The organism is Promicromonospora umidemergens, assembly GCF_024171995.1.
GTDB lineage: Bacteria > Actinomycetota > Actinomycetes > Actinomycetales > Cellulomonadaceae > Promicromonospora > Promicromonospora umidemergens.
The window spans coordinates 1-404,152 of the sequence record NZ_JAMTCT010000004.1 but is presented as its reverse complement, the minus strand read 5'-3'; the positions used below and the strand labels follow the sequence as shown (position 1 = coordinate 404,152).

At 71.2% G+C, this 404,152-nt stretch carries 367 protein-coding genes and 2 riboswitches; of the genes, 213 read left to right on the top strand and 154 right to left on the bottom strand.

Translation table 11 applies throughout. The features are described from left to right. On the top strand, positions 1–412 hold a 412-nt coding region (locus APR04_RS10185), incomplete at its 5' end, for an MBL fold metallo-hydrolase (protein ID WP_504967643.1). 114 nt (positions 413–526) lie between these two features. Here APR04_RS10185 and APR04_RS10180 read toward each other — a convergent pair. Further along, positions 527–1,411: an alpha/beta fold hydrolase gene (locus APR04_RS10180; RefSeq protein ID WP_253869696.1), complete on the bottom strand. Its 885-nt coding sequence runs from the start codon at positions 1,409–1,411 to the stop codon at positions 527–529. Positions 1,412–1,492: 81 nt separating this feature from the next. On the opposite strand from APR04_RS10180, the gene APR04_RS10175 reads away from it, so the two are divergent. From APR04_RS10175 to APR04_RS10165, 3 genes are all read left to right on the top strand, one after another. Further along, the gene (locus tag APR04_RS10175; RefSeq protein ID WP_253869695.1) at positions 1,493–1,957 is read left to right on the top strand and encodes a MarR family winged helix-turn-helix transcriptional regulator; all 465 of its coding nucleotides are present in this window, start codon (positions 1,493–1,495) and stop codon (positions 1,955–1,957) included. A gap of 88 nt (positions 1,958–2,045) precedes the next feature. After that, positions 2,046–2,405 carry a DMT family transporter gene (locus APR04_RS10170; protein ID WP_253869693.1) on the top strand — a complete coding sequence of 120 codons (360 nt, stop codon included), beginning with the start codon at positions 2,046–2,048 and terminating at the stop codon, positions 2,403–2,405. Continuing rightward, complete coding sequence (locus tag APR04_RS10165) at positions 2,405–2,725, top strand: DMT family transporter (RefSeq protein WP_253869691.1); 321 nt, start codon at positions 2,405–2,407, stop codon at positions 2,723–2,725. The genes APR04_RS10170 and APR04_RS10165 overlap by 1 nt, the downstream gene beginning before the upstream one ends. Here the strand turns inward: APR04_RS10165 and APR04_RS10160 are convergent. Further along, positions 2,722–3,735: a TerC family protein gene (locus APR04_RS10160; protein ID WP_253869690.1), complete on the bottom strand. Its 1,014-nt coding sequence runs from the start codon at positions 3,733–3,735 to the stop codon at positions 2,722–2,724. The two genes, APR04_RS10165 and APR04_RS10160, sit on opposite strands and share 4 nt — an antisense overlap. A gap of 243 nt (positions 3,736–3,978) precedes the next feature. Between APR04_RS10160 and APR04_RS10155 the strand changes: the two genes are divergently transcribed. The 4 genes from APR04_RS10155 to APR04_RS10140 all read left to right on the top strand — a co-directional run bounded on the left by APR04_RS10155 (position 3,979) and on the right by APR04_RS10140 (position 11,314). Continuing rightward, positions 3,979–4,179: a CsbD family protein gene (locus APR04_RS10155; RefSeq protein ID WP_253869688.1), complete on the top strand. Its 201-nt coding sequence runs from the start codon at positions 3,979–3,981 to the stop codon at positions 4,177–4,179. 131 nt (positions 4,180–4,310) lie between these two features. Beyond that, the gene (locus APR04_RS10150) at positions 4,311–6,806 is read left to right on the top strand and encodes a hypothetical protein (RefSeq protein ID WP_253869686.1); all 2,496 of its coding nucleotides are present in this window, start codon (positions 4,311–4,313) and stop codon (positions 6,804–6,806) included. A 149-nt stretch (positions 6,807–6,955) separates the two neighbouring features. Next, positions 6,956–9,043 carry a hypothetical protein gene (locus APR04_RS10145; protein WP_253869685.1) on the top strand — a complete coding sequence of 696 codons (2,088 nt, stop codon included), beginning with the start codon at positions 6,956–6,958 and terminating at the stop codon, positions 9,041–9,043. A gap of 186 nt (positions 9,044–9,229) precedes the next feature. Further along, on the top strand, positions 9,230–11,314 hold the full coding sequence (locus APR04_RS10140) for a hypothetical protein (protein WP_253869684.1): 2,085 nt from the start codon (positions 9,230–9,232) through the stop codon (positions 11,312–11,314). Between the two features lie 13 nt (positions 11,315–11,327). On the opposite strand, the gene APR04_RS10135 is transcribed toward APR04_RS10140, so the two are convergent. Continuing rightward, entirely contained in the window at positions 11,328–11,666 is a 339-nt protein-coding gene (locus APR04_RS10135) for a DUF192 domain-containing protein (RefSeq protein ID WP_253869682.1), read from the bottom strand. A 264-nt stretch (positions 11,667–11,930) separates the two neighbouring features. Here APR04_RS10135 and APR04_RS10130 point away from each other — a divergent pair, with 264 nt between their 5' ends. From APR04_RS10130 to APR04_RS10075, 12 genes are all read left to right on the top strand, one after another. After that, the gene (locus APR04_RS10130) at positions 11,931–12,740 is read left to right on the top strand and encodes a hypothetical protein (RefSeq protein WP_253869680.1); all 810 of its coding nucleotides are present in this window, start codon (positions 11,931–11,933) and stop codon (positions 12,738–12,740) included. Continuing rightward, on the top strand, positions 12,737–13,441 hold the full coding sequence (gene cpaB / locus APR04_RS10125) for a Flp pilus assembly protein CpaB (RefSeq protein ID WP_253869678.1): 705 nt from the start codon (positions 12,737–12,739) through the stop codon (positions 13,439–13,441). The genes APR04_RS10130 and cpaB overlap by 4 nt, the downstream gene beginning before the upstream one ends. Before the next feature lie 2 nt (positions 13,442–13,443). Further along, positions 13,444–15,096: a P-loop NTPase family protein gene (locus APR04_RS10120; RefSeq protein ID WP_253869677.1), complete on the top strand. Its 1,653-nt coding sequence runs from the start codon at positions 13,444–13,446 to the stop codon at positions 15,094–15,096. Between the two features lie 3 nt (positions 15,097–15,099). Next, entirely contained in the window at positions 15,100–15,462 is a 363-nt protein-coding gene (locus APR04_RS10115; RefSeq protein ID WP_253869674.1) for a TadE/TadG family type IV pilus assembly protein, read from the top strand. 15 nt (positions 15,463–15,477) lie between these two features. Further along, positions 15,478–16,800 (top strand): TadA family conjugal transfer-associated ATPase, encoded by a 1,323-nt coding sequence (locus tag APR04_RS10110; RefSeq protein ID WP_253869673.1) that lies wholly within the window; start codon positions 15,478–15,480, stop codon positions 16,798–16,800. Beyond that, positions 16,797–17,720 carry a type II secretion system F family protein gene (locus APR04_RS10105; protein ID WP_253869672.1) on the top strand — a complete coding sequence of 308 codons (924 nt, stop codon included), beginning with the start codon at positions 16,797–16,799 and terminating at the stop codon, positions 17,718–17,720. Before APR04_RS10110 ends, APR04_RS10105 begins: the two co-directional genes overlap by 4 nt. Position 17,721: 1 nt before the next feature. Beyond that, positions 17,722–18,603, top strand: coding sequence for a type II secretion system F family protein (locus APR04_RS10100; protein WP_253869670.1), 882 nt, complete (start codon positions 17,722–17,724; stop codon positions 18,601–18,603). Between the two features lie 22 nt (positions 18,604–18,625). Continuing rightward, entirely contained in the window at positions 18,626–19,843 is a 1,218-nt protein-coding gene (locus tag APR04_RS10095; RefSeq protein WP_253869668.1) for a sensor histidine kinase, read from the top strand. Next, positions 19,843–20,532 carry a response regulator transcription factor gene (locus APR04_RS10090; protein ID WP_253869666.1) on the top strand — a complete coding sequence of 230 codons (690 nt, stop codon included), beginning with the start codon at positions 19,843–19,845 and terminating at the stop codon, positions 20,530–20,532. Before APR04_RS10095 ends, APR04_RS10090 begins: the two co-directional genes overlap by 1 nt. Before the next feature lie 66 nt (positions 20,533–20,598). Beyond that, positions 20,599–20,859: a hypothetical protein gene (locus tag APR04_RS10085; RefSeq protein WP_253869664.1), complete on the top strand. Its 261-nt coding sequence runs from the start codon at positions 20,599–20,601 to the stop codon at positions 20,857–20,859. Between the two features lie 26 nt (positions 20,860–20,885). Beyond that, on the top strand, positions 20,886–22,424 hold the full coding sequence (locus APR04_RS10080) for an OmpA family protein (protein ID WP_253869662.1): 1,539 nt from the start codon (positions 20,886–20,888) through the stop codon (positions 22,422–22,424). Positions 22,425–22,426: 2 nt separating this feature from the next. Next, positions 22,427–23,179, top strand: coding sequence for a pilus assembly protein TadG-related protein (locus APR04_RS10075; RefSeq protein ID WP_253869661.1), 753 nt, complete (start codon positions 22,427–22,429; stop codon positions 23,177–23,179). Between the two features lie 74 nt (positions 23,180–23,253). On the opposite strand, the gene APR04_RS10070 is transcribed toward APR04_RS10075, so the two are convergent. Together APR04_RS10070 and APR04_RS10065 are read right to left on the bottom strand one after the other, a co-directional pair. Beyond that, positions 23,254–24,780, bottom strand: a complete 1,527-nt coding sequence (locus tag APR04_RS10070) for an RNA polymerase sigma factor (RefSeq protein WP_253869659.1) — start codon at positions 24,778–24,780, stop codon at positions 23,254–23,256. A 276-nt stretch (positions 24,781–25,056) separates the two neighbouring features. Continuing rightward, positions 25,057–26,115 (bottom strand): alpha/beta fold hydrolase, encoded by a 1,059-nt coding sequence (locus APR04_RS10065; RefSeq protein WP_253869657.1) that lies wholly within the window; start codon positions 26,113–26,115, stop codon positions 25,057–25,059. A gap of 77 nt (positions 26,116–26,192) precedes the next feature. On the opposite strand from APR04_RS10065, the gene APR04_RS10060 reads away from it, so the two are divergent. Further along, positions 26,193–26,669 (top strand): helix-turn-helix domain-containing protein, encoded by a 477-nt coding sequence (locus APR04_RS10060; protein ID WP_253869655.1) that lies wholly within the window; start codon positions 26,193–26,195, stop codon positions 26,667–26,669. A gap of 204 nt (positions 26,670–26,873) precedes the next feature. Continuing rightward, positions 26,874–28,055, top strand: coding sequence for an alpha/beta hydrolase family protein (locus APR04_RS10055; RefSeq protein WP_253869654.1), 1,182 nt, complete (start codon positions 26,874–26,876; stop codon positions 28,053–28,055). 108 nt (positions 28,056–28,163) lie between these two features. Here the strand turns inward: APR04_RS10055 and APR04_RS10050 are convergent, their stop codons facing one another. Then, complete coding sequence (locus tag APR04_RS10050; protein ID WP_253869653.1) at positions 28,164–29,423, bottom strand: glycosyltransferase; 1,260 nt, start codon at positions 29,421–29,423, stop codon at positions 28,164–28,166. Positions 29,424–29,535: 112 nt separating this feature from the next. After that, positions 29,536–30,429 (bottom strand): SMP-30/gluconolactonase/LRE family protein, encoded by an 894-nt coding sequence (locus tag APR04_RS10045; protein WP_253869651.1) that lies wholly within the window; start codon positions 30,427–30,429, stop codon positions 29,536–29,538. Positions 30,430–30,619: 190 nt separating this feature from the next. Here APR04_RS10045 and APR04_RS10040 point away from each other — a divergent pair, with 190 nt between their 5' ends. From APR04_RS10040 to APR04_RS10025, 4 genes are read left to right on the top strand one after another with little or no spacing between them, the layout of a single operon-like run. After that, complete coding sequence (locus tag APR04_RS10040) at positions 30,620–32,086, top strand: GntP family permease (RefSeq protein WP_253869649.1); 1,467 nt, start codon at positions 30,620–30,622, stop codon at positions 32,084–32,086. Positions 32,087–32,088: 2 nt separating this feature from the next. Beyond that, positions 32,089–33,402, top strand: a complete 1,314-nt coding sequence (locus APR04_RS10035) for a four-carbon acid sugar kinase family protein (protein ID WP_253869647.1) — start codon at positions 32,089–32,091, stop codon at positions 33,400–33,402. 23 nt (positions 33,403–33,425) lie between these two features. Continuing rightward, a complete protein-coding gene (gene pdxA / locus APR04_RS10030; RefSeq protein WP_253869645.1) occupies positions 33,426–34,475 on the top strand; it encodes a 4-hydroxythreonine-4-phosphate dehydrogenase PdxA in 1,050 nt (349 codons plus the stop codon). Positions 34,476–34,498: 23 nt separating this feature from the next. After that, a complete protein-coding gene (locus tag APR04_RS10025) occupies positions 34,499–35,272 on the top strand; it encodes a DeoR/GlpR family DNA-binding transcription regulator (RefSeq protein WP_253869643.1) in 774 nt (257 codons plus the stop codon). Positions 35,273–35,321: 49 nt separating this feature from the next. On the opposite strand, the gene APR04_RS10020 is transcribed toward APR04_RS10025, so the two are convergent. From APR04_RS10020 to APR04_RS10005, 4 genes are all read right to left on the bottom strand, one after another. Then, a complete protein-coding gene (locus APR04_RS10020) occupies positions 35,322–35,921 on the bottom strand; it encodes a cysteine hydrolase family protein (protein ID WP_253869641.1) in 600 nt (199 codons plus the stop codon). Then, positions 35,918–37,345 carry a purine-cytosine permease family protein gene (locus APR04_RS10015; RefSeq protein WP_253869639.1) on the bottom strand — a complete coding sequence of 476 codons (1,428 nt, stop codon included), beginning with the start codon at positions 37,343–37,345 and terminating at the stop codon, positions 35,918–35,920. The genes APR04_RS10020 and APR04_RS10015 overlap by 4 nt, the downstream gene beginning before the upstream one ends. Before the next feature lie 113 nt (positions 37,346–37,458). Further along, a complete protein-coding gene (locus tag APR04_RS10010) occupies positions 37,459–38,295 on the bottom strand; it encodes a C40 family peptidase (protein WP_253869637.1) in 837 nt (278 codons plus the stop codon). A 13-nt stretch (positions 38,296–38,308) separates the two neighbouring features. Further along, positions 38,309–38,462, bottom strand: a riboswitch (cyclic di-AMP (ydaO/yuaA leader). 212 nt (positions 38,463–38,674) lie between these two features. Continuing rightward, entirely contained in the window at positions 38,675–40,015 is a 1,341-nt protein-coding gene (locus APR04_RS10005) for an FAD-binding oxidoreductase (protein WP_253869636.1), read from the bottom strand. Positions 40,016–40,200: 185 nt separating this feature from the next. Between APR04_RS10005 and APR04_RS10000 the strand changes: the two genes are divergently transcribed. The 9 genes from APR04_RS10000 (at position 40,201) to menC (ending at position 53,503) form a co-directional block, all read left to right on the top strand. Then, complete coding sequence (locus APR04_RS10000; protein WP_253869634.1) at positions 40,201–41,091, top strand: RNA polymerase sigma-70 factor; 891 nt, start codon at positions 40,201–40,203, stop codon at positions 41,089–41,091. Positions 41,092–41,203: 112 nt separating this feature from the next. Next, positions 41,204–42,589, top strand: a complete 1,386-nt coding sequence (locus APR04_RS09995) for a serine hydrolase domain-containing protein (RefSeq protein WP_253869632.1) — start codon at positions 41,204–41,206, stop codon at positions 42,587–42,589. Between the two features lie 55 nt (positions 42,590–42,644). Continuing rightward, the gene (locus tag APR04_RS09990; RefSeq protein ID WP_253869630.1) at positions 42,645–44,261 is read left to right on the top strand and encodes an ABC transporter substrate-binding protein; all 1,617 of its coding nucleotides are present in this window, start codon (positions 42,645–42,647) and stop codon (positions 44,259–44,261) included. 13 nt (positions 44,262–44,274) lie between these two features. Next, a complete protein-coding gene (locus APR04_RS09985; protein WP_253869628.1) occupies positions 44,275–45,273 on the top strand; it encodes an ABC transporter permease in 999 nt (332 codons plus the stop codon). Next, a complete protein-coding gene (locus APR04_RS09980; RefSeq protein ID WP_253869627.1) occupies positions 45,273–47,228 on the top strand; it encodes a dipeptide/oligopeptide/nickel ABC transporter permease/ATP-binding protein in 1,956 nt (651 codons plus the stop codon). Before APR04_RS09985 ends, APR04_RS09980 begins: the two co-directional genes overlap by 1 nt. After that, complete coding sequence (locus APR04_RS09975) at positions 47,225–48,043, top strand: ABC transporter ATP-binding protein (RefSeq protein WP_253869626.1); 819 nt, start codon at positions 47,225–47,227, stop codon at positions 48,041–48,043. Before APR04_RS09980 ends, APR04_RS09975 begins: the two co-directional genes overlap by 4 nt. Next, complete coding sequence (locus APR04_RS09970; RefSeq protein ID WP_253869625.1) at positions 48,040–51,525, top strand: serine hydrolase; 3,486 nt, start codon at positions 48,040–48,042, stop codon at positions 51,523–51,525. The genes APR04_RS09975 and APR04_RS09970 overlap by 4 nt, the downstream gene beginning before the upstream one ends. Next, positions 51,522–52,367: a GNAT family N-acetyltransferase gene (locus tag APR04_RS09965; protein ID WP_253869624.1), complete on the top strand. Its 846-nt coding sequence runs from the start codon at positions 51,522–51,524 to the stop codon at positions 52,365–52,367. The genes APR04_RS09970 and APR04_RS09965 overlap by 4 nt, the downstream gene beginning before the upstream one ends. Continuing rightward, positions 52,364–53,503: an o-succinylbenzoate synthase gene (gene menC, locus APR04_RS09960; RefSeq protein ID WP_253869623.1), complete on the top strand. Its 1,140-nt coding sequence runs from the start codon at positions 52,364–52,366 to the stop codon at positions 53,501–53,503. Before APR04_RS09965 ends, menC begins: the two co-directional genes overlap by 4 nt. 400 nt (positions 53,504–53,903) lie before the next feature. On the opposite strand, the gene APR04_RS09955 is transcribed toward menC, so the two are convergent. Both APR04_RS09955 and APR04_RS09950 read right to left on the bottom strand, forming a co-directional pair. Then, a complete protein-coding gene (locus tag APR04_RS09955) occupies positions 53,904–55,556 on the bottom strand; it encodes a PucR family transcriptional regulator (RefSeq protein ID WP_253869622.1) in 1,653 nt (550 codons plus the stop codon). A gap of 17 nt (positions 55,557–55,573) precedes the next feature. After that, the gene (locus APR04_RS09950) at positions 55,574–56,623 is read right to left on the bottom strand and encodes a HoxN/HupN/NixA family nickel/cobalt transporter (RefSeq protein ID WP_253869621.1); all 1,050 of its coding nucleotides are present in this window, start codon (positions 56,621–56,623) and stop codon (positions 55,574–55,576) included. Between the two features lie 172 nt (positions 56,624–56,795). Here APR04_RS09950 and APR04_RS09945 point away from each other — a divergent pair, with 172 nt between their 5' ends. The 4 genes from APR04_RS09945 to APR04_RS09930 all read left to right on the top strand — a co-directional run bounded on the left by APR04_RS09945 (position 56,796) and on the right by APR04_RS09930 (position 61,787). Continuing rightward, positions 56,796–57,557, top strand: a complete 762-nt coding sequence (locus APR04_RS09945; RefSeq protein WP_253869619.1) for an SDR family NAD(P)-dependent oxidoreductase — start codon at positions 56,796–56,798, stop codon at positions 57,555–57,557. A gap of 152 nt (positions 57,558–57,709) precedes the next feature. Further along, the gene (locus APR04_RS09940; protein WP_253869618.1) at positions 57,710–59,770 is read left to right on the top strand and encodes a serine hydrolase domain-containing protein; all 2,061 of its coding nucleotides are present in this window, start codon (positions 57,710–57,712) and stop codon (positions 59,768–59,770) included. A gap of 2 nt (positions 59,771–59,772) precedes the next feature. Next, complete coding sequence (locus APR04_RS09935) at positions 59,773–61,122, top strand: sensor histidine kinase (RefSeq protein ID WP_253869617.1); 1,350 nt, start codon at positions 59,773–59,775, stop codon at positions 61,120–61,122. Next, positions 61,119–61,787 carry a response regulator gene (locus APR04_RS09930; protein ID WP_253869615.1) on the top strand — a complete coding sequence of 223 codons (669 nt, stop codon included), beginning with the start codon at positions 61,119–61,121 and terminating at the stop codon, positions 61,785–61,787. Before APR04_RS09935 ends, APR04_RS09930 begins: the two co-directional genes overlap by 4 nt. On the opposite strand, the gene APR04_RS09925 is transcribed toward APR04_RS09930, so the two are convergent. Together APR04_RS09925 and cofG are read right to left on the bottom strand one after the other, a co-directional pair. Next, the gene (locus APR04_RS09925) at positions 61,763–63,259 is read right to left on the bottom strand and encodes a flavin-containing monooxygenase (RefSeq protein WP_253869613.1); all 1,497 of its coding nucleotides are present in this window, start codon (positions 63,257–63,259) and stop codon (positions 61,763–61,765) included. The genes APR04_RS09930 and APR04_RS09925 overlap by 25 nt on opposite strands. After that, positions 63,256–65,682 carry a 7,8-didemethyl-8-hydroxy-5-deazariboflavin synthase CofG gene (gene cofG, locus APR04_RS09920; RefSeq protein WP_253869610.1) on the bottom strand — a complete coding sequence of 809 codons (2,427 nt, stop codon included), beginning with the start codon at positions 65,680–65,682 and terminating at the stop codon, positions 63,256–63,258. Before cofG ends, APR04_RS09925 begins: the two co-directional genes overlap by 4 nt. Before the next feature lie 242 nt (positions 65,683–65,924). Here cofG and APR04_RS09915 point away from each other — a divergent pair, with 242 nt between their 5' ends. Then, the gene (locus APR04_RS09915) at positions 65,925–67,199 is read left to right on the top strand and encodes a cellulase family glycosylhydrolase (protein ID WP_253869608.1); all 1,275 of its coding nucleotides are present in this window, start codon (positions 65,925–65,927) and stop codon (positions 67,197–67,199) included. A gap of 613 nt (positions 67,200–67,812) precedes the next feature. Here the strand turns inward: APR04_RS09915 and APR04_RS09910 are convergent. From APR04_RS09910 to APR04_RS09890, 5 genes are read right to left on the bottom strand one after another with little or no spacing between them, the layout of a single operon-like run. Then, positions 67,813–68,307 (bottom strand): hypothetical protein, encoded by a 495-nt coding sequence (locus APR04_RS09910; protein WP_253869606.1) that lies wholly within the window; start codon positions 68,305–68,307, stop codon positions 67,813–67,815. Between the two features lie 44 nt (positions 68,308–68,351). Next, positions 68,352–69,065 (bottom strand): ABC transporter ATP-binding protein, encoded by a 714-nt coding sequence (locus APR04_RS09905; protein WP_253869604.1) that lies wholly within the window; start codon positions 69,063–69,065, stop codon positions 68,352–68,354. 1 nt (position 69,066) lies between these two features. Continuing rightward, positions 69,067–70,764 carry a branched-chain amino acid ABC transporter ATP-binding protein/permease gene (locus tag APR04_RS09900; RefSeq protein WP_253869602.1) on the bottom strand — a complete coding sequence of 566 codons (1,698 nt, stop codon included), beginning with the start codon at positions 70,762–70,764 and terminating at the stop codon, positions 69,067–69,069. Next, entirely contained in the window at positions 70,764–71,639 is an 876-nt protein-coding gene (locus APR04_RS09895; protein WP_253869601.1) for a branched-chain amino acid ABC transporter permease, read from the bottom strand. Before APR04_RS09895 ends, APR04_RS09900 begins: the two co-directional genes overlap by 1 nt. Before the next feature lie 13 nt (positions 71,640–71,652). Then, positions 71,653–72,804 carry an ABC transporter substrate-binding protein gene (locus tag APR04_RS09890; RefSeq protein ID WP_253869599.1) on the bottom strand — a complete coding sequence of 384 codons (1,152 nt, stop codon included), beginning with the start codon at positions 72,802–72,804 and terminating at the stop codon, positions 71,653–71,655. Positions 72,805–73,003: 199 nt separating this feature from the next. Here APR04_RS09890 and APR04_RS09885 point away from each other — a divergent pair, with 199 nt between their 5' ends. The 7 genes from APR04_RS09885 (at position 73,004) to clpX (ending at position 80,873) form a co-directional block, all read left to right on the top strand. Beyond that, a complete protein-coding gene (locus APR04_RS09885; RefSeq protein ID WP_253869596.1) occupies positions 73,004–74,308 on the top strand; it encodes an ABC transporter substrate-binding protein in 1,305 nt (434 codons plus the stop codon). After that, positions 74,305–75,225, top strand: coding sequence for a carbohydrate ABC transporter permease (locus tag APR04_RS09880; RefSeq protein ID WP_253869594.1), 921 nt, complete (start codon positions 74,305–74,307; stop codon positions 75,223–75,225). Before APR04_RS09885 ends, APR04_RS09880 begins: the two co-directional genes overlap by 4 nt. Beyond that, on the top strand, positions 75,222–76,031 hold the full coding sequence (locus APR04_RS09875; protein WP_253869592.1) for a carbohydrate ABC transporter permease: 810 nt from the start codon (positions 75,222–75,224) through the stop codon (positions 76,029–76,031). The genes APR04_RS09880 and APR04_RS09875 overlap by 4 nt, the downstream gene beginning before the upstream one ends. Before the next feature lie 221 nt (positions 76,032–76,252). Then, on the top strand, positions 76,253–77,668 hold the full coding sequence (tig, locus tag APR04_RS09870) for a trigger factor (protein ID WP_253869726.1): 1,416 nt from the start codon (positions 76,253–76,255) through the stop codon (positions 77,666–77,668). A gap of 231 nt (positions 77,669–77,899) precedes the next feature. Continuing rightward, positions 77,900–78,535, top strand: coding sequence for an ATP-dependent Clp protease proteolytic subunit (locus tag APR04_RS09865; protein ID WP_301312289.1), 636 nt, complete (start codon positions 77,900–77,902; stop codon positions 78,533–78,535). 43 nt (positions 78,536–78,578) lie between these two features. After that, positions 78,579–79,298, top strand: coding sequence for an ATP-dependent Clp protease proteolytic subunit (locus APR04_RS09860; protein WP_308292337.1), 720 nt, complete (start codon positions 78,579–78,581; stop codon positions 79,296–79,298). Between the two features lie 285 nt (positions 79,299–79,583). Continuing rightward, entirely contained in the window at positions 79,584–80,873 is a 1,290-nt protein-coding gene (gene clpX, locus APR04_RS09855; protein WP_253869590.1) for an ATP-dependent Clp protease ATP-binding subunit ClpX, read from the top strand. A 104-nt stretch (positions 80,874–80,977) separates the two neighbouring features. Here the strand turns inward: clpX and APR04_RS09850 are convergent, their stop codons facing one another. Then, a complete protein-coding gene (locus tag APR04_RS09850) occupies positions 80,978–82,810 on the bottom strand; it encodes an AMP-dependent synthetase/ligase (protein WP_253869588.1) in 1,833 nt (610 codons plus the stop codon). Positions 82,811–82,973: 163 nt separating this feature from the next. Here APR04_RS09850 and APR04_RS09845 point away from each other — a divergent pair, with 163 nt between their 5' ends. From APR04_RS09845 to APR04_RS09835, 3 genes are all read left to right on the top strand, one after another. After that, positions 82,974–83,321 carry a chorismate mutase gene (locus tag APR04_RS09845; RefSeq protein ID WP_253869586.1) on the top strand — a complete coding sequence of 116 codons (348 nt, stop codon included), beginning with the start codon at positions 82,974–82,976 and terminating at the stop codon, positions 83,319–83,321. 202 nt (positions 83,322–83,523) lie between these two features. Further along, entirely contained in the window at positions 83,524–84,705 is a 1,182-nt protein-coding gene (locus tag APR04_RS09840) for a baeRF2 domain-containing protein (protein ID WP_253869584.1), read from the top strand. Between the two features lie 185 nt (positions 84,706–84,890). After that, positions 84,891–85,397: a DUF1877 family protein gene (locus APR04_RS09835; protein WP_253869583.1), complete on the top strand. Its 507-nt coding sequence runs from the start codon at positions 84,891–84,893 to the stop codon at positions 85,395–85,397. Positions 85,398–85,485: 88 nt separating this feature from the next. On the opposite strand, the gene valS is transcribed toward APR04_RS09835, so the two are convergent. Together valS and APR04_RS09825 are read right to left on the bottom strand one after the other, a co-directional pair. Beyond that, positions 85,486–88,239, bottom strand: coding sequence for a valine--tRNA ligase (gene valS, locus APR04_RS09830; protein WP_253869581.1), 2,754 nt, complete (start codon positions 88,237–88,239; stop codon positions 85,486–85,488). Positions 88,240–88,291: 52 nt separating this feature from the next. Further along, entirely contained in the window at positions 88,292–91,972 is a 3,681-nt protein-coding gene (locus APR04_RS09825) for an ATP-binding cassette domain-containing protein (RefSeq protein ID WP_253869580.1), read from the bottom strand. Between the two features lie 138 nt (positions 91,973–92,110). Here APR04_RS09825 and APR04_RS09820 point away from each other — a divergent pair, with 138 nt between their 5' ends. Together APR04_RS09820 and APR04_RS09815 are read left to right on the top strand one after the other, a co-directional pair. Next, positions 92,111–92,836: a DUF6597 domain-containing transcriptional factor gene (locus APR04_RS09820; protein WP_253869579.1), complete on the top strand. Its 726-nt coding sequence runs from the start codon at positions 92,111–92,113 to the stop codon at positions 92,834–92,836. 10 nt (positions 92,837–92,846) lie between these two features. After that, positions 92,847–93,734, top strand: coding sequence for a hypothetical protein (locus tag APR04_RS09815; RefSeq protein WP_253869578.1), 888 nt, complete (start codon positions 92,847–92,849; stop codon positions 93,732–93,734). Here APR04_RS09815 and APR04_RS09810 read toward each other — a convergent pair. Next, on the bottom strand, positions 93,676–94,611 hold the full coding sequence (locus APR04_RS09810; protein WP_253869577.1) for a LysR family transcriptional regulator: 936 nt from the start codon (positions 94,609–94,611) through the stop codon (positions 93,676–93,678). The genes APR04_RS09815 and APR04_RS09810 overlap by 59 nt on opposite strands. Positions 94,612–94,756: 145 nt before the next feature. Between APR04_RS09810 and APR04_RS09805 the strand changes: the two genes are divergently transcribed. Further along, entirely contained in the window at positions 94,757–95,599 is an 843-nt protein-coding gene (locus APR04_RS09805; protein WP_253869576.1) for an SDR family NAD(P)-dependent oxidoreductase, read from the top strand. 31 nt (positions 95,600–95,630) lie between these two features. Beyond that, the gene (locus tag APR04_RS09800) at positions 95,631–96,623 is read left to right on the top strand and encodes a TIGR03557 family F420-dependent LLM class oxidoreductase (protein ID WP_308292336.1); all 993 of its coding nucleotides are present in this window, start codon (positions 95,631–95,633) and stop codon (positions 96,621–96,623) included. A 19-nt stretch (positions 96,624–96,642) separates the two neighbouring features. On the opposite strand, the gene APR04_RS09795 is transcribed toward APR04_RS09800, so the two are convergent. After that, positions 96,643–98,142, bottom strand: coding sequence for a serine/threonine-protein kinase (locus APR04_RS09795; protein ID WP_253869575.1), 1,500 nt, complete (start codon positions 98,140–98,142; stop codon positions 96,643–96,645). 107 nt (positions 98,143–98,249) lie between these two features. On the opposite strand from APR04_RS09795, the gene cofE reads away from it, so the two are divergent. Further along, the gene (gene cofE, locus APR04_RS09790) at positions 98,250–99,026 is read left to right on the top strand and encodes a coenzyme F420-0:L-glutamate ligase (RefSeq protein WP_253869573.1); all 777 of its coding nucleotides are present in this window, start codon (positions 98,250–98,252) and stop codon (positions 99,024–99,026) included. Positions 99,027–99,537: 511 nt separating this feature from the next. Here cofE and APR04_RS09785 read toward each other — a convergent pair. From APR04_RS09785 to APR04_RS09775, 3 genes are read right to left on the bottom strand one after another with little or no spacing between them, the layout of a single operon-like run. Further along, complete coding sequence (locus APR04_RS09785) at positions 99,538–103,443, bottom strand: ATP-binding protein (RefSeq protein ID WP_253869571.1); 3,906 nt, start codon at positions 103,441–103,443, stop codon at positions 99,538–99,540. Beyond that, the gene (locus tag APR04_RS09780; protein WP_253869570.1) at positions 103,440–104,159 is read right to left on the bottom strand and encodes a DUF4194 domain-containing protein; all 720 of its coding nucleotides are present in this window, start codon (positions 104,157–104,159) and stop codon (positions 103,440–103,442) included. Before APR04_RS09780 ends, APR04_RS09785 begins: the two co-directional genes overlap by 4 nt. Continuing rightward, positions 104,156–105,673 (bottom strand): DUF3375 domain-containing protein, encoded by a 1,518-nt coding sequence (locus tag APR04_RS09775; RefSeq protein ID WP_253869569.1) that lies wholly within the window; start codon positions 105,671–105,673, stop codon positions 104,156–104,158. Before APR04_RS09775 ends, APR04_RS09780 begins: the two co-directional genes overlap by 4 nt. A gap of 178 nt (positions 105,674–105,851) precedes the next feature. On the opposite strand from APR04_RS09775, the gene APR04_RS09770 reads away from it, so the two are divergent. From APR04_RS09770 to APR04_RS09750, 5 genes are all read left to right on the top strand, one after another. Further along, entirely contained in the window at positions 105,852–106,163 is a 312-nt protein-coding gene (locus APR04_RS09770) for a helix-turn-helix domain-containing protein (RefSeq protein WP_301312288.1), read from the top strand. Positions 106,164–106,464: 301 nt separating this feature from the next. Next, positions 106,465–107,148 (top strand): YdcF family protein, encoded by a 684-nt coding sequence (locus APR04_RS09765; protein ID WP_253869566.1) that lies wholly within the window; start codon positions 106,465–106,467, stop codon positions 107,146–107,148. Between the two features lie 163 nt (positions 107,149–107,311). After that, complete coding sequence (locus APR04_RS09760) at positions 107,312–107,707, top strand: DUF1232 domain-containing protein (RefSeq protein WP_253869565.1); 396 nt, start codon at positions 107,312–107,314, stop codon at positions 107,705–107,707. Between the two features lie 51 nt (positions 107,708–107,758). Further along, positions 107,759–109,039 (top strand): FAD-dependent monooxygenase, encoded by a 1,281-nt coding sequence (locus APR04_RS09755; RefSeq protein WP_253869564.1) that lies wholly within the window; start codon positions 107,759–107,761, stop codon positions 109,037–109,039. 82 nt (positions 109,040–109,121) lie between these two features. Continuing rightward, complete coding sequence (locus APR04_RS09750) at positions 109,122–109,709, top strand: 1-acyl-sn-glycerol-3-phosphate acyltransferase (RefSeq protein ID WP_253869563.1); 588 nt, start codon at positions 109,122–109,124, stop codon at positions 109,707–109,709. A gap of 58 nt (positions 109,710–109,767) precedes the next feature. Here APR04_RS09750 and APR04_RS09745 read toward each other — a convergent pair whose 3' ends face one another. Further along, positions 109,768–110,481, bottom strand: coding sequence for a TetR/AcrR family transcriptional regulator (locus APR04_RS09745; RefSeq protein WP_253869562.1), 714 nt, complete (start codon positions 110,479–110,481; stop codon positions 109,768–109,770). A gap of 95 nt (positions 110,482–110,576) precedes the next feature. Between APR04_RS09745 and APR04_RS09740 the strand changes: the two genes are divergently transcribed. Further along, entirely contained in the window at positions 110,577–110,954 is a 378-nt protein-coding gene (locus tag APR04_RS09740; protein ID WP_253869561.1) for a VOC family protein, read from the top strand. Between the two features lie 117 nt (positions 110,955–111,071). Here APR04_RS09740 and APR04_RS09735 read toward each other — a convergent pair whose 3' ends face one another. Next, positions 111,072–111,548, bottom strand: coding sequence for a TIGR03668 family PPOX class F420-dependent oxidoreductase (locus tag APR04_RS09735; RefSeq protein WP_253869560.1), 477 nt, complete (start codon positions 111,546–111,548; stop codon positions 111,072–111,074). Between the two features lie 310 nt (positions 111,549–111,858). Between APR04_RS09735 and APR04_RS09730 the strand changes: the two genes are divergently transcribed. Together APR04_RS09730 and APR04_RS09725 are read left to right on the top strand one after the other, a co-directional pair. Continuing rightward, positions 111,859–112,179, top strand: a complete 321-nt coding sequence (locus tag APR04_RS09730; protein WP_253869558.1) for a helix-turn-helix domain-containing protein — start codon at positions 111,859–111,861, stop codon at positions 112,177–112,179. A 34-nt stretch (positions 112,180–112,213) separates the two neighbouring features. After that, entirely contained in the window at positions 112,214–113,305 is a 1,092-nt protein-coding gene (locus tag APR04_RS09725) for a P1 family peptidase (RefSeq protein ID WP_253869556.1), read from the top strand. On the opposite strand, the gene APR04_RS09720 is transcribed toward APR04_RS09725, so the two are convergent. From APR04_RS09720 to APR04_RS09710, 3 genes are read right to left on the bottom strand one after another with little or no spacing between them, the layout of a single operon-like run. Further along, the gene (locus APR04_RS09720; RefSeq protein WP_253869554.1) at positions 113,275–113,961 is read right to left on the bottom strand and encodes an SIMPL domain-containing protein; all 687 of its coding nucleotides are present in this window, start codon (positions 113,959–113,961) and stop codon (positions 113,275–113,277) included. The two genes, APR04_RS09725 and APR04_RS09720, sit on opposite strands and share 31 nt — an antisense overlap. A gap of 49 nt (positions 113,962–114,010) precedes the next feature. After that, positions 114,011–115,105 (bottom strand): winged helix DNA-binding domain-containing protein, encoded by a 1,095-nt coding sequence (locus tag APR04_RS09715; protein ID WP_253869552.1) that lies wholly within the window; start codon positions 115,103–115,105, stop codon positions 114,011–114,013. Then, on the bottom strand, positions 115,089–115,718 hold the full coding sequence (locus tag APR04_RS09710; RefSeq protein WP_253869550.1) for a DUF4126 domain-containing protein: 630 nt from the start codon (positions 115,716–115,718) through the stop codon (positions 115,089–115,091). The genes APR04_RS09715 and APR04_RS09710 overlap by 17 nt, the downstream gene beginning before the upstream one ends. A gap of 201 nt (positions 115,719–115,919) precedes the next feature. Here APR04_RS09710 and APR04_RS09705 point away from each other — a divergent pair, with 201 nt between their 5' ends. Genes APR04_RS09705 through APR04_RS09685 form a run of 5 tightly spaced genes read left to right on the top strand, consistent with a single transcriptional unit; the run spans position 115,920 to position 119,090 of the window. Beyond that, entirely contained in the window at positions 115,920–116,375 is a 456-nt protein-coding gene (locus APR04_RS09705) for an anthrone oxygenase family protein (RefSeq protein ID WP_253869548.1), read from the top strand. Positions 116,376–116,416: 41 nt separating this feature from the next. Beyond that, on the top strand, positions 116,417–117,472 hold the full coding sequence (locus APR04_RS09700; RefSeq protein WP_253869546.1) for a diaminopropionate ammonia-lyase: 1,056 nt from the start codon (positions 116,417–116,419) through the stop codon (positions 117,470–117,472). A 34-nt stretch (positions 117,473–117,506) separates the two neighbouring features. Beyond that, complete coding sequence (locus APR04_RS09695; RefSeq protein WP_253869544.1) at positions 117,507–118,388, top strand: methyltransferase domain-containing protein; 882 nt, start codon at positions 117,507–117,509, stop codon at positions 118,386–118,388. A gap of 52 nt (positions 118,389–118,440) precedes the next feature. Continuing rightward, the gene (locus tag APR04_RS09690; RefSeq protein WP_253869542.1) at positions 118,441–118,671 is read left to right on the top strand and encodes a CopG family transcriptional regulator; all 231 of its coding nucleotides are present in this window, start codon (positions 118,441–118,443) and stop codon (positions 118,669–118,671) included. Continuing rightward, positions 118,668–119,090 carry a PIN domain-containing protein gene (locus APR04_RS09685; RefSeq protein ID WP_253869540.1) on the top strand — a complete coding sequence of 141 codons (423 nt, stop codon included), beginning with the start codon at positions 118,668–118,670 and terminating at the stop codon, positions 119,088–119,090. Before APR04_RS09690 ends, APR04_RS09685 begins: the two co-directional genes overlap by 4 nt. A gap of 34 nt (positions 119,091–119,124) precedes the next feature. On the opposite strand, the gene APR04_RS09680 is transcribed toward APR04_RS09685, so the two are convergent. The 4 genes from APR04_RS09680 to APR04_RS09665 form a co-directional block, all read right to left on the bottom strand. Then, positions 119,125–120,411: a glycosyltransferase gene (locus APR04_RS09680; protein ID WP_253869538.1), complete on the bottom strand. Its 1,287-nt coding sequence runs from the start codon at positions 120,409–120,411 to the stop codon at positions 119,125–119,127. 18 nt (positions 120,412–120,429) lie between these two features. Next, positions 120,430–121,080, bottom strand: a complete 651-nt coding sequence (locus APR04_RS09675; RefSeq protein WP_253869536.1) for a TetR/AcrR family transcriptional regulator — start codon at positions 121,078–121,080, stop codon at positions 120,430–120,432. Between the two features lie 101 nt (positions 121,081–121,181). Next, the gene (locus tag APR04_RS09670) at positions 121,182–121,730 is read right to left on the bottom strand and encodes a hypothetical protein (RefSeq protein WP_253869535.1); all 549 of its coding nucleotides are present in this window, start codon (positions 121,728–121,730) and stop codon (positions 121,182–121,184) included. Between the two features lies 1 nt (position 121,731). Beyond that, positions 121,732–122,310, bottom strand: a complete 579-nt coding sequence (locus tag APR04_RS09665) for an RNA polymerase sigma factor (protein WP_253869533.1) — start codon at positions 122,308–122,310, stop codon at positions 121,732–121,734. Between the two features lie 104 nt (positions 122,311–122,414). On the opposite strand from APR04_RS09665, the gene APR04_RS09660 reads away from it, so the two are divergent. From APR04_RS09660 to APR04_RS09645, 4 genes are all read left to right on the top strand, one after another. After that, positions 122,415–122,858, top strand: a complete 444-nt coding sequence (locus APR04_RS09660; protein ID WP_253869531.1) for a hypothetical protein — start codon at positions 122,415–122,417, stop codon at positions 122,856–122,858. Positions 122,859–123,120: 262 nt separating this feature from the next. Next, entirely contained in the window at positions 123,121–123,642 is a 522-nt protein-coding gene (locus APR04_RS09655; RefSeq protein WP_253869529.1) for a helix-turn-helix domain-containing protein, read from the top strand. A 3-nt stretch (positions 123,643–123,645) separates the two neighbouring features. Next, on the top strand, positions 123,646–124,218 hold the full coding sequence (locus APR04_RS09650) for a PIN domain-containing protein (protein ID WP_253869527.1): 573 nt from the start codon (positions 123,646–123,648) through the stop codon (positions 124,216–124,218). 163 nt (positions 124,219–124,381) lie between these two features. Further along, positions 124,382–124,663, top strand: coding sequence for a hypothetical protein (locus APR04_RS09645; protein WP_253869525.1), 282 nt, complete (start codon positions 124,382–124,384; stop codon positions 124,661–124,663). A gap of 33 nt (positions 124,664–124,696) precedes the next feature. Here the strand turns inward: APR04_RS09645 and APR04_RS09640 are convergent, their stop codons facing one another. The 11 genes from APR04_RS09640 to APR04_RS09590 form a co-directional block, all read right to left on the bottom strand. Beyond that, positions 124,697–125,290: an HhH-GPD-type base excision DNA repair protein gene (locus tag APR04_RS09640; RefSeq protein ID WP_253869523.1), complete on the bottom strand. Its 594-nt coding sequence runs from the start codon at positions 125,288–125,290 to the stop codon at positions 124,697–124,699. 121 nt (positions 125,291–125,411) lie between these two features. Next, a complete protein-coding gene (locus APR04_RS09635; protein WP_253869521.1) occupies positions 125,412–126,296 on the bottom strand; it encodes a DUF4265 domain-containing protein in 885 nt (294 codons plus the stop codon). A gap of 218 nt (positions 126,297–126,514) precedes the next feature. Then, positions 126,515–127,474 (bottom strand): AAA family ATPase, encoded by a 960-nt coding sequence (locus APR04_RS09630; RefSeq protein ID WP_253869520.1) that lies wholly within the window; start codon positions 127,472–127,474, stop codon positions 126,515–126,517. A 24-nt stretch (positions 127,475–127,498) separates the two neighbouring features. Beyond that, positions 127,499–128,020: an alpha/beta fold hydrolase gene (locus APR04_RS09625; RefSeq protein ID WP_253869518.1), complete on the bottom strand. Its 522-nt coding sequence runs from the start codon at positions 128,018–128,020 to the stop codon at positions 127,499–127,501. Then, positions 128,020–128,979 (bottom strand): GNAT family N-acetyltransferase, encoded by a 960-nt coding sequence (locus APR04_RS09620; protein WP_253869516.1) that lies wholly within the window; start codon positions 128,977–128,979, stop codon positions 128,020–128,022. Before APR04_RS09620 ends, APR04_RS09625 begins: the two co-directional genes overlap by 1 nt. A gap of 463 nt (positions 128,980–129,442) precedes the next feature. Continuing rightward, positions 129,443–129,931 carry a GNAT family N-acetyltransferase gene (locus APR04_RS09615; protein WP_253869513.1) on the bottom strand — a complete coding sequence of 163 codons (489 nt, stop codon included), beginning with the start codon at positions 129,929–129,931 and terminating at the stop codon, positions 129,443–129,445. A 19-nt stretch (positions 129,932–129,950) separates the two neighbouring features. Then, entirely contained in the window at positions 129,951–130,433 is a 483-nt protein-coding gene (locus APR04_RS09610; protein ID WP_253869511.1) for a GNAT family N-acetyltransferase, read from the bottom strand. Between the two features lie 79 nt (positions 130,434–130,512). After that, positions 130,513–130,908 carry a nitroreductase family deazaflavin-dependent oxidoreductase gene (locus tag APR04_RS09605; RefSeq protein ID WP_253869510.1) on the bottom strand — a complete coding sequence of 132 codons (396 nt, stop codon included), beginning with the start codon at positions 130,906–130,908 and terminating at the stop codon, positions 130,513–130,515. Positions 130,909–130,987: 79 nt separating this feature from the next. Further along, the gene (locus APR04_RS09600; protein WP_253869719.1) at positions 130,988–131,836 is read right to left on the bottom strand and encodes an ATP-binding cassette domain-containing protein; all 849 of its coding nucleotides are present in this window, start codon (positions 131,834–131,836) and stop codon (positions 130,988–130,990) included. A 41-nt stretch (positions 131,837–131,877) separates the two neighbouring features. Then, the gene (locus tag APR04_RS09595) at positions 131,878–132,912 is read right to left on the bottom strand and encodes a putative F420-0 ABC transporter permease subunit (protein WP_253869509.1); all 1,035 of its coding nucleotides are present in this window, start codon (positions 132,910–132,912) and stop codon (positions 131,878–131,880) included. Then, positions 132,909–133,922, bottom strand: a complete 1,014-nt coding sequence (locus APR04_RS09590; protein ID WP_253869507.1) for a putative F420-0 ABC transporter substrate-binding protein — start codon at positions 133,920–133,922, stop codon at positions 132,909–132,911. The genes APR04_RS09595 and APR04_RS09590 overlap by 4 nt, the downstream gene beginning before the upstream one ends. Positions 133,923–134,265: 343 nt before the next feature. Between APR04_RS09590 and APR04_RS09585 the strand changes: the two genes are divergently transcribed. From APR04_RS09585 to APR04_RS09575, 3 genes are all read left to right on the top strand, one after another. After that, positions 134,266–134,517 (top strand): DUF6480 family protein, encoded by a 252-nt coding sequence (locus APR04_RS09585; protein ID WP_253869505.1) that lies wholly within the window; start codon positions 134,266–134,268, stop codon positions 134,515–134,517. 23 nt (positions 134,518–134,540) lie between these two features. Next, on the top strand, positions 134,541–135,344 hold the full coding sequence (locus tag APR04_RS09580; protein ID WP_253869504.1) for an SDR family oxidoreductase: 804 nt from the start codon (positions 134,541–134,543) through the stop codon (positions 135,342–135,344). Between the two features lie 133 nt (positions 135,345–135,477). After that, on the top strand, positions 135,478–137,055 hold the full coding sequence (locus APR04_RS09575; RefSeq protein ID WP_253869503.1) for a molybdopterin-dependent oxidoreductase: 1,578 nt from the start codon (positions 135,478–135,480) through the stop codon (positions 137,053–137,055). A gap of 7 nt (positions 137,056–137,062) precedes the next feature. Here APR04_RS09575 and APR04_RS09570 read toward each other — a convergent pair whose 3' ends face one another. The 3 genes from APR04_RS09570 to APR04_RS09560 form a co-directional block, all read right to left on the bottom strand. After that, complete coding sequence (locus tag APR04_RS09570; protein WP_253869501.1) at positions 137,063–137,518, bottom strand: MarR family winged helix-turn-helix transcriptional regulator; 456 nt, start codon at positions 137,516–137,518, stop codon at positions 137,063–137,065. Positions 137,519–137,605: 87 nt separating this feature from the next. Beyond that, positions 137,606–138,253, bottom strand: coding sequence for an FMN-dependent NADH-azoreductase (locus APR04_RS09565; protein WP_253869499.1), 648 nt, complete (start codon positions 138,251–138,253; stop codon positions 137,606–137,608). Between the two features lie 126 nt (positions 138,254–138,379). After that, positions 138,380–139,180 carry a CPBP family intramembrane glutamic endopeptidase gene (locus APR04_RS09560; RefSeq protein ID WP_253869497.1) on the bottom strand — a complete coding sequence of 267 codons (801 nt, stop codon included), beginning with the start codon at positions 139,178–139,180 and terminating at the stop codon, positions 138,380–138,382. A gap of 118 nt (positions 139,181–139,298) precedes the next feature. Here APR04_RS09560 and APR04_RS30455 point away from each other — a divergent pair, with 118 nt between their 5' ends. Continuing rightward, entirely contained in the window at positions 139,299–140,123 is an 825-nt protein-coding gene (locus APR04_RS30455; protein ID WP_301312285.1) for a helix-turn-helix transcriptional regulator, read from the top strand. Between the two features lie 49 nt (positions 140,124–140,172). Here APR04_RS30455 and APR04_RS09550 read toward each other — a convergent pair whose 3' ends face one another. From APR04_RS09550 to APR04_RS09540, 3 genes are all read right to left on the bottom strand, one after another. Next, on the bottom strand, positions 140,173–141,177 hold the full coding sequence (locus APR04_RS09550; protein WP_253869496.1) for a putative endonuclease domain-containing protein: 1,005 nt from the start codon (positions 141,175–141,177) through the stop codon (positions 140,173–140,175). 149 nt (positions 141,178–141,326) lie between these two features. Then, positions 141,327–142,085: a hypothetical protein gene (locus APR04_RS09545; RefSeq protein ID WP_253869494.1), complete on the bottom strand. Its 759-nt coding sequence runs from the start codon at positions 142,083–142,085 to the stop codon at positions 141,327–141,329. Beyond that, positions 142,082–142,738, bottom strand: a complete 657-nt coding sequence (locus tag APR04_RS09540) for a SigE family RNA polymerase sigma factor (RefSeq protein WP_253869492.1) — start codon at positions 142,736–142,738, stop codon at positions 142,082–142,084. Before APR04_RS09540 ends, APR04_RS09545 begins: the two co-directional genes overlap by 4 nt. Before the next feature lie 326 nt (positions 142,739–143,064). Here APR04_RS09540 and ileS point away from each other — a divergent pair, with 326 nt between their 5' ends. Beyond that, the gene (gene ileS / locus APR04_RS09535; RefSeq protein ID WP_253869490.1) at positions 143,065–146,385 is read left to right on the top strand and encodes an isoleucine--tRNA ligase; all 3,321 of its coding nucleotides are present in this window, start codon (positions 143,065–143,067) and stop codon (positions 146,383–146,385) included. Positions 146,386–146,486: 101 nt separating this feature from the next. Here the strand turns inward: ileS and APR04_RS09530 are convergent, their stop codons facing one another. After that, a complete protein-coding gene (locus tag APR04_RS09530) occupies positions 146,487–147,740 on the bottom strand; it encodes a chymotrypsin family serine protease (RefSeq protein ID WP_253869488.1) in 1,254 nt (417 codons plus the stop codon). A 492-nt stretch (positions 147,741–148,232) separates the two neighbouring features. On the opposite strand from APR04_RS09530, the gene APR04_RS09525 reads away from it, so the two are divergent. Then, positions 148,233–148,868: a hypothetical protein gene (locus tag APR04_RS09525; RefSeq protein WP_253869487.1), complete on the top strand. Its 636-nt coding sequence runs from the start codon at positions 148,233–148,235 to the stop codon at positions 148,866–148,868. A gap of 1 nt (position 148,869) precedes the next feature. Further along, on the top strand, positions 148,870–149,805 hold the full coding sequence (locus APR04_RS09520) for a hypothetical protein (RefSeq protein ID WP_253869486.1): 936 nt from the start codon (positions 148,870–148,872) through the stop codon (positions 149,803–149,805). Positions 149,806–149,959: 154 nt separating this feature from the next. On the opposite strand, the gene APR04_RS09515 is transcribed toward APR04_RS09520, so the two are convergent. The 3 genes from APR04_RS09515 to APR04_RS09505 all read right to left on the bottom strand — a co-directional run bounded on the left by APR04_RS09515 (position 149,960) and on the right by APR04_RS09505 (position 154,684). Next, positions 149,960–151,435 carry an AAA family ATPase gene (locus APR04_RS09515; RefSeq protein WP_253869485.1) on the bottom strand — a complete coding sequence of 492 codons (1,476 nt, stop codon included), beginning with the start codon at positions 151,433–151,435 and terminating at the stop codon, positions 149,960–149,962. 64 nt (positions 151,436–151,499) lie between these two features. Continuing rightward, entirely contained in the window at positions 151,500–152,765 is a 1,266-nt protein-coding gene (locus APR04_RS09510; RefSeq protein WP_253869484.1) for a folylpolyglutamate synthase/dihydrofolate synthase family protein, read from the bottom strand. Then, on the bottom strand, positions 152,762–154,684 hold the full coding sequence (locus tag APR04_RS09505) for a hypothetical protein (RefSeq protein ID WP_253869483.1): 1,923 nt from the start codon (positions 154,682–154,684) through the stop codon (positions 152,762–152,764). The genes APR04_RS09510 and APR04_RS09505 overlap by 4 nt, the downstream gene beginning before the upstream one ends. A 57-nt stretch (positions 154,685–154,741) precedes the next feature. Between APR04_RS09505 and APR04_RS09500 the strand changes: the two genes are divergently transcribed. The 28 genes from APR04_RS09500 to APR04_RS09365 all read left to right on the top strand — a co-directional run bounded on the left by APR04_RS09500 (position 154,742) and on the right by APR04_RS09365 (position 184,291). Further along, on the top strand, positions 154,742–156,085 hold the full coding sequence (locus APR04_RS09500) for a bifunctional folylpolyglutamate synthase/dihydrofolate synthase (protein ID WP_253869482.1): 1,344 nt from the start codon (positions 154,742–154,744) through the stop codon (positions 156,083–156,085). 187 nt (positions 156,086–156,272) lie between these two features. Next, positions 156,273–157,268, top strand: a complete 996-nt coding sequence (gene dhaK / locus APR04_RS09495) for a dihydroxyacetone kinase subunit DhaK (RefSeq protein ID WP_253869481.1) — start codon at positions 156,273–156,275, stop codon at positions 157,266–157,268. Between the two features lie 20 nt (positions 157,269–157,288). Then, a complete protein-coding gene (gene dhaL, locus APR04_RS09490) occupies positions 157,289–157,972 on the top strand; it encodes a dihydroxyacetone kinase subunit DhaL (protein WP_253869716.1) in 684 nt (227 codons plus the stop codon). Beyond that, entirely contained in the window at positions 157,969–158,718 is a 750-nt protein-coding gene (locus tag APR04_RS09485; RefSeq protein WP_253869480.1) for an HPr family phosphocarrier protein, read from the top strand. The genes dhaL and APR04_RS09485 overlap by 4 nt, the downstream gene beginning before the upstream one ends. Positions 158,719–158,776: 58 nt before the next feature. Beyond that, positions 158,777–159,475 (top strand): TetR/AcrR family transcriptional regulator, encoded by a 699-nt coding sequence (locus APR04_RS09480; protein ID WP_253869479.1) that lies wholly within the window; start codon positions 158,777–158,779, stop codon positions 159,473–159,475. Between the two features lie 61 nt (positions 159,476–159,536). Further along, complete coding sequence (locus tag APR04_RS09475) at positions 159,537–161,138, top strand: MDR family MFS transporter (RefSeq protein WP_253869478.1); 1,602 nt, start codon at positions 159,537–159,539, stop codon at positions 161,136–161,138. Next, a complete protein-coding gene (locus APR04_RS09470) occupies positions 161,135–161,575 on the top strand; it encodes a DUF4233 domain-containing protein (RefSeq protein WP_253869477.1) in 441 nt (146 codons plus the stop codon). The genes APR04_RS09475 and APR04_RS09470 overlap by 4 nt, the downstream gene beginning before the upstream one ends. A 103-nt stretch (positions 161,576–161,678) precedes the next feature. Next, positions 161,679–162,152 carry a nucleoside-diphosphate kinase gene (gene ndk, locus APR04_RS09465; RefSeq protein WP_253869476.1) on the top strand — a complete coding sequence of 158 codons (474 nt, stop codon included), beginning with the start codon at positions 161,679–161,681 and terminating at the stop codon, positions 162,150–162,152. 124 nt (positions 162,153–162,276) lie between these two features. Next, positions 162,277–166,107: a chromosome segregation protein SMC gene (gene smc / locus APR04_RS09460; protein WP_253869475.1), complete on the top strand. Its 3,831-nt coding sequence runs from the start codon at positions 162,277–162,279 to the stop codon at positions 166,105–166,107. 239 nt (positions 166,108–166,346) lie between these two features. Then, entirely contained in the window at positions 166,347–166,868 is a 522-nt protein-coding gene (locus APR04_RS09455; RefSeq protein ID WP_253869474.1) for a hypothetical protein, read from the top strand. 75 nt (positions 166,869–166,943) lie between these two features. Continuing rightward, on the top strand, positions 166,944–168,143 hold the full coding sequence (ftsY, locus tag APR04_RS09450; RefSeq protein WP_253869473.1) for a signal recognition particle-docking protein FtsY: 1,200 nt from the start codon (positions 166,944–166,946) through the stop codon (positions 168,141–168,143). Positions 168,144–168,334: 191 nt separating this feature from the next. Then, positions 168,335–169,597 (top strand): ammonium transporter, encoded by a 1,263-nt coding sequence (locus APR04_RS09445; protein WP_253869472.1) that lies wholly within the window; start codon positions 168,335–168,337, stop codon positions 169,595–169,597. A gap of 43 nt (positions 169,598–169,640) precedes the next feature. Next, the gene (locus tag APR04_RS09440; protein WP_253869471.1) at positions 169,641–169,979 is read left to right on the top strand and encodes a P-II family nitrogen regulator; all 339 of its coding nucleotides are present in this window, start codon (positions 169,641–169,643) and stop codon (positions 169,977–169,979) included. A gap of 21 nt (positions 169,980–170,000) precedes the next feature. Then, positions 170,001–171,833: a [protein-PII] uridylyltransferase family protein gene (locus tag APR04_RS09435; protein ID WP_253869470.1), complete on the top strand. Its 1,833-nt coding sequence runs from the start codon at positions 170,001–170,003 to the stop codon at positions 171,831–171,833. 9 nt (positions 171,834–171,842) lie between these two features. Next, a complete protein-coding gene (gene ffh, locus APR04_RS09430) occupies positions 171,843–173,480 on the top strand; it encodes a signal recognition particle protein (RefSeq protein WP_253869469.1) in 1,638 nt (545 codons plus the stop codon). A 126-nt stretch (positions 173,481–173,606) separates the two neighbouring features. Further along, positions 173,607–174,728, top strand: coding sequence for an amidohydrolase family protein (locus tag APR04_RS09425; protein WP_253869468.1), 1,122 nt, complete (start codon positions 173,607–173,609; stop codon positions 174,726–174,728). Positions 174,729–174,950: 222 nt separating this feature from the next. Next, a complete protein-coding gene (gene rpsP, locus APR04_RS09420) occupies positions 174,951–175,376 on the top strand; it encodes a 30S ribosomal protein S16 (protein ID WP_253869467.1) in 426 nt (141 codons plus the stop codon). Further along, positions 175,376–175,615, top strand: a complete 240-nt coding sequence (locus APR04_RS09415) for an RNA-binding protein (RefSeq protein ID WP_116674482.1) — start codon at positions 175,376–175,378, stop codon at positions 175,613–175,615. The genes rpsP and APR04_RS09415 overlap by 1 nt, the downstream gene beginning before the upstream one ends. Before the next feature lie 158 nt (positions 175,616–175,773). Next, the gene (rimM, locus tag APR04_RS09410; RefSeq protein ID WP_253869466.1) at positions 175,774–176,403 is read left to right on the top strand and encodes a ribosome maturation factor RimM; all 630 of its coding nucleotides are present in this window, start codon (positions 175,774–175,776) and stop codon (positions 176,401–176,403) included. Position 176,404: 1 nt separating this feature from the next. After that, positions 176,405–177,259, top strand: a complete 855-nt coding sequence (gene trmD, locus APR04_RS09405; RefSeq protein ID WP_253869715.1) for a tRNA (guanosine(37)-N1)-methyltransferase TrmD — start codon at positions 176,405–176,407, stop codon at positions 177,257–177,259. 175 nt (positions 177,260–177,434) lie between these two features. Continuing rightward, positions 177,435–177,782: a 50S ribosomal protein L19 gene (rplS, locus tag APR04_RS09400; protein ID WP_253869465.1), complete on the top strand. Its 348-nt coding sequence runs from the start codon at positions 177,435–177,437 to the stop codon at positions 177,780–177,782. Between the two features lie 204 nt (positions 177,783–177,986). Next, a complete protein-coding gene (gene lepB / locus APR04_RS09395) occupies positions 177,987–178,754 on the top strand; it encodes a signal peptidase I (RefSeq protein ID WP_253869464.1) in 768 nt (255 codons plus the stop codon). Then, a complete protein-coding gene (gene rnhB / locus APR04_RS09390; RefSeq protein ID WP_253869463.1) occupies positions 178,755–179,447 on the top strand; it encodes a ribonuclease HII in 693 nt (230 codons plus the stop codon). It begins immediately after the preceding gene. 7 nt (positions 179,448–179,454) lie between these two features. Continuing rightward, entirely contained in the window at positions 179,455–179,754 is a 300-nt protein-coding gene (locus tag APR04_RS09385; RefSeq protein ID WP_253869462.1) for a DUF2469 domain-containing protein, read from the top strand. Positions 179,755–179,922: 168 nt separating this feature from the next. Further along, on the top strand, positions 179,923–180,354 hold the full coding sequence (locus tag APR04_RS09380) for a YraN family protein (RefSeq protein ID WP_253869461.1): 432 nt from the start codon (positions 179,923–179,925) through the stop codon (positions 180,352–180,354). Then, on the top strand, positions 180,354–181,901 hold the full coding sequence (locus APR04_RS09375; RefSeq protein WP_253869460.1) for a YifB family Mg chelatase-like AAA ATPase: 1,548 nt from the start codon (positions 180,354–180,356) through the stop codon (positions 181,899–181,901). Before APR04_RS09380 ends, APR04_RS09375 begins: the two co-directional genes overlap by 1 nt. After that, positions 181,894–183,243 (top strand): DNA-processing protein DprA, encoded by a 1,350-nt coding sequence (gene dprA / locus APR04_RS09370; RefSeq protein WP_253869459.1) that lies wholly within the window; start codon positions 181,894–181,896, stop codon positions 183,241–183,243. Before APR04_RS09375 ends, dprA begins: the two co-directional genes overlap by 8 nt. Before the next feature lie 94 nt (positions 183,244–183,337). Beyond that, entirely contained in the window at positions 183,338–184,291 is a 954-nt protein-coding gene (locus APR04_RS09365) for a tyrosine recombinase XerC (protein ID WP_253869458.1), read from the top strand. Positions 184,292–184,329: 38 nt separating this feature from the next. On the opposite strand, the gene APR04_RS09360 is transcribed toward APR04_RS09365, so the two are convergent. Further along, positions 184,330–184,953 (bottom strand): M23 family metallopeptidase, encoded by a 624-nt coding sequence (locus tag APR04_RS09360; protein ID WP_253869457.1) that lies wholly within the window; start codon positions 184,951–184,953, stop codon positions 184,330–184,332. Continuing rightward, complete coding sequence (locus tag APR04_RS30450) at positions 184,950–185,078, bottom strand: hypothetical protein (RefSeq protein ID WP_301312283.1); 129 nt, start codon at positions 185,076–185,078, stop codon at positions 184,950–184,952. Before APR04_RS30450 ends, APR04_RS09360 begins: the two co-directional genes overlap by 4 nt. 397 nt (positions 185,079–185,475) lie before the next feature. On the opposite strand from APR04_RS30450, the gene rpsB reads away from it, so the two are divergent. From rpsB to APR04_RS09320, 8 genes are all read left to right on the top strand, one after another. Then, positions 185,476–186,525, top strand: coding sequence for a 30S ribosomal protein S2 (rpsB, locus tag APR04_RS09355; RefSeq protein ID WP_253869456.1), 1,050 nt, complete (start codon positions 185,476–185,478; stop codon positions 186,523–186,525). A gap of 104 nt (positions 186,526–186,629) precedes the next feature. Beyond that, a complete protein-coding gene (gene tsf / locus APR04_RS09350) occupies positions 186,630–187,469 on the top strand; it encodes a translation elongation factor Ts (protein ID WP_253869455.1) in 840 nt (279 codons plus the stop codon). A 318-nt stretch (positions 187,470–187,787) separates the two neighbouring features. Then, positions 187,788–188,507, top strand: a complete 720-nt coding sequence (gene pyrH, locus APR04_RS09345) for a UMP kinase (protein ID WP_253869713.1) — start codon at positions 187,788–187,790, stop codon at positions 188,505–188,507. A 112-nt stretch (positions 188,508–188,619) separates the two neighbouring features. Beyond that, positions 188,620–189,177 (top strand): ribosome recycling factor, encoded by a 558-nt coding sequence (gene frr, locus APR04_RS09340; RefSeq protein ID WP_253869454.1) that lies wholly within the window; start codon positions 188,620–188,622, stop codon positions 189,175–189,177. Between the two features lie 44 nt (positions 189,178–189,221). Continuing rightward, on the top strand, positions 189,222–190,070 hold the full coding sequence (locus APR04_RS09335) for a phosphatidate cytidylyltransferase (RefSeq protein WP_253869711.1): 849 nt from the start codon (positions 189,222–189,224) through the stop codon (positions 190,068–190,070). Next, on the top strand, positions 190,070–191,230 hold the full coding sequence (rlmN, locus tag APR04_RS09330) for a dual-specificity RNA methyltransferase RlmN (protein ID WP_253869453.1): 1,161 nt from the start codon (positions 190,070–190,072) through the stop codon (positions 191,228–191,230). Before APR04_RS09335 ends, rlmN begins: the two co-directional genes overlap by 1 nt. A gap of 5 nt (positions 191,231–191,235) precedes the next feature. Continuing rightward, a complete protein-coding gene (locus APR04_RS09325) occupies positions 191,236–191,778 on the top strand; it encodes a DivIVA domain-containing protein (RefSeq protein WP_253869709.1) in 543 nt (180 codons plus the stop codon). A 325-nt stretch (positions 191,779–192,103) separates the two neighbouring features. Further along, positions 192,104–193,798 carry a vWA domain-containing protein gene (locus APR04_RS09320; protein ID WP_253869452.1) on the top strand — a complete coding sequence of 565 codons (1,695 nt, stop codon included), beginning with the start codon at positions 192,104–192,106 and terminating at the stop codon, positions 193,796–193,798. 27 nt (positions 193,799–193,825) lie between these two features. Here the strand turns inward: APR04_RS09320 and APR04_RS09315 are convergent, their stop codons facing one another. After that, entirely contained in the window at positions 193,826–194,101 is a 276-nt protein-coding gene (locus APR04_RS09315) for a hypothetical protein (RefSeq protein ID WP_253869451.1), read from the bottom strand. A gap of 174 nt (positions 194,102–194,275) precedes the next feature. Between APR04_RS09315 and APR04_RS09310 the strand changes: the two genes are divergently transcribed. Then, positions 194,276–194,548, top strand: coding sequence for a hypothetical protein (locus APR04_RS09310; RefSeq protein WP_253869450.1), 273 nt, complete (start codon positions 194,276–194,278; stop codon positions 194,546–194,548). 19 nt (positions 194,549–194,567) lie between these two features. Here the strand turns inward: APR04_RS09310 and APR04_RS09305 are convergent, their stop codons facing one another. Beyond that, positions 194,568–195,863, bottom strand: a complete 1,296-nt coding sequence (locus APR04_RS09305; protein ID WP_253869449.1) for a DUF418 domain-containing protein — start codon at positions 195,861–195,863, stop codon at positions 194,568–194,570. Between the two features lie 55 nt (positions 195,864–195,918). Then, positions 195,919–198,069, bottom strand: coding sequence for a DEAD/DEAH box helicase (locus tag APR04_RS09300; protein WP_253869448.1), 2,151 nt, complete (start codon positions 198,067–198,069; stop codon positions 195,919–195,921). A 128-nt stretch (positions 198,070–198,197) separates the two neighbouring features. On the opposite strand from APR04_RS09300, the gene APR04_RS09295 reads away from it, so the two are divergent. Then, complete coding sequence (locus APR04_RS09295; RefSeq protein ID WP_253869447.1) at positions 198,198–198,947, top strand: hypothetical protein; 750 nt, start codon at positions 198,198–198,200, stop codon at positions 198,945–198,947. Between the two features lie 67 nt (positions 198,948–199,014). Here APR04_RS09295 and APR04_RS09290 read toward each other — a convergent pair whose 3' ends face one another. Beyond that, the gene (locus tag APR04_RS09290) at positions 199,015–202,065 is read right to left on the bottom strand and encodes a TIR domain-containing protein (RefSeq protein WP_253869446.1); all 3,051 of its coding nucleotides are present in this window, start codon (positions 202,063–202,065) and stop codon (positions 199,015–199,017) included. Between the two features lie 150 nt (positions 202,066–202,215). Between APR04_RS09290 and APR04_RS09285 the strand changes: the two genes are divergently transcribed. Beyond that, the gene (locus tag APR04_RS09285; protein ID WP_253869445.1) at positions 202,216–204,015 is read left to right on the top strand and encodes a RyR domain-containing protein; all 1,800 of its coding nucleotides are present in this window, start codon (positions 202,216–202,218) and stop codon (positions 204,013–204,015) included. Between the two features lie 13 nt (positions 204,016–204,028). Next, positions 204,029–205,198 (top strand): 1-deoxy-D-xylulose-5-phosphate reductoisomerase, encoded by a 1,170-nt coding sequence (gene dxr / locus APR04_RS09280; RefSeq protein WP_253869444.1) that lies wholly within the window; start codon positions 204,029–204,031, stop codon positions 205,196–205,198. A 101-nt stretch (positions 205,199–205,299) separates the two neighbouring features. Here dxr and thiD read toward each other — a convergent pair whose 3' ends face one another. Both thiD and APR04_RS09270 read right to left on the bottom strand, forming a co-directional pair. Next, complete coding sequence (gene thiD, locus APR04_RS09275) at positions 205,300–206,196, bottom strand: bifunctional hydroxymethylpyrimidine kinase/phosphomethylpyrimidine kinase (RefSeq protein ID WP_253869443.1); 897 nt, start codon at positions 206,194–206,196, stop codon at positions 205,300–205,302. Next, positions 206,186–206,282, bottom strand: a riboswitch (TPP riboswitch). (Overlaps the previous gene by 11 nt.) A gap of 28 nt (positions 206,283–206,310) precedes the next feature. Then, positions 206,311–208,617: a hypothetical protein gene (locus tag APR04_RS09270; protein ID WP_253869442.1), complete on the bottom strand. Its 2,307-nt coding sequence runs from the start codon at positions 208,615–208,617 to the stop codon at positions 206,311–206,313. Between the two features lie 139 nt (positions 208,618–208,756). On the opposite strand from APR04_RS09270, the gene APR04_RS09265 reads away from it, so the two are divergent. The 3 genes from APR04_RS09265 (at position 208,757) to APR04_RS09255 (ending at position 212,317) form a co-directional block, all read left to right on the top strand. After that, the gene (locus tag APR04_RS09265) at positions 208,757–210,079 is read left to right on the top strand and encodes a M50 family metallopeptidase (protein ID WP_308292335.1); all 1,323 of its coding nucleotides are present in this window, start codon (positions 208,757–208,759) and stop codon (positions 210,077–210,079) included. A gap of 72 nt (positions 210,080–210,151) precedes the next feature. Then, positions 210,152–211,294: a flavodoxin-dependent (E)-4-hydroxy-3-methylbut-2-enyl-diphosphate synthase gene (gene ispG / locus APR04_RS09260; protein ID WP_253869706.1), complete on the top strand. Its 1,143-nt coding sequence runs from the start codon at positions 210,152–210,154 to the stop codon at positions 211,292–211,294. A 60-nt stretch (positions 211,295–211,354) separates the two neighbouring features. Further along, positions 211,355–212,317, top strand: a complete 963-nt coding sequence (locus tag APR04_RS09255; protein WP_253869441.1) for a GNAT family N-acetyltransferase — start codon at positions 211,355–211,357, stop codon at positions 212,315–212,317. A 308-nt stretch (positions 212,318–212,625) separates the two neighbouring features. Here APR04_RS09255 and APR04_RS09250 read toward each other — a convergent pair whose 3' ends face one another. The 4 genes from APR04_RS09250 to APR04_RS09235 form a co-directional block, all read right to left on the bottom strand. After that, the gene (locus APR04_RS09250) at positions 212,626–213,726 is read right to left on the bottom strand and encodes an IS110 family RNA-guided transposase (RefSeq protein ID WP_253869440.1); all 1,101 of its coding nucleotides are present in this window, start codon (positions 213,724–213,726) and stop codon (positions 212,626–212,628) included. A gap of 317 nt (positions 213,727–214,043) precedes the next feature. Next, a complete protein-coding gene (locus APR04_RS09245; protein ID WP_253869704.1) occupies positions 214,044–214,373 on the bottom strand; it encodes a helix-turn-helix domain-containing protein in 330 nt (109 codons plus the stop codon). Between the two features lie 5 nt (positions 214,374–214,378). Further along, complete coding sequence (locus APR04_RS09240) at positions 214,379–214,723, bottom strand: type II toxin-antitoxin system RelE/ParE family toxin (RefSeq protein WP_253869439.1); 345 nt, start codon at positions 214,721–214,723, stop codon at positions 214,379–214,381. A gap of 67 nt (positions 214,724–214,790) precedes the next feature. Further along, on the bottom strand, positions 214,791–215,732 hold the full coding sequence (locus APR04_RS09235; RefSeq protein WP_253869438.1) for a DNA-formamidopyrimidine glycosylase family protein: 942 nt from the start codon (positions 215,730–215,732) through the stop codon (positions 214,791–214,793). A 466-nt stretch (positions 215,733–216,198) separates the two neighbouring features. Here APR04_RS09235 and APR04_RS09230 point away from each other — a divergent pair, with 466 nt between their 5' ends. Next, positions 216,199–218,025 (top strand): proline--tRNA ligase, encoded by a 1,827-nt coding sequence (locus APR04_RS09230; RefSeq protein WP_253869437.1) that lies wholly within the window; start codon positions 216,199–216,201, stop codon positions 218,023–218,025. A gap of 102 nt (positions 218,026–218,127) precedes the next feature. Here APR04_RS09230 and APR04_RS09225 read toward each other — a convergent pair whose 3' ends face one another. Then, the gene (locus APR04_RS09225) at positions 218,128–219,084 is read right to left on the bottom strand and encodes a DUF4439 domain-containing protein (protein WP_253869436.1); all 957 of its coding nucleotides are present in this window, start codon (positions 219,082–219,084) and stop codon (positions 218,128–218,130) included. Positions 219,085–219,100: 16 nt separating this feature from the next. Here APR04_RS09225 and APR04_RS09220 point away from each other — a divergent pair, with 16 nt between their 5' ends. From APR04_RS09220 to APR04_RS09140, 17 genes are all read left to right on the top strand, one after another. Beyond that, on the top strand, positions 219,101–219,268 hold the full coding sequence (locus APR04_RS09220; protein ID WP_253869435.1) for a hypothetical protein: 168 nt from the start codon (positions 219,101–219,103) through the stop codon (positions 219,266–219,268). 107 nt (positions 219,269–219,375) lie between these two features. Then, on the top strand, positions 219,376–219,969 hold the full coding sequence (rimP, locus tag APR04_RS09215; RefSeq protein ID WP_253869434.1) for a ribosome maturation factor RimP: 594 nt from the start codon (positions 219,376–219,378) through the stop codon (positions 219,967–219,969). 1 nt (position 219,970) lies between these two features. Further along, on the top strand, positions 219,971–221,020 hold the full coding sequence (nusA, locus tag APR04_RS09210) for a transcription termination factor NusA (RefSeq protein ID WP_253869433.1): 1,050 nt from the start codon (positions 219,971–219,973) through the stop codon (positions 221,018–221,020). 6 nt (positions 221,021–221,026) lie between these two features. Then, positions 221,027–221,374 carry a YlxR family protein gene (locus APR04_RS30445; protein ID WP_308292334.1) on the top strand — a complete coding sequence of 116 codons (348 nt, stop codon included), beginning with the start codon at positions 221,027–221,029 and terminating at the stop codon, positions 221,372–221,374. Between the two features lie 177 nt (positions 221,375–221,551). Next, positions 221,552–224,566, top strand: coding sequence for a translation initiation factor IF-2 (gene infB / locus APR04_RS09200; protein ID WP_253869431.1), 3,015 nt, complete (start codon positions 221,552–221,554; stop codon positions 224,564–224,566). 90 nt (positions 224,567–224,656) lie between these two features. Continuing rightward, entirely contained in the window at positions 224,657–225,094 is a 438-nt protein-coding gene (rbfA, locus tag APR04_RS09195; RefSeq protein WP_253869430.1) for a 30S ribosome-binding factor RbfA, read from the top strand. Between the two features lie 136 nt (positions 225,095–225,230). Next, complete coding sequence (truB, locus tag APR04_RS09190; RefSeq protein ID WP_253869429.1) at positions 225,231–226,310, top strand: tRNA pseudouridine(55) synthase TruB; 1,080 nt, start codon at positions 225,231–225,233, stop codon at positions 226,308–226,310. A gap of 149 nt (positions 226,311–226,459) precedes the next feature. Further along, positions 226,460–227,482 (top strand): bifunctional riboflavin kinase/FAD synthetase, encoded by a 1,023-nt coding sequence (locus APR04_RS09185; protein WP_253869428.1) that lies wholly within the window; start codon positions 226,460–226,462, stop codon positions 227,480–227,482. Positions 227,483–227,885: 403 nt separating this feature from the next. Then, positions 227,886–228,308 carry a hypothetical protein gene (locus tag APR04_RS09180; protein ID WP_253869427.1) on the top strand — a complete coding sequence of 141 codons (423 nt, stop codon included), beginning with the start codon at positions 227,886–227,888 and terminating at the stop codon, positions 228,306–228,308. A 241-nt stretch (positions 228,309–228,549) separates the two neighbouring features. Then, complete coding sequence (locus APR04_RS09175) at positions 228,550–229,230, top strand: ABC transporter ATP-binding protein (protein ID WP_253869426.1); 681 nt, start codon at positions 228,550–228,552, stop codon at positions 229,228–229,230. Beyond that, the gene (locus tag APR04_RS09170; protein ID WP_253869425.1) at positions 229,227–230,771 is read left to right on the top strand and encodes a DUF6297 family protein; all 1,545 of its coding nucleotides are present in this window, start codon (positions 229,227–229,229) and stop codon (positions 230,769–230,771) included. Before APR04_RS09175 ends, APR04_RS09170 begins: the two co-directional genes overlap by 4 nt. Positions 230,772–230,915: 144 nt before the next feature. Beyond that, on the top strand, positions 230,916–232,802 hold the full coding sequence (locus tag APR04_RS09165) for a peroxidase family protein (RefSeq protein WP_253869424.1): 1,887 nt from the start codon (positions 230,916–230,918) through the stop codon (positions 232,800–232,802). Between the two features lie 192 nt (positions 232,803–232,994). Then, positions 232,995–233,264 carry a 30S ribosomal protein S15 gene (gene rpsO / locus APR04_RS09160; protein ID WP_253869423.1) on the top strand — a complete coding sequence of 90 codons (270 nt, stop codon included), beginning with the start codon at positions 232,995–232,997 and terminating at the stop codon, positions 233,262–233,264. Positions 233,265–233,485: 221 nt separating this feature from the next. Then, positions 233,486–235,753, top strand: a complete 2,268-nt coding sequence (locus APR04_RS09155; protein ID WP_253869422.1) for a polyribonucleotide nucleotidyltransferase — start codon at positions 233,486–233,488, stop codon at positions 235,751–235,753. Between the two features lies 1 nt (position 235,754). Then, positions 235,755–237,083 carry a M16 family metallopeptidase gene (locus APR04_RS09150; RefSeq protein WP_253869421.1) on the top strand — a complete coding sequence of 443 codons (1,329 nt, stop codon included), beginning with the start codon at positions 235,755–235,757 and terminating at the stop codon, positions 237,081–237,083. A 31-nt stretch (positions 237,084–237,114) separates the two neighbouring features. Beyond that, positions 237,115–237,888 carry a 4-hydroxy-tetrahydrodipicolinate reductase gene (dapB, locus tag APR04_RS09145; protein ID WP_253869420.1) on the top strand — a complete coding sequence of 258 codons (774 nt, stop codon included), beginning with the start codon at positions 237,115–237,117 and terminating at the stop codon, positions 237,886–237,888. 74 nt (positions 237,889–237,962) lie between these two features. Then, the gene (locus tag APR04_RS09140) at positions 237,963–238,406 is read left to right on the top strand and encodes a hypothetical protein (protein WP_372496084.1); all 444 of its coding nucleotides are present in this window, start codon (positions 237,963–237,965) and stop codon (positions 238,404–238,406) included. Here the strand turns inward: APR04_RS09140 and APR04_RS09135 are convergent. Further along, entirely contained in the window at positions 238,391–239,014 is a 624-nt protein-coding gene (locus APR04_RS09135) for a TetR/AcrR family transcriptional regulator (RefSeq protein ID WP_253869418.1), read from the bottom strand. The two genes, APR04_RS09140 and APR04_RS09135, sit on opposite strands and share 16 nt — an antisense overlap. Before the next feature lie 112 nt (positions 239,015–239,126). Here APR04_RS09135 and APR04_RS09130 point away from each other — a divergent pair, with 112 nt between their 5' ends. Beyond that, positions 239,127–239,930, top strand: coding sequence for a glucose 1-dehydrogenase (locus APR04_RS09130; protein ID WP_253869417.1), 804 nt, complete (start codon positions 239,127–239,129; stop codon positions 239,928–239,930). Further along, positions 239,930–240,343: a nitroreductase/quinone reductase family protein gene (locus APR04_RS09125; protein ID WP_253869416.1), complete on the top strand. Its 414-nt coding sequence runs from the start codon at positions 239,930–239,932 to the stop codon at positions 240,341–240,343. The genes APR04_RS09130 and APR04_RS09125 overlap by 1 nt, the downstream gene beginning before the upstream one ends. A 70-nt stretch (positions 240,344–240,413) precedes the next feature. Here APR04_RS09125 and APR04_RS09120 read toward each other — a convergent pair whose 3' ends face one another. After that, positions 240,414–241,376 carry a TIGR03557 family F420-dependent LLM class oxidoreductase gene (locus APR04_RS09120; RefSeq protein ID WP_253869415.1) on the bottom strand — a complete coding sequence of 321 codons (963 nt, stop codon included), beginning with the start codon at positions 241,374–241,376 and terminating at the stop codon, positions 240,414–240,416. A 131-nt stretch (positions 241,377–241,507) separates the two neighbouring features. Between APR04_RS09120 and APR04_RS09115 the strand changes: the two genes are divergently transcribed. The 6 genes from APR04_RS09115 (at position 241,508) to APR04_RS09090 (ending at position 247,401) form a co-directional block, all read left to right on the top strand. After that, complete coding sequence (locus tag APR04_RS09115; protein ID WP_253869414.1) at positions 241,508–242,014, top strand: hypothetical protein; 507 nt, start codon at positions 241,508–241,510, stop codon at positions 242,012–242,014. Then, positions 242,011–243,240, top strand: a complete 1,230-nt coding sequence (locus APR04_RS09110; protein ID WP_253869413.1) for an Nramp family divalent metal transporter — start codon at positions 242,011–242,013, stop codon at positions 243,238–243,240. The genes APR04_RS09115 and APR04_RS09110 overlap by 4 nt, the downstream gene beginning before the upstream one ends. Then, positions 243,237–243,767 (top strand): hypothetical protein, encoded by a 531-nt coding sequence (locus APR04_RS09105; RefSeq protein ID WP_253869412.1) that lies wholly within the window; start codon positions 243,237–243,239, stop codon positions 243,765–243,767. Before APR04_RS09110 ends, APR04_RS09105 begins: the two co-directional genes overlap by 4 nt. 25 nt (positions 243,768–243,792) lie before the next feature. Continuing rightward, entirely contained in the window at positions 243,793–244,152 is a 360-nt protein-coding gene (locus APR04_RS09100) for a PRC-barrel domain containing protein (RefSeq protein WP_253869411.1), read from the top strand. A gap of 97 nt (positions 244,153–244,249) precedes the next feature. Continuing rightward, positions 244,250–245,596, top strand: coding sequence for an APC family permease (locus APR04_RS09095; protein WP_253869410.1), 1,347 nt, complete (start codon positions 244,250–244,252; stop codon positions 245,594–245,596). A gap of 134 nt (positions 245,597–245,730) precedes the next feature. Beyond that, positions 245,731–247,401, top strand: a complete 1,671-nt coding sequence (locus tag APR04_RS09090; RefSeq protein ID WP_308292333.1) for an MFS transporter — start codon at positions 245,731–245,733, stop codon at positions 247,399–247,401. A gap of 20 nt (positions 247,402–247,421) precedes the next feature. On the opposite strand, the gene APR04_RS09085 is transcribed toward APR04_RS09090, so the two are convergent. From APR04_RS09085 to APR04_RS09055, 7 genes are all read right to left on the bottom strand, one after another. Next, positions 247,422–247,781 (bottom strand): hypothetical protein, encoded by a 360-nt coding sequence (locus APR04_RS09085; RefSeq protein ID WP_253869408.1) that lies wholly within the window; start codon positions 247,779–247,781, stop codon positions 247,422–247,424. Between the two features lie 30 nt (positions 247,782–247,811). Continuing rightward, positions 247,812–248,720 (bottom strand): MFS transporter, encoded by a 909-nt coding sequence (locus APR04_RS09080; RefSeq protein WP_253869407.1) that lies wholly within the window; start codon positions 248,718–248,720, stop codon positions 247,812–247,814. Between the two features lie 74 nt (positions 248,721–248,794). Next, complete coding sequence (locus tag APR04_RS09075; protein ID WP_253869406.1) at positions 248,795–249,259, bottom strand: hypothetical protein; 465 nt, start codon at positions 249,257–249,259, stop codon at positions 248,795–248,797. Between the two features lie 100 nt (positions 249,260–249,359). Further along, positions 249,360–249,863 carry a GNAT family N-acetyltransferase gene (locus tag APR04_RS09070; protein WP_253869405.1) on the bottom strand — a complete coding sequence of 168 codons (504 nt, stop codon included), beginning with the start codon at positions 249,861–249,863 and terminating at the stop codon, positions 249,360–249,362. Between the two features lie 36 nt (positions 249,864–249,899). Then, positions 249,900–250,220 carry an AzlD domain-containing protein gene (locus APR04_RS09065; RefSeq protein ID WP_253869404.1) on the bottom strand — a complete coding sequence of 107 codons (321 nt, stop codon included), beginning with the start codon at positions 250,218–250,220 and terminating at the stop codon, positions 249,900–249,902. Further along, positions 250,217–250,936 (bottom strand): AzlC family ABC transporter permease, encoded by a 720-nt coding sequence (locus APR04_RS09060; protein ID WP_253869403.1) that lies wholly within the window; start codon positions 250,934–250,936, stop codon positions 250,217–250,219. Before APR04_RS09060 ends, APR04_RS09065 begins: the two co-directional genes overlap by 4 nt. Before the next feature lie 60 nt (positions 250,937–250,996). Then, positions 250,997–252,469, bottom strand: a complete 1,473-nt coding sequence (locus APR04_RS09055; RefSeq protein WP_253869402.1) for an NAD-dependent succinate-semialdehyde dehydrogenase — start codon at positions 252,467–252,469, stop codon at positions 250,997–250,999. A 94-nt stretch (positions 252,470–252,563) separates the two neighbouring features. Here APR04_RS09055 and rraA point away from each other — a divergent pair, with 94 nt between their 5' ends. From rraA to APR04_RS09025, 6 genes are all read left to right on the top strand, one after another. Further along, positions 252,564–253,028, top strand: coding sequence for a ribonuclease E activity regulator RraA (gene rraA, locus APR04_RS09050; RefSeq protein ID WP_253869401.1), 465 nt, complete (start codon positions 252,564–252,566; stop codon positions 253,026–253,028). Continuing rightward, positions 253,025–253,627 (top strand): P-loop nucleotide/nucleoside kinase family protein, encoded by a 603-nt coding sequence (locus tag APR04_RS09045; protein WP_253869400.1) that lies wholly within the window; start codon positions 253,025–253,027, stop codon positions 253,625–253,627. The genes rraA and APR04_RS09045 overlap by 4 nt, the downstream gene beginning before the upstream one ends. 10 nt (positions 253,628–253,637) lie before the next feature. Continuing rightward, the gene (gene dapA, locus APR04_RS09040; RefSeq protein WP_253869399.1) at positions 253,638–254,633 is read left to right on the top strand and encodes a 4-hydroxy-tetrahydrodipicolinate synthase; all 996 of its coding nucleotides are present in this window, start codon (positions 253,638–253,640) and stop codon (positions 254,631–254,633) included. 37 nt (positions 254,634–254,670) lie between these two features. Then, positions 254,671–256,356: a ribonuclease J gene (locus APR04_RS09035; protein WP_253869398.1), complete on the top strand. Its 1,686-nt coding sequence runs from the start codon at positions 254,671–254,673 to the stop codon at positions 256,354–256,356. Positions 256,357–256,552: 196 nt separating this feature from the next. Beyond that, positions 256,553–257,272: a DUF4328 domain-containing protein gene (locus APR04_RS09030; protein ID WP_253869397.1), complete on the top strand. Its 720-nt coding sequence runs from the start codon at positions 256,553–256,555 to the stop codon at positions 257,270–257,272. After that, positions 257,272–258,006: a DUF4328 domain-containing protein gene (locus tag APR04_RS09025; protein WP_253869396.1), complete on the top strand. Its 735-nt coding sequence runs from the start codon at positions 257,272–257,274 to the stop codon at positions 258,004–258,006. The genes APR04_RS09030 and APR04_RS09025 overlap by 1 nt, the downstream gene beginning before the upstream one ends. Here APR04_RS09025 and APR04_RS09020 read toward each other — a convergent pair. After that, positions 258,001–258,819: an SDR family NAD(P)-dependent oxidoreductase gene (locus APR04_RS09020; protein WP_253869395.1), complete on the bottom strand. Its 819-nt coding sequence runs from the start codon at positions 258,817–258,819 to the stop codon at positions 258,001–258,003. The two genes, APR04_RS09025 and APR04_RS09020, sit on opposite strands and share 6 nt — an antisense overlap. Before the next feature lie 88 nt (positions 258,820–258,907). Here APR04_RS09020 and APR04_RS09015 point away from each other — a divergent pair, with 88 nt between their 5' ends. Next, positions 258,908–259,330 carry a MarR family winged helix-turn-helix transcriptional regulator gene (locus APR04_RS09015; protein ID WP_253869394.1) on the top strand — a complete coding sequence of 141 codons (423 nt, stop codon included), beginning with the start codon at positions 258,908–258,910 and terminating at the stop codon, positions 259,328–259,330. A 34-nt stretch (positions 259,331–259,364) separates the two neighbouring features. Here the strand turns inward: APR04_RS09015 and APR04_RS09010 are convergent, their stop codons facing one another. Then, positions 259,365–261,719: a hypothetical protein gene (locus APR04_RS09010; protein ID WP_253869393.1), complete on the bottom strand. Its 2,355-nt coding sequence runs from the start codon at positions 261,717–261,719 to the stop codon at positions 259,365–259,367. Further along, the gene (locus APR04_RS09005; protein WP_253869392.1) at positions 261,716–263,557 is read right to left on the bottom strand and encodes an HSP90 family protein; all 1,842 of its coding nucleotides are present in this window, start codon (positions 263,555–263,557) and stop codon (positions 261,716–261,718) included. The genes APR04_RS09010 and APR04_RS09005 overlap by 4 nt, the downstream gene beginning before the upstream one ends. A 155-nt stretch (positions 263,558–263,712) precedes the next feature. Here APR04_RS09005 and APR04_RS09000 point away from each other — a divergent pair, with 155 nt between their 5' ends. The 3 genes from APR04_RS09000 to APR04_RS08990 all read left to right on the top strand — a co-directional run bounded on the left by APR04_RS09000 (position 263,713) and on the right by APR04_RS08990 (position 266,364). Then, positions 263,713–264,543, top strand: a complete 831-nt coding sequence (locus APR04_RS09000; RefSeq protein ID WP_253869391.1) for a DUF4328 domain-containing protein — start codon at positions 263,713–263,715, stop codon at positions 264,541–264,543. Positions 264,544–264,577: 34 nt separating this feature from the next. Next, complete coding sequence (gene add, locus APR04_RS08995; RefSeq protein ID WP_253869390.1) at positions 264,578–265,591, top strand: adenosine deaminase; 1,014 nt, start codon at positions 264,578–264,580, stop codon at positions 265,589–265,591. 98 nt (positions 265,592–265,689) lie between these two features. Further along, positions 265,690–266,364, top strand: coding sequence for a DUF4328 domain-containing protein (locus APR04_RS08990; RefSeq protein ID WP_253869389.1), 675 nt, complete (start codon positions 265,690–265,692; stop codon positions 266,362–266,364). A 10-nt stretch (positions 266,365–266,374) separates the two neighbouring features. Here the strand turns inward: APR04_RS08990 and APR04_RS08985 are convergent, their stop codons facing one another. Then, positions 266,375–266,962 (bottom strand): TetR/AcrR family transcriptional regulator, encoded by a 588-nt coding sequence (locus APR04_RS08985; RefSeq protein WP_253869388.1) that lies wholly within the window; start codon positions 266,960–266,962, stop codon positions 266,375–266,377. 94 nt (positions 266,963–267,056) lie between these two features. On the opposite strand from APR04_RS08985, the gene APR04_RS08980 reads away from it, so the two are divergent. Next, the gene (locus APR04_RS08980) at positions 267,057–267,467 is read left to right on the top strand and encodes a hypothetical protein (RefSeq protein ID WP_253869387.1); all 411 of its coding nucleotides are present in this window, start codon (positions 267,057–267,059) and stop codon (positions 267,465–267,467) included. 328 nt (positions 267,468–267,795) lie between these two features. Continuing rightward, the gene (locus APR04_RS08975) at positions 267,796–270,393 is read left to right on the top strand and encodes an FtsK/SpoIIIE family DNA translocase (RefSeq protein WP_308292338.1); all 2,598 of its coding nucleotides are present in this window, start codon (positions 267,796–267,798) and stop codon (positions 270,391–270,393) included. A 64-nt stretch (positions 270,394–270,457) separates the two neighbouring features. Here the strand turns inward: APR04_RS08975 and APR04_RS08970 are convergent, their stop codons facing one another. Continuing rightward, positions 270,458–271,732 carry a CapA family protein gene (locus tag APR04_RS08970; protein ID WP_253869385.1) on the bottom strand — a complete coding sequence of 425 codons (1,275 nt, stop codon included), beginning with the start codon at positions 271,730–271,732 and terminating at the stop codon, positions 270,458–270,460. 88 nt (positions 271,733–271,820) lie between these two features. Here APR04_RS08970 and pgsA point away from each other — a divergent pair, with 88 nt between their 5' ends. The 3 genes from pgsA (at position 271,821) to APR04_RS08955 (ending at position 273,530) form a co-directional block, all read left to right on the top strand. Continuing rightward, a complete protein-coding gene (pgsA, locus tag APR04_RS08965; RefSeq protein ID WP_253869384.1) occupies positions 271,821–272,411 on the top strand; it encodes a CDP-diacylglycerol--glycerol-3-phosphate 3-phosphatidyltransferase in 591 nt (196 codons plus the stop codon). Then, positions 272,408–272,929 (top strand): CinA family protein, encoded by a 522-nt coding sequence (locus tag APR04_RS08960; RefSeq protein WP_253869383.1) that lies wholly within the window; start codon positions 272,408–272,410, stop codon positions 272,927–272,929. The genes pgsA and APR04_RS08960 overlap by 4 nt, the downstream gene beginning before the upstream one ends. Positions 272,930–273,176: 247 nt before the next feature. Further along, positions 273,177–273,530, top strand: coding sequence for a helix-turn-helix domain-containing protein (locus tag APR04_RS08955; RefSeq protein ID WP_253869382.1), 354 nt, complete (start codon positions 273,177–273,179; stop codon positions 273,528–273,530). Between the two features lie 86 nt (positions 273,531–273,616). Here APR04_RS08955 and APR04_RS08950 read toward each other — a convergent pair whose 3' ends face one another. Further along, a complete protein-coding gene (locus tag APR04_RS08950; protein WP_253869381.1) occupies positions 273,617–274,414 on the bottom strand; it encodes a DNA-formamidopyrimidine glycosylase family protein in 798 nt (265 codons plus the stop codon). Between the two features lie 202 nt (positions 274,415–274,616). Between APR04_RS08950 and APR04_RS08945 the strand changes: the two genes are divergently transcribed. Next, positions 274,617–275,396, top strand: a complete 780-nt coding sequence (locus tag APR04_RS08945) for a DUF998 domain-containing protein (RefSeq protein WP_253869380.1) — start codon at positions 274,617–274,619, stop codon at positions 275,394–275,396. On the opposite strand, the gene APR04_RS08940 is transcribed toward APR04_RS08945, so the two are convergent. Beyond that, the gene (locus tag APR04_RS08940) at positions 275,362–280,521 is read right to left on the bottom strand and encodes an Lhr family helicase (protein WP_253869379.1); all 5,160 of its coding nucleotides are present in this window, start codon (positions 280,519–280,521) and stop codon (positions 275,362–275,364) included. The two genes, APR04_RS08945 and APR04_RS08940, sit on opposite strands and share 35 nt — an antisense overlap. A 73-nt stretch (positions 280,522–280,594) precedes the next feature. On the opposite strand from APR04_RS08940, the gene APR04_RS08935 reads away from it, so the two are divergent. The 3 genes from APR04_RS08935 (at position 280,595) to APR04_RS08925 (ending at position 282,937) form a co-directional block, all read left to right on the top strand. Continuing rightward, positions 280,595–280,831 carry a DUF3046 domain-containing protein gene (locus APR04_RS08935; protein WP_253869378.1) on the top strand — a complete coding sequence of 79 codons (237 nt, stop codon included), beginning with the start codon at positions 280,595–280,597 and terminating at the stop codon, positions 280,829–280,831. 221 nt (positions 280,832–281,052) lie between these two features. Further along, positions 281,053–282,270 (top strand): recombinase RecA, encoded by a 1,218-nt coding sequence (gene recA / locus APR04_RS08930; protein WP_301312278.1) that lies wholly within the window; start codon positions 281,053–281,055, stop codon positions 282,268–282,270. Positions 282,271–282,304: 34 nt separating this feature from the next. Continuing rightward, complete coding sequence (locus tag APR04_RS08925) at positions 282,305–282,937, top strand: regulatory protein RecX (RefSeq protein ID WP_253869377.1); 633 nt, start codon at positions 282,305–282,307, stop codon at positions 282,935–282,937. A 97-nt stretch (positions 282,938–283,034) separates the two neighbouring features. Here APR04_RS08925 and APR04_RS08920 read toward each other — a convergent pair whose 3' ends face one another. The 4 genes from APR04_RS08920 to APR04_RS08905 all read right to left on the bottom strand — a co-directional run bounded on the left by APR04_RS08920 (position 283,035) and on the right by APR04_RS08905 (position 286,497). Further along, positions 283,035–283,925: an amino acid ABC transporter permease gene (locus APR04_RS08920; RefSeq protein ID WP_253869376.1), complete on the bottom strand. Its 891-nt coding sequence runs from the start codon at positions 283,923–283,925 to the stop codon at positions 283,035–283,037. Further along, a complete protein-coding gene (locus APR04_RS08915; protein ID WP_253869375.1) occupies positions 283,922–284,611 on the bottom strand; it encodes an amino acid ABC transporter permease in 690 nt (229 codons plus the stop codon). The genes APR04_RS08920 and APR04_RS08915 overlap by 4 nt, the downstream gene beginning before the upstream one ends. A gap of 140 nt (positions 284,612–284,751) precedes the next feature. Continuing rightward, a complete protein-coding gene (locus tag APR04_RS08910) occupies positions 284,752–285,615 on the bottom strand; it encodes a glutamate ABC transporter substrate-binding protein (RefSeq protein ID WP_253869374.1) in 864 nt (287 codons plus the stop codon). 66 nt (positions 285,616–285,681) lie between these two features. Beyond that, positions 285,682–286,497 (bottom strand): amino acid ABC transporter ATP-binding protein, encoded by an 816-nt coding sequence (locus APR04_RS08905; protein WP_253869373.1) that lies wholly within the window; start codon positions 286,495–286,497, stop codon positions 285,682–285,684. A 137-nt stretch (positions 286,498–286,634) separates the two neighbouring features. Between APR04_RS08905 and miaB the strand changes: the two genes are divergently transcribed. Further along, positions 286,635–288,332, top strand: coding sequence for a tRNA (N6-isopentenyl adenosine(37)-C2)-methylthiotransferase MiaB (gene miaB, locus APR04_RS08900; RefSeq protein WP_253869372.1), 1,698 nt, complete (start codon positions 286,635–286,637; stop codon positions 288,330–288,332). 29 nt (positions 288,333–288,361) lie between these two features. Here miaB and APR04_RS08895 read toward each other — a convergent pair whose 3' ends face one another. Both APR04_RS08895 and APR04_RS08890 read right to left on the bottom strand, forming a co-directional pair. After that, complete coding sequence (locus APR04_RS08895) at positions 288,362–288,907, bottom strand: type III secretion system chaperone family protein (RefSeq protein ID WP_253869371.1); 546 nt, start codon at positions 288,905–288,907, stop codon at positions 288,362–288,364. Beyond that, positions 288,904–289,503, bottom strand: a complete 600-nt coding sequence (locus APR04_RS08890; RefSeq protein ID WP_253869370.1) for a type III secretion system chaperone family protein — start codon at positions 289,501–289,503, stop codon at positions 288,904–288,906. Before APR04_RS08890 ends, APR04_RS08895 begins: the two co-directional genes overlap by 4 nt. A 120-nt stretch (positions 289,504–289,623) precedes the next feature. Between APR04_RS08890 and APR04_RS08885 the strand changes: the two genes are divergently transcribed. Genes APR04_RS08885 through dapF form a run of 3 tightly spaced genes read left to right on the top strand, consistent with a single transcriptional unit; the run spans position 289,624 to position 292,186 of the window. After that, positions 289,624–290,256, top strand: a complete 633-nt coding sequence (locus APR04_RS08885) for a hypothetical protein (RefSeq protein ID WP_253869369.1) — start codon at positions 289,624–289,626, stop codon at positions 290,254–290,256. Continuing rightward, a complete protein-coding gene (miaA, locus tag APR04_RS08880) occupies positions 290,250–291,224 on the top strand; it encodes a tRNA (adenosine(37)-N6)-dimethylallyltransferase MiaA (protein ID WP_253869368.1) in 975 nt (324 codons plus the stop codon). Before APR04_RS08885 ends, miaA begins: the two co-directional genes overlap by 7 nt. Next, complete coding sequence (gene dapF / locus APR04_RS08875; protein ID WP_253869367.1) at positions 291,221–292,186, top strand: diaminopimelate epimerase; 966 nt, start codon at positions 291,221–291,223, stop codon at positions 292,184–292,186. The genes miaA and dapF overlap by 4 nt, the downstream gene beginning before the upstream one ends. A 57-nt stretch (positions 292,187–292,243) precedes the next feature. On the opposite strand, the gene APR04_RS08870 is transcribed toward dapF, so the two are convergent. The 4 genes from APR04_RS08870 to APR04_RS08855 all read right to left on the bottom strand — a co-directional run bounded on the left by APR04_RS08870 (position 292,244) and on the right by APR04_RS08855 (position 294,881). Continuing rightward, the gene (locus APR04_RS08870) at positions 292,244–292,843 is read right to left on the bottom strand and encodes a class I SAM-dependent methyltransferase (protein WP_253869366.1); all 600 of its coding nucleotides are present in this window, start codon (positions 292,841–292,843) and stop codon (positions 292,244–292,246) included. Between the two features lie 69 nt (positions 292,844–292,912). Beyond that, positions 292,913–293,623: a hypothetical protein gene (locus APR04_RS08865; RefSeq protein WP_253869365.1), complete on the bottom strand. Its 711-nt coding sequence runs from the start codon at positions 293,621–293,623 to the stop codon at positions 292,913–292,915. Next, entirely contained in the window at positions 293,620–294,519 is a 900-nt protein-coding gene (locus tag APR04_RS08860; protein WP_253869364.1) for an ATP-binding cassette domain-containing protein, read from the bottom strand. Before APR04_RS08860 ends, APR04_RS08865 begins: the two co-directional genes overlap by 4 nt. Next, the gene (locus APR04_RS08855; protein WP_253869363.1) at positions 294,516–294,881 is read right to left on the bottom strand and encodes a GntR family transcriptional regulator; all 366 of its coding nucleotides are present in this window, start codon (positions 294,879–294,881) and stop codon (positions 294,516–294,518) included. The genes APR04_RS08860 and APR04_RS08855 overlap by 4 nt, the downstream gene beginning before the upstream one ends. A gap of 162 nt (positions 294,882–295,043) precedes the next feature. Here APR04_RS08855 and hflX point away from each other — a divergent pair, with 162 nt between their 5' ends. From hflX to APR04_RS08815, 8 genes are all read left to right on the top strand, one after another. Continuing rightward, entirely contained in the window at positions 295,044–296,585 is a 1,542-nt protein-coding gene (gene hflX, locus APR04_RS08850) for a GTPase HflX (RefSeq protein ID WP_253869362.1), read from the top strand. A gap of 84 nt (positions 296,586–296,669) precedes the next feature. Then, positions 296,670–297,689 carry a LacI family DNA-binding transcriptional regulator gene (locus APR04_RS08845; protein ID WP_253869361.1) on the top strand — a complete coding sequence of 340 codons (1,020 nt, stop codon included), beginning with the start codon at positions 296,670–296,672 and terminating at the stop codon, positions 297,687–297,689. Between the two features lie 53 nt (positions 297,690–297,742). Continuing rightward, positions 297,743–299,419, top strand: a complete 1,677-nt coding sequence (locus APR04_RS08840) for a glycoside hydrolase family 13 protein (protein ID WP_253869360.1) — start codon at positions 297,743–297,745, stop codon at positions 299,417–299,419. A gap of 103 nt (positions 299,420–299,522) precedes the next feature. Next, positions 299,523–300,896, top strand: coding sequence for an ABC transporter substrate-binding protein (locus APR04_RS08835; protein ID WP_253869359.1), 1,374 nt, complete (start codon positions 299,523–299,525; stop codon positions 300,894–300,896). Between the two features lie 2 nt (positions 300,897–300,898). Then, positions 300,899–301,870 carry a carbohydrate ABC transporter permease gene (locus tag APR04_RS08830; RefSeq protein WP_253869358.1) on the top strand — a complete coding sequence of 324 codons (972 nt, stop codon included), beginning with the start codon at positions 300,899–300,901 and terminating at the stop codon, positions 301,868–301,870. A gap of 1 nt (position 301,871) precedes the next feature. Continuing rightward, positions 301,872–302,801 carry a carbohydrate ABC transporter permease gene (locus APR04_RS08825; protein ID WP_253869357.1) on the top strand — a complete coding sequence of 310 codons (930 nt, stop codon included), beginning with the start codon at positions 301,872–301,874 and terminating at the stop codon, positions 302,799–302,801. Between the two features lie 39 nt (positions 302,802–302,840). Next, positions 302,841–304,946 (top strand): ATP-dependent DNA helicase, encoded by a 2,106-nt coding sequence (locus APR04_RS08820; RefSeq protein ID WP_301312277.1) that lies wholly within the window; start codon positions 302,841–302,843, stop codon positions 304,944–304,946. A 9-nt stretch (positions 304,947–304,955) separates the two neighbouring features. After that, positions 304,956–305,945 (top strand): L-lactate dehydrogenase, encoded by a 990-nt coding sequence (locus APR04_RS08815; protein WP_253869355.1) that lies wholly within the window; start codon positions 304,956–304,958, stop codon positions 305,943–305,945. Between the two features lie 81 nt (positions 305,946–306,026). On the opposite strand, the gene lexA is transcribed toward APR04_RS08815, so the two are convergent. Continuing rightward, positions 306,027–306,842: a transcriptional repressor LexA gene (gene lexA / locus APR04_RS08810; RefSeq protein WP_253869354.1), complete on the bottom strand. Its 816-nt coding sequence runs from the start codon at positions 306,840–306,842 to the stop codon at positions 306,027–306,029. Between the two features lie 190 nt (positions 306,843–307,032). On the opposite strand from lexA, the gene APR04_RS08805 reads away from it, so the two are divergent. From APR04_RS08805 to APR04_RS08785, 5 genes are all read left to right on the top strand, one after another. Next, complete coding sequence (locus APR04_RS08805; RefSeq protein ID WP_253869353.1) at positions 307,033–307,479, top strand: LysM peptidoglycan-binding domain-containing protein; 447 nt, start codon at positions 307,033–307,035, stop codon at positions 307,477–307,479. Between the two features lie 119 nt (positions 307,480–307,598). Further along, on the top strand, positions 307,599–308,069 hold the full coding sequence (gene nrdR, locus APR04_RS08800) for a transcriptional regulator NrdR (protein WP_253869352.1): 471 nt from the start codon (positions 307,599–307,601) through the stop codon (positions 308,067–308,069). Between the two features lie 162 nt (positions 308,070–308,231). Next, complete coding sequence (locus APR04_RS30990) at positions 308,232–308,465, top strand: DUF5302 domain-containing protein (RefSeq protein ID WP_308292332.1); 234 nt, start codon at positions 308,232–308,234, stop codon at positions 308,463–308,465. Between the two features lie 191 nt (positions 308,466–308,656). Further along, on the top strand, positions 308,657–308,917 hold the full coding sequence (locus tag APR04_RS08790; protein WP_253869351.1) for a helix-turn-helix transcriptional regulator: 261 nt from the start codon (positions 308,657–308,659) through the stop codon (positions 308,915–308,917). Between the two features lie 3 nt (positions 308,918–308,920). Beyond that, entirely contained in the window at positions 308,921–310,261 is a 1,341-nt protein-coding gene (locus APR04_RS08785; protein WP_253869350.1) for a tyrosine-type recombinase/integrase, read from the top strand. A gap of 203 nt (positions 310,262–310,464) precedes the next feature. Here the strand turns inward: APR04_RS08785 and APR04_RS08780 are convergent, their stop codons facing one another. From APR04_RS08780 to APR04_RS08735, 10 genes are all read right to left on the bottom strand, one after another. Continuing rightward, the gene (locus APR04_RS08780; protein ID WP_253869349.1) at positions 310,465–311,487 is read right to left on the bottom strand and encodes a hypothetical protein; all 1,023 of its coding nucleotides are present in this window, start codon (positions 311,485–311,487) and stop codon (positions 310,465–310,467) included. An 85-nt stretch (positions 311,488–311,572) separates the two neighbouring features. Next, entirely contained in the window at positions 311,573–312,565 is a 993-nt protein-coding gene (locus APR04_RS08775) for a hypothetical protein (RefSeq protein WP_253869348.1), read from the bottom strand. A gap of 214 nt (positions 312,566–312,779) precedes the next feature. Next, positions 312,780–313,871: a hypothetical protein gene (locus tag APR04_RS08770; protein WP_253869347.1), complete on the bottom strand. Its 1,092-nt coding sequence runs from the start codon at positions 313,869–313,871 to the stop codon at positions 312,780–312,782. Between the two features lie 200 nt (positions 313,872–314,071). Then, positions 314,072–314,584: a hypothetical protein gene (locus APR04_RS08765; RefSeq protein WP_253869346.1), complete on the bottom strand. Its 513-nt coding sequence runs from the start codon at positions 314,582–314,584 to the stop codon at positions 314,072–314,074. A gap of 122 nt (positions 314,585–314,706) precedes the next feature. Further along, positions 314,707–315,696 carry a class I SAM-dependent methyltransferase gene (locus APR04_RS08760; protein ID WP_253869345.1) on the bottom strand — a complete coding sequence of 330 codons (990 nt, stop codon included), beginning with the start codon at positions 315,694–315,696 and terminating at the stop codon, positions 314,707–314,709. A gap of 58 nt (positions 315,697–315,754) precedes the next feature. Continuing rightward, complete coding sequence (locus APR04_RS08755; protein WP_253869344.1) at positions 315,755–316,729, bottom strand: hypothetical protein; 975 nt, start codon at positions 316,727–316,729, stop codon at positions 315,755–315,757. Next, on the bottom strand, positions 316,726–317,616 hold the full coding sequence (locus tag APR04_RS08750; protein ID WP_253869343.1) for a hypothetical protein: 891 nt from the start codon (positions 317,614–317,616) through the stop codon (positions 316,726–316,728). Before APR04_RS08750 ends, APR04_RS08755 begins: the two co-directional genes overlap by 4 nt. Positions 317,617–317,902: 286 nt before the next feature. Continuing rightward, positions 317,903–318,253 carry a hypothetical protein gene (locus APR04_RS08745; RefSeq protein WP_253869342.1) on the bottom strand — a complete coding sequence of 117 codons (351 nt, stop codon included), beginning with the start codon at positions 318,251–318,253 and terminating at the stop codon, positions 317,903–317,905. A gap of 5 nt (positions 318,254–318,258) precedes the next feature. Continuing rightward, positions 318,259–318,960, bottom strand: a complete 702-nt coding sequence (imuA', locus tag APR04_RS08740; RefSeq protein ID WP_253869341.1) for a DnaE2-dependent mutagenesis accessory factor ImuA' — start codon at positions 318,958–318,960, stop codon at positions 318,259–318,261. A gap of 69 nt (positions 318,961–319,029) precedes the next feature. Further along, positions 319,030–319,230 carry a hypothetical protein gene (locus APR04_RS08735; RefSeq protein ID WP_253869340.1) on the bottom strand — a complete coding sequence of 67 codons (201 nt, stop codon included), beginning with the start codon at positions 319,228–319,230 and terminating at the stop codon, positions 319,030–319,032. 436 nt (positions 319,231–319,666) lie between these two features. On the opposite strand from APR04_RS08735, the gene APR04_RS08730 reads away from it, so the two are divergent. After that, a complete protein-coding gene (locus APR04_RS08730) occupies positions 319,667–320,422 on the top strand; it encodes an Atu4866 domain-containing protein (RefSeq protein WP_253869339.1) in 756 nt (251 codons plus the stop codon). A gap of 182 nt (positions 320,423–320,604) precedes the next feature. Here the strand turns inward: APR04_RS08730 and APR04_RS08725 are convergent, their stop codons facing one another. From APR04_RS08725 to APR04_RS08675, 11 genes are all read right to left on the bottom strand, one after another. Beyond that, entirely contained in the window at positions 320,605–321,582 is a 978-nt protein-coding gene (locus APR04_RS08725) for a hypothetical protein (RefSeq protein WP_253869338.1), read from the bottom strand. Positions 321,583–321,697: 115 nt separating this feature from the next. Then, entirely contained in the window at positions 321,698–322,723 is a 1,026-nt protein-coding gene (locus APR04_RS08720; protein ID WP_253869337.1) for a hypothetical protein, read from the bottom strand. Positions 322,724–322,949: 226 nt separating this feature from the next. Next, positions 322,950–324,038 (bottom strand): hypothetical protein, encoded by a 1,089-nt coding sequence (locus APR04_RS08715; RefSeq protein WP_253869336.1) that lies wholly within the window; start codon positions 324,036–324,038, stop codon positions 322,950–322,952. 273 nt (positions 324,039–324,311) lie between these two features. Next, positions 324,312–325,298 carry a class I SAM-dependent methyltransferase gene (locus APR04_RS08710; protein WP_253869335.1) on the bottom strand — a complete coding sequence of 329 codons (987 nt, stop codon included), beginning with the start codon at positions 325,296–325,298 and terminating at the stop codon, positions 324,312–324,314. After that, entirely contained in the window at positions 325,298–327,193 is a 1,896-nt protein-coding gene (locus APR04_RS08705; RefSeq protein WP_253869334.1) for a type IV secretory system conjugative DNA transfer family protein, read from the bottom strand. Before APR04_RS08705 ends, APR04_RS08710 begins: the two co-directional genes overlap by 1 nt. A gap of 17 nt (positions 327,194–327,210) precedes the next feature. Then, positions 327,211–327,939 (bottom strand): hypothetical protein, encoded by a 729-nt coding sequence (locus APR04_RS08700; RefSeq protein ID WP_253869333.1) that lies wholly within the window; start codon positions 327,937–327,939, stop codon positions 327,211–327,213. Positions 327,940–327,950: 11 nt separating this feature from the next. Continuing rightward, the gene (locus tag APR04_RS08695) at positions 327,951–329,063 is read right to left on the bottom strand and encodes an ArdC-like ssDNA-binding domain-containing protein (protein ID WP_253869332.1); all 1,113 of its coding nucleotides are present in this window, start codon (positions 329,061–329,063) and stop codon (positions 327,951–327,953) included. 807 nt (positions 329,064–329,870) lie between these two features. Then, positions 329,871–330,050, bottom strand: a complete 180-nt coding sequence (locus APR04_RS08690; RefSeq protein WP_253869331.1) for a hypothetical protein — start codon at positions 330,048–330,050, stop codon at positions 329,871–329,873. Positions 330,051–330,180: 130 nt separating this feature from the next. Then, the gene (locus tag APR04_RS08685; protein ID WP_253869330.1) at positions 330,181–331,161 is read right to left on the bottom strand and encodes a hypothetical protein; all 981 of its coding nucleotides are present in this window, start codon (positions 331,159–331,161) and stop codon (positions 330,181–330,183) included. Between the two features lie 235 nt (positions 331,162–331,396). Further along, positions 331,397–331,879, bottom strand: a complete 483-nt coding sequence (locus tag APR04_RS08680) for a hypothetical protein (RefSeq protein ID WP_253869329.1) — start codon at positions 331,877–331,879, stop codon at positions 331,397–331,399. Positions 331,880–331,934: 55 nt separating this feature from the next. Continuing rightward, positions 331,935–332,948, bottom strand: a complete 1,014-nt coding sequence (locus APR04_RS08675; RefSeq protein WP_253869328.1) for a DNA-processing protein DprA — start codon at positions 332,946–332,948, stop codon at positions 331,935–331,937. A gap of 219 nt (positions 332,949–333,167) precedes the next feature. On the opposite strand from APR04_RS08675, the gene APR04_RS08670 reads away from it, so the two are divergent. After that, a complete protein-coding gene (locus tag APR04_RS08670; RefSeq protein ID WP_253869327.1) occupies positions 333,168–333,380 on the top strand; it encodes a hypothetical protein in 213 nt (70 codons plus the stop codon). 243 nt (positions 333,381–333,623) lie between these two features. Here the strand turns inward: APR04_RS08670 and APR04_RS08665 are convergent, their stop codons facing one another. The 16 genes from APR04_RS08665 to APR04_RS08590 form a co-directional block, all read right to left on the bottom strand. Then, positions 333,624–335,108 (bottom strand): putative type IV secretion/conjugal transfer ATPase, encoded by a 1,485-nt coding sequence (locus APR04_RS08665; RefSeq protein ID WP_253869326.1) that lies wholly within the window; start codon positions 335,106–335,108, stop codon positions 333,624–333,626. Next, entirely contained in the window at positions 335,105–335,731 is a 627-nt protein-coding gene (locus APR04_RS08660; protein WP_253869325.1) for a hypothetical protein, read from the bottom strand. The genes APR04_RS08665 and APR04_RS08660 overlap by 4 nt, the downstream gene beginning before the upstream one ends. After that, on the bottom strand, positions 335,728–336,183 hold the full coding sequence (locus APR04_RS08655; RefSeq protein WP_253869324.1) for a hypothetical protein: 456 nt from the start codon (positions 336,181–336,183) through the stop codon (positions 335,728–335,730). The genes APR04_RS08660 and APR04_RS08655 overlap by 4 nt, the downstream gene beginning before the upstream one ends. A 58-nt stretch (positions 336,184–336,241) precedes the next feature. Beyond that, positions 336,242–337,144 (bottom strand): hypothetical protein, encoded by a 903-nt coding sequence (locus tag APR04_RS08650; RefSeq protein WP_253869323.1) that lies wholly within the window; start codon positions 337,142–337,144, stop codon positions 336,242–336,244. 153 nt (positions 337,145–337,297) lie between these two features. Further along, the gene (locus tag APR04_RS08645) at positions 337,298–337,810 is read right to left on the bottom strand and encodes a hypothetical protein (protein WP_253869322.1); all 513 of its coding nucleotides are present in this window, start codon (positions 337,808–337,810) and stop codon (positions 337,298–337,300) included. Positions 337,811–337,871: 61 nt separating this feature from the next. Continuing rightward, entirely contained in the window at positions 337,872–338,351 is a 480-nt protein-coding gene (locus APR04_RS08640; protein WP_253869321.1) for a hypothetical protein, read from the bottom strand. A 51-nt stretch (positions 338,352–338,402) separates the two neighbouring features. Next, on the bottom strand, positions 338,403–339,848 hold the full coding sequence (locus tag APR04_RS08635) for an SCO6880 family protein (RefSeq protein ID WP_253869320.1): 1,446 nt from the start codon (positions 339,846–339,848) through the stop codon (positions 338,403–338,405). Further along, positions 339,845–341,326 (bottom strand): TrbL/VirB6 family protein, encoded by a 1,482-nt coding sequence (locus APR04_RS08630; protein WP_253869319.1) that lies wholly within the window; start codon positions 341,324–341,326, stop codon positions 339,845–339,847. The genes APR04_RS08635 and APR04_RS08630 overlap by 4 nt, the downstream gene beginning before the upstream one ends. Beyond that, positions 341,326–341,631: a DUF6112 family protein gene (locus tag APR04_RS08625; protein WP_253869701.1), complete on the bottom strand. Its 306-nt coding sequence runs from the start codon at positions 341,629–341,631 to the stop codon at positions 341,326–341,328. The genes APR04_RS08630 and APR04_RS08625 overlap by 1 nt, the downstream gene beginning before the upstream one ends. A 158-nt stretch (positions 341,632–341,789) precedes the next feature. After that, positions 341,790–342,095, bottom strand: coding sequence for a DUF6112 family protein (locus APR04_RS08620; RefSeq protein WP_253869318.1), 306 nt, complete (start codon positions 342,093–342,095; stop codon positions 341,790–341,792). After that, entirely contained in the window at positions 342,092–343,288 is a 1,197-nt protein-coding gene (locus tag APR04_RS08615) for a M23 family metallopeptidase (RefSeq protein WP_253869317.1), read from the bottom strand. The genes APR04_RS08620 and APR04_RS08615 overlap by 4 nt, the downstream gene beginning before the upstream one ends. 17 nt (positions 343,289–343,305) lie before the next feature. Then, the gene (locus APR04_RS08610; protein ID WP_253869316.1) at positions 343,306–344,055 is read right to left on the bottom strand and encodes a hypothetical protein; all 750 of its coding nucleotides are present in this window, start codon (positions 344,053–344,055) and stop codon (positions 343,306–343,308) included. 1 nt (position 344,056) lies between these two features. Continuing rightward, on the bottom strand, positions 344,057–345,172 hold the full coding sequence (locus tag APR04_RS08605; protein ID WP_253869315.1) for a ParB N-terminal domain-containing protein: 1,116 nt from the start codon (positions 345,170–345,172) through the stop codon (positions 344,057–344,059). Further along, the gene (locus APR04_RS08600; RefSeq protein ID WP_253869314.1) at positions 345,165–346,136 is read right to left on the bottom strand and encodes a hypothetical protein; all 972 of its coding nucleotides are present in this window, start codon (positions 346,134–346,136) and stop codon (positions 345,165–345,167) included. Before APR04_RS08600 ends, APR04_RS08605 begins: the two co-directional genes overlap by 8 nt. After that, on the bottom strand, positions 346,136–346,564 hold the full coding sequence (locus APR04_RS08595; protein WP_253869313.1) for a hypothetical protein: 429 nt from the start codon (positions 346,562–346,564) through the stop codon (positions 346,136–346,138). Before APR04_RS08595 ends, APR04_RS08600 begins: the two co-directional genes overlap by 1 nt. Then, on the bottom strand, positions 346,561–347,349 hold the full coding sequence (locus APR04_RS08590; RefSeq protein WP_253869312.1) for a bifunctional DNA primase/polymerase: 789 nt from the start codon (positions 347,347–347,349) through the stop codon (positions 346,561–346,563). Before APR04_RS08590 ends, APR04_RS08595 begins: the two co-directional genes overlap by 4 nt. Before the next feature lie 374 nt (positions 347,350–347,723). Here APR04_RS08590 and APR04_RS30440 point away from each other — a divergent pair, with 374 nt between their 5' ends. The 5 genes from APR04_RS30440 (at position 347,724) to APR04_RS08565 (ending at position 360,861) form a co-directional block, all read left to right on the top strand. Beyond that, positions 347,724–349,730, top strand: coding sequence for a DNRLRE domain-containing protein (locus APR04_RS30440; RefSeq protein ID WP_301312276.1), 2,007 nt, complete (start codon positions 347,724–347,726; stop codon positions 349,728–349,730). 59 nt (positions 349,731–349,789) lie between these two features. Then, on the top strand, positions 349,790–351,268 hold the full coding sequence (locus APR04_RS08580) for an IS1380 family transposase (RefSeq protein WP_253869311.1): 1,479 nt from the start codon (positions 349,790–349,792) through the stop codon (positions 351,266–351,268). Between the two features lie 217 nt (positions 351,269–351,485). Beyond that, positions 351,486–353,174 carry a LamG domain-containing protein gene (locus APR04_RS08575; RefSeq protein ID WP_253869310.1) on the top strand — a complete coding sequence of 563 codons (1,689 nt, stop codon included), beginning with the start codon at positions 351,486–351,488 and terminating at the stop codon, positions 353,172–353,174. Beyond that, positions 353,174–360,163, top strand: a complete 6,990-nt coding sequence (locus tag APR04_RS08570) for a polymorphic toxin-type HINT domain-containing protein (RefSeq protein WP_253869309.1) — start codon at positions 353,174–353,176, stop codon at positions 360,161–360,163. Before APR04_RS08575 ends, APR04_RS08570 begins: the two co-directional genes overlap by 1 nt. 386 nt (positions 360,164–360,549) lie before the next feature. Continuing rightward, entirely contained in the window at positions 360,550–360,861 is a 312-nt protein-coding gene (locus APR04_RS08565; protein ID WP_253869308.1) for a hypothetical protein, read from the top strand. Positions 360,862–361,341: 480 nt separating this feature from the next. Here APR04_RS08565 and APR04_RS31280 read toward each other — a convergent pair whose 3' ends face one another. From APR04_RS31280 to APR04_RS08500, 13 genes are all read right to left on the bottom strand, one after another. Then, entirely contained in the window at positions 361,342–362,118 is a 777-nt protein-coding gene (locus APR04_RS31280; protein ID WP_372496078.1) for a YdeI/OmpD-associated family protein, read from the bottom strand. 60 nt (positions 362,119–362,178) lie between these two features. Beyond that, positions 362,179–362,355 (bottom strand): alpha-L-rhamnosidase C-terminal domain-containing protein, encoded by a 177-nt coding sequence (locus APR04_RS31275; RefSeq protein WP_372496077.1) that lies wholly within the window; start codon positions 362,353–362,355, stop codon positions 362,179–362,181. A gap of 55 nt (positions 362,356–362,410) precedes the next feature. Continuing rightward, a complete protein-coding gene (locus APR04_RS08550; RefSeq protein ID WP_253869307.1) occupies positions 362,411–366,130 on the bottom strand; it encodes a LysM peptidoglycan-binding domain-containing protein in 3,720 nt (1,239 codons plus the stop codon). Next, positions 366,127–366,600 (bottom strand): pilus assembly protein TadG-related protein, encoded by a 474-nt coding sequence (locus APR04_RS08545; protein WP_253869306.1) that lies wholly within the window; start codon positions 366,598–366,600, stop codon positions 366,127–366,129. Before APR04_RS08545 ends, APR04_RS08550 begins: the two co-directional genes overlap by 4 nt. Then, complete coding sequence (locus tag APR04_RS08540; RefSeq protein ID WP_253869305.1) at positions 366,597–367,112, bottom strand: TadE/TadG family type IV pilus assembly protein; 516 nt, start codon at positions 367,110–367,112, stop codon at positions 366,597–366,599. Before APR04_RS08540 ends, APR04_RS08545 begins: the two co-directional genes overlap by 4 nt. Then, complete coding sequence (locus APR04_RS08535) at positions 367,109–367,654, bottom strand: TadE/TadG family type IV pilus assembly protein (protein ID WP_253869304.1); 546 nt, start codon at positions 367,652–367,654, stop codon at positions 367,109–367,111. The genes APR04_RS08540 and APR04_RS08535 overlap by 4 nt, the downstream gene beginning before the upstream one ends. Before the next feature lie 39 nt (positions 367,655–367,693). After that, positions 367,694–368,599, bottom strand: a complete 906-nt coding sequence (locus APR04_RS08530; protein WP_253869303.1) for a type II secretion system F family protein — start codon at positions 368,597–368,599, stop codon at positions 367,694–367,696. Next, positions 368,596–369,501 carry a type II secretion system F family protein gene (locus tag APR04_RS08525; RefSeq protein ID WP_253869302.1) on the bottom strand — a complete coding sequence of 302 codons (906 nt, stop codon included), beginning with the start codon at positions 369,499–369,501 and terminating at the stop codon, positions 368,596–368,598. Before APR04_RS08525 ends, APR04_RS08530 begins: the two co-directional genes overlap by 4 nt. Next, positions 369,498–371,090: a TadA family conjugal transfer-associated ATPase gene (locus APR04_RS08520; protein ID WP_253869301.1), complete on the bottom strand. Its 1,593-nt coding sequence runs from the start codon at positions 371,088–371,090 to the stop codon at positions 369,498–369,500. Before APR04_RS08520 ends, APR04_RS08525 begins: the two co-directional genes overlap by 4 nt. Further along, on the bottom strand, positions 371,087–371,908 hold the full coding sequence (locus tag APR04_RS08515; RefSeq protein WP_253869300.1) for a CpaE/TadZ family protein: 822 nt from the start codon (positions 371,906–371,908) through the stop codon (positions 371,087–371,089). The genes APR04_RS08520 and APR04_RS08515 overlap by 4 nt, the downstream gene beginning before the upstream one ends. After that, positions 371,908–372,678 carry an SAF domain-containing protein gene (locus APR04_RS08510; protein WP_253869299.1) on the bottom strand — a complete coding sequence of 257 codons (771 nt, stop codon included), beginning with the start codon at positions 372,676–372,678 and terminating at the stop codon, positions 371,908–371,910. Before APR04_RS08510 ends, APR04_RS08515 begins: the two co-directional genes overlap by 1 nt. A gap of 45 nt (positions 372,679–372,723) precedes the next feature. Then, entirely contained in the window at positions 372,724–373,194 is a 471-nt protein-coding gene (locus tag APR04_RS08505) for a hypothetical protein (RefSeq protein WP_253869298.1), read from the bottom strand. A 482-nt stretch (positions 373,195–373,676) separates the two neighbouring features. Continuing rightward, positions 373,677–374,297, bottom strand: a complete 621-nt coding sequence (locus APR04_RS08500; RefSeq protein ID WP_253869297.1) for a hypothetical protein — start codon at positions 374,295–374,297, stop codon at positions 373,677–373,679. A gap of 614 nt (positions 374,298–374,911) precedes the next feature. On the opposite strand from APR04_RS08500, the gene APR04_RS08495 reads away from it, so the two are divergent. The 4 genes from APR04_RS08495 to APR04_RS08480 all read left to right on the top strand — a co-directional run bounded on the left by APR04_RS08495 (position 374,912) and on the right by APR04_RS08480 (position 383,815). Continuing rightward, complete coding sequence (locus APR04_RS08495) at positions 374,912–375,316, top strand: helix-turn-helix domain-containing protein (RefSeq protein WP_253869296.1); 405 nt, start codon at positions 374,912–374,914, stop codon at positions 375,314–375,316. Positions 375,317–375,449: 133 nt separating this feature from the next. Further along, positions 375,450–377,162, top strand: a complete 1,713-nt coding sequence (locus APR04_RS08490; protein ID WP_253869295.1) for a ParB/RepB/Spo0J family partition protein — start codon at positions 375,450–375,452, stop codon at positions 377,160–377,162. Between the two features lie 397 nt (positions 377,163–377,559). After that, positions 377,560–382,896: a MobF family relaxase gene (gene mobF / locus APR04_RS08485; protein WP_253869294.1), complete on the top strand. Its 5,337-nt coding sequence runs from the start codon at positions 377,560–377,562 to the stop codon at positions 382,894–382,896. A gap of 97 nt (positions 382,897–382,993) precedes the next feature. Further along, positions 382,994–383,815, top strand: a complete 822-nt coding sequence (locus APR04_RS08480) for an alpha/beta hydrolase (protein WP_253869293.1) — start codon at positions 382,994–382,996, stop codon at positions 383,813–383,815. On the opposite strand, the gene APR04_RS08475 is transcribed toward APR04_RS08480, so the two are convergent. Genes APR04_RS08475 through APR04_RS08455 form a run of 5 tightly spaced genes read right to left on the bottom strand, consistent with a single transcriptional unit; the run spans position 383,799 to position 388,214 of the window. Continuing rightward, positions 383,799–385,109: an NsdA family TPR-like regulatory protein gene (locus APR04_RS08475; protein WP_253869292.1), complete on the bottom strand. Its 1,311-nt coding sequence runs from the start codon at positions 385,107–385,109 to the stop codon at positions 383,799–383,801. The two genes, APR04_RS08480 and APR04_RS08475, sit on opposite strands and share 17 nt — an antisense overlap. 9 nt (positions 385,110–385,118) lie before the next feature. Next, positions 385,119–386,018 carry a phosphotransferase family protein gene (locus APR04_RS08470; RefSeq protein ID WP_253869291.1) on the bottom strand — a complete coding sequence of 300 codons (900 nt, stop codon included), beginning with the start codon at positions 386,016–386,018 and terminating at the stop codon, positions 385,119–385,121. Then, the gene (locus APR04_RS08465; RefSeq protein WP_253869290.1) at positions 386,015–387,586 is read right to left on the bottom strand and encodes an NsdA family TPR-like regulatory protein; all 1,572 of its coding nucleotides are present in this window, start codon (positions 387,584–387,586) and stop codon (positions 386,015–386,017) included. The genes APR04_RS08470 and APR04_RS08465 overlap by 4 nt, the downstream gene beginning before the upstream one ends. Beyond that, positions 387,586–387,969 (bottom strand): type II toxin-antitoxin system PemK/MazF family toxin, encoded by a 384-nt coding sequence (locus APR04_RS08460; RefSeq protein ID WP_253869289.1) that lies wholly within the window; start codon positions 387,967–387,969, stop codon positions 387,586–387,588. The genes APR04_RS08465 and APR04_RS08460 overlap by 1 nt, the downstream gene beginning before the upstream one ends. Then, positions 387,966–388,214 carry a DUF2274 domain-containing protein gene (locus APR04_RS08455; RefSeq protein ID WP_253869288.1) on the bottom strand — a complete coding sequence of 83 codons (249 nt, stop codon included), beginning with the start codon at positions 388,212–388,214 and terminating at the stop codon, positions 387,966–387,968. Before APR04_RS08455 ends, APR04_RS08460 begins: the two co-directional genes overlap by 4 nt. Before the next feature lie 247 nt (positions 388,215–388,461). Between APR04_RS08455 and APR04_RS08450 the strand changes: the two genes are divergently transcribed. The 14 genes from APR04_RS08450 to APR04_RS08385 all read left to right on the top strand — a co-directional run bounded on the left by APR04_RS08450 (position 388,462) and on the right by APR04_RS08385 (position 401,092). Next, entirely contained in the window at positions 388,462–388,764 is a 303-nt protein-coding gene (locus APR04_RS08450) for a hypothetical protein (protein WP_253869287.1), read from the top strand. A 331-nt stretch (positions 388,765–389,095) separates the two neighbouring features. Then, positions 389,096–389,509 (top strand): hypothetical protein, encoded by a 414-nt coding sequence (locus APR04_RS08445; RefSeq protein WP_253869286.1) that lies wholly within the window; start codon positions 389,096–389,098, stop codon positions 389,507–389,509. Then, the gene (locus APR04_RS08440) at positions 389,493–390,323 is read left to right on the top strand and encodes an HAD family hydrolase (protein WP_253869285.1); all 831 of its coding nucleotides are present in this window, start codon (positions 389,493–389,495) and stop codon (positions 390,321–390,323) included. The genes APR04_RS08445 and APR04_RS08440 overlap by 17 nt, the downstream gene beginning before the upstream one ends. A gap of 55 nt (positions 390,324–390,378) precedes the next feature. After that, positions 390,379–391,629 carry a cytochrome P450 gene (locus tag APR04_RS08435; protein WP_253869284.1) on the top strand — a complete coding sequence of 417 codons (1,251 nt, stop codon included), beginning with the start codon at positions 390,379–390,381 and terminating at the stop codon, positions 391,627–391,629. 96 nt (positions 391,630–391,725) lie between these two features. After that, the gene (locus APR04_RS08430; RefSeq protein WP_253869283.1) at positions 391,726–393,042 is read left to right on the top strand and encodes a cytochrome P450 family protein; all 1,317 of its coding nucleotides are present in this window, start codon (positions 391,726–391,728) and stop codon (positions 393,040–393,042) included. Next, positions 393,042–393,437, top strand: coding sequence for a hypothetical protein (locus APR04_RS08425; protein ID WP_253869282.1), 396 nt, complete (start codon positions 393,042–393,044; stop codon positions 393,435–393,437). Before APR04_RS08430 ends, APR04_RS08425 begins: the two co-directional genes overlap by 1 nt. Before the next feature lie 144 nt (positions 393,438–393,581). Continuing rightward, positions 393,582–394,913: a lanthionine synthetase LanC family protein gene (locus APR04_RS08420; RefSeq protein WP_253869281.1), complete on the top strand. Its 1,332-nt coding sequence runs from the start codon at positions 393,582–393,584 to the stop codon at positions 394,911–394,913. Beyond that, complete coding sequence (locus tag APR04_RS08415) at positions 394,904–396,037, top strand: hypothetical protein (RefSeq protein ID WP_253869280.1); 1,134 nt, start codon at positions 394,904–394,906, stop codon at positions 396,035–396,037. The genes APR04_RS08420 and APR04_RS08415 overlap by 10 nt, the downstream gene beginning before the upstream one ends. 15 nt (positions 396,038–396,052) lie before the next feature. Next, positions 396,053–397,033, top strand: coding sequence for a porphobilinogen synthase (locus tag APR04_RS08410; RefSeq protein WP_253869279.1), 981 nt, complete (start codon positions 396,053–396,055; stop codon positions 397,031–397,033). Continuing rightward, positions 397,030–397,623, top strand: coding sequence for an O-methyltransferase (locus APR04_RS08405; protein ID WP_253869278.1), 594 nt, complete (start codon positions 397,030–397,032; stop codon positions 397,621–397,623). Before APR04_RS08410 ends, APR04_RS08405 begins: the two co-directional genes overlap by 4 nt. 5 nt (positions 397,624–397,628) lie before the next feature. After that, complete coding sequence (hemC, locus tag APR04_RS08400; protein WP_253869277.1) at positions 397,629–398,564, top strand: hydroxymethylbilane synthase; 936 nt, start codon at positions 397,629–397,631, stop codon at positions 398,562–398,564. A 471-nt stretch (positions 398,565–399,035) separates the two neighbouring features. Next, a complete protein-coding gene (locus tag APR04_RS08395) occupies positions 399,036–399,998 on the top strand; it encodes a hypothetical protein (protein ID WP_253869276.1) in 963 nt (320 codons plus the stop codon). A gap of 344 nt (positions 399,999–400,342) precedes the next feature. Continuing rightward, a complete protein-coding gene (locus tag APR04_RS08390; protein ID WP_253869275.1) occupies positions 400,343–400,651 on the top strand; it encodes a hypothetical protein in 309 nt (102 codons plus the stop codon). Between the two features lie 141 nt (positions 400,652–400,792). After that, complete coding sequence (locus APR04_RS08385; protein ID WP_253869274.1) at positions 400,793–401,092, top strand: hypothetical protein; 300 nt, start codon at positions 400,793–400,795, stop codon at positions 401,090–401,092. 63 nt (positions 401,093–401,155) lie between these two features. Here the strand turns inward: APR04_RS08385 and APR04_RS08380 are convergent, their stop codons facing one another. After that, entirely contained in the window at positions 401,156–401,470 is a 315-nt protein-coding gene (locus APR04_RS08380; protein WP_253869273.1) for a YrhK family protein, read from the bottom strand. A gap of 395 nt (positions 401,471–401,865) precedes the next feature. Between APR04_RS08380 and APR04_RS08375 the strand changes: the two genes are divergently transcribed. From APR04_RS08375 to APR04_RS31270, 4 genes are all read left to right on the top strand, one after another. Next, entirely contained in the window at positions 401,866–402,456 is a 591-nt protein-coding gene (locus APR04_RS08375) for a DUF305 domain-containing protein (RefSeq protein WP_253869272.1), read from the top strand. Between the two features lie 54 nt (positions 402,457–402,510). Next, on the top strand, positions 402,511–402,888 hold the full coding sequence (locus APR04_RS08370; RefSeq protein WP_253869271.1) for a DUF1622 domain-containing protein: 378 nt from the start codon (positions 402,511–402,513) through the stop codon (positions 402,886–402,888). Positions 402,889–403,236: 348 nt separating this feature from the next. Next, a complete protein-coding gene (locus APR04_RS08365; RefSeq protein WP_308292331.1) occupies positions 403,237–403,869 on the top strand; it encodes an AI-2E family transporter in 633 nt (210 codons plus the stop codon). A gap of 108 nt (positions 403,870–403,977) precedes the next feature. Further along, the coding region (locus APR04_RS31270; protein ID WP_372496083.1) for a transposase at positions 403,978–404,152 on the top strand (175 nt) is incomplete at its 3' end.

The window sequence follows — 404,152 nt, the reverse complement described above, 5'->3', positions numbered from 1 at the left end:
CGAGGCCGACGCGCACTGGCTGGCCCGGTCCGACGACGCCGTCGAGCTGTGGCGGGGCGACCGCGAGATCCTGCCGGGTGTCACGCTGAGCCAGCCCGGCGGTCACTTCCCGGGCTCCTGCGTGGCGCACTGGGCGTCCGGCGCGTCGGGCAAGGGCGTGCTGCTCAGCGGCGACACGATCTTCGCCAACCCGGACCGCACGTCGGTGTCGTTCATGCGCAGCTACCCCAACCGGATCCCGCTCTCGGGGGCGGTGGTCCAGCGGGTCGCCCACCACGTGAGCCGGTTCGAGTTCGACCGGCTCTACAACAACTTCGACGGCGTCATCCCGACCGACGCCCGCCAGGTGGTGCAACGCTCAGCGAACCGCCACGCGGCTTGGACGCGAGGCGACCACGACCACCTGACGTGACCTGGGCCGGGCGGCCGGCTGCGGTGCGTAGTCGGCAGAACGTCAGGCGGTCGGTCGCTCGGAATGCCGACTACCTGACGTACTGCCGAACACACCAGTGCCGTCCGCGTGCGGTCAGCCCGCGTCCACGTCCCCCAGGAAACCGAGCATCGCGGCGGCGAGCTCCGCAGGTGCCTCCAGTGCGGCGTAGTGGCCGACGCCGTCGAGCCGCGCCGTCGCGATGGGTGCCCCGGCGACGCGCGAGAGAGTGTCCGCGGTGAACGATCCGCCGCCCGCACCCACCGCGAGCACCGGCACCGCGATCGGACGCTCGGCCGTGAGCTCGCGCAGCTCCTGGCCCTCCGTGAGCATCGAACGGTAGAGGCCCGCCGCGCCGTGCCAGGCGCCGGGGCGCGCATAGGTGCGGGCGAACTCCTCCAGGTCCTCGTCCGTGACGGCTCCCGGCGCTGCGGTCATCGCCCGGAAGGTCGCTTCGAGGAACGCCAGCTCCCGGCCGGCGAGCAGCAGGTCCGGCACGCCGGGAGCCGCGAGGGCGCCGATGTGCCAGGAGCCGCCGCGGGTGACGTCCGCCAGGGCCTCCAGGCCGAAGCCGGCCAGGCCCATCTCGATGGCGGTCAGGCTGAGGACGTCCTGCGGGTGTGTCGTGACCAGGCGTAGCACCGTGCCGCCGGCGATGTCCTGCGCCGCGACGTGCACGGGCCCGACGTCGAGGTGCGCGATCAGCTGGTGCAGGTCGTCCGCCGCCGCGGCGCTGCCGTGATCGGCGCCGGCCGGGCTCGAGTCGCCGAAGCCGCGCAGGTCGACGGCGAAGACGCGGTGGTCGGCTGCGAGGTGGGGGAGCAGCCGGTGGAACGTCCACCAGGTCTCGGGGAAGCCGTGGACGAGCAGGACCGGCGACCCTGACGTGCCGGCGGACACGTAGTGCAGCTCTGTGTCACCGAGCTGGATCACGTGATGAGCGACGTCGTCGACGGTTCGGCTGGGGATGGTGGTGGTCACGATGACTCCTTGTGGACAACTGGGTTGTCTATTCAGACTAGACAATCAGGTTGTCGAAAGCAAGGGCCGTATCCTGGGCCCATGTCTCGCTCGGGCGCTGATCTCGCTCTGCTGCTTCTGGGTGGCTACCGGTCCCTCGTGGAGTCGGCGGGCGCCGAGCTGGCGGCGCGCGGCCACGACGATGTCCGCCCCGTCCACGACTTCGCCATGCGGGCGATCGCGTCCGGGGCGAACAGCGCGTCGGAGCTCGGCCGCCGTCTGGCGGTCTCGAAGCAGGCCGCCGCGAAGACCATCGCGGTGCTGCTGGAACGTGGCTATGTCCAGCGCGGCGTCGACCCGCACGACGCGCGGCGCAAGCGGATCGAGGTCACTCCGCTCGGCTGGGAGGTCATGCGGCAGGGTGAAGCGGCCTTCGACGCCCTCCGCGACGGCTGGGCGCGCCGTATCGGCGCCGAGGAGCTCGCGGCTCTCGAGCGGCAGCTTGCCACGCTCGTCGGTGACGCCGCCGTTCGTCCGGAGGCCGCCGGCGGGGCCGCGCACGACTGAAGCCCGTGCGAGGCCGGGCCTCCGCAGCCGAGGGGAGGGCGGCGAGCCTCGCCGTCGGCCCACGCCTGACCGACGAAAGGAGCCGACCATGACGAAGCAGACCACCAGGAGGTGGCTGTATCTGGCCGGAGCCATCCTCCTGGAGGTGACCGCGACCCTGTCGATGAAGGCGGCACTGGAGACCCCGGCGCTGTACGCGGTGGTGGTCGCCGGCTACCTCGGCTCGTTCGTGTGCCTCACCTTCGTCCTGCGGGCCGGGATGGCGCTCGGGGTCGCCTACGGCATCTGGGGTGCCGCGGGGGTCGCGCTCACCGCGCTCATGTCGATGGTCCTCTTCGCCGAGCCCATCACCCTCCTGATGGCCGTCGGCATCGTGCTCGTGATCGGCGGCGTCCTGTGCGTCGAGCTCGGCGCACAACGAGCGCACGAGACCGAAGAGGTGGCCTGATGGCCTGGCTGTTCCTGACCGGCGCGATCCTCTTCGAGGTCTCCGCCACGCTCGCGCTCCGGGTGGCCTCCACAGGGAGGAAGGTCTGGTTCATCGGCGTCGGCGTCGGCTACCTCGTCGCGTTCACGATGCTCGTCCAGACCCTCGCCAACGGGATGCCCCTCGGCGTCGCCTACGGGATCTGGGCCGCCGCGGGCGTCGCCCTCACCGCCGTCCTGAGCAAGATCCTGTTCGGGGAACCGCTCACCGGGCTCATGGGGCTGGGCATCATCCTCATCGTGGGGGGCGTCCTGCTCATCGAGACCGGCGCCGCCCACTAGTCCCGGCGAAGCAGCCGATCGTCCTGCGTACGATCGCGGGTGGCGTAGAGGCTGGTCACGGTCACCGTGGCGAGGACGGCGAGGATCACGCCGAGCGACGCGAGGGTCGGGATCTCGGGGACGCTCGCCCAGATCCCGTGGGCCCAGTGCAGCACGAGCTTGACGCCGATGAACGCCAGGATCGTCGCGAGCCCGTACCCGAGGTGGACCAGCTTGCTCAGGGCGCCCTGGAGCACGAAGTACAGGGCGCGCAGGCCGAGCAGGGCGAAGGCGTTGGTCGCGAACACGAGGTACGGGTCGCTGGTGATGCCGTAGACGGCGGGCACCGAGTCCACCGCGAAGACGACGTCGGTGGCGAAGATGGCCACCACCACGACCGCCAGCGGGGTGAGCATGCGCCGCCCGTTCTCGCGGACCGAGAGCCGGGGGCCGCGATAGTCCTCCGTGACGGGCATGAAGCGGCGGATCAGGCGGACCGAGCGCATCTCGGAGACGTCGACGTCGTGCGCGCCGCCGCGGAGCTGGTCGACGAGGATCTTGACCGCCGTGGCGAGGAGGATCGCACCGAAGAGGAGGAACGCCCAGCTGAGGTTGGCCAGGACCGCTGCCCCGAGCGCGATGAAGATCCCGCGGAGGACCAGGGCTCCGACGATGCCGAGCAGGAGGACGCGCTGCTGCAGCGCTGGCGGCACCGCGAAGGCGGTGAGCAGGAGCATGAACACGAAGAGGTTGTCGACCGACAACGACTTCTCGACGAGGTACCCGGTGAGGTACTGCACGCCCGTGCTCGAGCCGAAGCCGGCCCAGATCCACCCGCCGAAGGCGAGCGGGAGGGCGACGTAGAAGGCGCTCCAGCCCAGGGCCTCACGCATCGACACCTCGTGCGGGCGTCTGGTGATGAGGAAGTCCATCGCGAGCAGAGCGAGGACGGCGAGGATGGTGACGAGCCACATGGTGGGAGTGGCGACAGAGGTCACGGCAGAGGAAGTACCTGTGCTGGTGGCGAGCATGGAGTCTCCGTAGTAGATGGCTCCGAGGTCTCCTTCACCTTGCACTGCAAGGTCGTCGCCCGAGGTCGCTGGTGCGCCGTACTGACCGGACGATGTTAGGGAAGTACTCCCCTCGCACTGCGCATCCTACGGCATCGCGGGCAGTGCCCGGTCCCGGAGGCGAGTGGGTCTCGCCCGCGTCAGCCTGGGACGGTCAACGTGCCGGAGACCCGGGACGCAGGACCAAGGAGTGAGGGGAAGCTGATGAGCGCAGACGACAAGACCGAGAACGCGACAGAGAAGGGCCTCGGCAAGGCGAAGGAAGCGTTCGGGGACGCCACCGGCAATGACGAGCTCGCTGCCGAGGGCAAGACCGACCAGGCCAAGGCCGACGTCAAGGACGCAGGGGAGAAGGCAAAGGACGCGGCCGAGAACGCCAAGGACGCCTTCGACAGGAAGAAGTAGCTCCTCCCGTGGTGGGGCCGTGACCCGCGGCCCCACCGGGCAGGCCTGGGCCCGAGGGCCCAGGCCTTCTGGGTGCGATGTTGGGTCGCTGGGCCGTCGTGACCTGCGGTTTCGGTCCCTACGTTGGGTTAATGGCTAGTGACGTCGAGGTGAACTCCTTCCGCGCGACGAGGCGCGGTCGCCGCGGGGCCGGACAGGCGCGTCGGGCTGGTCGGGCCGACCGCGAGGCCGGGCAGGCACTGCCGGAGTACGTCGGGGTGACCGGCCTGGTGCTGCTGGTGGTCGTCGCGATCGTGTTCGGCGCGGCCACGCCCGTCGCCGCAGACGTGAGCGAGCAGCTCCTCTGCGCGGTGTCGTCCATCGCCAAGGAGGACGTCGCCGGCGAGGACTGCGGGGACGGCGTCACCGGCGGTGGGGGCGGTGCGGGAGCGCCCGAGGACGGCTACGGCTCGCCGACCGGCGACTGCGAGGACGACGTCACCTTCAGCTCCGTGCCAAGGGAGGGCCTGCCCGAGGACACCCCCGTCGTGCAGATCGACTGTGTCTGGTATCCCAAGGCGGAGAGCTGCCTGCCGGACCCCCTGCCCGAGGGCTTTCCCAGCCGGGACGGAGCGTATCCCGAGGCGGAGGTCCAGGACTTCGTCGACTGCGTGCTCGACGGCCGCGGTGGACCGAAGGACGACCCGAACGACGAGAGCTGCGCCACCGCGATGCCGACCAGCGGCGAGATCGATGAGGACGCGCCGCCGAAGGTACAGGTGGGTTGCCGCGAGTGGCCGGTGCCCAAGGGGTGCGAGGCCGAGTGGGCTGCCTATAAGGACGCGCCGGCGGGCAAGGAGCGCGCCGCCGTGACCGGCGACCTGGTCAACTGCATCTCCGACAGGTACGAGTCGGCCGAGTTCTACTGCATAGTGCAGGCCACCGGGCACGTCGACAGCTCGGAGATCACGTTCCTGTTCTTCCGTTGGGGTGACAACAACGGCACCCTGATCGAGAAGCTCGGCGACGGGCGGATCCGGATCCACGTGCTGCGCGGGGTGGAGCTGGGCGCCGGCATCACCGGTGACCAGGTGGGCGGCTCGCCGATCAGCTTCGACGTCGCCGGCATCACCGGGTACGCGAAGGACAAGACCTACGAGTTCACGGACATGCAGAAGGCCCAGGACTGGATCGACTGGTACAAGCGGTACAACCAGACCGAGGAGCTCGTCTTCAGCCCGATCAGCCGCAACTGCGGCCCGAACCCCCAGCAGAGCTTCTGCCAGCCGCGGGAACACATGCCCGACATCAGCGACCTGCAGGACCTCGAGGGTCAGGAGCCGGAGCACCACGAGCTCGCCGAGGCGGACAGCGACATCAAGAAGGTCAAGCTCAAGGGCGGGCTCACCCTGACCGGCAAGTCGGGCCCGGCCGAGCTGGCCGGCGGCATCGAGGGCGGCTACGAGGGCGAGATCCAGATCGAGGACCGCCGCTGGTCGGACGGGAGCCGGACGGCGACCTACTCGTCCTCCGACATCGGCGGGTTCCTGATCGGCGCGTCGCTCGGTGGCAAGACGCCGTTCACCAGCAAGAAGGACAAGGAGAGCTCGGGGGCGGCGTCCGGGTCGGGCAAGCTGGGCACCGAGTGGAAGGGCACCACGGCCACCACCATCGCCTGGGACACGGAGGGCAAGCTCTCCAAGGTCGTCATCTCCATGGACGACCAGGTGATGCGGACGCTCTACAAGGCGGGGATCGACGTCGAGGCGGCGCTGCCGTACGGCTTCGCCGTCGGCGGTGGGTACTCCAAGTCCGAGGAGAAGGGGACGATCTCCAAGCGGGAGCTGATCATCGATTTCAACCAGTACCCGCATCTGCGTGCCGAGCTCGGCCCGCAGATCGCCAAGATCTTCCCCCGGGACGACGACGGCAACCTGATCAAGGGCGACGTCGAGCTCGACGGCACCGAGCAGCCGGGCGGCCTCCTGTACGAGGCGGCCGTGGACCACGCCAACGTGCGTGAGCTCAAGTACGACGCGACACGGACGACCGAGAGCGGCAGCGGCGGCCTCACGTGGCAGGGCCTCGACCTGTTCAAGGTGTCGTTCACCTCCGTGGACGAGGAGCAGACGCTCAAGGAGTCGTCGTTCGAGGTGACCGACGTCGACGGCGACAAGCAGAAGATCTCGCCCGCGCCGAAGTGCGCCGACGAGGACTTCGTCCAGCCGCCCGCCTACTACACCGACGACTTCTCCGACCCGCCGACGGCGACGTCCGACTCCGACCACGACATCGGCGCGCAGCACGTCGACAACGACACGCCGAAGTTCACCGAGGGCACCTACCCAGGGACGGACTACGCCGGGGACGCGCCGGGCGACCGGGACGACCTGATCCACTCGTTGGTCGACGAGTACTCCGAGGACTTCCCCGACAAGAACATCCTGGTGGTGAAGGACTTCGACAACTTCGAGTTCTACCACCCCTTCGGTCTGGTGCACCTGGCGACGGTGGGCGAGATGGACGTCGTCGCGCTGAGCTCCGGGAAGGTGCAGAACAAGGGGGACGGCGGCTGGATCAACTGGGGCTTCACGGGCAGCTACGACTACGACGCGGACAAGAAGACGGTCGAGTTCAAGCAGCGGTGACCGGCCGGGTGCACGTCGCGCAAGCGGTGGGCCCGTGGCCCCACTCTCTGGGGCCGCAGGCCTATGACCTGCGGAAACAGGACGATTCTGTACCCGGCGGGACTGCTCCCGGACAGTTCGAGTTCACCGTCCGCGGCTAGTTTTCGAGGATGACCAGACGCGATCGCGAGTCCGGCCAGGCCCTGCCGGAGTACGTCGGGGTGACCGGCCTGGTGCTGTTGGTCGTCGCCATCGTGCTGGCGGCGGCGACGCCGGTGGCGGCTGACGTGAGCGAGCAGCTCCTCTGTGCAGTGTCGCCCATCGTCAAGGAGGACGGTGCTGAGGACTGTGGGGACGCGGGCGGGGGCGCGGAGGAGCCGGGGGGCGAGGAGTCGCCGGGGGACGGGTACAGCCCGCCGTCGGGCGACTGCGAGGACGACGTCACGTTCGAGTTCGTGGACAAGCCCGAGTCGCAGTGGGACACCGCCGTGGTGCAGATCGGCTGCGTCTGGTACCCAGGCCCGACGATCTGCTTCTCCGCGAACATGCCCGAGGGGCACCTGGACCGGGACCGCGGGGACCGGGTGTATCTCGGTGACGAGATCCAGGACTTCGTGGACTGTGTGCTCGATGGTCGTGGTGGTCCGCAGGACGACCCGAACGATGAGACCTGTGTCAATGCGATGCCGACCAGCGGCGAGATCGACGAGGACGCCCCGCCGAAGGTTCAGGTCGGTTGCCGTGAGCTGCCGGTGCCCAAGGGCCGTGAGGCGGAGTGGGCGGCGTACAAAGACGCGCCGGAGGGCAAGGAGCGGGCCGCGAGGTCGGGGGAGCTGTCCAACTGCATCTCGGAGAAGTACGCCACGATGGAGCCGCCCTGCGTGGTCGAGGCCACGGGGCACGTGGACAGCACGAACGTCCAGTTCCTGTTCCTGCGTTGGGGCGACACCAACGGCACGCTCATCGAGAAGCTGGGCGACGGGCGTATCCGCATCCACATCCTCAAGGGCGTCGAGGTCGGCGCAGGCTTCAGCGGCAGCGAAGTCGGCGGCACGCCCATCGCTTTCGACATCGCAGGCATCACCGGCTACGCCGAGGACTACACGTACGAGTTCACGGACATGCAGAAGGCCCAGGACTGGATCGACTGGTACAAGCAGTACAGCATGTCCGCGGAGATCGTGGCCGGCGGCGGCGGCCGCAACTGCCCGCCCATGATCAGCTACTGCCCGCCCCCGCCCCCCCACATGCCCGACGTTGGCGACGTGATGCAGCTCCAGGATGACGAGCCCGACCACCACCTGGTCGCCACCTCCACGAGCGACATCAAGAAGGTCAAGCTGAAGGGCGGCCTGAAGTGGGGCCCCAGCACCGGCGCCGTCGAGCTGAAGGGCAGCATCGAGGGCGGCTACGAGGGGGAGATCCAGGTCGAGGACCGGCAGTGGTCGGACGGCAGCGTGACGGCCACCTACACCTCGTCCGACATCGGCGGGTTCCTCATCGGGGCGGAGCTTTCCGGCAAGCAGCCGTTCACGAAGGACAAGAAGGGCAAGGAAGACAGCTCAGGCAAGGGCAAGGGCAAGGGTCAGCTCGGCGGCGAGTGGAAGGGCACCACCAGCACGTCAGTGATGTGGGACAAGGACGGGAAGCTGTCGCGGCTCGTCATCGCCATGGACGACCAGGTGATGAAGACGCTCTACAAGGCGGGGATCGACCTCGATCTGGTGCTGCCCTACGGCTTCAAGGCCACCGGCGGGTACAGCAAGCAGGAGGAGGAGGGGACCCTCTCCAAGACGGAGCTGATCATCGACTTCAACCAGTACCCCGAGCTGCGCGACAAGCTCGGCCCGAAGATCGACGAGATCTTTCCCCGGAACGACGACGGCACGCTGAGGAAGGGCGACGTCGAGATCAACGGGGAGGACTCCGAGGGCGGCGAGCTGTACGAGGCGGCCGAGGACTACGCCAACGTGCGCGAGCTCAAGTACGACATGGACCGGGTCACCGAGGGCGGCGGGTACGGCCTCAAGTGGCAGGGTCTCGACCTGTTCAAGGTCGAGTTCACGTCGGTCGACGAGAACCGGACCCTGTCGGAGTCGTCCTTCGAGGTGATCGACGTCGACGGCAACAAGCAGAAGACCTCGCCGGCGCCGCAGTGCCGGGCGAAGGACTTCAAGATGCCCGACGGCTACTACACGAGCGACTTCTCCGCCCCGCCGACCCCCACCTTCAGTGGTGGCAGGAGCTTCAACAGCTAGTGACCCGGAATCGGTCACGTTCGAGCAGCGGTGACGGCACGGGGTGAAAGACGTGCAGCCCGGTGGGCCCGTGGCCCCACTTTCTGGGGCTGCAGGCCTATGACCTGCGGAAACATCATCAACCTGTACCCCGTGGGGACCGCTCCCGGACAGTTCGAGTTCACCATCGCCGCCTAGTTTGCGAGCATGACCAGACGCGATCGCGAGTCCGGGCAGGCACTGCCGGAGTACGTCGGGGTGACCGGCCTGGTGCTGCTGGTCGTCGCGATCGTGCTGGCGGCGGCGACGCCGGTGGCCGCTGATGTGAGCGAGCAGCTGGTCTGTGCGGTGTCGCCGATCCTCAAGGAGGAGGGCGTCGAATACTGCGGGGACGGGGACGGGGACGGGGGGTCCGAGGAGCCGGGCGATGAGAGGTCGCCGGAGGATGGCTACAGCCCGCCGTCGGGTGACTGCGACAAGGACGTGACGTTCACGGCCGCGGAGAGGCCTGATCTGCAGTGGGACAAGGCCGTGGTGCAGATCGGTTGCGTCTGGTATCCGCAGCCGCCGTCGTGCTTCAACCTGCCTGACGGCTATTGGACCAGTGAGGACCCGGTGTATCTCGCGAGCGAGGTCCAGGACTTCGTGGACTGCGTGCTCGACAGCCGGGGCGGTCCCAAGGATGACCCGAACGACGAGAGCTGTCTGGACGCGCTGCCGGCCAGTGGTGAGATCGACAAGGACGCACCACCGACGGTCCAGGTCGGTTGCCGTGAGTGGCCGGTGCCCGAGGGGTGCGAGGAGAAGTGGTCGGCCTACGAGGACGCAGCGGCCGGCAAGGATCGGGCCGGCCGGTCCCAGGAGCTGGCCGACTGCATCACGGAGAAGTATGCCTCGATGGAGCCGCCCTGCCTCGTCGAGGTCACCGGGCACGTGGACAGCAAGAACATCCAGTTCCTGTTCTTCCGCTGGGGCAGCAACAACGGCACGCTGATCGAGAAGCTCGGCGACGGGCGCGTCCGTATCCACATCCTGAAGGGCGTCGAGCTCGGCGCCGGGGTCAGTGGCACCGAGGTGGGCGGCTCACCGGTCAGCTTCGACATCGCAGGCATCACCGGCTACGCCGAGGACTACACGTACGAGTTCACGGACATGCAGAAGGCCCAGGACTGGGTCAACTGGTACAAGCGCTACAGCGACTCCGTGGATCTCATCCACAGCCCGGTCGCCCGCAACTGCGGTCCGGTCCCGGGCCAGCAGAGCTTCTGCCAGCCGCGAGAGCACATGCCCTCCGTCGGCGACGTGCTGCAGCTCCAGGAGGACGAGCCGGACCATCACCTGGTCGCCACCTCCACGAGCGACACCAAGAAGGTCAAGTTCCAGGGTGGCCTGAAGTGGGGTCCCAGCACGGGCGCCGTCGAGCTGAAGGGCAGCGTCGAGGGCGGTTACGAGGGTGAGATCCAGGTCGAGGACCGGCAGTGGTCGGACGGCAGCGTGACCGCCACCTACACCTCGTCCGACATCGGGGGGTTCCTCATCGGCGCGGAGCTCGGTGGCAAGGGGCCGTTCACGAAGGACAAGAAGGACGACAGCTCGGGCAAGGGCAAGGGCAAGGGACAGTTCGGCGGCGAGTGGACGGGCACCACCAGCACGTCGGTGGTCTGGAACCCGGACGGAGAGCTGTCGCGGCTCACCATCGCCATGGACGACCAGGTGATGAAGACGCTCTACAAGGCCGGGATCGACCTCGACCTGGTGCTGCCCTACGGCTTCAAGATCAGGGGCGAGTACAGCAAGCAGGAGGAGGAGGGAACTTCCTCCAGGACGGAGCTGATCATCGACTTCAACCAGTACCCGGACCTGCGGAAGACGCTCGGCCCGAAGATCGACGAGATCTTTCCCCGCAACCCCGACGGCACGCTGAAGAAGGGTGACGTCGAGATCCAGGGGCAGGACTCCGAGGGCGGCGAGCTCTACGAGGCCGCCGAGGCCCACGCCAACGTGCGCACGCTGAAGTACGACATGGACCGGGTCACCGAGAGCGGCGGGGTCGGCCTCAAGTGGGAGGGCCTGGACCTGTTCAAGGTCGAGTTCACGTCGGTCGACGAGAACCAGGTCTTGTCCGAGTCCTCGTTCGAGGTGACCGACGTGGACGGCGAGAAGCGGACCACCTCGCCGGCGCCGCAGTGCAAGGCGATAGACTTCGTGGCACCCGACGGCTACTACACGAGCGACTTCTCCGCGCCGCCGAACCCCGTCTTCAGCGGTGGCGAGAGCTTCGACAACCAGTGACCCCGCAACCGGGCTACGCCCCGTCCAGCGCCACCCGGCTGCCCGCCCGCAGCCCCCAGCGTGCGAAGCTCCCGACCGGGGCCTCCAGCACCTGGGTGGCGCCACTGCGCGGCATCGTCATCGCCCAGGGGCGCAGCACCCGGGCGTGCACCACGCGCAGGTCCGCGGTGAGGAACGCGACGTCGAGCGGCACGCGCATCCATGCGCCGTGCACCGACGAGCAGGGGCGCAGCAGGAGCGCCTCTGGCAGCACGCGGCGGAACAGCATCCCTCGTGCTCTGGTCAGGACGGTGTCGGCGACGACGACCTCGGCGACGGTCCGGTCGTCCACCAGGAGCTGGATCTGGCTCACGTGCGTTCCTCTCGGCAGTGCCGGCGGAGCCGGACGACCGCTCGCTCAGATGAGCGAGCAGGTACAGGAAAACGCTCAAAAGATAACTGATACCGCCTGTTATGTATACGTTCAGTGCATAGATCTGTACAGTCCGTGGGGCAGGCGTGCGCGAACAGGTGCTTTTGTGGCTGTGACGTAGAGGGACCGCGTGGAAGACGTGGAGGCAGTACTCAGGGGTAGTCCGGTCATCGACCGGGCCCGTGCGTTCAACGAGGGGGCACCGTGCAGGTCATCGCGATCGGGGGGCCGGAGGGTCTGCATCCGGCCGTGCACCGGGTGGAGACCGCGCTCGGGGCGGTCGTCGAGGCCGTAGCAGATCTCCTCGCCGACGACGTCGTCCTCGCCACCCGCGACGAGCCGGCCCGGCAGGTCGCCCGGTCGGCCCGCCTGGTGCTCGGGCCGGAGCGGATCGGGCTGCTGCACGTCGATGTCCCCGTCACCGCGTGGGCGGTGCTGCTCGAAGGCCTCTCGGCCCAGGGGCTCACCGCGTCGTCCGCTCGCGCGGTCGCCGACGAGGTGCTCTCCCACACCACCACGCGGGCGCTCCTCTCGAGCGTCGCCTCGCTGCAGCGCCCCACGCCGACGTTCCGCCAGCACGCGGGCAGCTACCTGCCGCGCGCGGCGTTCGTGATCGACACCGGTCGCGGCACCGTCGCCCGGTTCCGCGGGCGGCTCGGGGTGCCGGACGGCGGCGACGTGCTCGTCGTCGCGCGCTCGGTGCGGCCGGTCGTGCGCGACGAGGACGAAGACCTGCTGCCCCGCACGCCCGACACCGAGCTGACCGTCGCGGACGCCGGCTGGTCGGCGTCGCGCTGGTTCGAGGTGTCGACCATCGACGGCGCGCTGAGCACTGCCGTCGCGAACGCCCTGTCCAGGTCGTACCTCTGGGGCGCGTGCGACGCCTGCGGACGGGCCGTGGCCGGGGCCTGCATCTTCTGCGACATCACAGAGCGCCGCGCCCGTACCGCGCGGCCCGACCGTGGCGAGCCGTCTCGCCCGAATCTGCTCGACACCCAGGGAGTGGTCAGTTGAACCCGCGCCAGCGCCGAGGAACCTTCTTTCTCGTCGTCACCTCGATCCTCGCGGTCGCCGTCTTCGTCGGCGTCCTCTCCTACGTCCGCACCGTGAGCTCCCAGGTGGGCCCCGTGGTTACCGTGCTGCAGCTCAACCGGTCGGTCGATGCCCTCGAATCGATCGACGAGTCCATGCTGGACGAGGTCGAGATGCCGGAGCGCTGGGTCCCCGAGACCGCGGTGCGTGACGCTGAGGACGCCGACGGCCTGGTCGCGGCTACCGCGTACGAGGAGGGCTCGATGCTCCAGGGCGGCATGCTGATCGAGCGGCCCGGCGTGCAGCCAGGGTTCCGCGAGGTGGCGATCCTCGTGGACGCCGAGACCGGCGTGGCAGGCAAGGTGGAGCCGGGCGATCACGTGGACATCATCGCGACCATGGGCGGCGGCGCGGGCGCGAAGGCCGTGTCAAGGGTGTGGGTCTCGAACGTGCTGGTGCTCGAGGTCGGCCTGCCGCAGGACGTGGAGGACCCGGACGGCCTGGCCACGACCAGCGGCCTGCCGGTGACGTTCGCGCTGAGTACCGAGGACGCGTTGACGCTCGCCTACGTCGAGTCGTTCTCGGTGAAGATGCGTCTCGCTCTGCGTGGAGCGGGCGACGAGGACATGCTCCCGGCGGAGCAGCGGGTCTACGACGGCGCGGCGCCAAAGGGCGGGGAGTGACCATGGTGACCAAGGTGCTGCTCGCGACGCCGTCGCACGAGGTCAGGGACCACCTCGGCCACGTGTTCGCGGAGTCGGACGGGTTCGAGCTGGCCGCGGCGGTGTCCGACGGCGCGGGCGTGCTGACAGCGCTCGACCGGCAGCCGGACATCGGGATCGTGGTGGTCGACGAGGCCGCCGATGACGGACGTGGGCACGCCGTGGCCCGCAGCGTCGGGCTGGCCACGCCGCTGACCGGCATCGTGATGGTCGTGGACGCCCACGGCCCGGACGAGATGAGCCGGGCGATGGCCTCAGCGATGGAGGTGGGGGCGCGGTCGGTGATCGCGCGGAACGCGGGCCTCGAGGAGGTGCTGACCCGGCTCGAGACGGTGGCGTCGTGGTCGGCGATGGCCAGGGCATCGATCGCGGCGGAGCGCAACGGCGGCCGCAGCGGCCAGGTCGTGGCGATCGCCGGGGCGAAGGGTGGCGTCGGGACCTCGGTGCTGGCCCTGCTGCTCGCCCGTGCGGGCCGCTCGAACGACACCACGCTCGTCGACCTCGATCTCGGGTCCGGCGACCTGACCGCCTACACGGGAGTGCGCACCCGTCGCTCGATCGTGGACCTCGTCGCCGTCGAGGGTGACGTCACCGGGCGCATGCTCCGCGAGACCACCTACGAGGTACAGGGCGGGCTGCGGCTGCTTCCCGCCCCGAGCGAGGGCGAGCGGGGCGAGGAGATGACGTCGGCTGCGACCCGCTCGATCGTGAGCGCCCTGCGTTTCGAGTCCGGCCTCGCGGTGATCGACGTGGGCACGCACCTGGACGAGCCGCGCGCCACGGCGCTCGAGTTCGCTGACCGGGTGCTGCTGGTCACCACGCCCGATCTCCCGGCGCTGCGGTCCGCCCGGCGCACCCTTGCGCAGTGGGACCGGCTGGCGATCCGGCGCCCGGAGGCGGTGGAGCTCGTGCTCAACCGGCGCACCCCGCGCGACGAGGTCACCCCCGCACTGGTGGAACGGATCGTGGAGCGCCCCGTCGCGTTCACGGTGCCCGACGGCGGCCCCGCGTTCTCCGTAGCGGTCAACACCGCGACGCTGCTGGAGACGCCCACCCCGGTGCACACGGCGGTCGCCAAGGCCGGTGCGGCGGCGATCCGTCCGGAGGCGACCCCGGCGCAGGAGGGCGGCTCCGACGGGTCCACCGAGGTGGAGAAGCTGGTCACCGCGTCGACCCGCCGGCAGGACCGGAGCAAGGAGGTGGGCCGGAAGCGGGCCGGGCGTGCCCGCCGGCCGGCCGCCGACGCAGAGGCAGGCCAGTCGACGGTCGAGCTGCCGGTGGTGATCATGGTGATGCTCATGCTGGTCCTGCTGTGCGTCCAGGGCATCGGGTGGGCCTCTGGCCTGCTGGCCGCGCGGGCCGCCGCGCAGGAGGGCGCCCGCACCGTGGGCGTGCTCGGTTACTACGACGCGGTCGGGGCACCTCGCGAGGAGGTCCTCGAACAGGTGCGGGAGGACGTGCACGACCGGCTGCCGGACTCGATGCGCGACGCCGTCGGCGACTCCGACATCGAGGTGCTGCCGGACACGGTCAGCGTCAGGGTGACCGTGTCGACGATCCTGCCCGGCGTCGACCTCTCGGCGTCCTCGTCGGCCGCCGTGTACCGGGAGGGCTGAGCCATGTCCGGCAGGACGCGCCGCGAACGCGGGCAGGCGACCGTCGAGCTCGTCGGCCTCGTGTTCGCCGTGCTGCTGGTGGGCCTCTTGGCGATCCAGGGCATCACGGTGGCGCAGACGGCGTCGATAGCGCAGGAGGCGGCGCGCAATGGCGCCCGCGCCCTCAGCCTGGGCCAGGACTGGAAGGCCGTGGTGGAGCGCACGGTCCCGGACGGGCTCGACGTCCAAGATCTGGAGCCCGACGTCGACGACGGGACTGCCCGGGTGCGGGTGGAGATCTCCGCGCCGCTCGGCCTGGCGGGCATGGACATCGTCGATCTCGCTGTGACCCGTACCGCTGCTTTCCCCGTGGAAGCCGACAGATGAGGCGGAAAGACTGACATGGCGCTCCGTGACCGGCTGGCCGCCGACGAACGGCACGACGAGGACAACGACCTCGCGAAGGTGTACCGCGAGCGGCTGCTCGAGGAGATCGACGTCGACGAGCTCGCCCGGCTCTCGCCCTCCCAGCGGCGGGTGCGGCTCGAGCGGGTCCTGTCCCGCATCCTGTCGGTCGACGGGCCGGTGCTGTCGGCGCGCGGGCGCAGCGCGCTGGTGCAGCGGATCACCGACGAGGCGCTCGGGCTGGGGGTCCTTGAGCCGCTGCTGGCGGACGAGTCCATCACCGAGATCATGGTGAACGGTCCGCAGGACGTGTTCGTCGAGCGGTACGGCAAGATCGAACGGGTACCCGCTCGGTTCGCGTCGGTGGAGCAGCTGTACCAGACGATCGACCGCATCGTGTCGCAGGTGAACCGCCGCGTGGACGAGTCTTCGCCGATGGTGGACGCCCGGCTGCCCAGCGGTGAGCGCGTGAACGTGATCATCCCGCCCCTGGCGCTGGACGGGCCCACCCTGACGATCCGCCGCTTCCCGACGCCGTTCCGGATGGGCGAGCTGGTGGACCGGGGCACCCTGGACGTGGCCACGGCGAGCCTGCTGGCCGCGTGCGTGCGGGCGCGGCTGAACATCGTCGTCTCGGGCGGCACCGGCTCGGGCAAGACGACGTTCCTGAACGCGCTGTCCGGCCTGATCCCGGACCACGAGCGGATCGTCACCATCGAGGACGCCGCCGAGCTGTCCCTCCAGCAGGGGCACGTGGTGCGGCTCGAGTCCCGCCCGGCGAACGTCGAGGGGCGCGGCGCGGTAGCCATCCGCGACCTGGTGCGCAACGCGCTGCGGATGCGGCCGGACCGGATCATCGTGGGGGAGGTCCGCGGCGGCGAGACCCTGGACATGCTGCAGGCGATGAACACGGGGCACGACGGCTCGGTGGCCACCGTGCACGCGAACACGGCGCGGGACGCGCTGGGCCGGCTTGAGACGCTCGCGTCGATGAGCGAGCTCGACCTTCCGGCCGCGACCCTGCGGGACCAGATCAACTCGGCGATCGACCTGGTGGTGCACCTGGAACGGGCGCAGGACGGGTCCCGCCGCGTCACGGAGCTGCAGGCGGTCACCTCCCAGCGGCGCGAGGAGTACGCGCTGACGCCGCTGATGCGGTTCGTCGCGGACCCGATCGGCCCCGACCGCTCGGTGGCCGGGGAGTTCGTGCCCTTCGCCGCACCCCCGGAGCTGGTGGAACGGTTGCACCGGGCCGGCGAGGCGGTGCCGGCGCCGCAGGGCTCCGCGCCCGTGGCGGACGGCGCAGGAGGTGCCGCATGACCTTCCTGCTCATCGCTCTGGGGCTGCTGGTGACGCTCCTGATGGCGGCTGCGACGGTGGCGACCCTGGTGTGGAACGCGGAGACCGAGCGGCGCATGATGGAGTCAGCCGACCTGGACCGGACGGCCGGCGTCCCCGTGTTCGCTCGGCTGGACGTGCAGCTGCTCCGCGCCCGGTGGGGACAGCGTCTGGTGGCGCTGCTGGCAGGGGCGGGCCTGCCGACGTGGTCGCCGTCGCTGTTCCTCGCCGCCGCGGCCGCCTCGGCCGCCGTGGCCGGGTTGATCGTCCTGCCGCTCTTCGGCTGGGCGACGGCGGCGATAGCGGTGCTGGTCGTGGCGGTGGGTGCCCGGCGCTGGCTGGACCGGCGTCGCAAGCAGCGCGTGGACCGGTTCGTGGCGCAGCTGCCGGAGCTCGCCCGGCTGCTGGCGAACGGCGCGTCGGCCGGGCTGGCCGTACGGCGGTCGCTCGAGCTGGCAGCTGAGGAGATGACCGAGCCTGCCGCGTCCGAGGTGGCCCAGGTCGGCGCCGAGATGGCAGTCGGTCGGTCCATGCGGGACGCCCTCGCCGGACTGAGCCAGCGGCTGCCGTCCCGTGAGCTGTCGGTGCTGGTTCAGACGTTGACGATCCAGGGACGATCTGGTGGTGAGCTGGTGACTGCGCTCTCGGGCATCGGGGCAACGCTGGAGGAACGGCGGCGGCTGCGGCGCGAGGTGGCGACCGCCACGATGGGGGCCCAGTTCTCCGGGTACACGGTGATCTTCCTCGCGTTCGGTGCGGTGGCGCTGATGAACGCGTTCAGCCCCGGTGTGGTGGACGAGATGATCACCAACCTGGTCGGCCAGGTGGTGCTGCTGGTGGCGACCGGCCTCTTCGTGGGCGGGTACTTCTTGGTCCGGCGCCTCGCACGAGTGGAGGTGTGACGTGCCGGGACTACTGATCGCGGCGGCCGCCGCCCTGCTGGTGGTGCTCGGGATGGTCGCAGGCCGGCTGCTGACCAGTACCGGCCTTGAGGACATCGAGGCCGAGTACACGCCGGACGAGGAGCCGAGGCAGCGCGGGTTCGCCGCGGTGCTCGACCGGATCGGCGCTCCGCTGCTGCCCGTTGCGGTGCGCCTGCACGGGCGGTCCCGGCTGCACCGGCTGGATACCGCCATCCGCAGGGCGGGCCGACCGGAGGGCGTCACGTTGACGATGTTCGTCCGCAGGGAGTCGGCGCTCGTCCTGCTCGGCATCCTGGTCGGGCTCCTGTTCACGCTCCAGGACCGGTGGCAGATCGGTGTGCCGATGGCGCTGGTGCTCGGCGCGTGGATGCGGCTGTGGCTCCATACGGCGGCCGCCAGGAGGCGGCAGCAGATAGACGCGGAGCTGCCCGACTTCCTCGACGTGCTCAGCGTGACGGTGACCGCTGGGCTGGGCTTCCGACAGGCCCTCGAGCGCGTGTGCGAGTTCCACGGCGGTGCCCTGGCCGCCGAGATGCGCACCGCCCTGCAAGAGATGAACGTCGGCGTGTCGCGGCGACAGACCTTCGTGGCTCTGCGGGAACGCAGCCGTTCACCGGCGGTCGCCACGTTCGTGACGGCTCTGCTGCAGGCGGAGGAGCTCGGCGTGCCCATGGCGGACGCGCTCACCGGCATCGCCTCCGACGTGCGCCGCGAGCACGCGGAGACCGTGCGTCAGAAGGCGGCGCGGGCCACACCCTTGGTGTCGCTGGCGGTGACGGTGACGATCCTGCCTGGTGCGCTGATCCTGATCGTGTCGTCCGTACTGATCGCGAACGCGGGGGTCCTCGGTGAATTTTTCTGAGCGGCTGAGCCCAGGGCAGGCCATGGACGCCACGACCCAGCGAGCCATCGGCAGCACGGTGCGCCTGCTGTGCCAGGTGCGGCTGGCGGTCCTGGCCTTTGCCCTGGTGCTCGCCCTGCTCGACGGTGCAGGCCTCCTCGGCGTCTTTCTCGTGCTGCTCGCGGCGCCCTTCTCGTTCGTGCCGGCGCTGAACTGGGAGACCCGCGGCAGGGTCTACGCGCGCAACGGGCTGCTGCTGGCCGCGGACACGGCAGTGGCCGTCGTCGTGCTGCTGCCGCTCGCAGGGTCGCCCCTCATGGCGGTCTACGCGGCGGCGACCGCCGCGCTGTGGGGGCTCTTCGCCGGCTTGAGGCTCGCGCTGGTCATGGCGGTCCCCCTGTGCCTGTACCAGCTCACGGCGTACAGCGACGGTTGGCGCGGTCTGGTCACCGGGATCGCGGGAGCGGCGCTCACCGTCGTCATGGCCTCGACGGGGACCCACCTGGGACGGAGGCTGCGCCGGCAGACGCTGCTGTCAGCCGAGCTCGCCACGGCGCGCGAGGACGAGGCCGCGCTGGCAGAACGGCTACGCCTCGCCCGTGACCTGCACGACACGGTGGCCGGAGACCTCGCAGGGCTCGCCCTGACCGCTCGCGGACTCGCCGACCGGCTGGACCGAGAAGGCGCGCGCCCTGGCACCGTCGAGGTGGCGCACGGGCTCAGCGGCGCCGTCAGCACCGTGCACCAGCACACCCGGCGTGCGCTCGGCGAGCTGCGCGACGAGGACGCCGGTGTCGCAGAACCAGTGACGGAGATCGCCAGGAGCTGGACGGAGCGGACCGGAGTGCCTGCAGCGGTCCACGTGGCGCCCGGCGTGGACGACGTCGGCGCGGTCCGCGCGCGGCACGTCCGGGCCGTGGTGACCGAGCTGCTGGAGAACGTGCGCAAGCACGCGAACGCCTCCCGGGTCGAGGTTGCGCTGACCACCGTCGACGGGGCGGTGGAAGTCCTCCTCATGGACGACGGGGTCGGCCTCGGTGACACGCCCACGGACGGCCGGTACGGGATGCGCGGCATCAGAGAACGGGCAGAGCTGTGCGGCGGCGGCGCTACCTGGGCGCCCGGACCGGACGGTGGGACCGTCGTGCGGGTCCTGCTGCCGACGGAACCAGCCGACGGGTCCGGCCGAGCGAGCGACGTCGTGCCGGACCGGGCGACGCGGGCCCCTACGGGGCGCCCATGGACAGCGGAGGTGGCGTGATGCGAATTCTTGCCGTTGACGACAACCCGATCATTCGGATGGGACTGCGGACGCTGCTTGACGGGACCGACGGCGTGACGTCGGTGATCGACACCGGAGACCCTGACGAGGCCGTCACCCGGGTGCGCGCGGGCCAGGTCGACGTCGTGCTGCTGGACGTCCGGATGCCCCGGATGAGTGGGCTGGAGCTGCTGCCACGGCTGTCCGACGCGACCGTGGTGATGCTGACCCACACCGACGACCCGTCGACGGTGTCCGAGGCGCTCGCCGCAGGTGCGGCGGGCTACCTGGTGCACGGTGCGCTGGAGCCGGCGGCGATGGTGGACGCGATCCGGCTGTGTCGGAACGGGAGCCAGGTGGTCTCCGGGGTCTCCAGAGGGACCCCCGCTCCCGCTGCTGCCGCCGCTGCCGCCGTTCGCGGTCTCCTGTCCCGGCGCGAGGCCGAGGTGATGGACCTGGTCGCGGACGGCCAGTCGAACCGTGAGGTCGCCGCACTCCTGTTCATCTCGGAGAAGACCGTGAAGAACCACGTGAACAGCCTCTTCGCCAAGCTTGCGGTCACCACACGGAGCCAGGCCATCGTGCGCTGGCTCCAGCTGGGCCCGGATGCCGGTAGTGCCGTGGGCCCAGCGGGAACGGGCCCTTCGGTAGGGCCGCGCACCCTGGGCGCTCGGCCTGCCGCTCCATAGGTTTGCTGGTGTGGCCGCGACCCGCAGCCGCGGCCGACAACCGGACTTCTATGTGTGGAGGACATCATGAACAAGCTGACCGAGAAGACAGTCGCTGCCCGGGTAGCGCTGACGGCCTACGCCGTGCGTGCTGTGTGCCGGGTACGCGCCGAGGAGCGCGGCCAGGCCAACGTGGAGTACGTCGGCGTCATCCTGGTGGTCGTGGCGATCGTGGGTGCTGTGATCGCCGGGATCACGACGGTCGACGAAGCGATCGTCAAGCAGCTCACCGACGCCATCAACAAGATCGGCGGTGGCGCTGCCACCACCACTACCACCACTCCGTAGGTCCGTAGGAAGCAATGGAGGTGTTGATGCGCCGGGTCGTGCTCACCGCGCTCGCGGTCGGCCTCGTGGGAATTCTGCCCGGTTGCGGGCTCGTCGGTCCTGGACCGAGCGAGCCGACCGGTTCCCCGTCCCGCGCGTCCGCGCCCCAGACCTCGCCCGGAGGCACGACGCCTCCGGGCGAGGTCGTCGCCGTCGACCGGGAGTGGCACGGTGCGCTGGTGCACCTTGACGTGCGTCCCGTCGAGGTGGACGGCTCGCTGGCGGTGCTGCGATACGAGTACAGCGCGGCACCGGTCGACCCGGCAGCGGAGCTGCGGTCGTCCGACATCGTGCTGGCCTTCGGCGGGCTCGGAAACTCCGTCACGGACGGCCGTGGCGTACGACTGTTCGATACCGGTGAGGGCTCGGTCCACCCCGTCGCGCGGACGCTCGGCGGGTTCCCTGCGGCAGCGATCGAGCAGGTGGACGACGAGCCCGACGCCGTGCGTGGCTCGGCCGTCGCCGTCTTCGCCGCCCCGGTGAACGAGTCGGTGGACGTGCTGTTTCCCGAGTTCGGCGTCGTGACCGTGCCCGTCGTCGCGGCCGGTGACGGCTTCGACTCCGCCGTCGAGCAGGTGGGCGGCGTCGGCGACGCGGAGACCAAGAACCTGCGCGCCTTCACCCAGGCCTACGACGACGAGTCCAGGACGTCCGCGCAGGACGGCGACGTCACCGTCACCCTGGCCTCCGACGTCCTCTTCGCCTCGGACAAGCACACGCTGTCCACGTCTGCGCGCAATGTGGTGGACAAGGCCGCTGCATCGATCCTGGAGCAGGCGGACGACGGCGAGGTGCGCGTGGTGGGGCACACCGACGACGTCGACACCGACGCCTACAACCAGAAGCTCTCCGATCGCAGGGCCCGCTCCGTCGCCGAGCACCTCCGCGCGCAGCTCGGCGGCGACTACTCGGTGACCGAGGAGGGGCGTGGCGAGACGGAGCCGGTCGCCGACGGGACCAGCCCCGAGGCCCGCGCCGCCAACCGCCGGGTCGAGATCCACTTCCAAGGCCACCTGGTCGTCGAGCGGGACGCCACGAGCGACGTGCCGGAGACGGACGCGCCGACGGCGAAGAACTCCGCTGTCACCTACTCCTCGGACAACGGCGAGTACACCGTCGAGGTCCGGTCGATGGTGCGCAGGCCCGAGGCGCTCGTCGGCACCCTCGTCGCTGAGCGCGTCGCAGGTGAGTCGATCGATGGCGCCTGGTTCCTGCCCGCCCACGCGGGGATCGTCGGCGACCGCGCGTTCGGCACCCTGGCCGAGGCGGCCGGTCCGCACAATCTTTCCCTGCTCGGCGGGAGCGATCGGGTGCTGCCCTTCGACTACGTCACGGAGAAGAGGCCTGGCGGATTCGTGGTGCGCCGACTGCTCGGCGACGAACAAGTCACCCCGCTCGAGCTCGGGGAACGGACGCTGATCACCGTCGTCTGGCCGGACACGGGCCAGGACACCGTGACGGTCGACGCCCCCGACCGCTTCCGGATCACCGACGTGCCGGTGACCGATCCGCCGACAGGAGACTGACCGTGGCACGCACGACGTCGGACGACCGCGAACGCGGGTCCATGCACGTGATGACGATCCCCATCGCCGTCGGCCTGCTCAGCGCAGCGGTGCTCGTCATCGCGATGGTGGGCTCGGCGACGAACGACCGCCGCGAGGCCGGTACGGCCGCCGACGCCGCGGCGCTCGCCGCGACCCAGGAGTGGGACCGGAACCTGGGTCTGCTGCACGGCCTGCATCTCGGCGTTTCCGAGCCTGAGGGGTTCTGGGGCCTCGCAGAGGGGGCGGTGCTCGGTCTGGAGCTCGAAGACGACATGAGGGAGGCGGCCCGGACGTTCGCCGAGCGGAACGGAGCCGAGCTGGTCGGCTTCTATCCCGACCCCGAGAACCTCCGAGTGACCGTCGAGGTGGAGCACGACGAGCTGATCCCGGGCACCGAGGTCCGCTCGACGGCGTCCGCCACCGCAAGCATCACGCTGCGCGGCGGGCTGTGCGTGGGCGAGGACGGCCTGGGGTGGCTGATCGACGGGCTGTGCGCCACCGAGCCCGAACCGGACGAGGAGGGCTCGGAGGACGGGTCCCAGGACGGCGGCCTGGACGAGGGTGACGGCGAGGGTGACGGCGAGGGTGGCGCCGAGGGTGATGACTCGGAGGATGGCGACCCGGAGGGCGGCGACCCGAAGGACGGCGACTCGGAAGGCGATCTCGAGCCGGAGCCGGAATGGACCCCGCCAGAGGTGGACCCCTACTCGAGCACGGTAGTCCTGACGGACTGACCTTGGTTGTGAGGACCTTGGTTGTGGGCGCGATCGTTGAGCCTGTACCGGGCGCATCGCCGCAACGGTCGCGCTCACGACCAACGCGTGGTGGCTCGGCGAGCGCGGCGGTGGAGGGCGACGCCGCTCAGCAGCGCTCCCGGCACGCCGGCGATGCCGGGTAGGGAGATCCAGGTCGTGTGCTGCTCGCCGCGGTTCGGCCCACGTTCGCCGTCGCTGCCGGGACCCTTCCCGTTGTTGTTGCCGGGACCTTGGCCGTTGTCCTTTGCCGGCCCGTTCCCGTTGGGGTTGCCCGGGTTGCCGGGCGGACCGCCGGAGCCGGCGGCGGGCGGTGGCCTGGTATCGGGCGGCTCCGGCTCCGGCTCGGGCTCGGGCTCGGGCTCCGGCTTGGGAGCAGGGGCGGCCGGGGGAGCGGGTTCCTGCGGGGCCGGGCGGTCAGCGACCGGTCGCGGGGCGGGTCGTGGCGCCGGTGCGGCGGGGACGACCTCCGGCTCGGGCACTGGCTCGGAGGCAGGTGCCTTGTGCTCGGGCGGAGCCGTGGTGTCCGGTGGGGGAACCGCGTCTTCCTTGGGTGTGGTCGCCGTGCGTGGACGCGGATCGGTCGGCGGGATCGACGGCGGCTTGTCCTGCGGTGCCGACTCCGGAGGGTCCGGCGCACTGGGAGCCTCGGCGACGGCTCGGGTGTCCTGGATGGCCAGGACGGGTGGTTCGGCGCTCTGGCTCGCGGTCAGTGCCAGCGCGCCTCCGCTGATGGCCAGGACGGCCAGGACTCCGGCCGCGACAGCGGTCTCCTTCCTGCCCAAGGAGCGTGGTCGCTTCCCGGTGCTCTTGGCCTTCGCCCCGGCTGCGCCGGTACCAGTGCCGCCGGCGACGGCGACGGCGCCGGCCGCGCTGGTGGCGAGCCCGCCGGCGACGACGTGCTGGCCCAGGTCACGCAGCATCCAGGACACCTCGCGCACGTTCATGAACGCGCGGGTGCACTGGGCGCAGCCGTCCATGTGGACCTCGAGGCGGCGTTGCCGGCGGGGTAGCAGGCGTCCCTTGAGGTAGTCGTGCATGGCGGCGCGGGTGGTGCGGCACTCGGGTTCGCGCACGGCTTGGGCGTGGGCGGCGGCGAACGCGCCGGCGAGGCGTTCCTCGGCGCGGCGTAGCCGCATGGTCACGGCGTGGGGTCGGACGCCGAGGTCGGTGGCGATGTCGGTGACGGCACGGTCGTGGACGTGGCGTTCCAGGAGGATCTGGCGGTCGTCGTCGGCGAGGTCGGCCAGGGCGTCGCGGAGCATGGTGACGTCGGCCTGGCGTTCGGCGTCGAGCTCGGCGCCGGCGACGGGGGGTGTCAGGCCGTCGAGGGTGTCGTCCTCGACGGGTCGGGTGCGTCCTGCTTCGCGGGTCATGCTGATGGCTTCGTTGACTGCTGCGCGTCGCCAGTAGGGGGCCGGGTCGTCGATGGTGGTGCCGGTGGACACGATCCGGACCATCTTCTCGAGGGCGCGGCTGGCGGCTTCCTCGGCATCGATGCCGGGCACGCGGGCAGCGACCGAACGCACGACGTCGGGACGATGCACGACCCAGGCGACCCGCACGTCACCGGTGGCGGTCACGCGGCCCTCCCGTCCTACGCATCGCTCGCTCGCGAAAATGCCGGAACGCGCAGCTCGAAGCGAGCTGTGCAGACGAGGGATGCGGGTGGAATAACGCCAGTGAGGACCTTCGCAAAAGATGCCCGGAATGGCTGAGGTGGTGCGGTGTTCCACCCGATCCCAACGCCCCTAGCATACGGAAAGAGCGCTCAGTACTCCCCGAAGTGGCGATTGGAGGCCGTCGGCAGCCCGTGGTATCTGCCGTTCACATTTCGGCCGGATGGACGTACGCCGATCTCACTCACCGAGAAAATGCAGCAGCTCAGCGGTGACGAGCTCGGGGTTCTCCTCGACGAGCCAGTGACCAGCGCCCGGCACGTCCACCGCCCGCACGATGTTGGCCAGTCGCGGTGCCGCTGTGGCCCGGATCGCGTCGAGCTGCCCCTGCGCGGTCATGAGCAGAGTCGGCGTATCCACCGGGGCCGCTGCTGTGGTGTCGCGGACGTCCTGGTCGAGGGACCGGTAGAGCTCGAAGCCGCCAGACAGCGCCTCGGGCCGGCTGTAGGTTCGCGCGTACTCGTCGATCTGGGCGTCGGTGAACGGGGACCGGTCCGAGGTGCCGCCGAACGCCGCGCCCTCGAACGAGACCTGCGGGTAGAACATCGCCAGGTACTCGCGGACGTCGTCGTCGACCAACGCCTCAGGGACCTCCGGCTGGGAGTGGAAGGCGATGTGCCAGCTCAGCGAGCGGTAGGCGGTTGCATCCAGGGCGGGTCCGGGCAGGGGCAGGTCGAGATAGCCGAGGCGTGCGGTGTCCGCGGGGAACTGCGCGGCGTACTGGAACGCCACCGCGGCGCCCAGGTCGTGCCCGACGATGCTGACGTCACGCACCCCTAGCTGGTCGACGACGAGGGCGTGCACGTATCGCGCCAGGGTGGCCTTGTCGTAGCCGGACGGGCGTCCGGTGCTGTCGCCCAGCCCTGGCAGGTCGATGGCGTAGACGGTGTGCCGCTCGGCGAGCTCCGGCATGATCGACCACCAGCTGAACCACGTCTGCGGCCAGCCGTGGAGCAGGACCACCGGGGTGCCGCTCCCGCCGGTCACGTAGTGCATCCGGACGCCGTCGACGGAGGCGAGCTCGTGCCGGAACGCGCCCTCGAACTCGGGGTCGTCCTGCGTGGCGGCGGCGTATCCCGAGGTGCTGGTGACGTGCGCGGTATCAGGTTGCGGGGCGTCGGCCGCCTGCGGGACGCAGGCGGCTAGCCCGGTGGTCAGGAGCAGAGCGAGCGTGGTGGTCACCACCGCCGTCGGACGTCGGCGACGGCGGCGTGAGGTGGGCACTGGTGCGGCGGTCATCGGGGATCCTGTCCGGTGAGATGTGCTGTCAGCACAAGGACTTGCGGGCAGCGCCCAGCCTGTGACTTCATGTCAACATGAAGTCAATCTCTGTTTCCGAAGATCAGTCGGTCTGGTCGGTAGGTGACCTCGCCGCGCGGTTCGGCCTGGAGACCCACGTGCTGCGCCACTGGGAGTCCATGGGCCTGCTCAGTCCTGCCCGGGACGGTGGCGGGCGCCGCCGGTACGGCACCGACGACGCCTTCCGCGTCGCCACGATCCTGCGGAGCAAGGCGGCCGGCATGAGTCTGGAGCAGATCCGCGTGCTGCTCGACGGCGGTGCCTACGACCGGCACGTGATCCTCGAGGCGCACATCGCGGACCTGGAGCAGCGCATGGCCGATATGGAGCTGTCTCGCGACATGGCGCGCCACGCCCTCGAGTGCCGCGCCCACGACATCACCGCGTGCCCGAACTTCCGGTCGCACGTCCAGGACATCGTCGACGGGAAGATCGGTCAGGGGCCGAGCCTGGTCGAGTCACTGCGCATCGGCTCGTCGGGATTCGGTCGGTAGTCCGGTCGGCGGCGCGCTCTGGGCAGCGGCGGATCCGCTCGAGCACGCGGTCCGGCGCCGGGGCAGGCCCTGGCGGTCCGGCGGTGTGACGTCGAGGGAAACCCCCGACCTCTCGGTGGCCGGGTTCAGGGGCTTACCTGGCTCGTCCCCGGAATTGCCCGAGAACCCTTGGCCTGCGCGTTCACGTCGTGAAACATCGCACGCATGAAGACGTCCAGACGCAGGCTTCCGTCCGTACTCGTCGCCACCGCACTCGTGGCCTGCGCGGCAGCTGCCGCGCCGAGCGCAGCAGCCGGCACGGCCCCCGCCGGCCCGACGTCGGCCGCCGCACCGTCGGCCGACGATGCTCAGGCACTCTCCCTGCCCGAGCCGGCCGGACCGTTCCCCGTCGGCATGACGCCGATCCACCTCGTCGACGAGGACCGCGCCGACCCGTGGCGGCCCGAGGAGCACCGCGAGCTCATGGTGTCCCTCTGGTACCCGGCGGTGCCGCACGGCGAACCCGCGCCGTATACGACCGAGGCGGTCTCCGCGGCGATCATCGAGGCTGTCGGCCTGCCCCTGGCGCCCGACCTCCTGACGACCGTCGAGACGCACTCCTTCGATCGGGCCCGCGCGCTGCCCGGGAAGCGGCCGCTCGTGGTGCTGTCACCCGGAGCGAGCCTCAGCCGCGAGTCGTTGACGGCACTGGCGGAGGAGCTCGCGTCCCGTGGCTACGTGGTGGCCGGAGTCGACCACACGTACGAGGCGCGGGGCGTGGAGTTCCCCGACGGCAGGGTCGCCGGCTGCCTGCTCTGCGAGCTGCCGTCGAGCCGGGAGCTCGGCGCGCAGGTCACCCGGGGGCGCGCCCTGGACATCAGCTTCGTGCTGGACGAGCTGACGCACGGCCGGGTCTGGCGGCACGGACCGAAGATCGACGCGCGCCACATCGCCGTCGCCGGGCACTCGCTCGGTGGCTCGACCGCCGCGGCCGTGATGGTCGACGATCACCGGGTGGACGCGGGGGTCAACCTGGACGGCACGTTCCAGGTGGACTTCCCCGAGTCGGGGGAGGACGACGCGTTCCTGATGATGGGCAAGGGCGACCACCACCTCGGCGGGGACGAGGGCGACGCGCCGAACTGGGCCGACAACCTCGCCCGGCTCGACGGCCCGAAGCTGTGGTTGCAGATGCAGTACGCGAACCACGGGTCGTTCACCGACCAGATGCTGTTCCTCGAACAGCTGGGCCTGCCGGTCAGCGGCACGGTCGGCGGCGCCCGCGGCGTCGAGATCACCAAGGCCTACGTGGGCGCGTTCCTGGACCGTCACCTGAAGGAGATGGACGCCCCGCTCCTGGACGGCCCGACGGACGAGTACCCGGAGATCGTGTTCCGCGCCGAGTGACGGGCGGTCGGTGGCGCCACCCGATCAGCGCTGGACCGGTCCGCTCCGCCCACCCGGCGCACCGACCGCGACGATCTGCGCCGGGCCGCGCCGGCGAACCCCCGACGATCACCCGGTGAGTCGCTCCAGCTCAGAAACGAGGAGCCCGCTCTCCGCGTCCCGTCGTGCTGCCGTGCCGAGCGCCTCTGCTGCCCGTGCATAGGCCGGATCCTCCACGACCTGTCGGACGGCACGCGCGACCGTTGCAGACGGCGCCGTACGGCGCACGGCGACGCCCGCGCCCCGGGCGGTCACGCGAGCGGCGTTGTCCGCCTGGTCGCGGCCGTGGTGCAGCACGACGGCAGGGAGCCCGGCCGCGAACGCCTTGATCAGGGTGCCGTGCCCGCCGTGGGTGACGACGAGAGCGGCCTGGCGCATCACGTCGCGGTGCGGCGCGGAGGCGACGACGGTCACGTTCGACGGTGCGCGCAGGTCGGCCGGCGAGAGTGCCGGTCCGGTCGTGACCAGGCCCCGGACCGGGAGGCTGCCGAGGGCGTCGGTGATGCGCTGCAGGCACGCGGCCTGGTCCTGAAAGGTCGACGAGAGCGCGACGAGGACCAGCGGAGCGTCTCCGGGCGGTGCGGACCAGACGGTGTCGACGGCCCAGGCAGGGTCGTCGAGCACGGGGCCGACGTACCGCGCGTTCGAGGGGAGCTCGGCCGGGAAGTCGAACTCCGGGCTGGTCAGGAGCAGGAGACGCCGGGCTCGGTGCACCTGGTCCCAGGTGTGCTCGACCGGCGCCAGCCCGTACTCACCGCGCACGGCGTTGAGCCGGGGGAGCACGTACTTGTCGATGAGGCGCGTGCTGGCACCGTTCATCAGCTGGTCCCTGAGCCTGCCCAGGGGGCCGGCGGCCGGTCGCAGCCCCATGCCCATGGGCGGCATCCCGGGGGCGGGCATGGTGTAGATGTTGGGCAGCAGAACGTCGAACGGGATGCCCTCCGCCTCGGCTGCGATCATCGCGCCCAGTGCGACGAACGACGTGACGACGAGATCGGGCCGCACCCGCTCGACGGTCGCCGTGACGTCGAGCGCCTGGCCCGCCGCGGGGCCGACCAGCATGTGGTCGGCCATCCCGCGTGCCTGAGCGAGCGGGCTCCTGATCTCCCAGTCACGGTAGTGCGTACCCTCCGGGCTTCGGTCGGGCCGGTTGGGCGCGGACTGCCAGGGTGCGAACGCAGCGCCGGTGGCGGCGACCTCCGGGGCCATGGAGTTCTCGCCCAGGACCGTCACGTCGTGTCCCCGCTCGACGAGCCGTCGTGCCGCGCCGAGCTCGGGTGGGACCGTCCCGCCCCCGTCGGTCAGGGCGAAGAGATACGAGTGAGCCATCGGCCCAGGCTATGGGCATGAGCAGGGGTCGAACGAGCTCTTTTCCCCGATGGAGGTCGCTCAGGGATCCCACTGGAACCGCCGTCAGCACTCGGTCCGACAGCGCCACGACCTAGCGAATCCCCGTCACGCTGACCCGGATCGACAGCAGCATGTTCGTCGCCGTCACGTACAGGATGTTCCGCTTCGGCCCGCCGAAGGTGAGGTTCGAGCAGACCTCTGGCAGCAGCAGCTTGCCGAGCAGCGTGCCGTCCGGGTCGAGGCAGTGCAGGCCGTCGTGGGCCGCGGCCCAGAGACGGCCCGCGTCGTCGACCCGTACGCCGTCGAACCCGCCGGCGTCGCACGTGGCGAGCACCTCGCCGCCGGACAGGGTCAGGTCCGGCGCCACGTCGAGGCGGCGCACGTGCTTGCGGTCGGTGTCGGTGACGTAGAGGGTCCGCTCATCCGCGGAGAAGGTCAGGCCGTTGGGCCGGCCGAAGTCCGCGGCCACCCGGGTGACCGAGCCGTCCGCGTCCCAGCGGTAGACGTGGCACCCGTCGATCTCGGGGACGGCGTGGTGGCCCTCGTAGTCGCTGTCGATGCCGTAGGCCGGGTCGGTGAACCACACGCTGCCGTCGCTGTGCTCGACCAGGTCGTTGGGGCTGTTGAACCGCTTGTCCTGCCAGCGGTCGGCGAGGACGGTGACGGTCCCGTCGGGCTCGGTGCGCGTCACCGACCGGCTGCCGTGCTCGCACTGGAGCATCCGCCCCGCGCGGTCGACGGTGCGGCCGTTGGCGTAGCCGCCAGGGCTGCGCCAGACGCCGACGCCGCCCGTGGCCTCGTCCCAGGCGAGCACCCGGTCGTTCGGGATGTCGCTGAACAGCACGGTGCGCCACGCCGGCGAGTACGCAGGCCCCTCGAGCCAGCTGCCCTCGTCATAGAGCACCTCGGCGAACGTGTCCCCTCGAACAGGGGCGAACCGTTCGTCGAGACGCTCCCACTGGGCGCGGATCCTGTGCACTGTCACGTCGGGCTCCTTCGGTCCGGCTGGTCGCCTCCGCGACCGGGGCGAGAACACCATCGTGCCTGATGCCGATTCTGCGCTCTCTGTGCAACTTAGATGCTTGATATGCGCAGCAAGCCGGGGCATACTCGCGTTGTTCGATCACCTCGCGGCGTCAACGACGACGTCGTCCTCGGTCCAAGGAAGGACTGTCGTGGATCTCCAGCTCTTGCTCGCGCTCCTGCTCGGCATCGCCACGATCATCGTGGTGGTGCTGCGTACTCGCCTGGACGCGTTCGTCGCACTCATCCTCGCCTCCGTCGTCACGGGGGCCGTCGCCGGGCAGCCGCTGCTCGAGACGATCACCTCGATCACCACCGGATTCGGCAACACCCTCGCCTCGATCGGCCTCGTGATCGGCCTCGGCGTCGGGATCGGCAAGATCCTCGAGGTCTCCGGCGCCGCCGACAGCCTCGCCCGCGCGTTCCTCCGAGCCTTCGGCAAGGGGCGCGAGGAGTGGGCGATGGGCAGCGTCGGCGCGCTCGTGTCCATCCCCGTGTTCTGCGACTCCGGCTACGTCATCATGAACCCGCTCGCCCGCTCCATCGCCCGGGTCAAGCGCGGCGGCTACGTCGCCCTGGCGCTCGCGCTCGGCTGCGGCATGACGCTCACCCACCACATGGTCCCGCCGACGCCCGGGCCGCTCGCCGTCTCCGGCCTGCTCGGCGCCGACCTCGGCCTGGTGATCCTCACCGGGCTGGTCTTCACCGTGATCCTGCTGCCGGTCGTCATCCTGTACGCCCGGTGGGTGGGGCCGCAGCTCGAGGACCGGGTGGTCCCCGCCGTGCGCGAGGCCGTCTACGGCCGGGCAGCAGCGCTCACCGGCGGCCCTCGCGGTGCGGTCGGCTCCGCCGACGACCGGCCCGAGGACGACGACGTCCCGCCGCCGGCCGGCGTCGGCGAGCCGCCGGCCGGGCAGCCTGCCCACAAGGTCGGCGCGTTCCTCGGGTCGCTGCCGCTCCTCGTCCCGCTGCTGCTCATCGTCGCGAACACCGTCACGGCGGCCGTCGACCGCAACCAGCAGGGCGTGCTGAGCGGCGACTACGAGGTGTCGTCGTGGACCGTCCCGTTCGCGTTCGTCGGCAACCCCGTGATCGCCCTGGTCATCGGCATCCTGCTCGCGGTCTACGTGCTGCTGCCGCGCTGGACGCCGCGCAGCACCGTGCACACGTGGCTCTCGGAGGCGGCCGCCTCGGCGGGCCTCATCCTGCTCATCACGGGCGCGGGCGGCGGGTTCGGCCTGGTGCTGCGCGACTCGGGTGTCGGGGACGCACTGGCCGAGGCCATCGCTTCCCTGAGCCTGCCGGTCTTCCTGGTGCCGTTCTTCATCGCCTCGCTGGTGCGCATCGCGCAGGGCTCCGGCACCGTCGCGATGGTCACGGCGGCCTCGGTCACGGCGCCCCTGCTGGAGCCGCTCGGGATCGACCCGCTGCTCGCCGCGATGGCCTGCACCGCGGGGTCCATGGTGTTCAGCTACTTCAACGACTCCTACTTCTGGGTGGTCACGCGGTTCACCGGCCTGGAGGGCACCGCAGCCCTGAAGGGATGGTCGGGCATCACGACCGCCGTGTGGCTGGGCTCGATCCCGCTGCTGTTCGTCCTGAGCCTGGTCGTGGGCTGAGGATGGCGGACATCCTCGTCGTCGCCGACGACCTGACCGGCGCCAACGCCGCCGCAGCGGGGTTCGCCCGCGCCGGCCGGCGGGCGGTGACGGTCAGCCGGTCCGAGCACTGGGAGGCCGTCGCCGAGTTCCACAGCCGGTTCGACGTGCTCGTCGCGACCACGGACACCCGGCACGCACCCCCGCAGGAGGCGGCCGACGTCGCCGCCCGGGTGGTGCGGGCCGCCTGGCCGGTCAGCCTGGTCAGCTCGCGGATCGACACGACGCTGCGCGGCAACGTCGGGCCGGCCACAGACGCCGTGCTCGCCGCCACTCGCGAGCTGTCCGGCCGGCGGGTCGTCGGCCTCTGCCTGCCCGCGCACCCCGCGGCGGGCCGGCACACCGTCGAGGGCAACCAGCTCCTCGACGGCGTGCGCCTGGAGGAGACGGAGCTCGCGCGCGACGTCCGCTCGCCGGTGCGCTCGTCGTCCGTCGCCGACGCGCTGCGGCGGGGGACCGGCCTGACGACGTCGCTGGTCCCGCTGTCGGTGGTCACCGGCAGCGAGGAACGGCTCGAGGCGGCGGTACGCGACGCCGCGGGTGCCGACGTCGTCATCGGCGATGCCCTCACCACCGACCACCTGGACCGCGTGGCACGGGCCGCCGCCGCGGTGGCCGCCGCCGACCCGGACCTCCTGTGGGTCGGCGTCGACCCCGGCCCGGGATCACTCGCCCTCGCCGGAGCGCTGCTGCCCGTCGGTGCGGCCTCCGGAGCGCCGCTGCTCGCCGTCTCCGGTTCGGCCACCGAGCTCACGCGAGCGCAGCTGCAACGCCTGGTCGCCGAGCGGAACGTCGTCGTGGTGCGCCCGGCGGGCGGGCCGGTACCCGACGTCGACGCCACGGCACACCGCCTCGTCGACGCCCTGGAGGGCGCGGGCACCGGCACCACCGTGCTGCTCGCGACGGCGCTCGCCGACCACGACGTCGTGCGGCTCAGCCCCGCCGAGTCGGCCGCGCTGGCCACCGCGCTCGGGCGGATCGCCCGGCGCGCCCTCGAGTCGCGCGTCGTCAACGGGCTGTACACGACCGGTGGAGACATCACCGCGGCGGTCCTCGCCGCCCTCGGTGGCCGCGGCATCGCGGTCGAGGACGAGGTGGTGCCGCTGGCCGTCGCAGGTGAGGTGGTCGGGGGCCCGTGGGACGGTCTGCCGATCGCCACAAAGGGTGGGCTCGTCGGCGGCCCCGACGCCGCCGTGCGATGTCTCGACCACCTCGCTCGGGCCGCTGCCCAGCGAGCCCGCTGGGTACGGACCGCCGTGCCGCAGAGCAGGATCTGATGAACACGCTAGGAGAGAACGCCATGACACGACCCGTCCTCGCCCTCACCGTCGGCGACCCCGTCGGCATCGGCCCGGAGATCACGCTCGCGACCCTGGCGGAGCACGCCGGCGACCCCGCGCACCACGGCATCGCCGTCGGTGACCTCGGGGCGCTCGAACGGGCCAGGGCCGCGCTCGGGCTCGACGTCGAGCTGCGGTCCGTCAGCTCGTGGGACACCGAGCCGGCGGGGCCCGGCGTCGTCGACGTGTTCGACGTCGGGGTGCTCGGCGCCGACCTGCCCGCCTGGGGTCAGGTCGACGCACGAGCCGGCCGGGCCGCCGTCGTCGCCATCGAGACCGCCACCCGGGCCGCGCTGGACGGCGCGGTCGCCGGCGTGGTCACCGGACCCATCAACAAGGAGGCCATCTGGGCGGCCGGCAGCGAGCACCTCGGGCACACCGAGATGCTGGGCGCGCTCACCGGCGTCACCGAGCAGGACACCATGTTCGTGGTGCGCAACACCCACCAGCCCGGGCACCACCTGCGGATCTTCTTCGCGACCCGGCACCTGTCGCTGCGCAAGGCGCTCGACAAGATCACGCGCGAGACCCAGCTCGGCTCGATCCAGCGGGCCGCGCAGGCCCTGGAGATCTTCGGCGTCCCGTCGCCGCGGCTCGCCGTGGCCGCGATCAACCCGCACGGCGGGGAGAACGGGGCGTTCGGCGACGAGGAGATCGTCCACCTCGCGCCCGCCGTGGCGGACGCGCAAGGACTGGGGCTGGACGTGGCGGGCCCCATCCCCGCCGACTCCGTGTTCCACCACGGCCTCACCGGCCGGTACGACGGCGTGCTGTCGCAGTACCACGACCAGGGCCACATCGCGGCCAAGACGTTCGACTTCGACGGGACCATCTCCGTCACGGTCGGCCTGCCGATCCTGCGCACGTCGGTGGACCACGGCACCGCCTTCGACATCGCGGGCCAGGGCGTCGCCGACGCGGGCACCATGCGGTCCGCCTACCTCGCGGCGGTGGAGTACGCGCCGTTCGTCGACGGCATCCGCGCCGCGTACCGGCCGGGCGCCGCGTGAGCGTACCCGCGGGATCCGAGTCGATGCGGCAGAGCACCCGAGCGCGTCACGACGAGCTGCTCTCGCTCATCCGGAGCGGGACCACGCGGGTGGAGGACCTGGCGGAGGTGCTCGCGATCTCCGAGTCGACGGTGCGCCGCGACCTCGCCCGGCTGGGCGCCGAGGGGCTCGTCACCCGGACCTACGGCGGTGCCAGCCCGGAGTCGAGCTTCCACGAGCGGGCGCTGGCGGAGCGGATGCGGGTGCAGATGCCGGCCAAGGTCGCGATCGGCAGGCGCGCCGCCGAGCTCGTGCCCGACGACGGGACCGTGTTCGTGGACGCAGGCTCGACGACGGGGCAGCTCGCCGAGCACCTCCGCGGCCGGTCCGGGCTGACGGTCCTGACCCGAGGGCTCGAGGTCGCACTGCTGCTCGCCGGGTCGCCCGGCCTCGACGTCGTCGTGATCGGCGGCAGCGTGACGACCAAGAGCCACGGCCTGGTCGGGCCGTTGACCACGGTGGCCCTCGAACGGTTCATGGTCGATGTCGCGTTCCTCGGCGTCGATGCCGTCGACCCCCTGGACGGCGTGGGGGAGGCCACCGCGCTGGAGGCACAGGTCAAGGAGGTGGCCGCCCGGCGTGCCCGCCGGACGGTCGTGCTGGCCGACTCCACCAAGCTCGACCGCGGCGCGGTGCCCGCGTGGGCGCCGCTGCCGGCCGGCTGGACCCTCGTCACGGACGAGCGGGACGAGGAGGTGCTGCGGCGGTACCGGGACGCGGGGGTGGTGGTGGAGACGGTGGTGGCGCCGGACGAATGACCATGCAGCTGCTGCCAAGATGACGTCGATCTTGGCAGCAGCTGCATGGTCATCGCTGGTCGGTCGCGAGCACCTCGGCGACCGTCGTGACCTCGACGAGCGGCGCGTAGAGCCGCATGATCGCCAGCGCGCGCTCGTGGTTCTCCGCCGTCGAGCCCGCGCAGGCGTCCGCGACCACGAGGACCCGGCGGCCCGCGTCGGCCGCGGCCAGCGCCGTCGAGATGACGCAGCAGTCGGTGGCCACGCCGGCGAGCACGAGCTCGCCGGCGCCCCGGGTGGCGGCGTCCAGCTCGGGGCCCCACTTGCCGAACGTGGTGCGGGTGATGGCGGGCGCCCCGGAGGCGACGACGTCGGCCAGGTCGGTGATCTCGTAGAGCGGGTCGTCCTCGGGCACGAGCGCGAACGGCCATTGGTCGAAGTAGGCGCGCCAGGCGCCGTCGGGCACGGTGGGGGCGACGTACCGCGTCAGGACGGTGCGGCCGGCGAACGCGGGGAGGAGGCGGCGGGTCCCGGCGAGCGCGGTCGGGTAGTCGGGGGAGGCCCAGGGGCTGGGCGGGCGGGCGAAGACGTCCTGCATGTCGATCACGATCAGGGCGGCGTCCGGTCCGGGCGGCAGGACGGGGGCGGCCCCGCCGTCGGGCGCAGTCATCGCTCCTCCTGGCGGCGTACCGCGCGGGCGCTCAGCAGGAGCGTGCCCGCGAAGCCGATGGCCAGGGCGACCAGCACGCCGAGGTTGGCCCAGGCCCAGCTGCCCTCGACGCCGCCGAGCGGGCCCAGCAGGTAGCCCTGCCAGGCCAGCCACGGCGCATAGGTGTTGGTGACCAGGCCCCAGCCGATGGCGGTGCCCGCCAGCACCAGGAGCACGGCGGGCCAGTTCACGGACCCGTACCGGCCCGCGGCGTCGTACAGGTCGGCGTCGGTGTAGTCGCGGCGGCGCAGCAGGATGTCGGCGAGCAGCACGCCGCACCAGGCGGCGACCGGCACGCCGAGCGTGATGAGGAAGCCCTGGAAGGGGCCGATGAACGAGTCGGCGACGAACACGACGTAGACCGCGCCGACGATCATGAGTCCGCCGTCGATCGCGGCCGCCACCCAGCGCGGCGCGGGCAGGCCCAGGGAGAGCAGCGCGAGGCCCGAGGAGTAGATGTCGAGCGCCGCGCCGCCGATCAGGCCGGCCAGCGCCACCACGGCGAACGGGATGAGGAACCAGGTGGGCAGCAGCGTGGACAGGGCGCCGATCGGGTCGGCGCCGATCGCCTCGTTGAGGGCGGGGTCGGAGCCGGCGAGCAGCAGGCCGAAGACGAGCAGCACCACGGGGGCCAGCGACGCGCCGAGGGTGGTCCAGCCGACGATCCGCGGGCCGGAGGCGGAGCGGGGCAGGTAGCGCGAGTAGTCGGCCGCCATGTTGACCCAGCCCAGGCCGAACCCCGTCATCATGAACACGAGCCCGCCGATCACCTGCGGCGCGCCGCCCGCCGGGATCGCGGCGACCGCCGCCCAGTCGACGTGGTCGGCCACGAGGATGACGTACACGACGGTGAGCACCGCCGTGAGCACCGTGATGATCACCTGCAGGCGCATCACCAGGTCGAACCCGAAGACGCCCGCCGCCACCACGATGCTCGCCACGACCACGAGGGCCACGACCTTGGTGACGGTACCGCCGCCCCAGCCGAGCGCCCCGAGCACGGTGGAGGTCGCGAGGGTGGCCAGCGCCACCAGCACGGTCTCCCAGCCCACGGTGAGGATCCACGACAGCAGGGAGGGCAGCTTGTTGCCGCGCACGCCGAACGCCGCACGGGACAGCACCATGGTCGGTGCCGAACCGCGCTTGCCGGCCAGCGAGATGAACCCGCAGAACAGGAACGACGCCACGATGCCGACCGCGCCGATCACCGTCGCCTGCCAGAACGAGACCCCGAACCCGAGCAGGTAGGAGCCGTAGCCCAGTCCCAGCACCGAGACGTTGGCCCCGAACCACGGCCAGAAGAGGCTGCGCGGCGACCCGCGCCGCTCGGACTCGTCGATGGTGTTCAGGGCATTGGTCTCGACGCTCGTGGGGGAGCTGCTCATGGCGCTGATCCTGCCACCCGGTCCGACGTGGCGGCGAGGGGTCTCAGCTGTGACGCACGAAGGGCCCGCACCGTGTGGTGCGGGCCCTTCGTCGAGCTGGTCGAACTAATGCGTCAGCTGACGCGGATGAAGGTCGGGCTGGACTGCCAGATCTCCGACTCGTGCACCGTCTGGCCAGGGACCGGCGCCTCGATCTGCATCCCGTTGCCCGCGTAGATGGCGATGTGGCCGGGGCTCCAGATGAGGTCGCCCGGCTGCGCCTCGGCCGCGGACACCTCGGTGCCCGCGTAGCGCTGCTCGGAGGACGTGCGCGGCAGGTCGATGCCGATCTGCGCGAACACGTAGGAGGTGAAGCCTGAGCAGTCGAACCCTGCGGGCGTCGAACCTGCCCAGACGTACGGCACGCCGATGTACTGCCTGGCGATGGAGACGATGTCGTTCGCGGCGGCCGGGGCGGCCTCCTCGACGACCTCTTCGACAGGCTCCGCGACGGGAGCCTTCTTCTGGACGGTCTCCTCGACGACGGGCTCCGGCTCAGGCTCAGGCTCAGGCGCGGGTTCCGGCACTGGCACTGGCACGGGCTCCGGCTCCGGCGCGGGCGTCACCTTGATCGTCCCCGTCTCCAGGGCGTACTTGCTGTCAGCGGCGACCCGCACGGCCGGTGCTGTCGCTGCGGCGGACACGGTCACTGCCTCCGCGACCCCGGCCTGCAGGGTCTCGGACTGTGCGGCTCCGGCAGCGGCCAGGGTGTCGTGCTCGGCCGTGGACGTGCCGTGGTCGGCCACCGGTGCGGCGTCCGCCGGGACACTGAGCAGGGTCACGGCCAGGCCGGATCCGGCGGCGACGGCCACGCCGCGGCGGGCCACGGTGGAGATGCCCCGCGCAGCGGCGCGGGAGATCGGGGTCAGCGGGGTGATGGGTCTGCGGGCAGCACGATGGCGCCCTGGCATGCGAGAGGTCACGTTCGGTTCTCCGGACGCCTGCGAGGTGAGCTGTCGGATTCGGATCGGAGAATGACCCGGCCGCGTACTTCCTGTGCGGCTTCACCCCAAGGACACCGATGGTGTCCACCTGCGTGGTTCCCCCGTCCCTGTCATTCGGTCGGTGCAGTCTCGTGGCGGTGACAGGGCTCGGCGTCCGCCTCGAGTGCTCGTGGCGTTCCACGAACCGGGCGACGCTAACCCCCGACGGGCCGAAAGTCACAATCGAGTTACGGTCGCCGGGTACCCGGATGTCGCGCTTGACCCGATTATCCAACGTGGGATACGTCACGGCCCGCATCGGCGGGCGCCGTCCCACCAGGGACGACGCTCGCCGGACCGGGCCGGTCTACGCGGGCCGGACGTTGTGGTTGCGGGCGAACAGGTTGGTGGGGTCGTACCGGCGCTTGACCGCCGCCAGCCGCTGGTACGCCGCGGCCGGGTAGACGGCGGCCACGTCGTCGTCGGCCGTCGACCCGAGGAAGTTCGCGTACGCGCCGTCGAGGTGCGGTGCGAGCTTGTCCCAGATCGCGTCCAGGCCCGGACGCGCGGCCTCGACGACGGGCCTCGGGCCACCGGCGATGGTGGCGACCAGCAGCTCCGCCCGGCGGTGCGCGTAGGCGGTGGCGTCGTCGGCGACTCGTGAGACGGCGCCGCCCATGCTCCGGACGGCGATCGACGGCGACCCCGGTGACGTCCCGACCTCGGCAAGGATCTGCAGGACCTCGGGCACCGCCTCCCGGTCCACGAAGCCGTCGTGGCCGAGCAGCTGGAGGCCCGGCGGCAGCTCGGCGCCGTCGACCAGGATGTCGGCGTACGCGTGCGGCGTGACGTCGTCCTCCAGGACCGTCCCGAGCCGGCGGATCGGGTCGAGCGCCCGGGCCGCGAGCTCCGGGTCGTCCCCGTCGAACGCGACGTGGATCTCGACCGGCGCCTCGTGGCCGCCGGCGAACGGGTTGGCCAGGTTCGCGATGGAGGTCAGCTCCTCGGGCGCCGTGCGCACGTGCTCGGCCCAGCCCTGGAGCACGGTGGCCGCCTCTGCCGCCGGGAAGGTGATCTTGCCGAAGAAGACCTTTGTCGTCGGGTGGGCGACGAGCTCGAAGGCGGTCACGATCCCGAGGTTGCCGCCACCACCGCGGACCGCCCAGAACAGCTCCGGGTTCTCCTGTGCGCTCGCGGGCACCACCGCCCCTGCGGCGGTGACCAGCTCCACGGCCACCAGGTTGTCCAGCGTCAGTCCGTGCTTGCGCACCATCCAGCCGATGCCGCCGCTCAGCGTCAGGCCGCCGACCCCGACGCTCCTGGTGTCGCCGGAGGAGATCGCCAGGCCGTGCGGGCCCAGCACGTCGGCCACCTGGCCCCACGTCGCGCCGCCGCCGACCCGCACGAGGTGCCGGTCCTCGTCGAGGACCTCGACGTCCGCGAGCTCGCGCAGGTCGATCACGACGCCGCCGTCGTTGGTGCCGAAGCCCGGAAAGCTGTGCCCACCGCCCCGCACGGAGAGCACGAGCCCCGAGCCGGCCGCGAACCCGACGGCCGCCTGCACGTCGCCGACGTTCTTGGGGCGCAGGACGTACGCAGGGCTGCCGGCGGCGAGCTTGGTGCGGCTCGCCGCCTCGTACCCGGCGCCGCCCGGTTCGATGATGTCGCCGCCGAAGTCGCGGCGAAGGGTCTCGAGCTCTGCAGTCATGACGTTCCTTCCACGGGGTGCTGGTGCGCGCTGCACCGGACGCACAAGAGACTCCGGGGGCCGGGTGCGTGTGACAGCGGGACAGTGTGACCCGAGCCACACCCGCCGATGCTCGTTCGGTGTCACAGGGCGGCGGGGAACGGAGTCTTGTGGTGAGACCCTCCAGACCGAACAGGAGCCATCCCATGGCCGGCACGTCGCAGTCCGCACCGGATCCCGCCACCGAGGCGTTCGTCGCCCACCGCAACCTGCTGTTCACGATCGCCTACGAGATGCTCGGCTCCGCCGCCGATGCCGAGGACGTGCTGCAGGAGGTCTGGCTGCGCTGGGCCGGCGTCGACCTCGAGGCCGTGCGGGAACCGCGCGCGTACCTGATCCGGATCACCACCCGGCAGGCGCTGACCCGGCTGCGCACGCTCGGGCGGCGCAAGGAGTCGTACGTCGGCCCGTGGTTGCCGGAGCCGCTGCTCACCGCCCCGGACGTGGCAGAGGACGTCGAGCTGGCCGACAGCGTCTCGATGGCCATGCTGCTGGTGCTGGAGACCCTCGCGCCGACCGAGCGGGCGGTGTTCGTGCTGCGTGAGGTGTTCGCGCTGGACTACGACGAGATCGCGGAGGCCGTCGACAAGACCCCGGCGGCGACCCGCCAGATCGCTCACCGGGCGCGTGCGCACATCGCCGCGCGCCGGCCACGCGAGGTTCCCTCGGCAGCCGAGACCCGCAGCGCGCTCGAAGCGTTCCGGCGCGCGGTCGAGACGGGCGACCTGCAGAGCCTGCTCGACGTGCTCGCGCCGGACGTCGTGCTGCTGAGCGACGGCGGCGGGCTCGTGGCGGCCGCGACGGAACCCGTCGTCGGCGCGGGCAGCGTGGCCGGCGTGCTGGGCAAGATCCCGGCCGCGGCGGTGCTGCAGCCGGTCCAGGCGAACGGCTACCCGGCGCTGCTCGTCCGGGTCTACGGCGAGGTCACGACGGTCATGGCGGTGCGCGTAGCCGACGGCCGCATCGCGGGGCTCTACGCCGTGCGCAACCCCGAGAAGCTGTCGCACGTGGAGCGGGAGACCACACTGCGTCGTTGAGCGCGGACCCGGTTCGTGCGACGCCGTGGTTCGTCGGCCCGCACAACTGCTCCCTCGCCTCCTTGTCCGGCCGGACGAACACCACGCGCAGGGCTTTCCATAGCCTGGCGCCATGACATCTCCCGACTCGGTCTCGACCTGGCTTGACGAGCACTTTGCCGACCTGGTGGCCCGGCACCAGGTGCCGGGCGCGAGCGTCGCGGTGCTGGCCGACGGCGAGATCGTCGATGCAGCGGCAGGCGTGCTCAGCACGGCGACCGGGGTCGGGGCGACGACCGACTCCGTGTTCCAGATCGGCTCGATCACCAAGCTCTGGACCACGTCCCTGCTGATGCGGGCGGTGGACGACGGCACGCTCGACCTCGACGTCCCGCTGCGCACGTACCTCCCGGAGTTCCAGGTCGGGGACGACGCCGCGAGCGCCACCATCACCACCCGGCAGCTGCTGTGCCACACGGCCGGGTTCGAGGGCGACGTGTTCACGGACACGGGCCGCGGTGACGACGCGATCGGCAAGTTCCTGGCGGAGCTGCACGGCCTGCCGCAGCTCTTCGCGCCGGGCGCGATGTTCTCCTACAACAACGCGGGCTTCGCGCTGCTGGGGCGCCTGGTCGAGGTGCTGCACGGGATGCCGTACGACCGGGCTCTGACCGGGCTCCTGGCCGAGCCGCTGGGCCTGACGCACGTGGCGCCGAGCCCGTACGAGGCGATCCTGCACCGGGCGGCGGTGGGTCACGTCCAGGGCCCGGAGGGCGGCTGGGCGGCGGCGCCGGTCTGGGCGCTGGCGCGGTCCAACGCGGCGGCGGGGTCCATGCTCGCGATGCGCTCGCGCGACCTGGTCACCTTCGCGGGCATGCACCTGGCCGGGGGTCTGGCACCGGACGGTACGCGGGTGCTGAGCGAGCAGAGCGCGGCCGCCATGCAGACGCAGCAGGTGACGGTGCCGGTCGTCAGCCCGATGGGCGACGCGTGGGGCCTCGGCTGGACCATCTCCCGCACCGGTGGCGGCACCGTCGTCTCGCACGACGGCGGGACGATCGGCCAGGCGGCGTTCTTGCGGGTGGTGCCGGGCGCGAACGTCGCGGTGGCCCTGCTGACCAACGGCGGCGACGTCTTCGGGCTCTACCGGGACGTGGTGCAGCACCTCACGAGCGAGCTCGCGGGCGTCACCCTCGCGGACCGGCCGGTCCCGCCCGCCGAGCCGGGCGCCGTCGACCACGCCCGGTGTGCCGGCACGTACTCCGACACCATCTACGACCTGGTGGTCAGCCGGGACGACGCCGATCGCGTGTGGCTCGACCGTACCCCCAAGGACGTGCTCGCCGAGATCGGCGAGCAGCCGTTCCGCACGGAGCTGGTGCGGTACGCCGACGACGCCCTGATCGCCGTCGACGCCCCGAACGGCGTGCACACCGTCTATGCCTTCCTGGGGGACGACGGCGCCGGCCGGGCCGCGTACATCCACTACGGCCGCGCGGTCGCGCGGGCACTGAGCTGACCCACGGCGCAGGCTGACCCGACGCCGCAGAGCCGACCCGACGAGAGGGACTCCCGTGAACCCCCTGACCGCCCCGCCCGGACGGGCCGTGCGCCCCGCGGCGCTGCTGCTCGTGCTCGCCCTGACCTCGACCGCCCTCGCCGCCTGCTCCGGAGGTGGCGACGACGCCGCGTCCGGCGGCGGTCACGCCTCCGACGGGACGTTCACGCTCGCCCTGGCGACCGACCCGGGCAACCTGGACCCGCACGCGTCCGCCACCAGCTCGGTGCTGGGCATGAGCCGGCTCGCGTACGACACGATCGTCGCGGTGGATCCGGAGTCCACCGAGGTGGTCCCGTCGCTGGCCGCCGAGTGGTCCGTGGACGGCACGACCGCGACCTTCACCCTGCGCGACGACGTGACGTGTGCCGACGGTTCCGCGTTCACGGCCGAGACCGCGGCGGCGAACATCGAGCACGTGGCCGACCCGGCCAACGAGAGCCCGTACCTCGGCGCGTTCCTCCCGGCGGGGGTCACGGCGTCGGCCGACGGCGACACGCTCACCCTCGAGCTCGCGGGCCCCGCTCCGTTCCTGCTGGAGGGCCTGTCGAGCCTGGCCATGGTCTGCGACTCCGGCCTGGCGGACCGCGACACGCTCGCCGCGGGTACTGCGGGCACCGGGCCGTTCGTGCTCGACGAGGCCGTGCCGGACGACCACTACACCTACTCGGTCCGCGAGGGGTACACGTGGGGCCCGGACGGCGCCACCACGACGGAGCCGGGCACGCCGGCCACGGTGAACGTGCGGATCGTCGCCAACGAGACGACGTCGGCCAACCTGCTGCTCTCGGGCGAGGTCAACGCCGTGCAGGTGATCGGCCCGGACACGGAGCGGCTCGAGGCGGCCGGCCTCTACTCCGCCGAGTCCGCCGGGCTGCTCGGGGAGCAGTGGTACAACCACGCAGAGGGCCACGTCACGGCCGACCCGGCCGTCCGCGCTGCCCTGGCGCAGGCGCTCGACCTGACCGAGCTGCGGCAGGTGCTCACGTCCGGCAAGGGGAGCCCGCCGACCACGCTCGCCACGGTGAGCCCGGCCGCGTGCACCGGCGACTCGATCACCGCTGCCCTGCCCGAGCACGACCCGGCGGCAGCGGCCACCACCCTCGACGACGCCGGGTGGACCCTGGGCGACGACGGCGTGCGGGCCAAGGACGGCAAGCCGCTGACCATCGCGTTCCTGCACGACACCGCGCTCGGCACGGGTGGCGCGTCAGCCGCAGAGCTGGCGACGGCGGCGTGGACGGACCTGGGCGTCGACGTCGACGTGACGGGCAAGAACACGACCGAGCTGTCCGAGATCCTGTTCGGCACCGGCGCGTGGGACGTCGCCTGGGAGCCCATCAACGTCAGCAGCCCGGACCAGCTCGTCGGCTTCCTGTCCGGGCCGTCGGTCGCGGACGGCGGCACCAACTTCGCGGCCATCGACAACGCGGACTACGCGGCCGCCGTCGGCGAGGCGACGACCATGCAGGGAGCAGAGGGCTGCGACACCTGGCTGGCTGGGGAGACCGCGCTGGTCGAGGCCACCGACGTCACGCCGTTCGCCAACAGCCTCGTCAAGATCTACGGCAACGGCGCGGAGTTCCTCAGCACCGGGTCCATCGTGCCCACCAGCATCCGCGTGCTGAGCTGACGGCGAGCTGCCGATGCCGCTGACGACCCCGACGCCGACGGCCGCCCCGCCCGCCGGGCTCGCCCCCCACCGCTGGCTGCGCTTCGCCGTGCGCCGGTCGGGGCGGCTGCTGGTGTCCCTGTGGGTGCTCGTCACCGCCGCGTTCCTGATGATCCACCTGGTGCCCGGCGATCCCGTGCGCGCCTCCCTCGGCCCCACCGCGTCGGCGGAGCTGGTGGCGGCGCGGCGCGAGTCGCTCGGCCTGGACCAGCCGCTGTGGGTGCAGTACGCCACCTACCTGCGCGACCTCCTGACCGGTGACCTCGGCACCTCGTTCGGCTCCCAGCTGCCCGTCGCCGACACCATCGCGCAGCGCCTGCCCGCCACGGCCACCCTCGCCCTGCTCGCCTTCCTCGTCGCCGTGCTCGTCGCCGTCCCGGTCGGGGTGGCGGTTGCCGTCGCCACCCGGCGCGGCAGGGCGCCGCGCACCGAGCTCGGCTTCGCGAGCACCAGCGTGTTCCTCGCGACCATCCCCGACTTCCTGCTCGCCGTCGCGCTCGTGTGGGTCTTCGGCGTCACGCTGGGCTGGCTGCCCATCGCGGGGCAGGACGGCGCGGCCTCGTTCGTCCTGCCCGTCCTGGCCCTCGCCGTGGGACCCGCCGCCGTCCTGGCCCGCATCGTGCGCGTCGAGATGCTCGCGGTGCTCGAGACCGACTACGTCCGCACCGCACGCGCCAAGCGCCTGCCCCCTGCGGCGGTCCACCTGGGCCACGCGCTGCCGAACGCCGTCACCGCGAGCCTCACGCTGGGCGGTCTGCTCCTCGGCCAGCTCGTGGCGGGCACGGTCCTGGTCGAGAGCGTCTTCGCCTGGCCGGGCCTCGGCAGCACCGTCGTCGAGTCCATCCTCGCCAAGGACTACCCCCTGGTCCAGGGCACGGTGCTGGTCTACGGCGTCGGCGTGCTGGTCGTGAACACCATGGTCGACGTGGCGCTCGCCGTCCTCGACCCCCGCTCGACCATCGGGGAGAGCTGATGCCCGCCCGCCTGCCCGCGCCCACCCGGCGTCCGGCGTCCGCCCGCCTCCCGGCCATCCTGCGCACCCCGCTCGGCGTGACCGGCGCCGCCCTGCTCGCGCTCGTCCTGGTGACCGCCGTGCTGGCCCCGCTCCTGTGGGGCGACGCCGCCGAGGCAGTCGACACCGCCGCCATGCTCCAGGGACCGTCCGCCGACCACTGGGCCGGCACCGACAACCTGGGCCGCGACCTGCTGTTCCGCACCCTGGTGGCGACCCGCCTCTCGGTGGCGCTCGCGCTCGCCGCCACGGCGCTCGCCGTCACCGTCGGCCTGCTCCTCGGCACGGCCTCCCTGCTCCTCGGACCCCGGGCGGGCCGCCTCGTCACCGCAGGGGTGAACATCGCGGTCGCCTTCCCCGGCCTGCTGCTCGCGCTCTCCTTCGCCGTGATCTTCGGCGTGGGGCAGGTCGGGTCGGTGCTCGCCATCGGGCTCTCCGGCGCGCCGGCCTTCGCCCGCCTGTGCCAGACCCTCGTCGCAGGGGTCGCCACCCGGGACTACCTCGCCGCGGCCCGGCTCGCCGGCGTCGGGCGCCTGCGGATCCTGCTGCGGCACGTGCTGCCCGACGTCGGCGGGCCGCTCGTGGTGAACGTGACCATCGGGGCGGGCGGCGCCCTGCTCTCGTTCGCCGGGCTGTCCTTCCTCGGGCTCGGGGTCCAGGCCCCCGCCTACGACTGGGGCCGCCTCATGCAGGACGGCCTCGACCGCATCTACCTCGACCCGCTCGCCGCGCTCCTGCCCGGGTTCGCCGTCGTCGTCGCGGGTCTCGCCTTCAACCTCACCGGCGAGGCCGTGGCGCGCACGTTCAGCATCGACTCGATCAGCGGCGTCTCCCTCCTGGCCGGCGGCGCCCTGCGCACCCGGCGGCGGCCCGACGCCGGTGGCCTGCCCGGGCAGGACGCCACGCCGTCCGCCGACGTACCGCTCGACGCAGGGCCCGACCTCGTGCTCGACGTCGCCGACCTGGTCGTCACCGTGCCGACGCCGGCCGGCCGGGTGCGGCCGGTGCGCGGCGTGACGTTCCAGGTGGCGCGCGGCGAGGCGGTCGGCGTGGTGGGGGAGTCCGGGTCGGGCAAGACGCTCACCGCGCTCGCCGTCGCCCGGCTGCTCGAGCCGCCCACGACGGTGACGGCGCGGCGCCTGTCGTTCCAGGGCAGGGACCTGCTGACCGGCGACCACCGCACCCTGCTCGGCACCGAGCTGGCGATGGTCTTCCAGGACCCGGCGTCGTCGTTCAACCCGGTGCGCCGCATGGGCGGCCAGCTCGCCGAGGGCGCGCGACACCACCTGGGGCTGAGCCGCCGGCAGGCGCGGGACCGCGCCGTCGACCGCCTGCGCTCGGTGCGGATCGGTGACCCGGACCGGCGGGCCGGCCAGTACCCGCACGAGTTCTCCGGCGGCATGCGCCAGCGGGCCATGATCGGGCTGGGGCTGATGGGCAGCCCCGCCCTGATCGTCGCCGACGAGCCCACCACGGCCCTTGACGTCACCGTGCAGCGCCAGGTGCTCGACCTGCTGGCCGAGGTGCGTGAGCGCGACGCGGTCGCGCTGCTGCTGATCAGCCACGACGTGTCGGTGGTGGCCGACGTCTGCGACCGTGTCCTGGTGATGTACGCGGGACGCGTGGTCGAGGACCTGCCGGCCGCCGGGCTGGCGACGAGCGCCCGCCATCCCTACACGCGGGCGCTCGTCGCCGCCGTCCCCCACCTGGAGACGGACCTGGACCGTCCCCTCGCCGTGATCCCCGGGCGGCCCGTCGACCCCGCCGACCTGGCGGCCGGGTGCCCGTTCGCGCCCCGCTGCCCCCTGGCCGACGCCCGGTGCCGCGCGGAGGACCCCGAGCTGGTCGACGGCGTGGCCTGCTGGCGCCCCGGCGAGGACCTGCCGAGCGCTGTCCCCGAGGAGGCGACCGCATGAGCGAGCTGCGCTTCGACGACGTGACGGTCCGCTACGGCACCGGCCGCCGGGCCACGACGGCCGTGGACGGGGTCAGCCTCGTCGTACCGCCCGGCGAGATCGTCGGCCTGGTCGGCGAGTCCGGCTCGGGCAAGTCGACGCTCGCGCGCGCCGCCGTCGGCCTGGTCCCCGTGCACGGCGGCCGGGTCCTGCTCGACGGCGAGCCGGTGGCCGGACGCCGCCGGGCCGCCGGCCCGAGCCCGGTGCAGCTGGTCTTCCAGGACCCGGCCTCCTCGCTGGACCCGCGCATGACCGTGGGGGAGAGCGTCGCGGAGGCGGTCCCCCGCGAGCGCGGAACGTCCCGGCGGTCCGCGGCTGTCCGGGCCGAGGTGGAGCGGCTGCTCACGCTGGTGCACCTGGACCCCGACCGGGCCGGGGCCCGCCCCGGCCAGCTCTCCGGCGGTCAGCGGCAGCGGGTGGCGATCGCTCGCGCCCTGGCCGCCCGGCCGCGCGTCGTCGTCGCCGACGAGATCACGTCCGCCCTCGACGTCTCCATCCAGGGCGCGGTGCTCAACCTGGTCCGCGAGCTCCAGCGGGACCTCGGCCTGTCCATCCTCTTCATCTCCCACGACCTCGCCGTCGTGCGGTACGTCGCCGGCCAGGTGGCGGTGCTGCACCGCGGCCGGGTCGTCGAGCAGGGCGAGACCGCCCAGGTGCTCGGCGACCCGCGGCACGACTACACGCGCAGCCTGCTGGCGGCCGTACCCCGGCCGCCGGCCGGCAGCCTGACCACGAGCACCATCGATTCCACCCGGACCACAAGGAGAACGACGTGACCCGTCACCTCACCCTCGAGGACCTGCCCTCGATCGCAGTCCCGTCCCAGCCGGCGCTCGCTCCGGACGGTGCGCTCGCGTACGTGGTGCGCACCCTGGACGCGGAGGCGGACACCACCGTGCACAGCCTCTGGCTCGCGCGAGCGGGCGGCGCCGAGCCGCGCCGGCTCACGCACGGCCGCGCGGACACGTCGCCCGCCTGGTCGCCCGACGGCGGCACGCTCGCGTTCCTGCGTGCGAGCACCGACCCGGACGGCCCGGCGCAGCTGTGGACGCTGCCCGCGGCGGGCGGCGAGGCCACCGCCGTCACCGACCTGCCGCTCGGCGCGGGCGCGCCCGTGTGGAGCCCGGACGGCGCGCGGATCGCGTTCGTCGCGCCGGTCGACCCGGCGGGGTCGGACCCGGTCCGGCCCCTGGTCGCGGACGGGCTCGGGTACGCCGTCGACGGCGCCGGGCTGCTGCCGACCGCGCGGATGCAGGCGCACGTGGTGGAGGTCTCGACGGGCTCGGGCGGCTCGACGGGCTCGGCCGGCGGCGGGCTGGGCTCCGTCCGGCAGGTCACTCACGGCAACGCCCACGTGGGCGCCGTCGGCTGGCACCCGGACGGCGTGACCCTCGCGTTCACGGCGCGCCCCGCCGGTGCGTCCGACCTGGACCCGGTCGCCGCCGTGCACACGGTGGACGTCACCGACCCCAAGGCAGCGGCCGTCCTGGTCGCGCTCGCCGACGGCCTGGCAGGCAGCGTCTCGTTCACCCCGGACGGGAAGCACCTCCTGGTGGTGGGCTACCCGGGCGCGCCGCGTGGGCACGCGGGCCTGCTCCGGGTGCCGCTCGACGACGGCGGGCGGGCCGCCGGTGTGCCGGTCGACCTGGCCGCTCCGCTCGACCGCAACGTGATGGCGGGTGCGCCCGCCTACCCGGGCGCCGCGCCGGTGGTGGTGGGCGACGACGTGCTGTTCTGCGTGCGCGACCACGGCTGCACCCACCTCTACTCGGTGCCACTCGCTGGCGGCGGGGTCCCACGGCTCGTGCTGGGTGGCGCGGGCCGGGTGGTCTCCGGGCTCTCCGTCGCGGACGGCACTGCCGCCGTCGTGCTCACCACGCCCGACTCGTTCGGCGAGGTGGTGACCGTCACCCTCGGGGAGGGGGACCGCGAGACCACCGTGACGAGCCTCGGCACCTCGCTCGGTGACGCCGTCGGGTACGTGCGCGAGGAGCGCTGGTTCGAGATCTCTGACGGCACCCGGGTGCAGGCGTGGCTCTGCCACGCCCCGCAGGACGACGCCGGAACCGGACCCGGTCCCCGCCCGCTGTACGTGGACATCCACGGCGGCCCGCACAACGCCTGGAACGGCGCCGCCGACGAGATGCACCTGTACCACCACGACCTGGTGGCCCGCGGCTGGGGCGTGCTGCTCGTCAACCCGCGGGGGAGCGACGGCTACGGCGCCGGGTTCTACGACGCCGTGTTCGGCAGCTGGGGCACCGCGGACGCCAAGGACTTCCTGGAGCCGGTCGACGCCCTGGTGGCCGAGGGGTTCGCGGACCCGTACCGGCTCGCCGTCGGCGGCTACAGCTACGGCGGGTTCATGACCTGCTACCTCACCGCCCACGACGACCGGTTCGCCGCGGCGGTGGCGGGCGGGGTGGTGGCCGACCTGTCCAGCATGGCCGGCACGTCGGACGAGGCGCACTTCATGAGCGAGCACGAGCTCGGGGCGTTCCCCTGGGGCGCCGACGCCGCCCGCCTGGCCGAGATGTCGCCGTTCACGCGGGTGGACCAGGTCTCCACCCCGACCCTCGTGCTGCACGGCGGTGACGACCTGCGCTGCCCGGTGGGTCAGGCGCAGCAGTGGCACACCGCTCTGCGTGAGCGCGGGGTGCCCACGCGGCTCGTGCTCTACCCGGGCGGCAGCCACATCTTCCCGCTCGCGGGCCGCCCGTCGCACCGCCTGGACTTCGGCCGCCGGATCGTCGCGTGGCTCGACCAGCACGTGCTCGACGGCGACCGCGCGCGCCCGGCGATCGACGTCGCGCACTGGGAGCGGCGCCTGACCGCTCTCGCGGAGAAGCACGACGTGCCGGGTGCGCAGCTCGGCATCCTCCGGGTGGGCGGGGGCGGGCGTCCGGACGATCTGGTCCAGGCGGCGACCGGCGTGCTGAACCTGGCCACGGGTCAGCCTGCCGGCGTGGACTCGATCTTCCAGATCGGGTCCATCAGCAAGGTGTGGACCGCGACCGTGGTCATGATCCTGGTGGACGAGGGAGCGTTCACCCTGGACACGCCCGTGGCCACGATCCTGCCGGGCTTCGGGCTGTCGAGCCCTGAGGTGACGGCCCGCGTGACCGTGCGGCACCTGCTCACGCACACCAGCGGCATCGACGGCGACATCTTCACCGACACCGGCCGCGGCGACGACGCCATCGAGAAGTACGTGGCGCTGCTCGCCGACGCCCCGCAGAACCACCCGCTCGGCGTCACCTGGTCCTACTGCAACTCCGGGTTCTCGGTGCTCGGCCGGATCATCGAGCAGGTCACCGGCAAGACCTGGGACGCGGCGATGCGGGAGAAGCTGTTCGGCCCGCTCGGCCTGCCGCGCACCGTCACCTTGCCGGAGGAGGCGCTGCTGCACGGCGCCGCCGTCGGGCACGTGGAGGTGGGCGGTGAGCAGCACGTCGCACCCGTGTGGGGCCTGCCGCGACCGGTGGGACCGGCGGGGCTCATCACGGCGCCGGTCGCCGACGTCCTCGCGTTCGCGCGCCTGCACCTGACCGGCGGCACGACCGCGGACGGCACCCGCCTGCTGTCGGCGCAGAGCACGGCGGACATGGCGGAGCTGCACGCCGACCTGCCCGACAAGTACTCGCTCGGCGACTCCTGGGGCCTGGGCTGGATCCGGTTCGGGTGGGACGGTCGCCGGCTGATCGGGCACGACGGCAACACGATCGGGCAGGCGGCGTTCCTGCGGGTGCTGCCGGACGACGGGCTCGCCGTCACGCTGCTCGCCAACGGCGGCAACACGCGCGACCTGTACGAGGAGCTCTACCGGGAGATCTTCGCCGAGCTGGCGGACGTCGAGATGCCCAGGTCGCTCGCGCCGCCTGCGGTACCCGTCACCACGGACATCACGCCGTACCTCGGCACCTACCGGCGGGAGTCGGTGCGCATGGACGTGCTCGACGGCGACTCCGGTCCCCGGCTGCGCACCGAGCTGCTCGGTCCGCTGGCCGAGCTGCAGGAGGAGCCGGTCGAGGAGTACCCGCTGGTCGCGGTCTCGGAAGGCCTCTACCTCGTGCGCCCCGAGGGGATGCAGACCTGGGCGCCGGTCACGTTCTACTCCCTGGCGACCGGTGAGGAATACCTCCACTTCGGCGCCCGGGCCACGCCGAAGGCCGCCGTCGCGGAGCCGGTCCCCGAGGCGGCGGCGCGGGAGGCCGTGCCGGAGGCGGTGCCGGGAGCCGTTCCGGAGGTCGCGCGGTGAGCGACCCGTTCACCGTGCAGGCTGCCCGGGACGCCGAGGCGGCGGCCCGGGCAGCCGGGGTCACGGTCCGCGAGGTGTCGGGCCTGGCCGAGCTGGCCGCCGTCGGCGACCTGTTCACGACGATCTGGGGCAAGCCGTCGGTCTCCACGGAGCTGTTGCGAGCGTTCAGCAAGACGCAGAGCTATGTGGGCGGCGCGTTCCGCGACGGCGTGCTGGTCGGCGCGTGCGTGGCGTTCCACGCGGCGCCGGGGCAGCGCTCCCTGCACAGCCACATCGCCGGAGTGACGCCGGGAACCGGCGGCCAAGGCGTCGGCTTCGCGCTCAAGGTGCACCAGCGGGCCTGGGCGCTCGCCCTGGGCGTGGACGAGATCGCCTGGACGTACGACCCGCTGGTGGCGCGCAACGCGCACTTCAACATCAACAAGCTCGCTGGCCGGCCCGCCGAGTACCTGACGAACTTCTACGGGCCCATGTCCGACGCCATCAACGGCGGCGAGGACACCGACCGGGTGCTGGTCCGCTGGGACCTGCGGGCACCGGCGGTGGCCGCCGCGTGCGGTCCCGGCGGTGCCGGCGGTGCCGGCGGTGCCGGCGGTTCCAGCAAGGCCGGCGCGGCGGGCGGCGTCGTGCCGGTCGCCGTCGTGCCGGTGCCACCGGACATCGAGAGCCTGCGCGTGGCGGACCCGGCAGCCGCCCACGAGTGGCGGCTGCGCGTGCGAGAGAGCCTGGGGCCGTACCTGGCCGGTGGGTCCGCCGCTACGGCAGGCTCAGGACACGGCGTCGGCTACGACCGCGAGCGCGGCTACCTGATCCACACCCCGACCGAAGGAGAGCACCCGTGAAGCTGCAGGGAGTCGAGCTGCGCAGGATCACCATGCCGCTCGTAGCACCGTTCCGGACGTCGTTCGGCACGGAGCACGAGCGCGACATCCTCCTGCTGCGCGCCGTGACCGACGGCGCGGAGGGCTGGGGCGAGTGCGTCGCCATGGCCGAGCCCCTCTACTCCTCGGAGTACGTGGACGCCGCCGCCGACGTGCTGCGCCGGTTCCTCCTCCCGGCCCTGGCCCGACGTCAGGCTTCCGCTCGTCGGCCGGGCGGCGCGGGTGGCCTCGCCGCCACCGACGTCGGTCAGGCGCTCGCGCCGGTCAAGGGGCACCGCATGGCCAAGGCGGCCCTGGAGATGGCCGTGCTCGACGCCGAGCTGCGCACCCTGGGCCGGTCGTTCGCCGGCGAGCTCGGCGCTGTCGTCCACCGGGTGCCGAGCGGCGTGTCCGTCGGCATCCACGACACGGTCCCCGCGCTGCTCGACGCCGTCGACGGCTACCTCACCGAGGGGTACGTGCGGATCAAGCTGAAGATCGAGCCCGGCTGGGACCTCGAGCCCGTGCGGGCCGTGCGGGAGCGGTTCGGCGACGACGTGCTGCTGCAGGTCGACGCCAACACCGCCTACACCCTTGGCGACGCCCGCCACCTCGCCCGGCTCGACCCGTTCGACCTGCTGCTGATCGAGCAGCCGCTCGAGGAGGAGGACGTGCTGGGCCACGCCGAGCTCGCCCGACGCATCACGACACCGGTGTGCCTGGACGAGTCGATCGTCTCGGCGCAGACCGCCGCCGCCGCGATCACGCTGGGCGCCTGCTCGATCATCAACATCAAGCCCGGCCGCGTCGGCGGGTACCTGGAGGCGCGGCGCATCCACGACCTCGCCGTCGCGCACGGCGTGGCCGTCTGGTGCGGCGGCATGCTGGAGACCGGGCTCGGCCGTGCGGCCAACGCGGCGCTCGCGGCCCTGCCGGGGTTCACGCTGCCGGGCGACATCTCGGGGTCCGGCCGGTTCTACCGCACCGACATCACCGAGCCGTTCGTGCTCGACGACGGCCACATCGCCGTGCCGGCAGGCCCGGGCCTCGGCGTGACGCCGCTCCCGGACCTGCTCGACGAGTTCACCACCGCGACGGAATGGGTGCCGCTGGGTTAGCTTGCGATGTGCGGCGGACGGGTCCCCGACCTGTTCCTCTTGCTCGGGTGCCGAACCGCAACGTACGCGTCCGGTTGCTGTTGCTCTGACGCCGAACCGCAACCTGCGCGTCGAGTTGCCGTTGCTCGGGTGCCGAACCGCAACCTGATGGTCTAGGCGGTCGCCGAGCCGAAGGTTGCTGGTCCATGAGCGCCCCGGTCGACCAACAACCATCGGTTCGACGTTCCCGACGACGCGCACCTTGCGGTTCGGCGCCGCCGCCTGCGGTGATGGACACGTACCTTGCGGTTCGGCGGGGCCGTTGCCGCCGACGACGAGGAACTTGCGGTTCGGCGCACGAACTCCCAGTGCTGTCCCGGACCACCTCCAGCTGGCCGCCCAGTGCCATCGCCCAGCGCCATCATCCTGTGCCGTCACCCGGTGCCAGCACCCGGAGCTGGAGCATCACACCGAACCGCGCCTCCGGGTCGTCCAGGTCGATCCCGCCGACCTGGGCCACCCGGCGCAACCGGTAGCGGAACGTGTTGGGGTGGACGAACTCCGCCCCGGCCGCCGCCGTCACGTCCCCGAAGGCGTCCAGCCAGGCTCGCAAGGTCGCGACCAGGCCGGCGCCGTGCTCGGCGTCGTAGTCGACGAGCCTGGCCAGCGGCCCCGCGATCGTGTCCCCGCGGGCCGCGACCACATCGCGTAGCTCCAGGACCAGCGACGCCGCCTGGACGTCGGCGAACCGGGCCACCCTGGGCCCGCCGGTACCCCGCGGGTCGCCCACGCGCAGCACCCGCAGCACCCGGTCGACCACCTCTCGGGACCGAGCCACACCGCCGGCGCTCGGTGCGACGGGCCCAACGGCTGCCACGGCGGCGGTCCGCCGGCCCACCTTCTCGACGAACGCCCGCGCTATGCGCTCGGCCCGTTCCTCGCCGTCGGACCCGGACGGCAGCAGCCCGTACGCGACGTCGCCGATCAGCGCCACCGCGGACGCCGGGTGCGCGGACTGCAGGTGCAGCGCGAACGCGTCGGACAGCCGCTCGCGCTCGCTCGCCTCGACGACGTCGCCGGCGACGGACCGCTCGCCGTCGTCGGGCCGGGCCGTGACCCCGAGCACGACCACCGCCTGACTGCCCAGCCCGAGCCGTTCGAGCGCCTCGCGGGCACCGGGACCGCCCTCCAGCGCGGTGCTCAGCAGATCGGTGCGGATCCGCCGCCGCACGTCGGAACCCGCGCGCACCCGCAGCAGGTGCAGTGCCGTCAGCTTCGCGGCGTCGCGGAGCGAGGCGATGCGCCGGTCGTCGAGCGGAGCCTCCATGGCAGCCCAGATGGACCCGAGCACCTCGTCGCCCGCGCGCACCGCGATGGCTACGCGCGGCATCGTCAGGCCCGCGTACCCGATGGGCAGCGGATCCACCCGGACGGGGTCCGAGCTGCGGTACAGGTCGCGGAACACTCCCCGCTCGGTGAGCATCCGCGCGTAGCGCTCGGGCACCCGGCGGCCCAGGACGGTCTCGACGCGCGAGTCGTCGGCCTCGTCCTGCCGCACGGAGAACGCGAGCACGCGCGAGCTGCGGTCCTCGATGGTCACCGGCGCGTCCAGCAGCGCGGCGACGGCGTTCGCCACGGCGAACAGGTCGCCCGACGGCAGCCCGCCCAGGGACTCGGCGTCGTCCACGCCCACGTCGCCCTCGGCCAGGACGGTCCGCAGCAGCGCAGCGAGCTGGGCCCACGTCGCGCCGCGGCTCAGGCCCAGCAGCGCTACGCCGCTCGCGTCGGCGGCGTCCAGCACGGCGGCCGCTGCCGGAACCGGCTCCCGCACGACCAGCCCCGTCGCGCCGTGCTCGCCCAGGTGGCGCAGCAGCGCCACGAGGTCGTCCGGGGCGGCCAGGCCCACGCCCAGGACCAGCGCATGCGGCGGGTACACGGCCTCGTCGAGCGGGTCGTGGATCACCAGGCCGCCCACCTCGCGCTCGGCGTCGGGTCCTCCGCGCACGACGTCGAGCAGGGTGGCTCCGAGGTCGTCGAGCACCCTGCCGAGGCTCGCCCGTGGCCGCCGGCTCATGTCCGGAGGATAGGCGCTCAGACCGTCGGCCCACTGCTCCGCCGGGGAGAGCTGAGGAAGATCCCCACGCTCCAGGCCACCAGTAGCACCACGGTGAGCACGATCCCGAAGGGCTCGAGGCGAACGGAGGCTCCCGGGATCCAGCCGAGCCACGGGGCGTGCTCGACGGCGACCTGCACCAGCGTCACCGTGCCGATCCCCAGCGCGGCCAACGCGGACACACCCGTGACGACGACGTCGTAGCGCACCCGGGTGCGCCCCTGCCCGGTGGCTCCGGTGGCTCCGGTGGCCCTGCCGGTCTCGGCGTGCGTGTAGACGCGCAGGGCCACCGCCCCCTGAGCCGAGTCCAGCATCGACATCCCCGCGGCGAAGAGCACCGCGAGCGGCAGGGTCGAGTACCACGCGACCTGACCGAGGGCGGCCGACGCCGTGATCGCCAGCAGGCCGATCTCCGTGGCCGTGTCGAACCCGAGCCCGAACACCAGCCCCACGACGTACATCCGGGCCGGCTTCTCCGTGGACCACCCGAACCGGCGCAGCAACCAGGTGACCGGCCCACCGGCGTGCTGGTGCGGGTGCCTGCGCAGCGCGTGGCGCAGCATGACGATGTTGACCGCGGCGATGGCCAGGAGGAACGTCCCGGAGACGAGCGGCCCCCAGACGCCCGTGGCCCTGCGCAGCGGTGACGACTCGTCGCCGAGCATCGGCGCCAGGGCGTGCACACCGAGCGCGAGGAGCAGGGCGGCGGCGAGCACCACCGTCGAGTGTCCCAGCGAGAACCAGAGCCCGACGCCGCGTGCGTCCCGGTTCGCGCGAACCAGCCTGCGCGTCGTGTTGTCGATGGTCGCGATGTGGTCGGCGTCGAACGCGTGCCGGAGCCCGAGCGCATAGGCCGCCAGCCCCATGGCCACCGTGATCGCCCCGGTGCCGCCAGCCACAAGCAGGGCGGCGGCCAGGCCACCGATCCCGGCCACGTGGAGCGCGACGATGACGGGGACGGCCACGCTCCGGCCCTCGGGTCGGGGCGCAAGGTTCGGGTGCCGATCGCTCGGCGTGCCGTGGGCCATACGTCCTCCGGGAGCTCGTCAGGTCGACGCTACCGCCGGCGTCCCACCGGCGCTCTGCCGCGGCGCCAGGAGCGCCCGGCACGACGACGCCCGCAGGTGACCGAGCCCGTCGCGGGTTAGAACTGAGGGGACGGCGCGCGCCGTCGGACCAGAGCGCCGAGGAGTGAGCAGCATGACGACGGGAAACAGGTTCCAGGGCAAGGCAGCGATCGTCACGGGCGGCGGCAGCGGTATCGGTGCGGAGATCTCCCGGCAGCTCGCCGCCGATGGCGCCTCCGTCGTGGTCACCGACATCAAGCTCGACAGCGCGCAGCAGGTGGTCGACGAGATCACCGCCGCCGACGGCGCAGCGGTGGCCTTCGAGCAGGACACCACCGACCCCGACCAGTCGCGCGCCGCCGTCGACCTCGCCGTCGAGCAGTACGGGGCGCTGCACCTCGCCGTGAACAACGCGGGCATCGGCGCACCACCCGCCAAGATCGGTGACTACGACATCGAGGCATGGGACCGCGTGCGGGCGGTCGACCTCGACGGCGTCTTCTACGGCCTGCGCTACCAGCTCCCCGCCATGGTGGCGGCAGGCGGCGGCGCCATCGTGAACATGGCCTCGGTGCTCGGCTCCGTGGGCATCGCGGAGAACGCGGCGTACGTGACCAGCAAGCACGCGCTCGTCGGGCTGACCAAGGTGGCCGCGCTCGAGTACACGGAGCAGGGCGTTCGGACCAACGCCGTCGGCCCAGGGTTCATCGACACCCCGCTCGTACGGTCCTCGCTGAGCGCGGAGGCGCTCACCGCGCTCGAGAACGAGCACGCCGCCAAGCGGCTCGGGACGGACAAGGAGGTCGCGGCGCTGACGCTCTTCCTCCTCAGTGACGAGGCGTCCTTCGTCTCCGGCAGCTATCACCTGGTCGACGGCGGCTACGCGGCCCACTGACTCGTCGCGGTGGGCCCGCCTCCGCCAAAGGTCGTAGGTGAAGTGCGTGCTCGCGGCCGATGTGGCCCAGCGGGTATCTCGACAGGCTTGGGTCGTCCGGAAGAAAGCCTCCGGACCAGCCCGAACACCTGCCGAGCGCGAGGAGCGCGACGATGTACTCGTCCATTGACCACACACCCGCCGAGCGGTCGGAACACCGCCCGCAGAGCCGCCCGAGGCAGCCCGGCCGACGTGGTCTCGCGGCGCTCGCGACCCTCGGCATGCTCGCCGTGACCGTCGCGGCCGGCGCCCCGAGCGCGGCTGCCGCCGAGTCGAGCACCATCGAGCCGGCGCCGGCCCCGCCCATCTTCGCCCCGGCCGGCGAGCACACCCTGAACCGGACCGACGTCGACGCCTGGCTCGACGGCATGCTGCCCGCCGCGCTGGAGAGCGCAGGCATCGCCGGCGGCGTCGTCACCGTCGTCGACGACGGCAAGGTGGTCACCACCCGCGGCTACGGCCACTCCGACACCGGCACGACGGGCGGCGAGGCCGTCCTGATCGACCCGGAGAGCACGCTGTTCCGCCCCGGTTCGGTATCGAAGCTGTTCACCGCCACCGCCGCGATGCAGCTCGTCGAGAGCGGCGACGTCGACCTGGACACCGACATCGGCGAGTACCTCGACTTCGAGGTGCCGCGGAACTTCGACGAGCCGATGACGCTGCGGCACCTGCTCACCCATACCGCGGGCTTCGAGGAGCGGATCGGCGGCATCATCGGCTCGGGCGACGTCTCGCCGGTACTTCGTGACAGCCTCGTCGAGGAGCCGCCGGAGCAGATCTACGAGCCGGGTACCGTCCCCGCCTACTCCAACTACGGCAACGCGCTGGCCGGCTACATCGTCGAGCACGTCAGCGGCGTGCCGTTCGAGGAGTACGTCGAGCGCAACATCTTCGAGCCGACCGGGATGACGTCGTCGACCTTCGAGCAGCCGCTGCCCGACGCGCTGAGCGACCGGATCTCGCAGGGGTACGACACGTCGGCGGGGGGCCCCGGGCCGTTCGAGATCGTCGGGTCATCGCCTGCCGGGGCGCTGACCGCCTCGGCGCCCGACATGGCACGCTTCATGCTGGCCCAGCTGGGCGAGCCGGGCGCTGGATCGCTCCTCGAGCCCGCGACGCTCGAGCTCATGCACACTCCGGCGCTCGACGAGAGCTCCCTCGGCAACCTGGCGGCGGCCCCGCGGATGGCGCTCGGGTTCTTCGACGAGAGCCGCAACGGGCACCGGATCGTCGGCCACGGCGGCGACACCAACTACTTCCACTCGCACCTGCAGATCTACCCGGAGGAGCGCACAGGGATCTTCGTCTCGTTCAACAGCACCGGCGCCACCGGCTACGCCACGCTCGAGCTGCGCAGGGCCGTGCTGGAGGGCTTCACGGACCGCTACTTCCCCGCGGACACCGCTCCGGCGGCCGGCACCGTCGACGAGGCGACGACCAAGGAGCACGCGGCCATCGCCGAGGGCAGCTACGTCGCCTCCCGCAGCATGCACAGCACGTTCCTCGCGGCGCTCGACGCCTTCAGCGTTACTCAGGTCACCGCGCGGGACGACGGCCGTCTGCTGCTCACCCCCGGTCCCGCCAGCGCGTCACCCGCCCTGTACGAGGAGGTGGAGCCCTGGGTCTGGCGTGAGGTCGGCGGTCAGCGCACCATCGCCATGCGGGTCGCCGACGGCGAGGTCGAGGCCATCGGGTACGAGGGTGCCTTCGCCCTCCTCCCGTCCCAGCCCGAGCGGGTTCCCTCCGTGGTGCTCCCGGTGCTCGGGGTGTCTGCGCTGATCCTGCTCGTGACGGCCGTCGCATGGCCGGTCGGTGCGATCGTCCGGCGCGTACGGCACCGGTCCCTCCCCGAGGGCACCGGGCGCGTGACCCGGATCCTCGCGAAGGTCGGTGTGGTCTCCGCGGTGCTGGCCCTGGCAGGCTGGACCGTCACCGTCATGACCGTGATGAACCTGGTGGACGTCTCCGAGTTCTCGCTGCGCCAGAACCAGGTGCTGCAGGGGATCGGCGTGCTCGGGCTGGTCCCGGCCGTGCTGCAGCTCGTCGGCGCCGTCCGGCACCGGCACGGCTGGCGCCGCATCCTCGGCCTGGCGCTCGTGGTGCTGGCCCTGGCGGGGACCGCCTGGCTCGCCTTCGAGCTCCGGCTGCTCGCGCCGTCTGTATCGTACTGACGATGCTCACGACGGACGGCCCCGCGGTGTTCGACGACGTAACCGTCCCGCCGCGTACGAGCCGGCTCGGCTCGATGCTCGATCGGCTCGGCGTGACCGGGCGGCTCGCGCAGGACGGCCTGCTGGCCGCTCTGGTCATGCTCGTGACGGCCGGCATGATGGCAGTGCTCTTCGAGATCGTGCTCGCGATCGAGGGTGTCGAGATCGGCTCGGCGCAGGGCGTCGTGCTCGCGGTCGTCTCGTGCGCCCAGGCGCTGCCGCTCGTCGTGCGCCGGGTCCGGCCGCTCCTCTGCCTTGGCCTCGTCGTCGCGTGCCAGGTCGCCATCATCGCGGCGACTCCGCCCGAGATGTCGAACGGCGGCATACCGCAGTTCATCGCCGCCTACACCGTCGGAACGCTCCTGCCGCCCCGCCGCGCCGTCGCGATCACCAGCGCGGCGGTCGCGGTGGGAGTGTTCGCGGCACTCGTGGTCAGCGCGGCTGCGGGTGTCAGCCCTCTGCTGCCCGTCGCCGTCAACCTCTTCCAGGGCCTGGTCGCGTACGTCGTCGGGGCGCTGGTCGGTGGCGCGGTGGCGACCCGCCGCAGCTACGTCGACCTGCTCCGGCTGCGAGCGGCAGACCTGGTGCGGACGCAGCAGGCGACCACCCGGGCGGCCATCGTCGCCGAGCGGTCCCGGATGGCCCGGGAGCTGCACGACGTCGCCGCGCACCACCTGTCCGGCCTGGTCGTGCAGGCGGCCGCCGTCGAGCGGCAGATCGACAGCGACCCGGCGGCAGCGAAGAAGGGCACCGCGTGGATCCGGGGTCAGGGCAAGGAGACGCTCGACAGCCTCCGCCTGATCGTCGGGGTGCTCCGCGAGCGCCCGAGCGTGGAGGACGACGGGCACGACGCGCCGCCGCCCGGGCTCGCGGCGCTCGACGGCCTGCTGCGGACGGCCCGCACGCTGGGTACCACCGTGGACCTGGTCCGTGCGGGCAGGCCTCGCGAGCTCGCCCCTATCGCGGACGCCGCGTTCTACCGGGTGGCCCAGGAGTCGCTGTCGAACGCGCGTCAGCACGCCCCCGGCGCGGCGTTGCGGATGGCGGTGCGGTTCGGCGAGCGGGAGGTGTCGCTCGAGGTGGTCAACGAGCCGGTCGTCGACGGCACGCCGACGGACTCGACGCGCCGGGGTATGGGGCTGATCGGGATGGGGGAGCGGGCGCAGCTGGTCGGCGCCACGCTCACGACCGGCGTCACGCCGTCCGGCGGATGGCGGGTCCTGCTGACGCTGCCGCTCCACCACGAGCCCGGGAGTACGGTGTCGCAGGGTGCTGCGGACACGCCCGCGCTCACCGAAGGAGGACAGGGATGATCAGGGTCATGCTCGTCGACGACCAGGCGGTGGTCCGGGCGGGCTTCCGGTTCCTCCTGGAGCAGGCCGACGACATCGAGGTGGTCGCGGAGGCCTCGAACGGTCGGACGGCGGTCGAGCTCGCCCGCCGGCACAGCCCCGACGTCGTCTGCATGGACGTGCGCATGCCCGGCGGCGACGGCCTGGCCGCGACGCGCGAGATCGTGGCCGGCGGTCCTGGTGCGGCGGGCTCGACGACGCCCGTCGTGCTCGTCGTGACCACGTTCGACCTCGACGAGTACGTCTTCGGTGCGCTGGAGGCCGGGGCCGGCGGGTTCATCCTCAAGGACTGCGAGCCGGAGGAGCTGATCGACGCCGTCCGGCGGCTCGCCGACGGGCACGGCCTGATCGACCAGGCGGTGACGCACCGGGTGATCACCGAGTTCGCCCGCCGCAAGGCTCCGCCCGCCCCTGCCGTCGACGCGGCGGCGCAGCTCACGGCTCGGGAGGCCGAGATCGTGCGGCAGCTCGCCCGCGGGCTGTCGAACGCGGAGATCGCGAAGGAGCTCGTCGTGGAGACGAGCACCGTGAAGTCGCACCTCGGCCGGGCGATGGCCAAGGTGGGCACGCGGGACCGGGTGCAGACGGTGGTCTGGGCCTATCAGAACGGCCTTGCCTCGGGCTGACCCGCCGCGTGCCCCGCAGCGCGGGCGAACGGGGCCGGGTCGAACCGGGCGAACCGCCCGCGGTATTCCGCCGCCCGGCCCGGCCAGAGCAGCGTGAGCCGCCCCGAGCGCTCGTCCACGTACCAGCTGCGGCACCCGCCGCGCAGCCACACGGTGTCGGCGGCCCGCCGGTCGATCTCCCGCGTGTACGCGGCCTCGGCCGCAGCGGACACCTCCAGCGGGCCGCCGACCCGGTCCAGGTGGTCGAGCGCGCCGAGCACGTAGTCGATCTGCGCCTCGATCACCTCGAGGGCGGAGTGGTGGCCGAGCCCCGCGTTGGGGCCGTCCAGCACGAACAGGTTCGGGAACCCGTGCACGACCGTCGACGCGTGGCTGGTCATGCCGTCGGCCCAGTGGTCGGCGAGCAGCTGCCCGTCGCGGCCCGCCACCAGGTGCGCGAACGGCGGACGCGTGGTCTCGAACCCCGTGGCGAGCACCAGGACGTCCACCTCGTACCGCGCGCCGGACGCCGCGACCAGCACCGAGCCATCGACCGAGACCGGCGCGCTCGCCTCCAGCGTGACGTGCGGCTGCTGGAGCGCCGGGTACCAGTCGTCGCTGAACAGCGCACGCTTGCAGCCCACCGCGTAGTCAGGGGTGAGCAGCGCCCGCAGTGCCGGGTCCGGCACCTGGGCGCGCAGGTGCGCCTCCGCGCGCTCGCGCAGCTCGGCCTCCGCCGGGGAGCCCGCCAGGCGTGCGGCGAACAGCCGGTCGGCCTCCTCCGCGAGCGCCGCCCGGTCCGGCCGGGGCTCGCCGGGCGCGTACGCCCGGTCGCCGCGCGGCAGCACCCACGGCGGCGTGCGCTGCAGCACGACGACGGACGCCGCGCGGCGCGCCAGCTCGGGCACGAGCTGGACGGCGCTGGCACCCGTGCCGACCACGCCGACCCGCAGTCCTGCGGGCAGGTCCCGGTCCCACCGGGCGGAGTGGAACACGCGGCCAGGGAAGCCGCCGAGCCCCGGGAGGTCGGGTACGCGCGGCTCGCTGAGCCGGCCGACGGCCGTCACCAGCGCCCGGGCGGTCAGCGGGCCACGGGACGTCGTCAGGTGCCACGCCGCCTCGTCGTCGTGCCAGCGGGCGCCCGTGAGCGCGGTGCCGAGGCGCAGGTGCGGGGCCAGCCCCTCGGCCCGTGCGACGTCCTGGACGTACCGGTGGATCTCGGCGCCCGGCGCGAACACGCGCGACCAGGCCGGCTGGGGCAGGAAGGAGTAGGAGTACAGGGCGCTCGGGATGTCGCACGCGACGCCCGGGTACACGTTGTCGCGCCAGGTCCCGCCGACGTCGTCGGCCCGCTCCAGGACCGCGAAGCCGGTGCGCCCGGCGCGCCGGAGCCGTGCCCCGAGGCCGACCCCGGCGAGGCCTGCGCCCACGACGGCCACGTCCACGTCGGTTGGTGCGGCCGCGGCCGTCCGCTGGTCCGCCGTGCCCGTCACCCCACCTGCTCGTACGTGGTCGTGCGCTGCCGTACGGGCCGGCCCAGCTCGGCGGCGAGCCGCGTCACGTCCGCGACCGTCAGCTCGCGGCCCTGCTCGGGTCCGGCGTCCGGGTCCAGGGCGCCGTCGAGCAGCACTCCGCCCAGGTCGTCGGCGCCGCCCGCGAGAACGAGCTGCGCCCCGCGCATCCCGAGCTTGGTCCAGGCGGCCTGGACGTGGTCGATCCGCCCGGCGAGCAGCAGCCGGGTCACGGCGTGCAGGGCGCGGCTCTCGCGCAGGGTCGCGACGCGTGCGCCGGGGACCGGTACCGGCGACTCCGTCGGTAGCCACGGCATCGGGATCAGCTCGGTGAAACCGCCGGTCGCGTCCTGTACGCGGGCCAGCGTGCGGAGGTGCCGCACCTGGTCGCGCGCCGACTCGACGTGTCCGTACACGATCGTCGCGGTGGACCGCAGGCCTGCCGTGTGGGCGGCGGTCACGAGCCCGACCCAGTGTTCCGCCGGGATGTCGGTCCCGCCCGTGAGCAGGTCCCGGACCCGGTCGTCGAGGATGCGGGCGCCCGTGCCCGGCACGGTGTCGACGCCGGCCTCGCGCAGCGCCGTGAGCCAGTCGGCCAGGGACAGGCCGGCGCGGGCGGCGCCGTCGGCCAGCTCGGCCGGGCGGAAGGCGTGCAGGTGCAGGCCGGGGCCGCCCAGCTTCACGGCCCGGGCCAGGTCGAGGTAGCCGTCCGGTCCCGAGGCGGTCGGGGGCACGCCCTGCACGCACACCTCGGTGGCACCGAGGGCTACCGCCTCCGCCGCCAGCTCCGCGACCCGCTCGGGCGGGAGGCCCAGCGACGCGTCGATGTTCCGGTTGACCGCGTAGGTGACCGCGTCACCGACCCGCTCGTGGCGCACCTGGTCCGCGAGCGCCGAGAGCTGTTCGAGGTCGGAGCCGCGCGCACCGAGCAGCTCGACCCACGCGCCGTCGTCCAGGCCCGCCGGGTCGGTCTCGGCGTCGGCGAGCAGCCCGCCCAGCCTGCCCGACGGCGTCGTCCCGCCCGGGTGCACCGGGCCGGCCGGGTCGTGGTGCGCCCGCGTGCCCACGGCCGCCGTCGGCTCCGGGCCCGGGCGGGGGATCGAGGCCGGGAACTCGCCCAGCAGGGCGTCGTGGCGGGCCAGGCCGTAGTCGTCGGCAAGGGCCAGGACCCGGTCGCGGAGGCGGTCGTCGAGCCAGTCCGCGCCGTCGCGGGCTTCGCGCAGGTAGTGCGGGTGGGCGGTGAGGCGCTCGCGCAGCGTGTACCCGCCCTCGCCGGTCAGGCGCGTCAGGTCCTCGATCTGCGGCCAGGGCCGCTCGGGGTTCACGTGGTCCGGAGTCAGCGGGCTGACGCCGCCCCAGTCGTCGATGCCTGCGCGGACCAGGAGCTGGAGCTCGGCGGCGTCGGTCAGGTTGGGCGGTGCCTGCACACGCATCCCCGGGCCGAGCAGCACCCGCGTCACGGCGACGGCGGCCGCGTACTCCTGGGTGTCCAGGTCGACGGCGCCCATCATGGCCGTCGCCGACTTCGCGCGGAAGTTCTGGACGATCACCTCCTGCACGTGACCGTGCCGGGCGTGCGCGTCGCGCAGCGCCAGGACCGAGTCCACTCGCTCGGCGTAGTTCTCGCCGATGCCGAGCAGGATGCCCGTGGTGAACGGGATGCGGGAGCGGCCGGCGTCCTCGATCACGCGCAGCCGCAGGGCCGGGTCCTTGTCGGGGGAGCCGAAGTGCGCCTGCCCCTTCTCCGTCCACAGCCGGGACGACGTGGTCTCCAGCATCATCCCCATCGAGGGGCCGACCGGCTTGAGCCGCTGGAGCTCGGCCCACGACATGACGCCGGGGTTGAGGTGCGGCAGCAGGCCTGTCTCGTCCAGGATCAGGCGGGCCATGTGGCCCACGTAGTCGAGGGTCGAGTCGTAGCCGTGGTCGTCGAGCCACTGCCGGGCCACCGGCCAGCGGTTCTCCGGGCGGTCGCCGAGGGTGAGCAGGGCCTCCTTGCAGCCCAGCGCCGCACCCTGGGCGGCGACCTCCAGGACGGCGTCGGCCTCCATGTACGGCGAGATGCCCGCCTTGGCGAGCTTGCCGGGCGACTGGACGAAGATGCAGTAGTGGCACCGGTCCTGGCACAGGTGCGTCAGCGGCACGAACACCTTGCGCGAGTACGTGATGACGCCGGGCCGGCCGGCCTCCGTCAGGCCGGTGTCGCGCATCGCGCCGGCGACCGCGAGGAGCCGGTCCAGGTCCGCGCCGCGCGCGTGCAGCAGCACCTCGGCGTCGGCCCGGTCGGGTGTGCTGCCGCCGGCGACCTCCAGGCGGTCGATGGCCGCGTCCAGAACCGGACGGTCCGGGGCCTGCGGCTGGTCAGCGCCCTGCGAGGGCGTGCGAAGGGTCAGCGGAACGGTCATGGGCCCACCTCGATTGCAGGAACCGGATCGGGATGGTCCGGAGGGGACGGGCCGACACTATGTCATTCCGCGACAGCTTCCGCGGCGCTGATCAGCGCACGTGTGCGGTGTGGCCATCGACACGGTGTGGGAATCCCCGATGCCCCGCGACGACGCGTCTTGCTAGCGTCCGTGCGACCAGCAGGTGGGCGACGCCGCCACGACCTGCCACGGCTCCGTCCACGAACTGAGGTGGTCTCATCATGGTCCTCCGCCGCGCACCGATCATCGTTGCTCTCGTCACTGCCGCGATGCTGGCGATGGGAGCTGCCCTCGTCCCGGTCCTGCCGGCCACGGCCTTCGCCGCCGAGTGCTCCGCACCTGCCTGGGCAGAGGGCACGAGCTACCGAGCGGGCGAACAGGTCACCCACGAGGGGAGCGGCTACACCGCGACCATGGCGCACACCGCGCACCCGGGCGCCGGGTGGGACCCGGCCTCGACGCCCACGCTCTGGACGCACGACGGCACGTGCGACGGCGGGCCGGCTCCTGACCCGACACCTGAGCCAGAGCCAGAGCCTGAGCCGGGAGCGGGCACCCCGGTCGCGGCCAACGGTCAGCTCAGTGTCTGCGGCGTCAACCTGTGCAACGAGCACGGCAGCCAGATCCAGCTGCGCGGGATGAGCACGCACGGTACCCAGTGGTACTCGCAGTGCGTCACCGACGCCTCGCTCGACACCCTCGCGTACGACTGGAACGCGGACGTCATGCGCATCTCCACCTACGTGCAGGAGGGCGGCTACGAGACCGACCCGGCGCGGTTCACGGCCCTGGTGAACGAGTACATCGACATGCTCACGGCGCGCGGGATGTACGCCATCGTCGACTGGCACATGCTCGACCCGGGCGACCCCAGCTACAACCTGGAGCGCGCCAAGACGTTCTTCACCGCCATCGCCGAGCGGAACAGCGGCAAGAACAACATCATCTACGAGGTCGCGAACGAGCCCAACAGCGGCGAGATTCCCGGTTCGGTACCGTGGCCGGAGATCAAGAGCTACCACGAGCAGATCCTCCCGGTCGTCCGGGCGCAGGACCCGGACGCCGTCGTCCTGCTGGGTACGCCCGGATGGTCCTCGCTGGGTGTCTCGGACGGGTCGGACGAGTCCGAGGTCGTGAACAACCCGGTCGACGCATCGAACGTGATGTACACGTTCCACTTCTATGCCGCGTCGCACAGGGAGCTGTACCTGGACGCGCTCTCCCGCGCCGCGGACCGGATACCCATGTTCATCACGGAGTTCGGCACCCAGGACTACGCCGGTGAGGGTACGAACGACTTCGCCATGTCGCAGCGGTACCTCGACCTGGCGGAGTCGAAGAAGATCAGCTGGGTGAACTGGAACTTCTCGGACGACCACCGGTCCGGCGCGGTCTTCACGGAGGGGACCTGCAACAGCGGATCCTTCGGCACCGGGAACCTCAAGGAAGCCGGTACCTGGATCCGCGACCAGATCCGGACGCCGGACGACTTCTAGGTGTGGTCGCGTGCCGGCCGCGGTGCGCGCCGCCGAACCGCAAGATGCGTGTCCTGGTGGGCGGCTGGGGGGGTGCCGAACCGCAAGTTGTGTGTCTCGGAGCGACCCCGCGTGTGCCGAACCGCAACCAGTGTGTCCTCGCGGGGCGGCAGCCGAAGGTTACGAGCCGATTCAGGGGCCGTTGCACGTGTTGCTTGCGGCTCGGCACCGTCGGTGACTCGTAACGCGCGGTTCGGCGCCGCTGCGGGGTGTCGAACCGCAACTTGTGTGTCCGGGTGGGTGGCTGCGGGGTGCCGAACCGCAACTTGTCCGTCCTCGTGGGGCGCCAGCCGAAGGTTGCGAGTCCATTCAGGGGCCGGAGCACGTGTTGCCTGCGGTTCGGCGCCGCCGGTGGCTCGCAACGTGCGGTTCGGCACCGTCAGTGACTCGTAACGTGCGGTTCGGCAGCCACGGCGTCGACCTGGACTTCTGCCCCAGGTACTCGACGCCGAACGCACCATGGTGCACATCGCCCGGATCGTCGCGGGCGGTGTACCGGGAGAGCATCCGGCGACGGCGCTCCAGGTCCGCGCCGTCCTTGCCGGCCGGTACCGGTCGGGGCGGGGTGTTGCTGCTACCACAGGCCTCGCTGGGCGGCGACGGCAACCACGAACAAGGCGACCGGAACAACTCTGGAGACGACGGTCAGGCGAAACAGCACGCCGCAGAGAACCATTGCAGCTGCTGAGAGGAGCAGCGGCCAACAGTCGAGCAGCAATTCCTCGAAAACCATCCCGTTGGCCTGGCGATCGCTGTCGATCCCCGTCCCGGAGAACTCGGAGATGATCCACGACGTCGACACGGCTGAGATCATCAGCATCCAGCCGGCAAGCGGCTGTCGTGAGCGGTGCGCGCCCGGCGCAGACGCTGGGTCGAGTCGCAGTCCGGGAGCGATCAGCTGCGACGTGACAACGACAACAGAAGCGATGACCGGAAATCCGAGAGCACTCGTGTTTGCCAACAGAGGGGCGTATCCAGATGAATCGGGAGCCACGACGAGCATCGCCACCCCCATACCTCCGGCAAGCACAGTCAGCGGGAGCCCGGCGATCAGCAGGGAGAGGTGCACGACCTCCCTCCAGAACGAGGAGTGCGCAGAATCAGGCATCCGGTTCAGGCTGTCCCGAGGTACGCGCGCACCACGTCGTCGTCGGCCAGCAGCTCGGCCGCCGGACCCGAGCGGACCACCTCGCCCGTGCGCAGCACGTAGCCGTGATCGGCGGCGCGCAGGGCGCGACGCGCGTTCTGCTCGACGAGGACCACGGTGGTGCCGGTCGCACGGATCTGCTCCACGACGCTGAACACCTCGTTCACCACGAGCGGCGCGAGGCCCATGGAGGGCTCGTCCAGGAGCAGCAGTCGCGGTTCGGCCACGAGGGCGCGCGCGATGGCGAGCATCTGCTGCTCGCCGCCGGAGAGCGTCCCGGCGGGCAGGTCACGGCGCTCGGCCAGCACCCCGAACCGCTGGTACATCTCGTCGATCGTGCGGGCCGCGCCGCGTCCGCGGTGCCAACCGCCCATCGCGAGGTTCTCGGCGACGGTCAGGGAGGCGAGGATCTGGCGGCCCTCGGGAACCTGGACCAGGCCGCGTGCCACCAGCTTGTGGGCGGGTGCGCGCGTGATGTCGGCCCCGCGGAACCGGACGCGACCCTTGTGCGGTCGCACGATGCCGGACACCGCGTTGATGATCGTCGACTTCCCGGCGCCGTTCGCGCCCACGAGCGTCACCAGCGAGCCTTCCGCCACGCTGAACGACACGTCACGCACCGCCTCGACGCGGCCGTAGCGGACCGAGAGGTTCTCGACCTCGAGCACTGGTTCGGTCATGTCAGGCCTCCGTCCCGAGATATGCCTCGACCACCCGGGGGTCGGCGGCGACGTCCGACGGTGCGCCGGTGGCGATGACCTCGCCGAAGTTCAGCACCACTACCCGGTCGCAGACCTGCCGCACGAGCCCGACGTTGTGCTCGATGAGCAGCACGGCGAGGCCGTCGTCGGCCAGCGAGCGGATGAGGTGGGCGAGCTCGCCGGCCTCCACCTGGTTCATGCCGGCGGCGGGCTCGTCCAGGATGAGCAGGCTCGGGTCGGCGGCGAGCGCCCGGGCGATCTCGAGCCGCCGCTGGTCGCCGTACGAGAGGGCGCCGGCGCGGGTGGTGGCCGCCTCCAGCATGCCGACCCGGCGCAGGCACCGGGCGGCGTGGGTGAGCGCTGCCTGCTCGTCGCGTCGCGCCGACGGCAGCCAGAGCAGCCGCCGCAGCAGCGTCGGCCTCGTCACGAGGTGCCCGCCGACCAGCACGTTCTCCAGCGCGGAGAGCCGGTCGAAGAGCTTGGAGTGCTGGAACGTGCGGCTCACACCGGCGGCGGCCACGCGGTGCACCGGCGCGCGTCCGGCGGTCACGCCGAGCACGCTCGCCGTGCCCGACGACGGCGCGACGAGCCCGCTGAGCATGTTCACGAGCGTCGTCTTGCCCGCGCCGTTGGGCCCGATCAGCCCGAGCAGCTCGCCGCTGCGGACCTCGAGGTCGACGCCGCGCACCGCGTGCACGCCGCCGTAGTCCTTGCTCAGCCCGCTCAGCCGCGCCACGACGTCGCCGCGCGGGGCGTGCTCGCGCGTGCGCAGGTCGGCGCCGTCGTCGCTGCTGCCGCCGTCGTCGCTGCCGCTGCCGCTGCCGCGGCCGTCGAGGTCCGGAACCCGGATCCGCCGGGGGATCCGGCCGGCGAGCCCGCCGGGCAGGAACAGGATGACGACGAGCAGCAGCAGGCCGGCGACGAACGGCCGGATCCAGCCGGCCTCGACGCCCAGGGCGCGCTGGATCTCGGGGATGACCGTGAGGAACGCGCTGCCCACCACGGGCCCGACGAACATCGTCGTGCCGCCCACCATCGCGGTGACCAGCCCGTCGATGGCGGCGGTGAACCCGAAGTCGGCCGGCGCGACCAGGCGCACGGTGTACGCCCACAGCACGCCGTAGAGCCCGGCCACCGCACCGGCCGTCGCGAACGCCCCGAGGCGGTGCCTGCCGACGTCGATCCCCATGGCACCCGCCGCGAGCTCGTCCTCGCGGATGGCCTCCAGCGCCCGGCCGTACCGGGTGGGACCGGACCGCCAGAACCAGTAGGCGACGATCGCCAGCACGACCCAGGCGATCGCGGGCGTGACGATCTTGGGCACGGACAGGCCCTGCGCGCCGCCCGTCCACTCGGCGTTGAGCAGGAAGATGCGCACCGCCTCGGCGAACCCGAGGGTGGCGATGGCGAGGAACACGCCCCTCAGGTGCATGGTCGGCAGCCCCAGCACGACGGCGGCCACCGTCCCCGCCGTCATGCCGATGACCAGGGCGATCAGGAGGGCAGCAAGGTCGCCCACGACGTCGGGGTCCGGTGCCAGGAGCACCGAGGTGTACGCGGCGACCGACGCGAAGCCGGCCTGGCCCAGGCTGAGCTGCCCCGCGTTCAGGACGGCGTAGAACGAGAAGGCGAAGATCGCGCCGAGCGCGATGAAGGTGACCGTCGACTCGGTGAGCATCAGACCTGCCGCGCCCGACGTCCGCCGAACAGCCCTTGCGGCCGCAGCAGCAGGATCCCGAACAGCAGGGCGAAGGCGATCAGGTCACGCCACGCGGAGCCCAGGTACTGCACGGCGAACACCTCGGCCACCCCGAGCAGGATCCCGCCGACGAGCGCACCGGGCAGCGAGCCCATGCCGCCCACCACGATGACCGCGAGCCCCTTGAGCTCGATCGCCGACCCCATGCCGAGCTGCGCCGAGTTCACGTTCATCGCGAACAGCGCGCCCGCGACCGCCCCGAGCGCCGCCGAGATCGCGAACGTCGTCGCGGTGACCCGGTCCACGTTCACGCCCAGCACGCGCGCCGCCGTCGGGTTCTCGGCGACGGCGCGCATGCCCCGGCCGAGCCGGCTGCGAGCGACCAGCCAGGTCAGCCCCACCACCAGCGTGAGGCAGATGCCGACGATGACCACCTGCAGCAGCGTGACCTGGGCGCCGAGCACGTCGAACCGGACGGCCGGGAACGTGTCGGCTGGAAAGCGGCGGGTCTCGGCGCCGTACCGCCACTGGAGCAGCGCGATCAGCATTCCCGCCACCGCGATGGAGGAGATCAGGCCGGCGAAGTGGGCGTCGGCCCGGCCCTTGAGCGGTCGGAACGCCACCCGTTCGACGATCAGCCCCAGGAGCGCGCCCACCACGGCGACCGCAGGCAGGGCCGCCCAGAAGGGCAGCCCGCCCACGGTGACCAGCTCGATACCGATGAAGGCCGAGGCCGCGAACACCGCAGGGTGGGCCAGGTTGAGGCGGTCGAGGATGCCGAACACCAGCGCGAACCCGACGGCGAAGAGCGCGTAGATCGAGCCGATGAAGAGCCCGTTGAGCAGCTGTTGCATGGTGGTGGGGCGCTCAGTCGAGCACGGTGAACGTGCCGTCTTCGACGATCTGCACCACTGCCTCGTGCTCGGCGTCCCGTGCGTCGTTGATGGTCAGCTCGCCCAGCACCGACGGCACGCCGTCGATCGTGCCGAGGCCGTCCTTGATCGCGTCCCGCTCGCCCGAGCACGAGGCCCGCACGGCGGTGTCGATCAGCATGAGACCCGCGAAGGCCTGGGCCGCGAACTGGTCGGGCTGCGACCCGTGCTTCTCCTCGAAGTCGGCGAGGAACGCCGTGTTCTCCGGGTTGTCCGACGCCGAGTTCCACGCGGCGCCGACGACCACACCCTCGGCGGCGTCCCCGGCGTCGGCCATCAGCTGGGGGTTGTTGAAGCCGTTGCCGCCGACGATCGGCACGTCGATGCCGAGCTCGCGCGCCTGCGTGACCAGCGGGATCGCCGCCTCGATGAGGCCGGAGACCACCAGCAGGTCCGCGTCGGCGGCCTTCGCCTCGGTGAGCAGGGCACGGAAGTCGGTGTCGGCCGTGGAGAACTCGAGGGTCTCGGCGACCTCGATGCCCTCGGCGTCCAGCGCCTGCGCGAACACCTCGTAGCCGGCCTCCGTGAAGGCGTCGTCGTTGCTGTACATCACGACGGCGCTCTGGGCCCCGTAGACCTCCTTGGCCTTCGCGACAGTCTGGGGGATCACCTGGGCCTCGGTCAGCGAGTCACGGAAGATGTAGTCGCCCTGCTCGGTGATCCCGTCGGCGGTGTTCGAGATCGCGAGCACCGGAACACCCTCCTCCTGCGCGATCGGCTGCGCCTGGAAGCCGCCGTTGGAGAGAGTGGGACCGATGATCACGCTCACGCCGTCGTCCGCGGTGAGCTGCTCGAACACGGCGATGCCCTGCCGGGGGTCCGTCTGGTCGTCCTCGACCGTCAGCTCGTACTCGACACCGCCCCGCGCGTTCAGCTGCTCGGCGGCCAGCTCGAGGCCTTGTCGCTGCGACTCCCCGTAGCTCGCGGCCGCGCCCGTGAGGCTGAGCGCCGCGCCCACCGGCACGGGCGACCCGATCGTGCAGTCGGCGCCGGTGCCCTCGCCGACGAGGCTGCCGCCGCCGTCACCGGTGCCCCCCGACGAACAGGCGGCGAGCGTGACGGTCACGGCGGTGGCAGCGAGAAACACGCGAGCACGGTGCGACATACAGGTCTCCAGGGGTTTGACGTCGTCGTCAAGGCAGTGGAAGAGAAGGTCGAACAAGCCGGTAGCGGGGGAATTCTGGCACGGACTCAGCCACGATGGCACCAATTTCCGGTGCGGACACGACATGTCGATTCAGCGCAAATGCTTGACACCCTGACCGCGGAGAGGAAACGTCCGGCGCATGAACCGCCGAACCACCCTCGCAGCAGTCACCACAGCCCTCGTGACGCTGACGCTCGCGGCCTGCGCGCCGTCCTCGGGCAGCCCGGAGCCCGGCGCGGCAGCGAGGGAGGGGTGCGACGGCGAGGCGGTCGGTCTCGACGTGTGGTCCTGGCGCACCGAGGACGTCAAGACGTACGAGCAGATCTTCGACGTCTTCGAGGAGGCCAACCCGTGCACCACGGTGACCTTCCAGGCCCACCTCAACACCGAGTACGACCAGATCCTGCGCACCGGCCTGACCGGCTCCGACGGGCCCGACATCGCCCAGGTGCGGTCCTACGGCCTGCTCCAGCCGCTCGTCGAGGGCGGCAACCTGGAGCCGCTGGAGGACCTCGTCCCCGCGCTCGGTGACTTCGACGACGCGCTGCTCGACGGCGCTCGCGGCCGCGAGGACGGTGCGGTCTACGGCGTGCCGCTCGCGTCCCAGACGATCCAGGTCTACTACAACACGGCGATCTTCGAGGAGCACGGTCTGGAGGAGCCCGAGACCTGGGACGACTTCATTGCCCTCAACGACACCCTCCTGGAGACGGACGTGACGCCGCTGGCCGTCGGTGCGCGCGACGGGTGGTTCGTGCCCACCGTGCACGACGCCCTCACGGCCGCCCAGTACGGCGGCGCCGACTTCCAGCAGGCCCTGCGCGACGGCGAGACCGACTTCACCGACCCCGCGTACGTCGACTCCGTCCAGACGCTCAAGGACCTGCAGAAGTACATGCCAGAGGACGTGACCGGCGTGGCGTACACGGACGCGCAGGTGCTGTTCACCTCCGAGCAGGCGGCGATGTTCGCCGGCGGCTCGTACGAGCAGGCGTTCTTCCAGGAGGCCAACCCGGACCTCGACCTCGGCGTCTTCCAGGTGCCGCCGCCGCCCGGTTCGGCCCTCGACCATCCCGTCACCGCCGGGTATGCCGACGGCAGCTGGGGCCTCTCGGCCACCACCGAGCACCCCGAGGAGGCGGAGACGCTGCTGAACTGGCTGGCGACGCCGGAGTTCGGGCAGCTGGTCGCCGACGAGCTCAAGCAGTTCTCGCCGATCCCAGGCGTCGAGTTCTCCGACCCGCTCCAGCAGGAGATGTGGGACCTGTACCAGGAGAACCCCGCGCCCTACCTGCTGCTCGTGGACTACCGCTACGGCGACCCCGTCGGCACCGACCTCATGGGCGAGGCGGGGCAGAAGCTGTTCCTCGGCGACACCTCCGCCGAGGGCGCTGCGCAGATCATCCAGGACGGCCTGTCGGCCTGGTGGACGCCGGGCGAGTGACCCGCCGTCGTACGGCGGCGCTGCCCACGCCCGTCGCACTGCTCTTCCTGCTGCCCGCCGCCACGCTGTTCGCCGTCTTCGTGCTCTATCCGATGGCGACGGCGCTGACCTACTCGTTGTTCTCCTGGCGCGGGACCGCGCAGGACGCGTTCGTGGGGCTGGACAACTTCGTCACGCTGCTGACCACCGAGCCGTACCGCAGCCAGCTGCCGCGGGCGTTCGCGCACAACGCGCTCCTGTTCGCCGGCGCGATGGTCGTGCAGAACTCGGTGGGCCTGCTGCTGGCGTACGCGCTGCACAAGCGGGAGCGCCTGCGCCGCCTGTTCCAGGTGCTGTACACGATGCCGTACCTGGTCTCGCCGCTCGTCGTCGGCTACCTGTGGTCGCTGCTCCTGTCGCCGCTGTTCGGTCCGGTGAACGCGGTGCTGCGCGCCGTCGGCCTGGAGTCCGTGGCCCAGCCCTGGCTGGGCGACCCCGACACCGCCCTGTGGGTGGTGGTCCTGGTGACCGCCTGGCAGTGGGTCGGGTTCCCGCTCCTGGTCTACGGCGCCGCGCTCGGGTCGCTGGACCCCACGATGGAGGAGGCCGCGATGCTCGACGGCGCCACCTCTCGCCAGCGGTTCTGGCACGTCACCCTGCCCATGCTCCTGCCGGTGATCGGCACGGTGAGCGTGCTGACGTTCATCTTCTCCATGGAGGCGTTCCCCATCCCGTACGCCCTCGGCGGGTCCAACGGCAGCCCGGCCGGCGCGACCGACGTCATGTCGCTCCTCTTCTACCGCACGGCCTTCGGCTCGGGGGCCTCCAACGCGATAGGTGTCTCGTCCGCCGTGGCGATCGTGCTGTTCGTCGTGATCGTGGGCGTGTCGGTGCTGTTCACCCGGTGGTTCCGCCGCGTCGAGCGGAGGCTGACGTGAGACGGGTGGGCGTGAACGTCGTGCTGTCGGGCTACGCCGTGGTCGCGCTGGTGCCGCTGCTGATCATGGTCTGGAACTCGTTCCGGACCGATCAGGAGCTCGTGGCCGAGCCGCTCGGCCTGCCGGTCAGCCCGTCGTTCGACGCCTACCGCGAGGCGTGGGTCGAGGCGTCGTTCTCCACCTACTTCCTCAACTCGGTCCTGGTCACCACGGCGTCGGTCGCCCTGTCCACCGCGGTGTCGCTGCTGGCGGCGTACGCGCTCGCGCGGTCCCGGTCGCGGCTCATGGGCGTCATCGAGCAGGTCTTCGTGTCGGGCCTGATGATGCCCGTGTTCCTCATGATCGTGCCGATCTTCTACCTGCTCGACACAATCGGGCTGGCCTCGACCCGGACCGGTCTGATCCTGGTCTACTCGGCCGTGTCGATCCCGTTCTCCGTGTTCGTCCTGGCCACGTTCCTGCGTCAGCTCCCTGACGAGCTGGAGGACGCCGCCCGGATCGACGGTGCCGGACCGCTGCGCACCTTCTGGTCGGTCCTGCTGCCGCTCGTGCGGCCGGCGGTCGCCACGGTGGTGGTCTTCCGCTTCGTGCCCATCTGGAACGACTTCTTCTACCCGCTGATCCTCGTGCGGGACCGCGACCTGTACACGCTGCCGGTCGGCCTGACCACGTTCTTCGGGGAGTATCAGACGTCGTGGTCCACGCTGTTCGCCGGTCTGGTCATCGCCACGCTGCCGCTGGTGCTCCTGTTCCTGGTCGCGACACGCCAGATCGTCGCGGGACTCACTGCCGGGATGGGGCGGTGACGGACGCGGAACGCCCGCTGGCGTGCGAGGCTGGGTGTGCGGCACGCCACCGGCTTGCATTCGGCACCTGTGGTCGTGGGGCGTACCATTGACGGGTTGCCCGTGCGCCTGGCGCACATCGCCTCGCGCGAGCAGCTGCAGCAGAGTTGAGCATCCCCGCGCCACCCCGGGACGCAGTACGCCGGCGTGCGCGCACCCCCGACATTCTGGAGACCATCGAAGTGAAGAGCGCCGTCGAGACCCTGGAGCCCACCAAGGTCAAGCTGACCGTCGAGGTGGACTACGACGAGCTCAAGCCGAGCATCGATCACGCCTACGAGCACATCGCGGAGCAGGTGAACGTTCCCGGCTTCCGCAAGGGCAAGGTGCCCCCGCGCATCATCGAGCAGCGGGTCGGCTGGGGCGCCGTGATCGAGCACGCCGTGAACGACGGCCTCTCCGGTTTCTACCGTGACGCGCTCGGCGAGACCGACCTGCGTCCGCTCGCCCAGCCCGAGATCGACGTGACCGACGTCCCGGCCAAGGCCGGCGAGGGCCAGCTGAAGTTCACGGCCGAGGTCGAGGTGCGGCCGGAGATCGAGCTGCCCGAGCTGTCCGACGTCGACCTGACCGTCGAGTCGACCGAGGTCACCGCCGATGACATCACCGAGCGGATGGACGCTCTGCGGGAGCGTTTCGGCACCCTGGTGGGCGTGGACCGCCCGGCCGTCGAGGGCGACTACATCGTCATCGACCTCAAGGCCCTCATCGGCGACGAGGAGGTCGACTCCGTGTCCGGCGTCTCGTACCAGATCGGCTCCGGCAACATGCTCGAGGGCCTGGACGAGGCACTGACCGGCCTTTCCGCCGGCGAGACCACCACGTTCAAGGCGCCGCTGGCCGGCGGCGACCACGAGGGCAAGGAGGCGGACGTCACCGTCACCGCCACCTCGGTCAAGCAGCGTGACCTCCCCGAGGTGGACGACGACTTCGCCCAGCTCGCCTCGGAGTTCGACACGCTGGAGGAGCTCAAGGCCGACCTCACCACGCAGGTCGCCGGCATCAAGACCTCCAACCAGGCCGTCACCGCCCGTGACGCGCTCATGGAGAAGCTGCTCGAGACCGTCGAGGTCCCCGTGCCGACCGGCGTGGTCCAGGCCGAGGTGCACCGTCACCTCGAGTCCGAGAGCCGCCTGGAGGACGACGAGCACCGCGCAGAGGTCACGGTCGACGCCACCAAGGCGATCAAGAACCAGATCCTGCTCGACACCCTCGCCGAGAAGCTCAAGGTGCAGGTGAGCCAGGGCGAGCTCGTCGAGTACCTGGTGAGCGCGTCGCAGCAGTACGGCATGGAGCCGAGCGAGTTCATCCAGACCCTCGAGCAGGGAGGCCAGATCCCCGCGATGGTCGGTGAGGTCGCCCGCTCCAAGGCGCTGGCGGTCGCGCTGCGCCAGATCGAGGTCAAGGACTCCGACGGCAACGTCGTCGACCTGAGCGAGTTCATCGGCTCGGAGGAGACCGACGACGCCCAGGCTGCCCTGAACGACGCCATGGCGCAGGCCCAGGAGGCCGCTGACGCCGAGGTGACCGAGGACGCCGAGGTGACCGAGGACGCCGAGGGCTCCGCACCGGAGTCGCCGGAGCCCGCGAAGGCCTGACGCGCGCCCGGCCCGAGAGGGCTGAAGCACGACGCCGGACGGCGGTCCGTACCCTCGCGCAGAGGGTGCGGACCGCCGTCCGCGTTCCCCCCGACTTCGCTGTGGGCAGCACCGATGCGCTGTAGGCGAAACGGGCTCCGAATCAGGAGTTCCGGCGGGCGGGGGCACGTTAGGGTCGAGCGACACGACGTCGTAGGACGTGGTCCAAAGACGAGAGTCAGAACCGAGGAGATGGACGTGAACGATCTGCTGCGGATGGATGCTGGGCCGGTAGCACGGGCGGAGGGTGCTGGCTTCGGGCTCAACGACTCCATCTACAACCGGCTGCTCAAGGAGCGCATCATCTGGCTGGGGTCGGAGGTCCGCGACGAGAACGCGAACGCGATCAGCGCCCAGATGATGCTTCTCGCGGCCGAGGACCCCGACAAGGACATCTGGCTGTACATCAACTCGCCCGGCGGCTCCATCACGGCCGGCATGGCGATCTACGACACCATGCAGTTCATCAAGCCGGACGTGGCGACCGTCGCGATGGGCATGGCCGCCTCCATGGGGCAGTTCCTGCTGTCCTCCGGCACGAAGGGCAAGCGGTACATCACGCCGCACGCCCGCGTGCTGATGCACCAGCCGTCGGGCGGTGTCGGCGGGACCGCCACCGACGTGCGGATCGGCGCGCAGCTCATCATGCACATGAAGAAGGTGCTCGCCGAGCTGACGTCCGAGCAGACCGGGCAGCCGATCGAGAAGATCATCAAGGACAACGATCGCGACAACTGGTTCACGGCCTCCGAGGCGCTGGAGTACGGCTTCGTCGACCACGTCGTCGAGAGTGCCGCGCTGGCCGGCGGCGGCGGCATGGCCAGCTGACCGCCCGGAAACTCATCAAGACCTGATCGACGAGGAGACCATCGTGAGTCCTGAAGCCCAGTTCGTCGCAGCCGCAGAGCGCCTTGCCGGCGCACGCGCCCGTTCGGGCGCGGGGCTGCCTTTCGCTACCGCCGGCGCCATGCCGTCCGCCCGCTACGTGCTTCCCCAGTTCGAGGAGCGCACCCCGTACGGCTTCAAGCGCCAGGACCCGTACACCAAGCTGTTCGAGGACCGGATCATCTTCCTGGGTGTCCAGGTCGACGACGCGTCCGCCGACGACGTCATGGCGCAGCTGCTGGTCCTGGAGACCCAGGACCCGGACCGCGACGTGGTGCTGTACATCAACTCGCCCGGTGGCTCGTTCACGGCCATGACGGCGCTGTACGACACCATGCAGTTCATCAAGCCGCAGATCCAGACCGTCTGCCTGGGCCAGGCGGCCTCGGCCGCCGCGGTCCTGCTCGCCGCCGGCCAGCCGGGCAAGCGCCTCGCACTGCCGAACTCCCGCGTGCTGATCCACCAGCCCGCGATGGAGGGCGGCGGCTACGCGCAGGCCTCAGACATCGAGATCCACGCGAACGAGCTCATCCGCATGCGGGAGTGGCTCGAGCTGACGCTCGCGACGCACTCCGGCAAGTCGCCGGAGCAGGTGCGCGACGACATCGAGCGGGACAAGATCCTGACCGCGGCTCAGGCCAAGGACTACGGCCTGATCGACGAGGTGCTCCAGTCGCGCAAGCCCGTCACGGTCGTGACGCGCTGACCTCTCCGGTCGGTTCGGTCACGACCGCCTCCGACGCCGGGGCACGCCACCAATACCGGTGGACGACGGGCCCCGGCGTCGGGCATGGTGGGACACGCTGCGCAGAACATGGCAAAATTGTCATGAAGCGGTGAAAGTCGGTCGTGCGACCCGCCGGGCCGCCAGGCTGACAACAGGCCACCCGTGGTGTGGAATGGATCTTAAGACCGCTCGACGTTGCGGATCTGCTGGGTCAGCCGGCCTGTGCGGGACTCCGTGAGGGTGCACAAGGCGAGGAGACAGGTAGTGGTGCGAATCGGTGACGGCGCGGAACTGCTGAAGTGCAACTTCTGCGGTAAATCGCAGAAGCAGGTAAAGAAGCTGATCGCCGGGCCGGGCGTGTACATCTGTGACGAGTGCATCGAGCTGTGCAACGAGATCATCGAGGAAGAGCTCGGTGAGGCTGCGGAGCTCGGGCTGACCGAGCTGCCCAAGCCGCGCGAGATCTTCGACTTCCTCGAGCAGTACATCATCGGCCAGGACCCGGCCAAGCGCGCCCTGGCCGTTGCCGTCTACAACCACTACAAGCGCATCCAGGCGGGCGAGGCCGGCCGGTCGATCAGCCCGGACGACCAGGACCCGGTCGAGATCGCGAAGTCCAACATCCTGCTCATCGGCCCGACGGGCACGGGCAAGACCTACCTCGCACAGACGCTCGCGAAGATGCTCAACGTGCCCTTCGCCATCGCCGACGCGACAGCCCTCACCGAGGCAGGCTACGTGGGCGAGGACGTCGAGAACATCCTGCTCAAGCTCATCCAGGCCGCCGACTACGACGTCAAGAAGGCCGAGACGGGCATCATCTACATCGACGAGGTCGACAAGGTGGCCCGCAAGGCCGAGAACCCGTCGATCACGCGGGACGTGTCCGGCGAGGGCGTGCAGCAGGCGCTCCTGAAGATCATCGAGGGCACCACAGCCTCGGTGCCGCCGCAGGGCGGGCGCAAGCATCCGCATCAGGAGTTCATCCAGATCGACACCACGAACGTCCTGTTCATCGTGGCCGGTGCGTTCGCAGGGCTGGACGACATCGTCGCCGCCCGCTCCCGCAAGCGTGGCATCGGGTTCAGCGCCCCGATGGAGTCCATCGCGGTCGACGAGGACCTGTTCGCAGAGGTGCGGCCCGAGGACCTGCAGAAGTATGGCCTGATCCCCGAGTTCATCGGCCGCCTGCCCGTCATCGCCTCGGTCTCGCCGCTGGACCGCGACGCGCTGGTCCGGATCCTCACCGAGCCCAAGAACGCGCTCGTGAAGCAGTACAAGCGCATGTTCGAGATCGACGGGGTGGAGCTCGAGTTCGACGAGCCCGCCGTCGGCGCCATCGCTGAGCAGGCCCTGCTCCGCGGAACCGGCGCACGCGGGCTGCGGGCCATCCTCGAAGAGGTGCTCCAGCAGGTCATGTTCGACGTGCCGAGCCGTGACGACGTCGAGCGCGTGGTCATCACCCGCGACGTGGTCCTGGACAACGTGAACCCGACGGTCGTCCCGCGCAAGAACCCGGTGCGCGGCCGCCAGCCCCGCGAGAAGAGCGCGTAGCCGCCGCGGAGCGTGGGCTCGCGGAAGGTCGGTAGAAGGTCAGGTGGTCGGTACCCCGGGGTACCGACCACCTGACCTTCTACCGACCTTCCGAGGCCCTCCCGTCAGGGGGTCGTGGCCACGCGGGCGTTCGGCGTCCTGGTCGTGTACATGGCGTCGACGACGTCGGCGAAGTCGGCGATCACCTTCGAGCGCTTCACCTTGATCGACGGAGTGAGGTAGCCGTTCGCCTCGGTGAAGTCGATGTCGAGCACGACGATCTTCCGGATGGACTCCGCCTTGGAGACCGCCTCGTTCGCGTGGGCGACCGCCTTGTCGAGCTCGGCCAGGACCCGCTTGTGGACGCGCGCCTCGTCCACCGACAGCTTCGGCAGCCCGTTCGCCGCACACCAGCCGGGCAGCATCTCGGCGTCGAGGGTGACGATGGCGCCGATGAACGGTCGCTGGTCCCCGACGGCGACGACCTGGCTGACGATCGGGTGGGCACGCAGGCGGTCCTCGAGCACAGCCGGGGCGACGTTCTTGCCGCCGGCGGTCACGATGATCTCCTTCTTGCGGCCCGTGATGTGCAGGTGGCCGTGCTCGTCGACGCGGCCGAGGTCGCCGGTGCGGAACCAGCCGTTGGCGAAGGCCTCGGCGGTCAGCTCCGGCTGGTTGCGGTAGCCCCGGAAGATGTGCGGGCCGCGCAGCAGCACCTCGCCGTCGTCGGCGATCTGGATGTCCGTGCCGAAGAACGCCGGGCCCACGGAGCCGATCACGATCTGGCCCGGCAGGTTGACCGCGGTCGGGGCGGTGGTCTCCGTGAGGCCGTAGCCCTCGAGGATGGTGACGCACGCGCCGCGGAAGAAGTGGCCGAGGCGTTCACCGAGCGGCGCGCCGCCGGAGACCGCCCACCTCAGCTGGCCGCCCATGGTGGCCTTGAGCTTGCTGAAGACCAGCTTGTCGGCGATCGCGTGCTGGACCTTGAGCGCGCGCCCGGGGCCTGCCGGCACGTCCATGGCTCGCGAGTAGCTCTCCGCGACCAGGGCCGACCAGCTGAAGATCCTCGCCTTGAGGGGCGACGACGCCTTCTGCTCCGCGCTGTTGTAGACCTTCTCGAACACGCGCGGCACGGCCAGGAGGTACGTCGGCCGGAACGAGCCGAGGTCGCCGACGAGGTTCTTGATGTCGGGGGCGTGCCCCAGCACCGCGTCGCCGGCGATGGTCGCGACCTCGACGAAGCGTGCGAACACGTGCGCGAGCGGCAGGAACAGGAGCGTGCGGGCGTTCTCTGCCCGCAGCAGCTCCGGGATGCCGACGGCGGCGTTCATCGTCAGGTGCGCGAAGTTGCCGTGCGTGAGCTCGACGCCCTTGGGCCGGCCGGTGGAGCCGGAGGTGTAGATGATGGTCGCCAGGTCGTCGCGCCGGACGGCGTCACGACGTTCGGCCACGATGCCGGCGGAGAGGTTGGTGCCTGCCTTGCGCAGGTCGAGGATCGCCGCGTCGTCGATGAGGAGGATGTCCTCGAGCCGGGGCAGGCTGGGACGCACGCCGGCGACGGTGTCGGCGTGCGCGCGGGACTCGACGACGACGAGGCGGACGTCCGCGTCGGACAGGATCCACTGGACCTGCTCGGCCGACGAGGTCTCGTAGACCGGCACGGCCACGGCACCGGCGGCCCAGATGGCGAAGTCGAGCAGCGTCCACTCGTACCGGGTGCGTGACATGATCGCGACGCGGTCGCCTGCCTCGATGCCACGGGCCACGAGACCGCGAGCGACAGCGAGGACCTCGTCCTCGAACTGGCGCGCCGACACCGCTGTCCACGTGCTGTCGGGCGTGTCACGCCGCTCGATGAGTGCCTCGTCCCCGGAGCGGGCCACGCGGTCCGCGAGGATCGTGTTGATGCTGGTGCTCTCGGGCACCTCCACCAAGGCCGGCGACGTGGCGAGTGTCATCTTCTGCTCTCCGTTGAAGTCTTGAAGAGGTGAAGCCAGAGTTCTGGGCCTTCACCAAGTTGCGTGCCTGCTCGGGTGACTGTAGCCGATCTATGTCGCAGGCCGGAACTGCCTCTGTGGACAGTCTTCGTCGCTGGCGCCGGAGGCCGGTTAGCCTTTTCCTGTGTCTGACAACGAACCGACCAGCGCTCCGGTGCCGTCCGAGATCATCCGGCTCCGTGGGAGCATCGACAACATCGACGCGGCACTCGTGCATCTGCTCGCCGAGCGGTTCAAGATGACGCGGCGGGTCGGGGAGCTCAAGGCGGTCGGCGGTCTTCCCCCGGCGGACCCGTCCCGCGACCGGCAGCAGATCGCCCGGCTCACCTCCATCGCCGAGGAGTCGGGTCTTGACCCAGAGTTTGCCGTGCAGTTCCGCCAGTTCATCGTGAGCGAAGTGATCCGCCACCACGAGCTGATCGCCGCGCGGCACAAGGGCGAGAACCTCCCTGAGGTGGATACCTACGCTTGAAGGTGACCACCACATGACGCGGCTTTGCCTTGCTCGGGTATGAGGTCGACGTCAGGTGGCGCGTATTTGGTGTGGAGGTCACAGGTAATTCCGGCGTGGGGGTGGCGCGCGCCCGTGATCCGTCGTTTCCTGGAGGGAACGCCGGGGCGGGGTCGTGCGGTACGGCATCCCTTCGACCTCGGCGGGAGACGCGGAGGTTCGAATGAAGATCGACTGGCTCAAACCCCTCCTCGGCCATCAGGGCCCCTTTGCGACACTGCACCTGGACGCGACGCCGTCCGAGCAGGCCGCCGAACGTGACGTCGAAGGCCGCTGGAACGCGGCGCGCAAGGACCTGGCGCAGCAAGGTGCGCCGACCGGCGTGCTGGACGCCATCGAAGACGTGGTGCTGCGGCCCACCAGGGTCCCGGGACCGCACGGCCGGGTCGTCATCGCAGACGGCACGGGCGTGCTGGTCGACCGCGTGGTGAACAACCCGCCGACCGATACGGCGAGCTCGTGGGCCCCGGTGCCCGCACTGCTGCAGGCGGCGCTCGCCGCCGACGAGTCGGTGGAGCTGCTCAAGGTGGCCGTCGACCGTCAGGGTGCCGACTTTCTCCGGGCGGGGCAGAGCGGCAAGGTGCACAGCACGTTCCAGGCCCCGCACGACGAGATCGAGAAGTCCGGGTCGAACGAGGTCAAGCGTGCGCGCATCGAGTCCCGCGCGGAGGACTCGTGGGACCGCAACGCGGCCGCCGTCGCGGCCGAGATCGAGCGTCAGGTGGCCGACACGAGGCCGGAGCTGGTGCTGCTCACGGGTGACAAGCGCGCGGTGCCGCTCGCGCGTGCGGCGCTGACGTCGCCGACGACCGAGAAGGTGGTCGAGGTGTCGGGCGGCGGGCGCAGCGGCGGGGGCGTGCACGAGGGTGCGTTCGCAGAACGGGTCGGCGAGGCGCTCGACTCGTACCGGGAGCGGCGTCGCGAGCGCGTCCTGGCGGAGCTCCGGCAGGAGCTCGGCCGTGAGTCGAACGCCGTGACGTCGGTGGACGACGTCGTGGCGGTGCTCGCCCGCGGCCAGGTCAAGGAGCTGGTCCTCGCGGAGGAGTACGGAACCGGCAGCTCGCCCATGAACGGTCGCAAGCTCTGGATCGGGCCGGATCCGATGCACATCGCGGGGTCCCGGTCCGACCTCGAGGCGGTGGGCGTGACGGAGCGGATGGAGGAGCTGCCCGCGTCGGTGGCACTCGTGCGCGCGGCGGTGGGGCAGGACGCAGGCCTGACGTTCGCGCCCGAAGGCTCCGTCGAGCTCATGGACGGCGTCGCCGCGACGCTGCGCTGGCGCGACGACGGCACGCCGACCGAGGCACTCGCGAGCATGTCGGGAGACGATCGACGGCTGCACTGAATCTCGCACCGATTCCGCGCGTGAATTCGGTATGAACTCTCGGCCAGTTCCCGGGGACTAAAACCCCAGAACGGGCAGCCGTCCGGATGGAATTTCCGATTTACCGTGTATGGGAAAATGTTGCGCGAGAATGTGTCCGTTTTGCCCATACACACGGAAACGCATTATCGGTACGGTCACGGGCCATGGGGATGATTCATTGTGAGTACGCGCGGCTTGCCGCCGACGACTTCGACAAGGCACGGTCCGATCTGACCTGGGCACTCGAGCACATCGACGAGCTCGCCGGTGAATGGGTGCAGATGGACCTTCCGGCAAAGGAGGCGAGGTACTTCAGCATCGGGACCGTCTGGGGTCCGCTGCACACGGTGCTGCGGGTGCATGGTGAGATGCCCGTCGACCCGGTGCAGGGCGGTGCTGAGCTCGGCCCCGCCGACGGGATCACGCCGGTGCGCTACCTGAGCCCGGAGGACGTGGAGAAGGCCGCAGCGTTTCTGGTCGGCACCTCGTTCGACACCCTGGCGCCGCTCGCCGACGCCGCCCACGTCTGCGACGAGGAGGTGTGCCCGGACCCGGGCGAGCACGCCGTCGAGACCGACGCCGAGCGTCTGGCCCAGGCCTACGGCGAGCTGACCGCGTTCTACGGCGCGGCTGCCGAGGCGGGCGACGCAGTGGTACTGATGCTCAACTGAACAACGGTCGACCCCGGTGGTCGAGCCTGTCGGGACAGGTCCCGACAGGCTCGACCACCGGGGTCGACCTGTGCGGCGGCTGTTCGCCTCAGCCCTTGTTGCGGGGCGGGGCCTCGCCCAGCTCGCTCGAGGTCACGACCATCCCGCCCTGGACCGCCTGGTCGCCCTGACCGTCGGCGGCAGGAACCAGGTCGAGCACACCGGTGACGCGACCGGCGGCCTTGATGTCCTCGACCGCGGTCTCGACAGCGGTGAGCGAACCGGCGGGCACGGCGAGCGACGCCGCCACGATCGGCGTGCGCATCGACGCCTTGGCCTCGGACTTCACCTTGCGCAGCGCGGCCAGGGCATGGCCGGCCGCCGCGAGGTCGGCCGGATCGGCGTCGCCCGCTGCCGTGCGCAGCGGCTCCGCGACGGGCCACTCGGCGCGGTGCACCGAACCCTCGCGCCACCAGGACCAGACCTCTTCCGTGGCGAACGGGACGTAAGGCGCCAGGAGCCGCAGCATGGTGTCGAGCGCGATCGCCAGGGTGGTGCGGGCCGACGTCGTCCCGGCGGAGAGGTTCGCCGCGTCGTCACCGGCACCGTAGGCGCGGTCCTTGACGAGCTCGAGGTAGTCGTCGCAGAACGCCCAGAAGAACGTCTCGGTGAGCTCGAGCGCACGCGTGTGGTCATAGGCCTCGAGCGCGGCGGTGGCCTGCTCGACGACTCCCGCAAGGCCGGCCAGCATCGACCGGTCCAGGGCGACCGTCACGGCCGCCGGGTCGAGCGCGATCTCGCTGCCCGCGCCGCCGCCGAACGACAGCGCGAACTTCGAGGCGTTGAGGACCTTGATCGCCAGCCGGCGACCGATCTTCATCTGCCCCACCTCGAACGCCGCGTCCGTACCCAGGCGCGCCGAGGCCGCCCAGTACCGCACCGCGTCCGAGCCGTGCTCGACGAGCAGGTCCATGGGCGTGACGACGTTGCCCTTGGACTTCGACATCTTCTTGCGGTCCGGGTCGAGGATCCAGCCGCTGATCGTCGCGTTCTTCCACGGCAGCACCTTGTTCTCCAGGTGCGAGCGCACCACGGAGGAGAACAGCCACGTGCGGATGATGTCCTGGCCCTGGGGGCGCAGGTCCATCGGGTATACGCGGTCGAAGAGGTCCTGGTCCCGCTCCCAGCCGCCGACGATCTGCGGGGTCAGGGACGAGGTGGCCCAGGTGTCCATGACGTCGGCGTCGCCGATGAAGCCGCCGGCCTGGCCGCGCTGGTCCTCCGTGTAGCCGGCGGGCGCCTGCGAGGTCGGGTCGATCGGCAGCGACTCCTCGGCCGGCACGATCGGGTGGTCGTAGTCGACCTCGCCGTTCGCGTCGACCGGGTACCACAGCGGGATCGCGACGCCGAAGAAGCGCTGGCGGCTCACGAGCCAGTCGCCGTTGAGGCCGTTGACCCAGTTCTCGTACCGCACCCGCATGAAGTCCGGGTGGAAGTCGAGCTCCTTGCCGCGGGCCAGCAGCTCCTCGCGCAGGTCCTTGTCCCGGCCGCCGTTGCGGATGTACCACTGGCGCGAGGTCACGATCTCGAGGGGCTTGTCGCCCTTCTCGAAGAAGTTGGCCTTGCGCTGCGTGGCCACCGGCTCGGTCGGCATGTCGCCCGACGCGGTGAGCGCGTCGACGATCGCCTTGCGGGCGCTGAAGGTCGTCTTGCCGGCGACCTCGGCCTCGAAGAGCTCGGCACCCGGGCCGGCCGCCAGCCACTCCGGCACCTCGCGCGTGATGCGGCCGTCACGGCCCACGATCGAGCGGGTCGGCAGCTGCAGCTCGCGCCACCACTGCACGTCGGTGAGGTCACCGAAGGTGCAGCACATCGCGATGCCGGCGCCCTTGTCCGGCTCGGCCAGGTGGTGCGCGAGCACGGGGACCTCGACGCCGAACAGCGGCGACGTCACGGTGGTGCCGAACAGGTGCTGGTAGCGCTCGTCGTCGGGGTGCGCGATGAGCGCGACGACGGCGGGGATCAGCTCCGGCCGGGTGGTCTCGATGTAGACCGGCTCGCCGCCGGCCTGGTGGAAGGCGACCTTGTGGAAGTGGCCCGGGTAGTCCCGCGCCTCCAGCTCGGCCTGGGCCACGGCGGTCTGGAACGTGACGTCCCACAGCCCCGGTGCCTCGGCCTGGTACGCCTCGCCGCGCCGCAGGTTGCGCACGAACGCCCGCTGCGCCGTGGCGCGCGAGCTGTCACCGATGGTCTGGTACGTCTGCGCCCAGTCCACGGAGATGCCGAGGCGGCGCCACAGCTCCTCGAACTGCTTCTCGTCCTCGGCCGTCAGGCGCTCGCACAGCTCGACGAAGTTGCGGCGGCTGATCGGGACCTGGTCGGCGGCCTTGACGCTCTTGCCGGTGCCCTCGAACGGCGGCGTGAAGTCGGGGTCGTAGCGCAGCGACAGGTCGACGCGCACGCCGTAGTAGTTCTGGACGCGGCGCTCGGTCGGCAGGCCGTTGTCGTCCCAGCCCATGGGGTAGAAGACCTCGAGGCCGCGCATGCGCTTGAAGCGCGCCACGATGTCGGTGTGCGTGTAGCTGAACACGTGGCCCACGTGCAGCGAGCCCGACGCCGTGGGCGGTGGCGTGTCGATCGAGTAGACCTCGCCCCTGGCCTTGGTGCGGTCGAACGCGAAGGTCTTCTCCGCGGTCCAGCGCTCGTCGAACTTGGCCTCGAGCCCGTCCGCGCTGACCTTGTCCGGGACCTCCTTGACCACCGCGCGTACGACGTCGGCGCCGGGTACCGAGGCGGCCGAAGAGCCGTGGGCGGGTGTGGTCGTGGCCGGGTCCGTCGGCCCGGAGGAGGCAGGAGTGCTCATGCGCACCAGTGTCCCAGATTCGAGCAAGCCGAGATGCACGTTTCCACCGGTGTCAGCCGGCCAGGTGGGACCAGCGTGGCTCCAGGTCACGCCACGGACCGACGGCGGCAACGCGTCCGCCGTCGAGCACCACCACCCGGTCGGCGGTCGCGAGGGTCGCGGCGCGCGACGTCGTGCCCACCACCGTGGTGCCGGCGGCCCGTAGCCCTGACCACACCTCGGCCTCGGTGACGGCGTCGAGGGCCGAGGAGACGTCGTCCACGAGGAGCAGGTCGGAGCCGGTGGCCAGTGCACGGGCCAGGCCGAGCCGCTGGACCTGACCGCCCGAGAGGCGCAGGCCGCGGTGCCCCACCAGGGTGTCGGCGCCACCGGCCTCGGCGACGTCGCGACCGAGCCCCGCCGCACCCACCGGGCCGGTCACCGGGCGGTCGTGGTCGAGCCGCACGTTGTCCGCGAGGGTTCCCGACACGACGTGCGGCACCTGGGCGACGTGGGCGACGCGGGGCGGGCGCAGGAACGTCTCCGGATCGCTGACCTCGGCGCCGTTCCAGGTCAGCCGTCCGCCGGTGTCGACGAGCCCGGACAGGGCCCCGAGCAGGGACGACTTGCCGGATCCGACGCGCCCCACCACCAGCACGAGCTCGCCGCGCCGCACGGTGAGGTCCACGCCGGCCACGCCCACCGTGCCGTCGTCGTGCGTCGCGCTGAGGCCGTCGAGACGCAGCTCGCGCAGGCCGTCCGACGCCGGGGCGAGGCCGGCCGTCGGCGTGGTCCGGGTCTGCCCGTCCGTCGCGCTCCTCCCCGCCGGGACGGCCGCGCCGGTGAACAGGTCGACGTCGTCGGGCACGTCCGCGAGGCGCTCCGTACCGGCGTACCTGGACGTGACCTCGACCCAGCGGCGGGCGGAGGCGGCGCTGGTGACGAGCTGGCCCAGCCCGTACCCGATCCAGCTGAAGGTGCCGATCGAGGTGCTGACCAGGAGGGTCGTGGCAAGGGACCACGTGCCGTTCAGGTGCAGCGCCCACGCCAGGACCGCCGCGATGCGGCTGAGCACTGACGGCGCGAGCCCGACGAGGAAGTCGGTCCGCTCCTCGCGCAGCGACGCCAGCACGCGGCGGCCGTCCACCCGGGCGACCTGCGCAAGGACGCCGCTGGTCGAGGCGGAGAGCTTGACGGTGCGCACGGCGTCGAGGGCCGAGCCGAGCAGCCGGCCCAGCTCCGCCGCGGCGTCGCCCGCCTGCCGCGCGGCGGCCGCGACGGCTCGGCTGCCCAGCACCTGCGCCGCGCACATCATGGCCGCCATGGTGAGCCCGATCGCGCCGGCCAGCAGGCTGTCGCTCAGCACCACGAGCAGCCCGAGCGTGACCGGTGCCGTGACGAGCTCGCGCCAGGCCTGGGTGTGGCCGGTGAGCCGGTACTCCTCCTGTGCGCGCGCGGCGATCTCTCCGGGGGCGTCGCGGACGGTGCGCCGCTGCGCCGTCTGCCCGCGCAGGACGGCGAGGCGCAGCCGCAGCCGCGAGTCGGCCCACCAGCGTGCGCTCGTCAGGCGGACCGTGAACGGCAGCAGCGTGTTGGCCACCACGGCCGCCAGGATGGCGCACGCCAGCAGCCAGGGCGCGGAGCCTTGTTCCAGGTCCACGACGAGCGACGCCCACAGCCAGCCGACGACGAGGCCGGTCGAGGTGAGGTAGTCCGTGAGCTCCCACACGACGGCCGGGAGCAGCAGGCCGAGGGGCCGGGCGCGCAGCGTGCTCCACACGGCGCGCACCATCGACGTGCGGGCCGGTGGGTCGTCCCTGGCTCCTCGACCGGCCCGGGCGGAGCCGGCGGTGGTCGGGGTGGTCGGGGTGCGGGGGGCCACCACGGACGGTTCCGGTTGCGGTTCCGGTTGCGGTGCCGGTTGCGGTGCCGGTCGGCCCGGCTCGCCGTCGGCGGGTCGGGTGGCCGACCCGGTCGACCCGACGGCGTCCTCGTCCCCGAGCCCGGCCGCGGCGACCAGCCGCGAGAAGTACCCGTTCGCCGACGCCAGCCGGTCCCACGGCCCGTGCTCCACGAGACGCCCGCCGTCGAGCACCGCCACCGTGTCGGCATGCCGCGCCGTGGGCAGCCGGTGTGCGACGACCACCGCCGTCCGCCCGGCGAGAAGGGCCTGCGTGGCCAGGGTGACCCGCTCCGCCGTCGCAGGGTCCATCCGTGCGGTGGCCTCGTCGAGCACGACCACCTCGACGTCGCGCACCAGGAGCCGCGCGAAGGCGACCAGCTGCTCCTCCCCGGCCGACAGGGTCACGCCGTCGGACCCCAGGCGGGTGTCCAGGCCCTGCGGCAGCGACCGCACCCAGGCCCGCAGGCCGAGCGCGTCCACCGCCTGCTCGACCCGCTCCGCCGGCACCGGCGCCCAGAGCGTGATGTTGTCGGCGAGGGTCGCGGCCAGGATCTCGGTGCGCTGCCCGACGACGCCGACGTGGGTGCGCAGCTCGTGCACGTCCAGGCCGGTGATGTCCTGGCCGTCCAGGAAGACGCTCCCCGCGGGCGGGTCGACCGCCCGGGACAGCATCTTGGTCAGCGTCGTCTTGCCCGACCCGGTCCGGCCGACGAGCGCGCACGTGCTGCCCGCCGGGACGGTCAGCGAGAGCGGGCCCAGGGTGAACCCGCCGCCGTACGCGAAGGTGAGGTCGCGCAGCTCGACGTCCGCTCCGGTGGGTCGCCCAGGCGCATCCGGACCGGGTGCCGCCGTGCTGCCGGGGAAGGGTGCCCCGCCGACAGGCTCCTGGGCCCGGGCCAGCAGGTCCCGGACCCGCTGGAACGTGCCGATCGCCTCCTCGAGCCGGGGCAGCAGGCGGCCGAGGACGTCCACCCGTCCGACGAACCCCGTGACGAGCAGCCACAGCGCGACCAGCCGCGCGACGTCGAGCGTGCCGCCCGTGACGGCCCACACCCCGCCGACGAGGACGGCGCCGACCAGGGCGTCGAGCGGCAGCTCCGTCCGCAGCCGCACGCGGGAGAAGGCCACCGACCACTCCTCGCGGAGCCGGATCTGGCGTGCGGCCAGCTCGGCGTACCGACGCAGCACGTACCGCTGACCGTCGGCCGTGCGCAGGTCGTCCCGGGCGGCCACCGCCTCCTCGAGCTGGGCCATGTGGTCCGAGGCCGCCTCGGAGCTGAGCCGGCTCAGGTCGCGCAAGGGCCGCGCCGACCGGCGGGCGAACACCAGCACGACGGTCGCCACCAGCGGGAACGCCACCCAGGCCGGCCACCAGACGAGGCCTGCGGCCACCCACCCGACCACCAGGCTGATCGCTGCCTGTCCGAGGGTGATGCCGATACCGCTGATCGCGCGGGTGAGCCGTTCCGGATCACCGTTGACCCGGTCCAGCAGCTCGCCCACCGCCTGCTCCTCGAGCGCGGGCAGGGGCTGGCCGAGGGCAGCGGCGGCGAGGTCGGAGCGGAGCGTGGCCTCCGCTCGGGCCACGGCGCGCTGCACGACCAGCCAGGTCACGGCGTCCAGCACGATCACAGCCGCACTCACCGCCGCGAGCACGATCAGCGTGTCCCGGGCCGGCTCGGCGGCCATCCGGCCGGTCACGACGGCGGCGTACGACGACGCCCCGGCCGCGAGCAGCGCTGCCGGAACCGCGACGGCGGCGACCCGCAGCGCGCGGCGGCGCCACGGGGCGTGGCGCTGGTCGCGGACGGGGACGGTTCGGCGGCTCGGGCGAGCCGGTACGTGAGGCACGCCACGACTCTGCCACCGGTCACTGACACGCAACCTGACCTGCGGCCTCACCCCGACGGGCCAGAGGCTCAGGTCGGTCGGGCGGGCGTGAGCGGCTGACACCGGCGGGTGTCAGGGGGTCCGCGTAGCGTGGTTCCGGTGACCTACCGTGAGCTCGCTCCGCCGACCGGCCTGCTGCCGGTGGTCGCCTGCCTGTGGGAGCACGACGCGCCGCCCGGCCACGAGCAGCGGATCATCCCTGACGGCTGCGTCGACCTGGTCCGGCTCGACGGCGAGCTGGTGGTGGTCGGCGCCGACACCGGCCCGGTCGTGGCCGTGCCGGCCGCGACCCCGGCGTCGCGCACCAGCGGAATCCGGCTCCGGCCCGGCGCGGCGGGCGCCGTTCTCGGCCTCCCCGCGTCGGAGGTGCGCGACCAGCGCGTGCCGCTGGCCGACGTGTGGCCCGACGTCGGCCCGGCGCTCGCCGCGGCGCTCAGCACGGCGCACCCGGCGGGCCGGCTGGACCTGCTCGCGCGCACCGTGCTGCACCGCAGGGCGGAGCGGGACGGGCTCGTCGCGGCGGCCGCGCGGCAGCTCGGAACGCCCGGGTCGCGGATCGCCGTCGTCGCCGACGACCTGGGCGTGAGCGAGCGGCACCTGCACCGCCGTACCGTCGCCGCCGTCGGCTACGGGCCGAAGATGCTGGGGCGGGTGGCCCGGCTGCGGCGGCTCATCGGCCTGTCCGCCGGCCCGCCGTCGTCCCTCGCGGATCGCGCGGCACGGGCCGGGTACGCGAGCCAGGCCCACATGTCCGACGAGGTCCGCCGGCTGACCGGCCGCACACCCGTCCGATTCCTGGAAGACGCCGCCCTGACCGCCGCATAGCGTCGGAGCCATGAGCACAACGACGAGTATCGATGTCGGAGCCGCCGAGCGGTTCCTCTACGACGACGCCCGACTGCTGGAGCGGCACCGCCTCGGGGTGCTCCTCCACGACGCACCGGCCAGCCGTGTCCTGGACGCCCTGCGCCCCTACCGGAACGACGACGGCGGCTGGGGCCACGCTCTGGAGCCCGACCTGCGCGGGCCCGACAGCCAGGTCTCGGGCGCGCTGTCGGCGCTCGAGGTGCTCGCCGAGCTGGGGACGGCGGCCGACCCGGCAGTCGCACGGCTGGTCACGGAGACCGCCGACTGGCTGGCCTCGGTGGCCCTGCCGGACGGGCGGGTGCCGCACGTGCTGCCGACCGCGGCCGACTACCCGGCGGCGCCGTGGATGCAGCCGAACGAGAACGGGTTCCTCACGTTCGCGATCACCGCTCGGCTGTGGGAGCTCGGCCTGAACCACCCGTGGCTCGACGCCGCGACGACGTGGTGCTGGGGCCAGCTGGAGGGCGAGGCCCCCGTGGACGGGTACACCGTCCTGTTCGCGCTGAACTTTCTCGACGCGGTGCCCGAGCCGGACCGGGTAGCGGCCGCCGTCGAGCGCCTGCGGCCCGCCCTGCGCGACGACGGGTCCATCGCCGTCGACGGCGGCCAGGACGACGAGCAGCTCACGCCGCTGCAGCTGTCCGCGCGGCCAGGATCGCCGAGCCGGGCGCTCTTCTCCTCAGGGCAGATCTCGGCGGAGCTGGACCGGCTGGAGGGGGAGCAGCTCGAGGACGGCGGCTGGGACTTCGACTTCCTGCACTGGTCGCCGGGTCAGACCGTGGAATGGCGGGGCATCGTCACGCTGGGTGCCCTGCGGACGCTTCGGCAGCACGAGCGGCTTCCGCGGCTTCCGTAGCCTGCTCGGTGGCGTGCCGCACGAACCTCGCCACGTCGGGCGACGTAGCGGTGCAGGACCAGGCGATCCGTAGCTCGCTGCCCGAGAGGCCGACGACAGGCACGACCACCGTGCCGTCCGTCGGCCGCTCGGGTACGTGCGCGCTCGGCATGAAACCCACCGCCTGACCGAGCCGGATGCTGCCGGCGTACTGGGCGGCGTCACGCACCACCGGGCCGGGCCGCCAGTCGTGATCGTCGAGGTCCGTGCCGGTCCAGAACGCCATGGCGGCGGACGTGAGGTCGGGCCAGACCGGGAACGACTCACCGGCCAGCTCGCTGCGGTGGATCACGTCCCGCCCGGCCAGCGGATGGGACTCGGGCAGCAGGGCGACACGGGCGTCGGTCCGAAGGAGATCGCTGTCCATCCCGCGGTGGTCGAACGGGCTGCGCAGCAGCGTCACGTCCGCCTCGCCCGCGCGCACCTCCGGGGCCTGGGCAGACACGGCGGCGATCGCCGCGCGAGCGGGCAGGGCGTCCGGATGGTGCTCGTTGTAGGAATCCACGAGCCGGTGCAGCGCCCCCACGTCGCAGGCCCGCGCCGTCACGCGCAGGTGCGGCTCCTCGCGGCCGAAGCGCGCCGCCCGGTTCAGCGCGGCCTCGGCGGCCTCGACGAGGCAGCGCGCGTCCCGGAAGAACTGTTGACCGGCCTCGGTGAGCACGGCCCCCTGGGGCCGCCGCACGAAGAGGGCAGTCCCGATGGCATTCTCCAGCGTCCGGATCGCCCGCGACAAGGCCGGCTGAGTCATGCCGAGCCGCTCGGCGGCCCGGGTGAACGTACCCTCGTCCGCCACCGCGACGAAGTAGCGCATGTGCTTGAGATCGACTTCAGGCGTCACTCGACGAGGATGCCACTTCCCCCGGCCGCGTGCCATGCCCCCAGGGCATACCCCCATGCCAGGCCGGCCTTGGACCGGACATCGAGGATCCGCTGTGCTGGTCCTTGGCCGCATCCGCGGCTCGTACCGGCACAAGGAGAACACCATGTCGCAGAACAAGGCAGTCGTCACGGCAGGCACCCGGGGGATCGGCGCGGAGGTGGCGCAGGAGCTCGCCCGACGCGGTTACGCGGTGACGATCGTCGGCCGCGACCTTGAGCACGGCGAGCAGACGGCACGCCGGATCGGTGGCGCGCGATTCCTCCAGGCGGACCTGTCCGTGCTGGCCGAGGTCCGTGCGCTCGGCGAACGGCTCGGGGCAGAGGGGCCCCTCCAGCTGCTCGTGAACAACGTGGGTGGCATGTGGTCCGAGCGGTGGGAGACGGCCGACGGCATCGAGGCGAGCTTCGCGGTCAACCACCTGTCCCCGACGGTGTTGACCGAGGCGCTGCTCGACGCGCTGCGGGCGGGCGCTCCCAGCCGGGTCGTGAACGTCACCTCGTCGTCGATCAGCACCGTCCCTGGGATGCCCACCTACGACGACGTCGATCCGGACGAGTACTACGGCATGGCGGTGTCCGGCCGCGCCAAGCTCGCGCACCTCGCCTACAGTCTCGACCTGGCTGACCGGCTGCGCGGCACCAACGTCTCGGTGCTGGCAGCGGATCCCGGAGCGGCCGCAACGCCCAATGCCGCCGAGATGACTCCCGAGATCCTGCCGCCCGCACTCCGCCCGCACTGGCAGCAGATCCTGGAGATGCAGCGTCCGGCCGCGGAGGCGGCCCGATCGGTGGTGTTCGCCGCCACCGACCCGTCCCTCGCCGACCGGACGGGGGTCGTTCTCGACCCGGAGTGCCACCCGTCGGACGCCCTGACCAGCGCGATCACTCCAGACCTGCTGGCCGCGTCCCAGGCGCTCACCGAGCGGGTGCTCAAGGCGAGTCTCTGACCAGGGAGTCCGACGCCGTAGGCTGGCCCGCGTGGTGACGATCGGCTATGCCGCGATGCTCGAACAGTTCGCGCCCCGGGAGGCCGTCGAGCTGGCGGCGCTCGCAGAGGCGCACGGCTTCTCCGGCGTCATGGCGGCCGACCATTTCCAGCCCTGGACCCCCCACCAGGGGCAGGCGGCCTTCGTGTGGAACGTGCTCGCCGCGACAGCGGAGCACACGACCGGCGACCTGGGTCCGGTGACGGCGCCGACGTTCCGGTGGCACCCCGCTGTGGTCGCCCAGGCGTCGGCGACGCTCGCGGCGATGAACCCGGGCCGGCACTGGCTGGGTGTCGGCTCGGGCGAGGCGCTCAACGAGCACGTGGTGGGCGGGTACTGGCCCGAGGCCGCCGAGCGGATCAACCGCATGTTCGAGGCCGTCGAGATCATCAAGAAGCTGTTCGCCGGGTCGCTGGCCGGGCGGGACGTCAAGCACTCGGGAACGTACTTCAAGCTGGAGTCGACCCGCCTGTGGACGATGCCGGAGGTGGCCCCCGAGATCCTGGTCGCGACGGCGGGTCCGGTCACCGCCCGCCGCGCCGGGCGGACCGCCGACGGGCTCATCACGCAGGCCGCGCCCGTCGAGCGGATGGGGTCGCTCCTGACCAGGTTCGCCGACGGCGCTCGCGAGTCCGGCCGCGACCCGGGCCAGATGCCGAAGGCGCTGCAGCTGCACCTCTCCTGGGCGCCGACCCATGACGAAGCGGTCGCCAACGCCCTGACCGAGTGGCCGGTGGGCGGCATGCGGTTCCCCCGGTCGGACATCCGCTCGCCGCACGACTTCGCCCAGCTGGCGCGGATGGTGCGCCCGGAGGACTTCGAGGGGCGCCTGCTGATCTCCGCCGACCCGGACGAGCACCGGGCGTCGATCCAGCGGTACCTCGACCTCGGCTTCGACCGCATCTACCTGCACAACGTGGGCCGTAACCAGAGCGAGTGGATCGAGACGTTCGGCCGCGAGGTGCTGCCCAAGCTGGTGCGGTGACCGGCGACCGACCGGTGCGTCAGGGGGTAGCCGCCCAGTACCAGCCGACGCTGTCCGTGTTCTGCACGGCCACTGCGGCAAGGGGCCCGACGTCCGGCAGGGTCACGGTGGTGGTCACGGGCGCCCGGTCGGCGAGGTTGCCAAGGGCCCAGAACGTGTCCTGCGCGCCGGCGTCCGCCGGCTCGCTGCGCTCGACGGTCCCGTCCTGCCCGATCGCGTAGATCCGGAGCCACGCGCTCGGCGTCGGATTGCCGTACGTGCTGGTCCCCACCTGGTCGCACGACAGCGTCAGCGTGGCCAGCCGCCCCTGCACCTGGTCGACGCTGACGAGCCAGCACGAGCCGTCGGCCAGGCGCCGCTCCGTCCCCTGCGCCCACGGGCTGGCCTCGCTCCCGTCCCCGGCCGTGCCCGCATCGTCCGGCACGGGCCCAGCGCTCGGCTGCGCGGGCTCGCCCGACTCCTGCAGTGCGGGCGGCGCCGTGGTCTGCGTCTGCCCGGCGGGGTCGTGCTCCTGGTCGCCACCGGCGAGGCCGGTCCAGGCGCCGAACGCCGCAGCGCCCAGGACCGCCGTGGCGGCCGCCACCGAACCGAGGACGACCAGGGGTCGGCGCCGTCCTCGCCGTCGGGCGCCGCGTGCGACGCCCGGCGCCAGGCTCGGCGGTCCGGCACCGGCCGGGTCGGGCACACCGAGCGAACGCAGGATCGCATCGAGGGACGGGCGCCCGTCCGGATCCCTGACCAGGCAGGCGTCGAGGAACGGGCGCAGGTACGCGGGACAGTCGTCGTAGGTGGGCTCTTCCGCCGCGACCCGGTACAGCACCACCGCCGGATGGTCGCCGTCGAAGAGCCGGTTGCCCGTGGCGGCGTAGTAGGCCAGCGCACCCAGCGCCCAGACGTCGACGGCCGACGTCGCACGGCTGCCCGAGGCCTGCTCCGGAGCCATGTACACGGGGGTGCCGACCGGCTGCCCGGTGAGGGTCAGCCGCGTCGCGTCGACGGTGGCGACCACGCCCAGGTCGATCAGGCGCGGCCCGTCCGGCCCGAGGATCACGTTGGCAGGCTTGACGTCCCGGTGCACCAGCCCGACGCGGTGCATCTCGCGCAGCGCCTCCGCGACGCCCACGACCAGGCGCAGCACGTCCGACTCCGGCAGCGGGCCCTGCGCGGCCAGCGCCTGCGCCAGAGTGGGCCCCTGCACGTACTCGGTGGCGAGCCATGGGAGCTCCGCGTCGGGGTCGGCGTCGATCAGGTTCGCGATGAACCGGCTGCGTACCTTGGCGGCGGCGCGGACCTCGCGGCGGAAGCGTGCACGGAACTCGTCGTCGTCGAGCTGGGCGCCCCGGATCAGCTTGATGGCCACCTGCTGCCCGCGGCGCGTGGTCCCGAGGTAGACGTCCCCCATGCCGCCGCTGCCCAGCCGGCTCCGGACCCGGAACGGCCCGATGCTGCGGGGCTCGCCGGGCCGCAGGGCGGCCGGTGCTGGTACGAGAACCGTCCGCTGGGCGGGTGGGTCGTGCAACACCGGACGCTTCCCCCTGTTGATCCCGCACGATCCAGACATATGTGGCGTAGCCGCAGGGCAGATTACCGCACCCGGGTGAACCGTCGTGGTGTGAGGATGGTCCAGTGGAGAGACTCAGCATCTGGGCCCCCGGCGGGCTGCCCGAGATCAGCCCCGGCGACGACCTCGGCGAGCTCGTCGCCGACCTCCTGGCAGGTCAGGACGAGCAGGACCGGCCGCGCGACGGCGACGTCGTCGTCGTGACCTCGAAGATCGTGTCCAAGGCGGAGGGCCGGGTGGTAGCGGCTGCTGATCGGGAGCAGGCCATCACCGACGAGACCGTCCGCGTGGTCGCCCAGCGGGAACGTCCCGGTCTGCCGCCGTTGCGGATCGTCGAGAACAAGCTGGGCCTGGTGATGGCCGCAGCGGGCGTGGACGCGAGCAACACCCCGGAGGGCACGGTCCTGCTGCTGCCCGTGGACCCGGACGTCTCGGCCCGCACGATCCGCGTCGCGCTCACCCAGCGGTTGGGCCTGCGTCGGATCGGCGTGGTCGTCACCGACACCGCCGGCCGCCCCTGGCGCGACGCCCTGGTCGACATAGCGATCGGCTGCGCGGGGATCACGCCCACCGATGACCTGCGTGGCAGCGTCGACGCCCACGGTCGCGCGCTGAACGTGACGGTCACCGCCGTCGTCGACGAGATCGCCGCGGCGTCCGAGCTGGTCCGGGGCAAGTCGAGCGGCCGCGCGGTCGCCGTCGTGCGCGGCATGAGCCACCACGTCACCGCCGACGACGGCCCGGGCGCCCGCGTCCTGGTGCGCGGCAGCGCCGACGACCTGTTCCGCGAGGGCTCCGCGGAGGCCTACGCCCGCGGCCTCGCGGACGGCGCCGCGCAGTAGGCCGTGCGTCTCGGGCAGATCGGCCGGTACGCGTCAGCCGGTGAGGTGATGACGGAGCAGTACCGGGCCGAGCCGAGAATTGCGCGGCGGCCGTGTCGCGCCGAGCCGAAAGTTGCGCGTCCGTGTCGCTCGGGTACCCCGCCGAGCCGAAAGTTGCGCGTCCGTACCGCTCGGGTACCCCGCCGAGCCGAAATTTGCGCGTCCGTATCGCGCCGAAACGAATGTTACGTGTCAGGTTGGGCCGCTGCAGACGCGCAACCTTCGTCTCGACGAGCCGGTCGACACCTAACTTTCGGTTCGGCGGCGACGCGAGCCCCGTTGCACGAGCAACTTTCGGTTCGACGTGGGTGCGCGCTCCGTTCCACCCGCAACCTTCGGCTCGGCGGCACGGAAGTACCAGCCACACGATCGCACGACGGGGTGGCCGGTGACGGCACGCCTGCCAAGCACGCGTTACGCCGCTAAGACCGTCCGTCCGTGACATCTGGACACGCAGCGGAGCTCCACCTGGTTAAAGGGACGGGCGGCGCGTCGTCATTCGAGCCACCGGAGAGGTGCCGTCGTGCTCGGGGGTCACGGTCACCGACCAGTCCGGCTCCGGGTTGCTCCCCTCCGGGTTGCTCCCCTCCGGGTTGCTCTCCTCGGGGTCGTCCGCCGCCTGGGTCGGCGCGGGCGGTAGGGGGACAGACCTTGGTCCGGGCGCCGACCCCGGTGCTGCGACAGCGGCCGGCGTGTTCGTGGGTGCTGGAGCGGGTGCGGGTTCTGTCGCGGCCGGGGGCCCCGCCGACGCAGCTCCGGACGGAGCCGCATGTACAGGTGCGGGCGCGGCCGCCTGCGTGGACCCGGACGCACCGGGCACACCGGACACAGGCGTCGCTGCGGCCGGAGGCCCCGGTGGAGTCGCTGGCCCCGCCGCCGCCCCCGGTCCGGATCCAGCCCCCGGGGCACCCCCGCCCGTTCCGCCGCCCCGGGTCGCAGAGGGGACCGGGTCGACGCCGGGCAGCGGCGACTCCAGCAGGACCACGTCCACGCGCGACTCCCGCATCTCGCGACAGGTCGCCAGACCGATGCCGCCCACGTAGTCCTCGAGCGTCTGCAGCAGCTTGAGCGGCGTGGCCAGGATCATGTGGAAGCCGAACGCCGCGAACGTGTCCATGGCGGTCCGGGTGAACGTGGTGTCGGCCTTGTCGAAGGCCTCGTCCAGGAGGATCGAGCCGTAGGCGGGCGTGCCAGTGTCGGATGTCCCGGCCAGCTGGTAGCGCAGGGCCGCTGCCAGGCAGAACACGACGAGCTTCTGGCGCTGTCCGCCGGAGAGACCTGCGGACGAGTCGTGCACGGCCAGCGCGATACCGCCCGCCGTGACCTCTACGCCGGTGAAGTGCACGTGCCGCCGGGTATCCAGGCACAGGGACCGCCAGGCGCGGTCAGCCGGATCGCTCGACCCGAGCCGGCGGACCAGCCGCTCCAGCACCTCGTACTCCGGCTCGGTGTCGCCGGTGAGCGCGTCGAGGGTCGCGAGGAACTCCTCCACGGCCGCGGGGCGACGTTCCTTGACGCGGATCTCCAGGAACCGGTCGGTGTCGAAGGGCGAGCGGCGCAGGGAGGCGTTGACCCCGACGATCCGCTCGCGGATGGCGGCCGGCGCCTGCCGGATCTCGGCGGCGAGCTTGCGCAGGGCCCGGCGCGCCTGGTCGGTGAGAAGGTCGGAGAACCGTGCCTCCTGCTCCGGCAGCCGGGACGTACGGATGCGCTCCAGCACCTCGAGGTACCGCGACCGGTCGCCGACCTGCGCCGTCAGGTCGCGGGTGATGGCGGGCCAGCGCCGCCGGAACTCCGCCAGCAGCCCGACGATCTCCCGCTCGGCGGCACCGGAGGTGCGCAGCCCGGCCTCCCGCTCCGCGTCGAGCGTGCGCGACACGGTGAGCGAGACGTCGTCGATCACCTCGTGCGTCACCGTCTTGCGGACGGCGGCGTACCGCTTCTCCAGCTCCTCGCGGTGCGCGAGCGGGATCGCGTTGGTCGGGGCGTCGCCGAGCTCGGTGACCACGTGCTCCAGCGAGCGGCGGTGTGCGCGCGCCTCGGCGAGCGTGTCCGCTGCTATCGCAGCGGCCGCCCGGGCCTGGTCCAGCCGGCTCTCTGCCGCCGCGACGTCCTGCGACGCCTGCAGCAGGTCCATCGTGCCGTCGAGCAGGCGGTCGAACGACGCCTGCGCGTCGGTGAGGTCCGCCTCGGCGGTCTCGATGTCCACCTCGCGCCATTCCCGGCGGGCCACGTGCCGGAGCGTGAGCTGGCGACGCACGGCCTCGCGCTGCTCGGCCACGGCGTCGGCCACCGCGCTCTCGGCCTCCGCGAGGCGGGCCTGCGTCTCGCGCGCGAGCTCCAGGAGCTGGTCGAGGCGGTCGTCGGCGTCCCAGCCGAGCACCCAGTCCTCGACGCCGGGCAGCAGCGGCTGCTCGATCTCCTCCGGCCCGTGCTTGACCAGACCCTCGCGGGTCACCGCCCGCTCGTGCCGGTCCAGCCCCGACGGGTCGTCGACGCACAGGTAGTCGTACTGCTCGGACAGGCGCCGGTGCAGCCAGCCCGACATGGGGCCGTCCTTCACCTCGACCTTGTGCACCAGCGAAGCGGACTCGGTGGACCGTGGCGCGTCGTTGCGCACGCCGACCACGCGGTAGCGCAGGCCCGGCCCGGCCGCGACCGCCCCCGCGACGGCCGCGCGGTGCGCCGGGGCGACGAGCACGAGCGTGGCCAGCGGCCGCAGGACGCCCTCGAGCACGGGACGCCAGTCGGCGTCGTCCTCCCGGACACGCAGCAGCTCGGCCGCGAACGGCAGCACGGAGACGTCCAGCCCTGCGGCCTCCGCCACGGCGCGTCGCGCCGTCGCGAGCTCGGCGGGGACGTTCGTCTGGGTCTGCCGTACCGCCTGGATCCGTGCGGCGACAGCCTCGTGCCGGTGCCCGACGGCGGAGCGCGCCGCCAGCGTCTCCCGGATCGTCGCGTCGAGCGCCTCGGGCGCGCGCGACCGACCGACGGTGGCCACGGCCCCCGTGGCGACCGATGGCACGGCCCCCGTCGGCGCCCCTGCGCCGACCGACGGGACCGCACCCGTCCAGACCGCGGAGACCTGGCCCGTCGTGACGGCGGGCAGGGCACCCGTCAGGGTCGGGACGGCACCGGTGGTCAGCGGCTTCGCGCCGCCCAGCTCCCACCGTGCCTTCTCCTTGAGCGCCGCGAACTCCCCGAACGTCTCGGGCATGTTCATGCCCACCGACTGCAGGTCGGTGGCGAGCTCACCACGACGCGTCCGGACCAGCGCGGCGATCTCGCCGGCCCGCTGGAGGCGGTCTGCCTGCGTGGCGAGCGCCTGCCCGCCCCGGGCGCCGAGCACGTTCACCGCCTGCTGGTGCGTGTTCGCCGCGACGTCGACCTCGGTGTCGGCCGCCTGCCGGTGGTGCTGCGCGCGCTCCTCGGCCGCCCGCGACTCCGCCAGCGCGCCGTGGGCGAGCTCGAGCTTCCACGCGTCCTTGAACGTCTCGAGGGACCCTCGCAGGGTCGCCGCGCGGACCCCCGCCGTCGAGCCCTCGTCGTACGCCTTGGTCAGGGTCGCGAGTCGGTTCAGGTGCTCGATCTGCCGCCGCGAGGTCTCGATGTCGGCATAGGCACGTGCCACGTCCGCGAACTGGTCCACCGCCTGAGCGGCCAGCTCGAACGTGTTCGGCTCGTCCAGCATGTGCCCGCGGAACAGGTCGTCCAGGCTGCCCAGGTTCTTCGCGGACTGCGTGCGGTGCAGCAGCACCAGCGCCTGCTCCGAACCGATCCCCAGCGACTGCGTGAACGCGGCGGCGAACGGCCCGTGCCGCTCGCTCACCGTCGCAGCGGGCCAGGCGGCGGTCACCCCCGCGGCGTCGGGCCCGGAGCGGACGTACCGCTCGAAGTCCAGCAGCCCCACATCGGCGGGCACCACCACGTGCAGCGTCGCCGGGGTCGACGATCCTCGCGTGAGGTGGGACAGGCGCACCAGCGTCACCGTGTCGTCGGGCGCATCGGTGCCGTTCGAGTACCGCAACAGGACGCCCGACCAGGTAGCACCGGGCCGCAGATGGTCGGCCACCACCTCGCCAGTGCTCTCGTCCGTGCGGTGCCGCCACGCGCCCCGCACGTACGAGACGACGTCGCGGTCGCCCGCCTCGCGCTCGGTGGCGCCCGTGCCGGCGGCGGCCACGTTGAACCGCAGGTGCTCCGGCGGGGTCAGGACCGCGGCGACGGCGTCGACCAGCGACGACTTGCCCGAACCCGAGTGGCCGGTGAGCAGGAAGCCCTCACGGGGCACCGGCACCACGTGGTGCCCGGCGAACGTGCCCCAGTTGACCAGCTCGATGCGCGCGAGGCGCCACTGTCCGGGATGGGCCGTGTTCATGCGCTCTCCTTCGCCAGTCGTGCGTACTCGGCGCTCAGCGCCGCTACCTGGTCCGCGCCGAACACGGTGCGGAGCACCGGCGAGACCACGCACCGGTCCCCGCTGAGCGGCTCCAGCATGCCCGACTCGATCAGCCGGGCCCACGTCGCGTCCAGCTGCCGCGTGAAGTCCATGGGCGAACCACCACCGCGCCGCCGGTACATGCCGAGATGGTCCGCCGCCTCGTCACGGCTGATCGCCACCCGTGCGTCCGCAGAGTCAAGCAGCAGGGCACGCAGGTGCAGCAGCAGCGCGGTGTCCAGGAACGTGAGCGTCAGCTCGCGCACCACCTGGGGCGCGTCCTGGGCCGGTACGTCGCGCACGAACGCGACCTGCGCGTCGGCGTCGACCACCAGGTCGAGGTACTGGTCGGCGAGGCGCTCGCGGACGACGTCCTCGTTCGTCAGCAGCGCACGCCAGGTGTCCTGGTCGGACTCGGCGGCCAGGTAGGGACCGCGCACGAGCCGGGCCAGCGCGAGGCGGGCCGGCGCTGGCAGCGTGCCGTGGTCGCCCGGCCAGAGGCGCACACCCGCGCCGGCGTCGCCGTCCGCGCCGTTCTCGGCACCCGACGGCGCCGACGTCGTACCGCTGCCGGCCGGACGCCCGGGGCGCGCGCTGCGGAGGTCTGTCGGGCGGGGGCGGGCGGGGCCGGCCCCTGTCGCGCTGGGTTCGGTCACGGGACATGCTCCTCGAACTGGTTCTGGGGGAGTACGGCCCGCCGCGCGACGCCGCGCGAGGACCGCCAGTTCACGTCTTCGTTCTTACCGGTGGCCACGCCGTGCTGCTCGGCGAGCGTCAGGAGGCCGACCACGCTCGCGGCCCCCTGGGTGGCGGGGTGCGCGGCGAGCACGGACGCGACGGTGGCGCGGCCGACGGCCGCTACGCGTTCGTTCACGTGCCCGCGCAGCTCGTCCACGTCGATCTCGGAGTCACGGGCCAGGGCGCGCAGCGCCGTGAGGGAGACGGTCCGCGGCGGCAGGGCGGGCGCGACGGGCGGTGCCTCGGCGTCCTCACCGCCCGGGTTGTACGGCTGGAAGCCGCCCACCGACCGGGGCGTGACGGCGCCGAGCGGCAGCGTGAGCCGCACCCCGGTGCCGGGAGCCAGGTCGGGGGCCGCGGCCAGGGCGGCGTCCTGCGCCTGGCCGAGCAGACGGCGCAGGGCGCGCTCGGCCGGGAGCTCTCCGGACCTGACCATGCGCTGCAGCGCGCGGCGCAGGACGGCCATGGTGTCGGTGAGCTCGTCGGCGGCGTCCTGCAGGGTCGGCAGCAGCCGGCGCAGCGCGGAGGCCTCCGCCGGGGCGAGGTGGACGGTGTCGAGCACGCGGCCGACGTCGTCCTGCGCCGCGTGCTCCGCCTGCCGCAGCAGGTCGCGGAACGCGACCAGGCCGCGCCCCGCCTCGGACTCGGCGAGGTGGTCCACGCCGCGGTAGATGTCGTCGAGGAACGTGTCGCGCGAGCCGTCGGACTCCAGGAGCCGTCGGCGCAGCTCGCGATCCGTGCGTTCCAGCTCGGTGCGCACCCTGGCCAGGTCGGCGGGGATGTCGCCGGCCAGAGCAAGGATCTCGCGGGCGCGCTCGGCGGCGGCGTCGGGTGGCAGGGCGTCGTCGTCGCCGCGGCGGGCGCGCTCGATCCTTGCGTCGAGGGCGGCACGCTGCTCCAGCAGGGCGGCCAGGCGGGCCTCCGGATCCGGGTCGGCGTCGGCGGCCAGCGTGTGCAGCCCGTCGAGCACCGCGCCGAGCCGGGACGGCGTCACGGCCGGGTGGGGCCTGCTCAGGCGGGAGACGAAGCGGATGGCGAGCAGCGCGCCGTCGGACAGCTCGAGGGTCTCGGTGCCGGGCTCGCCGGCGGTCTGCGCGGCGCGGCGCCGTACGAGCACGCCTTCGTCGATCCACTCCGAGACGTAGAAGTAGCCGGAGTACGGCAGCTCGAAGCCCGCGCGGCGCAGCTCCGGCAGGTCGTCGTCGATCCTCGTCGCCAGCTGCTCGACGGGCAGCCTGCGCCGGGACGCGCCGAGGTTGCGGTCCAGCAGCACGACAGCGGCCGCGGCGTTCCTCGATCGCAGCAGCACCCACGCGGGATGCTCCTGGAGAAGCGCGCGCACGCCGCGCGCCGCCTGGCCGCGACGAGCCGACCCGTGCCCGGCGGCCTGCCGGGGCACGGCGGCGTCACCCGGTGAGCTCGCAGTACCCATGAGGGCTGAGGGTAGTAGGCCAACGTGTCGGTATGGCACCCCCGGAGGAAACATGCGGCACATGCGCTGTCGATGAGCCGCGACGGGCATAGACGTATAGAGTCAGGTCTCACAGGGCTTGCCGGAAAATTGATCTCAACTTTCCGGCGAGCCCTGTCGTGCGTCATGGCACGTTTCGATGGCCGAGCGTCGACGGGAGGGCGCCTTGCTCACCACAGCAGCCCAGATCCTTGTCAGGATCCGAGCCGAGCGAGAGCTCAGCATGAGTTCACTGGCAGTGCTGGCGGGCGTACCCACGTCGACGATCAGCCGCATCGAGTCCGGGCAGATCGAGCCGACGTTCGGCATGATCCGCCGCATCGCGCTGGGCGCGGGCTACCACCTGCACCTCCAGTACTACGACCTGTTCTCGGGCAAGCTCGAGGACGACGTCGTCGGGGTCGGCGCCGCCGAGGGGACGGGCGAGGGGGACGGTGAGGACGATCCGTAACCCTCCTGGCAGGTCGCCGTCACCGGTTCGCCGCCACCGTGAACGGCGCGTATGAGAGCGTCACGTCCATGCCGGCTGTCGGAGCGTGAGCCCACGAACGTGCAGCACTAAGGGCGGCTCGTTACCGTCCGCTATCTTGTCTCCGTATGGGATGTCTGCGCGGGGGGCGCGAAAACGGAGGCGGACGGTGCTGGCCGCACGAACCCGCAGGTTGTGACATTGCACGCAAATACTGCCGAATTCGGGCGTCGACCCACACTCACGTTGTGCCCGTCATTCCTCCGAGCAATATGGTCGTCATATGCCGAACGTCATGATCCCCGCCGAAGTGCGGGAGGACGTAGAGACGCTGTGGGCGTTCCACGACCTGCAGCACGAGCCGCGACCGGTTGACGTCTGCATCGGCCTGGGTGGTCACGACCTGGGTGTGGCCGACTACACGGCGGACCTCTACCTCGAAGGGTTGTTCCGGCGGATCGTCTTCACGGGGGCCAACGCACCCACCACCGTCGACGCCTTCCCCGAGGGCGAGGCCTTCGGCTACCGCGACCACGCCATCGCTCGTGGTGTACCCGCCGACGCCGTGCTCGTCGAGCCGACCGCGACCAACACCAGCGAGAACCTGGAGTACAGCCGCAAGCTGCTCGCGGAGCTCCAGGTCGAGCCTTCCTCCGTGCTGCTCGTCTCCCACCCGTACCAGCAGCGACGCGCGTTCGCGACCTGCCGGGTCGTGTGGCCGGACGTCGACGTGCTGTGCGTGTCCCGGCCCCTGCAGCTCGATGCGTACCTCCGGACGATCGGCGACGCCGACCGCGTGGTCGACATGCTCGTCGGTGAGACGCAGCGCCTCACGCTGTACGCCGATCTCGGCTTCATCGCCCACGAGGAGGACGTGCCCGACGAGGTGATGGTCGCGTTCGACCGGCTCGTGGCGGCGGGGTACACGTCGAGGCTCGTGGAGGACCGGCGCCCGATCGACGTCTGACCGGCGTCGGATCCGCGTCCGATCGGTGCCCCGGCCCGAGACGGTCGTCCGGGCATACCGGGTCGAGTGAGGCCGAGCGACATGTTCGAATGAGGTAGACGTCACGAACCGGGCGACTCGTACATCCCTGGCGAGTCGCCCGGTTCTCCGTTACGTTCCGGGCATGGGCGAGGAAAGCAAGCGGGGCAAGGATCCCAGGAAGTTCACCTGGCAAGAGATCTTCACGTTCATCGCGGGCGCGGGATATGTGGCCAGCCCGATCGACCTCCTGTCGGAGGGCGTGCTGGGGCCGCTCGGCCTCGGGGATGACGCGATCGCGATCGTCATCGCCGGCGTCACCCTGTACAAGGCGGTGCAGCGGTTCCGGAAGCACCGGCCGGTGCCGGGCACGACGGGGGACACCGCACCGGGCACCACGGGTGCCGGCACCTCCGAGCCGGGCGGTTCGACCCCGAAGGCCGCGCCGTCGGACAGCCGGGCCCCGGGCTCGTACGCGACGGGCAAGACGATCCCTGGCACCGCCGAGGACGTGACGCCGGACCGCAGGTCCAAGCGCTGACGTCGTCGCCAGCCCTGGCTCGTCGGTCGACACCGGTCTAGGGTCGAGCACGTGGCCGGAATCGACGCACCGCGGATCCTCGTCGTGGGTGGCGGTCCCACCGGTGCCGCGACGGCGGTCGCGCTGCGGCGGGAGCTGCCCGGCGCGCACGTGACGCTGGTCGACAAGGCGACGTTCCCGCGCGACAAGACCTGCGGCGACGGCCTGGGACCCGGTGCAAGGAGGGTGCTCGACGGGCTCGGCCTGGCGGAGCGGCTCGAGCAGTTCCACATGCCGATGTCGGTGGCGATCAGCGGCCCGGGCGGGGTAGAGGCGGTGGCGCGCGGGCCGATCATGGAGGGCCGCGACCTGGCCGGGTACGTCACGCCCCGGCTCGCCCTGGACGACCTCCTCCTCTCCGCGGCGCGGGACAGCGGCGCGGAGGTCCACGAGGGAGTCGCGTTCGAGGGCATGACGCCCGCAGGTGACGGCGAGCTGGTCACCCTGTCCGGCCGCGAAGCCGCGTTCGACCTGGTCGTCGGGGCGGACGGCGCCTACTCCGGGGTCCGGCGGGCGATGGGCGTCCCCCGGCCCCCGATGCGGCACACCCACATCGCCATGCGCGCGTACGGGAAGGTGACCCACCCGGACAAGCCGGTGAGCGACACGCTCCGGTTCGACTTCCTGGAGACTCTCCTGCCGGTCTACGGCTGGGTCTTCCCGCTGCCCGACGACGGCGCGAACCTCGGCGTCGGTATCCCGGTGGACCATCTGAAGCGGCAGACCGCGCGGCACGGGCGCTCGCTCCGCGACCTCTTCGACCTGTACGTCGAGGACCTGGAACGGCGCGGGTTCGTCGTGTCCGGGGTGGAGCGGGTCGCCACGCACCAGCTCCCGCACGCCGCGGCGCGCACCCCGATGACGGCCCCGGGGCGCTCCGCCGTGCTGCTCGGCGATGCCGCAGCGACGATCAACCCGCTCAGCGGAGAGGGCATCTTCTACGGGATGGCGGCCGGGGTGCAGCTCGCGGAACATCTCGGGGCGCTGGAGCGGGCCGGCGGGTCCTGGCAGGGCGTGGACCTTGCCGGGGCGCTGACCGGGTTCGAACGGGCGCACAGGCGGCGGTTCGGGCGGCACTACCGGGAGTGCTACCTGGCGCAGCAGCTCATGCGCTCGCCGCTCTGGGCGGGTGTCGCCACGCGTGCGGTAGCGGCGTCCGACACGGCGATGGCGCACGTGGCGCTCATGCTGTTCGACGAGCAGTCCGCGGGGTCGCGCGGGCTGCTGCACCTGGCGCGCAGGAGCGTGCGGCCGCTGCTGCGCCTGCCGTGGGCCGCCCGGACGGGGCGTTGAGCCTCCGCAGGATCTGTCAGAATTGCGCCTCTGCGATTTTTCGCCCGAGGTTCACCCTGTCCGCCCTGACTCGAGGACGACGATGTCACGCACCATCCGCCGGGCCGTTGCACGACTGATCTGGGCCGGTACCGGCTACCGGATGCGCTCGGAGCCTGCCCCGACCAGGCCTACGGTGTTCATCGGTGCGCCGCACACGTCGAACACGGACTTCTTCCTGATGCTGGCCATCGCGTTCGACATGGACCTGAAGGTCCGGTTCCTGATCAAGGACTCCTGGTTCAAGGGCCCTCTGGCCGGACTCATGCGCGCTCTGGGCGGCATCCCCGTGGACCGGAAGGACCCGGCCAGCATCGTCGAGGAGATCCTCGGGGCCGTCGAACGGGGCGAGGAGTTCCACCTCGTCGTGACGCCGGAGGGCACCCGCGGCGCCGGCTCGGGCTACTGGAAGTCGGGGTTCTACCGGATCGCGCTCAAGTCCGGATTTCCGGTGACGCTCGGATACGTCGACGGCGTGGCAAAGGTCGCCGGTCTCGGGCCGAGCATCCAGCTCACCGGGGACGTGCGCGCCGACATGGACGGGATCAGGGCCTTCTACGCGGACAAGTCGGGAGTCAACCCTGCCAACCGGGTGGAGCCGCGCCTCCGCTCCGAGGACCAGGACGGCTGAGCTCGGAGATCTGTCGGGTCCGAGCCGAAGAGCCCGCAGCCATCCAGCACTCGACGCGTCAGCTCGGTTCCAGGGAGTCGAGCACGCGCGTCAGACCGAACTCCCAGGCGTGGGCAGGGCTCGAGGGCGCGTTCATCTCCTGGCCGGCGGCGCTGCCCACGCGCTGGGCGAGCGGGTAGCCGTCGCCGAGGTACTCCGCGAGCCGCCCGGCCCACCGGGCCCAGGTCTGCTGAATCTCGTCTGCCCGCGGGTCGCGGCGCCGGGCGCGGGCGGCAGCACGCACGAAGTCGAGCACGAAGGTGAGCGCGGCGTCGCGGGCGACGTCGTCAAGGGGCAGCGGGTCCAGGGCGTGCAGCTCATGGTCGTACTTGGCGATGGTGCCGGGACCGAATGCCGTGCGCTCGTCCTCGATCTCCAGCAGCCAGGGGTGATCCAGGTGGAGGGCCAGGTTCGCGTCGGCGACGCGCCGTACGCGCGTGCGCCAGGCCGCGGTCCCGTACGCAGGTAGCCGCATGCCCGCGTAGGCCGCGTCGACCATCAGCACGAGCAGGTCGTCGCGGCCGTTCACGTGCGTGTACACGGACATGGTCGAGATGCCCAGGGCATCGCCGAGGCGCCGGACCGTGACGGCGGCGAGGCCCTCTGCGTCGGCCAGTGCGACCGCCGCATCGACCACCGCTCCCGTCGTGACCCGCGACCGCGGACCGCGCGTGCCGCCCTGCGGTGCAGCCGGGTGGTCACGCCAGAGCAGGTCGATCAGCTCGCGGGGCATGGGTCTCCAGGATCGGGGTGACGGGCCGGGAACATTCTGCAACGATCCTACGTTGTACGCCGTACAAAGTTAGGATCTCGAAGCGAGGAGCCCGCTTGAACATCACCGGTACCGCACTGTCCCTCAACGTGTCCGACGTCGCTGCGTCGGCCGAGTTCGCCCAGAAGCACCTCGGCTTCACCGAGGCGATGTCCGACGACGGGTTCGTGTCGCTCAACCACCCCACGGCCGGCGTCAACATCGTGTTCCTGCGCGTCGGCCTCGGCACGTTCAAGCCCGAGCGCATCGCCGGGCCGGCCGGCCAGGGGATGCTGATCGCGTTCGTCGTGGACGACCTCGACGCCGAGTTCGCCCGCATCTCCGCCGCCGGCGCGGAGGTGGTCACGTCGCCCGAGACCGAGCCGTGGGGCGAGCGCTACTGCCAGTTCGCCGACCCCAACGGGATCGTGTGGCAGCTCGTCCAGTGGGTGTGACGGTTCGGGCTGCTCACTCTCCTTCGAGGTCAAAGTTGCTTCGCTTTGAGGCCGCTCAAAGCGAAGTAGCTTTGACCTCGAAGGGAAGCGGCAACGCCCGGACGACCGCGTGACCGGCTAACCGTGCGCCCAGCCGGACCACCTGGTCACCCGCACCCTGATCAGCGGGCCGTCCGGCCGGCGCTCGTGATACTGCGGGTACCGCGCGGCGAGCGCGTCCAGCGCCGCTGCGCGGGGCTCGCCCACGTGCTCGACCGTCGCGACGCCGTCGCCGCGTACCCACCAGAGGTGCGCCCAGTCGTCGTCGTACCGGTCCACGAGGAACGCGACCCGCGGGTTCTCCGCGAGGTTGCGCAGGCGCTTCAGGTCTCGCGTCGTCTTGGGCTTGTGGTCGATGGCGACCACCACCTCGTCACCTGGCGGCGGGCCGGTTCCGGCGTCGGCCGCGGCGCCGTCCGGGGTGCTGCCCGCAGCGCTGATCAGCGCGAACGTCACCGGCACGAGGTGCGGCACACTGTCGGCGTCGGCGGTGGCGAGGTAGGCGTGCCGGGCCGCGGCGAAGCGGGAGCGGCAGTCGTCGGCATCGAGGCGCACCCTGACATTGTGCGAGCGGTCATGTCGAACGGCTGACTCAGTGTGCGAATAGGTCGTTGCGTATCCGCAACAAACGACTGCAAGTGCTGCGAATCCGAATGATGTCTGAGAGGCTTGCTTCCGAGCTAATCAAGGATATTCTTAAGGGGGAGCCGGCTTGGCATGGGAGATCCTGATCCCTGGCGGTCGGCGATCCTGCTCGTCGCAGGTGACAAGGCGGGGCGATGGAACCGCTGGTACCAGGAAGCAGTTCCGAGGGCTGAGCGGCTCTATGCCGAATACCTGAGTGAGCGTGAAGAGGAGGCTGCACATGGACGGCGTTAAGCGCTGGCGGGACACCCGGCATCGCGCTCTGGCGGTCGAAGCCGCTGGGGGCGAACGAGCCTTCAGTGAGGGTGTGCGCAAACTTCTCGACGAGTCGCGTGGCTGGCGGCTCGCTGAGATGCGTCTGAAGCGAAGCATGACGCAGGCCGACGTGGCATCGCAGATGGGCATTTCGGTCGCACGTGTGTCGCAGATAGAGGCGGGCGATGTGTCGACGCAGGATGTGCTGCGGCGCTACATCGCAGCACTTGGCGGAACACTGCATCTCGTCGCTGACTTCGGCGACGAACAACTGAAGGTGAGTTGAGCCGAGAGCCTGTCCGATCGCCGATGCTGGAGGCATGAGCGACAACGAACAGCACCCCCGCAGGGCGCGCGATCTCGGGATCGTCGTGGGCGCGCTGCCCACCGGGCGGCACAACGCCTTCACCGACGTGCCCGGAGTACGGGTGGGGCACACCACCATCGTGGATGCACCTCGCCTCCACACCGGAGTGACGGCGATCGTCCCCGACGCCCTCGGCCCGGACCGACGCAGCCTGCCGTGCGGGCTGTTCGTCGGCAACGGGTTCGGCAAGCTGGTCGGGGCGACGCAGGTCGCCGAGCTCGGGGCGATCGAGACGCCGATCCTCCTGACCGCGACCCTCAGCGCGTTCCGAGCGGCGGACGCGCTGGTGACGCACGTGCTCGCGAGCCCGGGTCACGAGGAGACCCGCACCCTCAACCCGGTCGTCGGCGAGACGAACGACGGCCGGCTGAGCGACATCCGTGCCCGTCCTATCGCGGAGTCGCACGTGCTCGCCGCGCTCGACGGCGCGACCGCCGACCTCCCCGAGGAGGGCTGTGTCGGTGCCGGGACCGGGACCGTGGCCCTCGGGTTCAAGGGCGGGATCGGCACGTCGTCGCGCGTGGTCGGCGGCTGGACCGTGGGCACCCTGGTGCAGTCCAACTTCTCGGGCACGCTGATCGTGCGCGGCGTCCCGATCCCGGCCGACGCGGTGGACGAGCCGACGACGTCCGCGGGGGAGCCCGATGGCAACTCCTGCATGATCGTGGTCGCCACCGACGCGCCCCTGGACGCTCGGCAGCTCGGCCGGGTCGCGCGCCGGGCGGTGTTCGCGATGGCGCGCGTGGGCTCGGACTTCGCTGGCGGCAGCGGCGACTACGCCCTGGCGTTCAGCACGCCGGGCGCTCCGTCGTCGGGCACTACGCCGGGCACGCCCGCGCGCCGGGTGGACGACCACGATCTGGACCCGGTCTTCGCCGCGACCATGGATGCGGTCGAGGAAGCCCTGCTGAACTCGCTTCTGACGGCCACCACCACAGTGGGGCACCGCGGCACGGCGGCCGCCGTGCCCCACGACCTGGTGCTTCGGCGGCTGCGTGCCGCCGGCGTGCTGCCTCAGCCCTCGGCGGGCACGCCGGCCTCGTAGTCCGCGGAGAGCGTGATGTCGACGTCGATGTCCCGGGGCTGGAGCTCTACGTGCGCACTGCCGCCTGCGTCGCCCATGGCGCCGGCGCGCATCGCGTACATCGGGGCGTTGCCGCCACCGTTTCCGCCGCCACGCAGGCCCGCCTCGTAGATCGCCACGGGCACGACCGGTCCAAGACCTAGCGCGTCCGCGTACGACTGCGCGCGCACCACGGTCTCCTCGGCGGCCTCGATCCGGGCCTCGGCCTGGAGCGTCCTGCGGGTCTCGTCGGTCAGGGCCCAGGTGATCCGGTCGATCTCGACGCCGTCGACGTCCATGATGTCGGCCAGCCACGTCGAGAGGGTCTCGAAGTCGCGGAACGTGACCGACAGACGTGCCGAGGCCCGGAACCGCCGGACGCGCTGCTTGCCGCCCGCCTGGGAGCTCTTGACCCGGTCGTCGTAGACGTAGGAGTGCACGGAGGCCGAGTCCCACTTCTCCGCGGCACCCGCCGAGACGTGCGCCCTGGCCTGCTCCACGAGGATGGTGTGCGTGCGAGCCACCTGGTCGACGACGTCGTTGCGGAGGGTGCCCGAGAACGCGACGTGCAGGTTGACGGTGCCACGCTCCGCGGGGTGCGTGCGCGTGGCCTGGCCTTCGACGGCGATACGAGTCATACGCGGAGTCTGCCGACTGCGCGCCGACCTGCGCCACCCCCTGCTTGCATCAGCCGATCGTGCCCTTGCCCACCTGACCGCGCACCAGGATCGGTTCGAGACCGCAGAACTCTCCGTAGCGCGCGGCCTCCGCCTCGATCGCGGCCCAGACCTTGCGGGTCGGCTCCTCGGTGAGCTCGACGGTGATCTCCACGGTCTGCGCCCTGAGGATCCGGGACCAGCCTCCGGCGATCATCCCGTCCACAGTCACGAGCCCCATGTACAGCCAGCGGCTCGGCATCGGGTCCCGAGCCAGAGAGGGCCAACCCTTGAAGTCGTGACAGAAGAACTCGTCGAACACCGACAGCAGCCGCACGGTGCCGGCCGGTGCGGGATCGGGCAGGTCGCCGTCGGTCCAGAGCGTCAGGCCGGCCAGCTCGTGGCGGGTGAGCCCGGCGTCGGCGACCGCTGCCCGCGCCGCCGTCTTGGTCAAGGCGCCCCACCAGGCGACGTCCTCCGCGCGGCACGGGCCGTGCCCGCGGACGTACGTGCACGCCAGGTGGACACGGGCCTCGTCCTCGTCCCATACCTTCTGCTCCGGGAGCAGCCGGTAGGTGGCCTGCTTGCCCCGCATCGGACCGCTCGCGACGAGCAGGTCGAGCTCGGCGTGCATCATCACCTGGCCCACGTGCCAGGTGTCCAGCGGTGCGCCCTCGGACTCGGCGAGCACGGCGCCGAGCTCCTTGCGGGTCAGCGGGCCCTGTGCCAGCGCCCCCGCGACCACCGCGTGCCGGCGCGCCAGCAGCGAGTGGTCGAAGCCGCGGGGTCTCTCCGCCGAGAGCATCGCCCGGCGGACCCGCGGAGCGGTGGCGGTCATGAGCGGCGCCAGGTCGCCGGGTACCACGTAGTGCCACGTGGGACGCAGGACGTGCGTGCGCAGGATCGTGCCGTCGGCCAGAGCGGCCTGTACCTCGGCGAGCGTGGCCGGTCTCGCCAGACGCTGCGCCACGCCCCACGCGGACGAGTGCAGCTCCTGCGACTGGACGGCCCCCAGCCGGGCGACGACGCCGGGTACACCACCGCCGTCGGCCTCCCGCAGAGTGCCCAGGCCCACCGAGGTGAGCCGGGCGCGCTGGATCGTGCGCACGTCAGACGTAGTAGGCATCGCCTTCTCCGCCACCGTGTCCCGCCGCCCGCGCGCGGCGATGCTTCACCAGGCTTCGGATCAGCAGGATCACGCCGATCACGAACAGGATCATGACCGGGATGATCGCGAGCGGGGCGAGGACGGACAGGAACCCGAGACCGACGCTCGTGACGTCCTCCGCCACGCTGACCACGGGAGCCGCGGTGCCGCCCGAGACGGTGTTGGCGACGACGCGGCCACCGGCCTTGGCGGCATGGGTACCGAGGGCGAGGACGATGCCCGAGACGATGGGGATCCACTGGCCGGACTGCACGAACGTGCTCGGGTCGGTGACCGTCGTCGTCTCCGACATGGACCCGGCACCGAACGCGATGCCGCCCGCCGTGGGCCGGATGACGGTCTGCACCACGTCGTTGACGGAGTCGAGCACCGGGATCTTGTCCGCGACGAACTCGAGCACCAGGAGAACGGTCAGGATCACGAGGACCCAGGGGTTCTCCAGCCACGCCCAGGTGCCCGGCAGCTCCACGAGGTCCGTGAAGCGCGAGAGCACGCCGAGGAAGATGAGCGGGATCCAGGCGTTGAGGCCCGCCGACAAGGCGAGTCCGGTTCCGGTGGCAAGTTCGAGCATGACTCGAAGTGTTCCACGGCACACCGACACTCCGGGGGGCGAAAGTGTCCGGTGTGCCCGATCTGTTATCGGAGCGTGGCCAACCGTCTCACGAGCCGGCCCGAGCGCATCTGATGCTGCCCGTAACACCTGGAACATCCGGGTCCCGTCTGCAAGAGTTGCTGCAGTTCACCGCACCGGTGCGCTCACCGGGAGGCTCTGATGGTCTGGACGATCTTCGCTGTGGCATCAGTGGTGCTGCTCGGGCTGTCGGCGGGGGTGTTCTACGGGTTCTCGTCGTTCGTCATGAGCGGCCTCGCCCGCGCCTCCGACGAGGCTGCCGGGGCCGCGATGAGCGGCATCAACGAGACCGCGCCGCTGCCCGCTTTCATGTCCGTCTTCTTCGGCGCGCTCCTCGTCCCGGCGGGCACCGGCATCTGGGGCCTCGTCGAAGGGCGGGACGGCGGCGCGTGGGTCCTTGCGGCCGCAGCGGTCTACCTGATCGGCACGTTCGGTGTGACCGCGGCCCTGAACGTGCCGCTCAACAACCGCCTCCTCGCTTCCCACGACAAGGCTGCCGGATGGCGCGCCTACTGGCGGCCCTGGACGGCGTGGAACCACGTGCGCACGGCCGCCGGCGTCGTGGCGACGGTGCTCGCGGCGGTCGGCCTGCTCTGACCGGTCGGCCCTCGGCGGCGCTGTCGGGGACAATCGACCACATGCCCGCCATCGACTTCCACCGCACTCTGCCCGGATACCAGCGGACGCCGTTGCGGGACCTGCCCGGGCTCGCGGCAGAGCTCGGGGTCGGACGGGTGCTGGTCAAGGAGGAGTCGAGCCGGCTCGGGCTGCCCGCGTTCAAGGTGCTCGGCGCGTCGTACGCGACGGCGCGTGCGGTCGGGGAGCGGTTCGGGCTGACCTCGATCACCCTGGACGCGGTGCGCGGTGCGGTCCGGGACCGCGGCGTCCGGCTGTACGCGGCCACGGACGGGAACCACGGTCGCGCCGTCGCCCACATGGCCGCCCTGATCGGCGCTGCCGCGACGATCTACTACCCGCAAAGCATCACCGAGGCCGCGAAGCGGGCGATAGCCACCGAGGGCGCCCAGTCGGTGGAGGTCGACGGCGCCTACGACGACGTGGTGGCCCGTGCGGCGGCCGAGGCGACCGCCGACCCGGCGTCGATCCTGGTGCAGGACACGTCCTGGCCCGGGTACACGGACATCCCGCAGTGGATGGTCGACGGCTACTCGACGCTGTGCCTCGAGACGGACGTCCAGCTGTCCGCCCTGGGCCTTGCGGCGCCAGACCTGGTGGTCGTGCCGGTCGGGGTCGGCTCGTTGGCGCAGGCCGTGGTGAGCCACTACCGCGGTGCGGGGACCGATGGCGGCACCCTGCTCGCCGTCGAGCCCGACCGTGCCGCCGGCCTGGTCGCGTCGCTGCGCGCAGGCGAGCCGGTCACGACACCGACCGGTGACACGATCATGACGGGACTCAGCTGTGGCACCGTCTCCGCGCTCGCGTGGCCGGTGCTGCGGGACGGGCTGGACGGTGCGGTCACCGTCTCCGACGACCAGGCGGCCACCGCCGTCGACGACCTGGCGCGGCTCGGCGTCGACTCCGGGCCCTGCGGCGCGGCCACCCTCGCGGCGGCCCGCCTGGTGCTGGGACAGGCCGGCTGGCGGGAGGCGATCGGTCTGCGGCCCGACGCCGTCGTCCTGCTCCTGTCGACCGAGGGCCGGGCGGCGAACCCGGTCCCGGAGGACCGGGTCTGACCTTCGACCGACCATCGCTGCCTGGAGTGTGCTCGTGCCCGTTTCCCTGCCCGCCGCCCTCGACCCGATCCTGCCGCTGCTGCGCTGCCCTTCCTGCGGCGCGGACCTGTCGCCCGGCGACGGCGCGCTGCGCTGCCCGCGCCGCCACAGCTTCGACGTCGCCAGGCACGGGTACGTCGGGCTGCTGACCGGCGCCCGGGCGACGAGCGGGGACGACGGCCCGATGGCGCGGGCTCGCCGGGAGTTCCTGGCGGCGGGCCACTACGCGCCCCTGCGCGCCGCGGTCGCGGACCTAACAACCGAGGCCGATCTGTCCGGCAGGCATGGGCGGCCGGGCCGCTCCGGACGCCCTGCCAGGGTGGTCGACGTCGGCTGCGGCACCGGCTACTACCTCGCCGGTGTGCTCGACGCGCTGCCCGGCGCCGTCGGCCTGGGCCTGGACACCTCGGCGCACGCGCTGCGCGCGGCGGCCAAGGCGCACGAGCGGGCTGCTGCCGCGACGTGGGACGTGTTCCGGCCCTTCCCGATCGAGTCCGAGCAGGTGGACGTGGTGCTGGACGTGTTCGCCCCGCGCAACCCGGCGGAGTTCCACCGGGTGCTGCGCCCCGGCGGCATCCTGGTCGTGGTGCGGCCCTTCGGCGGGCACCTGGCCGAGCTGCGCCGCCGGGTCCCGCAGATGGTGACCGTGGACCCGGACAAGGAGCAGCGTCTGCACCAGGCCCTGGACCCGTACTTCGAGAGCGCGCGCACGGAGCGGGTCGAGTACACGACGCCGCTGACCCGGCAGGAGGCGGTCGATCTGGTGCTGATGACACCCAGCGCGCGCCACGTCACCGAGGCGGAGCTGTCCGACGACGGTGACCTGCCCGAAGAGGTGACGGTGGCGGTGCTGGCGACGGCCTACCGGAGGCGGTGATCGTTGGTGACGTTCTGTGGCGTGGTATTCCTACTTCAAGTAGGATTGAACTATGTCTGCTGCAGCCGGTATTGAGAAGCACTCCGTCTCCATGCCCGTGACCACCTCGGAGGGTGTTCGTGCTCGGGCTGGTTCACGTGGCTTTTCCGCTTACGTCGCTGGCGCTGTTGCCCGACAGCTCGAGCGGGACGCATTGGACGACGTGCTGCAGAGCATGGAGGCCAAGCATGGTGCGGTCGACGAGGACGAGGTCGCGGCGATCATGGCCAGGCTCGCCCGGTGATCGTCGGCCCGCACTCGATCCTCCTGGACTCCGAGGCGCTGTCCGCGCTGGCCGACGACGGACGGCAGATGCAAGCCTGGGCAACCGTCGCCCGTCGCACGGACTCGACCTTTCATGCCTCGGCCGTGACGCTCGCAGAGGTCACCGACGGCACCGCGCGCGATGCTCGGGTGCGGCGTGCCGCCAAGGCTCTACGACTGGAGGAAGTCACCGCGGAGATCGGCTACAGCGCCGGTCGACTACGTGCGGCTGCGGCATCTTCTCGTCGCAAGGCTCGTGACCTGACCGTTGACGCCGTGGTCGCGGCCACTGCGTTAGCCCTTCCTGGGCCGGTGGTCGTACTCACCACCGACGACGGTGATCTGGACCTTCTGCTCGCTGAAACCCGTGTGAAGGTCGAGAGGGTCGGCAAGCGGTAGCCGATTCGGGGCCCTCGTTCGGTCAGGTCCAGCCCTAGCGCGCCATTCGAGCCGGAGCCGTGCGGAGGTACTCCGTGAACAGCTCGGCCGCCCGGCCGATGCCGTCCTCCTGCCGCAGCCGGGCACCCAGGTCGGCGGATCGCTCGCGCAGCGCCTCGTCGGTTGTCGCCCGCGCGATCGCCGCCGTGAGCCGGTCGGCGTCCACCTTCTTGATCCTGATGGGTTCCGGCCCGACGCCGAGGTCGGCCACCCGGCGTCCCCAGGCGTGCTGGTCCGCCGCCACCGGCGTGATGACCGTGGGGATCCCGGCGCGCAGGCTCGCCGCCGTCGTGCCGGCGCCGCCGTGGTGGACCGCCGCCGCGAGCCGGGGGAACAGCCAGTCGTACGGGGCCGAGTCGATCTGCAGCACATGGTCCGGGAGGTCACGGTCCCGACCCAGGTTGGCCCAGCCTCCGATCAGGAGGCCGCGCCGCCCGGTGCGTTCGAGTGCCTCCAGGTATGCGTCGACGAGCCGGCTCGGGTTCGCGACCGGGACGCTGCCCAGGCCGAACGACACGGGCGGCTCGCCCGCGTCGAGGAACCGGGCGAGGTCCGCCGGTGGCTCCCAGCCGACCGGGGCGTGCGTGGGCAGATAGCCGGTGACCTGGATGCGCGGGTGCCAGTCGGCTGGGCGCGGCAGGACGAGCGGGCTGTACGCGTAGTACAGCGGCATGCCCTGCCGGTCCTGGAGCACTCGTGCGTTCGTCCGCAGCGGCGGGAGGCCGAGGATCTCCCGCCGCTGCCGGTTCACGCCGGGACGCTGCATCGAGCGCCAGATCATCTGGTCGGTGCTCCACCAGCCCGCACGATCCAGCAGTGCGCCGCGGGTGCTTCCGTCACCGAGGAGGAACGTCGGGAACTCCCGGGTGGGCGTGACGGGGAAGAACTGGAGGTCCGCGCACGGCACACCGAGCTTCTCGGCCACGTTGTAGCCGTACAGCGCCGTCGGCCCCTTGTAGAGGACTGCCTCGCTGTGCCTGGCCGCACGCCAGATGTCGCCGATGATCTGCGGCAGGATCCGCTTGCGCGACCTGGCGGCGTAGGCCATGAACCGGAGCATGTTCCCCGACTCGACCAGGTCGACCAGCTCGGGATTGTCCGCGTACGAGGGCAGGGGCGGGCCGAACGGCTCGAACTCCGTGCCGTACGACGCGGCGAGCTCGGCGAAGTCCGGCGACCCGACGACCGTCGGGTTGTGGCCCAGCTCGCGCAGCGCGCCGGCCAGGCCGAGCAGCGGCTCGACGTCGCCGCGTGAGCCCGCTGTGAGGATCGTGATCTGCATGGGTGTCCTTCCTCGGAGCTAGGGCGTCCGGCCGAGCCGCTCGTCGATGAGGGCCAGGACGGCCTCGGTGTCCGGGGCCTCCGGCGTCAGCATCCGGTCGATCATCTCGGTGACGGTGTCGATCAGGGCCTCGGGCGACGGGCCGTCCAGCCGGCCCTGGTGCTCCTGGATGGCGTGCAGCACCGCGGCGGTCAGCGCGTCGAGCACGACGGCGACGGACGCGAGGTCTACGCCCTGCCGAACGGCTCCCACCTGCTGCATGGCGCCGAGGAACTGCCCGAGAAGACCGAGCCCGGCCGGGCCGGGCATGGCCGCGTCAGGGTCTCGCAGGTACCTCCCGAACACGTCCCGGTCCCGGGTGGCGATCGCGGCGAGCAGCGGATCGTCGGACACCACCCGGAAAGCCGCTCCGAAGATGCTCGCGGCTGTCCCGGGTCTCGGCTCGGCACCCAGCTCCTTGCGCCAGCGGACCGTGTAGACACTCAGCGCGCGTGCCGCGACGGCGTCGACGAGCTCGCGCTTCGAGGCGAAGTGGCGGTAGACGACCGTCCGGCTCAGGTCGGCCGCCTCGGCGACGTCGACCATGGTGAGCTTGTCGTAGCCGCGGCTCATGAGCAGCCCGACGGCGGCGTCGAGCAGGGCGTCCCGGCGCGTCTCGCCGTCGACCATCGGCTTCTCCCCGGTGTGACACTGTGACGATATGTGTCACAGTGTTCCGCCCCGGTGCCGGGCAGTCAAGGGGCAGTGAGGCGAGTGGCCAGGACCGACCGCTACGGCTCGACGCCGTCCGTGCCGGCGGCCGGGTCGCCCGAGGGCGAGGGCGATGGCGACGGGTCGGCTCCGCAGCTCTGCTGTGACAGCGGTGCACTGCTCGGCTGCCCCTGGCCTCTCGGCGTCGGCACGGAGTCGGGCGACGGTGGTGTCGACGCGCACTCCCGCGGGCCGTCGGTCGGTCCGGTGTCGGGGGCGGTGGTCGACAGGTCCGGTCCGGGGAAGGGAGAAGCGGGCGCCGGCGCGCCCGGGACGGTCTCGCTGGGTCCCTGCCACAGCAGGGCGGTCCCTAGCCCGGCGCCCCCGAGCAGCGCCACCGTGGCGACCAGCGCCCACACCGCGGTATGGCGGCGAGGGAGCGCCGGCCGCTGTCCGTGCCGGAGAATCTCGACGCCGGACCCGGCCGCGTCGTCCGTGTCTGGATGTGTGTCCGGGCCGGAGCGGGCACGCGCCAGCGCGTCCGACCGGGCGCGGCCGAGGTCCAGCTCGGCATCGACCTGGCTCAGGGCCTGCCGGGCGCGGGTCAGGGCGTCGTTCTTCCTTCTCATGTCAGGTCTCCTGACCTTCGGTCACGGTGCGGTAGGCGGCACGCAGCCGACGTCGCGCGCGGTAGACGCGGGTGGCCGCCGACGCCGTGGTGCAGCCGAGCACACCGGCAACCTCCGCGGTGCTCAGCTCAGCCGCGGCCAGCAGCTCGACGACCTCGCGGTCAGCGGGGCGTAGGAACGCCAGCGCCCGGCGCAGCACGTCGAGCTCGTCCACGAGGCGAGCGTCGTCCGGACCCGGAGCCGCCGGGTGGCGCAACGTCCGTTCTGCCAGCGCGGTGCGTCGTCGCTCTGCCCGGACCTGGTTGGCCAGCACCCGGCGGGCGATGGCGAACAGCCAGGCCCGTGGGTCGTCGGGTATCTCGCCCTTGCGCCAGGCGATGGCGAACACCTCCGCCACGACGTCCTCCGCCTCGGCCGTGCCGAGCCGGGTGCGCGCGTACCGGTGCACCGCACGGGCGTGCTCGGTGAACAGCGACTCGGTCTGCGCCGGTGTGAGCGGGCCTGCCTCGAGGTCACGTGGCTCGGTGTGGGCGGACAGGGTGGTCTCCAGATGGCGGGGGACGGGCGTGGGCCTGCTCAACGGTCTGTGTCCGGCAGCGGGTCTCGCATGACACCTCGGGTGCGTCTGCCTCGTCACACCCGAGGACTGTCATGAGGCGCGTCCCGACGCACACTGACCGATGTGTGACTCTCTACCGATCGAATTCTCTCCCGTCCACGACCCGCAGCCCGGTCCGCCGTCGAAGCCCCTGGGGCGCCACCGTACGAGGCGCCGCCGCAGCGGGCAGCGCTCTCGCCGTCGCGCTGCTGGCCACCGCCTGTACGACGGCCAGTGCCGCGGAGCCAGAGGAGCCGGCGGTCGCGCCGTCGTCGGCAGTCTCCGAGGCGACGCCGGTGCCCAGCGTTCCCGCCGAGCAGTCCGCGGCGACCGGCACGGACGAGCCGTCGGCCGCTCCTGCCGAGCCGTCCACGTCGGGCGAGCCGTCGGGCGCCCCCGCCGAGCCGTCGCCGGTCCCCAGCGTTCCCTCTGAGTCCGCGCCTGCGCCTGCGGGGGCCGGTGAGCCGGCGCAGGAGCCGTCCTCTGCGCCGTCCTCTGCGCCGTCGGACGCTCTGTACACCACCGGCTAGTAGCGAGTAGCGGCCGCCCCACTGGCCCGTCGGTGGCATACCAGGCCAGTGGGGCGGCCGGGTCTCCCGAGGTCAGCCGGTGTTCTTTGCCGCTGCCTTCTGTGCCTTCTTGAACGCGCGGACCTCGAGCAGCGCGCCAGCGCTCGTCACGTCGGCGATGGCGTGCACGTCGAACGCCCATGCGGTTGCGGGCCCTTCACGTCACTATTCGAACGTTACGAAACCAGGTACGATACGTTCGTATGGCCACTGAGGAGGAGCTATGAGCGCAGAGCTGGCATCACAGACGTACGTCCCGGAGGAGTCCGCGTCCGGCGCGGCCGAGGTGCTCAGCTTCCTTGCCGCGCACGCCGACAGGCGTGGAACCGAGCCTGCTCGCCGGTTCCTGCTCGTAGGCGGTGGTGAGGGTGAGCAGATCGAGCTGCCCAGAACCGTGTACCGGGCGTTGGTGCAAGTGGTCGAGGCGCTTGCGGCGGGCAAGGCGGTCACAGTGTCTCCGCAGGAGCCGCAGCTGACCACGCAGCAGGCGGCTGACCTGCTCGGAGTGTCTCGCCCCACAGTGGTGCGGATGATTGAGTCGGGCGAGCTTGCAGCCGAGCGGAACGGGAACCGTCGTCGCCTTCTGCTGAGCGACGTGCTCGCCTACCGTGCGCGGCGCCGGGCGCGCCAGTACGCGATGCTGGCCGCCACGTCGGTGGACATCGATGACGAGGACGACCCTGCCGAGATGATCGAGCGATTGCGTGAGGCGCGAAAAGCCGCGGCGGCAGCACGGCGGGGGTGACTCGTGTTCACGGCTCTTCTGGACACCTCGGTGCTGTGGCCGAGCCTGCAGCGGGACTTCCTCCTGAGCATGGCCGCTGAGGGCCTGTACCGACCCATCTGGTCGCAGGCCATCCTCGACGAGCTCGTCCGCGTTGAGGCGGACAAGCGGGTGCGCCGCGGCGCTATGCCGGAGCAGGCAGAAGCGGCGGCCCGGCGGCTGATCGACCAGGTGGGGTGGGCCTTTGACGATTCGTGCATCTCTGGCTGGGAACCGCTGGAGGGCACCTACGGTCTGCCCGATCCGGACGACGAACACCTGGTCGCCGCCGCGGTTGTTGGCGGTGCGGGCGTTATCGTCAGTGACAATGTCAAGGACCTGCCGGCCAAGCTGCTGCCGGACGTTATCACCGTCGTGACCGCTGCCCGCTTCGCGGCTGACTCGGTTTCCATCGCACCTGGTACGGCCCTGCGCGCCCTGGAGCAGATCAGTACCCGCTACACCAACCCCGCCCGCAGCATCGACGAGCTACTCGACCTGCTGTCATCCCGATACGGGATGCAGCAGGCTGTGGCAATGGTCCGAGAGGTGGCCTGACCGCGCTGCGCGTGTCTGCGGCATGACGCGTCTGGGCGGATTCAGACGCCGGAATCCGGTGACATGTGGCCCTGCCCCTGGCAGGCTCGGCGTCCCACATGGTGCGGAGGTTCGTGTGCCCGAAGTGGATCGCCCGATTGGATCCTCCGTCGCGGTGTACCTGATGCCGGACGGCGACGAGGTTCATGTCAGCTCGACCGCGACGGTGTACGACGACCGCTCCACGAGCGGCCTCACATTCAAGGAATGCCACGAGCTGCCCTTCGACAGCGGCGAGACCGCACTCGAATGTGTCGCGGAGGGGCCCGGCTTCGTGGTCCGGCTCGTCAGCTTCGGTGCGGCTGACGAAGCCGACCTCGCCGAGGCGTTCGAACACCTGCATGCGATGTCGGACTCGGCCTCTTACCAGGAGGCAAGACGCTACGTCGAGGTCGTGCCCGATTGAGCTCGCCGGGTTGGGCGGTTCGGTGGCGTCTTCTCAGCCTGCGCCCTTTGCCGCTGCCTTCTGTGCCTTCTTGAACGCGCGGACCTCGAGCAGCGCGTCAGCGCTCGTCACGTCGGCGATCGAGCGGTGCGAGCCCTCCTCGCCGAACTCGCCGGCCGCCTCGCGCCAGCCCTCGGGCTGGATCTCGCGCTGCTTGCCGAGCAGCGCGAGGAAGATCTTGGCCTTGCGCTCCCCGTAACCGGGCAACGCGTTGAGCCGCCGCAGCACCTCACGGCCGGTCGGGGCGCCGCCGTCCGAGCCGGGCGCGGTCCAGATCCTCGCGGCGTCGCCGTCGTACTCGTCGACGACGGTGCGGGCGAGGTCCTGGACGCGTCCCGCCATGGACCGCCCGTAGCGGTGGATCGCCGGGGGAGTGGTCGCCATGGTCACGAACTCGTCCGGGTCGGCGTCGGCGATGGCGTGCACGTCGAACGAGCCCATGCGGTCGCGGATCTTGCGCGGGCCGGCGAACGCGTGCTCCATCGGGTACTGCTGGTCCAACAACATGCCAGTAAGGAGCGCGAAAGGGTCCTCGCTCAGGAGTCTGTCCGTGTCGGGGTCGCCGGTGATCCAGAGCTGGGTAGCCATAGCTCCATCTTGACGGCCATCAGTCACCCAGGCCAACTGCGAGAACCGCCTCCGGGATGTCGGCAACTCGCCCAGCAGTACATCGCGCGTTCTGGGTGAGCGGTCGTCCACTGATCTGCTCTCAGGATGCGATCCACTCCGGCGTCACATTGCCTTCCTCGTGGTACCACCGTCCGTCGGCTTCGCCGTCGATGCACAGCTGCTTCACGGCAGCCACGTCTGTGTCGGGGCCGATGTCGAGCGCGACTATGCGGAACTGATCGCTCAGGCCTTCGCCCGAGATGTTCAACGGAGCGAACGCATCGAGGACTGCTTGACGATCGCCGTTCAGGCGCCCGTCGTCACGCGGAATGATCCTGATCGTCTGATGCCCGCCGTGGACGAGCGTCTCCGAGAACCACAGCACACCGTCGTCATCAGCAAGGGCCCGGACGACGTCTTCGGCGGACGTTCCGCGGATGAACCACGGCGTGTTGACGATCTGGTAGCGGTCGTTTCCGAGGGGCTCGGCCCAGACTCCTTCCGACTCCGCCGGTGGCCAGCCGTCCTCATCGCGGTCCAATCGAAATCGGATCTTCGTTGTAGTCGAGCTGCCGGCAGGGTGCTTACTGGAAAACGCGGACAGGGCGCGGGCGGTATCGATGTATTCTCTTGCTCTGACGACCTTGCCGCCCTCGATTTCGAACGCGAAATGATATACCTGATTGAGCGTCTGTCCGTTAGCGAGGAGCGCGTTCGACGTTGCCTCAACGGACGCGTTGGCTTCATCTGCAATGACACTGGTCACTGACACGTGTATGCCGCTGGGGAGTGAGTCGCGGAACCTCCTCATATGTTCAATGAACGCGGGCTTTGGCATGTCGCCGGAGACGGGGAAGGTGTCGGCGTCCGCCATGACGGTCCATACTGCATCGTCGTGAAGAACGTCAAAGGCGTTGGGGCTGCCATTCGTTCCTAGCCCCTCGACCAGCTGCTTGACGGCAGCCTTGTTCTGATCCGATATCATTCTTCTAAACTCTATCTGTTAGGCCTGGCGCGAGAGTTCGTCCACTCGCCGCCATTCTACCGACAAGGGGCACACGCTGACCGGTTACGGCGTCGCGTGGCATCACTAACACCTCTGCCGCGATACAGATAATCCCAAGGCAAACGATGGCCAGGATCCTCCGTGCCGATGCGTGGACGACGACTTGAATGACCCGATCCCTCGCGATCTACGAGCCGTCACTGCTGGACGGATATCGGCGCGTGGAGGTGGCTTGTGTTACGTACGGCAGGCGCATGTCTGACATGGCCGAGGACTCGTCGTAGCGAGGCCTCCGGGAGCTCCTGGGCGGTGTCCAGGACCAGGTGGGGTTGGTGCCAGGCCTCCCAGCGCTCCGTCATCCGCTGCACGTGTGCCCAGGTGACGGTCGCCGGCCAGCCCGGGATCCCACGGTCACGACCCTCGACCCGACCTCGGTGGGCGGCTTCGTCCGAGCACACGCACTCCACGCCGATGAACCTCGCGTCGAGGGTCGCGGCAAGAGACTCCAGTCGTTCGCGGAACTCGTGGGTGTGGCCGGTGGCATCGATGACCGCACCAAGTCCCAGCTGGAGCTGGCGGGCCGCCGCCGCAACAAGCATCAGGTCCGCCAGCGGCCCCGTGTTGTCCGGGCGGAGCGTCCCGAACGGCACCAGGGCGCCGAGCTGCCAGTCCATCGAGAAGACCGGCGCCTGCAGTGCGGACGCCAACGACTCGGCCAGCGTGGACTTGCCCGTGCCGGGCATACCGGCCACGAGCACGAGGCACGGGCGTGCGGCACCCGCGGGCCGGGGACGTGGCACGAGCTTCAGGTATTCGGCGACCGCCCGGTCTCTCATCAGCACGTGAAAGTCCGCGCGGGCGCGCGCCGAGCGGTCGTCGTCGCCCAGCACGTCGAGCGCGCCCAGCAGCAGGTACTCGCAGCGCACATAGCTGTCGCCGAAGACTTCTGCCTCGTGCCTCGCCGCCAGCAGCAGCACCGCCCGATCGAGCCGAGCTGCGCTGTCGCTGACGTCGTTCTCGATCGTGGCCAAGAGGTCGCCGACCACCCACCCAGGCTCATCGGCAAGGGCTCTCGCCAGGTCGCGCAGGGTCGGATCGGCGTCGTCCAAGCGGGACAAGGCGGCCTCGGCCGTCGGGTGCAACGGAACCAAGTGCATGCGATCACCTTTCACGTCGAGCACTCAGGGAATCAGCCGGTCCACCAGCTCCAGCGTCTCCGAGACGAAGTGCCCGTCGTCGCGCACCACCAGCGTCCCGCCGAGGCGGTCGAACAGGGCCCGGCCCTGCTCCGCGTCGCAGCCGAACTCGTCGGTCACCGAGTTCAGGAACACCAGCTCGCGAGCGTGGGACCGGATCGCAGGCCAGTCGTAGGCGTCCTGCAGTACCGGCTCGGGGTTGTCGTTCGGCTGCGTCGAGTACCCGGCCACGAGCACGGCCTGCGCCACGGTGACGTCGAGGTGCTCCAGGAGCGCCAGCAGCAGCGCCGCCCCGCCCGAGTGCCCCACCAGCACGGTGTCCTCGTCGAAGGTGTGCGCGGCGAGCACCTTCGGCAGAAAGGTACCGATCGGCTCCGTGTTGGTCCCGGGGTGGTGCGGAATCTCGACGTCGTACCCCCGCCCGCGCAGCCGGTCCCCGAGCCACGGATACCAGATCCAGCCGGGCTCGGCGTGGGTCCCGTGAAAGATGATCGCCCTGCGTCCCATCAGCCTCTCCCCGTCGCTGCACTTGTCGCTGACCTTGTCGCACGTGCCGCCGACTGCTCCACCACAAGATTGACCTGGTCGAGCACCGGCTCGAACCCGATCGATTCATACACCCGGTTCGAGACCGGGTTGCCCCGGTCGGTGTACAGGCAGACCCGGTGGCCGACGTCGAGCACCTGCTGGGCCACCTCCGCCACGAGCGCGCGGGCGTACCCGCGTCCGCGGTGCTCGGCCGGCGTGTAGACGGGACCGACCCGGACCACGCCGAACGACGGCGGCCGTACACCGGTCAGGTGCACCACCTCGCCGTCGACGTCCCACAGCCAGACGCCGCCCTCGCCGATCCAGCGCCGGGCACCCTCGATGCGCAAGGGTTCGGCGTCCGGAGTCCGCCCCGCCTGGGCGTCCGCCTCCGCGTGGAACACCTCGAACCAGGCGGTGACCAGATCCAGGTCGTCGAGCGTGGCACGGCGTGCGCGGCCCGACGGCGCGGGTTCGGGCGCCGTGATGCGCGCCGCCTCCCACAGCCTGTCCGGTATGCCCTCACGGGTGGTCCCGCCCGTCGTTCGCAGCACCTCGTCGGTGAACGCCCTGACGGCGGGGACGGGGCCGTTCGCCGAGGTCAGCGGTGCGTCACCGGCGCGAGCTGTCCGGTCCAGGGCGGCCCGGGCCAGCAGCCGCGCGGCGTCGTCGGGCAGGGCGGGTACCCAGACCGTGTGCGGCGGGTGCGGCATCGTGCGCATCGACACCCCGACGACGGCGCCTGCCGGGCTCCGCACCACGGCCCACCACATCGGGTGCTCCGGCCGGGGCACGCCGGGGACGAACGACCGCGCCGCGTGATGCGTCACCGACGCGACGACGCTCCAGACCACCGGCTCCGCGGCCAGCAGATCGCCCGTCACGGCGAGCACGGCCGCAGGATCATCGAAGAGCTCGACGCTGTGTGCGCTGGTCATGCCCGCAATCCTGGCACGGGCCGTTCGCTCGATCGAGAGGTTTCCCGCCGAGCCGCATGTTGAGCGTGCATGGGCTCGGCGGAGCGTGCCGAGCCGCAACTTGCACGTCCATCGGCTGGGCGGAGCGTGCCGAGCCGCAAGTTGAGCGTGGTCTGCGGCGTCCAACCGAATGTTGCGCGTGCTTGAGCGCCTGGATAGACGACCTTCTTGCGGCTCGGCGACGGAGGTGCCGAGCAACTTGCGGTTCGCCGATCAGGATGACGACTAGTTTGCGGTTCGGCGTGCGCGTGACGATGAACTTGCGGTTCGGCAATCAGGATGACGAACAACCTGCGGACCGGCGAGCCGTGCACCGACAGCAACTTGCGGTTCGGCGCCTCGCGCTCCTGAGTCCCCGTACCGTCCACGCGCTGCCGTCGGCCACGCGCTGCCACCGACCACCCACCCCGCCGGCCGAACACCGTCAGCGCACCAGCCGGACCTCCAGCACGTGGGTGTCCGGGTCGGTCGCCGTGACGCCGTCGGGCAGGAAGCCGGCACGCTGGAAGAACTTGCGCCCGCGAGGGTTGGACGCGAACGTCCAGAGCTGGGCCGGCGTACCGGGTGGGAGGGCGTTCTCCAGCAGGGCATGGCCCACGTTGGTGCCGTGGAAGTTCGGGTCGACGTACAGCTCGTGCAGCTCCACCGCCCGTGCGGGTGCGTGGCCCAGGTGCGGGCCGGACGGGTTCTTCATCGCGAAGCCGACGATCTTGTCGCCCACCTCGGCGACGAGCGCCTTGTTGCCTGCGGCGAGGATGCGCATCCAGCCCTCCGTGCGGGTGCCGAGCGTCTCGGCTTCCCAGTGCTCGGGCGGCAGGAGCTCGCCGAAGGCCGCGCGCCGGGTGGTCCAGTGCACCGCGGCGACGCCCACGGCGTCGTCCGGTGTCGAGGCGCGGATGTGGAAGTCAGACATGGGTGGAACCGTAACCCGACTATCTGACCATGCGTACCTCGGCAAGGTCGGCGGTGCTCGCGTCGACGATCCGGGTGCCCTCCGTGACGAACCCGTTGCGCTCGTAGAAGCGGCGGGCACGCGGGTTGTCCTCGGCCACCCACAGCTGTGCGCCGGTACCGGGCGGCACGACGGCGTCCAGGAGCGCCTGTCCGATACCGCTCCCGTGGTGCGCCGCCAGGACGTACAGGAGGTACAGCTGCCGCCCGCGGATCGGGAGCACGTCGTCCTGCTCCACGGCGTCGCCGGACATCGCGATGCCGACCACCTCGCCGTCGACCTCGGCGACGAGGGGCGTAGCGCCGTTCGCCAGCCATCTCTCCCAGGTCGACGTGCGGCGCTCGAGCGTGGCCGTCGCCCAGAACTCGGGCGGGAGGATCTGCCCGTAGGTCGTCACCCAGGTCGTGTGGTGCACCCGGGCGACCGCGGCGGCATCAGACAGTGTGGCTGTGCGCAGGTTCACGACGCGAAACATACTCCCGCGCGAGGGTCGAGGATGACACGTGGCCGACCAGCTCCGCCGACCGGCCCGACCTGCGGGGTCAGGCCGGGCGCAGGGTCCCGACCAGGCACTCCTCGACGCCGGCCGCCGACAGGAGCTTCGACGGCACGGATGCCAGCCAACCTACGGCCTCGTAAGCGGGCACGAGCCGCACGTCGTTCACGACGAACTCCGCACCCGCACGCGTCAGCCGGACCGTCCCCGAGCTCATCGTGTTGCGGGCCCAGTCGGTACCCGCGCCCCACGGCAGCGGCAGCACGGCCAGGATCTCGTGCTCGGGCCGGGCCGCGAACGCGACCAGAGGAGTGGTGTACCTCTTGCCGGACTTCCGTCCGACGTGGTGCAGCACGACCCAGGGCGGGACGCGTCCGGCGATGCGGAGCACCCACGGGTTGAGAACCTTGCCTGCCTTGACGACGAGATCTGGAGCGGCCATGGCTCCCATCATGGTTCAGGTCGGCCGATCCGTCAGCCCGGGAGGCGGCACGAGCGCCGGCCGGCGGTCGGCTCGGACCTCATCCGCGCTCGAAGGAGAGCACCGGACGACCCGTGCGCGGGTGCGTCAGCACGTCGACCCGCACCCCGTACACCGGCTCCAGCACCGCCGGCACCAGCACCTCGCCGACCGGCCCGGCCGCGACGACCCGGCCACCGTCCAGGAGGACCAGGTGGTCGCAGGTCGACGCCGCGAGGTTCAGGTCGTGCAGGGCGGCGACGACGGTCACCCCGTCCGCCGCGAGCTCCCGCAGCACCCGCATGGCATGCAGCTGGGCCGCGATGTCCAGGTGGTTGGTCGGCTCGTCGAGCAGGATCAGCCGCGGTTGCTGCGCCAGGGCACGGGCCATGTGCACGCGCTGGCGCTCGCCGCCCGACAGGGTGCCGACCTCACGTTCCGCGAGCTCCCTGGCCCCGGCAGCGGTGAGGGCCGCGTGCGCGGCGGCCCGGTCGGCGTCCGAGTCGCCCGCCAGCAGGGAACGGTGCGGTATCCGGCCCAGCAGCACGGCGTCGAGCACGGACAGCGGGAGGTCGGTGCCTGCGTCCTGCTCCACGAGGGCGAGCACCCGGGCGCGCTCGCGGCGGGGCAGCGCACCCAGGTCGGCCCCGTCGAACGTCGTGGACGGCCCGGCGCCGGACGACGCCAGCTCGTCGGGCGCTCGCCCGATGGCGGGCGGCGCCGCACGGCCGGCCTGCTGCACACCCGCCAGGGTCCGCAGCAGCGTGGACTTGCCGGAGCCGTTCGGGCCGAGCAGCCCGGTGACGGCGCCGGCCGGGGCGAGCACCCCGACGTCGTCAAGGATCAGCCGACCGTCGATCTCCCAGGAGACCCGCTCGGCCGCCAGCCCCCGTCGTCGAGTGCTGGATATCTGTTCTGTCGCGGCCGTCGTGGACGGCGAGTATCCAGCACTCACCGGTGGTTTCCTCTCCAGAGGAGGACGGCGAAGACCGGGGCGCCGATCGCGGCCGTGACGATGCCGACCGGCAGCTCGCGCGGTTCGAACACGGTGCGGGCCAGGGTGTCGGCCCAGACCAGGAACGAGGCCCCGGCGAGCGCCGACAGCGGCAGGAGGAGGCGGTGCCGTGCGCCGGTGAACAGCCGCACGGCGTGCGGCAGGATCAGCCCGACGAACCCGATGGACCCGCTCTGCGACACGAGCGCCCCCGTCAGCAGCGCGACACCGATCAGCAGGATCCACCGTGCCCGGTTCACGGGCACCCCGAGCGCCGCTGCCGCGGTGTCCCCGAACGTGAACGCGTCCAGCACGGACCCGGTCAGCGCCAGCAGGGTCCCGAGCACGAGGACGGCGCCCCCCGCGATGGCCACCGACGTCCACGTCGCCGACGCGACCGAGCCCATGAGCCACGACAGGACCTCGCGGAACGCGTCGCCCTTGGCCGACCAGAAGATCACGAACGACACGGCTGCCGCGCAGAGCTGGCTGATCGCGAGGCCCGCCAGCACGGTGCGGGTGGGCGTGATCGTGCCGAGCGCACCGGCGAGCGAGAGCGCGAGGGCGAGCGCCCCGACCGCGCCGACGAACGCCGCGACCGGCAGCAGCAGCGGGACGCCGGCGAGGAGCACGAGCACCGCGCCGAGCGACGCGCCCGACGACAGCCCCAGCAGGTACGGGTCCGCGAGCGGGTTGCGTGTCAGCGACTGCATGACGGCGCCGCACAGCGCCAGGCCCGCGCCGACGGCGGCGGCCGTGAGGATGCGGGGCATCCGCAGCTGCCACACCATGCCGTCGCGCAGGGTCGGCAGCGGCTCCAGCCCGAGTGCTCCGCCGAGCCCGAGGTGCGTCGCCACCGACCGGCCGACCTCGGACAGGGCGAGGTCCGCCGGCCCGATGGTCACCGCGACGCCGATGCTGAGGATCAGCACCAGCGCGGCGACGGGCAGGGCGAGCCCGGGTCTCGCGGGACTCGACCAGCGGCGGCTCACCGGTCCAGGTCCGCCAGCTGGTCCACCACCGAGGCGACGGCGTCGACGTTCCGCACGCCGGCCTCGGTGGCCGGGAACGGCACCACGACGTAGCGCCCCTCCCTGACCGCCGTCATCTCGCGGGTGGCGGGGTTGGACTCCAGCGTCTCGATCTTCGCGTCGGCGGGGTTCCACGCGGCGTCGACCAGCACCAGGACGTCGGGGTCGGCCTCGACGACGTTCTCCCAACCGAGCGAGGTCCACGTGTCGTGGACGTCGGCCGAGACGTTGGTCAGCCCGGCCGCCGCCATGATCATCTGCGGTGCGCCGATGCCGGCGCCCACGTAAGGGGTGTCGTCGCCCGAGGACCACCACAGGGCCGTCAGACCGCGGTCGTCCGGCTCGATCGCGTCGAGCGCCGCCCGCTGCTCGGCCACGAGCCTCGTCGCGGCGTCCTCGGCGTCGAACAGGGCGCCCACCTCCTCGATCTCAGCGAACACGGTGTCGAAGGTGAGCGGGTCCGGCATGTACCCGTCCTCCTTGCAGGCCGCGGGGGAGACGTACGTGGCGACGCCGAGCTGGGCGAGGGTCCCGCGGTCGCCCGCGGTCTCCGCCGTCAGGTTCGACTCCCAGCCCGCATAGACCAGGTCGGGCTCCAGCGCGAGCGTGGCCTCCGAGCCGGGCGCATCGGAGGCGAACGGCTCCTCGACGGCGGGCACGGTCTCCAGCGAGTCCGGTACGGGCCCGTCGAGGAACGCCGAGCCGACGATCCGGTCGCCCAGGCCGAGCGCCAGCAGCATCTCCGTGGTCGACGACTTGACGGTCACCACACGCTCCGGCGGCGCCTCGACCTCCGTCTCGAACCCGCAGTTGTCCAGGGTGATGGGAAAGCCGTCCGACGACGACGGCGCGCCCTCGGCGCTGGTCTCGCCGGAGGCGCTGGCCGAGCAGGCGGCGAGGGAGAGCGCCGCGACGGCGGCGATGGCGGGCAGTGCGAACGCACCAGCAGGACGGACGCGGTGGGGGTGCACGCGATGGCTCCAAGGGTCGACGAACAGCCCACAGCCGCGAACGGCCATGGGGTGAGCAGCGACGCGCCATCTCGCGTCCAGGCGGGAAGCGGCTCACAGTGAGCGCCGCATCGGCGGGCCAAAGCAGGGCCCGCGACCCGGTCGTGACGATACACCGGCAGACCTGCGGACCCCCTGCGTCTTCGCTCTCGGCGTCGTACGGACGCCGGGCGGGCACGAGGCCGGCCGAACCTGGCCGGCCGAACCCGGCCGACCGAACCAGGCCTGCCGGACCAGGTCCGGCGCGCGACCGGGGACGACGATGCCTACGGTGGACCAGACCCCGACCGCAGGGAGCTCCACCATGACGAACGACCCGGAGAACCCGGCAGCACACAACCCCGACCCGGAGCCGGACGGCCGCACGATGCCCCCGAGCGGTAACCTCCAGCCGGGCGAGACCCCGCCCGCATCCGACCAGGTGAGCGCACCCCAGGGCCACGAGGAGCACGGTCCGCCGCGCTGGGTGCCGTGGGTGTGGATCGTGGCGACCCTGGTCGTGGCAGGGCTCGTCGCCGCCCTCTTCGGCGGCTATGCGGCCGGTCTGCTCCGCTGAGAGGCAAGCACTACAGTGCGGCCATGAGCGACAGCACCGCCCCCGAGACCGGCTCCGAGACCACGCCCAACCGCCGCGCCCTGGTGACCGGGGCGTCGTCAGGCATCGGAGCCGCCACCGTGCGACGGCTGCGTGCCGACGGCTGGGACGTCGTGGCCGCCGCCCGGCGCGCCGACCGCCTGGAGGCGCTCGCCGCCGAGACGGGCTGCGAGGTCTACGTCATCGACCTGACCGACGACGACGCGGTGACCGCCCTCGCGGCCCACCTCACCGCCAGCGGCGGGCTCGACGCCGTGGTGAACAACGCGGGCGGCGCGTTCGGCCTGGACCGCGTGGAGGACGCCGACCTGGACGGCTGGCGCCGCATGTACGAGATCAACGTGCTCGGCACGCTGCGGGTCACCAAGGCCGTGCTGCCCCTGCTGCGCGAGGCCGGTGCGGGCAAGGGCGTCGCCGACGTCGTGAACGTGACCTCGACCGCCGCCCAGGGCGCCTACGAGGGCGGCGCCGGCTACACCGGTGCCAAGCACGCCGAGCACATGCTGTCCCAGACGCTGCGCTGGGAGATCGCGGGCGAACCCGTGCGTGTCATCGAGGTCGCCCCGGGCGCCGTGGCCACCGAAGAGTTCTCGCTGGTCCGGTTCGGCGGCGACGCCGACAAGGCCGCCGCCGTCTACGAGGGCTACACGCCACTGGCTGCCGACGACGTCGCCGACACCATCGCCTGGACCCTGTCCCGCCCGGACCACGTCAACATCGACCTGGTGACAATCCGGCCGCGCGCGCAGGCGCACAACTCGAAGATCGTGCGCGGCACGGGGGCCTGAACCGGCGCGCTCGAAACAGACCGAAGCCACGTCCAGGGTGCCGGCGAGGTCCCTGCGCTGCCTTTCCTTACAGGCTCATGACGGTCCGCTCCGGGCCTCGGTGAACTCGCTTCCCGCGTGCCAGGCTGAGCGTATGACCCAGGCAACCGACAGTTCCGTGAGCGCGCGGGCCGACCGCTCCCCGCACGACACCTGGTGGGCCGCCCTGGCCGGTGTCCTCGCAGGCGCCGCGGGGCTGGCCGTCGCGGAGCTCGTCGCCGCCGTCGTCGCACCCGGCGCGAGCACCCTGTTCGCCGGCGGTGCCGCCGTGATCGACGTCGTGCCGCCGTGGCTCAAGGACTTCGCCGTGCAGACGTTCGGCACCAACGACAAGGCGGTGCTGCTCGGGTCGATGGGCGTGGTGCTGGCCCTCGGCGCGGCGCTCGCCGGTCTGCTGGAGCTGCGTCGCCCGCCGTCGGGGGCACTGCTGATCGCGGCCGTCGGTGTGGTCGGGGCGATCGTCGCGATGCTGCGCCCGGGCGCGACGCCGCTGTGGGCGCTGCCCAGCATCGTCGGGATCGGTGGCGCGATGATCCTGCTGCGGCAAGCCATGGCACGGCTGCGGCCGGTCGCTGACCTGCGCGCCGCGTCGGGCAGCACTGTCAACCGGCGCGGTTTCCTGGTCGTCACCGGGATCGCCGCTGGCGTGACGGTGCTGGCCCTGGTGGGCTCGCGCGTCGTGTCGGCGGGCACGACGGCGGTGAACGCGGTGCGCGAGAAGATCCGCCTGCCCGCCGCGCGCAGGACTGCGCCGGCGGTGCCTGCCGGCGCCGACCTGGAGGTCGACGGCCTGGTCCCCTACATCACCCCGAACCAGGAGTTCTACCGCATCGACACGGCCCTGCGGGTGCCGCAGCTCGACCCGGCGGAGTGGTCCCTCGAGGTGCACGGCATGGTGGACGAGCCGTTCACGATCACCTGGGACGAGCTGCTCGCGCTGCCGCTCGAGGAGCATTACGTGACCCTCTCGTGCGTGAGCAACCCCGTGGGCGGCGACCTCGTCGGCAACGCCCTGTGGCTCGGCTACCCCATCCGGGCTCTGCTCGAGCGCGCCAAGCCGCAGGGGGGCGCGGACATGGTGCTCTCCCGCAGCGACGACGGCTTCACCGCAGGGACGCCGCTGGACGTCCTGCAGGACCCGGACCGGGCCAACCTGCTCGCGATCGGCATGAACGGCGAGCCGCTCCCCGTGGACCACGGCTTCCCCGCCCGGCTCGTGGTGCCCGGCCTGTACGGGTACGTGTCGGCCACCAAGTGGGTCGTCTCGCTCGAGGTCACCACCTTCGCCGCCGACCAGGGCTACTGGACGCCGCGCGGCTGGTCGGCCCTCGGCCCGGTCAAGGTGCAGTCGCGTATCGAGGTGCCGCGCGGGTTCGCGTCGGTGGCACCCGGCGCGGTGACGGTGGCCGGCGTCGCGTGGGCGCCCCACACCGGTATCGGCGCGGTGGAGGTCCGGGCCGACGACGGCGACTGGGTCCCCGCAGAGCTCGCCGAGACGGTGGGCGCGGACACGTGGCGCCAGTGGCGGGCGTCGATCGACCTCGACGCCGGCGACCACACGCTAGAGGTCCGCGCCACGGACGCCGACGGGCTGGTCCAGACCGACGCAGAGGCCCCGCCCGCGCCGGACGGTGCCACGGGCTGGCACACCGTGAACGTCTCGGTGGGCTGACGCCCGTTCAGCACCAGGTGTCGGGCTCGCTGGGGGACGTGGCGGCCTTGAGCAGCTCGTGGAGCTGGTCGCGCTGGCTCGGGCCGAGGGCCTCGAAGACCTCGTCCTCGACGGCGGCGAGGGCGGTCTCGGCCTGACAGAGCAGGCTGACGCCGGCGTCAGTCAGGGAGACGACGTGCCGACGCCGGTCCTCCGTCGAGCGCCGCCGCTCGACCAGGCCCCGGCCCTCCAGCTCGTTGAGCAGTCCGACGATGTTGGTGCTGTCGAGCACGAGGTCCGTGGCGAGGTCGCGCTGGGTGATGTCGCCCCGGGCGCGGAGCACCGTCAGGGCGACCAGGTGCCGGGTGCGCAGGTCGAGGGGGATCAGCGCCGACTCGGACCGCCGACGAAGATGACGGGCGAGGTAGTCGATGAGCGCGCCCGACCGGCGCGCAGACTGGTCCAGGACCGGCAGCTCATCCACGGCATCTCCTTCGTCGTCGCGACCCCGCGCCACCACTCTACGGGGGCGCGGGGCCGTGACGTGCGGAGTTACGCGGTGAGCAGTCGCTCAGGTGTTCGCCACCGCGGGCGCCCAGAGCGCGTCGATCTCGATCTCCGCCTGGCGCCGGCTCTCCTCGGCCAGCGGCACGAGCCCGGCCATCGCGGGCGTGACGGGGGCGAGCGTCAGCTCGGTGGTGATGAAGCGTGGCTCGATCCCGACCAGCGAGAGGCCGTGGGGGAGCCAGGCCGACGCGTGGTCCCAGCCGTGCCGTGGCGTGCCTTCGGCGTAGCCGCCGCCCCTCGAGACGATGCCGATGAAGTCGCAGCCGCCCAGCAAGCCCTCGCGGGTCTCCGGATCGACCGCGAGACCCGGTGCGATCAGGTGGTCGAGCCATGCCTTCACGGTGCTCGGCGCTCCGAAGTTGTAGATCGGCAGACCGAGCAGAACGGTGTCCGCTGCGGCGATCTCCCCGACCAGCTCCTCGATCAGCGCCCATGACCTGGCCTGTTCAGGGGTGTGCTGCTCCCGCGGAAGGCCTCGACTGAGGTTGGCGGCGGCGTCGAAGTGCGGCACGGGGTTCGCGGCGAGGTCGCGGTAGGTCACGGTGCCGTCGGGGTGTGCGGTGCGCCAGGCGCTCACGGCGCGGGCGGTGAGCTGTCTGCTGACCGAGCTCTCGCCCTGGATGCTCGCGTCGATGTGCAGCAGTCTTGCCATGGTCGGGTCCTCCTGGAGGTCTCTTGGGTGCGGCCGAAACAGCCTCCAGCGTCAATCGTTCGTGAACCACATAGTATTTCCGAACCGCTTATGACCTGAGTCACACCATCCTCGGGTGCGGTCAGCTCACGGCCGATCGGCGGTGGCGTGACTCCGGGATCTGGTCGGGCGGCGGACGAGGAGCAGCGCGAGCCCGCCCACGACCAGGGTGACCGTCCAGGCCGCCAGGAGGACGGCGAGGTGCTCCGGCTGGGCCGGAACGAGGCCCTTCGCGAGGTGGAAACCGCCGTGCACGCCCACAGCGGCCCAGGTCGACCCGGTGCGCAGCCGCGCGGCGCCGCACGCGAACCCGAGCGCGGTCGCCATGATCACGTAGAGCACGTGCTCACCGACGCCGTCCTGAGAACCGTTGGACACCAGGTGCAGCATGCCGAAGGCCACAGAGGTGACGAGCAGGACCACGCCGGGGCCCCACCGCCGGCCGAGCAGGTCGGTCAGGTTGCCACGCCAGAGCAGCTCCTCGGGGAATCCCTGGACCAGGACGGCGCTGATGAACGTACTGACCAGGATGGTCGAGAGCGGAATGCCCGCACTGCTGAGGGGAACCCACGCGCAGGCATCGACCGCGACGCAGGCCGTCTGCGCGGCGAGAATCGCGGCCGCGGCGACCCCGATACCGAGCAGACTGTGGCCGAGGGCCCGCCAGGACCAGGACAGAGCGACGCCGGACCATGGCCGGCGGACGAGGTGACGTCGCCAGAGCACCACGAGGCCGACGGCGACGAGAGCGGTGGCGCACCCGGCGACGACTCTCTGCCACAGGGGCAGCGAGGCAGGCACGACGAGTGCCACGGCGGAGCTGAAGGCGGCGACGAACGTCGCGAGGACGGTGAGCAGGATGGCCCAGACAGGGCGTGCGGTCCACATGGCCGGGACGTTAGGTTCCGGGGCGGGCCCGGCACATCCACCCTGGGGCACATGACCGAGGTCATGGCCGGGGTCATGGCCCTGGAACGGCGGCACCGCACCTGGCAGAGTTGGCGGCATGCCCCCCTGGTCACGCCTGCTCCGCGCCCCGAACCGGCCGGTCGCCTTCACCGTGGTGTTCTGGGTGATCGTCGGTGCGCTGGTGATCGGCGCCATCGTCGGGGCACCCGCGGCGGGGACCGCGCGCCTGGTCGCTGTGGCCGTGCATATCGTCGCCGTGGTGGTCCTGTGGGCGTGGCTGCCCTGGGACGGCTCCGGTCAGGGTCGCTGGGTCGCGCCCGCGTTCCTCGTCGCCGTCGCCCTGCTGGGCTTCACGGCGACGGCGGGCTGGCACTTTCTCCTGCTCGTGGTTGCGGTCGCGGCGCTGGGCCGGGCCCATCGATTGTCCGTTGCGGTGTGGATCGTCGCGGGCTTCGTCGGCACGCTCGGCGCCGTGCAGATGGCGTTCACGCCCGACGAGCCGCAGCGTGCCCTGGTCGAGATGGCCGTCGTCGCCCTCGGAGCCACGATCGGGCTGGGGCTGACCGGGGCGCCCTACGCCGACGCCGTCGGGCCTGCCGATCCCGGACTCGACCTCGGTCCGCAGTCCGTCGCGGAGCCGCAGGTCGCGACGGAGCCCCAGGTCGCCGCAGAGCCGCAGGTCGTCGCGGGTGGTGAGCGGCAGGTCGGGCCTTCTGGGTTCCACGGGGTCGCGCTCCTGACAAGGCGTGAGCGGGACGTCGTCGCGCTGGTCGGGGAGGGCCGTACCAACCGGGAGATCGCCGGCATGCTCTACATCACGGAGGGCACGGTGAAGAACCACGTCTCGAGCGCCCTGCGCAAGCTCGAGCTGCGGGACCGCACCCAGCTCGCCCTGCGGGCCGTCTTCCTGACTGCCGAATGACCATGCGCTTGCTGCCAAGATCAGGCCATTCTTGGCAGCAAGCGCATGGTCATCTTCGCCGTCCGGCCTGACGGTGGTTCCGAACCCGCGGTGGCAGCTTTCGGCCCGGTTGCCAGGCCTCCCGGGTCAGGACCTGAGCGACTTCACCGACAAAATGGCCGCCGGTCACGTGCGACGGGAAGAACCGCATGATGATGTTCTGTCCTTCGCCGACCAGACCGTTCTGCCGGGTCGCGTCGTGCCGGATCTGGCGATCGGCGCCGTGGAACTCCTGGGAGTCGATCTCGACGATCAGCCACCGGCTGTCGCCCAGGTACCAGACCAGGTCGGCCCGGCCAAGGAACCGGCCCCGGGCATCGAAGAAGTCGCGCTGCAGGTCATCGGGAGCGATGCCGGCGTCGTGGCTGCGCAGGCGAGCGTGGCTCTCCGGCGGCGACTCGGCTCGGCCGTCTGTCAGCGGCAGGCACGGGATCGCCTTCAGTGCCCCCTTGCGGTTCGCGAGCCGACGTCGGATCACCGCGATGTCATCCGTCCGGATCAGGCCTTGGTTCAGGGCGCTGTCCAGGCAGGCGACCGCCTGGTCGCGGGAGAGAGCCGGCAGGGCCTGGACCAGCGCGCACCGCACCGTGGCCACTTCGCGGCCGGCGATCTCTACGGTCTCCAGATCCGTCACGTACTGCCGGAAGACGATGCCGTCCCGCGCCTTGCGCGCCGTACCGTGCGGAACGGTCACCTCTGGGACGACCCGGCGGGGGAGGCCCTTGACCCCGTGCAGCACCAGCGCACACGCCCCGACAGCGATCGCGCGCTGGTTGGTCAGCAATGCGGACCAGGCAGCCCTCAGGCGGCCCACGTCGAAGGGGTGCAGCCCGCTCGGGACGGCGCCCGTGTCGAAGACTCCGCGTGTCACGCGTTGCCAGGAACCTCCGGCCACCAGGTTGCGGCGCTGCGACGACCCGACGCCGACAGCGTCGCACTGCCAGGACGACACGAGGCCGCCCTGTATGCGCGCGCGGTTCAGGAGCGGCTGCGGGACGGGTTTTCTTGTCGGCATGTCATCAATTACATCTAAGCATGTCTGTTGATGCCGTTTGTTATCCACAGGGTGAAGATGACCATGCGCTTGCTGCCAAGATCGGGCCATTCCTGGCAGCAAGTGCATGGTCATCGGCGGCGGCGGCCGCGCAGGCCCGCCGGACGGCGTCAGCTCAGGCTCAGCGTGGCCCGGAACTCTTCCACGAACTCCTTGCTGCCCTCGGTGGGCAGGTTCAGGTTGATGACGTACGCACCCGGGCCGTCGGCGCGCTCGATGACCAGCATGGCGGGCCCCTTCCACGACTGGGGCACCTCCGTGCGCTCGGGCGCGCCCGCGGCCATGGCTGCGGCATCCGTCACGGTGGCGCGCTCTGCCCCCGACAGGTCGAACTCGTCGCCGTCGGGCTTCGACGCGACGTCCGGCCAGGCCGGCGAGTCGGAGCCCTCCGCGTAGTAGGCCATCCGGAGGAACGGCGGGGCGTCCGGGTCCTCGCTGCTGTGCCACATGTCGGACGTCACGCCGGGCTCGTCCTGGACCGGGCCGCTGGTGACGATCTCGGGCGGCAGGGCGTAGGTAAAGCCCTCCAGCTCGTGCACGTGCCAGCCGGCGGGCACCTCCGACGTCGTGCCGGACGCCGGGTCCGCCGAAGTGGTCGAGGCGGCCGGCGGCGACCCGCCGGGGAGGAGCACGCGCGGCACCGTCGGGCCGCCGAGGGCGAAGGCGGCGCCTGCGACGGCCGCGACCGTCAGCACGCCGCCGCCGGTCGCGATGGCCGCCCGGCGCGTGCGCGTGCGGCGGATCGCCACGCGGGACATGACGTGCGGGTTGGCGGAGGTGGGCGGCTCGACTGCGGAGCTGAGGTCGCGCAGGTGCGCCACCCAGCTCTCGTCGACGGGCTCGAGGGTGGAGCGACTGTCCCTGGTCATGCGTCCTGTCCTTCCGAAAGCAGGTCGCGCAGGCGGGCGAGGCCGCGTGCGCCTTGCGACTTCACGGTGCCGATGCTCACGCCGAGCTCCTCGGCGACATCGGCTTCCGACCGGTCGAGCAGATGGCGCAGCACCACCACACGGCGCTGGCCGGGCCCGAGGCGGCGTAGGGCACGCACCAGGCGTTCCCGCTCGGCGACCTGCGCCCCGCTGTCGACGGCGGGGGAGCGTCTTGCCTCCTGGGCGACCGCGACGTCCTCGGGTGACTGCAGGACCTCGCGGCGCGTGCGCCGCCAGCCGTCGATCCGAGCAGTGGCCAGCACCCGGCGGGCGTACGCGAACGGGTTGCCGTCCTTGAGCCGCGACCAGTGCCGGTAGGTCCGCTCCAGCGCGATCTGGGTGAGGTCATGGGCGCGGTGGTCGTCGCCGCACAGCAGGTAGGCGATGCGATGCAGAGCGGCGGTGCTGTCGACGGCGAAGCGCCGGAACTGCTCCTCGGTGGACAGGCCGGTGCGGACCACGGCGAACCCTGGCTCGGCGGCACGACCGCTGTCCGGGTCCGGGTCCGGTCCGGCCTGCCACGCCGTGTCGACCATGGTGGCGCCGAGGGCCGCGCCGGACGGCGGGCCGGTCGCTTGGCTGATTGCGTTCATGTCATCAGGACGCACACCGGGTGCGATCAGGTTGCACGGCGGACTTTTCCGGTTGCCGTCGCCCGGTACGATTGGTCCACAGGCATCGACCCGGCCATCACCGGTGAGCCTCCGGAAGAACAGGTCAACCCACCGCCGTCGGGCAGCGGGAACCTCAGTAGAACCGGACGGGTAGGCCCGTCACAGCCGTCAACGAGCGGCCGCGCGTGGAAGCGAGCGGCAAGCGGGGTGGTACCGCGGCGCACCCAGGTGCGGCGTCCTCGCAGCAGAGCAACACCGAAGTCCACCTGCTGCCGAACGCTGAACCGCCAGGAGCCAGAAGAACCATGGCCTATCCGCTGCACCGTCCCAGCGACGCCGAGGGCACCGTACCCGCGTCGCCCAGCCTGCCCGATCTCGAGCGCGACATCCTTGCGTACTGGGAGAAGGACGACACGTTCCGCGCGTCCGTCGAGGCCCGACCGGCCGGCGAGAACGGCAGCAACGAGTTCGTCTTCTACGACGGCCCGCCGTTCGCGAACGGCCTGCCGCACTACGGTCACCTGCTGACCGGGTACGCGAAGGACGTCGTGCCGCGCTACCGGACGATGCGCGGCCGGCGCGTCGAGCGCCGCTTCGGCTGGGACACGCACGGTCTGCCGGCCGAGCTGGAGGCCATGAGCCAGCTCGGGATCAAGACCAAGGACGAGATCGTCGAGCTCGGCATCGACAAGTTCAACGAGGCCTGCCGTTCCAGCGTGCTCAAGTACACCGACGAGTGGCGCACGTACGTGACGCGCCAGGCCCGCTGGGTGGACTTCGAGGGTGACTACAAGACCCTGGACCCCACGTTCATGGAGAGCGTGGCCTGGGCGTTCAAGTCACTGTTCGACAAGGGGCTCATCTACGAGGGCTTCCGCGTCCTGCCCTACTGCTGGAACGACCAGACGCCGCTGAGCAACCACGAGCTGCGCATGGACGACGACGTGTACCAGCAGCGGCAGGACCCGGCCGTGACCGTCGGGTTCCCGGTGACCACCGTCCCGGAGGGGGCCGACACGGTCCGCGTCGGCGACCACCTGCTGATCTGGACCACGACGCCGTGGACCCTGCCCTCCAACCTGCTCGTCATGGTGGGGCCCGACGTCGACTACGCGATCGTCGAGTCGTCGTTCACCGGCACCCCGCAGCGGTACGTGCTCGCCGAGGCGCGCGTGGAGGCCTACGCGCGCGAGCTTGGCGACGAGGGCCCTGACGGCGAGCGGCTGGCGCCGAACGTCGTCGGGCGGCTCAAGGGCAGCGACCTGCTGGGCGCCGCCTACGCCCCGCCCTTCTCGTATTTCGCGGGCCACGAGGGCGCGCACCGCGTGGTCGAGGCAGACTTCGTCACCACCACCGACGGTACGGGCCTCGTGCACAACGCCGGCGCCTTCGGTGAGGAGGACAAGCAGGTCAGCGACCGCGAGGGCGTGGAGCCCGTCATCCCCGTGGGGGCGGACGGCCGCTTCACGTTCCCCGTCGAGGAGTACGCCGGGCTGCAGGTCTTCGACGCGAACGCGCCGATCATCGACCACCTCAAGGCCCGCACGCGCGGGATGGCCGACGACGAGGCGGGGCGGACGACGTCGGGCACGGTGCTGCTGCGCCGCGAGCAGTACGCGCACTCCTACCCGCACTGCTGGCGCTGCCGCCAGCCGCTGATCTACATGGGCGTGTCCTCGTGGTTCGTCGAGGTCACCAAGATCAAGGACCGCATGGGCGAACTGAACCAGGAGATCACCTGGGTGCCCGAGCACATCAAGGACGGCCAGTTCGGCAAGTGGCTGGAGAACGCGCGCGACTGGTCCATCACGCGCAACCGCTTCTGGGGCTCGCCCGTCCCGGTCTGGAAGAGCGACGACCCGGAGTACCCGCGCATCGACGTGTACGGGTCGTTCGCGGAGCTGGAGCGCGACTTCGGGCGGCTGCCGCTCGACAAGGACGGGCAGCCGAACCTGCACCGTCCGTTCGTCGACGAGCTCACACGGCCCAACCCGGACGACCCGACCGGGCGGTCCACGATGCGCCGCGTCGAGGACGTGCTGGACGTCTGGTTCGACTCCGGTTCCATGCCGTACGGCCAGGTGCACTACCCGTTCGAGAACTCGGACTGGTTCGAGCACCACTTCCCCGGCGACTTCATCGTTGAGTACATCGGCCAGACGCGTGGCTGGTTCTACATGATGCACGTGCTGTCCACGGCGCTGTTCGACCGGCCGGCGTTCAAGACGGCCGTCTCGCACGGCATCGTGCTGGGTTCCGACGGCCGCAAGATGAGCAAGTCGCTGAAGAACTACCCGGACGTGAACGAGGTCTTCGACCGGGACGGGTCCGACGCGATGCGCTGGTTCCTCATGGCGTCGCCCATCCTGCGCGGCGGCAACCTCGTGGTCACCGAGGAGGGCATCCGCGACGCCGTTCGCCAGGTGTTGCTGCCGCTGTGGAGCACGTACTACTTCTTCACGCTGTACGCCAACGCGGCGTCCGCCGGTGGAGGGTACGACGCGCGGCCGCTCACGGCGGAGCGTGTCGCCGGGCTGCCCGTCATGGACCGCTACCTGCTGGCGCGCACGCGCGGGCTGGTCGCCGACGTGACCCAGCAGCTCGACACCTACGACATCGCGGGCGCGTGCGACACCGTGCGCCAGTACCTCGACGCCCTGACCAACTGGTACGTGCGCACGCAGCGGGACCGGTTCTGGGCCGAGGACGCCGACGCGTTCGACACCCTGTCGACGGCGCTCGAGGTGCTGTGCCGGGTCATGGCGCCGCTGGCGCCGCTGCTCACCGAGGAGGTCTGGCGCGGCCTGACCGGTGAGCGCTCGGTGCACCTCGCGGACTGGCCGTCGCTGGCCGGGTCGGCCGGGTCCCCGGGGTACGTGGGCGAGACCCTCGTGTCCGACGACGCGCTGGTCGCCGCCGTCGAGTCCGCGCGCGCGGTGGTGTCGCAGACGCTGGCGCTGCGCAAGGCGAACAAGCTGCGCGTGCGGCAGCCGCTGCGGTCGCTCGTCGTGGCAGTGGCGGACCCGGGCGGCGTCGCGCCGTTCACCGGGCTGCTGGAGACCGAGCTGAACGTCAAGGAGGTCCGTCTCGTGGCGTTCTCGCCCGAGGTGGCTGCCGAGTTCGGCATCATGGAGCGGCTCGCGGTCAACGCGCGGGCCGCTGGTCCGCGGCTCGGTCGCGGGGTGCAGGCAGTGATCAAGGCGGCGAAGTCGGGTGCCTGGTCCACGAGCCCCGCCGGCGTCGTCGTGGTCGCCACGGACGGCGGCCCCGTTGAGCTGCTCGAGACGGAGTACGAGCTGACGACGGTGGTGGGCGGCGAGTCGGCGGAGTCGGCCGAGGTCGCGGCCGCCGTGCTGTCGGGCGGCGGTTTCGTGGTGCTCGACCTCGCGCTCGACGACGCGCTGCGCGCCGAGGGCTACGCCCGCGACGTCGTCCGCGACGTGCAGGACGCGCGCAAGGCCGCCGGCCTGCAGGTCGCCGACCGGATCGCGCTCGACCTGACGGTGCCGGCCGAGTGGGTCGCCGCTGTCGAGGAGCACCGCGAGCTGGTGTCGCGCGAGACGCTGGCGACGTCGTTCACGGTGACGGCTGGAGCCGAGCGCAAGGTGTCGGTCACCAGGTCCTGATCGGGTCCGCTTCAAGAACGACCTCGGGTACCGATTCCGGCGCGAATCGGTACCCGAGGTCGTTCTCGAGCCGGACCACGGCCGTGGGCCGCCGACCGTCATCAGCTGTCGATGCGGGCGTCCCAGTAGTTCAGGATGTCGACCATCGGGATGCCGTAGACGTAGGAGAAGCACTGGGTCGACACGGACGTCTCGCCGCAGCTGCGGCGATTCGAGCCGCCGTCGATCATCCCGCGGGCGTGGGCCTTGCCGTCGATGACCGTGTACATCGGCCCGCCGCTGTCGCCTCCGCCCACCACGACGTCGGCGTCGTCGCGGCTCGCCCGGAACCCGTGGCACGTCTCCTTGCCGCAGGTCCACGCGATCTCCGTGGCGCGGATCGTCGAGCAGTGCTCTCCTGTGACCGCACCGGAGCTGCAGATGTGCTGCCCGACAGCCGGCCGTTGCACGGTGGCGACCGGAAACCGGTAGCGCTCATGGGCGGGGGTCGCGTTCCACGGACCGCCCAGGACGGCACCCGCCGTCTCGGGTTCGCCGACAGGGTCGATGAGCTGGGCGTCGACCTCGGGGGCCCGGTGGGTGATCGTGCCCAGCGGCTGTCCCACACCGTCGAGGACCTGGTCGCCCACCTGCTTGTTGCAGTGCGCCGCGGTGACGATCCGGTGGTCGCCCGCCCCGGTCACTATCGAGAAGCCGGTCGTGCAGTAGTCGGTACCGTCGGGGGCCGCGATCGCCCCGCCGGCGTGCCACGGCGCCCGGTCGTCGCGGCGGCTGCCCGCGGTGGACTCGACGACGTTATGGATCCTCTGGAGCTGCACCGGCACGCCCGCCACACGCTCGAGCCGCTGGTCCAGGGCGTCCGCGCCCGGGGCGGCCGGGCCACCGCTGATCTCGACGACCAGCCCCGCGTAGTCTTCGGCCGGCAAGACGGTGAGCACCGTAAGGGGTGCCGTTGCCGCGCGCTGGCTGTCCAGCAGCCGGGTGCTTGCGGCGTGCAGGTCGGCGGCGCTGAGCGCCGTCCGCCTGGTCTCGACCACCACGCCGTCGGGAACACGTTCCGCCAGGGCGTTGACCGCGGGCGGCGCGGTGCCCTTCCAGGAGACGGTCACCTTCGCGGCCTCGTAGTCGACGGCCACACCTGTATAGCCCGGGACCTCTGCGAGGGCCGTTGCGGCACCGGCGGCACGGTCGACGGCAGCCTGTCTGGCTGCGCGGACCTCCGCTCTGGGTGTGCGGACCTCTGCTCTGGCTGTGCGGATCTCCGCGGGGCTCTGCTCGGTCCTGTTCGTCTCCGGTTGCCCGACGGCGGTGGTGCCGGCCGCCGCTGGAACAGTGAGCGCCGCGATCAACGCCATGGTCCCCACGAGAACTGCGCGCCCGACCCTGCTGTTTCGCCTCATGCTGCCGCTTCCCCATGACGAACCCGGAGCACCGCCTGCTGGCGCCGCGAAGTCATCGTTCTTCAGGGGGTGAAATCCCGCAACACGATGTGTGATGTGCGGTGAGCAGGTGAACTGGTCCCGAGTCGACCGCGGCGAGGGCATCGGCCCCGGCCAGGTTCGGGGTCTGCTGCAGGTCATAGCGTCCAGCAGGCCAAGAATCCACCTCCTCAGGTGATGCCGCGGGCGTCTTGGCGGCTTTCCGGGTGATTTCCGGCGGTCCACGCTAGGATCCGGTGATTCTGCAAGGACTGGGCCCCGGGAATTGCGTGACGCTGGTTGGTGTCGGGGACGTTCCTGGTTCGGGTCTGGATCCGGAGGCAGTGTGAGGACGCGGCTCGCCTGGGAACGACTGAGCCGGACTTGTTCTCGCTGCGCGCCCCTGACCTTTACCGAGGAGACTTCCGCATGTTCCGTAGGTCCCGTCCCGCCGTGTTGGGCGCCGCCGTTGCCGTGGCGCTGACGCTCGGCCTGTCTGGCTGCCAGGTCGACACGGAGGCGGCCCCCGAGGCGTCGGTCTCGCAGTCGGCTTCACCGACCCCGACGACCCCGCCGTCGCCGTCCGTGTCGCCGACACCGGAGAACCCGGCCGAGGCTGCCAAGGCGAAGAACGTCGCTGAGGCCAAGCAGCGCTACGTCGAGTTCCAGAACATCTCCAGTAAATACGCAAAGAAGGGCGGGAACCCGTTCTGGGATCTCATCGAGGGTGGGTACCTCGGCACCACCGAACTTCGGAAGGAGCAGCAGTCGTTCTGGGAGCAGTACGCCGATCAGAAGCTCAAGGAGACCGGCGATGTAAGTTTCGAATTTGTCGAGGTGACCAGGTACGAGGGTGACCCGCGCAAAAAGGATGTCACCGGTCACCGTGTGCACATGAGGGTGTGCGCCGACAACAGCAACTACGACGTCGTCAACCCGGACGGAGATTCAGTTCTCCAAAAGGGCGGCCTGGATCGCGTGCTTATGAAGGTGGTGATGCAAGGCCAGAAGCAAGACGGCATCTGGTCTGTCAACGGGAACACGTCTACCGGAAAGAAGTGTTGACATGCGCCGAACCGTAACGGCTCTTACGGCGGCCATCTTGATCTTCTTCACCGGTGCCCCGGCCGCAAACGCCGTGTTCGGGACGGCCTCCACGCCGACGGCCGACCCTGGTCAGGGCAGCGGTGTCGGAGCCGATGGTCGAAGCGGCAACATCATCACCACGATCGAGACGGTTGGCAAGCCCGGCGGTGCCACCCCGGTGAGCAAACCCGACGGCGGTAGGAAGCCGGTCTGTACCTATCAAGGCGACAAGATCCCATGTACCTCGGACGACGGGGCGTGGGACGGCGGCTGCTACGTGAAAGCCCTCGACCCGGAGCCGCCGAAGGCCTCCGCGATCTGGCAGGGAAACGAGGACGGGCTGATCGTCACGTGTACCCCGCCATGCGAGCAGGACGCTGACCCCATGGGGAACTCGACGTGCGCTGTCGCGATCACGCAGTGGGTGCCGTCTCTACCTGGTGCGCCCGACCCTGCGGTCCTCGCACAGCGTGCGGTTGATCAGATGCAGCTGCAGCCGATCGAGATCGGCATAGTTCCCGAGGACGAGCCCGGCAGCGTCGGGATCGTGGGGATGCCGCAGTGGATGTGGGTGAACGAGCCCGGTCCGACCACGTTTGGTCCGATGACGGCGTCGGCGTCGGCCGGTGGACACACGGTGACGGCCACGGCGAACGTGGACAAGACGGTGTGGGACATGGGAGACGGGAACACGGTCACGTGCGTCGGTCCGGGTACCCCGTATGAGGACCGGTACGACATCGCTGATTCCCCTGACTGCGGCCACCGCTACACGAAGCAGGGCGAGTACGAGGTCACCGCGATGTCGTACTGGACCGTGGAGTGGGAGGGCATCGGCCAGTCCGGCACCATCCCGGTGAACCTGACCAACAGCACCAACATCGTCATGGGCGAGGCCCAGGTCATCACCCAGTGACCCGACCTGGATGCCGACGGTGCGGGGCCTGCCGTCGCTGCCCATTGCCGGCTGGAGGTCATGAACCGCAGAGCCGGCGGGAGACGGGGGGCCGGATGGGCCGGCATTGCTGTGCGAGCCTCGGCTCGGACGGCAGTCTGTCGGCTGACGGTCTTCAGGTGTAGAGGTCTCCGGCGCTGATTAGCCGGATGGCGGGATCCTTCGCGGCCCGCTCACGCAACTCGTCAGTGAACCCGGCGGCGCTGATGCAAAGCAGTCGCGCGTCCGCCGCGCCGGACCGACCTTGAACGGCGAGCAGCTCCCGGATTCGTGCGAGCCGGTCGACGTGCCCGTGCCCCATCACATCTCCCCACTTCACCTCACCGAGGGCGAGAAGTGGGCGAGACCCGTCGTCGTCGAGGCCGAAGGCGACCACGTCGACCTCGTGGCTCGTACGGTGAGCGGGATCGTTGACTGTCCCGGAGCTGACACTGCTGGGCAGGTCGGACAACAAGTCCTCCGGGGCCATGTGCCGTAGCCAGTGGCGGGCGACACGTTCCAGGTGCGGGCCGAGGACGTTGCCGGTGAAGCGGCGCTGCGCCCCCCTCCAGAGCCGGGTGGCATCGCGCGTGTGCTCCAGGTCCGACCAGATCGGCCGCATGACCGCGTGGTGGAACGTGATGAGGGGTTCCGAGATTCGAAAGTTGGTCCGGTTGTCGCGGAAGCTGTCCGGCTCGCGGAGTACCAGCCCGCAGTCCTCGAGCACGGTCAGCGGATGGGCGAGGTCGCCGGCCTTGCGGCCCATGTACGACGCGATGTGGCCTCGGGTCGTGTTGCCTGAGGCGATCGCCGCGAGCATCGAGTGGTAGAGCGCGGTATCGCGCAGGTCCGGCTCGTCCGCGAGCAGGTATCTGGCCTCGCGGAACAGCGGACTCGTCGGTGAAAGCACTGTGCGCAGGACCCAGGGGTCGAAGTCGTCGGGGCCCTGTGGTGTGTCGTCGCGGACGAACTCACGTCGATAGGCGGGCGTGCCGCCCACGATCGCGTTGACCTTGAGAGCGGTGACCGGGTCGTCGATGCCCCAGAACTGAGCGGCGAGCTGGTGGTCGAGAGTTGGAACCACGAGTTCCAGCGCCGCGCGACCACGTAGCGGCGCTCCTCCACCCAGCAGTCGCCCCATGAACGACATGGCCGACCCGCACAACAGCAAGCGGGTGCGGCTCTGATCGCGTTCCGGGCGCAGCGGCGCGAGAGCATTCTGGATGACCGACGGCAACCGTGGGCTGGCACGGGCCAGGTACGGGAACTCGTCGAGGACCACGGGGACAGCTCGCTCCCGACCGAGGGCGAGCAGCGCGTCGATCACGGCGCCCCAGTCCGTGAAGTGCAGCGGTGCCGGCGCATCGAGGTGGCGAGCGAGCGCGGCCCCCAAGGCATTCAGGGACTCGGTGTCGGTTGCCTCTTCCGCCGCGAAGTAGAAACCGCCCGCTGCCTCGCACAGGGCCCGGAGCAGAAAGGTCTTTCCCTGACGTCGACGGCCGCTGACGATCCCCAGGGCGGCGCCAGGGCTCGAGTCCTGGGCGAACGCCGAGAGGGCGGACCACTCGCGGTCCCGGTCGAACATCTCGGCTGGGCGGTTCAGCTGTGCCATCGTCCCTCTTTCATAAGCGTAGTTATCATAACTGTACTTATGAAAGATCGCTCGCGGGGTGTCATCAGCCCGAGGACAGGCCGAACGCCCTCTCGGTTTCCGCGCCCAGGACATCCAGCGCGATCCCCACGTACGACTGGGTCCCGATGATCAGGCACCCGCCGTCGTCGCTGCGTGCTGACCCGACACCCAGTGCGAGCGCAGTCCGCGCGTCCAGCGCCTCGCTCCAGAGGGCCGCCGCCTTGGTGAACCTCAGGTAGTCGTCCGCTCGCGCCGGGATCACTCGCTGGAAGCCGCGCAGTTCGGCGAAGCACGCTTCGACGTCCTTGGTGTCGGGGAAGCTGGCCACCACGGTGTCCAGGCGGCCGTGCCACCGGCGGTACTCCGCCACCGTGGCCGCTACGCCTTCGGGCGAGATCGCTCCATCGACCATCACCGGTACGTCGCCCACTCGATGCCGGCTCAATCGGCCGGGCACTTGCACGGTCGCCAGCGCGGCGCTGGCCCGGTCGTCGTCGACCTGCCATCCGAGAGCCGAAGCCAGCGCTCGGCCCGCAGATTCCCCGGTCGCGGCGTTCAGCCGGGTGATCGGTGCCAGGCCGGCCGGAGCCCTCGTCGGCCGATCTGCCGTCACGGTCACCAGCTCTGCCCCGAACGTCGCGGCGGTCTCCTCGATGATCGCGGTCACCTCGGCGTCCTGCGGCACCGTGACGATCGTCCGGGTGGACGGTCGGACGACGCCGAGCAGGTCCCGCGCCACGTCGTCCAGCGTGGGGCCAAGCAGCTCGCCATGCTCGTAGAACACCTTCGTCACGGCAACCACGCGCGGTTCGAACAGGCTCACCTCGTCAGACCGTCCGCCGAGCCCTTCCTCCAGCACGAGGACATCGGACCCCCGAGCCGCTGCCCAGGCAGCACCAGCGATCGTGAATGCACCGGTGGGCGACAGGTACCCGCCGTCTGTCGGCGCGACGGATGCTCGGGCGCCGGCGAGGCGCTGTGCGACCTGCTCGTATTCCTCCTCCGAGATGGCCAGGCCGTCGAACCGCATCCGTTCGCGGTTCGTCCGTAGGCCGGGCGAGGTGACGAGCCCGACGTGCGCCGGGTGGCCGCTCCTGATGAGGGCCGCGGACAACGTCGCGGCCGTGTGCACAGCCGTGGTCCCCTTGCCCTTGGAGCCGACGACGACGAGGACCGGCGGCGTGCGGTCCCAGGTGCCCATGACCTGGCCCACGGCACGGGCACGCTCCAGGGACCGGCGGGCGCCGGGCTGCTTGGTGCTCCACTCCTCGAAGAAGGGCGCGTCTCCGGGAAGGTGCTGGGCAGTCACCCGCCTACCTTCTCACCGCCTCGGGCGGTCTCGGGACCATCGGGAGCGGATCGCTCGGACATCTGCTCCACCCAGTTCTGGTCCACGCGCGCGCGGCTGCGCGGGCGCGGTATGCGCAGCCGGGCCAGTGCGAACACCGACATCAGCACGGTGCCGAGACCCAGTGCGGGCCAGTGCGGGTCGGGCAGCGCCGCGCCGGCGAGAACGAGGCTGGCGAGCGGCACGACCAGGGAGTTGAGGTTCCGGACCAGGACCGGCCGCAGCTGACGCCGCACGGTGACCACCGTGGCTACCGGTGCGCCCAGCTCGGCGCGGAGGTGTGCTGACATGCGGACCACCACGTGCGGCGACATCCCCTCAGGCAGGTGCGGCCAGAGCCGGTTGACGCGCTGCACCCTCTTGATCGAGACGGGCGGTAGTCCGGTCGCCGGCGGGTCGTGGTCGGCGACGGCGAGTGCGGCGACCTCGCGGCCTCCCCACCGGACCAGCACCTGCTGACCGGATCCGATACCGATGCGGTCGAACACCGCCGGGTGCAGGGTGACGACAGGCGCCCCGTCGTCTCCGGCATGCGCCTGGACCACGCGGGCCGAGAACTCCGGTGCGCGGAAGAGCGAGCGCCAGAGGTGTTCCATCGCGTGGTCGACGGCTCCGCCGGCACGTTGAAACCGCGTGGCCGGTGTTCCGTGCCGAATCAGCTGGGGAGGAGCTGCGACGAGTGCGACGAGCGTGGTGTCCGCAGCGCCGTCCGACGCGATGAGGAGACGAAGCTGGTAGGCGAGCCGGACGCTTCCTGGCCGAACGTGGGTGCGAGCCACGGCCCTTACCCAGGCGGTGACACCATCCAGGACCAGAAGATAGGTGCCCGATGCCAGGTCCGCGGCGTTGACCTGGACCTCGTCGGCACCAGGCATGTCGTGGGCCAGTGCGGCCATGGTTCGCAGCGGTACGACCGGCGGCACTCGCACCGAGAGCGACGGGGCGTTGCCGACGGCTTCGCTCAGCCGCCGACCCACACCGATCTCTTCGGGGGAGAGGCCACGGGCGTCCTCGGGTATCCCCTCGGCGGCCGCGCTCCACGCCCAGGCGACGGTGGTCCGGTCGTCCACGACGACGGTGACGGGCACCGGACCGTTGATGCCGGACAGCACGTCCGGATGCACGACGGCGGTCGGGAGCCCGGCGGGGATCTTGACGGGCACCACCGTGAAGCCGGACGTTTGGGGAGTGCTGGGGGCGGCCGCGTGCTCGACCGCGGTGACCAGGGCGGAGACGAGCTGGGCGAGCGCGCCGGGCGTGCCGGTCGGCAGCCGCAGGTGGGCGCCGATCTCCACCTGGACCGCCGCGACACCGAGCGTCTGTGCGAAGGACGTCACGGTCGTCGGCCGCATCGCGTCGAACACCTCGTTGGTGGTGACACGCAAGTCGCTGTTGTCCAGGGCGGCGACGACACCGGACGGGACCGGACCGGAGCCGGTTCCCAGGTCGACGTCGGACGCCGCGCGGGTCCGCATGCCGTGCAGGTCGATGACGACCGACGGTCGCAACGCGGCCAGGCGCTCCTTGAACGGATGCTCCTCGTCGTAGTTCGCGTCACCAGGTGTCGTCGACGCCACCAGCACCGTGCAGCCAGTGAGCTCACCGAGCAGGACAGCGAGTCCGCCGGTCCCTCGGTCGGCAACCTTTGTGGTCCCGACGCGCTCGTGGTTGGTCGCGTGCGGGGCGGTGACCACGACGTCCGGCCGCGTGGTCCCGGCGATCTCGAGCAGCCCGTGTGTCGGCTCCGACACACTCGCGGGGATGGATCCGGGTAGTGGCGCCCCGCCGTCGTACCCGTTCTGGCTGAAGACCTGCTCGAAACGCTGCCAGCGGGCCACGAGGTCACCGGTCACGTCCGCCGTCTGCTGCTCGTCCGACACCTGCTGAGCCCCCGCACGAGATCGGCAACGTTGATCCAGGAACCTTATCCTCGTCATGTGGACGAAGCCTTTGAAGCAGTACGCCGCGAGATCGCGGCACGAGCCCCCGAATTCGACATCGACCCCACCATGGCCCGCGTCGAGCGTGTCCTGGACCTGCTCGGCGACCCGCACCGCGCCTACCGGACCGTCCACGTCACGGGGACCAACGGCAAGTCCTCCACCGCCCGCATGGTCGAGCGGCTGGTCCGCGAGCACGGCCTGCGCACCGGCCGGTTCACGTCCCCGCACCTGACGAGCGTCACCGAGCGCATCGCCGTCGACGGCGAGCCGCTCAGCCAGGAACGGTTCGTCGAGGTGTTCGAGGACGTCGCGCCCTACATCGGCGTCGCGGACCGCGAGTCGCAGGAGCAGGGCGGGCCACCCCTGAGCTTCTTCGAGGTGCTCACCGTCATGGCGTTCGCCGCCTTCGCGGACGCGCCCGTCGACGTCGCGATCATCGAGGTCGGCATGGGCGGCAGGTGGGACTCCACGAACGTGGTCGACGGCGAGGTCGCCGTCATCACCCCCATCGCGATGGACCACGAGCGCTGGCTCGGTTCCACCCTCGACGAGATCGCAGAAGAGAAGTCGGGGATCATCAAGGACGGCGCCGTCGCCGTGATCGCGGAGCAGCCGGACGCCGCCTTCGAGCCCATCCTCGCGCGGACCCAGAGCGTGGGCGCCCACCTGATCCGGGAGGGCGTCGACCTCGAGGTCGTGGACCGGCGGGTCGCCGTCGGCGGGCAGCTCATCGACCTGCGCACGCCCGCCGGCGTCTACACCGAGATCTTCCTCCCGCTGCACGGCGCCCACCAGGCACACAACGCGCTGCTGGCGCTCGCGGCCACCGAGGCCCTGATCAGCGGCGGGCGCGCGCTGGGCGCCGAGATCGTGGAGGCGGCGTTCGGCGACGTCGACGCGCCGGGACGCCTGGAGGTGGTGCGGACGAGCCCCACGATGGTGGTCGACGTCGCGCACAACCCGGCCGGTGCGGAAGCCGTGGTGGACGCGCTGGAGGAGTCGTTCAACCTGGAGCACGTCGTGGCTGTCGTGGCCGTCATGGCGGACAAGGACGCCGAAGGGCTCCTGTCCGTGCTCGAGCCGACCGTCGCGGAGGTCGTGGTGACCAGGAACTCCTCGGAGCGGTCGACGGACCCGGAGACGCTCGCCGTCGTGGCCCGCGAGGTCTTCGGTGAGGAGCGCGTGCACGTGGCCGGCCGTCTCGACGAGGCGCTGCAGCTCGCGGCGGACCTGGTCGAGGCCAACGACAAGCACGGCGGCGGCGTCGGCACCGGCGTGCTCGTCACCGGTTCTGTCGTCACGGTCGCGGACACCCGCATCCTGGTCGGCCGCGGCTGATCGCCAGCCTGGTTGTGGGCGCGATGGTTGCGGCCATCTGTCCGTTCTAGGCGAACCATCGCGCCCACAACCAAAAAGGGTGGGTGCTGTACTCTCGGCGACCTTCTGGTGTTACATGAACCTCAGGGGACTCGTGTGCGGGCCTGGCTCCGTCGCCGGGTCGAACAGCCCCGCGAGGAGGCCGGAAGTGAAGAAGCTGCTGAACGATCCCGCCGATGCCGTGGCAGACTCCCTGGCCGGCTTCGCGCTCGCCCATCCCGACCTGGTCCGGCTCAGCTCGACGCCGGTGTTCGTCTGCCGTGCCGGGGGTGCGGTGACGGGCAAGGTGGGTCTCGTCAGCGGTGGCGGTTCGGGGCACGAGCCGTTGCACGCGGGCTTCGTAGGCGACGGCATGCTCGACGCCGCCGTCCCGGGCGCCGTGTTCACCTCCCCGACGCCGGACCAGATCCTGCCCGCGATCCAGGCGGCCGACGGCGGCGCCGGCGTGCTGACGATCGTCAAGAACTACACGGGCGACGTGCTCAACTTCGAGACCGCCGTCGAGCTCGCCGTGGAGGAGGGCATCGAGGTCGCCTCGGTGCTCGTGAACGATGACGTCGCCGTCGAGGACTCGCTCTACACCGCCGGCCGGCGCGGGGTGGCCGGCACGGTCGCCGTCGAGAAGATCGCGGGCGCGGCCGCCTACCGTGGCACCGACCTCGCCGGGGTGGCCGCCGTCGCGGAGCGCGTCATCGCGAACGTGCGGTCCATGGGCGTCGCGCTCGCGGCACCGGTCGTGCCGCACGTGGGTGGGCCCAGCTTCGACCTGGGAGACGACGAGATCGAGGTGGGGATCGGGATCCACGGTGAGCCGGGCCGCCGTCGGGTGCCCGCTGCCGCCGCCGACGCGGTCACGGAGATGCTCGTGACGCCGGTCGCGGACGACCTGGACCTGGGCGGCGGCGAGCGAGTGTTGCTGTTCGTCAACGGTATGGGCGGCACTCCGCTGTCCGAGCTCTACGTGGTCTATGGTCGAGCGCGGCGCCTTCTCGAGGAGCGTGGCGTGACGGTTTCCCGTTCGCTGGTGGGCAACTACGTGACGTCCCTCGAGATGCAAGGGGCATCGGTCACCGTCCTCCGACTGGACGACGAGCTGGAGGCCCTCTGGGACGCGCCGGTGAACACTGCAGCACTCCGGTGGTGAAACAGGAAGGGCTGAAGGACATGGCGCTGGACGCGGACTGGGCGGAGCGATGGGTCCGCCGCACTGCGGAGGTGATCGCGGACGCGAAAGGCGAGCTGACCGAGCTCGACCGGCAGATCGGCGACGGCGACCACGGCGAGAACCTGGACAGGGGCTTCAAGGCGGTGGTGGCGCGGCTCGACGACGTGGCGGCCGAACCGGCGCCCCCCGGCGAGCGGACGGTCGGTGACGTCCTGAAGCTCGTGGCGACCACGCTGATGTCGACGGTGGGCGGTGCGGCCGGGCCGCTCTACGGCACGGCGTACCTGCGGGCGGCCAAGGTGTCCGGGCGCCCGCAGATCGACCCGCCCGCCGTCGTCGCCGTGCTGGAGGCAGCCCTCGAAGGCGTGGCCTCGCGCGGCAAGGCGACGGTGGGGGAGAAGACGATGGTCGACGCGTGGCACGCGGCCGTCGAGGCGGGCGAGGCCGCGGCCGGCGACGGGGGCTCCGAGGTGGACGTCCTGCGGGCGGCCGCAGAGGCCGCCGACACGGCGGCGACGGGCACCATCCCGCTGATCGCGACCAAGGGCCGCGCCTCCTACCTCGGTGAACGCAGTGCGGGTCACGAGGACCCGGGCGCACGGTCCACCGCGCTCGTCCTTGGCGCGGCGCTGGCCGCGGCCCTTTCGGGCCCGACGCCGGCCGACCCCCGCAGCGCAGCATGACGGCGCGCGTGGCTCTCGTCCTCGTCTCCCACTCCGTCGAGCTGGCGCGAGGGGTCGCGGAGCTCGCGGAGCAGATGGCGCCCGACGTCCTGATCCGCGGCGTGGGCGGCAGGCCCGACGGCGGGCTGGGCACCTCGCTCGACGCGGTACAGAAGGCGCTCGAGGAGGTGCTGACGACGCTGGCCGACAACACACCGGGCGACAGCCCCGGCGGCGGCGCGGACGGCAGCGGCGTCGTGGTGCTGGGAGACCTCGGGTCGTCCGTGCTCACGGTCGAGGCGGTGCTGGAGCTGGACGAGTCCCTGACCGAGCGCGTGGTGCTGGCGCGCGCGCCGTTCGTCGAGGGAGCCGTCGCCGCGGCGGTGACGGCGCACGGCGGCGCGGACCTTGGCACGGTGCTGGAGTCGGCGGCCTCGTCGATCCGGATGTTCGCGGCGATCGAGGCGACGCAGGCGCCCGAGGCGGGCGAGGCGACGTCGGGCGGGGAGCCGGAGGGCTCGCGCACCGTGACCGTCCGCAACCCGCTCGGCCTGCATGCGCGGCCCGCGGCGCTGGTGTCGCGCAAGGTGGCCGAGCTGGGCGCCACCGTGACGATCGACGGCGTGGACGCGTCCAGCGTGCTGCAGCTCATGGCCCTCGGCGCTACGCAGGGGCGTGAGCTGCGTGTCGAGGCGACGGGGGAGCGGGCGGCGGAAGCGGTGGCGACGGTCGTGGAGATGATCGACGGCGGCTTCGGCGAGGTGTGATCGCCGTCTCATCTTTTTGCAGTTGATGAATTTTTGCGTGCAGTGCAAGAATTAGCGCATGGTCCCCACCTCCTCGCGCGAGACGGCCGCGCCTGCCGACGCCGAGCCGCGCCCGGACCTGCGTGAGCTTGCCGCCGCGCTCGAGGGGACACCCGCCGAGCAGGGTCTGCGCGAGCGCAAGAAGCGCGCCCGGCGCGCGGCGCTGATCGACGCGGCGCAGCAGCTGGTCACGGCGCACGGCCTGGACGCGGTGACGGTCGAGATGATCAGCGCCGAGGCAGGGGTCTCGGCCCGCACCTTCTTCAACTACTTCGAGACCAAGGACGACGCGGTGCTCGGCGCGGAGGACGTCGGGCTGTCGGAGGAAGACATCCGCACGTTCGTCCGCGGCGGGCCGACGGGCCGGCTGCTGTCCGACCTGCAGTCCTTGGTCGCCTCCCTGCTCACGCCGCACGCGGAGACCCATGGCCAGACGGTGCGGGCGATGGATCTCCTGCAGCGAGAGCCGCGCCTGCTGCAGCGCCACGTGGTCTGGATGGACCGGCACGAGACTCAGCTCGTCGAGCTCTTCGAGGCCCGCCGGGCAGTCAAGCCGTTCAGCGCCGGCAACGAGCTGCTCACGATGCTCGTCCTGCTCCTGATCCGCACGACGTTCGTCGCCTGGGAGAACGCCGGGTACACCGGTGGACCGGCTGACCACCTGCCCGCCGCCGTCGCGCAGCTCGTCGACCTCGTCGCGGTCGACCTCGGTTCCTGACTCCCGCACCGCCTGCTCACCGATCTCTCCAGCTCGCCCTGCCCCCAGAAAGGCACCCTTCATGAGCCATGCCGTCACCGAGGCGCCGGACAAGCCGCTGGTGGTCCTCAACCAGCGCACGATCTGGCTGATCTTCGGGGCCCTGATGGCCTCGATGTTCCTGTCCTCGCTCGACCAGACCATCGTCGGTACCGCCATGCCCACCATCGTGGGCGAGCTGAACGGCGTGGAGCACCAGGGCTGGGTCATCACCGCCTACATCCTGGCGATCGCCATCGCGATGCCGCTGTACGGCAAGTTCGGTGACCTGTACGGGCGCCGCTGGCCCTTCCTCGTGGCGGTCGCCCTGTTCGTCATCGCGTCCGTCGGGGGCGGCATGGCCCAGTCGTTCGAGTCGCTCGTGGCCTGGCGCGCCGTGCAGGGCCTCGGCGGCGGCGGCCTGATGATCCTGTCGCAGGCGATCATCGCCGACATCATCCCGGCGTCCGACCGCGGTAAGTACATGGGCCCCATGGGCGCCCTGTTCGGCATCTCCGCGGTCGCCGGCCCGCTGCTCGGCGGCTGGCTCACCGACGGCCCCGGCTGGCGCTGGACGTTCTGGATCAACGTGCCGATCGGCATCGCCGCGTGGTTCATCGCCTACTTCGCGCTCAAGCTGCCCTCGCACCGCACCACCCGGCCCACCGACTGGGGCGGCATCCTGACGATGGCGCTGGGCACCACCGGCATCGTGCTGCTGACGAGCTGGGAGTCGCTCGGCAACGACGGCTACGACTGGTCCGACCCGATGCTCCTCGGCCTGCTGGTCGGTACCGCCGTCGTGGTCGGTCTGTTCGTGTTCATCGAGAACCGGGTGTCCGAGCCGCTCATCCCGCTGCGGCTGTTCAAGAACCGCACGTTCACCATCACCACGCTCATCGGCCTCGTGCTCGGCATGGGCATGTTCTCCGCTATGGCGATGCTGCCGACGTTCCTGCAGATGTCGGCCGGCGCGGGGGTCACGGAGTCCGGCCTGCTGATGCTCCCGATGATGGCCGGCGTGATGCTGACCTCCATCGTCTCGGGCTTCGCGATCTCCAAGACCGGCCGCTACAAGATGTACCCCGTCGTGGGGCTGGTCATCACGATCGCGGGCATGATCTGGCTGACCCGCCTCGAGGGCGGCATGTCCCTGTGGCTGTTCGGCGCGATGATCTTCGTGCTCGGCGCCGGGATGGGCCTCATCATGCAGACGATCGTGCTCGCGGTGCAGAACTCGGTGGACCCGCGAGAGCTGGGCACGGCGACGTCGTCGAACAACTTCTTCCGTGAGATCGGCGCGGCCGTCGGCACCGCGGCCTTCACCACGGTGTTCACCTCGCGCCTCTCGGACAACCTGGAGGGCGTCTTCGGCGGCCTCCCGGAGGGCGCAGTGCCCGCTGGTGGCAGCTCCGGCCTGACGCCGGCGATCGTTGACCAGCTCCCGGAGCCGCTGCGCAGCGGAGTGGTCGACGCGTTCGCGGACTCCCTCGCGCCGGCGTTCTGGTACCTCGTGCCGCTGGTCGCCGTCGGCCTCGTGCTCGCACTCTTCCTCAAGGAGATCAAGCTCTCGGGCGAGGCCGGGATGGTGGCGCGCGGCGAGGCGGTCATGGAGGGCAAGGAGACGGATATCCTGGACCGGTGAGCAAGGACCAACCCGCCCCCGGCGACCGCATCAAGCCCAAGAAGTCCGCGCTGGTGCAGTTCACGGCCACCACGCTGCTGCTAGAGGTGTTCCTCGTGCTGTTCGCGACCATGGCGGTGTGGGCACTGCGCGACTCCGAGTTCGGGCGCGGGCCGCTCCGCATCGAGTCGAGCGCAGTGATCTGGGTGCTGGGCTGTGTCCTCGCCCTGGTGCTCGTGATCCTGTCGCGGGCCCAGGGCTCGGCCGCCGGCCGGGCCGCCGGGTCGGTGGCGCAGATCCCGGTGCTCGCCATGGGCCTGCTGGTGCCGATGATGTACCTCGTCGGCGGCATCTTCGTGGTGCTGTGGATCTACGCCCTGCGGCTCGGCGCCCGCGTGGACCGGGAACGTGCGGAGTACGACGCCGCCCATCCGGAGACCGCCCCCAACGCACCGTGATCGAACGTGTCAGGCCCCCAGGTCACTCCGGTGGCCTGGGGGTCCGACACGTCCAGGGCGGGCCGCGTCATCGCCTCGGTGCTCGCCCCGCTAGGGTTGCTCCATGACCGACGTCGCAGAGAAGACCCTGCCCACGGAGGCCTCGACGCAGCCCGTGGCCGAGCGCACCCTCGTCCTCGTCAAGCCGGACGGCGTCCGCCGCGGCCTGTCCGGCGAGATATTGCGCCGCATCGAGACCAAGGGCTACACGCTGCGGGCGGTGGAGCTGAAGAACGCCACCACCGAGCAGCTTGCCGCCCACTACGCCGAGCATGAGGGCAAGCCGTTCTACGGGCCCCTGGTCGAGTTCATGATGTCGGGCCCGGTGCTGGCCGTCGTGGCCGAGGGCGAGGGCGTCATCCCCGGCTTCCGCTCGCTGGCAGGTGCCACGAACCCGACCGACGCGGCCCCCGGCACCATCCGGGGCGACCTGGGCCGGGACTGGGGCACCAAGGTGCAGCAGAACCTCGTCCACGGCTCCGACTCGCCGGAGTCGGCGGCGCGCGAGATCGCGCTCTGGTTCCCGACCCTGGGCTGACGGACCGACCCGGCGCCTACCCAGCGATTCGGCCCAGAACCCGGGGAGGTTCTGGGCCGAATCGCTGGGTAGGCGACATCTGACGTCCCGCGTTCATGTCGTGTTCAACGTTAGGGTCAGGACCGTGCACCTCAAGACGCTCACGCTCCGGGGATTCAAGTCCTTCGCGTCGGCGACCACCCTCGAGCTGGAGCCGGGCATCACCTGCGTGGTGGGCCCCAACGGCTCCGGCAAGTCCAACGTGGTCGACGCGCTCTCCTGGGTCATGGGCGAGCAGGGTGCGAAGTCGCTGCGCGGCGGCAAGATGGACGACGTCATCTTCGCCGGTACGACCGGCCGTGCGCCGCTCGGCCGCGCCGAGGTGGCCCTGACCATCGACAACACCGACGGCGCGCTGCCGATCGACTACACAGAGGTCACGATCTCCCGCACGCTGTTCCGCAGCGGCGGTTCCGAGTACGCGATCAACGGCAACAGCTGCCGCCTGCTGGACATCCAGGAGCTCCTGAGCGACTCGGGCATCGGCCGCGAGATGCACGTCGTGGTCGGGCAGGGCCAGCTCGACGCCGTGCTGCGCGCGACGCCGGAGGAGCGGCGCGGCTTCATCGAGGAGGCGGCGGGCGTCCTCAAGCACCGCAAGCGCAAGGAGAAGGCGCTCCGTAAGCTCGACGCGATGCAGGGCAACCTCGCGCGCCTGGGCGACCTGACCGCTGAGCTGCGCCGCCAGCTCGGTCCGCTCGGCCGCCAGGCAGAGGCGGCCCGCAAGGCCCAGACGGTGCAGCGGGACCTGCGCGACGCGAAGTCGCGCCTGCTCGCCGACGACCTCGCGCAGCTCACCGCACAGCTCGAGCAGGAGCGCGCGGACGAACGCTCCCTCAAGGAGCGCCAGGCCGAGACCGAGGCTGCGCTGACGGAGGCGCGCGGCATGCTGGCCCGCCTCGAGGCGGCGATGTCGGCCGAGTCCCAGCAGGTCAGCCAGGCCGGCGACACGGTATTCGCGCTGTCCCAGACGCGGGAGCGCCTGCGCAGCCTCCAGTCCCTGGCCGGCGAGCGCGCTCGGCTGCTGGGCACCGCCGAACCCGCCCACCAGGGGCAGGACCCGGACGACCTGGAGGCGCAGGCGGCCCGCGCCCGGGTGAGCGAGGAAGAGCTGGTCACCGAGGTCGAGATGGCCCACGAGGTCGTCGAGACCGCCGTCGACGCACGCGCCGCCGCCGAGGCAGCCGCTCAGGCCGCCGAGCGTTCGCACGCCGGCCTGCTGCGTGCCGCCGCAGACCGCCGCGAGGGTCTCGCCCGCCTGGCCGGCCAGGTCGCCGCACGCCGCAGCCGGGTCGAGGCCGCGCAGTCAGAGCTGGACCGGTTGCGCGACGCCCTGCTCGAGGCGGAGGAGCGGGTGGCTGGTACCTCGCGCGAGCTCGGGGCGCTCGAGTCAGAAGTCGGCGGGGGAGAGGACGGCGAGGAAGGGCTCGACGTCGCGCACGAGGCGGCCTCCGAGGTGCTCGAGCTGGCGAAGGCCGAGGTGCGGCACCTCCAGGAGCAGGTGACGACAGCGCAGCGGGACCGCGGCGCCGCGGCCGCCAAGGTCGAGGCACTGGAGCTGAGCCTTGACCGCAAGGACGGCGCGGGCACGCTCCTGGCCGCCAACCAGGCCGGGGTCCTTGGCTCGGTGGCCGCGCTGCTGGGCATCGAGGCCGGTTTCGAGGACGCGGTGGCCGCCGCGCTCGGCCCGGTGGCGGACGCCGTCGCCGTCGCGGGCGTCGACGAGGCCGTGGACGCGCTGCGGCTGCTCCGGGACGAGGACGCCGGCCGCGCCAGCCTGGTCGTCGGCTCGGACCGGACAGGCGCACACGACGTCGACCGCCCGGCCGTCGAGCTCCCCGCGGGAGCCCGGTGGGCCACCGAGGTGGTGCAGGTGGCCGGCCCGGCGTCGGCCGCGCTGCTGGCGATCCTGCGCGACGTCGTCGTGGTGGACGACCTGGCGCGGGCCCGTGCCCTCGTGCGCGACCAGCCGGTGGTCGCGGTGACCCGGGCCGGTGACCTGCTGGGTACCGCGCGCGCCTGGGGTGGCTCGGCGGCCGCGCCCAGCGTGCTGCACCTGCAGTCGGCGCTCGACCAGGCGAAGGCGGACCGCGACGACGCGGCGGCCCGGGAGACCGACGGTTCGGCGCACCTGGAGCGTGCGCGGGTCGAGCGCACGACAGCGCAGGAGCGGTACGACGAGACGCTCGCCCGGCTGGGAGAGGCCGACGCCGCGCGTGCCGCGGCCGCTGAGCAGCTCGGATCGCTCGGTGCGGCCGCGCGCGCCGCCCAGGCGGAGGCCGACCGGCACCGCGCCGCGCTGGAGCAGGCACAGGCGCGCCGCGAGGAGGACGAGATCGAGCTCGAGGCGCTCGTCGAGCGCCTGACGATGGCCGAGGAGGAGCCCTCCGACGGGGAGGGCTCGGTCGATGCGGTGCAGGCCGAACGGGACACGGCCGCTGCCGCCGCCACCGCGGCCCGGGCGCGGGAGACCGAGGCCCGGCTGGCCCTGCGGACCGCCGAGGAGCGGGCGCGCGCGGTGTCGGGCCGAGCCCAGTCGCTGGCGGCGGCCGCCGAGCAGGAACGCGCGGCCCGCGCCCGCGCCGCCGAGCGCGAAGAGCTGCGGCGCCGTGACGCGTCCCGCGCGACGCTGGTGCAGCAGGCGGTCGCGGTGGCGCTCGAGGCGATCGCGCGGTCGCTGGACCGGGCGGTGGCCGACAAGGCGGCGGCCGAGGAGGCTCGGGCGGCGGGCTCGGAACAGCTGGTCGCGGTGCGGGGGAGCGTGGAGTCGCTGACGGGCCAGCTGCGGGAGCTCACCGACGTCGCACACCGGGACGAGGTCGCTCGCGCACAGCAGGTGCTGCGCCTGGAGCAGCTCCAGACGCGCGCGTCCGAGGAGCTGGGCATGGACCCGGACGTGCTCATGGAGGAGTTCGGCCCGCACCGGACGGTTCCGGTCTACGAGGGCGAAGCGGCTGTCCGTGGGCGCCGGCGCCGGGCCGTCGTGGAGCGCGACGACGAGGGCAACCCGATCCGGTACGAGGGTGATCCCCCACTGCCCCGCGGCGCGGCGGCGCGGGAGGACGCGCTCATCGCGCGCACGCGCGCCCTGCACGAGGCGGGCCTGCGGCCGGACGACCCCGCGGCCACCGCGGTCGTCGTAGCGGCCGCAGGGGCCGAGCCGGAGGAAGGCCCCGCCGATGGCGAGACCGTCGCGAGCGAGGAGAAGGCCCCCGGCGAGCCGAAGCCGGACCGGATGGTCCCGTACGTCCGTGAGGAGCAGGAGGCCAGGCTGGCGAAGGCCGAGCGAGCGCTGTCGCGGATCGGCGCCGTGAACCCGCTGGCCCTGGAGGAGTTCGCGGCCCTGGAGGAGCGGCACCAGTTCCTGGTGGACCAGCTCGCGGACCTGAAGAAGTCGCGCGAGGACCTGCTGCAGATCGTCGACGACATCGACGAGCGGGTGCAGCAGGTGTTCGCGGAAGCGTTCCAGGACACTGCCGCGAAGTTCCTGGAGATCTTCCCGCGGCTGTTCCCCGGCGGCGAGGGCAAGCTGACGCTCACCGAACCGGAGAACCTGCTCACGACCGGCATCGAGGTCGAGGCGCGTCCCGCAGGCAAGAAGGTCAAGCGGCTGTCGCTGCTCTCGGGTGGCGAGCGCTCGCTCGCCGCGGTGGCGTTCCTCGTCGCGATCTTCAAGGCCCGGCCCAGCCCGTTCTACATCATGGACGAGGTCGAGGCGGCGCTCGACGACGTCAACCTCGGTCGCCTCATCGAGATCTTCAAGGAGCTGCAGAAGGACAGCCAGCTCATCGTGATCACGCACCAGAAGCGCACGATGGAGGTCGCGGACGCCCTCTACGGCGTGACGATGCGGGGCGACGGGGTCACGACGCTGATCAGCCAGCGCATGGGGGACCGGGAGACGGTCACCGCCTGAGCCGGAGGTGCAGCGCAGGGTGCGGGCCGAGGGACGAGGCACGCGCCTGGAGCGGAACCGCAGGCTCGGGCGGTGACAACAGAGTTTGAGCCGGAGGTGCAGCGCAGGGTGCGGGCCGGGGGCGCGGAACAGCAATTTTCTGGGTGTGAGGAATTTCTCCCACCTCCCACGTGCGTGTTGCCCGGCGTGTCGCGGCCCCCTGCACGGCAGGAGCGGACAAGAGGCGACACAATAGATCCATGTGGTGGTCGGTCATCCTGCTCGTTGTGTGCCTGGTCCTGGCGGTCGGCGTCTTCCTCGTCGCCAGCCAGATGGACGCGCCTTCGAACAAGACCGAGCAGCTCTCGCTCCGCCAGCGCTTCTGGTTCGGTGTCGCACATCTTCGCGGTGACACCAAGCGGCGCAAGGACGGCCGCCGCCTCGGGGCCTCCGCCGTCGCGACGCACGCGGTAGGTGCTCCGTCCGTGTGGGTCGGCAAGCCGCCGGTGGTCAAGCCGGACACCTCGCCCGTGGACATGGGTATGTCCGAGTTCTTCGCGGCGACCATCGAGTCCAAGCCGGGCTATGTCGACGCCGAAGAGCTGACCGACGTGCTGAACCGAGCGCGGGACCAGGCACAGAAGACCCTGCACGTGCCGCTCGGTACGGTGCCGCTCAGGCCGGCCAACCTGGTGCCAGGGCAGCTCAGGGCCGTGCGGCCGGTGCAGAACGTCCCGCAGGATCCCACCGTCGGGGAAGGCACGGCCCAGGCCGCAGGCTAGGTGTCCTGACCGGGCCGGGCCGGCGCCGCGCCGGAGTGCCCGCACCGTCGTCCGCGGGATGAAAGAATCTGGGGCGTGAACGAGCTTCCCTGGATCGAGATCATCGCTGCCCTCATCGTCATCACGGGGGGAGGCGGTATCGCTGGCTGGGTTGCCACCAAGCGCCGGAAGCGCACCCACGACCAGGGTGGCGGTCAGGCGACCCTCGAGCGGGAGCGAGAGGCGACGGCCGAGCCAGACACCGCTGTCGAGCCCGACACGACCGTCGAACCTGACACGTCGGTCGAGCCCGTGGAGGCTCCGACGAAGCCCGCCCGCTCCGTCGTCGAGACGCCCGCACCCACCGCGGGCCGCCTGGTACGGCTCCGCGACCGCCTCGCGCGCTCGGGCTCGCCGCTCGGCGCCCGGCTGCTGTCCGTCCTGTCCCGCGACTCCCTCACGGAGGACGACTGGGACGAGATCGAGGAGGAGCTGCTCCTCGCGGACGTGGGCGCAGGCCCCACCACAGAGCTGCTGGAGGCGCTGCGCACCAAGGTTCGCGTGCTGGGCGTGCGCGAGCCCGCCGCGGTGCGCGACCTGCTGCGCTCCGAGCTCGTCGCGCTCCTCGACCCGGCGCTCGACCGCACGCTGCGGACCGAGCCGACCACCGCGGAGGACGGCACGCACCTGCCCGCCGTGACGCTCGTCGTGGGCGTGAACGGAACGGGCAAGACGACGACGGTCGGCAAGCTCGCCCGCGTGCTGGTGGCGGACGGCCGCAGCGTCGTGCTCGGCGCCGCCGACACGTTCCGGGCGGCCGCCGCCGACCAGCTCACCACGTGGGGCAACCGCGTGGGCGTGCCGACGGTGCGCTCCGACCGGGAGGGCGCCGACCCGGCGTCGGTCGCGTTCGAGGCGGTCGCGCGCGGGCGCGACGAGAAGATCGACGTCGTGCTGGTCGACACCGCTGGACGTCTGCAGAACAAGGCAGGCCTCATGGACGAGCTGGGCAAGATCGTGCGGGTCTCCAGCAAGGTCGCCGCGCCGAGCGAGGTGCTGCTCGTGCTGGACGCGACCACCGGCCAGAACGGCCTCTCGCAGGCCCGTGTCTTCGCGGAGGTCGCCGGCGTCACGGGCATCGTGCTCACCAAGCTGGACGGGACCGCCAAGGGCGGGATCGTCGTGCAGGTGCAGCGCGAGCTCGGCGTCCCGGTCAAGCTCATCGGCCTGGGTGAGGGCCCGGACGACCTGGCGCCGTTCGACGTCGACGAGTTCGTGGACGGCATCCTCGGCTGAGCCGGAGCGGAGTCGCAGGCTCAGCCGACACAGGTAGAGCGTGAGCCTGCCACCCCGGGTATGAAACGAGACGTTTACCCTCCTCCGGCCTGCTTCACGCGCCCGTAACTCCAAGGTGTGTCCGGTGAAACGGTCCTTCGCGACTGTGTTGCGAGCCCAGCCCTCCGAGCTGGCCAAGAGAGGATCGTCATATGGAACTGGACACCGGAGCCACAGCGTGGATGCTGATGTCAGCGTCCCTCGTGCTCCTGATGACTCCCGGCCTTGCCCTGTTCTACGGCGGGATGGTCCGGGGCAAGTCCGTGCTGAACATGATGATGATGTCGTTCGGGGCCATCGCCGTGACCGGTGTCGTCTACGTTCTGTGGGGCTGGTCGATGTCGTACGGGGCCGACGTTGCGGGCATCTTCGGCAACCCGTTCGACCAGTTCGGTCTCTCCGGTGCGATCTACGACGACGCCGGTGAGTTCATCATCGACGACTTCGGCGTACCCGCCATCGTCGGTATCGGGTTCCAGGCGACGTTCGCCATCATCACCGTCGCCCTCATCTCCGGCGCGATCGCGGACCGCGTGAAGTTCGGCTCGTGGCTCGTGTTCGTCGGGCTGTGGGTCACGGTCGCGTACTTCCCGATGGCGCACATGGTGTGGGGCGGCGGCCTGCTCTCGCCCGACGGACCGTTCGCGAGCATCGCGACGCCGATCGACTTCGCCGGCGGCACGGTCGTCCACATCAACGCGGGTGCGGCCGCCCTCGTGCTCGCACTCGTCATCGGCAAGCGGAAGGGCTTCGGGTCGGAGCCCATGCGCCCCCACAACCTGCCGCTCGTCATGCTGGGCGCCGCGCTCCTGTGGTTCGGCTGGTTCGGGTTCAACGGCGGTTCGGCCTTCACCGCTGACGGGACCGCCGGCCTCGCCTGGGTCAACACCACCGCTGCGACCTGTGCCGCCATCCTCGGCTGGCTGGTCGTCGAGAAGCTGCGTGACGGCTCCGCCACCTCGCTCGGTGCCGCGTCCGGCGTGGTCGCAGGCCTCGTCGCCATCACGCCTGCCGCCGGTGCGCTCAGCCCGGTCGGCTCCGTCGTCGTCGGCGCGATAGCCGGCGCCCTGTGCGCCTTCGCGGTCAGCCTCAAGTACCGGTTCGGGTTCGACGACTCGCTCGACGTCGTGGGCGTGCACCTCGTCGCTGGCCTCTGGGGCACGGTCGCCATCGGCTTCTTCGCCACGGAGAGCGGCCTGTTCTACGGTGGCGGTGCCAGCCAGCTCGCCGTCCAGGTGATCATCGCCGTGATCGCCGTCCTCTTCTCGGGTGTCGTCACGCTGGTCCTGGCCCTCGCGATCAGGCCGTTGGGCTGGCGTGTGTCGGAGGAGGCGGAGGTCAGCGGCATCGACCTCGCGGTCCACGGCGAGACGGCCTACGAGAACTCGGGTTCCACCATCACCGAGGCGCGCTGACCGTGATCACGGTGCAGCGTCCGACTGCTAGGGAGGTACGCGCATGAAGCTCGTCACGGGGATCGTCCAGCCCCATCGGCTCGACGACGTCAAGACGGCGCTGGAGAGTGCCGGTGTCCGCGGGATGACGGTGAGCGAGGCCAGCGGCTACGGCCGGCAGAAGGGGCACACGGAGGTCTACCGCGGTGCCGAGTACACCGTCGACCTCGTGCCGAAGGTCCGCGTGGAGGTGCTGGTGGCCGACGCGGACGTCACGGCCGTGACCGACGCGATGGTCGGCGCCGCGCAGACCGGCAAGATCGGCGACGGCAAGGTCTGGGTCGTGTCGGTCGACGACGTGGCCCGCGTGCGCACCGGCGAGCACGGCGACGCCGCCCTCTGACCGGGGAGCGGTCGACGACGCATGACACGTGACCCGGTGTCCGAGGAGGCCAGGGAGCAGGCGCAGGCTCCACCCCCCGCTGACGGGGTGCGGGGCCTGCGCGAACAGCTCCTCACCATCGCGGCAGACCTCACCGGACCGGGCCGATCAGGCCAGGCCCGGCGGTCCGCCGTCGGGCAGCGGGTCACGGACCGCCTCGGTGCGCTGTTCGCGGAGGCGACGAGGGACGTGGTGCCGACGGGCATCGCGCTCGCGGCGGTCGGGAGCCTCGGCCGTGACGAGCTCGGGCCCCTGAGCGACCTGGACCTCGTGCTCGTGCACGACGGCCGCTCGCACAGCTCCGAGGACCTGCAACGCGTGGCCGAGCGCCTCTGGTACCCGCTGTGGGACTCCGGCGTGGACCTCGACCACGCGGTGCGGTCCCTGAGCCAGTGTCGCCAGGTGGCGGCCAGCGACCTGCCCGCGGTGATCGGCTGGCTCAGCGTGCGCGCCGTCGCGGGCGACGCCGCCCTCGTGCACCGGGCGGCCTCGGTCGTGCTGAAGGACTGGCGCTCCGCGGCCCGACGCCGGCTGCCCGAGCTCATCACCTCCACGCGGGAGCGCGCGCAGCGCGCTGGCGAGCTCGCCTACCTCATCGAGCCGGACCTCAAGGAGGCGCGCGGCGGCATCAGGGACGCGGTCCTCCTGTCCGCGCTGGCCGCGACCTGGCTCACGGACCGGCCGCACGGTGCGGTGGACGCCGCGGCCACGCACCTGCTCGACGTGCGCGACGCCCTGCAGGTGGTCACCCGGCGGCGCACCAGCCGCCTGCTCCTCGCGGACCTCGAGGAGGTCGCCGAGCACACGGGCTACGACGACGGCGACGACCTCCTGGCCGGCCTCGCGGAGTCGGGCCGGAGCATCTCGTACGCGCTCGACCTGACGATCCGGCGGGCCCGGCAGGCCCTGACCCGCCCGGTCGGCGTCGGCAAGCCGCTGATGGTGCGTGGCCGTCGCACGCCGCCCCGGCTGCGGGTCGTTGGTGACGGCCTGGTGGAGCACGACGGCGAGCTGGTGCTCGCCGTCGGGGCACGGCCGGCGACGGACCCGCTCCTGCCCCTGCGGGCCGCCGCGACGGCGGCCCGGACCGGGCTCGTGCTGTCGCCCGTGACGATCGGGAGCCTCGAGCAGTGCCCGCCCCTGCCCGAGCCGTGGCCGCCGCCCGCGCGCAAGAGCCTGCTGTCGCTGCTCGCGGCGGGGCAGGCCCAGATTCCGGTGTGGGAGGTGCTCGACCTCGCGGGGGTCGTCACCACCTGGATCCCGGAGTGGGGCGACATCCGTAACCGGCCGCAGCGTGCAGCGATCCACCGGCACACCGTGGACCGGCACCTCGTGGAGACGGCGGCCGAGGCCGCCCGGCTGCGTCGAGGGCTGCCCGGCCCCGTGCCGGGATCGGGGCGCGCGGCCGCTGGCGACCTGCTGCTGCTGTCCGCGCTGCTGCACGACATCGGCAAGGTCCGCGACGCCCCCGACCACTCGGTGGAGGGAGCGCTCCGGGTACCGCGCATCCTGGGCCGCGCGGGCTTCGCACGCCCGGTGGTCGACGACGTCACGCGCCTCGTGCGGCACCACCTCACCCTGGCGGACCTGGCCGTCAGAGCCGATCCTGACGACCCTGCCACGGTCGCGGAGCTGCTGGACGCGGTGGACCACCGGAGCGACCTGCTCCAGGTGCTGCGGGCCCTGACGGAGGCGGACACCACGTCGCTCGGGCCGAAGTCGTGGACCGACTGGCGCGCGCAGCTCGTGAACGGGCTGACGGAGCGGGCGCTCGCGCAGCTCGTCGATGAACGAGACGGGAGCGGACTGGATTAGGCTGTGTCCGTGTTCAATTCCCTGTCCGACCGGCTTACCTCGACGTTCAAGAACCTGCGTACGCGGGGCCGTCTCTCCGAGGCGGACATCGACGCGACCGTGCGGGAGATCCGCCGCGCCCTCCTCGACGCCGACGTCGCGGTACCAGTGGTGCGCGAGTTCACCGGTGCGGTGCGCGAGCGCGCGCTGTCGTCCGAGGTGTCCGGTGCCCTGAACCCGGCCCAGCAGGTCGTCAAGATCGTCAACGAGGAGCTCGTCGACATCCTCGGCGGGGCGACACGCCCGCTGACGCTGGCCAAGACGCCGCCCACCGTCATCATGCTCGCGGGCCTGCAGGGTGCTGGTAAGACCACCCTCGCGGGCAAGCTCGCGCACGTGCTGAAGGGGCAGGGTCACACGCCGGTGCTGGTCGCCGCCGACCTGCAGCGCCCCAACGCGGTGACCCAGCTCTCCGTGGTCGCCGAGCGTGCCGGCGTCCCGGTGTTCGCGCCGCACCCTGGCAACACGAGCGAGGCCGACGACCCAGCGGCCGACGCACTCCTGATCGGCGACCCGGTCGCCGTCGCACGGGACGGCGTCGCCTACGCGAAGGAACGCCAGCACGACGTCGTGATCGTGGACACCGCCGGCCGCCTCGGCATCGACGAGGTGCTGATGCAGCAGGCCTCGGACATCCGCGCGGCGGTGAACCCGGACGAGGTCCTGTTCGTCATCGACGCGATGATCGGCCAGGACGCGGTGAACACCGCCAAGGCCTTCGCCGACGGCGTCGACTTCACCGGTGTGGTGCTCTCGAAGCTGGACGGTGACGCCCGCGGTGGCGCCGCGCTGTCGGTCGCCAAGGTGACCGGCCGGCCCATCATGTTCGCGTCCACGGGCGAGAAGCTGACCGACTTCGAGGTCTTCCACCCCGACCGCATGGCGAGCCGCATCCTCGACATGGGTGACGTCCTCACCCTGATCGAGCAGGCCGAGAAGGCGTTCGACGCCGGCGAGGCCGAGAAGATGGCGGCCAAGGTCGCCAGCGGCGAGGACTTCACGCTCGCGGACTTCCTGGTGCAGATGCAGCAGCTGAAGAACATGGGCTCGATGAAGAAGATGCTCGGCATGCTGCCGGGCATGGCCCAGATGCGCGACCAGCTGGACCAGTTCGACGAGCGCGAGGTGGGTCGCATCGAGGCGATCATCCACTCGATGACGCCGGCCGAGCGGGACAGCCCCAAGATCATCAACGGCTCGCGCCGCGCCCGGATCGCCAAGGGCTCCGGCACGACGACGACTGCCATCAACCAGCTCCTGGAGCGGTTCGACAACGCCCAGAAGATGATGCGGCAGATGTCCAAGGGCGGCGGCATGGGGCCCGGCGGGATGCCCGCGATGCCCGGCGGCCCCGGTATGGGCATGGGCAAGAAGTCCCGTGGCAAGACGGCGCCGCCGAAGAAGAGCAAGAAGGGCAAGTCCGGGAACCCGGCCAAGCGCGCACAGCAGGAGCAGGAGGCCATGCAGCGTGCGCTCGGCGGCGGTCCCGCCAGCACGCCGTCGGCGCCGTCGGGTTCGTCCTTCGGCATCGCCGCCAAGAAGGACGAGTCCCCCGACCTGAGCACCATCGAGCTGCCGCCGGGCCTGGAGAAGTTCCTGGGCAGGTGACGGCGGCCGGTGACGGCGGCCGGTGGTTCCGGCAGGTGGTTGCGGGCCCCGCGCGTGCGGTAGGCCGCCGGCCGTGCGGGAGCAGGGCGTGTCCACAGTGTGAATCGGGGAGAACGAAGGAGCCGGATGTCTGCGCTGGAAGGTCCTACCGCGGCGATCCGCGGACGCATCCTGCTGGGTGACGACCGCGAGGCCGAGGAGATCTGGGTCCGCGGGGGCCGGATCAGCCTGACCCGCCCGTCGGCGCAGGGCACGAACATGCGGGTGCTGGAGGGCTGGGCGGTGCCTGGCCTGGTCGACGTGCACTGCCACATCGGGCTCGCCGCCGACGGTGCCGTGCCCGTTGAAGAGGCCGAGAAGCAGGCGGTGGCCGACCGCGACTCCGGGGTGCTGCTGATCCGCGACGCGGGCTCGCCCCTGGACACCGCGTGGGTGCACGACCGTGGCGACCTGCCGCACCTGCTGCGGTCCGGGATGCACCTGGCGCTACCCAAGCGGTACCTGCGTAGCTACGGGCTCGAGCTCGAGTCTCCGGAGCTGCTCCCCGACGCCGTGCGGACGCAGGCCCGCCGTGGCGACGGCTGGGTCAAGCTCGTGGGCGACTGGATCGACCGCACGCTGGGGGCCGACGGCGACCTCCGCCCCCTGTGGCCCGAGGGCCTGCTCGCTGAGGCGGTCGCGGTGGCGCACGCCGAGGCGGCGCGGGTGACGGTGCACGCCTTCGCCACCGAGACCATCGACGGGCTGCTGGCCGCCGGTGTCGACTGCATCGAGCACGGCACCGGCATGACCGCCGAGCACATGGCGGTGGCAGCGGAGCGGGGGATCGCCGTCACCCCCACCCTGCTGCAGGTCGGGCAGTTCGAGAGCATCGCGGCGCAGGCCGACGGCAAGTACCCCGTGTACGCGGAGCGGATGCGCGCCATGTACGCGAACCGGTACCAGCAGGTGCGGGACCTGCACGCGGCAGGCGTGCAGCTCCTGGTCGGCACGGACGCCGGCGGGACCATCTCGCACGGCCGGATCGCCGACGAGTGCGCCGAGCTCGTCGCCGCGGGCCTCCCGGCGGCGGAGGTCGTGGCGATGGCGTCGTGGCGCGCCCGTGACTACCTGGGCTTCGGAGCTGTCGTCGAGGGGTCCAGCGCCGACCTCGTGGTGTACCCGGCCGACCCGCGCGAGGACATCGAGGTGCTGCGCCACCCCACGGCGGTGGTGCTGCGCGGCACGGTCTACCCGGTCAACCCCTGACGTGTCAGACGCGCAGGTCACTCGGATGACCTGTGGTTCTGACCTCTCGAAGGTGTGACGCACACGCGGTTGGTGGGCACTCCCGCCGTCTGGCACAATATGCAGGTACTCGGCGTGCCCGGGCCCCTCTCACCCGGCCAGGCTGCGTCTCGGTCCCACACACTGCTTCACCCCACGTCGCGGTGCTCGGACCATCCCATAGAAACCAGGAGAGACCACTTCGTGGCTGTCAAGATTCGTCTCAAGCGCCTCGGCAAGATCCGGGCCCCGTACTACCGTGTCGTCATCGCCGACTCGCGCACCAAGCGCGACGGTCGCGTGATCGAGGAGATCGGCAAGTACCACCCGACCGAGGAGCCGTCGCTCATCGACATCAAGTCGGAGCGCGCACAGTACTGGCTCGGCGTCGGCGCACAGCCGACCGAGCAGGTTGCCGCACTGCTCAAGGTGACCGGTGACTGGCAGAAGTTCAAGGGCCTCCCGGGTGCCGAGGGCACCCTGCGGGTCAAGGGCGAGAAGGGCGATGCCGCCGCCGCGATCGAGGCCGTCAACGCCGATGCCGAGAAGGCCAAGGCCAAGGCTGCCGAGAAGGCTGCTGCTGCCGCCGCCGAGGCTCCGGCTGCGCCGGCCGAGGGCGACGAGGCCTGATGCTCTCGGAGGCCCTCGAGCACCTGGTGCGCGGCATCGTGGACAACCCGGAAGACGTTCGCGTCTCCGCGAAGACGCTGCGCCGTGGTGACCTGCTCGAGGTCCGCGTGCACCCCGACGACCTCGGCCGAGTCATCGGCCGGGGCGGTCGCACGGCGCGCGCACTGCGCACCGTGATCGGTGCGCTTGCCGCAGAGGGTCCGGTGCGGGTCGACGTCGTGGACGTCGACCGGCGCTGACCGTTCGCCAGCTCTGCACGACGACGAGGCCCGGTCCGAACGCGGACCGGGCCTTGCTCGTTCCCGGCGGTCGCGCGTCGGCCGAGCCGGACCGGCGGGCCGTCGGAACCGTTGGCCGAGCTTGTCGAGACCCCAACCTTCATTCTTCGAGGAGACACATGCAGCTGACCGTCGCCCGCGTCAGCAAGGCGCACGGGCTCAAGGGCGAGGTCGCCCTCGACGTGCGAACGGACGACCCGGAGACCCGGCTCGCGGTCGGCGAGCGGCTCGAGACGGTGCCGGCCGACGTCGGCCCGCTGACCGTGACGCACGCGCGCGAGCACCAGGGCCGGTGGCTGGTCACGTTCGCCGAGATCACCGGCCGGACCGCTGCCGAGAACCTGCGCGGGACCGAGCTCGTCATCGAGGCGGACGTCTCCTCCGATGAAGACGCCTGGTACGCGCACGAGCTCGCGGGCCTGCGCGTCGAGCTCGAGGACGGCACGGTGGTCGGCAAGGTGATCTCCCTCGAGTACATGCCCGCGCACGAGTCGCTCCTGATCGAGGAGGCCCTGCCCGGCGGCGGTACCGTTCGCACGCTGGTCCCGTTCGTCCTGGCGATGGTGCCGGTGGTCGACGTCGCGGGCGGTCGCGTAGTGGTGACCCCGCCCGCCGGGCTGCTGGCGCGCGACGCCGACGCCGCGATCGTCGACCGTGCTGATGATGTCGACGCGGTCGACCGTGCTGATGATGTCGACGCCGTCGACCGTGCTGATGATGTCGACGCCGTCGACCGTGAAGACGACTGACGTGCGCGTCGACGTCATCTCGATCTTTCCCGACTACCTGGCGGCGCTCGACCTGTCGCTGGTGGGCAAGGCACGGCAGCGCGGTCTGCTGGACCTGCGGGTGCACGACCTGCGCGACTGGACGACCGACCGGCACCGCACCGTCGACGACACCCCGTTCGGCGGGGGAGCAGGCATGGTCATGCGGCCCGACGTCTGGGGCCTCGCGATCGACGAGGTCCTGGACGCCGGTGCGGTGGGCGCGCACCTGATCGTCCCGACGCCGTCGGGCGAGGTGTTCACGCAGCGGCACGCCGAGAGCCTGGCGTCGGCGGAGCAGCTCGTGTTCGCGTGCGGACGGTACGAGGGCATCGACGCGCGCGTGGCGCAGCACTACCGGGACGCCGGTGTCACCGTGCACGAGCTGTCGATCGGTGACTACGTGCTCAACGGCGGCGAGGTCGCCTCGCTGGTCATGATCGAGGCCGTGGCGCGGCTGATCCCCGGCATGGTCGGCAACCCGGACTCGCTGGTGGAGGAGTCGCACGGTGCGGCGGGGCTGCTGGAATACCCCGTGTACACGAAGCCGCCGTCGTGGGCGGACCTCGAGATTCCCGAGGTGCTGCTGTCGGGACACCACGCGAAGATCGAGCGCTGGCGCCGGGACCGCGCGCTGGAGCGGACGGCGCGGCTGCGGCCGGACATGATCGCCGCGCTCTCCGTGACGGGCCTGGACAAGCACGACCTGGCGCTCCTCGCGGGGCTCGGCTGGGTGCCGGACCCGCACGACGGCGGAAGGCTGGCGCGGGTCAGAGCCGGCGGGCCTGACGTCACACCTGCTCGGGGCGTCGATCCCGGCGCTCGTGTGGCAGAATGAGCCGTCGGTGCGTCGCCGGTCAGGTCTCTGCCACAGGGGACGGCCGGGGCGGGCAACCGCCCCTGACCGGGTAATGCCGCACCAGCATCCACACCCTTCCGGGACCCGACGGCCAGCAGGCCGCCGCGGGGCCCACGATATTCGCGCCTGACCTGTGGCAGGCCCGGAGAGAACAATGCAGAAGCTCGACATGATCGACGCAGCCTCGCTGCGGTCCGACATCCCGGAGTTCCGCGCCGGCGACACGGTCAAGGTGAACGTCAAGGTCGTCGAGGGCAACCGCTCTCGTGTCCAGGCGTTCCAGGGCGTCGTGATCTCCCGCCACGGCGGCGGGATCGGCGAGACGTTCGCCGTCCGCAAGGTCAGCTTCGGTGTGGGCGTGGAGCGCAAGTTCCCGCTGCACGCGCCGTCGATCGAGTCCATCGAGGTCGTCAGCCGCGGCATCGTCCGCCGTGCGAAGCTCTACTACCTGCGCGAGCTGCGCGGCAAGAAGGCGAAGATCCGCGAGAAGCGCGAGAGCTGACGCTCCAGCCTGTAACAGACGCCGGCCGCCACCCCACCTCGGGGATGGCGGCCGATGTCGTAACTGCCCCGGTCAGCGGGGATACCCGCCCGGGCGTGACGCGCCCGCGCGATCATTTCGCCGCGGACGCTTCGAGGTGACAGAGTTACCCTCGTGACGAGTTTCGACCGGGTGGCGCCGCCCACCCCTATCGATGGGACCCCCTTGAGCGCAGCAGATCCGTGGGAGAACAGCGGGGCGCATCGTCGGGGCGGGGCTGCGCACGGTCGTGAGCCGCGGAAGCAGCAGTCGAGCTTCGTCGCGATGCTCAAGGAGATCGGGATCATCGTGGTCAGCGCGCTGGTTCTGTCGTGGCTCATCAAGACCCTGCTGGTGCAGCCGTTCTACATCCCCAGCGCCTCCATGGAGGACACGCTGACCGAGGGCGACCGGGTGATGGCCTCGCGGCTGACTCCCGGTCCGTTCGACCTCAGGCACGGGGACATCGTCGTCTTCGTGGACCCGGGCGACTGGCTGCCGCCGTACCCGGCGCCCGACCGTGGACCGCTCGGCAACGCGGCGACCTCCTTCCTGACCACCGTCGGCCTGCTGCCGCAGGACAGCGGCGACCACCTCATCAAGCGCCTGATCGGGCTGCCCGGTGACAAGGTCGTGTGCTGCGACGCCGACGGGCGCGTGTCGGTGAACGGCACGCCCATCGACGAGACGTACATCAAGCCGGGTTCGATCCCGAGCCAGGACCCGTTCGAGGTCACGGTGCCCGCGGACATGCTGTGGGTCATGGGCGACAACCGCCAGGACTCCCAGGACTCGCGCTACAACCGGGGCAAGCCGGGTGGCGGGTTCGTGCCTGTCGACAACGTCGTGGGCACTGCGTTCGCCACCGTCTGGCCGCTGGACCGGCTGAACTGGCACAACCATCCGAGCGACGTCTTCGCCGGCGTCCCGGATGCACCTCCCGCGGAGAAGTAGGTGGTCCGCACGGTCCCCACGCTGCGACAGGAAAGGGCGCTGCTCGCCTCGGGAGCCCGCCTCGTCGCGGGCATGGACGAGGTGGGGCGTGGTGCTCTCGCGGGCCCTGTCAGCGTGGGCGTCGTGGTGGTCGACGCCGCCACCCGCACCGGGCCGAAGGGCGTCGCCGACTCGAAGCTGCTGACGCCGGCCGCGCGCGAGGCCATCGCGCCTGCCGTGCGGAGCTGGGCGGTGGCCTGGGGCGTCGGTCACGCCGGGCCGGCCGAGATCGACGAGATCGGCATCATCGCGGCGCTCCGGACGGCCGGCCGACGCGCGCTCGCGCAGGTGCGGCTGCTGTGCGGCGACGTCGACGTCGTCGTGCTGGACGGCAAGCACGACTGGCTCACCACCCCGTCGCTCGACCTGTTCGCCGCGGCGGACGCCCCCGACGACGGAGTCCCTGACCCCGCGGTGCGGACGCTGATCAAGGCGGACATGACCTGCACCTCCGTGGCGGCCGCCAGCGTGCTGGCCAAGGTGGAGCGCGACGGGATGCTGGTCGAGCTGGCACAGCGGCACCCGGAGTACGCGTGGGACCAGAACAAGGGCTACAGCGCGAGGGCCCACATGGACGCCCTCGGGCTGTACGGGCCGACGCCGCAGCACCGCAGGTCCTGGAACCTGCCCGGAACCGCTGCGTCGGTGGGATGATGTCGTCGTGAGCGCCGAAGACCTCGAGAACTACGAGACGGAGATGGAGCTCGCGCTCTATCGCGAGTACCGCGATGTGGTGGGCCTGTTCGCCTATGTGGTGGAGACCGAACGCCGGTTCTACCTGGCCAACCAGGTGGACCTCCAGGTGCGGTCCGCCGCGGGAGAGGTGTACTTCGAGCTGCGGCTCGGCGATGCCTGGGTGTGGGACGTCTACCGCTCGGCGCGCTTCGTGAAGTCGGTGCGTGTCGTGACGTTCAAGGACGTGAACGTCGAGGAGCTCGCGAAGGCGGAGCTGTCCCTCTGAAGCCACCTGGCTGAAGCTCCTCACGGGCCGGTACAGACCCTCGTGACGGGACGCCAGCGGTTCGACCACGACCTCGGACCTGTGGATCGTCGACCTGTGCACAGGTGAGCCCCGCGGCGCCGTCGGACGGCCCTGCCGTGACCAAGGCTGGTCACGGAGGTGGACGCGATGGCGAAGAAGGACGGCGTGGGCCGGTACGGCGAGCGCGTAGCGCTGCGGCATGTCGAGGCACGCGGCTGGCAGGTGCTCGACACGAACTGGCGCGGCAAGGACGGGGAGCTCGACATCGTCGCGCTCGACGACGACGTGCTCGTGGTGATCGAGGTCAAGACCCGGTCGGGCCACGGGTTCGGGCATCCCGCTGAGGCGGTGACTCCCCGCAAGCTCGCCCGCATCAAACGGCTGACAGGGCAGTGGCTCACCGGGTTCAGGGAGCGTCTCGCCGCGGCGCGGCTGCTGGAGGAGGCAGGTCCGGGCAGCGCAGTGCCGGTGCAGCCGGACGTGCGCACGCGGTTCGGGGCCGTCCGGATCGACGTGGTGGCGGTGACGCTGCAGGCCAAGGGGCGTCCCGTCGTCGAGCATCTCGAGTCGGTGGCCTGATGGGGACGGCGACCACGCGGGCCGTCTCGCTCGTCGGCATGCAGGGGTACGTGGTGGAGGTGCAGGCGCACCTCGCGGCGTCGGTCCCTGGGTTCACCCTGGTGGGCCTGCCGGACGCCGCCCTGAGCGAGTCACGAGACCGGGTACGGGCAGCGGTGACCAGCACGGGACTGTCGTGGCCCGTCAAGAAGATCACGGTCAACCTGTCGCCCGCTTCGCTGCGCAAGCAGGGCAGCGCGTACGACCTGGCGATCGCCGTGGCGGTCCTGGCCGGCGCCGAAGGGCCCTCGTCGGCAGGGCTGCGCCGGACGGGCCTCGACCGGGTGGTGCACCTGGGCGAGCTCGGCCTCGACGGGCGTCTCCAGCCGGTGCGCGGGGTGCTGCCCGCCGTGGCGGCGGCCGTGGACGCGGGATATCCGGACGTCGTGGTCGCGGCAGGGGACCTCGACGAGGCGCGGCTGGTGCCGGGGGCGCGGGTCGCGGGTGCCGCCAGCCTGGCCGAGGTGGTCGCTCTGCACGGGGGGCCGCCCGAGCTGGTGCGGGACGTGGTGACCGTGCGGCCGACCCGCTCGGCGCTGTCCGCGCGGCTGCCCGGCGACCTGGCCGACGTCATGGGGCAGGAGCGTCCGCGCGCCGCCCTCGAGGTGGCGGCCGCAGGGGGTCACCACCTGCTGCTCGTCGGGCCGCCGGGAGCCGGCAAGACGATGCTGGCGTCTCGCCTTCCGGGGATCCTGCCGGACCTCACGGACCGGGAGGCCGTCGAGGTCACCGCCGTGCACTCCGTGGCGGGCACGTTCGACCCGGGTGGCGGCCTGATCCGCCGGCCCCCGTTCGAGGACCCGCATCACACGGCCAGCCAGGCGGCGGTGGTGGGCGGCGGGTCCGGCATCCCGCGCCCCGGGGCGGTGTCCCGGGCGCATCGCGGAGTGCTCTTCCTGGACGAGGCGCCCGAATTCGGCAGCAAGGTGCTGGAGACCCTGCGCCAGCCGCTGGAACAGGGTGAGCTCGTGATCCACCGGTCGGGCGGCGCTGCGCGCTACCCGGCACGGTTTCAGCTCGTGCTGGCGGCCAACCCCTGCCCCTGCGGGCTGGCAGTGGGCAAGGGCCTGGAGTGCACGTGCTCGCCCACGGTGCGGCGCCGGTACTTCGCGCGGCTGTCCGGGCCGCTGCTGGACCGGGTGGACGTGCAGGTCGAGGTGCAACCCGTCGACCGGGTCGAGCGGCTGGAGGGCAGGTCCGAGGCGACGTCGTCGGTGGCCGCTAGGGTGCTCGCCGCGCGGGAGGCCGCACGGGCTCGGCTGGCGGACACGCCCTGGTCGACGAACGCCGAGATGCCGGGGCGGTTCCTGCGCGACCTGCTCAAGCCGCACCCGGGTCTGCTCGGTCCCATCGAACGGGCGATGACCGACGGGCGGCTCAGCCTGCGGGGCGTCGACCGGGTGCTGCGGATGGCGTGGACCATCGCCGACCTCGCGGGGCGCGGCGCGCCCTCGGTGTCCGACGTCGGCAACGCGCTGCTGCTGCGCACGGGAGGCGACCATGGGTGAAGCGCTCTTCGAGCTGCCCCGCACCGGTCTCCGGTTCGACACCGGCGACCCCGTGCTGGCGCGGGCAGCGTGGAGCAGGATCGCGGAACCAGGGGACCCGGTGGCCGGAGCCCTGGTGGGCAACCTCGGGCCGGTCGGCGCGCTCGACTGGCTGGTCGACGCTGCCGGGGCACCGGGTCAGGCCGGCGCAGCGCTCCGCCGGCTCGGGGGTGGAACGTTGGGCGCGGCGCCAGGGCTCGGTTCGGGTGCGGTCCCGCCCGGCCCGGCCGACGCTCCCGGGCGGCTGCCCGGACCGGCCGTCGAGGGCCTGGCTGCTGAGGGGCAGGCTGCTGAGGGGCAGGCCGCCGGGACGCCGACGTCCGGGGCGCGGGCGGCCGGTCTGGTGGTGGCTGCCGTCCGGCGCTGGGCGCCCCGGCTCGAGCGGCTCGACCCCGCGGGCGAGCTCACGGTGCTCGGCCGGTACGGGGGCACGTTCCTGGCACCGGACGACCCCCGCTGGCCTGTCGGGTTCGCCCGTCTGGGCGTCGGCGCGCCGCTGGCCCTGTGGGTACGTGGCGACCCTGACCTGGCGCGGCTGGGAGAGCGCTCGGTGTCGCTGGTCGGCTCCCGGGCCTGCACCGACTACGGCATCCGCGTGACGCGCGCCCTGGCGTGCGGCCTGGCCGACCGCGGGTTCACGGTGGTCTCCGGCGGTGCCAACGGCATCGACGCGGAGGCGCACCGGGGCGCACTGGTCTCTGGGGCGCCGACCGTGGCCTTCCTGGCGGGTGGCGTCGACCGGCTCTACCCCGCGAGCAACACCGATTTGTTGCGGCGGACCATCGAGCAGGGCGCGGTGGTGAGCGAGGTCCCGCCCGGGTCCGTGCCCGCCAAGCAGCGCTTCCTCAAGCGCAACCGGCTGATCGCGTCTCTTACGTCGGGCACGGTGGTGGTCGAGGCGTCGGTCCGGTCCGGCGCGCTGTCAACGGCCAACCACGCGGTAGCGCTGCTACGGCCGCTGGGTGCGGTCCCGGGGCCGGTCACGTCCATGGCCTCCGCCGGCTGCCACGAGCTGCTGCGTCGCGGCGCCGCCGTGTGCGTGACGGACGCGGCGGAGGCCGCAGAGCTGGTCGGGGTCCTGGGCGAGAGCGCCCCCGAGCGCCGGGGCGAGACACGGCCCGGCGACGATCTGGACGCTGCGGGCAAGGCGGTCCTGGACGCGCTGCCCGTGCGAAAGGCGGCGCACGAGCGCTCGATCGCCCGTACGGCCGGACTCGCGCTCGGCGACACGACGGGCGCGCTCGGGCTGCTGGAGCTCATGGGGTTGGCCGAGCAGAAGGACGGGGGCTGGCGCAGGCGGTGAGCGGGACCGGCCGGAGGCCAGGCGCCGCAGATACGGGCGAAAACGGCGGCGCGCCTTCTTCGTCGCGCGGCCTGCGAGCTGCACACTGGCAAACGTGGACCTTACCGACCTGTCCGGCTTGCCGCGGCTGCCCGAGCAGCTGTCCGACGCCGTGTCGCGGTTCGCCCGGTACCTCGACGCGCAGCGTGGGCACTCCGCCCACACGCGGCGTGCCTACGTGGCGGACGTGACCGACCTGCTCCGGTACGCGATGCGGCACGGCACCACGCGGCTCGATGCCATCGACCTCGCACTGCTGCGCGGCTGGCTCGCGTCCCAGTCCGACAGAGGGCTCGCCCGCTCCACGCTCGCCCGCCGAGGCGCCTCCGCCCGCGCGTTCCTGCGCTGGGCGCACCGCTCGGAGCTCGTGCCGGTGGACCCCTCTGCGCGCCTGGCGAGCCCCAAGGTGCCACGCACTCTGCCTACGGTGCTCGACGTGGACGCGGCCAGCCGCCTCCTCGACGGCGCGAGGGCAGCAGCGGACGACGCCGACGAGGCGACCCGCCCGCTGGCCCTCCGCTCGTGGGTCGCCGCCGAGCTGTTGTACGGCGCGGGGATCCGCGTGGGTGAGCTGGTGTCCGTCGACGTCGGGCACGTGGACTCCCGGGACCGGCTCGTGCGCGTGCTCGGCAAGGGTGGCAAGGAGCGGGTGGTGCCGTTCGGCATCCCTGCGGCGCGCGCGGTGGAGGCCTGGCTCACCGACGGGCGGCCCGCGCTGGCGACCGCCGCGACAGGCGACGCCCTGCTGGTGGGGGAGCGCGGCGGGCGCTGGGGCCAGCGCCAGGTGCGCGAGTCGGTGCACCGGCTCGCGGCCCAGGCCGGGGTCGAGGACGTCGCGCCGCACGCGCTCCGGCACTCCGCCGCCACGCACCTGCTGCAGGGCGGCTCGGACCTGCGCGCCGTGCAGGAGGTGCTGGGCCACGCGAACCTCGCGACCACGCAGCGCTACACCCACGTGGACGCCGAGCGGCTGCGCAGCGTCTACGCCCAGGCGTTCCCCCGCGCCTGAGGGGCACCGGTCTTGCCGACGCTGCTGGTCGGCCGGCGTCAGCGGTCCGGGAGGAGCACGATCGGCGGGCGGTACAGCAGGGACAACGGATCGAGGTAGCGCTCGCCCCGCCGCACGCCCCAGTGCAGGCAGGACCGGGGTGCGCAGTGGCTCGACGTCGTGCCGCCTCCCGCGTGCCCGCCCTCCACGGTGCCGATCCGCTCGCCGGCCGTGACCGTGGTCCCTACCGCGACCGAGGCGGTGACCGGCTCAAGACTGCTGCGCAGCCCGTCCGGGTGGGTGACGACCATGACCCCGCGCCGCGCCACCTGCCCGGCGAACGTCACCACCCCGGGGCCGGGGGACAGGACGCTCGAACCGTGCGGGGCGGTCAGGTCGACGCCGCGGTGGCCGGCTCCCCATCTCTCCGCGGGTGCGTCGAACCTGCGCTCCACGCCGGACGGCGGATCCACGCCGGCGACGGGCGGTACGTACCCCGTGGGCACGGCAGCGCCGGTGCCGGCGCCCACCTGGAGGGCGATGTCGGGCCCGGTGCGCAGCGCGGCGGCGGCGGGCGCCGTGGTGATGAGAGCGACGAGAGCGATGGTGAGCAGCACGGTCAGCACGGTTGCCGGGAACCGGTCGATGACCCGGTGGGGAGGGAGGGTGAGGAGACGCGTCATGTCAGGAGCATCACCCGGTGCGGCACGTCCCGGACGGTGTCGCACAGCCGGCTGTGCACAACCTGGCGCACGTGCCCCCTGTGGTCGCGCTCGCCGCCCGCTACCGCCGTGACGAGGGTCGCCACGGGGCTGCCATGACTTCTCGAACCCCTCCCGGACAGGTCCGTCGGCGGCAGCGCGCGACGTCACATTCGCGGTGCGGCGGCAAGGTCCTCGTTGCAAGGGCAGGTCGGGTAGACTTCCACCCGCGACCGGCATGAACTCCCGTCGGGCACACGGACAGCATCGCTGACAGTCTGCCCAGCCGGGAGAACACCCGATCGACAACGCGCGTCACAGCAAGTCGCGTCCGGCAGCGGTCCGGCCCTCAGGGTCGGCGTCGGGCACGGTGCGGCGCCAGGGGCACCGACGTATCTATGGTGCCGATTCAACCCAACCGCGGCCCGGGCTGTCAGCCCTGGTCCGCCTGAAATGTGTGCGGAGGACCCGAGTTGATCTCGGGCCGCACCGAAAGGACGTGTCATGGCCGTCGTGTCCATGCGCCAGCTCCTCGAGAGCGGTGTCCACTTCGGACACCAGACCCGCCGTTGGAACCCGAAGATGAAGCGCTTCATCTTCACGGAGCGCAACGGCATCTACATCGTCGACCTCCGGCAGTCGCTGGGCTTCATCGACACCGCCTACGACTTCGTCAAGGAGACGGTCGCCCACGGCGGTTCTATCCTCTTCGTCGGCACCAAGAAGCAGGCACAGGAGCCGGTGGCCGAGCAGGCCGCCCGCGTCGGGATGCCGTACGTGAACCACCGCTGGCTCGGTGGCATGCTCACGAACTTCACCACCGTGCACAAGCGCCTTCAGCGGATGAAGGAGCTCGAGGAGATCGACTTCGACGACGTGGCGGCCTCGGGCCTCACGAAGAAGGAGCTCCTGGTCCTGCGTCGCGAGAAGGACAAGCTCGCGCGCACGCTCGGCGGTATCCGTGAGATGGCCAAGGTTCCCTCGGCCGTGTGGATCGTCGACACGAACAAGGAGCACCTCGCGGTGAACGAGGCCCGCAAGCTGGGCATCCCGGTCGTCGCGATCCTCGACACCAACTGCGACCCCGACATGGTCGACTACGCGATCCCGGGCAACGACGACGCGATCCGCTCCGTCACGCTGCTCACCCGCGTGATCGCGGACGCCGCCGCCGAGGGCCTCATGCAGCGCCACTCCGGCGGCAGCAAGACCGGTGCAGAGGCAGAGGCCGTCGCCGAGCCGCTGGCCGAGTGGGAGCGCGAGCTCCTGGCCGGCACCGAGGGCACCGTCGAGTCCCCGGCCGCGACCGACGAGGGCACCGTTGCCGCGGCGTCCGCCGAGGCCGCTGAGGCCGCCACGCCGGCTGCTCCCGCCGAGGTCGTCGAAGCCGCTGAGGCCGTCGAGGCCGCTCCGGCTGCGGCACCCGAGGTCACCGCGCCCGTCGAGGACGCTCCGGCCGCCGCCCCCGAGGCGACCGAGGCTGTCGCCGAGGTCGCTCCGGAGTCCGCTCCCGAGGCAGCCGAGACCGCTGAGGCTGCTGAGACCGAGAAGTGAGGTGCTGCGCTGACCGGGTCCGATTCGTTCGGGCCCGGTCAGCGCACCGCTCCCCGGGTCGCTAGACCTCCCCGAACAACACGACTGCACGGAGGACCAGAACAATGGCGAACTACACCGCCGCTGACATCAAGGCGCTGCGTGAGCGGACCGGCGCAGGCATGCTCGACGTCAAGAAGGCCCTGGACACTGCCGACGGCGACGCCGAGAAGGCCATCGAGATCATCCGCACCAAGGGTCTCGCCCGCGCCGCCAAGCGTGAGGGCAACACCGCGTCCGAGGGCCTCGTCGCCGTCAAGGTCGAGGACGCCGCGGCCGGCCAGGTCGCCACGATGATCGAGCTGAACGCCGAGACGGACTTCGTCGTCAAGAACGAGAAGTTCATCGCCCTGGCCGAGGCCGTCCTCGAGGCCGCTGCCGCCGCCGGTGCCACCGACGAGGTCGCGGCGTCCGCCGCCCCGTCCGCGGAGGGCACCGTCGCGGAGCTCATCGCCGCCCAGGGCGCCACGCTGGGCGAGAAGATCGTCCTGCGCCGTGTCGCGCGCGTCGAGGGCCCCAAGGTCACGACGTACCTGCACAAGACGGCCAAGGACCTGCCGCCGTCGATCGGTGTCCTCGTCGTCACCGACGAGGCGGGCGAGGCCGTCGGCAAGGACATCGCGCAGCACGTCGCTGCGATGGCCCCGAAGTACCTCACCCGTGAGGACGTCCCGGCGGACGTCGTCGAGAAGGAGCGGGCGATCGCTCTGGAGACCTCGAAGAACGAGGGCAAGCCGGAGGCCGCGCTGCCCAAGATCGTCGAGGGTCGCCTGAACGGCTTCTTCAAGGAGGTCGCGCTGATCGACCAGCCGCTGGCCAAGGACCCGAAGACCACGGTCGGCAAGCACGTCGCCGCCGTGAACGGCTCCCTGACCGCGTTCGTGCGTTTCCGCGTCGGTTCCTGACGCAGCTTGGTCGGCCCGGTCCGCGCTTCGGCGCGGGCCGGGCCGACGCATACGTGGGCCGGTCCCTCCAAGGGGCCGGTTCGGACGCCGGGCTCCCTGGAGCGCGGTGCGGCTTCGATACTTTTGGTGCGGTGTAGAGCCGGTTCGGCTCCACTTCGCACCAGGGGGCTCGAGGCCGGTCCGGACGCTTCTGCCCCGCGCAGAGGTGTTCAGCCCGCAAGTCGGGCAGTATTCCGGAAGAGCCAGTGTCCCGGCAGTGACGAGAAGAAGGGTGACGGACCATTGAGTGACGAGGCGACCCAGGACTTCGCGGTGGACATGGAGGGCCGGCCCGCCCGGCGTGTGCTCCTGAAGCTGTCGGGCGAGGCGTTCGGCGGCGGCAGCGTAGGGCTCGATGCCGACGTCGTCCGGCGCATGGCCAAGGAGATCGGCGTGGCCGTTCGCGACGGCATCCAGGTCGCCATCGTCGTAGGCGGCGGGAACTTCTTCCGCGGCGCCGAGCTGAGCGTGGCAGGCATGGACCGCGCCCGCGCCGACTACATGGGCATGCTCGGCACGGTCATGAACTGCCTGGCCCTCCAGGACTTCCTGGAGCAGGCCGGCGTCAAGACGCGTGTGCAGACCGCCATCACCATGGGCCAGGTCGCCGAGCCGTACATCCCGCTGCGCGCGATCCGGCACCTGGAGAAGGGCCGCGTGGTCATCTTCGGCGCCGGTGCGGGCATGCCGTACTTCTCCACCGACACCGTGGCGGTGCAGCGTGCCCTGGAGACGGGTTGCGAGCAGGTGGTCATGGGCAAGAACGGCGTCGACGGCGTCTACGACTCCGACCCGCGCCGCAACCCCGACGCGAAGAAGCTCGACCACCTCACGTACACCGACGCCCTCGTCAACCGGCTCGGCGTCATGGACGACACGGCGCTGGCCATGTGCCGCGACAACAACGTCCAGATGCGGGTGTTCGGCATGGAGGGCGAGGGCAACGTCACCCGTGCGCTGGCCGGCGAGCCCATCGGCACGCTGATCACCTCACGCTGAGTCACCCGCGCGACTCGGCAAGGCCCGGGAAGCGCGCGATCCTTTCGGTAGCCGGGCAAAGTGTCCGTAGAGTGGCCCCGGCACCACCCGTAGACGAACGACAGGAGCAGTGGTGATCGACGAGACCCTCCTCGAAGCCGAGGAAAAGATGGAGAAGGCGATCGAGGTCGCCAAGGAAGACTTCGCGGGTATCCGCACCGGTCGCGCCAACGCGGGGATGTTCAGCAAGATCGTCGTCGACTACTACGGCGCGCCGACGCCGCTGCAGCAGCTGGCGTCGTTCAACATCCCCGACGCGCGCACCGTGCTGGTCGCGCCGTTCGACAAGAGCTCGGTGCCCGCCGTCGAGAAGGCGCTGCGGGACTCCGACCTGGGCGTGAACCCGGCGACCGACGGCAACGCCATCCGCATCGTGCTGCCCTCCCTGACGGAGGAGCGCCGCCGCGACTACGTGAAGCTCGCCAAGGCGAAGGCCGAGGAGTCGCGCGTATCGGTACGCAACATCCGGCGCAAGGCCAAGGAGACGCTGGACCGCATCGTCAAGGACGGCGAGGCCGGCGAGGACGAGGTCACGCGCGCAGAGAAGGAGCTGGACAAGCTCACCAAGAGCCACGTCGACATCATCGACCAGCTGCTCTCCAGCAAGGAGAGCGAGCTGCTCGAGGTCTGATGTCCGCACCGCCTCGAGACAGAACAGAGCGAGACATTGCGCACATCGCTGTGAGCCCCGAGCCCGAACCGGCGCCGGCACCGAAGCAGTCGCGCGCCGGTCGTAACCTGCCGGCGGCGATCCTCGTCGGCGTCGGCCTGCTCGGAGTCGTCGGTGCGTCGCTGTACTGGCGGCCAGAGCCGTTCGTGCTCCTCGTGGTCCTCCTGATGTGGGCAGGGCTGTGGGAGCTGCGTCAGGCGTTCGCGCGCCGGGAGCTACGCCTGCCGATGGTGCCCCTGTTCGTGGGGGCCGCCGGCATGATCGTCTCGGCGTACCGGGGCGGTGCCGAGGCACTGTTCGTCGCCTTCGTGCTGACGGTGGCCGCGACGGTGGTCTGGCGGGCGCTCGACGGCTCCGGCCTCAGCGCGGTCCGGGACTCCGCCGCCTCCGTCTTCGCCGCCGCCTACCTGCCGTTCCTCGCGGGCTTCGTGGTCCTGATGCTGGCGCAGCCTGACGGCGAGATCCGGGTGGTGCTGTTCGTCCTCCTGGCGGTCGCCAACGACACGGGCGGCTACATCGCCGGCGTCATGCTGGGCAGGCATCCGCTGGCGCCGACCGTGAGTCCCAAGAAGTCCTGGGAGGGCCTGGCCGGTTCCATAGTGCTGGCCACGGCGGTGGGTGTGCTCGGAGCGGTGTACGGGCTGGGCGAGAGCCCGGTGCTCGGCATCGCGCTCGGCGTCATGACCGCCATCACGGCGACTGTGGGCGATCTCGCGGAATCGCTGCTCAAGCGTGACCTAGAATTGAAGGACATGGGCTCATTGCTCCCGGGGCACGGGGGCGTGCTGGATCGCCTCGATTCGATGATTATCACAGCGCCCTTCGTCTATCTCGTGCTCTCGGTGGTTGCCTGATGAAAACTCCCCTTGCCCAGCCTGTCGTCCGGCCCTCGGACGAGACCCCTGCCATCCCGTTGCAGATGGCACCGAAGCGCCGCGGCAAGCCGCCGAAGCACTTCGCCGACCTGACTCCCGAGGAGCGGGTGGCCTCCGTCGTCGAGGCGGGAGAGCCCGCGTTCCGGGCCAAGCAGCTCGCCACGCACTACTTCACGCACTACACGAGCGACGCGGCGAAGATGACGGACCTCCCGGCGAAGTCCCGGGAAGCGCTCGCGACCACGATGTTCCCCGAGCTGATGCGGCCCACCCGCAAGCTCGAGGCCGACGGCGGCACCACGGTCAAGACGCTGTGGCACCTGTTCGACGAGGCCAAGGTCGAGTCGGTCCTCATGCGCTACCCGCAGCGCACCACGCTGTGCGTCTCCAGCCAGGCGGGCTGCGGCATGGCCTGCCCGTTCTGCGCGACGGGTCAGCTCGGCCTGACCCGGAACCTCTCGACGGCGGAGATCCTCGAGCAGGTCCGCGCGGCGTTCCGCTCGCTGGCCGATGGCGAGATCCCCGGCGGCGTCACCCGGCTGAACAACCTGGTGTTCATGGGCATGGGCGAGCCGCTGGCCAACTACAAGGCAGTGATCGAGACGGTGCGGGCCCTGGTGGCGCCGCAGCCGGAGGGCTTCGGCATGTCGGCCCGCAACATCACGGTCTCCACGGTCGGCCTCGTCCCGGCCATGCAGAAGCTCACCAAGGAGGGCATCCCGGTGACGCTCGCGCTGTCGCTGCACGCGCCCGACGACGACCTGCGCTCCGAGCTGGTGCCGATCAACACGCGCTGGAGCGTCGACGAGACGCTCGACACCGCACGGAACTACTTCGAGGTGACCGGGCGTCGCGTGTCGATCGAGTACGCGCTGATCAAGGACATGAACGACCACGGCTGGCGGGCGGACCTGCTCGGCGAGAAGCTCAACGCGCGCGGTCGCGGCTGGGTGCACGTGAACCCGATCCCGCTCAACCCCACGCCGGGTTCGATCTGGACGGCAAGCGACCGTGAGGTCGAGGACGAGTTTGTGGCACGATTGCGCGGTCACGGGATCCCGACCACGATCCGTGATACCCGCGGGAGCGATATCGACGGGGCCTGCGGGCAGCTTGCGGCTGAGGAGGACGACGAGTGAGTGGGATGTTCAACAGCGTTCCCGCGATGCGCACCGGGTACGACAAGGACGAGGTCGACGAGTTCTTCGAGCACGCCCGACAGGCGTACGAAGGACGAACCATGGAGCGGCTGACCAGCGCCGACATCCAGGCGTCCACGTTCGATCTGACCCGTGGTGGGTACAACACCCACGAGGTCGACGCGGCGCTCGACCGGCTGGAGGCGGCGTTCATCGCCCGGCAGCGTGCGGAGTACGCGGCGGCGCACGGTCAGCAGGCCTGGATGAACGCGCTCGCCGAGCGCGCGCGTTCGCTGTACGGGCGGCTGGGCCGGCCCGACGGTGAGAAGTTCGCGCCGGCGGACCGGGGTTCGCAGGGGTACGACAAGGACGACGTCGACGACCTGTGTGACCGGCTCATCGGGTACTTCGACCGGCAGGAGCCGCTGACGGCGGGCGACATCCGGTCGGCCACGTTCGGGCGGTCGCGCGGTGCGGACGCCTACGACGAGGCCTCGGTGGACGCGTTCCTGAGCCGTGCGGTGGAGGTGCTGCTCGGGGTCGAGTGACCCTGGCGCCGAGAAGCCCGCGATCGTCGGTCTGCCTGCCTACAGGTCAGACGGCGGCCGCGGGCTCTTGCATGCCTGGCTGAGGAGCCGGGTCTCGCCGAGCACGGGGTTGTGTTCGCTGAGGTGGCCCGGCCGAGACACGACCCCGTTCTCGAAACGGCCTCGGATGGTCGGCGGCTAGCAGCGCGTGAAATTCGGATGAACGGTTGGTGCCGAGCGCCCATCCAGAGTGCACCTTCCACCCCATATGCCACGATCATGCAGTCAGGGCGTCGTCGGAACGGACCTCCGACGAGCTGGTCGAGCTGGTCGGAGAGGGCGCGACGTGGAGACGGACCCGAAGAGGGGCGCGCGCGAGGATCGCCGTCGGATCACACCGGTCGTCGCAGGCTTCGCCGTGCTGCTGGTCGTGGTGGTGGCGGGCGTGGTGTTCTGGGCCAACCAGCAGCCACGGAACCCGGTGACGCTCAAGGTGCTCGCCGGGTCCGAGCTCGCGGACGTCATGGGCGACGACGATCTCATGCGCGACCTCGAGGCAGCGACCGGAATCACTCTCGAGCCCACCTACGTCGGCACGCTGCAGGGCGCCGACGACATCGTCAACGGGGGCGGAAGGTGCGAGACGGGCAGCGACGCGCACTGTGACCTGGCGTGGTTCTCCTCGAACGACTACATGGAGCTCCTCTGGGACGAGAAGCAGGCGCTGGCGGAGGCGGCCGACGAGCCGTGGGTTACCCAGAGCGGGGAGACGATGCGCTCCCCGGTGGTGCTCGGTGTGAAGACCTCCGCCGCGCAGCGGCTCGGCTGGACCCAGGACCGAGCGGTGTCCTGGAACGAGATCGCGGACCGCGCCGCCGAGGGCTCGCTCTCCTTCTTCATGACCGATCCGGCGACGTCGAACTCGGGATTCTCGGCGCTCGTGGGTGTGGCGTCGGGGTTCGACCGGAACGGCGACGACCTGAACCTCGAGGACGTCGATCCCGCCCGGGCCGGCGACCTGTTCTCCGGCCTCGTCCGTACCGCCGGCAGCTCCCAGTGGCTCACCGAGCAGTTCGTCGCCGACCAGGACGAGGCGGACGCGATAGTCAACTATGAGTCCGAGCTGATCGTCCTGGCCGACTCCGGTGCGATCGCCGAGGACCTGGTGATCGTCTACCCGGAGCGCACGGTGTACGCGGACTACCCGGTCCAGCTGCTGGCCGCGGACCAGCAGGACGCCTACGACGACCTGGTCGAGTGGCTCAGGGACGCGGGTACCCAGGAGGACATCTCCGAGGTCACCCACCGCCGTCCCGCGACGGACAGCGGGGTGCCCGACGACGACTCGGTCCCGTCGATGGACCCCGTCCCTGTGCCGCTGCCGGAGGAGCTGAACACCGCCAACGGGCTGATCGACGACTACCTGCGCGACTATCGCGACCCGGCGCACACCATCTACCTGCTGGACACGTCGCGGTCCATGTCGGGCGCGCCCATGAACCAGCTCCGGCAGGCGTTCGGCGACCTCACGGGCAACGACACGTCGATCACGGGGGAGTTCGCCCGGTTCCGCCAGGGGGAGCGGGTGACGATCCTGCCGTACGACACGGCACCAGGGCGTCCGGCGCAGTTCACTCTTGCCGACCCGGAGCAGGATCTCGAGGAGCTGAGCCCGCTCCGTGACCACGTGTCCGGCCTGGTGCCCGACGGCGGCAGGACGGCCATCTACGCCGCACTGGAGGAGGCGTACGCGCTGGTCGAGCGCTCGCAGGCCGAGGGGGAGGGGTACTACACGTCGATCGTGCTGATCACGGACGGCGAGAACAACGACCCGAGCCTCGGCCTCGACGCGTTCGGCGCGGACTTCAGCGCGGCGAGCAGCGGGTCCCTCGGCACGCCCACGTTCATCGTCATGCTCGGGGACGACGACCGGTACGTGCAAGAGATGGAGTCGGTGGCTGACCTGACGGGCGGCCGGGTCTTCGACGCCGCGCAGACGTCGATCCGCGCGGCGTTCAAGGAGATCCGCGGCTACCAGTGACCGGTCGGAGCTCCGTTCAGCGGTAGCTCAGCTGCGCCGACCGCCGTCGGACCGTAGCGCGATGATCCAGGCACCGAGCAGCCCGATCGCGAGCACCGCGGCCGTGCCGACCAGCCAGACGTTGTCGTGCAGGGCGAAGGAGACGATCGCCAGCACGAGGCCGAGGACCGCGCTGGCCACGATCACCACGGCAGGGCTGGGTCCACGGCCCGGCCTGCCCCAGATCACTGCACAGAGGGTGACGATCATGACCACGAGCAGGCCTGAGATCGTGGCTACCGCGAACTCTCTGATCGCGTCCACAGGGCAGCACGTCCTCCGTCGATTCTCGCGGCCCCCGGGTCCTTGGCGGCACGCACCGGCGGCAGTCTTGCACGCTCCGACCTGCGCGCGGAAGGAAAACACCCCGGGCACCGCCCCGCGTGGTGCATGATCGGGGGAGCATTCAGAGCAGCACTTCCGAGCAAGGAGAACCACGTGTCCGAGTTCCTGGCCGACAAGCCCGGCAAGCACGACCTCGACGGCGACGGCATCACGGACGTCGAGACCGCAGACACCGACGGTGACGGGGTGGTGGACGCCCAGTTCGAGGACTACGACGCCGACGGGGTACCCGACGTCGAGCTGCACGACACCGATGGTGACGGGCGGCCCGACGTCGTCGTGGAGACCGCCGGCGGAACGCGGACGATCTCCGTGGACACCGACGGCGACGGCGAGGACGACGCCGTGGACTCCTTCCGCGCATAGGCCTCCGGTCCGGCCAGGTTCAGACCCCTGGCCGGACCTGTGCGGGCGTCTGCGCCGGCCGACCGTAGGTCAGCCGGCGCAGCGCCACCTCTGCCGGGCCGCGCCGGCCCGTGCGCTCCTGCCAGACGGCGAACGCGACGGTGAGCGCCCAGACGCCCACGGCGTAGAGCAGCATGGTCCACGAGGTCAGGTGCTGGCCGAGCCCGAGACCCCACGCTGCCAGGACCGGCGCGCACAGCACGGACTGCAGCAGGTACGAGGTCAGGGAGCGCTTGCCGACCGCCTGGACGGCACCGGCGAACGGACCGTCCGTGGTGAACAGGTCGTTCGACGGCTTGCCGCTGCGGCGCAGCGCGATCCGGTGGCCGATGAGGCCGAACAGCGCCACGTAGCCCAGGCCGCCGAAGAAGCCCGTCAGCATCTGCACGGGGAGGAACACCCAGCCCGCGTGGTCGGGCACGGTGATGGCGCCGACATGGTCCAGCGCGGACGGCAGCGGGCCGAGCCAGCCGACGGCGATCCCGACGACGGCCACGCGGCGCAGCAGGGGCAGGTGCTCGCCCGGGTTCTCCAGGATGCGCCGCCGCCCCGCCCAGAACGCGAGCAGCAGCATCATCGGCACCACGAGCATGAGCACGCCCTGGCCGATCGACCCGAGCGCCCACCAGCCCAGGCGGTCGCCGATCGAGGCGAGGTACGACGTCGCGGCCACCGAGTCGGTCGTCGGGCCGAAGTCGGCGACGATCGACTGTGCGATGGGGTCGTCCGCCGGGATCTGCGCGGTGAACCAGGCGCCGACCACGGCGAACATCGTGCCGATCGTCAGCAGGCCGCCGAACACCCACGTCCACACGACGAGCGTGACGTCCTTGGCCTGGAAGAACAGCCACACCATGAGCAGGCCGGCGATGCCGTAGGCACCCAGCACGTCGCCCATCCAGAGCAGCGCCGCGTGCACGAACCCGAACGCGAGCAGGAGCCAGTTGCGCTTCTGCAGCAGCCTGCGGGCGGCGTCCTCAGGGGTCCCCGAGGACACCTGGCGGTTGTAGAGCTGCATCATCCCGTAGCCGAACAGGAACGCGAACATGGGGTAGGTCCGCAGGTCCACGAGCACGATGACGAGGAAGTCGGTGACCTTGTCGAGGGCCGAGCCGTCGACGGGGTGCGACACCCAGGGGTTCGTCTCGCGGCCCCAGAGGTAGTAGGGCGTGTTCGCGACGGCGATCAGCAGGAGCATGAAGCCCCGCGCGAGGTCGGGCGCGGGTGACCGCTCGGAGGCCTGGACGGGGCCTCGAGCGAGAGCTGTGGTGGGCATGGGTCCATCCCAACAGGTCGAGGCCCCGGCCGCGACAAAACTTTCTGGTCCGGGGTCAGGCGGCCTGCTCGGCCAGCCGGGCGCGCTCCTCCTCGACGATGCGCCGCGCGAGCTCCGCGTCGGCGACGTCCGTTGCGCCGGGTGCTACGGCCACGGTGGACCGACCGGCATACTCCGCGAACAGCTCCGCCTTGGTGCCGAGGATCTCCAGGAGCCGCTCGTCCACGCTGTTCTCGACGAGCAGCCGGTGCACCTGCACGGTGCGGACCTGGCCCATCCGGTGCGCCCGCGCGATCGCCTGCGCCTCGACGGTCGGCTTGACCTGCGGCTCGCACAGGATCACCACGGAGGCCGCCTGGATGTTGAGCCCGACACCGCCGGCCTCGATCTGGCTCACCAGCACCTTCGGCTCCGGCGCGCGGGTGAACTCGTCGACCAGCTCCTGCCGCCGTCGGGCGGGCACCGAACCGGTGATGGGCCCGATCGCGAGGTGGCCCAGCTCGGCCAGGACCGTCTCGATCACGTCGCGGAAGAACGAGAAGACGACCACCTTGCGGTTGTTGTCCATCGCCTCGGCGACGATCTCGCGCAGCCGCACCAGCTTTGCCGTCGGTTCGGGGGCCTGGACGAACGCCGCCCGGCGCATGTCCGCGAACGACCGCTTCAGCACCGCCCGCCGGTAGGCGGCGCCGTCGTGCTTGCCGAACCGCTCCCACTCGTCGACCTGGACCAGCTCGGGCAGCTCGGTGAGCACGTCCTCCTGGTTGCGCCGCAGGTACACGGAGGCCACCGACCGGCGGAACGCCGCGGCGCCCGCCAGGCCCGCCGCGGGGTCGATCGAGGCGGCGACGTCTGGCTTGAGGTAGTGCACGAGGTTGCGGAACTCGTCCACGGTGTTCTCCATGGGCGTGCCCGACATGAACAGCACCCGCTCGGCCGCGCGGGCCCAGCCGGCGGTCCGCTCCGAACGCTGCGCCCGCGGATTCTTCACGTAGTGCGCCTCGTCCACCACGAGGAGGGCGGGCCGGGGCAGCCCTTCAGCGCGCAGGTGCCCGAGCTGCGGGAACGTGACGATGCCGACTCCGCCGTCGGCCACCCAGGTCCGGATGCCTGCGTCACGGTCGTCGCTGTGCAGCACCCGGACCGGCAGGCGGGAGTGCGCGGCCACCTCACGGGCCCAGTTCGTGGCGACACTCGCGGGGCAGACGACCAGGAAGTGCCGACGGCCGCGCGCTGCGAGGTGCGCCATCGCCGCGATGGCCTGGACGGTCTTGCCGAGGCCCATCTCGTCGCCGAGGATCGTGCGCCGCTGTACGAGCGCGTACCGGGCGCCGAACGCCTGGTACCCCCGCAGGGAGACGGTCAGGAGCGAGGTGTCCAGGTCCTGGGCCGTGACCTGGTCCACCACCTCCTCTGGCAGGTAGCCCTCGGCCGCCTCCACGTCGACACCGAGGTCGACGAGCTCGCCCAGCGCGGTGTAGTAGGCGGCGGCACGGGCCTCGTAGTCCCGCCAGACCTCGGCGTCCGACGTGCCGGTCAGCGTGCGGTCCAGGCGCCGCAGGGCATCGGTCACCCCAGAGGCGTCGAGGCCGGCCACGGTCTCGCGGAGCCCGGTCAGGGCCGTGTCCGCCGCCGCGGTGCGCTCGCGGCCGGCGAAGAGGCGTCTGACCAGGGTGGTGCGCAGCGCCCCCACCTCGGCCAGGCGGGCGAGCTCCGGGACGTCGACGTCGGCCCGCTCGCCCCACGCGTCGAAGAACCGGGCGACCTGCTCGTGGGTGTGCAGCGCGCGCACCAGGTCACCGGCGAGCGGGTCGTCCGGGTCGGCTTCGATCCGGAAGGTGAGGGCCTCGTCGACGGCGTCGAAGATCTGCCGGGCGGCCTCGCGCAGCAGGCGGGCGGTCTTCGGCCCGACGCCGCTGATCGCGTCGAGCTCCTGGGTGGTCGCGCCCAGCACCTGGGCGACGGTGCGGAACCCGGCGGCCTCGACCGGTCCGACCCGCACCCGCCCGGTGCTCACCTCGCGGATCCGGTCGACGGGAACCTCGGCGAGCTGCGCCAGCACCCGGGCGTCGCGGACGGCGCGGTACGCGGCCCGCACGCGTTCCGGAGCCGCGCCGCGCTCGGTCAGTGCGGCCGTGCCAAGGGCATGCCGCGTACGGGCCTGCTCGAGGAGCTCGCGGGCAGCGGCGCGGGACCAGGTCTCCATGGCGGCTGACGGTACTGCGTGCGAGCCACCAGCAGGTAGTCGGCACCCGCTGTCGCCCGGGCCGTGGTGCATACCGGGACTGAACGCCCGTTCTGGTAGTTTCGTCGCACCGTGGACAGGAGGAACGAGTGAGCACGGACGCACTGCCTCAGCAGGCACTGGCGGCGCAGGTCACCGCAGCAGGGGAGACGACGACGCCCGGGACGACGTCGCACGCCGGGCTGGACGTCGCCGAGCGCGACGCGGGCCCGGAGCAGGTAGGGGGTCCCGAGCAGACGACGAGCCCGGAGCAGACGACGAGCCCGGAGCAGACGACGAGCCCGGAGCCGGCAGCGGCCCCGGAGCAGGTCGCGGGTCTCGAGCAGGACAAGGCCCCGGAGCCGGACGAGTCGCCGGAGCGCGAGGAGAACCTCGAGACGCGCACGGCCGCCCGGCTGCATCAGCTCGTGGCCTCGGGCGCGGAGAAGCTGCCCGGCGAGGCCGGGAGCACCGTGTCGAAGCTCGCCGTGGCGCTGCTGTCGTTCGGCAGCCAGGCCGCGACGAAGGAGCAGGACAAGCCGACGACGAAGCTCTTCGGCGAAGCCGTCCAGCTGTACAAGAGCCTGGACGACGACGACCCGACCAAGCAGCGCGACGTGCTCGAGCACGCGCTGGAGACGTTCACGACGTCTGTGGTCGGTGGCAAGGAGCGCTCGCAGGTGCTCGAGGTCGCCGAGGAGGCGATGGGCCTGTGGGCCAAGCTGCGCGGGACGACGTCGGACCTCGCGAAGTCGGACGCCGCCGTGTCGATGCGCTCGCTCTCCAGCGTGCTGCGCAAGGAGGGCCGCGACGAGGAGGCGGACGAGACGGAGAACGAGGCCAAGCGCCTCGAGTCCTGACCGCACACCTTGTCGAGTGCTGGATATTCGCCCCTTGCGCGTCATCGAGGGGGCGGATGTCCAGCACTCAACGATGTGGTGAGGTGGCGCAGGCCGGGTCGTCGTCGAGGGTGACGCCGTCCGGCATGTCGGCGGCCGTCGCCTCCCGCCCCGCCATCGCGCACGCCCGCGCGATCATCTGGTCGTCCGAGAACGTCCAGCCGGTGGTGACGCCGTGGTCCTGGACCACGAGGAGCTGGCCGTCGGCTGCGTGCACGTCGCTCGGCGCGACCTCACCGCCGGGCGAGTACAACCTGGTGGCGAGCTCGCCGACCTTCTGACCGGTCTCGATGTCGAAGAACGCCAGCGCCGGGCCGTGGTTGCGCGCCACGAGGTCCGGCCCTGGCAGCACCGCCATCACGTCGCCGTAGGTGCCGGTGAGGTCGAGCACCTCGGGATCGCCCGAGCCGGTCACCGGCCGCAGGCGCACCGTCGAGTCCACACCCAGCGTGACCAGCCGGTCCGGCACCGCCGCATCCTCGGTGCCGCCGATCATGTGCACCTGGGCCACGCTGCTGCCGCGCACCGTCCACACGTCCGTCTCGCCCTGAGCGGCGGCGTCGAGGTCGGCCACGCGGAGCGAGAAGTCGCGCGGTGCGACGGCGGCCTTGCTCCCGTCGTCGGCGATCGCGACGCGGCCCGGCGCCGCCCACTCGGGTTCGAGCCGCGGCGTGGTGCCAAGGGGACCTGGCACGTGCACGGCGCGCTCCTGGAGCCCGGCGTCGAGCAGGTGGAGCCCTGAGCACGCGTCGACCAGGAGGATGTCCTGGCGCGCCCGCTCGGCGCTGACGATGGTGGCGCAGGCCGGATCGCCTCCGTCGAGGCCCGGCGCGACCAGGTCACGGAACCCTGCCTCGTACCCGGCGGTGGTGCCCCCGTCGGTCCGGTAGGCGTCGCCGTCGGGAGTGACGAGGAGGAGCCGGTCCCGGTCGAGCCAGACGGGCAGCAGGGGCCGGCCGGCGTCCTCGCTGCCCGCCGGCAGCGTCACCGTGCCGCGGCCGTGGATGGTGACGGTGCCGTCCGACCAGGACGCCGCGGTGCTCGCGGGCCCGGTCGGCCCGTCCCGGTAGGTGGCAAGGACCGCCGTCGGGTCGGCCGCGCCGGCTTCCCCCGCGGGTGTCCCGGAGGTCTCCGCGCCCGCGGCCGCGGCGGCCGCCGCAGCGCCCGCCGCGCTCGGCAACGGCACGTCACCGTGCGTGTCGGCGGTGGACCACAGCGCGATCCGGCCGTCCGACGCCGCCGCGACGCGGTCGGCCCCGATCAGGACCGGCGGGCCGGTCCGCCGGATGCCGGACAGGTGCCAGCTCCGCCGCAGGTCGGTGTCCCCAGAGATCTCGCACGCCACCAGCCCGCTGTCCGTGGCGACCAGGGCCCGCGTGGTGCCGTCGTCGATCGCGACCACCTCGGGGTTCGACCAGACGCGCGGCACCGGGCAGTCGGCTGTACGCACCGAGCCGTCGGCCCAGCGGTGCACGGTCACCGTGGTGCCGTCCGCGTCCGAGCGGAGCGTCGCCCAGTCCTGCAGCGACGGTGACGGGACGGCGCCGTCGGGCAGGTCGACGGTCCTCTCGTCGGTCGGCTCCAGGGTGTCGAGGCTGCGCACCTCGAGGATGCCCGCCGCGGTGTCCGCCACGGCAAGGGTGCGGCTGGAGCCGACGGCGAGGGACGTGACCGCCAGGTCCGTCTCCGCCTTGCTGTGGAACGCCAGGCGCTGCTCATGAGGTCGCCGGGACCCGGCGTCGGACTCCAGCACCGCCAGGTCGCGCCCGGCGAGCTTGATGCTGCCGATCCGGTTCCTGCCGGTCGTGACGTCGTGCCACGCGATGAGGAGCAGGTCGCCGTCCGGCGTGACCGCCACCGCCGTCGCGCCCGGCAGGTCGAGGTGCGTCTGGCGGCTGGTGCTGCCATCGGGCAGCGGCCCGAACCGGCCGACGGTCACACCCAGGTCGTCGACCGCGGCGACCACCCTGCCGTCCGCGCTCCCCGCGACGAAGGGCCCCGGATGCCCCGAACCGGTCACCGTGCCGAACGGGGTGCGGTCACCGCGCAGGACGGCGGGGTCGCCCTCGTCGGGGCTCCACCGCACGAGGTCGCCCGTGTCCGTACGCCCGACGACGCCGGTGCTGGTCGGGGCGACGTCGGCGAGCTCGGTCTCCTCCGGCACGTCCACGGTGCGCAGGAGGTACGGGTCGGCGGGCTCGTTCGCCGTCACCGCGTTGAACAGCGCGGTGCGGGTCTGCCCGTCCCGGAGCCGCGCGACCGCCTCGACCGCGAGCAGCTGCGCCGTCGCGGGATCGTCCTGGTGCACGACGTGCGACGTGGCGCCGAGCAGGTGGGCCGCGTTGGCGTTCACCGCGTCGTTCGCCCGGCTCGCCTCACGTTCCGCGAACGCGAACGCGCCGATGGACAGGGCGAGCATCACCCCGAGCGCCGTGTTCACGAGCCGGCCCCGCACGCTCGCAGAGCTCTGGCGGGCGATGTGCGCGCTCAGGACCTCCTCGGTGCTCACGTCGGGACCACGGAGCGGGGCGACGAGCTCCGCGAGCGCCGTCGGCCGGTCGGGGTGGTGCCGCCAGAACCTGCGCTGGCGCAGCCGTGTCAGGTCGGTCCACTTCGGTTCGTGGTCGATCTGCTGGGCGAGCGGCGCGGGCAGCGCGGTGGTGCTGATCGTGTCGATCTCATTCGCCGTCTGGTCCCAGACGATCTTGCCGCTCGTCAGGGCGACCAGCAGGGTGTCGGGTCCGCGGTGCTCGAGCCACCAGGCCACCTCCTTGGCCACGTACTTGGAGCTGGCCGCGCCCTCGGAGGCGAACAGGATGAGGTAGCTGGAGCGTTCGAGCTTGCGCTCGATGGCGTCCCAGAGGCTGGGGTTGTTCGCCAGGCCGGTCCGGTCGAGAAAGATGTTCAGGTCGGGGACGTCGTCGCGCTTGTCGAACTCGAGGAGCTGCGCGTGGAAGGCGGGCGCGAACTCGCCGTCGGAGTCCCGGCTGTAGGACAGGAAGGCGTCGTACCGTGCGGCGCGCGGCGCTGCGTGCGCGCGGGAGGCGGGTAGCAGGGAGCGGACTGTCCGGTCGGTCATCTCGCTCCGCAGCCCTTTCCTCGGCGAATGTCACGGACCGGGACGAAGATGTCCCCCGTAGGTGGTGTCGCCGCTGGTCATGACGCCGGCGACCGCCAGTATTGAGATGCACCGTACAGGTAGGCTCGCGGGTCGACAGGGAGGCAGGCGATGGTGGCACCGGAGCTGGTGGTCCCCAGCGATGGACCTCGAAGGCCGCGGGTGCGCCGGTCCTGGGTGCGCGCGGGCTTCGCCGCGCTGTTCGGGGTGGCCTTCGGGCTGGGCCTGTGGGGTTTCTGGATCTACCGCACCTCCCCGGACTTCGCCTGGGGCACGACCGCGTGGGACGTCGTCTACTACTCCGTCCAGCTCTTCGTGCTCGGCGCCGAGGCCACGAACGAGGGCGGCGACCTGCCCTGGCAGCTCCAGACGGCGCGGTTCCTCGCGCCTGTCGCCACCGGCTACGCCGTGTTCGAGGCCGTGCGCTCCCTCTTCGCCGACCAGTTCGTGCTGATGCGCACCCGCCGGATGCGCGGGCACGCGATAGTCGTCGGGCGCACGCCCGCCGCCGGTGTCATCGCGGAGGCGCTCGCGGCGCGGGGCGCGCTCGTCGCGCGCACCGCGGCCGGGGACGCCGAGTCGCTGCGCGATGCCGGAGTGTCCGGTGCCGCAGTGCTGTACGCCTGCGAGGGCGAGGACGATGAGCCCGGCGTCAACGTGCTCACGGTGGCGGTGGCCAACCGCGCGGACCGGGACCCCGACCTGCCGGGGCTGCGCCTGAACGCACACGTCAGCGACCCGGAGCTGGCGCTCGCCCTGCAGGCCCGCCACCTGAGCCACCCCCAGCCGGGGGTGGACTTCTTCACGCTGGGCGAGCTGGTCGCCCGTTCCCTGGCCCGGCGGGACCAGATCGTCGCCCGCGGAGCCGCACCGCACATCTCGGTGGTCGGGCACGGGACGTTCGGCCGGGCGCTCGTCGTCGCGTTCGCGCGCCTGCGGAGCGTCGAGATCGCCTCCGGCGGAGAGCCTCTCACGGTGACCCTGGTCGGGCCGGGCGCGCAGGAGGCCGCCCGTGCGCTGCGGGCGCGCTGGCCCGGTGTGCGCGCGGCGTGCCGCCTCGTCCCGGTGGAGACGTTCGCCGACGTGCGGGCCGTCGGCGCGCCCCAGCGGGTCTACGTGTGCCACGACGACGACGGCGACGCGCTTCGGCACGCACTGCGGGACAGCGACCTCTGGCGCGCCGGCGAGGGCGCGGTCGTGCTCCGGCTCAACCGGCTCGCCGGGCTCGGCGGGCTGTTCGGCACCCACGACGGGGCGATCCTCGACGATCTCGGCGGGCGGCTCGACGTCGTCGAACCGGGCACGCTGCTGCGCAGGGCGACCGCGCCCGGCGCGCTGGTGCACGACGACGTCTACGACCTGATGGCGGTCTCCGCCCACCTCACTTACCTGCGTAACCAGCGCGCTCGCGGCGTGGCGTGGGAGAGCACCCCCGCCATGGTCTCGTGGGCCGACCTCTCCGACGACCTCCGTGCCGCGAACCGCGCGCAGGTGCGCGCCATCCCTGACCGGCTGCGCCAGATGGGGTGCACCGTCGCGCCCGCCGGCGACGCCGAGCACGGCCGGATCCCCGAGCCCGTGGTGGACGCGCGGGCCGTCGACGAGCACGAACGGTGGATGGCGGACAAGCTCGCCGCCGGCTGGGCGTACGGGCCCGACCGGGACGACGTCCGCCGTCTGCACCCGGACCTGCGCCCCTGGGACGACCTGTCGGAGCGCGACCGGGAGAAGGACCGCGCGGCGATCCGCGCGATCCCGGTGATCCTGGCGGACTTCGGCCTGCACGTCGTCCCGCTCGACGACCACGCGGGCTTCGAGGCCGCCGACGCGGCCGTCCCCGACCCGCGCGGCGTGGTCCGCGGCTGGCGGATGTTCGGCCGGGGCCGTACCGAGCAGCCGAGCGAAGGCTGACAGGATGAGGCCCATGCGAAGCGTCACCCTCCTCGGTTCCACGGGCTCCATCGGTACACAGGCCATCGACGTCATCGGGCGCAACCCCGACCGGTTCCGCGTGGACGCCCTGTCCGCAGGGGGATCGGACCTGCCGGCGCTCGCCCGGCAGGCGGCCCTCCTCGGCGTCCGCGCCGTCGCCGTGGCCGACGCCGCGGCGCGCCCCGCGCTGACCACCCTCCTGCGCGAGGCGGGGGCCGACGGCGTCGAGGTGCTCGCCGGGCCCGGCGCCGCGACCGAGCTGGCCGGCCGGGGGAGCGACGTGGTGCTCAACGGCATCACCGGGTCGGTCGGCCTGCGCCCCACCCTCGCCGCCCTGGCCGCCGGCTCGACGCTGGCGCTCGCGAACAAGGAGTCGCTGGTGGTCGGCGGCACCCTGGTCAAGGCGGCGGTGCGGCGCGAGGGTCAGATCGTCCCCGTCGACTCGGAGCACTCCGCCATCGCGCAGTCGCTGCGTTCGGGCGCCGCGTCCGAGGTCCGCAAGCTCGTCGTGACCGCCAGCGGCGGGCCGTTCCGGGGCATGTCGCGGGCCGAGCTGCGCGACGTCACGCCCGCCCAGGCCCTGCGGCACCCCAACTTCTCGATGGGGCGCGTGGTCACCACCAACTCCGCGACCCTGGTGAACAAGGGGCTCGAGGTGATCGAGGCGCACCTGCTGTTCGACCTGCCGTTCAGCGCGATCGACGTCGTGGTGCACCCGCAGCAGATGATCCACTCGATGGTCGAGTTCGCCGACGGCTCCACCATCGCCCAGGCCGGGCCGCCGCGGATGCTCGTGCCGATCGCGCTCGGCCTGTCCTGGCCGGAGCGCCTGGCCGACGTCGATGCAGCCATCGACTGGACCAAGGCCGCCACGTGGGAGTTCGCGCCGCTGGACGACGACGCCTTCCCCGCCGTGCGCCTGGCCCGGCAGGTCGGCGAGGCGGGCGGGACCCACCCGGCGGTCTACAACGCGGCGAACGAGGTGTGCGTGGACGCGTTCCACGACGGCGGCATCGGGTTCCTCGACATCGTCGACACGGTGGCGGCCGTCGTGGAGGCGCACGCGACGACGGCCGCCGGCGACGCGGGCTCGGTCGAGGGAGTCCTTGAGGCGGACGCCTGGGCCCGCACCCGGGCTCAGGAGATCCTGAAGTCCGCCTGACGCCGTCGCCATCCCCTTCGAAACCTAAGTTTCTTCGCTTTGAGCCGCCGCAAAGCGAAGAAACTTAGGTCTCGAAGGGATCTGGACCCAGCCACGGGCGGTCAGCCGAGGGTGCGGGCGAAGCCGTGATCGACCGGGCCGTGCCCGCTCCACGGTCCGAGTGCCGTGCCGGTGCCGCCGATGACCAGGTCGTCCGCCGCCCGGAGCGTCTCGGTCAGGTAGTCCTTCGCGGCCCGTACCGCCGGTTCCCACCCGTCGTGCAGCGGCCGCACGACGGCGCACGCCGAGCTGAGCGTGCAGCCGGTGCCGTGGGTGTTCCGGGTGGCGATCCGCGGTGCTGCCAGGGCGACGACGCCGTCCGGTCCCGCGAGGTGGTCCACCGACTCTGCGGAGTCGAGGTGCCCGCCCTTCACGAGGGCGAGCCGGGCGCCGAGCTTCAGCAGCGCACGCGCCTGGTCGGCCGCCTCGGTCGCGTCGCGAGCCGGTTCCACGCCGAGGAGCACGGCGGCCTCGGGCAGGTTCGGCGTGACCAGGTCGGCGAGGGGGAGCAGCTCGTCGCGCAGCACCGCCTCGGCGTCGGCCTCCAGCAGGCGGTGGCCCGACGTCGAGACCATCACCGGGTCGAGCACCACGTACGGCGCGGGTCCGGCGGACCGCAGGTCGCGCAGGACAGCGGCGATCGCCCGGGCGACGACGGCGTCCGTCGTCATGCCGATCTTCACCGCGTCCACCGCCACGTCGGCGAACAGCGTCTCGAGCTGTGCGGTCACCACGTCGCCGGGCACGGGCAGCACCCGGGTCACTCCGGTCGTGGACTGCGCCGTCAGCCCCGTGAGCACCGCGCAGCCGTAGCCGCCGAGTGCCGCGAAGGTCTTCAGGTCGGCTTGTATCCCGGCACCGCCGGAGGGGTCGGAGCCGGCGATCGTCAGCGCCACGACCGGATGGCCGGGCGGACGGGTGCGCGCGACGGCGTCGGGCAGAGCAGGACCAGAACCCATGAGGCGTTCCTTCGCTAGAATTACCTAGAGCAGGTTCACGGGTGCATCTCAGCCGGGCTCTCGCCCTGGCGCCCCGCGCCATCTCGGCCCACCTTAGACGGGTTCGGCCCCGGGTCAGCGACCCCTGGTCCAGTTGAACACCGCGACCCCCGTCACCAGGGCGCCCGCGGTGACCAGGGACGTCGCGGTGACCGCCTGCGGGCCGTCGATCATCTCGGCCTGCAGGGCGACCTCGACCGTGCCGATCAGGGCGTAGACGCCCGCGAACACGGTGATGGCCGAGAGCGTGCCGTCCATCAGCCGACGGCGCCCGCGCTCGCGCTTCACCTCGGCGGCCCGCTCCCGGTCACCGTGCAGACGCTCCAAGGCTGCGAGGCGCGCGGCGATGGGCTCCTGCAGCAGCTCGCGCAGCCGTTCGGTGACCACGGCGGCCTGCTGCTCGAAGTGCGACGCCTGCAGCAGCTGGTTCAGCATCCTGGACTCCGATGCGGAGGCGAGGAACGTGGGCGAGGTGATGGTGGTCAGGGTGGTCCGGACCTCCGAAGCGAACTCGTGCAGGCGCAGCTGCTCGCGCGTGAGCCGCTCCTTGCGCTCCGCGAGGTCGGCGCCGTTGTTCACGTCGTGGTCCGCGAGCATGGCCGCGACGAGTCGCAGGTGGTCCGCGAGCGTGGCGTTCCACGCGCTGAACAGCCCGTTGAGGCTGACGACGAACTCGGCGAGCGAGCCGTACTGGGAGATCTTGAAGTGTGCGGTGCCGATCAGCGCGACGGTGGTCGAGTTGGTGGTCACCGCCACGACGTCGCCCAGGTGGCGCACTCCCTCCAGCAGCACAGGGTTGCGCTGGCGCAGCGTCCAGTCGCACAGCGTGGCGGTGCCGTAGGGGACGGGCTGGAGCAGCACCTGGGAGCCGAACGCGGCCAGCAGCTCGTCGCCCATGTTGACCGGGGTGCGCTCCGTCGGGGGCGCGGCCGGCCCGACTCCCCGGCTCGCCTCGTAGACGGTGGTGACCACGTGGGCGCGTCCCTGGGCGAGCTCCGTGCCCTCCCGAACCAGGTCGGCGGTGGCGCGCTGGAGGAGGTCGGCGAGGTCGAACAGCCGCTCCGGGGGCGGCCCGTCGCCGTGTTCGACGTCGACGGGCGCCCCGTCCGGCGTCATCCAGCGCACCCGGATGTCTGCGTGCAGGTTGGACAGCCGGAACCGGGCGTCCCGGACCTGCTGCGGCGACTGGTCGCGGGCCGAGTAGCGGAACCGGACGTAGTGGTTGCCGAACTCGGTGAACCGCACGTCGCAGGACAGCTCGGCGATGAATGACCCGTCCGGCTGCTCCAGCCGCACGTTCGGCATCGACAGCGACACCCCGCCGTACGGGCGCGCTGCCCGGTCGACGCTCGCCCACACGTCGTCCATCTTGAGCCGGCCGCGCACGGCGAGTGCCTGGACGCCGAGCAGCCGGGGCCGCTCGTCGCGCTCGGCGAGGGCGCGGATCGCCGCGACGGCCGCGGCGGGCCGGATGTCCCGCAGCCCGAACGGGTAGATGTAGACGGTCCGTAGGCGGTCGAGGGTGAGCCAGGGCGCACCGAGGTTGCGGTGCAGCTCTACCAGGTGCATCCGGTAGGAGCGGAGCTCGCTGGCCAGGATGTAGTTGAGGTGCCGGTCGGTCTCGGCGGCGCGCAGGCCGTCGAGCGCGGGGGCGAGCCGGGCCGGTTCTCCGGCCAGCGTGTCGGAGGCCGCCCGGGCGGCATCGGCCAGCGCGCGGAAGTACCGGATGCGGGTCACGGCCTGCGGCACGAGAGCGAGGCGGAAAGGGGAGGCGGGGTCGGGGATGGCGCGGGCGGCCCGGAGCAGGTCGGTGCATCGTTGGCCGGCCTGGGTCGCGGCGTCGGCCACCCGCCCGAGGTCGCCCGCGCTGCGGGCGGCCGACGTGTGCATCTGGGTGATCAGGGTGCGGAGCAGCACGGCGACGGCGTCGCCCTCTGCTCGGCAGACGTCGTCGGGCGCGCGGTCGCGGCACGCCGCCCAGGCCTCGACGAAGGCGCGGAGCGGGACGATGATCCGGCCGTGCCGGAAGGTGTACTGCAGGGCGTCGCTCGCCTGCGACCACAGGTAGACACCGAGCAGGGCGGCGGCGCGGGGCCGGGCCACGACGGCGGCCAGCGTGGCGGCGGTCTGCGGTCCGCGGGGGTCGCCGGGCAGCGGATGGCGGCGGTTCGGCGCCTCGCCGTCCTCGCCCATGTTCCAGCGGGAGGCCGCCCAGATCGCACTGACGTCGACGCCGATCTCACGGAGCTGTCTCGCTACCCGGGAGTCGCCGTCGGCGGCCGGCCATGCGTCGGTCTGGAACATCGACGTGAGGCTCTCCGTGAGCGAGGCCGGGCCGTGGGGGTGCGGGTCCCGGGACACAGGGATGGACGAAACCGACATGAGCGTCAGGTTAATGATCAGTAACCAATGTTTCAACGAAACACCATGAACTCGAAAGGACGTGAACGTCGGGTGGCCGTCGCGGGGGAGGCGTGCGCTGCCTTCCGAGTGTCCGGAAAGGTGCCGTATTCTCGGTCCGGTGAGCATCGTTCCGCACATCGTTGGTGTGCTCGTCCTCTTGCTGGGCGTCATCGTCTCCGTCGGCCTGCACGAGCTGGGCCACATGATCCCGGCCAAGAAGTTCGGCGTCCGCGTGAGCCAGTACTTCGTCGGCTTCGGGCCCACCCTCTGGTCGCGGACCAAGGGGGAGACGGAGTACGGCATCAAGGCGATCCCGCTGGGCGGGTTCGTGCGGCTGGTGGGCATGATGCCCCCGGCGCCGGCCGGCGCACGGCGCGGCACCGGCTTCTGGGGCGAGCTCGTCGCCGACGCCCGCGACGCCTCGGTCGCCGAGGTGCGTCCCGGCGAGGAGCACCGAGCCTTCTACAACCTCTCGACGCCCAAGAAGCTGATCGTGATGTTCGGCGGGCCGTTCATGAACCTCGTGATCGCCACCGTCCTCCTGGCCGTGATCCTGATGGGCTACGGCATGATGGTCACGTCCACGACCGTGGCCCAGCTCTCGGAGTGCGTGCCGGCGTCGGTCACGTCCACCGCCTCGGGCGACGACTGCGAGGGCCAGCCGGCCGCGCCCGCCGTCGCTGCCGGGCTGGAGCCGGGCGACGAGATCGTGACCTTCGGCGGTACCGAGGTGACCGGCTGGCAGCAGCTCGTCGGCCTCATCAACGAGTCCGCCGGGAGCGAGTCCGAGGTGGTGGTGCTGCGGGACGGCGAGCGCACGACCCTCGAGGTCACCCCAGCACCGGCCGATCGTCCCGTCGTGGACGAGCGGGGCGCACCGGTCCTCGACGCCGACGGCGAGCCGAAGGTCGCGCAGGGCGGGTTCGTGGGCTTCTCCCCGCTCCAGGAGCGGGAGCCGCAGCCGCTGTCCAGCGTCCTGCCCGCCGTGGGCGACCAGACCTGGCAGACCCTGACCATGGTGGCGACGCTCCCTGTCCGCGTGGCCGAGGCCGCCACCCAGGCCTTCACCTCGGAGGAGCGCTCGCAGGACTCCGTGCAGTCCATGGTGGGCGTGGCACGGATCAGCGGCGAGATCATGGCCCTGGACGAGGCGATCCTCGACCGTGTCATGTTCTTCCTGAGCCTGCTCGCGAGCCTCAACATCGCGCTGTTCGCCTTCAACATGATCCCGCTCCTGCCGCTCGACGGCGGGCACCTGGTCAACGCCCTCTACGAGGGCGGAAAGCGCACGCTCGCCCGGGTGCGCGGGTCGGCAGCCCTGCCCGGACCGGCCGACGTCGCCCGCATGACACCCGTGGCCTACGTGGTCTTCCTCATCCTGCTCGGGGTGGGTGGCGTCCTCATCGTGGCGGACCTGGTGGATCCGGTGCGGATCACGTGATGCCCGACACGATGTACATCTGGCACCTCCTGAAGCAGGGATACTGAACTCGTGAGCGCAATCAGCCTCGGCATGCCGGCAGCACCTCCGCCGGTCCTCGCCCCCCGCCGCAAGACTCGGAAGATCAAGGTCGGCAAGGTAGAGGTAGGTGGTGACGCACCCGTGAGCGTGCAGTCCATGACCACCACGCCCACCACCGACATCAACGCCACCCTCCAGCAGATAGCGGAGCTCACGACGGCAGGCTGCGACATCGTGCGCGTCGCCGTCCCGACCTCCGACGACGCCGAGGCGCTGCCGATCATCGCGAAGAAGTCCCAGATCCCCGTGATCGCGGACATCCACTTCCAGCCGAAGTACGTCTTCCAGGCGATCGACGCCGGCTGCGCCGCCGTCCGCGTGAACCCCGGCAACATCCGCAAGTTCGACGACCAGGTGGGCGCGATCGCCCAGGCTGCCAAGGACGCCGGCGTCTCGCTGCGCATCGGCGTCAACGCCGGGTCGCTCGACAAGCGCATCCTCGAGAAGTACGGCAAGGCGACGCCCGAGGCGCTCGTGGAGTCCGCGGTGTGGGAGGCGAGCCTCTTCGAGGAGCACGACTTCCACGACTTCAAGATCTCGGTCAAGCACAACGACCCGGTCATCATGGTCCGCGCCTACGAGCTGCTCTCCGAACGTGGCGACTGGCCCCTGCACCTCGGCGTCACCGAGGCGGGCCCGGCGTTCCAGGGCACGATCAAGTCGGCCACCGCGTTCGGCTCGCTGCTGAGCAAGGGCATCGGCGACACGATCCGCGTCTCCCTCTCGGCCCCGCCGGTGGAGGAGGTCAAGGTCGGCAACCAGATCCTGCAGGCCCTCAACCTGCGCCCCCGCAAGCTCGAGATCGTGTCCTGCCCGTCCTGCGGCCGTGCCCAGGTGGACGTGTACACGCTCGCCGAGAAGGTGACCGCAGGCCTCGAAGGCATGACCGTCCCGCTGCGCGTCGCCGTCATGGGCTGCGTCGTGAACGGTCCGGGCGAGGCCCGCGAGGCAGACCTGGGTGTGGCCTCCGGCAACGGCAAGGGCCAGATCTTCGTGCGCGGTGAGGTCATCAAGACCGTCCCCGAGTCGATGATCGTCGAGACCCTCATCGAAGAGGCGATGCGGATCGCGGATGAGATGCCTTCGCCGGAGAATGATGTACAGGCCGGTCCGCCGGTCGTCTCGGTGAGCTGAGCCGGAGCGGAACAGCAGGCTCAGGAACTTCCGAAGAGTCTGATTCGAACGGAGCAGAGCATGGCCCGCTGGCGCACCCCGGTACCTGCCGGAGCGCGCCCCGACGGGTCGCCGCAACCGGGCGAACGGGACATTCGGGTGCAGGGTGACGGACGGGCCGACGTCGCACGGGCGCTGACCCGCGCGGACCTCGCACAGGCGCTCGCGGTCTGCGCCGTCGACCCGGTCTCGTCCGTGCTCGCCACCGCTCGGCTGGAGATCGCGGCGCGCGCCGGCTTCGGCGCCGCCGCGGGCCAGGCCTGGGGCTTTCCCGAGGTCGGACGGCTCGAGGCGGTGTGCTGGGCCGGCGCCAACCTGGTGCCGGTGATCCCGCTGGCCGACCCGGGGCGCCGAGCCCAGGCCGTCGCGGCGTTCGCCGAGATGGCCCGCGTCCACGGCCGGCGGTCGTCGTCGATCGTGGGCGAGCAGTGGGCCGCGCTGGCACTCTGGGAGCGACTGTCGCCGCACTGGCCCCCGGCCCGCGACGTGCGAGCCGACCAGCCCTCCATGGCCATCGGGACGGCGCCCTCGCTGCCGCCCGAGCCCACCGTCCGCCGCTCGATGCCCGCCGAGCTGAGTCTTGTGCTGCCCGCCTGCGTGCGCATGTTCACCGAGGAGGTCGGCTACTCGCCGGTCGCCACGGGCGGTTCGGCCTACGCGGAACGCGTGCGGTCCCTCATCACCGAAGGCCGCTCGTTCGTCCGCGTGGTGCCCGACGTCGGCGGGCAGCCCGCCGTCGCGTTCAAGGCCGAGCTCGGGGCGGTGGCCGGCGGCGTCGCCCAGGTCCAGGGTGTCTGGGTGGAGCCGGCGTTCCGCGGCCGCGGCTGGTCGGAGTCGGGCATGGCGGCAGTGGTCGCCGCGACGCGCGCGTCCATCGCGCCCGTGGTGTCGCTGTACGTGAACGCGTACAACGAGCGGGCCGTCGCCGCCTACCGGCGCGTGGGGTTCGAGCAGGTCGGCACGTTCGCGACGGTGCTGTTCTGATATGTAGGGCGGTTTTGTCAAGTGGCAGGGGTCGGTCGTCGGCCCGGCCCGGGCTGGGCGCTCGGGTCGGCGGCCTTCCCTTTTGTTCCTGGCCTGGTGCCCGTTGGTGGGTGCGTGTGTGTTCGACGCGATGTCGAGTCTGATATGCGCGGGTTGGTTACCGCATGACGGTGGTTTCGGCTGGGACGGCTGGCACTTGTCTGAGGTCGGGCGTGGCTGGCCTGGTCGGGGCCTGGTGCTCACAGAACAGTCGTGGGTCGTCCCGTCACGCTGCTCCCACGGGCGGGGGCGCCGGGTCAGGGTTTTTGTTACCGGGTGGTGGCCAGGGACCAGCACCATCCGGCGAGCTCTCGGGCGATCGCGACGTTCGCGACCGTGGTGCGTTTGTGTTCACGTGTGAAGTGGGCCCATCGGCGGTGCAGGCGCAGGTTTCCTTCGTGGCCGCGTGCGGCCTGAGCGGTCGTGGCGGCGTTGAGGCGGGCCTGGAGGGTGGCCCCGACTCGGTAGGAGGGGCGGTGGTGCCAGGCGGCCTCGACGAGCAGGAGACGGGCGTGGGGGTTGCCAGCCTTCGTGATCGGTCCGAGGTGGCGCGAACTGCCCGAAGAGTGCTCGGTGGGGGTCAGGCCGAGGTAGGCGCCGATCGAGGAGCCGGTGAACCGGTCCCAGTCACCCATCTCGACCGCGAGAGACATCGCGGTCACGGTCGCGATCCCGCGTAGGCAGCCCAGCGCGGCCACGACACCGGTGAACTCGCTGTTGGCCGCGAGCAGGTTGATCTTGTCCACGAGGTTCTTCTTGCGGGCTTCCAGCAGCAGGACCTCTTGGTGGGCGTCGTCGAACGCGTCCTGGGCGGCGCTCTGGTCCAGGTGGATGTGGGCGAGCCAGGCGTGGTGCTCCCTGCCCCAGGCGCTCCCGCCGGACCAGAGGATCCCGTGACGCAGCAGTAGTTTGGAGGCCCTGTGGCGGGCGGTCATCAGGTCCGTGCGGGCGTCTTCGTGGGCGCGGGTCAGGTCCCGGGCGGCTTCCTCGGTGGGGGTCGGTACCCGGACGGCGACCAGGTCCCCGGCTGCCAGCCGCCGGGCGAGGAGCGTCGCGTCACGCTTGTCGGTCTTGACGCGGTCCCCAGCCGGTCGGGCGATCTTGGACGGCGCGGCGACCACGCACCGGATCTGGGCGGAATCCAGGTCGCGAGCCAGGCCGTAGCCGGTGGGTCCAGCCTCGTAGGCCACCGCCGTCGTTCCGGGAAGCTCCCGGACGAACTGCAGGGCACCGCTCGTGTCACCGGCAAGACGAGCGGTGATCAACTCACCGGTGGTCAGGTCCAGCGCGCACGCGCTGATCGAACGAGCGTGGACATCCAAGCCCACGGACCACCGCTCACGCGCGGCGGGGATATTGTTGGTAGACACAGGAGCCTCCCGACGACTGTGACGTCCGTCGGCGCCCCGGATGGTGTCGGCGGTATCTCACGACCATGCGCCGCGGAGGCTCCTGCTGACCAGGCACCTGGCCGGCCGGGACACTCCGCACAGGCCCGGGATCCCGCCGCCTCTAGGCCGACCCGCGGTGATGGACAGGGTGTCAAGGCTGGCCGCAGGCCATCCCGTAGGGGCCGCAGGGCCTTGACGCTCTCGCCGTCACCGCCACCATCAACACCCAGCGGCGGGATCCCGACCCAACCAACGCCGAGCCGCTCCTCATACCGTCTGAGCGAACGCTCGCCGGCTCAGCCGGCGATTATCGCGGGGCCCTGCTCCCCGTCGCTGACCGCGATCTGGAGATGCATTCCCAGCGCGCGTGCCAGCCTGTCGAGCGTGGGGATCGACGGAACGCCGCCACCGTTCTCGAGGCGAGCGATCACACTCTGGTGGGTGCCCATGCGCCGAGCGAGCTCGGTCTGCGTTACCCCGGCCGCCACGCGCGCGTCATAGACGAGTGCCGCCAGATCGTGAGCCAGCCCCGCCTCGTCGTGCGCCTCGCGATAGGCGCGCTTCTCGGCCTGAGTCATCTGAGCCATGCGATCGGCTCGCAGCTGGTTCCACGTACGGTTCGTCATCGTGCTCACCCCTTGATCCTCGGGTCCGGCAGTCTGTCTCGTCGCTCGCGCAGTGATCTTCTCGCCCGGTCGACCTCGCGCTGCTCGTTCTGGCGCTGTTTGCGGAAGGTCGTCAGCGTGAAGACCTTCCGATCCGGTTCGAAGGTGTAGGTGATTCTCCGAGCCACGTCTTCACAGGTGAACCGAAGCTCGAAGAGCCCGTCCCCGAGCGCTCGGGACTGGGGCATGCGCAGCAGATTTCCGCGCTGCGCAAGCATGCCGATGACGCGGTCTGCCTGTGCCATGCCCCGCACCGTCAACTCCCCATACCAGTCCGCCACCTCGTCGGAGAACTCGATCTGCCATGTCATCTAGGCAACATAGCGTTGATGCTATGTTATCGCGCGCGCAGGGCACTTGGCGAGTGAGGCGCGTGCATCACCGCAGGAGCTTGGACATCCGGCGGTCCGCCAGAGGCTTGCCGCCCGTCTGGCACGTGGGGCAGTACTGCATGCTCCGGTCGGCGAACGACACCTCGTGCACGACGTCGCCGCACGGCGTCCCGTCCCAGCCCGGGCACGGCAGGCCCGCCCGGCCGTGCACACGCATGCCGCCACGCTTGGCGTCCTTGAGCTCCTTGGCCGGCTTGCCCGACGCCGCCGCGATCGCCTCCGCGAGCACGTCGCCGATCGCCGTGTGCAGCCTGGCCGTCTCCTCCGGCGTGAACGAGCCCGTCAGCTTGTACGGGCTGAACCGGCCGACGAGCAGGATCTCGTCGCTGTACGCGTTGCCGATGCCTGCGATGGCGCGCTGCTCCCGCAGCAGACCTTTGACCTGCTGGTTCTTCGCGGACAGCAGGTCGGCCAGCGCCTGCGTGGTGAACTCGGGGGACAGCGGGTCGATGCCGAGGGACGCGATCATGTCGATCTCGGTAGGGTCGCGGACCACGTGCACCGCCAGCCGCTTGCGGGTTCCCGCCTCGGTCAGGTCGAACCCGGAGCCGTCGTCGAGCCGCATGCGCAGCGCGAGGACCGCGCCCCGGCCGGAGCCGCCGAGAGACGGCCGTACCGGCTTGGTGGACAGCGCGTCCGACCAGCGCACCCACCCACCCCGCGAGAGATGGAAGACCAGGTGGAGGGGGGCGGCGCCGGGCACCTTGCCGCTGGGTGCGGTGCCGCTGGGTGCCGGCGAGACCGCCACGTCCAGCCACTTGCCGTGCCGGGCGACGCCGGTCACCTCGCCCCCGGCGAGAGCGTCGGTCGGTGGGTCGAATGTCTTGAGCGCGGCGATCGAACCGACCTCGACGGCGGCGATGGTGCGCCCCGAGGTCCGTGCGCGCAGGAAGTCGGCGAGCGCGGCGACCTCGGGCAGCTCCGGCATGGGATCATCCTGCGAGTCTTTCGCGAGCGGGGCAAGACCTGGGAAGCTGGGCCGAACCGCAACCTGCGCGTGTTCCTGCTCCCTCCGAGCGGGATCGAACCGCAACTTTTGAGTCGTTCTGGTCTTCTGGACGGGTCGAACCGCAACTTGTGTGTCCTCCTGGTCCTCTGGACGGGCCGAGCCGAAGGTTAGACGTCAATCAGATCGACGAACCGCGGGTTGTAGGTCCATCGCCGTCCTCGGAGACGCGGAGCTTGCGGTTGGGCGCCTCGGTGGACGTGGAAGGTGCGGTTGGGCACCTTCGGAGACGTGGAACGTGCGGTTCGGCACCTCGGTGGACGTGGAACGTGGGGTTCGGCAACCTCGGAGACGCGAATCTTGCGGATCGGCGCCCCCGACAGGTGGGTACGTTGCGGTTCGGCAATTCCGGCGAGCCGCGACGGCCCTCGCGGATAGGCTGTGCCCCATGTCTTCCGCACGCCTCATCCAGGGCGACGTGCTCCGCATGTCGTCCCTCTTCGTCCGTACCCTGCGCGAGGACCCGGCCGAGGCCGAGGTCGCCAGCCACAAGCTCCTCGTGCGGGCCGGGTACATCCGCCGTGCCGCCCCGGGGATCTACTCGTGGCTGCCGCTCGGCCTGCGCGTGCTGGCCAAGATCGAGGCGATCGTCCGCGAGGAGATGGTTGCCATCGGTGGCCAGGAGGTGCACTTTCCGGCACTGCTGCCGCGGGAGCCCTACGAGGCCACCGGCCGCTGGGAGGAGTACGGCGCCGGCCTGTTCCGCCTGAAGGACCGCAAGGGCGGCGACTACCTCCTCGCACCCACGCACGAGGAGATGTTCGCGCTCCTGGTCAAGGACCTGTACTCCTCGTACAAGGACCTGCCGGTCATCCTGTTCCAGATCCAGACCAAGTACCGCGACGAGGCACGCCCCCGCGCGGGCCTGATCCGCGGTCGCGAGTTCATCATGAAGGACTCGTACTCGTTCGACGTCAAGGACGAGGGCCTCGAGGTCAGCTACCAGAAGCACCGTGAGGCGTACGAGAAGATCTTCCAGCGCCTCGGCCTGGACTACGTGATCGTGTCAGCCATGTCCGGCGCCATGGGCGGGTCCCGCTCCGAGGAGTTCCTGAGCCCCTCCGCGATCGGCGAGGACACGTTCGTGCGTTCGCCCGGCGGCTACGCCGCCAACGTCGAGGCAGTGGTCACGCCCGTCCCCGAGGCGATCCCGTACGACGACGCCCCCGCCGCGCACGTCGAGGACACCCCCGACACGCCCACCATCGCCACCCTCGTCGCGGTAGCGAACGAGAAGTTCCCGCGCCCCGACCGGCCCTGGACCGCCGCCGACACCCTGAAGAACGTGGTGCTCGCCCTGGTCCAGCCCGACGGCACCCGCGAGCTCGTGGTGGTCGGCCTGCCGGGTGACCGCGAGGTCGACCTCAAGCGCATCGAGGCCGCGCTCAGCCCGGCCGAGCCGGAGGCCGCGACCGAGGAGGACTTCAAGAAGTTCCCCGCGTTGGTCAAGGGCTACATCGGCCCGCAGGCGCTCGGCCCCCAGGGCGAGCAGGTCGAGGGGCCCGACGGCGAGAAGGTCCCAGCGGTCCGCTATCTCCTCGACCCCCGCGTGGTGCCCGGCACCCGTTGGATCACCGGCGCCAACGAGCCCGGCAAGCACGTCTTCGACCTCGTCGCCGGCCGGGACTTCACCGCGGACGGCACCGTCGAGGCCGCCGAGGTGCGCGCCGGTGACCCGGCTCCCGACGGCTCCGGCCCCCTGGAGCTCGCTCGGGGCATCGAGATGGGCCACATCTTCCAGCTCGGCCGTAAGTATGCCGAGGCTCTGGGCCTGGTCGTGCTCGACGAGAACGGCAAGCAGGCAGTCGTCACCATGGGCTCCTACGGCGTCGGCGTCACCCGGGCGCTCGCGGCGCTCGCCGAGGCCAACCACGACGAGCGGGGCCTGGCCTGGCCCGCGCAGATCGCCCCGGTGCACGTGTACCTGATCGCCACCGGCAAGGGCACCGAGGTGTACGAGGCCGCCGAGTCCATCGCCACGGACCTCGCGGGCCGTGGCGTCGAGGTGCTCTACGACGACCGGCCCACCAAGGTCTCGATGGGCGTGAAGTCCAAGGACGCCGAGCTGCTCGGCGCACCGCTGGTCGTCGTGGTGGGCAAGGGCCTGGCCGACGGCGTGGTCGAGGTCCGGCCGCGCGCCGGCGAGGCGGAGCAGCTCCCGCTGGCCGACGTCGTGGACGCGGTCGCCGAGAAGGTGGCGGCCCTCCTCGCCTGACCACGGCCCTGGCGGGCGTGGCCGTGGGCGTGATCATCGAGCCAAGGACGGACACCTAGGCGCAAGGATCACGCCCACGACCAACGGGCGACCAACGGGTGGTCAGGCGCGTTCCGGCAGGCCGGGGAACGGGACCGCAGGGGCGCCCCACTGGGTGGCGGCCAGGGTGGTGTCGGTCAGGAGCGCGACCAGGACGGCGCGCGTACCCGGTTCCGCGATGCCGATCAGGGTCGCGTAGTTCTGCGCGAGGTCTTCCTCGAGCCCGCGGGCCAGGTCCGGCGTCGCCGTGTCCGGGTCGCGGAGCGCGTAGGCGACGCGACGTGGGTCCTGGTCGGTCCCGTCGGTACCAGCCAGGACCGCCCAGGCCTGGGCTCGGGCGCGGTGCAGCCTGGCACGGTCGTGGGCCCGGGTGCGGACCTCGCCGTCAGCCTGTGCCGCCCGCACCTCAAGGGCGTACGCCGCCGAGTCCTCGGCCAGGACCAGGACGTCGAGCTCCTCCGCCGACAGACCCGTGGGTGCGGCTGCCGGACCCGTCTCGGCGGACGCCGGGGTCGCCGAGGCGTCGCTCGGTTCAGCACCGGACTCGGCGGGCTCGGGAATCTCGGTCGGGGGGAGCGCTGGGCCGCGTCCGCCTGCCAGGCGCGCGAGGTCCCCTGCGTACAGCGTCTGCGCGGCGGAGATGGAGCCGAGCAGGCGGCCGAGCGGGCCGGCGTGCGCCTGGTCGGCGGCGGCCCGGGTGCGGGTGGCTGCGTCGCGCAACGACCTGACGACCGCCCGGGGCGTCTCCTCCGGCGTGGTCGCAGAGGGGGAGGCCCGGGCGTCCTCGGCGACGAGGTCGCCGAGTCCGGAGTCGTACTCGCCACCGAGCTGCTGTGCCTGCAAGGTCGTGGCCTCGGCGATGAGCTCGAGCTCGGCCGCGACGTCGGGCCTGACCCCGTCGGCCGCGGCGGCACCGTCGGCCTGGTCGGCGACCAGCAGGGCGTCGGCGACGGCGGTGCGCCGTACGACCTCCGCGGCGTCGGGTACCGGCTCGGTGGGTGGCGGCGTCTCGAGCCGCACGCCGCAACCTGAGAGAATGATCGCGCAGGTCAAGGCCAGCGCAGTCAGGGCCGACCGGCTTCTGGTGCTGGCCCTCGGGCCGTTGGGGTTCATCGTGGCCGATGATGCCATGTTCCAGCGGCCGATTCGTGCCCCGACAGACAGAGGTCTGGTCACGGACGTCACGTTCTACGCGAAGTGCTGAGGCCCGGCGCTTCGTTACGCTAGCCGTGGACAACAACAGCACATCGGTCGAACCGTTCCGGCTCGAACCGTGCCCCCGCACGTGGGGGAGCCGACGGGAGGCAATCGATGACACAGCAGGCGGATGCGGTCCGCGAGGTGGTAGGACCGGTGGTCGAGGCCGCGGGGCTGCACCTCGAGGAGGTGACCGTCGTCCAGGCGGGCGGCAAGTCGGTGGTGCGGATCACCGTCGACCTGCCGGCCGACGCCGTGGGTAGCCTGGACTCCGACGCGCTCGGCGAGGTCGCGCGTGCCATCTCGGCGGCTCTGGACGAGGACGACGTCGTCGCCGGCGCCTACACGCTGGAGACCTCGACGCCGGGGACCTCCCGGCCGCTGACCGAGCTGCGGCACTTCAAGCGCGCCCGGACCCGGCTGGTGACGCTGAAGATGATGGACGGCAGCCGCGTCGAGGGCCGGTTGACCGACGTGCTCTCGGACGGCGACGGCGACGCCCTGGTGCTCGACGGCGACAGGCGGATCCCGGTGGGCGACGTCCGCCGGGGCAAGGTCGAGGTAGAGCTCAAACGGCTCGACGACGCCCAGGATGCCGAGGCGGGTGAACTGGGCGAGAGTGCAGATGGAGACACCGACGACGACTCGGACGGTGCTGGTTCGGACAACGCGACCGAGGGTTCCCCCGGCCGCAACGAGGAAGGCTGACATGGACATCGACATGACCACCCTGCGGATGCTGGAGCGGGAGAGGGACCTCAGCCTGGACGTCCTCGTCGCGGCCATCGAGCAGGCGCTCCTCTCGGCCTACCACCGCACCCCGGACGCCTACAACCGGGCCCGCGTCGAGGTGGACCGCTCGTCGGGCCACGTGACGGTGTGGGCGCGCGAGGAGCTGCCCGTCGCCACGGACCCCGACGACCCCGAGGCGCGCCCCGCCGTGGAGTTCGGGCCCGAGTTCGACGACACGCCGCAGGACTTCGGCCGCATCGCCACGGCCACCGCCCGCCAGGTGATCGTGCAGCGGCTGCGTGACGCCGAGGACGACCAGGTGCTCGGCACGTTCCGCGGCAAGGAGGGCGAGGTGCTCGCCGGCGTCGTCCAGCAGGGCCGGGACCCGCGCATGGTCCTCGTGGACGTGGGTGGCACCGAGGCGGTGCTGCCGCCGCACGAGCAGGTGCCGACCGAGGAGTACGTGCACGGCGAGCGGCTGCGTGCCTACGTGGTCGAGGTCAGCCGCGGGATGAAGGGCCCCCAGATCACGCTGAGCCGTACGCACCCGAACCTGGTGCGCAAGCTCTTCGAGCTCGAGGTCCCGGAGATCGCCGACGGGTCGGTGGAGATCACCGCCATCGCCCGCGAGGCGGGGCACCGCACCAAGATGGCGGTCCGCACCCGGGTGGCCGGGCTGAACGCCAAGGGCGCCTGCATCGGCCCGATGGGCGCCCGCGTGCGGGCGGTGATGGCCGAGCTGGCCGGCGAGAAGATCGACATCGTCGACCACAGCGACGATCCCGCCGCGTTCGTGTCGAGCGCTCTGTCGCCCGCACGTGTGTCATCTGTCACAGTGGTTGACGCCGACATGCGTGCCGCGCGCGCCATCGTGCCCGACTACCAGCTGTCCCTCGCGATCGGAAAAGAGGGGCAGAACGCCCGTCTCGCCGCGAAGCTGACAGGTTGGCGCATCGACATCCGTTCCGACGAGGCTGCCGACTCCGACACAGGTGGCACGGCTGCCGGCGCACAGGGCGGTCGGTAACGCCCGGTGGGTCGGCGCGGTAGACTGTCTGAGTCTGGGCCACGTGCCCGTCCTTCGACATACCCCGTTCCGCCCGTCAAGGGTCCGGTGCGCACGTGCGTCGGATGTCGGGGGCGCGACCAGCGGTCTGCACTCCTGCGTCTGGTGCTGGACGACTCGATGCATGGTGACGCCGTGGCAGGTGCACGGCGCATCGTCGTCGACGTCCGTGCCTGCTTGCCGGGTCGCGGTGCCTGGGTTCACCCGGAGCCGCGGTGCCTGGAGCTCGCCGAGCGTCGCAGGGCCGTACCACGCGCACTGCGCGTCGACGGGCCCCTCGACCTCGGTGAGGTACGAGCACATCTTGGCCAGTGAGTGCGAGGGCCGCAGGACTGTCCCGACCGGGCGCAACCGTGCGTCCGGCCGAACCAAGCGATTCGTCGACAAGGAAGCGGGTCAGAAGCCGATGGGCACCCGATGAGTCCCCAGCGATGAGTACTCAGTACTAACGGTGGTCCTCCCTGTCTTGGGACGGACCGAGACAGGAGAGTTGTGGCAAAGGTCCGCGTCTACGAGCTCGCTAAGGAGCTCGGAGTGGAAAGCAAGGCCCTGCTGGCCGAGTTGAAGTCGGCAGGCGAATACGTTCGCTCGGCGTCGTCGACGCTCGAGCCGCCCGTCGTGCGGCGCATGCGCGACAAGTTCCCCGCCGGTGGCGGCGGCTCGTCCGACAAGGGTGCAGCGGCCAGGCCCGCGAACAGCGCGCCCAAGCCGGCCGCGAAGCCCGCGGCCCAGAAGCCGGTCGAGCCGACCCCGGCACCGGCCCCCGCGCCGGCACCGAGGAAGCCCGAGGCCGAGGCCGCGCCCACTCCGGCGCCCGCCCCGGCTCCGAGCCCGGCCCCGGCACCGAGCCCCGCGCCGGCGGCACCCGCCCCGGCTCCGGCTCCGGCAGCCGACGAGTCCCCGGCGGCGCCTGCGGCGTCCGCCAGGCCTGCCGCAGGCCCCAAGCCCGGTGCGCCGAAGCCTGCCGCGGCACCCAAGCCCGGTGCGCCCAAACCGCCCGCAGCGCCCTCCGGCGCGCGTCCGGGCCGGGACGGCGGCCGTGGTGGCCGCCCCGGTGGCGGCAACCCGCGTCCGGGCAACAACCCGTTCGCGACCAGCCAGGGCATGCCCCGGCCCGGTAGCCGCGGTGGCCGCCCGGGTGCAGGTGCCGGTGCCGGCGCCGGTGCGGGTGCAGGCACCAGCGATCGTCCCGCCGGTGGTAACCCGCGTCCGGGCAACAACCCGTTCGCGACCAGCCAGGGCATGCCCCGTCCGGGGCAGCGTCCCGAGCGCACCGAGGCTCCCAGCGGCGAGCGCTCGGGCGGTCCCCGCCCGGGTGGTCCCCGTCCTTCGGCTCCCCGTCCCGGTGGCACCGGTGGCGGCGGTCCGCGCCCGAACCCCGGCATGATGCCGGGCAAGACCTCCATGCCGCGTCCGGGCGACCGCCCGGCTCCGGGTGGCGGTCGTGGTCGTCCGGGTGGCGGCGGTGGCGGTCGTCCCGGCGCCGGTGGCGCCGGTGCAGGCGCTCCGGGTCGTCCCGGTGGCGGTGGCGGCTTCAGCGGCCCGCGTCGCGGTGCCGGCGGTCGTGGTGCGACGCAGGGTGCCTTCGGGCGCGCCGGCGGCAAGCCGGTCCGTGGGCGTAAGTCGAGGCGGGCGAAGCGCCAGGAGTTCGAGGCCATGCAGGCCCCGTCGCTCGGTGGCGTGCAGGTTCCCCGCGGCAACGGCACCACCACTGTCCGGCTGCGTCACGGCGCCTCGCTGAACGACTTCGCGGACAAGATCGACGCGAACCCCGCGGCGCTCGTGACCGTGCTGTTCCACCTGGGCGAGATGGCCACGGCCACGCAGTCGCTCGACGAGGACACGTTCACCACGCTGGCCACCGAGCTCGGCTACCAGATCGAGATGGTCTCGGCCGAGGAGGAGGACCGCGAGCTGCTCGGGGCCTTCGACATCGACCTGCGTGCCGAGGAGGCCGACGAGTCCGACGAGGACCTGGCCGCACGTCCGCCGGTCGTGACCGTCATGGGTCACGTCGACCACGGTAAGACCAAGCTGCTGGACGCGATCCGCAAGTCGGACGTGGTGGCAGGCGAGCACGGCGGGATCACGCAGCACATCGGTGCGTACCAGATCACGCACGAGCACGAGGGCACCGAGCGTGCGATCACGTTCATCGACACCCCGGGTCACGAGGCCTTCACCGCTATGCGTGCCCGTGGTGCGCAGGTGACCGACATCGCGATCCTCGTGGTCGCGGCCGACGACGGTGTGATGCCCCAGACGGTCGAGGCGGTGAACCACGCGCAGGCTGCAGGTGTGCCGATCGTGGTCGCGGTCAACAAGATCGACGTCGAGGGTGCGAACCCGGCGAAGGTGCGTCAGCAGCTCACCGAGTACAACCTGGTGGCTGAGGAGTACGGCGGCGACACGATGTTCGTCGACGTCGCCGCGAAGCCGGGCATCGGCATCGACGGCCTGGTCGAGGCAGTCCTGCTGACCGCAGACGCTGCCCTGGACCTGCGCGCCAACCCGTCGAAGGACGCGCGCGGCGTGGCCATCGAGGCGAACCTCGACAAGGGCCGTGGCCCGGTCGCGACCGTGCTGGTCCAGTCGGGCACGTTGCACGTGGGTGACGCGATCGTCGCCGGAACGGCCTACGGCCGCGTCCGTGCGATGTTCGACGAGCACGGCAACTCGGTCGAGGCGGCCACCCCGGCCCGCCCCGTCCAGGTGCTGGGTCTGACCAGCGTCCCGGGTGCCGGCGACACGTTCCTCGTGGCGCCGGACGACCGGACCGCCCGTCAGATCGCCGAGAAGCGCCAGGCGGCAGAGCGTGCAGCGACGCTGGCCAAGCGTCGCAAGCGGATCAGCCTCGAGGACTTCGACGTCGAGCTCAAGAAGGGCAAGGTCGAGAGCCTCAACCTCATCCTCAAGGGCGACGTGTCCGGTGCCGTCGAGGCACTGGAGGACGCGCTGCTCAAGATCGATGTGGGCGAGGAGGTCGAGCTGCGTGTCATCCACCGCGGTGTGGGTGCCATCACGCAGAACGACGTCAACCTTGCCACGGTCGACAGCGCCGTGATCATCGGCTTCAACGTGAAGTACGGCGAGCGCGTCGAGGAGCTGGCGGAGCGCGAAGGCGTCGACGTCAAGTTCTACTCGGTCATCTACCAGGCGATCGAGGACGTCGAAGCAGCCCTCAAGGGCATGCTCAAGCCGGAGTACGAGGAGGTCCAGCTCGGATCCGCGGAGATCCGTCAGGTCTTCCGTTCCTCGAAGTTCGGGAACATCGCCGGTTCGATGGTTCGTTCGGGCAGCATCCGCCGCAACTCGAAGGCGCGTGTGCTCCGCAACGGGACGGTCGTGGGGGACAACCTCACCATCGAGTCGCTGCGTCGCGAGAAGGACGACGTCACCGAGGTCCGCGAGGGCTTCGAGTGCGGTATCGGTCTCGGGTCGTTCAACGACGTCAACGAGGGCGACACCATCGAGACGTTCGAGATGCGCGAGAAGCCGCGCGTCTGACGCTGATGGCTCATTGAGTGCGGGGTGTCCGCCCGGCCGGCTCGTCCGGACCGGGCGGATGCCCCGCACTCACGCTGAAAGGATTGGTTCATGGTCGATAATCCACGGTCTCGCAAGCTCGCCGACCGCATCAAGGTGATCGTCGCGCAGATGATCGACACGAAGATCAAGGACCCGCGGCTCGGCTTCGTGACGATCACGGACGTCCGGGTGACGGGAGACCTGCAGAACGCCTCGGTGTTCTACACGGTCTACGGCTCGGACGAGGACCGCGAGGGAACGGCTGCGGCGCTGAAGAGCGCCACGGGCCTGATCCGCTCGGAGGTGGGCAAGCAGACGGGCATCCGCCTGACGCCCACCGTCGAGTTCCACCTCGACTCCGTGCCCGACACCGCCGCCAACCTCGACGCCGCCCTGATCGAGGCTCGCAAGCGCGACGCCGAGCTCGAGGCGCTGCGTGCCGGTGCCCGGTACGCGGGCGACGAGGACCCCTACAAGAAGCCGCGCGAGGACGACGAGGTCGAGTGACCTCCGACCTCACGCTCGCGCGTGACATCGCCGCCGCCTGCTGCCTCACCGGGACGTTCACGCTCCGGTCGGGCCAGGCGGCGTCGTCGTCCCCGGACACCGCGCGGCACCCCTGAGTCACGAGATACTGGTACCCATGATTTCCCCCACTCCGCAGGCGCCGGTGCGCCGCCCCACGGCCGCCGACGGGTTCGTCGTCGTCGACAAGCCGCAGGGCTGGACCAGCCACGACGTCGTCGGGCGGATGCGACGGCTCGCCGGGACACGGAAGGTCGGCCACGCCGGGACGCTGGACCCCATGGCGACGGGCGTGCTCGTGCTGGGCATCGGCAAGGCGACCCGGCTGCTCACCTACGTGGTGGGCGCCGACAAGGACTATGACGCCACGATCCGGCTGGGGGTGGCGACCACCACGGACGACGCGGAGGGCGCCGTCGCCGCGCTGGGGGACCCGGGCGCCGTCGAACGGGTGGACCGCGCGGCGCTGGACGCCGCGATCGCCGATCTCACGGGCGACATCCAGCAGGTCCCGACGAAGGTGTCCGCGATCAAGGTGGACGGCAGGCGCGCGTACGCGCTGGTCCGGGCGGGTCAGGAGGTCGTGCTCCAGGCGCGGCCCGTCACCGTGTCCCGGTTCGGCGTCCTGGACGTCCGCACGGCCACGGCGGCCGTTCCCGACGGCGACCCGGGTGACGTCTACGTGGACGACCCCGCCGACCGGGATCCCGACGCGCGGCCGGGCGTGGCGCCGACCGCCGGGGAACCGGGCGACGGCCCGACGCGCGACGTGCCGGTGGTCGACGTCGACGTGCGCGTGACCGTCTCCTCCGGCACCTACGTGCGCGCCCTGGCGCGTGACCTGGGTGCCGCGCTCGGCACCGGTGGCCACCTGACGATGCTGCGCCGGACCCGCGTGGGCGGCTACGAGCTGGCCGGCGCCAGGACGCTGGAACAGCTGGAGGAACAGGCCGACGCCGACGGCACGCTGGCCACGCTCCCGCTGGCCGAGGCCGCCCGGGCCACGTTCCCGGTGCGCGAGCTCGACGACGACGAGGTGCGCGCTCTCGGCTACGGCCAGTGGGTGCAGCCGTCCGGCCGCCCCGAGGTGCTGGCGGCGCTGTCGCCGTCGGGCGTGCTGGTGGCGCTGCTGGAGGACACCCGCCGGCGGGGCGAGAACGTCGCCAAGCCGGTGCTGGTGCTCGCTCCGGCGAGCTGAGCCACCGGCCGGCGATCCGCTTGCGACCGGTGCGGTGTTTCACCGGGCACACGACTGCTGAAACACGCCGTAGGCTTTTGGGGATCGGTGCGGGAGGTCGTGTGAGCGGCCCCGCACCAGCGCCACCCGATTCATGAGGAGCAACCCGCGTGCAGCTGTGGACGGACCTGGAACAGGTTCCCCCGGGATTCGGGCCGTCAGTGGTGACGATCGGCAACTTCGACGGCGTCCACCGCGGCCATCAGGCGGTGCTCGACCGAATCCTCCGGCTCGCCCGCGGGGAGTCGGCCAGGGCCGTCGCCGTGACGTTCCACCCGCACCCGGCGGCGGTGCACCGGCCGGATTCGGCCCCTGAGCTGATCACCGGGCTCGAGGACCGGCTGGCGCTCATGGAGCGCACGGGTCTCGACGCGACGTTGCTGGTCGGGTACACCCTCGACTTCGCCGCCCAGACGCCGGAGGAGTTCGTCGCCCGGTACCTCGTGGACGGCCTGGGCGCCCGCACGGTGGTCGTGGGGCACGACGTGCGCTTCGGCAAGCAGAACGCCGGCACGCTGGACACGATGGTGGAGCTCGGTGGTCAGCACGGGTTCGAGGTGGTCGCCATCGACGACGTCGGCGACTTCCCGCAGCCCGAGGGCGACGGGCACCATCGGTGGTCGTCGACGGCGGTGCGCGCGCTGCTCGCGGAGGGCGACGTCGACCAGGCCGCCGACGTGCTCGGCCGCCCGCACCTCGTGCGCGGCACCGTGGTGCACGGCGACGCAAGGGGTCGCGAGCTGGGCTTCCCGACCGCCAACCTCGGCGACATCACCGGGCTCGTCCCTGCCGACGGCGTCTACGCGGGCTGGCTGCGCCGGGGCGTGGCAGCGACCTGCGCGAGCCTCGCCGGGCCCGAGGGGGACCGGGCCGCGGTGTCGGGTGCCGGGATGGGACAGGAGGAGATCCTGCCCGCCGCGATCTCCGTCGGCACCAACCCGACGTTCAACGGCGTCGAGCGACGCGTCGAGGCGTACGTGCTGGACCGCACCGACCTCGACCTGTACGACCAGACGGTCGCGCTCGAGTTCGTGGCCCACCTGCGACCCACGCTCCGGTTCGACGGCATCGAGCCGCTCGTCGTCCAGATGAACGACGACGTCGCGCGCGCCCGGAAGATCCTGCGGGCGTAGTGCTCGGCGAGGACGGTGGGCGGTCGGACGACCGCCGATCTTCGTCCTGTGCACGGTGGTGCACGCATGCTTGACTATGGATCGCCCAGATACGGGCATACAGGACGGGCGGGCGTGGGGTGGTCCGCGCCGTCAAACAGGGGACAGGGACGCGTGTGGTGACGTGGCTGAGTGTGACAGCCAGCGGGAGGCCGGGTGCAGCACGGGTGGTTGCGGCGGTCGGTGCCGCCGTGATCGTGCTCGCCGGCTGCGGGCCGGGCGAGCCAGTGGTGCACAGGGACGACCGAGAGCACCCGCTGCGGGTGCTGGTGGGGGGGGCGGGGGTAACAACCTTGCGGTCCCGGACGGTGTCCGCACCGGTGACCCATGGACGGCGTCGTTCGGGCAGTTCACACCGTGCGTCATGACCGGTGAAGAACCACTGACGGTCACGGACGTGACGTGGAGGGCCGACTCCGGGCTCGAACCGACGTCGGTCGAGACCTACGTCGTGACCTTCGACGGGGCGACGTTCGCCCCGTCCCCGGGCATCATCGGGACGCCTGCGGAGCCGGTGTCTCCTGAGTCGTGGGGGGACATCGGGATGCTCGAGGTCCGCGAGGACATCGTGGGATACGAGGCGACCATCCCGTGCGCCCGGTTCGGCCATCGCACAGACCCGGTCGACGAGTTTTACGTCACTCTCAGCACGGACGGTGGTGGAGTGCTGGTGCGTGACCTCCGCTTCCACTACCGGACGCCGGACGGGGAGGAGCTCATCCTGCAGTCCGAGTGGGACATGGGCATGTGCGGTCCCGAGATGCCCGAGGAGGAGTGCCCTCCGTGAACTTTCAAGCCACGCACGGAGCCACGCGGCGGGGATGGCAGGGGGTGAGCGCTTGGTCGGGGCTGCAGCCGGTCTGAGGGCTGAACCAGCGCCATGCTCCGCTGCTACAGCGGATCGGACGACATCGCGGCCGTGAGCGTTCCATCAAACTAAGATCTGATCTCAGTAAGATCCGATCTTAGTTAAACGCTCTAGTCCGAGTGCGGGGAGACGTTTCCGGGTCTCGCGCGTTGAGGTGGGCATGACGTCCCTCGAACTGTCCGACCTGCTCGTCGGGTACGGCGGCCACGCCGTCTGCCCGCCGGTCTCGCTCACTCTGGCCCCTGGCGACGTCGTCGCCGTGATCGGCACCAACGGCACCGGCAAGTCCACCCTGCTGCGCACCGTGCTCGGCCTGCAGGAGCCGCTGTCCGGGACGGTCAGCGCCTTCGGCCGCGTCGTGGACGAGCGCGAGCGGCACTTCCGCGCCCGCGTCGCCGGCGTGCTGGACGACGACGCGTTCTTCCCCGGCGTGACCGTCCGGGAGCACCTCGTGCTCACCGCGCGCGGCCACGGCGTTCCCGACGCCGGCGTCGTCACCGACCAGGTGCTCGACCACGTGGGCATCACCGGGCACGGCGGCGCCATGCCGCACACCCTCTCGTCCGGGCAGCGCCGCCGGTTCCTGCTGGCCAGCGCCCTGGTGCGGCCCCGGGACCTGCTCGTGCTCGACGAGCCGGAGCAGCGCCTCGACACCGCCATGCGCGCCCGCCTCGCCGGCCTGCTGCGGGCCGAGGCCGACGCAGGCACGGCGGTCCTGTTCGCCACGCACGACGACCGGCTCCTGGCCGGGACCGGCGCGAGCGCCCTGCTCCTGTCCGACGACGGCGCCGTCATGCTGCCCCCGGACGAGGCGCCGGGCGTGCTGGCGGGTTTCCGGTGACGGGCGAGCAGCCGGGCACCGCCGCGGACCATCCGGTGCTCCCACGGCCCGTCGGAGACGAGGACGAGCGCCTCACCGGCGCCGAGCTGCGCCGCCTGACCGCGCGCGTGCGCGCCCACAACCTGCCCGCCGAGGCGGGCCGGGTCGCCATGGACGTCGGCGAGGTGGTGGTCTCGCTCGCGCTCGCCGCGCTGTACGTGTGGGGGTTCGGCGCCCCCGTGCGGGAGCTGCTCGAGTCCGACGCCACCCGGTTCGGCCTCGGGCCCGGCCTGGTCCAGGCGCTGGTCCTCGCGCTGGCGGCCATCGCGGGCACCGTGCTCGCCCTACGGCTCGGGCCGGCCGGCCTGCCCGCCGCCGGGGTGCGCTGGTGGGTGCCCACCCCGGCCGACCGGGCCGGGCTGACCTCGCCGTCGGTGGTACGCACGGTGCTCATCGGGATCGGCGCGGGCCTCGTCGTCGGCGGCCTGCCCGCGGCGTTCGTGGGCGTCGGCCTCGCCGGGATCCTCGTCGACGCGGCACTCGGCGGGGCCCTCGGGCTCCTTGTCGTCGCAGGGACCGGCGTGCTGCAGGTGACCGGTGCGGCGTCGGGCAGCATGCCGGGGCGGGTGCTCAACCTCCTGCTCGCCGCGGTGCCGCTGGCCGGGCTCGGGGTGGCCCTCTGGGCGCCGGAATGGACCGCCTGGGCCGTGCCGTGGCCCGTGCCCGCCGGGCTGGTCGTGGTCGGGGGCGCTGCGCTCGCCTTCTGGGCGACCCGCCTGGACCGCCTCCGGGCCGGTGAGCTGAGGGCCCGCGCGTCCGCGGCGATGCAGGTCTCGGCAGCCCTGCTCTCGCTCGACAGCGGCGGCATGAGCCGGGCACTCGGTGCGGGCCAGACGGCGTCCCGCGTGCTGCCCTGGATCCCCGGCACGGCGCGGGGCCCGGCCGGCGCGCTGCTCGCAGCGGACGCCACGCTCCTGGCTCGCTCGCCCTCCGCGCTCGCCGGGCTGGTCGCTCTCGCCGCGACCGGGGCATTCGTCGTGCAGGTGCCCGCGCTGGCCGACGGGATCGGGCTGTGGGCGGTGCTCGCCCTCGCCGGGTACGCGGGTGCGATCGCCGGTGCGGTGGGCCCCCGGTCGGCGGGGGAGAACCCTCGCCTGGACTCCCTTGTGCCGCTGGGGGCACGTGCCACCAGGGCCGTTCGTACGGCGTGGCCGGTGCTGACCTCCGCGGTCGTCCTGCTGGCCGTCGCAGCGGGGGTCGGGGGCGGGCAGTGGCTCGTGCTGGGTGGCCTCGCCGCCGTCGTGCTCGGGGCCGCCGCTGTGCGGACCGCCTACCGCGGGCCGGTGCCGTGGGACGTCCCGATGATCGCGACGCCGGCGGGTGGTGTGCCGACGGGACTTGTGCTGCACCAGCTCAAGGGCCTGGACCTGGCGGTGCTCGGCACGCTCCCGCTGGCGTGGGTGGTGGTCTCCGGGACGGTGCCGCCGTCGATGGTCGCGCTGCAGGCGGCGTTCGCGGTCGGGGCGGTGCTGTGGGCGGTGCACGTCAAGCGCACCGACTGACTCGTCAGAGCCACAGGTCGCCCGGGTGGCCTGTGGCTCCGACAAGCCGGGCGGGATGATTCGGCCCTGGCCGAATCGGTCACCGGCGCCGGTCCCGCGGCTCTCTCAGTGGTGAAAGACCTTCACCCCAGCGAAGGAGAGACCATGGTCCAGACCACGCAGGCGCCGCCCCAGGGCGACCCGAACCGCGCGCCGCACGAGGAGGTCGACCTGGCGCAGACGCCGGCCGGCCGCACGGTGTGGCGCATCGGGCACGGCGGGGTGTTCGTGCCCTCGATCGGCGCCGACCCGGCCGCGCCGCAGCGCAGCACGGCGACGCTCCTGCCCCGCACCGAGGCGGCGGTGCGCCGCGACCTGCGTGAGCACCGGTTCGACGCGACGACGGCGTTCGACTACCTGCTCAGTGGTTCGGCCGGGCGCTTTCCGCACGCGCACCTGCCCGGCGGCCACCGTCTCGACGAGACCAAGGATGCCCTCACCCGGCTCGGCTCCGCCCTGATCGAGCCTGCGGCCGCGCCGGCCGGACGTGACTCGACCATCCCGTCGGTCTACACGTACTGGGGCCAGTTCATCGACCACGACATCACGCTCAACACGAACGGCCCCGACGACGGTGCCGGCCCGGGCGGCGACCGGGCGCTCGGGGACATCGTCAGCAACCCGTTCCGCACGTTCGGCCCGCGCACCGTCGTGCGCAGCCTGCACAACGGGCGCAACCCGCTGCTCGACCTCGACAGCCTGTACGGCTCCGGGCCGCGGTTCGAGGGCGAGCCGGACCGCGGTGCCACCCGGAGCGAGGCGGCGTACGTGCCGGGCTCGGCCAAGCTGCGGCTCGGCAGGATCTCCACCGATGCCATACCCGGGTTCGAGGTCGTGGCGCCCGGCGACGACCCGCAGCGCGACCTGCCGCGCAGCACCGAGCCGGGCAGCGAGCGCATGCCGCTGATCCCGGACGGCCGCAACGACGAGAACCTGGTCCTCGCGCAGTTCCACGTGGCGCTGATCCGGTTCCACAACGCGACCGTCGACTGGGTCGCGCGGCACGAGCCGTGGGCGGCGATCACCCAGCGCGACCTGTTCGACAGGGCGCAGCAGCTCGTCCGGTTCCACTACCAGTGGCTGGTGGTCCACGACTACCTGCGCACCCTCACCAAGCCCGGTGTGCTGGACGCGGTGCTGGCCACCGGGCCGACGCTGTTCCGGCCCACCCGGCGCGTGGCGATGCCGCTGGAGTTCGCGGTGGCGGCGTTCCGGTTCGGGCACTCGATGGTGCGGGGTACGTACGACTTTAACGTGAACTTCACGCGGAACGGTCCCGGCGGCGTCGCATCGCTCGACCAGCTGTTCCGGTTCACGGGCAGCGGCGGGCTGTCACCGGACCCCGCGAGCCCGCTGCCCGCGCTGCCGTCGAACTGGCCGGTCGACTGGACACGACTGACGGACAAGGGCGACCCGGCGGCGTTCCGCATGGCTCGCAAGATCGACCCGTTCCTTGCCGACGGCCTCGGGGACATGCTGAACGAGGGCACCGGCGCTTCGGGGCCGGTGAAGGCGCTGCTGAAGCAGCTGGCGCAACGCAACCTGCTGCGTGGGTACATGCTGGCGATCCCGACGGGCGAGGCGGCCGCGGCCGAGCTCGGGGTGCGTCCGCTCAGCCCGGAGCAGCTGCGGCGGAACGCGTCACCCGAGCTGGTCGCCGCGCTCGACGGCCTCGACGGCACGCCGCTGTGGTACTACGTGCTCAAGGAGGCAGAGGTCCAGGGCAACGGCAACTTCCTGGGTGAGGTCGGCAGCCGCATCCTCGTGGAGACGTTCGTCTACCTGCTGGAGCTGGACGACGAGTCGTACCTGCGTCGCCCTCGTCCCGGCTGGACCCCGGCGTACGGCGTCCGGTTCGACGACCGGCGCCTCGTCACGACGGTCTCCGACCTGCTGGCGTTCGCGGGTGTCCTCCCCGTCGCGCACGACGACGCAGGGGCGCCGGTCTTCCGGCGCGACGGCGGGAGCTACGCGGGCCACGACGGGGCGTGAGGGGCGGGTGGCGGAGAGCTGGACTCCGGTCTGGCCGGACCGGAGACCAGGGCCATAGGTGACCGGCCCCTTTCGTCGTCGGGCAGAGCGCCTCAACACTGGTAATGTGGTATTGCCGTCTGAACGGCCGCGGATCGAGAGCGCCCGGTGAACAAGTCCCGGAGCACCGCGCAACGACACTGAAGGAGAGCCATGCCGCTCGACACTGCCACGAAGCAGCAGATCATTTCCGAGTACGGGACCAAGCCGGGCGACTCGGGCTCACCGGAGGTGCAGATCGCGCTCCTCACGCAGCGCATCAAGGACCTCACCGAGCACCTCAAGGAGCACAAGCACGACCACCACAGCCGTCGTGGTCTGCTGCTCCTCGTGGGCCAGCGCCGTCGTCTCCAGGGTTACCTCAAGGGGATCGACATCGCGCGCTACCGCGCCCTCGTCGACAAGCTCGGCCTGCGCCGCTGACATGACGCCCACCAGCCCGGCCCCCGCTGCGGGGGCCGGGCTGGTCTGGTGAGATAGATGCTGTAGTACGACAACAACGCGCCGCCCGTGACCTCGTCCGGTCTTCGGTAGTGGCTTCCCGAACCCCTCGCCTCCGGCGAGCGGTGGTTCGGTAGGCCTCGATCGATGACCGTCGGGCACGGGGCGTTCCAACAGAACACCCCAACAGAAGGAGGGCACCCGTGGAGGGTCCCGAGATCCAGTTCGCCGAGGCCGTCATCGACAACGGTCGCTTCGGCACCCGTACCGTCCGGTTCGAGACCGGACGCCTCGCCAAGCAGGCCGGTGGCGCTGTCGCCGCGTACCTCGACGGCGAGACCATGCTGCTGTCGACCACGACGGCCGGCAAGCACCCCAAGGACCAGTTCGACTTCTTCCCCCTGACGGTGGACGTCGAGGAGCGGATGTACGCCGCCGGTCGTATCCCCGGCTCGTTCTTCCGTCGCGAGGGCCGCCCGTCGACCGACGCGATCCTGACCTGCCGCCTGACCGACCGCCCGCTGCGCCCCCTGTTCGTCAAGGGCCTGCGCAACGAGGTCCAGGTCGTCCTGACCGTCATGGCGCTGCACCCCGACGACGCGTACGACACGCTGGCGATCAACGCCGCGTCGGCGTCGACCCAGATCTCCGGCCTGCCGTTCGACGGCCCGATCGGTGCGGTCCGCATCGCACTGGTCGACGGCCAGTGGGTCGCGTTCCCCAAGTACTCCGACAAGGAGCGCGCGGTCTTCGACATGGTCGTCGCCGGGCGCACCGTGACGGCTGCCGACGGCTCGACCGATGTGGCTATCGCCATGATCGAGGCCGAGGCCACCGACAACGCGTGGACGCTCATCAAGAACGACGGCGTCGCACCGCCGACCGAAGAGGTCGTCGCAGAGGGCATCGAGGCGGCCAAGCCGTTCATCAAGGCCCTGTGCGAGGCGCAGGCGCAGCTCGCCGCGCAGTCCGCCAAGGAGACGCAGGAGTTCAAGCTCTTCCCGGACTACCAGGACGACAGCTACGCCGCCGTCGAGGCCGCGGTCTCCGCGCCGACGCGCGAGGCGCTGACCATCGCGGACAAGCAGGACCGCGAGAACAAGCTCGACGAGATCAAGGCTGCCGTGCACGAGCAGCTCGACGCCCAGTTCGAGGGCCGCGAGAAGGAGCTGTCGGCGGCGTTCCGCTCGCTGCAGAAGCAGCTCGTGCGCCAGCGCGTCCTGACCGACGGTGTCCGCATCGACGGTCGTGGCCTCGCGGACATCCGCACCCTCTCGGCCGAGGTCGAGGTGCTGCCCCGCGTGCACGGTTCGGCGATCTTCGAGCGCGGCGAGACCCAGATCATGGGTGTCACCACGCTGAACATGCTCCGGCTGGAGCAGACGATCGACTCGCTCGGTCCGGTGACGCGCAAGCGCTACATGCACAACTACAACTTCCCGCCGTACTCGACCGGTGAGACCGGTCGCGTGGGCAGCCCGAAGCGCCGCGAGATCGGCCACGGTGCGCTCGCCGAGCGTGCCCTGGTGCCGGTCCTGCCGAGCCGCGAGGAGTTCCCGTACGCGATCCGTCAGGTGTCCGAGGCTCTCGGCTCCAACGGTTCGACGTCGATGGGCTCCGTCTGCGCGAGCACGCTGTCGCTGCTGAACGCCGGTGTGCCGCTGCGCGCCCCGGTCGCGGGCATCGCGATGGGCCTCGTGTCCGACAGCGTGGACGGCGAGACCCGCTACGCCGCGATGACCGACATCCTGGGCGCCGAGGACGCGTTCGGCGACATGGACTTCAAGGTCGCCGGTACCAAGGAGTTCATCACCGCCATCCAGCTCGACACCAAGCTCGACGGCATCCCCGCCTCGGTGCTCGGTGCTGCGCTCGGCCAGGCCCGTGACGCCCGCCTGACGATCCTCGAGGTGCTCGACGAGGCGATCGACACGCCCGACGAGATGTCCCCGAACGCCCCGCGCGTCATCACGGTGAAGGTCCCCGTCGACAAGATCGGCGAGGTCATCGGCCCGAAGGGCAAGATGATCAACCAGATCCAGGAGGAGACGGGCGCGGACATCTCCATCGAGGACGACGGCACCGTCTACATCGGTGCCACCGACGGCCCGTCGGCCGAGGCCGCCCGCGCGGCGATCAACGCGATCGCCAACCCGCACGTGCCCGAGGTGGGCGAGCGGTTCGTCGGAACGGTCGTCAAGACGACGTCGTTCGGCGCCTTCATCTCGCTGTCGCCCGGCAAGGACGGCCTGCTGCACATCAGCCAGATCCGCAAGCTCGTCGGCGGCAAGCGTGTCGAGAACGTGGACGACGTGCTGTCCATCGGCCAGAAGGTCCAGGTCGAGATCGGTGAGATCGACCCGCGCGGCAAGCTGTCGCTGGTCGCCGTCACCGACGAGGACGAGTCGGCTGCGGCCGACTCCGCGAAGGTGGACGACACCGCACCCGTGTCGGCTGACCTGGACGTCTGACATGACCTGGCACCTGCCGCTCGTCCCTGCGGGCGAGCCCGGTGCCGAGCTGACCGTCGGGCAGGACGGGGCGACCATTCGTCGCTCCGTCCTGCCCGGCGGTGTCCGTGTACTCAGCGAGCACATGCCGGGCCAGCGCTCGGCGACGATGGGTGCATGGATCGGCGTCGGCTCACGGGACGAGACCGACGGCCACTTCGGCTCGACGCACTTCTTGGAGCACCTGCTCTTCAAGGGGACCGCCCGGCGGTCCGCGATGGACATCGCCGAGGCGTTCGACGCCGTCGGCGGTGAGGCGAACGCGGCCACCGGCAAGGAGCACACCTGCTACTACGCGCGGGTGCTGGACTCCGACCTGCCGATGGCGGTCGACGTCATCTCCGACATGCTCACCTCCGCGCGGCTCGACGCCGACGAGCTCGAGACCGAGCGCGGCGTGATCCTCGAAGAGCTCGCGATGGACGACGACGACCCGACCGACGTCGCGCACGAGCAGTTCTCCGCCGTCGTCCTGGGCGACCATGCGCTGGGCCGCCCGATCGGCGGCACGCCCGAGACGATCAACGCCGTCCCGAGGGACGCCGTCTGGGACCACTACCGCTGGAACTACCGGCCGGAGACCCTCGTGGTCACGGCTGCGGGCGGGATCGACCACGACAAGCTCGTGCAGCAGGTCACGCAGGTGCTGACCGACGGAGGGTGGGACCTCGACGCCGCCGCCGTACCGTGCGACCGCCGGGTCTCCACGGAGGACCGGGCCGGTGTGCCGGAGGCCGGTGCGGAGCTGACCATCACACGCCAGGTCGAGCAGGCCAACATCATCGTGGGCTCGACGGGCATCGCGGCGACGGACGACCGGCGCTTCGCGCTGTCCGTGCTGAACGCGGTGCTGGGCGGCGGCATGTCGTCCCGGCTCTTCCAGGAGATCCGCGAGAAGCGGGGCCTGGCGTACTCGACGTACTCGTTCGCCTCCGCGCACGGCGGGCTGGGGACGTTCGGGCTGTACGCGGGCTGCGCGGCCGCCAAGGTGGACCAGGTCACCGCCCTGCTCGTCGAGGAGCTCGAGAAGCTCGCGCACGACGGGATCACCGAGGCCGAGCTGAAGCGGTCGATGGGGCAGCTCTCCGGCGGTACGGTGCTCGGGCTGGAGGACTCCGGCGCGCGGATGAGCCGCCTGGGCAAGGCCGAGCTCGTGTACGGCGACCTGCTCTCGCTCGAGGAGTCGCTGGAGCGCATCCAGTCGGTGACGGCGAAGGATGTCCAGGCCCTTGCGGAAGACCTGGCCTCGCGCCCGAGGTCGATAGTCCGCGTAGGCCCCTTCGGCCCCTGACCGTTGGTTGCCCACAACGAAAGGTGGAATCGTGAGTGACATCAAGGTTGCCGTGCTCGGTGCGGCAGGGCGCATGGGAACGCAGGCCTGTGCGGCGGTCGAGGCCGCGGACGGCCTCGACCTGGTGGCGAGACTGGACCACGGAGACACCGTCTCCCGCGACACGCTCGCCGGGGCCGACGTCGCCGTGGACTTCACCGTTCCCGCCGTCACCGAGGCCAACGTGCACGCGGTGCTCGACGCGGGCGTGCACGCCGTGGTGGGCACCACCGGCTGGGACGACGACTCGCGTGCCCGGGTCGCCGCGCACCTCGCGGAGCTGTCCCCGAGGGGGACGGGCGGCCGGGGCTCGCTCGGCGTGCTCATCGCCCCGAACTTCGGGCTGTCGGCGGTGCTGGCGATGACTTTCGCCGCGAAGGCCGCGCGTTACTTCGAGTCCGCAGAGGTCATCGAGCTGCACCACCCGAACAAGGTGGACGCGCCGTCGGGGACCGCGCGGCACACTGCCGCCGCCATCGCCACGGCCCGCGCCGAAGCAGGTCTCGGGCCGTCGCCGGACGCGACCGAGGCGGGCTGGGAGGCACGCGGGGCCGACGTCGACGGGGTGCGCGTGCACGCCGTGCGGCTGCGTGGGCTCGTGGCGCACGAGGAGATCCTCTTCGGCAACGAGGGCGAGCAGCTGATCATCCGGCAGGACTCGTTCGACCGGGCCTCGTTCATGCCCGGCGTGCTGCTCGCGGTCCGGTCGGTGGTGTCGCGACCGGGGCTGACCGTCGGGCTCGAGCACGTGCTGGACCTGTCGTGAGCGGTTCCCCGACCGGCGACCAGACCGACCGCCCGAGCCAGAGTCCCCGCAAGCCGCCGGCGTCGGGCCGAAAGGTGCCAAAGGGCCTGCTGGGCACGCTGGCCGTGACGGCGCTGCTCGTGCTGTACGTGTGGCAGATCGCCGGACGCGGCATCGCGATGATCCGCACGGGCGAGCCGGTGCTGATCGGCATCGGCCTGGGCGTGCTGATCATCCCGCTCCTGGTCATCGGGCTGATCGTGCGCGAGTACCGGCTCGCGGCGACGGTGCAGACCATGGCCGACACGCTGTTCGCCGAGGGGAACCTTCCCGTGGACGACCTGCCGCGCTCGCCCGGCGGGCGCATCGACCGGTCAGCCGCGGACGAGGCGTTCGAGCCGCGCCGGGCCGCCGTCGAGGCCGCGCCGGAGGACTGGCGAGCCTGGTACCACCTGGCGTTCGCGTACGACGGGTCGGGCGACCGCCGTCGGGCCCGTGAGTCGCTGCGCAAGGCGGCGGGACTCTACCGGGCGCCGTAGCGCGCGACCATCGTGGCGACCGCGTCGTCGACGGCGCGGGCCGTCTCGGCGTCGGTGGGGTTCCAGCCGACGACGGTCAGGCGGGGCCAGAACGTGAAGTTCGAGATCATCCCCATGAACTGGGTGGTGGCGGCCACGGGGTCCTCGATGCGCGCGGCCCCTGCGTCGTGCTCGGTGGCGAGATACCGCCGCACCGAGTCGAAGAACGGCATCTTGCCGACGTCGAAGTGGGTCTCGGCGAGCCCCGGGAAGCGCGGCATCTCGGCGATGACGATGCGGTACAGGCCGACCATCTCGGGCCGGGACATCAGGGCGGCGTACCTGCGCCCGTACTCGGCCAGCCCGCTGCCGAGGTCGCCGGACGCCGGCTCGGGGCGCTCGTCGCCGTCCGGGTTCCAGTGCTCCTTGACCATCGACTCGAACAGCTGGGCCTTGGTGGGGAACTGCTTGAACAGCGTGGCCTTGGACACCTCCGCGGCCTCGGCCACCCGGGCCAGCGACGTGCCTGCGTAGCCGTTGTCCAGGAACAGGCTGGTGGCGGCGGCGATGATCGCCGCGCGCTTCTGCTCCGCGAGCTGCTGGTGGTACGTCCCGGTGCCGGTCGCCATGGGCCCATCATGCCTCAGGCTATGAGGTGAGTCGCTTGACTCACCTCTACGGCCGCGCCTACTCTGACCAAGAGGTAAGCCACTCGACTCATAACTAGCTAAGGACCGGCTCGTGCAGCGATTCGAGAACAAGACAGTCATCGTCACCGGCGCCGGGGGCGGCATGGGCGTCAGCCACGTGCGCGCCTACCACGCGGAGGGCGCCAACGTGGTGATCGCCGACCGCGATACCGAACGGGGCGCGGCCCTCGCCGCCGAGCTGGGGGACCGGGCCGTGCACGTGGCGCTGGACATCACCAGCGAGGCGCAGTGGGCGGCTGCCGTCGCGACCACCGAGGAGCGGTTCGGTCCCGTCTCCGTGCTGGTGAACAACGCGGGGATGCAGCAGCCGGCGGCGCCGATCGAGCACCTGGACGCCGAGGCGTTCCGGCGCACGCTGGACGTCAACGTGACCGGCCAGTTCCTGGGCATCCGCGCGGTGACGCCGTCCATGCGGCGCGGCGGCGGGGGCGCCGTCGTCAACATCTCCTCGACCATGGGCAACGTCGGCACGGCGTACTACGCGGCCTACACGGCCAGCAAGTGGGCGGTGCGCGGCCTGACCCGGTCGGCCGCGCTGGAGCTGGGCCGCGACGGGATCCGGGTCAACTCGGTGCACCCCGGCGTCGTCTCCACGCCGCTGATCAACTCGCCGACCGCCGAGGGCGAGCGTCCCATCGCGGACCTCTACTCGCCCGAGCCGTTCGCCGTGCCGCGGCTGGGGGAGCCGGCCGAGCTCTCGCGGCTCGTGCTCTTCCTGACCTCGGCGGATGCCGCATTCGCCACGGGCTCGGAGTTCGTGCTCGACGGCGGCCTGCTGCTCGGGCCGGCCCTGCGCTACGAGACCGCGAACGAGGCCGCGACCGAGGCCGCGTGATGGACGACGCCGCGCGACGAGCCGTCGAGATCACCCCGGCCGCCTCGACCCGGCAGCGGATCATCGACATCACCACGACGGGCCGGCGCACCGGCCTGCCCCGCCGGATCGAGATCTTCTTCTACCACGTGGCCGGACGCACCTACCTGTGCAGCGGCACGGTCGACCGGCCGAGCTGGTACGTCAACCTGGTGGCCGAGCCCGCCTTCACCTTCCACCTCAAGCACGGCGTGCGGGTGGACCTGCATGCCACGGCGCGGCCGGTCACCGACGAGCCGGAGCGGCGCGCGGTGCTGTCCGAGATCGTCGCCGACCTGAACCAGCCCGCCAACCCGGGGCACCTGGCCCAGCCGGTGGACCTGGAGGACTGGGTGGGCCGGAGCCGGCTGGTCGAGGTGACGTTCCTGGACTGACCGGCACCCGCACCGCCGGGCGGACCCGCTCGCGTGCGATCGGCAGCTACCGTGGTCGCCGGCGGGTGCCCTAGAGCGCCCGCAGCCGCTCGAGCAGCGGTTCCGCCGCCTCGGCGAGGAAGCGGTCCTGGTTGTGGTCGCCCACCTGCACGACCGAGAGGTCGGTGAAGCCGGCGTCCAGGAACGGCCGGGCGCTCTCGGCCAGCTTGTCCAGGTCCGGTCCGCAGGCGATCGACGACGCCACGTCCTCCGGTCGCACGAACTGCGTGGCTCCCGTGAACCCGGCGGGCGTCGGCAGGTCGGCGTTCACGGACCACCCGCCGCCGAACCAGCGAAACTCGGCGTGGGCGCGCTCGATCGCCTTCTGCTCGTCCGGGTCCCAGCACACCGGCAGCTGCCCGATCGCGCGCGAGCCGCCCGGATGCTTGTCGTTCCAGTCCTTGACGACCTCCGCGTCGGGCGTGGCCTGGACCAGGTGGTCGCCGAGCGGCGCGAACCGCTTGACCCCGTGCTCGCCGGAGACGGCGATGCCGAGCTGGACCCCGGCGTCCGGCACGTCCCAGAGCCGTGCCGAGTCGACGCGGAAGTGCTGACCCTCCCACGTGACGAGCTCGCCCGTGAGGAGCTCCCGGATGATGTGGGTGGCCTCCTCGAGCAGGTCGTGCCGCACGGCGATGCTGGGCCAGCCGTCGCCGATCACGTGCTCGTTGAGATTCTCGCCGGCGCCGAGCCCGAGGATGAAGCGGCCGCCGGCCAGCAGCTGGAGGGTCGCCGCCTGCTGGGCCACCACTGCCGGGTGGTACCGCATCGTCGGACAGGTCACGAAGGTCATCAGCTCGACCCGCTCCGTCGCCTGGGCGACCGCTCCAAGGAGCACCCACGCGTTCGGCGCGTGCCCCTGCTCGGCCAGCCAGGGGGAGTAGTGGTCGCTCGACACCTCGAAGTCGAAGCCGGCCGCCTCGGCGGCCACGGCGTACTGCAGCAGCTCGCGCGGCCCGCTCTGCTCGGTCATGAGGGTGTACCCGATACGCATGAGGGCTCCTTCCTGCGTCTTCCTCACGACGATAGGCAGGGTGGTCGCCGCTCGCCCCTCGGTTCCCCGCGATCCTGGCGGTGGAGAGACCCGGCGTGCGAGAGCCGTCGATCCACGCGAGTATTTCGAGCGTGACCAACCGCCCTGACCTCCCGCCGGCTCGCCGGTGGGGCGCGACGGCGCTGGTCCTGGCGCTGGTCGGCGTGCTGGCCGGGTGCGGGCCCGCAGCCACCCGGACCGACGACGCGAACGTGCTCGGCAGCGTCTCCGACCACCTCGACGACTCGAGCTCGGCGGTCGCGTCGGCAGAGCTCGCCGTGCGGGGCAGTGCCGCCGGACGGCTCCCCGACGTGACCGCTGACGTGGTGGTGGGGGACGCCGCCGAGACCGCGACAGGGGCGGTGCACGGGATCGGGACGGTCGTGCTCTCCACCGCCGACGCCGAGCAGGTGCGGGACGACGCGCTCGACGCCGCCTCGGGGGCCGTCGGTCCGGTCACGGCGGCCCGCACCTGGCTGGGCCGGCCGTCGTCCTCGTCGGCCGACGAGGTGCTGCGCGCCCTCGACGACGCCGCCACCGCGCTCGACGACGCGAGCGGTGCGGTGCGGCACGTCCAGTGGGCGCGGACGGCGCCATGAAGAGCCGCCTGCTGACCGTGGCTCTCGGCGTGCTCACCGCGATCGGTGGATTCCTCGACGCCGGGGACCTGGTCACCAATGCCGTCGTGGGCTCGCGGTTCGGGCTGTCGCTGGCGTGGGTCGTGCTGGTGGGCGTCGTGGGCATCTGCGTCTTCGCGCACATGTCCGGCAAGGTCGCCGCCGTGTCCGGCCGGGCGACGTTCGAGATCATCCGGGAACGGCTCGGGCCGACGACCGCAGGGCTGAACCTGGTGGCCAGCCTCGCCGTCACGGTGCTGACCCTCATCGCCGAGGTGGGCGGCATCGCCCTCGCGCTGCAGCTCGCGAGCAGCGTCGACCACCGGCTCTGGGTCCCGGTGGCGGTGCTGGCGGTGTGGCTCGTCCTGTGGCGCGTGAAGTTCAACCTCATGGAGAACGTCACGGGCCTGATGGGCCTGGCGCTGGTCGGGTTCGCGGTAGCGGTGTTCCTGCTCGGCCCCGACTGGGGCGAGCTCGGCTCGCAGCTGGTCCCGAACGTTCCCGTACAGGAGAGCGCGGCCGTGTACTGGTACTTCGCGGTCGCCCTGTTCGGCGCGGCCATGACGCCGTACGAGGTCTTCTTCTTCTCGTCCGGCGGCGTCGAGGACTCGTGGACCGTGAAGGACCTCGCGACGTCCCGCCTGAACGTGCTGGTGGGCTTCCCGCTCGGCGGGCTCCTGTCGATCTCCATCGCGGCGTGCGCTGCCATCGTCCTGCTGCCAGCGGGCATCCAGGTCGACTCGATGTCCCAGCTCACCCTGCCGGCCGCCGAAGCAGGCGGCACGCTGCTCGTCGCCGTGGTGATCGTCGGGATGGTGGCGGCGACGTTCGGTGCCGCGCTGGAGACCGCGCTGTCGACCGGGTACACGATCTCGCAGTACCTCGGCTGGTCGTGGGGCAAGTTCCGCCGCCCCGCGCGGGCCCCCCGGTTCCACCTGGCGATGATCCTGGCGCTCGTCGTCGCGGTCGGCGTCCTGATGACCAACGTGGACCCGGTCGCCGTCACCGAGTACTCGGTGGTCTTCTCGGCCGTCGCGCTGCCACTGACCTACCTGCCGATCCTCGTCGTCGCCAACGATCCCGAGTACATGGGCGAGCACGTCAACGGGCGGTTCATGAACGTGCTCGGCACGGTGTACCTGGTCATCCTCGTGGTGGCAGCGGTCTCGGCGATCCCCCTGATGATCGTGACGGAGGCGGGCGGATGAGGCGCTCCCGGACCGGCCCGCGCGACGCGGCCTGCATCCCTGAGCCGCCGCAGCCCGGGCGGGTCCTGGACGCGCGGCTGCACCTCCTGGACCGCCAGGTGCTCGACGTCGAGGGCGTGCCGGTGTGCACGCTCGACGACCTCGAGCTTGACGTGGTCGCCGGTCCCCGCCCGGACCAGGAACCCGCCCGGAACCCTGGACCCGCCCGGAACCCTGGACCTGCCCGGAACCCTGGAGCGGCCCAGGGCCCCGGCTCCGGCGAGAACCTGCCGGTCGACGGCAGCGTCCCCGTCGTCATCACCGCGCTGCTCACCGGGCCCGTCCTCGGCACACGGGTGTTCGGCGGCCGCCCGCCCGTGTCCCGGTGGCACCGGCTGCCGTGGTCGCACGTGACGGACATCAGCTCGGCGGTGCACCTGGGCGTCAGCGGGTCGCGCTTCGACGCGACCTGGCTCGAGCGCTGGGTGCGCAACCACATCATCGGCCGCATCCCCGGCGGCAACCACGATCCGGAGGACTCAGGATGAGAGGACTCAGGATGAGGAGACCACGGTGATCGCCTCGGACCTGCTCGACGTCCCTGTGCACGACGCCGCGGGGGCGCACCTCGGCTGGGTGGTCGACCTGCGGTTCGTGCTGGACGGGACCCCCGACACGCACCTCGCCCGCGCGCGCCTGCACGGGCTGGTGGTGTCCCCGCGCACCCGGACGTCGTTCATGGGCTTCGAGCGGTCGAGCGTGCGGCACCCGTGGCCGATCGCCCCGCTCCTGCGGTGGCGGCACCGTGGAACGTTCCTCGTGCACTGGCCGGACGTCGCCCGGGTGCAGGCACCGCAGGACGGCACCATGCCGGAGCGGGACGCCGTCGTCGTGCTCCGTAGCGGATACACCTGCTACGAGCCTGCGCTCTGACCAGGCCAGACCGGACCAGGCCAGGGCCGGTGCCCTGCGCCGCCTTCGCCGAGCGCGGTCCCCTGCGAGTCGGTGCGTGAGGTGCCAGCCTCGAACCATGACAGCGAGCCCTGGTGACCCGGAGACCCGACTCTCCCGCTCCGTGAGCGGGCGGCTGCTGTACCTGTTCATCCTCGGTGACGTGCTGGGCGCCGGCGTCTACGCCCTGGTGGGGGTGATGGCAGGGGAGGTGGGCGGCCCGGTCTGGCTGCCCCTCCTCGTCGCACTGGGTCTCGCCCTGCTCACCGCGGGCTCCTACGCAGAGCTCGTCACCAAGTACCCGCGGGCGGGCGGCGCCGCCGTGTTCGCCGAGCGTGCGTTCCGGCGTCCCCTGATCTCCTTCCTCGTCGGGTTCTCCATGCTCGCCGCCGGCGTGACCAGTGCGGCGGGCCTCTCCCTCGCGTTCGCCGGCGACTACTTCGGCGTCTTCGTCGACGCGCCGGAGCGTCTCGTCGCGGTCCTGTTCCTCCTCGCCGTCGCCCTGCTCAACGCCCGGGGCATCCGCGAGTCGCTCGGCGCGAACGTCGCCATGACGATCATCGAGGTGAGCGGCCTGGTCGTCGTCGTAGTGCTCGCCGTCGTCGTGCTGGGCCGCGGTGACGGCGACCTCGGCCGCGTGACGCGGTTCGCCGACGGCACCACGCCGGCGCTCGCGGTCCTCTCCGCCGCGATCCTGGCGTACTACTCGTTCGTCGGGTTCGAGACGTCGGCGAACCTGGCCGAGGAGGTCCGAGACATACGGCGCGTCTACCCGCGAGCACTGTTCGGTGCGCTCCTGACGGCCGGCGTCGTCTACGTCGCCGTGGGCGTCGCCGCCGTCGCGGTCGTAGAGCCGCGGACGTTGGCCGGTTCCAGCGGCCCGCTCCTCGAGGTGGTCGGTGCTGCCGGGATCGTGCCGGAGCGGCTGTTCTCCCTCGTCGCCCTGGTGGCGGTGGCGAACGGCGCGCTCCTGACCATGATCATGTCGAGCCGCCTCGCCTACGGGATGGCCGAGCAGCGGCTCCTGCCCGCGGTGCTCGGCCGCGTGCTGCCCCGTCGCCGGACGCCCTGGGCAGCGATCCTTGCCACCACGCTCGTCGCCGTCGCGCTCGTCTTCACCGGTGACCTCGCGGCGCTCGCGGAGACGGTGGTGCTGCTGCTCCTGCTGGTGTTCATCAGCACCAACGTGGCCGTGCTCGTGCTGCGGCGGGACCACGTGGAGCACGTGCACTTCCGGGTCGCGACCGTGGTGCCGTGGCTCGGTGCCGCGAGCTGTGTGCTGCTGCTGAGCCAGCAGTCGGGCCAGACGTGGCTGCGTGCCGGTGTGCTCCTGCTGCTCGGCCTGCTGCTCTACCTCGCGATGGGCCTCGCACGGCGCTCCCGGACGGGGCGTGCGGCAACCCGCACGCCGACGCCGGGCGACTGACGCCGACGCCCCGAGAGGGCCGTCACCTGCGACCTTGGTCACGATCAGCCGCTGGGGGTAGAGCGCACCCGGAGCCGGTTGTTTGAATTGTCGCCGCTGCGATCGGCGGTACTTGCCCGCGGCGTCCCCCTGACGTGAAAGTTCCTGTGCTCCTCCCTGCCTTTTTCGGCGCGCGGCTCCGCGCGCTGCGTGTGAAGCCCGTACAAACCGACCCTGCCTCCCGCCGTTCGCCGTGGCGTGCGCTGCGCCATCCGGCGATGCGGCTCTGGACCGGTGCCAACCTCGTCTCGAGCGCCGGCACGTGGATGCAGATGACCGTCCAGAATCTTCTCGTCCTGCAGATCACGGGCTCGCCTGCCGCGACAGGGCTCTCGCTGGCCGTCCAGGCGGCGCCGGGCCTGCTCTTCGGCGTCGCCGGTGGCGCGGTCGTGGACCGGTGGCCCCGCAAGGTGGTGGTCGCCGTGAGCCAGGCGGCGCTCGGCGTCGTCGCCCTCACGACGGCCCTGCTCGTCGGCCTCGACGTGCTCAACCTGCCGCTGCTCCTGGCTCTCTCGGCAGTCACCGGCCTGGTGGCCGCTGTGGACGGCCCAGCGACCTCGCTCCTCGGCAACGACCTGGTCACGCCCGACGACGTGCCCTCCGCCATCGGGCTGGGCTCCGTGACGAACAGCGTGGGCCGGCTGGCCGGCGTCGGCGTCGCCGGTGGCCTGCTCGCGTTCACCGGACCGGCCGCCGCGTACCTCATCAACGGTGTCTCGTTCCTGGCGGTCGCCGCGCTGGTGCCGTTCCTGCGGCTGCACTCACGGCGCCTCGGGGAAACGCTGCCGGTGGAGCCGGTGCCACCGGCCGGCTCGGTGGTGCCCATCCCCGCGGCAGCCCCGGCCGATCCCGCCCCGGCCGATCGCGCACCGGCCGAACCTCGATCGAGCCCGCTCGACGGCATCAGGTACTTCCTGAGCCGTCCGCGCCTGGTCGCCCTGCTGGCGGTCACGGCCGTGAGCGCGATCTTCGGACGCAACTACTCGCTCACGCTCGCCGTGCTCGTCACGGGCGCGCTCGCCGGGACCACGCAGGACTTCGCGACCGTCGCCGCCGTGCTGGCCGTCGGCGGCATCGTCGGGGCGTTCTTCGCGGGCCGGCTGCGCAAGCCGTCGGTGCGGATCGTGGCGGTCCTCGCCGCGAGCGGGGCCCTGCTGCAGGTGCTCGCCGGGTTGTCGCCGACGTTCGCCCTGCTGCTGGTGGTCGTGGCGCCCATGGCCGTGGTGGAGTCCCTCTCGGACACCGCCGGGGCGACGGTGCTGCAGACCGACCCGCCGGCCGCCATGCGTGGCCGGGTGCTGGGCGTATGGCGGACCGCGAGCACCGCGTGGGGGCTGGCCGGCCCGCCGCTCCTTGGTCTGCTCATGGAGCTGATCGGCGTGCGGGCCGCCCTCGTCGCCGGCGGGCTGGTCGTGCTCGCCACGATCGTGGCGGGCGCGGTCCGCACCAAGGTCCGCACCAAGGTCCGCACCAAGGTCCGCACAGCGCGCTCCGTGCGCACGAGCCCGTCTCGCTCGTCCCAGGGGCCGACGACGGTGGAGCCGAGCTTCTCGTACAGCCCGGTCCCGTCCGCGCGCCACTTCCAGACCGTGAGCGCTGTCGTGCTGGCGCCGCCCTCGGCGGCCTGGGTCAGCTTCGTGTCGATCAGTGCCGAGGCGATGCCGTGGCCGGGCGGCTCCGGGACGGTCCTGAGCCGTTCGGTCTCCGACCGGCCCACCGCGGGCGCGGTCACGACCAGGGAGCTCGTCGGCACGTCGCCGCTGTGAGCCGAGGGCGGGCCCCCGCGTCAGGCGGGTTCGGACGTCAGGACGGCCTCCGCGTCCGGGTGCGTCGGCACCCAGCGCGCCGTCACCAGCACGAGCCCGACGACGAGCAGCGCCGCCGTGAGCATGAACGGATAGGTGCGGTCGATCCCGGACAGCCAGCCGGAGATCCAGCCGAACGGCGCCGCGGCCAGCATGATGCACGTGCGCTGGAGCGCCATCACGCGCGAGCGTTCGGCCTGGTCCACGTGCAGCGCGACGAGCGACTCCGAGAGCATGAACAGCATGCCCGCACCGAAGCTGTCCAGCAGCAGGCACAGGCCGAGGAACGCGTACGTGGACACCGTCGCTGCGCCGTCGGACGCAGGGATGGCGACCAGCACGACCTGCCCGGCGAGGTGGACCCCGAACCCTTACAAGGTGGCGCGCCTGAGGTCGACGGCGGTGGTCAGGAGCGGGATGAGCGTGAAGAAGAAGATCACCGACAGCACCGAGCGGACCATCGGGAAGAAGGGCAGCAGCGCGTCCGGCACGTGCAGGTGCTGGCTGGCCACCACCTGCCAGAACGTGGCGTTGACGAGCGTGACCGCTGCGGTCAGCGCGGCGACGGCCAGTGCGAGGAGCGAACCGCGCGAGCGCAGCAGCAGCCCGAGCGCGCCGCGGTAACCGGCCAGCAGGCGCCACACGCTCTGCCCGCGGGTGGCGGCCATGCGGACGCGGCCCTGCCGGGTCTCTCTCGACCACAGGTAGAGCCAGACGATCTTCGCGGTCATCACGACCGCCGCGTTGATGTACAGGATGCGGACAGCGGGCTCCAGCCCGAGCTGGGCGACCAGGACGGCGGCCAGCGGCGCGAACAGGGCTGAGCAGTCGGCCGCGACCTTGACCAGCGAGTAGATCCGGGTGAGCTGGCCCCGCTCGGCGTCCTCGACCATGAGGCAGTCCCACGAGTTCTGCGTGACCTGCAGGGCGCCGTTCACGAGCGACGCCGCGAGGAAGAACCAGAAGTTCTCCGCGAACGCCCACAGCAAGCACGGGATCACCCAGGCGATCACGTCGAACCACGCCGTCGTGGCGCGCCGGCCGAGCCGGTCGGTGATGATGCCGCCGGCCAGCCCGAAGACGACCTGGGAGAGCATCGCGACGGTCGCCAGGAACCCGATCTGCTGGTCGTGCAGGCCCAGCGCCAGCATGAAGACCGACGCGTAGGGCAGCACCAGGGCCATGGACAGCCCCCACAGGGGCTCGGTCCGCACGCAGGCGCGAGGGTTACCGCGGAGCTCGACGAAGGTCCGCCAGAGCGGGTTGCGGGTGCGGTTCACCGGGCAAGTGAAGCACCTCCGTGACCCCCGGCCGTGCTACCTCGGCCGGTGCTTGTCGGCCGCACGGCGAGCCATCAGTCGGTGAGGCTCGTCCAGCAGTACAGCCCGTGCCCCAGGTCGGCCGCACGCGCGGCGAGCGCCGCGAGCGGCAGCAGCGCGGCGAGGCGCTGCCGTGGGACTGGCGGCGTCGCGGTGGTGGACCACACCCGTGCGGCCTCGGCCAGGCGGGCAGGGCCTGCGGAGGCGAGGTCGTCAGTGAGGGTCTGCGAGACGGTCACTATCCACGGGCCCTCGTCGCCCCCGTTGCCGACGAGCGCCCCGTGCCGTGGGTGGGCCGTGACCTCGCCGTACGGTCGCCCGGACAGCACGCCCGCGAGCCCGCCGAGCGTGACGAACGGGTCCATCCACGGCACCGCCACGGCGTCGAAGGGCGGTAGTCCCGTGCTCTGGTCGGGCTCGGCCGGCCCACCGGACGTGTGGAGCGCCGTCGCCGCCACCTCATCGGTAGGTGCGGCGAAGTACTCCGTGCGTATTCCCATGGTGCTGATGGTCGCAAGGCCGTGTCACGGGACTGTCACGCGGACGTGAAACCTTCGGTTCGCTGTGCGCACGTGGCGGCAGGGCCGTGCCGTGCCGACGTCAGACCTGGGCGGACCAGCGGTGTTCGACGACCTCGCGGACGCCCGTCGCGAGCGTACGGCTCCGGCCGTCCTCGCCGAGGCCGCTCGCTTCGAGGAAGGCGGCACGCGCTGCGTCGTCAACGAGCGACCACGTGGTCACGGTCTCGGAGCCGTCCGCGCGGAGGCGGTCGACGGCGGCCGCCAGGAGGCGGGAGCCGTGCCCGGCGCGCTGCGACCCGGGCAGCACCTCGAGCGACAGCACCTGGCCGGGGGAGACGGCGGCGAACCCCACGACGTCCGGGCCGTCGAGCGCCACGAGGACCGCGAAGCCGGGACCGGGCGGCGAGCTGATCGCCGACGACCAGCGCGCACGCATGGCCGGGACGTCGAGCGCGGCGATCACCCCCTCGCCCAGTACCCCGGTGGCACGCCAGGCGGCCACCTGTACCTCGGTCACGGCGTTCTCGTCACCGGCGACGGCGGGGCGGACGGATACGTCGGCAGTCTCACGAAACAGGGCCACCCGGTCACCCTACTGCTGGTGCCGCCGTCCGGTCGGTCAGCCCCAGCCGAGCGCGCGCAGGCCGGCCGCCGTGGCGGCGGCGAGCACCACCACGAGGATGAACGGTGCGCGCAGGGCGAGTGCCAGCGCGGCCACCACGAGCGCGGGGACGCGCGCGTCCACGGTCAGGGCGCTCCCGTCGGCGAAGCCCTGGACCACCACGAGGGAGACGAGGAGCGCCACGGTCACGAGGGTGGTGGCCCGCGAGACGCGTTCGGAGGCGAGCCAGGTGCGGGGGATCAGGTGCCCGCCGAGCTTGAGGGCGTAGCAGGCCAGTGACGCGACGAGCACGGTGGCCCAGAGTGCTGTGGTGGTCATGGGACGGACTCCTTCTCGGGCTCCACGACGGTGCCAGGGGCGGTCGGCGTGACCAGCCCGACGACGACGGCGACAGCGGCCGCGGCGAGCACCGGGATGCCCGGCGGTACGAAGGGGATCAGCGCGGTCGTGGCCACGACGGCGAGCCCGGCCACGAGCTGGGCGCTGCGCGGCGCGAGCCGTGGCCACACGAGGGCGAGGAACGCGGCGGCCGCGGCGGCGTCGAGCCCCCACGCGCGCGGGTCGCCGAGCGCGTCACCGGCGAGCGCACCGAGGAGCACGAACGCGTTCCAGAGCACGAAGACGCCGATGCCCGTGACCCAGAAACCGATCCGGGACGCGGCCGGTCCGGGCTGGGCGACGGCGACCGCCGTCGACTCGTCGATGGTGAGGTGGGCGGCGGCGAGGCGGCGCCAGCCGCGTACCTGGAGCAGCGGCGAGACCACTGCGCCGTACAGGGTGTTGCGCAGGCCGAGCAGGGCGGCGGTGGCGACAGCGGCGACGGGAGTGCCCGCCGCGCCGATGACGCCGACGAGCGCGAACTGCGACCCGCCGGAGAACATGAGCAGGCTCAGGGCCATGGTCGGGCCAAGGCCGACACCTGCGGCCACCGACAGCGCGCCGAAGGAGATGCCGTACAGGCCCGTCGCCACCGAGACGCTCACACCCTGGCGGACGGCGGCGCGCGCGGCCGGGTTGCTGGACAGGACGTTCACGTCGTGAGGCTACGTCGTCGCGGGGCGGGTCCGGTGCGGCGGCCGCCGTCCGGACGGGGCTCACAACGCGACGTACACCGTCTCCTGGTACTCCTCCATGCCTGCCTCCCCGCCCTCGCGGCCCAGGCCGGACGCCTTGACGCCGCCGAACGGCGCGCTCGCGTCGGACACCAGCCCGCGGTTGATGCCGATCATCCCGGCCTCGATGTCGTCCATGGCGCGGCGGGCACGGTCCAGCGACGTCGTGTACGCGTACGCCGCCAGACCGAACGGGGTGCCGTTGGCCATCTCGTAGGCCTCGTCGTCGGACCCGAAGGCGACGATCGGGGCGACCGGCCCGAAGATCTCCTCCGTCACGATCCGCGCGTCGGGGCTGATGCCGGTGAGCACGGTCGGCTCGAAGAAGTGGCCCGGGCGGTCGAGCCGACCGCCGCCGGTGAGGACCTGGGCGCCGTGGGCGACGGCGTCGTCCACCAGCCCCGTCACCTTCTCCACCGCCGACTCGTTGATGAGGGGTCCGACCTCGGCACCCGGCTGGGTGCCCGGTCCGGTCACCTTGGCGCCGACGGCCGCGGCCAGCTTCTCCGCGAAGGTGTGCGCGACGGCGTCGTGCACCAGGAAGCGGTTGGCGGCCACGCACGACTGGCCGGAGTTGCGCAGCTTCGCGATCAGAGCGCCTTGGACGGCGGCGTCGAGGTCGGCGTCCTCGAAGACGACGAACGGTGCGTTGCCGCCCAGCTCCATCGAGCTGCGCAGCACGTTCTTCGCGGCCTGTTCGAGCAGCAGGGAGCCCACCCGCGTGGAGCCGGTGAACGAGACCTTGCGCAGCCGGGGGTCCTCGAACAGCGGCTCGGTGACGGGGCCCGCCTGCGTGGTCGGGACCACGTTGACGATGCCCGTCGGCAGGCCGCGCGCCTCCGCCTCGGAGCGGATGATCTCCGCGACCAGGAGGGTGGTCATCGGGGTGAGCTCGGCCGGCTTGATCACCACCGTGCACCCGGCGGCGAGCGCAGGGGCGATCTTGCGGGTCGCCATGGCGATCGGGAAGTTCCAGGGGGTGATCAGCAGGGTCGGTCCGACCGGCCGGCGGCTCACGTACTGCTTGTTGGTGCCCGACGGCGCCGTGCGCACCAGGCCGTCCGCGCGCACCGCCTGCTCGGCGAACCAGCGCAGGAACTCGGCACCGTAGACGACCTCTGCGCGCGCCTCGGCCAGCGGCTTGCCCGCCTCGGCGGTGATGAGCGCCGCGATGTCGTCGGCGCGCGCGACGAGCCGGTCGAAGACGGCACGCAGCAGGTCGGAACGTTCGCGGGGCGGCACGGCGCGCCAGGCGGGGGCGGCGGCGTGCGCGGCGTCGAGGGCCCGGAGGGCGTCGGCAGGGGTGGCGTCGGAGACGTCGAAGATGGGCTCGGCGGTCGCCGGGTCGGTGACCTCGAACGTCGCGCCGCCCGCGGCGGGGCCCCAGTGCCCGCCGACGAGGAGGCCGGTGGGCAGGTGCGCCACGAGCGCGGGGGAGAGCGTCTTCGCCGTCATGTTCCGAGTATCCATGCCCGCGCAAGCCGTGCCCCGGGCACCGGCGAGCCGCCGGGTATCGTGCTGGCGCACGCCCACCCACGAGAGGATCACGATGACCGCGACGGCCGACCTGTACGACGAGCACGGTGAGGCGCTGGCCTCGCTCGCCGTGCAGCTGCGCGACTTCGGTGGGGTCCGTGCGTTCTCCGGCCCGGTGCGCACGGTGCGGTGCCACGAGGACAACGGCCTGGTCAAGGCGCTGACCCGGACCCCGGGCGCTGGAGCGGTCCTGGTGGTCGACGGCGGCGGCTCGCTCCGTACCGCGCTGATGGGCGACCTCATCGCGGCCGCGGCGGCCGAGAACGGCTGGGCCGGCGCGATCATCCACGGCGCGATCCGCGACTCGGCGGCGATCGGCGGGCTGCGGCTCGGCGTGAAGGCGCTCGGCACCAACCCGCGCAAGTCGTCGAAGACGGGCGCAGGTGTCGTGGACGAGGCCGTGGAGATCGGCGGCGTCGTGTTCCGGCCAGGCGCCATGGTGTACGCGGACGAGGACGGCGTGCTGGTCGAACGGTGACGCGGGGGCGTGCCACGCCCGGGGGCGCCGAGCGGCCGCCCGAGCCGCGGCTGGTCCTGCTCAACGGGCTGCCGGGGGCGGGAAAGTCCACGATCGCCGCGGCCTGGTCGGCCCGGCTCCCCGGCACGCTGAACCTCGACATCGACGTGGTCCGATCGCTGATCAGCGGCGCCGCGCCGGACACGGCGGAGCCGGCGCGGGCGCTCGGGCTCGCCATGGCGGTCGAGCACCTGCGGGGTGGGCGCGACGTCGTCGTGCCGCAGCTCGTGGCGCGGGCCGACCAGGTGCCGCGCTTCGCGGACGCCGCCGCGACGGCGGGCGCACGGTTCGTCCACGTCGTGGTGCAGACGCCGGAGGACCTGGTGGCGGGCCGGCTGGCCGCGGACGACGCACCCCACCGCCGCGGCCTCGGACCGGCGGCGCTCGCCGACTACGCGGCAGGCCTGCGCGAGGTGGCCTCGCGGTCGGGCGTGCTCCGGCTGACCAACGACAGCCTCGGCTCCGCCGTCGGGCGCCTGGAAGGCCTCCTCCGAGCGGCACGAGAGCAGGGCGCGGGGCCCGGTGGGTCGGCGCGCACAAACCCGGTGACGGGGCGGTAAACGGTACGGTATGCCTATGGTTCTTCCCGCTACCTCCGTGCGCCCGTTCGGCGCGGTCCTGACCGCGATGGTCACCCCGATGACGCCGGACGGCGCCATCGACCTGAAAGCGGCGGCCAAGCTGGCGAAGAAGCTGATCGACGACGGCAACGACGGCCTCGTCCTGTCCGGCACGACCGGTGAGTCCCCGGTGACGCACACTCCCGAGAAGGTGGACCTCGTCGCCGCCGTCGTCGAGGCGGTGGGCGACCGCGCCGTGGTCCTGGCCGGTGCCGGGTCCAACGACACCGCGCACGCCATCCGCATGGCCACGCAGGCCGCGGACGCGGGCGCCGACGGCCTGCTCGTCGTGTCGCCGTACTACTCGCGGCCCACGCAGGAAGGGCTGTACCAGCACTTCGCCGCCGTGGCCGACTCCACCGACCTGCCCGTCATGCTGTACGACATCCCCGGCCGGACCGGTGTGCGCATCGCACCCGAGACCTTCGCCCGCATCGCCGAGCACCCGCGAGTCGTGGCCAACAAGGACGCCACCGGCGACGTGTGGTCGGCGGAACAGCTCATCGAGGCCACCGGCCTCGCCTGGTACTCGGGCGACGACGGACTGCTGCTCCCCTCGCTGAGCGTGGGCGGCGCCGGGATCGTGTCGGTGGCCGCGCACGTGGTCGGGCAGAAGTTCGCCGAGGTCGTGCGGCTGTGGGACGCCGGGGACCACACCGCCGCGCTCCAGGTGTTCCGGACGACGGTGCCGGTCATCAACGCGCTCAATGGAGCCGGCGCGCAGGCCGTGATGGCCAAGGCCGCTCTGCAGGCGCAGGGCGTGCTGGAGCACCGGACGCTGCGGCTGCCGAACGTCGCCGCGAGCGATCACGAGGTGGCCCACCTGCGCGCCGTCCTCATCGCCAGCGGTGTGATCCCCGCGAGCGCGACTCCCATGTCGCCGCCGGAGCTCCCCGAGGACGCCTCGGCGATCATCGGACACCCGGCGATCGCCACCCCCCGTTAAGAACTTTCTCTGTACGTAACGAGGCCTTGGAGGCCAAGTGAGCCACCCTCACCCTGAACTGTCCCTGCCCCCAGCACTGCCTGACGGCGGCCTGCGCGTGGTCGCCCTCGGTGGCCTGGGCGAGGTGGGACGCAACATGGCGGTCCTCGAGCATGCCGGCAAGCTGCTCGTCATCGACTGCGGTGTCCTCTTCCCCGAGGACAACCAGCCCGGCGTGGACCTGATCCTGCCGGACTTCGACTACATCAAGGACCGCCTCGACGACATCGAGGCGATCGTGCTCACGCACGGCCACGAGGACCACATCGGCGCCGTGCCGTACCTGCTGCGGCTCCGCAAGGACATCCCGCTGGTCGGCTCGCGCCTGACGCTCGCGTTCATCGAGGCGAAGCTCAAGGAGCACCGCATCAAGCCCTACACCCTCGAGGTGAAGGAAGGGCAGCGCGAGAAGCTCGGCGTCTTCGACTGCGAGTTCGTCGCGGTCAACCACTCCATCCCGGACGCGCTCGCCGTGGCGGTCACCACCGCCGCAGGCACCGTGCTGCACACCGGCGACTTCAAGATGGACCAGCTGCCGCTCGACGGCCGCATCACCGACCTGCGCGCCTTCGCCCGCCTCGGCGAGAAGGGCGTCGACCTCTTCATGGTCGACTCCACCAACGCGGAGGTGCCCGGCTTCGTCACGCCCGAGGCCGAGATCGGGCCGGTGCTGGACGACGTGTTCGCCCACGCGGACAAGCGGATCATCGTCGCGTCGTTCTCGTCGCACGTGCACCGTGTGCAGCAGGTGCTGCGCGCCGCGCAGGCCCACGGCCGCCGCGTCGCCCTCGTCGGCCGCTCCATGGTGCGCAACATGGGCATCGCCGCCGACCTCGGCTACCTCGACGTACCGCCCGGCGTGCTGATCGACCTGAAGAAGGCCGACTCGCTGCCGGACAACCAGATCGTCTACATGTCGACGGGCTCCCAGGGCGAGCCGATGGCGGCGCTCTCCCGCATGGCGAACGGCGACCACAAGGTGCAGGTCGAGTTCGGCGACACCGTGATCCTCGCCTCGTCGCTCATCCCGGGCAACGAGAACGCCGTGTTCCGCATCATCAACGGGCTCACCCGCCTCGGCGCACGTGTCGTGCACGGTGGCAACGCGAAGGTCCACGTCTCCGGGCACGCCTCGGCCGGAGAGCTCATGTACTGCTACAACATCCTCAAGCCCAAGAACGTCATGCCGGTGCACGGCGAGGTGCGCCACCTCGTGGCCAACGCGGCGCTCGCGGTCAAGACCGGCGTGCCCGCCGACCGTGTGGTGCTCGCCGAGGACGGCGTGGTCGTGGACCTCGTGGACGGCAAGGCCTCGGTCGTCGGTGCCGTGCCCTGCGGGTACGTCTACGTCGACGGGTCGTCGGTCGGCGAGATCACCGAGGCGGAGCTCAAGGACCGCGTGGTCCTGGGCCAGGAGGGCTTCGTGTCCGTCTTCGCGGTCATCGACACGGCCACGGGCAAGGTGCTCGCGCCGCCGCAGGTGCTGGCCCGTGGCATGGCCGAGGACGCGTCGGTGTTCGACAAGGTCATGCCCGAGGTCACCGCCGCGCTCGAGAACGCGATCGCCGGCGGTGCCACCGACACGCACCAGCTGCAGCAGATCATGCGCCGCACCATCGGTCGCTACGTGGCGACGCGGCTGCGCCGCAAGCCGATGATCGTCCCGGTGGTCGTCGAGGCGTAGCCGGGGCGGCTGAGAACGGGGTTGTGTTCGTGACCGGGCCTGTCACGAACACAACCCCGTTCTCGTGAGGCCGGGACGTCGCCCACGCGGGCAGCTTCAAGCGAGCTTCGGTAAGTTCACCCACCGGCAATGGCGGTATATCGGGCATCGGTCGCTAGCGTTGGCGGCTGCTCGATACCCTCCCGAGAAGGTTCATATGTCGCAGCAAGCCGCTGACTCTCGGCTGCCACAGCTCGGCTCCCCGTCACTGGGCTCCGACGGTGCCACGCCGGCTCCCGCCGGACCCTACGGCCTGGCGCACGCCGTGCGAGCCGTCGCAGTGGCGTGGTGCCTGCTGCTGGTCGTCGACTGCGTGGCGGTCTTCCAGGCGGCCGGCGTCTGGCGGGCCGCGGCCGCGAACGGCCTCGGCTGGTGGCAGGTCGAGGGCACGCCGTACGACTCGATCGGGTACTTCTATCTGCCCGTCCAGGTCGTCGCCTTCCTGATCGGCTCCCAGTGGCTGTACCGGAGCCGTCGGGTGGCCGACGCGCTGTCGCCGTCGTTCCGCCACACGCACCGGCCGTCGCGGGTGTGGCTCGCGTGGGCGTTCCCCGTCCTCAACCTCTGGTTCCCGTACCAGGTGGTGCGCGACATCCGCCGGGCGACGATCGGCATGGCCACGACGGCTGCGCCCGTCCGGCGCTGGTGGCTGCTCTGGCTCGTGTGGTTGGCGGTGGACGCGGCGGCGTACGTGGTGCTGAACGCCGTCGCCCCCGCGGTCGGACCGGATGCCACGCTGGTCGCCGCCGTGCAGTGGTTCGCGGTCGGGAGCACGGTGCTCGGCATCGCTTGCGGTGCCCTGTGGCTGTGGCTGGTCGATGAGATCACGTCGGCACAGCGTGCGGGGCTCGCTACTACGTCTGGAGAGGTGTCTTGATGTCGCACGACCCGTTCGCCCCGCCCGCGGGGCCGGTGGTTCCCGCCCCGCCCGCACCCGTGCACCACACCTACGGCGCGCCGTTGTACTCCCTGCCACCGTTACGCAGCACGGCGGGGCTGGGGACCGCCGCGATCGTGCTGGCATGCGTGTGGTCGGCGGTCCAGGTGCTGAAGCTCGCGCTGGCCCCTGCGGCGGCCGACGCGCTGCGCGAGGCGGCGGCCGCGGGCTACGGTGCTTACGACAGCGCGTTCACCGGCTACGACCTCGCCGCCATCCTGTCCTTCGCGGTGCAGCTCGCGACCTACATCGTCACCTGTCTCTGGCTGTACACCAGCCGCTCGACCGCCGTGGCGGCGACCCCGGGGCTCGTGCACCAGCGCAGCAAGGTCTGGGCCTGGCTCGGCTGGTGGGTGCCGATCGTCTCGCTCTGGTTCCCGTACCAGGTGGTCCGCGACATCCGCCGGGCGACCGCGACCGGCCCGGTCTCGGGGATCGGTGGCTGGTGGGCCGCATGGCTCGTCTTCGTCACCCTGTCGAACACCGCCGGCCGGATGACCAGCCGCACGACGGCGGAGGCGACGGCGACCGCCGCGGAGGCGCTGGTCTTCGTCGAGCTCGCCGCGACGGTCGGCATGGTCGTCGCGCTCGTGCTGTGGATCCGCATGGTCCGCGACGTCTCGCGCTCCCAGGCGGAGCGCATCGCGGCCGCGCGGCAGGAGCACCGGTCATGAGGTCGCGTCGACGACCTCGTCCAGGCGTAGCCGGCGGTTGAGCGCGCCGGTGATCCGCACGACGGCGGTGCGCGGGAGGAGCCTCGTCGGCCAGGTCATCGCACGGTTCACCGCCCGGCCCGGGTAGGACACGGCGCGCCGCCGGGCGTAGTCGTCCAGGGTGCGGGCCGCGACGCTCTCCGGCGTGTCGGCCACCCGGGGGTCGATCGTGGCCGTGGTGCCGTCGAAGAAGCCGGTGGCGATCGCACCGGGGTGCGCGGCCATGACGTGGACCCCGGTTCCTCGCAGCTCCTCGGCCAGCGACTCCGTGAAGGAGAGCACGAACGCCTTCGTCGCGGCATAGCTGGCCTGGTAGGGCATGGGCTGGAAGGCTGCGGTGGACGAGACGTTGATGATGCCGCCGGAGCCGCGAGCGACCATCTCGGCTCCGATCGCGTGGGTCAGTGCGAGCAGGCCGCTGATGTTGAGCCCGACGGTGCTCAGCTGCGCTCCGAGCGGGCGGCCGAGGAACGGGCCCACGCTGCCCGCGCCCGCGTTGTTGAGCAGCAGGTCGACGGTGAGGCCGCGGTCGCGCAGCTCGCGCAGGATCCGCTCGGGGCCGTCGTGAGCCGCGAGGTCACCGACCACGACCTCGGCGTCCGGGCCGCCGTGCCGTTCCTGGATCTGCGCGACGAGGTCCCGTAGCGGCCCCTCCGAACGAGCCAGCAGGATCGGCCGGGCTCCCCGGCGGGCCAGCTCCAGCGCGTAGGCGCGGCCCAGCCCCTTGGACGCGCCGGTGACCAGCACGGTGACGTCGGTGAAGTCGTGGATCACAGAATCTCCCAATGATTCGAGTCTCGAAGTATTACGAGCAGAACGTAGCACGGTCCTTCGAGGCTCGAACTATCAGTAGGATGGCGTGATGACGACGCCAGAGCTCACCGCGGTGGTCGCGGCGACCCACGACATCTGGATGCGGACGAACGACCTGCTCGGCCAGTCGCTGGCGGAGCACCAGATGACGCCGGCGACGTTCCAGGCGCTGTGGGTCATCGACCCCGAAGAGAAGCCACCGTCGATGAAGGCGATGGCCGAACGCCTGTACTGCAACGCCCCCAACCTGACGTTCATCAGCAACCAGCTCGTCGACCGCGGCCTGGTGGAACGTGCGGTGGACCCGGACGACCGGCGCTCCCGCGTCCTCGTGCTGACCACCAAGGGCCGCCAGGTCCGTGAGGAGCTGGTCCGGACGGCGCTGGAGAAGACCCCGCTGGCGGTGCTGTCGGCCGTCGAGCTGCGGCAGCTCAGCGCCCTGCTGGGGCGCGTCGCCCGACCGGCCGGATGACCCGCGACCGGTGCGCCGTCCGACCGGGCTCCGGTCAGACGGCGACCTGGTCGCGGATCCAGTCGGCGTGGTCGCCGAAGCTGCTGAGCTCCTCGTCGCCCTGGATCCTCGCCTCTACTGCCGCGACCAGCTCCAGCGCGCGGGCCGTGCCGCCCGCCTCGACCGACAGCTCGGCGGCGAGCAGGGCACAACGGCACCAGCGCCCGACGTCGTCGCAGTCGCGCAGCAGGGACTCGGCGCGGCTCGCCAGCTCGACGGCCTCGTCAAGGGCGCCGTCGTAGAGGCCGCAGAGGCGGCCCGTGTCCAGGTCCTCCTCGGCGATCGCCCGGGCGTGCTGCTCGAGCGTCTCGGGCAGCTCCAGCCGCAGCCTCGCCTGCTCGTCCGGATCCGTCGCGTCGGCCAGCGCGGCTTCGCACACGCGGGTGGCGCCGGTCATGATGCGGCTGGCCTCGGCGACGTCGCGGTTCCGGACCGCCCACGCCCACGCCCGGGTGGCACGGAGCTGGCGCATCGCGTCGCCGACCTCGGCCCACAGGTCCGCAGCCCGCTCGTAGGCCAGCTGTGCCGACCTCGACTCGCCGGCCTTGCCCAGGGCCTCCGCCGCGAGGTTGGCCAGCACCGCGTGGTCGGTCTGCTCTGGCCAGTGCTGCGCGACCTGCGCCGCGGCGAGCCAGTGCGCGGCCGCCTCCGCCGGCGCGTCCCTGGTCATGGCACAGTCGCCGAGCCACCAGCGGACCTGCACCAGCATCCCGTCGCCGTGCACCTCGGGGGAGGGGTCCAGGTCGGGCAGCGCCTGCTCCAGCACGGGCGCCGCCTCGTCGAACCGGCCCGCGGCCATGAGATGCCCGGCCAGCCGCGCCCTGGCCACGACGGCGGAGCTCCGGTCGACCAGGTCGGCCCAGGCCACCGCCTCCAGCCCGTGGTGCACGGCAGCGGACAGGTCGTCGTCAGCGGCGAGCACCTCCGAGAGCTGCAGGTGCGCCATCAGACGCCACTCGGGTGCCGCCGCGTCGCCGGCACGGTCGATGGCGTCCGCCATCCCCGACCGCATGCCCGCCAGGTCCCCGGCCTCCTGAGCCAGGTTGTACCGACCGAGGGCCTCGCTGACATCGGCGGACACGGGCTCCTCGCCGGCGCCTGCGCGGTTGCCGCCGACGGCCTCCGGCGCGGTGGCTGCCGGCTCAGCCTCCTGCTGGTCCCGCGGCGCGCCGGGTGCAGAGCCTGCGGCAGGCTGCCCGACGGTGGGCTCCGCGCCGGCCGGCCCGGCGTCCGACGGCAGCACCGCTCGCACCCCGAGCGGTAACCGGCTGAGCAGCGGCTCGGCGTCCAGGCGCGCCTGGATCCGCTCGCTCACCGCCGTCGTGCCGTTGCGCTCGTCGAACCGGGCGGCCAGCGCGAGCGCCTCCGTCCGCGCGTCGTGCGCCAGCTCAGCGGTGGTCCAGGTGCGGCCGGCCGGGCCGGAGACCTCGAGACCGCCACGGCCTAGCGCGACCAGCCGGTCCATGAGCAGCGCCGTCACCGCGAGATGCCCCATCCGGGGCGCGGGCTCGAGGCCGGTGTCGAAGTACGCGGGCGTGTCGGCCAGAAGCTCGAGCCCGCGCGCCTCGTTCCCGGTGAGCGCGCAGAACTCGATGTGCCTGCCCACCGACGGCATCATGCTCTCCGAGCCCTTGACCATCGGGTAGCCCCGCAGGTGGTTCGCCCGGGCCTCGTCGATCCGGCCCAGCCGCACCAGTGGGAGCAGCGAGCGGGCCAGCGTGCGGTGCGGCTCCTCGGCGCACGTCTGCTGACCGGACAGGACGCGCTCCCAGTGCTGCACCGCTCTACCGTCCGCTCCGGCAGCGACGTAGAACTCGCCCTGGTGCGCCGTCTCGCAGGCGCGGCAGTCGGCCATCTCGCCACGCTCGGCGGCGAGCCAGCCGTCGAAGGCCCGCTGCGCCCGCTCGGTGTCGCCCAGGTGGTCGGCGACGTTGAACTCGGACATCCGCACGGCTCGCTCGGTGTGCCCGGCCAGCCGGTACCGGTGGTCCATCTCTGCGAGCCAGCTCTCGATGGCGGCCAGCGGCACCTGCGGCAGGTCGAGCATGCCGGTGGTCATCCACTTGAAGTCCCAGAACAGCGAGTGCGTGCTGAAGTGGTCGAAGAGGCTCGGGTCCTGGTCCCAGAGCCGCAGGGCGCGGGCGAAGGGGACGAGCGCCTTGGGCCGGTCCGCGCTGAACTGGTAGGCGCTGACCAGATGGAACAGGGCGCTGACCTCGGCCTGCGGTCCGATCTGCGTCGCCTGGTCGAGGATCTGCTCGGCCGCCGCCGCCTGGGACGTCCCGTGGGGGCGCTGCCGGTTCTCCCAGATGGCGGCCTGCAGCGTCGCCAGGTCGGTGATCTCGGTCATCGGTTCGTCGCCTGGGAGCCGCCGTGCTGGTCACCGCGTGCCGCCGGGGCCGCCCACTCCAGCAGCTCGCCGAACGCACGGTTCACGAGCGCCTGGTCGACAGGCCGCAGGGGGCGCCGGGCCTGGAGCAGCGACTGCCCGTACAGGGCATCGGTCGCGACGCCGGTCAGGTCGGCGTCGGGCAGCGCGGCGATACGGCGCACCAGCGGGTTGAGGTGGTTGAGCACGAGCCGGGCCCGCGGGGCCTCGTCGCGCAGGGCACCGAGGATGCCGGCCCAGAGGTCGTCCGCGTGTCCCTCGGCATCCGCGCGGGCGCGTTCGTGGCGTGCGGACCGGTCGTCCAGGTGGACGGCGGCCAGGGTCGCAGGATGGAACGCGCGCACCACGACGTCGCAGTCCAGCGGGTCGAGCCGCGCCCGGGCGGTGGCAAGGAACGGTGCGAGCGCGAGCTCGGACGCCGGGTCGAGGTGGTCCAGGTGTGCCGTCACCACGGAGGCGTCCAGCTCCTCGACGACCGTGGCGGGCCGGACGAGCGGCAGCGCCTCGACGAGCGCCGCGTCGTACGTGTAGCCGCCGTTGACCACGGCCATGCCCTGCGCCGCAGCGATGGCGGAGACCTGGCGGAACTCGTCGACGGTGCGCGTGAAGTGCACCGTCCGGTGCCGGCGGGCGAGGTCGTCGAGCGTCAGCTCGCCCTCCGACGTCTCGAAGGGCAGCCACGGGAGCATGGTGCGCAGCACGTCGTCGTCATGGAGCGCGAGCGCCTTGACCCCCAGGTGGTGCACGGCGAGGAAGCGCCGCAGGCGCTCTGGCGAGGTGGTCGCGAGCTGCGCGAGCCAGCCGCGGACCCGGTCGCCGAGCGCTTCCCGCACCGCGGCGAGGGTCTCGTCCTCGTAGAGCTGCTCGCGGCTGGCCGTCGGTCGCAGCGAGTCGGTGTCGAGGACGCACCGCACGAAGAACGCCCAGTCGGGCAGCAGGGTCTCCGCGCGGTCGGTGAGCAGCATCCCCTTGAGGTGCACCCGGTGACCGCCGCGCTGTGCGGGGCTCACCACGCCGGGCAGGACGTACGCGACGCCACGGATGCCGACCAGCGGCAGGTCGAGCTCGATCGAGTCCAGCGGCGCGAAGCCGAACGTGTCCTGGCAGTACGCCGACAGCGCCGCGGCCCGCGCCGTCGGGCTCGTGTGCTCGGCCTCCCACGGCGGGCGTCGGCCGGTGACGGGCTCGTCACCCACCCGGACGTCATAGGGCAGCAGTGCCCCGAAGTCCGCCGCGAGGTCGGCCACGGTCGCCGCCTCGAACCACTGCTCGCTCCCGCGGCGGGCCACCAGGTGCACCGTCGTGCCCGGCTCGGGGTGCTCGGTGGCCGGCAGGGTGCGGACGGTGTACGAGCCGTCGTCGTGGGCGACCCACTCCACCGGCAGCGCGTCGGGCGTGCGTGCCGAGCGGCTCACGACCCGGATGGTCTCGGCAACGACGAAGCAGGCCAGCAGGCCGATGCCGAACTGGCCGAGGAACTCCTTGCGCGCCTCGTCGAGGTTGTCCCGCTTGGAGCTGCGCCCGATCGTGGCCAGGAGCTGGTGCACCTCGGGCTCGCTGAGACCGACGCCGGAGTCGGTGATCCGCAGCGCGGACCCGGTCGCCTCGATCCGCACGGTGCTGGGCGCGCCGGGGTCGAGCTCACGCCGCGCCGTGATGGCGTCGACGCCGTTCTGCAGCAGCTCGCGCACGTAGACGCGCGGGCTGGCGTACAGGTGCTGGGACAACAGGTCGACCAGCCCACGGAGGTCGACCTGAAAGGTGTGCGGTGATCCCGCCGAGGTCTCTTGCGTCGTCATGGTGCGCGAAATGCTACTGGCGCACACTGACAGGCCCCAGGAAAGTGCCGCCCGGACACCGGATCTCGACAGGGGTGTTGCGGGTTCACCCACATTTGGTGGCTACCGGACATAGCGGTGTGAGTACGGTGTCGGGAACACACCGGAGGCCATTGATGTCCGATCCGCGTATCTCCCACCAGAACGGTGCCACGCCCTGGCCCGGTCAGCAGGGCCGACCGCCCTACCCGGAGCAGCTGGGCAGCCCAGCGCACCCGCAGTCCCCGTACGCCGAACCGCAGTACCCCGAGCAGCGCGCCGGCCAGTACGCGCTGGCCACCGGCCAGCGCCCGGTCGCCACCGGGCAGCAGCACCAGGTGCCTCTCGACGAAGCCTACCCGCCCGCACGGCGGCGGCTGCCGAGCAAGCCCCTGCCCGAGCCCCCTGCCGGACTGGCCGTCGGGGCGATCGTCGCCGCGTGCTGCCTGCTCTTCGTCGAGCTCGCCGAGCTGGCGATCCTGCTCGTCACCGGTGGCAGGGGCGGGGCCGTCGCAGGCATCGAGATCGGCCTGGGCGTGCGGATCGACCCCAACGGCGACACCGTGACGTTCCTGTTCGGGCTGGCTGCCTTCGTGGCAGCCTGCGTCTGGCTGCAGGCCAGCCGTAGGTTCGCCGAGGCCGCGAACCCCGCGGCGCGGTTCGCGCACGGTCGGGCCTGGACGTGGTTCGGCTGGTGGGTGCCGGTCGCGTTCCTGTGGATCCCCTACGGGGTGGTCCGCGACGTCCGCAGTGCCGTGGTCCCGGACGGCGGACGCCGCGTCGCGCTCGGCCTGTGGTGGTCCTTCTGGCTGCTGTCGGGCCTGCGGGTGCTGGCCTCGTCCTCTGCCGACGCGGAGATCCTGGTCCGGTCCGTCGCGGTGGCCGCGCTGACCGTCGCGTTCGCCTGGTGGGTCCGGATCATCCGTGAGATCACGAGAGCCCAGGAGAAGATGGCTGGATTCGCCTGACACCGGGGGCGTGGCAGGACGTTAACCTGCCCGTATGGCCACTCTCCCTCCGTCGTCACGCCCTCCTCGAGCAGAGCTGCACGTGCACCTCGAGGGGACGCTCGAGCCGGACCTGGCGTTCGAGCTGGCGGTCCGCAACGGCGTCGGCCTGCCGTATCCCGACCCGGAGAGCCTGCGTGCCGCCTACGAGTTCCAGGACCTGCAGTCGTTCCTGGACCTGTACACGGCGGGCATGTCGGTGCTGTGCACCGAGGCCGATTTCGCCGACCTGACCCGTGCCTACCTGGTGCGGGTGGCACGGGCGGGCGTGCGGCACGCCGAGATCAGCTTCGACCCGCAGGCGCACCTCGTGCGGGGGTTGCCGCTGGAGGTGGTCGTCGGCGGCATCGCGGGCGTCCTGGAGCGCAGCGAGGCCGAGCTCGGTATCTCGACCCTGCTCATCGCCTCGTTCCACCGCGACCGGGACAGCGCGGACGCGCTCGACGTCCTGGAGCGGCTCCTCGCGATGGGCGCGCCGATCGTGGGTGTCGGGCTGGACAGTGCGGAGGTCGGGTACCCGCCGAGCTTGTTCGAGGGTGTCTACGCGCGGGCGGCGCAGGCCGGTCTGCGGCTGACCGCCCACGCGGGGGAGGAGGGACCAGCCGCGAACATCCGGGACGCCCTCGACGTCCTGCACGCCGAGCGGATCGACCACGGCATCGCCGTGGTCCAGGACCCGGACCTGGTCGCACGCGTCGTGGCGCAGCAGGTCCCGTTCACCGTGTGTCCTGTGTCCAACGTGCGGCTGCGTGCCGTCCCGAGCCTGGCCGAGCACCCGCTGCCCGCGATGATCGAGGCAGGCATGCTCGTCAGCATCAGCTCCGACGACCCGCCGTACTTCGACGCGTACGTCGACGACGTCGACGACGCCGTCACAGCGGCCTACGGCCTCACCAGGGACCAGCGGGCGGCGCTCGCCGCCGCGTCGTTCCGCGGGTCCTTCCTCGCACCGGACCGCGTGGCCGAGCGACTGGCCGAGGTGGAGGCGTGGCGCACGGCCCGCGCCTGACCACCAGAGGACCGCGCGCAGAGATCACCCGCTGTGCCCCCGGGTCGCCTGGCTCGGTGGCCGATAGTGTGCCCAGCACACCGCGCGAGGAGGCGACGTTGTCCCAGCTGAACCCGTACGAGCCCCGGCCGCCGGCCCTGATACCTCCGGTCCCCGCCCGTGCCGCCCAGGTGGCGGTCGTGGTCGCGATCTGCCTGGCACTGACGCAGGTCCTGGTGTTCGTGGCGTCGATCCCGGCGAGGCCGGTGGCGGACAGGATCCTCCAGGAGGGAGTGTCTGCGGCCGTCGGGCCGCCGTTCTACCTGATCTTCAGCCAGATCAGCGGCCTCGCCCAGGTCCTGGCGCTCGGCGGGTTCGTGGCCGGCTGCCTGTGGCTCCACGGGTCACGCGCCTTCGCGGTCGCCGCGCGTCCGGAGATCCTCCAGGAGCGCGGCCCGGTCTGGGTGTGGCTCGGCTGGGTGGTCCCGGTCGTGAGCCTGTGGTTCCCGCTCCAGGTCGTAGCCGACATCCGGCGTGGTTGCGTGCGAGGACAGCAGCGCTCGCTCGGCGCCTGGTGGGCCGCCTGGCTGGTCTTCGTGTTCAGCCTCTTCTTCAGGTTCTCCAGCTCGTCGGGCGACGGCTCGTTCCGGCTGACGGTCGATATGCCGCTGCCTGTCGTCGAAGGCATCGGGGCCGCGGCCGGGGTCGTCGCCCTGGTCCTCTGGATCCGGACCATCCGGGAGATCACTGCCGGCCAGCGGGAGCTCGCGGAGCGGGCGGCCGCCGCGGCCTGACGAAACCGCGTCAGCCGCCGAGAAGCGCGGGCCCGACCCTTCCCGCTGCGTGCTCGAAGGCGGCCGCGCGCTCGTGCTCGTCGCCGGGCAGCAGGCCCGCCAGCTCGAGCGACACCAGGCCGTGCACCAGGCCCCAGAGTCCGACGGCGGCGCTCAGCACGTGCTCGGGCGGCGCGCCGTGGACCGCTCGGGCGACGGCGTCGTGCAGCACCCGGAAGGTCGGGCGCTCGATCGCTGACGTCGGACCGCCGGGTGCCGGCGACACGGCGCGGTAGAACATGACGCGGTAGAAGTGCGGGTCGGCCAGGGCGAACCGCCGATAGGCGCCGCCGAGGGCGCGGAGGTCCGCTGCGGGATCGTCGCTCTGCCCGACGGCGGCCAGGTGCTCGGCGAAGCGCCGGAACCCCTCGTCGCTGACGGCCTCGACCAGCGCCTCGCGGGAACCGAGCAGCGCGTAGACGGCTGATGCGCTGGTCCCCGCCGCTGCGGCCACCTTCCGCACGGTGACGGCGCTCTCGCCGTCGGACGAGATCACCTGCGAGGTGACTTCGAGGAGCCGGGTGCGCAGAGCGTCGTCGTGCAGTCGTGGTCGAGCCATGGTGTGAGTGTAGAAGGCTTGACGTGGGTTTGCGAACGTTGTTTGATAACAGTGTTACGAACCATCGGTCGACCCACTGCCCCAGGAGGAAGTCGTGCTCGAGCTCTCGGATCCGGCCCGCATCACAGCGGGCGTCGTGCTGCTGACCGTCGTAGGGATCGAGTCCGGCGGGTTCTTCCTGCTCAAGGTGTTCGGCGGCAGGCTGGTCACCACCGACCTGCAGAAGAGCTTCTACCGGGCCGGCCACGCGCACGCGGGCGTGCTGGTGATCCTCGGTCTGCTCTGCGTTCTCCTGGCGGAGGGGACGAGCCTGACGGGCTTCGCGCGCTGGCTGGCCGCCACGGGTGTGCTGTGCGCGGCGATCCTGATGCCGGCGGGATTCTTCTTCTCCGCGATGGGTAAGGGGCGGACGGCGCCCAACCGCGCCGTCGTGCTGCTCCCGGCCGGGGCGGTGTTCCTGGCCGCGGGTGTGGTGACGCTGGCGGCCGGCCTGCTCCTGGCCTGAACCGGGCAGGCTCGGGCCAGGCCCGTGCGGCGTGCACGGACGGATGGCGTGCGACAAGACGGATGACGGCCCGGTCCGGGACACACCGCGAGGGTTCTTGGGCCGGGCCGTCGTCCCCGGTTACGGTGGCGACATCATGGCGACCCGCACGTCGGCCCGGCGAAGCTCCGGGAAGGGATCCGGGCAGGGCGCGAAGCGCCCAAGGCCCAAGGCCGCAGCGTCGAGACCGACTCAGCGCCGGGGGGCTGCCCGCCCGGCACCCAAGGCTGCGTCCGTGCCGTCCCGCCCGCCGTGGCCGGTCCGCGCGCTACGGGGGCTGTGGATGGGTATGGCGCACGCCGTCGGCGGTGCCACCCGTGCCGCGGGGCCGCGGACGGCGCAGGACACGTCCGACGGGGACGGGGGCGCGCAGAAGGCAGAGCAGCAGGGAGGGCAGGAACTGGAAACGGACCACCGGCGCGACGGCGTCGGCTTCGCGCTGCTCGCAGTGGCGGTGATCGTCGCCGCGCGTGAGTGGTGGGGCATCGACGGGGCATTCGGCGACGGCGTGCACGCGGTGGTCGCCGGCACGTTCGGTGTGGCAGGCATCGCCCTGCCCGTGCTGCTCGTGTGGCTCGCCTTCCGGGTCATGCGCCATCCCGAGCGCGCCCAGCAGAACGGGCGGGTGGCGATCGGGCTCAGCTTCCTCGTGGTCGCCACGTGCTCTCTCGTGCACATCAGTGCGGACCTGCCGTCGCCTGCCGAGGGCTTCGCCCCGGTGCAGGACGCCGGCGGCGTCATCGGGTTCCTGTTCGCGACCCCGGTGGCCACCGGCCTGACGCAGTGGTTCGCGATCCCCCTGTACGTCCTGGCCGGGTTCTTCGGGGTCCTCATCGTGACGGCGACGCCGGTGCACCGGATCCCGGCACGCCTGCGCGGCCTGTACGACCGGCTCACCGGTAACCACACCGAGCCGGTGGCGACGGACAAGGACGCGATCGCGCTTGCCGAAGGCGTCTCGGCGCACGACGGCGCCGCTGCAGGCACGAAGCGCCGCAAGCGCCGCACCAAGCAGGAGATCGCCGCGGAGAAGGAGCGGCTGGCCGGGTTCGTCGGCGACGAGGCCTTCGAGAAGGCCGCCGAGGTGGAGGCCGCGGAACGCGCCGCGAAGGCGAGCAAGCTCTCCACGCAGCGCATCCCGACCAGCGAGCCCGCCGGCAAGGTGACCGGCGCACCCGCCGGCCCGGACGGCGAGCGCGGCAAGGGCGACGGGCCCAGGCCGCCGCAGGGCAGCGAGCCGATGCCGCGCGGCGTGCAGCCCATGCTCGACGGCGACACGGTCTACCTGCTGCCGAACGAGGACGTGCTGGTGCAGGGACCGCCGCACAAGGCCCGTTCGGCCGCCAACGACCGGGTGGTCGAGTCGCTCACCGGCGTCTTCGAGCAGTTCGGCGTCGACGCGAAGGTCACCGGCTTCAGCCGCGGCCCGACGGTCACCCGGTACGAGGTCGAGGTGGGGGCCAAGACCAAGGTCGAGCGCATCACGTCGCTGTCCAACAACATCGCGTACGCGGTGGCGAGCGCCGACGTGCGCATCCTGTCGCCGATCCCGGGCAAGTCCGCCATCGGCATCGAGATCCCGAACACGGACCGCGAGACCGTCGTGCTGGGCGACGTGCTCCGCTCGGGCGCCGCGCGACGCACCGAGCACTCCATGGTGATGGGCGTCGGCAAGGACGTCGAGGGCGGCTACGTCGTCGCGAACCTCGCGAAGATGCCGCACATCCTCGTGGCGGGCGCCACCGGCGCGGGCAAGTCGAGCTTCATCAACTCGATGATCACGTCGATCCTTATGCGTGCGACGCCCGAGCAGGTGCGCCTCATCCTGGTGGACCCCAAGCGCGTGGAGCTCACCATCTACGAGGGCATCCCGCACCTGATCACGCCGATCATCACCAGCCCGAAGAAGGCCGCTGAGGCCCTCGACTGGGTGGTGCGCGAGATGGACTCGCGGTACGACGACCTGGCGATGTTCGGCTTCAAGCACATCGACGACTTCAACACGGCGGTCCGGGCCGGCAAGGTCAAGCCGCCGGCGGGCTCCGAGCGCAAGATCGCGCCCTACCCGTACCTCCTCGTGGTCGTCGACGAGCTCGCGGACCTCATGATGGTCGCCCCGCGCGACGTCGAGGCCTCGATCCAGCGCATCACGCAGCTCGCGCGCGCGGCGGGCATCCACCTCGTGCTGGCGACGCAGCGCCCGTCCGTCGACGTCGTCACGGGGCTCATCAAGGCGAACGTGCCGTCGCGGCTCGCCTTCGCGACGTCGTCGGTCACCGACTCCCGCGTGGTGCTCGACCAGCCCGGTGCCGAGAAGCTCATCGGCCAGGGCGACGCGCTCTTCCTGCCCATGGGCGCCGCCAAGCCGATGCGCGTCCAGGGCGCGTGGGTCACCGAGTCAGAGGTGCACCAGGTCGTCGAGCACGTCAAGAGCCAGCTCAAGCCGGTGTACCGCGAGGACGTCGCCGCGCCGACCGCCCCGAAGAAGCAGGTCGACGAGGACATCGGCGACGACCTCGACCTGCTGCTGCAGGCGACGGAACTGGTGGTCACCACCCAGTTCGGCTCGACGTCCATGCTGCAGCGCAAGCTCCGCGTGGGGTTCGCCAAGGCGGGGCGCCTCATGGACCTGCTGGAGTCGCGCGAGATCGTGGGGCCCTCCGAGGGTTCCAAGGCACGCGACGTGCTCGTCCTGGCGGACGAGCTGCCGTCGGCGCTCGCGCTCATCCGCGGCGAGCAGCCGCCGCAGGTCTTCGACCAGGCAGAGCCCGAGCGTCGCGCGGACGGCGCGAGCCGCGCCACCGACGACCAGTACGCCGACGGGACGGACGGTCACCTGCCACCCGTCGCCACGGACTACCACGACGACGCCGACGCGCTGCGCTGACGACGGTTCGCCGCCGCGCCGTCGTGCCGTCCGAGGTGCCGTGCGCGCGACACGAGGGTGGTGCTCAGCGGTTCCGCGGGAGCACGCGTGGCGGTGGCTCGTCCGTCGCCCGGGGCGGCTCGCGCCGCTCGGCCGCGGTGCCGCCGACGCTGTCCTGAGCGATCCGGAGGCGCTCGCGGAGGTCGGTGTCGGTCAGCCGCCCGCCGTCCGCGTGGGCCAGCGCGTCGCGTGTGCCGCGCAGCCTGTGCTTGGCCGCGAGGTCCACGGTGGTCGCCGCCCAGCGCACGTCCGTGACCCGTGCGTGCCCGTGCGGCGGACCCACGACGTCCGCGAGCAGCAGCAGCCCGACGGCCGAGGCCCACGTCCCGCAGCAGTCCAGGCTCTGGTTGGAGAGAAGGTTGCCGAGGCCGTAGGCCACCCACATCCCGTCGCGCCCCGGGCCGCCAGGCAGGTGCTCCACCGGCTGCGGGACGTGGGCGTGGTGCCCGATCACCAGGTCCACCTGGCCCGAGCGGGCCAGAGCCCGCGTCGTCTTCCGCTGGTGCGGGGTGGGCTCGGTGACGTACTCGTGACCGTCGTGCAGGCTCACCACCACGAGGTCCGCGCCCGCAGCTCGTGCCTCCTCGGCCTGCCGGACGATGCGTCGGGTGTCGATCAGGTCGACGGACCAGGAGCCGCGGGGCGCCGTGGACCCGTTCAGCCCGTACGTCGCCGCCAGGTGGGCGACGGTGACGGTGCGGCCGTCCCGGTGCAGCTCGTAGTGCTGGGCGCTGCGCGACTCGCGGCGGTCCCGTGCCGTCCCTGCGTGCCCCATCCCGGCACGGTCGAGCGCCTGGAGCGTCGCGGCGATGCCGTCGTACCCGGCGTCGGCCGCGTGGTTCGACGCGGTGGAGCAGCCGTCCCAGCCCTGCTCGTCCAGGTCCCGGACCAGCTCACGCGGCGCGGCGAACACGGGATAGCCCGACGGCGGCGTACCCAGCGGCGCGACCGGCGCCTCGAGGTGGCACAGGGCCAGGTCCGCGCCGACCACCCAGGCGTCGATGCCGGCCAGCAGAGGTGAGTAGTCGATGCCGGTCGGACCGGTCGCGGAATCGTTCACGGGGCCGTGCGGCAGCACGTCGCCCGCGGCGAGGAGGGTGAGCTCGATGTCCCGCGGTTCCGGGGCTGCGGACATCGGGACCGGAGCCGCCGCCGGGGGAGCCGCGGTCGTGTCGCCAGAGCTGCTCGGGGCCGTCTCGGAGCCCGGCCCGGGGACGGAGGTGCAGCTTGCCGGTGCGACGACCAGGGCGCTGGTCAGTGCAGCGGACGTGAAGAGCCGCGGAACGCGAGCTGTGCTCACCTTCTGATGTTATGGCAGGTCGGCCGCCGCCGCGGGCCGGTCCGGCCGGCCGGTTCGGGCGGGGGTGAACCGCCGTTAGGCTGGAGCAATGGTCAACGACGCTCCGTCGCCCTGGAATATTGCGAACATCGTCACGATGATTCGCATCGCCATGGTCCCGTTCTTCGCCTGGGCACTCCTCGTCGAAGGCGGGGACGACACCACCTGGCGGCTCGTGGCCACGGCGATCTTCGTGGTCGCGGCGGTATCGGACAAGGTGGACGGCTACCTCGCCCGGTCGCGCGGGCTCATCACGGACCTGGGCAAGCTGCTCGACCCGATCGCCGACAAGCTGCTCATCGGCGCCGCCCTGATCCTGCTCTGGATCCCGCTCGGCGAGCTGCCCTGGTGGATCCCCGTGGTGATCCTGGTGCGCGAGCTGGGCATCACCTTCATGCGGATGGGCATGCTCAAGTACGAGGTGATGCCGGCGTCGCGCGGCGGGAAGCTCAAGACGGTGCTGCAGGCCGTGGCGATCTCGATGTTCCTGCTGCCGCGTGACGGCTTCGAGTGGTTCACGGTGATCGCCTGGATCGTGCTGCTGGCCGCCTTCGTCCTGACGGTCGTGACGGGCGTCGAGTACGCGTACCAGGGCTGGAAGATCCGCCGTGATGCGCGGGCCGGGGCGCGGCGCGCATGACGGCAGCACGCCTGCTGGAGGCTGCGGCCGCCCGGGGATGGACCATCGGGGTGGCCGAGTCGCTCACCGGAGGGCTTGTCACCGCGGCGCTCGTGGCGGTACCGGGCGCGTCGCGGGTGCTGCGCGGCGGAGTCGTCGCCTATGCGACGGACCTGAAGACCGAGCTGCTCGGTGTCGGCGTGGACCTGCTCGCCGACCGGGGTGCCGTGGACGAGGCGGTCGCCGCTGAGATGGCGGCGGGGGCACGTACGGCGACGGGCGCCGACGTCGGGCTCGCCACGACCGGCGTCGCAGGCCCGGACCCGCAGGACGGCCACGCCCCCGGTGTGGTGTTCGTCGCGGTGAGCACCCCGGTGGTCTCTGAGGTGCACCGGCTGGACCTCGACGGTGACCGGGCCCGGATCATCGGAGACGCCGCTCGGGGTGTCCTGGAGCTGGCGTTGGTGCTCCTTAGCGAGTCGCCGGGTGAAAAAAGCGACACAAACCCTACAAAGCCCCCTGAAGTTACAGACAAGTGAAACTTCTTGGCTTAATCTTGCACAGGGCTTGACGACAGCGCAGTTCGGGAACAAGGCTCATATCAACAGCGTTGGGGCAGGTGTGATCACGAACAGGCCGACCACCCGGAGCCGGCGCAAGAGCTCTTCGAGCGCGGGGTACGGTAGAACGACCTCCACGCGTGGAGGGCGCACCACACGCACGACACGTCCGGCCCAGGCGGGGCAGGGCGTGAGTTCAGGGACAGGCACTGAAAGGGGGCGCGAGATGGTCGTACTACGGCGAGAAATCGGAGACGTGCTGCGTGACACGCGGCAGCGTCAGGGGCGCACCCTGCGCGAGGTTTCGTCGGCGGCGCGAGTGTCGCTGGGGTACCTCAGTGAGGTGGAGCGAGGGCAGAAGGAGGCGTCGTCCGAGCTTCTTGGCTCCATCTGCGAGGCGCTCGACGTGCCGTTGTCCTTGGTCCTGCGTGAGGTGAGCGACCGCGTGGCGGTGGCCGAAGGATTCCAGATCCCGGACACGATCCCGGCGGACTTCGTCGCTGGTCTCCTGGCCAGGGGAGGCGACCGGACCGCAGCGCGGCGCGACGTCGCTCAGCCGGACCTGGCACCGGTCGGCTAACAGCCGCCGGGACAGAACGAGACCGCTTCAGGGCGGGACGCGACCGAGACCTCGGTTCGGGTCCCGCCCTGATGCTGTTCCCTGCGCTATCTCGGCGCCGGCGCCTGGCAGGTCGGGCACCAGAACACGGGACGCTCGTAGGGCTTCTCGTTCGCAGAGCCGACACTGATCGGCGTGCCGCACCGGTGGCACGGCCGGCCTGACCTGCCGTGCGCGTGCATCTCGACGGCGCCCAGGCCGCGGGCCCGTCCGACGGCCACGCTGCGCTCCATCAGCCGGCGGGCCGTGCGGAGCAGGTCGTGGCACTCCTCGTCGGTCAGCGCCCCGGTCGGCGTCCAGGGGAACAGGCGTCGTGCGAACAACGACTCGGCCATCCAGATGGTCCCGATGCCCGCGATGGTGCGCTGATCCAGCAGGGCTGCGCACAGCGGTCGGTCCGGCTCGCGGACGAGCCGCGCGGCGGCGTCGGGCAGCCCGGTGGTGGGAAAGTCGGCACCCAGCACATCGGGACCCAGCCCGCTCAGGATCCTGGGCTCGTCATGGGTGCGGAGCAGGTCGAGCATCCCGAGGTGCCATCCGGTGGCGGTCCAGGCTTCCGTGGCGAGGACGGCGCGGATCGCTGGGTTCCGGGCAGAAGCATCGCGTGATCCGGTGCGGTGGACCTTCCAGAGCCCTTCCATGCGCAGGTGCGTGTGGAGCGTGCGTCCGTCGTCCAGCCGGGTCAGCAGGTGCTTGCCGTACACGCCGGTCTCCAGTGCGGTGGCGCCGGTCAGGTTCGCAGCCCCGGCACTCGGCCAGCGCAGCTCCGCACGAACGAGCGGCAGGCCGCGCAGCGCCGCGGTGAGGCGTTCGGCGGTGAGGCGCAGAACATCGCCCTCTGGCACGTATGCTCCCCTCGTCGTGGGGTTTCAGCGTAGTGTGCGCCGGGCCGAGCGACGCCGCACAACCGGCATATCACCCGTGCGACTGGACCTGATCCGGGTTCCGCCGCTCGGGCGGCACTGGGGGACAGCCCCCAGAGATGTCCGTGCGTAACCGGGGGAATACCGGATGGCTTCCGAGCGCTCGGTCCAGGACCCTTATCTCATGACCGTCGCACACGCTGACCTGGGGAGACATTCCGAATTGCCGCCCGTACCCGTAGACCCCCGCAGCGCGCGCACGGTTGGCTGGCTCAGCGCGACGGCATTGCTCCCGATGGTCGCGGCGCACGTGGTGGGCGCGTCAGTCGTCGACCCGGTGCTCGACCCGATCAGCTGGTACGCCTTCGTGCCCGGTGGCGGCGAGCTCATCCTGGCCGGCGGCCTGATCATGGCGTTGCTCGGGCTGATCCTCACGGTCCGGATGTATCGCGCGGGGCTGGCGGTCGGCCCTGTCCCCGCCGCCGCGATGATCCTCTTCGCCGTGGCGATGATTCTTGTCGGCGCATTCCCGACCGACCCGCCCGGGACAGCAGCGACGCTGTCCGCGACGATCCACCGGGTCAGCGCGGCAGCGGCGTTCTGCGTGCTCCCGGCGGTCGGCCTGAGCCTGGAGCGGTCGATCCAGCGGCCCCGGTCGGGACTCCCCCGAGGTCTACGGACGGCGGCCAGCGCGCTGGGCGTGCTGGTCTCGTTGTTCCTCGTGGTGCACCTGTCGCTGGTCTTCTTCGCCGACTCCGGGATCGTGGCCTTCGGCCTCATCGAACGCGTGGGCTTCATGATCATGATCGGCTACCTGTTCCTCCTCGCGGCCACCATCGACCGCGAGGACCTGAGCTCGGGGCCCGCCACGGCAGGGATCGCGGGGCACGAGGTCGTCGAGACCGAGGTGGCAGGGTCGGCTCTGGCGCTCAGCGGACCGAGATCCGCAGACCTCGTGGGGTGACCGCGAAGCCGGCCTCCACGAGCGCGCGCGCCACCGGGTCGTGCCGCGCGGCCTCCAGGGCGGACACACCGTCGACCCGCTGGACCACCAGGCGCCCCAGCCGGCCCTCGCGGACGGTCCGGGCCAGCGCCGCGGCGGCGACCGCGAGCCGGGCGGGGCTCCGGGTGAACGACAGCACCGTGCGCCCACCTCGCTCCACGAACAGCGCGAGGTCGCCGTGGGTGAGCACCACGATGGCCCCGGCCTTGCGGCCGGGCCGGTGCGCGGCGGCGGGCCTGCTCTCGAAGCTCCTGCCCGACGTCGGCTCCGCGTCCCGCGCCGGGCCGACCACGCCGGACCCGGTCCCGTCGTTCCCAGGGGCGTGGCTGGACGTGCTGCTGCCACCGGCCGAGCGGTCCGGGCCAGCAGGCCAGGCGAGCGCCGCGCCGTACGGGTTGGCCGGGTCCATCGCGGCGAGCACGACGGCGCCGCTGGTGCTGCTCGCGCCCGTGCCGGTCGCCACGGCTGTCGTCCGCTCGGCGGCCTCCAGCTCGGCCTCGACGATCCTGGCGCGGTCCTGCGCGTCGACCCGCAGGCGGTCGACGGCTCCCGGCAGCGCGAACTGCGAGCCGCCCAGGTGCTCGACGAAGTATCCGCGGCGCACCGCACCGCGTTCCTCCAGACCGGACAGCACGCGATACACGTCGCGATAGCCGGCCCCGACGCCCTCGGCCGCCGCGCCGGACCGGGTGAGCACGCCGTGCCGTTCGAGCAGCACCTGGGTCAGGGCGTGGGCCCGCAAGGTGGGATCGGCCTCGCGCGTCGGCAGCGCGGCCCAGCGGCCCCCGCCTCCGGGGACCGACGCACTGGCGCGCAGCGCCGACGTCGGGCGCCCCGGCGACACGGCGAACCGTGAGCGCCGCACCGGCCGGGCGCGCGCGGTCGTCCGAGGCGCCCGATGGGCACCGGCGCCGCTGACCCGTTCCCGCAGGGCGCCCAGCCCGTCGTTGGTGACCTGCCCGGCCCAGACGAGGTCCCACAGCACCTCGAGCACGGCGTCCGGTGCGGTGCCGGTGAGCTCGGCGACCCGCGGCAGGAAGAAGCCACCGGAACCGGTCAGCAGGTCCAGCACCGCCCGGTGCAGGTCGGAGTCGAGCGGGCTCTCCTCCTGGATCGCTTCCAGCGCGGGAAGCGTCAGCGGGGCGCCGTCGGCCAGGTGGAGCGAGACGAGGCCGTCACCGCCCCCCGAGCCGGGCAGACGGGAGTGACCCGCCCACAGGACCTCACCTGCGACCGTCAGCTCGTCGAGCAGGGCGGGGGAGTAGTCGGTCACTCGCGCGGGCAGCACCAGGGTCTCAAGGGCCGACGCCGGGACCGCCGCGCCCGCGAGCTGCTCGATCGCCTGCACGAGCCCGTCCGCGGCGCGCAGCAGTCCGGTGGAGACGTTCTGCCAGCGGGGCAGGAAGGCGCCGAGGGCCTCCTGCTCCACGGGTTCCACCTCGGCGCGCAGGACCGCCAGCGAGCGCCGCCGCAGCAGGCGCAGCACACCGGGGTCGCACCACTCGTCGCCCGTGCCGCCGAGCGAGCCGGGCCGCAGGCTGCCGCGCGCGAGCACACCGCCGGCCTCGAGGCGGGCCAGCCCGTGCGCGACGACCGCCACGCCCAGGCCGAACCGCTGGGCCGCCGCGCCGGCGCCGAACGGCCCGTGCGTGCGGGCGTGTCGGCGCAGCAGGTCACCGAGGGGGTCGGGCACTGGTTCGGTGAATGTCTCCGGGACGCCCACCGGGAGCGCCACGCCCAGCGCGTCGCGCAGGCGGCCGGCGTCCTCTGCGACCGCCCACTGCTCCACGCCGGCGAACCGGACACGGATGACGCGGCGGGTGGCCTCCAGCTCGTCGAGCCAGCGGGCCACGGCGTGGCGGGCCTCTTCCCGGGTGCGGGCCTCCAGGGCGGTAAGCGGGTGCGGTCCGGTGCGGCGGAGCAGGTCCCACAGGCCCTCGGCGTCCCGGGCCTGGCGGTCCGGTGCGAGCCCGGCCAGCTCCGCCTCGGTGCGCTCGACGGCACCCGGGTCCAGGAGTTCTGCCAGGTCGGCGGCCCCCTGGTCACCGAGCAGCTCGGCCAGGAGGTCCGGGTCCAGCGACAGGGCGGCCGCACGACGCTCGGCCAGCGGTGCGTCGCCGTCGTACAGGAACTGGGCGGTGTAGCCGAACAGGAGCGACTGTGCGAACGGCGACGGGGTCTGCGTCGTGACCTCGACGACCCGGACGCCGCCGGCCGCGATCTCGCGCATGAGGTCGGCCAGGGCTGCGACGTCGAAGTCGTCCTGCAGGCACTCCCTGGCGGCCTCCAGCACTATGGGGAAGTCCGGGAACTGGCTGGCCACCTCCAGCAGCTGGGCGGACCGCTGCCGCTGCTGCCAGAGGGGCTGGCGTTTGTCGGGGCGGCGCCGGGGGAGCAGGAGCGCCCGTGCCGCAGCCTCACGGAACCGCGCGGCGAACATCACCGACGAGCCCAGCTCGTCACGGACCGCGCCGAGCACCTCGTCCGGGTCAAGGAGCAGGTCGTCGAGCGCGACCTGCCCGGGGGTGTGCTGTGCTCGCGGGCCGGTGTCGTCGTCCTCGGCAGCTGCGGTGCCGGCGTCCCACGGGTCGCCCTCCCAGCCGCCGCCCGCGTCGGGCAGGCGCAGCACTATCCCGTCGTCGGAGTGCATGGCCGCCACGTCGAGGCCGAAGCGGGCGCGCAACCGGGCGGAGATCACCAGCGCCCACGGCGCGTGCACCCGTGCGCCGAGCGGCGAGTGGATCACCACGCGCCAGTCGCCGAGCTCGTCGCGGAACCGCTCCACGACCACCGTCCGGTCGTCGGGCACGCGCCCGGTGCCCAGCCGCTGCTCGGTCAGATAGGCGGCAAGGTTGTCCGCGGCCCAGGCGTCGAGCCCGGCGTCGCGCAGGTGCTTGCGCCCGGCGTCGAGGTCGGCCGCGAGGGCGGCGTCGGCCTCCCGGACGAACGTGCCGACCGCGCGGCCCAGCTCGGCGGGGCGGCCCTGGGCGTCACCCTTCCAGAAGGGCAGGCGTCCGGGCAGGCCGGGTGCCGGGGTGACCAGCACCCGGTCGGTGGTGATCTCCTGGATGCGCCACGTGCTCGACCCGAGCGTGAACGTGTCGCCGACCCGGGACTCGTAGACCATCTCCTCGTCCAGCTCGCCGACGCGCTTGCCACCGCGCGTGCGGGCGGCTCCGCCGGCCACGGTGTCGGTGAGGGCGTCGCCCGGCGCGCCGCCGTCGGGCCCGTCGGTGGCGAGGAAGACGCCGTAGGCGCCCTTGTCCGGGATGGTGCCACCGCTCGTGGCGGCCAGGCGCAGCGCTCCCGGCCGACCGCGCAGCATGCCCGTCGCGCGGTCCCAGGTGATGCGGGCGCGCAGCTCGGCGAAGTCCTCGCTGGGATACCGGCCGGCGAGCATGTCGAGCACCGCGCGCCAGGTCGCGTCGCCGAGCCGGGCGAACGGCGCGGCGCGGCGGACGAGGGCGAGCAGCTCCTCCTCGGCCCAGTCGTCGACCGCGAGGGCCGCCACCACCTGCTGTGCCAGGACGTCGAGCGGGTTGGCAGGGACGTGCATGTGCTCGATCTCGCCGGCGCGCATGCGCTGCGCGATGACGGTGGCCGGCACGAGGTCGCCGCGGAACAGCGGGAAGACCACACCCTTGGACACCGCACCCACCTGGTGGCCGGCCCTGCCGATGCGCTGCAGCCCGCTCGCCACGGACGGCGGCGCCCCGACCTGCACCACGAGGTCCACCGCCCCCATGTCGATGCCGAGCTCCAGGGACGACGTGGCGACCACGGCGGGCAGCCGGCCCTCCTTGAGCTCCGTCTCGGTGCGGGTGCGCTCCGCGCGGCTCATCGACCCGTGGTGGGCCCGCGCCAGAAGGGTCTCGCCCTGGGCGGGTACGGCTTCGGGCAGGCCGCGCTGGCCGGGCGTCGGCGGGGGGATGCCGACGCTCGTGCCCGACTGGCCCGGCACGAGCGCGGCCCAGGTGCTGGCCGGGTCGGCGACGTCCAGGCCCTGGCGCTGCGCCCACACCTCGTTCATCCGGGCGGTCAGCCGCTCGGCGCCCCGCCGGTTGTTGGTGAAGACGATGGTGGAGGTGTGGTCGGTCACGAGGTCGACCACGCGCTCCTCGACGTGCGGCCAGACCGACGCCCGGCGCAGGGGCCGTGTGGCCTCGCCCGAGAGGTCGATCTCGTCGTCGCCGGTGCCCGGACCGTTCGTCCCGGCACCGTTCGTCCTGGCACCGTTCGTCCCGGCACCGCCCGGCCCTGGGGCCGCGCCGTCCGCCGGCAGCGCGCCATCGGACGGACCGGTTGCCGGCGCGCTGTCGAGGTCCGCGAGGTCAGGGACGGGCACGACGACGTCGATGGCCCACTCCTTGTGCGACGGCGGCTGCACGACCGCGACCTCCCGCGCGGAGCTGTCGTCGCGGCCGCCGCCGAGGAACCGGGCGACGGCGTCCACAGGGCGCACCGTCGCCGACAGGCCGATGCGTTGCGCCGGACGGTCGAGCAGCGCGTCGAGCCGTTCAAGGCTCAGGGCCAGATGAGCGCCGCGCTTGCTGCCGGCGACAGCATGGATCTCGTCGAGCACCACGGTCTCGACGCCCGCCAGACCGGCCCGCGCCGACGAGGTGAGGATGAGGAACAGCGACTCCGGCGTCGTGACGAGGATGTCCGGGGGGCGGGGGGCGAACGAGCGCCGCTCGCTCGCAGGCGTGTCCCCCGTGCGCATGCCGACGGTGACGTCCGGGACCTCGACGCCGTCCCGGGCCGCGGCCTGCCGGATGCCGGTGAGCGGGGAGCGCAGGTTGCGCTGCACGTCCGCGGCGAGAGCCTTGAGCGGCGACACGTACAGCACTCGGCAGCGGCGGGCGCGCTCCTCGGGCGGTGGAGCGGACATGATCCGGTCGATCGACCAGAGGAACGCCGCGAGCGTCTTGCCCGACCCGGTCGGCGCGACCACCAGCGCGTGCTGGTCACGCGCGACGGCGTCCCACGCGCCGGCCTGCGCGGCGGTGGGCTGCGCGAACGCCCCGGCGAACCACGCGCGGGTGGCGGGTTCGAACCGGGCGAGCGGGTCGTCGGGCGTTGGCATGGACCCATTCTGTCCCTGACCACTGACAGCGGCCGGTTCTCGGCGCCCGCTCGAGGAGACGTAGGGTTGCGGGGTGCGCGAACGGGATTTCTGGCAGCTGATCGACGAGGTCTTCGGTCCCGCCTACGGGCGCGCCCTCGCACGCGAGCAGGTGCTGCCTGCGCTGGACGGCCGAACCCCGGCTGTCGCACTGGACGACGGCGACGAGCCGCGTGACGTGTGGCACGCGCTGTGCGACGCGCTGGACGTGCCCGACGCCGACCGGTGGGGCAAGGACGAGCACCGGCAGGCACCGCCGCCTCGCCGCTGAGCCGATGAGTCGGTGAGATGTCCACGACACCCCGGTGTGTCGTGCGTTGCCTCGAACACGCGTTCGGTTAGACTTTGACCACAGGCACGGATTTCGGAACGTCGTCCACAGGCGGCGGCCGGAGAAGGCGTTCGTGTCAGTGGCTCCGCGTACGGTCGGCAACGACGTACAGAGCCATCCACGCCGGCGCACAGAGCGCCCCGAAACCGAAGGTGTTGCACATGCCCGCACCAGCAGATCGCGACAAGGCCCTCGAAGCGGCCCTCGCTCAGATCGACCGCAGCTTTGGCAAGGGCTCGGTCATGCGCCTCGGCGACGAGATCCGCGCGCCTATCGAGGTGATTCCGACCGGCTCGATCGCGCTCGACGTGGCGCTCGGTATCGGCGGTCTGCCCCGAGGCCGTGTCGTCGAGGTATATGGGCCCGAGTCCTCGGGCAAGACGACCATCGCGCTGCACGCGGTGGCCAGTGCGCAGCGCCAGGGCGGCATCGCGGCATTCATCGACGCCGAGCACGCGCTGGACCCGGACTACGCCAAGAAGCTCGGTGTCGACACCGACGCCCTCCTGGTCTCGCAGCCGGACACCGGCGAGCAGGCGCTCGAGATCACCGACATGCTGATCCGCTCCGGTGCGCTCGACATAATCGTCATCGACTCCGTCGCCGCGCTGACGCCCAAGGCCGAGATCGAGGGCGAGATGGGCGACAGCCACGTGGGTCTGCAGGCTCGCCTCATGTCGCAGGCCCTGCGCAAGATCACGGGCGCCCTCAGCCAGTCCGGCACCACCGCGATCTTCATCAACCAGCTGCGCGAGAAGATCGGTGTGTTCTTCGGCTCGCCCGAGACCACCACCGGTGGCAAGGCGCTGAAGTTCTACGCGTCGATCCGCCTCGACATCCGGCGTATCGAGACCCTCAAGGAGGGTACGGACGCGGTCGGTAACCGCACCCGGGTGAAGGTCGTCAAGAACAAGATGGCGCCGCCGTTCAAGCAGGCCGAGTTCGACATCCTGTACGGCCACGGCATCTCCCGCGAGGGTGGCCTGATCGACATGGGCGTGGAGCACGGCTTCGTGCGCAAGTCGGGCTCGTGGTTCACCTACGAGGGTGACCAGCTCGGGCAGGGCAAGGAGAACGCGCGAGCGTTCCTGCGGGACAACCCCGACCTCGCCAACGACATCGAGAAGCGCGTCAAGGAGAAGCTGGGCGTGGGCCCGAAGGTCGACGCGCCGGCAGACGGGGGTGCGGCTGCGGCGGCCCCTGCCGGCACGGACACCGCACCGGCTGCGGGCACCGTCGCGGCGGCGAGCTCGTCCTCCCGGACGACGGCAACGGCGAAGGCCACCAAGGCACCCAGCGCGCGCTCGAAGGCTGCGAAGCCCGCGGCGTCGAAGACTGCCGAGAAGGCGGAAGCGGCCGCCGAGAAGGCGCCGTTCTGACGTGCAGTACGGTGATCCAGCGGATGGTCCCGGCGTGGGGAAGCGTCGGGGCCGTCCGGCTGCTCGGGAGGGTGGCTGGACGAGCAGCCGCGGAGGGCGCAACAGCGCCGACCGAGCACCACGCAAAACCGTCGCCGAGCGTCTCGAGGCCGGCGAGATCACCCGGGACGAGGCCGTCGAGAAGGCCCGCGAGGCAGTCCTGAAGACCCTGACGGCGGCGCAGCGGTCCCGGCGTGAGCTGGAGCAGTCGCTGGCCCGAAAGAGCTACCCGGAGGACGTCGTCGTGCAGGTGCTCGACCGGTTCGACGAGGTGGGCCTGGTGGACGACGCGACCTACGCGGAGACCATCGTCCGGACCCGGCACGCCGAACGGGGCCTTGCCCGGCGAGGCATCGCGGCGGAGCTGCGTCGGCGCGGCATCGACGAGGACACGGCCACCGAGGCCCTGGACCAGCTCGACCCGGACGACGAGCGGGTCGCGGGCGCGAAGCTGGCCACGAAGCTCATCACCCGCACGCGCAGCCTCGACCGCCAGGTGCGGGTCCGTCGCGCCGTCGGTTCGCTCGCGCGCAAGGGCTACGCGCCCGGCCTGGCCTTCGAGCTGGTCCGCGACGCGCTCGCCGCGGAGGGCGAGGACACAGACGACCTCGGCTACTCCGAGGACTGAGCCCAGCCCGGGAAAGGTCGGTAAAAGGCCAGGTGATCGGCAACCCGAGCTGCCGATCACCTGACCTTTTACCGATCACCCGGTTACGGGCAGCCCGTCAGACGGCGCCCGCGCCGCCTCCGGCACCACCGGCCACGACGGTCGGGTTGCCGATGCCGGGGCCTTCGTCGGTGAGACCCGACGTGCGGCTGGACAGCAGCTTGGACAGCCGGTGCGCCACCACGGTGAGCACCATGTTCAGCAGGATGAACACCACGGCCACGAGAGCAAGCACCTGCAGAGGGTTGCCGTCGCCGGACGAGACGATCTGGCCGCTTCGGAGCAGCTCGCTGAAGCCGATGATCGATCCGAGTGCTGAGTCCTTCAGCACCACGACGACCTGCGACACCATGGCAGGCAGCATGGCGACCAGCGCCTGTGGCAGCTGGATCGAGCGGAGGGTCTGGCCGTCCGTCAGGCCGATCGCGAGGCCTGCCTCGCCCTGCCCGCTCGGCAGGCTACCCACGCCGGACCGCACGAGCTCGGCGATGACGGATCCGTTGTACAGGATGAGCGCGACCACGACGGCGAGGAACGCCTTGTCTGCCACGCCCGGCAGCACGACCCCGAAGAGTCCGTAGAAGAACACCATCATGAGCAGCACGGGCACGGCGCGCAGGAACTCGACCACGACACCGCTCACCCAGCGCACCGGCGCGATCTTCGAGAGACGGCCCATGCCGAAGATCATGCCGAAGGCGAGGGCCCCGACGATCGCGTACGCAGCCGCCTGCAGCGTGTTCTGCAGCCCGGGCAGCAGGTAGAACTCCCAGGTGCGGGCCGAGAACGCGGGCCCCCAGAGGTCCCAGGACAGCTGGCCCTTTGCGTCGAGCTGGACCAGCAACCAGGCGAGCACACCGAGCGCGATGAGGGCACCCAGTACGTTCCCGCCGCGGATCAGGGCCCGGGTGCGCGGACCGGGGGCGTCGAAGAGGACGGAGGAGCTCATCGCTTCACCGCCAGACGCTGGGACAGCCAGGTGGTCAGCAAGCCGATGGGGATCACCAGGATGACGTAGCCGATGGCGAACAACGCGAAGATCTCCCAGCGGTAGTCGGCGTTGAACTCGAGCATCGTCTTCATCGTGGAGGCGGTCTCCCAGGAGACGCTTGCCGCGGCCGCGACGGTGGAGTTCTTCAGCAGCGCGATGAGCGTGTTGCCCAGCGGCGCGATGGCGCCGCGGAACGCCTGCGGCAGGATCACCAGCTGCGCGGCGGGCAGGAACGACAGCCCGATCGCGCGTGCGGCCTCAGCCTGTCCCAGCGGCACGGTGTTCACGCCGGACCGGATGGACTCGCACACGAACGCCGCGTGGTAGACCGCCAGGCCGATGACGGCGAGCCGGAAGAAGTTGCTGTTGAAGTCAGCGGCCAGGCTGACCTGTAGCTGCGTCCATACCGCCAGGACCAGGAAGGTCATGATGATCGTCAACGGGGTGTTGCGGAAGACGTTCACGTACGTGGCACCGGCCCACCGCAGCGACGCGATGGGGGAGATGCGCATCAGCGCGAGCATGGTGCCGATCACCAGGGCGAACAGTGCGCCCCAGAACGTCAGCTGGATGTTGGTCCAGAACGCCCCGAGCACGTCGTACTGCTCCAGGAGCGCGCCGAGCCCGGACAGATAGTCGTTCACGGGTCACCTTTCGGGTGAGGCGCTGCCCTGACGGGCGCGCCCCGGTCGGTCAGATCACGGACGGCGGGAACGCCGCCCTCGCAGCGAACGGGATCGCGCCTCGCACGGCAGGCGCGATCCCGGTCACTGCGAAGGAGACGTCAGGCGCAGTCGGCCGGCTTCGGCGGGTTCAGGTCCGCGTTCGGGGTGTAGTCGGCACCCTCCGTGTTCGTGGCCACGGCCTCTTCCCACGCTCCGTCGTCGATCATCTTGGTGATCGCCTCGTTGATGGCCTCGCACTGGTCCGAGTCCTTGGGCAGACCGACGCCGTACTGCTCCTCCGAGAACGGCGCGCCGACGACCTTGAGGTTGCCGTCGCCGTTGGCCGCCGCGAGCCCGGCGAGGATGATGTCGTCAGTGGTGACGGCGTCGACCTGGCCGGCGGACAGGGCGGTGACGCACTCGGCGTAGCCGGGGCGCTCGAGGAGCTGGACGCCCTCCGCGTAGTCGGTCTTGATCTTCTCGGCCGACGTCGAGCCGGTGACCGAGCAGAGGTTCTTGCCCTCGAGGTCTTCCGGACCGGTGATGTCGGTGTTGTCGGCCGCGACCAGCAGGTCCTGGCCGGCGATGAAGTACGGGCCGGCGAAGTCGATGACCTCCTTGCGGTCATCGGTGATCGAGTAGGTGGCGAAGATCATGTCGACGTCGCCGTTCTGCAGCATCGCCTCGCGGTTGGCCGAAGGCGTCTCCTTGAAGGTGATCTGGTCCTCGCTGTAGCCCAGCTCGTTGGCGACATAGCGGGCCACGTCGACGTCGAACCCGGTGTACTCGGCGCCGTCCTGCAGGCCGAGGCCCGGCTGGTCGTACTTGATGCCGATGGTGATGCCGTCGCCGCCGCCGTCGCCGCCGGCGGTCGCGGTGCCGCCGCCGTCCGGCTCGCCGCCGACCTCGGCGCTGCCGCAGGCTGAGAGTACGAGAGTGGACGCTGCCGCCATCGCCAGCAGCCCCATGGTGTGCTTACGCATGATTCCCCTTCGGGTAAGTGCGGGATCCGGTACGGAACCCTTTGGCTGAGATCAGTCAGTGAAAGGTCAGTGGGTCAGGATCTTGGAGAGGAAGTCACGGGCTCGATCGCTCTTGGGGGCCGTGAAGAACTCCTCGGGGGGAGCCTCTTCGACGATCTGGCCGTCCGCCATGAAGACGACGCGGTGCGCGGCCTTGCGGGCGAAGCCCATCTCGTGCGTGACGACGATCATCGTCATGCCTTCCTCGGCGAGCGCCACCATGGCGTCGAGCACCTCGTTGACCATCTCGGGGTCGAGCGCGGAGGTCGGCTCGTCGAAGAGCATCACCTTCGGCTGCATCGCCAGCGCGCGGGCGATCGCCACCCGCTGCTGCTGGCCGCCGGAGAGCTGCGCGGGCATCTTGCCCGCCTGGTTGCCGACGCCTACGCGGTCGAGGAGGCTGCGGGCCAGCTCCTCGGCGTCCTTCTTGTTCATGCCGCGGACCTTGCGCGGCCCGAGCGTCACGTTGTCGAGCACGGTCTTGTGCGCGAACAGGTTGAACGACTGGAAGACCATGCCGACCTCGGCCCGCAGCTGTGCGAGGGCCTTGCCCTCCTCGGGCAGGGTCTTGCCGTCGACGGCGATGCTGCCGTCGTCGATGGTCTCCAGACGGTTGATCGCCCGGCACAGCGTGGACTTGCCGGAGCCGGACGGGCCGATCACGACCAGCACCTCGCCCTTGTGGATGGTGAGGTCGATGTCCTGCAAGACGTGCAGTGCGCCAAAGTGCTTGTTGACGTGCTTCAGCTCTACGAGGGGCGCCCCGAGGACGCGGTCCGACGTCGGAGCGTCCACGGTCTCGTCGGCCGCCGGTTGGCCGGTGGTCGGGGTGCTCTGGTCCATCCCTTGAACCTAACGATCCGATGTTTCAAGGACCAAGTCGACGGGTCATCGCGACACAACGGTTCGGTAACAGATGTCCGCAATCCGGGCGAGACCGCCGTCCGGTGCGACTCGACAGGGGCCGTAAAATCGACTCGATGTCCACGACCGCCCTCACCCCAGCCATGCCCTCCGCCGCCTCGACCGACCACTCGACCGACCACTCGACCGGTCCAGCCGTCCGTGACGAGGCGCCGCAGCAGCCGCCGCGCACCTACCTGGTGCGCACCCTGGGCTGCCAGATGAACGTGCACGACTCCGAGCACATGGCGGGCATGCTCGAGGAAGCCGGGTACCAGCGGGCGTCCACCCAGGACGAGGCGGCCAGCGCTGCCGACGTCGTGGTGATCAACACGTGCGCCGTCCGCGAGAACGCCGCCAACAAGCTCTACGGGAACCTCGGCCAGCTCGCCAGCATCAAGGCGGCACGGCCGGGCATGCAGATCGCCGTCGGCGGTTGCCTGGCCCAGAAGGACCGCGGTGACATCGTGGCCAAGGCGCCGTGGGTCGACGTCGTGTTCGGCACGCACAACCTCGACGCCCTGCCGGTGCTCCTGGAGCGCGCCCGGCACAACGAGGCGGCGCAGGTGGAGATCGCGGAGTCCCTGCAGGTCTTCCCGTCCACGCTGCCGACCAAGCGCGAGTCCGTCTACGCCGGCTGGGTCAGCATCTCCGTCGGCTGCAACAACACCTGCACCTTCTGCATCGTGCCGCACCTGCGCGGCAAGGAGCGCGACCGCCGTCCGGGCGAGATCCTCGCCGAGGTGGAGGCGCTCGTCGCCGCCGGTGCGATCGAGGTGACGCTGCTGGGGCAGAACGTGAACAGCTACGGCGTCGAGTTCGGCGACCGGGGCGCGTTCGCCAAGCTCCTGCGCGCGTGCGGCCGCATCGAGGGCCTGGAGCGGGTGCGGTTCACGTCTCCGCACCCCGCCGCGTTCACCGACGACGTCATCGCCGCCATGGCCGAGACGCCGAACGTGATGCCGCAGCTCCACATGCCGCTGCAGTCCGGATCCGACCGGGTCCTGCGCGCGATGCGCCGTTCCTACCGCTCCGAGAAGTTTCTCGGGATCCTCGACCGCGTGCGTGCCGCGATGCCGGACGCCTCGATCACCACCGACATCATCGTCGGCTTCCCGGGCGAGACCGAGGAGGACTTCGCCGAGACGCTGCGCGTCGTCGAGGCCTCCCGGTTCAGCTCGGCGTTCAGCTTCCAGTACTCGCCGCGCCCTGGCACGCCCGCCGCGACGATGCCCGACCAGCTGCCCAAGGCCGTGGTGCAGGAGCGCTTCGAACGCCTGCTGGCGCTGCAGGAGCGCATCAGCGGCGAGGAGGCCGACAAGCAGGTGGGGCGCACGCTCGAGGTTCTCGTGGGCGAGGGTTCCGGCAGGAAGGACGGCGCGATGCATCGCCTGTCGGGTCGCGCCGAGGACAACCGTCTCGTGCACGTCGGTCTGCCCCGCACTTCCGTCGGCTCAGGCCTGAACGACGAACCGCGCGACGTCACGGGTGCCCCGGTGAGCCTCGACGACCCGCGCCTGTCCGCCGTCGTGCCCGACGGGCTGCCGCGCCCCGGCGACGTGGTGACCGCCACCGTGACGAAGGCCGCCCCGCACCACCTGATCGCGGACCCCGTCTCCGCCGGCCCGCTCGTGGTGCGGCGCACCCGTTCGGGCGACGCCTGGGCGGAGCGCGAGAGGGTACGCCTCGGCGGCGGGGAGGACACGCACTCGCACGGCACCCCTGCGCCGTCGGGCCCGGTAGTCCTCGGACTGCCCACCCTCCGCCACGGCTAGCCCTCCACGCCCACGACCAAGGTTGGCTGCTACTCCGCGTCCGACGGCGGGGCCAGGGACGCGACGGTCGAGAAGAACTGGCTCGCCGTGACCAGACCGCACGACACGGTCTGGGCCAGCTGGTCCTCGGTGGCTCCGTGCTCGAAGTCCACCGAAACCTCGGCGTACAGGGCGAGCCCCGCCGCCTCCTCGCGCGTGTAGACCTTCGGCCAGATGCGCTCGCGGTTCCAGTCGTTGGCGGCCTGCAGCACGGCGAGCCGAGCGCCGGCAGGCAGCGTGCCCGCCCAGCGGCCCCGCACCTGCAGGATCTCGTCGTGCTCGCCGAGCAGCAGGAACCAGAACCGGTTGCCGTCCCAGGTGCCGGTGACGTCGCCGTCGTCGTCGATGCGGAACCGGTAGCCGCGGCGCGAGAGGTCGTCCCCGACGCGCTGCGTGCTCAGCGGGCGCGGCTTCTCGATCTCGACCTTGGCCATCGTGCGGGTCTGCGTGCCGGAGGAGCGGCGCGCTGCCGGCGGCCGCGGGTTGAGCAGCCGCGCGAGCCAGCGACCGGCGCCACCGTTGCGTGCCGGGCTCATGGCGCGGACCGCAGAGGATCGGGGAACGTCTCGTCGAGGTGCTCGAAGAACATGGAGCCGGTGGTCAGCCCGCACTGCAGGAGCTGGTCCAGCTGGTCCTCCGTGACGCCGTGCTCCAGGTCGACGGTGACCTCGGTGTAGACCAGCACGGCCCCGTTGTCGCGGACCCGGACGTACGTCTTGGGCCAGATGCGCTCGGCGTTCCACTCGTTGCAGAGCTCGAGGATCTCCTCGAGCCGCTCGATGGTGAGATCGCGGTGCCACTGCCCGCGGACCTGGAGCACCTCTGAGCTCTCGCCGACCATCAGGAAGTAGAACAGCCAGCCGTGCCACAGCCCGCCGACGTCGCCCTCCGAGTCCACGAAGTAGCTGAACCCGTTCTCGCCCAGCCACTCGACCACGCGGTCGCGCGTCAGCGGCTCAGGGAGGAACGAGGGATCGTCGAGGCCGCCGGTCAGCTCTCGAAGCAGAACGCCTTCGACCTGTGCCCGCAGCTCCTCGTCGTCGAGTTCCTTGGGCTCGGGCTGCTGCGGGCCGGTGGCCGCACGGTCGCCGTCGCCCGCCGTGTTACGGCGTCGTGACCCGAAGAACCTCACCTGCCCACAGTACCCGCCAGACACCTCCCACCGCTGCGTCGAACGTGTGAGAAACGGGTGGAATCTGCCCGGAACGGCCAAGGGCCGGGCCTGGTGCTATTTTCAGGGATCGTGCGCGCCGTGATCCTGCCTGCGACCCCCCTCCTCGTCCCCGGGGTCACCCCTGGCCTGCGGACCGACCCGCTCGCGGACCTCCGCGGCGCGGTGGCCAGCGCCCTGGCCGCCCTCACCGCAGGCGGCGCGCTGCCCCTGGTCCTGGCCCACGGCGCGGTGCTCCGGCACGGGCACCTGCGCCCGACGCTCGCGGGTTCCGGCATCGGTGACCACTGGCTGCCCGACCCCTCGACAGGACCGGGACGGCGCCCTCGGACGGGCCCTGAACAGTGGGCCGGCCGCGCGCGCCCGCCCGCCGGCACCGGCGCCTCGGTGGCGCTGCTGGCGCTCGCGGACGTGCTGGGCGTACGCGCCGCCGACGTCGAGACGCTGGAGGTGCCGCCGAGCACTGTCGCGCTGGACGGCGGTCCGCTGGAGCTGCTGCGCCGCGCGGACGGCCTGGTCGTCGCCGGTGGGGGAGCGCCGGGCGGGCTGGACAGCAGCCCCGACGCCCTCACCGACGGGATCCGGGCGGCGCTGCGGGCCGCGGGAGCCGACGGATGGACCGCGGAGGTCCAGGTCTTCGAGCAGAGACACGACCACCTGCCGCCGGAATACCGGGTCACCACGCTGTCGGACCGTAAGATCGCCGCGTGCTAGTCGTCGCCGTCGTCGGGCCCACCGCCACGGGTAAGTCGGACCTCGCGCTCGACCTGGCGCAGGCGCTGGGCGACGCCGAGATCGTCAACGCCGACGCGTTCCAGCTCTACCGTGGCATGGACGTCGGCACGGCCAAGGTGCCGCCGGCCGAGCGGCGCGGGATCCCGCACCACCAGCTCGACGTGCTGGACCCCGTGCAGGACTCCTCCGTGGCGCGCTACCAGGAGTCGGGGCGCGCCGACCTGGACGCGATCACCGGGCGGGGGGCACGCGCCGTCGTCGTCGGCGGCTCGGGGCTCTATGTGCGGGCGCTGCTCGACGCCATGGACTTCCCTGGCACCGATCCGGAGATCCGGGCGCGATTCGAGGCTCGTGCCGAGGCAGAGGGGCGCCGCGCCCTGCACGCCGAGCTGGAGCAGCTCGACCCGCAGGCCGCGACGAGCATCGGGCCGCACAACACCCGCCGCATCGTGCGCGCCCTGGAGGTCATCGAGCTCACCGGCCGGCCGTACACGGCCAACCTGCCCCGGCAGGAGTACGTGCGGCCCGCCGTGCAGATCGGGCTGAACTGCTCGAGGGAGGTGCTGGACACGCGCGTGGCCGCGCGCGTCGACCGCATGTGGGAGTCGGGCCTCGTGGACGAGGTGCGCGCCCTCGCGAGCCCGGAGCAGGGCGGCACCGGGTCCGGCCTCGGCGTTACCGCCGCCCGCGCCGTCGGCTACGCGGAGGTGCTCGCCTGGTGGCGCGGGGAGTCCACCGAGGCGGAGGCACGGAAGGCCGTCACCGCGAACACCCGCCGCCTCGCGCGCAAGCAGATGGGCTGGTTCGGGCGCGACCCGCGCGTGCACTGGCTGGACGCCGCCTCGGCCGACCTGCTCTCCGACGCCCGGGCGATCGTGGCCGCCGCCGACGCCGGGACGTTGCCCGTTGCCGGGACCGAACCCGTGCGCCGTAGCCTGGGACCATGACGCAGCCCGCGACGAGCCCAGCGCCCTCCGCCCCGACGCCCGGCACCCTCGCCTTCACGAAGGGGCACGGCACGCAGAACGACTTCGTGCTGATCGCGGACCCCGAGGGCGTCCTCGAGCTCGGAGCCGACGACGTGCGCAGGCTGGCCGACCGTCGCGGCGGCATCGGCGGCGACGGCGTGATCCGGCTCGCCCCCACCGCGGCCCTCGCCCGCGCCGGCGAGCAGGCCGCCCAGGACGCCCTCGCCACGGACCCGACCGCCGAATGGTTCATGGACTACCGCAACGCCGACGGCTCGGTCGCGGAGATGTGCGGCAACGGCGTCCGCGTCTTCGCCGCCTTCGCCGAGCAGGAAGGGCTCGCCGACCTGTCCGCCGGGCGGCTCAGCCTCGCAACGCGCGCCGGCGTCAAGCACGTGACCAAGGAGCCGAGCGGCTGGTACGCCGTCGACATGGGGCCGTGGTTCCTGCCCGGCGGCGAGGCCGCGGTGACCGACGGGTACGACGCGGCGGTCGCGGTCCACGGCTGGACCGCACCCCGTCCGGCCCTGAGCGTGGACCTCGGCAACCCGCACACCGTCGTCGCCCTCGCGAGCCTCGACGAGCTCGAGTCCCTCGAGCTCCACCACGCCCCCGAGGTCTCGCCGGTGCCCACGCACGGCACCAACGTCGAGCTCGTGGTGCCCCTCGGTGAGGAGGACGGGCCCGACGGCCTCGTCGGCCGCCTCCGCATGCGCGTGCACGAGCGCGGCGTCGGCGAGACACCGTCGTGCGGCACCGGCGCCTGCGCAGCGGCGCTCGCGGTCCGCACCTGGCAGGTCGGGGCGTCCGGCGCCGGCGCCCCCGACACGTGGATCGTGGAGGTACCTGGCGGCGAGGTGCGCGTGCGGATGCTCCCGGGGGGCACGGTCGAGCTCGCGGGCCCCGCGGAGCTGGTCTACTCCGGTCGGGTCGTCCGCTAGGTCTCGCCGGACGGGTCGGACGCGCGGATCACCCGAGTGACCTGCGCTTCTGACACGTCAGGCCGCGACCCGCAGGATCCGGAACCCCTTGGACGAGGCCTCCCGGGCAACCGGCAGGGCGAGCGTGTCGGTGATCCAGCGTGCGAGCGAGTCCGACCCCAGGTTCTTCTGCACCACCAGCCACGCCTCCGCACCGCCCGCGAGGCGGGGCAGCCAGCGGGTCAGGAGGTCGTGCAGCGCCTGCTTGCCGACGCGGATCGGCGGGTTGGACCAGCACAGGTCGAACTCCAGGTCGTCAGGCACGTCGTCCGGCAGGACCGCGCGGACGTTGCCCAGCCCGAGGCGCTCGGCGTTGCGGCGCACCAGGTCGAGGGCCCGCTCGTTGACGTCGACCGCCCACACCGTGGCGTGCGGCGCCTCCAGCGCGAGGGAGATCGTGATGGGCCCCCAGCCGCAGCCCAGGTCGAGCAGGTTGCCCGACGGCGGAGGCGCCGGCACCCCGTTCAGCAGCACCACCGTGCCCTTGTCGACGCCGCCGGGCGAGAAGACACCCGGTGCTACCTCGACCTCCAGCTCACGACCGGCGAGGTGGACGGTGCGGGTACGGCGCTCGTCGTCCGAGGCCGGCTGGGCGGTGAAGTAGTGGTCGGTGGACACCGCGCCATCGTATTGCTTGCCGGCCGTCATGGCGGGTGCCAATCTGCGGCGATGGAGACGGTGTCGTCGTCAGCGCACGATCGCCGGCCGGAGAAGCAGCCAGCTGCCCACGGAGGAGGCCAGGATCACCACACCGGCAGCCACCGCGAGCCACCAGGGCTGGAACGCGGCGACCAGCGTGCCCACGGCCGGCAGGACGATGATCAGCGCGGCCACGATCACCACCACCGCACCGGCCGCGATGAGCTGCGGTCCGCGGGCGGCGAAGCGCACCCAGGACGCGGCGAAGACGCCGCCGACGGTGAGCGCGGTGAGCACCCCGAGGAACACGATCGGGACCAGCCGGAGCAGGTCTCCGGCGCCGAGGACGTAGACGTCGAAGATGTAGAAGCCGGCGAACCAGTGGTCGGTCGCCAGCTCGATCGCCGTGAGGACGGCGAGAACCACGGTGATGTAGGCGGCGGTGATGGCGTACCACAGGAGAGTGCCCGCGACGAAGGACCGTCGCGTCGCGCCGAGGGTCAGCGCGAAGGGGAACGTCGCGGCGACCGAGGCGACCCCGAAGTAGACCAGGAACCCGACGAGCCCGTAAGCGATCCCGGGGTTGCTCTGCGACCCCTGGATCCAGCCCGCCGTGCCGGGCAGGCTCCCCGAGCGCCAGAACAGCAACGAGAGCAGGACCGAGAACGCGGCCACGGTCGCCGTGATGTACAGCGGGACCGCGAACGTGCCGACCCTCTGGTTGAGATGCAGCCTGACGGTGGAGACGACGGCGCTCATGCTCGCGCACCTTCCTCGATGGATTCGGAGCTCTCTTCGCCGAACGCGGCGACGAGGTCTTGCAGGGACGCCGGCGCGATTCGCGCGCCGAGGCCGTCGGCGTCCGCACGGACGGCGTCGTCCATCGCGCCCAGGACCGTGACCGACTTGAGCCCCGAGACCGTGTGCGAGCGCAGGACCGTGTGACGCCGGGCCAGCTCGTCGACCGCCGCCGTCGTCCCGCTCAGGGTGAAGGCCAGGTCCCGGGCGTCGTCGACGTCGCTGTCGACGCGCACCCGGCCGCGGTCGACGACCACGACGCGGTCGAACAGCTTCTCCGACTCCTCGATGAGGTGGGTGGACAGGAGCACGGTGCGCGGGTGCGCGGTGTAGTCGCGCAGCAGCATGTCGTGGAACAGCGCGCGTGCGGTGACGTCAAGACCCAGGTAGGGCTCGTCGAGAAGGGTCACAGCGGCGCGGGAGGCCAGGCCAAGGATGATCGCGACGGACGACAGCTGGCCCCTGGAGAACTTCTTGATGTCGGTCTTCGTGGGGATGCGGAATCCCTCCGCGAGCTCGGCCGCGACGTCCGCGTTCCAGTTCGGCGCGAACTCGGGGGCGATCCGGAGCACGTGCCCGAGCCGGTAGTTGTCGGGGTACCGCTGGTTGTCGCGGACGAAGCTGATCCGGGAGAGCACCGACTCGTTCTCGAACGGCCCGTGCCCGAGCACCTCTACCCGCCCGGAGGTCGGCCTGTCCTGTCCGGCGATGATCGACATGATCGTCGTCTTGCCCGCTCCGTTGCGTCCGAGGAGCCCGCAGATCGAGCCCTCCGGAACGGCGAAGCTCACTCCGTCGAGCGCGGTCGTGCGCCCGAACGTCCGGGTCGCCGACCGGATGTCGATGGCGTTCGTCATGTCTCGTCCTCCTCGTGCTCGTCGATCATGTGGTGGAGCTCCGTGTCGTCGATCTCGAGCACCCGCGCCTCTCGGAGGAGCGGCTCGATGTACTGCTTCCGGAACTCCTCGCGCCGCTGGGAGCGGAGCAGGTCACGCGCGCCGTCGGCGACGAACATCCCGATCCCGCGCTTCTTGTACAGCGCACCCAGCTCGACGAGCAGGTTGACGCCCTTGCTAGCCGTCGCCGGGTTCATCTGGTGGAAGACGGCGAAATCGGTCGCGGACGGCACCGCCGTCCCTTCCGGGTACGTCCCGGCAACGATCTCGTCCGCGATCTTGGCGGCGAGCTGCTGGAAGGCCGGGCCCTTGTCTGCGAACACACCGCCACACTAGTCCATTACCCGACTAATGGACCAGGGTGGCGGGGTGATCTTCTCGGGGAGGCCCGCGATCTCTGGTGCAGGAAAGACATAGCCCTGGGACTTTCGGCCGTGGGATCCTTGTTGTACGACACGTAAGAACAACCGAGAGTTAGGTAGTACATGACCCACACCCCGACAGAGCCCGAGCTCCCCGCAGAGGAGACGCCCGAACTCCGCGCAGTCCAGGCAGATGCCCAGGCGATCGCGAACGATGTCGTGGCACGGGTTCTCGCTCGGGCGGGGACCGCACGTGCTGACGGCGGCACGGTGCACACCGAGGCCGACGGCGACCAGCTCGAGCTCGAGGAGCGCACGGCGCTACGCCGCGTCGCAGGTCTGTCGACAGAGCTCGAGGACGTCACCGAGGTCGAGTACCGGCAGCTGCGCCTGGAGAAGGTGGTGCTCGTCGGCCTGTTCACGGGCGGTGAGCGCGCCGCCCGCGACGCGGAGATCTCGCTGCGCGAGCTCTCCGCACTTGCCGAGACCGCGGGTTCCCAGGTGCTGGACGGCCTGCTGCAGCGCCGGCAGAAGCCCGACCCTGGCACGTACCTGGGCTCCGGCAAGGCCCTCGAGCTGGCACAGGTCGTCCTGGCGACGGGTGCCGACACCGTGATCGTCGACGGCGAGCTCGCTCCGTCCCAGCGCCGCTCGTTGGAGGACGTCGTGAAGGTCAAGGTCGTGGACCGCACGGCCCTGATCCTGGACATCTTCGCGCAGCACGCGAAGTCCCGTGAGGGCAAGGCTCAGGTCGAGCTCGCGCAGCTCGAGTACCTCCTGCCGCGCCTGCGCGGCTGGGGTGACTCGATGTCCCGCCAGGCCGGTGGCCAGGTGGGTGGCGCGGGTGCGGGCATGGGCTCGCGTGGCCCCGGTGAGACGAAGATCGAGCTGGACCGGCGGCGTATCCGTAACCGGATGGCCAAGCTGCGGCGCGAGATCACCGCGATGAAGCCGGCCCGGGAGACCAAGCGGCTGAGCCGCAAGCGCAACGCCATCCCCGCGGTCGCGATCGCCGGGTACACCAACGCCGGCAAGTCCTCGCTGCTGAACGCGCTGACCGGCGCGGGCGTGCTCGTCGAGAACGCGCTCTTCGCGACGCTGGACCCGACGGTGCGGCGCACCAAGACCGAGGACGGTCGCGTGTACACGCTGACGGACACGGTCGGCTTCGTGCGCCACCTGCCGCACCAGCTCGTCGAGGCGTTCCGGTCCACGCTGGAGGAGGTCGGCGACGCCGACATCCTGCTGCACGTGGTCGACGCGTCCCACCCGGATCCCGAGGGACAGATCGCCGCGGTCCGCGAGGTGCTGTCCGAGGTCCCGGCCTTCGAGGACGTCCACGAGATCGTGGTGCTGAACAAGGCCGACATCGCCGACCCGACGGTGGTGGGCCGGATCCAGCGGCGGGAGCGGCACACCGCCGTCGTCTCGGCGCACTCCGGTGAGGGAATCGCCGAGCTGCGTGCCCGGGTCGCGGCCGAGCTGCCGCGGCCCGGCATCCAGATCGACCTCGTGGTCCCGTACGAGCGGGGCGACCTGGTGCACCGGGTGCACGAGCACGGCGACATCGAGCTCACCGAGCACGTCGCGGCGGGCACGCACCTGCGTGGCCGCGTCGACGAGCAGCTGGCGACGGAGCTGCAGCGGGTCGCCTCGACGTCCTGACCCGGTCCCACCAGACGCAAGCCGCTTGCAGGAGCCCGCAATCCCTGCAAGCGGTTTGCGTTATCCGTGACTAGGATCGACGTCATGTCGAGACGGTTAGCGGATGTGGCGAAGAAGGTAGGGGTCAGCGAGGCGACGGTCAGCCGTGTCCTCAACGGGAAGCCGGGCGTGTCCCAGGGCACCCGGGACGCGGTGCTCACGGCCCTCGACGTGCTGGGCTACGAGCGGCCCACCAAGCTGCGGGGCAGCCGCGGCAAGCTCGTCGGGCTGGTCCTGCCGGAGCTGGTGAACCCGATCTTTCCCGCGTTCGCGGAGGTGATCGGCGGCGCGCTGGCGCAGCAGGGGTACACGCCGGTGCTCTGCACGCGCACCGCCGGCGGTGTCACCGAGGCCGAGTACATCGATCTCCTGCTGCAGCAGCAGGTCTCCGGCGTCATCTTCGCGGGCGGCTTCTACGCCGAGCGGGAGGCCGACCACTCCCACTACCGGCGGCTGGAGGAGCTCGGCCTGCCCGTCGTGCTCATGAACGCGTCGATCGAGGACCTCGGCTTCCCCCGGGTCGCCACCGACGACCTCGTGGCGGTCGAGCAGGCGCTCGGCCACGTCGCGTCGTTGGGCCACCAGCGGATCGGCCTGCTGCTCGGCCCTGCCGACCACGTGCCGTCGGAGCGCAAGCTCGCCGCCGCCCGCCGGTTCGCGAAGCGGCACGGACTGACGCTCGACGCGGACCTGGTGGTGCACTCGCAGTACTCCCTGGAGAGCGGCCAGGCGGCGGCGAACCGGCTGATCGAGCGGGGAGCCACCGCGATCGTCTGCGCCAGCGACCCGCTGGCCCTCGGCGCGATCCGGGCCGTGCGACGGGCCGGGCTCGCGTGCCCGGCGGACGTCTCGGTGGTCGGCTTCGACGACTCCGCGCTGATGAACTCCACCGACCCCGCCCTGACGACCGTGCGCCAGCCGATCGAGCCGATGGGGCGGGCCGCCGTCGACCTGCTCGCCGCGCTCATCGACGGCAACGACGTACCGCGTGACGAGTTGCTCTTCGAGCCGGAGCTGGTGGTGCGGGCGTCGACCGCTGCCGTGAAGGTTGTCGCGAATCGATAAACTTTCTGTCGAGTTCTTGCGCACTCGTTGTCATGTGACTTACCGTTCACGACATGACGACGATGTCCGAGCCTGCAGTGGAGCCGCACCCCGCCGCGCCCGAGTGGTGGCGCAGCGCCGTGATCTACCAGATCTACCCGCGCAGCTTCGCGGACGGGAACGGCGACGGTACCGGTGACCTCGCCGGGGTCCGCTCCCGGCTCGGCTACCTCCGCGACCTGGGCGTCGACGCCATCTGGTACACGCCCTGGTACGCGTCGCCCTTGGCGGACGGCGGCTACGACGTGCGGGACTACCGCCGGATCGACCCGGCGTTCGGCACGCTCCAGGACGCGGAGGCGCTGATCGCCGAGGCCCGCGAGCTGGGCATCCGGACCGTCGTCGACGTGGTGCCGAACCACATCTCCGCGGAGCACGAGTGGTTCCGCGCCGCGCTGGCGGCAGGCCCGGGCTCCCCGGAGCGCGAGCGGTTCTGGTTCCACGACGGCCGCGGCCCGGACGGCGCGCAGATCCCCACCGGCTGGGTGTCGAGCTTCCAGGGGCAGACCTGGACCCGGACCACGAACCCCGACGGCACGCCCGGCCAGTGGTACCTGCACCTGTTCACCCCCGAGCAGCCCGACCTCAACTGGAACCATCCCGACGTCCGGCAGGAGCACGAGGACGTCCTGCGGTTCTGGTTCGACCGGGGCGCTGCCGGGATCCGGATCGACTCGGCGGCCCTCATCGTCAAGGACCCCGCGCTGCCGGAGGTCCCCGAGGCGGCGGGCCCGGGGGAGCACCCCCACCTGGACCGCGACGAGATCCACGACATCTACCGCGGCTGGCGGCGCGTCGCCGACACGTACGACGAGCCGCGCGTGCTCGTCGGCGAGGTGTGGCTCGCCGACCACGAGCGCTTCGCCCAGTACCTGCGCCCCGACGAGATGCACACGGCGTTCAACTTCGACTTCATGGCCCGCCCGTGGGACGCGAAGGAGCTGCGCGAGTCGATCCGGATGACGCTGGAGGCCCACGCCCCGGTGGGCGCGCCCGCCACGTGGGTCCTGTCCAACCACGACGTCACGCGGCCCGTCACCCGGTACGGCCGCGAGGACTCGTCCTTCGACTTCGCCGCCAAGCGCTTCGGCACGTCGTCGGACCTGGAGCTGGGCACGCGCCGGGCACGGGCCGCCGCGCTGCTGGTCGCCGCGCTGCCCGGCGCCTTGTACGTCTACCAGGGCGACGAGCTCGGCCTGCCCGAGGCGGACGTCCCCCGGGAGCTGATCCAGGACCCCATGCACTTCCGGTCGGACGGCGTCGACCCCGGCCGGGACGGCTGCCGCGTCCCGCTCCCGTGGACGCGCACCGGCACGAGCCTCGGTTTCGGGCCCGACGACGGCGCGGCGCCCTGGCTGCCCCAGCCCGCCGACTGGCGCGACCGCTCGGTCCAGGCGCAGGACGGCGACCCGGGCTCGATGCTGAGCCTCTACCGCCGGGTGCTGCACCTGCGGCGCGACCTCTCGCCGCTGCACACCGCGGAGCTCGCGTGGCTCGAGCTCGACCTCGATCCGGACGACGGGGGCGACAGCGTCCTCGCGTTCACCCGTGGCGCGGGCTTCGCCTGCGTCGTCAATCTCGGGACGGTCCCCGTCCCGCTGCCCGCCGGGGCCACGGTGCTCCTGGCGAGCGGTCCCGTCGACGGCGCCGTCGGGCCGGACACCGCCGTCTGGCTCGACCTGCCGTCCTGAACCTCAGCCCTACCAAACCCGCTCTGCCAACCCCGGCTCTGCCAACCCCAGAAGTGCATCCCCAGACGTGCCGCCCCAGTGGCACAAGACCCAAGGAGTGACAATGAAGTCAGCACCGAAGCGATCGGCGTTCGCCCTCGTGGGCGTCCTGTCCGTCGCGGGAACCCTCACGGCCTGCGGCGCATCGGAGGACCCGGCCGCAGAGCCCACCGGCCCGGTGACCATCGAGGTCGCCATCGACGCAGGCCTCGAGCAGCCGGCCATCGACGCGTTCGACGAGCGCATCGCGCAGTTCGAGGAGGCAAACCCGGACATCCAGGTGGAGACCAAGGAGTTCACCTGGTCCGGCACCACCTTCGCGGCCGAGCTCGCGGGCGGTACGCTCCCCGCCGTCTTCCCCATCCCGTTCACCGACGGCCGCGCCCTTATCGAGCGCAAGCAGATCGCCGACGTCAGCGACCTCGTGGCCGAGCTTCCCTACGCCGACCAGTTCAACCCGACCATCGCCGCGGCGGGTCAGGACGCCGACGGCGCCATGTGGGCCGTCCCGATCGCCGCCTACAACCAGGGCCTGCACTACAACCGCGCGCTGTTCGAGGAGGCCGGGCTCGACCCGGACGACCCGCCCGCGACGTGGGACGAGGTGCGCGAGGCCGCCAAGGCCATCGCGGACGAGACCGGCCAGGCCGGCTACGCCCACATGACGCAGAGCAACACGGGCGGCTGGATCCTCACCACCGAGACCTACGCGCTCGGCGGCCGCGTCGTCGAGGGTGAGGGCGAGGAGGTGACCGCCACCGTGGACAACGACGCCACGGTCGCGGCCCTCGAGATGCTGCGGGAGATGCGCTGGGAGGACGACTCCATGGGCGCCAGCTTCCTGTACGACTGGGGCACCATCAACCAGGACTTCGCCGCCGGGAAGATCGGCATGTACGTCTCGGGCGGCGCCAACTACCCCAACCTGTTCACCCAGAACAAGATGGACCCGGACGAGTACGGGGTGACGGTGCTGCCGCTGGAGGGCGACGACGCCGGGACGCTCGGTGGCGGCACGCTCGCCGCGGTGAGCTCAGCGGCGTCCGACGCGGAGCAGGCGGCCGCGGTGAAGTGGATCGACTTCTACTACATCTCCAAGCTGACCGACCAGGAGGCCGCGGTCGCCGAGGCCGAGGTCGCCGCCGAGACCGACCAGCCCGTCGGCGCACCGGCCCTGCCGATCTTCGACCGGGCGACCTACGAGGAGCAGCAGAGCTGGATCAAGGACCTCGTCAACGTCCCGCTGGAGAACTTCGCGCCCATGACGGACCAGATGTTCGACCAGCCGGTCATCGCAGAGCCCGCCATCGCGACCCAGGACGTGTACGCGGCGCTCGACCCCGTGGTCCAGGCGGTGCTGACCGACGAGAACGCGGACATCGACGCGCTCCTCGCCGACGCGCAGACCCAGGTCCAGGGCCTGCTCGACCGCAGCTGACGATGACCACTCTGTCCAGCCCGCTCCGGACGACGACGGCGGCCACGCCGCCGTCGTCGTCCGGGCCTCGCAGGCGCGGCCGCCGCGCGCCCCGGGAATGGCTGCGCGACGGCGGCCTGAGCACCCTGGTCATCGCGTGTCCGATGATCCTCGTGTTCGGCGTGTTCTCCTGGTTCCCGATCGGCCGCGCGCTCGTCATGAGCCTCCAGGAGACCAACCTGGTCACCGCGCCCGTGTTCGTGGGGCTCGACAACTTCGCGTACGTGCTGCAGGACCCGCTCCTCGGCAAGGCCGTCGCGAACACGCTGTGGTTCGCCGTGCTCGCGCTCGTCTTCGGCTATCCGCTGCCGCTGGCCGCCGCGGTGCTGATGAGCGAGGTGCGGCGGATGCGGGGCCTGTTCTCCGCGCTGGCGTACCTGCCCGTCGTCGTGCCGCCGGTCGTGGCCGTGCTGCTGTGGAAGTTCTTCTACGACGCCTCCGAGACCGGCGTGTTCAACACGATCGCCGGCTGGGTGGGCCTCGGCCCGTATCCCTGGCTGCAGGACGCCACCAGCGCCATGCCGTCCCTCGTCCTCGAGGCGACCTGGGCCGCGGCCGGCGGCACCGTCATCATCTACCTCGCCGCGCTCGTCGGGGTGCGGACCGAGCTCTACGAGGCCGCGGAGGTCGACGGCGCGGGTGTCTGGCGCAAGATCTGGCACGTCACGCTGCCCCAGCTGCGCGGCGTCCTCTTCATCACCCTGATCCTGCAGATCATCGGCACCTCACAGGTGTTCCTCGAGCCGTTCCTCTTCACCGGGGGCGGGCCGAACAACGCGACCCTCACGGTCCTCATGCTGATCTACGACTACGCGTTCGGGAGCAGCCTCGGCGGCAACTACGGGGCCGCGACCGCCCTCAGCCTGATGCTCGCGGGCGTCCTGGCAGTCCTCTCCGCGGTGTACTTCCGCGTGACCCGACCCTGGAGCAGCTGACATGGCAGCGAACACGCGGACGCCGTCCACCGCCCGGCGGCGCGCTCCCGAGGCCGTCGAACGGGGCATCGTCTCCGCCCACGACCGGCGTCGGCCGAGCGTGCGGGGCTCCCTCTGGGTGCTGCAGGGCGGCCTGCTGACCGCCCTGGTCGTCGTCGGGCTGGGGCCGATCCTCTGGCTCGCCAAGGCCGCCGTCACCCCCACCCAGGAGACGCTGCGCGACCCTCTCGGACTGTTTCCCACCGGGATCGACTGGGCCAACCTCGCCACCGCGTGGAACCGCGCCGAGATCGACCACTACTTCGTCAACACGCTGATCGTCGCGGCGGGCGCCTGGTTCTTCCAGATCCTGGTCGCCACCACCGGCGGCTACGTGCTGTCGGTGCTGCGACCGCGGTACGGCAGAGTGATCTTCGGGCTCGTCCTGGCGACGCTCTTCGTGCCCTCCGTCGTGCTCCTCGTGCCGCTCTACCTGACCATCCTCGACGTGCCGATCCTCGACGTGAGCCTGCTCAACACGTTCTGGGCGGTCTGGCTGCCCATGGGCGCCAGCGCGTTCAACGTCCTGCTCGTCAAGCGGTTCTTCGACGGCCTCCCGCGCGAGATCTTCGAGGCCGCCCGGGTCGACGGCGCCGGACCCTTCCGGCTGCTGTGGAGCATCGTGCTGCCGATGTCGAAGCCCATCCTCGGCGTCGTCTCGGTGTTCGCCGTCATCGCCGCCTGGAAGGACTACCTCTGGCCGATGCTGGTGCTGCCCGACCCGGCCAACCAGCCGCTGTCCGTCCGGCTGCCCGCCATCGCCCCCTACCTGGAGCTCGACGTGTTCCTCGCGGCGCTCGCTATCTCGACGGTCCTGCCGATCGCCCTGTTCCTGGCGTTCCAGCGTCTGTTCCTCAGCGGGGCGGGCCTGGGCGGGGCGGTCAAGGGGTAGCCGGGGCGGCCGCCCGTTGCTGTGGACGAGGTGGGGTGGATGTCAGCGGTCCGGCCTAAGATCGAACGTGTGACCAGCCTTCCCGACGCACCTACCGCCCCCACCGCCGACGAGCGGATTCCCGACGTCGAGGAGCTTCTCGACCTCGCCGTCGGCGAGCTCGGCGGAGGGCGCAGGGACGGCCAGCACCGGATGGCGGTAGCGGTCGGCGAGGCCATCGAGAAGGGCGAGCACCTGCTCGTCCAGGCGGGCACCGGCACCGGTAAGTCGCTCGGCTACCTGGTGCCCGCCGTCCGGCACGCGGTGGCCGCCAACAGCAAGGTGATCATCTCGACCGCCACCCTCGCACTGCAGCGGCAGGTCATCACACGCGACCTCCCGCTGGTGGCGAAGGCCGTGGCGCCGCAGCTCCCGCGGGAGCCACGCATCGCGCTGCTCAAGGGCTGGCACAACTACCTGTGCGTGCACAAGGTCGGGGGCGGGTACCCCGCCGACGAGCCGACGCTCTTCGACCTGCCCGGCGGCGAGGACCACCCGCGCACCGAGGACACGCCGGGGTCCGGCGGTGCGCGCGGCCGTCGCAAGGACGACGGCGCCACGCTCGCCGACCATGTCCGCCGGCTGCACGAGTGGGCGGGGGAGACCGAGTCAGGTGACCGTGACGACCTGGTGCCCGGCGTGCCGGACCGGGCCTGGCGCCAGGTGTCCGTGACCGCCATGGAGTGCCTGGGCGGCAAGTGCCCCATGCTCGCCGAGTGCTTCCCGGACAAGGCGCGCACCATCTCCCGCGACGCGGACGTGGTGGTCACCAACCATGCGATGCTCGGCATCGCGGCCACGGGCAGTCCGGGCATCCTCCCGGAGCACGACGTCGTGGTGGTCGACGAGGCGCACGAGCTCACGGACCGGGTCACGTCGTCGGCCACGGTGGACCTGTCCATGGCCTCGGTGGAGAACGCCGCGCGGTTGGCCCGCCGGCACGCCGGCACGAACACCGACGCCCTCGACCAGGCTGCGCAGGCCCTCGGGACCCTGCTCGTCACGGCTCCGGCCGAACGGTTCCCCGACGGTCTGCCGGGCGAGCTGCGCACCGCGGTCGGCGCGGTGCGGGACGCGGCCCGTGAGGTGCTGAGCACGCTGAAGCCGGACACGTCCGGTGGCAAGGGGCAGGCTCAGGGCCAGCCCGAGCCGGGGCTGAAGATGGCGCAGGGCGCCATGCTGCAGCTGTTCGAGACGGCCGAACGCATGGCGTTCGAGGACACGACCGCCGACGTGCTCTGGTGCTCGCGCCCGGACAACGGGTGGGGCGGGTTCGGTGACAACGTGACCCGCCTGCACGCGGCGCCGCTGCACGTCGCCGGCCTGATCCGCATGCACCTGCTGGGGGAGGCGACCGGCGTGTTCACGTCGGCGACGCTGGCGCTGGGCGGCACGTTCGAGCCGGTGGCCGGCACGCTGGGCCTCAAGGGCGAGGATGCCCCGCCGTGGCACGGCCTGGACGCCGGCAGCCCGTTCGACTACCCGCGCCAGGGCATCCTGTACGTGGCGCGGCACCTGCCGGCGCCCGGTCGCGAGCCGACGACGGAGGCGCAGCTCGACGAGATCGCCGAGCTCATCACGGCCGCCGGCGGTCGCACGCTCGGCCTGTTCTCGTCCCGGCGTGCGGCGAACGCGGCGGCGGAGGCCATGCGGGAGCGGCTGGACTTCCCGATCCTTGCGCAGGGCGACGACCAGCTGCCCACGCTGGTGCGCCAGTTCGCCGAGGACCCGGCTGCCTGCCTGTTCGGCACGCTGTCCCTGTGGCAGGGCGTCGACGTTCCGGGACCGTCGTGCCAGCTCGTCCTCATCGACCGCATCCCGTTCCCGCGACCGGACGACCCGGTCAAGGCGGCACGTGCCCGCGCCGTCGAGCAGGCGGGCGGCAACGGGTTCATGGCCGTGTCCGCGCAGCACGCGGCGCTGCTGCTCGCGCAGGGCGCCGGGCGCCTCGTGCGGAGCATGGACGACCGGGGAGTCGTGGCGGTCCTTGACCCGCGCCTCGCGACCGCGCGGTACGCGTCGTTCCTCACTCGCTCGATGCCCGGCTTCTGGCCCACCACGGACTCCGCGCTGGTCCGCTCCGCGCTGGCGCGGCTCGACACCTAGCCTGAAGGCATGGCAGCCCTCTCGGACGTCCAGGCCGCGCAGCCGGCTGGCTCACGCACCACCAAGCTGGCGGTCGTGGGTGCTGGGGCGGTCGGTTCGACCCTCGCCTTCGCCGCCCTCACCCGGGGCTCGGCCCGCACGATCGCCCTGCACGACGTGAACCGGTCGAAGGTCGAGGCGGAGGTGCTCGACCTGCAGCACGGCCTGATGTTCACGTCCCAGGCGCAGGTGATCGGCTCGGACGACGTGGCGGTCTGCGCGGGGGCGGACGTCGTCGTCGTCACGGCCGGGGCGAAGCAGAAGCCCGGGCAGAGCCGCACCGATCTCGCCGAGGCGACCATCGGGCTGATGCGCCAGATCCTGCCCGGGCTGGTGGACGTCGCACCGGACGCGACCTACCTGATGGTGACCAACCCCGTGGACGTGGTGACCTACGCGGCGCTCAAGATCTCCGGCCTGCCGCGGGAGCAGCTCTTCGGCAGCGGCACCGTCCTGGACTCGTCGCGGCTGCGGGTCGTGCTCGCCGAGCGCTGCGGTGTGGCCGTCGGGAACGTGCACGCGTACATCGCCGGAGAGCACGGTGACTCGGAGATCGCGCTGTGGAGCTCCGCCACGATCGGCGGTGTCCCGCTGCTGGACTGGGCCCCGCTGGGTGGCAGACCGCCGATCGACGCTGCGGTGCGCGCCGAGGTGCACCACGAGGTGGTCGACTCCGCGTACCGGATCATCGCGGGCAAGGGGGCGACCAACTACGCCGTCGGCCTGGCCGGTACCCGCATCGTCGAGGCGGTCCTCAACGACGAGCGTCGGATCATGCCGGTGTCCTCGCTGCTGGACGACTACCACGGCATCAGCGACGTCTGCCTGTCCGTGCCGTCGCTCGTGGACCGCCGCGGTGTCACCGACACGGTGCGGGTCCCGATGTCCGACGACGAGCTGGCCGGCCTGCGTGCCTCGGCGGACAGCGTGCGGGCGGTCCAGAGGTGCTTCGGCTTCTAAGGATCCCCGGGCAACGAGAACGGGGTTGTGTTTCGCTGCAGACCTAGCAGGAACACAACCCCGTTCTCATCGCTCGCGCGCTTACAGGCTGCGCAGGACCGCTACCACGCGGCCCAGGATCTGCGCCTCGTCGCCCGGGATGGGCTCGTAGGCAGGGTTCTGCGGCAGCAGCAGGACGTGTCCGTCCGCCTGCTTGAACGTCTTGACCGTGGCTTCGCCGTCGATCATGGCGGCGACGATCTCGCCCTGCTCGGCGACGTTCTGCCGCCGGACCACCACCCAGTCCCCGTCGCAGATCGCGGCGTCGACCATCGAGTCACCGGCGACCTTGAGCAGGAACAGCTCGCCGTCCCCGACCAGCTGGCGGGGGAGCGGGAAGACGTCCTCGACGACCTGCTCGGCCAGGATGGGGCCACCGGCGGCGATCCGGCCGACGAGCGGTACGTATGACGGCGGCGGGGTGCTGGCGTCGTCGGGCACCGAGCCACCCCAGTGGACCTGGCCGCTGCGGCGCGGCTCGGGCCAGTGGATCTCGCCGCGTGTCGGCTTGTCGACCTGGTCGGCCAAGGGCTCGACGAGCTCCATCGCGCGCGGCCGGTTCGGGTCGCGGCGCAGGAAGCCCTTCTTCTCGAGCATCTGGAGCTGGTGCTTGACGCTCGACGGGCTCGCCAGCCCGACCGCCTCGCCGATCTCACGCATCGACGGCGGGTAGCCCCGCGTCTCGAACGACTGCCGGATCGTGTCCAGCACGAGGCGCTGCCGTTCGGTGAGGCGGTCTGTCGGCGAGATCGCGTGCACGTCAGCGACCGCCTTGTCGCTTGGCCCGTCCAGCGTGGCGACGCTCGAGAGTGCCGTGTCGACGGCTCTCGTGTCGCTGGTCCCGTCCCGTCCCGTCATGCCCGTGCCCCTCCCGTTCCGACAAATGTTCTCCCGTGCGCGACCCACTCTAGATCACAAACTCACATCCCTCAAACGAATGTTCGAGCGTGTCTCGACATCGACGGTGTCTCGTGCTACACAATGGTACGTGCGTTCGACGAACGCCTGTATGAACGACAAGAGCTCAGTCACACTTCGAGGAGGGGCCATGGGGGACGTGATCCCGCTGCGGCAGTACACCCCGACGTATGGACAGCCGTACGTGCCGTCGTACGGCCGGGCGTACGTACCGGCGTCTCGGCCGACCGTGGTGCCGGCGTACCGGCCGGCCCGGGAACGCACGATCGCCGACCGGCTCGGCCTGGCCGGCCTGCGGCCCACCCGGCGCGGCCGGGTGACGCTCGTGCTGCTGGCCGTGCTGCTGCTGGCGCCGACGATCACCTGGGGTGCGACGGCGGTGGCCGGCTCCCCGGGCGAGCCGACGGAGGTCCGGGTGCACGCGGTGCAGCCGGGGGAGACGCTCTGGGGCTTCGCCCAGGAGGTCGCGGAGCCCGGCGAGGACGTCCGGCACGCCGTCGGGCGGCTCCAGGAGCTGAACCAGATGTCGTCGGGCGCTCTCCGGGTCGGGGAGCTGTTGCTCCTTCCCAAGGAGTGACGAGAGAGCACAATTCGCCGTCAAGTGGTGCGGCGATGTTGCATGGGTGTGGTTTGCCCGCTTACGGTCGGGGCGCGGCCGGAGGTCTCCGGTCGGTGGTCGACCACGCAGGAGTGAGCATGCACTGCCCGTTCTGTCGCCATGCTGACTCGCGCGTCGTGGACTCGCGGACCGCCGACGACGGCCTGTCGATCCGGCGCCGGCGCCAGTGCCCCAACTGCAACCGGCGGTTCACCACCGTCGAGACCGCGAGCCTGTCCGTGGTCAAGCGTTCTGGCGCCACCGAGCCGTTCAGTCGCGACAAGGTCGCCGCGGGTGTGCGCAAGGCGTGCCAGGGGCGTCCGGTGAGCGACGACGACCTCGCGATCCTGGCCCAGCGCGTCGAGGAGACCCTGCGGAGCAACGGCAGCGCGGAGATCGACGCGTACGAGGTGGGTCTCGCGATCCTCGGCCCCCTGCGGGAGCTCGACGAGGTGGCCTACCTCCGGTTCGCGAGCGTCTACCAGTCGTTCGACTCCCTCGAGGACTTCGAGAGTGCCATCACCTCGCTGCGCGCGGAACGCGCCGAACGGGCAGCCGCGCAGTCCTGAGGGGCCTGCGTGGGTCTGCGCGGGCCTGTCGCGCGGCCACGTGCCGGGCCGGGTCCGGTCCGGTGGCTGACGAAAGATGTTGGCACCTGGTTGTGCCGTAGTGCAGGCTGGGCGACGACGGACCCGATCGAGGGACCCCCGGAACAAGAGGAGGTGATCGGTGTGACGGACGAGAAGCCCAATGCCGAGGCGGCAGAGGTCGAGGCCGAGGGCGTAGAGGAGCCCAAGGCGGCGACAGCGCCGAGCATGGACGCGAAGGCACGGTTCAAGGAGGCGCTGGACCGCAAGAACGCGGCCCGGCACCGGACCGCTGCCGGCGACGTGAACACCGGTGCGGTGCACGGTTCGGAGACGACCGGCCCCGTGCAGAAGATGTTCCGCCGCAAGTCCGGCTGAGACTGCTCGACCGAGGCCGTCGACCAGGTATTTGACCTGGTCGGCGGCCTTTGTTGTCTCGCGAGAGCGCCTAGTGAAGGGATAGGTGACCTGCGATGACACGGTTCGTGACACGGTTTGAGCGCCTGGAAGTGACCGGCAGTGCCTACGGATGCTCGACGTTGTCGGCGCCGTTGGCGCACCTCAGATACATGAGCACCTCGCACGACAAGCCAATGGACCGCACCCCGATGTGGACCCTCGACGAGTTGTGCACGGTCCTGCGTACCACGCCCGGAACCGTCTACACCTGGCGGAAGCACGGGCAGGGGCCGCGCGCCTACAAGATCGGTCGGCACCTGCTGTTCGCCGACGCTGACGTGCGCGCGTGGCTCGAGTCGCGCGTCGCGGACACCGAGAGCGGTGACGACGAGGCTACCCCCGAGCGCCGCATCACCGGATCGGGGTGGTGAGCGATGGGCAGAACGGAGCTCCAGCCGGGCGAACACGGCAACATCTCCATCAAGCAGACCGGGCCGAAGACATGGCGGGCACGGACCCGGCTCAAGCTCATGACCGGAGAGATTGTGCCGGTCTCTCGAAACGGATCCCACGAGGACAAGGCACGCCTCAAGGTGCAAGCCGCCGTGGCCGAACTGCTCAAGGCCGCACGCGGCTCGGATGAACTCAAACCAGAATCGAAGGTGGGACTCGCGTGCCGCCAATGGATAACTGAGATGCGAGTTCGCTCGACTTGGCCCCGCCCACCGATGAGGCCGCAGACGATCGACAAGTACGAGTACCAACTCGACCGGTATGCGGTTCCGGTGCTGGGAAAGAAGCGCCTGAACGAATTGACCCCAGCTTTGTGCCAGCGTCTCATCGACTCGATCGTTGCTCGCGGCAAGCCTGGCGAAAGAGACATGACGACGACCGCCGTCCGGATTCGAAGCGTCCTCAACATGGTGCTGGACCGGGCGGTCATCCATGACGCTATCCGTGACAATCCGATGCGCAAGACAATCACGCCGGACCTGAAGAAGCCCGTACCGCGCGCGATCACGGCGACAGACGTGTACCGCCTGCGTAAGGCGGTCCGCGAGTGGGTCGAGTGTGGCAGGGACCGTCCTGGACCCGACCCAAGCAGGAACCTGGCAGTCGTGATCGATGTCCTGCTGGGCACCGGCGCGCGCATCGGTGAGGCGCTCGCACTGCGGTGGGGCGAAGTCGATCTCGATTCCGCGGACGGAGTATCCAGGGTCACAATTGCAGCCACGATGGTTCCCATCCGGGGACAGGGTTGCGTGCGTCAGGACATCCCTAAGACCGATGCGGGCGAACGCGTGATCACCCTTCCCCCATTTGTCGTCGAATCCCTTCGAACGATCCAGCCGGCAACGGTCACAGCGGCGATGCCAGTGTTCCCTTCTCGCCGCTACCGCGATGACGGCACTGTCTTGAGATGCCAGGCCCCGTCGAACCTTCGACGGCAGCTCCGTGCGGCACTCGCAGCAGCCGACATGACGGGAGAGGTGTATCCCCACCTTCTGCGATCGACCGTCGCTACGTTCGTCGCTCGTAAGCGCGGTGTGGCTGAAGCCGCAGCTCTGCTTGGCCACAAGATCCAGGCTGGTGTCACCGGCAGGAACTACATCGAACGGCTCCGCCATGCACCCGATGTGTCGGCCGTTCTGCAGGCGATGGTCGAGATCGGAGAACAGGAAGCGCGATTGCGAAAGGTGGGCCAAGGTACCAAGAGCGGCGCCGCCAACGGCAATGACAGCTCGGAGGCCCGCACCGAGGTACGGGCGGCTTGACCAGTTGTCCGCGGTGCCATTCGCTCGGCGGCTCACGGCTGCGCCGATTGGGCGCAGCTGCGAACCGCTGAGGGTCGGGCACATCATCAGGCCGGCGCCACCCTGGCTCAGGGAGATCGGCGGGCTGATGTCCGGGGCAAGCTGGTGGGTGACCGGCGCGGCAGACTGCGAACTGGCATCGCGAGAGATCGGAGGGCGCTGTACTACAGGTCCGGTGTATAGGCCGGAGCGATGCATTCTGGTGTCCGATGCGGGCCGGGCCTTGGTGTGGGATGACCGGACGTATTGGGTTGGAGCCTGTTGATCGTGACGGTGGCGATCTGGTCGAACGCGACCTGCAGCGATCGGCCCAGCGGCTCAGACCGAGGATCGACCGTGAAGGTCGCTGACTCAGGATCGCTCCTGAACTGGCCGAGCACGTGCTCAGCGTTGTTGAACCAGTACTCGTTGAGGTGACCACGGCCTGACTCGGTGATCACGTCGCGCGCTGCTGGGATGCCGGGGCCCGCCTGGCCGGGCTGACGGTGGCAGAGGAACAGGACGTCTGTCGGTCCCTTGGCGTGGCTGTCGGGTCGCATCGCTCCACCCGGGAGACGAACCGCGCCGACCAGATCGGCCTTCGCGTCGACGACCTGGCGCAGCGCCGCGTCGGGGTGATCCAGGAACACCGGAGACGCGATCGCGACGGCTAACCCGCCTGGCGTTTGGTCCAGCGCGCTGGCCACCAAGTCCCCGTGGTAGGCGCCCAGGCGAGCACGCCGGCCGGGATCGAACAGCGCCACGTCGTGGAAGGGCAGGTTCGCCAGTACGAGGTCGTAGCGTCCCGGGTCGTTCTGCGCGCCTAGTTTGTGTAACGGCAGGTCGTTGTGTGGCCACTGGCTGGTGGGTGGGATCGGGGTGTGGAAGACGAGGTGACGTTGTGGGTCGCGCAGGTAGTGCGGGTGCGGGCCGAGGCCGGCGAGCATGTCGGCGTCGACACCTGCGGCCAGCAGATGACCGGAGATCTGTTCGGTGTGGTGTGCGACGGACTTCAGGGCTGGCCACAGGTGGATCGCGATCTGCCAGTGCCGGTCGACGCCCGAGATCTGCTGGTGTGCCTCCAGGGCGCGGCGGTCCATCAGCGCGGTCGCTCGCACCACGAGGTCGGTGCCGGCGTGCAGCTGCCCCATGATCAGGTCTGCGGCGAGATGCGCATCGCCCTCAACGTTCTCGTCCTTCGCGTTCATGGCGTCTTCCTTCGGTTGCCTCTGTCGTAGGTATCGCCGCCGTCGGCGGCTGCTGGGTCGCAGCCGGAGTCTTGGGGCGCGCGGTCTACAGATCGCGTGTGTTCGCTCCTGAATCGAAGGGGGCGGCGTTCACGTGGCGCGTAGATGGCCACGGCTGTGTTCTTGGCGGGATCGACGCCCTGCCGCTGGCAGGCGCTCCCGTGGAGCGCTGAGCGGCCCAGGCCGTCTCGGCTTCGGCGAGAAGTTCATTGGTGGCTTGCGTCAGGGTCGGGCGCATGGGCCGGGGGTCGATTCCGAGCCGGATGGCTTGGGAGACGAGGGCGGTGAGTTCCGCGTCCTTGTCTGCGTGGCGCAGCAGGCCCTGGACGATCGGTGGGTGCCATGCGGCGAGGAAGGTGGCTGCTGCTGTGGTGCTCGCGAGCTGAGGCCGTTGATCGAGTGGTGCCGCGCGAAAGGTACGCACCAGGGCATCGGTCCGGGCATCCATCAGCTCGTCGCCGTCCCTGATCGCATGGACGAGCACGCTGTCGCGGGTGAGGGGGGTGGTGGTGATCAGGTGGGACAGGACCGTCATCTGTTGGAGGTCGTCGACCCTGCCCGCGGCCAGGGTGTCCAGGGCGCGTTGCGCGATCTCAGCTTGCAGCAGGGGCGAGCTGCCAAGGAGTTTGGTGGCCAGGCCGGGGTCGAGCGGCCCGAACAGTGGGGCCGGCAACGGCGCCACGGACTCCAGGAGCTCGGTGCGTGAGGCGGCAGGGGTATGACCGCTTAGCGCGGCCCGGGGCACGAAGCCGGCGACGGCAACTGCGCGTCCCCATTCGCCAGTCGTGTTACTACGGATCCGTCCGTGGCCGTCGTGGACGTGGATCTGGAGGGAGCGCACGCCGAAAGCGCCCTCGAGGGCGTCGGCCATGACACGTGAACGTGCCGGTCCGTCAGGGCCGTAGGCGATCACGACCAGTCGTGCTACGTGATGCTGCCGAAGCGCCCTGTCCAGGTGCGCGGTGGTCTGCTCGGCGGTCTCGTTGTCACCGCCAAGGCCGTCGTTCCAGTCGATCGCGGCATGCACGACGGTCTTCATGTCGGAGTCATATGCTCCGACGACGACGTGCTGGTCGCCGAGGTGGTGGCCGATCGTGTAGGGCAGCTGGGCGAGGTAGTCGGCGAGGTTGCTCTGCTTCATGATGACGGCGTCCTTTCTAATCGGGGATGCGGCTGGTGCGGTGCACGGGCGGATCCGTACGCCCGCGCGATGGCGTGGCGGGTTGTGTCGGAGCAGGCCTGGCCACGCCGACTCACAGCCCCGGTGGCTCTGGCTCCGGACCCGGACTCCTCGGCGGCGCGGGGCGATCAGGCGTGGTCGGGAAGGCGTCGCGGCGCTGGGCGCGCAGCCGTGCGACCACAGCACGTGCCTCACCCAGATCCTGGGCTCGGATCGCGGAAGGGCGCCGTGAGGCCCGGTCACCGGATTCGCCCGTCGTGGAGTCGATGGACACGTCCAGATCAGCCGCGTCGGCCGGCAGTGGCAGGCCACGGGCGCGGGCGGAGCGGGCGATGGCATTCAGGCCTGCTCGTAGTTCCGTAGCTAGGCCCACACCGCCGGGGACGACAGTTGTGTCCGCTGGTCCCCAGGGGTTGTCACGGCTGGCCAGGGTGCCCAGGACGTGGTCGGGGCGGGTGTCGTAGTACTCGTTGACGTGCACGTCGCGGCCGTCGAGCGTGACCGGTATCGACTCGGTGAACGGGGTCGTGCCGGGTGACCCACGGTGGTGGAGCAGGATCAGGTCGACGGTTCCGTCATTGCCCGGGGCGCGGCGCAGTGCGCCCGCAGGCAGACGGAGCGCGCCGAGCAGCTCGACCGCGCGGCTCATCTCACGCCGCACGTACGACTCGGTGTCGTCCAGAAGCCGACTGGAAGCCAGGAGGATGGTCAGCCCGCCCGGGCCGGTGAGCCCGATCGAGCCGAGGGTGTTGATCGCGTGCTGCTGCCACTGTCGAGCGGAGCCCACGGTCGAATGGGCCACCAGGTCGTTGGCCGGGATGTTGTTGATCACCAGGTCGAACGGGTCCGGTTGCGTACCAGGGTGCTGGTGCAGCTGCAGCCCGGTGTGTGGCCAGGATGCTCCCGGTACCTGGCCGACGAGTTCGGCCGTGGCACCTGGTGAGATACGGCGTTCGGTCTGGGGAAGGCCGGCGTAGACCTCTGCGTCCTCGCCCAGGACGAGCATCTGTCCCCTGACGCCGAGCCGACGCAGGGCGGTCCAGAGTTCCTTGGCGATCTGTTCGTGGGACACGGTCGCGTCGGTGGTCTCACGGTCGGTGAGCGCGGCCAGATCGGCCAGTTCCGCGAGGCCGGGCGAGAATTCGAAGCTACCGAGCGGGTCCATGCTCAGCTCGCCGCCCCAGCCCGGTCGTCGACCGCTGAAGTGCTTGGCTGCTCGTGGCGGGGCCTGCCGGTCCTCTCAGGGGACACGTTCTGGGTAATCGTCTTGCTCCTCCCGCGTGGGTGTGTCGGGAAGGTGTGCCGTGGACGCCGCCGCTCGCGACACCGCATGGAAGATTCGCAGGAGGCCAGAGCGGAGGCAGATCAGAACGGGGGCTCGATGCCCGAGGCGGTGGGCGGCTCGTAGCGAGGAGGCAGGAACCCGAAGGTCACCGCCTGCCCGCGCGGTCGGGGCGGGATGAGGCCGCGTAATTGCAGCTGCGCGCGGATGTGCGCGGTCTCTCGTGCTGCAGCGCGGTAGCCGTTGATCGTTGGGCTGAAGCGTTCCCACCGGGTTCCGTCCTCGTCGGACACGATCTCTTCCCGGTACCCCCGGCCCATGTCCCGCAGGACTTCACCGGCGAAGTCGGGGGCATCGACGACGCGTTGGATGTTGCCGCTGGCCTCGATGATCCGGTACAGGCAGAACGAGGGCCGTGGGTCGGGGTCGTACGTCCAGATCTGGGAGTCGTAGACCCGCTGGCTGTAGGCCACGTATTCCTGCCAGACACGTCGCGCGGTGCGCAGCCGGGACGCGTCCGCTCCGGGACCCATGCCGGGGATGCCGAGGGTGAGCGCGTGCCAGCGCTCGGCGCGCATCGCTTGGTCGAAGTTCATCGCGGGCATGACGCTTCTCGCCTCCGGTCAGGGTGTGCGATTTCAGCGGCGCGGGCGGCGGATCCTCCTGGCCATCAGCGCAAGGACGGTTCAGGCCCCACCCGCGGGGTCCGGGCTTGGCGCTACAGGGCGTGCGGTTCGGGACCGGTACTCGGATTGTGCGGCGTGTTCTGCGGGGGCGCGGGGCGCGCTCGGCGCGCGGGGCGTTGCTTCGCGTAGAGCCCGTCGTCGATGGCGATGTCCGTGTGCGTCGCGAGGGCCTCGGACAACGTCCGGCCGAAGTCGCCACCCATCGGGGCGACGGTCGTCATGTCGGGGTCGATCGGGTCGGGCACGATATTGCCCGCGGCTGCCCAGGGTGCGATGGCGTAGCAGTCGTTGATGAGCATGTCTGGGGCGTCGTGGATGTGTACTGGGCTGCGTTCGATGAAGTTCAGACCGGCGGGCGGGTGACCGGGTTCGCGACGGCGCAGCATCAGCAGGTCCACGGGGCTGTCGAGCAACAGTGCTCGGCGCAGTGCGGATGCGGGCAGGCGGACGGCCGCGATCAGGTCCGCGTGCTTGGCGATCGAACGGCGCGGTTGTGCGTCTGTTCCTTCGAGGAGCTGGCGGTGGGCGGTGGTGACCAGGAGTCCGCCGGGCCTCAGCCAGGTCAGGGCGTCGCGGATGACACCGTGGTGCATCATCGCCATGTCGGTCTTGGTGGACCGGGTCAGAGCCCGTGTGTCGGCAAGAGGGAGGTTGGCCAGGACGAGGTCGGCGGCGCCGACCTCGTGGTTGCGTGCTGACCGTAGTCGCAGCCCATGGTGCGGCGGCTGGTCGGTGTGGGGCATGTGCGCGGCCAGGAGCTCGCCTTCCTCGTAGTCGTCGATGCTGTCGGCGAGCCTCGGGCTGTCGGGCGATGCGCCGGCGAGAAGGTCGACGTCTTCTCCGACCGCGAGAAGCTGCCCGGTCGCGTACTCGAGCGCACGCAGGTGCGGCCACAGCTGTGCCGCGATGTTCTGGTGCGCCACGGCGGCCGAGGTGTCGTGGTGGTTCTTCTCGGCGAGCAACTCCAAGACCATCTCCGGCCCGGCCTGGACGAACTCGATATTGGATTCGTCGAACTCCATGACTAGTGCCCTTCTTTCGTCGTTGCGCGGGCTGGTTGATGAGCTGCGCTATGGGCGTTCACAGGTGCAGGCCGGGCGGTTCCTCACGCGGGTGGGTGGCATCGTGCCGTGGCGCAGGCCTGCCGTGTTCCTGCGCCAGGCCCGGCGTCGTGCTGTCGGAACCGTGCTGGCGGGCGATCTCGCCGAATTCGGCATCGAGGCGGCCGGGCCAGGTGTGGTCGGGGTCGTGGACGGCCAGCTGCTTCATGCCCCAGTAGTCGGTGCCCACGTCGCGAGTGCCCAGCACCCGGTCGGGGTGGGTGCTGAAGTAGGTGCTCTCGTGCAGCTCGTTCGTGGGTGACCATTGCACGGCCGGGAACCGCAGACCCGGGGCGGGGTGCGGGGTCTCGCGGCGCCGTAGGACCAGGATGTCGACCGGTGCGTCGCACGCCGGTGCCGTGCGTAGTGCATGGGAGGGGAGCCGGACCGCGCCGAGAAAGTCGGCCATCTGGGCCAGGCGCGCCCAGCGCGACGGGTCGGGAAAGTCCAGGACCGAGTGGTTGGCCAGGAACACGGCGTGCCCGCCGGGTGCCAGCCCCTCCAAGGCTTCGGTGGCCTGGATATGGAAGCTGTGCAGCCGCATCGCCCGGGCCTCGCGGCCGCGCAGGTGGATGTCGCTGTACGGCATCGACGCCACCGCGACGTCGAACGGTCGCGCCATGGCCAGGCGCAGCGGATACCGAGTGACCGGGACCGCGTCACGGTAAGTGTCCGGCCTGGCCCCCGGCACGAGGCCCTGCCACCGGTCGTGCACAGGGAACCCGTCGGCGTCACGCGGTTCGCGGTGGTTCGGGTCCCCGGTCAGCAGGACCCGCGGGTCCACGCCGAAGGCCAGTGCCCGTCCGCCGACCGGGGCGCCCAAACTTCGCAGCAGGTCCCAGACCATGGGCGCGAGCTGAGCGTGCGTACCGGTGGCGTCCGCATGGGCTTGTGCGGTCAGGGCCGCGATGTCTGCCCGCTCCCGAGCAACCTGGGTGTGCGACTGGGGGGTCATGACTTGTCCTCCTCGTCCGTGACGTCGGGTGCCACCGCGCCCGGTGCGGGGCCTTCGGCGCCGGTCGTGGGCAGGACCCAGGACCGGCGCAGCCGGCTCATCCGCTCGGCGCGGGCCTGCTCGATCTCGGCCTGGGCGTCGGCCTCGATGCGGCGTCGCCGGGCGACGTCGTCGGCGACGAAGATGGCGAAGTCCGTGGCCCGGTCGGTGACGGTGACCGCAACCGGGCTGGGGGCGGGCTGTTCGCCGGGCCAGGTCGTGCGGCGGGTGGGACGGTCCTCGGTCAAGGTGGTGCCGCAGCGCTGGACCCAGTCCCGCAGCCGGCGCCGGGAGTCGCCCAGGTCGCGCAGCCACATCAGGGGTGAGCCGGGGTGGGCGTCCTCGGCGTGGGCGGCCAGCCAGGAGGTGCGCAGCGCGGACAGCTCCCACACCAGCTCGGGGTGCCGGTGCCACAACGGTGGCAGCTCCTGGGGCGTGAGCCCGAAGTCGTCGCGCAGCCAGTACACGAACGCGTCCAGCTGCCACCACTCCTGCTCGGCCCGTTCCGCGTCCAGGGTGTTCCAGTTGATCGGCACCACTGGCTCCGGCTCTGCCGGAAGCAACAGGTCGGGGGTCGAGGCCAGCGCAGCATTGCCCAGGCCCTGGGCATGATCCGAGTCCGGGGCGGACAGATCTGTGTCGTCGCCGGCTTCGTCCAACGCGTCGGCCAGGCCGTCGACGTCGGGCAGAGGGTCTCCGGGGCGCCAGCCCAGCATCCGCAGGAGCGAGGCCTGGGACGGATCGTCCGGCGCGCCGTCCTGCGTGGCCGGCGGCTCAGCCTGGGGGGCCGAGCCGGGCAGATCAGATTCGGTCGGGCCGGAGCCGGATACGTCGTTCGGGCCGCTCATGATGCGCTCCCGGAGGCGGGCCGCAACCCGGTGAGGAAGACGCCCTCCAGGCTCTGCCGAATGGGGATCGTCATGATGGCTCCCTGCTCGGGTCACGGGCGCCGGGGTAGCGTCCGTATCCCTTGGCAGGTGCGCGCCCACCACCAGACCCACCGCAACTGCCCGTGGAGGCGAGCCGCCTGGGGCGACGTGCCCATGGCCCTGAAATATCCGCGGCGGCCGCGCGGGCGGCTGGGCAGGCTGATCCGCGAAGAGGGGTGTACGTCAGAGGATGTGTCCCGCTCGGTCAGGCCGACTGACCCGAGCCCCGGATCTGTGCCTCCGTGCGCGCTCTGGAGCTCGGCACGTCGGGAGGCTTCGGCGCCCTGGACGCCTCAGCAGGCACTGCCCGGGCGACGTCGGTCCAGTGCAGCCAGAGCCCCGTCTCGCTCCGGCGATCGTTCTCGTTCGGGGTCACCAGGACCAGCACGAAGTTCTTGTTCCACCGGTTGGCATGCCCGGGAACCCAGATCGCGTGGTCCGGCCAGCACAGGCGTGCCAGCACGGCGACGGGGTCCCAGGAGTAGGAGGGCTTCACGGGAACGCCGCCGACGGCGGCCGCAGGCCAGTCGTTGATCAGGCCCGTGAGGTCGTACATCACGCTCACCCCGCCCGGCGGCGGGCCGCGGCTCGCGTGGCGAGCGCGGTCGGTGCGGTGGTGCCTTGCCGGGCGACCTCGAAGTGAGTGCCAGCGCCGTCGGCGCGCGAATGGCGGACCACCGACAGGCGGGACTCGCGCAGCCAGTGGTCCCCGCGGTCGGGACCGCTCCACTGGGCCTGCCCGACGTCGAGCACCAGTGCTGCCCCCTCCCACACCGACGGCGACACCAGCGTGACGTCGCGCTGCCGGGCCCGAGCCAGGAGCCGGCGCCGTTCGCTCGCCGTCAGCGCGACACGTGGGCCCGCGACGACGATCTCCACGCCGTCCAGCAGCGCGGCGAGGACCGCGGCGCCGCGGCCGCCGACGTCTGGCACGACCACGACGCGCTCCAGGTCGACACCGGCCTCGACCAGTGCTACAGGGCTGAGCTCGGGCCAGCCAACCAAAGCCACCCAACGATCACGCTGTGTGGCGCCAAGGAGCCAGCACATCAGGCTCGCCGAAGCCTGGACCGTGACAGCGACACCCGAGGGCAGGTCACCGCCAGGCAGCAACTCGGTCAGCGGCGCAGGCCCCGGCGCAGGCCCCGGCGCAGCGAGCGCGACGACCTGGTCACGGTGCTCGATCCCGACGCGGCGCTCCACCGACTGGAGCGCAGCACGAGCACGCTCCAATGCCGTCGGAGCCGACACGGAATCGAACATACGTTCCATTGTATGCGCGCACACTAGTGGTTTGTGCCTGGCACCGGCCGGGAGCCGTGGCCCTGAGGGTCAGTGCCGGCGAGGCCGGTAGGTGTCGGCCCGGTCAGGCACACCGATGCCGCCGACGATCATCCAGCCGTCAGGGATCTGTCCGAACAACTCGTCGCGGGCCTCCTCGTAGCTCGCCGCCTCGACTTCCAGCTCGCGGGCCTGGGACTTCTCTTCGCCGCGTGCGGCGGCACGGGTGTTGATCGTGGCCGTGACTCTCATCGGGTGCCTTCCTGGTGGTCTCGCTCAGCTCCATGATGCAGCCTGCCGCTGACACAGTGGGGGCGGTAACGCCAGAAAGGGTGGTGATCCCTGGCGCAGAGAGCCGGCCACGACGAGATCACCACCTCTTAGCGCTGTTGCTAGGCGGCCTGGGCCTCCTCGACCTCGGGCAGCAGCGGGGCACGGTCGTTGACTGCGGACTGCGGACTGCGGACTGCGGACGCGTGCCGTGATGCCCGTGCTGACCCGACTCCGTGCAGGGCTTGGTGTTGCTGACCAGCTGGCTACTCGACGCGATTAACCAGGGTGTGTCGCCCCCAGGTAGACCGCGACCTGGTTGCCCCGTTCGCGACGGAGCAATCTAGACGGAGCAATCTAATGGTGTGTCGGGAAGAAGGACCGGCGGGCAGCAGTGAACGACTGACAGGAGACGGGCATGAACAGCACGCACATCCACCCCGGGTTCGACGCCGCCGCGCTCGAGCAGTTCACCACGGCCGTGGCGGCGGGCAGCCCGCCGCTCTTCGCCGGCGCGACGATCCACACCGCGGACCCTCTCGTCGGGACGATCGAGAACGGTGACCTCCTGCTCGGGATCGGCGTCGCCGCCGGCACCGTGGTCGGCGTCGGGACCGGGCTGGTCACCGCCACCGACGACGACGGGATGGTCGTGCTCCACTGCGGCGGCCTCGTGATCGTCCCCGCCGTCATCGACGTCCCCGGCATCCTCGGCGCCCGCAAGCTCAGGACCGCGAACCGGGGCACGCTCGCGGCGGGCGCCGCGGCGACGTTCGCGGTGCTGCGCCCCGAGGACGCCCCCGACCTCGAGACTGCGCGGGACACGCTGCTGCGTCGCCCCGAGGCGGTCCTCGCTCTGGTGGTCGACGGCGAGGTGGCCCGGTGGGGCTTCACCCGTGTCATCGAGGCGCCGCAGGAGCAGGGCCCCGCGGAGGGCGGGGCGACGGACAGCCCGTACCTGGGCACGTGGATCGACGAGACTGGGTTCCTGCACCAGATGTTGACCGTCGACGGCCGCTACGACGAGACCCGTGACGGGCGCGAGCACGCGTTCCAGGGGCGGTTCTGGATCACCGGCGACCGCATCGAGTACCTCGACGACCTCGGGTTCTGGGCCTACGGCGACTTCATCGACGGAACGCTCCACCACGGCGGCTACGTACTGCACCGCTGAGCGCACCGGGCGAGGGCCACTTCCCGCAGAGATGAGCAAGGGTCGGCGTCGAGGACGCCGGCCCTTGCTCGTGCTGTTCCGCCGCGCGACGTGCGGCCAGCCCGGCTCAACTGGCTGACGCGCACTTCGGGAACGTGCCGATATCCGCGCTGAGCCACACCGCTGGTCCTAGCGGCAGGCGGTCAGAGGTGCAGGTCGTCGCTCGCGCCCGGACGCACGCCCTGGTCGATGGGCCGTGGCGTGTCCGAGGTCTGAGGATGGTCAGGTGTCGGCGGTCGCAGGAATCCGGGGGCGGTCAGTCCTCGCTGGGTAGCGGCGCCCCCGATCCGCATGAACGCCTCCTGCATTCGCTGACCCAGGCGGGTTCGGTCGGTGACCGGGACCAGCCGGGTCGAGCTGTCAGGTCCGGGCAGGACCCGGCTGAGAACATGTTCGGGGTGGGTGGCGAAGTACTCGTTGATCGTTGCGTGACGTTCGCCGAGCTGGATCGTCGAGACGTCGGTGAACGGGTGGCCGGTGCCGCGTGCCCCGGTGGGGCGGCGGCGCAGCAGGACGACGTCGAACGGCATGCCCGGCCCATCGGGTGAGGGGCGTGGTGGCAGCCGCAGGGCGCCGACCAGGTCAGCGTGGCGGGCGAGGGCCTTGCGTCCGCGGGGATCAGGACTGTCCAGGACCTGGGGATGCACGAGGGAGACGCTGATACCACCCCGGGCCGACAGGATGACCCCCTCGGTGAGGACCTTGGTCCCGTAGTCGGCGAGGGCCTGCGCCTTGTGCGGGGTGGAGCGCGACTGTCTGAACGGGACATCTTGCAGCACGACGCCGAGCTGGCCGCGGTGCTCGGGGAGCCGAGGAAGGTCAGCGCCCTGGTGATGCAGTCGGATCCGGTCGTGCCCGGACACCTGAGGGATTACTGCGACGAACGCGAGGTACCCGGGAGGTGCGCCGGCGCGTCGCAGGTGGGGTGCCCTGCCGGCCAGGGCGTCGCTGTTGGCTCCCCGCCCGCCCAGGTACCCGCTGTCGTAGCCCAGTGCGCGCAGCACCGGCCACAGGTGCCGGCCCACTTGCCAGGCATCGGCGAGGGCGGCCGGGTCGCCCGCGCCCATGGCGCGGCGCAGCTCGGCTGCTGTCGGGGTGTGGGTGGAAGTCGTGGGCTTCATCGGGCTGTTCCTGTCGCTAGACGGTCTTGACGTCGTGGCCTCGACCAGCACGTTCCTCAAGGGATGGGTCGGTGAAGGGGCAGTTCGGTCTGCCGGTCTCGGAGCGGTGGTGGGCTCACAGGTGCGGCACGGAGTCCGAGGCCTGTGGTGATCGGTCGGCCTCGACGCCAGGCCGCAGCGTCGGACGGGAGGCAGCCCGTGGCGTGGCCTGGGCGTCGATGCCTGCTGCCGTGCGCGGCTGGGTCACTGGCGTATGGGCGCGGGTGATCTGGTCCAGTACCTGGGGAAGTCGGGTCCGCCAGGTCTGGGCGGTGTCCAGGACGGTGAGGTGGTCCATGTCCCACCGGTCGGTCCGGACCATCGGCAGACCGAGCACGTGACCTCGGTGATGCCGGTAGTAGCCGCTGACCGGCAGATTGCCGCCCTGCATCAAGACCGTGCCCGGCACCACCAGCCCTGCGTCATGGCCGGGGGCGCAGGCGACGGCGTGGTGCGTATGCCGGCGGAAGATCAACAGGTCGACCGGGGCGTCGCAGCGGGCGTCGGTGCGCAGCGCGTGAGAGGGCAGGCGTGCCGCACCGAGGAAGTCGGCGACCTGACCGGCCTGCTCCCACGGGTCACGGCGCGGCGTGTCCAGGATCGTGTGGTTGGCCAGTGCGACCACGAGCCCGCCCGGTGCCGCACCAGCCAACGCACTGGCCAGATGCTCGTGGAACCGGCGCTGCTGGTAGTTCCATGCGGTCATGCTGCGCGCCCGAACGTCCAGACCGACCTGGGAGACGAGCTGCACGGCGAAGAGACCACGGTCCCGGGCTCCGGCGGGTTCGGGCGCTGGGTCGACGGTGAAAGCGGGGTAGGGCCACCTCGGCGGAGTCATCGCCCGCCACGGGAGCGGTGCGTCCCACATGCTCGTGGCCCGCCCGTGTCCGGCCGGCGCGGTGGTGCCGACCAGGACCGCGGCGTCCAGTCCGGTGGCCAGCACGTGCCCGCCCGGTGGTATCCCCAGGGCCTGGGCGGTGTGCCAGATCTGCTGCGCCAGGAACCGGTGGCCGGAACTGGCGTCGGCGTCCAGGTGAGCGATGATCGCGAGCTGGTCGTCCATGACCAGCTGCTCCTCGTGCCGTTCCAGCCAGCCGCTCATCGCGCACCACCGTCGGTGGTGGACCGGGCGCGGGCGCGTCTGGCGCACTGGTTGGGAGCGACGATCCGGTACTGGTCCGTCGCCAACGGATAGCTCCTGGTCATGATGGCCCCTCCTGCTCTGATCCCTGCTTGTGTGTTCTGGCCAGCTCGGCGGTTCCGGGGCCTGGGCTGCGACCGTGGTCGAGACGAAGCCGAAGTGAATGGTCGGCGGGGGTCCTCGTGGTTCACAGCAGCGGGCCCGGATGGTCAGGCCCGGTCGCCTCCCGTGGAGATGGCGGCCTGGCGGGCGGGCGGCCCCGGCTACCGCCTGACAGGCCCGCCGGCGGGCCGCCTGATGCACCGCCGGGCTGTCTTCTTCGAGGTTCAGGCTGTGTTGCAGCGTCTGGCTCGTCGCCCGGAGTGCTGGTCATGGTCCTGCGGGCGGTCAGGCCCCAGTCGATGGCGTTGCGCACGACCTGGGCGAGCGTGGTGCGCAGGTCCTGGGCCAGCGGGACCACGTCGGGCCGTACCGTCAGGCGCGCAGGGCCCCAGGGCATGGGCTTGATGACCGGGCGGCCGAGCATGTCGGCGGGCCGGTCGTGGAAGTACTCGTTCTGGCGGACCGGCACCGAATCGAACAGGAACTGGAGGCTGGCCTCGAAGCGTGCCCCGCCCTGGGGCTGGCCGTCGGGGCGGCGGCGCAGCAGCAGGAGGTCGACCGGGCTGTCGCATCCGGCCACGCTCCGCAGCGTCCCGGCGGGCAGGCGTGCGGCACCGAGCAGGTCCGCGAGGTGGGCCATCGCCCGTCGAGGCCCGGGATCGGCGGCGTCCAGCACGTCAGCGCTGACCAGCGCGGCGACCAGCCCGGCGGGGGCGGTGTAGGACAGGGAGCTGAGCACGGCCTGGTTGTGCTCCTGCCACCTGCTGTGACGCAGATCGCCGTCGTGGTGGACGACGTCCGCGTACGACGCGTTGAGGATCACGACGTCGAACTGCCCGGGCTTGTAGTCGGGAACGAACACGGTCAGCTCCAGGCCGGGGTGTGGCCGCCCGGGGTGGGGGATGCTGGCCTGCAGCTGGTCTCCCTGGCCCGGCCGAGCGGTTCGTAGGGCTCCTGGCATCCCGGCCAGGGCCTCGGGGTCTGTCCCGCGCAGCAGCATCCGCCCGCCGGTCACGCCCAGGGCACGGAGCGCGGTCCAGAGGTGCTCGGCCACCAGGCTGTGCGCCGTGGTCGCGCTGGTGTGCCGGTGGTCGTGCATGGCCCACATGTCGGCCTCGATCGCCGGATGGTTCATCGGGAACGACCTGTCGTCAGGGAATGCGGCGCTGGTCACCAGGGGGGCTCCTTCCGCGGGTAGCTGCGGTAGGTAGGTGCACGCCCCGCGTCGAGCAGCCCGTGGTGAGCGCGTCACTCAGGTCGAAGGGGGCCGCGGCGATGACGCGGACTGGCCTGTACGACCACCGGCCGCGGTTCACGCACAGTGCGCCGGGACGGTGTGGGCGGCTTGGCCGATCCGGCGAACGCTGTCCACGTGGCCACGAAACCCGCGGGGTCCGGGCCTGGTGCGGTGGTGCAGATCGAGCAGGTAACGCGTGTCGCACGCGGGTTACAGGTCGATCCCGGGCTCTTCGACGCGAGGACGCTCGGGTCGCTGGGGGCGTCGCGGTGGTTCTCGGTCGACCGTCGTGCGGGGCCCGGGACCGGCGAGCAGGCCCTGGGCTCGTGCGGAACGCACTATCTGGTCCAGGGCGTCCTGCAGCTCGTTGCGCAGAGACCGGCCGCTGGGCCGAACCGAGAGGCGCGGCGGCCCCCAGGGCATGTGACAGGCCTCGAAGGTGCCGAGGACCCGCTGGGGATTCTCGACGAAGTGCTTGTTGAGGTGTTCGTGGTCGTGACTGTCACCGACGTCAGGCAGATGGACGACGTGGACGAACGCGTCCTGGTTGGTGGGTGTCTCGTCGTCCAGGCGGCGTCGGACCAGGATCAGGTCGGTGCCGTTGTCGCAGCCGGCGATGTTGCGCAGCGCGCCGTCCGGGAGCCGGACGGCACCCAGCACGTCACCCAGGGCGGTGATCGCTTCACGCACCACGGGCCGGGGGTCGTCCAGGACGTCTCGGGGCATCAGCGCGGCCAGAAACCCGCCAGGGATGGTGCGGGCGAGGCCTGCCAGCAGGTTCAGGTTGTGGGACTGCAGCAGGTGCTCGCGCAGTCCGGGATCGTGGAACGCGACGTCGGCCAGGTGCGCGTTGTGGATCACGACGTCGTAGACGCTGCCCACCCCCTCGACCAGAGACGCCTCTACTGGGCCGTCGTCGTCGATCGGACCGATTCCTTCCGGCGGGATGTCGGCCACCAAGATCCCGAGCCCGTCGGAGTTCCATGCTTGGACGCGCTCCCGTGGCAGCCGGGCGAGCTCGTGAGCATCGACGCCGGTGACGAGCATCCGTCCGTGGACTGCGCCCAGAGCGCGCAGGGCCCGCCAGATCCGGAAGGCCACCATGGCATGGGCCTCGGAGGCATCGGTCCGGTTGTGGTCGTCCACCGCGGCGGCGTCGGCCCGGTCCCGCGCCGATCCGATCGTGTCGTCGTCCATCACGAGTGCTCCTTCCCCTCAGGCTGGTCCAGGGCGAACTGCGGTGTGCCGGACGCCGCCACGTCCTGCGGGGAGGCCGGGCGCTGGACGGTGAGTTCGCCGTCGGACAGGGAGCTCTGATCGGCCTCGGCAGAACCGCGCCGAGCCCGGCGGGCGGTGGTCTGCAGGAGGGTCTCGACCTCCGTGCGGTCCGTCGCGAGCTGGGTGGCGTCCGGGCGGGCGGTCCAGGTGCGTAGGTCGGCGATGATCGGTGGTGCGGCGCGCAGCAGGATCAGACTGATCCCGAACGGGAGCATGCGAATGGCCTGGGGCGGCATGATCGCCACCCGGCGTACCGACCGCTGCACCGATCGGGAGCCTTGGTCACCGCGGGTATGGGTGTCGGTGAACTCGTCCCGCTCACCGATCAACGTGGAGAAGTCCGCCAGGTCTTTGGGTGAGGATGACCCGCCCAGGAGGACCTTGACGATCGCGGCGTCCCAGATCGCGTTCGCCGCGTTCTCGCCCCACTTGTCCCGGGCCTGGGACAACGACTGCAATACCGGCATCGTGGTCAGCCCGGTGCCGCCGCCTTCTGCCATCAGGGTCGGTAGTGACGGTAGGGGTGCGAGGTTGCCGATCTCGTCCAGTGCCAGCAGGAGTGGTGGGTCAAGGCGGGCACCGGGGGAGGCGGCGGCGAGGTGGCGGGCGGTCTCGACCAGGTCTTCGATGAACGCGGCGACCAGCGGTCCGGAGGTGACCGATCCAGAGCCGGTTGCCAGCAGGTACAGGGTCCCGTTGTCCCGCAGGAACGCTTCGGGGTCGAACGACTCCTCCGCGGCGGGGGAGACGGTGTCCAGAACGCGGGGGTCGGCCAGGCAGGACAGGGCCTGCTTCACACCCATCCACGCGGAGTCCCGGGTGCGGGGGTCGGCCTGGATGATCGACTCCAGCGACTGCCCCCATCCCGGCGCCGCTCCCGGGTGTGACGCCAGGATCGCCGCGGCGTCCTCCGCCGCGGACGGCGAGTTGGACCAGGCAAACAGGTCCCGCGCTGTCCTCCCGTCGAGGGCGGCGGCGTGCAGCATGGCTTGCAGCGCGGATCGGGTCATCCCTTCCCAGAACCCGCCGTTCTCCGTCCCGCCCCCACCCAGGCCGGTCGCGGAGGCGAGGCCGGTGGCGCGGATCATCGCGGTGAGCGGGTCCTCGCAGCCGCGCACGATCGACCACCGCAGACCGGCCGGCAGTCCCTTGGCCAGGTGCTGCGGGTCGAACACCGCCACCGGCCCTACCCGCTCGCGCTGCTTGATCGTGACGGTCAGGGCGTCGGGGCGGGTCGAGGTGGTCACCACGGGCCCGGGGGCGTCGAGGATCGCGTTGACGACCAGGTGCAGTCCCTTGCCGGAGCGGGGTGGGCCCAGGACGAGCAGGGAGTCCTCGACCGAGGCCCATACGCCGTGCCCGTGCGCGGCCCCGAGCTGGTATCCGACCTGCGGTGCGGTCGGCTTGCGCAGGGACGGGCGCAGGGTCTTCGACCGCTTGAGCAGGGTGCGGGCGGAGGCGGCGTGGGCGACGTCGCGCGCCGTCGCGGTCCCGGGGGTGTGGTGCGGGGTGCGGGCCTGCCGGTGGTTCATCCCGGCCACCGCCCGGGCCGTCAGCCACGCCACCACAGCCAGGACACCCACGAGCAAGGCGGTGGTGGTCCAATAGGCGACTGGGTGCAGGTCGGGGCAGCCGAGCGCGGCGCCGGGGTCGGCTGGGTCGGCCAGTGCACCCAGCCCCGCCAGCGCGCCCCCGGTCGGCGAGCTCGCCCGGGTGATCCAGGCCGCGAGGCTGCCCGCTGCCCGCAGCACGGTGGACAGGCCGAGCAGGGCACCCAGGCCGATCAGGGCGAGATCGGTCAGGTCGTCACCCATCGCTCGCGCTGGCGCTCTCACAACGCCCCCAGCCCGGTATCCGGAACATCTGGAGCCGTGGGCGTGGGACGCGCGGCCGGTGCTGGAGCGGGTCGTCGGACAGGCTCACGGCGCACGTCGTGGTCACCGGATTGGGGGGACGGGCGTGCGAGGTCGGGCACTCCGCTGCTGCCTGGTGCGGGTGCGGCGCCGGAGGGAACGGCGTGTCCGGACGGCTGGGGCAGGTCGTCGTAGGGGAGGGTCGTGCCGGAGACCTGTCCCTGGATCAGCAGGGAACGTGTCCGATCGCCCAGCGCGGCAGGCAGGCGGAAGCGCACCGCGCCGTGCTCGTCGGCGACGGCGCGGCCCACGACCTGCACGAGCGCCACCGGCTCGCCCGGCGTGAATCCACCCCTGCCGCCAGGAATGCTCCCGAGCCCAGACTCCGCGACAGGCCCTGCCTCGCCGACGGCGGTGCCACTCAGGCTGTTCGGCTCGAGGGGTCGGTAGCTGTCGGGGACGACGAAGTAGGGCTCGTAGGCCTGCCCGCCGTCGACCAGGTGGACCACCACCGGCGTGTCCAGCTCCTCGGCGATCTGCTCCTGAGCCCACTCGAGGTCGCTACGCCCCAGAGACAGCCCGCCCGTGTGGGCGCGAGCGGAACCGTCGGTCGGGGCTGGGGGCTGCCAAGGCTGACCGTCGACTGTGACGGCCAGGTGCCCGTCCTGATCGACCACGACGTGGGTGCGCGGCAGTGTGACCGGCACGGGCCGGGGCCTCACAGTCCCAGCTCCTGGGCCGGGGGCGTGCTCGGCCTGGCTCCGGCCTGCGGTGTGGACCGGTCGCGGCCCGAGCGCGTCGCTGTTCGCCGCGACGTCGCCGCACGGCTCGAAGCACGGAGCGCCTCACGATCCAGGCCGGGCGGGTCACCGTCGGGGACCTGCACGGTCTCCAGCCGGTCCAGGACCGACCGGGCAGCCTGCCGCACCCGCTCGCCGGTGGCCCGCATGACCTCGGCCGGGGTGGACCCGGGCACCGTGCTGGCCCACCCGGACACGTACGGCACGGAGTACTTGGTGGTGTCCACGCCGTGCGCGGCAGCGACCATCAGCGAGAACGACTCGGCCTCGACCTCACCGATCCCGACGTGCCCGACCGCGTCTGCACCGTCCTTGGGCAGCAGCACAAGATGCCCCAGCTCGTGCGCGAGCGTGGCGCACCGGTCCATCTCGTCCAGGTCCAGGCGCACCTGTACGGTCTTGGCCCGCAGGTCCGTCGCACCGTCGGCGCCGCCGATCGAGGCGGCGTCCGGAGCGTCCAGCAGGCGGTAGCCCTCCTGCTCGACGATCCTGGCCAGACCGTCCCACAGGCCGTCCGGTGCCTGCCCGTGCAGCAGCTGTGGCCGGGGCCGCTCCGGTAGTGGGTCGCCGGTGGTCTGGCTGACATCCCAGACCGAGGCGATCCTGTTCCCGGTCTTCTTGGTGGTGACCGACTCGCCTGGCCGGGCCTTCTCTCCCGTTGCGAGCTTGCGCCACGAGTCCGGGTCCCGCGGTGTCGCCGACGCGAACCGGCTCGTGACCGGGGCATAGATCTTGTACGCGCCCTTCTGCGGCGACCGGCCCAGCTGCTTCCACTGCGTGAACCCGGCCACGTACGTCGGCTCGGGCCCGGGAACCCGGCCTTCCTGGTAGGCCTGCAAGTGCTGGGAGCGGATCAGCAGGACGTTGTTGAACGACCGCTTCCTGAACCTCGCGGCGAACTCCACGGCCTTGCGCCAGTCCTGCCCGGTGACCAGGCCTTCTACGGCCTCGGTCAGCTGGACATGCATCGATTCCAGCTGCGCCTTCTGGTCGGCGCGCTTCTGCTCGGGTGTGCGGGTGTCCTTGCCCATCGGTGCCTCCCACGGGATGTCTGGGAGGCAGGTGAGATCCGGGCCCCGTGGCAGGGCACTGCGCGGGTCCCGGCGCGAAGGAGACGCGTGTAGGCGGTGCGGGGCCGGTCGCCGACTGGAGACGGGGCCGGCCAACACTTCGTGGCGTGAGGCGGCCGAGGAGCGGTGTCGTCCGGACGGTGAGGCCGGGTACTTGGTGGGCACGCCGAAGCCAGGGCTCGGCGTGCTTGTGGTGCTACCCCGTCCGTGCCCGTGCCCGTGCCCGTGCGATGAGGGTGCGGACGCGTCTTACACGGTCCCGGGGAGACTCCTGCTGCTCTGTGGTTCCCGGGGACGGCGATCGGGTTGTGCAAAGCCCGGCTGACTGCGGCGCGGGCAGGTTCGACCGGGACGGGAATCACGATGGTGGTGAGATCGTCGAGGCCGGCACCGCGGAACATCGCCGCGTGCGGCTGACGGGGGTGTGGCGCCGTGGTCGGGAAGTCGCCGAGGCCGCCCCGGCCTCGGGCTGCGACACGGTTGGGGGCGGAGCATCGCGTTGTTCGCAGCCGAGAGCGTCGTCGCCCTGGCCAGCCCACGGTCACAGTCCCTGGCAGGAGGCCGTTGCGTCGTTGCGTCCGGTCGCCCGGCGGGATTCGCGGGTCGTGTGTGTCTCGGTCGGTGACCACATGGCGCAGGCCGTCGTCAGGTCCGTGGCGGAACGCTCGGCTGGTACTCCTTGAGGTGCTGCGATCTACCTGCTCGAAGAAGGGCTCGACCGCCTGACCGTGCACGCTTGCGCGCTGCGCGTTCTACGCGACTGGCGGTCTACGCGCCGAGCGCCTTGAACCCTTCGTACACCATGAAGGCCGGCCAGAAGAGGCCCTGGACGACGGACCACGCGTGTTCCCAGAACCCGTCGGCCTGCTGCCAGAAGTACACCAGAGCTCCGAGGATGCCGAGCCCGTAGATCGCACCGCCAGCGGCGCCGGAATTGGAGCTGCTCATGACACATCACGTCACCCGTCGCCAGTCCTGGTAGTCGTGGTCTTCAGCGCGCCGAACCACAAGCCGGCTCCGCTCAGAAGCCTCGAGATGGTCAGCCACGTCGAGGTTTCCGTCACGAGCAGGGCCACGGTCATAGGCCCAGGTCGTGTCCTGGTTCGTTGCTGCGTCGGATGGGACGGCGTGCCTCGCGTGCGAGCCGTGTCTCGATCGGTGACCACGTGGCGGAGACAGCTGTCAGGTTCCTGGCGCGAGCTTTGGCGACGATGTTGGACAGCGTGTGGTCCAGGGCCACGTCGAGGGCAACGTCGCCGTCGCCGACGGTGTAGCGCAGTCCGCTGGGCTTATCGGGATCGGCGATGACGCCGGTGGTCCCGGCCACGTGCTCGGGGTAGAACATCGAGAAGTACTCGTTCACGAACGCCACGCGGCCGGGGACGGCGACGGGCGCGACGTCGAGGAAGAACGCGGAGTGGACCGCGTCGCCGGGGATGCGGCGGCGCAGGAGCAGCAGGTCGATGGGCGCGGCATCGTCGTCGGACAGCTGCGGCCGCAGCGCGGTAGCGGGCAGACGGACAGCGCCCAGGAGGTCGGCGTTGTCCAGGAGCAGCTCGCGGACGGCCGGGTCGGGGTTGTCCAGGACACGGTGGGTGGTGACGGCGGCGAGAATCCCGCCGGGGAACGTGCTCGCGACGGCGTTAGTGAGGAACTTCTGGTGTATTTCGAGGGACCGGTCCCGGCCGTACTGGCTGCGGAAGTGCAGGTCGCTGTACGGAAGGGACGCGAACACAAGGTCGTGCACCACGGGTTCGGTCTCGGATCGGGCACGCAGTGACAGGCCATCGTGCGGCCATGCCGGGTGGGCGGCGCGGCTGGCCGGCGGGATGTCGGCTACCCACTCCTGGTAGTTGGTGCGGGTGTCGGGGTCGGGAGCGCCGGCGAGGGTGGCGGCGTGGTCGCCGAACGCGGACATCCGCCCGCGCTCCACGCCGAGGCCGCGCAGAGCGGTCCAGATCCTCTGTGCCAACAGGGCATACCCGGCATCGGCGTCAAGCGTGATGTGCCGTTCTGCTACTGCTGTATCGGCGTGGTCCAGCTCTTCTTCGGTCGCCATGACTGATCCTCCTGGTCCAAGGACCCCGGCTGGGGTCGTCTGCGCGGACAGGTGCGCCCGTCCTACCGGGCGGGCTTGGCGCAGGGCTGAGGCGGAGGGCGGCCGGTCGGGGGGACTGGCGGCCCTGTTCGTGGGCTGTCGGCCAGAGCCGCCAGGGGAGGTGGGCGGGTCGTTCATGCGCTTCAGGTGCACGGCGAGTGCCGGTGGCTGGTGGCTGCGGTGTGGGTACTGGTGATCACAGGTGGGGGCCGGGCGCCAGGTCGGTGCCCGCTCGGGGGGAGAACGGCCAGGGCTGCGAGGCCGCGGCCGTCGGGGTGGGGCGTCCGGCGCCGTTCTGTGCGGGGGTGTTGGCCTGGTTGTAGATCCGCAGTGACTCCGTCAGCGCCCGCCCGAGCAGGGTGACAGCTCGGTCGGCACTGGCCAGCGGGACGTGGAGCAGATCGGCCACACCGCTGGCCGTCAGCGGATGCTGGCCGCGTCCTCGCACGGTGTAGGTGGCGCCCTGGACCGCGAACCGCACGGTGTAGGGGACGCTGGTCACGGGCTGGTAAGCGTGGATCACGGCCGCGTGCATCGGGCCGCTCCATCCCTCGCCGTGGAATCGGAACTCGTCGAACTCGACATGATCGGGTTCCAGGCCGGGCAAGAACTCGATCGCGTCCAACGCCCGCACCACCGGCAGGTCCCACAGCTCGGGCGGCTTGTCGTGGTCGTTCATCACCTGCTCCAGGGTCTCGGCGTGCCGGTCGTTCGGGTTCGTCCTTGGTCGCAGGTCAGAGCGGGATCATGGCCGGTGGGATGGGCGGGCCTGGCTTTGGTGACCGGGGCGTCGACGGGTCGTGCCGGGAGGAGCGGCCTCCCGCTACGGCCGCTGGTGTGGCCGGGCGTGGGGCGGTGATCAGGTTCATGACATCAGTGCCGTGGGTGATCATCCGTGCCGTGTGCTGGCGCAGCAGTTCGTTGGTCCCGCCGCTGCCCGGGCTGGTGATCTCCCCGGGAACCGCGCCAACGGGGACACCCAGACGTAGCGCCGCTGCTGCGATCTTCAGGGCGGGGGAGCGGTGCCCTGACTCGGTCACGACGACGGCATCAGACAGCGCGGCAACGAGCCGGTTGCGCAGCTGAAGCCGGTCGAGACTGGCCTGCTGACCCGGAGGGGCAGCGCTGACCAGTACCCCGCCGTCGGTCGTGATCCAGTGGAACAGACCCGCGTTGCTGCTGGGGTAGGGGCGGTCCAGCCCGCCGGGCAGTACCGCGACGCACCGTCCCTCACCAGCCGCGGTCCCCATGGCGGCGGCAGTGTCGATGCCCTGACCGCCCGCGGTGACGACCGTGATGCCGCGCATCGCGAGATCGGCCGCCAGATCGCGAGTGACTCGCTGGCCGTAGTCGGTCGGCACCCGGTGTCCGACCACGGCGACCCGCGGCTGCCGGTCGACCAGCACCGAGGGGTTCCCGAGTGTCCACAGGACCAGAGGATGCGCCGTGACGTCCCCGGCCAGGGCGGGCCAGCCGGGGTCCGACGGGATCAGGGTGCCGAGCCCGAGATCCCGCGTCTGCGACTGGACATCGTTGACACCGGCCAGGTCTAGACGTTGGGCGACGCCCTCACCCCACTGAGCAATGCGCTCGTTGAAGCCGCCCGAGCCGGCGATCTGGTGCACCGTGCTGAGCGCGCCCTGTTCGGCGACCAGCCGGGCGGCGAGCTCGTCGCCCGGCTCGCAGCCGAGCGTCAGGATGATCCGCGCCGTGCGCTCATCGACGGCCCTCTCCACGATCTCGTCCATGCTATGCCTCCCTGGGTGTGGTGCCGCCTGTAGGAACCAGGTGCACCCGCACCACCACGCGGTCAGCAGAGGCTCAGCGGGGAGCGCGGGCGGCTAGCGGTGGAGGCGGCTCGCGGTGCGATCCGAGCTCGCGTCCTTGCCCGCGCGGTTCTGTCTCCATCCGGCTCGCCACGCGCCGTCCGAGCAGTGCGCCTGGACCAAACAGGAGAGGATCAGCTCATGAGTGAGCAGAAGCCTCAGACGTTCAGGCAGTGGTTGAAAGAGCAGATGCACCGCAGGGACCCGATAGGTGATCTCGCCCGCGACGTACAAGCGGACCGCCCGGGCGCACGCTCAGTTGACGACCTGCGTCTGGTTCTGCAGGAGCACGATGCTTCGGCCAATGCGCTGGACGCGCTGGAGCGAGCAGCCCAGGAATATGGACAGCCATGACAGGTCCGATGCTTGCACTGGCAGTCGCAGCCCTCGGCTTGCTCGCCTTTACCGGCGGCTACCTGATCGGACACTGGCGAGGTGAGCGGGACAGGTAGCGCACGTTGCCTGCACGAGCTCGACGTGATCTGCGCGTTCCTCGGCTTGCGCTGACAGGCAGCGGGTGAATTCCATCCAAAGGGCGAGGCCTGCTGGGCTGCAAAAACCAACCCTCCGGGCCTGCTACCACGTGAGAACGAACCGTCACTGCGTTTCTCCGCTGGCTCGGGTGCCGGTCTCGAAGAGCCGTGCCTCGTCCGGGTGGAGCTGGGCCTGGACCAGGAACGACCTGTTGCGGATACGCCACAGGCCTTGGCCGAGGCCGAGGGTGGGCAGGAGCGTGGTCTCGGTACCGGTCAGCCCGAGGGTCTGGGCGGTGGCCCCGAGCTGGTCGGCTTCCTGCCGGTAGATGACCCGGGTCTCCGCGTTAGCCAGGAGCGAGGCGGCCAGGGAGCGTTGCGCGGAGCCGGCGTCGCCGACGTTGTCCAGGTCGGACATGCGGTGGAAGACCAGCATGTTCGCGATGCCGTAGTGCCGGGCCAGGCGCCAGTGCGCGTCCATCCGGCGCAGCAGCGCCGGGTGGGCCATCAGGCGCCAGGCTTCGTCGTAGATGACCCAGCGCTGCCCGCCGTCGGGGTCAGCAAGCGCGGCCTCGAGCCATGCGGACGCACAGGTCATCAGCACGCTCAGCGCGTTGTTGTTCTCGGCTACTCGAGACAGGTCCAGGGACAGCATCGGCAGCGATGGATCGAAACGGACGGTGGACGGCCCGTCGAACAGGCCCGCGAGGTCACCGCGTACCAGGCGCCGCAGCGCGTGCGCGACGTGTCGCCCGTCCTCGGCCAGTCGCCCGTCGACGTCGTCGGCGCGTTCGGGGGCAAGGAGGTGGTGCACGACGCGGGGCAGGATCGGGACGTCGCTGGTGCGGACGGTGGTGTCCAGGGCGACGTCGAGCGCGGTGTGCTCCACGGGGTGCAGGGGCCGGTCGAGCATGGTCTCGGTCAGGGCGCCGACCAGGGTGCGACGTCGTGCGGTGACCTGGGCGTGCCAGGTGGCGTCGTCCGTCCCTGAGGGGCGGTGGCCCTCGTCGAGCGGGTTGAGCCGGGCCGGCATCCCGGGCCCCAGGGCGATCGCCTTGCCGCCCACGGCTTCGGCGATCGGGGTGTGCTCGCCCTTGGGGTCGCACGCGATGTACACCCGCCGCCCGAACGCCAGGGACCGTGTGTAGAGGGCCTTGGCTAGGGCGCTCTTGCCGGCCCCGACGATCCCGGCGACGACCATGTTGGGTGCGGTGACCAGTCCCCGCTGGTACAGCACCCATGGGTCGTACACGAAGCTGCTGCCTGAGTGCAGGTCTCGGCCGACGAACACGCCGTCGGCCCCGAGCCCGCCCTCGGCGAGGAACGGGTAGGCCGCGCCCCAGATCGCGGAGGTGTCCTGGTGCTTCGGGACGCGGAACCGGATCGGTGTGCGCAGCGCGGCAGGGCCGTGGTCGCCGCTGCGCGGCAGGAACTGCAGGTCGCGGGACTCGGCACGGTCGGCGGCCAGGCGCTCTTGGGCAGCTTGCAGGCCGTCCTGTCGTGCCCGGGCCAGGACGGTCGCGGCCGCGCGGCGCCGCGCGCGGCGCACGCTTCCCGGTTCGTGGCCGGTCGTCAGGGTGGCGGTGTGCACCCGCTGCTCGCGGCTCACAAGCCGACCTCCAGCTCGGTCGACGTCTGCGTGCCCGGTCCCGCCACGGAACGTGGCTCCGAGTGGTGTTCGGGCCCGGGACGGCGCGGGTCTAGTTCGGCCGTGGTGCTCCCCCGGTATTGCTCGGTTGACTGCGCGGACGGTGCGGGATGTTGGGAGGAGAGCGGGTCACCTGCGAGGTCACGCATGCGCGTCGTCGCCTGCAGCGCATCAGTCAGCGCTGCATTGACGTCGTCAAGGTGCTCAACTGCTGCGGTGAGCGCCCGGGCTGCATCCCGCCCCGCCACGCGGGCTAGCCTGGCCCGCTCGGGCTGGTCGGGTTTGTTCCCGCCGTCCTGATGCTGGTAGCGGCGGCTGACGTCCGCCAGGGCCTGCGTGATGTCGCTGAGCGTCACCGTGATCGCCTGTGCATGGACGGTCAGATCCGGCAGCGGTCCGGCCTCGGTCACGACGTCGGCGACGAAAGCCATGTTGTGCACTCCGGTCAGCGCGGCCCGTGCGACCACCTCGGGCATGCTCAGCCTCGGTGAGGCCGCGCGCGATGGCGGCTGCGGCGTGGATGTCGAGCCGGGGGAGTGCTGAGGCCGGGTGGGCGCCCCGGCCGGGTCTTGGTCGGTGGTCATGACCGCGGATCCCCGTCGGTCATCCGAGCGCTGGGCTCTTGCTGCAACGGGACGTCGTCGGTGCCTGGGACGGTCACGTCGTCGGTATTCGTCGTGGGCGAGGCCGAGTCGTACCAGGCGATGGCATCCGAGCACGTCATGGCCAGGTCCAGGCGGGTGCGTGCCCAGCCCAGCAGGTCCGCGGCTCGGCGTAGGTGCGAGGAGACAGTGAGCGACTGGATCCGGCCACCGGCGGCGTCACCGGTCTCGCTGTGCGCTAGGTGGGTCTGACCCTGGTGCGCGACGGCGACCTGGATCGCGATGTGCTGCAGGCGCATGAGCGACAGGGCCATGTCGCTCATCAGCCAGTGCATCTCGGACGGGTCGGTGACGCTGGGAGCTGAGGCGATCAGGCGGCGCAGCGCCTCGGCTGCGTCTTCGGCGTCGTACTGCGGGTTGGTCTGGGTCGACATGTCAGGCTCCAGGGGCGTCGGCGAACCGGGACGCCAGCCAGGTGCACGCCCGGCACCGTCACAGCGCCATCCCGTCGTCGAACCGGGGTGGCTCCGGACGCGCAGGCAGGTCGGGTCGTCTCGAGACTGGAGCCGGCTCAGTGGGCGTCGCGGGCCGGGCGCTGCCGGCGGGGTCGGTGATGCCGGTGTACCGGTCGGGCCACCAGGCCGGGCACTCTATGTCGGCGGGGAACTCGCGCAGCAGGTGCACATCACCCAGGCCGGGGTTGTACGTCATGACGTACGGGCCGTTCTCGGCCACGCGGGTGCCCTGGTACACCGGCACCTCGGAGTAGACCTCCGTGTTGAACAACGCCGCATCCAGGGTCCTGGACCCGAAGTCCCACTGGGACAGGTGCTCGAAGACGGCGTCGGCGCCCTTCTCCTCGAGCAGATCCACGACAGCGTGACCCTCCTCGTCCTGGAGGAACACCACCGTGTAGTACCGGCCCGGCGGCCACGCCGGCCCGTCCCCGGCGAGGGCCGGTGTCTCGGACACGGCGGTCTGGTCCGCCGTGTCGGGCGTCGCCGCGGGCCCTTCGAGCTCCATGGCGAGCATCGTCAGCTCGTCGGAGTTCAGGTAGGCGGCCTCGGGCACCCAGTCGGGGAAGAGGTCCAGGTTCTCCGAGCCGCCCGGGTGGTCCATGTCGTACCGGTACGCCTCGCCCGCAGCGGACAGGAGGTTGACCAGGGTTCCCATCGATCTGGTGGTGTCGATGTCGTCGCCGACACCGGAATGGATGTCCCGCCCGTCGACCGGCGGGATCCCGGGTCCCGCGGTGCTGGCGATCCGATACGCGTAGCGCTGGCGGTACCCACCGAGCTCGTCGGGTTCGCTGCCGTCGTGCCACACGGCCAGGCTCAGCGAACCGGCCTGCCGCGTGACCATCGATCGTGTGCTGGGGGAGGTGTCGTTGTCCATGCCCGCTAGGTGTGATCCGCGTTCGGCCATGCGTCGTGCTGGGAGCTCGCGCAGACGTCGGCCCTGCGGGGCTGTCGCTCCGCAGGGCCGATCTGGTTCCCGTGCTATCCGGCTGCCGTGGCGCCGCGCGATTCTGCGTTCATCGTGCAGGAGCTACAGCGCGGGCGTGTGCGCGGGCTCTGATGGGTGTGAGTGGCCCGTGTGGAACGGGCCCGCACTGTCAGGCAGACCCGGTCTGCTGCTCGCAGGGATCGAGACGCCGTCTGCCGCTGCCACGGTGATGTCGGCGGATGACTGGTCGAGCAGGCGGATTATCGCGTTCTTCGCGGTGCCCAGGGACTGGCAGGCGAGGTAGATCCGGTGAGTGGTGTCGTTGAAGCCGTCGACCGCTCGTGGCTTGACCGACCGGTCACGAAACACGTCAGGGTTGCTGTCGGCCGGTGGTGCGGGCGTGGGGTGCTCGAACGTCAGGTGGGACAGGCGAGTGCTGACCTCCGCGACCTGACGGAGCACGTCCAGGAGCTCCTTGGTGATCTGGGGTGCCTGGTCCAGGTCGGTCAGCTGGCTGGTCTCGGCGACGAGGCGTCGCATCGTTGTCGCGACGGCTGCCGCGGTCTCGACGGGGTCCGCGTCAGGGATCGTGGGTGAGGGCGGGGAGATCTTCATCGTCGCTCCATCTCGCGTGCAGGGTCGGTTCGGTGGGTCGCGGGTGTTATCCAGCGCTCGGTCAGGTCTCGGGGTCGTCGAAGTCGAACGTGAGATCGGTCGGTCCGGTGAGCAACTCTTCGTGCGTCTGCCAGCGCAGGTGAAGGTCGTCGACGTGCGCCGCGGCCGCCTGCTGGAGCCATGGGGGGAGGTGGTCCATCGAGTCGTCGTCCGGGTCTGGCGTATAGTTCTGGACGGTCCTGCCGATGGCGTAGAGGTGCCCGATCAGGTAGCACAGGGCGGCGTCGGGATCGACGACGCCCCGGTTGTGCAGGTCGGCCGCTTCGTACCGCTGCCCGGTGGACCGCTCGTTCGTCACGAGGTACTGGTACTGGTGGAGGATGTTGCCGTCCGCGTCCTGGTCATCGCCAACGTGCTGCAGGGACAGGTAGAACGGGCCGGCCTGGCAGCTGACAGACCCGGTGTTGAGCTGTGGTGTGCGGGATGCGTTCATGCCCAGCAGGTGCACCGCCGCGCCCGTGCCGCCGCCGACGACGGTCACCGAGCTCGTTGACGACTCGCCGGGGACTGCCAGCAGGAGGACGGGACCGGCTCAGGTGGGCAGGATCGAGCGCGCGAACGCCTGGGCCTGCTGCCCCCACAACCGGCGTGTCTCCACGGAGGCCTGGATCGCGGCTTGCTCGACGGCGGCGACGTCGTGCTCGAGGTGCTCGGCGTCGGGGGCGCTGATGGTGATCAGTCCGCTGGTGGTCAGGAGGCTGTGCCCGGCGGCGAGGTCGGCCTCTTGCTGCAGGACGTCGGATAGCTCGGCCCGGTCGGTGGCGTCGGTGGTCTGCCCCATGCGCGCGCGTTGGGTGGCGTCCGAGAGGTGCCCGGTCCGGCGGCGCCGCAGCTCGCGCAGGGCGACGTCGGCGCGCACCGGCCGGTACGTCAATGAAACGGTGCGCTGTATGCCGGAGGACAGCAGCAGCGGGGCGAGGAACCCCGGGTAGGTCTGCGACTGCGGCCACTGGGAGATCCACAGCACACAGTGGTGGGCGCCGTCGGCGCGCAGGTTCCCCCAGGTCTCGGTGACCGCGATCGGCCCGGCGGCGGCCAGCTCCCGCCCGAGCGTCGGGTGGCGCTCCAGCGCGGGACCGATCGCGGGGTCGTACGCGGTGCGCAGGTGCACCGCGAGCCGACCTGCGTCGTACGGGTCGCCCGGGATGAGGTCAGCGGCGCGCAACGCGATCCTCAGTGTCTCGACCTCCTGCCGCAGCACCGCCGCGGCGCCGCGCAGCCCACCACCAGCCGCGCGGACGGCCCGTGCGGCGGCATTCATGTCCAGGGACAGCGCGATGGTGGTGGCGTGCTGCTCCCCGGCGGGCCCGGCCCGATCGATCAGGTCGGCATAGGTCCGGCTCGCGAAGGACCCGTCGTCGATCCCGTGCGCTCGCCACCAGTCCACGAGGGAGGCGCCGGAGCCGGGCAGGGTGCGTTCGGTGACCTGCAGGGCAGCGATGTGCCCCGACCGGGACACGGTCGCCAGCACCCGGCCCCACGCGGACACCCGCCGTTGCTGCTCGCCCGGGTCCAGAAGCACGAACGCCGGGTGGGTCACCGACAGGAGGGCGGTCAGAATGTTGGCGTGCGGGTCGTGCACGAGGACGGCACCGGTGATCGGGTCGGTGTACTGGCGTAGCGCGGCGGTGTCGCCGGGCAGGGCCAGGGTCCCGGCCGGCCGCGGCCGGACCGGTCGGATGAGGCGGGCGCGGTAGTGGAGCTGGCCGGTTGTCGTGCGCCAGGCCCACGAGGCGGCGATCGGGACCCAGTCGATGACGTGCCGCCCGCCCAGCGGGACGAGCGCGGCTGCCGCGGTCAGGATCAGGACCGGGATCGCGTAGAGGGCCCCGGAGCCCGAGTACAGCGCGATCACCAGCGGCAGGGCACCGAGGCCGATGGTGACCAGCTGGGGCGCGGTCAGGCCCAGGATCAGCGCACGCTTGGACAGGCGGGAGAACTTCACCGCGCCGAGGCGTCCGGTGCTCGGGGCGCTCATGACTGGTCTCCGTCGCGGAACAGGATCCCGGGCTGCTCGTGCGCCGCCGTCGACGGCGCGCCCGGTTCGGCGCTAGGCGAGTTCGCCGGACGCGCACCCGCACCGTCCTGGGCACCCTGGGCGTCCTGGGTCGTGCTGGGCTGGGTCGCGCCGCCGCCGGCCTGGGTGGCGTCGCCGCCGATGGTTTGGCCGGTGTGGTGACCGGCGTCGAAAGCGCCCTTGGCCAGGGCCGCCCCGGCAAGGGCTGGTGCCGCCGCACCGGCCACCGCACCCCCGCCCGCGGTACCGACTCCCGCAGCACCTGGCCCAGCCGCTGCCGTGCCGGTGCCGGTTCCTGTGCTGCTCGCGGCACCAACCTTCGCCGGTGCGCCACCGAAGCTCGTGCCGCCCACCGGGGCGCCACCAACGCTCGGGCTACCCGAGGTGGTCACCGTGCTGGAGGTGCTCGATCCACCGCCCCCAGAACTCGCGCCGTCGCCCGAATCGTTGGTGCTGTCCTGAGTGCCGTCGGAGTCCACGACCTTGGGAAGGTTGGGACGAGGCCACCCGCCGGGCAGGTACGGCATGGGCCGGTTGAGGGACTCCTTGGCGTCGGACTCGGTAGTCATCGTCGCCCAGAGATCGAGCCCGATGAAGTTGATGAACTTATACGTCAGGTACGGCGCGAAGGCCCCGACCATGAGGAGCACGATCCCGGTCAGAGGTTCGGCCACCGACGCGATGTCGGCCTCGATGGGTGCGGACATCTGCTCGGTCGCGACCAGGAAGATCACGACCATGACCAGCTTCGACAGGATCAGCGCGACGACGAAGGTGGCCCACTTGGTCACCCACCCGCGGGTGGCGTCCCACGTCGCGCCGGCCAGCGCGAGCGGCCCGAGGGCGATCGCGACCAGGACCAGAGCGGAGCGCACCAGCAGGGCGATCCAGACCGAGAACGCAGCGGAGAACGCCATCCCGGCCAGGAACAACGCGAGCAGCGGGCCGACGCCGATCACGGTGGTGGAGATCGCGATCCCGGTGACCATGACGATCAGGCGGTGCCCGACCTGTTCCATGGTGGTCCCGGCGGCCTGCACGAGTCCGAGGCAGAGCTGGTCGGTGACTTCCAGCAGCGCCGCGGTCAACGTGACCACGAGGAAGCTGCCCAGGACGGACTTGCCGAGCCCGAGCACGCCCCGACCGAGCGCTCCGGGGTCGCGGCGGGTCATGCCGGTGATGACCTGCAGCAGGAAGAAGATCAGCATCACGGCGACCGCGATCCCGAACACCAGGGCGTAGACGCGACGGTAGTGAGCGCTGGTGACGTCGATCATGGTGGTGGTCACCATCAGGGCCCACATGCCCTTCAGTACCCAGGTGGCCATCCCGCCGACCATGTCGGCGAGGCCCTGGATCGGGGACGCCGCCGCACCGGCGGCGACGTCACCGGACCCGGCGCAGATCTGCGCGACGACGGGCAGGGAGCAGACGTCCATCAGATCTCCTGGCCCAGGTTCCACCCGAAGTTGACTAGAGCGACGGAGGCTCCGCACACGACGCCGGCCACGGCGGCAACCAGGATCCCCGTCTTCCCCCGCCCTGCGAGGCTCGGGTTGGAGGAGTTGGCACCGAACGCCCACACGATCGCCGCGATGATCAGAGCGACCACGGCCAGGATCAGGCCGATGCTCATGATCGCGCCGACGATCTCCTTCAGCTGGGCGATGCCAGGCAGACCGTCGTCGTTCGGAGTGATGCTGATCTCACCGGCGCGCGCGGTGACTAGCCCGGTAGCGACCATGGTGGCACGTTGGGCAACGTGAGCGGCGGCCGTCCACGCCGGCTGGGTGATGGTCTGGAGGATGGGCAGCATGGCGGTTCTCCCTCGGCGCGGTGATGTCTTCGCTGGGAAGGTGCGCCGCCCCCACCAGCGGCGAGCCCGCGGGCATGCGGCCGGATCTAGAGGGTGTTGCCGAGGTCGATGAGCCAGTTGATCCAGGTCAGGGCCCCACCGCTCAGCACGGAGCCAGCCGCGGCCAGGAGTACTCCGGTGCGGGACTTGCTGGTGACCTGCCAGCTCCCGACGGCGGACGCGACGGCCCAGATCGCGGCGCAGACCACGAGCATCGCTACGGCCGTGACCAGGGTGATCGTCAGGAGCGCGCCGATGATTGGGTACAGGCCGCTGCCGGTCACCGCACCGAAGTCCGGTCCCACCCCGGTGGCCAGGCCTGTGCCGGTGGCGAAGGCTGTGCTGGGGGTCATGGTGTTGCCTCCGTCGAGCACGCGCTGCCGGCGGCGGGCAGGACGTCCTGGCCGTCCAGCATGCCGGGAGAGTGCGCCGCCAGCCACGGCTCGGGGTCGACGGCAGCAGCGTCCGGGCCGCCGGGCCTGACTTCCAGGTGAAGGTGCGGGCCGGTCGAGCGCCCGGTCGATCCAACCTGCGCGATCTGAGCCCCGGCCGTGACGGTGTCGCCTTCGGCTACGGTGGTGGAGCCGTCGAGCAGGTGCAGGTACGCCGAGCCCACACGCCGGGCACCGTCGGGGCCGGCGATAGTGTGGTCCAGGACGATCATGTTGCCGCCGGTCGGGCTGGTCTCGATCGAGGTGACCACGCCGTCGGCCAGCGCGAGGACCGGGGTGCCGGCCGGCGCGGCATAGTCGACCCCGGCGTGTAGCCGATAGATCCCAGTACCTTCGAGGTCGCGCGGGCCGAAGCCCGAGAAGCGGGTCCAAGTTCCGGCTGGCAGCGGGAACACCACGCGTGACGTCGTGACCGGCCTGCTGTCCCTGCCAGGAACTGTCGTGCCGGGCGTGGACGTGAGCTTGTCGAGGATGGCCTGGGCGACGGGTTCGTACTGGGCGTACCGGTCGGGGTACGCGGAGACCTCGACCGCCTGCGCCGCGGCGCCCTTGGGCAGCTGCTGCCAGTCAGGGATGTCGAGCAGACCACGGGGCGAACCGTTGTTGGGCCCGGTGGAGCCACCGAAGAACGCTCGGGCTTGATAGGTCGGGTCCATGAGCTGGGCGACGGTTCCCCACCCGGCCGCCGGGCGCATCTGGAACAGCCCGAGCGAGTCGTGGTCGCGGCCGACGCCGTCGTGCGGGTGGGTGGTCGAGTCGGGGTAGGCGCCGGGGTTGGCCAGCATCCGCAGGTGCGACTCGGTCAGCGCCGCCATGAGCGCGACCAGGACCCCGTCGCGCCCGACGCCCTGCGTACGGGAGCCGGTGGTGATGATGGTGGCAGCGTGGCGAAGCTGGGTCCGGTCCAGGACCACCAGAGCCCCATCGGTGGTGGTCGCAGTCAGCTCTGCCGGCACCGCACCGACCGGCCCGACGCCTACCCCACCGGGCACGCACCCGGCAGTGTAGGCGGGGGCCAGGAGTGCGTAGGTGGTCAGGGCGGTGGCCGGACCGAACAGCACCACCAGGACGACGGCGATCATCAGGATCCGCATCAGGGACACCGGGCCTCTCAGTGCAGGGCCAGGCCGGGCGTGGACAGCCGCAGCACATGACACTGGTCGTCGCTCGGTGAGCACACCAGGAACACCGTGAACTGCACCGGCGAACTCGCTGACGCCGGTTCGTCCTCCCAGAGACCTGCCCGGTGCCGCACCCCGGTCACGGTCCGCGCCGTCGTCCCCGCCGTGAGGGCGCCTTCAGGGGCCTGGGCGACCGCGCGGTCCCATGCAACGGGCTCGACGACGCCGGTGATCTCGATCCACTGCCGCGTGCGGTACTGGACCAGGTGCGTCCAGGCCTGGTCGTTGGGCAGGTAGGTCCGCAGATCGACCAGCAGCCCCGGCGTCTCCTCACCGGTCGGGTCCGCTACCACCAGGAACTGCTCGGTCACGTCGGGCAGGGTGGTGCTGCTGGTGTCCCAGGTGAACACCGTCTCGGCCACGGCCCGGGCGAACGCGTCTGGGTTCGAGGCCTGCGCGAGGGGTACATCGGGCGGCAGGGTCGGGGCGTTTGTCACGTCCAGGTGCGTGTCTGCGGAGGGCGCTGCAGTCGGCGAGGGCACCACTACCGGCTGGTGGTCGGCGGGGTCCGGCGTCAGGAAGCGCAGGGCCGCGACGAGCGCAATGGCGCCCAGGAGCACGATGGCCAGGCTCAGTACCCGGTGCCGGGCGACCCAGTACCGCGCAAGCGTCAGCGCGCCCCGCGGGCCTGGACCCACCAGGTCCGGGTCCATCTGGTTCGAGGTGTTGGTGGTGGGCATCTCAGGCCTCCGTCCGGTCGCGGCGCGCTGCCTGGGCTTGGTCGCGCGCAGCGCGCGCCGCGGCTGCGAACTTCGAGGTGTGTTCCAGGACGTTCTCGAACACCGCCCAGTCCGTGTCGTCCGCGCCGGCGCCGACGTCGGCCGGGTCATAGCGCTCCCACCACCCGTCCATGCCCTGCCACAGCAGAGCCCACGCCCGCAGCGAATGCCGCTGCTTCACCGGCCTACGACTGTCCCCGGCGTCGGCCTTACCGTTGCCGACGGGGTCGGTCTCGTGCGCGGGCTGGGCCAGGCGCTCGACGGCGGCAGCGACGACCTCGTCGACGTCGTCCTGGCCGACCGGTTCCACGGCCTGCGCGCTCGGGTCGATTGCCGCGAGCTCCGCCCGGACACGGTCGTACAAGGGGAACACCGACGCTCCAGCACGCACCTGCTCCAGCGCGTCCGTGGCCATGATCCGAATCCGGTCGGGACGCGTCGTGTCGTCGGCGATGTCCGACAGAGCAGCGATCCGGTCCAGGCGGGAGTACGACGCCTTCCCGGTGACGATCTGCGCGGCCTGCCGTCGGGAATTGCGCAGGTCAGACGGTCCCGCCAAATCGGCGGGACCATAATTGTCCGTTTCGTCCTCCGCCGTTGCGGAGCCTGTGACCGCCCCACCGGACAGGTCGGTTTCCGGACCGTCGGTGGGCGTGCCGAGGCCGCGGAACTGGGTGACCTGCTTACGGCGTGCGGCGTCCTCGGCCAGGAGCTGCTTGATCTCCCGATACAGCTGCCCCGCCTCCACATCATCGAGGGGTTTGCGCAGCCGCTCCTCGTCGCGTTCAGCCAGCACCTCGTGCAGCCGGTCAGAGATCCCGCGGCGCACCCAGGGACGGGTGGTGGTCCAACCCAGGCGCTGGATCGCGATCAGGCGTCGGTACCCGCACACGAGCAGCATGTCAGGGGTCACGGTGATCGGCTGCAGCAGCCCGAACCGTTCGATCGAGGTGGCCAGGGCGTCAATGTCGCCCAGGTCCTGGCGGTGGCGGTCCCCGACGATGATCGAGTCGACCGCGACGTCCAGACGCAATAGCCCCTCCGCAGAGTCCTGCTTCTGGTTACGGGGTTCAGGCATCGCACACCACCTGCAGTTCGGGCCGCACCGAACCTGCCGGGCTCGGCTGGGCGGGGCTGGCGGCCAGGAGGGCGCGGGCCAGGCGGTCGTCGGCTAGAAGCTCGGTGGTGCGCTGGCCTCGCATGAGTCGGGCCAGTAGTCCGTCGCGGACCGCGAGGGCAGGGTGGTGGGGGTGGCCGAGGACGACGGCGCACAGCGCGGTCCACTGCCGCAGCTCCAGATCGAACCTGCCCAGCGCGTTCTTGTCCCGCCGGAGGTACTCGAACGCGCGACCGGGGTCCCCGGTGATCGTGAGGCGCTCGGTGATGTAGGCCAGGCATGCGCGCGCGTCGGTGGGGTCCCAGCCGAAGCCGGCCAGGACCTTGGCCGCGATGTCCAGCGCGGTGCGGGCCTCGACCGGCGCGATCTGCGACGGCCGCGACGAGGTGACGTCGACGGCATCGAGATGGTCCAGCACGGCGGGGTCGAGCGAGATAGTGTCCACCGCGTCCGCGGCGGTCGGGAGGGTGTCGAGGCTGCGGGCGCCATCCAGCTCGTAGTCCGTGAACCGGGTGGCGTCGTGCTGGTCGGACGTCAGCAGCCGCCGGGCGCGGGACTGGTCGCACAGCAGCCCGTTGGCGCGGTCCTCGGCCATCAGCGAGAGCTGTACCGCGCGGGTCACCACACCCCACGGGTCCTGAGCCTCCAGGGTGGCCGGTGCCCGCAGGACCTCGAACGCCGCGACGGCGGCGTCCTGCTGGCTCTGCCGGTACCGGTGCGCCAGCGCCGCGTACTTGAGCATGCAGAACTCGAGGAGCTCCGTCGCGTCCGGGTCTTCGGCCCAGGCGTTCGGGCCGTCGATGTGCAGACGGATCAGCAGGACCCGCAGCCCTTCACCGGTCGCGAACAACGGGCGCCCGACGTCGGGAGTACTCGTCCCGGGTGCGGTGGAGGTGGAGGTCGTGGAGAGCGTGGTCGTGGTCATCAGATGCCCATCCCTTCGGTGCCTTGTTGCGGTCTCGACTCCCGGACACGCGAAGTGCGTGCCGCGGTGGAGGTCTCGGGGGACTGCGGAGTCCGGCTCGGGATGACCAGACGTTTCGCGGCGCCTGCGGCCTTCTTGGCCGCGGCGGTGGGGCGACGCAGGGCACGGCGGACCAGAGCAGCGTGCAGGTCCACGCCTCGCGCCAGAACCCGCCCGGTCAGCACGGTCGGGAGGTCCCCGGCTCGGATCCACGTCACCTGCGGGTCCTTCGTCGACCGGCCCGGCGTCTTGCGCTGTGCGGTCTTGCGGCGGGCCGCGTCGTCGTACGCGGCGGGATTCGCGTCCGGCGACGACGCCGGGGCCGTGGGCTGGGCCGGTCCGGAGCGCGGGCCACGACCATGCTGCGGGAAGGAGCCATGGGGATTCACAGGCTCACCACCTCGGGAGGCCGACGACCTGGGTCACCGGGGTCGGGACGAGACAGGTACCGCACACCATCTGTGACGGCGGCAGCGGAGTTCGGGACAGGGGTGTGCGGGGTTCGCGCCGCACTGCCGGGGGCCGTGCGTCGTCGCGTCGCCGATGGGTGTGCCGGCAGCTGGGTCCGGAGCCAGGTCGGATCCACGAAGCGGCGAAGAGCGAGGCCGTCGACCGAGCCCGTCGGGCCCTGGACAGCCCCGACCAGCCGGTACCGCGCTACCGCCCCGTCGGATCGTTGGACCAGCGACGGCGGCAGCAGGACATACCCGCCCTCGCCGTGGAACCCGAGTCTGGGCTCAGGCGCGGTCCACGACTGCTGGGCGGTGGCGAGGAAACGAGGGAAGTACAACTGGAGCCCGCCCGACGGCGTGGCGACCATCAGACCGGGCCGAGGCACCAGGCCCGCACGCACAGCTCGCCGGATCTGGTCGAAGCCCGACCGGGCACCGCGAGCGGGGTGGACCTCCACAACGTCCAGCCCGGATAGGGCTCCGGTCGGTATCGCGAGGTTGGTGGTGGGGTACCGCGACCACCACCACGCCACCCGGTCCGGGTCGGTGGACGCGCCTCGAGGACCTCTGCCAGTCAGCGGGCGGGAGCTGCCCTGGATGCATGGGAAGACCGGCACGCCCGCGGCCACAAGCACCCGCGCCGCGTCCACGGCTCCGGTGGCGTCGGTGCTGTCGCGTACCGCCGCCAGCCGCGTCTGGCCGGCTGCGTGCGTGGTGTCCATGGGCTCGACCTTGACGATCCAACGCACGCTTTCCGCTCACCGGTCGGCCTGCACACCTCGGGTGTGCGGGCCGTTCTTGCAGGTCAGGCAACGCACACCAACTCATCATTCGCGCGGCCCAAGATAATCTCGCGTCCTCGCTGGCCAGGTCATGCTGCTGCCCCGAAGACGACACCCGACTTGTGGTGCTAGCAACTGCTGCCGGAACGATGTTCGGCGTGCCAGACCCGTCAAAGCAGACTGGCGACGACCTCATGACCGTCGCCCGGCGTGGCTCGTCGGCATCCTTGCCGAGAAATGGTGGTGGTGGCACCTCGTTCCTGACCTTGCCGGGGACGAGAACCAGCCATTAGGTAAGAAATCACCCGCTGGCGATGCTTTATCTGGTCAAGACTGCGCCTGTATGTCGGCTATGTTCTCCCCGGTCCTGTCAGATGCTGGTGAGGGTGAGGGTGAAAGTGCGACGGTTCGCGGGCGCGAGGGTGCGTCGGATCATACGAGGGCTGGTTGGCGCGCTAGGCGTTTGCGCTCTCGTGCTGAGCGGCTCGAGTGTCGCGCTCGCCGAGGAGGCCATGGACCCGGGGCCGGAGGAACCCTCGCTCGCTCTCGAGGGGACAGAGCTTGACCCGGAGCGTTCCTCGCTCCAGCGGGCGCTGGACGAGGCAGCCGATACCGGCGAACCGGTGGAGCTGTTGTCGAAGCGCGGCGAGAGCCGCGAGGTCTTCGCGATGCCGGACCGGACGGTGCAGGAGAAGTCGTACGCCGTTCCACGCTGGGCCCGCACGGACGAGGGATGGGCGCGAGTAGATACCGACCTGGCCCTGGAGGGCGGTGCGGTGCGCCCGATCGCGTCGACGGTCGGGCTGGAGTTCTCCGCGGGCGGCGATGGTGCGCTGGTGCGGATGGCGCGGCACGGGCGCGCGGTCGAGCTGTCGTGGCCGGGCGGAGATCTGCCGACGCCGGTCCTGGAGGGGGCGAGCGCGCTGTACCCGGAGGTGATCGACGGGGTCGACCTGCGGATGCTGGCCACGGAGGACGGTTTCGCGTCGCACCTGGTCGTCAAGACACCGGAGGCGGCTGCGTCCGCAGCCCTGGACGAGATCACGTTCGGCCTCGCCGGGGAGGGCCTGGAGGTGGTTGTCGCGCCGGAGGGTGGTCTGGAGGCGGTGGACGCGAGCACCGGATCCCCTGTGTTCGTGACGCCTCCGGCCTCGATGTGGGAAGCAGGCTCGACCGAGGTGGGATCGGAGCTTGCCGCCGCCGATTCCGACGGCGCACAGCGGGCTGCTGCTGGCGCCGTGACAGCAGACAGCTCGGCTGGTGACGGCGCGGGTGAGGATGGGTCCGGTCAGGGGCGGGTTGCTCCGGTCGAGGTGGAGGTCTCGGCGGACGGCGACGAGCTGAGCCTGGTACCGGACCAGGGGCTTCTGGAGGATCCTGACGCGGCTTTCCCGATCGTGGTGGATCCTCAGTGGTTGACGAAGAAGCCGACGGCGTGGACGGGCCCGAACAAGGCGTACCCGTCGCAGTCGTACTGGCAGTTCAAGGGGGACTCCACCGCAGGCCTGGGCACCTGCCAGGGCTGGATGGGCTGCTACGACGGGTCGACGTACCGCTTGTTCTGGCAGTTCGACACCTCGGCCTATCGCGGCAAGACCATCTTGAACGCGTCGTTCAATGTGCCCAATACTCATTCGGCCCAGTGCTCGGACCGCGCCGTGCATCTGTATTACACGAGGGCGATCAACCAGAACACCACCTGGAACACGGTCACGGCGTCGGGTTTCTACCTCTCGAAGGTCCGCAGCGAGAGCTTCGCCTATGGCGGCAGCCAGGCAGGGTGCGCGCCGGCGGCTACGGCGGAGTTCCCGATCAGGGGCTTGATCCAGGACCGCGCGGACGCGAACGGCAACCAGGTGACTCTTGGCCTGCGTGCCGACAGCGAGTCCGACAGGAATCATTGGAAGAAGTTCTCGAAGAACGCGTATCTGCGCGTTCAGTACAACGTGCCGCCGGACAAGGTCTCGACCAGGGCGATGAGTCTGGAATACGGCGGCTTGTGTGCGTCGCATTCGGATCCGGCGATCTTCCGCACCAAGGGCAAGATGACCGTCGCGCGCGCGAGCGATGATGACGGGGACAGGATCAAGGTCCAGTTCCGGTTGCAGGACTGGATCGGTGGGACGTGGACTCAGTACTGGTCCTCGGGCCTGGTGCCGTCGACGGGTAAGAGGTCGGGGTCGGCGTTCTCGGTGCCGATGCCGTCCAGCGTGCCCGAGGGCGGTGGTACGTCACGCTGGACGGTGCGCGTTTATGACGGCAGGTCCTATCCTCGATGCTTCACGGCTGACTGGGTCATGAGAAGGGAAAAGGCGCTCTGACCTGCAAGGATGTGACTGTCTAGGAACACATCTGAACAGCAGGACGGAGCACCTTTTCGGTGTCAGAGACTACCGCGTGGGACGCGCGTTTCGAAGTGACCGCTGATGGTCGGGGGCTGGTCAAGGATGCCGGTGTGGTGCTGCTGCGCAAGACGGCCGACGCCGTCGGCCTGACCGGCCGGATCGGTGAGGTGTTCGGGCCGGGCAGGGTCGAGCGAATCTGCCGCGGAGCGGTGCTCGTGGGTGCCGCGTCCGCGATCGCTGCCGGCGCCAGGAACCTGTCCCAGGTCGAGCGGATACTCGCCGGGCATGCCGGCACGTTCGGCTCGTGCGGGTCCGACTCGACGTTGTGGCGGACCCTGGACTCCATCGACGAGCGGGCGTTGAAGCGTTTGTCGCGCGCTCGCGCCAGAAGCCGCAGGACGCTGTGGCGGATGCTGGCCGCGCGCCCGGGCGGCTTCCCGTGGCTGCAGGTCGGCGGCAAACGCCTTCACGGGTGGATCGTCGTGGACCTGGACGCCACGATCGTGGGCTGCCACTCCCGTAAGCAGAACGCGACGGGGACCTACAAGGGCGGGTTCGGGCACCACCACCTCGGCGGGTGGATCGCGAACACCGGCGAGTCCCTGAACATCTTGCCGCGGCCCGGGAACGCGGGCTCGAACACGGCCACCGACCACGTCACCGTGCTGGACGAGGTCCTTGCGCAGATTTCTGACGAGGGCCGGCACTCCAAGCTGCTGGTCCGGATCGACGGCGCCGGCGCGTCCCACGACACGATCGGTCACCTGGAAAAGCTGGGCACGACCCGGCGCCGGGTGGCGTGGACGATCGGCTGGAGCATCACCACGCTCGAGGAGACGGCGATCAAGGCCTTGCCCGAGCGGGCGTGGGCGCCCTACCTCGACCAGGACGGCACGATCGCCCCACCCGTCCACTATGACGACGGGACCAGCGGCACGACCCGGTCGGAGTACGGGCATGTCGCCGAGCTGACCGGGCTGGCGAAGCGGCCCGGCTGGCCCGCGACCATGCGCCTGATCGTGCGCCGGGTCCCGATCGCGCCACGGGACCAGGCCGCGGGGAAGGTCACCGCCCTGGAGAAGGCCACCGGGTGGAAGTATGCGATCACCGCGACGAACATCAACCGGATGCGGGGTATCCCGGGCAGCTCTCATCCGCAGTGGCTCGATGTCCTGCACCGCCATCACGCGGTCGTCGAGGACCACGTCCGGGCCGCGAAGAGCACCGGCCTGGGTCTGCTGCCCTCAGCGTCCTGGCGGATCAACACCGCCTGGGTCCTGCTAACCGGCATCGCTCGTGACCTCGACGTCTGGACCCGGCTGCTCGCCTTCGCCGACCACCCACTCCTGGCGAAAGCCGAACCAGCAACGATGCGTGAGCTCGTCTACCGGCTGCCCGCCCGCCTGGCCAACCACGCCCACAAAAGGTGGCTGCGCTTCGACCGCAACCATCCCCACACCGACGCGATCACCACCGCCTGGCACCGCCTCGCGGCCCTGCCCGCCGTGACCTGACCAGCCCGACGACTGTTCCCACGAGCTGGAACGGAGCGACCGCAAGACCCCGGCCGGAACCGGCGCACGCAGCGACACGCGATAGCGAAACACTGCCAAACACGGCCAAGCCACACATCGGACGAAACCGTCAGGCCGGGCTACCCACCATGTGAATGATCGAGGCTATGGCCCGTGGTCGGACGCATGCTTCTTTACCTATGATCCGAACCGGCCTGTGGCGCCGAAGATCTCCTCGACCACTTATCCGGAGTCGAACACGGAAGACCCGGAGGACCCGTGGCATCGCGGTGTGGGGCACAGCGGGCGTTTCGGCTTCACGACGACGAGTCCTGATGTGGTCAAGTTCCGGTACGGGATCAATCAGAACCCGCAGTCGGATCAGGAGCGTTCGGTCTCCTCGCCGTGGGTGTGGGTGAACCCGCAGAACACGGGTGTGCACCGGGTGACGGTGCAGGCGTTCGACGCCGCCGGCAACCCGTCCGATATTCGGACGTACTTGTTCCGTGTGGGTGCTGGCGCGCCGCCGGGCGGTCAGTGGACGTTCGATGAGGGCGGTTCGGGGTACGCCCCGGCGGGCAATGCGCACGTCACCGACGAGGACTCGTTCTCGGGTGCCGGCCTGGCGCTGGACGGGTCGGGCGACTATGTGACCTCGTCCGTGGGCCGGTTGAGCACGCAGCACACGTTCTCGGTCGAGGCATGGGTGAAGCTGGACGCGCTGCCTGCCAGGTCGGGTTCGGTCGTGGTGTCGCAGGCCTCGACGCACAAGCAGGGGTTCAAACTGTATTACCAGGCGGCGAACGAGCGCTGGCAGTTCGGTGTGTACAGCGCGGACGACCCGGATGCCCGTGCTGTCGTCGCGGTGTCGGACGCGCCGGTCGAGGTCGGAGAGTGGACCCACCTGGTGGGCGTGCACAACAACATCGGGAGCACGTTGCGCCTGTACGTCAACGGTGTCGGCGGGGCCACCAAGTCGGCGAACGGGTTGGCGTCGGACGGGCCGATCATGATCGGGGCGGCGAAGTACGGAAGCAGCTCACCGCAGTACTCCGTCGACGGTGTGGTCGATCATGTGCGCACTTATGAGCGGGCGGTGACCGCGTACGAGGCGGCGAAGCTCGCCTCGGCGGCGGCGCCGGAGGTCACGTCGCGGTGGACGTTCTCGCAGGTCGACGACTCGGGCTCCCCGTCGCGGGTCCTGAACGAGGTGCCCGGCGCACCGGACCTGCATCTGAAGAATGCCGCACGGGTGGAGGGAGACTTCGGGGTTGTCGGTGAGCACAACCTCGTCCTGGCCGCCGGCGGGACGCAGCTGGGGGCGGCGTCCACACCGGGGGGCGGTCTGCCGCTGGACTGGGGCAAGTCGTTCACTGTCACCGGCTATGGCGGATTGCCTGCCGCGCCGGCGCCGGACGGGCCGCCGATGACGTTCTTGTCGCTGTCCGGTGCCACCGAGGACCTGATCCAGGTACAGGCGGTCCCCTATCCGGATCAGGAGACTGGTCTCGGCGTGGTGCGTTGGGAGCTGGAGGCCAGGGCAAAGGACGCCACGAGCGCGCCGGTGCGGACGGTGGTGGACGCGGCGAACCCGTTCGCGTACAGCCTGTTCCACATCGCAGTGACGTGGGATGCCCCGTCCAAGCGTCTACGCCTGTACGTCAACGGCGACAGCATCGACGACGCGGGCGAGACCGGCACGGGCCCGGCCGATGGGGTGGTGCTCACTGACCCGCCGGACCGGTTGCACCTGGGCCGGAGGGTCGATGCCGGGAGCCCGGCCGGCGCGTGGCCGGGGGCGATCGATGATGTGTGGCTGTTCACCGGTGCCCTGCAGGAGCGGCAGATCGACCAGCTCGCTGACACGAATGAACGCGACACAGTGGTTCCCGGGGAGGAGCAGTGATGAACAACCAGACCAAGAGCCTGAACGCGACGTCCCGTTCGGTACGTGGCATCTTGCAGGGTGTCGCCTTCACCACCGTCGGTGCACTGGTCGCGACCTTGTTCATCGCGGTCCCTCAGGTCGCTGCGCAGCCCACCGACGACGGTGTCGGGCCGGGCTCGCCCGGCCTCGACGTGGCCGGCGCGGACTTCACGAAGCCATCGACGAAGACGCTGCCCGACCCAGCCCAGCCAAAGGAACGCGAGGCAGACCTGCCCGCTGGTGGCCACGCCACGCTCGATCTGCGGCCCGCGGACGCCAAGGCGCCGGCAGAAGGCATGACCACGGTCGGCGGACTCCCGCTCGACGTCACCGCCGCGGATCAGCCTGGTGACGTGGCACCTGACCAGGTCGATGTCGACGTGATCTCCGCCAGCAGCGACAAGAAGCGTCCCGGCCAGGTGCTGGTCGCGTTGTCCGTGCCGCAGGTGAAGGCCGCCGGTACGTCGGCGAGGTCGGGGGCCGGGGTGTGGGCATTGAGCGCTGTCGACGTCACCGTGGACTATTCCGGGTTCGCCGGCCTGCACGGCGGGTCGTGGGAGGACCGTCTCACCCTGGTTCAGCTTCCCGAGTGCGCCGTGGACACGCCGCAGAAAGCGCAGTGCGCCACCGGGCAGCCCGTCGGGGCGACCAACCGCACCGATGACGACACGCTCGTCGCCGAGAAGATGGCGCTGCCGGCCGACGGTTCACCGGTGGTGCTGGCAGTGGCTGCGAGCGTGTCGGGGGATTCCGGGTCGTTCGGCGCGACACCGTTGTCGCCGTCGAACACGTGGTCGACGGATCTGCGGTCGGGGTCGTTCTCGTGGAACTACCCGATCACCGTCCCCGACGTGCCCGGCTCCTTCGTCCCCACCCTGGGACTGTCGTACTCCTCCGGTGGTGTGGACGGGCGCACCTCCTCGACGAACAACCAGGCCTCCCTGGTCGGCGACGGGTTCAACCTCTGGCCCGGCTACATCGAGCGCAAGTACAAGTCGTGCGCGCTGGACGAGGAGAAGAACGCCGACGGCGGCGCGATCGGTGACCTGTGCTGGGACTACGACAACGCCTTCATCTCGTTTAACGGCGCCGCCGGCGAGCTTGTCCCCGCGGGTTCGAACAGCTGGCGGTTGCAGAACGATGACGGCACGAAGATCGAACGGTTGACCGACACCGCGCGGAGCAACGGCGACAACGACGGCGAGTATTGGAAAGTCACCACACCGGACGGCACCCAGTACTTCTTCGGGTACCACCGGTTGCCCGGATGGGCGGCGGGCGACTCCGTCACGAACTCGGCCTGGACCGTCCCGGTCGTCGGTAACAACACCGGGGAGCCGTGCAGCACCAGTCCGGGGAAGATCTGTACGCAGGCGTGGCGGTGGAACCTGGACTACGCGATTGACGCGGCCGGGAACAAGATCACCTACCACTACCAGCGGCACAGCAACCGGTACGGCAAGCTCGGTGACCCCGCAGCGGACACCGTGTACCACCGGTCTGGCAGCCTGACGAAGATCGAGTACGGGCTGCGGGGCAACGACCTGGTAGGCACCGGTGCGGCGCAACCGTTGGGCCGGGTGTCGTTCACCTACGCGCAGCGGTGCTTGAACGATGGATCGGGACAGTGCTCCAACATCAACACCCAGCCCAACGGGTGGCACGACGTCCCGTGGGACCTGAACTGCAACGCCGGCGCCACGTGCGATCAGGGGCGCACCTCCCCGTCGTTCTGGACGCGTAACCGGATGACCGGGATCAAGGCCCAGGTGTATGTCTCGTCGGCGTGGAAGAACGTGGACTCCTGGGCCCTGGATCATGAGTGGGGAATGGCGGACGCGGACTACCAGCTGCTGCTGTCGTCCATCCGCCGCACGGGGCATACCGGTCCCGAGGGCGCTGCCACGACGTCGCTGGATCCGGTCCGGTTCGGGTACACGCAGCTGGCCAACCGGCTCGACCGCTCTGGAGACGGACGCGACCCGTTCATCAAGGCACGTCTGTCCACCATCCAGGACGAGGTCGGCGGACAGGTGGACGTCGGCTACTCGAACCCGGGCTGCGACCCGGACAACCTGCCGACACCGCACAACAACACCTCACGGTGCTTCCCGCAGATCCGTTCCCAGGGCGAAGTGCGGCCGGCGATCACGGACTGGTTCAACAAGTACGTCGTGACCGGCGTGACGACCACCGACCGCACCGGCGGCGGTGACGACATGTTGACCACGTACGAGTACCTCGGTGGTGGCGCGTGGCACTGGGACGAGTCGACCGGCCTGATCCCGGCCGAGGAGAAGACCTGGTCCGACTGGCGCGGGTACGGGCACGTGCGCGTCAAGACCGGGAGTGTGACCCAGCGGCTGTCCCAGACCGAGCACTGGTTCCTGCGTGGCATGCACGGCGACCGCGCTACCCGCGACGGGGGCACCAAGACCGAAGAGGTCACCCTGGGTTCCGGGGAAGGGGACCCGATCACTGACCGCCCGTACTGGGCAGGGTTCACCTACAAGACCGCGTCCTTCACCGGACCCGGCGGAGCAGTGGTCTCCAAGTCGGTCAACCGGCCGTGGTGGCACCAGACCGGCATCAAAGAGCGGGACTGGGGCACGATCCGCTCCGGGTTCTCCCGTACTGCGCAGGCCGAGAAGTTCACCAGCCTCGGGAGCGGCGGGGCCCCGTGGCGCACCACGCAGACACAGACGAGTTACGACGAGGTCGCCGGGCGAGTGACGCAGGTCGCCGACAAGGGCGACACCAGCACCTCCAGTGACGACCGGTGCTCGACGATCAGCTACGCGACCAACACGAGCAAGAACATCCTGGGCCTGCACGAACGCAAGCAGACCTGGGCAGCCGGATGTGGTGCGAGCCCGACCGCGGCGCAGGTCGTCAACGACACCCGGTACGCCTACGACGGACAGGGCTACGGCACAGCACCGGTACGCGGGCGGATCACCCGCACCGCGGACCTGGCCCGTGTCGAGGGTACGACGCGCCACTATGTCGAGGCGTCAGCAGGTTTCGACACCTATGGTCGCCCCACCTCGCTCACGGACGTGTCGGCCGATCTGAGCGCAGGCTCGAACGGCAACGGGACGCTCACCCGTACGGCACGGTCGGACGGGCATACCTCCACCACCGCCTACACCCCGAGTTCGGGGTTCGCGACGCAGATGGTCGAGACGACCCCGCCGGCAACCCCGGGCGATGAGGCTTCGGCCTTGACCACGACGACGCGTCTGGATCCGGTGCGCGGCGGCCCGACCTTGGTGACCGACACGAACACCAAGTCCACCGTGGTGGCCTATGACGCCTTGGGTCGCACGAGCAAGATCTGGCTTGCTGACCGGACCTCGAACCTGACCCCGTCGGTGGAGTTCACCTATCAGGTCCAGGCCTCGCGGCCGGTAGCGGTCGGGACCACGACGTTGGACGACGACGGGGATCGCCGCGCCACCTCGTGGGCCGTGTACGACGGGCTGCTGCGCCCCCGCCAGACCCAGGATCCGGGCTTGGAGGGCGGGATGATCCTGTCCGACACCAAGTACGACGCCCGCGGGCTGGTCAAGCTCACCTACTCCGGCTACTACACCACCAGTGCGACCGGGGGCCGGTTGTTCGACCCGTACGAGCAGTCGCTGGTCGAGACCCAGACCCGGCACAGCTACGACGGGCTGGGCCGCGCCATTCGGACCAGGGTCATGTCGACCGACAGCGACGGCGGTGACGTGCTGGCCACCACTCGCAGCATCTACCGCGGCGACCGCACCACGGTGATTCCGCCGACCGGGGCCACTGCTACCACCACGCTCGCCGACGCGCGGGGCCGAGTGGTCCAGCTGCGCCAGCACCACGACCCGGCCGCGGCGACTCCGGAGGCCACCAGCGGGTTCGACACCACCCGGTACACCTACACCGGCCGTGACCAGCTAGCGACGGTGACCGACCCGGCGGACAACGTCTGGGAGTACACCTACGACCAGCGCGGCCGTGAGATCCGGACCGTCGATCCCGACGCCGGGGAGACGAGCACGACCTACGACGACTTCGGTCGGATGGTCTCCACGACCAATGCCGAGGGCGAGAAGCTCGTCAATGCTTATGACGGGCTCGGCCGCCAGACCGAGCTGCGCGAGAACACAGCGTCGGGGCCGCTGAGGGCCTCGTGGATCTACGACACGGTGTCCGGGGCCAAGGGCTACCTCGCCCAGTCGATCCGGCACGAGAACGAGGCCGAGTACGTCACCCGCACCGTCGGGTATGACCGGTTGTACCGGCCGACCCGCACCGTGACGCAGATCCCGTCGGTCGAAGGGGAGCTGTCCGGGAACTACATCACCAACACCAGCTACACCGCGGCCGGCAACGTCGAGTCGATGGGGCTGCCCGCCGCCGGAGACCGGCCGGGGGAGTCGGTCTCGTTCTCCTACGACGAGGCGACGAGCTGGGTCACCGGCGTGCACGGCCAGTGGGGGCTGACCGCCACCACCGCCTACGACTGGGTCGGCAAGCCGCTGCAGCACACCCTGTCCGCGAACGCAGGCGGCCAGGTCCAGGCCACCAACACCTACGAGTACGGCACCCAGCGGCTCTCCAACTACCGGGTCGATCGGGTCGGTCAGCTCGGCGTGGACCGGTCGGAGACCTACACCTACGACGATGCGGGCAACATCACCGCTCTCGCGGACGTGTCGAGGACCGGCACGGATGTGCAGTGCTTCGACCTGGACCACCTGAACCGGATCACCGAAGCCTGGACGCAGAACACCACTGACGTCGACTGCGCAGCCACCGGACGGGATGCCGCGAGCGACGGCCTGATCGGCGGATCGGTAGCGCAGTACTGGCACGAGTACACCTATGACGCCGCCGGATCGCGTCAGAGGGAGGCCCTGCACTCGGGCGGAGGGCAGCGGCTGACCTCCCGGAACTACAACTACGACCCTGCACAGCCGCACACCGTGACCTCGGTGGACCAGGTTCAGCCGGCCTCGGGCAATCGACCGCGGGTGGAGTCGGTCGAGCAGTACACCTACGACGCCGTCGGACGCACGACCAGCCGGCAGATCGGTGGCGACACCCAGACGCTGTCCTGGACGCCGGAGTCGCGGGTGTCCGAACTGGCCAACGCGGACGACAGCGGGGCGCAGTACACCTACGACGCCGACGGCAACCGCCTGATCGCTCGGAACACGAACGCGGACGGCTCGAGCGAGTCGACGCTGTACCTCGGGCACACCGAGATCACCGTGACCAGCAGCGAACCCACGGTCGCGAAGGCGACCCGGTACATCGATGTCGGTGGCGGGCACACCGCCGTGGTCGACGACGCCGGGGCGGTCACGTTTGTCATGGCCGACCACCACGGCACCGGGCAGCTCGCGATCACCGCCGCGAACCAGGCGGTCACCCAGCGACGGACCACACCGTTCGGGCAAGACCGCGGGACTCCGATCGCACCAGGCGACTGGGCATCATCGCGTGGGTTCGTCGGCGGGTACGACGACCGAGAAACCACCGGCCTGGTCTCTCTCGGAGCCCGCGAGTACGACCCTGCGCTGGGCAGGTTCATCTCGCTGGACCCGATCATGGACCTGTCTGACCCGCAGCAAATCCACGGGTACTCCTACGCGAACAACAACCCCGTGACTCTGTCGGACCCGACCGGGCTGTGCCCCGGCGGCGGGGTCATGCTCGACGGTGCGTTCTGCGACTTCGGTGACGGGTGGCAGCAGGTCAAGGCGATCGACACCGGTGGTGCCACCACCGAGACGGTCTTCACGCAGGGGCAGTCACCTACCCAGGCGGCGATGCAGGCGACTGCTGCCATGGTGCGCAGCCCCGGTCCGGGCATCACCGGTGGGTCGGCCAGCAATGCTGGCAACCCCGGAGCGGCTACGGCGGGTCCGACTGAGGCCGAAATCGCGGCCAAGGCTCGTGAGGTGCTGAACAAGTCCATCACCGACGTCGCGATCGAGCTCGGCTGGGAGGCCCTGAAGGACTTCATCGGCTGGAACGACCTCATGGGCTGCCTCGACAAGGACATCGCCTCCTGCGCCATGCTCGCCGTCGGCATCCTCCCTGTCGGCAAGGGCCTCAAGGCCATCAAGGCCTTCGGCAAGATCATCGACGGTGCCATCAGTTTCTACAAACAACAAAAATCAGCCCGAAAGATTCTGGACCAAGTCGGTGCAACGCGCAAAGCACCTAGCTGCAACAGTTTCGTGCCGGGCACCATGGTGTTGCTTGCGGATGGCACCAAGAAGCCCATCGAGGACATCGAACTCGGCGACAAGGTCCTCGCCGCCGACGAGGACACTGGTGAGAAGACTGAGGGACGCGAGGTCACCGCGCTGATCACGGGCGAAGGTAATAAAGCCCTGGTCACGATCACCGTCACTGACACTGAAGGCGATAAGCAGAAGATCGTCGCGACCGACGAGCACCCGGTCTGGGTACCGGGACTCCAGGTGTGGGTGGACGCGATCGATCTGAATGTTGGAGACTGGCTGCAGACCTCGGCCGGCACCTGGGCGCAGGTCTCCGCGATAGACGTCGAGCAGGCGCACGCGGTCGTCCACAACCTCACTGTCGCGACCGACCACACTTACTATGTCGCTGGGAGCGGGGCCGCTGTGGCGGTCCTTGTCCACAACGAAGAGTGTCCGTATTTTTTCCCCGATGAGTTAGTAGATACTCAGCACGCTGTTGATCGACACACGGTCGGTGGCCCTGAGCATGACGCGAGATCAGGTACGTGGAAAAAAGGGACAAGTGCGCAGGACCTGTTGGATCTGGCAGCGGATGCTCGTGGAGAAGCACCCATTGGGCTCCGTGGAAATTTCGAGTTCCACATGGACGCGGGGCGGATCATCGGGGTGAACGGATCTGGTCAGTCGGTAACCACATACCTGGTTGTGCGAGGTAGGTATGACGGATCGTTGATGTCGATGTATCCGAAGTGAGTTCTATGGAGATAACTTTGCGGATGGATCTATTGGACGATTCTCTGAATCGGGTGCCGCAGGCTGATCACAAAATTATGGTTGTGCCGAATGATTTCGATGATGCGCGCGCCCCGCTGCTCGGGACATTACCTACTGAGGGGTCCACGGTTTTAAATGGACGGCAGATGGCGATGCTTGCGGATGAGATAAGTGCGTTTGAGCCCGCGTTGGAGCAGGGAAGTGTCGAGGTGGCCGTTTGGGCGCTTGAGAGCATCCAGCGAGGTTCGGCTGGATACGTTCTGGTTAGCGGGAGGTGAGAGGCGGTGCGAGTTGGGGTTGGCCGGTTTCGAGGATCATTTCGGTTCGAAAGGTTGCCGCTCGCACTGCCCTCAGCGGATCAATCAGTGTTCCCGTTCTACGGGTCGATTGATCCGGCGGGCTATACATTCTTCAATGTCGATCAGTCGCTACACCTGCTCGGCGAGGTGGTCTCGATGCTCAGGATTCGGACGCTCAAGCTTGAGGAGTATTATGCGCTTCGCATCGTCACTCATCTCTGCTCGGTTCACGTTCGTCCGGGGTTAAGTATCGTCTTTGACGGAACAAGCACCGCGATCGTGGCGGAGCGTGATCTGTTGAGTGATTATGCCAAGTATTTTGCCCGTCCAGAGCTTTTTCTTATCGCGCCGCGCGACGTCGAGCGTCTACCTGGTTGACCCACGCCTTAAAGACGCTTCCCAGGGCTGGGTCGGTTCTCGGTGGGCGAGACGCGGGCTTGACCGTGGCGTGTGATGGTCGGTAATGGGGTCGGGCATCGTCCTGACCAAAGAGGATGGGAGTTCTCTACGCTGCCGTCTTCCCTGAAGGACCATGCCCGATGTTGCTATCTTCGCTGAGCCCTGCCGTCGACCGCTACCTGTCGCCGGTTGGCCTGGACGGGATGCTGGAAGCGAGGGCCGCGCTCGGCTCTCTGGTAACGGTGCTCGAGTTGGTCGCTTACCCCGCGTCGGCGCGAGGCACGGCAGTACTCGCTGGCGTCGATGCTCGCGCTGCTGGTCCTGGCCACGCTCACGGTAGTCGACGTCGGTCGGAACATCGTAGAGATGGTCCTGATCTCCAGAGTGGTTCTGAGCACGTTGAGACTGGTGGGAAAAGGTGATCAACGCTATCTCGCTCAGCGCGCGTGGTCGGGTCGGTCAGTTCTTACCGCGGAGTTCGGCGAGTGCTTTGTCGAGCCGGCGGGCGCGGGTCTCCTCGGTCTTGGCGCCGTCGATCAACTGCGCGTGGGCTTTCTGCTTGCTGTAGGAGAGCCGCGCCCATGCTTCTGCGGCTGCCGTGTCGGTTGCGAACACCTGCGAGAGCACACCGGGAATCTCGACCGTGCGCGGCGCGTCGTCGAGTTCCAGGGTCACCTCGACTTCGTCGCCTGCACCTCTCCCGGTCGCTGCTCTGGTCTCGGAGTTGAACGAGATCAGGTACTGGCCGGCCATGGAGGTGATCGTGTTGCGGTAGGTATATCCGCCGTCAATCGTCACGGTCACGGGCACACGCTTTCCGTGCCCGAACGAGCGAACGACCTCCTCCGGCACGACGATGCCGACGTTGTTGCCGCCGCTGGGCCAGAGAGTGGTACGGAACGTAGGCACGGTGGTCTCCTTCTCGATCGGTTCGCTGACAAACACCAGTTTGCCGGACATGCCAGCCATGCTGGCCATCTTGCACTGCTTGCCGTTGCAGTTCGTCGTGTCTGTCCCGGCCCGGTTCCCGGTCGGGGTCGGAGTGCCGTCGACCAGCACGATCCCGACCTGAGGGCCCCCGGCGGGGAGGTCGGCCCGGGGTGGGTGGTCGACGAGGTGCAGGACGAGGGCGCCGGCGCGGCGGGCCAGGATGGTCGGGATGGTGAACTGGCGTAGCCGCAAGCGTTTCGGTTCCCACCGGAGGGTCGTCTGGCCGGTCAGCGCGAGTAGTTGCACCCAGGCGGTGATCTCGCCGGCCAGTGCGACGATGGTGCACCAGATGCAGTTGACGTCCCGCTACGGGCGCAACCGATGCCGTCCCGAGCCGACCACGTGGGTCGCTCCGCCCGGTAGGGCCACCTCCGCGGTCGCGTTGACCGGAGCCGTGACGGTGACCTCTCGACCGCTCCGGCGCCGTCGCCAGGCGACCTCGATCCGTCTGGTCGGGCATCCGACGCCAGAACCGGGGGCCACGCGACCCACGCAGCCCCGCCGATCTCCCTGGTGGCAGGCCGTGGCATGCGCGAAATCAGCCCCGTGGTCGCTTTGGTTGCGGCTCTATGCCGCGCCGGGCGGCGATCTCCCGGGTCCGCTCGGGTGGGTCGGGTGGCGGCCATTCGTCGTCGGTGCGGTCGTAGATTTCCTCGGCCAGGCGTTTGCGGGCGAGTTCGGCGTGCCCGGTGATGTATTGGATGGTGATGTCGTCCAGGCGTGCGGTCTCGTCGTCGGGGTTGGCCTGCCTGCCGACCTGTGCGGCCCACCGTGCCTGGTCGATGTCGTCCTCGGCCATCGCCCGGGTGCACAGAAGGTGGGCGACGTCGCCGATCATGGCGGCCATGGTGTGGTCCAGGCGTTCACCCTCGAACAGCCAGGTCCACCCGCGGGTACGGGTCTTGTCGAACGGCCGCCCGCGCACGAGTTTGAGCGCGGTGATCAGGTCATCGATGCCGTCGGCGCCGCGGGCCCGTGCCCGGGTGTGCAGGCGCTGGAACAGGTCGACATCGACCAGCAGCCCGTCGACCTGGTAGGCAGGCGTGCCCGACGTCGCGAAGGCGGCGGTCTGCTTCGCATCGGGGACGCAGGGCCGGCCGGTGACCGGGTCGGTGCCGAGCCAGGCCCGTACCCCGGTGACCAGTGAGCGGGCACGGCCAGGCTTGATCGCGAAGTCCTCGGCCAGCTGGGCACCAGTGACACCGACCGGGTGCAGGGCAAGGTAGGCGAGCGTCTCGACGTGGAGGGCTTTGAGCCGGGCCGCCTGTTCGGTGATCGTGCCGTAGGCGGTCGCCGTCACCGGCCCCAGCAGCATCAGTCGAGGGCGACGGTACCGGTCGGGGTCGAACCACGCGGCGACGTCCTGGTCCAGATCCGGGTCTGCGTCGTGCAGCGCTCCGGCCACCTCCGGCGTCGCCACCGGTGCCAAGGCCGCGACGTCCTGGGCTGTGGTGGCGGCAGCCTCGACGTAGTCCGTGGTCGGTGCGGGCAGGAGCGACCACGGCCCGGCCGGTTCCCGCGGGTCAGCGGGACGCGACTCAGCCTGCTGCGCTCCCAGACGTGCATCGGCGGGAGCAGGCCCGCCCGGGGCCGGCTCCGCAGGTACGAGCTCGGCCGACCCTGGACCGGTGTGGTCGGCAGCAGGTGAGGCGTGCTCTTCATGGATCGGCGATGCCGGGCGGCTGGGAGCGGATGCCGCCTGGTCGATCGGGCTGGCGGTGGGCGAGGAAGGAGGATCGGTCGCGGTGCGAGCCACGTCGACGATGGCAACCGAGGCGGCCAGCTCTTCGTCGGTGAGTCCGACCGCGGCCAGGTCCCAGCCCAGCCCAGGCACTCGCAGCCGCCCGTCGGTCACATCGAGCACCAGCCCGCCGCGGGCGGACCGTGCGGCCGGCTCGCCCTGCGCGGGCAGGGCATCGGTGGTGGGGTCGAGGACGACGGCTACGGCGCCGACACGCTCGGCTGTAGCGACCAGCTCAGTGACGAGTTCGCCTAGTGCAGATCGGGTGGTCGGGCCGATGTTCGGGGCGGCGATGAGGGCGTGGGACCAGTCCCGGTCCTGAGCGCCCTTGCCCTGGGCCTTCTGCCGGGCATCGGTGACGGTGTCGTCGACCTCGCTCACGCACGCGAGCGTGTCGTAGTCGTCCGCCCTGTCGTGGTGGTGGCCCAGGGCGGACAGTCCGGTGACCTGCCAGCCGGTGGCCAGTGCGTGGACGGTGGTGTTCTCCGCCCAGGGGTGCAGCAGGAGCTCGGCGGTGACGTACCTCCCGAAAGCGGCCACGGATTCGGGGTCGCCGGTCACGGTCACGGCCCGGGCTTGCTCGAGGTCGAGCAGCCAGGTGTGACCGGCGGGGTCCATGCCGACGGTCACCAGCAGCGGGTAGGGCGCCAGCAGGTCGTCGGTGTCGGCCGGTGCCGCCGACAGCGGCGCGGACCATCGGGTGCCGGACCCGACCCAGGGCAGCGGCAGGTCCATCGGCTCGGCCAGGTGTGCGACGGCGTCCGTGCCGGTGAGTTCCACAGCGACCAGAGCGGGCCTGGTGACCGGCGAGTCGTCCAGGCGCGGTCCGGCCAGGGCGCGCAGGAGCCGGTCCAGTGCGTCGATGTCGCCGACCCAGGCCTGCCCGGTGATCTGGATCGTCCGTTCGATCGGCACGGTGCGTGCGGGTGCGGGCGTGATGCGGTGGCCGGGTCGCCGGTAGCGCCACTGGGCGGCGCGGTGGCGACGTACCGCGACCAGGAGCCCGGCCGCGAGCATCGCCCCAGCCCCAGACAGCCCCGGCAGCAGCCATGCCGGCCCCACGACCTCGGCCTCGTCCGTGTGGCCGTTCTCGACCGGCGCGGGATCGGAAGCCTGCGTCTCCTCGGTGCGCTCCGGTGTGCGCTTCGGATCGGATGTGGCCGTCGGTTCGGGCGCCCAGGGGTTGGTGTGCGGCGTGGCCGGCTCGGTGTGCGGTGCAGGCCCGGTCGGGCTCGGGGTACGCACACCGTCGCGCACACCCTGGTGTGCGGCGGCCCTGTCGGGAGTCGGGTCGCCGGCGTCCGGGGAGCGCTCGGGGTTGGCGCTGCCTGACCGTTGCTTGTCCTCGTCCTGGTCGGAGCCAGCGTCCTCACCGTCGTTGGTCCCGGGTGTGCCGGGGCGGGCGGCATCGTCCGGGTAGCCGGTATCGGAAGCACCTGGCGTGTCGGGCTCCGCCGCCGCGTCTGCTCGCGCCTTGGCGGTGTCGGTCTTGGGGGAGGCGGGGGTGATGGCGGGGATGGTGAGGCGCCAGCCGGGCTTGATGCGGTCAGGGTCCGTCAGCCGGTTCCCGTCGGGCTGCACGGTGTTGCTCGAGGCGCGCGCGATGTCGGTGTACCGGTCAGCATTGCCGAGCTCGTTGAGCGCGACCTGCGACAAGGTGTCGCCCCCGCGGACCACATAGGTAGCCGATCCGGAGTCCTCGTGCGAGGGGCCCTGGTGCGCCGCGGGCTCGGTCTCGCTCGCGGGCTCCACGTCGCGATCAGCGTCGGTGGTCTCGGCCGCTGCGGGCAGCTGCAGGACGGTTCCGGGCAGGAGGAAGCCCGGTTTGCCGGCGAGGACGGCCTCGTTGAGGTCCTGGAGCTCGGTGAACCGTAGAGGGTCCCCGAGGTGCTCCTGGGCGATGGACCAAAGACTGTCGTCCTCGACCACTGTGTACGACACCGTCCGGGCAGGCCCGGGCTTCGACGGGCCCTCGTCCGAGGAGTGCTCGGCGTACGCGGGGGATCGCGGCGTGCTCGCCCGGTCTGGGCTCGCCGGCGTCGTGGTGTGCGGTGCGGTGGCCGTGGTGTGCGACGTCGCCGCATCGGCGGGCACGTTCGCCAGGGCCGGCGGGACGGACACGACGAACAGCAGCGAAGCCGTGGTCACCAGGCGCCGCGCCAGACCGCGCGGCAGCCCGGACAGGCGCACCGGACGGAGGTGACCGGTGAGAACGACGAGCTCGAGGACGACGGTCAGGGCGAGGTAGGCCCACGCGGCCCAGGTCACGGCACCGACCACGATCAGCGTCAGGGTCGTGCTGGTGGGGCTGGTCAGCACCAGTCCCAGGTCGTCCCACCCGAAGCCCGGCGGCAGCAGGCGATGGCGCGCCATTTCCAGGACGACCGGGATCCCGACCACGAGGAGCAGCAGCCCGACCGTGGCCGCCAGGCCGCGCAACCGGTCACCGGCCGTGGGCCGCACACCGGGGTGCGCGGTGCCCGGCCGGGCTGGTGGACTGGTGGACGGGGTTGTCATGGGCGTGCTCCCTGCTGGTTCGGGTGCTCGGTTCCGGCCAGGGTGCGCACCAGGCGTGCGGTGGCGTCGCCGGACACCTGCCTCGGCCCGGTGATCGATCCGAGGATCGGGGACTGGTAGGTGTCTGTGACGGTCACGTTGATCTGGGCGTCGGCCACGGTGACGGTTCCCGAGACTCCGGCGGTGGTCAGGTAGGCCTGGGCGGCGGCGCGCGCGGCATAGGGATCGACGGTCAGGGTCTGGGAACCGGACGCCGTACCGGTCGAGCTGAGGGAGATCTGCTGTCCTCCGGTGCGGGCGGCCTGGGCGGCCAGGTCGTTGGCTCGCTGCTGCGCGTGCAGGGTCCCGCCGAACTCGACGACGAACGCTGCGCACACCAGCAGCGTGCCCACCAGGACGACCAGGAACGGCAACATCGACCCCGCCTCGCCTCCTGGCCGGGTCTCGGTCGTGGGGGTGCGCGGGGTCATCGGGACCTCCAGGTGTCGACGGGCGACGACACGGACGCCTGGATCGTCATCGGGCGTCCGGCGGGTATGCCGAGCCGGGCGGGGTCCAGGTGGCAGGTGACGGTGGCACTGACCGTGGCCGCCTGTCCGGGCGCGGCCTGGAGACCGCCGGTGTCCACGGTGACGTCGGTGCTCGCGCAGCTCACGTCCTGGTTTGCGAGCGTCATAGACGCCGCGGTATGCGCGTCGGCCTGCGCTACGGGGGCGGTGCGGGCCAGAGAAGCGGTCCGTGCGGCGTCGGCCGCAGCGGACTGCACGGACAGCTGGGCCAGTGTGAACAGGGCGCCCACGACGATTGCCCAGCCGAACAGTGCAATGACCGGGATGGTGACGACGAGCTCGATCGCCGCGATCCCTGCCTCCCGCTGATCCGGCACCCGCCGGATGGCTGGACGGCGAGATCGGGCAGGCAACGAGCCCGCTCGACGTGGCGCGCTCGTGAGCGGGGTCGCTCGGGTGGTGGGTCGTGTCATGGTGCTCCCGTGTCGACGGGAGCCGTCAGCCGTTCGACGGGCATGGTCGCGGTCTGGGCGATGCTCAGGCCGGCGCCGCCCACCAAGGACTGGGTGGTCCCGGTCACGGTGACTGTGGCGGTGGTCTCGGTCCGGGAGACGCTCACGTGCGGGACGAGCAGGAAGCCGCGCCCGGTGGTGCCGGCGAATTGGGCTGCGGCGGCCTGCCCGGTCTGGGTGGTGCCGCCTTCGGCTGCGGTGACGCGTGCTCCTTCGCTGGCGGCCGCGATCGCGACCTGGCGCCCGGCGAACCACAAGGTCGCCTGGATGCAGGCGATGATCAGCAGCAGCACCAGCGGCAGCAGGATCGCGGTCTGGATCGTCGCCTGCCCGTCCTGCCCGCGCCCGGCCGCTCGACGCCCAGCCGGCCACCGCTCTGCTCGGTTGCGTCCCGCCGTCGCGCTACGGCTGCTCGCGGTGTCGCCTGCGGCGGCGGCGCGTGCGGGCCGGGCCAGGGCGCGGCACTGGTCCGGGGCACGCGGTGTAGCGGTCGCAGCGGGCACGCAGTGGCCTTTCTCGGTCAGGAGTCTGGTGGTGAGGTGTCACACGGGTGTCAGCAGCCGCATGACCGAGGGCGCCAGGAGCAGGGCGATAAAAGTTAGGGCCATGACGGCGCCCGACGCGCTCATGCGCACGGCGATGGCGTTGGCGGCGGCGAGGTCCTGGTTGCGCAAGGCGTTGCGTTGCGCCTTGGCGCTCTTGCGGAGGTTGTCGTAGATGGCGGTGTTCTCTGTGCCGGACTGCTCGAGGGTCTCGGCCAGGTCGTGCAGCTCGGTGACACCGATCTGGTCGGCCAGGTCCTTGAGGACCTCCCAGGGCCGTACCCCGGACAGCCGGGACTGGGCCAGGGTCGCGGCGATCCGGTTCAGGGCCCAGGAGCTGGTGCCCTCGGCGGCGTTCTCGATGGCATCAGGGACACCGGAGCCGCTCTTGCGGCGCTGGGCGAGCTGGCTGGTGTACAGGGACAGGGCGCGGCGGAACTCGGTGCGGGCCTTGGTGGCCTTGTCGGCCACGGTGTAGTGCGGAATGTGGAACATCGCTACGGCCAGCAGCACGGCGCCGAGGGCGGGGACCATGAACGGCACCTGGATCCCCAGGACACCCAGGCCCGCTGTCAGCAGGGGTGCGGTGACCACGCCCATCGCTGCGCACACGAGCTGTTCGCCGTAGAACCGGGTGGGCGGAATCCCCAGCAGGGCCAGGTCCCGGGTGGGTGTGCGCAGCCACAGCTGTGCGGGCAGGGCGTTGCGGGCCCAGCGGCCCAGCCGGTCGGTGCTGCCCGACGAGGGCACATCGGCCGGGCGCGTGCGCGAGGGGTGAGTGGCGGGTGCCAGGCGGGTCAGCGCGTCGGCCAGGTCGACCTGCCGGGGCCAGAGCCACATCGCCAGCAGGGCCAGGGCCAGGGCGAGCGATCCGCCGGTCACGCCGGCCCAGACCATCGCGCTCATGACGGGCCGCCCGGACCGGCTGCCGTGCCCCCGAAGAGTGCGGGGCTGCTGGGTGTGAAGAGGCGGGTAGGGCCGGTGCCGTTGGACATCCGGTTGAACCAGAACAGGGTCAGGGCGAACAGGCTCGCCAGGGTGAGGAACACCAGCTGGCCCAAGGGGGTGCGGTAGGGCTCGATGTAGGTCCCGTTCAGGAGCATCACGACCACGGTTCCGACGCTGATCACGGTCAGCCAGGTCGCTGTGGCGCGGTAGGTCGCGCGATTGGCCTCGACCTCGCGGCGAGCGCGGACCTGGTCGGCGACGTCGTCGGCCAGATCGTCCAGCACGGTCGCTACCGGCCCGCGCAGCTCCACCGCGGTGGCCAGGGACTGCGCCACCATGTCCGCGGTGGGGTCGGCCAGTTCGTCGGCGAACGTCAGCAGGGCCGCCCTGGGTTCCCAGCGGGACTCCAGGCGCGCGGCCAGCGTCTTGACCTGGGGTGCGATCGGGCCCGGGGCGGTCCAGGCGCTCAGGATCAGGGCGTCCTCCAGGCCCTTGCCGGTCGCCAAGGAGCCGGCCAGCGACCGGGTCCAGTCCTGAAGCGCACCCAGGCGAGCGATCCGCTCGGTCTGGGGTCTGTTGGACAGCATGGCCGGGACGCCGACCGTGGTGACCGGTCCCACGATCATCAGCAGGGGCCACCCGGTGATCAGCCAGGCGATCAGCCCGGCCCCGATCCCGACCGCCAGCAGGATCCGGGTGCGGCGCGGCATCCGCGCGAATGCGGCCCGGCCTCGCCGGACCAGGTCGGCGTGCGGTGGCCGGGCGGTGTCGGGCAGCTTCTGAGGTGCGGGGGTCAGGGCGTAGACCAGGCCGACCAGGCCGCCGGCGATCAGAGCGCCCGAGACGGCGGCGATGATCATGACCGCACCCCAGCACTCGTCCCGGTACGACCCGCCGCCAACTCCTGGGTGAAGCCGTGCCGGTCGAAGCCGTAGGCCTCCAGCTCCTGGTACTCGCCGGGCATGAACGCCGGGACCGCGTCGCCGTCGGGCCCGCGGGCGAAGATCGGCGTGGCCGCATATCCCGTCTCTCGCTCACCCGGTGCCACGGCGATGATTTCAGCGACCTGGCGGCGGGCTGCCTCCCTGGTGGGGTCGTAGGACAGGTCGATGTGCACGATCAGGTCGATCGCGTAGGCAAGCTTGGAGGTCGCCAGCTCATGGGTGACCTGCTCCTCGCCCTCCATCGCGCAGGTCACCAGCTTCCGTATCGCCGCGCTCGCACTGGTGGCGTGGGTCGTGGACACGGACCCGGTGCCGGATTCCATCGCCTTGATCATGGGCCAGACCTCGCTACCGCGGACCTCGCCGACGATCAGCCGCGACCGGTTGTACCGGAAGGAGCGCCGCAGCGCCTCGCTGATCGTCGACTCCCCGGCCTGCCGCCCGTCCAGCCCGACCTCGCCGGACCCCGGCCGGGCCTCCCACGCGATCACGTTCGGTCGCAGGTCCTGCAGCCCGAGCTCGTACTCGGTCTCGAACGTCGCGATCCGCTCACCGGCAGGGATCTGGTCGCACAACGCCCGGGTCAGGGTCGTCTTGCCCGCACTGGCTGCTCCGGAGACCACGATCGACTTGCGGGCCCTCACCGCCGCGGCCAGGAACGAGGCCGCTACCGGTGACAGCATGCCCAGCTCCACCAGGTGGTCCAGGGTGACCTGGACTAGGCGGTGGCGGCGGATCACGACCACTGGCCGGTCAGTCACCCACGCGCTGGCAGCCAGGCGGGCACCGCTGTTGGGCAGGCGCATGTCGACGTACGGGTTGTGCTCGGAGAACGGGCGGGAACCAGAGGTGGTGCGTGAGGCGATGTCCTGCACGAGTCGGATCAGCTCGTCGTCGGAGTCGGCGACCGGTTCGCCGGTCAGCCAGGTGCCGTCGGCGAGCTGCAGCTGGACGTTGCGGTGGCCGTAGATCTCGATGTTCTCGACCTGGTCGTTGTCCAGCAACGGCTGTAGCCGGCCCATCCGGAACAAGCGGTTGAACACCGCCTCCTTCAACGCCTCACGCTGCGCGGTAGTGAACCCGGCCTTGCCGTCGTTACGCCGGTCAGTAGAGGCCTGCTTCACCAGCCGGTTGATGGCCTCCTTGCCGGCCTCTTCCCGCACCAGGTCGTCGGTGCCAGGGGCGAACCGCTCGCCCTGCTCGTCAGAGACCAGCTTGCGCAGCTTCGCCACCATCGACCAGTCCACCGGCACCGACCGGTCCAGCACGCCCCTGGCCGTGCCGTCGCGGACGGCGCCAGGCCGGTGGCCGGCGACTGGTCCGGACCACGTGCCATGGACGTCAGCGCGGGTCGCGTCGTCGGTCTCGGGCTGCCCGGCGCCGACCCAGGGGTTGGTCGGGCGACGCCGGTTGGGCGGCAAGTCGTGCGGCACCGGGGCGGTGAAATAGGGCAGCGCGGCAGGGTCAGTCTCCGGTGCCGGGCGCGTGCGAGGGTCCGCGGTCACGACAGTTCCTGGCGCTGATCAGCCGCAGCAGCCCAGACCGACCGCGGGCTGGTGACTGCGACCTGTCCACGGCCGGTTGCCGGACCCGGCTCGGTGGCGACCTGGGCGTGCAGGTCCCGCGCGATGGTGTGCAGGGATCGGGCGAAGGCTCCCTTGTGGAACCGGGGCCGCGGTGGGGCGCCCTGGTGATACACGGCCGCGTCCCTTGGCTCGAACGGGACCGACCCGGCCAGCGGCAGCCCGAGATACTTCGCAGCCCCGCCCGCGGAGTAGGGGCGGCCCGGTCCCACCACGAGGAGGCCGGGACGTCGCCACAGGCGGGTGCGCACGACCAGGTCGGCATGTGACCGGGTAGCGGCCACCGCCGGAAGATCGGTCCGGGTCACCAGCAGGGTCAGGTCCGCCCGCTCTAAGAGCACCTGCGGGGACTCGGCCATCCCGAGGCGCCCGGCGTCCACGATCACGTCCTGCCCCACGGCGTCCAGGTCCGCCAGCGCGTCGGCCAACGGTCGCCACAGGCCACGCAGCTCCTGGGCCTGCAGGTGTGACCGGGCGCCGGGCACGAACCGGACCGGGTCGCTGATCTCGAGCGCGACGCGGCCTAGCACCTCGTCGACGGGTTCGGCGGCGAACGCGACGTCCAGCAGACCCGCGTCGTGGTCTCGGGCGCCCTGGAACCACCCGGCCAGGATTGCCGAACCGCCCACCGGGTCCGCTTCGACCAGCAGCACCGGACGAGGCCAAGCCAGGGCCAGCCCGAGCGCCGTCGTAGTCACTCCCGGTGACCCGGACGCGGAGCACAACGCGATGACCGCCATCAGTTCTTCCCACCGGTGGGTGAGCCGCTGGGCTCAACAGGACTCTCGGGCGACTCGCCCGGTGCTTCGCCAGTTTCCTGGGCGGTGTCGTCCGTCGCGCCGGTCTCCTCGTTCAGCTCGCGGGAGTCCAGCACGAGCGTGACCTTCCCGGCAGCCGCCTCAGCGGCCAGCGTGATCGCCTCCTCGTGCGAGACCAGGACGTCGACGACGGTCTGCCCGTCCGGGGCCGGCGGGTTGACCGCGACCACCTCGGCCGCGTGGAACGTCGGAGCCTGCTCACTGGCAGGATCGGCCGCAGTGACCACCGCGCGCACCCGGTCCCCAGGCAACAGGGCGAGACCCGGTGAGGCCGGCGGCGGGAGCACGATCCCGAGCACGGACATGCCCGACGGCGGAACCAGTTCCTCGGTCGCGACACCAGTGGTGAGTGCGGCACCGGCCGCGACATCCCAGGCGGCACGCTGCCCGACCACCTCGCCCCGCGCCCCAGCACCCAGGAGATCCAGCGAGACGTCGGCCCCGACCTGCGCCTCGGTCAGGTCCTCGGCCTGGATCACCGTTCCGCGCACGATCGTGTCGCGGGCCACCAGCACCGTGCGGGTATCGGTCAACGTCGCCCACAGCAGCACCGCGCCCAGGACGCCGATACCGACAGCTGCGATCATCACCACCGCGAGCACGGGCTGCCGCTTCAGCTTCGGCGGCGCGAGCCGGGCTTCCACCGGCGGCGCCCCGGGCGCGGTCGGTCCTTGCGTGGTCGTGCTCGTCATCTCCACTACCCCCTTGATCGCCCGATCTACCTGCCTGCCAGCCGGTCAGTTCACGAGCACCTGTGCTTCGCCTACTGAGACCTGAACGTTGCGCGCGAGCCCATCCAGGTCCAGGGACCCGGTCTGTCCAGCGCCTCTCCACTCCACGACCCACTCGCTGGTCGCGGTGACCGTGTAGCGCTGCCCGGGCTCGTACCCGGACTCACGGGTATAGGTGTGCCCGCAGTCCGGGGACGCCGACCGGCCACGATCTGCTGTGTACGGCGTGCCTGTGCCCGTGCACACCACCTGGGCACCGTCGCCCATGTCCCACACGATCCGCTCCAACCGCGCCGTCGCGGTCACCGTCACCGACCCCGCCGACGCCGTCCGCGTGATCGGCCCGGTCGTTCGCTCACCGGGATCCTGGACCCACAACCAAGTCGGCTGACCCACGACTCCCGCGCCGTTCGGCGACGGAGACATCCCGATCTCGATGGCGCGCAGGCCCATCCGCTCCACAGCGATCTGCGCCACCTCACCCGGCGCAGGGCCGGCATCGGCTGCGTTCGGTGGATCGGCTAACCAGATCGCGCCGCGCAAGCCGCCTGCGACGTTGTAGCAGCCATAGATTGCACCCTCACCCGAAGGATGGCCTTGCCACTCTGGTGCAGTGGCTGGTGGCTGAGGATCTACGGGCGTGGTACCGATGTAGCAGTTCGACTGGTTGCTCCAGATCCCGTGCTCCGAGGTGCATGGAACGGGAGAGGAGTTGCTGGCGGAGTACGACGCTTCGGCCTTCCAGATGCAAGGTGAGCCTGGCCCCGAATCATCGGCGGGTTTCGTATCGGAGGCTGGTCGCGTGGCATCGTGCGGGAAGCGGTCAGGTAGCGCAGGCGTACCCGGATCGATCGCAGTGATCAGACACTTGCCCGTATCGCGACTGATCTGGCAATGCGGTTCGGTTCCGGATGCGGGACCCGCCCAGGGCAGCATCAGAGCAGCGGCGAGTGCGGCGATCATGAGCTGGCGCACGGCGCCTTCTCCAGCGTTTCTAGCGCGGCGACCCGCCATCCGCCGGACGGGTTAGCGTCATAGTCGTAGTTGGCAACTTGGAGGCGCTCCCATGCCCTGTCATCCCGGTCGGGGCTGACCACAGATGTCCCAGAAGCGTCGAGGATGTCGACGTCGCTGACGTCGTAGCAAACGTCCACCTGGACAGTGGGAACCAGGCCCGCCTTCGGGTCGGAGTTGTCCAGGGTCACGGACTGCACCACCAGATCGGCGATCCGGGTCTGCCCAGTCTTACGCCATTCTGCCTTGCGCCATTGTTCGAGGTCCGCTCGTCGCACCTCGAGCTCGACGCTCACGGCGACGCGCTCAAGTTTGGTCAGCGGTGCTGTCGGGTCGGAGCCGAGCTGGTCGGCCAGAGCGTAGTACTCGCGTGTGACTTCCTCGGCGTGCCTTCGTGCGAGCGCTCTCGGATCGGTCGGGGTGGGGGAGGGCGACGCCGAGACCGACTGCGACGGCGTCGTCGCGGAGGTGGTTGTTGGCGGCGAGTTGGGGTCGGTGCTCGTTGTGCATCCGGCGGTTAGTGCGAGCAGAAGTGCCGCCGCGAGAACGGGGTGTGCGGTGCGCATGCTGGGGAGCCTGCCTCCCTCTGCGTACCGCTGGGACGGTGCGCGGTGGTGTTCGACGAGGTCGTGAATGTCGCACGGGTAAGGACCGGGGGAAACCATTACCGCCGATCGGGCGCGGTTCTGCAAGGTAAACCGCGCGTCCGTTACGCGCGTGAAACACGAGGATGAGGACTCGGGTGTGGATTTCGTCGTGGTTGTCACGCTCGAAAGGTGGCAGGTGGGCGCACCTTCTGCGCACACCAATCGGTTCGCACACCATGGTGTGCGGCAGTGTCGCCGCAGGTCAGCATGCGCACACCAACTCGTGCTCAGCGATGATAGGTGTGGGGTTGCGGATGCCCGGCGCCTATTTGGACAATTGTCCAAATGCCCGCACATCAAAGGTGTGCGGGCATGATTCATGGCGGTGTGCGGTGAATTCAGCATGCGAAATCATGGGGCGGTGTTGTCAAGCGGTCAGTGCACGCTTGGTGCCAGGACGGGTGCTCGTTCGGGATCCCGCCGCCACGAGACGAGGGTTCGAACTAACATCGACACCTCCCGCTTGGCGGCCCTCAGCGGTGATGTGTTCGGCGGCGGACAGTCGTGAGCGACGGATTCGGAAGGGGAGTGACGTGGGCAACGAGCCGATGCAGAGGATGACCGGTAGCGAGGTGCAGTGCGCGCGAGAGGCACTGGGCCTGGAACGGGTCGACCTTGCGCGTCTGATCGGGAACGACGCCGCTACCGTGCGCGACTGGGAACGCGGTAAGACGTTCGTCCCGTTCAGGGTCCGAGAGGAGATCGGTGAGCTGGAAGCACTCACGGGTCGGACGGTGGAGCAGCTAGTGGCCGACCTCCGCGAGATGTCGCAGTCGCAGGCCATGGTCTACCGGGAGGATGAGCAGGCCCGGGCTGACGACGTTGCACGGCTCGGTCGCCGGTGGTGGCGTGTCGTTGCGACGCGAGCGGCAGCCCAGGTTCCTGGAACGCGGATCGGCACCCGTGCCGAGCTCGATGCCATGAACCATGAACCATGAACAAGAAAACCATACAGGGAAAGTAATGCACGGAAAGGGGCCGTTTCGAGTGGATGAAGCGTCTTTGATCACATAGAATTGTGGTACCGGCCCGGGGAATAGCCCCAGGTCAGGACGGCAGAAGGAGCCGACCATGTCTGTAACGCTAGAGAACAAGAACGTCGAAAAGCGGGCTGGAAACACCCCTGACGCCAAGGTCGAATTTGGCCTCCTCGACCCCCGCACGCTGTTGGTCGAGACCAACGTGCGCGCCGAGGCGAACCTCACGCCCCGGTTCCTCAAGAGCATCCGGGACAACGGGGTGCTGTCACCGATCTTGGTCCAGCGCACCGAGCAGGGCCTGCGGGTCCGTGCCGGGCAGCGCCGCACGCTGGCTGCCGTGGAGGTCGGTCTGGAGGCGATCCCGGCGATGATCGTCCAGGGCGACGAGGACCAGATCCGTCGCCTGCGCGAGCAGGTGGCGGAGAACGACGACCGGCAGGGTCTGCGGCACGCCGACTACGTGGCGGCGTTCGAGCAGATGTCCCTGCTCGGCGTTTCTGTCGTGGAGATCGCCAACACGACCGGGCACAGCACGAGCGACGTGAAGGCCGCGCTCACGGTCGCCAAGACGAAGAAGGCCAAGGCGGTGCAGGCCAAGTACGACCTCACCCTGGACCAGGCGGCGGTCCTGGCCGAGTTCGAGAACGACACCGAGGCTGTCGAGGCGCTGACCGAGATCGCGATGAAGAGCCCTGACCGGTTCGCGCACGCCGCCCAGCAGCGGCGCGACGGCCGCGACGCCGCCGCCCGGCTGGCCGAGGCGACCAAGGCCCTGGCCGACGCCGGGATCAAGCAGGTCACCAACTGGAACGCCGAGGTGAAGGACAACAAGGCAGCCCAGGAACTGCAGCAGCTGCAGTCCGGCGAGGGCAAGACCGTGACCCCCGAGGCACACGCGATCTGCCCGCAGCGCGCCGCCTACATCGGCACGTCCCACAACGGTGACATCTACACCCGGCACGTGTGCTTGAACTACAAGGCCGCTGGGCACAAGCTGAACCACGCCAAGGCCAACGACACCCGCACCGAGCAGGAAAAGGAGACCGCCCGCGCCGAACGGGCCGAGGTGATCACGAACAACAAGGCCTGGAAGTCCGCCGAGACCGTCCGTCGCGAGTGGCTGGCGCAGTTCGCCAAGCGCAAGACCGCCCCGAAGGATGCGGCCAACTTCCTCGCCGGGTCGCTGACGGCTGACACGCACAGCATCGAAAAGGCCAGCCTGGGCGCTCACGGTCTGGCGTGCGAGTGGCTCGGTCTGAGGACGACCGGCGGCTGGGGCAGCAGGCAGGCGCTGAGCGACCTGATCGCCAAGGCGACCTCGGCACGCGCCTTGCACATCGCGCTCGTCCTGGCACTGGCAGCGATCGAGGAACGCACCGGCCTGCACACCTGGCGCCGGTCCGGCAGCGAGTCTCGCTACCTGCGCGCTCTGGAGGCGTGGGGGTACAACCTGTCGGACGTCGAGCAGATCGCACGCGGCCCCCAGGAGAACTCGACGGCGTGCACCGAGAAGAAGGCGGATGCCTTGACGTCGACGGCCTCCCCGCAGCAGCCGGAGGCCAAGGTCGCCAACACGGTCAAGACCACCAGCCCGGCAACCGACCGGGACGAGCAGCCCGCCAAGACCGGAGTCGACAGCACCAACGCCGCTCCGGCCAAGGGACAGCCCGCGCCCAACCCGACCAAGGGCAAGCCACAGACTGCAGGCAACACCACGGGAGCCAAGCCGGAGCCCGGGAAGCGGCAGCCGGTGAAGCCGCAGGCCGAGAAGGCAGCCAGCGCGCCGCAGCCCGTCAAGGCCTGAGCCCGGTAGCGCTCGCCGCGTAGTACCAGCGCCGAGAGGTCGCCATCCCCGTTCCGGGGGTGGCGACCTCTTTGTATGCCCAGGGGGAGGGCGGTCGCGGCTCGCTGGGGGGACCAAACCCCGCGTCTCTTCCCGCCCCCGGCTCACCCAGTCAGTTCCCCGTCGCCTGCTCGCGTTACGTCCGACGCCGCCGCACCAGCACGACCGACCTACCCGCCGCGCACCGCCCGTGCTCGCCGCGTCTCGCCGACGCGACCGACCCGGACCCGGCGCCGCGCAGCCGGCCCCCGGTCCTCCCTTGGCGAAGGAGACACACCTCTTGCACAAGCTGTGAGCGGTACCGCGAATCAACTCTAAGTTGACACGCTCCGGAGACCTGGAGGGGGTGGGGGACTTGATGACGGTCCACGTGCTGAGCGCTGGAAGTGGCTACACGTACCTGACCCAGCAGGTCGCTTCGGGGGATGTCCCGCGTGAGCGGGGGATGTCGTTGACGGACTACTACATGCAGCACGGCAACCCGCCCGGCCGGTGGGTCGGGACCGGTCTGGACCAGCTCGGGGTCTCCGGTCAGGTGATGGAGAAGCAGATGAAGTCCCTCTACGGGCTCGGCCGCCATCCTGACGCTGACCGGCTGGAGGTGGAGGCCCTGGCCCGCGGCGCGACGAAGCACGACGCGGAGCGTGCGGGCTGGATCGGGCGCGCGTTCCCGACCTACGAGCCCCGACCCGACGACGGGTTCAGGACCGCGCTGGAGGCAGCGTTCGCACAGTTCGCGCAGGAGAACGACCGGCCGCCGGAGGCGGGGATCGAGCGGGACCTGATCCGGTGGAACGTCGCGCGCACCCTCGCGCAGCAGGAGCGGAACGGGAAGAGCAACGGCTCCGGCGGGCCGGTCACGGAGGCGGACGTAACGCTGTGGCTGGCCAAGCGCGGGCAGCAGCCGCGGCGTGCCGTGGCGGGGTATGACCTGGTCTTCACACCATCGAAGTCGATCAGCGTCCTGTGGGGGCTGGGGGATCCGGACACGCGGGATGCGATCACGAAGGCGCACACCGACGCGTGGCAGGACACGCTGGCGTGGATCGAGGTCGAGGGTGCGTTGACTCGGGAGGGTGCGGGTGGTGTGCGGCAGATCGACACCCACGGCCTCACGGCCGTCGCGTTCGACCACCTGGACTCCCGCGCCGGGGACCCGAACCTGCACACCCATGTCGCGGTCTCTGCCAAGGTCCGCGGGGTCGACGGGACGTGGCGTGCGCTGGACGGGCGCGTCCTGCTCAACTTGGGCGTCGCCGCGTCCGAGCGGTACAACACCAGAATCGAGCAGCTCCTGGTCGAGCGTCTTGGCGTCGCGTTCCACACCGAGGCCCGCGGGCGGGGCAAGCAGGGTGTGCGGGAGATCGTCGGCGTCCCGAAGAAGCTCCGCGACGCGTTCTCGCGGCGGCGTGCGGCGATCCAGGAGTCCTACGAGAACCTGCGGGCCGAGTACCGGGCGAAGTACGGGCACGAGCCCGCGTCGAAGGTCGCGTACGCGTTGGCGCAGCAGGCCAACCTCGACACCCGCCAGGCCAAGGGCATCCCGGTCGGTCTGCGTGACCGTCTCCCGCAGTGGCACCAGGTCGCCACCACGATCCTGGGCAGCAGCAGCGCCGTCGCGCGGATGCTCGCCGGCACGTTGCACCCCCGGCCTGGCGCGGGCCGGGTGGTGGTCGACGAGCTAGAGGACCTGTGGCCCGCCGTCGCCCAAGACCTCGCCGGCCGCGGCGTCATGCGGTGGACGGCCCAAGACGTCACCGCAGCGGTGGAGCGTCTCGCGCACACCTGGCCGAGGGCACAGGTGTTCCGCTCCCTGCGCTGGCGCACGGCTGCTGGGCGGCAGGCGGTGTTCGCGGACCTGGCCACACAGGTGCTGGCCGACGGTGACCTGGTTGACGCCTGCCTGTCTGGTGTCGCGGACAAGCGCGCGACCTGGTCGACGTATCACCTGCAGGCCGAAGCCACCCGCCTGGCCCGCGAGTACGCCCCCTCGGGAACTGACTTGCTCGCGCTGTCCGCGACGATCGCGGGGCATGCGGTGGCTGGGAGCCTGGTGATCACCCCGCCAGATCTGAACGAGCCCCCGGACGTGATGCGCCGCAAGGACGGCGAGAGCGTCTACTTCGTGCACGGCTCCACCCGGTACACCTCCCTGGCGGTGCTCGAAGCCGAGGACCATCTCCTGGCCGGTGCCCGAGCCGGCGGGGGTCTGATCACGGACCGGGGCACGGTGGGGCGGGCGGTGGCGAGGGTGGAGGCGGAGGTCGGGTACGGGTTGAACGCGGGTCAGCGGGAGCTGGTGGCGCACTTCGCGACCAGCGGGTCCCGGTTAGCGGCGGGGATCGGCCCGGCCGGGACCGGGAAGACCACCGCCATGCGCGCCTTCGCCGCGGCCGTGGACGACGCTGGCGGCCGGCTGATCGCATTGGCGCCGTCCGCCGCCGCCGCCGAGGTCCTGAGCGCGGACCTCGGCGACTCGGACATCACGGCGGAGACGCTGGACATGTTCCTCCTGGCCAACGCCGGCCACGGCGGCGAACGGCTCCGCGAACGCCTCACGGTCGAGCCTGGCACTGTGGTGCTGATCGACGAGGCCAGCCTGGCCGGCACCCTCGCCCTATCCCAGGTCCTGACCATCGCCCAGGCCGCAGGGGGCAGCGTCCGGTTGCTCGGGGACCCGGCCCAGCTCGGCGCCGTCGCCGCCGGTGGCGCCCTGCGGTTGATCGCAGACCAGGCCGGCGCGGTCGAGCTGACCCAGATCCACCGGTTCAACACAGACGGCGAGGCCGAGGCATCCCTCCTGATCCGGGAGGGAAACCACGCCGGGCTGGATTTCTATGTCACGCGGAACCGCACGCAGGGTGGGTCGGCGGCGGCGATGGCGGAGCAGATGTTCGCCAACTGGCAGGTCGACTCCGACCAGGGGTTCTCCACGCTGATGATGGCGGCGACCAACACCCTGGTCACTGAGCTGTCCGTGCGTGCACGGCTACACCGTGTGACCCGTGGCGAGGTCGAGGAAGACGGCGTGGTCCTGCACGACGACACCCGCGCCGGAGTCGGCGACATCATCGTGACCCGCCTCAACAACCGGTACCTGCGCACCGAGGAAGCCGACGACGTCGACGCCGATGGGGGTGACGGGGGCTGGGTGAAGAACGGTCACCTGTGGCGCGTTCACGCCCGGGGCAAGAACGGGGACCTGCAGGTCCGGCACCTGGAAACCGGTGCCACCGTGGTGCTCCCGGCCGACTACGTCGCAGCGCATGTCGAGCTGGGGTACGCGACCACGATCCATCGTGAGCAGGGCACCACCGTGGACACCGCGCACGCGATGGTCGGGGTCGGCATGACTCGCAACGAGCTCTACACCGCGATCACCCGCGGGCGGTATTCGAACCGGGTGTACGTGGAGACCGACGACGTCCTCGACCTCGATCCCCACCGCCAGCCCAACCTGGAACGCGCCGTCCTGAACGCCCTGAAGGCAGTTCTGGACCGCGACGGCGAAGAGCAGTCCGCGTCTGCGGTGATCGAGGCGGAGTGGGGCTACGCGCACTCCCTGGCCCGCCTGGTCCCGGAGTACGAGGACGCCTACTTCGCCTACCTCGAGCCCGACCGCACCGGACGGCTCGCCGACGCCCTGCGTGCTGTCCTGCCCGAGCGCATGGCGGATCGGGTGCTGGCCGACGATGCGTGGCCCGCGCTGGCCAAGCGCCTGTCCCAGCACGAGGCTGCGGGCGCCGACGTTCAGGCCGTGGTGCACCGCGCGGCACAGCAGGGGTTCCAGGGTGCGCGGTCGATCGCGAAGGTCCTGCACCACCGCGTCGACCTGCCCCGACCCTGCGACCTGGACCAGCGGGGGCTGCCAGCCTGGATCACGACGTCACCAGGCACGACCGAGAACCTGGCCTGGAACGACGTTCGGCCGTTCATACCCGCTGAGACCGACCAGACCCGCGACACTCACCCCGATGACGCCCCGGAGCGACCGGAGTCCGCGGCCGATACTGTGGCCGACGACGTGGCTCGCATGGCGCCTGCGGACCCGACGGGGCAAGCAGCGCGGCCGGTCGATGCGGGGGAGCGGGCACTGGTCGTGGAGATCACCGGCCATGCCTGGACCTGGTGGACCGCGCAGAGCGCCCACCAGTCCTGGGCCACCCGGTACATGACCGGGCGAGGCCTGGCCGGCGCGGAATGGGGCACCGCACCCCCGTCCTGGACCGGACTGTCCGACCACCTGCAGACCCTCGGGTACACCCCCGAACAGCTCGTCACCGCCGGGGTAGCGACCCGGACCCGGGGCGGGCGCCTGATCGACAAGTTCCGCAACCGGATCATCTTCCCCTACCGCGACCAGACCGGGACCGTCGTCGGCGTCACCGCCCGCATCAACCCCACCGCCGCCGACGAGCGGACACCGAAGTACCTCAACACCCCCGAGACGGTCGCGTACCGCAAGGGTGAGCTCCTGCTCGGCCTGGACCCGACCGCGATCGCCCGCCTGGCCGCGGGAGCACGCCCGGTCCTGGTCGAGGGGCCCACCGACCACGCGGCGCTACACCTGGCCGCATCCGACCTCGCCGAGAGGACGGGCATCGAGATCGTGCCGATAGCAGCGGGCGGCACTGGCGTCACCGAGGCGCACCTCCAGGCACTGCGCGAGGCCACCGGCCGTGACCTAAGTGACCTGATCGTGGCCCTGGACCCGGACAACGCCGGCCGCACCGCCGCCGCTCGCGTCTGGGACCTGCTCACCGCGCACGAGGCCGCCCACGTGCAGGCGCTGGACCTGCCAGGCGGGACCGACCCCGCCCAAGCGGCCCTCGAAGCCCCCGAGGTGTTGGCCGCCGCGCTGGGTGAGACGGTGCCGTTGGTGTGGTTCGCGATGGAACCCAACCTGGCGCACCTCCGATCCCTGGACCACTTCGACCGGCAGATCCCCCTGCTGCGTGCCCTCGTCGATTACCTGTACGGCCGGGTCGAGCTGACCCAGTGGTGGGACCTGGTCGCTCACGTCGCGAAGATCGTCGGCGACTCCCCGGGCGCGGCCACCCACGCCCAGCTCGACGTCGGGTCCGTGCGGAGGGTCATGGTCGATCACCTCACCGACCGCATCACCGCCGGCGTGTCCGCGGACACGGGCCCAGACATCGACCCCGTCGCGGCGGTGGACAACGCTGCCGTGCCCGGGCGGGAGCACGTGGTGACGGACCCGTTGGTGCAAACATGGCTGGTCCGGCACGCCGACCTGATCGCCACCCGACTGGATGCCCTGGTCGAGGACGCCGTGACGAACCCGCAGCTGTGGATGGAGATCATCACCCCACCACCCACGGCTGGCCCGACTCGCGGGACGTGGGCCGCGGCGATGCGACAGGTGCTCGCCTACCGCGACCGCTACCAGGTCACCGACCGCACCAACGCCCTGGGGCGGGGCGGGCTCGAGGGCGAGCGCGGCGACGCCTACGCCATCGCCGCCCGTGCTCTGGCGAGCATCACCGCCGCCGAGGACACCGCTCCCCGACCGGTGGCCCGATCGGGGCCTCGACCGATGGAACGCGTCCCGGTGGTCCTGGCCGACGCACGAGCCCACCGCGACTACGAGCGCCGACGCCAGCAAGCCGACGAACAAGCCCGGCGGGACCACACTGAGCGAGATCGTGACCGCGCGAGCGGCCGGGGCCGGTAACCCAGCAACTTCGCTGTGAGGTCGAGTACGGGAGCCTGGCGTCGTCGCCAGAGGTCTGGGAGCCTGTGGCAGCACCCTTTCCAGGTGAGGAGCCTAAATGATCTCTGAGTCCGTTGTTCGGTTCCGGTCCCTCGATGGGACCGAGCTCGTCGGCGATCTGGCTGTTCCTGAAGAAGTGCCTAGCGTAGGCGTCGTTCAGGTCCATGGTGGCGGGGTCACTCGCCACGAGGCGGGGTTCTTCGACCGCATGGCGGCCGGTCTGGCAGCTTCAGGGGTCGCCGCACTGCGATTCGACATCCGAGGGCACGGGGAGTCCGGCGGACGGCAGGAAGAGCTGACGCTCGGCGGTGTCCTCAACGACATTCGCTGCGCGTTGGATCTCTTGCGTGAGCGGACTGGGGTCGAGCGCACAAGCCTGGTCGGACAGAGCTTTGGCGGCGGGATCTGCGGGTACTACACCGCCAAGCGTTCCGACGAGGTCGACCGGCTGGTGATGCTGTGCCCACAGCTGGACTACAAGAAGCGGACGATCGACTCACGCCCGTACTGGCACAACGACCGGATCAGCGAGGAGAAGGGTCGCGAGCTGTCTGAACGCGGTTACGTCGAGCACTCACCGACATTCCGGCACGGGCGGGCGATCTACAACGAGCTCTTCTGGCTCCAGCCTCACACCGTGCTTGGTGAGATCGAGGCGCCGACCCTCATCGTTCACGGGACGGGGGACACCCTCGTGCCGATCGATACGTCGCTCGCCGCGATGCCACAGCTGAACGCGGCCTCGCGGCTGGAGAAGATCGAGGGAGCCCAGCATGGGTTTGCCGTCGATGGCGATCCCACCTACCTCGATCCGCAGAGCCAGGCGTGGCAGGCCGACGTGGTCAAGACCATCACCAGGTGGGTCACGGCGACGAACTGAGCGCGTGACTGAGTTGTTCGACGGCAGGGCTAGAGCGCCAACGCAGCAGACCGGTCGCCGCATCGTTCACTACGCGACGTGTTCGGCCCGACCCTGTGTGCACGGCAATGTCCAGCGCCTCGAGCGCGGTGGTTGCAGCGTCGTTGGGCAGCCCGGCACGGGCGAGAGCCACTGATCTGCGCGCGCGGAAGAACCCGCTGTCGCGGGTGGACAGGCTGGGCGCGCTCAGGGCGCTGTCGTAGAGCTCCACGGCCCGCTCGGGTTGCCCCGCCTCGATCCAGCACGTCGCTTCACGGACGTGCAGGACGGCCTGGTGATCGGGAGCCATCTCCCGGGCGCGCCCAATCGCATTTTCGACGTCGACGTGCTGATCGGTCATCAGCTGCCCCTTCGCTCGCTGCAGGATCGCCTCAGCCTGTCCCAGCGCGGTCAGCTGCCATGGTCCGCCCAGCGCAGCACGCGCGAACCCGAGGACGCGGTGACCGTCGCCGGCGTCGTAGGCCATCTGCGACTTGCGCATCAGGACGTATCCCTGCATCCCTGCGTCCTCGCAGAGTTGCGCGTACTCCATGGCCTGGTCGTACCAATAGGCGGCCTTGGCACCTTCAGCCAGATCGCGGAAGAGCCAGCCCGCGAGTTCGGCCGCTTCCGCGGCGAGCGTGAACGCTGTGCCCTGCGTGCGGCCAGGAACGTCGGGGAGCACTGACCGTAGCCCCGCAACGACACCGAGAGTTGTGGGCAGGGCGGCGGCAGCGCCTGAACGACCGTCGACCGCCTTGGCCGTTTCGAGCTGGAGTCTGAAGACGTCGATCAGTCCGGCATCGGCGAACCGTCGTGGATCGGAGAACCCGAGCCGCACCCGATCGGCCCACTCCAGCGACATGTCCGCCATCGATGCTGTTGGCTCTGGCGTAGGTTGCAGCGTGCCCACGAGCCTCCTCTCGGCGGGCGAGAGATGCTCCAGGTCGTCGTCGTCGACGAGTTCGGCCACCGTGCATCCGTGGCCGAAGGCCAAGACGAGCCCAGCGAGGTTCTCCAGGCTGGGTCGAGTGCCGCCATGGGGCCAGGACTCCCACTTGGAGATGCGAGTTTCGTCGATCGCGGCTGCGTTTGCGATCCGGTATGCCTGGACGGTCTTCCACTGGTCCCAGCCCAGCGCATATCGCCAGGCGGTTCGAGGCCGGGCAGCGAAGCGTCGCTCCATCTCGACAGCGATCTGCGCGACCGGAACGCGCTCGGCCTGCAGCCGACGCCGCACCTGTTCGCGTTCTGCCTTTCCGCTCCGTGCCATCATCGGCCCCCTCTATAGCCCGATCCAGGACTGAGACCTGTTGCCGGTCCGGATTCCTTCGAAACGCTGCCTGAGCGCAGCCAGGTGCGGTTCGGACTCGCCCGCGCGGCGTAGCGGCCCGCTGAGCTGGACTAGGTCTCGCATCTGTAGCAGCAGGTCGAACGATTCGTGACGCCCCATGCCGTAGCCATAGGTGTCGGCGAACTCCTGCACCCATGAGGACTCCCGGCCGTAGCGAATCGCGGCGTGCCAGGTGGGGATGAGGTCGATCTCGCGGGGGCCGAGGCTGACGTTGTCCCAGTCACCGAGCATGACCTGATCTCGATCCCACAGGAGATTTCCGGCCCAGCCGTCGCCGTGGACCATGCCAAGGCCCAGCGGCCAATGAGCGGCGGCAATTTGGTGCTGGACGGCGTCGACCCGGTCCCGAAGCCACTCGACTTCTTCGTCGGACAGGCCGGGCAACGGAGCGCCCTGTGAGAGCACGCGCCGAAGTGCACCGAACGGTTCCCATTTCGGAAGTTCGGCCGGCGGCATCGGCAGGTCGTGGAGTCGTCGCAGCAGGTCTGCCAGGTGGGCCGAGCGGAACGGCGGCCCGTCGTCCGGTTGGGGGTAGTACCGCCAGAACGACGCGGTCAGGCCGCTGTCCAGCTGCACGGGAGGTGCGTCCTCGACAGGCGCCGTCGCCGGGTAGGCATGCTCGTTCACGAGCCACCGGGTCACCTCCTGGGTGATCCCGATTGCGTTCGCGGTCTGCCCGACATTGATCCGGACCACTGCATCCAGCGCGGGCAAGACGAACACGGCGTTGCTGTAGTGATGAACGAGTCGAGCCCGGGCCGCAGACATACCCCGGGCACTGCACGCCAGCTCAAGTTGGTCCCGCAGGCTTTCTTCGGTGAAGTCCTTCATGCCAGCGTCAGCGGGTCAGAAACCGTGGTTCCGAGGACCGTGCGAATCCGCTCCTCGAACTCTGAAAGTCCGGGAACGCGGCCGAAGGCCGCCACCCGCCGACGAACACCCTCCACCGCGGCAACCCCGCGAACGCTGGATAGTGCGGCGACCGTCGGCAGGACGGCGTGGAGCAGGGCCAACGACCTGTCCAGGTCTCGACCACGCGCAACGTCACCGGCACCGGCGCCGGCGACGTAGGCGCTCGCGACCGCTGCTGCTGCCAGGACATGCCGGCGCTGCATCGCCACATCGTCGACGAGGACCGCCGTCGCAAGTTCTTCCACGCGGTCAAGGCGCCCTAGGTCAACCGCGGCGTAGAGCGCCTCGGTCTGCAGCTGCGTTGCGGTGAAGAAGGCGATCCAGGGCGGATCATCCCGTGACGACTCGCCGTCGAGCGCGACCTCAGCCGCGAACATCGCCGAGTCCGCGCTCGCCCCGTCGCCGGCCTTGGCAGAAGCACGCGCCGAGAGCGCCAGCGACCGTGCCAAGACTCGAGGCGATCCAAGATCCTGAGCAGCCTCGACAGCAGCATCAGCCAGTGCTGTGGCTTGCCCGACCTCGCCTAGGTGCACGGCCTGGATCGTCATGTCGCCAAGAATGTGAGCCCCAAGAGCCTGGTTTCCCGCCGCCTTCGCCAGACGCAGTGCCTGGACGAAGTACCGCTGGCCGGCACCCTGCTGCCCTGAGTCGAACGCCATGAACCCTGCGATGTCGCACAGCCGCGCGACAGCGGCCAAGAGATTATCCCGGCTGGCCTCGTCGCGTCGAGCACGCAGCAACGGGCTCACCGATTCCTGGAGGTAGTGCCGCAGGGTCGACCGTGCGTACCCGCCTCCGAGCCTGTGGTCGGTTTGAGCAAACGCGTCGGCCATCACGTGGATGCCGGAGATGTCAGACGGGCGCACCGGTCGTGACTCTCTACCGGGAGCAGGATCGTCCGACGGGTCGTAGCGCCAGTGGAGCATCGCCGCGTCACCAGTCGCAGCAAGCCAGGGCGCCTGGGCGGCCGACGGCGACGTATCAGCAGCCCACATCGCCGTGACCGTGGTCATCGTCGCAGGTATGTCCCGCTTCCAGTCTGACCCCGGATACGGTGCGCCCGAGGCGAAGGCACTAGCCTCGGCGCTCGCGGCGGGAGACGGGCTGTGTTCTACGAGACCGAGGAGCTTGCGCACGGTCGGAGAGAAGCTGCGCAAGTCATCTTCGTCGACGAGATCGTTCACCTTGCATCCGTGACCGAACGCGAGCGTCAGGCCCACCAGGTTCTCCGGGCTGGGGCGGGATCCACCGTACGGCCAGGATTCCCACTTCGAGATGCGGGAGTCGTCGATCTTGGAGGTGGGGTCCGCAGAGCGGTACTCCTGGACGGCCTTCCACTGTTCCCAGCCCAGCGCATACCGCCATGCCACGCGTGGCCGCACCCCGAAGTGGCGGCCCATCTCGACAGCGATCTGTGCGAACGGCACGCCGTCGGCTAGCAGTTGGCGGCGGACCAGTTCCCGCTCGGCCTTCCCGCTCCGTGCCATCAGATTCCCCTGTCTGGCATTGCTGACCGGCGCGGGGCCGTGAGCGTCTTGAGAACCGTATGGATCTGCTCGACGAGCCGGTCGGAATAGGGCGCCGAATCCACGCCGCGAACAAATTGGACAGGCATCGAGCGCACCTGTTCGCACATCGCTACTTCCGGCGCGCCATCGATGTCTGTATTCATCCGGACATGGGTTCTCCAGCCTCGGTCGACGCTGGTCAACGGCACCGCGATCACGAGCTCCATGGCCTGATGCTGCTCAGGGTGGGATAGCACCAGCCACGCCCGATCACCGGCCTGCTCAAGCTCGCCCACGGGATCCTTGCTTACCCACAACCGGTCGCCCCAGTAAATGTCGTTCAGCTCGGCCCGGTGCCTCATTGTTCTCTGCTCTCGAGTCGCGACATGTGGTCCTCGGCGTCCACTAGTCCGACGACGTTGTGGACCTCTTGCCGGTACTCCTCGTCCGGCACCTGCGTATTCACTCCGGCCCAGAACTGACGTTCCCGGTCAGCGACGAGCAGCGTCTCGACCGCGCGTCCCAGCGCTAAGCCGCCGTGGGCATCGGCGTAGGCCTTGAGCTCACGGTGCACGGCGGGCGAGACCTTGATCGTCGTCTGCGGCATAGGGCACAAGGTACCCAACGGTACCTACAGAGGTATACCTCTTGGTGAGTATCTCTTGGCTGTCGTGCAGAAATTTGCACCTGGAGCAAGTTTCTGACGCGAATCGCTGTGTTTGCCCTGGTCGCTGGCATTTGAGGCCGCTGCAGAAATTTGCATCGACGACCGGGTTTTTGTGCCCCCTCCTGCGTGAGTCTGTAAGACACGGGCCGACCCTGGCCCTGGGTACAGCCAGCACGGGGAGACACAGATGACGCAGACACTCGAGAGGCCATCCCTCAACAACGTGCTCACCGCTGTGGGTCAGATCCTCGACGTCGTCGGCGAGGAGCGGATCGGGTCGATGACGTTCTCCAGCGGAGCGGTCATCGCGATCCAGCCGTCGCACCTGGAGCAAGGCGAAGCCATCGCGAGGGCACTTGGCCTGACATCGTTCATCGAGCACACGTCTGTGGTGCCGGCGGTGACTGACTGGTCTGGGACCTGGGCAGGAGCCGGGCAGTGCGAGATCCATGTGCGCGGAATCCGGCCCCGCGGGGCGGCTGTCTCATGACCGTACGTCTGACAGACATCGCAGGGGCTCTGCACTTCGTCTCTTACGGGTGTGACCCCGGCGTGCTCAACATGAACGTGAGCCTGGAGCCGGGCGACCTCGCCAGCGCCACATCTGAGCACCTCGTGCTGGAGATCATCGCTGCTTCGATCGTCGATGCTCGACAGCTCGCCGCTCAGCACAAGCTGGACCCGGATCACTCGCGCGCTTCCCGCCTCAGTCCCGGCACCTTGATGTGGTCCGGCTGGATTACCAAGCAGACCCCAAGGACTGCGAGCCGCGGTGTTCGGTGCGTCCTGTACGCACACCCAGCGTCACTCGGTATGAACTCGTGAGCGGCGTTCGGCCGACAGCTCTCGCATACGTGGCCGGCCCTACCGAGCAGGCACTCGATGACCAGCGGAACGTCCTCAGCGCGTATGCCGCCGTCGAAGGCCTCGCTCTCGAACCTGACCTGGCCGACCCGAGCGACACGCTCACCATCAGCCAGGTCGTCGCGGCGGTTCGGGCCTGCCGTACGCGGATCGTGCTGATCGCCGCCGGTGCACGCATGGCCGAGGCCCAGGCCCGCGTGACACATGACCTCAAGCCCTACGGCGCCGTGTGCGTCGTGATCGGCCGGAGCCACCCCGCAGTTCCCCGGCGTGCAGGACGGCTCGCCAACGACCCTTCCCCCGCCAGCGCCAGGCGCGCCGGCATGAGCATCCCCCCAACCCCCGGACGTGGACATGACAACGACGTTTGACTTGCGCGGACGCCAGGCGACCCTGGTCGCACTAGACATCGACGGCACCATCGCCGACCCCGGCACCACGGAGATCTCGGACGCCGTACGCGCCGCCGTCGCCGAAGTGCGCACTGCTGGGCACCATGTGGTTGTGGCTACGGGACGCTCCCTGGTCGGAGTGCTCCCGGTCGCACGCTCGCTCGGTCTGACCGAGGGCTGGGCCGTCGCGTCCAACGGTGCGGTGACCGCTCGCCTGGATCTCCAGGCTCCCGGCGGGTATCTGCTGCACGACGTGCAGACCTTCGACCCCTTGCCGGTGGTCCGCCGCGCGAGGTCCGCGTACCCAGGCGTACAGATCGCGGCCGAGGAAGTCGGGCTCGGGTACCGCGTGACCCGCGTGTTCGCGCCGTACGAGGTCAACGGCGCCCAGCGGATCGTCGACGTCGAAAAGGTCGCCGAGCAGCCCACCACGAGAATGATCCTGCGATCTCCAGGCATCGCGAACTTGCGCCACAAGCTCCAGGCCACCGGCGTGACCGTGAACCCCGACGGCCGCGACTGGCTCGACATCACACCACCCCAACTCTCCAAGGCCACCGCCCTGGAGGCTGTCCGGATCCTGCTCGACGTGCACGAGCGCCGCACGATCGCCGTCGGCGACGGAATCAACGACATCGAGATGCTGACCTGGGCAGGCCGCGGCGTCGCGATGGGACACGCACCCGCCGAGGTCCTCGCAGCGGCCGACGACGTCACCGGCACCCTCGAAGAGGACGGCGCCGCCACCGTCCTGCGCTCGCTGCTGCCCGAAACGGTCCCCGCAGTGCGGTGACCTCTTGTCTAGCACCGCTCGAAGAGTTCCCGCCGATCTTTAGGAGTGCAGCGACATGACGATCGAGACGACCCCCTACGTCCTCACAGCTGACATCTACGCCGACATCAAGAACGTGGGTCCTGTCGGCTGGGTAGAGATGCCGGACGGCCTGCGGGCTGTCATGGTCACGGACTACGCCGCGATCAAGGAGATCGGGACCCACCCGGACGTGTCGAGGGACGCCGCTGCGCACTGGCCGGACCTGCGTGCGGGAAACGTGCCGGCCGACTCGCTGGTGGTTCCGTGGGTCACCAACGCTGGGCCGTTCAGTGCGTATGGCGCGGAGCACCGGCGGCTGAAGAAGCTGATGACGCCGGCATTCACCCAGCGCCAGGTCGACAAGCTCGAACCGATGATTCACGAGATCGTGGCCGGAGCTCTGGCGGAGATCGCACCCGGCCCGCACGACGGGCACCAGGCCGAACCCATGGACCTGCGCGCGGAATTTTGCTTCCCGGTACCGATCAGGACGATCGGTGCGGTGCTCGGCGTCGACGTCGATGACGAGCAGGACCTGTTCCCTGTCATCCGGGCGGGGGCTGATGCCCTGTTCGACACCAACATCAGCCGCGAGGAGCTCGGCGCGGCGTTCGTTGGGCTGCTGGGCGCGATCGACGAGCTCATCGCCCGCAAGCGCGCCAACCCCGATGGCAGCCTGACCAGCACCCTGATCCAGGCCAACGAGGACGGCGACACGTATACGGCGACGGAGATCGCTGAGGTGGTAAGGATCTTGATCGTGGCCGGGTACGAGACCACGGTCAATCTGCTGGACCAGTGCATCTTCCTCCTGCTCACCCACCCGCAGTACGTTGCCGCAGCCCTCGCAGAGGAGCTCGGCTCGGACGCCGCGGAGACGGCCTGGGGAGCGATCATCGACGAGGCCCTGCGCCACTCGTCTCCCGCGAACGTCGTCCCGATGCGGTTCCCCGTCAAGGACATCGTGATCGCCGGGTTCGAGATCCCCGCGGGCACGCCGCTCCTGGTGTCCTTCGCGGGCGCTGGCCGGGATGCGAAGGTTCACGAAGCTCCCGATGTGTTCGACCCGACCCGCACCAAGAAGGACCACCTCGGGTTCGGGTACGGGCCTCACCGCTGCCCCGGTGCCGCGATGGCGATCGCGGAGGCGAAGATCGCGCTGCCCGCCTTGTTCAGCCGGTACCGCCTCACGTTGGTCGAGGACCCCGCGGAGATCCCGGCGAACGACGGAATCATCACCAACGGCCACGCCCGTCTGCTGGTGACCCTCGAACCGAACGACTGACCCACGTCACAGCCGTCCCTCGCGTCGTGCGGGGGACGGCTCTTCATTCACCGAGCAGAAAGAGATCACGACGTGCTGACCGACGCGCTGACCACAGTGAGGCGGCCTCGAGACGTCCGCCTCGACAGCCTGACGGGCCTGATGCCGCTGTACGCGGCCACTCTCGACCCAGAGAACGTGTACGCCGCGTTGCGAGCTGAGTGGGGTTCGGTGGCTGCGGTCGAGCTGTCCGACGGTGTCCCGGCGTGGCTCGCCCTGGACTGGAGTGATGCCTTGCGCGTCGTGCGCGAGCGGAACAACTTCACTCGCGAGGTTAAGCGGTGGCGCGCGTTCCAGAACGGGCAGGTGAAGCCCGGCACGGGCCTGCACGCGTTCTTCTCCGACCGCGACAACGCGTACTACAGCGACGGGGCGGACCACACGCGACGGCGCGCGGTGGTCGACGACGCTTTCGCCCAGGTCGACGAATCTGCGCTGCGACGGGACATGCAGTGGGTGTGCGACCGCATGCTCGCCCACATCGTCAAGGACGGCGCCACCACTGCGGACCTGGTCCCCACCTACACCCAGTTCGTCCCGTCACTGGCGGTGGCAGCGATGTACGGCCTTGGCGCTGATGACGCCGGCGTCATGGGGCAGTACGCCAGGGACATCTTCTCCAACACTGCGGCCGCCGGCCCGGCATTCGTCGGGCTGAACACCATGCTGGAAACCCTGATCAGGGAACGTGAGAGGAACCCGGGTCACGACCTCCTGTCAGCGATCGTGCTCTGGCGCGACCCGCGGACGGGCACGGGTCTGACGGACACGGAGTTGCTGGACACAGCCCAGATGATCCAGTCCGCGGGCCACGAGATGTCCGTCGCCTGGGTCACCATGGCGCTGGTCTACCTGCTGAGCGACAACGACTTCGACGGGCGGGTGCGAGGCGGCCGTCTCGGTATCGATGAAGCCCTCGACGCGGTCCTGGTCAACAGCTCGCCGGTATGGAACACCCCAGCGAGGTTCGCCACGGCCGACATCGAGATCGGCAGCGTTCTCAACGACAACAACGTAGATATCGGTGGACGCTTTGTACACGATGGCGAAGCGGTCGTCGCGGCCGCCGCCGAAGCGACTGCGTCCGTCCACCGCGGTGTAGACCCGGTCTGGTCCGGTACCTCCCGTGCATCCCTCGCGTTCGGAGCGAGCGGCCCTCACCACTGCCCCGCCCAGCGCATCTCTCGCATCATCGTCAAGGCCTCCGTCGAAGCCGTCCTGCACCGAATGCCCGGACTCACGCTCACGGTCCCGGCCGACCAGCTCGGCACCAGCCTCTCGCTGTGGGCCAGGAGCGCGTCCAGCCTGCCGGTGAGCTTCGACCCTGTGACTGGGTACGAGGAGACCTGGGCCAGGATGGGGGCCTCGCAGTGATGACCACCACGACAGAGCTGCGCGAGCTCAGCGCGCAGATCACTGCCGCGCTCGAGCATCTGCCGCCGGAAGCGACCGCCGCAGTCCGCGTCCGGCACGGGGCGGGTCCCGTCCTGGCAGCAGGCGAACTCTGGGTCACGTCCGGGCCGGGGCAGGTCCCGGCCTGGACGTGTGAGCTGCCAGCGGCAGTGGGCCTGCGCATGAACCTGGTCGAGCGGGCGCTCGACGAGGCAGGCCTGGCCTATCGGAAAGCTGACCTCGATCTACGCGCCCGGTGGCGACGGGTGATGGCTTCGACCAAGGTCGTGGCGGGGTACGAACTGGCCATCCAGATCTCCGGCGCACGCGCCGAGGGCATACCAACCTCGCGACTCCACAGACCAGGGAAGACCTAGGGCATACGCCCACTGGTTGCACACACGCGCGGGGCCGCTACGTGTGTGCACCACCGACCAGACGACGAGTTACAGGACCGACGAACGAGAAAGAAGCCCACAGTGATCCGCGAGCGAACCCGACGGAAGGCCAGGCTTCCCCAGATGACCAGGCCGGCACCGGCGCCGAGCGCACCCGCCGCGGTGGGCGCGCGAGGGGACTTGCCTGGGAGCGACGTCGGGTCCGCGATCCTGGCCGTCGAGCTTGCCTTGACCGGTGATGGCAGGTGGGACCAGGCCGAGATGGCCATCGACGAACTGACCAGGGACCCGGACGTGTCGGGCGCCGCGAGCTTGTTCCATGGAGCGCCGGCTGCTGCGCTGGCCATGGACACGGCCGCCGTCGACGGGTACCTCGACCTGCGTGATGCACAGCTGGTTGCGGAGGCGCGTAGAAGGCAGGCTCAGGAACCGCGGCTGTTTCGCGAGATGCAGCTGGATCTTGATGAGGACCTGCGACAGATCGTCGAGCAGCGCCTGGCCGCGGCCGAGGCGCGGTACGAGGCCGGCCGGCCGCCGACGGCGGCCGAGTTCGGACTGCTCGAGGGAATGCTCGGGCTCGGCGTGATCCTGCTGCGCCGTGCCCCTGGCACCGTGCTGATGCAGCGGGTGATCGACTACGTCGTCAGTTTGACGAGGCCGGTCCTGGTCAACGCGGTGCGGCTGCCCGGCTGGTACGTCGCGCATAATCCGGGACCAGACTCCTCGACGCCGGGCGGGCACGTGAACATGACCATGGCCAGCGGTGCAGGCGGCCTGCTCGCGTTCCTGGTGGCCTGTGTACGCGCCGGCTACACGCGCGACAGCCTGCACGTGCCGATCAAGGCTCTGGTCGACTGGTTCGTTCGCTGGCAGCAGCCCGCGAGCGCCGAGTGGCCGGACAGCGTCTGGTGGCCGCGTTGGGTCACACCAGCCGAGGTACAGGTAGGGCACCTGGTCGGCAGTCGTGGGGTCGGGGAGGCACTGCCGTCGTGGTCGCGGATGGCGGGTATGGCTCGCGCTGTGCAGATGGGCGCGAGCGTGCTCGCCGCGAGCCGGTACCCCCACGCAGACGAGGCACGCATGGTGCGAGCGCTGGCTGAGGAGGCGATGTTGGCATGCCTGACTAACCGGCAGCTGCGCCGGCTGAGCAGCGGTGGCTTGTGGGGTGGCCTGGCCGGGCTCTACCAGACGGGCTACCGCGCGGCCGCGGACGCGACCGGGCCGACGGAGATCCGGCTCAAGCACCGTATGTCTGCAGTCGGGGACGCGCTGCGCTCGCAGGTCGTGACTCTGCCGGCTGGCGGACCAGGCGATCTGTGGTCGGGGGAGTCGGGCTTGCGGCTGGCGGCGCAGACGCTGCGGCGCGGGACTGCGCCAACCTCGTGGTGGGATGCGTGCCTGCTGGTCACCGGTAACCCCTACCCGGCGGACCGGAGGAGCGCACCGTGGTCGTGACTACGCGGGCAGCTGCGCGGGACCTGGCCCCCGAGGCGGTGGTTGGCCTAAGCCGGTCCTTTCCGCTGATCGCTCGGCCCGGGCCGGTCTGCCTGGCTCTGGAGGAGAGAGTCACCCAGCTATCCGAGGTCCTCGATGTCCCCTTCGGGGACGCGGGCGCCACCTTCGCGGCGCACGCCCTGACTCGCGCCGCGGGGCTCGCATCGGAGTGCCAGCGACCCAAAGAGGTGAACCGGATCCTGCGGCAGCACCTGGCGGTGTACGCCGGCCGGGACCTGCTGAGCGGCGCGGCGGCGCTCGCGATGTTGGAGCCGGCCACTGACCTGGCGCGTCTGCATGCCCTGGCTGGCCACACTGACCGGGCGGTGACGTGGCTGACCCGTCTGATGCATGCGGTCCGAACGGGCACGAGCATCTCGATCGACCGCTACGACCTGCCGCTGGACCACGTCGACGCCGATCCAGGTGAGCACGAGCTCCTGCAAGGGTGGGCCTGGGGCCGGCTCCTGGCCGACGCCGTCAAGATTCTGACCATGGCTGGCCAGCGGGCTGAGGCCGCCGCGCTGGTCACCCGCCACGGCGGCCTGGGTGCGCGCCTGACCGAGACACGTCAGGCCATGGTCGTGGCCCACCTCGTTGCCGGGGAGCCAGTCGCGGCTCGTCACTACCTGGCCGGGGCCCAGCCGAGCCTGCCATGGGAGTCCGAGATCGCCTCGTGCCTTGCCGTGCTGGCCGCTGAACCAGCCGATCGCCCGGCGGACACAGCCGCGCTGATCTCCACCTTCCAGCACAGCGCACCGGCGACCGACCTCGCTGCCTACCGGGCGCGGTACGGCGTGATGGTGACGCGGCTAGCCCACGCCACCGGCCACCCGTACGCGAGTATCGCGCGACAGGTGGCCGCAGAGGCGATCGCCGTCGGCGACGGCCATGCCGCCCGTGAAGTCGTGCGCACCGTGGCCGGCTGCCTGTCCCACAAGGACATCGCCACCCTCGAACGCAACATCATCAGAGCCGGACTGCGCAGCGGCGCCCTGACCGGCTACAACCTGTCACGCCTGCGCACCACCGCCGACCACGCCACAACCATCCTGCAGGAGTCCCTGCAGGCCATCCCGCGCTGACCAAGAGGAGCACCGATGCTCGACACCACCGACTATGAGGCCAGACCGCACCGGCCCGAGGGCATCAACCCGGGCCGCGCCCGGGGAACGATCCGCCGCCTGTACAACCAGGAGGAGCTCGCACCGGCCCGCCTGTCCGCGCCCCTGCTGATACGCCCCGACGGCGAGGCGACTGGCGCCCTACCCGGCGAAGTCGACCTGCCTGGCCTCGGCGCCCACGTGCGCCAGCTCGCAGCCCTCGGCCTGGGCGGGGTCAAGCTGTTCGTCACCGGCCACAACCACGACCAGCGGGGAACGGCCGCGACCACCCGCGACAACCGCATGCTCCGTGCCATCGAGACGATCAAGACCACCGCTCCGCAGCTGGCCGTCACCACCGAGGTCTGCGGCTGCTCCTGGACCTCCAGCCACGAATGCGTCCTGCGCCACGACGACGGCCGTATCGATCGCCCCGGCACCTACGAGCTCATGTGCCGGATGGCCGTCATGCACGCCGGCGCCGGCGCCGACGCGGTCTCCCCGACCGCGATGCTCGATGGCTCCATCCGCGCCGTCCGCCAGGCCCTGGACTCCGAGGGCTGGCCCGACGTCTCAGTCAACCCGAACATCGCCATCGACTCCTCTTTGTACGAGCCCTTCAAGAACGTCATGGGCACCCAGCCCGCCACCGGCCGCCGCAGCGGTCTGCAGATCGACCCCGCCCGCCTCGTACCCGACTCGGTCGCCTGCGCCAACCGATGGCTCGCCGAAGGCGCCGACACCCTCACCCTCCAGCCCGTCATGACGAACGCCGACGCCCTCACGGCGCTCGCGGCTCGGACCACGGTCCCGGTGGTGGCTTACTCGACGTCGGGGGAGTGGGCCGCGCTGCAGTCCCTGCCCGACGCTGTGTCCATGGACTACCACCGCATGCTGTTCCGTCTGGGCGCCGGGCACGTGCTCTCGTTCGCCGCCGCGGCGATCGCCCACACCCTGCAGATCGGAGCTCGGCCATGAACGACTCACCTTTGACCCGCCCCGACATGCTCGCCGTCGTCCAGGAGTCGGCCGCCCGGGTCGGGTTTCGCATGTCGTGCGAGGACCTCACCGGCACACTCCTGGCGACCCTGGTGGCCTCAAAGCCGCGCGGCCGTTTCCTCGAGATCGGTACCGGGGTCGGCGCCGGTGTCGCCTGGATGCTGTCGGGGATGGACGCCGGCGCGAGCCTGACGACCATCGAGATCAACCCTCTCTTCCACACGGCAGCGGCGGTGACGTTCGTCGACGACCCACGGGTCGAGTTCGTGTGCGCCGACGCCGGCGAGTGGCTACGCGAGTACGACGGTGATCCGTTCGACCTGGCGTTCGTCGACTGGCGGCCGGGCAAGTTCGACCAGCTCGACACCCTGATCGATCTCCTGACCCCTGGCGGCTTGTACGTCGTCGACGACCTGCTGCCGCAGGACACCTGGCCTGCGGACCACCCCGAGCGCGTCGACCAGTTCTGGGCGGGATGGCCCCGCGCGGACATGGTCGCGACGCCCATGGGCTGGGCCAGCGGGCTGCTCGTGGCCGCCAAGACCTCACCGGCGCGGCGGATACCGTGAACCCCATGTCTTCCCCCGTCCTGCGGATCGTGACCCGCTCCTCGCCGATGGCCCGCGTCCAGGTCGAGCGCGTCCGCGGTCTCCTGGCCCACACCTCGCCCGAGCTCGACGTCGAGGTCGTCCCGGTCACGACGACGGCCGACCGGTGGACCGGCCACCTGTCAGCCCTGGGGGGCAAGGAGAACTTCGTCCGCGAGGTCGACGCAGTCCTGGCCGCGGGCGCCGCCGACGTCGCGGTGCACTGCCTGAAGGACATGCCCGGTGAGAAGCCCCTCCCACCCGGGATGACGATCGCCGGCTACCTCGAGCGCGACGACGTGCGCGACTGCCTCGTGAGCCCGGCGGGCCTGACGCTGGCCGAGCTGCCGCCCAGGGCCCGGATCGGCACCTCCTCGGTGCGTCGCCGTGCCCAGCTCACCGCCATTCGCCCCGACCTCGAGTTCACGCTGTTCCGCGGCAACGCTAACCGGCGCCTGGAGAAGCTCGCGGCCGGCGAGGTCGACGCGGCGATCCTGGCCGTCAGCGGCCTGGAACGCATCGGCCGGACCGACGTCATCACCGAGACCTTCGAGCCCGAGGTCATGCTCCCGCCGGTCGGCGCGGGCATCCTGGCACTGCAGTGCCGTGCGGACGACGACGCCACGCTCGAGGTCCTGGCCCCGCTCAACGACCCGACAACATGGCGCGAGGCCGCCGCAGAGCGCATGTTCCTGCACGTCCTACAGGGGCACTGCAACAGCCCGATCGCCGGCTGGGCGAGCCACGTCGACGACGAGCTGCAGCTGCACGGCGCCGTCTACTCCCTGGACGGCAAGACCGTCCTGACAACCGCGGAGTCGGCCGCCGCCTTCAACCCGGTCGACCTGGGCATGAGTGTCGCCCTTGCCCTCGTCAAGCAGGGAGCCCGCGACGTGATCACCGACGCTGCGCAGCACCCCTGATCTTTGAGGCACCTCCTCACAAGCCATGCGCGACGCGGTGCGTGCCCACACAGTCAGGACTCTCACGTGCCCAAATGGTGTTCGACGACCAACCGCCCACGATGCCCCAGTGGCATGGCCTGTGCGTCTCGCACGTCTGGCTCACGTGCGTCGGGTGGTGTCTGGGCTGCGCTCAGGACCACCGCGCGGGCAAGCACACCTGCCAGGCAGGGATCCCGATCCGGAAGCAGACCGCCCGCGAGCACCCACACACCTGCGCATGGTGCTACCCCCTGCCTGCGCATGACCGCCCACCCGTCAATCAGCTCTGAGCCAGTACAAGCCCTGGCCAGGTGGTCTGAGGCGTCTGACCTGACTGCGTCGCGGCCAAGAGGGTTTGCTTCGAGCGGTTGCCGATCGGCGTCTCGAGCCGAGTACCTGCGCGAACCACTGCTGCCGTCCGATGAACCCACCATCTGGAGGTAACCGATGATGACCGACCTGGAGCAGATTCTCGGCCCGCGCGACGAGCAAGCAGTGCTCGAGGCGGTGGCCGCCGCCCGCCAGGAGCAAGCGGCACTCGAGGCGCTGGGCGGCCGGCGGTGGTTCGCGGCGCCCCTGGCCTGGATGCGGTGGTTCGCGGCGCCCCTGGCCTGGATCGAGCGAGAACAGGCTCGGTTCGAGCGGTGGATCAACTGCCAGCTGGTCTCGCGCACACGGTGGGACGAGCTTGCCGCCGAGGACATCACGACGAGCATGGACCGGTTCCAGAGCGTCCAGCAGACCCTGCGCAACCCGTTCCATCCCCGCACGCTGGAGATTCTCGACGAGGTCGTGGCGTTCATCATGGAGCATCGCGGCGTACGTGACGGGTTCGCCGACGTCGTGGACGATCTGCCGCCGCTGGCCAAGCGCCTGAACCGGGCAGGGATCGAGGAGTACATCCGAGTCGAGATTGCCCACCGTCAGGCCGTAGCGGCCGACCCCGTGCTGCTGGTGCAGCACCGGCCGGCCGAGCTCAACAAGGTCCAGTCCCACCGGGCAGGCGAGCAGTGGCTGATCGTCCAGCACAAGGCCAGCGGCTTGCGCGCGCAATTCATGTACCACCCCGGCGAGGTTGAGGGGAAGGTGTACTCCAGGCCGTACGGCATTGCCTCGATCGGCCCTGACCGGGTCGAGGACCCGCAGAACCGGGCGCCCGAGTGGCAGGACTACGCCGGGCTCGGGATCGGCACCAAGCTCTACCGACGAGCCGCCGAAGAGTTGCCTGACGTGCGCTGGGGAGCCACCTCCGTCAGCCCGTACGCCGAACCGCTGCGGACCAAGTTGCACGCCCTCGAACCCTGGCGCTGGCGCTCGCGCATGTGCACCTGTTACGAGGCGTGGGGCGGGCTGACCCCGCAGGCCTCTGCCGAGGCCATTCACAGGCCCGCTTTCCGTGAGCCGGAGGTCTGAGAGATGCGGGTCCCGCGCCCGGAGGGCGTCGCCGCGTACAGCGGACAAGGCGGAATCGACCCGCCAGCGCCTGAGCACGTCGTCGATTTCACCGCGCAGGGCCCCGAGCAGGCCTTGGCGATGGCCGCCGCGAGCGAGCTTGCGTGCGACCGGGGAGGGGCGTGGAGCGTCATCACTAGTAAGGGACCCGGAGTCAAACAGACGGTCTTCCAACTGCACCTGCATCTGGTGCCACGCGAGGCGGGCGATGAGCTCGCCCTGCCTCGGTCCCCTCAGCCGGTCCCGGCCGGCTTGGACGATCTCTGACCATCCGCAACTGACCTACCACCAGCAGGGGGAACCGCATGACGATCACACCGATGACCGACCGCGCCGGCGATCTGCGCGCGCAACTCGTCGACGGACTGCGCACCGGCGTTCGCCGCCCGCCATTGCAGTTGCCCGTTCCCATCTGGGAGGCGATGCTGGCCGTGCCGCGCCATGAGTTCTGCCCGCCCGGCCCGGCGTTGGAGGATGCCTACGCCGACGACGTCGTTCGCTCTCGACGCGACGAGACCACCGGCAGGACAACGCCCTCGGTCAGTGCTCCTGGCTTGTTGACCGCACTATTGGCGTGTCGTCCCCGTAGCGTGCGATGGCAGCGTCGACGCTGATGCCCTCTGGCCCGACCTCGAGGAGCGGTATCGATGGCACTGGATGCGGATGGTGAAGGTGGCGGTCGTTCTGTCGCGGGACTCGTTGTGGCGCGGACCGGCGCGGTCCGGCCGACTCATGAAGCGGATCTGCCGTGAGTCGTGCTCGACGGCGCGGGCGCGGCGATCGAGCCGGTCAGTGTGTTCTTGCTCGAGCTGCTGGCGTGCGGGAACGGGGCGTCGTCGTGTCGCTCGTACGGGTATGCGCTGCTGGGCTGGTTTCGGTTCCTGGGGGCGGTAGAGGTGCCGTGGAGCCGCGCGCAGCGTGACGAGGTCCGTGACCTCGTGCTGTGGCTGCGCACGAGCGTCAACCCGGCGAGGGCACGGTCCCGGCTCGGCGCGCCGGCGCCGGGGGCGATCAACGCTCGGACCGAGAAGCCCTCGCTTTCGTCGAACGAGTGACGCCCGTATCGCGGAAGAGACAGTGTGAGCACTTCGCTGACCGGCCGACATCCAAGGCCTTCCTCATCCGTCCGTGAGATGTTCGATCGAGTTCGGCCCTTCCGGTGCTCTGCCCGCGAGCTCGTCGGCCTTGTCAAGGCGCGCCAGCCAGAGCTCCCGGACGAGTCGGATACTCGGCTTGGCGGCAAAGAAGAGCGAGCCGATCAGAAAGCAAAACGTAGCCGCCACTTTCGTCTGCTCGGAGAAGAACAGGATGCTGCCGATGACGAAGAGCATTGCGGCGAGGAAGTCAGCGATCGTATGCAGCACCTCGAACATGGCGTAGCGGCGGGCTTGCTGCGACGTAACCTGACGGGCCCGAGGATCGAAAATCCGCACCACATCTCCCAGCTTGATCGGTTGTGTCCAGTCTTCCGGAGCGCGGTGAGCCAGCCGGAGCCATGCCAGGTGGTCTCCCGTAGTGCGGCTGGCCCCTCGGCGTGGTCCGATCCGACGCACGCACTCCCTTGGAGTCATACGAAACCTCCAGCATGGAAGCAGCGGTGCCCAGTCGCACCGCGGGCTGTACTAGGTGCGAGCCGCCGCGCGGCGACGCAGCATCGAAGGACACCGACAGTCCGCGCAGGAGGAGGCACCGATGGTGACGGGACCCAGCGCCCCGCCCGTAGAGCCTGGATCGTCGGAGGCGACCGCAACTGCGCAGGTGAGCTCGTCAGCGCGCGCCGCGAACAGCGCGGCTCCCCGTGAACAGATCGGAGAGGAAACCTGTGTCGATGAACAAGAAAGACGAGGTCGCCGCGAAGGACCATGGAGAGGGCCGGTCGCACGACTCCGGGATGTATCTGCGGTTCGCTGCGATGCTCCTGACCGCGATGGTGGTCATGTACTTCGTCATGTTCGTGGGCTCCTGGGAGTGGAACCACGTACGGTTCAGCCAGAGCCGCGTGTTTATGGCACTGACCATGGGCGGCGCGATGGGCCTGGTGATGCTCGCCTGGATGCTCAACATGTACAAGAGCACCAAGGCAAACATCGCGACGGTGCTGGCCAGCGTCCTGCTCCTGGGAGGCGGCGCGTTCCTGGACCGCAGCCAGATCACCGTCGACGACACCGCGTTCATGAGCGCGATGATCCCGCACCACTCGCTCGCCATCACCCGCTCGGAGCGCGCACAGATCCAAGACGTCCGGGTCTGCGAGCTCGCCGTCGAGATCAGCGAGGCCCAGCGCCGCGAGATCCGCGAGATGGACTGGCTGATCGACGACATCGCCCGCAACGGGATCGCGACCACGCCCGCTGAGGCGCAGTCCCGGCAGGTCCCGAGTTTCCAGGAGCCAGCCCAGCGGCAGTGCCGCGCGAGCTGACCGAGGCGACCGGCAACAAGGTTCCGATGCACTGACCGACGAGGGAGACGGCGCATGGCGTTTGAGGAATGGGTCGGAGCGGTCGGTAGAGCGGTAGACGCCGCGGGCGTCGTGGCGGTTGTCCTGGGCGCCGTGATGGCCACCGTGTTCGCCGTCACCAGGCTGGCGCGCAGACAGGGTGAGGTCTACGGGCGGTACCGGCGGTTTCTCGGCAGATCCATTCTGCTCGGGCTGGAGCTGTTGGTCGCCGCGGACATCATTCGCACCGTGGCAGTGGCCCCGACGCTCGAGAGTGTCGGGGTCCTCGCCGGCATCGTCCTGATCCGCACCTTCCTTAGCTGGTCTCTCGAGCTGGAGATCACCGGCCGGTGGCCCTGGCAGAAGGAAGGCGCACAACCGAGTGCATCCGGCAGCGGCAGCCCGGCCCAGTAGCACGCTGATACGCATCGGCCGGCGTGCGCAGGACCGACATACCAACGCAGGGAATGCTCAAGTGCGTTCGTTCGCGACGTAGTGGATCGTCTGCGCGACGATGGCCTCGTTCTCGACGACGTAGGAGTCCACGCCTTAGCGGACCAGCACCTGGGGATTCTTCCCCGTCCAGGAAACCGAACCGGTCCGCGACGACGACGTTGTCGTACCGGTAGTGCGCGTCCGGGAGGTAGCTGCCGAACACACCGACGAACTTTTACACGCCGTTCTTGCCACGGTGCACCCCTGCACCCCGGTCGTAGGCCAGGCACTGGATGCGCTGCCATCCGGCGGCGCATCCACAAGCAAATGTGCCCGGCGCAGTGGTCACCGCTCGCCGACGCCGTCCTGGCTCTTCTGCTGCTGCTCGCACTCGGTGTCCCCCTCGCCGCACCGCTCGCCGTCCTGGTCTTCATCGGAGCCCTGGTACCCCTGGTCGGGGCCCCGGCAGCGATGCTGCTGGCCGTGCTCGTGGCACTGATCACCAGCGGACCTGTCACCGCGCTCGTGATCGGGGTGGGAATCGCGCTCATCGGGCAGATCGAGGGGCACCTGCTCGAGCCACTGGTCATGAACCGCACCGTCAAGCTCCACCCAGTCGTCGTCGCCCTCACCGTCACGATCGGTGCCCTGGTCTCGGGGATCCTCGGCGCAGTCCTGGCCGTGCCTGTCGTCGCCACAGCCTGGGCCGTATTCGCCCAGCTACGTAAACGACCACCGCCTTTATCCGAAGAGAACCCCGTCACGACTCGCAACCGGAGCGGGTGCCGTCCTGGTGCTGGTGGTGCTGGTGGTGCTGCGGGACGCGTTCCGCACGCGGTTGTATCCCAGATGGCAGGGCCGACTGATCCCGGTGGTGACCGGCTTCGTATGGCGGATCTGCCGGCACCTCGGGGCGCATGCGGTCAGGATGAGTGGGCCTGCGGGCAATGGTGCTTGTGACGGTGGTCTGGGTAGCGCTCGTCGTCACTGGTTGCGCCTCGTGTCTGACCGCACCTCGAAGCTGAGGCGCCCTACGGTTCTCGGACAGTTGGCCCCAAGATATAATTCTTGGGATTGACTGGAAGGAAAGGCTCGTTGGCGGAACAGAAGTATTCCTCGGAGTTCAGGGACGCGTGCGTTCAGGAAGTGATCCGGAGTTCACGCACTATCGCGCAGGTAGCGCGTGAGAACGGTGTGGTGCAGCAGACTCTGCGGAACTGGGTGAACGCGTACAAGAAGCAGC

Bases quoted from the DNA above. Each gene is read 5' to 3' on its own strand.
- APR04_RS09565 (WP_253869499.1), bottom strand. From the start codon at position 138,253: ATGGCAAGACTGCTGCACATCGACGCGAGCATCCAGGGCGAGAGCTCG.
- tsf (WP_253869455.1), top strand. From the start codon at position 186,630: ATGGCGAACTACACCGCCGCTGACATCAAGGCGCTGCGTGAGCGGACC.
- APR04_RS09105 (WP_253869412.1), top strand. From the start codon at position 243,237: ATGAGGCGCTCCCGGACCGGCCCGCGCGACGCGGCCTGCATCCCTGAG.
- rraA (WP_253869401.1), top strand. From the start codon at position 252,564: ATGACCGCGACGGCCGACCTGTACGACGAGCACGGTGAGGCGCTGGCC.
- APR04_RS09900 (WP_253869602.1), bottom strand. From the start codon at position 70,764: ATGCTCACCGAGTCGACGGTCACCTTCATCGCGCTCGGCGCGATCTTC.
- APR04_RS08610 (WP_253869316.1), bottom strand. From the start codon at position 344,055: ATGCCCACCACCAACACCTCGAACCAGATGGACCCGGACCTGGTGGGT.
- APR04_RS09905 (WP_253869604.1), bottom strand. From the start codon at position 69,065: ATGACCGAACCAGTGCTCGAGGTCGAGAACCTCTCGGTCCGCTACGGC.
- APR04_RS09150 (WP_253869421.1), top strand. From the start codon at position 235,755: ATGACCTGGCACCTGCCGCTCGTCCCTGCGGGCGAGCCCGGTGCCGAG.
- APR04_RS09645 (WP_253869525.1), top strand. From the start codon at position 124,382: ATGCCGGACGGCGACGAGGTTCATGTCAGCTCGACCGCGACGGTGTAC.
- APR04_RS08375 (WP_253869272.1), top strand. From the start codon at position 401,866: ATGAACAAGAAAGACGAGGTCGCCGCGAAGGACCATGGAGAGGGCCGG.
- recA (WP_301312278.1), top strand. From the start codon at position 281,053: ATGCCCGCACCAGCAGATCGCGACAAGGCCCTCGAAGCGGCCCTCGCT.
- APR04_RS08515 (WP_253869300.1), bottom strand. From the start codon at position 371,908: ATGGCGGTCATCGCGTTGTGCTCCGCGTCCGGGTCACCGGGAGTGACT.
- APR04_RS08765 (WP_253869346.1), bottom strand. From the start codon at position 314,584: ATGAACTTCGACCAAGCGATGCGCGCCGAGCGCTGGCACGCGCTCACC.
- APR04_RS09930 (WP_253869615.1), top strand. From the start codon at position 61,119: ATGATCAGGGTCATGCTCGTCGACGACCAGGCGGTGGTCCGGGCGGGC.
- APR04_RS09675 (WP_253869536.1), bottom strand. From the start codon at position 121,080: ATGGTCGACGGCGAGACGCGCCGGGACGCCCTGCTCGACGCCGCCGTC.
- APR04_RS08600 (WP_253869314.1), bottom strand. From the start codon at position 346,136: ATGACCACGACCACGCTCTCCACGACCTCCACCTCCACCGCACCCGGG.
- APR04_RS09680 (WP_253869538.1), bottom strand. From the start codon at position 120,411: ATGCAGATCACGATCCTCACAGCGGGCTCACGCGGCGACGTCGAGCCG.
- APR04_RS09095 (WP_253869410.1), top strand. From the start codon at position 244,250: ATGACAGCGAGCCCTGGTGACCCGGAGACCCGACTCTCCCGCTCCGTG.
- dapA (WP_253869399.1), top strand. From the start codon at position 253,638: ATGCCTATGGTTCTTCCCGCTACCTCCGTGCGCCCGTTCGGCGCGGTC.
- APR04_RS08450 (WP_253869287.1), top strand. From the start codon at position 388,462: ATGACGCAGACACTCGAGAGGCCATCCCTCAACAACGTGCTCACCGCT.
- APR04_RS09455 (WP_253869474.1), top strand. From the start codon at position 166,347: ATGTGGTGGTCGGTCATCCTGCTCGTTGTGTGCCTGGTCCTGGCGGTC.
- APR04_RS09380 (WP_253869461.1), top strand. From the start codon at position 179,923: ATGGCGAAGAAGGACGGCGTGGGCCGGTACGGCGAGCGCGTAGCGCTG.
- APR04_RS09835 (WP_253869583.1), top strand. From the start codon at position 84,891: ATGGGGATGATTCATTGTGAGTACGCGCGGCTTGCCGCCGACGACTTC.
- APR04_RS08455 (WP_253869288.1), bottom strand. From the start codon at position 388,214: ATGCCGCAGACGACGATCAAGGTCTCGCCCGCCGTGCACCGTGAGCTC.
- APR04_RS08370 (WP_253869271.1), top strand. From the start codon at position 402,511: ATGGCGTTTGAGGAATGGGTCGGAGCGGTCGGTAGAGCGGTAGACGCC.
- APR04_RS09705 (WP_253869548.1), top strand. From the start codon at position 115,920: ATGGTCTGGACGATCTTCGCTGTGGCATCAGTGGTGCTGCTCGGGCTG.
- APR04_RS08790 (WP_253869351.1), top strand. From the start codon at position 308,657: ATGAGCACCTCGCACGACAAGCCAATGGACCGCACCCCGATGTGGACC.
- APR04_RS09980 (WP_253869627.1), top strand. From the start codon at position 45,273: ATGCCCGCCCGCCTGCCCGCGCCCACCCGGCGTCCGGCGTCCGCCCGC.
- APR04_RS09620 (WP_253869516.1), bottom strand. From the start codon at position 128,979: ATGACCAGCGCACACAGCGTCGAGCTCTTCGATGATCCTGCGGCCGTG.
- APR04_RS09725 (WP_253869556.1), top strand. From the start codon at position 112,214: ATGAGCGACAACGAACAGCACCCCCGCAGGGCGCGCGATCTCGGGATC.
- APR04_RS10150 (WP_253869686.1), top strand. From the start codon at position 4,311: ATGGCTAGTGACGTCGAGGTGAACTCCTTCCGCGCGACGAGGCGCGGT.
- imuA' (WP_253869341.1), bottom strand. From the start codon at position 318,960: ATGTTCGATTCCGTGTCGGCTCCGACGGCATTGGAGCGTGCTCGTGCT.
- APR04_RS09230 (WP_253869437.1), top strand. From the start codon at position 216,199: ATGTCTTCCGCACGCCTCATCCAGGGCGACGTGCTCCGCATGTCGTCC.
- rlmN (WP_253869453.1), top strand. From the start codon at position 190,070: ATGAAAACTCCCCTTGCCCAGCCTGTCGTCCGGCCCTCGGACGAGACC.
- APR04_RS09935 (WP_253869617.1), top strand. From the start codon at position 59,773: ATGCTCACGACGGACGGCCCCGCGGTGTTCGACGACGTAACCGTCCCG.
- APR04_RS08590 (WP_253869312.1), bottom strand. From the start codon at position 347,349: ATGGACACCACGCACGCAGCCGGCCAGACGCGGCTGGCGGCGGTACGC.
- APR04_RS09255 (WP_253869441.1), top strand. From the start codon at position 211,355: ATGGCCCGCTGGCGCACCCCGGTACCTGCCGGAGCGCGCCCCGACGGG.
- thiD (WP_253869443.1), bottom strand. From the start codon at position 206,196: ATGGGTTCTGGTCCTGCTCTGCCCGACGCCGTCGCGCGCACCCGTCCG.
- APR04_RS09690 (WP_253869542.1), top strand. From the start codon at position 118,441: ATGTCTGCTGCAGCCGGTATTGAGAAGCACTCCGTCTCCATGCCCGTG.
- APR04_RS09985 (WP_253869628.1), top strand. From the start codon at position 44,275: ATGCCGCTGACGACCCCGACGCCGACGGCCGCCCCGCCCGCCGGGCTC.
- APR04_RS09245 (WP_253869704.1), bottom strand. From the start codon at position 214,373: ATGACGAACCGTACGTGGAACCAGCTGCGAGCCGATCGCATGGCTCAG.
- nrdR (WP_253869352.1), top strand. From the start codon at position 307,599: ATGCACTGCCCGTTCTGTCGCCATGCTGACTCGCGCGTCGTGGACTCG.
- APR04_RS30455 (WP_301312285.1), top strand. From the start codon at position 139,299: ATGCCCCCCTGGTCACGCCTGCTCCGCGCCCCGAACCGGCCGGTCGCC.
- APR04_RS08705 (WP_253869334.1), bottom strand. From the start codon at position 327,193: ATGGGTGACGACCTGACCGATCTCGCCCTGATCGGCCTGGGTGCCCTG.
- APR04_RS09700 (WP_253869546.1), top strand. From the start codon at position 116,417: ATGCCCGCCATCGACTTCCACCGCACTCTGCCCGGATACCAGCGGACG.
- APR04_RS09240 (WP_253869439.1), bottom strand. From the start codon at position 214,723: ATGACATGGCAGATCGAGTTCTCCGACGAGGTGGCGGACTGGTATGGG.
- APR04_RS09885 (WP_253869596.1), top strand. From the start codon at position 73,004: ATGAACCGCCGAACCACCCTCGCAGCAGTCACCACAGCCCTCGTGACG.
- APR04_RS10060 (WP_253869655.1), top strand. From the start codon at position 26,193: ATGAAGTCAATCTCTGTTTCCGAAGATCAGTCGGTCTGGTCGGTAGGT.
- APR04_RS08835 (WP_253869359.1), top strand. From the start codon at position 299,523: ATGAAGTCAGCACCGAAGCGATCGGCGTTCGCCCTCGTGGGCGTCCTG.
- APR04_RS10005 (WP_253869636.1), bottom strand. From the start codon at position 40,015: ATGACTGCAGAGCTCGAGACCCTTCGCCGCGACTTCGGCGGCGACATC.
- APR04_RS09325 (WP_253869709.1), top strand. From the start codon at position 191,236: ATGTTCAACAGCGTTCCCGCGATGCGCACCGGGTACGACAAGGACGAG.
- APR04_RS10035 (WP_253869647.1), top strand. From the start codon at position 32,089: ATGGCGGACATCCTCGTCGTCGCCGACGACCTGACCGGCGCCAACGCC.
- APR04_RS08405 (WP_253869278.1), top strand. From the start codon at position 397,030: ATGAACGACTCACCTTTGACCCGCCCCGACATGCTCGCCGTCGTCCAG.
- APR04_RS08840 (WP_253869360.1), top strand. From the start codon at position 297,743: ATGACGACGATGTCCGAGCCTGCAGTGGAGCCGCACCCCGCCGCGCCC.
- APR04_RS08690 (WP_253869331.1), bottom strand. From the start codon at position 330,050: ATGAGCAGCTCCAATTCCGGCGCCGCTGGCGGTGCGATCTACGGGCTC.
- dhaL (WP_253869716.1), top strand. From the start codon at position 157,289: ATGGCGCTGGACGCGGACTGGGCGGAGCGATGGGTCCGCCGCACTGCG.
- APR04_RS08530 (WP_253869303.1), bottom strand. From the start codon at position 368,599: ATGAGCGCGATGGTCTGGGCCGGCGTGACCGGCGGATCGCTCGCCCTG.
- APR04_RS10145 (WP_253869685.1), top strand. From the start codon at position 6,956: ATGACCAGACGCGATCGCGAGTCCGGCCAGGCCCTGCCGGAGTACGTC.
- APR04_RS10015 (WP_253869639.1), bottom strand. From the start codon at position 37,345: ATGAGCAGCTCCCCCACGAGCGTCGAGACCAATGCCCTGAACACCATC.
- APR04_RS08500 (WP_253869297.1), bottom strand. From the start codon at position 374,297: ATGCGCACCGCACACCCCGTTCTCGCGGCGGCACTTCTGCTCGCACTA.
- lexA (WP_253869354.1), bottom strand. From the start codon at position 306,842: ATGACGGGACGGGACGGGACCAGCGACACGAGAGCCGTCGACACGGCA.
- APR04_RS10020 (WP_253869641.1), bottom strand. From the start codon at position 35,921: ATGACTGCGCCCGACGGCGGGGCCGCCCCCGTCCTGCCGCCCGGACCG.
- add (WP_253869390.1), top strand. From the start codon at position 264,578: ATGGCCACTCTCCCTCCGTCGTCACGCCCTCCTCGAGCAGAGCTGCAC.
- APR04_RS08745 (WP_253869342.1), bottom strand. From the start codon at position 318,253: ATGTACGACCTCACGGGCCTGATCAACGACTGGCCTGCGGCCGCCGTC.
- APR04_RS09055 (WP_253869402.1), bottom strand. From the start codon at position 252,469: ATGACGGCGAAGACGCTCTCCCCCGCGCTCGTGGCGCACCTGCCCACC.
- APR04_RS09940 (WP_253869618.1), top strand. From the start codon at position 57,710: ATGTACTCGTCCATTGACCACACACCCGCCGAGCGGTCGGAACACCGC.
- truB (WP_253869429.1), top strand. From the start codon at position 225,231: ATGATTTCCCCCACTCCGCAGGCGCCGGTGCGCCGCCCCACGGCCGCC.
- APR04_RS10115 (WP_253869674.1), top strand. From the start codon at position 15,100: ATGTCCGGCAGGACGCGCCGCGAACGCGGGCAGGCGACCGTCGAGCTC.
- APR04_RS08830 (WP_253869358.1), top strand. From the start codon at position 300,899: ATGACCACTCTGTCCAGCCCGCTCCGGACGACGACGGCGGCCACGCCG.
- APR04_RS08815 (WP_253869355.1), top strand. From the start codon at position 304,956: ATGGCAGCCCTCTCGGACGTCCAGGCCGCGCAGCCGGCTGGCTCACGC.
- APR04_RS08390 (WP_253869275.1), top strand. From the start codon at position 400,343: ATGACGATCACACCGATGACCGACCGCGCCGGCGATCTGCGCGCGCAA.
- APR04_RS09415 (WP_116674482.1), top strand. From the start codon at position 175,376: ATGCTCTCGGAGGCCCTCGAGCACCTGGTGCGCGGCATCGTGGACAAC.
- APR04_RS09520 (WP_253869486.1), top strand. From the start codon at position 148,870: ATGCGCCGAACCGTAACGGCTCTTACGGCGGCCATCTTGATCTTCTTC.
- APR04_RS10155 (WP_253869688.1), top strand. From the start codon at position 3,979: ATGAGCGCAGACGACAAGACCGAGAACGCGACAGAGAAGGGCCTCGGC.
- rbfA (WP_253869430.1), top strand. From the start codon at position 224,657: ATGGTCGATAATCCACGGTCTCGCAAGCTCGCCGACCGCATCAAGGTG.
- APR04_RS09895 (WP_253869601.1), bottom strand. From the start codon at position 71,639: ATGCAACAGCTGCTCAACGGGCTCTTCATCGGCTCGATCTACGCGCTC.
- pyrH (WP_253869713.1), top strand. From the start codon at position 187,788: ATGGAGGGCCGGCCCGCCCGGCGTGTGCTCCTGAAGCTGTCGGGCGAG.
- APR04_RS09025 (WP_253869396.1), top strand. From the start codon at position 257,272: ATGTCGCACGACCCGTTCGCCCCGCCCGCGGGGCCGGTGGTTCCCGCC.
- APR04_RS09950 (WP_253869621.1), bottom strand. From the start codon at position 56,623: ATGGCCCACGGCACGCCGAGCGATCGGCACCCGAACCTTGCGCCCCGA.
- APR04_RS08660 (WP_253869325.1), bottom strand. From the start codon at position 335,731: ATGACCACCGACCAAGACCCGGCCGGGGCGCCCACCCGGCCTCAGCAC.
- APR04_RS09120 (WP_253869415.1), bottom strand. From the start codon at position 241,376: ATGCGTATCGGGTACACCCTCATGACCGAGCAGAGCGGGCCGCGCGAG.
- APR04_RS08395 (WP_253869276.1), top strand. From the start codon at position 399,036: ATGACCGACCTGGAGCAGATTCTCGGCCCGCGCGACGAGCAAGCAGTG.
- APR04_RS09445 (WP_253869472.1), top strand. From the start codon at position 168,335: ATGGAACTGGACACCGGAGCCACAGCGTGGATGCTGATGTCAGCGTCC.
- APR04_RS08525 (WP_253869302.1), bottom strand. From the start codon at position 369,501: ATGATCATCGCCGCCGTCTCGGGCGCTCTGATCGCCGGCGGCCTGGTC.
- APR04_RS08470 (WP_253869291.1), bottom strand. From the start codon at position 386,018: ATGAAGGACTTCACCGAAGAAAGCCTGCGGGACCAACTTGAGCTGGCG.
- APR04_RS10095 (WP_253869668.1), top strand. From the start codon at position 18,626: ATGGACGCCACGACCCAGCGAGCCATCGGCAGCACGGTGCGCCTGCTG.
- APR04_RS08510 (WP_253869299.1), bottom strand. From the start codon at position 372,678: ATGACGAGCACGACCACGCAAGGACCGACCGCGCCCGGGGCGCCGCCG.
- APR04_RS09290 (WP_253869446.1), bottom strand. From the start codon at position 202,065: ATGACCGACCGGACAGTCCGCTCCCTGCTACCCGCCTCCCGCGCGCAC.
- APR04_RS08440 (WP_253869285.1), top strand. From the start codon at position 389,493: ATGACAACGACGTTTGACTTGCGCGGACGCCAGGCGACCCTGGTCGCA.
- APR04_RS09480 (WP_253869479.1), top strand. From the start codon at position 158,777: ATGGTCCCCACCTCCTCGCGCGAGACGGCCGCGCCTGCCGACGCCGAG.
- APR04_RS10050 (WP_253869653.1), bottom strand. From the start codon at position 29,423: ATGGCTCACTCGTATCTCTTCGCCCTGACCGACGGGGGCGGGACGGTC.
- APR04_RS08365 (WP_308292331.1), top strand. From the start codon at position 403,237: ATGTGCCCGGCGCAGTGGTCACCGCTCGCCGACGCCGTCCTGGCTCTT.
- APR04_RS09975 (WP_253869626.1), top strand. From the start codon at position 47,225: ATGAGCGAGCTGCGCTTCGACGACGTGACGGTCCGCTACGGCACCGGC.
- APR04_RS08825 (WP_253869357.1), top strand. From the start codon at position 301,872: ATGGCAGCGAACACGCGGACGCCGTCCACCGCCCGGCGGCGCGCTCCC.
- APR04_RS08720 (WP_253869337.1), bottom strand. From the start codon at position 322,723: ATGAGCGGCTGGCTGGAACGGCACGAGGAGCAGCTGGTCATGGACGAC.
- APR04_RS09525 (WP_253869487.1), top strand. From the start codon at position 148,233: ATGTTCCGTAGGTCCCGTCCCGCCGTGTTGGGCGCCGCCGTTGCCGTG.
- APR04_RS09540 (WP_253869492.1), bottom strand. From the start codon at position 142,738: ATGAACGCAATCAGCCAAGCGACCGGCCCGCCGTCCGGCGCGGCCCTC.
- APR04_RS08675 (WP_253869328.1), bottom strand. From the start codon at position 332,948: ATGGACGAGATCGTGGAGAGGGCCGTCGATGAGCGCACGGCGCGGATC.
- APR04_RS09435 (WP_253869470.1), top strand. From the start codon at position 170,001: ATGACACGTGACCCGGTGTCCGAGGAGGCCAGGGAGCAGGCGCAGGCT.
- APR04_RS09005 (WP_253869392.1), bottom strand. From the start codon at position 263,557: ATGACGACGCAAGAGACCTCGGCGGGATCACCGCACACCTTTCAGGTC.
- APR04_RS08865 (WP_253869365.1), bottom strand. From the start codon at position 293,623: ATGAGCGCCGTCGTCTCCACCGTCAGGCTGCATCTCAACCAGAGGGTC.
- rpsB (WP_253869456.1), top strand. From the start codon at position 185,476: ATGGCCGTCGTGTCCATGCGCCAGCTCCTCGAGAGCGGTGTCCACTTC.
- APR04_RS09285 (WP_253869445.1), top strand. From the start codon at position 202,216: ATGGTGGCACCGGAGCTGGTGGTCCCCAGCGATGGACCTCGAAGGCCG.
- APR04_RS10175 (WP_253869695.1), top strand. From the start codon at position 1,493: ATGTCTCGCTCGGGCGCTGATCTCGCTCTGCTGCTTCTGGGTGGCTAC.
- APR04_RS09235 (WP_253869438.1), bottom strand. From the start codon at position 215,732: ATGCCGGAGCTGCCCGAGGTCGCCGCGCTCGCCGACTTCCTGCGCGCA.
- APR04_RS09015 (WP_253869394.1), top strand. From the start codon at position 258,908: ATGACGACGCCAGAGCTCACCGCGGTGGTCGCGGCGACCCACGACATC.
- APR04_RS10140 (WP_253869684.1), top strand. From the start codon at position 9,230: ATGACCAGACGCGATCGCGAGTCCGGGCAGGCACTGCCGGAGTACGTC.
- APR04_RS09715 (WP_253869552.1), bottom strand. From the start codon at position 115,105: ATGCCTACTACGTCTGACGTGCGCACGATCCAGCGCGCCCGGCTCACC.
- APR04_RS09075 (WP_253869406.1), bottom strand. From the start codon at position 249,259: ATGGGAATACGCACGGAGTACTTCGCCGCACCTACCGATGAGGTGGCG.
- APR04_RS08420 (WP_253869281.1), top strand. From the start codon at position 393,582: ATGACCAGGCCGGCACCGGCGCCGAGCGCACCCGCCGCGGTGGGCGCG.
- APR04_RS08780 (WP_253869349.1), bottom strand. From the start codon at position 311,487: ATGAACGCGAAGGACGAGAACGTTGAGGGCGATGCGCATCTCGCCGCA.
- APR04_RS10025 (WP_253869643.1), top strand. From the start codon at position 34,499: ATGCGGCAGAGCACCCGAGCGCGTCACGACGAGCTGCTCTCGCTCATC.
- APR04_RS09375 (WP_253869460.1), top strand. From the start codon at position 180,354: ATGGGGACGGCGACCACGCGGGCCGTCTCGCTCGTCGGCATGCAGGGG.
- miaB (WP_253869372.1), top strand. From the start codon at position 286,635: ATGTCCACGACCGCCCTCACCCCAGCCATGCCCTCCGCCGCCTCGACC.
- hemC (WP_253869277.1), top strand. From the start codon at position 397,629: ATGTCTTCCCCCGTCCTGCGGATCGTGACCCGCTCCTCGCCGATGGCC.
- APR04_RS08960 (WP_253869383.1), top strand. From the start codon at position 272,408: ATGACGGCAGCACGCCTGCTGGAGGCTGCGGCCGCCCGGGGATGGACC.
- APR04_RS08460 (WP_253869289.1), bottom strand. From the start codon at position 387,969: ATGAGGCACCGGGCCGAGCTGAACGACATTTACTGGGGCGACCGGTTG.
- APR04_RS09640 (WP_253869523.1), bottom strand. From the start codon at position 125,290: ATGGCTACCCAGCTCTGGATCACCGGCGACCCCGACACGGACAGACTC.
- APR04_RS08710 (WP_253869335.1), bottom strand. From the start codon at position 325,298: ATGGACGACGACACGATCGGATCGGCGCGGGACCGGGCCGACGCCGCC.
- APR04_RS08955 (WP_253869382.1), top strand. From the start codon at position 273,177: ATGGTCGTACTACGGCGAGAAATCGGAGACGTGCTGCGTGACACGCGG.
- APR04_RS09125 (WP_253869416.1), top strand. From the start codon at position 239,930: ATGGACGACGCCGCGCGACGAGCCGTCGAGATCACCCCGGCCGCCTCG.
- rimP (WP_253869434.1), top strand. From the start codon at position 219,376: ATGACACAGCAGGCGGATGCGGTCCGCGAGGTGGTAGGACCGGTGGTC.
- APR04_RS09765 (WP_253869566.1), top strand. From the start codon at position 106,465: ATGCCGAACGTCATGATCCCCGCCGAAGTGCGGGAGGACGTAGAGACG.
- APR04_RS09360 (WP_253869457.1), bottom strand. From the start codon at position 184,953: ATGACGCGTCTCCTCACCCTCCCTCCCCACCGGGTCATCGACCGGTTC.
- APR04_RS09530 (WP_253869488.1), bottom strand. From the start codon at position 147,740: ATGGCGTTGATCGCGGCGCTCACTGTTCCAGCGGCGGCCGGCACCACC.
- APR04_RS08750 (WP_253869343.1), bottom strand. From the start codon at position 317,616: ATGAGCGGCCCGAACGACGTATCCGGCTCCGGCCCGACCGAATCTGAT.
- APR04_RS09615 (WP_253869513.1), bottom strand. From the start codon at position 129,931: ATGTCTGACTTCCACATCCGCGCCTCGACACCGGACGACGCCGTGGGC.
- APR04_RS08895 (WP_253869371.1), bottom strand. From the start codon at position 288,907: ATGAGCCCGGCACGCAACGGTGGCGCCGGTCGCTGGCTCGCGCGGCTG.
- APR04_RS08540 (WP_253869305.1), bottom strand. From the start codon at position 367,112: ATGACACGACCCACCACCCGAGCGACCCCGCTCACGAGCGCGCCACGT.
- APR04_RS09745 (WP_253869562.1), bottom strand. From the start codon at position 110,481: ATGCCCCGCGAGCTGATCGACCTGCTCTGGCGTGACCACCCGGCTGCA.
- APR04_RS09305 (WP_253869449.1), bottom strand. From the start codon at position 195,863: ATGCCCACCACAGCTCTCGCTCGAGGCCCCGTCCAGGCCTCCGAGCGG.
- APR04_RS08635 (WP_253869320.1), bottom strand. From the start codon at position 339,848: ATGAGCGCCCCGAGCACCGGACGCCTCGGCGCGGTGAAGTTCTCCCGC.
- APR04_RS09425 (WP_253869468.1), top strand. From the start codon at position 173,607: ATGTCTGCGCTGGAAGGTCCTACCGCGGCGATCCGCGGACGCATCCTG.
- pgsA (WP_253869384.1), top strand. From the start codon at position 271,821: ATGGTCAACGACGCTCCGTCGCCCTGGAATATTGCGAACATCGTCACG.
- APR04_RS08805 (WP_253869353.1), top strand. From the start codon at position 307,033: ATGGGGGACGTGATCCCGCTGCGGCAGTACACCCCGACGTATGGACAG.
- APR04_RS09945 (WP_253869619.1), top strand. From the start codon at position 56,796: ATGACGACGGGAAACAGGTTCCAGGGCAAGGCAGCGATCGTCACGGGC.
- APR04_RS09750 (WP_253869563.1), top strand. From the start codon at position 109,122: ATGTCACGCACCATCCGCCGGGCCGTTGCACGACTGATCTGGGCCGGT.
- APR04_RS30440 (WP_301312276.1), top strand. From the start codon at position 347,724: ATGCTTTATCTGGTCAAGACTGCGCCTGTATGTCGGCTATGTTCTCCC.
- APR04_RS09175 (WP_253869426.1), top strand. From the start codon at position 228,550: ATGACGTCCCTCGAACTGTCCGACCTGCTCGTCGGGTACGGCGGCCAC.
- APR04_RS08410 (WP_253869279.1), top strand. From the start codon at position 396,053: ATGCTCGACACCACCGACTATGAGGCCAGACCGCACCGGCCCGAGGGC.
- cofG (WP_253869610.1), bottom strand. From the start codon at position 65,682: ATGACCGTTCCGCTGACCCTTCGCACGCCCTCGCAGGGCGCTGACCAG.
- APR04_RS09635 (WP_253869521.1), bottom strand. From the start codon at position 126,296: ATGATATCGGATCAGAACAAGGCTGCCGTCAAGCAGCTGGTCGAGGGG.
- APR04_RS10105 (WP_253869672.1), top strand. From the start codon at position 16,797: ATGACCTTCCTGCTCATCGCTCTGGGGCTGCTGGTGACGCTCCTGATG.
- APR04_RS08975 (WP_308292338.1), top strand. From the start codon at position 267,796: ATGGCGCACGCCGTCGGCGGTGCCACCCGTGCCGCGGGGCCGCGGACG.
- APR04_RS09760 (WP_253869565.1), top strand. From the start codon at position 107,312: ATGGGCGAGGAAAGCAAGCGGGGCAAGGATCCCAGGAAGTTCACCTGG.
- APR04_RS09270 (WP_253869442.1), bottom strand. From the start codon at position 208,617: ATGTCGGTTTCGTCCATCCCTGTGTCCCGGGACCCGCACCCCCACGGC.
- APR04_RS09915 (WP_253869608.1), top strand. From the start codon at position 65,925: ATGGTCCTCCGCCGCGCACCGATCATCGTTGCTCTCGTCACTGCCGCG.
- APR04_RS09550 (WP_253869496.1), bottom strand. From the start codon at position 141,177: ATGCCGACAAGAAAACCCGTCCCGCAGCCGCTCCTGAACCGCGCGCGC.
- APR04_RS08945 (WP_253869380.1), top strand. From the start codon at position 274,617: ATGACCGTCGCACACGCTGACCTGGGGAGACATTCCGAATTGCCGCCC.
- APR04_RS08860 (WP_253869364.1), bottom strand. From the start codon at position 294,519: ATGACGAACGCCATCGACATCCGGTCGGCGACCCGGACGTTCGGGCGC.
- APR04_RS09165 (WP_253869424.1), top strand. From the start codon at position 230,916: ATGGTCCAGACCACGCAGGCGCCGCCCCAGGGCGACCCGAACCGCGCG.
- APR04_RS09805 (WP_253869576.1), top strand. From the start codon at position 94,757: ATGTCGCAGAACAAGGCAGTCGTCACGGCAGGCACCCGGGGGATCGGC.
- APR04_RS08490 (WP_253869295.1), top strand. From the start codon at position 375,450: ATGTCTGTAACGCTAGAGAACAAGAACGTCGAAAAGCGGGCTGGAAAC.
- APR04_RS08620 (WP_253869318.1), bottom strand. From the start codon at position 342,095: ATGACCCCCAGCACAGCCTTCGCCACCGGCACAGGCCTGGCCACCGGG.
- APR04_RS10165 (WP_253869691.1), top strand. From the start codon at position 2,405: ATGGCCTGGCTGTTCCTGACCGGCGCGATCCTCTTCGAGGTCTCCGCC.
- rimM (WP_253869466.1), top strand. From the start codon at position 175,774: ATGCAGCTGACCGTCGCCCGCGTCAGCAAGGCGCACGGGCTCAAGGGC.
- APR04_RS09515 (WP_253869485.1), bottom strand. From the start codon at position 151,435: ATGGCACAGCTGAACCGCCCAGCCGAGATGTTCGACCGGGACCGCGAG.
- APR04_RS09585 (WP_253869505.1), top strand. From the start codon at position 134,266: ATGACGAACGACCCGGAGAACCCGGCAGCACACAACCCCGACCCGGAG.
- APR04_RS09655 (WP_253869529.1), top strand. From the start codon at position 123,121: ATGAGCGCAGAGCTGGCATCACAGACGTACGTCCCGGAGGAGTCCGCG.
- APR04_RS09865 (WP_301312289.1), top strand. From the start codon at position 77,900: ATGGACGTGAACGATCTGCTGCGGATGGATGCTGGGCCGGTAGCACGG.
- APR04_RS08425 (WP_253869282.1), top strand. From the start codon at position 393,042: ATGACCACCACGACAGAGCTGCGCGAGCTCAGCGCGCAGATCACTGCC.
- APR04_RS08605 (WP_253869315.1), bottom strand. From the start codon at position 345,172: ATGCCTGAACCCCGTAACCAGAAGCAGGACTCTGCGGAGGGGCTATTG.
- APR04_RS08645 (WP_253869322.1), bottom strand. From the start codon at position 337,810: ATGAAGATCTCCCCGCCCTCACCCACGATCCCTGACGCGGACCCCGTC.
- APR04_RS08465 (WP_253869290.1), bottom strand. From the start codon at position 387,586: ATGGCACGGAGCGGGAAGGCCGAGCGGGAACTGGTCCGCCGCCAACTG.
- APR04_RS08435 (WP_253869284.1), top strand. From the start codon at position 390,379: ATGACGATCGAGACGACCCCCTACGTCCTCACAGCTGACATCTACGCC.
- APR04_RS08680 (WP_253869329.1), bottom strand. From the start codon at position 331,879: ATGAACGACCACGACAAGCCGCCCGAGCTGTGGGACCTGCCGGTGGTG.
- APR04_RS10160 (WP_253869690.1), bottom strand. From the start codon at position 3,735: ATGCTCGCCACCAGCACAGGTACTTCCTCTGCCGTGACCTCTGTCGCC.
- APR04_RS09580 (WP_253869504.1), top strand. From the start codon at position 134,541: ATGAGCGACAGCACCGCCCCCGAGACCGGCTCCGAGACCACGCCCAAC.
- APR04_RS08770 (WP_253869347.1), bottom strand. From the start codon at position 313,871: ATGGACCCGCTCGGTAGCTTCGAATTCTCGCCCGGCCTCGCGGAACTG.
- APR04_RS08730 (WP_253869339.1), top strand. From the start codon at position 319,667: ATGAACAGCACGCACATCCACCCCGGGTTCGACGCCGCCGCGCTCGAG.
- APR04_RS09110 (WP_253869413.1), top strand. From the start codon at position 242,011: ATGAAGAGCCGCCTGCTGACCGTGGCTCTCGGCGTGCTCACCGCGATC.
- APR04_RS09720 (WP_253869554.1), bottom strand. From the start codon at position 113,961: ATGACTCGTATCGCCGTCGAAGGCCAGGCCACGCGCACGCACCCCGCG.
- APR04_RS08650 (WP_253869323.1), bottom strand. From the start codon at position 337,144: ATGGACAACGACACCTCCCCCAGCACACGATCGATGGTCACGCGGCAG.
- dapF (WP_253869367.1), top strand. From the start codon at position 291,221: ATGACGCAGCCCGCGACGAGCCCAGCGCCCTCCGCCCCGACGCCCGGC.
- APR04_RS10110 (WP_253869673.1), top strand. From the start codon at position 15,478: ATGGCGCTCCGTGACCGGCTGGCCGCCGACGAACGGCACGACGAGGAC.
- APR04_RS08755 (WP_253869344.1), bottom strand. From the start codon at position 316,729: ATGACCCCCCAGTCGCACACCCAGGTTGCTCGGGAGCGGGCAGACATC.
- APR04_RS08695 (WP_253869332.1), bottom strand. From the start codon at position 329,063: ATGGGCAAGGACACCCGCACACCCGAGCAGAAGCGCGCCGACCAGAAG.
- APR04_RS10065 (WP_253869657.1), bottom strand. From the start codon at position 26,115: ATGACCGCCGCACCAGTGCCCACCTCACGCCGCCGTCGCCGACGTCCG.
- APR04_RS08920 (WP_253869376.1), bottom strand. From the start codon at position 283,925: ATGAGCTCCTCCGTCCTCTTCGACGCCCCCGGTCCGCGCACCCGGGCC.
- APR04_RS09730 (WP_253869558.1), top strand. From the start codon at position 111,859: ATGGACGGCGTTAAGCGCTGGCGGGACACCCGGCATCGCGCTCTGGCG.
- APR04_RS10090 (WP_253869666.1), top strand. From the start codon at position 19,843: ATGCGAATTCTTGCCGTTGACGACAACCCGATCATTCGGATGGGACTG.
- APR04_RS09775 (WP_253869569.1), bottom strand. From the start codon at position 105,673: ATGGGTACTGCGAGCTCACCGGGTGACGCCGCCGTGCCCCGGCAGGCC.
- APR04_RS08905 (WP_253869373.1), bottom strand. From the start codon at position 286,497: ATGGACCAGAGCACCCCGACCACCGGCCAACCGGCGGCCGACGAGACC.
- APR04_RS09955 (WP_253869622.1), bottom strand. From the start codon at position 55,556: ATGAGCCGGCGGCCACGGGCGAGCCTCGGCAGGGTGCTCGACGACCTC.
- rplS (WP_253869465.1), top strand. From the start codon at position 177,435: ATGCAGAAGCTCGACATGATCGACGCAGCCTCGCTGCGGTCCGACATC.
- APR04_RS09575 (WP_253869503.1), top strand. From the start codon at position 135,478: ATGACCCAGGCAACCGACAGTTCCGTGAGCGCGCGGGCCGACCGCTCC.
- APR04_RS08985 (WP_253869388.1), bottom strand. From the start codon at position 266,962: ATGGCTCGACCACGACTGCACGACGACGCTCTGCGCACCCGGCTCCTC.
- APR04_RS08615 (WP_253869317.1), bottom strand. From the start codon at position 343,288: ATGCGGATCCTGATGATCGCCGTCGTCCTGGTGGTGCTGTTCGGTCCG.
- nusA (WP_253869433.1), top strand. From the start codon at position 219,971: ATGGACATCGACATGACCACCCTGCGGATGCTGGAGCGGGAGAGGGAC.
- APR04_RS08775 (WP_253869348.1), bottom strand. From the start codon at position 312,565: ATGAAGACCGTCGTGCATGCCGCGATCGACTGGAACGACGGCCTTGGC.
- ileS (WP_253869490.1), top strand. From the start codon at position 143,065: ATGGCCTATCCGCTGCACCGTCCCAGCGACGCCGAGGGCACCGTACCC.
- APR04_RS09135 (WP_253869418.1), bottom strand. From the start codon at position 239,014: ATGGCGACCGGCACCGGGACGTACCACCAGCAGCTCGCGGAGCAGAAG.
- APR04_RS09000 (WP_253869391.1), top strand. From the start codon at position 263,713: ATGTCCGATCCGCGTATCTCCCACCAGAACGGTGCCACGCCCTGGCCC.
- pdxA (WP_253869645.1), top strand. From the start codon at position 33,426: ATGACACGACCCGTCCTCGCCCTCACCGTCGGCGACCCCGTCGGCATC.
- APR04_RS08630 (WP_253869319.1), bottom strand. From the start codon at position 341,326: ATGGACGTCTGCTCCCTGCCCGTCGTCGCGCAGATCTGCGCCGGGTCC.
- mobF (WP_253869294.1), top strand. From the start codon at position 377,560: ATGACGGTCCACGTGCTGAGCGCTGGAAGTGGCTACACGTACCTGACC.
- ndk (WP_253869476.1), top strand. From the start codon at position 161,679: ATGACCGACGTCGCAGAGAAGACCCTGCCCACGGAGGCCTCGACGCAG.
- APR04_RS09010 (WP_253869393.1), bottom strand. From the start codon at position 261,719: ATGACCGAGATCACCGACCTGGCGACGCTGCAGGCCGCCATCTGGGAG.
- APR04_RS09475 (WP_253869478.1), top strand. From the start codon at position 159,537: ATGAGCCATGCCGTCACCGAGGCGCCGGACAAGCCGCTGGTGGTCCTC.
- dprA (WP_253869459.1), top strand. From the start codon at position 181,894: ATGGGTGAAGCGCTCTTCGAGCTGCCCCGCACCGGTCTCCGGTTCGAC.
- APR04_RS08480 (WP_253869293.1), top strand. From the start codon at position 382,994: ATGATCTCTGAGTCCGTTGTTCGGTTCCGGTCCCTCGATGGGACCGAG.
- APR04_RS09545 (WP_253869494.1), bottom strand. From the start codon at position 142,085: ATGACCAGGGACAGTCGCTCCACCCTCGAGCCCGTCGACGAGAGCTGG.
- APR04_RS08475 (WP_253869292.1), bottom strand. From the start codon at position 385,109: ATGATGGCACGGAGCGGAAAGGCAGAACGCGAACAGGTGCGGCGTCGG.
- APR04_RS09180 (WP_253869427.1), top strand. From the start codon at position 227,886: ATGACCGGTGAAGAACCACTGACGGTCACGGACGTGACGTGGAGGGCC.
- APR04_RS09605 (WP_253869510.1), bottom strand. From the start codon at position 130,908: ATGGCCGCTCCAGATCTCGTCGTCAAGGCAGGCAAGGTTCTCAACCCG.
- APR04_RS08725 (WP_253869338.1), bottom strand. From the start codon at position 321,582: ATGAAGCCCACGACTTCCACCCACACCCCGACAGCAGCCGAGCTGCGC.
- APR04_RS10055 (WP_253869654.1), top strand. From the start codon at position 26,874: ATGAAGACGTCCAGACGCAGGCTTCCGTCCGTACTCGTCGCCACCGCA.
- APR04_RS09815 (WP_253869578.1), top strand. From the start codon at position 92,847: ATGAGCACAACGACGAGTATCGATGTCGGAGCCGCCGAGCGGTTCCTC.
- APR04_RS09485 (WP_253869480.1), top strand. From the start codon at position 157,969: ATGACGGCGCGCGTGGCTCTCGTCCTCGTCTCCCACTCCGTCGAGCTG.
- APR04_RS08670 (WP_253869327.1), top strand. From the start codon at position 333,168: ATGAGTGAGCAGAAGCCTCAGACGTTCAGGCAGTGGTTGAAAGAGCAG.
- APR04_RS10010 (WP_253869637.1), bottom strand. From the start codon at position 38,295: ATGCCAGGGCGCCATCGTGCTGCCCGCAGACCCATCACCCCGCTGACC.
- APR04_RS08785 (WP_253869350.1), top strand. From the start codon at position 308,921: ATGGGCAGAACGGAGCTCCAGCCGGGCGAACACGGCAACATCTCCATC.
- APR04_RS10000 (WP_253869634.1), top strand. From the start codon at position 40,201: ATGGCCGGCACGTCGCAGTCCGCACCGGATCCCGCCACCGAGGCGTTC.
- APR04_RS10080 (WP_253869662.1), top strand. From the start codon at position 20,886: ATGCGCCGGGTCGTGCTCACCGCGCTCGCGGTCGGCCTCGTGGGAATT.
- APR04_RS08550 (WP_253869307.1), bottom strand. From the start codon at position 366,130: ATGACAACCCCGTCCACCAGTCCACCAGCCCGGCCGGGCACCGCGCAC.
- rpsO (WP_253869423.1), top strand. From the start codon at position 232,995: ATGCCGCTCGACACTGCCACGAAGCAGCAGATCATTTCCGAGTACGGG.
- APR04_RS09995 (WP_253869632.1), top strand. From the start codon at position 41,204: ATGACATCTCCCGACTCGGTCTCGACCTGGCTTGACGAGCACTTTGCC.
- ispG (WP_253869706.1), top strand. From the start codon at position 210,152: ATGCCGGCAGCACCTCCGCCGGTCCTCGCCCCCCGCCGCAAGACTCGG.
- valS (WP_253869581.1), bottom strand. From the start codon at position 88,239: ATGAGCACTCCTGCCTCCTCCGGGCCGACGGACCCGGCCACGACCACA.
- APR04_RS09630 (WP_253869520.1), bottom strand. From the start codon at position 127,474: ATGCACTTGGTTCCGTTGCACCCGACGGCCGAGGCCGCCTTGTCCCGC.
- APR04_RS09710 (WP_253869550.1), bottom strand. From the start codon at position 115,718: ATGCTCGAACTTGCCACCGGAACCGGACTCGCCTTGTCGGCGGGCCTC.
- APR04_RS09220 (WP_253869435.1), top strand. From the start codon at position 219,101: ATGATCGCGCAGGTCAAGGCCAGCGCAGTCAGGGCCGACCGGCTTCTG.
- APR04_RS08685 (WP_253869330.1), bottom strand. From the start codon at position 331,161: ATGGCGACCGAAGAAGAGCTGGACCACGCCGATACAGCAGTAGCAGAA.
- APR04_RS10120 (WP_253869677.1), top strand. From the start codon at position 13,444: ATGGTGACCAAGGTGCTGCTCGCGACGCCGTCGCACGAGGTCAGGGAC.
- APR04_RS08845 (WP_253869361.1), top strand. From the start codon at position 296,670: ATGTCGAGACGGTTAGCGGATGTGGCGAAGAAGGTAGGGGTCAGCGAG.
- APR04_RS08570 (WP_253869309.1), top strand. From the start codon at position 353,174: ATGAACAACCAGACCAAGAGCCTGAACGCGACGTCCCGTTCGGTACGT.
- APR04_RS08940 (WP_253869379.1), bottom strand. From the start codon at position 280,521: ATGCCAACGCCCGACGACCCGCTCGCCCGGTTCGAACCCGCCACCCGC.
- APR04_RS08655 (WP_253869324.1), bottom strand. From the start codon at position 336,183: ATGTCGACCCAGACCAACCCGCAGTACGACGCCGAAGACGCAGCCGAG.
- APR04_RS08625 (WP_253869701.1), bottom strand. From the start codon at position 341,631: ATGGTCGCTACCGGGCTAGTCACCGCGCGCGCCGGTGAGATCAGCATC.
- APR04_RS10085 (WP_253869664.1), top strand. From the start codon at position 20,599: ATGAACAAGCTGACCGAGAAGACAGTCGCTGCCCGGGTAGCGCTGACG.
- APR04_RS08910 (WP_253869374.1), bottom strand. From the start codon at position 285,615: ATGCGTAAGCACACCATGGGGCTGCTGGCGATGGCGGCAGCGTCCACT.
- APR04_RS08820 (WP_301312277.1), top strand. From the start codon at position 302,841: ATGTCAGCGGTCCGGCCTAAGATCGAACGTGTGACCAGCCTTCCCGAC.
- APR04_RS08545 (WP_253869306.1), bottom strand. From the start codon at position 366,600: ATGACCCCGCGCACCCCCACGACCGAGACCCGGCCAGGAGGCGAGGCG.
- hflX (WP_253869362.1), top strand. From the start codon at position 295,044: ATGACCCACACCCCGACAGAGCCCGAGCTCCCCGCAGAGGAGACGCCC.
- APR04_RS09670 (WP_253869535.1), bottom strand. From the start codon at position 121,730: ATGAGAAGGAAGAACGACGCCCTGACCCGCGCCCGGCAGGCCCTGAGC.
- APR04_RS09560 (WP_253869497.1), bottom strand. From the start codon at position 139,180: ATGTGGACCGCACGCCCTGTCTGGGCCATCCTGCTCACCGTCCTCGCG.
- APR04_RS09785 (WP_253869571.1), bottom strand. From the start codon at position 103,443: ATGAACACGGCCCATCCCGGACAGTGGCGCCTCGCGCGCATCGAGCTG.
- APR04_RS09300 (WP_253869448.1), bottom strand. From the start codon at position 198,069: ATGGAGACCTGGTCCCGCGCCGCTGCCCGCGAGCTCCTCGAGCAGGCC.
- dxr (WP_253869444.1), top strand. From the start codon at position 204,029: ATGCGAAGCGTCACCCTCCTCGGTTCCACGGGCTCCATCGGTACACAG.
- APR04_RS09850 (WP_253869588.1), bottom strand. From the start codon at position 82,810: ATGACACTCGCCACGTCGCCGGCCTTGGTGGAGGTGCCCGAGAGCACC.
- APR04_RS08735 (WP_253869340.1), bottom strand. From the start codon at position 319,230: ATGAGAGTCACGGCCACGATCAACACCCGTGCCGCCGCACGCGGCGAA.
- APR04_RS09840 (WP_253869584.1), top strand. From the start codon at position 83,524: ATGAAGATCGACTGGCTCAAACCCCTCCTCGGCCATCAGGGCCCCTTT.
- APR04_RS09625 (WP_253869518.1), bottom strand. From the start codon at position 128,020: ATGGGACGCAGGGCGATCATCTTTCACGGGACCCACGCCGAGCCCGGC.
- APR04_RS09065 (WP_253869404.1), bottom strand. From the start codon at position 250,220: ATGACCACCACAGCACTCTGGGCCACCGTGCTCGTCGCGTCACTGGCC.
- APR04_RS10170 (WP_253869693.1), top strand. From the start codon at position 2,046: ATGACGAAGCAGACCACCAGGAGGTGGCTGTATCTGGCCGGAGCCATC.
- APR04_RS09770 (WP_301312288.1), top strand. From the start codon at position 105,852: ATGGCCGAGCGTCGACGGGAGGGCGCCTTGCTCACCACAGCAGCCCAG.
- APR04_RS09030 (WP_253869397.1), top strand. From the start codon at position 256,553: ATGTCGCAGCAAGCCGCTGACTCTCGGCTGCCACAGCTCGGCTCCCCG.
- APR04_RS09440 (WP_253869471.1), top strand. From the start codon at position 169,641: ATGAAGCTCGTCACGGGGATCGTCCAGCCCCATCGGCTCGACGACGTC.
- APR04_RS08760 (WP_253869345.1), bottom strand. From the start codon at position 315,696: ATGGAGTTCGACGAATCCAATATCGAGTTCGTCCAGGCCGGGCCGGAG.